386 protein-coding genes, 6 tRNA genes and 3 pseudogenes (2 of these 395 running past the window's edge) are annotated in these 461,373 nt (G+C 34.9%); 154 read left to right on the forward strand and 241 right to left on the reverse strand.

Going from position 1 to position 461,373, the window contains the following annotated elements:
* The 4 genes in view from ACEN2F_RS03615 to mraZ are tightly spaced (at most 50 nt apart) and all read right to left on the reverse strand, a layout consistent with a single transcriptional unit that may run on beyond the window.
* A protein-coding gene (locus ACEN2F_RS03615; protein WP_441736183.1) for a penicillin-binding protein crosses the window boundary here: on the reverse strand, positions 1-766 show its beginning. Its footprint begins 1,238 nt before the window's first position; only the first 766 of its 2,004 coding nucleotides appear in the window; it begins with the start codon at positions 764-766; its stop codon lies beyond the left edge, outside the window.
* Positions 757-1,104, reverse strand: coding sequence for an FtsL-like putative cell division protein (locus tag ACEN2F_RS03620; RefSeq protein WP_441736185.1), 348 nt, complete (start codon positions 1,102-1,104; stop codon positions 757-759). The genes ACEN2F_RS03615 and ACEN2F_RS03620 overlap by 10 nt, the downstream gene beginning before the upstream one ends.
* A 50-nt stretch (positions 1,105-1,154) precedes the next feature.
* Complete coding sequence (rsmH, locus tag ACEN2F_RS03625; protein WP_441736188.1) at positions 1,155-2,063, reverse strand: 16S rRNA (cytosine(1402)-N(4))-methyltransferase RsmH; 909 nt, start codon at positions 2,061-2,063, stop codon at positions 1,155-1,157.
* The gene (gene mraZ, locus ACEN2F_RS03630) at positions 2,038-2,511 is read right to left on the reverse strand and encodes a division/cell wall cluster transcriptional repressor MraZ (protein WP_441736190.1); all 474 of its coding nucleotides are present in this window, start codon (positions 2,509-2,511) and stop codon (positions 2,038-2,040) included. The genes rsmH and mraZ overlap by 26 nt, the downstream gene beginning before the upstream one ends.
* Before the next feature lie 381 nt (positions 2,512-2,892).
* Between mraZ and ACEN2F_RS03635 the strand changes: the two genes are divergently transcribed.
* Together ACEN2F_RS03635 and yihA are read left to right on the forward strand one after the other, a co-directional pair.
* Complete coding sequence (locus ACEN2F_RS03635; RefSeq protein WP_441736193.1) at positions 2,893-3,672, forward strand: alpha/beta fold hydrolase; 780 nt, start codon at positions 2,893-2,895, stop codon at positions 3,670-3,672.
* 24 nt (positions 3,673-3,696) lie between these two features.
* Positions 3,697-4,317: a ribosome biogenesis GTP-binding protein YihA/YsxC gene (yihA, locus tag ACEN2F_RS03640; RefSeq protein ID WP_441736195.1), complete on the forward strand. Its 621-nt coding sequence runs from the start codon at positions 3,697-3,699 to the stop codon at positions 4,315-4,317.
* Between the two features lie 74 nt (positions 4,318-4,391).
* On the opposite strand, the gene gldC is transcribed toward yihA, so the two are convergent.
* A complete protein-coding gene (gene gldC, locus ACEN2F_RS03645) occupies positions 4,392-4,727 on the reverse strand; it encodes a gliding motility protein GldC (RefSeq protein ID WP_441736197.1) in 336 nt (111 codons plus the stop codon).
* A complete protein-coding gene (gene gldB, locus ACEN2F_RS03650; RefSeq protein ID WP_441736199.1) occupies positions 4,727-5,683 on the reverse strand; it encodes a gliding motility lipoprotein GldB in 957 nt (318 codons plus the stop codon). Before gldB ends, gldC begins: the two co-directional genes overlap by 1 nt.
* 100 nt (positions 5,684-5,783) lie before the next feature.
* Between gldB and nadE the strand changes: the two genes are divergently transcribed.
* Both nadE and ACEN2F_RS03660 read left to right on the forward strand, forming a co-directional pair.
* Complete coding sequence (gene nadE / locus ACEN2F_RS03655; protein ID WP_441736201.1) at positions 5,784-6,587, forward strand: NAD(+) synthase; 804 nt, start codon at positions 5,784-5,786, stop codon at positions 6,585-6,587.
* Between the two features lie 94 nt (positions 6,588-6,681).
* Complete coding sequence (locus ACEN2F_RS03660; protein ID WP_441736204.1) at positions 6,682-7,311, forward strand: LuxR C-terminal-related transcriptional regulator; 630 nt, start codon at positions 6,682-6,684, stop codon at positions 7,309-7,311.
* Between the two features lie 147 nt (positions 7,312-7,458).
* On the opposite strand, the gene dnaG is transcribed toward ACEN2F_RS03660, so the two are convergent.
* Together dnaG and rsmG are read right to left on the reverse strand one after the other, a co-directional pair.
* On the reverse strand, positions 7,459-9,441 hold the full coding sequence (gene dnaG, locus ACEN2F_RS03665; protein WP_441736207.1) for a DNA primase: 1,983 nt from the start codon (positions 9,439-9,441) through the stop codon (positions 7,459-7,461).
* 299 nt (positions 9,442-9,740) lie between these two features.
* Entirely contained in the window at positions 9,741-10,370 is a 630-nt protein-coding gene (rsmG, locus tag ACEN2F_RS03670; RefSeq protein WP_441736209.1) for a 16S rRNA (guanine(527)-N(7))-methyltransferase RsmG, read from the reverse strand.
* Positions 10,371-10,476: 106 nt separating this feature from the next.
* Between rsmG and ACEN2F_RS03675 the strand changes: the two genes are divergently transcribed.
* Both ACEN2F_RS03675 and ACEN2F_RS03680 read left to right on the forward strand, forming a co-directional pair.
* Entirely contained in the window at positions 10,477-11,571 is a 1,095-nt protein-coding gene (locus tag ACEN2F_RS03675) for a fatty acid desaturase family protein (RefSeq protein ID WP_441736211.1), read from the forward strand.
* A gap of 84 nt (positions 11,572-11,655) precedes the next feature.
* Positions 11,656-12,843 carry a pyridoxal phosphate-dependent aminotransferase gene (locus ACEN2F_RS03680; RefSeq protein WP_441736214.1) on the forward strand — a complete coding sequence of 396 codons (1,188 nt, stop codon included), beginning with the start codon at positions 11,656-11,658 and terminating at the stop codon, positions 12,841-12,843.
* A 363-nt stretch (positions 12,844-13,206) separates the two neighbouring features.
* Here the strand turns inward: ACEN2F_RS03680 and ACEN2F_RS03685 are convergent, their stop codons facing one another.
* Complete coding sequence (locus ACEN2F_RS03685; RefSeq protein ID WP_441736216.1) at positions 13,207-15,528, reverse strand: multicopper oxidase domain-containing protein; 2,322 nt, start codon at positions 15,526-15,528, stop codon at positions 13,207-13,209.
* Positions 15,529-15,631: 103 nt separating this feature from the next.
* Positions 15,632-18,358: a heavy metal translocating P-type ATPase gene (locus tag ACEN2F_RS03690; protein ID WP_441736219.1), complete on the reverse strand. Its 2,727-nt coding sequence runs from the start codon at positions 18,356-18,358 to the stop codon at positions 15,632-15,634.
* An 881-nt stretch (positions 18,359-19,239) separates the two neighbouring features.
* On the opposite strand from ACEN2F_RS03690, the gene ACEN2F_RS03695 reads away from it, so the two are divergent.
* Entirely contained in the window at positions 19,240-19,473 is a 234-nt protein-coding gene (locus ACEN2F_RS03695) for a hypothetical protein (protein WP_441736221.1), read from the forward strand.
* A 126-nt stretch (positions 19,474-19,599) separates the two neighbouring features.
* On the opposite strand, the gene ACEN2F_RS03700 is transcribed toward ACEN2F_RS03695, so the two are convergent.
* The 18 genes and pseudogenes from ACEN2F_RS03700 to ACEN2F_RS03785 form a co-directional block, all read right to left on the reverse strand.
* Complete coding sequence (locus ACEN2F_RS03700; protein ID WP_441736224.1) at positions 19,600-21,918, reverse strand: multicopper oxidase domain-containing protein; 2,319 nt, start codon at positions 21,916-21,918, stop codon at positions 19,600-19,602.
* A gap of 131 nt (positions 21,919-22,049) precedes the next feature.
* Positions 22,050-22,610 carry a helix-turn-helix domain-containing protein gene (locus tag ACEN2F_RS03705; RefSeq protein ID WP_441736226.1) on the reverse strand — a complete coding sequence of 187 codons (561 nt, stop codon included), beginning with the start codon at positions 22,608-22,610 and terminating at the stop codon, positions 22,050-22,052.
* Between the two features lie 105 nt (positions 22,611-22,715).
* Entirely contained in the window at positions 22,716-23,930 is a 1,215-nt protein-coding gene (locus tag ACEN2F_RS03710; RefSeq protein WP_441736228.1) for an efflux RND transporter periplasmic adaptor subunit, read from the reverse strand.
* Positions 23,931-23,932: 2 nt separating this feature from the next.
* On the reverse strand, positions 23,933-25,291 hold the full coding sequence (locus ACEN2F_RS03715) for an efflux RND transporter periplasmic adaptor subunit (RefSeq protein ID WP_441736230.1): 1,359 nt from the start codon (positions 25,289-25,291) through the stop codon (positions 23,933-23,935).
* A gap of 2 nt (positions 25,292-25,293) precedes the next feature.
* Positions 25,294-26,547 carry a TolC family protein gene (locus tag ACEN2F_RS03720; RefSeq protein ID WP_441736233.1) on the reverse strand — a complete coding sequence of 418 codons (1,254 nt, stop codon included), beginning with the start codon at positions 26,545-26,547 and terminating at the stop codon, positions 25,294-25,296.
* Positions 26,534-29,761 (reverse strand): annotated as a pseudogene (locus ACEN2F_RS03725) (efflux RND transporter permease subunit). Before ACEN2F_RS03725 ends, ACEN2F_RS03720 begins: the two are co-directional and overlap by 14 nt.
* 15 nt (positions 29,762-29,776) lie before the next feature.
* Positions 29,777-30,193, reverse strand: coding sequence for a heme-binding domain-containing protein (locus ACEN2F_RS03730; RefSeq protein ID WP_441736235.1), 417 nt, complete (start codon positions 30,191-30,193; stop codon positions 29,777-29,779).
* Positions 30,194-30,255: 62 nt separating this feature from the next.
* Positions 30,256-30,462 carry a heavy metal-binding domain-containing protein gene (locus tag ACEN2F_RS03735; protein ID WP_441736238.1) on the reverse strand — a complete coding sequence of 69 codons (207 nt, stop codon included), beginning with the start codon at positions 30,460-30,462 and terminating at the stop codon, positions 30,256-30,258.
* Positions 30,463-30,964: 502 nt separating this feature from the next.
* A pseudogene (locus ACEN2F_RS03740) lies at positions 30,965-31,523 on the reverse strand (helix-turn-helix domain-containing protein).
* Between the two features lie 2 nt (positions 31,524-31,525).
* Positions 31,526-32,257, reverse strand: a complete 732-nt coding sequence (locus ACEN2F_RS03745) for a DUF3347 domain-containing protein (RefSeq protein ID WP_441736241.1) — start codon at positions 32,255-32,257, stop codon at positions 31,526-31,528.
* Positions 32,258-32,328: 71 nt separating this feature from the next.
* Positions 32,329-33,138 carry a hypothetical protein gene (locus tag ACEN2F_RS03750; protein ID WP_441736244.1) on the reverse strand — a complete coding sequence of 270 codons (810 nt, stop codon included), beginning with the start codon at positions 33,136-33,138 and terminating at the stop codon, positions 32,329-32,331.
* 1 nt (position 33,139) lies between these two features.
* On the reverse strand, positions 33,140-33,667 hold the full coding sequence (locus tag ACEN2F_RS03755; protein WP_441736247.1) for a heavy-metal-associated domain-containing protein: 528 nt from the start codon (positions 33,665-33,667) through the stop codon (positions 33,140-33,142).
* 6 nt (positions 33,668-33,673) lie between these two features.
* Complete coding sequence (locus ACEN2F_RS03760; RefSeq protein WP_441736250.1) at positions 33,674-34,144, reverse strand: TlpA family protein disulfide reductase; 471 nt, start codon at positions 34,142-34,144, stop codon at positions 33,674-33,676.
* A gap of 19 nt (positions 34,145-34,163) precedes the next feature.
* Positions 34,164-35,039 carry a DUF3347 domain-containing protein gene (locus ACEN2F_RS03765; protein WP_441736253.1) on the reverse strand — a complete coding sequence of 292 codons (876 nt, stop codon included), beginning with the start codon at positions 35,037-35,039 and terminating at the stop codon, positions 34,164-34,166.
* Positions 35,040-35,190: 151 nt separating this feature from the next.
* The gene (locus ACEN2F_RS03770; protein WP_441736256.1) at positions 35,191-35,559 is read right to left on the reverse strand and encodes a hypothetical protein; all 369 of its coding nucleotides are present in this window, start codon (positions 35,557-35,559) and stop codon (positions 35,191-35,193) included.
* Positions 35,560-35,646: 87 nt separating this feature from the next.
* The gene (locus ACEN2F_RS03775; RefSeq protein ID WP_441736258.1) at positions 35,647-35,991 is read right to left on the reverse strand and encodes a phage holin family protein; all 345 of its coding nucleotides are present in this window, start codon (positions 35,989-35,991) and stop codon (positions 35,647-35,649) included.
* A gap of 54 nt (positions 35,992-36,045) precedes the next feature.
* A complete protein-coding gene (locus ACEN2F_RS03780; protein ID WP_441736261.1) occupies positions 36,046-36,804 on the reverse strand; it encodes an alpha/beta fold hydrolase in 759 nt (252 codons plus the stop codon).
* Positions 36,805-36,884: 80 nt separating this feature from the next.
* The gene (locus ACEN2F_RS03785; RefSeq protein ID WP_441736263.1) at positions 36,885-37,598 is read right to left on the reverse strand and encodes a pyridoxine 5'-phosphate synthase; all 714 of its coding nucleotides are present in this window, start codon (positions 37,596-37,598) and stop codon (positions 36,885-36,887) included.
* Between the two features lie 113 nt (positions 37,599-37,711).
* Between ACEN2F_RS03785 and ACEN2F_RS03790 the strand changes: the two genes are divergently transcribed.
* The 8 genes from ACEN2F_RS03790 to murI all read left to right on the forward strand — a co-directional run bounded on the left by ACEN2F_RS03790 (position 37,712) and on the right by murI (position 46,057).
* Positions 37,712-38,371 carry a CBS domain-containing protein gene (locus ACEN2F_RS03790; RefSeq protein WP_441736265.1) on the forward strand — a complete coding sequence of 220 codons (660 nt, stop codon included), beginning with the start codon at positions 37,712-37,714 and terminating at the stop codon, positions 38,369-38,371.
* A gap of 83 nt (positions 38,372-38,454) precedes the next feature.
* Complete coding sequence (locus ACEN2F_RS03795) at positions 38,455-39,339, forward strand: NAD kinase (RefSeq protein ID WP_441736268.1); 885 nt, start codon at positions 38,455-38,457, stop codon at positions 39,337-39,339.
* A gap of 167 nt (positions 39,340-39,506) precedes the next feature.
* Positions 39,507-40,181, forward strand: coding sequence for a DUF6089 family protein (locus ACEN2F_RS03800; protein ID WP_441736270.1), 675 nt, complete (start codon positions 39,507-39,509; stop codon positions 40,179-40,181).
* Positions 40,182-40,185: 4 nt separating this feature from the next.
* Entirely contained in the window at positions 40,186-40,926 is a 741-nt protein-coding gene (locus ACEN2F_RS03805) for an isoprenyl transferase (RefSeq protein ID WP_441736272.1), read from the forward strand.
* Positions 40,859-43,588 carry a BamA/OMP85 family outer membrane protein gene (locus tag ACEN2F_RS03810; RefSeq protein ID WP_441736275.1) on the forward strand — a complete coding sequence of 910 codons (2,730 nt, stop codon included), beginning with the start codon at positions 40,859-40,861 and terminating at the stop codon, positions 43,586-43,588. The genes ACEN2F_RS03805 and ACEN2F_RS03810 overlap by 68 nt, the downstream gene beginning before the upstream one ends.
* Positions 43,589-43,623: 35 nt before the next feature.
* Complete coding sequence (locus ACEN2F_RS03815) at positions 43,624-44,646, forward strand: OmpH family outer membrane protein (protein ID WP_441736278.1); 1,023 nt, start codon at positions 43,624-43,626, stop codon at positions 44,644-44,646.
* 21 nt (positions 44,647-44,667) lie between these two features.
* A complete protein-coding gene (locus ACEN2F_RS03820) occupies positions 44,668-45,168 on the forward strand; it encodes an OmpH family outer membrane protein (protein WP_441736280.1) in 501 nt (166 codons plus the stop codon).
* Positions 45,169-45,277: 109 nt separating this feature from the next.
* A complete protein-coding gene (murI, locus tag ACEN2F_RS03825) occupies positions 45,278-46,057 on the forward strand; it encodes a glutamate racemase (protein WP_441736282.1) in 780 nt (259 codons plus the stop codon).
* Positions 46,058-46,068: 11 nt separating this feature from the next.
* Here the strand turns inward: murI and ACEN2F_RS03830 are convergent, their stop codons facing one another.
* Together ACEN2F_RS03830 and ACEN2F_RS03835 are read right to left on the reverse strand one after the other, a co-directional pair.
* Positions 46,069-46,587, reverse strand: coding sequence for a gamma carbonic anhydrase family protein (locus ACEN2F_RS03830; RefSeq protein WP_441736284.1), 519 nt, complete (start codon positions 46,585-46,587; stop codon positions 46,069-46,071).
* 11 nt (positions 46,588-46,598) lie between these two features.
* Positions 46,599-47,597, reverse strand: a complete 999-nt coding sequence (locus tag ACEN2F_RS03835) for a PorP/SprF family type IX secretion system membrane protein (RefSeq protein ID WP_441736286.1) — start codon at positions 47,595-47,597, stop codon at positions 46,599-46,601.
* 169 nt (positions 47,598-47,766) lie between these two features.
* On the opposite strand from ACEN2F_RS03835, the gene ACEN2F_RS03840 reads away from it, so the two are divergent.
* The 4 genes from ACEN2F_RS03840 (at position 47,767) to ACEN2F_RS03855 (ending at position 51,545) form a co-directional block, all read left to right on the forward strand.
* Positions 47,767-48,666 carry a NifU family protein gene (locus ACEN2F_RS03840; protein ID WP_441736288.1) on the forward strand — a complete coding sequence of 300 codons (900 nt, stop codon included), beginning with the start codon at positions 47,767-47,769 and terminating at the stop codon, positions 48,664-48,666.
* Between the two features lie 108 nt (positions 48,667-48,774).
* Positions 48,775-48,975, forward strand: coding sequence for a dodecin family protein (locus tag ACEN2F_RS03845; RefSeq protein WP_441736291.1), 201 nt, complete (start codon positions 48,775-48,777; stop codon positions 48,973-48,975).
* Between the two features lie 792 nt (positions 48,976-49,767).
* Entirely contained in the window at positions 49,768-50,622 is an 855-nt protein-coding gene (locus ACEN2F_RS03850; protein WP_441736293.1) for a hypothetical protein, read from the forward strand.
* An 80-nt stretch (positions 50,623-50,702) separates the two neighbouring features.
* A complete protein-coding gene (locus ACEN2F_RS03855; protein WP_441736296.1) occupies positions 50,703-51,545 on the forward strand; it encodes a mechanosensitive ion channel family protein in 843 nt (280 codons plus the stop codon).
* A 131-nt stretch (positions 51,546-51,676) separates the two neighbouring features.
* Here ACEN2F_RS03855 and tsaB read toward each other — a convergent pair whose 3' ends face one another.
* The 7 genes from tsaB to ACEN2F_RS03890 form a co-directional block, all read right to left on the reverse strand.
* Positions 51,677-52,351 carry a tRNA (adenosine(37)-N6)-threonylcarbamoyltransferase complex dimerization subunit type 1 TsaB gene (tsaB, locus tag ACEN2F_RS03860; protein WP_441736299.1) on the reverse strand — a complete coding sequence of 225 codons (675 nt, stop codon included), beginning with the start codon at positions 52,349-52,351 and terminating at the stop codon, positions 51,677-51,679.
* A gap of 99 nt (positions 52,352-52,450) precedes the next feature.
* On the reverse strand, positions 52,451-53,749 hold the full coding sequence (locus ACEN2F_RS03865; RefSeq protein WP_441736302.1) for an efflux RND transporter periplasmic adaptor subunit: 1,299 nt from the start codon (positions 53,747-53,749) through the stop codon (positions 52,451-52,453).
* Positions 53,750-53,755: 6 nt separating this feature from the next.
* Positions 53,756-55,192, reverse strand: a complete 1,437-nt coding sequence (locus tag ACEN2F_RS03870; protein WP_441736305.1) for a TolC family protein — start codon at positions 55,190-55,192, stop codon at positions 53,756-53,758.
* An 81-nt stretch (positions 55,193-55,273) separates the two neighbouring features.
* A complete protein-coding gene (locus ACEN2F_RS03875) occupies positions 55,274-56,389 on the reverse strand; it encodes an efflux RND transporter periplasmic adaptor subunit (protein ID WP_441736308.1) in 1,116 nt (371 codons plus the stop codon).
* A gap of 41 nt (positions 56,390-56,430) precedes the next feature.
* Positions 56,431-57,696, reverse strand: coding sequence for an ABC transporter permease (locus ACEN2F_RS03880; RefSeq protein ID WP_441736311.1), 1,266 nt, complete (start codon positions 57,694-57,696; stop codon positions 56,431-56,433).
* 2 nt (positions 57,697-57,698) lie between these two features.
* Positions 57,699-58,943: an ABC transporter permease gene (locus ACEN2F_RS03885; RefSeq protein ID WP_441736313.1), complete on the reverse strand. Its 1,245-nt coding sequence runs from the start codon at positions 58,941-58,943 to the stop codon at positions 57,699-57,701.
* Positions 58,936-59,637, reverse strand: a complete 702-nt coding sequence (locus ACEN2F_RS03890; RefSeq protein ID WP_441736316.1) for an ABC transporter ATP-binding protein — start codon at positions 59,635-59,637, stop codon at positions 58,936-58,938. Before ACEN2F_RS03890 ends, ACEN2F_RS03885 begins: the two co-directional genes overlap by 8 nt.
* 173 nt (positions 59,638-59,810) lie before the next feature.
* Here ACEN2F_RS03890 and ACEN2F_RS03895 point away from each other — a divergent pair, with 173 nt between their 5' ends.
* Both ACEN2F_RS03895 and ACEN2F_RS03900 read left to right on the forward strand, forming a co-directional pair.
* Positions 59,811-61,220: a DUF4403 family protein gene (locus ACEN2F_RS03895; protein ID WP_441736318.1), complete on the forward strand. Its 1,410-nt coding sequence runs from the start codon at positions 59,811-59,813 to the stop codon at positions 61,218-61,220.
* 112 nt (positions 61,221-61,332) lie between these two features.
* Positions 61,333-61,497 carry a hypothetical protein gene (locus ACEN2F_RS03900; protein ID WP_441736321.1) on the forward strand — a complete coding sequence of 55 codons (165 nt, stop codon included), beginning with the start codon at positions 61,333-61,335 and terminating at the stop codon, positions 61,495-61,497.
* Between the two features lie 9 nt (positions 61,498-61,506).
* Here the strand turns inward: ACEN2F_RS03900 and ACEN2F_RS03905 are convergent, their stop codons facing one another.
* The 27 genes from ACEN2F_RS03905 to ACEN2F_RS04035 all read right to left on the reverse strand — a co-directional run bounded on the left by ACEN2F_RS03905 (position 61,507) and on the right by ACEN2F_RS04035 (position 104,798).
* The gene (locus tag ACEN2F_RS03905) at positions 61,507-62,049 is read right to left on the reverse strand and encodes a DUF420 domain-containing protein (protein WP_441736323.1); all 543 of its coding nucleotides are present in this window, start codon (positions 62,047-62,049) and stop codon (positions 61,507-61,509) included.
* A 1-nt stretch (position 62,050) separates the two neighbouring features.
* On the reverse strand, positions 62,051-62,737 hold the full coding sequence (locus tag ACEN2F_RS03910; RefSeq protein WP_441736326.1) for an SCO family protein: 687 nt from the start codon (positions 62,735-62,737) through the stop codon (positions 62,051-62,053).
* A gap of 11 nt (positions 62,738-62,748) precedes the next feature.
* Entirely contained in the window at positions 62,749-63,390 is a 642-nt protein-coding gene (locus tag ACEN2F_RS03915; protein ID WP_441736329.1) for a hypothetical protein, read from the reverse strand.
* 79 nt (positions 63,391-63,469) lie between these two features.
* On the reverse strand, positions 63,470-63,820 hold the full coding sequence (locus tag ACEN2F_RS03920) for a cytochrome C oxidase subunit IV family protein (protein ID WP_441736331.1): 351 nt from the start codon (positions 63,818-63,820) through the stop codon (positions 63,470-63,472).
* A 21-nt stretch (positions 63,821-63,841) separates the two neighbouring features.
* Positions 63,842-64,819, reverse strand: a complete 978-nt coding sequence (locus tag ACEN2F_RS03925; RefSeq protein ID WP_441736334.1) for a cytochrome c oxidase subunit 3 — start codon at positions 64,817-64,819, stop codon at positions 63,842-63,844.
* Between the two features lie 42 nt (positions 64,820-64,861).
* Positions 64,862-65,449 carry a cytochrome c oxidase subunit 3 gene (locus ACEN2F_RS03930; protein ID WP_441736337.1) on the reverse strand — a complete coding sequence of 196 codons (588 nt, stop codon included), beginning with the start codon at positions 65,447-65,449 and terminating at the stop codon, positions 64,862-64,864.
* 3 nt (positions 65,450-65,452) lie between these two features.
* The gene (gene cyoE / locus ACEN2F_RS03935) at positions 65,453-66,355 is read right to left on the reverse strand and encodes a heme o synthase (protein WP_441736340.1); all 903 of its coding nucleotides are present in this window, start codon (positions 66,353-66,355) and stop codon (positions 65,453-65,455) included.
* Positions 66,356-66,459: 104 nt separating this feature from the next.
* Complete coding sequence (locus ACEN2F_RS03940; RefSeq protein WP_441736343.1) at positions 66,460-68,613, reverse strand: gliding motility protein RemB; 2,154 nt, start codon at positions 68,611-68,613, stop codon at positions 66,460-66,462.
* Entirely contained in the window at positions 68,603-69,346 is a 744-nt protein-coding gene (deoC, locus tag ACEN2F_RS03945) for a deoxyribose-phosphate aldolase (RefSeq protein WP_441736346.1), read from the reverse strand. Before deoC ends, ACEN2F_RS03940 begins: the two co-directional genes overlap by 11 nt.
* Before the next feature lie 199 nt (positions 69,347-69,545).
* A complete protein-coding gene (locus tag ACEN2F_RS03950) occupies positions 69,546-69,968 on the reverse strand; it encodes a VanZ family protein (protein ID WP_441736349.1) in 423 nt (140 codons plus the stop codon).
* Complete coding sequence (gene gcvH / locus ACEN2F_RS03955; RefSeq protein WP_441736351.1) at positions 69,910-70,290, reverse strand: glycine cleavage system protein GcvH; 381 nt, start codon at positions 70,288-70,290, stop codon at positions 69,910-69,912. Before gcvH ends, ACEN2F_RS03950 begins: the two co-directional genes overlap by 59 nt.
* A gap of 94 nt (positions 70,291-70,384) precedes the next feature.
* Positions 70,385-77,569, reverse strand: coding sequence for a cell surface protein SprA (sprA, locus tag ACEN2F_RS03960; protein WP_441736353.1), 7,185 nt, complete (start codon positions 77,567-77,569; stop codon positions 70,385-70,387).
* A gap of 27 nt (positions 77,570-77,596) precedes the next feature.
* On the reverse strand, positions 77,597-78,178 hold the full coding sequence (ruvA, locus tag ACEN2F_RS03965; protein ID WP_441736356.1) for a Holliday junction branch migration protein RuvA: 582 nt from the start codon (positions 78,176-78,178) through the stop codon (positions 77,597-77,599).
* A gap of 102 nt (positions 78,179-78,280) precedes the next feature.
* Positions 78,281-80,557 carry an NADP-dependent malic enzyme gene (locus tag ACEN2F_RS03970; protein ID WP_441736359.1) on the reverse strand — a complete coding sequence of 759 codons (2,277 nt, stop codon included), beginning with the start codon at positions 80,555-80,557 and terminating at the stop codon, positions 78,281-78,283.
* 158 nt (positions 80,558-80,715) lie between these two features.
* A complete protein-coding gene (locus ACEN2F_RS03975) occupies positions 80,716-81,141 on the reverse strand; it encodes a CBS domain-containing protein (RefSeq protein WP_196852195.1) in 426 nt (141 codons plus the stop codon).
* Positions 81,142-81,213: 72 nt separating this feature from the next.
* Positions 81,214-83,079 (reverse strand): trehalase family glycosidase, encoded by a 1,866-nt coding sequence (locus ACEN2F_RS03980; RefSeq protein ID WP_441736362.1) that lies wholly within the window; start codon positions 83,077-83,079, stop codon positions 81,214-81,216.
* Positions 83,076-84,290 (reverse strand): MFS transporter, encoded by a 1,215-nt coding sequence (locus ACEN2F_RS03985; protein ID WP_441736364.1) that lies wholly within the window; start codon positions 84,288-84,290, stop codon positions 83,076-83,078. Before ACEN2F_RS03985 ends, ACEN2F_RS03980 begins: the two co-directional genes overlap by 4 nt.
* Before the next feature lie 94 nt (positions 84,291-84,384).
* The gene (locus tag ACEN2F_RS03990; protein WP_441736366.1) at positions 84,385-86,121 is read right to left on the reverse strand and encodes an alpha-amylase family glycosyl hydrolase; all 1,737 of its coding nucleotides are present in this window, start codon (positions 86,119-86,121) and stop codon (positions 84,385-84,387) included.
* Positions 86,122-86,126: 5 nt separating this feature from the next.
* Positions 86,127-87,053 (reverse strand): carbohydrate kinase family protein, encoded by a 927-nt coding sequence (locus ACEN2F_RS03995; protein WP_441736826.1) that lies wholly within the window; start codon positions 87,051-87,053, stop codon positions 86,127-86,129.
* A gap of 16 nt (positions 87,054-87,069) precedes the next feature.
* Complete coding sequence (locus ACEN2F_RS04000; RefSeq protein ID WP_441736368.1) at positions 87,070-88,374, reverse strand: MFS transporter; 1,305 nt, start codon at positions 88,372-88,374, stop codon at positions 87,070-87,072.
* A gap of 136 nt (positions 88,375-88,510) precedes the next feature.
* Positions 88,511-89,428, reverse strand: coding sequence for a hypothetical protein (locus tag ACEN2F_RS04005; RefSeq protein WP_441736370.1), 918 nt, complete (start codon positions 89,426-89,428; stop codon positions 88,511-88,513).
* Between the two features lie 2 nt (positions 89,429-89,430).
* A complete protein-coding gene (locus ACEN2F_RS04010) occupies positions 89,431-90,756 on the reverse strand; it encodes a vanadium-dependent haloperoxidase (RefSeq protein ID WP_441736371.1) in 1,326 nt (441 codons plus the stop codon).
* A 31-nt stretch (positions 90,757-90,787) separates the two neighbouring features.
* The gene (locus ACEN2F_RS04015; RefSeq protein WP_441736373.1) at positions 90,788-94,048 is read right to left on the reverse strand and encodes an FG-GAP-like repeat-containing protein; all 3,261 of its coding nucleotides are present in this window, start codon (positions 94,046-94,048) and stop codon (positions 90,788-90,790) included.
* Positions 94,041-97,373, reverse strand: coding sequence for a VCBS repeat-containing protein (locus ACEN2F_RS04020; RefSeq protein ID WP_441736375.1), 3,333 nt, complete (start codon positions 97,371-97,373; stop codon positions 94,041-94,043). Before ACEN2F_RS04020 ends, ACEN2F_RS04015 begins: the two co-directional genes overlap by 8 nt.
* Positions 97,374-97,516: 143 nt before the next feature.
* The gene (locus tag ACEN2F_RS04025) at positions 97,517-99,100 is read right to left on the reverse strand and encodes a RagB/SusD family nutrient uptake outer membrane protein (RefSeq protein ID WP_441736377.1); all 1,584 of its coding nucleotides are present in this window, start codon (positions 99,098-99,100) and stop codon (positions 97,517-97,519) included.
* 11 nt (positions 99,101-99,111) lie between these two features.
* Positions 99,112-102,081 (reverse strand): SusC/RagA family TonB-linked outer membrane protein, encoded by a 2,970-nt coding sequence (locus ACEN2F_RS04030; RefSeq protein WP_441736379.1) that lies wholly within the window; start codon positions 102,079-102,081, stop codon positions 99,112-99,114.
* Positions 102,082-102,791: 710 nt separating this feature from the next.
* Complete coding sequence (locus ACEN2F_RS04035) at positions 102,792-104,798, reverse strand: glycosyl hydrolase family 95 catalytic domain-containing protein (RefSeq protein WP_441736381.1); 2,007 nt, start codon at positions 104,796-104,798, stop codon at positions 102,792-102,794.
* A 196-nt stretch (positions 104,799-104,994) separates the two neighbouring features.
* Here ACEN2F_RS04035 and ACEN2F_RS04040 point away from each other — a divergent pair, with 196 nt between their 5' ends.
* From ACEN2F_RS04040 to ACEN2F_RS04060, 5 genes are all read left to right on the forward strand, one after another.
* Complete coding sequence (locus ACEN2F_RS04040) at positions 104,995-106,584, forward strand: glycoside hydrolase family 32 protein (RefSeq protein WP_441736383.1); 1,590 nt, start codon at positions 104,995-104,997, stop codon at positions 106,582-106,584.
* Positions 106,585-106,634: 50 nt separating this feature from the next.
* On the forward strand, positions 106,635-107,963 hold the full coding sequence (locus tag ACEN2F_RS04045) for a sugar porter family MFS transporter (protein ID WP_441736385.1): 1,329 nt from the start codon (positions 106,635-106,637) through the stop codon (positions 107,961-107,963).
* Between the two features lie 2 nt (positions 107,964-107,965).
* Complete coding sequence (locus tag ACEN2F_RS04050; RefSeq protein WP_441736387.1) at positions 107,966-108,850, forward strand: carbohydrate kinase family protein; 885 nt, start codon at positions 107,966-107,968, stop codon at positions 108,848-108,850.
* 227 nt (positions 108,851-109,077) lie between these two features.
* Complete coding sequence (locus ACEN2F_RS04055; protein WP_441736388.1) at positions 109,078-110,097, forward strand: LacI family DNA-binding transcriptional regulator; 1,020 nt, start codon at positions 109,078-109,080, stop codon at positions 110,095-110,097.
* A 220-nt stretch (positions 110,098-110,317) separates the two neighbouring features.
* Positions 110,318-111,343 carry a LacI family DNA-binding transcriptional regulator gene (locus ACEN2F_RS04060; protein WP_441736390.1) on the forward strand — a complete coding sequence of 342 codons (1,026 nt, stop codon included), beginning with the start codon at positions 110,318-110,320 and terminating at the stop codon, positions 111,341-111,343.
* Positions 111,344-111,350: 7 nt separating this feature from the next.
* Here the strand turns inward: ACEN2F_RS04060 and queG are convergent, their stop codons facing one another.
* The 10 genes from queG to ACEN2F_RS04110 form a co-directional block, all read right to left on the reverse strand.
* Positions 111,351-112,274: a tRNA epoxyqueuosine(34) reductase QueG gene (queG, locus tag ACEN2F_RS04065; protein WP_441736828.1), complete on the reverse strand. Its 924-nt coding sequence runs from the start codon at positions 112,272-112,274 to the stop codon at positions 111,351-111,353.
* 149 nt (positions 112,275-112,423) lie between these two features.
* Entirely contained in the window at positions 112,424-113,446 is a 1,023-nt protein-coding gene (gene ruvB, locus ACEN2F_RS04070; protein ID WP_441736392.1) for a Holliday junction branch migration DNA helicase RuvB, read from the reverse strand.
* Positions 113,447-113,590: 144 nt separating this feature from the next.
* On the reverse strand, positions 113,591-115,387 hold the full coding sequence (locus tag ACEN2F_RS04075; protein WP_441736394.1) for a cytochrome c oxidase subunit I: 1,797 nt from the start codon (positions 115,385-115,387) through the stop codon (positions 113,591-113,593).
* Positions 115,388-115,417: 30 nt separating this feature from the next.
* Positions 115,418-116,557 (reverse strand): cytochrome c oxidase subunit II, encoded by a 1,140-nt coding sequence (locus ACEN2F_RS04080; RefSeq protein ID WP_441736396.1) that lies wholly within the window; start codon positions 116,555-116,557, stop codon positions 115,418-115,420.
* 19 nt (positions 116,558-116,576) lie between these two features.
* A complete protein-coding gene (locus ACEN2F_RS04085; protein WP_441736829.1) occupies positions 116,577-118,022 on the reverse strand; it encodes a quinol:cytochrome C oxidoreductase in 1,446 nt (481 codons plus the stop codon).
* A 27-nt stretch (positions 118,023-118,049) separates the two neighbouring features.
* The gene (locus ACEN2F_RS04090) at positions 118,050-118,595 is read right to left on the reverse strand and encodes a c-type cytochrome (RefSeq protein ID WP_441736398.1); all 546 of its coding nucleotides are present in this window, start codon (positions 118,593-118,595) and stop codon (positions 118,050-118,052) included.
* Between the two features lie 8 nt (positions 118,596-118,603).
* Positions 118,604-119,128, reverse strand: coding sequence for a DUF3341 domain-containing protein (locus ACEN2F_RS04095; RefSeq protein ID WP_441736400.1), 525 nt, complete (start codon positions 119,126-119,128; stop codon positions 118,604-118,606).
* Entirely contained in the window at positions 119,121-120,524 is a 1,404-nt protein-coding gene (gene nrfD, locus ACEN2F_RS04100) for an NrfD/PsrC family molybdoenzyme membrane anchor subunit (protein ID WP_441736402.1), read from the reverse strand. The genes ACEN2F_RS04095 and nrfD overlap by 8 nt, the downstream gene beginning before the upstream one ends.
* A 38-nt stretch (positions 120,525-120,562) precedes the next feature.
* On the reverse strand, positions 120,563-123,619 hold the full coding sequence (locus ACEN2F_RS04105) for a TAT-variant-translocated molybdopterin oxidoreductase (RefSeq protein ID WP_441736403.1): 3,057 nt from the start codon (positions 123,617-123,619) through the stop codon (positions 120,563-120,565).
* Between the two features lie 29 nt (positions 123,620-123,648).
* Positions 123,649-124,980, reverse strand: a complete 1,332-nt coding sequence (locus ACEN2F_RS04110) for a c-type cytochrome (RefSeq protein ID WP_441736405.1) — start codon at positions 124,978-124,980, stop codon at positions 123,649-123,651.
* A 215-nt stretch (positions 124,981-125,195) separates the two neighbouring features.
* Here ACEN2F_RS04110 and ACEN2F_RS04115 point away from each other — a divergent pair, with 215 nt between their 5' ends.
* The gene (locus ACEN2F_RS04115) at positions 125,196-125,585 is read left to right on the forward strand and encodes an SPOR domain-containing protein (protein WP_441736407.1); all 390 of its coding nucleotides are present in this window, start codon (positions 125,196-125,198) and stop codon (positions 125,583-125,585) included.
* A gap of 619 nt (positions 125,586-126,204) precedes the next feature.
* Here the strand turns inward: ACEN2F_RS04115 and infB are convergent.
* The 3 genes from infB to rimP form a co-directional block, all read right to left on the reverse strand.
* Positions 126,205-129,090: a translation initiation factor IF-2 gene (infB, locus tag ACEN2F_RS04120; RefSeq protein WP_441736408.1), complete on the reverse strand. Its 2,886-nt coding sequence runs from the start codon at positions 129,088-129,090 to the stop codon at positions 126,205-126,207.
* Positions 129,091-129,202: 112 nt separating this feature from the next.
* Positions 129,203-130,456 (reverse strand): transcription termination factor NusA, encoded by a 1,254-nt coding sequence (gene nusA, locus ACEN2F_RS04125; protein ID WP_441736410.1) that lies wholly within the window; start codon positions 130,454-130,456, stop codon positions 129,203-129,205.
* A 13-nt stretch (positions 130,457-130,469) separates the two neighbouring features.
* Positions 130,470-130,934, reverse strand: a complete 465-nt coding sequence (rimP, locus tag ACEN2F_RS04130) for a ribosome assembly cofactor RimP (RefSeq protein WP_441736831.1) — start codon at positions 130,932-130,934, stop codon at positions 130,470-130,472.
* 176 nt (positions 130,935-131,110) lie between these two features.
* Between rimP and ACEN2F_RS04135 the strand changes: the two genes are divergently transcribed.
* Positions 131,111-131,935, forward strand: a complete 825-nt coding sequence (locus ACEN2F_RS04135; protein ID WP_441736412.1) for a universal stress protein — start codon at positions 131,111-131,113, stop codon at positions 131,933-131,935.
* Between the two features lie 115 nt (positions 131,936-132,050).
* Here ACEN2F_RS04135 and ACEN2F_RS04140 read toward each other — a convergent pair.
* Positions 132,051-132,121: transfer RNA gene (locus ACEN2F_RS04140), tRNA-Gln, on the reverse strand.
* Positions 132,122-132,359: 238 nt separating this feature from the next.
* On the opposite strand from ACEN2F_RS04140, the gene ACEN2F_RS04145 reads away from it, so the two are divergent.
* On the forward strand, positions 132,360-135,641 hold the full coding sequence (locus ACEN2F_RS04145; RefSeq protein WP_441736414.1) for a glycosyltransferase family 117 protein: 3,282 nt from the start codon (positions 132,360-132,362) through the stop codon (positions 135,639-135,641).
* A 77-nt stretch (positions 135,642-135,718) separates the two neighbouring features.
* Positions 135,719-136,354 carry a polysaccharide deacetylase family protein gene (locus ACEN2F_RS04150; protein WP_441736416.1) on the forward strand — a complete coding sequence of 212 codons (636 nt, stop codon included), beginning with the start codon at positions 135,719-135,721 and terminating at the stop codon, positions 136,352-136,354.
* A gap of 3 nt (positions 136,355-136,357) precedes the next feature.
* Here ACEN2F_RS04150 and ACEN2F_RS04155 read toward each other — a convergent pair whose 3' ends face one another.
* The 3 genes from ACEN2F_RS04155 to ACEN2F_RS04165 all read right to left on the reverse strand — a co-directional run bounded on the left by ACEN2F_RS04155 (position 136,358) and on the right by ACEN2F_RS04165 (position 139,682).
* A complete protein-coding gene (locus tag ACEN2F_RS04155) occupies positions 136,358-136,654 on the reverse strand; it encodes a thioredoxin family protein (RefSeq protein WP_441736418.1) in 297 nt (98 codons plus the stop codon).
* A 64-nt stretch (positions 136,655-136,718) separates the two neighbouring features.
* On the reverse strand, positions 136,719-137,963 hold the full coding sequence (locus ACEN2F_RS04160; protein WP_441736420.1) for a metallophosphoesterase: 1,245 nt from the start codon (positions 137,961-137,963) through the stop codon (positions 136,719-136,721).
* 213 nt (positions 137,964-138,176) lie between these two features.
* Positions 138,177-139,682, reverse strand: coding sequence for a hypothetical protein (locus ACEN2F_RS04165; protein ID WP_441736422.1), 1,506 nt, complete (start codon positions 139,680-139,682; stop codon positions 138,177-138,179).
* 365 nt (positions 139,683-140,047) lie between these two features.
* On the opposite strand from ACEN2F_RS04165, the gene polA reads away from it, so the two are divergent.
* Positions 140,048-142,900 carry a DNA polymerase I gene (gene polA, locus ACEN2F_RS04170; RefSeq protein ID WP_441736424.1) on the forward strand — a complete coding sequence of 951 codons (2,853 nt, stop codon included), beginning with the start codon at positions 140,048-140,050 and terminating at the stop codon, positions 142,898-142,900.
* A 78-nt stretch (positions 142,901-142,978) separates the two neighbouring features.
* On the opposite strand, the gene ACEN2F_RS04175 is transcribed toward polA, so the two are convergent.
* Complete coding sequence (locus tag ACEN2F_RS04175; protein ID WP_441736426.1) at positions 142,979-144,004, reverse strand: LacI family DNA-binding transcriptional regulator; 1,026 nt, start codon at positions 144,002-144,004, stop codon at positions 142,979-142,981.
* A 339-nt stretch (positions 144,005-144,343) separates the two neighbouring features.
* On the opposite strand from ACEN2F_RS04175, the gene rplM reads away from it, so the two are divergent.
* The 6 genes from rplM to ACEN2F_RS04205 all read left to right on the forward strand — a co-directional run bounded on the left by rplM (position 144,344) and on the right by ACEN2F_RS04205 (position 148,467).
* Positions 144,344-144,799, forward strand: a complete 456-nt coding sequence (rplM, locus tag ACEN2F_RS04180) for a 50S ribosomal protein L13 (protein ID WP_441736428.1) — start codon at positions 144,344-144,346, stop codon at positions 144,797-144,799.
* A complete protein-coding gene (rpsI, locus tag ACEN2F_RS04185; RefSeq protein ID WP_126453913.1) occupies positions 144,799-145,185 on the forward strand; it encodes a 30S ribosomal protein S9 in 387 nt (128 codons plus the stop codon). Before rplM ends, rpsI begins: the two co-directional genes overlap by 1 nt.
* Positions 145,186-145,359: 174 nt before the next feature.
* Positions 145,360-146,193: a 30S ribosomal protein S2 gene (gene rpsB / locus ACEN2F_RS04190; RefSeq protein ID WP_441736430.1), complete on the forward strand. Its 834-nt coding sequence runs from the start codon at positions 145,360-145,362 to the stop codon at positions 146,191-146,193.
* Positions 146,194-146,299: 106 nt separating this feature from the next.
* Positions 146,300-147,124 (forward strand): translation elongation factor Ts, encoded by an 825-nt coding sequence (gene tsf, locus ACEN2F_RS04195; RefSeq protein WP_441736432.1) that lies wholly within the window; start codon positions 146,300-146,302, stop codon positions 147,122-147,124.
* A 126-nt stretch (positions 147,125-147,250) separates the two neighbouring features.
* The gene (locus ACEN2F_RS04200) at positions 147,251-147,904 is read left to right on the forward strand and encodes a queuosine precursor transporter (RefSeq protein ID WP_441736434.1); all 654 of its coding nucleotides are present in this window, start codon (positions 147,251-147,253) and stop codon (positions 147,902-147,904) included.
* A 2-nt stretch (positions 147,905-147,906) separates the two neighbouring features.
* Positions 147,907-148,467 (forward strand): DNA-3-methyladenine glycosylase I, encoded by a 561-nt coding sequence (locus ACEN2F_RS04205; protein ID WP_441736436.1) that lies wholly within the window; start codon positions 147,907-147,909, stop codon positions 148,465-148,467.
* A gap of 41 nt (positions 148,468-148,508) precedes the next feature.
* Here ACEN2F_RS04205 and aat read toward each other — a convergent pair whose 3' ends face one another.
* The 3 genes from aat to ACEN2F_RS04220 all read right to left on the reverse strand — a co-directional run bounded on the left by aat (position 148,509) and on the right by ACEN2F_RS04220 (position 150,530).
* On the reverse strand, positions 148,509-149,147 hold the full coding sequence (aat, locus tag ACEN2F_RS04210; RefSeq protein WP_441736438.1) for a leucyl/phenylalanyl-tRNA--protein transferase: 639 nt from the start codon (positions 149,145-149,147) through the stop codon (positions 148,509-148,511).
* A gap of 102 nt (positions 149,148-149,249) precedes the next feature.
* Positions 149,250-149,627 (reverse strand): DUF3127 domain-containing protein, encoded by a 378-nt coding sequence (locus ACEN2F_RS04215; protein WP_091203008.1) that lies wholly within the window; start codon positions 149,625-149,627, stop codon positions 149,250-149,252.
* Between the two features lie 27 nt (positions 149,628-149,654).
* On the reverse strand, positions 149,655-150,530 hold the full coding sequence (locus ACEN2F_RS04220; RefSeq protein ID WP_441736440.1) for a flavin reductase family protein: 876 nt from the start codon (positions 150,528-150,530) through the stop codon (positions 149,655-149,657).
* A 175-nt stretch (positions 150,531-150,705) separates the two neighbouring features.
* On the opposite strand from ACEN2F_RS04220, the gene ACEN2F_RS04225 reads away from it, so the two are divergent.
* A complete protein-coding gene (locus ACEN2F_RS04225) occupies positions 150,706-151,860 on the forward strand; it encodes a sensor histidine kinase (RefSeq protein WP_441736442.1) in 1,155 nt (384 codons plus the stop codon).
* On the opposite strand, the gene ACEN2F_RS04230 is transcribed toward ACEN2F_RS04225, so the two are convergent.
* From ACEN2F_RS04230 to greA, 3 genes are all read right to left on the reverse strand, one after another.
* Complete coding sequence (locus ACEN2F_RS04230) at positions 151,852-153,024, reverse strand: transglutaminase domain-containing protein (protein WP_441736444.1); 1,173 nt, start codon at positions 153,022-153,024, stop codon at positions 151,852-151,854. The two genes, ACEN2F_RS04225 and ACEN2F_RS04230, sit on opposite strands and share 9 nt — an antisense overlap.
* Positions 153,025-153,123: 99 nt before the next feature.
* Positions 153,124-153,513 carry an HIT family protein gene (locus ACEN2F_RS04235; protein ID WP_126515152.1) on the reverse strand — a complete coding sequence of 130 codons (390 nt, stop codon included), beginning with the start codon at positions 153,511-153,513 and terminating at the stop codon, positions 153,124-153,126.
* Between the two features lie 55 nt (positions 153,514-153,568).
* Positions 153,569-154,045 carry a transcription elongation factor GreA gene (gene greA, locus ACEN2F_RS04240; RefSeq protein WP_441736446.1) on the reverse strand — a complete coding sequence of 159 codons (477 nt, stop codon included), beginning with the start codon at positions 154,043-154,045 and terminating at the stop codon, positions 153,569-153,571.
* Positions 154,046-154,206: 161 nt separating this feature from the next.
* On the opposite strand from greA, the gene ACEN2F_RS04245 reads away from it, so the two are divergent.
* Positions 154,207-154,620, forward strand: coding sequence for a hypothetical protein (locus ACEN2F_RS04245; RefSeq protein WP_441736448.1), 414 nt, complete (start codon positions 154,207-154,209; stop codon positions 154,618-154,620).
* A 57-nt stretch (positions 154,621-154,677) separates the two neighbouring features.
* Here ACEN2F_RS04245 and ACEN2F_RS04250 read toward each other — a convergent pair whose 3' ends face one another.
* The 6 genes from ACEN2F_RS04250 to ACEN2F_RS04275 form a co-directional block, all read right to left on the reverse strand.
* Complete coding sequence (locus ACEN2F_RS04250) at positions 154,678-156,831, reverse strand: TonB-dependent receptor (RefSeq protein WP_441736449.1); 2,154 nt, start codon at positions 156,829-156,831, stop codon at positions 154,678-154,680.
* 237 nt (positions 156,832-157,068) lie between these two features.
* Positions 157,069-157,470 (reverse strand): alternative ribosome rescue aminoacyl-tRNA hydrolase ArfB, encoded by a 402-nt coding sequence (arfB, locus tag ACEN2F_RS04255; RefSeq protein ID WP_441736451.1) that lies wholly within the window; start codon positions 157,468-157,470, stop codon positions 157,069-157,071.
* Between the two features lie 11 nt (positions 157,471-157,481).
* Complete coding sequence (locus ACEN2F_RS04260; RefSeq protein WP_441736453.1) at positions 157,482-159,602, reverse strand: DUF4301 family protein; 2,121 nt, start codon at positions 159,600-159,602, stop codon at positions 157,482-157,484.
* Positions 159,557-160,186: a nicotinamide riboside transporter PnuC gene (gene pnuC, locus ACEN2F_RS04265; RefSeq protein ID WP_441736455.1), complete on the reverse strand. Its 630-nt coding sequence runs from the start codon at positions 160,184-160,186 to the stop codon at positions 159,557-159,559. The genes ACEN2F_RS04260 and pnuC overlap by 46 nt, the downstream gene beginning before the upstream one ends.
* Positions 160,187-160,189: 3 nt before the next feature.
* Positions 160,190-160,906 (reverse strand): geranylgeranylglyceryl/heptaprenylglyceryl phosphate synthase, encoded by a 717-nt coding sequence (locus ACEN2F_RS04270; protein WP_441736457.1) that lies wholly within the window; start codon positions 160,904-160,906, stop codon positions 160,190-160,192.
* A gap of 36 nt (positions 160,907-160,942) precedes the next feature.
* Positions 160,943-161,572 (reverse strand): 4'-phosphopantetheinyl transferase family protein, encoded by a 630-nt coding sequence (locus ACEN2F_RS04275; protein ID WP_441736459.1) that lies wholly within the window; start codon positions 161,570-161,572, stop codon positions 160,943-160,945.
* Between the two features lie 280 nt (positions 161,573-161,852).
* Here ACEN2F_RS04275 and ahcY point away from each other — a divergent pair, with 280 nt between their 5' ends.
* The 3 genes from ahcY to ACEN2F_RS04290 all read left to right on the forward strand — a co-directional run bounded on the left by ahcY (position 161,853) and on the right by ACEN2F_RS04290 (position 164,072).
* Positions 161,853-163,169, forward strand: coding sequence for an adenosylhomocysteinase (ahcY, locus tag ACEN2F_RS04280; RefSeq protein WP_441736461.1), 1,317 nt, complete (start codon positions 161,853-161,855; stop codon positions 163,167-163,169).
* 218 nt (positions 163,170-163,387) lie between these two features.
* On the forward strand, positions 163,388-163,726 hold the full coding sequence (locus ACEN2F_RS04285; RefSeq protein ID WP_441736463.1) for a DoxX family protein: 339 nt from the start codon (positions 163,388-163,390) through the stop codon (positions 163,724-163,726).
* Between the two features lie 7 nt (positions 163,727-163,733).
* Positions 163,734-164,072, forward strand: coding sequence for a DoxX family protein (locus ACEN2F_RS04290; RefSeq protein WP_441736465.1), 339 nt, complete (start codon positions 163,734-163,736; stop codon positions 164,070-164,072).
* Positions 164,073-164,195: 123 nt separating this feature from the next.
* On the opposite strand, the gene rpmA is transcribed toward ACEN2F_RS04290, so the two are convergent.
* Complete coding sequence (rpmA, locus tag ACEN2F_RS04295) at positions 164,196-164,462, reverse strand: 50S ribosomal protein L27 (protein ID WP_086453627.1); 267 nt, start codon at positions 164,460-164,462, stop codon at positions 164,196-164,198.
* 23 nt (positions 164,463-164,485) lie between these two features.
* On the reverse strand, positions 164,486-164,908 hold the full coding sequence (gene rplU / locus ACEN2F_RS04300; protein WP_441736468.1) for a 50S ribosomal protein L21: 423 nt from the start codon (positions 164,906-164,908) through the stop codon (positions 164,486-164,488).
* Between the two features lie 237 nt (positions 164,909-165,145).
* Between rplU and ACEN2F_RS04305 the strand changes: the two genes are divergently transcribed.
* A complete protein-coding gene (locus ACEN2F_RS04305) occupies positions 165,146-166,471 on the forward strand; it encodes a M16 family metallopeptidase (RefSeq protein WP_441736470.1) in 1,326 nt (441 codons plus the stop codon).
* 11 nt (positions 166,472-166,482) lie between these two features.
* Positions 166,483-168,531: a M16 family metallopeptidase gene (locus ACEN2F_RS04310; RefSeq protein WP_441736472.1), complete on the forward strand. Its 2,049-nt coding sequence runs from the start codon at positions 166,483-166,485 to the stop codon at positions 168,529-168,531.
* A 90-nt stretch (positions 168,532-168,621) separates the two neighbouring features.
* Here ACEN2F_RS04310 and ACEN2F_RS04315 read toward each other — a convergent pair whose 3' ends face one another.
* Complete coding sequence (locus ACEN2F_RS04315; protein ID WP_441736833.1) at positions 168,622-169,488, reverse strand: DMT family transporter; 867 nt, start codon at positions 169,486-169,488, stop codon at positions 168,622-168,624.
* Between the two features lie 105 nt (positions 169,489-169,593).
* Here ACEN2F_RS04315 and ACEN2F_RS04320 point away from each other — a divergent pair, with 105 nt between their 5' ends.
* A complete protein-coding gene (locus ACEN2F_RS04320; protein ID WP_441736474.1) occupies positions 169,594-169,974 on the forward strand; it encodes a heavy-metal-associated domain-containing protein in 381 nt (126 codons plus the stop codon).
* A gap of 194 nt (positions 169,975-170,168) precedes the next feature.
* On the opposite strand, the gene gldD is transcribed toward ACEN2F_RS04320, so the two are convergent.
* The 4 genes from gldD to mutY form a co-directional block, all read right to left on the reverse strand.
* The gene (gldD, locus tag ACEN2F_RS04325; protein ID WP_441736476.1) at positions 170,169-170,732 is read right to left on the reverse strand and encodes a gliding motility lipoprotein GldD; all 564 of its coding nucleotides are present in this window, start codon (positions 170,730-170,732) and stop codon (positions 170,169-170,171) included.
* An 85-nt stretch (positions 170,733-170,817) separates the two neighbouring features.
* On the reverse strand, positions 170,818-172,113 hold the full coding sequence (locus tag ACEN2F_RS04330; RefSeq protein WP_441736478.1) for a gliding motility-associated protein GldE: 1,296 nt from the start codon (positions 172,111-172,113) through the stop codon (positions 170,818-170,820).
* A 23-nt stretch (positions 172,114-172,136) separates the two neighbouring features.
* On the reverse strand, positions 172,137-172,577 hold the full coding sequence (locus ACEN2F_RS04335) for a single-stranded DNA-binding protein (protein WP_441736480.1): 441 nt from the start codon (positions 172,575-172,577) through the stop codon (positions 172,137-172,139).
* A gap of 34 nt (positions 172,578-172,611) precedes the next feature.
* Positions 172,612-173,658, reverse strand: a complete 1,047-nt coding sequence (gene mutY / locus ACEN2F_RS04340) for an A/G-specific adenine glycosylase (protein ID WP_441736482.1) — start codon at positions 173,656-173,658, stop codon at positions 172,612-172,614.
* A gap of 132 nt (positions 173,659-173,790) precedes the next feature.
* On the opposite strand from mutY, the gene ACEN2F_RS04345 reads away from it, so the two are divergent.
* Together ACEN2F_RS04345 and ACEN2F_RS04350 are read left to right on the forward strand one after the other, a co-directional pair.
* A complete protein-coding gene (locus tag ACEN2F_RS04345) occupies positions 173,791-174,081 on the forward strand; it encodes an HU family DNA-binding protein (RefSeq protein ID WP_016989051.1) in 291 nt (96 codons plus the stop codon).
* 317 nt (positions 174,082-174,398) lie between these two features.
* Positions 174,399-175,943 carry an Rne/Rng family ribonuclease gene (locus ACEN2F_RS04350; protein ID WP_441736484.1) on the forward strand — a complete coding sequence of 515 codons (1,545 nt, stop codon included), beginning with the start codon at positions 174,399-174,401 and terminating at the stop codon, positions 175,941-175,943.
* Positions 175,944-176,151: 208 nt separating this feature from the next.
* On the opposite strand, the gene ACEN2F_RS04355 is transcribed toward ACEN2F_RS04350, so the two are convergent.
* Positions 176,152-176,595: a nucleoside deaminase gene (locus tag ACEN2F_RS04355; RefSeq protein WP_441736486.1), complete on the reverse strand. Its 444-nt coding sequence runs from the start codon at positions 176,593-176,595 to the stop codon at positions 176,152-176,154.
* A gap of 93 nt (positions 176,596-176,688) precedes the next feature.
* On the opposite strand from ACEN2F_RS04355, the gene ACEN2F_RS04360 reads away from it, so the two are divergent.
* Both ACEN2F_RS04360 and ACEN2F_RS04365 read left to right on the forward strand, forming a co-directional pair.
* Positions 176,689-178,470 (forward strand): 1-deoxy-D-xylulose-5-phosphate synthase, encoded by a 1,782-nt coding sequence (locus ACEN2F_RS04360; RefSeq protein ID WP_441736488.1) that lies wholly within the window; start codon positions 176,689-176,691, stop codon positions 178,468-178,470.
* A gap of 39 nt (positions 178,471-178,509) precedes the next feature.
* A complete protein-coding gene (locus tag ACEN2F_RS04365; protein WP_441736490.1) occupies positions 178,510-179,535 on the forward strand; it encodes a DUF3078 domain-containing protein in 1,026 nt (341 codons plus the stop codon).
* 29 nt (positions 179,536-179,564) lie between these two features.
* Here ACEN2F_RS04365 and ACEN2F_RS04370 read toward each other — a convergent pair whose 3' ends face one another.
* From ACEN2F_RS04370 to ACEN2F_RS04405, 8 genes are all read right to left on the reverse strand, one after another.
* On the reverse strand, positions 179,565-181,490 hold the full coding sequence (locus ACEN2F_RS04370; RefSeq protein ID WP_441736492.1) for a M36 family metallopeptidase: 1,926 nt from the start codon (positions 181,488-181,490) through the stop codon (positions 179,565-179,567).
* A complete protein-coding gene (locus ACEN2F_RS04375) occupies positions 181,450-182,241 on the reverse strand; it encodes a hypothetical protein (protein ID WP_441736494.1) in 792 nt (263 codons plus the stop codon). Before ACEN2F_RS04375 ends, ACEN2F_RS04370 begins: the two co-directional genes overlap by 41 nt.
* Positions 182,242-182,331: 90 nt before the next feature.
* Positions 182,332-183,675, reverse strand: a complete 1,344-nt coding sequence (dgt, locus tag ACEN2F_RS04380; RefSeq protein ID WP_441736835.1) for a dGTP triphosphohydrolase — start codon at positions 183,673-183,675, stop codon at positions 182,332-182,334.
* 104 nt (positions 183,676-183,779) lie between these two features.
* Positions 183,780-184,256: an RDD family protein gene (locus ACEN2F_RS04385; protein WP_441736496.1), complete on the reverse strand. Its 477-nt coding sequence runs from the start codon at positions 184,254-184,256 to the stop codon at positions 183,780-183,782.
* 284 nt (positions 184,257-184,540) lie between these two features.
* On the reverse strand, positions 184,541-186,955 hold the full coding sequence (locus ACEN2F_RS04390) for a ribonucleoside-diphosphate reductase subunit alpha (protein WP_441736498.1): 2,415 nt from the start codon (positions 186,953-186,955) through the stop codon (positions 184,541-184,543).
* Positions 186,956-187,299: 344 nt separating this feature from the next.
* A complete protein-coding gene (locus tag ACEN2F_RS04395) occupies positions 187,300-188,277 on the reverse strand; it encodes a ribonucleotide-diphosphate reductase subunit beta (RefSeq protein ID WP_441736499.1) in 978 nt (325 codons plus the stop codon).
* A 258-nt stretch (positions 188,278-188,535) separates the two neighbouring features.
* Positions 188,536-189,105 (reverse strand): DUF3109 family protein, encoded by a 570-nt coding sequence (locus ACEN2F_RS04400; RefSeq protein ID WP_441736501.1) that lies wholly within the window; start codon positions 189,103-189,105, stop codon positions 188,536-188,538.
* 86 nt (positions 189,106-189,191) lie between these two features.
* Positions 189,192-190,004: a hypothetical protein gene (locus ACEN2F_RS04405; protein WP_441736503.1), complete on the reverse strand. Its 813-nt coding sequence runs from the start codon at positions 190,002-190,004 to the stop codon at positions 189,192-189,194.
* A gap of 404 nt (positions 190,005-190,408) precedes the next feature.
* Between ACEN2F_RS04405 and ACEN2F_RS04410 the strand changes: the two genes are divergently transcribed.
* The 3 genes from ACEN2F_RS04410 to ACEN2F_RS04420 all read left to right on the forward strand — a co-directional run bounded on the left by ACEN2F_RS04410 (position 190,409) and on the right by ACEN2F_RS04420 (position 191,922).
* Complete coding sequence (locus ACEN2F_RS04410; RefSeq protein ID WP_441736505.1) at positions 190,409-190,984, forward strand: MarC family protein; 576 nt, start codon at positions 190,409-190,411, stop codon at positions 190,982-190,984.
* 126 nt (positions 190,985-191,110) lie between these two features.
* On the forward strand, positions 191,111-191,311 hold the full coding sequence (locus ACEN2F_RS04415; RefSeq protein ID WP_441736506.1) for a hypothetical protein: 201 nt from the start codon (positions 191,111-191,113) through the stop codon (positions 191,309-191,311).
* Positions 191,312-191,316: 5 nt separating this feature from the next.
* The gene (locus ACEN2F_RS04420) at positions 191,317-191,922 is read left to right on the forward strand and encodes an FAD-dependent oxidoreductase (protein ID WP_441736508.1); all 606 of its coding nucleotides are present in this window, start codon (positions 191,317-191,319) and stop codon (positions 191,920-191,922) included.
* 222 nt (positions 191,923-192,144) lie between these two features.
* On the opposite strand, the gene ACEN2F_RS04425 is transcribed toward ACEN2F_RS04420, so the two are convergent.
* The 3 genes from ACEN2F_RS04425 to ACEN2F_RS04435 are packed head-to-tail and all read right to left on the reverse strand — an operon-like array spanning position 192,145 to position 194,778.
* Positions 192,145-193,719: a S41 family peptidase gene (locus ACEN2F_RS04425; RefSeq protein WP_441736509.1), complete on the reverse strand. Its 1,575-nt coding sequence runs from the start codon at positions 193,717-193,719 to the stop codon at positions 192,145-192,147.
* Positions 193,720-193,750: 31 nt separating this feature from the next.
* Positions 193,751-194,182 (reverse strand): deoxycytidylate deaminase, encoded by a 432-nt coding sequence (locus tag ACEN2F_RS04430; protein ID WP_441736511.1) that lies wholly within the window; start codon positions 194,180-194,182, stop codon positions 193,751-193,753.
* Positions 194,183-194,184: 2 nt separating this feature from the next.
* Positions 194,185-194,778, reverse strand: a complete 594-nt coding sequence (locus ACEN2F_RS04435; protein WP_441736513.1) for a HupE/UreJ family protein — start codon at positions 194,776-194,778, stop codon at positions 194,185-194,187.
* A 178-nt stretch (positions 194,779-194,956) separates the two neighbouring features.
* On the opposite strand from ACEN2F_RS04435, the gene ACEN2F_RS04440 reads away from it, so the two are divergent.
* A complete protein-coding gene (locus ACEN2F_RS04440) occupies positions 194,957-195,388 on the forward strand; it encodes a TerB family tellurite resistance protein (RefSeq protein ID WP_441736515.1) in 432 nt (143 codons plus the stop codon).
* 43 nt (positions 195,389-195,431) lie between these two features.
* Here ACEN2F_RS04440 and fbp read toward each other — a convergent pair whose 3' ends face one another.
* The gene (gene fbp / locus ACEN2F_RS04445; protein WP_441736517.1) at positions 195,432-196,451 is read right to left on the reverse strand and encodes a class 1 fructose-bisphosphatase; all 1,020 of its coding nucleotides are present in this window, start codon (positions 196,449-196,451) and stop codon (positions 195,432-195,434) included.
* A 258-nt stretch (positions 196,452-196,709) separates the two neighbouring features.
* On the opposite strand from fbp, the gene ACEN2F_RS04450 reads away from it, so the two are divergent.
* The 4 genes from ACEN2F_RS04450 to ACEN2F_RS04465 all read left to right on the forward strand — a co-directional run bounded on the left by ACEN2F_RS04450 (position 196,710) and on the right by ACEN2F_RS04465 (position 203,314).
* Complete coding sequence (locus ACEN2F_RS04450; RefSeq protein ID WP_441736519.1) at positions 196,710-197,216, forward strand: GNAT family N-acetyltransferase; 507 nt, start codon at positions 196,710-196,712, stop codon at positions 197,214-197,216.
* Positions 197,217-197,247: 31 nt separating this feature from the next.
* Complete coding sequence (locus tag ACEN2F_RS04455) at positions 197,248-198,504, forward strand: aspartate kinase (protein WP_441736521.1); 1,257 nt, start codon at positions 197,248-197,250, stop codon at positions 198,502-198,504.
* Positions 198,505-198,697: 193 nt separating this feature from the next.
* Positions 198,698-202,129, forward strand: coding sequence for a hypothetical protein (locus ACEN2F_RS04460; protein ID WP_441736523.1), 3,432 nt, complete (start codon positions 198,698-198,700; stop codon positions 202,127-202,129).
* Between the two features lie 96 nt (positions 202,130-202,225).
* Entirely contained in the window at positions 202,226-203,314 is a 1,089-nt protein-coding gene (locus ACEN2F_RS04465; RefSeq protein ID WP_441736525.1) for a glycosyltransferase, read from the forward strand.
* Between the two features lie 66 nt (positions 203,315-203,380).
* Here the strand turns inward: ACEN2F_RS04465 and ACEN2F_RS04470 are convergent, their stop codons facing one another.
* From ACEN2F_RS04470 to ACEN2F_RS04480, 3 genes are all read right to left on the reverse strand, one after another.
* Positions 203,381-205,642 carry an anion permease gene (locus ACEN2F_RS04470; protein WP_441736526.1) on the reverse strand — a complete coding sequence of 754 codons (2,262 nt, stop codon included), beginning with the start codon at positions 205,640-205,642 and terminating at the stop codon, positions 203,381-203,383.
* A gap of 363 nt (positions 205,643-206,005) precedes the next feature.
* A complete protein-coding gene (locus ACEN2F_RS04475) occupies positions 206,006-207,058 on the reverse strand; it encodes a sensor histidine kinase (protein ID WP_441736528.1) in 1,053 nt (350 codons plus the stop codon).
* On the reverse strand, positions 207,059-207,742 hold the full coding sequence (locus tag ACEN2F_RS04480) for a response regulator transcription factor (protein WP_441736530.1): 684 nt from the start codon (positions 207,740-207,742) through the stop codon (positions 207,059-207,061).
* 175 nt (positions 207,743-207,917) lie between these two features.
* Between ACEN2F_RS04480 and ACEN2F_RS04485 the strand changes: the two genes are divergently transcribed.
* From ACEN2F_RS04485 to ACEN2F_RS04500, 4 genes are all read left to right on the forward strand, one after another.
* Complete coding sequence (locus tag ACEN2F_RS04485) at positions 207,918-210,698, forward strand: outer membrane beta-barrel protein (protein ID WP_441736532.1); 2,781 nt, start codon at positions 207,918-207,920, stop codon at positions 210,696-210,698.
* 179 nt (positions 210,699-210,877) lie between these two features.
* The gene (locus ACEN2F_RS04490) at positions 210,878-212,089 is read left to right on the forward strand and encodes a hypothetical protein (protein WP_441736534.1); all 1,212 of its coding nucleotides are present in this window, start codon (positions 210,878-210,880) and stop codon (positions 212,087-212,089) included.
* 104 nt (positions 212,090-212,193) lie between these two features.
* The gene (locus ACEN2F_RS04495; protein WP_441736536.1) at positions 212,194-212,532 is read left to right on the forward strand and encodes a T9SS type A sorting domain-containing protein; all 339 of its coding nucleotides are present in this window, start codon (positions 212,194-212,196) and stop codon (positions 212,530-212,532) included.
* 146 nt (positions 212,533-212,678) lie between these two features.
* On the forward strand, positions 212,679-213,659 hold the full coding sequence (locus tag ACEN2F_RS04500; RefSeq protein ID WP_441736538.1) for a LuxE/PaaK family acyltransferase: 981 nt from the start codon (positions 212,679-212,681) through the stop codon (positions 213,657-213,659).
* Here the strand turns inward: ACEN2F_RS04500 and tyrS are convergent.
* Positions 213,656-214,948, reverse strand: a complete 1,293-nt coding sequence (tyrS, locus tag ACEN2F_RS04505) for a tyrosine--tRNA ligase (protein WP_441736540.1) — start codon at positions 214,946-214,948, stop codon at positions 213,656-213,658. The genes ACEN2F_RS04500 and tyrS overlap by 4 nt on opposite strands.
* A 181-nt stretch (positions 214,949-215,129) precedes the next feature.
* Between tyrS and ACEN2F_RS04510 the strand changes: the two genes are divergently transcribed.
* Positions 215,130-216,119, forward strand: a complete 990-nt coding sequence (locus ACEN2F_RS04510; RefSeq protein ID WP_441736836.1) for an NAD-dependent epimerase/dehydratase family protein — start codon at positions 215,130-215,132, stop codon at positions 216,117-216,119.
* A 14-nt stretch (positions 216,120-216,133) separates the two neighbouring features.
* Here the strand turns inward: ACEN2F_RS04510 and ACEN2F_RS04515 are convergent, their stop codons facing one another.
* Genes ACEN2F_RS04515 through ACEN2F_RS04525 form a run of 3 tightly spaced genes read right to left on the reverse strand, consistent with a single transcriptional unit; the run spans position 216,134 to position 218,658 of the window.
* Positions 216,134-216,568 carry a DUF4296 domain-containing protein gene (locus tag ACEN2F_RS04515; RefSeq protein WP_441736542.1) on the reverse strand — a complete coding sequence of 145 codons (435 nt, stop codon included), beginning with the start codon at positions 216,566-216,568 and terminating at the stop codon, positions 216,134-216,136.
* An 11-nt stretch (positions 216,569-216,579) separates the two neighbouring features.
* Positions 216,580-217,920 (reverse strand): dihydroorotase, encoded by a 1,341-nt coding sequence (locus tag ACEN2F_RS04520; protein ID WP_441736544.1) that lies wholly within the window; start codon positions 217,918-217,920, stop codon positions 216,580-216,582.
* Between the two features lie 12 nt (positions 217,921-217,932).
* Complete coding sequence (locus tag ACEN2F_RS04525) at positions 217,933-218,658, reverse strand: polyprenol monophosphomannose synthase (RefSeq protein ID WP_441736837.1); 726 nt, start codon at positions 218,656-218,658, stop codon at positions 217,933-217,935.
* A 104-nt stretch (positions 218,659-218,762) separates the two neighbouring features.
* Here ACEN2F_RS04525 and ACEN2F_RS04530 point away from each other — a divergent pair, with 104 nt between their 5' ends.
* From ACEN2F_RS04530 to ACEN2F_RS04540, 3 genes are all read left to right on the forward strand, one after another.
* A complete protein-coding gene (locus tag ACEN2F_RS04530) occupies positions 218,763-219,434 on the forward strand; it encodes a DUF4271 domain-containing protein (protein ID WP_441736546.1) in 672 nt (223 codons plus the stop codon).
* A gap of 13 nt (positions 219,435-219,447) precedes the next feature.
* Positions 219,448-220,197, forward strand: coding sequence for a uroporphyrinogen-III synthase (locus tag ACEN2F_RS04535; RefSeq protein ID WP_441736548.1), 750 nt, complete (start codon positions 219,448-219,450; stop codon positions 220,195-220,197).
* Positions 220,198-220,482: 285 nt separating this feature from the next.
* On the forward strand, positions 220,483-220,953 hold the full coding sequence (locus tag ACEN2F_RS04540; protein ID WP_441736550.1) for an Lrp/AsnC ligand binding domain-containing protein: 471 nt from the start codon (positions 220,483-220,485) through the stop codon (positions 220,951-220,953).
* Between the two features lie 170 nt (positions 220,954-221,123).
* Here ACEN2F_RS04540 and ACEN2F_RS04545 read toward each other — a convergent pair whose 3' ends face one another.
* The 3 genes from ACEN2F_RS04545 to ACEN2F_RS04555 all read right to left on the reverse strand — a co-directional run bounded on the left by ACEN2F_RS04545 (position 221,124) and on the right by ACEN2F_RS04555 (position 225,782).
* A complete protein-coding gene (locus tag ACEN2F_RS04545) occupies positions 221,124-221,813 on the reverse strand; it encodes a zinc metallopeptidase (protein WP_441736552.1) in 690 nt (229 codons plus the stop codon).
* Between the two features lie 207 nt (positions 221,814-222,020).
* Positions 222,021-225,113 carry a leucine--tRNA ligase gene (locus ACEN2F_RS04550; protein WP_441736554.1) on the reverse strand — a complete coding sequence of 1,031 codons (3,093 nt, stop codon included), beginning with the start codon at positions 225,111-225,113 and terminating at the stop codon, positions 222,021-222,023.
* A gap of 51 nt (positions 225,114-225,164) precedes the next feature.
* On the reverse strand, positions 225,165-225,782 hold the full coding sequence (locus ACEN2F_RS04555; RefSeq protein WP_441736556.1) for an outer membrane beta-barrel protein: 618 nt from the start codon (positions 225,780-225,782) through the stop codon (positions 225,165-225,167).
* Between the two features lie 144 nt (positions 225,783-225,926).
* On the opposite strand from ACEN2F_RS04555, the gene ACEN2F_RS04560 reads away from it, so the two are divergent.
* The 5 genes from ACEN2F_RS04560 to ACEN2F_RS04580 all read left to right on the forward strand — a co-directional run bounded on the left by ACEN2F_RS04560 (position 225,927) and on the right by ACEN2F_RS04580 (position 229,249).
* Positions 225,927-226,802, forward strand: a complete 876-nt coding sequence (locus ACEN2F_RS04560) for a cell division protein FtsX (RefSeq protein ID WP_441736558.1) — start codon at positions 225,927-225,929, stop codon at positions 226,800-226,802.
* A gap of 59 nt (positions 226,803-226,861) precedes the next feature.
* Complete coding sequence (locus ACEN2F_RS04565; RefSeq protein ID WP_441736560.1) at positions 226,862-227,104, forward strand: DUF3098 domain-containing protein; 243 nt, start codon at positions 226,862-226,864, stop codon at positions 227,102-227,104.
* A 77-nt stretch (positions 227,105-227,181) separates the two neighbouring features.
* A complete protein-coding gene (locus ACEN2F_RS04570; protein ID WP_441736562.1) occupies positions 227,182-228,003 on the forward strand; it encodes an undecaprenyl-diphosphate phosphatase in 822 nt (273 codons plus the stop codon).
* Positions 228,004-228,009: 6 nt separating this feature from the next.
* Complete coding sequence (gene truB, locus ACEN2F_RS04575; RefSeq protein WP_441736564.1) at positions 228,010-228,711, forward strand: tRNA pseudouridine(55) synthase TruB; 702 nt, start codon at positions 228,010-228,012, stop codon at positions 228,709-228,711.
* Positions 228,712-228,715: 4 nt separating this feature from the next.
* Positions 228,716-229,249: a hypothetical protein gene (locus ACEN2F_RS04580; protein WP_441736566.1), complete on the forward strand. Its 534-nt coding sequence runs from the start codon at positions 228,716-228,718 to the stop codon at positions 229,247-229,249.
* Positions 229,250-229,251: 2 nt separating this feature from the next.
* Here the strand turns inward: ACEN2F_RS04580 and ACEN2F_RS04585 are convergent, their stop codons facing one another.
* On the reverse strand, positions 229,252-229,857 hold the full coding sequence (locus tag ACEN2F_RS04585; protein ID WP_441736568.1) for a thioredoxin family protein: 606 nt from the start codon (positions 229,855-229,857) through the stop codon (positions 229,252-229,254).
* Between the two features lie 106 nt (positions 229,858-229,963).
* Between ACEN2F_RS04585 and ACEN2F_RS04590 the strand changes: the two genes are divergently transcribed.
* The 3 genes from ACEN2F_RS04590 (at position 229,964) to frr (ending at position 232,153) form a co-directional block, all read left to right on the forward strand.
* On the forward strand, positions 229,964-230,743 hold the full coding sequence (locus ACEN2F_RS04590) for a patatin-like phospholipase family protein (RefSeq protein ID WP_441736569.1): 780 nt from the start codon (positions 229,964-229,966) through the stop codon (positions 230,741-230,743).
* A gap of 68 nt (positions 230,744-230,811) precedes the next feature.
* A complete protein-coding gene (pyrH, locus tag ACEN2F_RS04595) occupies positions 230,812-231,519 on the forward strand; it encodes a UMP kinase (RefSeq protein WP_441736570.1) in 708 nt (235 codons plus the stop codon).
* Between the two features lie 70 nt (positions 231,520-231,589).
* Entirely contained in the window at positions 231,590-232,153 is a 564-nt protein-coding gene (gene frr, locus ACEN2F_RS04600; RefSeq protein WP_441736571.1) for a ribosome recycling factor, read from the forward strand.
* Positions 232,154-232,291: 138 nt separating this feature from the next.
* On the opposite strand, the gene ACEN2F_RS04605 is transcribed toward frr, so the two are convergent.
* From ACEN2F_RS04605 to ACEN2F_RS04615, 3 genes are all read right to left on the reverse strand, one after another.
* Positions 232,292-232,597: a heavy metal-binding domain-containing protein gene (locus tag ACEN2F_RS04605; protein WP_441736572.1), complete on the reverse strand. Its 306-nt coding sequence runs from the start codon at positions 232,595-232,597 to the stop codon at positions 232,292-232,294.
* A 117-nt stretch (positions 232,598-232,714) separates the two neighbouring features.
* On the reverse strand, positions 232,715-233,044 hold the full coding sequence (locus ACEN2F_RS04610) for a DMT family transporter (RefSeq protein WP_441736573.1): 330 nt from the start codon (positions 233,042-233,044) through the stop codon (positions 232,715-232,717).
* 1 nt (position 233,045) lies between these two features.
* Complete coding sequence (locus tag ACEN2F_RS04615; protein WP_441736574.1) at positions 233,046-235,316, reverse strand: cation:proton antiporter; 2,271 nt, start codon at positions 235,314-235,316, stop codon at positions 233,046-233,048.
* Positions 235,317-235,513: 197 nt separating this feature from the next.
* Here ACEN2F_RS04615 and ACEN2F_RS04620 point away from each other — a divergent pair, with 197 nt between their 5' ends.
* From ACEN2F_RS04620 to ACEN2F_RS04630, 3 genes are all read left to right on the forward strand, one after another.
* Positions 235,514-237,931 (forward strand): efflux RND transporter permease subunit, encoded by a 2,418-nt coding sequence (locus tag ACEN2F_RS04620; protein WP_441736575.1) that lies wholly within the window; start codon positions 235,514-235,516, stop codon positions 237,929-237,931.
* A 491-nt stretch (positions 237,932-238,422) separates the two neighbouring features.
* Entirely contained in the window at positions 238,423-239,331 is a 909-nt protein-coding gene (locus tag ACEN2F_RS04625) for a pseudouridine synthase (protein WP_441736576.1), read from the forward strand.
* Positions 239,332-239,414: 83 nt separating this feature from the next.
* Entirely contained in the window at positions 239,415-239,777 is a 363-nt protein-coding gene (locus tag ACEN2F_RS04630; RefSeq protein ID WP_441736577.1) for a nuclear transport factor 2 family protein, read from the forward strand.
* 80 nt (positions 239,778-239,857) lie between these two features.
* Here ACEN2F_RS04630 and ACEN2F_RS04635 read toward each other — a convergent pair whose 3' ends face one another.
* Positions 239,858-242,005, reverse strand: coding sequence for a M3 family metallopeptidase (locus tag ACEN2F_RS04635; RefSeq protein ID WP_441736578.1), 2,148 nt, complete (start codon positions 242,003-242,005; stop codon positions 239,858-239,860).
* A 180-nt stretch (positions 242,006-242,185) separates the two neighbouring features.
* Here ACEN2F_RS04635 and ACEN2F_RS04640 point away from each other — a divergent pair, with 180 nt between their 5' ends.
* The gene (locus ACEN2F_RS04640) at positions 242,186-243,952 is read left to right on the forward strand and encodes a DUF885 domain-containing protein (protein WP_441736579.1); all 1,767 of its coding nucleotides are present in this window, start codon (positions 242,186-242,188) and stop codon (positions 243,950-243,952) included.
* Between the two features lie 1,125 nt (positions 243,953-245,077).
* Positions 245,078-245,509 (forward strand): hypothetical protein, encoded by a 432-nt coding sequence (locus ACEN2F_RS04645; protein ID WP_441736580.1) that lies wholly within the window; start codon positions 245,078-245,080, stop codon positions 245,507-245,509.
* A 286-nt stretch (positions 245,510-245,795) separates the two neighbouring features.
* Here ACEN2F_RS04645 and ACEN2F_RS04650 read toward each other — a convergent pair.
* Positions 245,796-245,877: transfer RNA gene (locus ACEN2F_RS04650), tRNA-Leu, on the reverse strand.
* Positions 245,878-245,985: 108 nt separating this feature from the next.
* Between ACEN2F_RS04650 and ACEN2F_RS04655 the strand changes: the two genes are divergently transcribed.
* The 5 genes from ACEN2F_RS04655 (at position 245,986) to ACEN2F_RS04675 (ending at position 251,520) form a co-directional block, all read left to right on the forward strand.
* A complete protein-coding gene (locus tag ACEN2F_RS04655) occupies positions 245,986-247,374 on the forward strand; it encodes a dipeptidase (RefSeq protein WP_441736581.1) in 1,389 nt (462 codons plus the stop codon).
* A gap of 291 nt (positions 247,375-247,665) precedes the next feature.
* Entirely contained in the window at positions 247,666-248,091 is a 426-nt protein-coding gene (locus tag ACEN2F_RS04660) for a hypothetical protein (protein WP_441736582.1), read from the forward strand.
* A gap of 9 nt (positions 248,092-248,100) precedes the next feature.
* Positions 248,101-248,475 (forward strand): BlaI/MecI/CopY family transcriptional regulator, encoded by a 375-nt coding sequence (locus ACEN2F_RS04665; RefSeq protein ID WP_121363828.1) that lies wholly within the window; start codon positions 248,101-248,103, stop codon positions 248,473-248,475.
* Positions 248,472-249,884, forward strand: coding sequence for a M56 family metallopeptidase (locus ACEN2F_RS04670; protein WP_441736583.1), 1,413 nt, complete (start codon positions 248,472-248,474; stop codon positions 249,882-249,884). Before ACEN2F_RS04665 ends, ACEN2F_RS04670 begins: the two co-directional genes overlap by 4 nt.
* Positions 249,885-249,927: 43 nt before the next feature.
* Positions 249,928-251,520: an energy transducer TonB gene (locus ACEN2F_RS04675; RefSeq protein ID WP_441736584.1), complete on the forward strand. Its 1,593-nt coding sequence runs from the start codon at positions 249,928-249,930 to the stop codon at positions 251,518-251,520.
* A gap of 176 nt (positions 251,521-251,696) precedes the next feature.
* Here ACEN2F_RS04675 and ACEN2F_RS04680 read toward each other — a convergent pair whose 3' ends face one another.
* The 7 genes from ACEN2F_RS04680 to ACEN2F_RS04710 form a co-directional block, all read right to left on the reverse strand.
* Complete coding sequence (locus ACEN2F_RS04680) at positions 251,697-252,296, reverse strand: toll/interleukin-1 receptor domain-containing protein (protein WP_441736585.1); 600 nt, start codon at positions 252,294-252,296, stop codon at positions 251,697-251,699.
* On the reverse strand, positions 252,296-253,180 hold the full coding sequence (locus ACEN2F_RS04685) for a DUF4231 domain-containing protein (RefSeq protein ID WP_441736586.1): 885 nt from the start codon (positions 253,178-253,180) through the stop codon (positions 252,296-252,298). Before ACEN2F_RS04685 ends, ACEN2F_RS04680 begins: the two co-directional genes overlap by 1 nt.
* 2 nt (positions 253,181-253,182) lie before the next feature.
* On the reverse strand, positions 253,183-253,695 hold the full coding sequence (locus ACEN2F_RS04690; RefSeq protein ID WP_441736587.1) for a TIR domain-containing protein: 513 nt from the start codon (positions 253,693-253,695) through the stop codon (positions 253,183-253,185).
* 567 nt (positions 253,696-254,262) lie between these two features.
* Entirely contained in the window at positions 254,263-254,865 is a 603-nt protein-coding gene (locus ACEN2F_RS04695; RefSeq protein ID WP_441736588.1) for a hypothetical protein, read from the reverse strand.
* 489 nt (positions 254,866-255,354) lie between these two features.
* On the reverse strand, positions 255,355-256,191 hold the full coding sequence (locus tag ACEN2F_RS04700) for a DUF4886 domain-containing protein (protein WP_441736589.1): 837 nt from the start codon (positions 256,189-256,191) through the stop codon (positions 255,355-255,357).
* A gap of 152 nt (positions 256,192-256,343) precedes the next feature.
* On the reverse strand, positions 256,344-256,880 hold the full coding sequence (locus tag ACEN2F_RS04705; protein ID WP_441736590.1) for an STM3941 family protein: 537 nt from the start codon (positions 256,878-256,880) through the stop codon (positions 256,344-256,346).
* Positions 256,881-257,309: 429 nt separating this feature from the next.
* A complete protein-coding gene (locus tag ACEN2F_RS04710) occupies positions 257,310-258,680 on the reverse strand; it encodes a saccharopine dehydrogenase family protein (RefSeq protein ID WP_441736591.1) in 1,371 nt (456 codons plus the stop codon).
* A 223-nt stretch (positions 258,681-258,903) separates the two neighbouring features.
* On the opposite strand from ACEN2F_RS04710, the gene ACEN2F_RS04715 reads away from it, so the two are divergent.
* From ACEN2F_RS04715 to ACEN2F_RS04725, 3 genes are all read left to right on the forward strand, one after another.
* Positions 258,904-259,296, forward strand: a complete 393-nt coding sequence (locus ACEN2F_RS04715; RefSeq protein ID WP_441736592.1) for a DUF423 domain-containing protein — start codon at positions 258,904-258,906, stop codon at positions 259,294-259,296.
* Positions 259,297-259,369: 73 nt separating this feature from the next.
* Complete coding sequence (gene pckA / locus ACEN2F_RS04720; RefSeq protein ID WP_441736593.1) at positions 259,370-260,974, forward strand: phosphoenolpyruvate carboxykinase (ATP); 1,605 nt, start codon at positions 259,370-259,372, stop codon at positions 260,972-260,974.
* Positions 260,975-261,171: 197 nt separating this feature from the next.
* The gene (locus tag ACEN2F_RS04725; RefSeq protein ID WP_441736594.1) at positions 261,172-262,272 is read left to right on the forward strand and encodes a DUF4407 domain-containing protein; all 1,101 of its coding nucleotides are present in this window, start codon (positions 261,172-261,174) and stop codon (positions 262,270-262,272) included.
* A gap of 76 nt (positions 262,273-262,348) precedes the next feature.
* On the opposite strand, the gene ACEN2F_RS04730 is transcribed toward ACEN2F_RS04725, so the two are convergent.
* The 6 genes from ACEN2F_RS04730 to ruvC form a co-directional block, all read right to left on the reverse strand.
* Positions 262,349-263,059 (reverse strand): PH domain-containing protein, encoded by a 711-nt coding sequence (locus ACEN2F_RS04730; protein WP_441736595.1) that lies wholly within the window; start codon positions 263,057-263,059, stop codon positions 262,349-262,351.
* 67 nt (positions 263,060-263,126) lie between these two features.
* On the reverse strand, positions 263,127-263,498 hold the full coding sequence (locus ACEN2F_RS04735) for an MmcQ/YjbR family DNA-binding protein (RefSeq protein WP_441736596.1): 372 nt from the start codon (positions 263,496-263,498) through the stop codon (positions 263,127-263,129).
* A gap of 15 nt (positions 263,499-263,513) precedes the next feature.
* Positions 263,514-264,290, reverse strand: a complete 777-nt coding sequence (locus tag ACEN2F_RS04740; protein ID WP_441736597.1) for a cyclase family protein — start codon at positions 264,288-264,290, stop codon at positions 263,514-263,516.
* A gap of 96 nt (positions 264,291-264,386) precedes the next feature.
* Entirely contained in the window at positions 264,387-265,541 is a 1,155-nt protein-coding gene (gene hemW, locus ACEN2F_RS04745; protein ID WP_441736598.1) for a radical SAM family heme chaperone HemW, read from the reverse strand.
* A gap of 87 nt (positions 265,542-265,628) precedes the next feature.
* A complete protein-coding gene (locus tag ACEN2F_RS04750) occupies positions 265,629-266,000 on the reverse strand; it encodes a four helix bundle protein (RefSeq protein WP_441736599.1) in 372 nt (123 codons plus the stop codon).
* Positions 266,001-266,105: 105 nt separating this feature from the next.
* Positions 266,106-266,660 carry a crossover junction endodeoxyribonuclease RuvC gene (ruvC, locus tag ACEN2F_RS04755; RefSeq protein WP_091203117.1) on the reverse strand — a complete coding sequence of 185 codons (555 nt, stop codon included), beginning with the start codon at positions 266,658-266,660 and terminating at the stop codon, positions 266,106-266,108.
* A gap of 167 nt (positions 266,661-266,827) precedes the next feature.
* Between ruvC and ACEN2F_RS04760 the strand changes: the two genes are divergently transcribed.
* Both ACEN2F_RS04760 and ACEN2F_RS04765 read left to right on the forward strand, forming a co-directional pair.
* Positions 266,828-267,799 (forward strand): hypothetical protein, encoded by a 972-nt coding sequence (locus ACEN2F_RS04760; protein ID WP_441736600.1) that lies wholly within the window; start codon positions 266,828-266,830, stop codon positions 267,797-267,799.
* A 10-nt stretch (positions 267,800-267,809) separates the two neighbouring features.
* Positions 267,810-268,910: a glycosyltransferase family 2 protein gene (locus tag ACEN2F_RS04765; RefSeq protein ID WP_441736601.1), complete on the forward strand. Its 1,101-nt coding sequence runs from the start codon at positions 267,810-267,812 to the stop codon at positions 268,908-268,910.
* Between the two features lie 195 nt (positions 268,911-269,105).
* Here ACEN2F_RS04765 and ACEN2F_RS04770 read toward each other — a convergent pair whose 3' ends face one another.
* A complete protein-coding gene (locus tag ACEN2F_RS04770) occupies positions 269,106-269,582 on the reverse strand; it encodes a hypothetical protein (RefSeq protein ID WP_441736602.1) in 477 nt (158 codons plus the stop codon).
* A gap of 42 nt (positions 269,583-269,624) precedes the next feature.
* Positions 269,625-269,846, reverse strand: a complete 222-nt coding sequence (locus ACEN2F_RS04775) for a hypothetical protein (protein ID WP_441736603.1) — start codon at positions 269,844-269,846, stop codon at positions 269,625-269,627.
* Between the two features lie 219 nt (positions 269,847-270,065).
* Between ACEN2F_RS04775 and ACEN2F_RS04780 the strand changes: the two genes are divergently transcribed.
* Positions 270,066-270,566: a DUF456 domain-containing protein gene (locus ACEN2F_RS04780; RefSeq protein ID WP_441736604.1), complete on the forward strand. Its 501-nt coding sequence runs from the start codon at positions 270,066-270,068 to the stop codon at positions 270,564-270,566.
* Between the two features lie 106 nt (positions 270,567-270,672).
* On the opposite strand, the gene ACEN2F_RS04785 is transcribed toward ACEN2F_RS04780, so the two are convergent.
* The 7 genes from ACEN2F_RS04785 to dnaE all read right to left on the reverse strand — a co-directional run bounded on the left by ACEN2F_RS04785 (position 270,673) and on the right by dnaE (position 278,817).
* The gene (locus tag ACEN2F_RS04785) at positions 270,673-270,933 is read right to left on the reverse strand and encodes a GIY-YIG nuclease family protein (RefSeq protein ID WP_441736605.1); all 261 of its coding nucleotides are present in this window, start codon (positions 270,931-270,933) and stop codon (positions 270,673-270,675) included.
* A gap of 55 nt (positions 270,934-270,988) precedes the next feature.
* Positions 270,989-271,065, reverse strand: a tRNA-Asp gene (locus tag ACEN2F_RS04790).
* Positions 271,066-271,233: 168 nt separating this feature from the next.
* Positions 271,234-271,307 (reverse strand) — tRNA-Asp (locus ACEN2F_RS04795).
* Between the two features lie 86 nt (positions 271,308-271,393).
* Positions 271,394-272,320: a DUF58 domain-containing protein gene (locus ACEN2F_RS04800; protein WP_441736606.1), complete on the reverse strand. Its 927-nt coding sequence runs from the start codon at positions 272,318-272,320 to the stop codon at positions 271,394-271,396.
* A gap of 254 nt (positions 272,321-272,574) precedes the next feature.
* On the reverse strand, positions 272,575-272,892 hold the full coding sequence (trxA, locus tag ACEN2F_RS04805) for a thioredoxin (protein ID WP_126454285.1): 318 nt from the start codon (positions 272,890-272,892) through the stop codon (positions 272,575-272,577).
* A gap of 349 nt (positions 272,893-273,241) precedes the next feature.
* Positions 273,242-274,105 (reverse strand): outer membrane beta-barrel protein, encoded by an 864-nt coding sequence (locus tag ACEN2F_RS04810; protein WP_441736607.1) that lies wholly within the window; start codon positions 274,103-274,105, stop codon positions 273,242-273,244.
* A gap of 176 nt (positions 274,106-274,281) precedes the next feature.
* On the reverse strand, positions 274,282-278,817 hold the full coding sequence (gene dnaE, locus ACEN2F_RS04815; protein ID WP_441736608.1) for a DNA polymerase III subunit alpha: 4,536 nt from the start codon (positions 278,815-278,817) through the stop codon (positions 274,282-274,284).
* Positions 278,818-279,455: 638 nt separating this feature from the next.
* Here dnaE and leuC point away from each other — a divergent pair.
* The 5 genes from leuC to leuB all read left to right on the forward strand — a co-directional run bounded on the left by leuC (position 279,456) and on the right by leuB (position 285,011).
* The gene (gene leuC, locus ACEN2F_RS04820) at positions 279,456-280,850 is read left to right on the forward strand and encodes a 3-isopropylmalate dehydratase large subunit (protein WP_441736609.1); all 1,395 of its coding nucleotides are present in this window, start codon (positions 279,456-279,458) and stop codon (positions 280,848-280,850) included.
* 173 nt (positions 280,851-281,023) lie between these two features.
* Complete coding sequence (gene leuD, locus ACEN2F_RS04825; RefSeq protein WP_441736610.1) at positions 281,024-281,620, forward strand: 3-isopropylmalate dehydratase small subunit; 597 nt, start codon at positions 281,024-281,026, stop codon at positions 281,618-281,620.
* Between the two features lie 84 nt (positions 281,621-281,704).
* Positions 281,705-282,235 (forward strand): GNAT family N-acetyltransferase, encoded by a 531-nt coding sequence (locus tag ACEN2F_RS04830; RefSeq protein ID WP_441736611.1) that lies wholly within the window; start codon positions 281,705-281,707, stop codon positions 282,233-282,235.
* A 40-nt stretch (positions 282,236-282,275) separates the two neighbouring features.
* Complete coding sequence (locus ACEN2F_RS04835; RefSeq protein ID WP_441736612.1) at positions 282,276-283,871, forward strand: alpha-isopropylmalate synthase regulatory domain-containing protein; 1,596 nt, start codon at positions 282,276-282,278, stop codon at positions 283,869-283,871.
* Between the two features lie 78 nt (positions 283,872-283,949).
* Positions 283,950-285,011: a 3-isopropylmalate dehydrogenase gene (gene leuB, locus ACEN2F_RS04840; protein WP_441736613.1), complete on the forward strand. Its 1,062-nt coding sequence runs from the start codon at positions 283,950-283,952 to the stop codon at positions 285,009-285,011.
* Between the two features lie 84 nt (positions 285,012-285,095).
* Here the strand turns inward: leuB and ACEN2F_RS04845 are convergent, their stop codons facing one another.
* Together ACEN2F_RS04845 and ACEN2F_RS04850 are read right to left on the reverse strand one after the other, a co-directional pair.
* Positions 285,096-285,458 (reverse strand): RNA recognition motif domain-containing protein, encoded by a 363-nt coding sequence (locus tag ACEN2F_RS04845; protein WP_066079550.1) that lies wholly within the window; start codon positions 285,456-285,458, stop codon positions 285,096-285,098.
* 152 nt (positions 285,459-285,610) lie between these two features.
* Positions 285,611-286,093, reverse strand: a complete 483-nt coding sequence (locus ACEN2F_RS04850; protein ID WP_441736614.1) for a DUF6252 family protein — start codon at positions 286,091-286,093, stop codon at positions 285,611-285,613.
* Between the two features lie 200 nt (positions 286,094-286,293).
* Between ACEN2F_RS04850 and ACEN2F_RS04855 the strand changes: the two genes are divergently transcribed.
* The 6 genes from ACEN2F_RS04855 (at position 286,294) to ACEN2F_RS04880 (ending at position 291,556) form a co-directional block, all read left to right on the forward strand.
* The gene (locus tag ACEN2F_RS04855; protein WP_441736615.1) at positions 286,294-286,854 is read left to right on the forward strand and encodes a 30S ribosomal protein S16; all 561 of its coding nucleotides are present in this window, start codon (positions 286,294-286,296) and stop codon (positions 286,852-286,854) included.
* 14 nt (positions 286,855-286,868) lie between these two features.
* Complete coding sequence (gene rimM / locus ACEN2F_RS04860) at positions 286,869-287,393, forward strand: ribosome maturation factor RimM (RefSeq protein ID WP_441736616.1); 525 nt, start codon at positions 286,869-286,871, stop codon at positions 287,391-287,393.
* Positions 287,394-287,523: 130 nt separating this feature from the next.
* Positions 287,524-288,237, forward strand: a complete 714-nt coding sequence (locus ACEN2F_RS04865) for a tRNA1(Val) (adenine(37)-N6)-methyltransferase (RefSeq protein ID WP_441736617.1) — start codon at positions 287,524-287,526, stop codon at positions 288,235-288,237.
* A gap of 235 nt (positions 288,238-288,472) precedes the next feature.
* A complete protein-coding gene (locus ACEN2F_RS04870; protein ID WP_441736618.1) occupies positions 288,473-289,651 on the forward strand; it encodes an acyl-CoA dehydrogenase family protein in 1,179 nt (392 codons plus the stop codon).
* 92 nt (positions 289,652-289,743) lie between these two features.
* Positions 289,744-290,526, forward strand: a complete 783-nt coding sequence (locus tag ACEN2F_RS04875; protein WP_441736619.1) for a DUF3050 domain-containing protein — start codon at positions 289,744-289,746, stop codon at positions 290,524-290,526.
* Positions 290,527-290,659: 133 nt separating this feature from the next.
* On the forward strand, positions 290,660-291,556 hold the full coding sequence (locus ACEN2F_RS04880; RefSeq protein ID WP_441736620.1) for a serine/threonine protein phosphatase: 897 nt from the start codon (positions 290,660-290,662) through the stop codon (positions 291,554-291,556).
* 32 nt (positions 291,557-291,588) lie between these two features.
* Here ACEN2F_RS04880 and ACEN2F_RS04885 read toward each other — a convergent pair whose 3' ends face one another.
* The 6 genes from ACEN2F_RS04885 to trmB form a co-directional block, all read right to left on the reverse strand.
* Positions 291,589-291,906 (reverse strand): 2Fe-2S iron-sulfur cluster-binding protein, encoded by a 318-nt coding sequence (locus tag ACEN2F_RS04885; protein ID WP_007137124.1) that lies wholly within the window; start codon positions 291,904-291,906, stop codon positions 291,589-291,591.
* 178 nt (positions 291,907-292,084) lie between these two features.
* Positions 292,085-292,324: a NifU family protein gene (locus ACEN2F_RS04890; RefSeq protein WP_441736621.1), complete on the reverse strand. Its 240-nt coding sequence runs from the start codon at positions 292,322-292,324 to the stop codon at positions 292,085-292,087.
* A gap of 69 nt (positions 292,325-292,393) precedes the next feature.
* Positions 292,394-293,521 (reverse strand): P-loop NTPase, encoded by a 1,128-nt coding sequence (locus tag ACEN2F_RS04895; protein ID WP_441736622.1) that lies wholly within the window; start codon positions 293,519-293,521, stop codon positions 292,394-292,396.
* A 204-nt stretch (positions 293,522-293,725) separates the two neighbouring features.
* Complete coding sequence (locus ACEN2F_RS04900; RefSeq protein ID WP_441736623.1) at positions 293,726-294,055, reverse strand: MGMT family protein; 330 nt, start codon at positions 294,053-294,055, stop codon at positions 293,726-293,728.
* Between the two features lie 49 nt (positions 294,056-294,104).
* Positions 294,105-294,740 carry a LysE family transporter gene (locus tag ACEN2F_RS04905; protein ID WP_441736624.1) on the reverse strand — a complete coding sequence of 212 codons (636 nt, stop codon included), beginning with the start codon at positions 294,738-294,740 and terminating at the stop codon, positions 294,105-294,107.
* A gap of 49 nt (positions 294,741-294,789) precedes the next feature.
* On the reverse strand, positions 294,790-295,467 hold the full coding sequence (trmB, locus tag ACEN2F_RS04910) for a tRNA (guanosine(46)-N7)-methyltransferase TrmB (protein ID WP_441736838.1): 678 nt from the start codon (positions 295,465-295,467) through the stop codon (positions 294,790-294,792).
* Between the two features lie 230 nt (positions 295,468-295,697).
* On the opposite strand from trmB, the gene ACEN2F_RS04915 reads away from it, so the two are divergent.
* Positions 295,698-297,302, forward strand: coding sequence for a L,D-transpeptidase family protein (locus ACEN2F_RS04915; RefSeq protein ID WP_441736625.1), 1,605 nt, complete (start codon positions 295,698-295,700; stop codon positions 297,300-297,302).
* 5 nt (positions 297,303-297,307) lie between these two features.
* On the opposite strand, the gene ACEN2F_RS04920 is transcribed toward ACEN2F_RS04915, so the two are convergent.
* Together ACEN2F_RS04920 and ACEN2F_RS04925 are read right to left on the reverse strand one after the other, a co-directional pair.
* A complete protein-coding gene (locus tag ACEN2F_RS04920; RefSeq protein WP_441736840.1) occupies positions 297,308-297,781 on the reverse strand; it encodes a nuclear transport factor 2 family protein in 474 nt (157 codons plus the stop codon).
* 37 nt (positions 297,782-297,818) lie between these two features.
* Positions 297,819-300,281, reverse strand: a complete 2,463-nt coding sequence (locus ACEN2F_RS04925; protein WP_441736626.1) for an AsmA family protein — start codon at positions 300,279-300,281, stop codon at positions 297,819-297,821.
* A 447-nt stretch (positions 300,282-300,728) separates the two neighbouring features.
* Here ACEN2F_RS04925 and ACEN2F_RS04930 point away from each other — a divergent pair, with 447 nt between their 5' ends.
* A complete protein-coding gene (locus ACEN2F_RS04930; protein ID WP_441736627.1) occupies positions 300,729-302,306 on the forward strand; it encodes a L,D-transpeptidase family protein in 1,578 nt (525 codons plus the stop codon).
* Here the strand turns inward: ACEN2F_RS04930 and ACEN2F_RS04935 are convergent.
* The 3 genes from ACEN2F_RS04935 to ACEN2F_RS04945 form a co-directional block, all read right to left on the reverse strand.
* Positions 302,261-303,124 carry a BRO-N domain-containing protein gene (locus tag ACEN2F_RS04935; RefSeq protein WP_441736628.1) on the reverse strand — a complete coding sequence of 288 codons (864 nt, stop codon included), beginning with the start codon at positions 303,122-303,124 and terminating at the stop codon, positions 302,261-302,263. The two genes, ACEN2F_RS04930 and ACEN2F_RS04935, sit on opposite strands and share 46 nt — an antisense overlap.
* 190 nt (positions 303,125-303,314) lie before the next feature.
* Positions 303,315-303,629 (reverse strand): HPF/RaiA family ribosome-associated protein, encoded by a 315-nt coding sequence (locus ACEN2F_RS04940; protein ID WP_441736629.1) that lies wholly within the window; start codon positions 303,627-303,629, stop codon positions 303,315-303,317.
* Positions 303,630-303,749: 120 nt separating this feature from the next.
* Positions 303,750-304,019, reverse strand: coding sequence for a hypothetical protein (locus ACEN2F_RS04945; RefSeq protein WP_441736630.1), 270 nt, complete (start codon positions 304,017-304,019; stop codon positions 303,750-303,752).
* A 102-nt stretch (positions 304,020-304,121) separates the two neighbouring features.
* Between ACEN2F_RS04945 and ACEN2F_RS04950 the strand changes: the two genes are divergently transcribed.
* From ACEN2F_RS04950 to ACEN2F_RS04960, 3 genes are all read left to right on the forward strand, one after another.
* Entirely contained in the window at positions 304,122-304,328 is a 207-nt protein-coding gene (locus ACEN2F_RS04950) for a helix-turn-helix domain-containing protein (protein ID WP_315231688.1), read from the forward strand.
* A gap of 62 nt (positions 304,329-304,390) precedes the next feature.
* Positions 304,391-305,779 carry an McrB family protein gene (locus ACEN2F_RS04955; RefSeq protein ID WP_441736631.1) on the forward strand — a complete coding sequence of 463 codons (1,389 nt, stop codon included), beginning with the start codon at positions 304,391-304,393 and terminating at the stop codon, positions 305,777-305,779.
* Positions 305,776-307,158, forward strand: coding sequence for a hypothetical protein (locus ACEN2F_RS04960; RefSeq protein ID WP_441736632.1), 1,383 nt, complete (start codon positions 305,776-305,778; stop codon positions 307,156-307,158). The genes ACEN2F_RS04955 and ACEN2F_RS04960 overlap by 4 nt, the downstream gene beginning before the upstream one ends.
* A 7-nt stretch (positions 307,159-307,165) precedes the next feature.
* On the opposite strand, the gene ACEN2F_RS04965 is transcribed toward ACEN2F_RS04960, so the two are convergent.
* The 9 genes from ACEN2F_RS04965 to ACEN2F_RS05005 all read right to left on the reverse strand — a co-directional run bounded on the left by ACEN2F_RS04965 (position 307,166) and on the right by ACEN2F_RS05005 (position 319,260).
* The gene (locus ACEN2F_RS04965) at positions 307,166-307,402 is read right to left on the reverse strand and encodes a hypothetical protein (RefSeq protein ID WP_441736633.1); all 237 of its coding nucleotides are present in this window, start codon (positions 307,400-307,402) and stop codon (positions 307,166-307,168) included.
* Positions 307,403-307,819: 417 nt separating this feature from the next.
* Complete coding sequence (locus ACEN2F_RS04970; protein WP_441736842.1) at positions 307,820-309,922, reverse strand: prolyl oligopeptidase family serine peptidase; 2,103 nt, start codon at positions 309,920-309,922, stop codon at positions 307,820-307,822.
* A 352-nt stretch (positions 309,923-310,274) separates the two neighbouring features.
* Positions 310,275-311,288 carry a PDDEXK nuclease domain-containing protein gene (locus tag ACEN2F_RS04975; RefSeq protein ID WP_441736634.1) on the reverse strand — a complete coding sequence of 338 codons (1,014 nt, stop codon included), beginning with the start codon at positions 311,286-311,288 and terminating at the stop codon, positions 310,275-310,277.
* 153 nt (positions 311,289-311,441) lie between these two features.
* Positions 311,442-312,002 (reverse strand): type 1 periplasmic binding fold superfamily protein, encoded by a 561-nt coding sequence (locus ACEN2F_RS04980; protein WP_441736635.1) that lies wholly within the window; start codon positions 312,000-312,002, stop codon positions 311,442-311,444.
* Between the two features lie 15 nt (positions 312,003-312,017).
* A complete protein-coding gene (locus ACEN2F_RS04985) occupies positions 312,018-314,402 on the reverse strand; it encodes a TonB-dependent receptor (protein ID WP_441736636.1) in 2,385 nt (794 codons plus the stop codon).
* A 74-nt stretch (positions 314,403-314,476) separates the two neighbouring features.
* Positions 314,477-314,821 (reverse strand): hypothetical protein, encoded by a 345-nt coding sequence (locus ACEN2F_RS04990; RefSeq protein WP_441736637.1) that lies wholly within the window; start codon positions 314,819-314,821, stop codon positions 314,477-314,479.
* Between the two features lie 153 nt (positions 314,822-314,974).
* Positions 314,975-315,964 carry an aspartate-semialdehyde dehydrogenase gene (locus ACEN2F_RS04995; protein ID WP_441736638.1) on the reverse strand — a complete coding sequence of 330 codons (990 nt, stop codon included), beginning with the start codon at positions 315,962-315,964 and terminating at the stop codon, positions 314,975-314,977.
* 347 nt (positions 315,965-316,311) lie between these two features.
* The gene (gene mscL / locus ACEN2F_RS05000) at positions 316,312-316,728 is read right to left on the reverse strand and encodes a large conductance mechanosensitive channel protein MscL (RefSeq protein WP_441736639.1); all 417 of its coding nucleotides are present in this window, start codon (positions 316,726-316,728) and stop codon (positions 316,312-316,314) included.
* 90 nt (positions 316,729-316,818) lie between these two features.
* Positions 316,819-319,260, reverse strand: a complete 2,442-nt coding sequence (locus ACEN2F_RS05005) for a bifunctional UDP-N-acetylmuramoyl-tripeptide:D-alanyl-D-alanine ligase/alanine racemase (protein ID WP_441736640.1) — start codon at positions 319,258-319,260, stop codon at positions 316,819-316,821.
* 221 nt (positions 319,261-319,481) lie between these two features.
* Between ACEN2F_RS05005 and ACEN2F_RS05010 the strand changes: the two genes are divergently transcribed.
* Positions 319,482-320,087 carry a hypothetical protein gene (locus ACEN2F_RS05010; protein ID WP_441736641.1) on the forward strand — a complete coding sequence of 202 codons (606 nt, stop codon included), beginning with the start codon at positions 319,482-319,484 and terminating at the stop codon, positions 320,085-320,087.
* On the opposite strand, the gene ACEN2F_RS05015 is transcribed toward ACEN2F_RS05010, so the two are convergent.
* From ACEN2F_RS05015 to ACEN2F_RS05035, 5 genes are all read right to left on the reverse strand, one after another.
* Entirely contained in the window at positions 320,082-320,783 is a 702-nt protein-coding gene (locus ACEN2F_RS05015; protein WP_441736642.1) for a porin family protein, read from the reverse strand. The two genes, ACEN2F_RS05010 and ACEN2F_RS05015, sit on opposite strands and share 6 nt — an antisense overlap.
* 340 nt (positions 320,784-321,123) lie before the next feature.
* Positions 321,124-321,208: transfer RNA gene (locus ACEN2F_RS05020), tRNA-Ser, on the reverse strand.
* 55 nt (positions 321,209-321,263) lie between these two features.
* Positions 321,264-322,292, reverse strand: coding sequence for an asparaginase (locus tag ACEN2F_RS05025; protein ID WP_441736643.1), 1,029 nt, complete (start codon positions 322,290-322,292; stop codon positions 321,264-321,266).
* Positions 322,282-323,418: a 1-acyl-sn-glycerol-3-phosphate acyltransferase gene (locus ACEN2F_RS05030; protein WP_441736644.1), complete on the reverse strand. Its 1,137-nt coding sequence runs from the start codon at positions 323,416-323,418 to the stop codon at positions 322,282-322,284. Before ACEN2F_RS05030 ends, ACEN2F_RS05025 begins: the two co-directional genes overlap by 11 nt.
* Before the next feature lie 67 nt (positions 323,419-323,485).
* Positions 323,486-324,265, reverse strand: a complete 780-nt coding sequence (locus ACEN2F_RS05035) for a TatD family hydrolase (protein WP_441736645.1) — start codon at positions 324,263-324,265, stop codon at positions 323,486-323,488.
* 154 nt (positions 324,266-324,419) lie between these two features.
* Here ACEN2F_RS05035 and ACEN2F_RS05040 point away from each other — a divergent pair, with 154 nt between their 5' ends.
* Positions 324,420-324,860 carry a retropepsin-like aspartic protease gene (locus ACEN2F_RS05040; protein WP_441736646.1) on the forward strand — a complete coding sequence of 147 codons (441 nt, stop codon included), beginning with the start codon at positions 324,420-324,422 and terminating at the stop codon, positions 324,858-324,860.
* A 79-nt stretch (positions 324,861-324,939) separates the two neighbouring features.
* On the opposite strand, the gene ACEN2F_RS05045 is transcribed toward ACEN2F_RS05040, so the two are convergent.
* The 3 genes from ACEN2F_RS05045 to ACEN2F_RS05055 all read right to left on the reverse strand — a co-directional run bounded on the left by ACEN2F_RS05045 (position 324,940) and on the right by ACEN2F_RS05055 (position 332,406).
* Positions 324,940-327,825, reverse strand: a complete 2,886-nt coding sequence (locus tag ACEN2F_RS05045) for a T9SS type A sorting domain-containing protein (RefSeq protein WP_441736647.1) — start codon at positions 327,823-327,825, stop codon at positions 324,940-324,942.
* A gap of 405 nt (positions 327,826-328,230) precedes the next feature.
* Positions 328,231-329,472 carry a 2-oxoglutarate dehydrogenase complex dihydrolipoyllysine-residue succinyltransferase gene (odhB, locus tag ACEN2F_RS05050; RefSeq protein ID WP_441736648.1) on the reverse strand — a complete coding sequence of 414 codons (1,242 nt, stop codon included), beginning with the start codon at positions 329,470-329,472 and terminating at the stop codon, positions 328,231-328,233.
* A gap of 159 nt (positions 329,473-329,631) precedes the next feature.
* Positions 329,632-332,406, reverse strand: a complete 2,775-nt coding sequence (locus ACEN2F_RS05055; RefSeq protein ID WP_441736649.1) for a 2-oxoglutarate dehydrogenase E1 component — start codon at positions 332,404-332,406, stop codon at positions 329,632-329,634.
* Between the two features lie 120 nt (positions 332,407-332,526).
* On the opposite strand from ACEN2F_RS05055, the gene ACEN2F_RS05060 reads away from it, so the two are divergent.
* Together ACEN2F_RS05060 and ACEN2F_RS05065 are read left to right on the forward strand one after the other, a co-directional pair.
* On the forward strand, positions 332,527-333,069 hold the full coding sequence (locus tag ACEN2F_RS05060; protein WP_441736650.1) for a hypothetical protein: 543 nt from the start codon (positions 332,527-332,529) through the stop codon (positions 333,067-333,069).
* Positions 333,070-333,078: 9 nt separating this feature from the next.
* Complete coding sequence (locus ACEN2F_RS05065; protein ID WP_441736651.1) at positions 333,079-334,410, forward strand: alkaline phosphatase D family protein; 1,332 nt, start codon at positions 333,079-333,081, stop codon at positions 334,408-334,410.
* On the opposite strand, the gene ACEN2F_RS05070 is transcribed toward ACEN2F_RS05065, so the two are convergent.
* Together ACEN2F_RS05070 and ACEN2F_RS05075 are read right to left on the reverse strand one after the other, a co-directional pair.
* On the reverse strand, positions 334,411-334,761 hold the full coding sequence (locus ACEN2F_RS05070) for a hypothetical protein (RefSeq protein ID WP_441736652.1): 351 nt from the start codon (positions 334,759-334,761) through the stop codon (positions 334,411-334,413).
* A gap of 161 nt (positions 334,762-334,922) precedes the next feature.
* Positions 334,923-335,897 carry a polyprenyl synthetase family protein gene (locus tag ACEN2F_RS05075; protein ID WP_441736653.1) on the reverse strand — a complete coding sequence of 325 codons (975 nt, stop codon included), beginning with the start codon at positions 335,895-335,897 and terminating at the stop codon, positions 334,923-334,925.
* 213 nt (positions 335,898-336,110) lie between these two features.
* Between ACEN2F_RS05075 and ACEN2F_RS05080 the strand changes: the two genes are divergently transcribed.
* The 5 genes from ACEN2F_RS05080 to ACEN2F_RS05100 all read left to right on the forward strand — a co-directional run bounded on the left by ACEN2F_RS05080 (position 336,111) and on the right by ACEN2F_RS05100 (position 343,042).
* Positions 336,111-336,632, forward strand: a complete 522-nt coding sequence (locus ACEN2F_RS05080) for a YceI family protein (protein ID WP_441736654.1) — start codon at positions 336,111-336,113, stop codon at positions 336,630-336,632.
* Positions 336,633-336,785: 153 nt separating this feature from the next.
* Positions 336,786-337,385 carry a TetR/AcrR family transcriptional regulator gene (locus ACEN2F_RS05085; RefSeq protein WP_441736655.1) on the forward strand — a complete coding sequence of 200 codons (600 nt, stop codon included), beginning with the start codon at positions 336,786-336,788 and terminating at the stop codon, positions 337,383-337,385.
* Positions 337,382-338,746, forward strand: coding sequence for a TolC family protein (locus ACEN2F_RS05090; protein ID WP_441736656.1), 1,365 nt, complete (start codon positions 337,382-337,384; stop codon positions 338,744-338,746). Before ACEN2F_RS05085 ends, ACEN2F_RS05090 begins: the two co-directional genes overlap by 4 nt.
* A 5-nt stretch (positions 338,747-338,751) precedes the next feature.
* On the forward strand, positions 338,752-339,813 hold the full coding sequence (locus ACEN2F_RS05095; RefSeq protein WP_441736657.1) for an efflux RND transporter periplasmic adaptor subunit: 1,062 nt from the start codon (positions 338,752-338,754) through the stop codon (positions 339,811-339,813).
* 55 nt (positions 339,814-339,868) lie between these two features.
* Positions 339,869-343,042 (forward strand): efflux RND transporter permease subunit, encoded by a 3,174-nt coding sequence (locus ACEN2F_RS05100; protein WP_441736658.1) that lies wholly within the window; start codon positions 339,869-339,871, stop codon positions 343,040-343,042.
* A 144-nt stretch (positions 343,043-343,186) separates the two neighbouring features.
* Here the strand turns inward: ACEN2F_RS05100 and ACEN2F_RS05105 are convergent, their stop codons facing one another.
* Positions 343,187-343,393 (reverse strand): LexA family protein, encoded by a 207-nt coding sequence (locus tag ACEN2F_RS05105; protein WP_441736844.1) that lies wholly within the window; start codon positions 343,391-343,393, stop codon positions 343,187-343,189.
* A gap of 348 nt (positions 343,394-343,741) precedes the next feature.
* Between ACEN2F_RS05105 and ACEN2F_RS05110 the strand changes: the two genes are divergently transcribed.
* Positions 343,742-344,404 (forward strand): hypothetical protein, encoded by a 663-nt coding sequence (locus ACEN2F_RS05110; RefSeq protein ID WP_441736659.1) that lies wholly within the window; start codon positions 343,742-343,744, stop codon positions 344,402-344,404.
* A 93-nt stretch (positions 344,405-344,497) separates the two neighbouring features.
* Here ACEN2F_RS05110 and ACEN2F_RS05115 read toward each other — a convergent pair whose 3' ends face one another.
* The 17 genes from ACEN2F_RS05115 to aspS form a co-directional block, all read right to left on the reverse strand.
* Complete coding sequence (locus ACEN2F_RS05115) at positions 344,498-345,214, reverse strand: DsbA family oxidoreductase (RefSeq protein WP_441736660.1); 717 nt, start codon at positions 345,212-345,214, stop codon at positions 344,498-344,500.
* A 179-nt stretch (positions 345,215-345,393) separates the two neighbouring features.
* Positions 345,394-346,764, reverse strand: coding sequence for an NADH-quinone oxidoreductase subunit N (locus tag ACEN2F_RS05120; protein WP_441736661.1), 1,371 nt, complete (start codon positions 346,762-346,764; stop codon positions 345,394-345,396).
* A gap of 160 nt (positions 346,765-346,924) precedes the next feature.
* Entirely contained in the window at positions 346,925-348,364 is a 1,440-nt protein-coding gene (locus tag ACEN2F_RS05125) for a complex I subunit 4 family protein (RefSeq protein ID WP_441736662.1), read from the reverse strand.
* A 104-nt stretch (positions 348,365-348,468) separates the two neighbouring features.
* Positions 348,469-350,352 carry an NADH-quinone oxidoreductase subunit L gene (gene nuoL, locus ACEN2F_RS05130; protein ID WP_441736663.1) on the reverse strand — a complete coding sequence of 628 codons (1,884 nt, stop codon included), beginning with the start codon at positions 350,350-350,352 and terminating at the stop codon, positions 348,469-348,471.
* A 6-nt stretch (positions 350,353-350,358) separates the two neighbouring features.
* Complete coding sequence (gene nuoK / locus ACEN2F_RS05135; RefSeq protein ID WP_441736664.1) at positions 350,359-350,679, reverse strand: NADH-quinone oxidoreductase subunit NuoK; 321 nt, start codon at positions 350,677-350,679, stop codon at positions 350,359-350,361.
* 1 nt (position 350,680) lies between these two features.
* Complete coding sequence (locus ACEN2F_RS05140; RefSeq protein ID WP_441736665.1) at positions 350,681-351,193, reverse strand: NADH-quinone oxidoreductase subunit J family protein; 513 nt, start codon at positions 351,191-351,193, stop codon at positions 350,681-350,683.
* Entirely contained in the window at positions 351,193-351,738 is a 546-nt protein-coding gene (locus ACEN2F_RS05145) for a NuoI/complex I 23 kDa subunit family protein (RefSeq protein WP_441736666.1), read from the reverse strand. Before ACEN2F_RS05145 ends, ACEN2F_RS05140 begins: the two co-directional genes overlap by 1 nt.
* A gap of 177 nt (positions 351,739-351,915) precedes the next feature.
* The gene (nuoH, locus tag ACEN2F_RS05150; RefSeq protein ID WP_441736667.1) at positions 351,916-352,968 is read right to left on the reverse strand and encodes an NADH-quinone oxidoreductase subunit NuoH; all 1,053 of its coding nucleotides are present in this window, start codon (positions 352,966-352,968) and stop codon (positions 351,916-351,918) included.
* Positions 352,961-354,010 carry a 2Fe-2S iron-sulfur cluster-binding protein gene (locus ACEN2F_RS05155; RefSeq protein ID WP_441736668.1) on the reverse strand — a complete coding sequence of 350 codons (1,050 nt, stop codon included), beginning with the start codon at positions 354,008-354,010 and terminating at the stop codon, positions 352,961-352,963. Before ACEN2F_RS05155 ends, nuoH begins: the two co-directional genes overlap by 8 nt.
* A 94-nt stretch (positions 354,011-354,104) precedes the next feature.
* Positions 354,105-355,472 (reverse strand): NADH-quinone oxidoreductase subunit NuoF, encoded by a 1,368-nt coding sequence (gene nuoF, locus ACEN2F_RS05160; RefSeq protein WP_441736669.1) that lies wholly within the window; start codon positions 355,470-355,472, stop codon positions 354,105-354,107.
* Position 355,473: 1 nt separating this feature from the next.
* Complete coding sequence (locus tag ACEN2F_RS05165; protein ID WP_441736670.1) at positions 355,474-356,004, reverse strand: NADH-quinone oxidoreductase subunit NuoE family protein; 531 nt, start codon at positions 356,002-356,004, stop codon at positions 355,474-355,476.
* A gap of 81 nt (positions 356,005-356,085) precedes the next feature.
* Complete coding sequence (locus ACEN2F_RS05170) at positions 356,086-357,324, reverse strand: NADH-quinone oxidoreductase subunit D (RefSeq protein ID WP_441736671.1); 1,239 nt, start codon at positions 357,322-357,324, stop codon at positions 356,086-356,088.
* Between the two features lie 33 nt (positions 357,325-357,357).
* On the reverse strand, positions 357,358-357,879 hold the full coding sequence (locus tag ACEN2F_RS05175; protein WP_441736672.1) for an NADH-quinone oxidoreductase subunit C: 522 nt from the start codon (positions 357,877-357,879) through the stop codon (positions 357,358-357,360).
* A gap of 4 nt (positions 357,880-357,883) precedes the next feature.
* Positions 357,884-358,432 (reverse strand): NADH-quinone oxidoreductase subunit B, encoded by a 549-nt coding sequence (locus ACEN2F_RS05180; protein WP_113664545.1) that lies wholly within the window; start codon positions 358,430-358,432, stop codon positions 357,884-357,886.
* A gap of 85 nt (positions 358,433-358,517) precedes the next feature.
* Entirely contained in the window at positions 358,518-358,883 is a 366-nt protein-coding gene (locus ACEN2F_RS05185; RefSeq protein ID WP_441736673.1) for an NADH-quinone oxidoreductase subunit A, read from the reverse strand.
* A 291-nt stretch (positions 358,884-359,174) separates the two neighbouring features.
* Positions 359,175-359,369 (reverse strand): cold-shock protein, encoded by a 195-nt coding sequence (locus tag ACEN2F_RS05190; RefSeq protein WP_007137066.1) that lies wholly within the window; start codon positions 359,367-359,369, stop codon positions 359,175-359,177.
* 132 nt (positions 359,370-359,501) lie between these two features.
* Entirely contained in the window at positions 359,502-361,247 is a 1,746-nt protein-coding gene (aspS, locus tag ACEN2F_RS05195; protein WP_441736674.1) for an aspartate--tRNA ligase, read from the reverse strand.
* 226 nt (positions 361,248-361,473) lie between these two features.
* Between aspS and ACEN2F_RS05200 the strand changes: the two genes are divergently transcribed.
* Entirely contained in the window at positions 361,474-361,818 is a 345-nt protein-coding gene (locus tag ACEN2F_RS05200) for a toxin-antitoxin system YwqK family antitoxin (RefSeq protein WP_441736675.1), read from the forward strand.
* Between the two features lie 285 nt (positions 361,819-362,103).
* Here ACEN2F_RS05200 and ACEN2F_RS05205 read toward each other — a convergent pair whose 3' ends face one another.
* The 4 genes from ACEN2F_RS05205 to ACEN2F_RS05220 all read right to left on the reverse strand — a co-directional run bounded on the left by ACEN2F_RS05205 (position 362,104) and on the right by ACEN2F_RS05220 (position 365,740).
* Positions 362,104-362,550 carry a DUF7689 domain-containing protein gene (locus ACEN2F_RS05205; protein ID WP_441736676.1) on the reverse strand — a complete coding sequence of 149 codons (447 nt, stop codon included), beginning with the start codon at positions 362,548-362,550 and terminating at the stop codon, positions 362,104-362,106.
* On the reverse strand, positions 362,537-362,962 hold the full coding sequence (locus ACEN2F_RS05210; RefSeq protein ID WP_441736677.1) for a hypothetical protein: 426 nt from the start codon (positions 362,960-362,962) through the stop codon (positions 362,537-362,539). The genes ACEN2F_RS05205 and ACEN2F_RS05210 overlap by 14 nt, the downstream gene beginning before the upstream one ends.
* Before the next feature lie 11 nt (positions 362,963-362,973).
* Complete coding sequence (locus ACEN2F_RS05215) at positions 362,974-363,699, reverse strand: TIGR04255 family protein (RefSeq protein WP_441736678.1); 726 nt, start codon at positions 363,697-363,699, stop codon at positions 362,974-362,976.
* A 307-nt stretch (positions 363,700-364,006) separates the two neighbouring features.
* The gene (locus ACEN2F_RS05220; RefSeq protein WP_441736679.1) at positions 364,007-365,740 is read right to left on the reverse strand and encodes a hypothetical protein; all 1,734 of its coding nucleotides are present in this window, start codon (positions 365,738-365,740) and stop codon (positions 364,007-364,009) included.
* Positions 365,741-366,313: 573 nt separating this feature from the next.
* Here ACEN2F_RS05220 and ACEN2F_RS05225 point away from each other — a divergent pair.
* The 6 genes from ACEN2F_RS05225 to ACEN2F_RS05250 all read left to right on the forward strand — a co-directional run bounded on the left by ACEN2F_RS05225 (position 366,314) and on the right by ACEN2F_RS05250 (position 377,047).
* A complete protein-coding gene (locus ACEN2F_RS05225; RefSeq protein ID WP_441736680.1) occupies positions 366,314-366,694 on the forward strand; it encodes a hypothetical protein in 381 nt (126 codons plus the stop codon).
* A 477-nt stretch (positions 366,695-367,171) separates the two neighbouring features.
* Positions 367,172-370,342, forward strand: a complete 3,171-nt coding sequence (locus ACEN2F_RS05230; RefSeq protein ID WP_441736681.1) for a helicase-related protein — start codon at positions 367,172-367,174, stop codon at positions 370,340-370,342.
* A gap of 3 nt (positions 370,343-370,345) precedes the next feature.
* Positions 370,346-371,113, forward strand: coding sequence for a DUF4391 domain-containing protein (locus ACEN2F_RS05235; RefSeq protein ID WP_441736682.1), 768 nt, complete (start codon positions 370,346-370,348; stop codon positions 371,111-371,113).
* Entirely contained in the window at positions 371,110-373,209 is a 2,100-nt protein-coding gene (locus ACEN2F_RS05240; protein WP_441736683.1) for a site-specific DNA-methyltransferase, read from the forward strand. The genes ACEN2F_RS05235 and ACEN2F_RS05240 overlap by 4 nt, the downstream gene beginning before the upstream one ends.
* A 2-nt stretch (positions 373,210-373,211) precedes the next feature.
* On the forward strand, positions 373,212-376,241 hold the full coding sequence (locus ACEN2F_RS05245; RefSeq protein WP_441736684.1) for a type III restriction-modification system endonuclease: 3,030 nt from the start codon (positions 373,212-373,214) through the stop codon (positions 376,239-376,241).
* A gap of 242 nt (positions 376,242-376,483) precedes the next feature.
* Positions 376,484-377,047, forward strand: coding sequence for a tyrosine-type recombinase/integrase (locus tag ACEN2F_RS05250; RefSeq protein ID WP_441736685.1), 564 nt, complete (start codon positions 376,484-376,486; stop codon positions 377,045-377,047).
* Between the two features lie 297 nt (positions 377,048-377,344).
* On the opposite strand, the gene ACEN2F_RS05255 is transcribed toward ACEN2F_RS05250, so the two are convergent.
* Entirely contained in the window at positions 377,345-377,596 is a 252-nt protein-coding gene (locus ACEN2F_RS05255; RefSeq protein WP_441736686.1) for a hypothetical protein, read from the reverse strand.
* A gap of 667 nt (positions 377,597-378,263) precedes the next feature.
* Here ACEN2F_RS05255 and ACEN2F_RS05260 point away from each other — a divergent pair.
* Both ACEN2F_RS05260 and ACEN2F_RS05265 read left to right on the forward strand, forming a co-directional pair.
* Positions 378,264-378,572 carry a hypothetical protein gene (locus ACEN2F_RS05260; RefSeq protein WP_441736687.1) on the forward strand — a complete coding sequence of 103 codons (309 nt, stop codon included), beginning with the start codon at positions 378,264-378,266 and terminating at the stop codon, positions 378,570-378,572.
* Complete coding sequence (locus ACEN2F_RS05265; protein ID WP_441736846.1) at positions 378,565-380,127, forward strand: recombinase family protein; 1,563 nt, start codon at positions 378,565-378,567, stop codon at positions 380,125-380,127. The genes ACEN2F_RS05260 and ACEN2F_RS05265 overlap by 8 nt, the downstream gene beginning before the upstream one ends.
* Here the strand turns inward: ACEN2F_RS05265 and ACEN2F_RS05270 are convergent.
* A tRNA-Leu gene (locus ACEN2F_RS05270) sits at positions 380,081-380,160 on the reverse strand. The two genes, ACEN2F_RS05265 and ACEN2F_RS05270, sit on opposite strands and share 47 nt — an antisense overlap.
* Positions 380,161-380,451: 291 nt before the next feature.
* Here ACEN2F_RS05270 and ACEN2F_RS05275 point away from each other — a divergent pair.
* The 3 genes from ACEN2F_RS05275 to pth all read left to right on the forward strand — a co-directional run bounded on the left by ACEN2F_RS05275 (position 380,452) and on the right by pth (position 383,051).
* On the forward strand, positions 380,452-381,393 hold the full coding sequence (locus ACEN2F_RS05275; RefSeq protein WP_441736688.1) for a ribose-phosphate pyrophosphokinase: 942 nt from the start codon (positions 380,452-380,454) through the stop codon (positions 381,391-381,393).
* Positions 381,394-381,479: 86 nt separating this feature from the next.
* Positions 381,480-382,091 carry a 50S ribosomal protein L25/general stress protein Ctc gene (locus tag ACEN2F_RS05280; RefSeq protein ID WP_441736689.1) on the forward strand — a complete coding sequence of 204 codons (612 nt, stop codon included), beginning with the start codon at positions 381,480-381,482 and terminating at the stop codon, positions 382,089-382,091.
* A 285-nt stretch (positions 382,092-382,376) separates the two neighbouring features.
* On the forward strand, positions 382,377-383,051 hold the full coding sequence (gene pth / locus ACEN2F_RS05285) for an aminoacyl-tRNA hydrolase (protein WP_441736690.1): 675 nt from the start codon (positions 382,377-382,379) through the stop codon (positions 383,049-383,051).
* 52 nt (positions 383,052-383,103) lie between these two features.
* Here the strand turns inward: pth and ACEN2F_RS05290 are convergent, their stop codons facing one another.
* Complete coding sequence (locus tag ACEN2F_RS05290; protein WP_441736691.1) at positions 383,104-385,803, reverse strand: zinc-dependent metalloprotease; 2,700 nt, start codon at positions 385,801-385,803, stop codon at positions 383,104-383,106.
* Between the two features lie 215 nt (positions 385,804-386,018).
* Between ACEN2F_RS05290 and ACEN2F_RS05295 the strand changes: the two genes are divergently transcribed.
* From ACEN2F_RS05295 to bioB, 3 genes are all read left to right on the forward strand, one after another.
* Positions 386,019-386,948: a bifunctional riboflavin kinase/FAD synthetase gene (locus ACEN2F_RS05295; RefSeq protein ID WP_441736692.1), complete on the forward strand. Its 930-nt coding sequence runs from the start codon at positions 386,019-386,021 to the stop codon at positions 386,946-386,948.
* 93 nt (positions 386,949-387,041) lie between these two features.
* Positions 387,042-387,497: a hypothetical protein gene (locus ACEN2F_RS05300; RefSeq protein ID WP_441736693.1), complete on the forward strand. Its 456-nt coding sequence runs from the start codon at positions 387,042-387,044 to the stop codon at positions 387,495-387,497.
* 151 nt (positions 387,498-387,648) lie between these two features.
* Complete coding sequence (gene bioB / locus ACEN2F_RS05305) at positions 387,649-388,734, forward strand: biotin synthase BioB (protein ID WP_441736694.1); 1,086 nt, start codon at positions 387,649-387,651, stop codon at positions 388,732-388,734.
* A gap of 250 nt (positions 388,735-388,984) precedes the next feature.
* Here bioB and ACEN2F_RS05310 read toward each other — a convergent pair whose 3' ends face one another.
* Together ACEN2F_RS05310 and ACEN2F_RS05315 are read right to left on the reverse strand one after the other, a co-directional pair.
* Complete coding sequence (locus ACEN2F_RS05310) at positions 388,985-392,881, reverse strand: T9SS sorting signal type C domain-containing protein (RefSeq protein ID WP_441736695.1); 3,897 nt, start codon at positions 392,879-392,881, stop codon at positions 388,985-388,987.
* A gap of 571 nt (positions 392,882-393,452) precedes the next feature.
* A complete protein-coding gene (locus tag ACEN2F_RS05315) occupies positions 393,453-398,093 on the reverse strand; it encodes a GEVED domain-containing protein (RefSeq protein ID WP_441736696.1) in 4,641 nt (1,546 codons plus the stop codon).
* Between the two features lie 396 nt (positions 398,094-398,489).
* Between ACEN2F_RS05315 and ACEN2F_RS05320 the strand changes: the two genes are divergently transcribed.
* A complete protein-coding gene (locus ACEN2F_RS05320) occupies positions 398,490-398,987 on the forward strand; it encodes a regulatory protein RecX (protein ID WP_441736697.1) in 498 nt (165 codons plus the stop codon).
* A 297-nt stretch (positions 398,988-399,284) separates the two neighbouring features.
* Here the strand turns inward: ACEN2F_RS05320 and ACEN2F_RS05325 are convergent, their stop codons facing one another.
* From ACEN2F_RS05325 to ACEN2F_RS05345, 5 genes are all read right to left on the reverse strand, one after another.
* The gene (locus ACEN2F_RS05325; protein ID WP_441736698.1) at positions 399,285-400,442 is read right to left on the reverse strand and encodes a beta-ketoacyl synthase N-terminal-like domain-containing protein; all 1,158 of its coding nucleotides are present in this window, start codon (positions 400,440-400,442) and stop codon (positions 399,285-399,287) included.
* Positions 400,443-400,596: 154 nt separating this feature from the next.
* Positions 400,597-401,868 carry an adenosylmethionine--8-amino-7-oxononanoate transaminase gene (bioA, locus tag ACEN2F_RS05330; protein ID WP_441736699.1) on the reverse strand — a complete coding sequence of 424 codons (1,272 nt, stop codon included), beginning with the start codon at positions 401,866-401,868 and terminating at the stop codon, positions 400,597-400,599.
* A gap of 84 nt (positions 401,869-401,952) precedes the next feature.
* Entirely contained in the window at positions 401,953-402,570 is a 618-nt protein-coding gene (gene bioD / locus ACEN2F_RS05335) for a dethiobiotin synthase (RefSeq protein ID WP_441736700.1), read from the reverse strand.
* Between the two features lie 54 nt (positions 402,571-402,624).
* Entirely contained in the window at positions 402,625-403,059 is a 435-nt protein-coding gene (locus tag ACEN2F_RS05340) for a DUF2007 domain-containing protein (RefSeq protein ID WP_441736701.1), read from the reverse strand.
* A 37-nt stretch (positions 403,060-403,096) separates the two neighbouring features.
* Positions 403,097-404,248, reverse strand: a complete 1,152-nt coding sequence (locus tag ACEN2F_RS05345; RefSeq protein ID WP_441736702.1) for an aminotransferase class I/II-fold pyridoxal phosphate-dependent enzyme — start codon at positions 404,246-404,248, stop codon at positions 403,097-403,099.
* Positions 404,249-404,544: 296 nt separating this feature from the next.
* Here ACEN2F_RS05345 and ACEN2F_RS05350 point away from each other — a divergent pair, with 296 nt between their 5' ends.
* The 4 genes from ACEN2F_RS05350 to ACEN2F_RS05365 all read left to right on the forward strand — a co-directional run bounded on the left by ACEN2F_RS05350 (position 404,545) and on the right by ACEN2F_RS05365 (position 407,748).
* Positions 404,545-405,084 carry a hypothetical protein gene (locus ACEN2F_RS05350; protein WP_441736703.1) on the forward strand — a complete coding sequence of 180 codons (540 nt, stop codon included), beginning with the start codon at positions 404,545-404,547 and terminating at the stop codon, positions 405,082-405,084.
* 480 nt (positions 405,085-405,564) lie between these two features.
* Complete coding sequence (locus ACEN2F_RS05355) at positions 405,565-406,692, forward strand: transporter (RefSeq protein ID WP_441736704.1); 1,128 nt, start codon at positions 405,565-405,567, stop codon at positions 406,690-406,692.
* Between the two features lie 370 nt (positions 406,693-407,062).
* The gene (locus ACEN2F_RS05360; protein ID WP_441736705.1) at positions 407,063-407,536 is read left to right on the forward strand and encodes a DUF2975 domain-containing protein; all 474 of its coding nucleotides are present in this window, start codon (positions 407,063-407,065) and stop codon (positions 407,534-407,536) included.
* Positions 407,537-407,538: 2 nt separating this feature from the next.
* Positions 407,539-407,748 carry a helix-turn-helix domain-containing protein gene (locus tag ACEN2F_RS05365; protein WP_441736706.1) on the forward strand — a complete coding sequence of 70 codons (210 nt, stop codon included), beginning with the start codon at positions 407,539-407,541 and terminating at the stop codon, positions 407,746-407,748.
* 165 nt (positions 407,749-407,913) lie between these two features.
* On the opposite strand, the gene ACEN2F_RS05370 is transcribed toward ACEN2F_RS05365, so the two are convergent.
* From ACEN2F_RS05370 to ACEN2F_RS05400, 7 genes are all read right to left on the reverse strand, one after another.
* Positions 407,914-408,195, reverse strand: a complete 282-nt coding sequence (locus tag ACEN2F_RS05370) for a FoF1 ATP synthase subunit delta/epsilon (RefSeq protein WP_441736707.1) — start codon at positions 408,193-408,195, stop codon at positions 407,914-407,916.
* A gap of 69 nt (positions 408,196-408,264) precedes the next feature.
* Entirely contained in the window at positions 408,265-409,776 is a 1,512-nt protein-coding gene (atpD, locus tag ACEN2F_RS05375; RefSeq protein ID WP_073204939.1) for a F0F1 ATP synthase subunit beta, read from the reverse strand.
* Between the two features lie 257 nt (positions 409,777-410,033).
* Positions 410,034-411,503 carry an SGNH/GDSL hydrolase family protein gene (locus ACEN2F_RS05380; protein WP_441736708.1) on the reverse strand — a complete coding sequence of 490 codons (1,470 nt, stop codon included), beginning with the start codon at positions 411,501-411,503 and terminating at the stop codon, positions 410,034-410,036.
* Between the two features lie 33 nt (positions 411,504-411,536).
* Entirely contained in the window at positions 411,537-414,362 is a 2,826-nt protein-coding gene (locus tag ACEN2F_RS05385) for a TonB-dependent receptor (RefSeq protein WP_441736709.1), read from the reverse strand.
* Between the two features lie 370 nt (positions 414,363-414,732).
* The gene (gene glmS / locus ACEN2F_RS05390) at positions 414,733-416,580 is read right to left on the reverse strand and encodes a glutamine--fructose-6-phosphate transaminase (isomerizing) (RefSeq protein ID WP_441736710.1); all 1,848 of its coding nucleotides are present in this window, start codon (positions 416,578-416,580) and stop codon (positions 414,733-414,735) included.
* Positions 416,581-416,589: 9 nt separating this feature from the next.
* Positions 416,590-418,179, reverse strand: a complete 1,590-nt coding sequence (locus ACEN2F_RS05395) for a DUF4270 domain-containing protein (protein ID WP_441736711.1) — start codon at positions 418,177-418,179, stop codon at positions 416,590-416,592.
* 21 nt (positions 418,180-418,200) lie between these two features.
* Positions 418,201-419,007, reverse strand: a complete 807-nt coding sequence (locus ACEN2F_RS05400) for a glycogen/starch synthase (protein WP_441736712.1) — start codon at positions 419,005-419,007, stop codon at positions 418,201-418,203.
* Positions 419,008-419,085: 78 nt separating this feature from the next.
* Between ACEN2F_RS05400 and panC the strand changes: the two genes are divergently transcribed.
* The 7 genes from panC (at position 419,086) to ACEN2F_RS05435 (ending at position 426,985) form a co-directional block, all read left to right on the forward strand.
* Complete coding sequence (gene panC, locus ACEN2F_RS05405) at positions 419,086-419,964, forward strand: pantoate--beta-alanine ligase (RefSeq protein ID WP_441736713.1); 879 nt, start codon at positions 419,086-419,088, stop codon at positions 419,962-419,964.
* Positions 419,965-419,978: 14 nt separating this feature from the next.
* Positions 419,979-420,329: an aspartate 1-decarboxylase gene (gene panD / locus ACEN2F_RS05410; RefSeq protein ID WP_441736714.1), complete on the forward strand. Its 351-nt coding sequence runs from the start codon at positions 419,979-419,981 to the stop codon at positions 420,327-420,329.
* A 363-nt stretch (positions 420,330-420,692) separates the two neighbouring features.
* On the forward strand, positions 420,693-422,054 hold the full coding sequence (gene radA / locus ACEN2F_RS05415) for a DNA repair protein RadA (RefSeq protein WP_441736715.1): 1,362 nt from the start codon (positions 420,693-420,695) through the stop codon (positions 422,052-422,054).
* Between the two features lie 37 nt (positions 422,055-422,091).
* A complete protein-coding gene (locus ACEN2F_RS05420; protein ID WP_441736716.1) occupies positions 422,092-423,735 on the forward strand; it encodes a carboxylesterase/lipase family protein in 1,644 nt (547 codons plus the stop codon).
* Between the two features lie 185 nt (positions 423,736-423,920).
* Positions 423,921-424,325, forward strand: a complete 405-nt coding sequence (locus ACEN2F_RS05425; RefSeq protein ID WP_441736717.1) for a hypothetical protein — start codon at positions 423,921-423,923, stop codon at positions 424,323-424,325.
* Positions 424,326-424,368: 43 nt separating this feature from the next.
* Positions 424,369-424,812, forward strand: coding sequence for a hypothetical protein (locus tag ACEN2F_RS05430; RefSeq protein WP_441736718.1), 444 nt, complete (start codon positions 424,369-424,371; stop codon positions 424,810-424,812).
* A 205-nt stretch (positions 424,813-425,017) separates the two neighbouring features.
* A complete protein-coding gene (locus tag ACEN2F_RS05435) occupies positions 425,018-426,985 on the forward strand; it encodes a transglycosylase domain-containing protein (protein ID WP_441736719.1) in 1,968 nt (655 codons plus the stop codon).
* A gap of 99 nt (positions 426,986-427,084) precedes the next feature.
* Here ACEN2F_RS05435 and ACEN2F_RS05440 read toward each other — a convergent pair whose 3' ends face one another.
* The 3 genes from ACEN2F_RS05440 to ACEN2F_RS05450 form a co-directional block, all read right to left on the reverse strand.
* A complete protein-coding gene (locus ACEN2F_RS05440) occupies positions 427,085-428,122 on the reverse strand; it encodes an aldo/keto reductase (RefSeq protein WP_441736720.1) in 1,038 nt (345 codons plus the stop codon).
* Between the two features lie 108 nt (positions 428,123-428,230).
* A complete protein-coding gene (locus tag ACEN2F_RS05445) occupies positions 428,231-429,172 on the reverse strand; it encodes an OmpA family protein (protein ID WP_441736721.1) in 942 nt (313 codons plus the stop codon).
* 158 nt (positions 429,173-429,330) lie between these two features.
* Positions 429,331-430,092, reverse strand: coding sequence for an exodeoxyribonuclease III (locus tag ACEN2F_RS05450; protein WP_441736722.1), 762 nt, complete (start codon positions 430,090-430,092; stop codon positions 429,331-429,333).
* 200 nt (positions 430,093-430,292) lie between these two features.
* On the opposite strand from ACEN2F_RS05450, the gene ACEN2F_RS05455 reads away from it, so the two are divergent.
* Complete coding sequence (locus ACEN2F_RS05455; protein ID WP_441736723.1) at positions 430,293-432,095, forward strand: GNAT family N-acyltransferase; 1,803 nt, start codon at positions 430,293-430,295, stop codon at positions 432,093-432,095.
* Between the two features lie 54 nt (positions 432,096-432,149).
* On the opposite strand, the gene ACEN2F_RS05460 is transcribed toward ACEN2F_RS05455, so the two are convergent.
* Both ACEN2F_RS05460 and ACEN2F_RS05465 read right to left on the reverse strand, forming a co-directional pair.
* Positions 432,150-432,431: a TM2 domain-containing protein gene (locus tag ACEN2F_RS05460; protein ID WP_441736724.1), complete on the reverse strand. Its 282-nt coding sequence runs from the start codon at positions 432,429-432,431 to the stop codon at positions 432,150-432,152.
* A gap of 457 nt (positions 432,432-432,888) precedes the next feature.
* Positions 432,889-433,827 (reverse strand): annotated as a pseudogene (locus ACEN2F_RS05465) (2-hydroxyacid dehydrogenase); the annotation flags it as partial.
* Positions 433,828-433,973: 146 nt separating this feature from the next.
* Between ACEN2F_RS05465 and nhaA the strand changes: the two are divergent.
* Complete coding sequence (nhaA, locus tag ACEN2F_RS05470) at positions 433,974-435,143, forward strand: Na+/H+ antiporter NhaA (protein ID WP_441736725.1); 1,170 nt, start codon at positions 433,974-433,976, stop codon at positions 435,141-435,143.
* A 344-nt stretch (positions 435,144-435,487) separates the two neighbouring features.
* On the opposite strand, the gene ACEN2F_RS05475 is transcribed toward nhaA, so the two are convergent.
* The 11 genes from ACEN2F_RS05475 to katG form a co-directional block, all read right to left on the reverse strand.
* On the reverse strand, positions 435,488-435,868 hold the full coding sequence (locus ACEN2F_RS05475; protein WP_441736726.1) for a Dabb family protein: 381 nt from the start codon (positions 435,866-435,868) through the stop codon (positions 435,488-435,490).
* 551 nt (positions 435,869-436,419) lie between these two features.
* Positions 436,420-437,196, reverse strand: a complete 777-nt coding sequence (gene proC / locus ACEN2F_RS05480; RefSeq protein WP_441736727.1) for a pyrroline-5-carboxylate reductase — start codon at positions 437,194-437,196, stop codon at positions 436,420-436,422.
* A gap of 156 nt (positions 437,197-437,352) precedes the next feature.
* Positions 437,353-438,705 (reverse strand): magnesium transporter, encoded by a 1,353-nt coding sequence (gene mgtE / locus ACEN2F_RS05485; RefSeq protein WP_441736728.1) that lies wholly within the window; start codon positions 438,703-438,705, stop codon positions 437,353-437,355.
* A complete protein-coding gene (gene rsmA / locus ACEN2F_RS05490) occupies positions 438,695-439,474 on the reverse strand; it encodes a 16S rRNA (adenine(1518)-N(6)/adenine(1519)-N(6))-dimethyltransferase RsmA (protein WP_441736729.1) in 780 nt (259 codons plus the stop codon). Before rsmA ends, mgtE begins: the two co-directional genes overlap by 11 nt.
* 41 nt (positions 439,475-439,515) lie before the next feature.
* Positions 439,516-439,995 carry a nucleotidyl transferase AbiEii/AbiGii toxin family protein gene (locus tag ACEN2F_RS05495; RefSeq protein ID WP_441736730.1) on the reverse strand — a complete coding sequence of 160 codons (480 nt, stop codon included), beginning with the start codon at positions 439,993-439,995 and terminating at the stop codon, positions 439,516-439,518.
* Positions 439,996-440,181: 186 nt separating this feature from the next.
* A complete protein-coding gene (locus ACEN2F_RS05500) occupies positions 440,182-440,496 on the reverse strand; it encodes a DUF4286 family protein (protein WP_441736731.1) in 315 nt (104 codons plus the stop codon).
* Positions 440,497-440,562: 66 nt separating this feature from the next.
* Entirely contained in the window at positions 440,563-442,341 is a 1,779-nt protein-coding gene (locus ACEN2F_RS05505; protein WP_441736732.1) for a tetratricopeptide repeat protein, read from the reverse strand.
* A 120-nt stretch (positions 442,342-442,461) separates the two neighbouring features.
* Positions 442,462-443,733, reverse strand: a complete 1,272-nt coding sequence (serS, locus tag ACEN2F_RS05510; RefSeq protein ID WP_441736733.1) for a serine--tRNA ligase — start codon at positions 443,731-443,733, stop codon at positions 442,462-442,464.
* A gap of 243 nt (positions 443,734-443,976) precedes the next feature.
* Complete coding sequence (locus ACEN2F_RS05515) at positions 443,977-444,516, reverse strand: DMP19 family protein (RefSeq protein ID WP_441736734.1); 540 nt, start codon at positions 444,514-444,516, stop codon at positions 443,977-443,979.
* Positions 444,517-444,584: 68 nt separating this feature from the next.
* Entirely contained in the window at positions 444,585-444,755 is a 171-nt protein-coding gene (locus ACEN2F_RS05520; RefSeq protein WP_441736735.1) for a hypothetical protein, read from the reverse strand.
* 316 nt (positions 444,756-445,071) lie between these two features.
* A complete protein-coding gene (katG, locus tag ACEN2F_RS05525; protein ID WP_441736736.1) occupies positions 445,072-447,378 on the reverse strand; it encodes a catalase/peroxidase HPI in 2,307 nt (768 codons plus the stop codon).
* A gap of 390 nt (positions 447,379-447,768) precedes the next feature.
* Here katG and metG point away from each other — a divergent pair, with 390 nt between their 5' ends.
* From metG to ACEN2F_RS05550, 5 genes are all read left to right on the forward strand, one after another.
* Complete coding sequence (metG, locus tag ACEN2F_RS05530) at positions 447,769-449,829, forward strand: methionine--tRNA ligase (RefSeq protein ID WP_441736737.1); 2,061 nt, start codon at positions 447,769-447,771, stop codon at positions 449,827-449,829.
* Between the two features lie 74 nt (positions 449,830-449,903).
* On the forward strand, positions 449,904-450,611 hold the full coding sequence (locus ACEN2F_RS05535; RefSeq protein WP_441736738.1) for an HAD family hydrolase: 708 nt from the start codon (positions 449,904-449,906) through the stop codon (positions 450,609-450,611).
* A gap of 245 nt (positions 450,612-450,856) precedes the next feature.
* Positions 450,857-452,119 (forward strand): OmpA family protein, encoded by a 1,263-nt coding sequence (locus tag ACEN2F_RS05540; RefSeq protein WP_441736739.1) that lies wholly within the window; start codon positions 450,857-450,859, stop codon positions 452,117-452,119.
* Between the two features lie 178 nt (positions 452,120-452,297).
* Positions 452,298-452,927: a CatA-like O-acetyltransferase gene (locus ACEN2F_RS05545; protein ID WP_441736740.1), complete on the forward strand. Its 630-nt coding sequence runs from the start codon at positions 452,298-452,300 to the stop codon at positions 452,925-452,927.
* A 121-nt stretch (positions 452,928-453,048) separates the two neighbouring features.
* A complete protein-coding gene (locus ACEN2F_RS05550; RefSeq protein ID WP_441736847.1) occupies positions 453,049-453,948 on the forward strand; it encodes a histone deacetylase family protein in 900 nt (299 codons plus the stop codon).
* Between the two features lie 150 nt (positions 453,949-454,098).
* Here ACEN2F_RS05550 and ACEN2F_RS05555 read toward each other — a convergent pair whose 3' ends face one another.
* On the reverse strand, positions 454,099-454,431 hold the full coding sequence (locus ACEN2F_RS05555; protein ID WP_441736741.1) for a single-stranded DNA-binding protein: 333 nt from the start codon (positions 454,429-454,431) through the stop codon (positions 454,099-454,101).
* Positions 454,432-454,609: 178 nt separating this feature from the next.
* On the opposite strand from ACEN2F_RS05555, the gene ACEN2F_RS05560 reads away from it, so the two are divergent.
* The 5 genes from ACEN2F_RS05560 (at position 454,610) to ACEN2F_RS05580 (ending at position 460,823) form a co-directional block, all read left to right on the forward strand.
* Positions 454,610-456,139, forward strand: coding sequence for a GNAT family N-acetyltransferase (locus tag ACEN2F_RS05560; RefSeq protein ID WP_441736742.1), 1,530 nt, complete (start codon positions 454,610-454,612; stop codon positions 456,137-456,139).
* Positions 456,136-456,486 (forward strand): hypothetical protein, encoded by a 351-nt coding sequence (locus tag ACEN2F_RS05565; protein ID WP_441736743.1) that lies wholly within the window; start codon positions 456,136-456,138, stop codon positions 456,484-456,486. Before ACEN2F_RS05560 ends, ACEN2F_RS05565 begins: the two co-directional genes overlap by 4 nt.
* 101 nt (positions 456,487-456,587) lie before the next feature.
* Positions 456,588-458,909 (forward strand): M28 family peptidase, encoded by a 2,322-nt coding sequence (locus ACEN2F_RS05570; RefSeq protein WP_441736849.1) that lies wholly within the window; start codon positions 456,588-456,590, stop codon positions 458,907-458,909.
* Between the two features lie 167 nt (positions 458,910-459,076).
* The gene (locus ACEN2F_RS05575; protein ID WP_441736744.1) at positions 459,077-459,880 is read left to right on the forward strand and encodes an SDR family oxidoreductase; all 804 of its coding nucleotides are present in this window, start codon (positions 459,077-459,079) and stop codon (positions 459,878-459,880) included.
* 1 nt (position 459,881) lies between these two features.
* Positions 459,882-460,823, forward strand: a complete 942-nt coding sequence (locus tag ACEN2F_RS05580) for a DMT family transporter (RefSeq protein WP_441736745.1) — start codon at positions 459,882-459,884, stop codon at positions 460,821-460,823.
* A gap of 152 nt (positions 460,824-460,975) precedes the next feature.
* On the opposite strand, the gene ACEN2F_RS05585 is transcribed toward ACEN2F_RS05580, so the two are convergent.
* Positions 460,976-461,373, reverse strand: partial view of a M13 family metallopeptidase gene (locus tag ACEN2F_RS05585; protein WP_441736746.1) — the end only. Its footprint extends 1,666 nt past the window's final position; only the last 398 of its 2,064 coding nucleotides appear in the window; its start codon lies beyond the right edge, outside the window; it ends in the stop codon at positions 460,976-460,978.

Raw genomic sequence — 461,373 nt, forward strand, 5'->3', positions numbered from 1 at the left:
CTAGTTGTTTTAGCAAAGCATGATGCGCTATATCTTGAATATAAACATCAATTGTTGATATAACGTCATAGCCGTCCTGAGGATCAATTTCATTAATATCTCGAATAGGTTTCCACTGTCCTTTAGCTATTTTCTGTTTTAATATTTTACCGTCTTTTCCATTGAGATAGTTCCTAAAAGCCCATTCAATACCTTTTCCATCAAGCGATTGCCCATTGGAGGTTCTTTCATAACCCACGGTTCGCTCGGCAATTTTACCTATTGGATGTTCCCTGATGGTTTCTTGTTCTACAATAATCCCCCCTTTGTATGCACCAAGATTAAATAATGGAAACTCTTTAATACGCACATAATCAGTGTAACTTAAATCTCGTGCTACCAAAAAATATCTATTTCTATTGCCTCGGGCTTTTCTTAATTCGTTTTCAAAATAATTTGTAGATTTTCCTAACAGCAAGGCCAAGGAATCTGATAATGGCTTCACATTCTTCTCAAAGGATTCTATTTTTGATGCAAGTGCATCGAACCGTATTTCATAATTTGGAATTGATGTTGCTAAAAGGCTCCCATCAGCAGAATAAATATTCCCTTTGTTAGCGGGAATAATAAAATTTTTAACAGTTCTTTGTTTGGCTAAATTTCTGTAATAGTCTCCTTCTACCCATTGAATATTTGTTAATTTTACGGCAATAGCAACCGCCATCAGGAAGATCCCAAAAGCGACTAAATAGATTCTATAAGATATATATTTATCTTCTACTGCCATAATTTTTTAAAGAAGCCTTTATCTTCTTCTTTTTTAACTTTTATTTTTACTGGCGGAACTGTGGATGGAAAAATTTCTTTCTCTATCATTTTTTCAGAAACCGTTGATTCCATTTTTAGTTTCATTAATTCAGAGCGACGGTCTACAAATTCAGAACGCAATTCTTTAACTTGTCCAGTTAGCTCCGTGATTTCAAACACTTTTTGTTCAAACCGTTGTGTATTTGCAATCATTATAATTGCTAACAAAAGAATAAAAACAATGAATCGCCAATTTTTGACGGCATGATCATCAATAAGAAACTTGGCTTTCAATATGCTATAAACTCCGTTCTTCATTTTTTTATAAGCTTCAAATATGCAACAGCGCACCGTTTATTTGCAAAGAATTATCTTTTTTGTGCTATTCTTAATTTTGCGCTTCGTGCTCTATTATTTATTTTTATTTCGTCTGCATTCGGTACTATTAGTTTTCCAATAGTTTTAAAAGGAACAGAAAAATTACCAAAAAAATCGCGTTCCGGTTCTCCTTCAAACATTCCATTTTTTATAAACCTTTTCACCAATCTGTCTTCTAAAGAATGATAGGATATTACACTTAATCTTCCTTCTGGATTTAATATTTCTAAGGATTGTTCTAAAAACTCTTTCAGAACATCCATTTCCTGATTTACTTCAATTCGGATAGCCTGATAAATTTGAGCTAATATTTTATTCCGAACTCTATCCGGTAAATATCGCGCCAAAATGCCTTTCAATTCATCTGTTGTTTTAATTGGCTGTTGCTCTCTTGCCTCGACTATTGTTCGTGCTAAAACTGGGGCATTTTTTAATTCACCATAATCTAGAAACACTCTTTTTAAATTTGCCTCATCGTATTCATTGACCACTCGATAGGCATTCAAATCATTTTTCTGACTCATTCGCATGTCCAAACCAGCATCAAAGCGAGTAGAAAAACCTCGTTCTGGAACATCAAACTGATGTGATGAAACACCTAAATCTGCTAAAATGCCATCTACACTTTTTACCCCATAAAAACGCAAGAATCTTTTTAAAAATCTAAAGTTTTCATTGATCAAAATAAATCTTTCGTCAGGCAAGGCATTCGCCAAAGCATCTTCATCCTGATCAAAAGCGAATAACTTTCCAGCTGGACCTAACCTTTTCAAAATTTCTTTTGAATGTCCGCCCCCACCAAAAGTTACATCTACATAAATGCCGTCAGGCTTAATATTTAAACCATCTACAGATGCTTGAAGCAAAACCGGATTATGATATTCCATTGTCGTTGTCATTTATATTTCCCATTACTTCCTCTGCCAAATCAGCAAAATCAAGATCTTCTCCATTTATTGATTTTTCATACAACTCTTTATCCCATATCTCAACAATATTTACCGCCGATGAAAACACTACATCTTTTGTAATACTGGCAAAAACGACTAAGTCCTTAGGAACTAATAAGCGTCCTAACGCATCAATTTCAACCACTTTCACTCCTGCTGTAAACCTGCGAATGAAGTCATTGTTTTTCTTGACAAATCGATTGAGTTTGTTTATTTTTTGCATCATTATATTCCATTCTTCCATAGGATACAGTTCCAGACATTCTTGAAAAACGGAACGCTTCAAAACAAATCCGTTTTGAAGTGATGGAGCCAACTGCTTTTTTAAAGGCGCCGGCAACAGCACCCTTCCTTTAGCATCAACTTTACATTCGTATGTTCCAATAATTGTATCCAAGAAAAAAAATTAAATGATGTTGAGCAAAAATATAAAAAATATTACCACTATCTACCACTATACCCCACTTTGTTAATAAGTTTAACCACTTTCAAATAAAAACACTTACTTTATATACAATCAAGCCGTTAGCTCTTTAGAATTTATTTGTAAGAAAGATAATGTTATAAAAAACAGACTCCAAAACACAATAAAATTCTTTGTTTTTTTTTTGTTATCCAAAATGAAATTTGGAAAGAAATCAATACTTAAATAGCAAAGAAAAAGGAACAGGATTCTATCTAAAGCGGGATAACTTTACAATTAAAAATTGTTCTAAAAATTCATTTTTATTTTTTAAATCCTATATTTGTCCAAATCGAAAAATCCGTATTTATAAAAATGGAAAAACACTATAAAAAAGAAGGCAAATACAGCTATTATGAAGCTGGTGAAGGAACTCCAATCGTAATCTTGCACGGACTTATGGGGGGACTTAGCAACTTTGATGCGGTTGCCAGCTACTTTTCTACAAGAGGATACAAAATAATTATTCCGGATTTACCCATTTATACCCAAAATATTTTAAAAACTAATGTAAAAAGTTTTGCTAAATATGTTAGGGATTTCATCACTTTCAAAGGATTAGACCGTGTAATACTTTTAGGAAATTCACTTGGTGGCCACATTGCATTGTACCACACTAAAATGTATCCTGAAAAAGTAGCAGGACTTGTAATAACAGGAAGCTCAGGGCTTTATGAAAGCGCAATGGGTGATAGCTACCCAAAAAGAGGGGACTATGAGTATATCAAGAAAAAAGCAGAAGATGTATTTTATGATCCAAAAGTTGCTACTAAGGAACTTATTGACGAAGTGTACGAAACAGTAAACGATCGTATAAAATTAATCAAAACACTGACTATTGCAAAAAGTGCCATTCGACATAATATGGCAAAAGATTTACCAAAAATGCATGTTCAAACCTGCCTTATTTGGGGAAAAAATGATAAAGTTACACCTCCAGATGTAGCCGAAGAATTCAATAAATTACTACCCAATTCTACTTTATATTGGATCGATAAATGTGGTCATGCGGCTATGATGGAGCATCCCGATGAGTTCAATCGCTTACTTGATGATTGGCTAAAAAACACCCATTTGTCCATAAATAAACCTTAAAGGAGAATTTTACACCTAGAAAAAATGAAAATTAATACTGCCGAATTTGTTATCAGCAACTCCGACGTAGCCAAATGTCCAAAAGATTTTTTGCCGGAATATGCCTTTATAGGCCGATCAAATGTAGGGAAGTCCTCTTTGATTAACATGATCACAAATCAAAAAAAATTAGCAAAAACATCTGGAAGACCGGGAAAAACACAGTTGATTAATCATTTTTTGATTAATAACAATTGGTTTCTAGTTGATTTACCTGGTTATGGATATGCAAAAGTTTCAAAAAAGACTAAATCTATTTTCCAAGAATTTATCACAGACTATTTTGAAACAAGAGAGCAATTAGTCTGTGCTTTTGTTTTGATAGATATTCGTCACGAGGCACAAACAATTGACATTGAATTCATGTCATACATGGGCGAAAGTGAAATTCCTTTTTGTATTGTTTTCACTAAAGCTGACAAAATCAGCAAAGTAAAAATTGACTCTCATATAGCGGCCTACAAAAAGAAAATGTTTGCTAATAATTGGGCCGAAATGCCTCATTATTTTGTCACCTCAGCGACTGAATCAACAGGAAAAGAAGAATTGTTAGGTTATATAGACGAAGTCAATCAAGAAGTTTTTAAAAATAACAACCAATTTTAGAAAAAGAACATTTTCACTAAAAAGTCCCAAGATTCAATTGAAACTTGGGACTTTTTAGGTAAATGATATAATTTCTATTTTGTGAGATCTAATTTTTCAGCAAAATAATCACAAAAATCTTTCATCGTATCAGCCATTTTCTCGTCATCAGTAGCCCGCTTGAATGTTTCTGACATAGCCACTAAAGTTTGATGAAAGAAAATTTTCATTTCATCTACTGGCATTTCTTTTGTCCATAAATCAATGCGCATACTTTCTTTTGCTTTACTATCCCATACTGACAACATTATTGCTTTAGCTTCTTCCAGCTCGACACCGCCATCTTTAGCAGTCCACATAAGTTTTTCTGGAACTCTATTTTCGTCTAATTCGATTAGAAACTTAATTTCTGATGTATGTTTTTCTAACATTACTTTTTAGGTTTGTATTTTGATTGTTTAAATATTTTTTTCGCATCTGTTTTAAGCAAATCAGTAACATTTACTCGATTAATTTCCATGTAAGATCGTACTATTTGCCAACCAATCCAAGCACCAACGCGGCCAGGCGATTCATTGTCTATTTCTAAATAAAACTTAGAAAATGGCGCTGGATTTATAAATCTGGGAATTAGCTTTTGATCCGTACTATACAGCAATTCCTTTTCGATAAAATACCGCCACATGTAACTTTCATTTTCCTGACACCACAAAAGTTGTTCTGAGGTATATCCCATTTTTTCGGCCTCCGTATAATTTGGCAAAAGCAGGTCTTTTAAATACAATTGTTTACCGGAATAAATCATCTGACTGAGTAAATCTTTACCCAAAACAGGCGCAATTTTCCGTGCTGCAAAACTCGAAACTACATCCGGCGCAATTTGTCTCTGTTCAAAATTTTGTTTTAAATAATTGGGAAACTGATAAAATTTATGGTCTTTACCTAAATACAATTCAAGCGAAATAATCACAAGACTATCTGCATAAATAACCTTGCTATTATAGTCCATCTCAGCAATTACAGTAACCACTTTTGGTGTTTTTGTTTGCGGAAAATAATATTTAATGTGCCTAAAAAGTCTTTCCAGTTCCTCTTTTACCACTTCAAAATCAGCATATTTTTTTTGTACTTCCGCATACAATTCTTTCCAGATTGGATCCTGCATTTTATTTAACCAAACGCTATTGTCATTTCCTGGAGGAAAAAAGAATGGAAACTCTTTTTTTACTTTTTCTAGGTCTTTAGGTGGAGTTTCAAAAAATATTTTATCAAAACGATCTACTTTCACCTCTACAGGAATTGCCGCAATGGCATTCTCAACTTCATTTTTCTTGTCACATGACAAAAAAAAGAGACAAAAGACGATGGATAACAGATATATTTTCATAATTATTATTTAAATTTGTTTCCAAAGAATTTGAAGAAAGTAAGGAGTAACTAATTTATTTTGCAAATATACATTCCTACTTTTTAAAACGTAAATAATTATGACTAAAATAAGCACACTCCTCGTTGAAAAAGTAAATACCCACATTGTAAATTGGTTAAAAAAATATGCTGAAAATGCTAAAGTAAATGGATTTGTAATTGGGATTTCCGGGGGAGTTGATTCAGCAGTAACCTCTACATTGTGCGCCCAAACTGGTCTACAAGTATTATGTGTTGAAATGCCAATTCATCAAGCACAAAGTCATGTATCCAGAGGCCGAGAACACATAGAACAACTTAAAGAAAGATTCCCTAATGTAACGTCCGTTGAAGCTGATTTGACCTCTGTTTTTGAAAGTTTCAAAAAAATAGTACCCGCTAATCATTCAGACCTACATAAAATCAACCTTTCTCTTGCTAATACCCGAGCTCGACTGCGGATGACTACTTTATATTACTTTGCAGGCATTCATAGTTTATTAGTTGCAGGAACTGGAAACAAAGTAGAAGATTTTGGTGTTGGTTTTTATACAAAATATGGCGATGGAGGTGTTGATTTGAGTCCCATTGCCGACTTAATGAAGTCCGAAGTCTATCTTTTAGGCAAATTTTTAAAAATTCCAGATTCTATCCTAAAAGCCGCACCTACTGACGGATTATTTGGTGATGAAAGAACAGATGAAGATCAATTAGGAGCGAGCTATAACGAGCTGGAATGGGCAATGGCAGAAGATAACGCTGGAAAATCATCCGATAATTTTTCCGGAAGAGATAAAATTGTTTTTGACATTTACAAGCGATTAAATACTAGTAATCAACATAAAATGACTGCAATACCCGTTTGTTTTATCCCAAAAGATTAAAGAAATCATATTTTATATTGATTTACAATTAATTACAGAATTTATTTATTAATTTTACATTTCCAATAACAAATAATTCTAAAAATTTAAAATTATGATTAAAGTATGTATAGCCGATAATTATCCTGTTGTGCATTTTGGAGTAAAATCTTACTTTAAAGAAAATGCTGAGATATCAATAGTAGCCAATGTTGGTAATTTTTTGATGGTACGGGATATACTTTTAACAAAAGACATTGATGTCTTGATATTAGACTTGGAACTGGAAGGACTTGCCAGTATTTTTGAAGTTAAAGCACTTCTGAAAAATTTTCCTAAAACTAAAATCATTATTTACAGTGGTCTTTCCGAACAGATTTATGCACCAAATGCCATTAAAGCCGGAGTTTCTGGCTTTGTACACAAATCTGAAAAACTAGAAACACTAGGTCAATCGATTATTAAAGTCCACCAAGGAAAAATAATCATGAATGAGACCGTGAAGAAGAACTTAGCCTTAATTGCGAAACAAAGCAAAAGCGAAAGATTATATCGCAAACTTTCTAATCGTGAGGTAGAAGTTTTACGTTATCTTAGTGATGGTAAGAAAAATCACGAGATCGCGACAATTCTAAACCTAAATGAAAAAACGATTAGTACTTACAAATTACGACTACTGACTAAACTAAATGTTACTAATTTAGTAGATTTAGTTAACAAAGCAAAAACGTTAGAAATCGTCTAGTAACACTAGCTAAATTCTAAATAACGTTTAAAAGAACAGATCGTAACTGTGCTTAGTTTCAAAAAAAAGCTCTGTGTCATTTGAATTTAATTTCAAATGATACAGAGCTTTTAAATTAACCAGTAAAAGGATTACAATCCATTCTATTTAATGGTATCGTACCACCACTCTTCCTAGCTTTTTTGAAAATTTTCCCCGCAATTCAATATAACTCATCGCCAATGATAATGACTCCATATTATCGGAATCTGGCTCGTTAGAAACGGAGTTTTTTAACTCTTCTATTATTTCACTGAGTAAAAACCATCTTAAAGTGAGTAATGTATCCGAAACATCTTGATTTAACATCTCCTCTTTACTTTTGGGAAAAATATTTTGTCCTGTCCAATTGTGTAAGACGTTTTTTTCATCTTCCATTATTATATTAGTTACTTCGTCTGGAATAGCTGACTGAAAATGGTTTATGTATTTTTCAAGGTCAGAATCTTCATTTTGTAAATAATAATCAATTAGATTTTTATAAATCTCTCTAAATATCGGACTTGCAAATTCTACTTCATCATCTTGCAAACTCAAATAAATTTTCTGAAAAACTTTTAGTTCTTTAATTTCAATGACATCAACAATTTCTCCGTCGCTGTTGGACTTTAACAAAACTTCTTCAAATTTTTCTGTCTTGTTGCCATAAAGCAATAGTATTTCAATTATTTTGCGCTCAAAACGATACAAAGCATCTACTTTATCGGTTTCGGCAGTATTTTCATTTTTAACATAGTCAAAGGCATTCTGCAATTGCTTTTGTTGCTGTTTTTTTCCAGTTTCAACAATATCCTTTTGTACTAATTGTGCTAAAGTACTGAGCAAAACCTGCTCGGAAATGTCCATAATTCGAGAACATTCTTGTATATAAATTTCCCGTTGAATTCTATCAGGAATTTTAGAGATACTCACCACCATATCCCGAATTAAATCTGCCTTTTTTACGGGATCATTTTTAGCTTCGTTCATTAAAAGTGAGGCTTTGAACTGGATAAAATCTTTTGCGTTATTTTCTAAGTACAAAACTAAATCTTCGTAAGAATTTTTCTTCGCAAAACTATCCGGATCTTCTCCATCAGGAAAAGTGCATACTTTAACATTCATACCCTCTTCTAAAATCAGATCAATTCCACGAACAGAAGCCCGCAAGCCCGCGGCATCTCCATCAAAAAGTACGGTGATGTTTTTAGTCAATCTATTTATTAACCGAATTTGATCTGGTGTAAGAGCGGTGCCTGACGACGCAACAACGTTTTCAATTCCCGATTGATTGAACTGAATCACATCAGTATATCCTTCGACTAAATAACAATTGTTGAGTTTGGCTATTGCTTGTTTAGCCTGAAAAATACCGTATAAGACTTTACTCTTGTGATATAGCTCACTTTCAGGAGAGTTCAGGTATTTTGCTGCTTTCTTATCATTGGTAAGAATTCTACCTCCAAAACCAAGCACTCGACCCGACATGCTTTCTATGGGAAACATAACACGACCTTTGAATCTATCAAAAGGCCTGTCATCTCTAGGAATTGTGAGCCCAGTGCTTTCTAGAAACTCTAATTTATATCCTTTCCCTAATGCTTCTTTGGTAAAAGCATCCCAACTTTCGGGCGAGTATCCTAGACTAAACTTCTTAATGGTTTCATTTGTAAATCCTCGTTCTTTAAAATAAGAATACCCGATTGCTTTGCCTTCTTCAGAGTTAAAGAGGGTGTCGTGAAAATAACTTTTTGCGAATTCAGAGACGAGATACATACTTTCACGAACATCCGTAATGGCTTTCTCTTGATCCGTTTGCTCGGTTTCTTCTATTTCAATATTATACTTTTTGGCCAAGTACCGTATTGCTTCCGGATAGGTAAAATGGGAATGTTCCATCAAGAAAGCTACAGAATTCCCTCCTTTTCCAGAGCTAAAATCTTTCCAAATTCCTTTAGCCGGCGAAACCATAAACGAAGGAGAACGTTCTTCTGAAAAAGGACTCAGTCCCTTAAAATTACTTCCTGCTCTTTTTAATTGCACAAAATCTCCAATAACCTCCTCTACTCGAGCGGTTTCAAAAACAGTGTCTATAGTAGCTTTTGCGATCAAATTTATTAATTTTTTTAAGCCAAAGTTACACCGTTTGTCCAACAATAACCGGCACTATTTCAAATTAAACTTCCGTTTTTATTACATCCAAATCAATTAGACTAATTCCCTTATTTGATGATCAACACAATAAATAAGAAGCTTTATGTGATTTATTTCTATTATAAAAAGCAATGCGTTTACCTGTAAACACATTACATTTCTAATTTCCTTTATTTTCTTTTCCGCAAAAATTATCGTCATCATTGCTTGATCATCAATACAATTGACAAATTTTCTGAAAAACAATTTCATTTCTTTTACACTACAAACTTCAAAGGCACATGGACTACTTTTTTAGTTTCAAAGAATTCAGCTTCAAAAAAATCAGCTAAATCATATTCTGTAGCTTTAGGAAAATCTTTAAGTTCTTCCGTTAAATCACCTCCTTTTAGATACAGAATTCCATTTTTTAATTCATGCTTGCTGTTTTTTTTGATTTTACCTTTCACCCAAGAAACAAAATCTGGCATATTGGTTACGGCACGGCTCACAATAAAATCGAAATCTCCTTTCACATTTTCAGCGCGCATTTGCTCTGCTTTTACATTTTTTAGTTCCAATCCTTCGGCTACAGCCTGAACCACTTTTATTTTTTTTGCAATAATATCAATCAAATAAAAACGAGTTTCTGGAAATAGAATTGCTAATGGTATACCGGGAAATCCTCCACCGGTTCCCACATCCAGTACATACGTCCCTGGTTCAAATTTAATGATTTTTGCAATTCCCAATGAATGCAAAATATGTTTAGTATACAATGCATCAATATCTTTTCTGGAAATAACATTTATTTTCTCATTCCAATCATGGTACAAAAAGTCCAGTTTTTGAAACTGTTCTTTTTGAATAGTAGTTAATTCGGGAAAATGTTTCAAAATTTCATCCATCTTATAATTTTTTAACAAAAGTAATACTTTAGAGTTAAAAATTTTATCTCAATTTTGTATACCAAAAAATTTATAATAATTACCTTTGAACTTTATTGAATATTATATGATAAATACACCACCAACATTTGCAAAACAAGATAGTCTGAAATTTTTCAGAACGCTTAACTCACGGGTTAACAATTACTTTAAAGAAAACAATATTCAAAAAACTGGAAATTGGACACTTTATTTAAAAACTGCAATCTTAATTACTGTTTTTCTCGCCCCCTATTTTATAATTCTAACACTTGATATGCCTTTTTGGACCCATCTTATGTTAACTATCGTGATGGGAATAGGTATGGCAGGAGTAGGAATGAATGTGATGCACGATGGGAATCATGGTTCTTATTCTAATAAGACTTGGGTTAATAAATTCATGGGTGGAACTATATATGTACTAGCAGGAAATGTTTACAACTGGCAAGTACAACACAATGTTTTACACCACACTTACACAAACATTCCGGGCCATGATGAAGATTTAGATGCCGGACGCGTCATCCGTTTTACAAAAGATGCCAAATGGTACAATTTTCACCGTTTTCAGCAATATTATTCGGTGTTTTTGTACGGATTACTTACATTCAACTGGGCAATTACAACTGATTTCAGACAAATGAGAAGTTATCTGAAAAGAAAATTATCTTATGGCGAACCAAAAAGTCCAAAAATACTTTGGACCACTCTAATCATAACTAAAGTTATCTACGTATCAATATGGATTGTTTTACCAATCGTTATTGGAATTACGTGGTGGAAAGTTCTAATAGGATTTTTTATCATGCACTATACCGCTGGTCTGATTCTAAGTGTTGTATTCCAATTGGCTCACGTTGTAAAAGAAACAACAAATCCATCTCCTAATGAATTGGGTGAAATGGATAATACTTGGGCAATTCACCAATTATTTACTACAACTAATTTTGCTCCAAAAAACAAAATTGTAAATTGGTATACCGGTGGATTAAATCACCAAATTGAGCACCATATTTTTCCTAATATTAGTCATATTCACTATGGCAACATTGCAAAAATTGTTAAAGAAACCGCTCAAGAATGCAACTTGCCGTACTATGAATATAATACAATGCGAAGTGCTGTAATTGCTCATTTTAAGCATTTAAAAGAATTGGGAATGAAACCAGAACTGACATAATATAACAAAACACAACATGTTGTAGAGATGCACTGCAGTGCATCTCTACATGCAATAATAATAAACTAACTACAACCTATTACAATGAATCCATTATCCGATAGAATAAATAATTTATCTACGTCTCAAACATTAGCAATGGCTGCTTTAGCCCGAGAATTAAAATCCCAAGGAAAAGACATTATCAGTTTAAGCTTAGGCGAACCTGATTTTAATACACCCGACTTTATCAAAGAAGCGGCGAAAAAAGCAATAGATGAAAATTACAGTACTTATTCTCCAGTTGAAGGATATTTAGAATTAAAAGAAGCCATCTGTAGAAAATTCAAAAGAGACAATAATTTAGAGTACAAACCGTCTCAAATTGTGGTTTCAACAGGAGCTAAACAATCGTTATACAATATTGCACAAGTAATGCTAAATGACGGCGACGAAGTAATTTTACCTGCACCTTATTGGGTTTCGTATTTCGAAATCGTAAAATTGTCTGGTGGGATTCCTGTAGCAGTTCCAACATCTGTGGCAACTGATTTTAAAATCACACCCGAACAATTAGAGGCAGCCATTACACCAAAAACAAAAATGATGTGGTTCAGTTCTCCTTGCAATCCAAGTGGATCTGTATACAACAGAGAGGAATTAACAGCGCTTGCCAAGGTATTAGAAAAGCACCCACACGTGTACGTTGTTGCTGATGAAATTTACGAGCACATTAATTTTTCTGGGACTTTTTGCAGCATCGCTTCGATCCCGGGAATGTTAGAAAGAACAATTACCGTAAATGGAGTGGCCAAAGCTTTTGCCATGACTGGTTGGAGAATTGGTTATATTGGCGGACCAGAATTTATCGCTAAAGCATGTACAAAAATTCAAGGCCAAGTAACAAGTGGTGCTAACAGCATCGCTCAACGTGCTACCATAACTGCTGTAGATGCAGATCCAAGCGTTTTGAAACACATGGTTGACGCTTTCCATAGCCGCCGAGATTTAGTAGTGGGATTGTTAAAAGATATCCCAGGAGTAAAAATTAACGTTCCCGAAGGTGCTTTTTATGTCTTTCCAGATGTATCTTCTTTCTTTGGAAAAACATTAAGAGGAACATTCATCAAAGATGCAAATGATTTTGCCATGTATCTTTTAGGCGAAGCAAATGTAGCAACTGTAACAGGTGATGCTTTTGGAAATCCAGATTGTATCCGTTTTTCTTATGCCACCAGCGAAGAATTGCTAATTGAAGCCTTACGTCGAATCAAAGAAGCAGTCGCACAATAAACAAAAATTATAAAGTCGCACATTAGCAGCTTAAAATATAACTTTCAGTATAAGACAAAGCCTCAAGAAAACTTGAGGCTTTGTTGTTTGGTATCATCAAAAGATCGGAGCTTTCCTTGTCATCATCAATTTATATTGAAAACGCAACCTTAAATAACTGCAAATTATATTGTCATTTTCTAAAAATATAACAAAATAATGTAATGCCACACGAAGATCTTTTTATACTTACATCCAAATAAATTACCGATCAACTATGGTTGCTACTATGGGTTGATTTAAAATACCTCTCACAACAGAATAAAAAAAGGCAAAATCAACTGACTTTGCCTTTTTTAATGTGTTAATGTTTATATTTTCTTTTTAATAATTCACGCTTAACCCAAAGCCAAGTCCCATATCACTATCATAATGCGTTGTAATTCCAAAATTTCTCTTTACGATATAGCGAAAACCTGCCATATATTCTTTGTCCGTATTCCACATCAAATTAAGCCGTAATCTTTTAGAAACCGGAATATCCATCCGTTCAAATTGCAACCTAACATTTCCATCGGTATAGACTTCGGCTTGGGCTTTGATCAGCATAGGCATTGTATATTCGACACCGGCGCTAAGAACAGCACGATTGTCTTTAGTGTTCGTTTGTCCAAAAAGATTTTCTTCCATTTCTCCCATTTCCATTTTTCGAAACCTCCAGTCAAAACCGATAAACGGCATCAACCACTGCATTTTTCCAATGTACCGTCCAATGTGCGTTTCGGTTTCGTACCCGTGCTGTTTGGTGTAGCCCAAACGCCATTCGGTACCAATGCTCCATCTTGTGTTTTGAATCATCAACATTCCGTCATTTCCGTTGGTGGCAAAATCATTTTCAGCCATTACATGAAAAGCTCTGTCATCAGCAAATAAGTTCCGTTGTGCTAATTTGGGATTTGGAATCAATGGATTTGGTTCTTGATCCTCGTAACTAAAAACCCGCCCCATTCCAGCCATCATGTGATATAGAATGTGACAATGAAAAAACCAATCGCCCTTAACATTAGCACTAAACTCTATCGTATCAGTTTCCATAGGCATGATATCGATAATATTTTTCAGCGGAGCATATTCCTCTTTGCCATTCAGCACTCTAAAATCATGTCCGTGTAAATGCATGGGATGCCGCATCATGGAACCGTTGAAGAGTACTATTCTAACATTTTCCCCTTTTTTGATTAAAATTTTGTCAACTTCTGAAACTACTTTATTGTCCAGACTCCAAATATACCGATTCATGTTTCCTGACAATTCAAAACGCAATTCTCTAACCGGTGCATCTTTGGGTAATGTTGTTTTAGTAGGTGATTTCAACATTGCGTAGTTCAGTGTAGTGATGTCTGAAAGTCCATTACTTTTATAATCATCTTCTTTCATTTTCATATCTTCTTTTTTTGGAGAAGAATCATCCATTTTCATATTCTTCATATCGTGCGAAGAATGATCCATTTCTTTTTTAGTGGTCAAAGCACCAGTAATTTCGGGATACATCACTACATTCATATCCATTTGGTTCAGTGACATTTGCATACCCATATCATCTAAATCACCATTCATTTTCATCATGCCGTTCATCATTTTCATCCCCTCAAAATACTTAAGTCTTGGCATAGGCGCAATCAATTGCTTGATACCATCTCCTATATAGAGCGAAGCCGATTTAGTACGATCCTCCGCTGTTACTAAAAACTCATACGCTGTTTTATCAGCTGGAATCGTTACAACAACGTCATAGGTTTCGGAAACAGCAACGATTAATCGATCGACTTCAACAGGTTCCACATCATTTCCATCGCTTGCAACAACTGTAATTTTCCCTCCCGCATAGTTTAACCAAAAATAGGTGGAAGCGCCACCATTAGAAACTCTTAAACGCACTTTATCACCAGCTTTGAACTTCTTCATCTCTGATGTATCTCCAAAGGAAAGGGGAGAAGAAACTCCATCTATTTGACTTTCATTTTTTCCGTTTATCAGGAATTTATTGTAATACACATCACTTACGTCCATCGCATTCATTCTTTTCCATTCGTTTGCAACTTTGGTTTTAAAATGTCCTGCTTTTATTGCCTCACTATAGCTTTGTGTGGTTCCTTTTTGGATTGCAAACCAGTCTGTAGCATTATGTAACATCCGATGTACGTTTTCTGGTTTCAGATCTGTCCATTCACTCAGAATAATTGGAAAAGTTGGCAAATCATCAATACCTTTTCTAAACGTTGAATCATCCGTTTTTTTATTCATCACAAAGGAACCGTACATCCCAATTTGTTCCTGCAAACCTGTGTGACTGTGGTACCAATGTGTTCCGTGCTGAATAATAGGGAACGTATATTTATGGGTCGTGTGCGGTTTGATAGGCATTTGTGTCAAGTTAGGAACACCATCTTCTTTATTTGGTAAAAATAATCCATGCCAGTGCAAAGAAGTGTCTTCATCTAACTCATTATGTACATAAATTTCGGCAATATCACCTTCAGTAAATGTCAGTGTTGGCATTGGAATTTGTCCATTTACGGCAATAGCCCTTTTGGGTGTCTCGCCAAAAGTGACAATCGTATCCCGTACATATAAATCATATCGAACCACCTTTTGAGCGGTAGCATTCAACGCAAAAAGCAATAGTATAACAACATATTTTTTCATAAAAAACATTAATTTTTATAAGAAAATGGCACCGCCCTTCCTAACTTCCATTTTATCTCATTCCAAAAATTCGAGATCGTGGAGTAATTATGACGATTTCATTTTATAATTTTAAATTTCGTAATCGCAACGCATTTGCAATTACAGAGACAGAGCTGAAACTCATTGCTAAAGCCGCAATCATTGGCGAAAGCAAAACGCCAAAAAACGGATACAAAACACCCGCCGCAATAGGAATTCCAAGTACATTGTAGAAAAATGCAAAGAATAAATTTTGTTTGATATTTTTCATCACGGCGTGACTTAGGTTTTTCGCTTTAACAATGCCTTGTAAATCTCCTTTTACTAACGTTATTTTTGCGCTTTCTATCGCAACATCAGTTCCGGTACCCATTGCAATTCCTATTTCGGCTTGCGCCAAAGCTGGAGCATCGTTGATTCCATCACCCGCCATGGCTACAATTTTCCCTTCGGACTGCAATCGTTTTATTTCTTTGAGCTTATCTTCAGGCAAACAACCCGCTTTAAACGAGGTTAAATTCAGTTGTTTTGCCACCGCTTTTGCCGTATTTTCATTATCTCCAGTAAGCATAATTACCTCAACTCCCTGACGCATCAATTCTTTGATTGCCGCAACACTTGTGGCCTTGATGGCATCAGTTATAGACACGAATCCTACTGCAATTGCGTCAACGGCGATGTAAGAAACCGTTTTTCCCAATTTTTGTTCGGCTATAATTTGATGTTCTAATTCATCCGAAACCTCAGCATTAACTTGTTCCATCAACTTTTTATTTCCAAGAGCCACTTTTTTATTGGTTACCGTCCCAATAACTCCTTTACCAGAAATTGCTTCAAAGTCCTTAACTTCAATTAATGAAACTGATTTCGCTTTCGCAAAATTGACTACGGCTTCCGCCAAAGGATGTTCACTGTATTGATTTAAAGATGCAATGCTTTGTAACAAAGAATCTCCGTTATCATTCAACGAAAACACTTTTTCCACAGAAGGTTTCCCTTCAGTGATTGTTCCTGTTTTATCTGTAATCAGAACATTTACTTTATTCATGTTTTCTAGCGCTTCGGCGTTTTTTATCAAAACTCCCGATTGCGCTCCTTTACCAACGCCAACCATAACTGACATGGGTGTAGCTAATCCTAAAGCACAAGGACATGCAATTATCAAAACGGCAATTGCATTAATAAACCCATAAACTAGTGCAGGTTCAGGACCAAATTGTGACCAAATAACAAATGTAATTACGGATGCCAAGACCACAATTGGAACAAAGTATTTTGCGATTCTGTCCGCTAGTTTTTGGATTGGCGCTTTTGAACGGCTGGCAGTATTAACCATTTCTATTATTTGCGAAAGCAAAGTTTCTGAACCTACTTTTTCAGCAATCATCAAAAAGGATTTATTCCCATTTATAGTTCCGGAGCTAATGTCATCTCCTGTATTTTTATCAACAGGAATTGGTTCTCCCGTTATCATAGATTCATCAATGGTGCTTTCACCATCGGTAATTTTTCCATCCACCGGAATTTTATCTCCAGGTTTCACGCGCAATACATCTCCTTTTTTGATGTCATGAATCGATATCACTTTGTCTACCCCATCGATCACCAAAGTGGCTTCTGTTGGCGCTAATTTTAACAATTCTTTTATAGAACCACTCGTTCGGCTATGTGCTCGAGCTTCTAACAGCTGCCCCAATAAAACCAATGTTAATATTACTGTTGTCGCTTCAAAATAAAGATGAACCGCTCCATTTTCCGTTTTAAATTCGTTTGGGAAAATAGTTGGGAAAAATAATCCAACTAAACTAAATAAAAAAGCGACTCCGGAGCCAATTCCAATAAGGGTAAACATGTTTAAATTCCAAGAAACAACGGATTTCCATGCACGCTCAAAAAACATCCAACATGCATAAAAAACCACAGGAAGCGAAAGTCCTAATTGCACCCAATTCCACTTTGAAGCATCCATAATTTTCATCAACGGATTATTAGGGATCATGTCTGACATGGCAATCACAAAAATGGGAACTGTGAAAACTACCGCAATTTTCATTTTACGCACCAAATCATCATACACCTTATTTTCTTCTGAATCAGTGGGCTGTATTGGCACTAAATCCATACCGCAAATGGGACATGAACCAGGACCGTCTTTTATAACTTCGGGATGCATGGGACAAGTGTAACTTGTTTTGGCGACACTTAATGCTGGAACTTTTTCCAGATTCATTCCGCAAACGGGACAGCTTCCAGGTTGATCATATACTTTTTCACCTTCACAATGCATCGGACAATAGTATTTTCCTTGAGCGGTTTCGGGTAAAATTACGGTTGATTTTTCCTGTTGTTTATTCGAACCACAGCATGACTTCTCGATTGATTTTTCCTTTGCTTCAGATTCTTTTTCTAAATACATATTACACACCGGACATCTTCCTGGTTTGTCATACACTTTGTCTCCTTCGCAATGCATGGGGCAATAATATTTCCCGTGAGTACTAGAATTTTCCTTCATTTTACTCTCAGCATGCTGATGCTTATCATTACTGCAACAGGATTTTACCTGCGCTTCTTTTTTTATATTGCTAGATGGCTCTTTAAGCTGGCTCATCTCTATGGTATACTTTCCAGCGGCAGTAAGTGCTTCTTGTAATTTCTCAGTTGGAATGTGTTTTTCCATTGTTATGGTCGCAATGTCCGGGTCTAAAGAAACGACTGCTTCAACCCCATCAATGGAATTCAATGTTTTCTCCACCGTCGTACGACAGCCGTCGCAGGACATTCCGGTAACAATATAGTTATGTATCATTTTACATGCTATTTTAAATTAGTAGTACAAATATAGGAAAGTTATGACCCTTTTTCGTTACACAATTATGGTAGCCATTTGTAAGATTTACAAACTATCAATTTGTTTTCTAGTATTCTCTTCCTGTTTTTTTAAAATACGATCGTGTAAACCCGGTCACTTTTTTAAACTGATTACTTAAATATCCTACATTGCGATAAAGGAGTTCAGTATAAATTTTGCTCAAGCTTAATTCATCATAAAAAAGTATCCTTTTGCTTTTTCAATCATTTGCGCAATTTACTAATGTTCTAAAGACTATTTGCCAACCTTTCTATTTCATTCATCGCTACTTAAAAGGATAGTCCTATCTCCCAAAACTTTATATAAATAACGGAATGCTCCATTTTTTCCAATTTCTTTTTCACGACCACTTGATAGCACAAACAATGTTTTTTATTTATAACCCCATTTGTAAAGTTGGTTTTACAGTGCTCTATCAAAGTTTATCCTTTTAAGGATATAAAAGAAATTTTTTATAGAAAATTAATCACTTAAAAATCTATAAAACAAACACATATATGTTTTATAGTAGCGTCTTAATTCCCTCCATAGGATCGCAGTCTTTTCAAGATTTTACATGAAATTTTGCCGGCATAAGTTTTTGAAGTTTCCCCAATTTTTAGAGGATGATCATACAAAAACGACCTATTCCTTCCATAAATAAGCAAAACAGTATTTCCTTACTCTCTTTGGCTAACACTTTGTGATAAAAAGATTATGTTTAAAAAACTATCCCCCCAATAATGCATTCTCTGAGAGATTAAAATAGACAAGGGCAAATACATCTCTCCAGCACCATTACAACTAAAAATGTTCTTAAATATGGATATTGGTCAAATATGTCTTGTGGGAACTGGCATTCCGCAGCCCCTGCGTTAATTACCTTATCAGAAATAGGTAAGGCTAAATCCAGAACGTCACTATCCGCCGAATTAATCAAAACGATTAATCCGATAAATCCGCATGTTGAAAAACATGAAAAAATTGAAAAAATAATCGTAATGAAAGAAGATTGGAATGTCGACAACGGATTAGAGACTCCAACTATGAAAGCAATGGGTCAAAACCTTTGAATAATTCATATTCGCTGTAAATGGCACAAGCTCCGGTAACCACAACTTCTTTAGTTAAATCTAAGGCTGATTTAATTTCGATTATTCAATTCTGCTCCGTTGAATATGATTTAATTTTTTTTATTATTAAAATCGTACCGATAGTCCACCTCCAGCACCAAAGCGGTTATCGTAGCTGCCCATAAGTGAAACATTTCTGGATAGAAAATACTCAGCTCCTGCACTCCACACTGTTTCTGAAGTAAAGTCTTTATCCATTGGCAGATTATTTACAATCCCTAAATCTAATTGATATTCATAATAGCCAAAAACAGATACCTTAGGAAATATCATTATGCTTCTACCTAATGCAATTCTTGGTCTTAACTTATTATCAACACGCACATCAAAATTAAACAAATACGGTGTTAAATAACGGATCCCAACCACCGCAGTAGTATTAAATTGGCCCAAACTGTTGCGCGTTTCATTTTCAATATTAACTCCTCCATAAACTCGTAAGTTATCGTGTAAATAGCGTTCGTAAGTAAACTCTGCTTCTACGTTTTTGTTCCAACCATATTCTAAAGAGGCATTGAACTGATTTCTAATATTTGAAGTAATAAGATTAAAACCAGTTGTATGTGAGGCTACATCCATCATACCCCAAGAATACCATTTATCTGTTTCTTGAATAATTTTAGAAACGGGAAACTCTTCCATTCTAGGGTCTCTTGCTGTATCGTATGACACCACTCTTGCCATACCGCCCATCATATGATAAAGGATATGACAATGAAAAAACCAGTCACCATATTCATCGCCATTATTTCCATAAAATTCTATAGTCACCTTTTGCATTGGCGGAACATTAACCGTGTGCTTTAGCGGGGAATAATCTCCGTTTTTATTGATAACCCTGAAGAAATGACCGTGTAAATGCATAGGGTGGTGCATCATTGTAAGATTATTAAAGGTAACTCGAGTTACTTCCTTACTACTTATTTTAATTTTATCAGCTTCTGATAGTGGCACACCATTCATACTCCAGATATAGCGATTCATATTTCCTGTAAGATTCAACAATACTTCTTTTACGGGAATATTTTTATTATAATTTGTTTTCTTTGGAGATTTCAAATAGTCATAATTATACCCCGAAAACAAGTCCATCCCTACCATACTTTCCTTTTTCATGGCATCATTTGGTTGACTCATATCCATTTTAGACATCTTTGAATCTTCCATCTTCATACCTTTCATTTTAGAATGATCCATTCCCATAGAATCTTTTGGTTTGCCCATGTCCATTCCTGACATCTTATCCATTTGCATACCATATTCTTCCTTCATCTTAAAGCGTTCGTCCTTTTTTGGTTGAAATTTTATAGCGTGAGCTCCCATTTTCATATCCATTTTTGCCATTTTTTGCATCATTCCAATTTTATCTGGTCTTGGAATGATCATTGCGGCTAACACTTTTCCATTCCCAATAAATGCAGATGCAGTTCCTGAACCATCTTGGGCTGTGGTTTTAAATTCTATTTTTCCTTCCTCTGGAACAGTAATAATAAAATCGTAGGTTTCAGCAATACCGATGAAAGTCTTGTTCTTTTTAACTGGCATTACATCAAGTCCGTCAGCAGAGACTAATATTGGCTCTTCTCCTCCAAAAGTCATCCAAAATGATGTTGATGCACCTCCATTAATGATTCTTAATCGCACTTTCTCGCCAGCTTTAAATTCTGGATACTCGACCCTTTCTTCGCCATTAATTAAAAAAGCTGGGTAATATACATCAGCTATATCAGCACCATTCATTCGTTGTCGCCAAAAGTTTAACTGCGCTCCAAAAGCTCCTCGTTCAATAACCTGATTTAATGGTGTAGCGGTTCCTTTTTTGATACTGTACCATTCATTCCCTCGTTTTAAATTTCGAAGGACATTCATTGGTTTTTCGTTTGTCCAATCTGACAACATCAAAACCAAATCTTTATCGTATGTTAAGGTTTGTTTTTTTGGCTTGATCACAATTGAACCAAATACGCCACTTTGTTCCTGCAACAAGGTGTGAGAGTGATACCAATATGTTCCCGACTGTTTAATAGGAAATTCATATTTCTGTGTTTGTCCGGGCTTTACAGGCGGTGTGTTTAGATAAGGAACGCCATCATAGAAATTTGGCAATAACAATCCATGCCAATGCACCGATGTTTCTTGGCTCATTTCATTTTTTACATAAATCACGGCATATTCACCCTCTCTAAATTCTATAGTTGGTCCCGGAATTGTGCCATTAATAGTCATCCCCTTAACTTCTTTGCCAGACTTGTTTACCATTTCTTCCTTGATCGTCAAGTTGTATTCGTGGACAGGCAAATTTTTAACATTTCCCTTCACGGACTGTCCCAAAACTGAACTCATGGGGATTAGTAATACAATTATTATAATTTTTATGTTTTTCATCTTTTTTTTAACTAACTTCTCTGCAATTGTATAAGTATGTGTCATAAGTTGGCTATTTTAAGTTAGCCATACAAAGATCCGAATGAAATGACTATCTGTTATTACACAATTACGGTAGTCATTTGTAAGATTTACAAACTGTCAATTTGTTTTCTAGTATTCTCTTTCAACTTTTTGAAATGCGTAGGCGTAAAACCGGTCACTTTTTTAAACTGATTACTCAAATGGGCTACATTGCTATAGTTAAGTTGAATAGCAATTTCACTCAAAGTCAGTTCATTATAAACAAGTAACTCTTTTGCTTTTTCAATTTTTTGGGCAATAAAATAATGTTCAATTGTAATTCCTTCGCTTTCTGAAAATAGCTTACTCAAAGCGCTATAGTCTTGCCTCAAATTTTCAGATAAATAAGTTGATAAATTAATTTTTATTTTTTCATTTCGATAATGAACCAAATCAATAACAAGGTTTTTAATCTGCTCAATCATTTTGCTTGTTTCTTCTTGCAATAATTCAAAACCAAGGCTTGTAAGAGTATTTGCCAGGCTTTTTATTTCACCTTCAGATAATTCACGGGATAATTCTACCTCCCCTAATTTTATTGAAATTACCGGGAGCTCCATTTTTTCCAACTCTACTTTAACGGCCACTTCACAACGACCGCAAACCATGTTTTTTATGTATAACTTCATTTATAAAGTTGTTTTTAAAACGTATTGCTAGAGTTTATCCTTTTAATGCAGAAAAAGAAACTTCTTACAGAACATTTATTATTTAAATTACTGACTATACTAATATTACATATCCATTCCAGCCATGGGGTCACTGCCTTTGCGGAATTTATATTCGCTGTTAATAGCGTAAGCTCCGCTAATGACCACTTTTTTATTTGGATCTAACGCTGATTTGATTTCAATCATTCCATTCGATTCCGCTCCGGTTTCAACCATTACATTTTCAAAAATCCCATGGCTTTTTTCGACCCAAATATAGGTGGCGTTTTGTTCCCTGATAACTGCATCGATAGGAATAAACATCCCTTTTAGATTGGATTGTGTTAATCTGGCTACTGCCTGCATTCCTGGTTTTAAAAGCAAATTCGGATTAGGCACTTCCATTCTGATTAAAAGCAATCTAGAATCTGGGTCGATCTCGGGATTGATAAATGTAACCTTTGCGTTTATCTCGTTATTCGGATAATCCACAAAAGACAGCTTTGCAGTCTGTCCTGTTTTTAAACTTTTAGCATAGTTTACGTTTACTTGTGTTTCAAGCCAGAGACTGCTTAAATTGGCTAATTTAATAATGGCTGCGCCTTCCATGACATAGCTCCCCTCAGTTGCCGTAATTTCTGAAATATAGCCGCTATAGGTACTGTAAAAAGTAGTATAGGGCGAAATTTGGGAACTGATTTTAATACTTTCAATTTGGCCGTTGGATAAGCCAAAGAACAATAGCTTTTGCTTGGCCGCATTCAACATACTTTTTGCGTTTTTACCAAAATCGCCGGGCATGGACAGTTGTTGGTATGCTGCGAAATAATCTTGTTTGGCTATGGCTATATCTTCACTGTAGAGCTGGTAAACGGCCTGGTTTTTTTGAATATAATCCCCTTCCGTTTTAAAGTATAATTTCTCGATTCGTCCCATAACCCTAGCAGAAATAGTTTTCATTCCCTGCTGATTCATCACCAAAACTCCAGTATAGTTTTCGATCAGACTCGTTTGCGTTTCAGAAATCATCTGTACTCTGATATTTCCCAATTTAATCTGTTGGTCACTGAGCATAATCTCATTAGAAGCAGAATTGTCCTTTTTCATTGGAGTTAAGTCCATGTGACAAATTGGGCACTTCCCCGGCTTTTCCTCCTTAACTTGTGGATCCATCGAGCAAGTATAGTAAATATCTTCTTCTGCCTGATGCTCACTATGCTCCTCCTTATTTTTACTGTTGCAGGCAACGACCAAAGCGAAGACCATAAATAGAAACGCTATTGTTTTTATCTTTTTCATAATTATTCCGTTTTTATAAAACTTCCGCTATCAATTAGATACTGCGCGTTCCTGGCAAGAGTATCGCGGCTAGAGATTCCTTCGATAACCTGAACAAAATCATTTATTTCGATACCTGTTTTTATTATTGCAGTTTTAAACCCATTCTCTTTTTTGACAAAAACTATCTTTTTAGTCCCAATGCTAACCAAAGCCTGTTTTATGAGCCAAATCCCTTTTATTGGATTTGTTTCTATAATTCCCTGCAGCCGCAAACCAACAGGGAATTTCAGATTTTTATTATTTAAATAAACCCTGATTCGGTTGGTTTTTTCATTTTGGTTGAGTTGCGTCTCAATAAAGCTCACTTTTGCGTTGAAATAATCCTTTTCATCTAACTCCGACGAAATTCTAATCGGCTGATTTACTTTTATCAGACTGTTGTAGCCTTGGATAACATTAAAGACAGCCCATACTTTATCCGTATTCAATAACTTAAAAACCACTTCATTTTTCTTGATATAATCTCCTTCCTTTAAAGCCAAAGAAGTTGTTGTTGTCCCTATACTTTGCATATTCCCTGTTGTGCTTTTGCCCATGCTTTCCGTCCCCTCTACAATTCCACTACTTGGACTATAAATAGAAATTACCGGATTTACCCTTTTGGCTGCAGCCAATGAATTAATCTGACTACTACTCATTCCGTAAAGCAATAATTTTTGTTTTGATGCTTTTATGATTGAAGCGTTCTCCGAATCATTGGATATTAAATAAATATAATTTTGCTGTTCTGTCAGTAATTCAGGGCTATACAAATCAAAGAGTTTTTGACCTTTATTGACTTTTTGAAACTTATAATTCACATACATTTTTTCTATCCTACCACTAATTCTTGCGGATATGTTTACGGACGAATTAGGGTCGTAGGCCAAAAGTCCCGGCAAATGAAGTTCACTACTTATTGTCGTATCTACAGGCATAGTCGTTTGAAAATTCCCCACTACAAACTGATCCGTAGGTCGCAATAAGTGTTCTATGGAATGGTTTTCTTCGGGCTGTTTTTCGCTCACTTTTTTCACCAAAGTCATCCCGCAAATGGGACAATTTCCGGGCGCATCTCGGATTATCTGTGGGTGCATCGAGCATGTATAAGATAAATTTTGACTTGGCTCTTTATGTACTTTAATCAGCGTCATCCCACATTTATGACAAGTTCCTGGTTGATTACTAAAAACGGAATCTTCTGGCATGGGACAGGTATAGCTTAACTCATCATTTGAAGAAAAAGCACTATCCCCGTAACTGGTTCCAAAATAATAAGTCGCAAGACCTGTAATTCCAAGAACCATAACTAACAGACTATATTTTAAATATTTATTCATAATCATTTCGTTTCAAGTTGTTTTTCGATTTCCACCTGAGTACTCAAAATAGCCTGAAGTCTATCTAATTTATCGATCTGAGCCATGTTTAATGCTTCCCATGAATCCAGCACGACAAACAAATCACCCGTGTTGTTTTGCCAGGCTAAAATTGCCGTGTCATAATTTCTTAGCAAGGCCGGAATGATGCTTTTTTCAGCAATATCATATTGCTTTTTAAGGTTTTTTAATTCGGTTTGCATTCCTATGATCATTCCCGTTGCCTCATTCAGGATCATTTGTTTTTGCCATTCTAGACTTTCGTTTTTTATCTTGATGCTATTGATCGTCGCTTTATTCATTTTTGTAGACCAAGGCATCGGAATGCTCACCATTCCCATCAGTGAAAATTGCTGCGGACGGTCACCAAAGGCAAACATGTGATCGTACTTCACTCCAAACTCAGGTAACAATTTCGATTTCTCGGTTATAATTTTCAATTGATTCAATTCCATCGTTCTTTCGATCGCTTGAACATCGCTTCGGTTTTGGGAAAGCGAACTGCTGTCTGATTCCATTACATCAAACTCATTTAATGCATAAGTCGGATCGATATCAAAGACCGTATTTTTATCCCTTGCCATCAGGGTGTTCAGCACGATTCTTTTTTGGGCAACGTTATTTTCCATCATGACCAACATGCTTTGCAATCCACTGTATTGTGATTTCGCCTTGTAATACGTTGGCAGTTTGTCCATATTGTATTGATAGCGTATTTCCATACTCTTTATCATGTATTCCAAAAGCAGCAAATTGTCATTGGCTATTTTTATTTTCTTATCCAACACCATCCATTGGTAATAGTTTGTTTTTGCCAAGGCGTTCAACTGATTGGCGGTGTAGTTTTTGTTTTCGGCTTCCACTGAAGACATGGCGTTCATGTAATCAGAATCGGCCCTCAGTTTAGAAGCATTAGGAATCATCTGTATAAAGCCAAGCATATAAGCACCCATTCCCGGATTCATTTCATCCCCTTTCCACATTTTCACATCGTAAGGCGTCATAAACAAACCCGTATTAATTTGCGGTGCCATCCAACTCTTCGCTCCCTTTGCAGCAGCGTCCATACTTTGAATGTCGGCATCATACATTTTTAACTGTGGATTATTGGTTTTGATGGTGCTCAAAACGGCATCCAATGAAAGTGTTTGCGCTTCCATTCCGGCAGCATTTATAAGCAAACAACCTATTATGATATACTTTTTAATGTTTCGCATCGATGATCTCTATTTTACCTTTTGTTCTTAATTCACGTAGTTTTGTCATTTCAAAAACAACCGGCGTCACTAATAATACATATATGGTCGAGGTGATTGTGCCTCCAATAAGTGGAACCGTTATTGGGATCATTACATCAGCCCCAGTTCCTGTTGACCATAAAATGGGAATTAACCCAAACAAAGCGACAGATACCGTCATTAACTTGGGACGCAATCTTTTTGCAGAGCCGAAAATAATATACTCTCGTAAAATATCTTCTGTTAGTGTCTCTCTACTGTTTCCATGTTTCTCTACCATTTTGACCATGGCTTCATTTAAATAAATGGTAATCAACATTGCAGTTTCAATGGCCAAGCCAAACAAAGCGATGAAACCAACCGCAACTGCTACCGATAGATTAATATCATAAAAGTACACCATGAAAATCCCTCCAATCAGTGCAAAAGGAACGGTAATCATAGTGATGAATGCCTCTTTCATGGAGCGATAGGTAAAGTATAAAATCAGAAATATGATGATAATGACTAGGGGCAAAATCAGGCTTAATGTTTTGTTAGCCCGAATTTGGTTTTCCCATTGTCCGCTCCATTCCATATAATACCCTTTTGGCATTTTAAGGATCATAGCATTCAGCTTGTCTTGGGCCTCCTTTACGGTACTCCCTAAATCGCGACCCCGAACATTAAACAAAACACTCCCACGCAACATTGCATTTTCACTATTAATCATTGGAGGCCCATCGCTTATTTTTATGTCCGCAACAGTCTCCAGGGGAATCGGTCCGTATTCCATTGTCTGAACCTGAAGTTTTTTCAGGGCTTCAAGACTGTTTCTATATTCTTGTGCATATCTGGCGCTAACAGAAAACCGCTCTCTTCCTTCGATAGTTGTTGTTAATGTCATCCCTCCAATAGCTGCTTCAACGACACTATTGATATCATCCACGCTAAGACCATACCTGCCTATCACTTCTCGCTTGGCGACTATGTCAATATATTTTCCCCCAGTAATCGGTTCCGCAAATAAATCTTTCACTCCCTCGGTGCCTTCCAATGCTTTTTTAATTTTTTGGGATAAAACATCAATAGTGTCTAAACTAGCACCATATATTTTTATTCCCACATCAGTTCTGATACCCGTAGAAAGCATATTAATCCGATTAATGATGGGCTGCGTGAAACCATTCGTCACTCCGGGAATTTGCAATTTATTGTTGATTTCCGTTACAATATCGCTTTTCGTTTTACCGTCTCTCCATTCATTATGGGGTTTCAGCAAAACAATGGTCTCGATCATGCTTATGGGACTGTTATCCGTTGCCGAATTGGCCCTACCCGCTTTTCCCAAAACATGGGTAACCTCCGGTATCGATTTTATTAATTTATCCTGAACCTGCAATATTCGTTTTACCTCAGCATTAGAAACATCAGGCAAGGTTACGGGCATAAATAAAATACTACCTTCATCTAAAGGCGGCATAAATTCAGATCCCAGTCTGGTGAACATCAATCCACCTATTAATAGCGCAACGATATTTACTGCCAAAACCGACTTTCTCCATTTCAGACAAAAAGTCAAAATGGGCGTATAGATACTTTCCAGTTTTCTGTTGATTGGGTTCTTGTTTTCGGGACGAAGTTTTCCCTTTAACAAAAAGCTAATCAGAACTGGAGTCAATGTAATTGCTAAAAAGGCATCGACAATTAATATAAACGACTTTGTCCAGGCCAGCGGACTGAATAATTTCCCTTCCATCCCTGTCAATAGAAAAACGGGCAAAAACGAAGCGATTACAATTAATGTCGAATAAAACACACCTGGTCCAACTAATTTTGAGGAGTCTTCAATCAGCTTCATTCTTTCTTTATAGGGCAACGGATCGTGCTCTTTTTTGAATATTTTTTTAAATAGTTTTTTCATCGCTGTAGATTAATGATTGTTGTCCAATTCTTGCTGTTTCTCTGAGATGGTTCGATAGGCATTTTCTACCATTACGATTCCATCATCAACCACAACGCCTATTGCCAGTGCAATACCGGTTAAGGACATAATATTGGATGAAATTCCAAAAGCCTCCAGTAAAATAAAACCTACGGCAACTGAAATAGGTAATTGGATTAGAATTATAAGTGCGCTTCGCCAATGAAAAAGGAACAATAAAACAATAACCGACACTACAATCATCTCCTCAATTAAAGTTCCTTTAACCGATTCGATTGCTTTTTCTATCAATTCACTTCTATCATAAGAAGTCTTGAAGGAAACGCCTTCTGGCAATCCTTTTTCGACTTCTTTCATTTTAAGTTTTACGGCCTTTATAACCTTATCGGCGTTTTCTCCGTAGCGCATCACCACGATTCCTCCCACAACTTCCCCTTCGCCGTTGGCATCAAAAATCCCAACACGTGAATCTCCACCCATTTGAACAGAGCCAAGATCACTAACCTTTACAGGTACAGAATTGTAATTTTTGATGGCAATGTCTTCAACATCTTTTATGTTTTTAATATAGCCCAATCCCCTAACGATATAGGACATATTGCTCATTTCAAATTTTCTTCCGCCCACATCATTATTACTAGTTTTGACCGCTTTCATCACCTCCATCATGCTGACATTATAGTACTGCATTTTTAAAGGGTCCAAAACTAGTTGATATTGTTTTTCGAAGCCTCCAAAGGATGCCACTTCGGCTACACCGGGAACAGTCTGCAGAGCAAACTTCACATACCAATCTTGCAGCGCACGTTGCTCTCCCAAATCCATTCCTTTGGTTTCTAAATGGTACCAAAAAACATGACCTACCCCAGTACCATCAGGACCTAGTGTGGGAACAACCGTAGCTGGCAATAACCGTTGTGCATAATTCAATCGTTCCAACACACGGGTTCTTGCCCAATATGGATCTACATTTTCTTCAAAAATGATATAGACAAAACTCATCCCAAACATGGAGGAGGCCCGAATATTCTTGATTTTGGGTATTCCCTGTAAATTGGAAACCAATGGATATGTCACTTGGTCTTCGATCACCTGAGGACTTCTTCCCATCCATTCCGTAAAAACAATGACTTGATTTTCGGACAAGTCAGGAATAGCATCAATAGGATTTTGTTGCACGCTGTAAATCCCCCAGCCGAATAAGCAGGCTGATACGATCAAGACGACCATTCGGTTCCTTAGTGAAAAGGATATTAATTTTTCTACCATAATAGCTTACTATTTTTATGAAAGAGTACCTTTCATTTTATCTATCCAATGGACTGCTTCTTCTTTTTGAGCCCCGCTAAGGCTTGCGTTTCTATGAATTAGCGTGTAAGAAGTCAAAGGCATTTCATTGGACGTTATTTGTTTGATAATTCGACCTAATTTATTCCCTTGCTTTCTAAAAGAATAATTTCCCCACTCGCTAAAATTTAAATTTTCTTTACCTTCTTTGATATGACTGTCCAAAAATATTCTCGCTGGTTGAATGTAAGAGTACCATGGATATTCTGTATTGTTACTGTGACATTCATAACAAGAAGTTCGTAAAATGGTTTCTACATTGAAAGGAACAGTGTATGCTTTTACAAAATGGCTTGGCAAAACCTGCCCGTAATCTAAATTGCGAGCAGGTTGATAGAAAAAGAAGATTGACAAGTCGCGACAACCGTTGTTTCCGTATTAGTTTCAACAACCGTAGTTGGGATATTTTTTGCATTTTAGTTAACCGGCTCGGTTAATTCCATTCCGCATTTAGAACATTTATCTCCCATTTTTCCTGTAATTTCAGGATGCATCGAACATGAATATAATTGCGAAACACTTTCTGTTTTCTCAGAATTTGTTGCGCCAGTATCTTCTTTTTTTTGGTTACACGAAACCATTACTAGTACCATAACTATCGTCGAAAAAACTACATTTTTCATTTTTCTTATTTTTATTTATACTTGCATTACTAAGCAAGTCAAAAATTTAAACGTCATAAAGTTAAAAGGAGCAATATTGTAAATAGTAGTTTAAAATCAATCTGTTGCATCATTTTGTCTGATTTTAAAACAGGATATTATACAAAGGCTGTTACTTCCCATCTTTTTTACAAACGTATTTTGAAACTACTACTGTTTTTTTTTCCTTTACCCGATGTGTCGTGGTTCAGTGTTTTTTTCTAATTTCATTACACATTTACTGGATTCTCCTTCTTTACTGCTCATCTAATTTGGGTATAATGGACAAGAATACATTTCTTTTTGGGAAGATTTCACCGCTTCTTGATCTGATGCCATGGAATTCAATGCTAAGAATACGCTCATTGCGATAATTAATTTTTTCTGTTATTAAATATTTAGCTAAACATTCATTGCTGCTAAACAAAGGTACATACCCTCCCATTTTAACATACTTTAGAATTTTGGAAATGATTTGTAAGTTTTACAACGCATCAATTTGCAATCTGTAATTTTCTTTTAACTGTTTAAAATGAGTTGGCATAAAGCCCGTTATTTTTTTAAATTGATTGCTCAAATGCGCTACATCGCTATAATTTAATTTATTTGCAATTTGACTTAAAGTCAATTCTCATACATTACTAATTCCGTTACTTTTTCAATTTTTTGAGCAATAAAATAATGCTCAATGGTTATGCCTTGCATTTCTGAAAATAAATTACTCAAAGCACTGTAATTCTGCCCTAATTATTCTGATAAATAGTGTGATAAATTCATTTTTAATTCCTCATTTTGATGATGCACCAAATCAATAATTACACATTTAATTTTCTCTCTCAGTAGCGTTGTTTTGTCTTCTACCAATTCAAACCTGAACGATTGTAATTTAATTTCTAACTCTAGCTTCTGCTTTTCTTTGAAATTTTCTACTACTTCGACTTCTACTAACTTCACCGAAACAGTAAAAATTCCAAGTTTTCTAACTCGGATTCTACCACCATTTTGCAACGGCCGCACACCATGTTTTTGATATAAAGTTTCATAGCTATTGAATTGCGCCTATTCTTCTACCACAATTGAGCATTTCAGACCCAAAGTAGGGGTTGATTACGTCTTGAGTTTCACTTATCCAATATCCAGTTTTTCCCTCCCCATACATTGGACAATAATCCTGATATACGATTTGTTTTGTTCCAAAAGTTTTTATTAAACCATAAATATCTTTGCTCAATAACGAGAAAGACTCTCTTTGAGATTCTAACGCACTGCCACTCTCCCCTATCGTTTTGACATGTGCCTTAGCATCTGCCATAAAAGCACTATATTTATTTTTCAATTTGGTATCTGAGGATGTTGCATTTGAATTATTCAAAGTCGCAATCATCATTTTCGCGGCAGTTGCTGCTCCTTTTGGATCATCTTTGGTCAATGCATTTTTAATTTTGAGGTAATCAGATACAATTGCACTGGTTGGAAAAGCCTTCTTATCAGTAGTCTCCGCTTTGAGCATAAGCAGAGATTTTGCCTTAGCTTCAACTAAATCATTTTTCTCTTTTACAGCAGGAGTCGTTTTTACTATTTTTTCAGTAAGCTCCATTCCACACTCAGAACATTCGCTACCCGCTGCTCCAGTAATATCAGGATGCATAGGACAGGAATACAACTGTGTTGACTTAGCTGTTTTTTCAGAACTAATTGTTACTGCTTCTTTGTTCTTTTGGTTACAAGAAACAGTCATAAATACTGTCACTAAGGACAAGATCAATATTTTTTTCATGGTATATTTTTATAATTATAGATCAACTTTTATTTTGAACCAAGTATTCGCCGTTAGAAATTTAATCGTTTTTATTTTATGAGATTAAAAAACGTGTACTCTAAATTTAAATAGACTCCATTGGGTGCGGTACGCAACATTGAACTCATGATTTGTCTTCTGTAAGCCAAATCCAAACGAGCCTGACTATTAAAAATAAATTGTATTGCTGGAACTACATCCAGATATGATTTTCCATTTTCATTTATGGTTTGTCCAACAAATTCAATCATCAGATTAATATTTGTTTGCTTAAAGCTCGTATATATTTTTGGATACATCAGTTTTCCAAAAGACAACGTATAATTTGTAGCATTATCTCCTGATTCACTCGGAAAAGGATAATTTGGTTTGTTGTCAAATGCCTTTTCAAAACTCAAAGAAGAACTAATTGCCACTTTTTTTATCAGTTTTGTAGCCACTAATCCAACTTCAAAACCAGTGTTTTGTCCCATTATCTCAATTTGCTCCTGAACAATATTCGATTTATTAAAACTGTACCTTCCAAAAGCTGCCAGACGAAAATGACTGTTCAAATCATCCGTAGAGAAAAACCGATATTTAGCATACAAACCTGCTCCCTCAGTGGCCAATTGACTATTTCTATTACTTAAAAAAGCTGAAGCCCTAACCATTAAATTTTTATTCAAACCGTAGGTTACCTCCGGCATCAATTGATAGTTATACCTTTCTTCAAAATTCCGCTCAAAAAGAGATTGTGACAGTTTAACAATTAACGTATTTGATGGTACATTACTTGCAGGATCCGTAACTACGAATAATTCCTGAGCTTGAATTTGAGTTCCCAATAATAGTAAAACAACAATGCGTAAATAATTCATGTTAAATGGTTTTCAAATGGAAATTGTTTTCGTTTTCGTCCACATAACTAGGATATTTCGACAAGGTTTTTAATGATTTCTTAAACTCTTTTTGAGTTACAAACCCTTTATCTACCACTTTCAGCTTTGTATCCCCATTCAAGATCTTTGCCTTCACACCAACGAAAATAAAAGTTTCTTCTCCTTTTTTGAAACTTAAGTTATCCGCTATCTTATAATTATCGAATGTCATTGTCAGTACCATAGAACCTACAAAAAAACCAGCCTTTTCTACACTTGCTCTTAAAACTTTTGGGCTTATTACATTGTTTTTCTTCAAATAAACCGTAAACGTATTTGTATTCAGATCCGTGCTGACGCTGTCTACTTCGGTCATCGCTTTTAATTGTTTGTTAATCGCATTGGAACACATAGAACAAGTCAAACCCGTTGCAATTATGTCTGCTTTTGAAATTTGAGAATAGGACTTCATGCTAGTTATCAAAACCAAACAAACGATCCCAATGAATTTAAAATTTATATTTTTCATATTGCTTTATTTTTTTATTTGCATTAAAATTTGCTCTTCAGATGGATTGATAGCAACCAGTTTTCCTGATGCGTCAAAGAGATAGGCACTAGGCAACTGTTCTACACCAAAGATCAAAGCAGCTGGAGCATCAAATCCTTTTGGATCTATTAATTGCTCATATTCTAAAGTGTCTTTTTGAATCGCATTTTTCCATTTTGCCTGATCTGTATCCAATGATATCCCTACTATTTCAAACTTTTCATTTTTATGCTGATTATAAAAAGGTGCCAGCTTTTTGTTAGCCATTCTGCAAGGCGCACACCAAGAAGCCCAAAAATCAACTAAGATGGTTTTCCCTTTCAAAGAAGCCAAATTAACAGTCACATCTTTATTATTTTTAAGTTCAAAATCAGGCAAAGAGTCTCCAATATGTATTTGAGCATTTGCTGCAGAGAAACTGAATATTAAACTTAATACTAGAATTATTTTTTTCATTTTATTTTCCTTTGTATTCTTATTTAAGCGTTTCCACTGTTTTTCCACAAGTCATCATTTGCGTACCGTAATAAGGATTTTTTATAGCATTTTCTTTACTTAACCAGTTTGCACCTTTACCACCATTTGCCATAGGACAAAACTGAAGATAAACTGGAGTTTCGTATTTTGCCACTTTTACCAACTCGTACATCGATTTTGAAAAAGGAATAAAAAATTCTCTTTGACGCTTGATGTCTTGAGTTTCAGAAATATTTTTGGCTCCAGCCATCAAACCCTTCATTTCTTTCATCCAGACCATGTGAACATCCATAGCAAGTTCTCCCATTTTTACTGCATTTAAAGCTGTCAAAACATCTTTTGCTAAAGTTGCAGCCGCTTTTCCGTCTGTTTTTACCAAAGCATCTTTCAAAAGAAAATAGGTATCAAAAACCGTTTTTAATTTAGAATCTTCTTGTTGTTTTGCAACTGTAGTATCAATAGAAATAGTTTGGTCTGCTTGATTTTCAACGACTTTAGCTTCCATGTTCATGTTAGTTGCAACGACCACTTTAGCTTCTCTTTCATATTGACAACAACCATGTAATTTATCGTAAACAGCGTCTGGAGCAAGAAATTTATCACTATCATACCCCGATAAAGCAATCCGTTTCAGGATTTCGTCTTGGTTAGTTTGTACCGAATCATACGTGAGCGTTGCCATTTTAGTATCTTTATTCCAGTCTACTTTCGCTACTTTTTTCAGGTTACCCGAAGTTTCTATGGTGCTTTTACACATTTCACAGTTTCCATATATTTTCACGGTTTCTGTTGTGGCATTTTTAATTTGTGCGTGGCTAATTGTGATTGAAAGCAATAGAGTTATTGCCATCAATATTTTTTTTAATGAATTCATTTAGAAATATTTTTGAAGTTAATAAGTTCCAAAACAATGATAACAAAAGTATCTTTTGCTACATTTCACATTGTAATCGAGTAAAGTGTATTGAATTTTAAAGCATGTACTGCTTTAGATAAGACAGTTTTTTGGCTGTCAAAGAAGGTATTTAGCTTATTTTAGGTGGAAGCCAAATAGAACGGAAATGGGATAAAATAAAAATTTCCGAGTAATAGTAATTTTGTTTTTCAGCTGAAAAAACAAAAATTTGCTTGTTTAATTCCGCATTAAAAACTGCGGTTAAGCCCAAATGCATCACTGAACTACCACAAGAGATATTCTTGCAAGCACCATTGCAGCCATCGTGTGAACTTTCATTTGATTTTTTTTCTTTTTTACAACAGTCTTTCTGACCTGTCTTAGAAGCTTTTTTGTCGCAGCAAGATTTCTCAGTTTTAGTTCCACATGCAAAAGCTACACTTGGCGTCATCAAGAAACCAAGCAAAACTAATAGCAGTATGTAAAACTTTTTTGACATTTTTTACCTTTTTAATAGGTACAAAGATATAAAATTAACAAATACTGTAAATTTATTCATTCACAAATACATGTTAAAAACAATTCTCTATTTTCCGTCCCCTAATATTCCGTTCATTACAGACTGTAACACGGACAAAATAACACTAAAAAACAAAGCAGTCCAAAACGTATCAACCCTAAAGCCGTCCACCATTTTTGAGCACAGCAAAATAATAACCGCATTAATGACTAATAAAAACAAGCCTAAAGTTAGAATTGTTACCGGAAGAGTTAGTATTACCAAGATGGGCTTGATAAAAATATTTAGCAATCCTAGAACGACCGCCACAATCAAAGCAGTCGCAAAACCATCTACACGAACACCTGGCATAAAGTTCGAGATAAGCAGGACTAGGCCTGACGTGATAAGGATTTTGATGAGTAAATTCATAAGTCTCAATTTTAAAATTGCAATAAATGTAGTAAAAATTTAAAACCAACTCCTTTATTTCACAAAAGAAGTAACTTTTTCATAAAAATCAGCTGGATTTTCAGCATGAAGCCAATGTCCTGCATTAGGTATCGTTTCAATATTGGAATTCGGAAAGTGCTGTTTTATATTTTCAAAATCGCTGTCTAAAATATATTTAGAATTCCCGCCACGAATGAACAATGTTGGCTTATTGAAAATGGAATTCTCAGGTAACGGGATTCCTATTTCATCCATTTTTGTATTAAAAACAGCTAAATTAAAACGGAATGCAAGTTGTCCAGGCTCTTGCCAAAATAAATTTTTCATCAAAAATTGTCTGGTTCCAAAATCAGTAACAAACTTTTCTAGAATTTCTTCAACCTCACCCCGACTTGGTTTCTTCGAAAAATCAATAGCATTCAATCCTGCTAAAATATCCTGATGATGTTGTGGATAAAATTTTGGTCCAATGTCAGCTACAATTAATTTATCTACTAATTCCGGATGCATGGTTGCCAGAAGCATAGCGGTTTTACCACCCATAGAATGCCCAATAATATTGATTTTTTCTAGATTATGAAATTGGCAATAAGCAACCACATCCTGAACCATAATTTCATAGCTGAATTTATCTGAGTGTAAGCTGCGCCCGTGATTGCGTAAATCTAGGAGATGAACTTGGAAATTAGCTGCAAACTGGGTTCCAATTGATTTCCAATTATCTGACATTCCAAGAAATCCGTGAAGAATTAAAAGCGGTTTCCCGGATCCTTCGATTTTTGAGTATAACATTTGATTTTAGATTGCAGATTAATGATTTTAGATTGCAGATTCAACTACTGCCATCCAGATTCATGAATCCTTTTTGATAACTATTTTAATTTTTGCAAATACATATTCACCACATTGTCTAAGCCTAAATATATAGCTTCAGAAATTAGCGCGTGACCAATAGATACTTCAAGTAATCCTGGGATATTTTGTTTAAAAAACTGAATGTTATCCAAACTCAAATCATGACCTGCATTGATTCCTAATCCAAGTTCATTAGCTAAAATGGCTGATTCCAGGTATGGCTTTATTGCATCTTGATTCCCTAAACCGTATTGATGTGCAAATGCCTCAGTATATAACTCGATTCTTTCAGTTCCAATTTTTTTTGCGCCTTCAATCATTTTGAGTACCGGATCCACAAAAATGGAAGTTCTGATTCCGTTTCGCTGAAATTCCTGAACGATTTCAGTTAAATACGCTTGCTGTTTTACGGTATCCCATCCTGCATTAGAAGTTATCGCATCAATGGCATCAGGGACTAGCGTTACCTGAGTGGGTTTTATTTCAAGAACAAGATCTACGAATGTTTTCTCTGGATTTCCTTCAATATTATATTCGGTATAAACGACGGTTTTTAAATCCCGTGCATCTTGATAGCGAATGTGCCGCTCGTCTGGACGAGGGTGTATGGTTATTCCTTGGGCTCCGAACTTTTGAATATCGGCAGCCACTTTTAATAAATCTGGAGCATTTCCTCCACGAGCGTTTCGTAAAGTAGCTATTTTATTGATGTTTACACTTAATTTTGTCATTGAAATACTTTTTTGTTGCGATAGTACTATTTGCTGCAGCAAAAATACAAAGTAAAACTTAGGAGTTTTTGCTTATTTTTGATTATTTTGCATGAAATATTTTCGACTGATCTATGATAGGAATTACAGACTATATAACTAATGATTACAAAGCTATTGACAGCCAAGATTCTATAATGGTTGTTCAAGAACTATTTCGTGACATTCACTTTTCGCATTTTCCAATACTAGAAGAAGGCGTATACATTGGCAGTCTGGCATCCGAAGACATAGAAACTTTTGATAAAACTAAAAAAGTAGCTGATTTTAGGTTTGCACTCGAAGGTTTTTATACCAGAACCAATACAATATGGCTTGATGTCCTGGAAGTTTTTGCTAAAAATCAAACTAACTTGGTTCCTGTTTTAGACGACAACAACACTTATGTTGGGTACTATCAAATTGAAGACATCATGAAATTTTTTCATGAAACCCCTTTTCTAAAAGAACCTGGAGGTATCATCGTTGTAAAAAAAGCAGTTTTAGATTATTCAATGAGTCAAATTACCCAAATTGTTGAAAGTAACAATGGCAAACTGTTAGGATTATTCGTATCAGAATTAGATGTTGAAAGCGTTGAAATTACCTTAAAAATATCTTTAGGTGCAATGAACGAAATAATACAAACCTTTAGGAGATATGATTATCAAATTATATCAGAGCATCAAGAAGACAATTATATCAATAATTTAAGAGAACGTTCTGACTATTTAGATAAGTACCTTAATATATAGGTTTCCTTTCACCTAAACAATAGTAGTTAAAATCCTTCTAGTTCTCAAAAAAGCATATCAACGATTAAATGATTCAACTAAAAATGAAAGTAGCTATCTACGGCCAATATTATCAAAACAGTACAGAGCCCATAATTAATGACATCTTTGTTTTTTTTAACAAGAATAATGTTGAGATGATTATCGAATCTCATTTTTTGCAGATGCTTAATGAACGAAAAATTGTAGAAAAAAAATACAAAACATTCACATCCCATTCTGAACTTGACTCTAGTTTTGACATGCTCATCAGTATTGGCGGGGACGGAACCATTTTAAGAGCAGCCACTTTAGTGCGGGATTCCGGAGTTCCTATACTAGGAATAAATGCAGGAAGGCTGGGTTTTCTTGCAACAGTACAAAAAGAAAATATAGCAACATTCATGCAGTTTGTCATTGATAAAAAATATACCATCTCTAAAAGAGCATTGCTAAGCGTAACCTGCACTCCCCCAAATGAATCTATCCAAAAAATGGATTTTGCCATGAATGAAATCACGGTCAGCAGAAAAGACACCACATCAATGATTACGATAGATACATACCTGAATGATGAATTTTTGAATTCATACTGGGCAGATGGATTAATTATATCGACTCCAACGGGCTCCACCGGTTATTCATTGAGTTGTGGCGGACCAATTTTGACTCCTGATGTAAAAAGCTTCGTCATCACTCCTATTGCGCCTCACAATCTTACGGCAAGACCTCTTGTTGTGCCAGACGAAACTGAAATTCGGCTTAAAGTTTCCGGAAGAGAGGAAAATTATTTAGTTTCCTTAGATTCTCGAGTAACCTCTGTAAAAAACGACTCAATCCTGACCCTAAAAAAAACCCCTTTTCACATCAATATGGTAGAAATACCAGAAGAAACTTTTTTGAAAACCCTCAGAAGCAAATTACTTTGGGGCCAAGACAAGCGCAATTAAATCATTTTAATAAATTATATACGATTCTGTGTTTTTTTTCCGTTTAGATAAATAAAATACTCACTTTGTGTCATTTACTTGACAATTAATCAAAAAAACACACATTTAACTGAATGAGTATTGAATCGTATTGATAATTATTATATTTGCACGCAATTTTTGATTGAATGAATAAGATTTTCTATTTATTGTTTTGTTTTTTTCCATTTATGAACTCCTACGCTCAGATCCATGAAATTGGTGTTTTTGCAGGTGGAAGTAATTTTGTGGGCGACGTGGGTCCTACGACTTACCTTGCGCCAAATGAACCTGCCTTTGGTTTATTATACAAATGGAATAAAAGCCCAAGACATGCTTATCGTTTCTCATACATGCAGTCAACGATAAGTTCAAATGATTTAGATTCAAAAGAAGCCAGCAGAAACCAAAGAGGTTTTCGATTTGAAGACAAACTTAAAGAAGTTTCTTTAGGACTTGAATTCAACTTTTTTGATTTTAACCTTCACGAAGCGCGGACTAAAATCACACCTTATGTGTTTTCAGGAATCAGCTATTTCCTGAGCAGTTACAAATTAACAGACACACAAACAGGCTTTACCGCTGAAGGCAGAACGGAAAGAAGAAAATCAATAGCAATCCCAATGATTTTAGGCGTTAAATCGACTTTGTCACCCAGCTTAATATTGGCATTAGAAACGGGAGCTAGATACACACTGACCGATAATATAGATGGAAGTTACAATGAGAATTTTGGAAATATAAACAACAATGACTGGTATGTTTTTACAGGAGTTACGCTAACGTATACCTTTGGGAACAAACCCTGCTATTGTGTAGAATAAAAAAATGAATTTACTAGAAAAAATCGACGCAACTAACTTACCGAAACATTTAGCTATCATTATGGATGGCAATGGTCGTTGGGCCAAACAAAAAGGCTTACTGCGTGCTTTAGGTCATGAAAGCGGGACAAAATCAGTAAAAAAAATAATTGAAGCTAGTGCCAAATTAGGAATCGATTTTCTCACCTTATATGCCTTTTCTACCGAAAACTGGAACAGACCTAAACTAGAGGTAGAAACCTTAATGAGAGTACTTATCAACTCTTTGAAAAAAGAATTGAAAACCCTGCAGGAAAATAATATCAAATTGAATGCCATAGGCAATTTAGATAAATTGCCGAAATCAGCACAAAAAGAACTTCTCGACGTAATCAATAAAACTAAAGACAATACGCAAATGACACTAACACTTGCGTTAAGCTATAGTTCTCGCGAGGAAATTGTAAGTGCTGTAAAAAATATTTGCAGTAAAGTTAAAAATAATATAATTTCAATAGACACTATTGACGATTCCATTATTAATGAGCATCTTTACACGCAAAATTTACCAGATGTAGATCTAGTAATACGAACCAGTGGGGAGCATCGAATAAGCAACTTTTTGTTGTGGCAGATAGCGTATGCTGAATTATATTTTACTGATATATTGTGGCCAGACTTTAAAGAACAAGATTTATATGAGGCTATCATTAGTTATCAAAAAAGAGAACGTAGATTTGGAAAAACAAGTGAACAAATTAAATAAATATTTAGTGTTAAATAAAAGCATAAAAATAGCCCTTACCGTTTTAATTTTTGGAAGTTTTACACAAGTTAAAGCTCAAGAAAGAGTTCCTTTTGATCAAGGAAAAAAATACATCTTAGGAGATGTAGCAGTTGTTGGCGATATCACTTTCAACACGCAAACTGTAGTGACTTTCGCTGGTCTGCAAAAAGGACAACCAATAACTATTCCCGGAGAACAAATAAGCAGTGCGATCAAAAAACTGGGAAAATTGGGTTTATTTGACGAAATCTCTTTTTATATCAATAGAATAGAAAACGACAGTATTTATCTTGATTTAAGAATAGTCGAATTACCCAAATTAAGTGATGTCAAATTTGTAGGTGTCAAAAAATCAAAAATAGATGGTTTAATTAAAGATAATAGCCTTAATAAAGGTAAAGTAGTCAACGAAAACTTAATTACAACCACCAAAAACTATATTGAAAATAAATACAAGAAAGATGGTTATTACAACACCAAGGTAAACATAAATACCGTCAAGGACACTGCAACGATAAATCAGGTTAATATGATTGTCAATGTAGATAAAGGAAGCAAGGTTAAAATACAAAAAATTGATTTTGTAGGAAACAAGGAAATATCCGATAAAGCATTGCGCAAAGCGATGAAGGATACGAAACAAAAAAATTTCCTACGTGTTTTAAAGGCATCTAAATTCATAAAAGCCAAATACAAATCGGATTTAGAAAACGTCATCGCTTCCTACAAAGAAAAAGGATACCGAGATGCCAGAATAATTTCGGATTCTGTTACCTATAATAAGGACAAAGAAGCCTTAATGATTAAAATAAATGTTGAAGAAGGAAATAAATACTTTTTTGGTGACATAAAGTTTTTAGGAAATACAGTATACACAGATCAAGGTCTTAGCCGAATTTTAGGAGTAAAAAAAGGCGAAACATATAACGGAGTACTTCTAGAAAAAAGAATCGCTGATAAATCAAAACCAGATGGCGAAGACATTACTAATTTATACCAAAACAATGGTTATTTATTTTCTAATATCAATGCCGTTGAAGTAAGAACTGCGAATGACACGATTGACTTTGAAATCAGAATCACAGAGGGGCCAATTGCTTATTTTAATAAAATTACAGTTGTAGGAAATGACAAAACGAATGACCGTGTTATTTACCGTGAATTAAGAACAAAACCAGGAGAAAAATACAGTAAAGAAGAACTAGTACGAACCATCAGAGAAATTGGTCAATTAGGATTTTTTGATCCGGAAACCATCGATCCAAAGTTCAAGAATGTCGATTCAGGAGCCGGAACTGTGGATATTGAATACAATCTGACAGAAAAAGGATCCAGTCAAATCGAACTTCAAGGAGGTTACGGTGGCGGTGGTTTCATTGGTACATTAGGACTTTCTTTTAATAACTTTTCAGCCAGAAACTTACTTAACAAAGACGCGTATAAACCGCTTCCCATGGGAGATGGTCAAAAAGTATCCTTACGTTTACAAGCCAGTACCTTTTTTCAAACGTACAGCGTCTCGTTTTCTGAGCCTTGGTTTGGAGGTAAAAAACCTGTATCCTTCAGTACATCCTTATCATATAGCAAACAATTTTTAAATAATTTTATAACACAAAGAGCTGATAGAAGTAAGAGTTTTAATATCATCACACTATCTGTTGGTTTATCAAAAAGATTAACGGTGCCGGATGACAACACCTATTTATCTCAATCCGTAAGTTACCAACATTACGATTTAAATAATTACAATACTGGATTATTTACTTTTGGAGACGGGTCATCTAGAAATTTAGCTTACACGATAGGATTAACCCATACTAACAAAGGATTCAATCCTATATTTCCAACGTATGGTTCTGAATTTAGTTTAACTGCAAAATTCACACCTCCATACTCATTACTAAATGGGATCGACTATGCTACACTGGGCGATAAAGAAGAATTCAAATTAAAAAACACAGTAGACCGACAAAATGTTCCAGATGCCAATGGGAATATTGTTCAAATTGGAGATTACATTGACACTAACGGAAACAAGGTGACTGATTTTAATCTAGCGGCAACAAATATTAGTAAAGTAGATCAGGAGCGTTTTAAATGGTTAGAATATTATAAAATAAAATTCAAAGCAGACTGGTACACTAAAATTTATGGCAAATTAGTGCTTAGAACATTAACTGAATTTGGTTTTCTTGGGGCATACAATCAAGATAGAGGTTCCGTTCCGTTTGAACGATTTTATCTTGGTGGTGACGGACTGGCTAACTTTTCTATGGATGGTAGAGAAACCATTCAGCTAAGAGGATATCCTAATAACTCTTTGACACCTGTAAATAGCACAGGAGATCAAATTGGAGCTACGGTTTTTAACAAATTCTCCATGGAGCTGCGTTATCCGATAACATTAAAATCATCCGCATCAATTTATGCCTTGGCATTCATGGAAGCAGGTTCTTCTTTTAGCGATTTCAAGAGCTATAATCCTTTTGCTTTAAGTCGTTCCGCAGGGGTTGGATTACGCGTGTTCATGCCAGCATTTGGTTTGTTAGGAATTGATTTCGGACATGGATTTGATGCATTACCGGGCCAAGCGAAAGCTAACGGTTGGGAAACCCATTTTATCATTGGACAACAATTCTAAAAAAATTGATTTAAGATTTTCTAATAAGGTAACACATGAGAAAACAATTTTTATATCTATTTTTAATTTTAGCAGTTGCACATACGATACATGCGCAAACTAGAGGGACTAAATTGGGCTATATTGATATGGAATACATTTTACAAAATGTTCCAAATTATACCGAAGCACAAGTTCAATTAGAGCAAAAAACTCAAAAATGGAAACTAGAAATTGAAACTAAAAAAATTGAAATCAATAAACTGAAAGATGCATTAAAAGCAGAAAAAGCTTTATTGACTAAAGAACTTATTAGTGAAAGAGAAACAGAAATTAGTTTTCTTGAAAATGAAAATTTAGAGTATCAGCAAAAAAGATTTGGACCTAACGGCGATTTGATTAACCAAAAGTCTATTCTGGTAAAGCCTATTCAAGATCAAATTTTTACTGCTGTTCAAGATATTGCTGAAACGCAAAAATATGACTTCATATTTGACAAAGCCTCGGACCTAACCATGTTATTTGCTGCGAAAAGATTTGATGTCAGCGAGCAAGTGTTGCGTGTTTTAAACCGAGTAGAAAAAAGAGAACAACTGACCAAAAAACAACTGCAAATTGAAGAGGCCAGAGAAAAAAAGGAAGACGCGCTAGATTCAAATCCTGCTTTAGCTGAAAGACAAAAAATTTTAGATGAAAGAAAAGCAGCCAGAGATAAAGTAATAGAAGATAGGAAAGTGCTTCAAGAGCAAAGGAAAAAAGAATTTGATGATAAAAGAAAACAAATTATAGCTGACAGAGCAGCTAAAAAAAATGGCACGGTTTCTGCAAATGCTACAGCAAATGATACTACAACAACACAATCCGTACAAGATCTAAACAAAGACTTAGCGAAAGAAGCTGTTGAAGTAGCAAAACAAAAACAAGCTGATGCCAGAGCAAAAACTTTAGAAGAACGTAGAAAAGTCATTGAAGACCGCAAAAAAGTTTTAGAAGAAAGAAGAAAAAAAATACTAGAAGATCGAGAAGCTCTTAAAAAAGCGAGAGAAGAAAAATTAAAAGAAAATACAAACAATAATTAATTACTAAATATTTTAAAAACGATGAAACAAATCAAAACTCTATTAATTGCTGCTCTTTTTATATTAGGAGCGAATCAAACAATGAATGCACAAACTAAAACAGCTCATGTTGATGTTAGTGAAATTATGACAAAAATGCCTGCAATGTTAGATGCTCAAAAACAATTAGATAAATTGAGTACAACGTATGACACAGAATACAAAAAAATGGTAGATGAATACCAAGGGAAATTAAAAAAATACGAGGCAGAAGCAGCAACAGTTACTGAAGTTATCAACACAGAACGTTCAAAAGAAGTTCAGGACATGCAAAAAAGAATTGTTGATTACAGAGACAATGCTCAAAAAGAATTGCAACAAAAAGAATCTGATATCGTAAAACCATTAATGGAAAAAGTGAGAGCTTCTATCCAAAAAGTAGGTAAAGCAAAAGGATACCAATATGTCTTAGATGGCTCTACTCTTTTACTTGCTGATGGTCCAAACTTGACTATGGATGTAAAAAAAGATTTAGGTTTCTAAAAGAACCAAATTTCTTAAAAAAAACTGCTCCCCTTTTATTAGGCTGGAGCAGTTTTTTGTTTAACCCAAATCATAGGAATTTTAAATCGTAGCATGTAACTTTGTTTATATGAAAAGTAACAATCAACCTATAGGAATATTTGATTCAGGGATAGGCGGAACCTCTATTTGGAAAGAGATCCACGCACTACTTCCAAAAGAGAAAACCATATACCTTGCAGATAGCAAAAATGCTCCTTATGGACAAAAAACAAAGGAAGAAATTATTGCCTTGAGTATTAAAAACATAGAGTTTCTACTTAAAATGAATTGCAAATTAATTGTTGTTGCCTGCAATACTGCCACCACAAATGCCATTCAAGAGCTACGTGCTAAATACGACATTCCATTTATAGGAATAGAACCCGCAATAAAACCGGCGGTAACGAATTCAAAAACACAAATTATAGGAATCCTAGCAACGCAAGGCACATTAAACAGCGAGCTCTTTCATATAAATGCTGCAAAATACAAAGACGTAAAAATAATTGAACAAGTAGGACATGGATTGGTTCAATTGATTGAAAATGGGGCTATCAACTCACCTGAAATGACCCACCTGCTCCACTCTTATCTAGATCCAATGATACAGGCCAATATTGATTATTTAGTGCTAGGATGCAGTCATTTTCCATATCTGATTCCGCAGATCAAAAAGATATTACCAGCGCACATTCAAATTATAGATTCCGGGGAAGCTGTTGCCAAACAAACACAAAACATATTACGAGAAAAGGTAGGTTTTTCCGAAGCGGAGGACAATCAGCCGATTTTTTATACCAATACAAATCCAAAAGTTTTAAAGGAATTTTTAGGAGTTGAATTTATGGTTGAAGAAAAAGAATTCTAAAATAGTCACCTCTATTCTTCCTCTTTAAACCAACTGGAATACATGACGTAATTATTAGAAATACGATCGATTTCGCCTGCAAAATTAGATTGATCAATCTCTTTTAATTTTTTGGCTGGAACACCAGCCCAAATTGTCCCTGAGTTTACAACTGTGTTTTGAGTAACAACAGCTCCAGCGGCAACTATCGAGTTACTTTCAACAACACAGTTATCCATCACAATTGCCCCCATACCTATAAGCACATTATCATGAATTGTGCAGCCGTGAATTATTGCATTATGACCAATAGACACGTTATTACCAATAATCGTAGCGTGTTTTTTGTATGTACAATGTATGATCGCGCCATCCTGAACATTGACTTTGTTTCCAATTTTAATAAAATTAACATCACCTCTAATAACAGCATTGAACCAAACGCTACAATTAGCGCCAAAAGAGACATCTCCAACAATTGTCGCATTTTCAGCAACGTAACAATCCTCGGGAATTAACGGTGATTTACCGTTTACAGATTTAATAAGCATAAAAAAAATAATTAGTTAATTGCGGGACAATCACAATCGTATTTAACAGGCTTGCAGAAAAGATCAATTCCAAGTGTAATTTGGTGGTATCCTCCATTATCAAATTTCACTGCTCCAGTCAACTGAGAATAAGTGTAAGCCACCATAAATTGATCAAAATTTACACCCACTATTGGTGTGATATATTGTAATTTTTGTTTGGCAACTGTATTGCCATCCAAGTATTCAGCTCCATCAAAACTTCTTCGATAAGACAATCCACCCCACACTTTTCCGAAATCTAAATTCTTGTAGGCCTTCAAATTAATATCTATTGATTTCTCTTTGGTTTTATCCACCATTTGAAACAAAACAGATGGTTCCCATAATATTTTATCTGAATCACCAAAAACATAACCGGCGCTGAACAGGTATTTCCTTAAATTATCACTTTCATATTCTGTATAAATTTCTCTACGTGTTTCAATTGCATTTTTTACGGTTGCATGCGCATAAAAATCTAAAAAGTTATAGGAAGCCCCTATATCAACATTGAAGTAGGAATCTTTTTGAACTACGGTCCCATCAATAATTGGATCAAAATCACCTGATTGAAGAAATTCAGTTTCATCTAATTGACTCTGTATCAAACCACCACTAATCCCGAAAGACAATTGATTTAAATCAAGTTCATCTCGAGAAAACATAAGGTGATACGCATAAGTCAGTTTTATACCTTTTTGAGAATGGTATCCGTTTTTATCATTGAATAGAATAACCCCAGCACCAGCTTTTTCGCCCACTTTACCGTTAAAGCTTATGGTTTGCAATTCGGGAGCATCATTTTGACTAAACCATTGCTTGCGACCCGTTAACCTAATTTTGGCACAATTTGCAGCTCCAGCCATTGAAGGATGAATCAAATAATAATTATCTGAGAGGTAATCTGAATACACTGGAATTCCTTCCTGTGAAAAGGAATTATGACAGATAAAAAAAAGAATGGCTAGAAATCTAATTTTATAATACATTTAAATACTTTTTAGTAAAATGAATACAATCCAAAAACAATATAAATTTATAAAAAAAAGGCACAAGCCAAGTCAAATAAGTAAATTAAAGTTAATTTATTCATTAAAAAATCAAATATAGTTATTCGTACAAAATAACTTTAGTAAATTTGTAAAAAACTGAAAAGTCATGAGCAAAATCACCATAAAAGAGACACAAAACCCAACGATATTAAAGTTTGAATTTCAAGATTTCATCACAGAAAATGAAAGTTTTGAATTTAAGAATATAGATGAAGCCAAAACATCTCCATTAGCACAACAATTGTTCTACCTTCCTTTCGTGAAAACGATTTATATATCAGGAAATTTCATTGCTATTGAAAAATATAATATTGTAGAATGGGATGATGTCAAAGATGCGGTAGCAGAACAAATAGAAAAATTTGTTGCAGACGGCGGAACAATAATCACCATTGAAGAAAACAAGTCTAAGAAACAACCGGTAACTGTTTACGGAGAGACCACACCCAATCCATCAGCTTTGAAGTTTGTAGTAAGCAAAATGCTAACAAAAAATGCTATCGAATTCAAAAACATTGATCAAACAGGAGCTTCTCCATTGGCAAAGGAGCTATTCAAATTTCCGTATGTAAAAGAAATTTTTATTGATGAAAATTACATTTCTGTAACTAAATATGAAATCAATGAATGGCAGGAAATAACACTGGAATTAAGAAGTTTTATCAAACAATACATAGAAAATGGAGGAACAGTCTTAGATGAAAATTTCATCGCCACGGTAGCTGCAGAAGAAAAAACAAAGGTAAAGGAATTTGATACGCTGGATATCACATCACAACAAATCATCAATATATTAGAAGAATATGTAAAACCTGCAGTGCAAGCTGATGGCGGAAATATAGCTTTTGAGTCGTACAATGAAACTGATAAAACCGTGAAAGTGGTTTTACAAGGTGCTTGTAGTGGTTGCCCATCATCAACATTTACACTAAAAAGTGGTATTGAAAATATGCTAAAAAGCATGCTAAATGATGAAAGCATCAAAGTAGAAGCTATAAACGCTTAATCTCAAAACAATGATTTTCAATTGTTTAAGTTTAAAAAAGACACGTTTTAAGAATGAAATTTTAAAATAATGTGGTATATTTAATACTTAACTTAACACCTAGAAATCATGTCAACATTAAAAGTAATTGAAATACTGTGCAGTTCAGAAATAAGTTGGGAAGATGCCACGAGAAAAGGAGTAGCTAAAGCTTCTCAATCTATCAAGCACATCCGCTCCGTTTACGTTCATGAGCAAAGTGCCAAAGTCAGTGATGGCTCCATAACAGAATTTCGAGTAAATCTCAAATTAACATTCGAACTCGAGTAAAGAAGGAGTGTAATAGAATTAAGGCGTTTCACTAGAAACGCTTTTTTTTTGGAGCTATTTCCCGTTATTCGTTGCAATCTTTTCCTTTTAAAGAAAAAAGGAAAAGGATTTCCACTACTACCAGGGCTAAAAACAATTTTCAAGAATAAATGACCTTTAAATCCATCTTTAATCGTATTAAAACACGCAACCACATTAAAAAACTTCAAATTCAAAATAATGACAACCACCAAACAAAAGAAAAGCACGTCATTGTACACTAATTCCGGCATCTATTATTGGTTTGCAAAGCAGTGTATCGCTTTTCAATAAACGACAAAAGCAGTAATTGCGAAACTAATGACATCATAATTTAAATATCAATCCTGCAATAGCAACAGCTACATCTATTGAGCAATTCCGTAATAATTACTGCTGCAAAGAAATTTACAGAAAAACTAAAAACCTGTTCATTTTAACAGCACTCGTCATCAAACATTCTCCAATTTGATAAATTTAGTCTTGAATTAGTTAATTTAAATCTTAGAATTAGTAGATTTAAAATCACTGACTGCAGCTTCTTGCAACAAAATAAAAAAGATAGTTTTCATTATTTGGTTCTGACTAAAACACCAAAACTAGTAAAATTTCTATTTTAGATTCTAGCTTTCCTCATCAAGAAAGCTGGCTAACTAGTTACTAAATAAAGTTTTTTTATTGTAAAATAATGATTATCAACAAATTATTAATGATTTATTAAAGCGATCTTAGAAAAAAATGAGTATTATTGTGAGACAAATCAAATAAAACACCATGGGACTAGTATCATTTTTTAAAAAATTATTTGGCTCAGCCAAAGAAACTACCAGTGAATTAGCGGCCAAAGCAGAAACTGGTTTTGAACAAGCCAAAGAAACTGCTGCACCGTATCTGGAAAAAGCAGAAACTTTTGCAACGGAAACTTTTGAAAAAGCCAAAGAAAGCACCACACCTTACCTTGAAAAAGCAGAGATTTTAGCCGAAGACACTTTTGAAAAAGCCAAAGAAACAGCTGAACCAATTATAGAGAAAGTGGAGAATATTGCTGGCCAGACTAAAGAAGCAGTACAAAACTACTCCTCAAAAGCAGGAGATGCTCTGGGGAACTTAATGGACAGTATAAAAGAAAAGAAGGACGAAATGGCAGACAAAACAACAGATTTAGCACTTGAAAAAAAAATAATTCCTGCTACAATTGTTGAAACCGTAAAAGAAAAAGCTGATACAACTACTGACAAAACTAATGATTTAGTGAATCAAGCAAAAACAACCGTGTCTGAAGTTGTTGACGTAATGCAAGATAAGATGGATGTTCCGCATGAGAAAATAAAAGACACAGCTAGCGAAGTTGTTGAAACACTAAAATATAAAACGGACGTCACGGCTGCCAAAATAGAAAACACAGCCTCCGAGGTAAAGGACACAGCTGCTGAAATTATTGAAACACTGAAAGATAAAACCGAGGAAACTGCTGAAAAATTAGAAGAAACGGCAAATGAACTAAAAGCAAACTCTTCTGAGATGATAGACATTGATCAGAAACAAGTAGGTTCCTTTGAAGATAATAACGAAGAAATTCAAAAAATTGCAAAAGAAAACCTAAATAAAATAGAAGAAGACGCCGATTAATTTATTAAAAAATAAATTATTTGTATTTTAGCCATTCTAACGTAACCTTCTCCTTATGAGAAGGTTTTTTATTATAAAAAATGATTTTAGATCCAGATCAACTTTCGAGTTATGCCAACACTTTTCTAAAAGTATTACTTGATTATTCTCCAAAATTAATTTCTGCTTTTGTCATACTATTTACAGGACTTTACATCATCCGCCTGATCAATAGATTTATCAGAAGAATAATGGTAAAAAGGAATTTAGACCCTACATTGACAAAATTCTTGGCAGACATCTTACTTTGGGTCTTGCGAATCATCTTGTTTGTATCATTCATCTCAAAATTAGGAATTGAAACCTCTTCTTTTGTGGCTATTCTTGGTGCAATGGGACTCGCCGTTGGCCTATCGCTACAAGGATCACTCTCTAATTTTGCAGGCGGCATGCTGATTATTCTCTTTAAACCATTCAAAGTTGGCCATACGATAGAAGCACAAGGAGTTATTGGAACTGTTAACGAAATACAAATATTTGTAACAAAATTAATTACTGCCAACAATCAAACTATTTTTATACCCAACGGATCTTTATCAAATGGAAATATCATTAATTATTCTTTAGAAATGATCCGAAGAGCTGATTTGACAATTGCTATTTCTTATGATACTGATATTAAAAAAGCCCGAGAAATGATCACGGCCGTTTTAAAGAGTAATCCAAAAGTCCTCACAACACCAGCTGCTGAAGTATCAGTAAAAAACCTCACAGATAGCGCCATACAACTAGCAGTCAGACCTTGGGCTAAAAACGAAGATTTTTGGGGCGTTTATGCCGACACATTAGAAAACTGCAAACAAGCCTTTGATTCTGCCGGAATTGTTATCCAACCGTATGTAAAAGAATCGTCAAAAAAGAATAATGATGGTACTGAAAAATAAGAACAAAGAAATTAAGGTTCTATAAAGCAGCCTTCAATCTCTTTCTCAAAAAGGAGTATCACAAGGAGAGATCTAAACATTATAAGTGCTCATTCCAACAAGTTAATTTTACAAAATAGCTACTAAAAAAGTTAAGCTAGTTTTTTTGGGGTAGTGATCATAAAATCTTTAAGATAATAAGGCTCAAAATAAGCGACATCAACAGTATCGCTTGTTTTGAGCTTATGGTAACTTAGCATACTCATTTCCTTTGCAGAAGGATATTTGACATGCTCTAAGAAATTGTGGTTTTTTTTAGTCAAAACCGACTTGCATTTTTCGGCACAATCCCCAACAAAATAGACTGTTTCTTGTACTTCCTCAAATGAATTTTCCGTTATAATTTCGGCACAAACTTCTCGTTTTTTTTCTAAATTGGGATTAAAAACAGCACTATACACTTCCATTCTTCGGGCATCAATCATTGGAATAATCAATCCGCTAGAAACCGTTACTTGTGAGGCCAAAACTTGTAACGTATCAATAGCAATCAAAGGAATATCTAGTGCATAACAAAGGCCTTTTGCTGCCGAAACTCCAATTCGCAAACCGGTATAAGAACCTGGTCCTTGGCTTACGGCAATAGCGGATAAATCCTGAAGTGTAATTCCAGCTTCTTTGATAATTTCCTCAATAAAAACGTGCAGTCGTTCCGCATGCGAATATCCTTCTTCTGCTATTTCTTTGCAGAGAATCGTTTGCCCCTCTTTTGCAAGAGCAACTGAACAGTTTTTAGTGGCGGTTTCAATGTTGAGAATGTAAGACAAGGCGTTTAAGGTTTTATGGTTCCAAGTTTCTTTTGAAACCTTTACATTTATTTTATTTTTAAATGATTCACTTTATGTTAGTAATCATCCTTCACAATTTTATTTTTTCTTCTTTTCTTTGTCTGTCTTCAGCATCACCTTATCTCCTGAATTCAATTCCTTAGCAACGGTAGAGTAAGGCCCTGTAATAACTACATCTCCTTTTTTAAGACCAGTCAAAACTTCTATATTAGCATCATCTTGAATACCGGTTTTGATCACTCTAATCTTTGCTTTATCACCTACTTTTACAAATACACATTCGTATTTCTTATCACTTCTGGGTGCAGCCTCTTTTTGTTCTTCGCTAGGATCTGCCACTTTTATCTCTTTTACTGCGGCCGTATCTGATTTTATAACAACAGCACTAATAGGCACTGTCAGTATATTGGTTTTTGTATCGGTAATAATATCAACTGTTGCTGTCATTCCCGGTCTGAAAGGAGAGTACGTTTCTGGCTTTCCTTCTAATAAATCTTCATAGGATTCTTTCAAGATTCTTACTTTCACTTTGAAATTAGTCACCTGATCGGCTGTCAAAGCTGAACTGGCCGAATTAGAAATACTGGTTACAATCCCTTTGAACTGCTTCTTCAAATAGGCATCTACCTCCACATTTGCTTCATCTCCCACTTTAATTTTTACAATATCATTTTCATTGACATCAACTTCCACTTCCATATTATTTAAGTTTGCTACTCTCAATATCTCCGTTCCTGTCATTTGTTGCGTACCTAAAACGCGCTCACCCAGCTCAACGTTGAGCACTGAAATGGTTCCATCAGCGGGTGCATAAATAGTAGTACGCCCTAGATTATCTTTGGCCTCGTTTACAGTTGCCGAAGCACTTTGAACATTAAAATAAGCGGTCTGCTTTGATGCTTTAGCAACTTCATAGGAAGCAACTGCCTTATCCCAATCTGATTTTGAAATAATGCCTTTCTCAAATAATGTTTTGTTCCTGTCATAATTTGATTTGGATTCTCTAAAAGAAGCATCTGCCTGACTCAATGCCGCTTTTGTACCTGACAAATTAGAAACCGAACGATTGTATCCTGAAGTGTACAAATCAGGATTTATCTTGACCAATAAATCTCCTTTCTTAACCGCTTGTCCTTCTTTTACATTCAAAGAGATAATTTCCCCTGAAACCTCTGATGAAATTTTAACTTCAATTTCTGGTTGAATTTTCCCTGTAGCAGATACCGTTTCAATTATAGTTGAAGGACTAACTTGGGCTATTTCAACTTCTGTTCCTTGGTCTTTATTACCAATAATTCCAGCTTTAGAAAGTGTTACTAACAATACAATAACTGCTACCGAAACACCTAATATGATATAAATTGTTTTTTTTGACATAATAAATTAGTATTTGATAAGTGGAATTCCAAAATAGAATTCTAATATTTTGATTTTAAAAATATAATCGTATTTGGTTCTGATAATTTCTGATTGGGCATTTGTCAGTAAAGTTTGCGATTGGTTAAAATCGAATGAATTCATTAAGCCCACATCATACTTTTCCTTGGCATAATCATAAGCACCTTGTCGTGCTTCAAGCGCTACAACTGCGGATTCGTAAGCATTGAGTGCGCCTTTAGCATCTGTAAACGCAGTAAAAACATTTCGCTGCAAATCTAAATCTTGTTGCTCAACAGCAATCTTGAATCGTTCTAAATTTACTTTAGAACGCTCAACATTATTTCTTGCAGAAAATCCATTAAAAATAGGAACTGAAAGCTGTATTCCAAAAGACTGTCCTTTGTTATCACTAAATTGATCAAAAAACGGCGGAGGATTCCCTAATACCGGAGAGAAATTATTGCTCAAAACATTTTGATTAGTACCTTCTACAAAACCAACGGTCGAAGTAGGGTTTAAAGTATTTGGAATAACACCAATAATTCTGTCGCTATAGGCAACTCTTGAGTTAAAGTTATAAAACCCTCTTAAAGTAGGTTGAAAAGCTCCTTTCGCAATTTCAAGATCTTTTTGTGCAATTTCTAGATTTGTTTTGGCAATTTTCAATTCTGTTCTACCCTCTAAAGCTTTATCATAGATCGCATTAGGTGTTTGTGCCATGATATTATTTTCATCTCTAATATCAGTATCGTCCACTACATCAAAATTTTCAAAATCGTTTAATTGTAATAACTGGGATAAACTTAATTTAGAAATTAATAATGCATTATCTGCGGCAATAACATTTTGATTGTTCAATGCTACGGTAGCTTTGATATCCAATAAATCTCCACGAGGAATGGAGCCCGCTTTAACTAATTCTTCAGATCGTGTATATTGTTTTTCATTGATTGCCAATTGTTGCTTTTGGACTTTTAAATTCTCTTTGTTAAAAAGAACCTGTAAAAAAGCATTGGCAACATTCAGTGCAATATCCTCCTGCATTTTGAGTAATTGGTATTTAGCGGCTACAATTGAAAGATTAGCTCTTCGAAGTGCATTTTGATTTTGCAACCCCTTATAAATATCAACTCCAACATTAGCTCCAGCCGATGTAAACTGCGTCGTTTGGTTCTGCAAAAGTCCTGTTGTAATATCCTGATTCAAACCAATATTCCAGGAATGTGATGCATTTGCATTCAAGGAAGGCAGAAAATTTCCAATGGCTCCTTTTTTATCAATTAGAGCTGTTTTACTATCTAATTCAGATTGCTTGATGGAAATATTGTTTTGAATGGCATACGTCACGCACTCCTCAAGTGTCCATTTTTTGGATTGAGCCTGCATAGACAAACTAAACAGTGTGATAAAAACGAAACTGATATAACTATTTTTTTTCATATAATTAGGATGAAAGTGTAACAAAGGTACTACACATATTTAACTTTTTTTAAAAAACTGCTTTTCTTTTTAGGTACAAATTTACGGCTTCACCTCTTCACTCTGTAAGCCTTGATTCCAAACTTTAATCTTATCCGAGATTTTAATACCACTTTTAATCTCAACATATATGCCATCGCTGACACCCAGAACTATATCTTTTCTAGTAAATTTTTGGGTTCCTGTTTCAACTTCTACAAAAGGTTTTTGTGTTTTCTTGTCAAATTGAATCAGAGACTCTTTCAACGCCAGAACTTTATCTGCTTTTTCAAGAATTATTGAAGCATTTGCACTCAAACCAGCACGGATAAAAGTGTTGTCATCATTGTCCAAAGATGCTTTAATCTCGAATTGAATGGCTCCATTTTCGGTTTTACCTTTTGGCGCAATATATTGCAATATTGCATCAAATTTTTTATTTTCTATAGCTCCAATTGTAATTTCGATAGGCAATTTTTCTTTTATTTTACCCACTTCTGATTCGTCAATTTTACCTACAAAAATCATTCGCCCTACATCTGCGACACTTGCAATTGTTGTTCCTTCATTAAAGTTATTACTTTCAATGACCTGATTCCCTACTTTTACTGGAACATCCAGCACCATTCCGTTGACAGTTGACCGAATCAAAGTGTTGGCATAATTACCAAGTCCTGCAGTAGTTCCCGTTTTTACAATATCATACCCTTGCTTTGCTGCACTGTAATTTTGTTTTGCTTGCTTGTAGGCTAATTGTGCTGCATCAAAATCATTAGCTGAAATAACGCCTTTATCAAATAATGTTTTTTGTCTTAAAAATACTTTTTCCTGATTAGCCAATGCAATTTTACTTGTTTGCACTTGATTCTGGGAATTGCTTAAGTTAGAAACATTAGCAACAACCTTGATTTTAGCAATTAGATCACCGGCTTTGATATTTTCTCCTGCTTTGATATAAACAGTTTCTATAATTCCAGAAATATTTGGCTTGATCAGGACCTCTTCATCGGGAACAATATTACCTGTTGCGATAGTGTTTTTTACAATTGTTTTCACCTCTGCCTTATCGGTCTCAAAGACTATAGGAGATTCTTGATTTTTCGCATACAAATAATATAAAGCACCAAAAAAAACTAGTGCAATAGTAATTAAAATGGTTACTGTTAATCCTTTTTTCATGTTTATTAATATTTAATCGATTATTTATTTTTGATTGTTCTTTATTCAGTTCTCAAAGCGTCAACAGGTTTTACGTTTATGGCTGTTTGTGCTGGAATTAATCCTGCTACTAAACCAGAACCAATTAGGATCAATAGCGCAATAAAAACGACGGTCAAGTCTACGCTAGGATTAGCAAACATCATCCCTTCACTAGGCATCGAATCTAAAACTACATTAACAATAGCCAATAATCCTGTTGCCAATGCAATTCCAAACATTCCTGCAATAATAGTCAAGAAAATAGCTTCAGATAAAATTTGCGACCTGATAGCCCCCGGCGTTGCTCCCAATGCTCGTCGGATTCCTATTTCTTTCGTTCTTTCCTTTACAACAATCAGCATGATATTCGAAATACCAATAACTCCCGAAAGCAAAACAAGTGTACCTACAAAGTAAGCGATGAATCTTAAAATTAAAAACAACCCTTGTACTTTACTGAATTCTTGAAACAGGTCAAAATTTCCAATTGCCCGATCATCGTCTGGATTTATGGAGTGTCTGGATTTCATAAAATTTAATATTCCCGGTTTTAATTCGGTGATAGAAGCACCGTCCATAGCGGTAAGCGCCATCCATCCTACTACATCACCATAATTAAACGCTTGTTGAAAAGTGGTAAAAGGCATAAAGATGTTTTTTTGAGCAGATTCAGCATCACCATTATTCCTAGATTTTGAGTTATAAACACCCACTACCATAAAATTTACCCCGTTAACCTTGATATAAGTTCCTATAACTTCCTCTGCTTTTTCATACATTTCGCTTATCACGCCTTGGCCAATTACCGCAACTTTACGTTTCAAAAGAATATCTTGCTGGTTTACAAAACGTCCTTTTATAATGTCCATTGATTCTTGCTTTATCAGCTCTGGATAATCCCCATAAATAGTATAGGCAGCTGTTTTTGTACCTCTTACAACATTATTTGCTCCTTCATACCCTCCCAACTGGTTGCGCGGTGAGACATATAATAAATCCGGAAAGTTCTCTTTTAAAGCAGCTACATCGCTATTTTTAAAATTAAATTGGCGCGTTGCAGGCAAACCTTTATAGGGTTTTGAAGTCGTTTGAGACCACATGAACATCGTATTTGTTGCAATACCATCAAACCCTTTTTTAACGCCATTTTCCAATCCATTTCCTGCGGCAAGTAATATTACCAAAATAAATATTCCCCAAAAAACACCAAACGCAGTAAGAATCGTCCTGAAGGTATTGGCTGTCAAAGCCTCTAAAATTTCGTCCCATTTATCTCTGTCAAACATAGTTATTCGTCTCTAAGTGCTACAATTGGTTTTATTTTTGCGGCTCTGTATGCAGGAAAAAATCCAGCTAAAGCACCGGCTATCACTAGCAAGATTAAAGTGGTCAATGCAATACTGAAATCAACTTCCGGATTTAGAAAATAATCGCTGGTCACGCGCGGCCCAACTAATTCCAGCAATAACAAACTTGACAAAAGACCTATAAATCCGGCTATAGTAGTAATAAAAATAGACTCATGCAAAATCATTCCAATGATAGAAACCGGAGAGGCGCCAAGTGCTTTTCTAATTCCAATTTCTTTAGTTCTTTCCTTGACTATAATCAGCATAATATTACTTACCCCTACGACTCCCGCTATTATTGTGCAAATACCAACCCACCAAAAAAACAGTCGAATATAGAGATTCAAATCATAAAACTGTTTAGCGTTTTTAACAGAATTATTTATTCCTATCGCACTTTCATCATCCGGTGCAATGGTGTTTTTATTCCTCAATAATTGTCCTAATTCTTCGGTAAATTTTGTGGACTGCGCCAAAGCTTCCTCATAAGTATCTTTTTTAGTTAAGGTAAAATCTAAATTACTGATTTTATCTCCTACTCCAAAGGCTTTTTGAGTGGTGGTTAATGGCAAATAAACTCGAGATTCCTCTCTTTCTCCGGCAGGATCCGTAAAAACCCCCACTACTTTGAAGGTAATTGTATTAATAACAATTTGTTCGCCAATAGGATTTTTATCTTTAAACAAATCTAGCTTCACTTTTTGACCAATAACGGTTACTTTTTCGCTATTAAGTAAGTCATTATCATTAATAAATCGACCTTGAATAACGGTTGCATTCTCAACAGCAAGATAATCTGGATACACACCTATGTATCTGTAGTTCCCCGTTTCTTTACCGTAAACCATGACGCCGCTCCAAAAAATATAATTTGCCGATTTTGTCGTTAGTTGGTCTCCAAATTTTTGAACAGAAATATCAAAATCACTATTTCTAAATTGAATTTGTCTACCAGGATTTAGTCCTTTAAATTCTTTTGTGGTGGTTCCAGTCCAAACTGAAATTAAACCATCTGCATCCCGTTCAAACTGTTTTTCGATCCCATTTTGAAGTCCTTTGCCAACTCCTAGAAGAATCACCAAGATGAAAATTCCAGAAGCCACGGAAATTCCCGTGAGAAATGTTCTCAGTTTATTTTTGGCTATAGCCTCAAAAATTTCTTGCCAGCGTTCAATATTAAACATAAGCAGATGCTCTTACTTGTTCCACTAGTTTATCGTCAATGATCAAACCGTCTTTTAAAACCACATTCCGTTTACACATAGCGGCGATATCCGGTTCGTGTGTCACTATCAAAATGGTTTTTCCTTCATCGTTAATCCCTTGAATTAATTCCATAACTTCATATGAGGTTTTAGTGTCCAAAGCTCCGGTAGGTTCATCAGCAAGCAAAACTTTTGGATTAGACGCCAGTGCTCTGGCAATAGCAACCCGTTGTTTTTGTCCGCCTGACAGTTCACTTGGCAAATGATGCGAATGCGAAGCGAGACCCACTTTTTCTAAAAAACTCATCGCAATTTCATTTCGTTCCTTTCTTTTGATCCCTTGATAATACAAAGGCAAAGCCACATTATCTAAAGCACTTTTATAATTGATTAAATTAAATGATTGGAATACAAAACCAAGAAATTGATTTCGGTATTTAGAAGCAATAGTTTCATTCAAATTTTTTATCGGAACGGCATCCAGATTATAATTCCCTGAATCAGCCTCGTCAAGAATTCCGAGTATGTTTAATAACGTTGATTTTCCAGAACCAGATGAACCCATAATAGCCACGAGCTCCCCTTCTTTAATATTAAAATTAATTCCTTTTAAAACATGCAGTTCCGAACTTCCTATTTTATAAGATTTATGCAGGTTCTTAATTTCAATCATGATCTGGTAATTTTATAAAAAAACATTTATTAATATCTAAAGTAATCTTGTAAGCAAATCAGGAGTTTTTCTAGAAAGCTTTAAATCATAAGACTTCGTTGATGAGAAAATGTTACACTTTAATACTAAAAAAGAATAGTTTTATTAATTTTACTGCTTTAAACCAAACATAAATGCCAAAACAATCCTTAACCCTGCTCCTACTAATTTCCGTACTATTGCTTGTAAGTTGCTCCTCGACAAATCAAATTGAAGCATTAAAACCTGAACCAGATGATGCAACACCTTTGATATACGAGAACATAGCATCCTTTATCAACTTGCCTGTAAATGTCAAATTAAAAGACATTCAATACCAAACCAACACGCTCTTGAACGGCTTGATCTATGACGACAACAACATTGAAGACGACAACATTGAAATGAAAGTGTGGAAATTGGCACCTATAAGCATCATAAACCATAATGACAATTCAGGAGAAAAAATAAAAACCATTTTACCGCTAAAAGCAGTTATAAAATACCGAATTGGAACAAAAAAGATGGGAATTGAATTGTATGACACACGAGAGTTCAACCTTAATGGTGTGGTCACCTTAGTTAGCGAAGTAGGCTTAACCAACTGGAAATTGAATACAGTCACAAAATTACAATCCTTAGAATGGAACGAAAGTCCCACAATGACAGTATTTGGAAAAAATGTTCCAGTTACCTATCTAATTACGCCTGCTATACAATTATTTAAATCGAAAATTGAAAAGAAAATCGATGCAGCTATCGCAAAATCAATGGATTTTAAGCCTACTGTTTTAGCTGCTTTAGAAAAGATTTGCGTTCCTTTTTTGTTGAGTGAAACGTACAAAAGCTGGCTTCGCATTGTACCCATAGAAATATATTCAACGACTGCTGTACTGAAAAAAGACAATTTTATTCTAGAAATGGGGATGAAATGCAATATGGAAACCATAATAGGACAGGAGCCCGAATCAAAATTTAATGCTTCCAAAATCATCCTGAAACCTGTAACTAAAATACCAAAAGACATAACTGCTAACATTATTGCTGTTTCTACCTATCAGGAAGCTTCTAAAATCATGACTAAAAATTTTATTGGACAGGAATTTGGTTCTGGATCTAAGAAAGTACAAGTACAAAACGTCAACATTTGGCACAAAGCAGGAAAAATGATTATTGCGCTAGAGTTAACAGGATCTGTAAACGGAACCGTCTACTTGTCAGGTTTACCTAAATATAACGAGCAAACTAAAGAAATTTATTTTGATCAAATGGGATATGTTTTAGACACCAAAAACAAATTACTACGCAGCGCTAGTTGGCTTGCACAAGGATTTGTACTTCGTAAAATCGAAGAACATTGTAGATATTCGCTACAGAATAATCTTGAAGAAGGACAAAAAAATATGCTGCCTTATTTAAAAAATTATTCTCCAATGCACGGAGTATTCATCAACGGAAAAATGGCAGCCATTGAATTTCAAAGAATTCAATTAACCAACCAAGCCATTATTGCTTTTTTAAAAGTAAAAGGGACCATCGACGTCTCAGTAAATGGCCTTCAATAATAATGGTGCAAGGATAATAAACGTCCTCTAACTCGATTTGTTTTTTTTCATCCGATAAATCGCGTAACCAATTGCTGCTACTAGCAGGTAAGGAATCACCATTAAGTAGACGATGCCATCATTTACAGCCGCTGCCGTTGTGGTATTCCCTTCACTAGTCAATGCAGCACGGCACATGGCACATTGCGCATTAGCAGGGAATGAGAAAAGCGTACAAAACACAATTACTACACCAACAGACCATTTGCTAGTACTGATCTTATTTTTTGAAAGCTGACTTTTGAATTTAGTATACATAATAAGGGGAAATCATTAAATAAACAATTACTCCAGTTATGGCTACATACAACCAAATTGGAAAAGTAATTCTAGCTATTTTTTTATGGCTTTCAAAGTTTTGTGCCAATGCTCTGACGTATGTAAATAAAACCATTGGTATAATAGCAATTGATAATATAATATGGGTAAACAGAATGAAGAAATAAACATACTTAATAAGTCCCTCACCACCAAATTTAGTAGAATCAGAAGTCATGTGATACGCCACATACATCACTAAAAAAGCCAAAGACAAAGCAATAGCTCCTGTCATCAAACTTTGATGCAACTTTCTCTTGCCATTTTTTATTGCAATTACCGCCGCTACTAAAAGAATGGCAGTAATTCCATTCGTAGTGGCATAAATTGGCGGCAAAAAGGTAAGAGGCGCTACATCGTACCCTAAATCTTTTAATTTTACTCCAAAAAGAATAGCTACGAATACCGGTATTATGATTGATACTGCTATAATTAGCTTGTTGTATCTCGTTTCTAAAGATTTGTCTTGCATCTTATTCTTTTAATAAAATATTAATATCTTGTTGAATATTTCTAACTCCTTTTTTATCTAAACCATCATAATATAAAATGGGATTTCCAAAATCATCTTTTCTACATCGTATATTTCCATTTTTATCAACCAAGGCGAATAATCCGGAGTGCTCAAAACCACCTTCTACATTTTTGTTTTCTCCAGCGTACAGATTAAAACCTTTATTTGCCAAATTAAAAATATAGGCTTTGTCTCCTGTCAAAAAATTCCAATTAGAAGATTTGACACCTAAAAATTCAGCGTGCTCCTTCAAGACCTCTGCAGTATCGTGCTCCGGATCTATAGTTATGGATACGATTCCGAAATTAGGATTTCCGAAAAATTTTTTTTCAATCAGCAACATACTTTCATTCATCTTAGGACAAATGGTGGGACAAGTAGAAAAGAAAAATTCTAAAACATAAACCTTTCCTTTGTATGTTTCATTTGTTATTTTCTTGTTGTCTTGATTAATTAATTCAAATTGTGGCGCAGGACCTATTTTAGTGAGCTTTTCACCCTCAATTACTGCCGGCCTAACGCTATCCAAGCGATCGCCTTGAACCACTTTATCATTTTTGATTCGTTCAACAATTTTTGGAATCGCATAAATTCCGAAAACTAAAATTATAAACGAAATCCCGATGTAAGATTTATTTTTAAACATATACTATAGCTTTAGATTTTTCTCGTCGCGTTGTTGTTTTTCTTTAGCGCGGCACGATATTCATACAGGATGACTTTAAAATCATCTAACATTTCATTGCTGAGCTCGGCAGGATGAAAAGTGTTGTACCCTTCTTTATTGTTTTTGACCAATTTGCGTCCTCGAAGATTTCGCTTTTTATCAAGAATGTACACTTTTGGAGTCCCCAATTTTTCGTCAAGTTGTTCGTTTAACTTCAATTGCTTGTAGTACACATTAATTTCCTCCGGAGAAGCAAACACGAAACGCCATTGGGTCATATCAGTAAATGCTCCCAGAGCGTCGACCACTTTTTTCGCATCTTTTTCTGTCCCTTTTGGACAAAGTACAACAAACTGAACATCTTTAAACTTATGATACGTTTGATATATTTTTTGATTCAAATTGAATAGGTTTCCTCTGTTTATAAGAAGATCATTACCAGCAAAACCTAAAATCGTAACCTTGCCATTTAAACTAACTTCTTTCCCGTCTAAAGTAGCCCATTCACCAAAATCAACGGTACTAGGAGTTATAATAGGAAGTTTTGTAAAACCATTGACACCTGAAGCAAAAAAAAGATATGCAACGATGGGTAAGATAAAAAGAACAAAAAGAACAATATTTTTTTTCATTGTAACACTACTATTATTTAATAGTACAAAAATAAAAAAAGGCACGCAATGCGCACCCTTTTTTTGAATTAATATCGTGTTAAAAATTCCATTTAATTGTAGAATTTTTAAAAACCTCATGAATATAATCTCCTTCTGTTAAAAGAATAAAGAGTAAATATATTATCAGAAAAATTAAAGGTAAAACTACTGAACTTCTTAAGCTCCCTTTTTCCCCTTCCATGTGCATAAATGCATAAACAATATAATATGCTTTATAAATCGTAAGTGCATAAAATATCCAATTAAGCAAATTCATCCCCATTAGATTATTCATGTGCAATACTTCAGGTTTTAAAATACCCAATATCACTTCTACAATTGTAACCGCAGATAAAATTCCGAATACTTTCCAGATTCTACCTATATTAGATTCGTGTACGTGTGTCATTATAATTACTTTTTTTGAAAATTAAACAAGATAGAAAACAGTGAAAACAAACACCCAAACTAAATCCACAAAGTGCCAATAAAGACCTACTTTTTCTACCATTTCATAACTTTTTCTTTTTTCGTAAGTTCCAATTAACACATTAAAAAAGATAATAATATTAATTATGATACCAGACAGAACGTGAAAACCATGAAATCCTGTAATAAAGAAGAAGAAATCTGCGAATAATTTACTGCCATATTCGTTTCTAATTAAGTTTGCGCCTTCCACAACATAATGGGCTTGACTCAACCTTGATAATGACTCTTCTCTTGAGAGAACTGTTTTCTGTTTAGCTGCAGTCAAAACTTCCGTTCTAATCAAAAGTTCAGGATGCGCTTTGAATCCAGCTTGCACTTCAGCAACTGAATAGGAAGGTAGAGCACCTTCACTCATAAACCATTTCGCTTTATCAGGTGTAAGTTGAACTCTTTCTTCATGCAGGTCCGTAGCAAAATCAGCTAAAGCTACTCTGTTGCCGTCTTTATCTACAAACTGAAGCAAACTTCCTCCAGTAGTTTCGATAGCACCATACTCCCCTTTAATGAAATTTTTCCATTCCCAAGCTTGAGATCCTACGAAAATCAAACCTCCAATAATGGTCAAGAACATGTAAAGAATTACTTTGTTTTTTTTCATTTGATGACCAGCATCAACGGCCAAAACCATTGTTACTGATGAAAATATCAAAATAAAAGTCATCAATGCTACATAATACATGGGAGCAGATACGCCATGCATAAATGGAAAGTGCGTAAACACCTCATCGGCCAGTGGCCATGTCTCAATAAATTTAAATCTAGAAAAACCATACCCGGCTAAAAATCCTGAGAATGTTAAAGCATCCGATACGATAAAAAACCACATCATCATTTTGCCATAACTAGCTCCCATTGGCTCATTGTTGCCTCCCCAAGTATTCTCTTCACTATTTGCAGTAGTAACTGTCGCTTCCATAAAAGTTATTCGTTAAAAAGTTCCCAAATTTACGTTTTTTTCTTATTTAAAGAAATATAAAAACAAAAACAAATAAACCCATAATAAGTCAAGAAAGTGCCAGTACATTGCACCTAGTTCTATTCCAAGGGTTTGAGATGAATTGTATTTTTGTTTAAAATGATTATAAATTATAATCAGTAATGAAATCACGCCTCCAGCTAGGTGAATCAAGTGAACAACCGTCACAACGTACAAGAAAGTAGTCGTGATTGAGCTTCCACTTCCAGTGAAATAATAGCCATTTTCTACTATTTGTCCAAATCCCGCAAACTGCAAAAACACAAATAATAACCCCAATGCTAAGGTAACTAAAAGAAGTGTTGTTGTTTGGGTTTGATTGTTTTTTTGAATGGCTTTTTTGGCCAAATAAAAAGTGACACTGCATCCTATAATTACTATAGTACTGTAATAAAAGGCCGTTGGTAATTGAAAATCTTTTAACCAATCTGCGCGCGATTTACTCACGACAAAAGCACTCGTTAGCCCTGCAAACATCATGGTCATACTCACCATAGCTAACAACAAAATCAATTTATAGGATCTTGCCGTTCTTGATTTCTGCTCCTCTGCTGTCATTATCATTTCCATACTCTATCTTAAAAATTTATCAAATATATAAACTAATTGTAACAATGTAATATAAGCCACACTAACTAACATCAATGTTTTAGCCGCCTTAGCCGTTCGCAATTTATACAATCGCACAGCATAAAAAAGCATCCACATACCCAACAAAAATACAATAACTGCTGCAATTGGAGTTATAAAAAACCTTCCCGTATACCCAATAACTGGCAAAAGAGACGCTAATATAAGCCAGACAGTGTACAAAATGATTTGTAATGCGGTTCCTTTATCCTTCTTGCCCGTTGGCAACATAAAAAAGCCTGCTTTTTCATAATCCTCATACAAAAACCAACCAATGGCCCAAAAGTGCGGAAATTGCCAAAAAAACTGAATCAAAAACAAGGTCCCTGCTTCTATTCCAAATTCCCCTGTGGCTGCAACCCATCCTAACATAAAAGGAATTGCTCCCGGAAAAGCTCCTACAAAAACGGACAACGAGGTCATCGTTTTCAGAGGGGTGTAAATACTTGTATATAAAAATATAGAAATAGCACCAAACATGGCGGTTTTCGAATTGATAGTATAAAGCAACACAAGACCAATTACTGTGAGCGCAATGGCCACTAACAAAGCAGTTGTTTGAGTCATTCTTCCCGTTGGAACAGGACGATTTTTAGTTCTATCCATCAACGCATCTAAATCTTTCTCAATTACTTGATTAAAGGCATTCGATGCACCTACCATGCAATAACCTCCAACAGCTAATTTCAATAAAACCAACCAGTCTAAGGATTGCAAATCATAAATACCAAGCATAAATCCCGCAATTGACGAAAACACGACACTAACTGCTAAACGTGCTTTAGTGATTTCGCGGAAATCAATATAGATAGATTTAAATGAAAGGGTATTTTGTGTTGTGCTCAATGCTTAAGATGATTTACTTTGTAAAACTTTTGCAAAAGTAGGGTATCAAAAGGGATTTGGCAAAAAACAATTCATAAAAAAGTTTATTAAAATTCAAATGGAAATTAATAGTCAAAATACCAATTAAAAATATCCGCTCTCAACCCCAAAGTGAACCAATTTGTACTTTCATTAAAAGTAGTTGCTGTGTTTTTAGAAGGATCAAAACTTCTGTAAATGTAACTTCCAAAAAACTTTAGGTTGGTTGCTGGATTGACTAAATACCCACCTTGTAAATCAGCAATAAAAACGGTTGTTTTATTTCCTTGACCCACTTTTACACCACTATCAAAGGGTCTGTTTTCATCATAATCCTTATAAATATTACTACCATAATTAAAACCATCATCGGCGGTGTCAAAATCTAAGCCTCGAGTTCCCATAGTAACTTTGGCGTCAGCAAAATACCTTCCTTTATGATATCGGGCAATTCCAATAAATTCCTTAAAATTACCTCCCCACTGGTGTCCTACACTTTGGTTGTTGTGCCCATAATTGGTAATCGGCGAACTGTGAGAATATACATAAGGCCGAACATGATTGTATTCTAACTGCAGCAGTAGATTTTTTACCTTAAAGGCATCAAAATACTTTACTCCCAGTTGATATCCGTATTTATTTTTCCAGCTGTTATCCCCTTTTTTTACGTCACCTAGCGAAAATTCATCTAGAACAAATTGTCCGTATAGGTTAATTTGATTGGACCATTTATATTTATAAGTCAATCCTAAAAGTGCGTTTCCAGTTCGTGCTGACGAAGCAAATTCGACTGCACGGTAAAAAATTATCGGATTTACAAAACTCATGTCAAATCCGCGGTTATTTGTATTGGTCCAAATCACCGATTCGAAAAAACCCAGATTCAGCCTGTTCGACACATTCCAACTCAAATAATGATTGGCCATAAACTTAGTAGAATAGGTTCTTTCCAGTGTAGCATCAGGACGAACATCTTTCAGCCACATATACGTATTAGTGTATTTTATTTTCCAAAAATTAGTGTTTATTTTAAAATAAGGGTAAGGACTAGCGCCATCACTTTCTAGCAAAGATCGGTAACCATCTCCAATAAAATTCCTCCCATAACCCAATTGCAAATCTATATATTTGCTGGGTGCGAAAGTCAAATTGGCTTCCGCCAAAGGAAAATCATACGAATCCGTTTTGAAATCCTTTGCAATTCCAATACCTGGTATAATTGCAGGATTACCGCCGTCAGGTTTAATGGATTCCGCATACCGATTGTAATAATCTGCAAAGCGACCTTGACTTTCAAAAATGGTCGTAGTAAAATTGAGTTGTTTTCCAAGGCCTCCACGAAAATTAATCCCTCTTGTATTAACATAAGTATACGACGCCTCCGTTTGTGAAGCTTTCCCTAGCTGCAAATCAAAAATTGGGTTGACTGTAAACCAATAGTCTTCGCCTTGAATTGCAACTGTACTCTCGTTCCATAATTTTCTGGCCCCCCAGCTCGAAACATTCTTTTTTAGCTTTTCATTAGCTCCTTTTAAATCATAATATTTTGAAACTTCTACATACGTAAATGGCTTTGATGCAGTATGATTATTGCTACCCACTTGATTTAGCGAAGCATCAAACTGCGCATAATAACTATGTGAAAACGGAACATTCAAATGGCTTTCAAATTCGGGATTGTTAAATTTAGCATAAGCGATACTATCCAATTCGGTTAACTTTTCCTTGTTATTAGGCAGTACTTCAGCTTTCGCCAAAGTTTCAGCAGCAACTTCATCCCTACTTTTTAAAGGGATTGCCAATGTCATAGTAAATTTATTATAAGTAGGGTTTCCGTTGTAAGTAGCGGGTTGAATTTTTGGAAATGCACTGAAAACTCTCCCGGTTTCTTTTATCAAATCCTGATCCACAGCATCAACATAAATAACTTTAAAAATACCCTCACGGTCAACTTCAAAAAGAATTTTTACTGCTCCTTCGAAATTATTTTGGGATAAATGCACTGGAGTTTTAAAATTAACAAAGATAAAATCCTGAACCTGATTGTAAAAACAAGTTTCTAATGCATCAGATTGCAAGTTTACACAATCTGGAAAAACAGGAAATCGCTCGGCTGAATTTCCCTGTTGTTGCAACAAGACTGTGCGCTCCTGGGCGTTTGCATAAAAAGAACACGCAAATAAAAACATGATTAATACTGTCTTTATTATTTTTAATTCCTTTGTAAATTTAATACTCATTATTTGAATTTTGACCATTTGCAATAGTTTTAGCGCCAGAAGTTCCTATTCTTTTTACACCTAACTGAATCATTTGAACAGCTTCATCATACGTTCGTACACCGCCAGCGGCTTTTACTGATAATGGCGACGCATTTTCAAGCATCATTTTTATAGCAGGAATTGTAGCTCCGTTAGGCAGGTTATTTTCTGTTTTATAAAATCCAGTGGAAGACTTCACAAAAACCTTAGGAAATAATTCTTGCTGAAAATTAGAAACAACAACATTTTTAATCAAACTTGATAATTGAATAATATCTTTATCAGTAAGAGCTGCCACTTCGATGATCCATTTCACGACTTTATTATTGGCTAATCCCAATTGGGTACCCTGTAAAATTTCTTCTTTGACCAATTCGATCTCATTGTTTTTGAAGGCTTCATAATTGCAAACAAAATCCAAGTCATCAGCGCCATTTTCTATGGCCTGAGCAGCTTCTATCAGCTTCTGATCTATTGATGATTTACCTTCTGGAAAATCAATTACGGTTCCTATTTGCAGATTTGATTTCGCCTCAACAATCATTTTTTTTGCTAATGAAACCATATTTGGACGAATCATAATAAGTTTAAAGCGTTCCTCAATGGCTTCTTGAATAAATCCCCGGGCCACAACTGTATTTTCACTTTTACTGAGACCTGCCTGCACCGCAGTTTTTAAATAGGTCGAATCTAAATATTGCTTGATATCCATAGCGATTTTAATTTCTTAATTATAGCAAACTCTGAAAGACAAAATTACGTTTTAAAAGTACATGAGTTTGCGATTGAATAGTACTATTTGGGTTGAATAAAAAAAACGAAATTTATTACCCAACAAACAACCTTATTCCGTGTAGTTATTTTGTTTTAGACTATAAAATATAAAATCCCACGAGAAGTGGGATTTATATTTAAACTCTTTTTTTATTGAATAAAACTGCAATTGCAACGGCAAGTACGGCTCCAGATGCATTAGCCGAAACATCATATACATCTGCATGTCTGGTTGCGGTAAACAACTCTTGTGAAATCTCTATTCCTATTCCAAAAAAGAAGGAGAATAAAAAAGAAAACGCCAGAGGTTTATAATTGTTCAAACTGTTCATTTTATTTTTTAAAAACAAATAACAGAAAGACGTTAGTACAAAATGAAAAAAGGCATGAACATATTTATCAATATTAGACACACTCCCAAGAGGAACGCTATTCAATTGTACTAAACAAAAAAAGGCAATAATCCCAGCCCACACAATAGCTGCCCACAAAAATAGTTGCTTATGCACCAATAATTTCTTTATACGAATCACTTGAAAGAAGCGAATCAAATTCAGCACTATTTGATACTTTAATTTTTACCATCCACCCAGCGCCGTAAGGATCTGAATTTACACTTTCAGGAGTATTCTCTAATTTGTCATTAAAAGCAATAATTTCTCCTGACATAGGAAGAAATAAATCAGAAACCGTTTTAACCGCTTCCACAGTTCCAAAAACCTCATCTTTTTCTAAAGTCTGATCTAAAGTTTCCACTTCAACGTATACAATATCTCCTAATTCTTTTTGTGCAAAATCAGTGATTCCTACAGTTGCAATATCGCCTTCAAGGCTAACCCATTCGTGATCTTTTGTGTACTTTAAATTTGCTGGTATGTTCATAGTATTGTAATTGATAATTATTAAAATATTAATTTGAAATTTGTCTGACAAATGTAGCAATCTCAATTCAAATCTGGTTTAGATTTCTAGAAAATTAATTCCCAAAATTATACCGAATAGTAAACCCAGAACGAACATTTGTTAGTGGGAAAGATGTTGATATTACTGCTTTAGAAAAAGAATGATCATAATAAAAAATGGCTGTAAGGTTTTTGCTAAAAGAATAATCCGCTTTTACGGTAAGTGACCATAAATTTTGACCTCCTGCCAGCTGATTGTTGTTGTAATCCAAGTATCTTACGATGGTTTGATTGTTACGATAGGACAAATCAGCCTTTAAATTAATATCACTTTTTATTATTCCTGTAGGATTATCCGCTAGTCTGGACGAAAAAATAACATCTTTGAAACGATAGCCCAGTCCCACTACATATTCAACTCCCTTCACCTCAGTCAGTAAATTATTATCAAAACTCATTGATAATGCTCTGTCTTTCTTGATTTCGGCAAGAACTTTCAACGAATTTTTCAATTCAAAATCCATTCGTAACAACGGATTAAATTGTTCTACTAAATTGATATTAGACATTATGGTTTGATTGAAGAAATTTCCACTTGCATCGACTCCCTCCGGAGTTTTATCGAATTCAAAATTTGATCTAAATGCATTTATCGTATAAGAAGCTCTGTAATTATGCTGCAAGGAAAACCGTTTGAAATTCTTTTTGAAAACCCCAAAACGCATCAAACCGTTATATTTTACGGCCCAGTTTGGTATAGGAAAATTTCTAAAAATTCCAAGCGATACCGCGGAAGCATCTCCTCCTGAATAAGCGGCTAAAAATGCTGGTAACAACACCGCTTGATTGTTTTTGCCATAACCCAATGGAAATCCTTCTGGATCCAAGTTACTTGGGTTATTAATATCGATGCCGCGCTGTGTTGCCAGTCTATTGGCCACGGTTAATCTGTTAGATCGAAAGTCATCAAATGCAGCTGATATATTTTCATCACTACCTGAAAAGGACGTATTTATCAAAACGGTCGATATAGAGAAAATACCGGCAGTGTATGGAGATCTAGAATTATAAACGCCATCGGTAACGTCATATTGTTCCGAAAAATTTTCAGAATAGGCGCGATCTAAAGTCAAGTCTATTTTTAAATCTGGCAATAAATCCACATTTGCGGTAGCTTTAAATAATTTATTTGTCACTCGAGAAAAATTTTGATTAAAATCCGGATAATTGGTCAACCATCCATTTTTTGCTGCTTCATATCGCACGTCATCTTGACTTCCAAAAATAAATCCTAACGATGGTCTTGAAGAGCCCAAAAACCCAACACTTGGCGTATATCCCGGCAAAACTGTACCACTATTATGGGTGTAGGTCATTTGAATATTTTTGACACTGGTCAACATTCCGATCAAACCATCTACAAATTGATTGTTTTTTGGCGCTTGGTTTATAGTTGTATTTACTATTTTTTCTCCGGGTTTTGGAGCTGTTGCTCTAGGTTTAGGTGTTGTATTTGCTCCTTTTTTAGCTAAACCAATGTATTTATACAATTGATCCATATTGAATGTTGCATTCAAATTATTAGAATTCGCATTTTGAACTGTGTTTCCTAGATTATAATTAGCACCTTCAATTTGTATTTCTGACAGCGCATTAGAAGTACGTTGCCAACTGTAATCACCGGTATAAGAATATGTTGCTTTTACAAAACTGAACAACGGAATTTTATTAATTGGAATTTCATAATTCAAAACCAGTTGTTGCATGTGCTGATTTGGATCTCCCATGTCCCAGTAATTATCCCATATAGTAAACGTATCAATAGGTTCATTATTCTCATTCAAATAGCTTTTTACAATATTACTGGATGATGCGGTATAGTTTAATTTCAAGGATTTCGTCAAATTATAATTAAATCCATATTGGTAATTGAAGGCGAAATTTCTGCGATACAAAGGATCAAGTCCTATTCCTTCTACCTCGACTTGTCTGAATTGCTGACGGTTGTATTGTCTTATAATATTGCTGTTAAACGAAACATTAGAAGGCAAATAATTAAAATTAAAATCACTCAGTAACTTCCAATAATTACTTTTTTTCATGAATTTCGTTTTCTTAAACGGCTCCACTGCTTTAGGTTGAAATGCAAACGCATAATCTACTGAGGAGTTTACCTGTTGATCCATATAATCTTCGATTTCAAAATCATGTCTTTCTACTTCATTAAAAGATTGCGAAAAAGTAAAGTTTTCTGGATCGTAAACATGCTGTTTTTGTTCTGGACTACGCTCTTTTCGTACTCCGATAAAGTTGATACTTTTGCGTTTTGTATAATCAATAGCTCTATTGGCAATATTATCGCGTTGATCTTGATTTGTGGTATTATCCAACAACTGTTTGAGTCGTATATCTTGATTGAACGGATCGTATTCCGGAGTTATTGTTTCTTCGCCAATGGCGTAATTAAAAGGTAAGTTAATTTGCCATTTTTGAGGCAGTAATTTTCCTAAATTAACATTAGTAACAATATTATACTGTTGTGTATCTTCTCTGCTTCTTTCATTTGGGCCTTGTTCCAATGCTCCAAAACCAATAGTGCTTTTTCTACCAGAAGCAGAAACAGTGGCGAAATCAGCTAAATTTGAATCAATATTGAGCACTGCTGCCATACCGCCTTTGTTATCCATATCGGCCAAGCGAAGTTCATTAAACCAAACTTCTCCTTTAATATCATTGCGCGCATCACTGTTTTTGACACCAACCATCAATGTGCGCACCAATCCAAAGTTAGGATTCCCTTTCACTCCTATTCTTAGTTTATTTATTTTGTTGCCAAGAGAGGAATCCAGTTCATCTTCATTTTGATAATAAATCCCATCTGATGGCAGTGTGCTGGGATCAATACTCATGGCCAGAATCTTCAATTGGGTCAGTAGAGCAAGTGACAAATCAATTTCATTCTCTTCCGGCCAAACCGCTTCGGCACTCAAAGGAGAACAATCAGAATTAGATGCCGATGATGGCGCAGTGACTTTTAAAGGAATTTCAATTTGATAAAAATTCTGTGTAAAATCATTTCCAAAACGAATAAAACCGACCATTTGATTTTCTTGAAGGGAAATTTCGTTTGGTAACGATTCCGCATGCAAAAACATTTTTAATTTATTGAATTGACGCATATCAATGCTAACGTTCTTAAAAACAGCTCTTGAATCTAATGGTTCAAGTCCATTTCCCGACACTCGCAAGGCTAATGATTGTTCGTTTTGATTAATTACCGTATTGTTATTAAACAGCTGTTCACGCATTACGCCCGGTGGAGTAATGTAATTAACAGGACATCTTTGGTTGTTTTCCTGAACGTTGACCGCTAAAACATCTAAGTTTGTGCCGTCATCGTCTATGTTAGTATCATCAAAATCAAGAGTATTGGTATAGCGTCTCCATTCACCCCGAACTAAATCTAAGGCTCCAAAACGAACCGTTACTTGATCATCAAAACCGGTCATAAACATTCTCATGAAACGAATAGATCTAAAATCGGAAATATTTCCTATTGTGTTTTCAGGTTGTGAAACGGGAATTTTAAACTGCAACCATCGAGCCTCTGTACTGGAACCATCGGGCAGGGTCACTTGCGTATCTCTAATGTCAGTAATGTAATTTTGTCCCACAGCCATATTGGGCTGAACAGCAATACTATATTCATAATACGCATTAATCGTATTCATGGTATTGTCCTTATTAATATCTTCAACATCAGGAAGCGTTGTCGAACCTCTGTTAGGATCATTAATATCTACCGTCGAGTTGCCATCGGTACCGTTATACATTTTGTACCGATCAGTAATTCCACCTGATGCATTCAAGTAAAAAGTATAATCATCTGCCGCAGGATCTAGCTCTGAAGCAAAATTAGTGTAGACCGCTCCTTCGTTAGCATTAGACAAACCATCTAACCCAATATCTTGATTTTTTCTATTTTCAACATTTGTATCAAAAGCATAAATCAGCGATTGCGAAGCTGGAACATCACCCCATATTGGTTGTGGATTTACTACTATCTGATCCGATCCTAGTCCGTTTTCGTATTGTTTTCTTCCATCTTTCAAGACATCCTCTGATATCTCTCCTAAGTTGAAGTATATTTTACCCGTATTTGTTTGTGATGATTGACCATTTCCTACGTATGGATCCAAAATCCAAAATTGTATGTATTCTACATTTCCTTGTTCGAAATTAGTCGAATTTAATGCTCGCATGATTCCACCAAAATTATCTCTTGCATTTGCACTAACATTCAGGCTGTTGTTATACGGACCCCGTTCTGAAGGATAATAACTTAAATCTAATGTGTTTATCACTTGCGATTGCCCTTGAGCAATATCGGTCAGTGGATACAATTCCTGACTAAAAATTCTTCTGGTGGTGTTGAATGAAAGATCTTCGTTAGAAACACCAGCTGGCTTTTGCGTATAAAATATTGGATCAATAGAATACCACGATAATTTAGCCCTTTTAAACCCGTAACTTAAATCATTGGCACTAGCACTAAAATCATACGTACTAGTTGTGTTTTTTTCTGGGGTTGATGCAAGACTCCAAGAATAGGGGCTTCGCATATCAATTGTAGATTGAGTCCCTTCAAAATCATCTACATAAATGGTAGATTCTCCCTGAAATTGATCTGCTTTAGGTGAATCTGGTTTCAAGAAAGCAACTTCACCTCGTATAGAAAGATTAGAAGGTACATCCGTGTCAAGATTAGGTAATTTATTTACCATCCGAGTCAAAAATGGCACTTCGGTTGAAAAATTAGTATTAAAACCAAAAATAGTATTATTGACGGATTCTTGCCCAAAACTAGATTTTTGAGTAAATGGTCTTTCGCTCATTTTTAAAAAAGTAGCGCCAACGATAAAATTATCAGCAATTTTATGCTCGACATTTACACCCATAAACCTTCTAGTTTGCTGGCCAAAAACAGAATTATTCTCTACTGACACTTCGATAGGAGTATTAGATGCTTGAAGTGAAGCATCTAAAATCTGGACACGACCCAATTGATAATTAACACTATAATCAATTCCTTCTACCAGAATCCTTCCTGCCGCAGTAACTACAACGGAACCTCTGGGAACATTAAAAGCTCCTATTGGTATTCCATCACCGCCTGTAGATTTGTATTTTCCTCTTAACAAGAACTTGTTTTTCTCACTATCCTGCAAAGCGCCTGATTGTGTATTGCGATACATGTTACGAAACACATATTTTTTTTGATTCTCATTATAAGAACTCAAATTGTTATAGTTTTCTGCTGAACCGGAATACGATAATTTAGAAAACAACAATTCGCCAAACGGTTCTTTTGTGGTAAAAATAATTCTTCCGTTTTGTGCATCAATTGTCAGACCTGGCATAAAGTCAAAAAAACCATCACCGCCAGTTTGTGGATCATTATTGTAGTTTAGTCTATCTAAATTAAACACTTTTAGCAATGGAGTTTCGGCCACTTTGTTTTCTTCGTTTTCCTTAGGTGTTTTTGATGGATCTGCTCCAGGAAATGGAACTGGGTTTCCAGCGGCATCTTTTGCTTCGGTTATATAATTTAAAGGGGAAGGATCGGTGTACAGAATATTAAATCTAAAATCCTCTTGTTTCAATTGATACCCGCCTTGAATTTGATAAATATTTTTCATCATCAGGTTCCAGACAGGATTCCTAACGTTAGTCAAATTGCTTTTCAACATTTTCAAAATCAAACTTTGCGAAATAATAGCTTGATTCGCGGAACCATTCCCCGTAACAACCGTGGCATCGACTCCGTCATTACCAAATTCCCCCACTTGATATACCTCATCCCCTATTGTATATTGGTATGCCACGGCAAGAACCTCATCATTTGCCAATCGCTGTTGCAATGAAATATATCCTAATTGTGGATTAAAGGTATATTCATTAGGATTCAATTTTCGGGCATTTTCCAATTTAGAATAATCCTGGCCTTCGCTAACGGTCACATTAAATCCAGAATTTGCCGTTACAATTTCACGTATATTAGGATTCAACAATCCTCCGCCGGCAGTAATTTGTGCTGGATCATAATCATTATTGGAGTTGTCAGTAGGAGAATCTAAAGGATTATTAAAAAAACCTGTTGAAGGATCTAAAACAACCACCTCATTATCTGCTAAACCTGATAATTGTCCTTCTCCTAAATCCTGAAGCGCAATAATATTTCGAAGATTATTATTTGTGGTCGTGATACGGTTTTGTTTATTGGTTACCCAAATTTCGATTCGGGAAATCTGAACCCGACTATCGATGAAAGGGTAATTTGCTAGCGATTTGTCATATCGGTTTCTAAAATATTGTGATAAGAAAAAATGTCTGTCGCTATCATAATCTAAAGCAAACATCTCAAAATCTTCAATGGTACCGCCACCTTGAGCGACTAAACTTTTTGTTTGTGATTTTTGTTCCGAAAAAACACCTGTAACAGTTGTTTTTCCAAACTGCAACTGCGTTTTTACACCAAATAAACTTTGTGCTCCCCGGATCAAGGAACTATTTAATGGCATACTGACGTTACCGACTTCAATTTTTTGAATAATATCATCCTCAGATGGGGCATAATCCAGCTTGATCAGGTTTTGAAATGCAAATGTTGATTGCGTATCGTAATTTACATTTACATTGAGCCGCGTTCCTACCTTTCCCATCAAGCTCATACTTATTCTTTGATCAAAATCAAATGAAGTTGAAGTTCTGTTTCTAGGAGAAAAAGAGGGATTGTCTTGTTTGGTATACCGCATTCCTAAATCCATCTCTACAGATCCGGTAGGTTTTACATCAATGGTATTACTGCCAAAAATAGATTCAAAAAGTCCTGATTTAATATAATATCGAGGTAACAAATCTTTTTTTGCAATTTCGCTACCTTCTTTTTTTCCATCAATAGCATCGCCTTTTTTCTTGAAGTAATCTCGCATTGATTCTTTCAGAACAAGATTTTCGTACTCTTTTGGAGTTAAGATAATAGGGTAATTAATAGAAAAACCGTCAACGGAATTGGTATAAATATACCTATCAGTAACAGGATCATAGGTGTATGCCGAAAGAATACTCTGAGGATTTTTTAACTGCACTTTCCCAATAGAAAATCCAGTTTTTACGGTATCCTGAGTCGCCTGTGTTACTTGTGCATTAGACACGAAACTACAAAATAAAACAAACGATAAAAAACAAATTTTATGCATAGAACTCGTGTTTCTTGAATATCTTTTTTATAGAATTTTCAATGCTTTTTTAATGATTGTTTCCACTGTAGCGTCCGGATCTTCTTTAACAATCTTTTCTATAACTTTTTCAGAAGTTTTTCGTACAAAACCTAAAACTTCTAGAGCTGATAACGCCTCATCTCTATTAGTATTGCTTTGTGACATTGAAACTTCATCTAAGTCGTATAATTTTAAGACTTTTTCTTTTAGATCTAAGATTACTCTTTGCGCAGTTTTACTACCAATTCCTTTTATGGACTGAATTGTAACCACATCCGCAGTCGCAATCGCTTGTATAATTTGTTTAGGATCAAGTGAAGAAAGCATTGTTCTGGCTATACTCGCACCTATTCCTGATACGGACAATAACATCTTGAATATTTCTCGTTCTGACTTTTCGATAAAACCAAAAAGTGTATGCGCATCTTCTTTTATCTGAAGATACGTATACACTTTTATAAAATCGGTGCTTGGAAGCAACGAATAAGTATGTAAAGAAATATTTACGTGGTAACCAACGCCACCGCAATCAATAATTATGTGGGTGGGTGATTTCTCTACCAATTTCCCTTGTAAGTGTGCTATCATGAATTAACAATATGTTAACAAATATAACAAAATTAGACTACGATTTTGTTAAAATCATTAATTTAATACTGCTCCACTTTGAGCCGCTTCACTTCATTTAAATTATTTTTTCTTCTGTTTTTCTTGAGCGTCAATCACAGCAATTGCTGCCATATTTACCATCTCTTCAACATTAGCACCCAATTGAAATATGTGTACTGGTTTTCCCATTCCTAACATAATTGGTCCAATTGAATCAACCTTATTGAGTTCTTTCAAAAGTTTGTACGTAATATTTGCAGATTCTAAATTTGGAAAAATCAAGGTATTTACTTTTTTTCCTGCCAATTTAGAAAAAGGGAATTTCTCTTTTAACATTTCGGGATTAAGAGCAAAATCTGCCTGAAGTTCCCCATCGACAATCATATCAGGATGATTTTTATGCAAGTAAGCAACTGCTTGTCGCACTTTAGTAGCACTTTCATTTGCTGCGGATCCAAAATTAGAATAGGAAACCATTGCAATGACTGGCTCAACGCCAAACATTCTTGCAGTTTTAGCCGTCATGATTGCAATTTTTGCTAAATCATCTGCTGACGGATTGATATTAATAGCGGTATCCGATAAAAACATTGGCCCACGAGCCGTCATCATCATGTTAGCGGTGGCTACCAGAGAAGCTCCTGGCGCTTTCTCGATCAGCTGCAAAATAGGTTTCACCACTGCAGGATAGCTTCTGGAATATCCAGTTACCATTCCGTCAGCCTCGCCTTCATTGACCATCATGGCTGCAAAATAATTTCTTTCACGCATCAACTTCTGTGCATCTAATAATGCAATTCCGCGTCTTTGTCTGGAAGTCCAATAGGTGGTGGCAAATTTATTTCTACGATCTTCTTCTTCGTTAGTTTTAGGATCGATAATTTGAACATCGGCAACAAATCCAATTTCTGCTTTCAATTCTAAAATGATGTCTCTGTCTCCTAGTAAAATTGGAAAACCAATCCCTTCTTCAAAGACAATTTGAGCTGCTTTTAGTACATCCAGGTGATCCGCTTCAGCAAAAATGATTTTTTTAGGATCTATTTTAGCTCTATTGGTAATCAATCGAACCATTTTATTATCATTCCCCAAACGATCTAAAAGTTCCTCTTCATATTTAGCCCAATCCGTAATTGGATTCAACGCCACACCTGAATCCATTGCTGCTTTTGCAACAGCAGGAGCTACAACGGTAATCAATCTTGGATCAAACGGAGAAGGAATGATATACTCGCGTCCAAATATTAGTTTTGTGGCTCCATAAGCAATATTTACTTGCTCAGGAACAGATTCTTTTGCTAAAGCAGCCAAAGCTCTTACCGCAGCCATTTTCATAGCTTCGTTGATTTTAGTGGCACGAACGTCTAAGGCACCTCTAAAAATATAAGGAAAACCAAGAACGTTGTTCACTTGATTTGGATAATCTGACCTTCCGGTAGCCATAATTACATCTTGCCGAGTTTCCATAGCTAAATTATAATCAATTTCCGGGTCTGGATTTGCCATTGCAAAAACGATTGGATTAATAGCCATGCCACGTAACATATTTGCTGACATAACATTTCCGGATGACAACCCTAAAAATACATCTGCTCCTACAAGTGCTTCTTCAAGACTTATGGGCACAATCTCTTTGGCATATTTTAGTTGCAAATCAGATAAGTTAGGATTGTCTTTAGTCAACATTCCTTTACTGTTGTACATTAAAATGTTTTCTAGTTTCACACCAAGTAAAATATACATATTAGCACAAGCAAGAGCGGCTGAACCTGCTCCTGAAATTACTAACTTCACATCTTCAACATTTTTGCCAGCTAGTTCCACTGCATTTAATAATGCTGCCGAAGATATAATGGCTGTACCATGCTGATCATCATGCATTACAGGGATATTGAGTTCTTCTACAAGTCGTCTTTCAATTTCAAAAGATTCTGGCGCTTTGATATCCTCTAAGTTGATTCCTCCAAAGGTAGGCGCAATGTTTTTTACCGTTTGAATGAATTCTTCGATATCTTTTGTGCCAATTTCAATGTCAAATACATCAATATTAGCGAAAATTTTAAATAATAATCCTTTTCCTTCCATTACAGGCTTAGAAGCTTCAGGACCTATATCTCCTAACCCTAAAACTGCAGTTCCATTAGTAATTACTGCAACTAAGTTTCCTTTAGCAGTATATTTATATGCGTTGTTTACGTCTTTTGCAATTTCTAAACACGGCTCAGCAACACCGGGAGAATAAGCCAAAGATAAATCTCTTTGTGTTGCATATTTCTTAGTGGGAACTACTTGAATTTTACCAGGAGTTGGCTTCGCATGATACAATAATGCTTCTCTTCTTTTACTATTCTTTTCCATTGTTTTTAGATTTTATTCTAGGGTGCAAAGATAGGGTCTTGATTTAAAAAAAGAGGACTTTTCTCCCATTCTTTTGTACAAAAACGGCTTTCTATTGCTTCCAAAAAAAAAGCCACACTAAATGCAGCTTTCAATATCGATACTTTTTTTTATTTTTTTTATTGTGTAATGTAGGAGTTTAAGTGTTGAATAGTATCCTTTTGCATCTCAATTATCGCTTTTACCACGTCACTTATTGAGATGATCCCAATGACGATTTCATTTTCTAAAACTGGTAAATGTCGTACTCTTTTTGTACTCATTAATTCCATGCAATACTCTAAATTATCGGATGGACTTACCGTAACCACATCTGTTTCCATGATTTCATGAACAAAGGCTTTCTTTGAAGATTTTGCTTTCAAAACAATTTTTCGAGCATAATCTCTTTCCGATAAAACTCCTTTCAAAACAGTATCTTCAATAATAAGAATAGCCCCGATGTTTTTTTCGCTCATCACTGTCAATGCTTCGTATACAGTGTTTGTGGAAAGTATGGAATAAACTTCCTTTCCCTTGGTGCTTAAAATTTGATTAACTGTCATAATAGATTCATTTAGTGAGTTATAAAGTTAAAAAAAATATACATTCAAACCACAAAAAATATTTCTTAACCTCTAAAATAAATCATCGGGAGAAATCAATTCTGCTAATTTAGCTTTTAATTCTTCACTCAAAATTTGCAATCCATATTGATAGGATGCATTCACCCAGCCAAAACCTTCCTTAGCGATGTAATCAAATTCAGTTCCCACATTCCCATATTCAGCAAAAACTTTATGGGAACTGATTTCTAAATCAAATTTTTCCGGAATTGTTCCATTATAATCCACCGCATTTCTGGTAATTAACCACAACCAGCGATAGACCATTTCTTGTGCTTTATCAAGATAATTATAATTAATCAATCCCTCCCATAGCAACATTTGATGTGGTGCCCAACCAAAAGGATAATCCCATTGTCGCTGCGGCGCTTCTTTTGGAGCATTAGCAATACTTGCCTGTGTACTTCCCGTAATTCCTCCGGTTTTCACAAATTGTGGTAACGCTACCTCAACTAACTTTTTAGCTTGATGTTCATCACACAACCCAGCCCATAACGGAAAAAAAGTTGTCGCAGCTTCAAACGGGAACTGCTTATGGTTCACAAAATCATAATCAAAATACATACTTGCTGCCTCGTTCCAACACAATTCATTCATTTTATCTTTACGGAAAAGTGCTTTTTGTTCCCATTCCTCCGAGGTATAAACGATACCGCCAACTTGAAAGCTGTTCCCAAAATAAGTAGCAATTAGGGAAGCAACATCTTTTTCGTATTTGTAAAGAAAACTGTTAACATCCACTGAATTCAAATTGGCACACGTATTAATCAATCGGTTGGTGGTGTCATGCCCACTTTCCCTCATGCTTCTGTCATGTACAAAATACATATCCAGTTCCTCATCGACAATCGTTCTTTGTAAATATTGTTTTTCAAATTCTCGAATAGGTAAATTATATTTTTTAGCATACGGTTCTAAAACATCATCAAAATGTCCTGGCTCTACTTCAAATGGCATTCCAATTCCGTCTGCCTTGTATCGGTTTAAACCCGTTGATGTTAATCGGTTTCCTTGAACCATCCAAACCGTATTGTATTCCAAAATTATTGTTTCCAAATGGCTTCTTAACCAATCTAAACTTAGTATTTTCTTTTTGGCAATTTCGATTAGCAATGAAGAATATAACGGTGGTTGCGTTCTTGTTAAATAATAACTTCTGTTCGCATTTAGAATTTTTCCGTAATGTATAATTTGGTATTTAAAATTTTCGGCAATCGCAATTGCTTTGTCTATTTGGCCATCAATAAGCAACCCAACGCCAATAAAATAACTGTCCCAACCATACATTTCGTTAAATCTTCCGCCGGGAACCACAAAGGGAACGCCTTGCAGACTATATATTTTTTGTTCCAAAGCCAAAGCCAGAATTCCCGGTTTTTCATTTAAAGTTTCCACATATTCCACCGAAAAATTTTCAGGCAGAATTTCGACTTTAAAATTTGGCAATTCTTTTTCTAACGCTTGAAAGTAAGCAACTCCCTGTTTGTCTTTAGCAGAAATATAAAGTGCTGCCACATCACTAGACGTTTTTTCATCCTCAATAATTTGCGTCAATCCTTTTTTGTCAATGGTACGAGTTAATTCGTTCCAATAATCATCTTTGATTTTTCTCGAAATTCGGCGTACTGGATTCTCTTGAATGCGACTCAAATCAACTTCTCCCAAAGCTGAATTTGAACCTTTAAGCTGCGCTAATTCCTGTAATAGATTGGACAAATGGTATGTCCCGACAATCGCTTCTTGTTGTTTGGTAGTTTCATCAACCAAAACAAATTTTTTAGGTCCATTGTCATCTTTAGTGATTTTTTTGTCCTTATCGGTATCCTCTTGAAGCAATAGCTCCTGGAATATTTTTTCTATGTTGAGTATGAATTTCATTGTTTAACGGTAAGTTTTTTTAGAATAAAGAAAGAAACAAGTAATAATGACATTGGAATTAAGGTGTAATAAAATGCATTTTCGGGACCTTCGTTTTTAAATAAATAACCAATAACTCTAGAACCCAAAGTACCGCCAAGTGCAGAGAAAACTACAATTAAACCAGTCATCGAACTGTGCAGTTTTTTTGGCAAAGCACTTAAAACCACAGAATTTAAAAGTGGATAAATAGGCGCAATAAAAAGTCCTACCAATGGAAAAGCAAAGCCAATCAAAGGTATATCGCCAAGTGAATTTATTTCTTTTACATCTAATCCAACAGCTTTTGGAAGTACAAATATTACAATAAGCATTGCTGCTACAATACAAAAACTAAGAACCCAAATCCAATTGACTCTTTTAGTAATGATACCTGCCAAAAGACGTCCTACTGCTAATGAGATTGCCAAAATACTCGCCATCATAATACTAATATTCTCTGGAAGATGTAACACTTTGCTATTAAAAGTTGGCAACCAAGACATGATTCCCTGTTCAATCATTACAAACAAGAACGCGCTGATTACAAAAACTATGGTTAACAGTTTTGCAAATAATTTGAACATTTCTTTGAAGTCATCGGCTAAATTAACACCCGGAATTTCGGTTTGATTTTCGAATTTGGTAAAAAATAAAAAAGTAAACGACAGTAATGAAATCCCAGCCAACAACCAATAAACATTCAGCCAAGCATCCGGATTTGCATCTGAATTAAAAGCCGGAAACAAGAAATACGCTAAAGCAATTCCTATCATAAATACGCCTTCAATGCTACTCATCAAACTATTGTGTTCCTGCTGATTTTCTGTTATTGTTCCAATAAGCGAATACACTGATACTTTTATCAATGCAAAAGAAACACCAACGGTAGCAAAAAGCAATTTTGCAGTTCCAAAAGAATTTCCAAAATACATACTAACACAAGCAACTGAAACCAAAGCTAAACCAATAAGCATGGCTCTCTTATATCCTATTCTTGGTAAAAACGAAGCGATTAAAAAGGAAACTATGGCAATGGGCAAATCTTTGAAAGCCTCTAGAACGCTGGCTTGCAATTCATCTACACCATAATTTTTTTGTGCCTTTAATATCACAATTCCTACGCTATTGAGCAGAATCGCAAATACAAAGTAATTGAGATACATGGCAATTTTAACCGTACTTTTTTTCATTTTTTACTTATTTGAATAAATATTAGATTTCAGCACTTTCAGATAAATATCCGTATTACTATAACTTTTAATTTGCTTTTTTGACTACATAAAATCAATAACTCGTAATGGTTGTTATTTCATTATCAGTATGTTTAATTGTAAAACCTTTGGTTATAAGGTTTGCTACTAGGTGCGCAACGGTTGTACCATTAGTCCATTTGATATCTAAAATGTCCTCCGCAAAATCATCTATTTCTACTTCACCAGAAAATGCAGCTGAAGTATTTCTTAAGCGAATGATTTCGAGTTGTTTCTTGACAATTTCTGTTTTCAGCCCTTCTTCAATATCATTCATTGACAATGCGGTACGATTAATTTCTTTATGTCCCGCACTACCGCCATTATCAGCCGCTTCATAATTGTTTTTACCTGCAAAAATATCCAGATACCAAACCTGCGGTATTCCGGGCATAAACATTTGAATTACTCTTGCAAGCAGTAACTTTTGTTCGTCTTCACCTAATGCACTAAAGAAAGTGGCATTTATTTGATAATAAGAAATTTTGTTTCCGGATGGATCGTACAGATTTTTGACACGACCGCCTCGTTCCATGATTGTATTCATGATATTTTCAATCTCAGCATCTTCTAACAATCCTTTATTATAAACGCCATTTACCTCCTTACCCTTTAGGTCTAAAACTGGTATTCCATCGTGGCAACCCAGCATATTTACAGTTTTATATTCTTTGGCTATAATTTCCTTAGCCCATCGAATTAGAGCGCTGCTAGTTTGACTTTCGATAGTATGAATGGTTAAGCCTGGCAAGAAAAAGTCATAAATGTAATAACCTTCATTAGCAACCTCATCATGAAGATGCAAACCATATTCTGCGTGAATTTCAGGTAAAAGCATCAAATTATTTTGTTGTGCTATTTTCTTAATACGTTCTAAATATTCCCACGTTCCGGGTTTATTAAAGAAATTGGATTCACCCACTTGTTTATGCAAATAGGCAAAAGCATCTAATCTAAGAATAGTACAACCATATCCACTTAATTTTTTAAGAGTCTCCTCGTAAAATTCCCATACTAATGGCGAAGCGGCATTGACGTCCATTTGTCCTAAATAAGATCTATTTTGTTCTACAATTTGTAAAATTTCTGATTTAAACAGAGCACAATCATCAAAATTTAGGATAGCAAAGTCTTGATTGTTACTTATAGCTGCGTTCACGAGAGCAACAACTGATTGCTTTTGCTCCTCAGTCAATCCTACAACAGACTTTAGATCAGCTTCAGAAATTGGATTGTAGGTTATTTGCTGATAAAAAGTATTCCAATAAGGCTGTTCTGTACCATCCGGGAAACGTACTTTTAATATGGGTAAACCTGACTTTCTCATGAATAGTTTATTGAGAAACTCCGGTTTTGGTATTATAATTCCATCTTCATTTTTCGTCCCGTTTCCGTCCCAGAATTCATTCCAATTGATAAAAAAATCTTTGAATTTAGATTTATTCCCATGTTGCAGCATGTCTTTAAACTGAGGAGAAGCAACAGAGAGATGGTTTAATACAATATCAAATTTCAGTTTTATTTGGAGTTCATTCAAGTCCTTTAAATCTTTTTCATCTACTAACTCCTTGTTTATATCATAATCAATAATAGAAAAACCTCTATCTAAATCACTATTAAAAAAGGTAGGCAAAACATATATTAGAGAAAATACATCTTTAAATTCTTCCATTTTAAGCATGGCTATTGTATCACTAAATTTTTCTCCAATGCTATCTGGATAAACATTAAGCATTACACCATTGCTGATATTTTTATTGTCTTGTATCATTGTACTTAAAGAAGTTTAGAAAGGATATTGATATTATCTGGAAGTCGACCTACATTTTGAAGTTTTAAAGCGGCTAACTTTAATGCAATATCCAAACATTCATTAATTGATTTTTCTTTTATGTAAGCAAATAAAAATCCAGACCAAAAAGCATCACCCGCTCCTGTGGAATCCATAACTTTTTCAATTTCTATCGCTGGCATTTGAATTATTTCTTTACCTTTTTGAGATAATTTTACTCCTTTGCTTCCTAAAGTTAAGCAAACCAAATCCACACCTTGCTGGTGAAAAAATTCGAATATCTCTTCATGTGGCAATTCTTTCTCAAAAAGACGCAACATATCATCTTCACTAATTTTTATTAACGGATTAAACTGGCAATAGGTTTTGATCACTTTGAAAGCCTTTTTTTGACTTTTCCACAGTTTTCTAGCATAGTTAAGATCAATGCTTAGCTTACATCCTAAATCGTGCGCCTCTTGTGCTTTTTTTAAGATTGTTTTTTGTGCTGGGTTTTTACTCAATGCAAAGCAAGTGGTATGGAATATCTTTGTATTAGATAGTATTTCCGTTGAAATTTGCTCTTCATAAATGCAACAATCTGCCGAACGATACGGTATAAAATCAGGCGTTCCCTCAGACCTTGAAACAAAAATTACACTAGTCGACTTGTCGTCTAGAACGTTAAGGTGTTCGGTATTCACTCCAACACTTGTTAAGCGTTCCGTTATATAAGAACCAAAACCATCGTTCCCCACTGTAGCAACCATAATAGTATTCAAACCTAATCGAGTAGAATTCATCGCCACATTAGTAGGTGAACCTCCTAGATATCTATGATAATCTCTGGTTTCATTAATCAGCACACCTTCTTGATGTCCGATAAAATCAACCAATACTTCACCAACACAAAGAATATCTATAGTTTCCATCTTATTATTTATTGTATTATTCACTTACGTTCGTTTTTTTGATTTTGATTAATAAAGTACAGATTGCTGCAAGCACTAATAATACTCCAGCAAAAGTAATGGCTTGACGAGGATCGTTATCTAAGAAGTTCTTTAAAATGTAACCAAAGGAAAGGTTTTGGATAATCATTGGTATAACAATCATCATATTAATAATTCCCATGTAAACTCCATAACGCTCTTTTGGAACAACAGCAACAACCATCAAATATGGAATTCCCATCATGCTTGCCCAAGCAATTCCGTAGCCAATAATTACCGCAAAAAACACATATTGGTTTTGAACTATTGGAAACCATAAAAAAGAAACTGCCCCGAATAACAGACAGACAAAATGAATCATTTTGGCACCGTGTTTTTTGGCTAATTTGGCCAAATAAAAGGCAATCGAAAACGTAACTATAAACCCAAAAGCACCAATTAATCCGTTCCATTCAACTGCTTTTTCATAGCCCATAACATTCTTTGGAGTTACGTTCCATACGGATAAAGCAATACTTTTTGAATTATTTTGCCAGTAGCACATCATTGCATACCACTGAAACAAATACACCAGAAATAGTTGCCACATCACTGTCGGCATTTCTAAAACAGCTTGATAAATATCGATAAAAGGGGAAAAAATCTTTAATGGTTCTGCTTTTAGAATTGCTAATTCTTCAACCGTTGGCGGGATTTCTTTCGTTTTACTCATACTCCACCAAATAGAAGTAACAGAAAGAACCGCTCCTAAAAAGAAGGAAGCGTAAATCCAAGTGGGTAGCGATCCGGTATACCCAACAAAAACAATTGGAAATAGAAATAGCGAAATATAGGCGAGAAACTGTCCGAAACCAGTAAAGAAACTTTGCGCCTGAAACCCAATTGGCTGTTGTTCTTCATCCAGCGTATCAGCAATAAAAGCACGATAAGGTTCCATAGCAGTATTATTTCCAATATCTAAAATCCAAAGCAAACCTGCAGCCATCCACAAGGAACTGCTGAAAGGGAATAGAAATAAAGCGATGCTACAAATTATAGCTCCAATAAAAAAGTAGGGTTTGCGCCTTCCCCATCTTGGATGCCATGTTTTATCACTCATCGCACCAATAATAGGCTGAATTAATAAACCAGTTAAAGGTCCGGCAAGATTCAGTATCGGAATTTGATCTGGACTTGCATGCAAAAAATCATAAATAGGATTTACGGCACTTTGTTGCAAACCAAAGCTATATTGTATTCCAAAAAAACCAACATTCATATTGATTATCTGCCAAAAGCTTAATTTTACTTTTAAATTCATTCTAGGTAATTAATGTGTTAATTTTTTCTAAAATTAATTTTAATATTGCCAATTAAAAACAGAATAAAAACAAAAACGTTTTCGGAAGACCCGAAAACGTTTTCGATAAATTTAAATTACCTAAATAATCTGCTCTTTATTTAGAAGCAAATGGAATAATTACTTTAGTTTCCCATTGCAGCTCTTCTCCCCCATTGAAAGGATTTGATAAGAAATGTTCCAATACTTTATTTTCCAATTTAAGATTGTTCTTTTTTGCATAATCAAACAATGCAAACCAAGCTCTGTCCGAAGTTCTGAAATTACCGTAATAAGTAGCTTCTAATCCTTTGACAGCGGGTAAAGTTTTGAATTTTACAACATTATTTGCAATAGTTTTAATGGGTTTTTCAACTGGGAAACAATAATTAAAATCTATTGTTTCTTTATCAAGATCCCATTTTACTATTTCTAAGTAAGGCCTTCCTATTATTTTTATTTGATTTTCAAAGAGAAAACCAGTAATAAGAGCATCATTAGCAATCATATATCGTGCTTTTTCCTGTAAAACACTTTTCAAGTTAATATAAGCCACAAATGTTTCTTCTGAAACACCTTCTCCATCAATTCTGACTTTAAAATTCTTCAAATGTTCGCTCAATCCTTTCTTGAAATCAGTTATTTTTTTGATTTGTTCTTCCTTAAATTCCGTATTAAAGAAAGGTGCCGTAACTTTATTGTACCAACTATAATTCAAATCCTTGATACCAACATTCAATTTTGTAACCGAATCATTGATAGGAGTAATGTCCCACGTGTAGTGCATTTGAATCTCTTTTTTGGTCATTTCTTGTTTAATAAAGTCAAATTTTCTTTTTTCTAAAATCACATACTTTTCAGAATTCTTTAAATCTTGAGCATTTGACCACTCCTGAATTCCTTGAAAAACAGTTCCCGTTGCTGCATTTACTTTAAACGAAATATTGTAATCGGTTTCCTTTATTAAAAGGTACCAAACCAAAAACAAGGAAAACAAAATACTGAAACCAATTATAATTTTTTTTCTGACTGTCATTTTTATTTAATCATCTTTAATTTTCCAACAATAAAATTTCCTACGATATTACCATGGGCAATTCCGTTTATGATTGCGGCTCTGTAATGAATTCCTCCGTAAAGACGGCTCATTGCGGCTTCTTTTGCGGCATCGGTAAAGGATGCATATTTTCTTGTTGGCAATCCAAATTGCAATTCGGTGTCATCTGCATAAGAAAAATTGTCCCCGAAAACAGAAGTCAAAACGATTGCTGAGCATGTTGAAACCACCGAATGTCCACTGGTATATTCGGGAAAAGGCGGCGTTTGCAGCAAAGGTTTCCAGTTTTCATCAATATTCTGATTGATTATCGTTTCCGGGCGCACTACATTGCTTTTGAATTTTTCATCCCAACAACTGATAAAACCTTCAAAAATTCCGATAGAGGTTTTAGTGTATGCAAAAACTGTTTTAGCAAAATCAGCATTCGATTTTTTAGAGGCAATTTTCACAATTCCTATCCAATGCGCGCCAGGCGTAATTTTCTTTTTGGCAAACATCATGTGTCCCTGGGAAACTGAAACATAAGGATTACAATCCCAAAATTGAGCAATCTTAATTTCTTCGGAATTATCACCTTTTTTGACCATCTCCTTGCTAATATCATATACTTCTTGCACTTCTTTAAAAAATGGAGATTTTTTATCTAATGAAAATGCAAAAGCGGGAATTGGTTTAAATTGCGCAGCAGAGTCGAGCACCAAAGTTCTTATTTCGCCCCAATGCGGTTCCACAGCATCCATATAAGCTGGCGGAGTAGGCTGCCATCTTCCAGCTTGATCTGCATAAACCGAAAATTTAGACATGGTTCTGGTTTCCTTGTAATTATCTTTTCCCATCCATTTCTTGATTCGTTCAGCAACTTTTAAGCCATATTCTTTAGAAATTTCAAACTCTTCTTCATTTTCATCAGTCCATTTTTGATATAAACTATCTCTAAACTTGTCCACTATTTCTTCTGAAAAAACTAATTGCTTGCTTAATTCCATGTGTGCAACAAGCGCTGCCAAAGGTTGATTCACGCCACTATTGGAATCTAACTTTGGTATAGAATCCAGTCCGTTCAATTGATTTTGAAGACTAACATATGTCTTACTGTTTTGAGCCATGATTTCATAAGCCGCAATATTTGGATACACAAAAATCCTACTGGCAACTGGCGGAGAAAAAATATCATGAATCATAATCTGTGTAACATTATCTATTGCTGCATGATATTCATCGGTCGTTACTATAATGGATTTGTCCTTTTTACAAGAAATAAAAAGAAGACAGATTACTGCAATACTAAAAATTTTTGGTTTCATTTTTTATTAATTTGTAGGTTGCTTTTTATTTCTATTTTTTTCTGGAAGGCATTTCATATACTTCAGCCTTTTTATTGTTAATCGTAACCAACATGTATTTTTTACCGTTGAAATTAATAATATCAAGGTGCCTGACTGCTTTTTGGGTTAAATCAATTCCTATTTGATTTCCTAAGAATATGGTTTTATCATTTTTGATTAAAGCACCAGAAAATCCATCAAATCTACTGTGATACGGTGAAACTCCAAAGTAATTTCCTGCCGCAAAAACTTCCTCTTTTGCATCTGAATCAAAATTAGATTTCAGAAAACTGGTGATTGGTGCAACTTGCATTTTATTCAAAAAAGGAACAAAAGTAAATTTCCCTTTATCGTTTCTTAAATAGCCCGATTTCAAATTATGAACTTCGAACAACTTTCCTTTCTCCAGCATTTTTGGATCAAAAACTTCTTCAAGTGTTTTCCCTGCGAACGATTTATAACTGTTGAATTTCTTTTTTAGCATTCCACTGAATTGTTCTGCTAATTCGTCAAGACCTAATGTTGTGTAATATTTTGTATTTTTTTCAATTGCCACAATGGTTTCAAAAGAGCCGTTCGTATCAAAATCATCATAATACATTTTCATTGGGAAATCCTGTGAAGCTTTAAATTTAGAATTCATTCCCCAGTTTCCTACCAAATAATCTTCATCACCATCCTGATCAATGTCAAACGAAAGTACTGATTGCCACAATCCATTGCTTTTTTCTGGAAAAACCGTTGCTGTTACATCCGTAAATTTACCGTTTTTATTAGCAAAAAAGGTAGGCTTCATCCACTCACCCACAACAATTAAATCTATTGTCCCGTCTTTGTTGAAATCAGTGAAAACAGCATCGGTAACCATTCCTATTTTTTCGAAAGTTTTATTTTGAACAATAGTGAACACTCCTTTATTATTGTTCAATAAATAGCAATCCGGCATACTTCCAAATCTATTATTAATTGAATTATTGCCCACAAAAATATCTAAATCTCCGTCTTTATCATAGTCAAAAACCTTTACAACAGATGCATTTTGAGTCAATTTAGGCAAAACTGTATTCAAAAACTGATTGTTTTTGTTTACATATAAACGGTCTTGCAAATTAGATGCGTTTTCACCACCACCGGAAGCCACATATAAATCATTTGTTTTATCATTATTGAAATCGCCAATTACAACTGAAGCATCTTCAAAAACAGAATCTTTTTCGATTGCAGCAAATCCATTTTTAGAAAATCCGGTAGCATTCTGAAAATAAATCGATGCTTTTTTATCTTTCGAAGCTCCAAAGAAAATATCATCCTTTCCATCACCATTCAAATCTCCAACTGCCGTTGCTGCACCACGATCAGTGCGCTGGTACGGAATTAATTTTTGGGACAAAATATCAACAAAATCATTTTCCTGATGCATAAAATCGATTCCCAATCCGGTTTCTACCTTTTTGAAAATTGGCAAAACTGCCGGATGTAATTTTTTATAATCGAAAGCTTTTCTACTCTGATTGGCTTTTATGGTAAGCGTTTGACTCGTTTTGACATTGTTTATTGATTGGTACGTTTTATCAGGCCAAATCACCACGAGTGAATCTATCTTAGTTGTTTTTCCATAACCAAAATGAATAATTGGTTCTGATGACGACTGAAATCCTCTGGTGGTTTGCAGTTCCTTAAATTGCTTTTTCCCTTTGGAATACGAAATTACTTTGGCTCCAATTCCAAAAGTGTTTTTCCCTGTAAACCGCAATTTCAATTTTAAATAGTTTGACTTGGTATCGGTTTTATTGATATAAACCGATGCAATTGCGTTGGTATTATTGGTAATTATATCTAAATCTCCATCGTTATCAATATCAGCATAGCCGCTACCATTTGAAATTATAGAATCGTTTTCTATCCAATCACTTGAGCGGTTTTTAAACTGTAAATCAGCTGCACCTTGAAAAACATAATTCGTTACATTTCCCTTTGGCATTCGCTTCAAGGCTTCCTTATCCAATAACTTAGTCGTAGTTATTTTACTTTTGATCTGATCATTTGAATAATATTTCACGTAATCTAAATCGTTAGGACGTTTCGGAATTCCGTTGGCGACAAAAATATCCTGCTCTCCATCTTGATCATAATCCCCAAATAAAGTACTCCAACTCCAATCGGTTGCCGCTACACCGCTCAACAAAGCCGTTTCAGTGAAGCCTCCGCCCGCTTGATTTAGCTGTAACATATTTCTCGTGTATTGATAATGATACCCTAATTTTTCGGTTCTCATTTTCAACATTTGTACATTATCATCGCCCAATGAAGATTTCAAAACTTTCTCATCTTCAGGAAGCATATCTAAGCTCAGGATATCCGGAAAACCATCATGATTAACATCTGCGACATCAACTCCCATTGAAAATCGGCTGGTGTGACCAAAATATTGTTTCAAACTTTCCGTAAAAGTTCCATCTCCATTATTTAAATAGTAATAATCATCTTCGTGAAAATCATTACCCACATAAATATCAGGATACCCATCTAAATTAAAATCAGAAACTGCCAGTCCCAAACCATAGCCATTCGCACCGCCAAAAATACCTGCCTGTTCACTTACATCTACAAATTTTCCATTATCATTGCGGAATAATTTATCCCCGCATTCATAACTTCTTTTGTTTCTGGTATCAGCATTTCCAAAAGATGATTCAGAGTGTACGGCGTGATTCAACAAATACATGTCTAAATCACCATCTAAATCATAATCAAAAAACGCTGCCGAAGAGCTGTAATTATCTAAATCTAATCCGTATTCAGCCGCACTTTCGGTAAATGTGTTGTCCTTGTTATTGATAAACAATTCATTCTGACCTTCAAAACCATTAATCCCAACTACCGCACAAACATAAATATCTAAATACCCATCTCCGTTTACATCAGCCATAACCGTCCCTGCGTTCCAATCGCTTTGACTTTCAACTCCTGCTTTTGCTGAAATATCTTCAAATTTATTATTCCCTTTATTTAAATACAGTTTATTTTTTCCTTGATTGGAAGTAAAATAAATATCTACCAAACCATCATTATTAATGTCGCCTAGAGCAACACCACCACCGTTATAATAGTAGAGATAATCTAAAATAGAAATATTTTTGGACTCTAATAATTGGTTATTGAATGTAATATTGCTTTCATCTGAAGACAATTTTTCAAACAGTTGTCCTTCTTTTTTGGAACAACCAATTAACAGCAATGAAGCCAGTCCTATTTTGAAAAAATTATTCATTACGTCTAAATATTTTTGGAGTATTATCATTTACAACAGCTATAATGGAAACTGTTTTATTCTTATCCTTGATTATTTTCAACTGTTTTACTTCGCCTTTTATAAAGAAACCGGATTGTTTGTATGGCATCCAAGAGAAAGTCCCGTTTTTATTTCCTAAAAGTACGCTGCCATAATTAGCGTCCAATCGGGAGAATTGTGGTTTGAATTCGTATTGATTTCCTCCCAAGATTAAATCCAAAATTCCATCATTATTAACATCCATTGTAGTAATGGTGTTCACACTTGAAAACTGAACTTCTTTTGGAAGTGCTTTTATCTCAAACTTCCCATTTCCTTTGTTGATTGCAATTACACTTTCTTGAATATTGACAGTCTTTTGAATCGAATTATCAACTACTTCTTTAGCAAATAATTCCTGAAATGTTTTCTTGGAATAATCAGCATAGCTCAAGTTTTTCTTTTTAATCGAAGGAATTTGTCTGGCTAATTCCTGCTTTAAGTTTATTGGCAAATCTTTGCCGTCAATAGAACAAGTTGCTATTTGCTCAATAGTTCCGTTATTATCAAAATCATTGGTAAACAACTTCATCAGATTTTCATTAGTTGCTTTATAATTTGTATTTGTTCCTTTATTACCCAGAATCAAATCTTTTTTACCGTCGTTATTCAAATCAACACAGCTTACTGCATTCCAAAAACCATGAAAGTCTGTCAAATTCGATTTGAATTCAACCAACCTTCGGCCATTGTTTTTGAAAATCATTGGTGCTGTCCAATCACCAACCAGAATTAAATCTTTTTTAGAATCGTTATCAATATCTTCCCAAATTGCATCAGTTATCATTCCGACCGTATTTATTTTGAATGCTTTTTTATCTGTTACGTTTGTAAAATTTCCTTTTCCATCGTTTTCTAATAATAGATGTTTTGGATCTATACCGTAAACGCCGGGAACACTTCGGCTTCCTATAAACACATCATTATCGCCATCATTATCAAAATCGCAGGACGCAATTACCGAAACGTTGTTATTAGTTGTTGGCATATTAGTTTTGCTTTTTACAAAAACTCCTTTTCCATTATTTAAATATAGACGGTTTTTATAATTAGCCTGATCTGATTTCTCGTTTCCTCCTGAACCAACTAATAAATCGACGTGACCATCATTATTGGCGTCAAAAAAACTGGCTGCAGTATCTTCATAATTAGCATCTGCATCTAAGTCTTTTTGGTCCAAAAGAGTGAAATTACCATTTCCTTTGTTCACATATGTTTTTCCGGCTTGTCCTTTGGCTCCGCCAATAAAAACATCTTCATTTCCATCGCCGTTAATATCAGCCACTGCAAGCGCAGGTCCTTCTTGTGAAAGCATTTTAGAAATTAATCCTTCATGGTCAAAATCAACATAATTATTTTCTTTGTGGGCTAAAAACGGTCCTTTCTTTTCAGAAAATAATGGTTTGAGCAGCTTGCTTTTTGGAATATAATCCGTTTTAGCAGCTGCAATATTCAAATTCAAGGTGGTATTATTCACCACTTTTTTAATTATTTCGAACTTCCCATTTGGCCAAATTACTTGCAGGGAGTCAATTTTTTTGGTTCCAATTCCAAAAGTCATCACATAATCTACCGAAGACTGAAATCCTCTGGAAGGAATTAATTCTTGTCTCAAAATTTCTTTACCCGAGAACAACTCAACGACACTTCCTACCGCAAATTTATTCTGCCCTTCACCTTTCAATTTTACTTTTACGAAATGATTATTTTTGTTTTTTTCTGAATTATTGCGATAAATAAAAGCCTCCATATTGACGTTATTGACAACCAAATCTAGATCTCCATCATTGTCTAAATCTCCATAAGCGGCCCCATTAGAAAAACTCGGAATGTCCAATCCCCACTTCAAAGCTTCATTTGTAAAGGTCAGATTCTTATTGTTTTTAAAAGCATAATTAGGTATTGGAGTACTTGGCATTTTACTAATAATAGTTTGAATTTCTTCTTTTTTACCGGTAACCACCATTTTTTGCATGAACTCATTGGCAAAAAAATCAACAAAATCTTGATTGGTTAAATCGTTATAAATTCCGTTACAAACATAAATGTCCTTGTATCCGTCATTATCCATGTCAAATAATAATGCGCCCCAACTCCAGTCGGTTTTGGCAACACCGGCATGATTTGCTATTTCAAGAAATTGATTGTCGCCGTTATTAATTTGCAGGGTGTTCTGCATATATTGGTTGTAAAAATCAAGATTTACTTTTCTAGTAAATAAATCATAGTTTTCAAAATTTGTAGTCGTTTTTAAGCGTTCGTCCGGTTCCGGTAACATATCAGTTACAAAAATATCGGCTTTCCCGTCATTGTTTACATCGGCCATATCAGCACCCATTGAAGATTGACTGATGTGCGATGTCCATCCCTGAATTTGTTCGGTAAAGGTTCCGTTTTTATTGTTTATGTATAAATAATCCCTTTCATAAAAATCATTTGAAATATAAATATCCGGATACAAATCTCCGTTTACATCACCTACAGTAACTCCTAGACCAAAGCCTATCAGACTCCCATAAATACCTGCTTCTTGACTGACATCAACAAATTTTCCGTTATCATTGCGCATTAATTTATCGCCTCCACCTTTCAGAATTTCCGCTACATCCCAATCTTTATCTCGTAAATCTCTCTTGTTAGAATAATTGAGACTGCTTACCGGAATAAAACTGTTGTTTAGAATATATACGTCTAAGTCGCCATCTTTATCATAATCAAAAAAAGCGGCATGGGTGGTTATGCCCGTATCCGCAAGATTATATTCGGCAGCTTTTTCGGTAAAAGTATTATCACCATTATTTATAAAAAGTTCATTTTGTTGCAGATCGCCCATATTGTTTCCGGCATTACAGACATAAATATCCAGAAATCCATCCGCATTAATATCGACCATCACAACACCCGTTGACCAGGTTTTAGTTCCTCCGATTCCGGCTTTTTTAGAAATATCCTCGAATTTAAAATTCCCTTTATTTAAGTAAAGTTTGTTTGTTCCCAGATTTGAAGTAAAATACACATCAGAAAGACCATCATTATTAATGTCTCCAATAGCTACACCGCCACCATTGTAAAAATTTCGGTACTTGAATATATTCATATCCGCACCATTTTTCACTTCATTCAGAAAGTTAATTCCGGTTTGGGAAGCATCTAGTTTGGAGAATAAAGCGTCTTTATTTTCTGGATTTTCTTTAGAACAATTGGAAAAAAACAGAAGAATTAGTGGTAATAAGACAAAACGATTTGACATATTATATTGCGGCATTTTAGTTAGGTAATTGCTTGGTTAGAGTTGCCTAATTTATATAATATTGGTCTAAAAAAAGAATAAAATAGGTATAAAATAAAGAGGGTAATAAATACCCTCTTTATAACTAACTCAAAAAACAATTAATAGTAAACAAATCTTTAGTAACCAGGATTTTGTTTCAAATTAGCATTAAATAATGCATCTGCAGGAATTGGAAACAAAATATATCTTGCGTCAGAAACATACGGTTTTAACTCTCTTTGATCCAAAAATTTACCAAAACGAACCATGTCATTTCTTCTCCACCCTTCATACCATAATTCTTTACCTCTTTCTGTATAAATAGCATCTAAAGTTGTTGGAATACTGCCTGATACATTTGTTCTAGAAACTAATTGAGCAAATTTTGTTAAGTCATTAGTACCAGTTCCACCTCTTAGAATTGCTTCAGCTTTCATCAATAACGCATCTGAATAACGCATCAATACATAATCGTTTTCAGGAGTACTTACATTAGCTTCATCCGGAATGTATTTCTGACTTCTAATCCCTGCTGTTTCAAGTGTAGCACCCCCAGTAATCAATGTCAATGCTGCAGTAAACACTAAAGGATTCCCTTTTCTATCTTTAAGATTTACTGTACCAGCCGGTATGTTTGTATAAGCAACATCATTTGCATCCTTAGCTCTACCAAATTCATCACGATTTTTACCGTTTTTCATTTGACCTACTTGGAAACCAACATTATTACCAAAAGCATCAATAATATATTGATCTGAATTTTTGATACGTCTGTCATTAGGATTAAACTTATTATAATATTCAGCTACAGTTGCAAAACCATTCCAACCATCTGGTGTTTGTTGGTAATGCATACTCATTCTCCATCGTGACTGAATATCTCCACCTTGACCTCCTCTAATATTTTTTGAAGAGAAAAGAATTTCTGGAGATGTATTGTTATCTGGTTTGAAATTATCCCAATAATCAGTTGCCAAAGAACTATTTATTGCGTCGACATGAGTTACCACTTTAGTCATATCAGCAGCATCAAAAGTATAAGGACCTGCTGCATCAGTGGCATTAAAAACGCCCTTATTTAAGTATAATTTAGCTAATAAAAAGTGCCCAGCATCTACATTAACAATACTAGCATCACCCGAAACACGAGTTGGTAAACTGCCAATAATTGCTTCTAGTTCACTGATAACAAAAGCCGTGGCTTCTTGTCTTGTCCAAACTTTAGGATCAGCTTCAAGAGAACTACCTGCTTCTCTATAAGGAGCCTGTCCATATAAATCAATAACGTTGTAGTAATAAAACGCTCTTAAAAAACGAGCTTGAGCTATTTGTGTAGCATTTCCATTTTCTATAACTAAGTTACAGTTGTATACTTGTGACAACAATGAGTTCCAAGCATTTCTAATTTCAATATTATCGGGTGCCCATGTATGGGTATGCAACTGTCTCCATTTAGCGTTATCATCCCAGTCACCACCTCTTGTAGGTCCAACTAATGCATCTGTAGACATTTCATCTAAGGCAAACATTCTATCTTGATTTTGAAAACCTCTTAATCCTTCATACGCACTAACCAGTAATGAAGCAGAATTAACCGTCCCTCCACCAGTATTATCAAGGACTACACCATCTAATACTTCCTCATCTAGATTAGTGCAACTTGTTCCTAAGATAATAGCACTAGTAAATAAGATGCTTTTTATAATATTTATTCTTTTCATTGTTTTTTTAATTAAAATGTTACGTTAAGTCCAAGTGATACACTTTTGTCTCTAGGATACGATAAATATTCCATCCCTGCCGAAGGCACTCCGTTTAATGATTTATCAGTATCTACTTCTGGATCAGTTCCTGAATAGCTAGTAATAATAAATAAATTAGAAGCATTTACAAAGAAACGAGCCGATTTAATTCTAAACTTTTCTAAGGAATTTACTGTATACCCAAATGTTAAGTTACCCATTCTTAAGAAATCTCCTTTTTCCAAGTATTTAGTAGATGGAGAGTTTGGATCTCCTTGTGCTTGAGGAGAATTCGCCGCTTCTAAAGTTGTGTTTCTTCCTCCAAGGAAAGCACCTTTAAAGAAATAAGCATTAGTTGTATTATTGTAAATGTAGTGACCAAAAGCACCATAGAAAGAAGCACTGGCATCAAATCCTTTATACGCCAATGAAGTTGTAAAACCAACATTGATTTTCGGTAAAGGTTGTTTGTCTAACAATTGTTTAGCAGCTGTCCCCAAACCTGTGTCATTTCCTGCCGCATCTGCATAAATAGAATTTCCTGAAGCATCATATCCTCTCCATTCGTACAAATAGTAAGTGTAAGCAGGCTGGTTGTTAGTGATTACCTGAGCATAAGCATCCGTTAATCCTTGACCATTTAATCCACCTGTAGAAATAAATCCTGCAAAGTTCTTCACCTCATTTGTTAAGAAAGAAGCATTCCCTGAGACATCCCAAGTTAAATCCTTAGTATTAATCACTTTATAATTCAAAGACACCTCAACCCCTTTGTTGATTAAATTTCCAGGTAAGTTTTTAAATCTTGGAGATGGTGGACCTGGCTGAGTTGCCGCTGCTGGTACAGGAAAAATTAAATCCTTAGTATCTCTTTGGAAATAATCTACTGAACCTGACAATCTATTATTGATCAATTCAAAATCAGCTCCAATTCCATAAGAAGTTGTAGTTTCCCATTTCAAGTCAGCATTTGAGTTTGTATCAACATTCAAATTACCATTATTACCATAAGAAGCTCTGGCAATTGCTGAGTTTGGTGCAAATTCCTGATTTCCTGTGATACCATAATTACCTCTTATTTTAAAGCTATTCAACAAACCTTCTTTATCTTCCAACACTTTATAAGCAACACCTACCGATGGAAAATAATCGTATTTATTGTTGATCCCTAATTTTGTTGATCCATCAGCTCTTAATGTAGCAGTAAGAATTAATTTTTTATACAAAGTAGCGTTTAATCTACCAAAATAAGACTGTAATTCAACTCTGTTTCTGTACGAAGATACACGGTACTCATTTTGAAGACCTCCTTCAATATTATCAATTAAATTAGTTTGATTAACATCATACCCTTTACCACTTGCAAAATTTCCATCAGCAGTATAATCATAATATGAATAACCAACTAATGCATCCAAATTGAAGTTGTCACCAAAATCATTGTTGTAATTCAAAGTGTGTTCAAAAGTTTTATTGAATTTGTTTTGATTGTTGAGTGAAGCTGTACCAAATTTAACTTCGCTAGAACCAGGAACTGTTGCTTGGAATGCTGCGCCAGAAATCTCCATTGTTGGCAACAATTGGCTTTTTCTACTGGAAGTAGAACTTTCTATACCAAATAAGAATTGGTATTTCAATTTACTAGTGATTTTCCAAGTAGTGTTAATACTTCCCAATAACTTATTTGTATTAGTGTAATCCGTATATGAATTTAACAATTGTACTGGATTTAAATAATCATCACCTACTACCTTATATGAACCATTAGTATTATAAATAGGTAATGTTGGGTTCCAATACAAAGCAGTACCGATAACGTTACCTATAAAACCTGCATTATTTGACAAAAGAGTTGCCTGATCTTTCAAAGAAGCATATATAATTCTTGATTCAACTTTTAATGCTCCGCCAAAAAAATCGTTAGAGTTATAAAACGAGGCATTATATTTATCTAAACCAGTATTTTTTACAATACCATCAGTGTTAGAAGCTCCAAAAGATATTCTTGTATTAGAATTCTCTGTAGTCTTGCTAAAAGACAGATCATGATTCATAGAGAATCCGTTTCTTAAAACGGCATCTTTCCAATTGTAGGATCTAGATCCTTGATCGTCTCCACCGGCTGCAGCAAATTGATCACCAGTCATTACATCAAGTTTACCTGATAATTTACTAAATTGAAATGACGTACTGTACGTTAACTGTGGTTCTTTTGATTTACCCTTTTTAGTTGTGATAACGATAACACCATTAGCACCACGAGAACCATAAATTGCAGTAGAAGAAGCATCCTTAAGGACAGTCATACTTTCAATATCATTCTGATTTATAAAGTTTAACGGATTTCTTGCAGACGAAGTCCCTAATAAATCTGCCCCACCTCCTGAAACGTTTCCTCCATCCAATGGTACTCCATCAATAACGATTAATGGTCCGTTACCAGAACGGATAGAAGAATTTCCACGTACTCTAATGGCAACTCCTGCTCCAGGCTCTCCACTAGACTGCGTTACTTGTACTCCAGCAACCTTTCCTCTCAATAATTGAGCAGGAGAAGGGGAAGCTACATTGTCAAAATCTTTTGCACCAATTTGATCCACTGCACCAGTTGCATCTTTCTTTTTAACTGTTCCGTAACCAATAACTACTACTTCTTTCAGTTCTGCTGAATCCTCTTGTAGTACAACACTAACGGTGCTCTTACCTGCTACATTTACCTCTTGAGTTTTAAGACCAATGTAACTAAAAACTAAAACTGCATTTGAGCCAACGTTTTTGATAGTAAATTTTCCATCGAAATCTGTTTGTGCTGCATTTGTTGTTCCTTTAACTAAGACAGAAGCCCCTGGAAGCGGACCACTGCCATCAGATACTGTACCAGACACATCTTGCGAAAACGTCAAGCTTGTACACAGCATCGTTAGAAACACCATCAAGCCTTTAATTAGACTATTTTTCATACGTAATAAATAAGTTGGTTAATAATTTTTTTAAATGGTTTGTTTAAATATTAAGATCAAACATAAATATAAAATTATGATAATATTAAGACATTAACAAACTATAACGTTTTCGTTATACCGAAAACGTTTTCGATTTTAAAATTAATACTTTAAAAATTTAATACTAAAATTATATAAAACACAAAAAAAAGGCAATAAAAAACATATTATTGTAGTTTAATGGCTTTTATGTAAAAAAACAATTGCAGATTAATCAATAAACGAGCTTTATATAAAATAAGTTTGCGAATTATTCATCATAATGGAGTTTTTTGCAATAAATCAATAATCTAGATTGATTTGCGTCAAATGCATAAAAATAGCAATCCATAAATAGCATATCCATTTTTTTCTGCATGTTTTTGGAGCAAAAAATATCACATTTACAAAACGTATTGTTTTGAACATTTAACACTTTTAAAATTATAAATTTGAAAGAAATACCCTAAAAAAATAATTTATTCCTTTCACTTAGTCCTTAATTTAAATTTTGAAACAGACACTTATACTAATGATTTTTATTCTTGTTTTTTATTTAAAAAACTAGCACCTAAGAATTAATAATCGATCGATCCAGTGAATTAATTGGACATAAAAAACCACGAATACCGATTACAATCCTAAAAAAAGAATGCAACTACTATTCGTGGCAGAAAAAATTATTTGGGTTATTTTATAATAATCGTTTTATTGTCAACTCCAAGTCCAATAATTTTAAGTGACTTCCATTGTTTTGGCAACAATCCTTTGTTGTATTTCAAGCCCATATCAGTTTGCTCCACTCCTCCAAAACCATAAATAACCGCCTGAAGCATCGCGCCGGCACCAGTCGCAAAATATGGATTATTACTATTAGCTGATTCCGAAAACACCCCAAAAGGAGGGCGACTATTTGGCAAATAGGATTTCACAAAATAACTATATGCCTTTTCTCTATCACCCAAACGCGCATACAAAACTGATAAAACCCCGGAAGCCATGGCAGGACCATCTTTTTTATCAATTTTCTCAGCATAGTATTCCAAATCTTTTTCTATTTGAAATTTGTCTGTGATTATGTGTAAAGGATACGCTAATAAATTTACATCGGCCTGTTTTATCATTTGGCCATCATATCCTTTATAATTTTGAGTAATTCCATTCTCTCTGTGAATGACTAATTTCTCCGAAACTTCAATCCATTTTGGATTTATTGGTTCGCCCAAAATTGTTGCAGCTTTAATTGTATTTTTCAAAGACTCAATCGCTGAGGCATTTGTAAAAGCATTATCATCTACATGTTGTGCATATTCATCAGCTCCTACCACATTTAAAATTGAAAAACTTCCATCCTGATTTTTTACAACACGACTCACCCAAAAATCAGCAGTTTCTTTTAGAACTGCCCATTCTTTTCTCAACCAAGATTTATCTTGCGTGTAGGCGTAATAATTCCAAAAAGCGATCGAAACATCCGCAGTGATATGCTGTTCGAAAATCCCGGTCAAGGCCCAAGTAGGCGTTGCTTCTTCACCCGTATCATCAGACTCCCAAGGATACATTGCACCTTTATACCCATAAATAAAAGCTTTTTGTTTTGCTTTTTGCAAACGGTCTGAACGGTAATCTAAACATGATTTTGCCATATCTGGCTGTAACGCCAAAAGTGTTGGATACATCCAAAGTTCTGTGTCCCAAAAAATATGTCCGTTATAGCCTTGCGATGACAATCCCATCGGGGCAATGCTTTGTCTGGTTTCAGGACGGATGTACGAATATAAATTATACAACGCAAAGCGAACGCGTTGTTGCGCATCTAAATCACCTTCAATTTGAATGTCTCCTGTACTCCATAATTCAGCCCAAGCTTGTTTGTGACGGTTCAATAATTTATCAATTCCTTCCTGCAGCGCATAAATTGGTTGTCTCTCGGACTCGTTCAAAGGATCTGTAACATCTTTAGACGTGCAAATTCCTCCTGCTATTGCAAAACGATATTTTTTTCCTTTCAAAAGTTTTTTGGTAAACCCAACTTCCTTACCCGATTGTTTTAAAGTTTCACTTTCACCATCAAAAAGAAAAGTGGTTGAAGCAGCAACAGTATATTTACCCGTTAACGTTTTAGCGGTTGTTCCAAAAACTGGCATTAAATATTGATTGTCTTTCAAAACCCTAAACTGACTTTTAGCGTCTTTCAATTCGTCTGGAACAACCATATAATTATTCGCTGTGATTTCGATGTCTTTAATAGGAGTAATTTCGACAATTGCCATTGCTGAAAAAGGAATAGCTCTATTTGCCAAAATCGTATAATTAATCTTCGCCAAATCTTTAAATGAAAAAGAAGTGGTACTCGTTCCCTCTTTCATCGAGATAACTTGACTCCAGTTATCAACATTGTCTGATTTAATTTCTTGATTATTGATGTCCAAATGCAGATTGAGAAATTCTATTCCACGAACTATTCTACTGATTCCATTTTCGGGACTTCCGTCATAAACTCCATTCAGAATAATTTCTTTAGTTTTTAAAGGCGTGTCATCTGTAACAATTCCTATTTGACCATTTGCCATGGCAACACCAAAATAATTTTCTCTGGAATTTGCCTGTAAATGCCATTCGTCTGATTTAGTTTGACCAAAAACAATTGGACTTACTAAAAGCAAGAAAGCGAGACTCTTAAATGTTGAAATCATAGTCGTAAATTTTAATAATAATTTCAAACTTATATATTTTATTTCTTAAAAAATTGAATAGCTCTATATAGTACATGAAATACAAATCGAAAACGTTTTCGACTTATCGAAAACGTTTTTAGTTACTCAATTTTAAATTATTAAAAAATAGAATTCTATTTTTATGAAGATAATATAATAATAAATCCCTTTTTAAATGAAGTTCGCAAACAATATCTTATTGATTTTTTTCTTACTTGGAAGTACACTATTCTTGTTTTCTTGTAAAAAAGAAGACGGTAATACAATCATTGCCATTAATTCTTCTGAAAAAATAAAAATTGATTCTTTACAGAAATACAAAGAACCGTTCAGACCTCAATTTCATTTTTCTCCAGAAAAAAAATGGATGAATGACCCCAACGGCATGGTATATTACAAAGGGATTTATCATTTATTTTACCAATATTATCCAGACGATATTGTTTGGGGACCCATGCATTGGGGACACGCTACCAGCACAGATTTAATTCATTGGAAACACAAAAAAATTGCTTTATTTCCTGATAAATTAGGCTTAATTTTTTCGGGAAGTGCTGTTGTAGATATTGACAATACTTCGGGTTTGGGAACAAAAGAAAATCCTCCGATGATTGCCATTTTCACCTATCACGATATGGAAGGCGAAAAAGCAGGCAGGGCAGATTATCAAACACAAGGATTAGCTTATAGTTTGGACGAAGGAGAAACTTGGACAAAATATGAGAAAAACCCAATTATTAGCAATTTAGTTTTAAAGGATTTCAGAGACCCGAAAGTTTTTTGGAATGAAACCAACAAAATTTGGAACATGGTATTGGTAGCCGGAGATCATGCCAAGTTTTATACTTCTAAAAACCTAATCAACTGGACTTTTGAAAGCGAATTTGGTAAAAATATTGGAGCTCATGGTGGCGTGTGGGAATGTCCCGATATTTTTAAATTGAAAGTTGGCGATTCCAATGAAGAAAAGTGGGTTTTACTCATTAGCATCAATCCTGGCGCACCTAATGGCGGTTCCGGAACACAATACTTCATTGGCGATTTTGACGGAAAAAGTTTTAAAACTACCCAAAAAGATATTAAATGGATTGACAACGGCGCTGATAATTATGCAGGAGTTACGTATAACAATACTCCCGACAACAAGAGAATATTTTTAGGTTGGATGAGCAATTGGCTATATGCCAGAAATACGCCTACAAAAAACTGGAGAAGTGCCATGACACTACCTCGAGAACTTTCTCTTGCTAAAATAAATAATAATTATATTCTAAAAAACACTCCTGTTGAACAGTTCAAAAAACAATTGGTTTCGGAGTTTTCAAAGGAATTGTTGAGCATTAAGCCGAAGCAAAAAATCAATTTTACGTATGGCAATTTCAACCAATCTGAAATAAAGTTTAAAGCCGCTTCAAAAAATTTAAAACTAGTTTTTTCTAATGAAGAAAACGATTCTTTGGTTTTGAATTATGATGCTGCGCAAAAAAACTTTTCGATAGACAGACGCCATTCCGGAATAGTAAATTTCGAAGAAAACTTTGGAAAAAAAATCCACACCACCGCAATGCCAAATATCATTTCGGAAACTATGGATTACCAAATAATTATGGATTGGTCTTCTATAGAAATATTCTTGAACGGCGGCGTTTATAGTTTTACAGAGCAAATTTTCCCAAACAAACCGTATACCAAACTGAGCATACAATCTGATGAAAAACAAGAAATAAAAAACCTCACTGTTCATAGAATTAAAGGAATCTGGTAGTCATACATATCATCCATACAACCAAAACTATTAACCATAAATTAAAAAAAATGAATAACAAAAAAATACTCTATTGGTCCATTATTGTTGCGTTTGCAGGGTTTTTATTTGGATTTGACACCGTAGTAATTTCGGGAGCGGATAAACAATTGCAACAATTATGGGGTTCTTCTGATTTATTTCATGGACTAGTAGTGATGTCATCGGCATTATGGGGAACGGTTATTGGGGCTATTTTTGGCGCGTTTCCAACGAATATTTTAGGTCGGAAAAAGACCTTAATAATCATTGGATTACTTTTTTTTGTTTCCTCCGTGGGTACGGCATTCGCCAATGACCCTATTTTCTTTTCCATTTTTAGATTTCTTGGGGGAATCGGAATTGGAGCTTCAACAATTGCTGCTCCAACCTATGTCTCTGAAATTGCTCCTGCAAAAGACCGTGGGAAACTGGTTGCTTTATACCAATTCAATATTGTTTTTGGAATTTTAATTGCCTTCACGTCAAACTATTACTTACAAGATATTGGAGAAAATGCTTGGCGATGGATGCTAGGAATACAGGCTTTCCCTTCCTTTCTCTACACTATTCTGGTATTTGGAATTCCGGAAAGTCCGCGTTGGATTTTAGAATACAAAAAAGACAGAGAAAAAGCAGTCGCTATTTTGAAACAAATTAATAGTGACGCCGCAGTTGAAGCGGAAATCGCAGCTATCGAAAAAGAAACATCCCATGAAGAAAAAAACGAATCTATTTTCATGGCAAAATACAGAAAACCATTAATGCTTGCATTTTTCATTGCATTTTTCAATCAACTATCTGGAATTAATGCCTTTTTATATTATGCTCCCCGAATTTTTGAATTAGCAGGATTAGAGAAATCAGCTTCTTTTTTGAGCAGTATCGGAATTGGAGTGATTAATTTAATATTTACCATGATTGGAATCTCACTAATTGACAAGTACGGAAGAAAAACATTGATGTATTTGGGCTCTGTAGGATACATTATTTCTTTAGGATTAGTCACAACAGCCTTTTATTTTGAGTGGAAAGGAATGGCTGTTCCGTTATTTTTCTTTTTGTTTATTGCTTCTCATGCTATAGGTCAGGGAGCGGTAATTTGGGTATTTATCTCAGAGTTGTTCCCAAATAAACTTCGAGCGGCAGGAACTTCTTTTGGCACCTCGGTCCATTGGATTTTAGCAGCTTTAATTCCCTCTTTTATACCTTTTTTATTTAAAGAAATTGGAACAACAACCGTTTTTGCTATCTTTTGTATTATGATGGTTTTCCAATTGCTTTGGGTATTTACAAAAATGCCGGAAACCAAAGGAAGAACATTAGAAGAACTATCTGAAAGTTTATCAAAAAACGAATAATCATGACCAAAAAAATAATCTGTTTCGGGGAAGTCTTGTTTGATGTTTTCCCGACGCATCGAAAAATTGGAGGAGCGCCACTAAATGTTGCATTAAGACTGGCATCACTTGGAATAAATGCGCAAATAATCAGCCGAATCGGAAAGGATGAAATCGGTAAAGAACTCCTTGCTTTTATTGAAAAAAACGGAGTTGCTACCGATACCATTCAAATAGACGAAAACTTATCTACCGGACAAGTTATTGTTCAATTGAACGAAAAAGGTTCTGCTTCATACACCATCAATTATCCGGTTGCTTGGGATAAAATTGTTTGTATTCCTGAAGACGAAATCATGGTCAAAAAAGCGGATGCGCTTGTTTTTGGTACTCTTGTATGTAGAGATTCTATTTCACAAAATTCCCTTTTAGAAATCATTAACTACACAAAATACGCAGTTTTTGATGTCAATTTACGCGCTCCATTTTACAGCAAGGAAATAGTGATTAATTTGATGATGCAATCTGATTTTATAAAATTCAATGATGATGAATTATATGAAGTAAGCGATTTCATGAATTCTCCTCATCATTCATTGGAACAAAACATACTTTTTATTGCAGAACAGACTAATACAAAACACATTTGTGTAACCAAAGGAAGTCATGGCGCAGTTTTGTATTACGATGAAAAAATGTACTATAATAGCGGTTACAAAATTGATGTTGTCGATACGGTAGGATCCGGAGATTCTTTTTTAGCCGGTCTACTTTCTAAACTATTATACGATGAAAACCCTCAAAAAGCCATTGATTTTGCTTGCGCTCTAGGAGCGATTGTAGCAAAAAACGAAGGGGCAAATCCGAAAATTTCCAGTAAAGAAATCAATGATTTTATGAATCCCTAAATGCTCTTTTAAGTAAATACAAAGCCATCAAATAATAAATACTTTCTCGTGGAATTTTGCCTTTAAATAATAATCACGCTATTCAATTAGTATTAAATTCATCTTTGTAATTTAAAACTAATAAAAGTGTATGAAACTGTTTTTTGAAAATTGGTTTACAATAAATAAATTGTAAATTCGTTTTCAAGAAGCAGTTTTTTTGGCTTTCACAAATAGAGTATTGCACTATGAATAATCCCACTCTCAAAGAAATTGCCGCCCAATTAGGAATTTCAATAACTACAGTTTCAAAGTCACTAAAAGGATATTCAGACGTTAGTGAAAAAACAAAAAAAGCAGTTATTGAACTTGCTCAAAAACTACATTATACTCCTAATAGTTTTGCAGTAAACCTTAGAACGAAAGAATCAAAAACTATAGGATTGATAATCCCTACGCTTGTTCATGATTTTTTTGCAACTGTAATCAAGGGAGTTCTGGAAGAGGCTGAGAAGCAGGATTACATGGTTATCATTTTGCAATCCAATGAAAAATTAGAGTTTGAAAAAAAACAAATTGATTTATTATTGAACAAAAGAGTAGATGGTATTTTGATGTCTTTATCTAATGAAACTGGTGATTTTGAACATTTAAAATCGATTATTGCTCACAAGACTCCACTGGTACTTTTTGATAAAATTGCAAAGTTGGTGAACTGCTCCAAAGTGACCATTAATGATAAAAAAGCGGCATACGATGCGGTTTGTTATCTTATAAATAAAGGTTACAAAAAGATAGCGCACTTTAGAGGTTCTTACCTCCCGCAAAATGCTATCGATCGATTTTTAGGTTACAAAAAAGCACTCGAAGATAACGGTATTCCTTATGACTCATCACTGGTTTATGTGTGTGAGAATAATGCGGATTTTGAAGATGGTTATGAAAATGCTAAAAAAGTAATTGAGGAGCATCCTGAAATCGACGCTATTTTTGCTGTCACAGATTTAGTTGCCATTGGAATCATTAAATATTTTAATGAAATAGAGATTTCAATTCCACAACGAATCGCTGTTTTAGGTTTCAGCAATTGGTTTATGTCGAGTGTTGTATCGCCAAAACTTTCCACAATTGACCAACCAGGTTTTGAAATTGGAAAAAAATCAGCGGCGATTCTATTTGACGAAATCAATCAAAAAAAGAAAAATTTACCTGTGGTTTTTCAGTCAATTGAATTAGAAACTAGCATCATTGAAAGAGAATCGACATAAAAAAATCAAATCCTTTGCTAATAATCTTGCTCCTATTTATTTTATATAAAGAATCAATATTAATGTGTTTATTTCGATAAAAAAAGTACAATTACGATAAAAATTAATAACTTAGTAACGAATATTTTAAGTTAACGACATTTATATTAAACATCTGAAAACTTAAAAAAATCATTTCTCAAATTATTTTCCAAAAATTAAATACGTAGAAATTCGATTCATGAAAGATATTACTCTTAAAGAAATTGCAACTAAACTGGGAATTTCTATCACGACTGTTTCAAAAGCACTAAAAAACTATCCCGATGTTAGTGAAAAAACTAAGAACTCGGTAATCGAACTTGCTCAGAAATTACATTACACCCCTAATAGTTTTGCCGTAAATTTAAGAACAAAAGAGTCAAAAACTATTGGTTTAATTATCCCTGAGGTAGTGCATCATTTTTTTTCGAATGTGGTTAATGCAATTATTAACGAAGCAGAGAAAAACGGTTATCTTGTCATTATTTTACAATCCAATGAAACTTTAGCTTTAGAAAAAAAACAAGTAGAATTACTCATAAACAAGAGAGTCGACGGAATCATTATGTCACTCTCTAATGAATCTAACAACGATGATCATATCAAGGAAATTATAAATAGAAATATTCCTTTTGTAATGTTTGACAAGATTGCCAAGCTTTCTAAGTGTTCGAAAGTGATAATTGATGACCAAAAAGCGGCTTTTAATGCTGTCCAGCACTTGATTGACAATGGCTGCAAAAAAATCGCTCACATTCGTGGACCACTGAATCCTCAAAATGCTATAGATCGTTACATTGGCTATAAAAAAGCGTTAGAAAGCAACCATATTCCTTTTGATACAAAATTAGTCTACACTTGTGATCATGTAACGTTTGATGAAGGCAGAGATTTTGCAAAACAAATTATTAATGAACATCCTGAGGTAGATGGTATTTTTGCCATTACAGATTTGGTTGCGGTAGGCGTCCTTAACTATTTCAATGAAAATAAAATCAAAGTGCCAGAACAAGTAGCTGTAATTGGCTTTAGTAACTGGTTTATGTCACAAGTGCTAACTCCTAAATTAAGCACTGTAGATCAACCAAGCCATGAGATGGGAATTGAATCTTTTAATTTATTATTAGAAGAAATGAATTGCCATAAAGAAGGAATTCCTTTTACGCCAAGAACTATTGAACTGGAAACTAGTGTTATCGTCAGAAAATCTTCCACTAAAATATAAGTTTACGTTATTTTAAAAAATCTATATTTCTTTTTATACCTTGAAATTTTGCTCTCTTTAATGGCGAATTTTTAAAAACTACTCTAAATGTTTCTTCAGTTAGTTCTATCCAATCCTTTTTTGACATCGAAAGTAATTCTGGATTTGGATTAAAAAGAGGTTCATTATGTGGTTTCGAAAACTTATTCCAAGGACAAACATCCTGACAAACGTCACATCCAAAAGTCCAGTCATCAAACTTGCCTTTCATTTCCTGAGGAATATTTTCTTTTAATTCAATCGTGAAGTAGGAAATACATTTGCTCCCATCAACCACATAAGGCGCAACTATTGCCTCAGTTGGACAAGCATCAATGCACGCAGTACAAGTTCCACAATGATCCGTTGTGGGATTGTCATACTCTAAATCTAAATCAATGATCAGCTCCGCTATAAAATAAAAAGAACCTACTTTTTGCGTTAGCAAATTACTGTTTTTTCCAATCCAGCCTAAACCGCTTTTGGCAGCCCAAGCCTTATCGAGCACGGGAGCTGAATCCACAAAGGCACGACCAGAAACTTCACCGATTGTTGACTGAATCGAAAACAAAAATTCTTTAAGTTTCTCTTTAATTACGAAATGATAATCCTGTCCGTACGCATATTTTGACACTTTATAAGAAGCTTCGTTTTGTAGGTCTTCAGGATAATAATTGAGCAAAAGCGAAACGACACTTTTGGCATCATCGACCAGCAGAGTCGGATTTAATCGTTTGTCAAAATGGTTTTCCATATAGGACATTTGGCCGTTTCTATTGTTCTTCAACCAGTTTTCTAAACGTGGCGCTTCTTGTTCCAAGAAACCAGCCCGGGATATCCCACAAGATAAAAAACCAAGACGCTTGGCCTCAGATTTGATAAATTGCGTATATGAAATTTTATTGTTGATAATAAAAAAATAGAAATTTATAAGTAAAAATCCCTAGCCCTGATAGTAGTGGCATCCTTTTTAATAATTTTAGCCTGGCAGCCTTTCGAAGGCTGGAAGCCTAAAATTATTAAAAAGATAGAGCGAATAGCAGGAAATAGCTCCTGAAAAAATTAGAACAAACCACCTTGAATGTTGGTTTTCAATTTTCCTAAATGTTTATAGGCTTTATCAGTAACTTCCCGTCCTCGTGGCGTTCTCATGATAAATCCTTCCTGAATCAAAAACGGTTCGTATACTTCCTCAATGGTTTCGCTACTTTCTGATACAGCTGTTGCCAAAGTTGTTAAACCAACGGGGCCTCCCTTAAATTTGTCAATGATGGTGTTTAAAATTTTATTATCCATCTCATCCAGACCGTGGGCATCTACATTGAGCGCTTTTAGGGCATAACGCGCTATTTCTATGTCTATGGTACCATTCCCTTTTATTTGGGCAAAATCACGTACACGGCGCAATAACGCATTGGCAATCCGCGGTGTTCCTCGGCTTCGACCGGCAATTTCAATAGCAGCTTCTATAGATATTGGCATTTTAAATATAGTAGCACTTCTTTCCACAATTGTGGTTAGTAACTCTGTAGTGTAATACTGTAAGCGAGAGGATATTCCGAAACGAGCTCTCATGGGAGCGGTCAGTAAACCGGAGCGAGTTGTGGCTCCTATTAATGTAAAGGGATTTAAATTGATTTGTACCGTTCTGGCATTAGGTCCAGATTCAATCATGATGTCGATTTTGAAATCCTCCATAGCAGAATATAAATATTCCTCTACTATAGGACTTAATCGATGAATTTCATCAATGAATAAAACATCTCTTTCCTCAAGATTAGTCAATAAACCAGCAAGATCACCGGGTTTATCTAAAACAGGACCAGAAGTAATCTTGATACCCACTTGTAACTCATTAGCAAGAATGTTAGCTAAGGTGGTTTTCCCTAAACCGGGAGGACCGTGAAAAAGCGTGTGATCAAGCGCTTCATTGCGTTGATTTGCGGCTTGAACAAAAACTTTCAGATTTTCTAATATCTGGTCTTGTCCTGCAAAATCATCGAACGAAAGTGGTCTTAATTTTTTTTCAAGATCAAGTTCTTCTGAATTATAACCGCTGGATGTTGGATCTAAATTTTCATTCATTTCACAAAGATAACAAAGCAACTTATAATTATAATTTAAAAAGCTATCCAAATTAGAGTACAGCACAGTAAAATAATCACACCTAAGACAAAAAACGTAATTATAAAAAAAGCCTCTACTTTCGCAGAGGCTTTGAATATTATATTAGTGATGTAGAATCTCTTCACCTTCCTTCATTGGAACGTTTTGAGGTACAAAATCAACATCATGAACTGGATTACTATAGTCATAAGGCCAACGGTGCACTGTTGGTAATTCCCCAGGCCAGTTACCGTGAATATGTTCCACTGGTGCTGTCCACTCTAAAGTATTCGACTTCCAAGGATTCATAACAGATTTTTTACCGTAGAAGATACTACTGAAAAAATTATATAAAAAGACCAATTGAAAAGCGCCACCGATTAAAGCAAAAGTAGTAATCAACACATTTACATTCTGTAAATCATCAAATAACGGGAAGTTAGTATTTGTATAGTAACGTCTTGGCAATCCTGCTAGTCCTATGAAATGCATCGGAAAGAAAACACCATAAGCACAAATTGCAGTCACCCAAAAGTGTACGTAACCCAAATTTTTGTTTAACATCCTTCCAAACATTCTAGGAAACCAATGATAAATACCAGCGAACATACCGTATAATGCAGAAATACCCATTACCAAGTGAAAATGTGCTACAACGAAATACGTATCGTGAACATTAATATCTAACGTACTATCTCCAAGAATAATACCAGTTAAACCACCAGTGATAAACGTAGAAACCAATCCAATTGAAAACAACATTGCTGGATTCAATTGTAAATTACCTTTCCACAATGTAGTTATGTAATTAAACGCTTTTACTGCAGATGGTATTGCTATTAATAAAGTTGTAAAGGTAAAGACTGATCCCAAAAATGGATTCATACCAGAAACAAACATGTGGTGACCCCAAACGATTGTTGATAAGAAAGCAATTGCTATTATCGACATGATCATCGCTCTGTAACCAAAAATAGGCTTACGTGCATTTGTGGCGATTACTTCAGAAGTAATTCCCAAAGCAGGCAATAACACAATATATACTTCAGGGTGACCTAAAAACCAAAATAAATGTTCGAACAAAACAGGAGAACCACCTTGATAATGCAATACTTCACCAGCTATGTAAATATCAGACAAGAAGAAAGAAGTACCAAAACTTCTATCAAAAATCAACAACAAAGCCGCTGATAATAGCACAGGAAATGATACGATACCAATAATTGCAGTCACAAAGAACGCCCATATTGTCAAAGGCAAACGAGTCATTGACATACCCTTTGTTCTTAAATTAATAACCGTAACTACATAATTTAAAGACCCCATTAATGAAGAAGCAATAAAGATAGCCATAGAAATTAACCATAATGTCATTCCCATTCCCGAACCTGGAATTGCCTGTGGCAACGCACTAAGAGGAGGATAAATTGTCCACCCTGATGACGCTGGTCCAGCTTCAACAAATAGTGAACTTATCATGATAACACTCGACAAGAAAAATAGCCAATATGAGACCATATTCATAAACCCCGAAGCCATATCTCTAGCACCAATCTGAAGGGGTATTAATAAATTACTAAAGGTACCGCTTAAAGCGGCAGTCAAAACAAAGAACACCATTATTGTTCCGTGAATTGTAACTAATGCAAGATAAATATCATTAGCCATTACTCCATTTGGAGCAAATTTATCTCCTAATAAAATATTAAAAATTCTAAATGATTCTTCTGGCCATGCTAATTGCATTCTAAAAAGCATAGACATACCAACACCAATAATACCCATGAAAATACCAGTAATTAAGTATTGTTTGGCAATCATTTTATGATCAATACTGAAAATATACTTAGTAATAAAAGTGTCTTTATGGTGATGTTCGTGTTCGTGATCTATAACGTGATCGTGACCTTCTGCTGACATATATGTTTACTTTAAATTTTAATTATACTATTATTTCATTGCCGTAACGACCACAGCGGTAGTGTCATTATCAGTACCACTCTCTGTAGGTGCAGGTGTAGCTAAAGAAGCTTTAACGTCCTTAACGATAGTTGATTGATCCTTTAACCAAAGAGCATAATCTTCAGGAGTATCTACAATAATTTTCATTTGCATATTATAATGAGAAGCACCACAAATTTTGTTACATAACAATAAATAATCAAACGCGTATGGATCCAAAGCAACCTCGCCTTTTGCCACTAGACCTATACTTTTCTTTGCTCTAATCGCATTAATATTAGCAACCTTCTCCACCATGTATGGTAACTCTCTATATTCAGCTGTTGTGTATACCGGCTCAAAAGCAAACTCGGTTACCATTCCCGGCACACAGTTCATTTGTGCTCTGAAGTGCGGCATATACGCTGAGTGCAAAACATCCTGAGAACGCATTTTAAAATGAATTTTCTTTCCTTTAGGAATATGCAATTCCGTGACTAAAATATCATCTTGTGAGTAAGGATCCGCTAAATCAACACCTACTGCGTTAGCACCTTCAATAAAACGGACATTCGCTTTACCTAAAACATTGTCTTCACCTGAATAACGTGCTTTCCAGTTAAACTGTTGCGCATATAACTCAATTACTATTGTATCCTCATCTTCATCAACAAACATAATATTGTTCCAAGCATACAACCCGTAAAGAATTAATCCAGCCAAAACGACTGCAGGAATAACACTCCAGATCGCCTCCAGTTTATTGTTATCTGCAAAATAAAGCGCCTTTTGACCTTTTTTACCTCGGTATTTAAAGGCAAAGTAATGAAGTAAAACTTGAGTTACAGCTTGAACGATAAAAATTAAAGTCCAGGTAATGTTCATCAAATAATCAACTTGCTCGCCATGCGCCGAAGCTGGTGTATGAAGGACTAAAGGTCCCCATACAAACAAACCATATATTGAAAAAATATAAATGAAGGCTAAAAAACCAAACATTAAATAACCTTGCGTATTATTATCATTATCTGTAGCTACTTCAGAGCCATCAGGATTTGAGCCAACTTGCGTCAGATCAAATATTTTAGTCAATTGCCACAAAGCAACAGCTAATAAAGCTAAAACTATAATTACCAACAAACTTGTCATCTGTTTCTTTCTTTAAATATTAATAATGGAAATGTTTACTTTCTTCAATAAACGGATTTCTTTTCGGCAGCAATGGCACTTTTGACAATGCCGTAAATACAACATATATAAATAAGCCTAGGAAGAACAAAACAGAAGCGATCTCGGATATACCAATAAACCAGCTGTCTCCAACAGTGCCTGGCATAATCATAATGAAAAAGTCAATATAATGTCCAACTAAAATCACAACACCTGCCATGACTAAAACCCATGTAATTCTTTTAAAATCTGTATTAATTAAAATTAAAAAAGGAAATACGAAATTTAGAACAACAGCACCAAAAAATGGTAAGTTATATAAATCAATTCTAGTTATGTAATAAGTAACTTCCTCCGGAATATTAGCATACCATATCAACATATATTGTGAAAACCACAAATAAGTCCAAAATATACTAAATCCAAACATAAATTTAGCTAAGTCATGAATGTGGCTAGTATTAACATGCTCAAGGAAACCGTTAGATTTTAAATACAAAGAAACAATTGCAATTACAGTGATTCCACTTACAAAAAAGCTAGAAAAAACGTACCAACCAAATAATGTACTAAACCAATGGGGATCAAGAGACATAATCCAGTCCCATGACATAATTGACTCGGTCACAATAAAGAAAACCAAAAATCCTGCTGACAACTTAAAATTTTTCTTGTAGAACAAATCATCTTTGGCTTCATCTTGCGCTAAACAATTCTTTCTAGAAAAATATTGATACAAACTCCAGCCTGTCAAAAATATGGCTGCTCTTATAATCCAAAATGGAAAATTTAGGTAACCAGCTTTGTTTGCGATCAATTCATCACTAGCTACTACTTCAGGATCCAACCATATAAAAAGATGGTTTAAATGAAAACCACTTAATAACAAAAAGACAAAAAAGATAACCGATCCTACCGGTAGGTAAGAGGTGATTCCTTGCATAACTCTAAATAGGACTGGAGACCAGCCAGCTTGCGCAACTTGTTGGATAGCATAAAAAGCTAAAACACCAAGAGAAGTAAGCATAAAGAATATACACGCCACGTAAAAAGCAGCCCATGGCTTGTTTTGTAACTGATGCAATACATGAGTCAAATGTTCAGTGTGACTACTTTCCTCACTCACTTGATGTTTCTCTGTAGTTTCGTGAGTGGCTAAAGCCTCTTCCTCTGCTGGAGTTGCAACATCAGATACAACAGACTCAACTGCCATCTCCTCACTCTTGTTATTTTCAACAACATTATGATCCCCAGCTACAGTATGACTTTGCTCAGAAGCAGTTGCCACTTCATGATTAGTTTCACCATGACTATCGGCTGCAAGAAGTTTTTCAACGTCTTGAATATTTTTTGGTGCAGTGTAAAAACCATACCCTATACCTAATAAACCAACGGCCATTAGAATAAAGGAAAGAGTTTTTAATTTACTTGAAAATGTATACATATCTAATACGATCAGTTTGTTCAACAATTATAATTCACTTTTTAGTTTCAGAACGTAACTTGCAACAATCCAACGTTCATGGGCACTTAACTGATTAGCATGCGAGCCCATTGAATTTAAACCGTAAGTTACTATATGAAAAATACTTCCTTCAGTTATTACCCTATCTTTATAACTAGGTACACCAAGAAATTTTTCTCTTTCTACTAATATTCCTTTACCATTTCCGGAATTACCATGACAAGTGGCACAATAAATTTCGAATAATTCTTTAGCCTTTTCAGGATCTTTGTTTAAAGAATCCAAAGGAGATTTTAGATTGGCCTTCGCCAAATCATATCCAGCAGTTGAATTTTCATACTCGTATACCTCAGTACCTCTGTCTAAACTTCCCTCAGCAGGAAGTTGACCTTCTTTGCCATTTTTGAATGCTTTCGATTCAGCATAAGTTTCATACCCTACTGATTCGTACATATTTGGAAAATACTGATAGTTTGGTGCCAGATTATCATGGCAGGATGAAACTAAAATAGTTAGACCAAATAAAAGTGTTATTTTATATATACTTTTCATATCTATACTTAATGCTTTTCTATTACTTTAACTTCTACAGCTCCTGTACTTTGAAAAAAAGAAACAAGTTCTTGTTCATTATCATGTACAGCCACTTCCATTAAAAAGTGATCGTCTGTGGTTCTAACATCTGGATTTTCTGCCTCCTTAAAAGGCCATAATTTACTTCTCATGTAAAAAGTAATAACCATTAAATGCGCTGCAAAAAACACAGTAAGTTCAAACATGATTGGCACGAAAGCCGGCATGTTTTCAATATAACTGAAACTAGGTTTACCACCAATGTCTTGAGGCCAATCCTGAATCATGATATAATTCATCATCGCAGTTGCTACTGCAATACCAACACACCCATAAAGAAAAGCACAAATCGCTAATCTTGTTGGTGCAATTCCCATTGCTTTATCCAAACCGTGTACAGGGAATGGAGTAAAAACTTCCTCAATATGATGATGAGCTGCTCTGGTTTTCTTTACCGCATCCATCAAAATATCATCGTCATTATAAATGGCGTATATTACTTTACTACTCATGGTGTGAATCTTTATTTACTTCTCTTTCTCTTTTGTAATTATCTCCAGTACCTTTCAAAATTGTTTTAATCTCAGCCTGGGCTATAACAGGGAATGTTCGTGAATATAACAAAAACAAAACAAAGAAGAATCCAATAGTTCCAATGAAAATACCAATATCAACAAATGTTGGTGAAAACATCGTCCATGACGAAGGCAGATAATCTCTATGCAATGAGGTCACTATAATAACAAATCTTTCAAACCACATTCCTATGTTTACCACAATGGACAATATAAAAGAAAATAAGATACTTGTTCTTAATTTCTTAAACCACATGAATTGAGGAGATAATACATTACATGACATCATCATCAAATATGCCCACCAGTAAGGTCCAGTAGCTCTGTTTAAGAAAGCATATTGCTCATATTCAACTCCTGAATACCAAGCAACGAATAATTCAGTGATGTATGCCACACCTACAATAGAACCTGTGATCATGATCACTATATTCATCAATTCAATATGTTGCACCGTAATATATGCTTCAAGATTCGATACCTTTCTCATAATGATCAACAACGTATTTACCATCGCAAAACCGGAGAAAACTGCTCCTGCTACAAAGTACGGAGGGAAAATCGTAGTGTGCCATCCAGGTATAACCGATGTTGCAAAGTCCATCGATACGATAGTGTGCACAGAAAGCACCAAGGGTGTTGCTAAACCTGCCAGCACAAGCGAAACTTCTTCAAAACGCTGCCAATCCTTAGCTCTACCGCTCCAACCAAAACTTAATATTGAATAGACTCTTTTGTTAAAAGGCGTGATTGCTCTATCGCGTAACATTGCAAAATCGGGTAGCAAACCAGTCCACCAAAACACTAAAGAAACAGATAAATATGTTGAAATCGCGAATACATCCCAAAGTAATGGCGAATTAAAGTTTACCCAAAGAGAACCAAATTGATTCGGGATAGGTAGCACCCAATACGCTAACCATGGGCGACCCATGTGAATAATTGGAAATAAACCAGCTTGAATAACACTAAAAATTGTCATTGCTTCAGCAGAACGGTTAATTGCCATTCTCCATCGTTGACGAAATAATAATAATACAGCCGAAATAAGAGTTCCTGCATGACCGATACCAACCCACCAAACAAAGTTCGTGATATCCCATGCCCATCCGACAGTTTTATTTAACCCCCATGTTCCAATACCTGTAGACACAGTGTAAATAATACAGCCAAGTCCCCAAAGGAAGGCTATTAATGCAATTGAAAATACAATCCACCAATGTTTGTTCGCCTTACCTTCAACAGGCGCGGCTACATCTACAGTTACATCGTGATAAGATTTATCACCTATAACTAAGGGTTTTCTAATGGTTGCTTCGTAGTGAGACGACATAATCCTTTATATTGATTCTTAATTAATTCTATTTTGTACTAGGTATTTCTAACTTTAACGTGATAAATCACATTTGGTTTTGTTCCAACATGCTCCAATAAGTGATACATTCTTTCATCGGCAACTAATGATGCAACTTCAGCAGTTTTATCATTTATATCCCCAAATTTCATCGCTCCATTAGAACAAGCATTTGAACATGCTGTTTGGAATTCACCATCTGCTACAACTCTTCCTTCATTTTTAGCTTTAAGAATTGTTGCTTGTGTCATTTGAATACACATAGAACATTTCTCCATAACCCCACGAGAACGAACATTAACGTCTGGATTCAAAACCATACGGCCTAGATCATCATTCATGTGATAATCAAATTCACTATTTTTGTTGTACAAGAACCAGTTAAAACGACGCACCTTATATGGACAGTTGTTGGCGCAATAACGTGTTCCTACACATCTGTTATAAGCCATGTGATTTTGACCTTGACGAGAGTGTGAAGTCGCAGCAACTGGACAAACAGTTTCGCAAGGTGCATGATTACAATGCTGACACATAACAGGCTGGAAGGAAACTTGTGGATTATCACCCGCTTTTTCCATTTCGTTAAATGTAGACAAAGAGCTTGCTAAACCTGCAATATTATCTTTTCTTTCGTTATCACCCTCAAAAGTACTTTCCGAAGAATAATACCTGTCAATACGCAACCAGTGCATATCACGACTTCTTCTTACTTCTGATTTTCCAACAACAGGAACATTATTTTCAGCGTGACAAGCTATTACACAAGCACCACAACCCGTACATGCATTTAGATCTATTGAAAGATTAAAATGATGACCGACAGAACGATCGAATGAAGTCCATAAATCAACCGTAGTCCCTTCTACCTCTTTATGATCCAATGAAACCATTGGTTTAGGATTCCAGATCTCGGCATCTTTTGTATTGAAAATTTCTAAAGTAGTTTCTTTAATAATATCTCCTCTACCCATCAATGTCTTTTGACCTTGAACACAAGCAAACTCATGTTCTCCGCCGGCTTTCGCCAAAGTAACGGATTGAACATTATTAAAGTTTTTGTATAATGAGTAAGCATTTACACCAACAATCATCTCCTCTTTCAAAGCTGCCTTACGACCGTAACCTAATGCTAAACCAATAGTTCCAACAGCTTGACCTGGTTGAACAATTACCGGCACATTTTCTAACTTCTGTCCATCAGCAGTAGTGATAGTAGCATAACTTCCGTTTAAACCACCATTAGCTACTATTTCATTTGAAAGTTCATACTTTTTAGCATCTGCATTTGATACAGTTAAATAATTATCCCAAGAAACTCTAGTAATAGGATCTGGAAACTCTTGTAACCAAGGGTTATTCGCTTGTTGACCGTCGCCCAATCCAGTTTTAGTGTATAACACTAATTCTAGTCCTTGGTTACCTTTTGATTTAGCTAAGGCATTTGCCGCAACATCATAATCAACACTTATTGCAGATGCAGTAGGTACAGCTCCAATGTAGACACCATCATGTAAAACTTTATTCCACGTAGACCCTAAAACTATTGCCGATGCATTAGACTTAATGTAATCATAAAAAGTACCTGAAGTGCCATTTAAAGACAACAACACATCTTGAAATTGTTTTGTATTAAAAAGAGGACGGATCGTAGGTTGAGTAATACCATAAGAACCTTTTGTAAAACTAACGTCGTTCCACGATTCCAAATAATGAGGAACCGGAGCAGCAACAGTACTTACTAAAGCAGTCTCATCTTCTTTCAAAGTGAATGATACTGATGTTTTAACTTTCTTTAATGCCTCTACAAATGAAGTACTATCCGCAATAGTATAGACTGGATTAACACCACTCATAATCAAAGTATGAACACTACCTGCCTTCATATCATTAATTAACTGCGCCACCCTTTCGTTAGAACCTTTTCTAATCTGTCTGACACCAGATGTCGAAAAAGCATCACTTGTTAGTACTTGGTTAACAGCCAAAACTAATAACTGTGCATTTTTATCTTGTATTCCAGTAACCAATACTCCTTTTGAACCAGCAGCCTTTAATTGCTGCGCAGCCTTGGTAACCTCTATTTTAAATTTATTATCTAAAGTTACCGGAACAGATGATCCAGTTACAATATTATAAATATGAACTAATGCCATTTTCTGATCTGCAGTTGACATCGCTAAGCGTTTGTCAGCAGCTGCACCCGAAAGTGTCATATTAGCTTCCAATTGAAAATGACGAGACATTTTCCCTGCTTTGGGTACTCTTGACTGGGTATAACTAGAATCATAACCACCTCCTTGCCAATCTCCTAGAAAATCAGCACCAATAGAAACTATAAGTCCAGCCTTTGAAAAATCATAATCAACTAAAGCTCTCTCTCCATACACACTTTCAAAGGCATCTAAGGCCTCAGAAGAAGAAACAGCATCGTAAACAACATGTTTAGCATTTGCATTTTTAGCAATAAACTCAGCAATCAGCTTTTCTGTTGATGGGCTAGCCAATGTATTGGTTAAAAGTACAACTTGACCACCTTTTGTAGAGGCATCAGCTATACTGTCTTTTATTTTTGAATCAACCTCCGACCAAGCTACATTTTTACCCCCTATTTTTGGCTCTTTCAAGCGCATGCTGTCATACAATGACAAAATAGAAGCATGTATTCTTGCATTAGCACTAAACCTTGCTCCTTCAATCTTATTATTATCTATTTTGATTGGGCGGCCTTCACGTGTTTTGATTAAAAGATTTGCAAAATCAAATCCATCAAAAACAGAAGTTGCATAATAATCAGCTACTCCTGGAATGATTTGTTCCGGTTGAAGCACGTACGGAATAGACTTGTTAACCGGTCCCTCGCAAGCGGCAAGAGTTGCTGCAGCAGTACTAAAACCAACGTACTTTAAAAAATCACGACGTGATGTTGGCGAAGATGATAATGTATCATTATTTCCTAAAAACTCATCAGTAGGAATTTCTTCAACAAATTCGTTATTTTTAAGCGCCTCAACAACAGAACTATTTTGATCTAGTTCTTCAACACTTTTCCAGTATTTTTTGTTTGATGACATATATAAATATTAAAATCTTAATAATTTGATTAATAATGGCATTTGCCACATTCTAAACCTCCCATTTGTGCTGCAGTCAACTTATCGACACCATACTTTTTAGACAGCTCCTCATGAATTTTTGTGTAGTATTCATTTCCTTCCATCTTAACCTCGGTTTTTCTGTGACAGTCAATACACCAACCCATAGTCAAAGGTGCGAATTGTTTTTGAATTTCATATTCTTGAACCGGCCCGTGACATGTTTGACATTCGATACCAGCCACCGTAACGTGTTGCGAGTGATTAAAATATACAAAATCAGGTAAGTTGTGAATGCGAACCCATTTAACAGGCTGTGACTTTCCAGTATAAGTTTGAGTTGCCTGATCCCAACCAACTGCGGTATATAATTTCTGGATTTGCTCATCGTAAAAAGCCTTGCTGTACTCAGGAGTAGCAGTAGTTTCAGCAACCTCAGCAATATTTTTATGGCAATTCATACAAACATTTAATGACGGTATACCTGCATTTTTACTAACTCTCGCCGCTGAGTGGCAATATTTACAGTTGATCTCGTTATCCCCAGCATGTATTCTGTGTGAATAATGGATAGGCTGCACCGGTGCGTAGTCTTGATCTACGCCTATTTGCATCAAATACCCATACACAAAATAAGCACCTGCCAACAACAAGAATATTGAAGTTACTAATACTAAAAACTGATTTCTAACAAAAGCCTTCCAAATTGGCGTCGTAGGAGTTTTTGGAGCAACTTCGATACCGTTAGCTTTAGCTACTTTAGTAAGAAGGTTATTAACAAGAACTAACATCACCACAAGAACCAACAACACCAGAGACAAGGCTCCTAAAATAATATTATTAGTAACCCCATTGTCACCAGATCCAGCACCTGGAACCGCAGCAGCACCGGCAACAGCCACAGGAGCTTCCGCTTTTGGCTCTGACGTGTAAGCTATTATGTTGTCAATATCAGCATCCGACAACTGAGGAAAAGCAGACATTACACCTTTATTATTTTCCTCGTACACTTTGACCGCTTGCGCATCTCCAGATTTTATTAGCTCCGAACTATTACGAATCCACTTGTAAAGCCAGGGAGCATCGTATTTAGCCCCTACACCTCTAAGGGCAGGGCCAGTTGCTTTTGCATCTAGTTTATGACATGCCGCACAGTTTGCGTTAAAAAGCTCTTTACCTTTGATTGGATCCGCACTTTGTGAAGTGGCAACATCCGTAGTAACATCCGCTACTGCTGGAGTAGCTTCTTGAGCAAATGAAGTAAAGGAAACAGTTAGCATTAATGCTAAACTAAATATTAATTTCCTTGAGACCGAATTATGGTTACCCACCTTTTTCATATAGTATAATGATTATCTACTAAAAATTGGCACAGTTTTTTCTAATTGTTTTACAAAAAACTGATCCTTTATTTTAAACTTGCACAAAAATACGACTTAAGAACTACTCTCAAAACCATAAAATAGTCTTAATTTCAATTTATATCTATTCTAAATAACTTTTTAGCTTTGGTATCTTTTCTTAAATTGTATTTTTGCATAAAAACAATCACATTATGAGAATTTTAGCCTCTAAGAAAGCTTTTTTTATCACCCTTACATTCTGTATTTCTTACAGCAACGCTTCAGCACAAGAAGGAAATATAAGCGTAAATCAAGACCCAAAATTTGAACAATTACTTCAAGAAAAGAGAAAAACAAATGTATCTAATGCATTAAATGACCAATATAAAATTCAAATTTTTAGTGGAGCGAGCGAAAAAGCGAAAAATCACCTCTATGAATTTAAACAGGAATTTACAGCCATTGATGGCACTATTGTTTTTTTTGCTCCAAATTATAAAGTTTGGGTTGGTAACTTCAAAACACGAATTGAAGCAGAACGAAATTTAATAGAAATCGAAAAAAGATATTCTCCCGTTCACTTAATAAAACCCAACAAATAATCTTTTAGATTTAATAAGAAAACCACTTCACGAGAGTGGTTTTTTTTTGCTATCCAATACCGTGATATATTGCTCTAAAAATGATAGAATAATAAATTAAAAACAACAAAAAAGAAAAATCTAACCATCTAATTTCAAAGTGTTTCCAACAAAAACTTTCAGTAAAAAAATTGGCTCCTCACAACTTAATGCCACGCGCAAAAAAAAGGTGAAAATAAACTGCAATTAAGAATATTTTTTTTTAAAATATTCTACAGTTATTTTTAACAGACCGAGATTACATCCTTCAAATCTTCTGTCTAACTAACTTATATATTATGTTCAACTACGATCTAAATTTGTAGTTTGCTAAGTAGCTTAAAATGAATTTTTATCAGGTATATAAACTATCAACACCAATGACACCTCTCCTGAATCAGTATTTGCACTAAAATACAAGTCATGTTCTGCTTTTATAATATAGAACTAACGAAGCACATACTAGTTACTTAAATTGGATAGCATACATGCAAATTCCTTTCTTTGCTCGGACCATCATGCATTTATCAGGACAATTATAGCTTTACATTAAAACAAAAAATCCCGACGAATCGGGATTTACATTGTACTCTATAACGTATTACTTTAATTTCTTCTTAACCGCTACTTCGTGGTACGACTCTATAATATCTCTTTCTTCGATATCATTATAGCCTTTTATTTGTATACCACAATCATATCCTTTAGCGACCTCTTTGACATCATCTTTGAATCGTTTTAACGCAATTAGCTCACCTGTATGAACAACCACTCCATCTCTGATAATTCTCATTTTAGCATTTCTGGAAATTTTCCCGTCCATTACCATACAACCAGCAATAGATCCAACTTTAGAGATTTTGAATATCTCTCTAATCTCAGCAGTTCCAAGAATCTCTTCTTTCATTTCAGGAGCTAACATTCCTTCCATTGCATCTTTCAAGTCATCGATAGCAGCGTAGATGATAGAATAATAACGAATATCTATTTCCTCTTTGTCTGCTAGTTGTCTAGCATTTCCAGCAGGACGAACATTAAATCCAATGATGATTGCATCTGAAGCAGAAGCCAACATTACATCAGTCTCTGTAATAGCACCAACACCTTTGTGTATAATATTAATTTGGATCTCTTCAGTCGACAATTTAGAGAATGAATCAGACAACGCTTCTACAGATCCATCAACATCTCCTTTAAGGATGATGTTTAATTCTTTAAATTGACCTAATGCTATTCTACGACCAATTTCATCTAAAGTAATATGTCGCTGCGTACGAACTGATTGTTCACGCATCAATTGAGATCGCTTTGAAGCAATTTGTTTGGCTTCTTTTTCATCTTCAAAAATATTGAATTTATCTCCTGCAGTTGCTGCGCCATCAAGTCCAAGAACTGATACTGGAGTCGAAGGACCCGCAACAGTTACTATGTTCCCTCTTTCATCATGCATGGCTTTTATTTTACCATGATGCTTACCAGCTAGCATGTAATCACCAACTCTTAATGTTCCGTGTTGTACTAATATGGTTGAAACGTAACCCTTTCCTTTGTCAAGGAATGCCTCAACTACTGTTCCTTGAGCAGCTTTGTTAGGATTTGCTTTCAAATCTAAAAGTTCTGCTTCTAACAATACTTTTTCTAATAACTCTTTTACACCTGTACCTACTTTGGCAGAAATATCATGAGATTGAATTTTACCTCCCCAATCTTCTACTAATAGATTCATACCTGCTAATCTTTCTTTTACTTTCTCAGGATTAGCATTAGGTTTATCAATTTTATTGATAGCAAATATTATCGGTACTCCCGCTGCTTGCGCATGGCTAATTGCTTCTTTAGTTTGTGGCATGATGTCATCATCTGCTGCGATTACGATAATTGCAATATCAGTAACTTGGGCACCACGAGCACGCATCGCTGTAAAAGCCTCATGTCCCGGTGTATCTAAAAACGCTATTTTTTGACCATTATCTAAAGTTACTCCGTATGCACCAATATGCTGCGTAATTCCTCCAGACTCCCCTGCTATAACATTTTCTTTACGAACATAATCCAGCAACGATGTTTTACCATGATCTACGTGTCCCATTACCGTTACGATAGGTGCTCTGAACACTAAATCTTCCTCTTTATCTTCAACAACTTGAATTGCTTCCTCGATATCAACAGTAATGAATTCAACTTCATACCCAAATTCATCTGCAACGATGGTCAATGTTTCCGCATCAAGACGCTGGTTCATTGTAACCATTATTCCCAGTGACATACAAGTACCAATCACTTTAGTAATTGGCACATCCATCATAATTGCAATTTCACCTACTGTTACAAATTCAGTAACCTTGATAGTTTTACTTCCTTCATCAATAGCTCTTTGCTCATCATCAGATTTCTGACGGTGTGTGTCTCTCTTATCTCTTCTATATTTAGCCGCTTTAGATTTACCACCTTTACCTTGTAGTTTTTCTAAAGTTTCTCTAATTTGATTTTTAACTTCTTCTTCCGTTGGCTCAACTTTTGCAACAATAGCCGGTCTATTTCCACGAACAAAACCCGGTCTTGAGCTTCTATTGGCATTAAATCCTCCGCCACCTACATTAGGCGTAATTTTATTAGGATTCGGAGCACCTGGAACACCTGGCGGTCTAGGAGCACCCGGTTTAGGAGCAATTCTTTTACGCTTATTTTTGTTAGCGTTAGCAGCATTAGATCCCGGAGCACCTGGTTTATTAGGTGTTATTTTTGGCTCTTCTTTCTTCTTTTTAGGTTTATTAAATTGAGATAAATCAATTATTTGACCTGTCAAAGTAGTTCCAGATAATTTTTGATATTGGGTCGTGATGGTTTCATCAACAGGTGTCTCTTCAACTTTTACTGGCGCTGCTTTTTCAATCTCTGTTGGTTTGACAGCAGCTTCTTTTGAGGTTTCCTTTTTCACTTCTTTAACATTAACAACAGGCTTAACATCCTTTTTATCGGAAACAGGTTTTTCTTCCAAGGTTTTTTCAACCACTGGTTTTTGTACTACAGTTTCTTTAGGAACAGCATTAACTTCAGCAGTTTTAATCTTAGGAGTTTCAGCATTAACAATCGGCTTTATAGGTGTAACAACCGCTTTTTTTGGATTAAGATCAATCTTACCCACTTGCACAGGACCTGCTATAACTGCTCTCGCCTTTATAACTTCCTGTTGTTTTACACGCTCCTCTTCAATCCTACGCTTGTCTTCAATTTCTTTTTCACGCTCTAAACGCAAAGCCTCTTTTTCTTTCCTTTTCTCTTCACCTACTTCTTTGGAGGCTTCTTTATTCCCTTTGTCACCTGCAAATTGACCGCACAAGACATTGTATACATCATTAGAAATTTTTGTGTTGGGATTTGCGTCAATAGCAATTCCTTTATCTTTTAGATAATCCACAGCTCTTTCTAAAGAAATATTCAATTCTCTTAAAACTTTGTTTATTCTAATAATTCTCTCTTCAGACATAAAACCTTTTTATTATTACCTTTTTTGTTATTCCTCACTTTACTCCCAACCCGATACCTATCGAGCAAGAACTAATTGTAAAGTGGCATGTTTATCGTTGAAGATCTATTGACTAACTATCAAATTCTTCTTTCAATATTCTCATTACATCTAAAATCGTTTCCTCTTCTAGATCCGTTCTTCTTACTAAATCTGCTACTTCTTGTTTCAAAATACTTTTTGCGGTATCCAATCCAATTTTAGCAAACTCTTCAATAACCCAGCCTTCAATTTCATCTGAAAACTCTGTTAATTCAACATCATCATCATCCGCTGTTGCTCCCGCAACATCACCTTCGCGTATAACGTCTAATTCATAGCCTGTTAATAAACCTGCTAATTTGATATTGTGTCCACCACGACCAATAGCTTTAGAAACTTCTTCAAGTTTCAAGAAAACCTCTGCTCTTTTCGTTTCTTCATTAATTTTAATCGAAGAGACTTTTGCAGGGCTCAGCGCTCTCGTGATAAACAATTGAATGTTACTTGTATAATTGATAACATCTATATTCTCATTCCCTAATTCACGAACAATCCCGTGAATTCGCGATCCCTTCATACCCACACAAGCTCCAACAGGATCTATCCTGTCATCATAAGAATCAACAGCTACTTTGGCTTTTTCACCAGGTATTCTTACTACTTTTTTAACCATAATCAAACCGTCAAAAACCTCAGGAATTTCTTGTTCAAATAATTTTTCCAAGAACTTTTCAGATGTTCTTGACATAATAATTTGAGGTTTGTTTCCTTTCAATTCAACGCTTTCTATTATTCCACGGATATTATCTCCTTTGCGGAAAAAATCAGAAGGAATTTGTTTTTCCTTTGGAAGAATGATTTCGTTACCTTCATCATCTACTAAAATAACAACTCTAGGACGCACATGATGCACCTCAGCCGTATAAATATCTCCAATTAAATCCTTAAATTGTTTGTAAAGATTTGTGTTGTCATGTTCATGAATTTTAGAAATCAAATTTTGGCGTAAAGCTAAAATTGCTCTTCTCCCTAAATCAATTAATTTCACTTCTTCGGAAACCTCTTCACCAATTTCAAAATCAGGCTCTATCTTTCTGGCATCTGTCAAAGTAATCTCAAGATGATCAAGATCTAGATCATCATCCGCAACGATTACTCTTCTTTGCCAGATCTCCATATCCCCTTTATCAGGATTTATAATGATGTCAAAATTATCATCTGAACCGTATTTTTTCTTCAATGCATTTCTAAATACATCTTCTAAAATCGCCATAAGCGTTACACGATCAATAAGTTTATCATCTTTAAACTCTGAGAATGAATCGATTAATGCTAAATTTTCCATGCGAATTCTTTAATTAAAATGTTACTGTAACAATTGCTTCTTTAATGTCTACATAAGGCAGTTTGAGTTCTTTTTGAACTGTTTCTTTTCCTTTTCCAATTTTTTTTGGCTCTCTTGCTTTCCAAGACAAAATTACAAAATCATCATTAGCATCCACTAATTCTGCTTCAATTATTTCTGCCCCAGTTTTCACAATTAATGTTCGCCCTATATTTTTTTTGTATTGTCTAATCAATTTTAGCGGAGATCCTACTCCTACCGAAGCCACTTCCAAAGAAAAATCTTGTTCTTCCCGATCCAAATTATTATCTAGTGATCGACTCACATCAATACAATCTTGCAATGCAACTCCATTATCCCCATCCAGGGTCACTATAACCTTGAATGCATCGGTAATAATCAAGTCTATCAAAAAAATTGATGGCTTTTCTAAAAGGCCTTCTGCCAACAATGCGCTTACTTTTTCTTTAAATGTCATATTCTTATAAAAAGAGGGGACATTTAGTCCCCTCATTATCTAGATTTTAATAAATAACGGTGCAAATATAGTGTTTTTTTTTATAAACCAAAATATTCAATTGGTCTAAAATATTTTCTTATCTTTATTATAGCTCTAAAGTTGATAATTTTACCAAAATTTAACACGCCGTAGTTATGAAACGTATTTTAGTTCCAACCGACTTTTCTGAACATGCCGAGAAAGCCTTAAAAGCTGCCGCCTTTATTGCAAAAAAAACCAAGTCTGAAATATTCCTTTTGCATCTCTTAGAATTACCAAACCAAATGATTGATTCTGTCACGGAGTCAAACCACATCCCCGAGGTAATGTTGCTTATCAAAAAAGCAAATGAAACCCTTCAAAAAATACGAGAACAGCCCTTCCTGAAAGGAATTACAGTAACTGCTTCAATACAATTTGAAAGAGCTTTCAGTGGTATTTTATCGTTTAACAAAAAAAATGAAATTGACTTGATTATCATGGGATCCCATGGCACTTCAGGCATCGAAGAAATTCTTATTGGCTCTAATACCGAAAAGGTCGTCCGACTCTCCGAAATTCCGGTTTTAGTGATAAAAAAAGAACTAAATGAATTGAAATTCAAAAATTTTGTCTTTGCCTCCGATTTTTCAAAAGAAACCAGAAAGCCTTTTAAAAAAATGATAGCGTTCTCCAAAATTTTTGATGCTAATTTGTTTTTGGTAATGATTTGCACTCCCAATAGCTTTAAGACAACTAGTATTGCTGAAAAAGTAATGGGCGATTTTATAGCTGATTTTGATGTTCCAAATTATTCAATACATCTTTTTAATGACGCTAATATCGAAAATGGAATAACGAATTTCGCAAAAACAATAGATGCTGATTTAATTGGACTATGCACTCATGGCAGAACAGGATTTGCTCATTTTTTTAACGGAAGTATCAGCGAAGATCTAGTAAACCATGAAAACAAACCTGTTATCACTTTTAGAATATAGCTCAACCCGAAAATAGAATTAATCATATTCGCTTTACTCTAGAATACATGTAGACCAAATAAATATTTTAAATGTAGCGTAAAAAAAAACCTCTCAAAATTTGAGAGGTTTTTTGTTGGTCTACAAGGACTCGAACCTTGAACGACTGCACCAAAAACAGTTGTGTTACCATTACACCATAGACCAGTATTGCTGCTAAGCGAGTGCAAATTTAAAATAAAATTCAGTTTGTACAAATTTTTTTTGCTTTTTTATTCAAAAAAAAATGATAAAAATTTAATTGGACCCCTAAAAACCTCAAAACAGCTTTATAATCAATTGTTTATTGAATTGTATTACTTTTCCAGAAAATAGTGTTAATGCTACTAGGGTTAAATAAAAAAACATTTTCTTTGTGACTTATTTTTAAACAAAATTCTAATACATGGACAAAGCTACATTCAACTTCAATAAATGGAACACAATTATTGGTTGGTTAACGTTTGGGATTGCATTATTAACCTACACCTTAACTGTTGAGCCCACCATGAGTTTTTGGGATTGTGGCGAGTATATTTCCACAGCAGCAAAACTTGAAGTTGGACATCCGCCAGGAGCTCCTTTATACCAGATGATTGGCGCTTTTTTCGCCATGTTTGCACCAGAAAATCAATACATCGCATTGATGGTCAATATGATGTCAGTGTTTTCCAGCGCTTTCACCATTTTATTCCTATATTGGTCATCATCTATAATACTAAGAAAATTAGTTTCTAGATTTTCGGAAATGAACAAGAATAATGAAATTGTAATCTTAGGAAGCTCGCTTGTAGGCGCTTTGACGTATACCTTTTCAGATAGTTTTTGGTACAATGCTGTCGAAGCAGAAGTTTACGCCATGGCATCCCTATTTATCGCCCTTTTGTTCTGGTTGGGTTTACGCTGGGAGCAAGATATGAACACTCCAAGAGGAAATAAATGGTTATTGATTATTTCGCTTATAACAGGACTTTCCTTTGGAGTTCACTTTATGGCATTATTAACAATTCCAGCAATAGGCTTTCTGTATTTTTTTAAAAATTACAAAGAAGTAACCGTTAAAAATTTTCTTATTGCTAATGTTGTTGTAATTGCAGTTTTGTTGTTTATTTTTAAATTACTTCTTCCTATGACCATGGGGTTCTTTGGTAAAACAGAAGTTTTTATGGTAAATAGCTTAGGTCTACCGTTTGACTCAGGTACTATTTTTGTGGCACTAGCCTTAATTGCATTCTTTTACTTTGGATTAAAATACACCAAACAAAAAGGGTTTGTATTCTACAACACCATCATTCTTTGCATACTGTTTATTTTAATTGGTTTCTCCACATGGATGATGTTACCCATTCGCGCAAATGCGAATACTGTTATTAATGAGAATAAACCGTCTGATGCCCGCGAGGTTTTAGCCTACTACAATAGAGAACAATATGGTGTTAATGCATTGTTTTATGGACCGCAATACACAGAGAATTTTGCCGGTTTAGACGAGAATAATCCTTACTTAGATAAAGCTCCTAATTATGAAAGAGATTATAAAACAGGGAAATATGTTATTGTAAATAATTATAAAAATGCTACTCAAAATTCAGATGACAATCACAAAACCATTCTGCCAAGAATGTGGAGCGATGGGCATATTGAAAATTACATGAATTTCACCAATCCGCCTCAATTCAAACTAAATCCTAACTATCCTTACGAAGATGATTTAGCAAAATACGGTATTGATGCGAGTCAACTTACTGAAGAAGATTACAATAAAGCAATTGCACAATTAAAAAATGAAACTCAAAAAATAATTTCCGAATTCAGACAAGCTTACGCTCAAAAACAAATTGACAACGAAGGATATATCACCTTTCTAAAAAGCTATGGCGATTATCTGATTGTTGAAAAACCAACAACAGCTGATAATTTAGGTTTTATGGTGGAGTACCAATTTGGTTACATGTACTGGAGGTATTTGATGTGGAATTTTGTTGGTCGTCAAAGTGATAATCAAGGAAGATACGATTATCTAGATGGCAATTGGCTCAGTGGAATAAAATTCATTGACGAATTACACTTGGGAAGTCAGGAGAACTTGCCGTCAGATGTATTAAATAATAAAGGACGAAATGTATATTTCTTTTTACCATTTATCCTTGGTCTTATTGGACTTATGTATCATGCTAATAAGGATTTAAAAAGCTTTTATGTCTTGCTTGCTTTATTTCTTTTCATGGGAATAGCACTTAAAATTTATTTAAACGAAAGACCATTTGAACCGCGGGAAAGAGATTATGCATTGGTAGGTTCGTTTTATGTATTTGCCATCTGGGTTGGGTTTGGTGTTTATGCTTTATATGAAAGCCTCAAAAAGTACCTCGCACCAAAAGTAGCGGGTCCGCTGATTATTGTATTGAGTTTACTCGCAGCACCGATACTCATGGCCTCTCAAAACTGGGATGATCATGACCGTTCCGGCAAATATACTGCCTTATCTATGGCTAAAGCATATCTAACATCGTGTGACCCTAACGCCATTTTATTTACCATTGGGGATAACGACACCTTTCCGCTTTGGTACGCACAAGAAATTGAAAAAATTAGAACTGATGTCAAAATTGTCAACACTAGTTTGTTCATGACAGATTGGTACATTGACCAAATGAAAACCAAAACATACGAATCAGATCCTTTGCCAATTTCATTTACTCATGACGAATATGTAGGGGATAATTTAGATTATGTTGCTCATATTCCTAAGATTGAAAGCCGTTGGGATATTAAAGACTTCATCGATTTTATTAAAAATCCAAAATCAACAGTAGGAATGCAAAACGGACAAACCATCCATTTTTATCCAACCAATAAGATTCGAATTCCCATTGATAAAAATACCGTTATAAAAAACAACGTAGTTTCACCTAAGTACAATGACTCAATAGTACCATACATCGATATAGATATCAAAGGAAATGCACTGTACAAAAACAGATTGATGATGCTAGATATCGTTGCTAACAACAACTGGAAAAGACCCATCTATTTTAGCGGTGGTGCTTATGATAACGAAGACTACATCTGGATGAAAGAATACCTTCAACTAGAAGGAATGGTATACAAACTTGTACCTATAAAAACTCCTTCAACTAAAGAAGGCAGCCCACTTGAAATGGGGCAAATAGACACAGATAAAATGTATGCCAATGTAATGGAATGGGATTGGGGCAATAGCGAAAGTTCTTCTATTTATCATGATCCTGAAACCAGACGCAATAGCATTACCTATCGAAATAATCTATCTAGATTGATGAATCAGTTAATCCTTGAAGGCCAGAAAGAAAAAGCCAAAAAAATCATCGATTTAGCAATAACTAAAATGCCATTAGATAGTTTTGGCTATTATTCTTTAGTAGAACCTTTTGCAGGAGGCTATTATAAAACTGGCGAAAAAATAAAAGCCCAACAATTATTAGACAAATTAGTTTACAAGTACCAAGAAAACCTCAACTATTACGGCAATCTTAAATCTTCTGAACAAAGCAGTATTGCAATTCAAATTATTACCGATATTGAGCGCTACCGCAGCCTCTTACAGGTCATGAAAGAAAATAGTGATATAGAATTTTACAATAAAAACAAAATTGTTTTCAATACGTACATCAAAATGTTTGAACGTTTTGGCCGCGACAAAGAATAACTTCAAAGTTCCATTAAAAAAAGTAGCGATATTGCAAAGTATCGCTACTTTTTTTTTAATTTTAAAATGAAAAAAAAATGAAATTATACTGGATAAAAACCAATTGGATTATAAAAAAAATATTCTCTAATTATATTTGGGATGTCTCCAATAAAGGAAACGCTGTTTATCTTACATTTGATGACGGCCCTATTCCAGAAGTTACTACTTGGGTTTTAGAAGAATTAAAAAAACACGAAATCAAGGCTACTTTTTTCTGTATTGGAAATAACATCAAAAAAAATCCTGAACTGTTCAAAAAATTGATTCGGGAAGGTCACAAAATTGGAAACCACACATTCAACCACTTGAACGGATGGAAAACAACTAACGATGCGTATATCAAAAATACGATTCAGGCTCAAGAAGCGATTGATGCCTACACGGAAGAAGACATTAAATTTTTTCGTCCTCCGTACGGAAAAATAAAAAAATCCCAATCTAAAGAATTAAGGAAATTAGGGTATAAAATAATAATGTGGGACGTGCTGAGTGCTGATTTTGATTCTTCAATATCTAAAGAAAAATGTTTAAATAATGTGTTATCAAATGTAAAACCGGGAAGTATCATCGTTTTTCACGACAGTATAAAAGCATTCAAAAATCTTGAATACGTGTTACCAAAAACATTAGCTTTTTTAAAAGAAAACAATTTTAAATGTAGCACTTTATAAATACTACAACTGTTCCTGAACGATTCCAATAAGAGTATTGGCGTCAAGTTCTCCGGACTGTCTCCAGATCATTTGACCTTGTTTGTAGATCATCAAAGTAGGCAATCCTTTGATTCGCAAAGCATCTGCTAATTCTTGATTTTTATCTACATCGATCTTGATGACTTTTGCTTTATCGCCAAGAGCGGCCGCTACATCTCTAATTACGGGATGCATTAAAACCGATGATTCGTTCCACTCTGTATAAAAGTCGATTAAAACCGGTATTTGAGTGTTTATAAGTTCTCCAAATTTTGACATAAAACCTAAATTTTAATTTTTTAAATGTACTAAAAAGAGCTATTAACTTTACAAATGTAGCATTTTAAACGAATTCTGCTACATTAGCGCCTTTTTTTAGTTCAATGACTGTTATTTCCGGCATAATTCCTACCCGACCAGGATAAGCGTGAAAACCAAATCCTCTATTGACGTAAACATACCTTCCCAAATTTTCGTATAAACCGGCCCATTGTTTGTAAACATATTGTGCCAAACTCCATTTGAAATAACCCGGTATTTCAATACCAAATTGCATTCCATGCGTGTGTCCAGCAAACGTAAGGTGGTAATGTTTTTCGTCATGCTTTACCACATGTTCCCAGTGCGAAGGGTCATGGCTCATCAAAATCTTGAAATCTTCTTTCTTTAACTGTCCTGCAGCTTTATTCAAGTCCCCAGCCTGCTTGAAGTTGTGTCCCCAGTTTTCGACACCCACTAATGCTATTTTATCATCTCCTTTTTGAATAAAAGTATGCTCGTTTAACAATAGACTAAAACCAATTTCTCCGTATAAACTTTTTATTGCTTTGAAATTGTCTTCTTTGGCTGCTTCGCTGGGCCACGTTACATATTCTCCATAATCGTGATTCCCTAAAACGGAATATTTTCCATATTCATGTTTCTTAATTCGGTTGAATGTTTCTATCCAAGGGTGCATTTCTTTGGCATCCGTATTTACAATATCACCTGTAAACAAAATCATATCTGAATTTTGTTCGTTTACCAAATCAATGGCATAATTTATTTTTTCTGAATCATCAAAACTTCCACTGTGAACATCTGATATTTGAGTAATCGTAAAACCATCAAAAGCATCTGGTAAATCCGGAAAAAAAATGCGTTGCTTGATTACTTTATAATTGTATTTTCCAATTGTGACTCCATATATAAGGGATAAAAAAGGAACTGCAGCAAGTCCTAATCCTATTTGACTAACGAACTTTCTTCTGGAATTAAGAAAATCTGTGCCTTTGTCATAATCTACAAAATAATTCACGGCACCAGCACCTACTCTAAAAATGTCTTCCGCCATTAAGATGAAAGTCAAAATTAATTTTGGAACATAAACAATAAGCAACAGCCCCATAACCATTAAGGTTTGTTGGGTTTGTCCAACACTCCGATCAAATTGCATCAACGAATAAACAATATAAACTAAGACCAACAAACTCATTAGCTGAATTGAAAGCAACACTGGCCTAGATTTGATGAGGGTTTTCAATACCTGAAAGGTATAGAGCTCAATAATTAGAAGAATTAAACACAACAATACAATACGAAAGATCATTTTAATCAAATTTTAGACAAAATAACAAATTATGAAAATAGTATGTGTTTTTATTAATTTAAATTTAACTAAAATATAAACAAATCAACTTGAATGGGCAATTTTAGAGAAAGTTGGTAATACATTTCTTTATCAGTTGCTGAACATTTCAACTTGATTTTTTCACGCGATATTCAATTCGTATTTTTAAAAATAATTTAACTATGATCTTATTTACTTTATAGAAAGACTCATTGTTTTTAAAACAACATTAGTTGTTCCGCTATTTGCTCTTTTGACCCATATCTCAACCGATTCATTTATATCTAACTGAACGGTTCCTTGAACCGGAAATGCTTGTATATAACCTGCATTTGCATCAATGTAAGTTTCAGAACCAATTTGCGGGATAAGTGTACCCGTTGAACCTACTTTCATAATATAGAATACATATTCCGATGCTACAGATGTCGAAGTGTCAAATGCAACTGCACCACTAACCTGAAAAATTCTAGATTTTTTCCCTAGATAAGTTATTCTATTATTTTGCGCAGGAGATCCTATACTTGTTCTAAATAAATTTGTAAAAGTTAAAGATGTATTTGTATTCAATTTAATACCGTTTGATACAGTGGCGAAAATAGGTACCGTAGTGGTCGGGGATGTGGCTCTATTATGGTAAATACTTCCAGTCGCAAAAGAATCCCCTTCCGTTGGTATACCAGCGCAACGTACATTCCAATTATTAGTAAAATTATAACCTGTATTACTACTAGACGTATAAGGCTTTACGTAACCTGCTGGAAAATTTCCGGTAAACACAACTGATTCCATGACTGCATCTCCAGATATAGCTGGGTCAGATGAAACATCAAATCCAATTGCCGCACCGTTTACCTCACTGAATCCTCCTTGCTTTGCTATCAGTTCAAAACTACCCTTTAATTTTTCATAGGTTCCAAAATTACTATCAAACCAACCTACATTATTGATCAATAATTCATCCACATCTTCATAAATTATTCCGTTTGTGTTCCCAACAAATTGAATTATACTTACAAATACTAATGAAAATCCCTTGATAAGCCCCACATTACCTGAATTAGCTATAATACCGTCCCTTAAAATTAAATTTTGAGTAGTACTTGCCACTATATTAAAAACATTTCCTCCAGAAACTAAAGTTAGACCACGAATAGAACCACCCGTACTTCCTGTAAAAAGATCACCACTCGAAACGACCAACTTATCCTCTCCTGAATCTAATCCTGTCACATACGCATTATTCAATTCAATAGGCTTATCTAACAAAACCTGCCCATTTATTTCATATAATGTTTCAGAGTTCAAGAGGTATTTCGTGGTCCCGCCAGCGGCAAGTTCGTCAGCTAAAACGGTAGAAAGAACATCGCTCGATTTGATACGTTTAAATTTAAGTCTGCCATTAGCATCACTACTCATTTTGCTCCATAATGCCGTACCGCTATTGTAGTGAAAAATAGATTTTAAATCTAAATCATACACCATCAACCCATCGGCTGGGGAGGTAATAGCTGCACGTTGCGCAGTTGTCATTCGGGGAGTCAGCATTCCCTGCGTTGTTGAGGACACATCTAGTACAGAACTAGCATGTGGGCTTGTTGTACCAATACCAACTTGGGCAAAAACATTTGTTGATAGCGTTATAAAAAACAATAAACAAACTTGTAAAATCTTTCTAGTAAAGTAATGCTTTTTCATAACAGATGAATTTAATTTTTGAACACTAAACCTATAAATCATGTCTTAAAATGACACTCAAAAATATAGATTACATCGATTAAATACAAATTATACCGACGTAATACATCTTTTTTATTTTAATTGATTTATAATCCTACAATTTTAATTATTTAAAAAAGCTGGTATTTTACTGTTTGTAAATGTTTTCTTGTATTTAAAATTAAACAAAAAAACTATTACAAAACGCAACGAATTTCTGAATTTGTGGTAGTTTTTGAACCCAAAATTGAATTTGTAATCCTTTGTAAAAGAAATTATTCAATCCTTCATCCCTTTATCTGACAAGTTTTGTACTTTTGAAATCTTTACAAAAAACCTAATTTATGTCACAACAAAAACGCCTGTTTCTTCTTGATGCTTACGCCTTAATCTTCAGAGGCTATTACGCTTTTATAAAAAATCCTCGCATCAATTCAAAAGGAATGGACACATCAGCCATTATGGGATTCATGAATTCATTGATGGATGTGATAAAAAGAGAAAAACCAGATCATCTTGCTGTAGCTTTTGACAATGGAGGAAGCCAATTACGAAACGACTTATTTCCGGAGTACAAAGCCCATCGTGATGCCACTCCCGAAGCTATCAAGATTGCCATTCCGTACATACAAGAACTTTTGAAAGCCATGCATATTCCAATCATTGAGGTCAAAGGTTTTGAAGCCGATGATTTAATTGGAACTATTGCTAAACAAGCCGAAAAACAAAACTATAAAGTCTTTATGGTTACACCAGATAAGGATTTTGCGCAACTAGTTTCAGAAAATATTTTCATGTACAAACCAGCCCGAATGGGAAATGGAATCGAAATTTGGGGAATCCCAGAGGTTTTAGCTAAATTTGAGATTGAACGTCCTGATCAAGTTATCGACTTTCTAGGAATGATGGGTGATGCAGCCGATAATATTCCGGGACTTCCCGGTGTAGGCGAAGTCACTGCCAAGAAATTTTTAAAAGAATTTGGAACCATGGAAAACCTTTTGGCAAACACACACAAGCTGAAAGGAAAAATGAAAGAAAACATCGAAGCCAATAAAGAAAAAGGATTATTATCTAAAACCTTGGCGACCATATTACTCGATTGTCCTGTTATTTTTGACGAAACAGATTATGAATTATCAACTCCCGATGTCGAAAAAACAGATGCGTTGTTCAATGAGTTGGAATTTAGACGGATGGCGGAGCAATTTGATATCATTTTCCGTTCGCAAACCTCCACCGAAGGAGAAGGACCAAAAACAACATCTGAGCAAGAGAATAAATTATACAAAAAAACACAACCAAAAAACGAAGAACAATTCAATCTTTTTGGTGGTGGCACTCCAGAAGATTCTTCGGACGAAACACGCCATCAATATTACAGTTCATTAGAAAATACGGAACATTCGTATCAAATAATACAAGGTGATTTAGGTTTGAAATTGCTGTTGCAAAATTTACAAAAACAATCATCCGTTTGTTTTGACACTGAAACAACTGGTCTTGATACGTTGCACGCAGAATTAGTTGGAATATCTTTCTCTTACGAAAAAGGAAAAGGCTTTTATGTTCCTTTTCCCGAAAATCGTGAAGAAGCACAAACTTTAATAGAGAAATTTGTTCCTTTTTTCGAAAATGAAAATATCGAAAAAATTGGTCAGAATTTAAAGTACGATTTAAAAATTCTTTCTAATTACAATGTTATCGTGAAAGGAAAATTATTCGATACCATGATTGCACATTATCTAATCAATCCGGATATGCGCCATAATATGGATATTTTATCGGAAACGTACTTGAAATATTCGCCTCAATCCATTGAAACCTTAATTGGTAAAAAAGGAAAAAACCAAAAATCAATGCGCGAGGTTGCATTGGAAGAAATCAAAGAATATGCCGTTGAAGATACAGATATAACTTTGCAACTCAAGGAAATATTTACTTTAGAATTAGATAAAACCGGAACCAAAAAACTTTTTGAGGAAATCGAAATTCCGTTAGTTACCGTTCTGGCTGACATGGAGAAAGAAGGAATTCGTGTAGATGTAGATTTCCTTAGATCACTATCGAAAACATTAGATGATGACATCAAAATTCTAGAAACTAAGATATATGAAACTGCAGGTGAAAAATTTAATTTAGCATCTCCAAAACAATTAGGCGATATTTTATTTGATAAATTAAAAATTGGTGGTGCCAAACAAAAGAAAACCAAAACAGGTCAGTATGCAACCGGGGAAGAAATTTTGAGTTATTTGGCCCTAGAAAATCCAATTGTAAAAAACATTCAGGATTGGCGACAATTGATCAAATTGCAAAATACATATGTTGATGCTTTGCCAAACCAAGTAGATAAAACAACAAATCGCATTCATACCGATTACATGCAAGCCGTTGCCGCAACAGGCCGTTTGAGTTCAAATAATCCAAACTTACAAAACATTCCAATTCGGACGGAACGCGGAAGACAAATTAGAAAAGCATTCGTGGCCCGAGATGAAAACTACACGTTGGTTTCTGCGGATTATTCTCAAATTGAATTACGAGTAATTGCAGCGTTAAGCGGTGAAGAAAATATGATCAAGGCATTCAAAAATAATGAAGATATTCACAAATCCACCGCCTCAAAAGTATTTAATGTCCCATTAGAAGAGGTGACTCGTGAGCAACGAAGTCATGCCAAAACGATAAATTTTGGAATTATATATGGCGTTTCAGCTTTTGGATTGAGCAATCAAACTAATTTATCTCGTAAAGAGAGCGCTGATTTAATTGAGGCCTATTATCAAACCTATCCAAGATTAAAATCCTACATTCAGGAACAAATAGATTTTGCCAGAGAGAACGGTTATGTGCAAACAATTCTTGGGCGTCGTCGTTATTTGAAAGATATCAATTCGCAAAACGCCATTGTACGTGGTGGTGCAGAACGAAATGCGGTAAACGCGCCAATACAAGGAAGTGCTGCCGATATTATCAAAATTGCGATGATTAATATTCATGAAAAACTAACGTCTGAAAACTGGAAAAGTAAAATGTTGCTGCAGGTTCACGATGAGCTTGTGTTTGATGTACATAATGATGAACTCGAAAAAATCAAACCAATGATTAAGCACGAAATGGAACATGCTTTCAAATTAGATGTTCCGCTGGATGTTGATTTAGGTGCGGGAAAAGATTGGCTGGAAGCACACTAAAATTATATTTCATAATATAAAAAAAATCTCTAATCATTTAAAACGATTAGAGATTTTTTTGTGTTGTTATATGAGTTGTTACAAACTTCTGGTCGACTCTCTTTCTTTCAATTTAGTCTTGATCACAACCGTTTCATAAGGAACATGCTCTTCTTTAGATTCTAATCTATCAATGAGTAATTTAGCAGCCACTTCGCCTATTTCTATTCCGTGCTGACTTACGGTTGTTAGACTGGGGGACAATCTGCGGGAGGCAAGAATTCCGTCGGCAAAACCTATAATTGAAAGATCTTCAGGAATTTTATATCCTTTCTTGAGTCCAATTTTCAAAGCGGCTACAGAATCGTTTTCATCCAAAGCAAAAACACCATCGATAGTATTGGTGTCAAAAATCGTTTCTATGAGATTGTTCAGGTTTTCATCAGAATCAGTTCGCAATATAATCTCATTATTAATAGGAATGCTGTTGTTTTCCAATGCTTTTAGATAGCCTTCAACACGTAATTTTCCAACACTTAAATTATCAACCGATGAGAACAAAGCGATATTTTTACAACCCAAATCAATTAAATGTTGCGTAGCATTTAAAGCAGAATCAAAATCGTCTACAATTACTTTATCACACTCTACACCATCTGCAATTCGGTCAAACATAACAATTGGCGTCCCATCAGTAATTATTGCAGAAAAATGACTGTATTCTTGATTTTTTTGCGCTTCTTCAGAAACCGAAACAATAAAACCATCAATAGTTCCATTGCTTAACATTTCAAGTGTGTGGGCTTCTTTTTCTAAAGATTCATTAGAAATACACATAATAACGTTGTACCCTTTTTCATCGGCAACTTTCTCGATGCCACTAAAAACTTTGGCAAAGAAAGAATTCAAAATATTAGGAATGATAACCCCAATAGTTTTTGTCTTCCTATTTTTTAGATTCAGACCAATTACGTTGGGTTTATAATTTTTAAGCTTTGCGTATTCTTTTATTTTTATTTTCGTTAACTCACTAATCTCTGGACTATCATTAAGCGCTTTTGAAACTGTAGAAACAGACACATTTAATTCTTTTGCGATTTGTTTTAGCGTGGCTCTGACTTTCATAAAGAAATATTTATTGTAATTGTTAAAGTAATAAGGACAGGATCTAAATAATTTGAATATTAACCATGTAATTGACAAAAATAGCATTTTTAATGTAAAAATAGAAACTTAAAAATGTGGAATATTTATTAAATTTATACAAAAAAAGACAACTTGAGCATCAGAGTAACTATTTCACGGTTATTAAATCAAAAGATCAAAAAATATTTGAAATATTCATTTGATAATCAGTACTAAAACAAGAAAAAAATAATCTTTTCAGGTATTTGTATTTAAAATAATTAATTGTACTTTTGCAACCCCTTTATTGGGGATGGAATGTTTAATTAAAATAATATTATGGACGCATTAAGCTACAAGACACAATCAGCAAGCAAAGCCACCGTTACAAAAGAGTGGATTGTTGTAGATGCTGATGGGCATAACTTAGGTCGTATGGCTTCGAAGATCGCAATGATCCTTAGAGGTAAATACAAGGCTAGTTATACGCCACACGTTGACTGTGGAGATAACGTAATTGTTATCAACTCAGAAAAAATCAACCTTACAGGAAACAAGATGAGAGAGAAAACCTACATCCGTCACACTGGCTACCCTGGAGGACAAAGAACTTTAACTGCTGAAGTATTGCAATCAAAAAATCCTGCATTACTAGTTGAAAAAGCAATAAAAGGAATGTTACCTAAAAATAAATTAGGTGCTGAACTTTTTAGAAATTTAAATGTTGTTGTAGGATCAGAGCACAAACAAGGCGCTCAAAAACCTAGAACAGTTAACCTTAACGATCTTAAATAATGGGAGTTATTCACAAAATCGGTAGAAGAAAAACCGCTGTTGCACGTGTTTATGTTTCGGAAGGAACAGGAGTAATCACTGTAAACAAAAAAGCATTCGAAACATACTTCCCAACTGCAACTTTACAGTACAAAGTATTACAACCTATGTCTATGACAGAAAATGTAACAAACTTTGATGTAAAAGTAAACGTTTACGGAGGTGGATCAACTGGACAAGCAGAAGCTGTAAGAATGGCACTAGCACGCGTAATGTGTGAAGTAAATGCTGAAAACAGAGCAATTCTGAAACCAGAAGGTTTATTAACAAGAGATCCAAGAATGGTTGAACGTAAGAAATTCGGTCAAAAGAAAGCTCGTAAGAGATTCCAATTCTCTAAACGTTAATAATACCTGTCTTGTTCAAATAGGACAAGACATCGTTACTTTATTATTAAATTTAAAAAACAAAGTTGTTGTTGCTCTCCTACTGAGGTAGGAAATAGTTTAGCATCTAAATGTTTAAAGCCGGGCGACCGCCATTTATTCATTGCTAATCAACAGAACGTAAACTAGAACAAAATGGCAAACAAAGTAGAAGTAAAAGACTTACTAGAAGCAGGTGTTCACTTCGGACACATGACTAGAAAATGGGATCCAAACATGGCCCCTTACATTTATATGGAGCGTAATGGTATACACATTATCAATCTTTATAAAACTGCAGCAAAAATTGAAGAAGCGAACGAAGCTTTAAAAAAAATAGCTGCATCAGGTAGAAAAGTATTATTCGTAGCTACCAAAAAACAAGCAAAAGACATCGTTGCTGAAAAAGCAAAAGCTGCAAACATGCCTTACATCACTGAAAGATGGCCTGGTGGAATGCTAACTAACTTCGTAACTATCCGTAAAGCTGTTAAAAAAATGGCAACTATTGATAAAATGAAGAAAGATGGTACCTTCATGACCCTTTCTAAAAAAGAGCGTTTACAAGTAGATCGTCTTCGTGCTAAATTAGAGAAAAATTTAGGTTCAATCGCTGACATGTCAAGACTACCTGCTGCATTGTTCGTAGTTGATATCAAAGCGGAACATATCGCAATAAAAGAAGCTCAAAAATTAAACATTCCAGTTTTCGCAATGGTGGATACCAATTCTGACCCAAGAGAGGTTGAATTCGTAATCCCATCTAACGATGATGCTTCTAAATCAATTGACAAAATTTTAACTTTAGTAACTAATGCAATTATTGAAGGCCTTTCTGATAGAGGTTCTGATAAAGAAGCTGACCTTCCTGTTGCTGAAGTAGCTGCTCCTGTTGCTCAAGCAACAACTGAAGTAGTTGCTCCTGTTACTGCTGAGGTAATAGCTCCAGTTACTGAAACAGTAGCTCCAGCTCCTGCAACTGAAGAATAAAAATAAATTTAAAGATTGAAGAATTTAAAGAATATAATTATTGATTGTACAATTAATGATGATACTTTAAATTTTTCAATCTTTTAATCTTTAAAACAAAAAAATTATGGCAACAATTACTGCTGCAGATGTAAATAAATTAAGAACAATCACTGGTGCAGGCATGATGGACTGCAAAAAAGCTTTGGTTGAAGCAGATGGAGATTTTGATTTAGCTATCGAAAACCTTCGTAAAAAAGGACAAAAAGTAGCTGCAAACCGTTCAGATAGAGAATCTACTGAAGGCGCTGCTATTGCTGTTGTAAATGCTGACAAAACTGCTGGAGTTGTAATCACATTAAACTGTGAAACTGACTTCGTAGGAATGAATGAAAGCTTTGTAAAAATGGCTACTGAAATGGCTAATCTAGCATTGAACTTCAATACGAAAGAAGAATTTTTAGCAGCTGATTTCAACGGAATTACTGTTGCTGACAAATTAATCGAACAAACTGGAGTTATTGGTGAAAAACTAGAAATCAGAACTTTTGAGAAATTAGAAGGTGCTTTTATCGGTTCTTATATTCACTCCGGAAACAAAATTGCTACTTTAGTGGCGCTATCTGCAAATGTAGCAGGTGCTGAGGAAGTTTCAAGAAACGTGTCTATGCAAGCAGCTGCAATGGCTCCAATTGCTTTAGACGAAACCGGTGTTGATGCTGACACAATCGCTAAAGAAATCGAAATTGCTAAAGATATCCTACGTCAAGAAGGAAAACCAGAAGCAATGTTAGACAATATCGCTAAAGGTAAACTAGCTCGTTTCTTTAAAGACAACACTTTAGTAAACCAAGATTATATCAAAGACAATAAAATGAGCGTTGCTGCTTATGTTAAATCTTTAGACAAAGATCTTATCGTTACCGGTTTCAAAAGAGCTGCGTTAGGATAAACATTCTAAATAAAATTTAGCAGTTTTCTAAAATAAATATAATCCCATTTTGTTTCAAAAACAAGATGGGATTTTTTTGTGCAAAAAAACAATTAAAACACTAAATTTGACATTTAATTTTCATTTATGTTCAAAACTAAAAAAGATCTTGTCTTTGTTATTCTAGCCGGAATCTTTATCACTAATGCGGTTACGGCAGAACTCATCGGTGGGAAACTGATACAAATAGGTCCGTTTGTAATGAGCATTGGTATTTTGCCTTGGCCTATTGTTTTCCTGACAACTGATTTAATCAATGAATATTTTGGAGAAAAAGGAGTAAAAAAATTGTCTTTAATCACAGCCTGTTTAATCGCCTACTCTTTCCTTGTTTTACTTTTCGCGATCAATATACCCGCCGCAAAAGGAATAAGCCCAGTCAACGATGAGCAGTTTTTTGCCGTTTTTGGACAAAGCATGTGGATTATTGTGGGTAGTATTATTGCGTTCTTGGTTTCTCAATTAATAGATGTAACTGTTTTTTGGTTTTTCAAAAACCGCACAGGAAACAAAAAAATATGGCTCAGAGCTACGGGTTCCACTGTCATTTCGCAATTGTTCGATTCTTTTATTGTTCTGGGAATCGCTTTTTGGTTACCCGGAAAAATAAACTTTGACATTTTTATAACCTCCGCCTTAACAGGATATACCTTCAAACTTGCAATTGCCATTCTATTGACTCCTCTAATTTACTTGGGCCACTACATTATAAAAAACTATTTAGACTCAGAAAAAGAATAATTATGGACAAAAAAATAAGATGTGGTTGGTGTACTTCCAGTGATTTATACAAAAAATACCATGACGAAGAATGGGGCGTTCCAGTTTATGAAGACAAAAAATTATTTGAATTCTTAATCTTAGAAACGTTCCAAGCGGGGCTAAGTTGGATTACAATCCTAAAAAAGAGAGAAAATTTCCAATTGGCTTTTGATGATTTTGACTATAAAAAAGTAGCGCTTTATACTGAGAATAAAATCCAGGAATTACTCCTTGATGCAGGAATTATTCGCAATCAATTAAAAATTCGCGCCGCCGTTTCTAACGCTGCTGCCTTTATGAAAGTGCAGGAGGAATTTGGCAGTTTTTCTAAATACATTTGGAAGTTTACTGATGAAAAATCTATTCAAAATAACCGACAATCCTTACAAGAAGTCCCTGCAACTACTCCGCTATCAGATGAAATCAGTAAAGATTTAAAAAAACGTGGATTTAAATTCGTTGGTTCTACAGTGGTTTATGCACACATGCAAGCCACCGGAATGGTCGATGATCACGTATCTGATTGTTGGAAAAAAAATTAGTTTGCAGTAAGAAAAAATAATAAAAATTCGGAATTTAAAGATTACCTACTTTTAAGAATTTTCATAAAATCACCTCTTTCTATTTCACGACAACCCAAACTTTCAAGATGCGGATTATAAACTTGGCAATCTAATAGTTTGTAATTTTCTTTTTTTAAATGGTTGACCAAAGCTATAAACGCTACTTTAGAGGCATTAGAAACTTTAGAAAACATGCTTTCCCCACAGAAAACATGTCCTAAATCAATTCCATATAAGCCACCTACCAAAACAGCATCTTGCCAAACTTCAACGGATTTAGCGATTCCTAATTCGTGCAGTTTACAATAGGACTCAATCATGTCATTGGTAATCCAAGTTCCGTTTTGACCGTCACGTTCTATGTTTTGACAGTTTGAAATTACGTCCCTGAAATTTTGATTAAAAGTAACCTTGAAAACATTTCGATTCAGGATATTTCGCATGCTTTTAGAAACGATCAATTCATCGAGAAACAAAACCATTCTGGGATTTGGTGACCACCACATGATGGGTTCGCCTTCTTCAAACCACGGAAAGATCCCGCTTGTGTACGCAAGCTTCAATCGTTCCGAAGACAAATCACCTCCAATGGCCAAAATTCCATCGCGATTGGCTTGGTCAACAGGAGGAAAAAATAAATCTGTAGATAAATAATACATTTTTCAATTTCAAAAATTAATGGCAATATCAAAAAATAAAAAAAGTCAGAAATTCAAGTAAAACTTAAACTTCTGACTTCTAAATTATAACTTTTTTATCTCCTAGAATGGCAAATCGTCTGCCTCTTCTTCGTTTAGGTTTGTTGCTGGTGCAAAAGCTTCAGCAGCCGGCATTGGAGGCATTTGTGCAGCAGTCGCTTCAGTAGCTACTCTTTCTACTCTCCATCCCTGAATTGCATTAAAATATTTAGTCACTCCTTGTGGATCAACCCATTCGCGTCCTCTTAAATTGATTGAAACTTTAACCGCTTCTCCTACTTTAAAACTGTTCAATAAATCACATTTATCTTGTACAAATTCTACTAAAATATGTTGTGGATATTGCTCCTCAGTAGTTACGACCAATTCTCTTTTCAAGAAACTTCCGCTTCCCACATTTTTCGCATCCCCAAGCATTTTAATTTTTCCTGTAACTTCCATCTTCGTTTTTTTTTAATGTTATTTATACTATTTTTTTGCCAAAAGTACTTTCCAAGCCGACAAAACATCCTTGTCCTCTAGATATTTTTTTGCCGCCAAGTGCACTTTTTGCTGGTCATCAGCACTTAAAACCCCTTTTATAGCAAAATTCTGTTTTACAAATATACTAACTTCTTCTGGCGTAGGCAAGGCTTCTATATTCCCTAACATCCCTAAATCATTTCCGTTAAAAACCAAACTTTCTTTAACAAAATTTGGAATGGCATCCACTCCAATTCCTAAAGTAGACAATGGTTTTGGCACTTCAAAAAGCCCTTGGTTTGATCTGGAATACCAATTGCCGCCTAACCTGGAAACTAAGTCAATTTTATATTGATCAATCGCACCATTTTCATCTAGAACAGATTCATCAATATGAATGCGAACGACTTCACACAGCACTAAATTCCCTGCTCCTCCTTCTGTTCCCAGCGGAATAATCTGAGTGACTTTGCATTCAAATTGAACTGGTGATTCTTTTACTCGAAAGGGTTTCACCACCTCTGAAGCAATCGGCGTCAAGCCTGATTTTAAAAACTCATCCACACCATCAGCATACTCTGTACTCGCTAGAGAAATTTGTTGTACCATGTCATAATTCACCACATTAATGACTACTTCCCGAGTTGCTTCGGCATTAATTAACGTGTGTTTTATAGAATTATCACGAACGCGTCTTGCCGGTGAAAAAATAAGGATTGGAGGATTGGCGCTGAACACATTAAAGAAACTAAAAGGCGACACATTAGCATTCCCTTCCGCATCCATTGTACTGGCAAAAGCAATAGGCCTAGGCCCAACTGAACTTTGTAAATAGCCTTGTAATTTTGCCGTTTCAATACTTTTAGGATCTATTGTAATCATACGTTTCTAATTTATTGCTGTAGGGTACAAAAGTAAACAAATCGATTCAGTTTATGAAAGAGTATGTCCAATTAGAATAAAATTACGGCTGTATTTACTCTGAAAAAAATTCTTTGCTTAAAACTAAAATACGACAGCATTTATTTCGTTATATTTATAATTCAAATTTTCATTTATGCAGTTTTCTGAAAGAAGAAATACAACCCGTTGGATTATAATTTCTGCCTCTTTTTTAATCATTTCACTGATTCTTTGGAACACATACACTTTTTTTCAAATCTTTAAAAACGAAGAACGATTAAAAATGAATCTTTGGGCACAAGCCCAAAAAGCATTGATTAATGCCAATGAAAATACAGATGTGGAACTTCCGCTGCAAATTTTCAGTGACAACACTTCGATTCCTATTATACTGACGGAAAACGACAGCATCATCAACACCGTGAATATTGACGAGGTTATTGTAAAAAACAACACAAAGGCAGTTGCATTTTTGCATGATTTAAAAAGCGAGAACGAGCCCATTGTCATTGAATATGTCCCTGGGAAATTTCAAAAACTTTATTATGGAAACTCGGCTTTACTGAATAAATTAAAATATTATCCCGTTGCTTTAGTGCTGATCATAGTGCTTTTTGGCGGCTTAGTTTACAATTTTTACCGGAGCACTAAAATGGCGACGCAAAACAAACTTTGGGCCGGCATGGCAAAAGAAACTGCTCACCAGATAGGAACGCCACTCTCGTCACTGATAGGCTGGGTTGAACTCCTGAAGTCTGAAAATGTAGACGAAAGTACCACATTCGAAATTGAAAAAGACATTGAACGTTTGCAAACCATTACCGATCGTTTTTCGAAAATAGGATCGGAACCTAAATTAGAAATTAAAGATATTGTAGCCGAAACACAGCAATCCTATGACTATTTGCAATCCCGATTTTCCAAACAAATTGAGTTTTCATTTAAAGCCCCAAAAGCTCCTATCATGGTGTCGCTCAATCCCACCCTTCACAGTTGGACCATTGAGAATCTGGTAAAAAATGCCATCGATGCGATGAAAGGAAAAGGAAAATTAGCTTTAGAAATTGAACAAGAAGGCGATTATATAAAAATAAACGTTTCAGATACTGGCGGTGGAATTCAGAAAAAACAATTCAAGAGTATTTTTGAACCTGGTTTTACAACCAAAAAAAGAGGTTGGGGATTGGGCCTTTCCTTGACCAAAAGAATCGTAGAAGAATACCACAAAGGAACCATAAAAGTCTTGAATTCCGAAATTGGAAAAGGAACAACAATGCAAGTAAGCTTAAAAAAGAGTAATCTAGCGTAAAGGAACGCCAAACCATGTAACTTTAGAGAACATCGTTTTTCTGACTATTTTGGACTTACTCAAATAATTTTTCACAAACAAGGCGTGTTCTTCGGCTTGCGCCAAAGTAGCCTCAATTGATTTTTTCATCGAAGCAACATTCGCTGTATTTTGACTGCCAACGAAACCCACACTGTAAATATCATTCTGACATTTGGCCAGTTTCTCTCTAGGAGTTTGAATCATACTGCTGATTTCACCATCTGACATAGTAGGTTTAAACTTATTGTTTCTGTACTGTATAAAATCATTCAACAACACAACCGCTTCATTCAATTCCCTGACAACAGTATTTAGTTTCTCAATATTTGCATTTTGCCGCAAATAGGTAAGTTGTTCCTTTTTGCCTTCGTAACGCTCCAGAATCATAGCATTTTTCAATCCGTTTTTCTCTATTCTTTCTGCCGAAGCAAATAATTTATCGGCTTCAGGTAATGCATTATATTTGTCGATTTCTTTCTCAAAATCAAAATAGTTTTTGGTTTTATTGCTTTGGATTTTTCCTTCATAAAACGCAGCATTAGTAATAGGATAATTTAAAAATTGCCATAAATAATCAAATGGAATGTGAGAAGCAATTATTTTAGCTGGTTCCGCTTTAAAATAAGAGTTGTTCAATTTTTTTGAAAACTTTCCATTATTAACATATCCGGAACCCCATGTGGGATCAAATATATACCACTTTTTATCGATTTTTGCAGCGGTCCATGCATGAGCCAAGTCGCTTACTTTTCCGTTTTGTTTGGTATACCCTTCAATGATATAAGATTGAATTCCTATCTTTTGCACAAGCGCATTAAAAACTGTTGCATAATGAATGCAGACTCCTTTTTTAGTTTTTAATGTCTTCGTGATTTTCTCAGCTCCCGTTTCATTGGGATTCAAGGAATACATATTCGCAACATCATAGCTGATATTGGATGCGGTCCAATAAAACACAGCCCTGATTTTATCGGTTTCTGTTTTAAAATTAGCATTGATATAGGAAGCAATGGCATCTATAGAAGTTGTTGAATTAGCCGGAATAGCAGCCATCTTAGCATCAACTAACGCATATCCGGGATTAACCTGTCCTATGCTCAGAAGAGAGAAAAAGAAGGAAAGCAACAAAAATATATTTTTCATAGTCTCGAATGTAAATTATATAAATTAAAAAAGGGAACAAGTTTTCACCTATCCCCTTTTAAACTAAAATCATACCAATTTATTTTATTTTTGCAATTGTTATAAATTGGTTTTTATGCTTGCTGCTAAGGCTTCAAATTCCTCATTGGACAAGGATACTTTATTTTGAAAACGCATTTCATCCATTTCATTCAACGGAATTAAATGAACATGCGCATGCGGTACTTCGAGTCCTACAACCGCCATTCCGATCCGTTTGCATGGAACGGTTTTTTCAAGGGCAACTGCTATTTTTTTAGAAAATTGCATGAGTCCGATATATAAATCATCTTCGATTTCAAAAATCTTATCAATTTCTTGTTTCGGAATACAAAGTGTGTGTCCTTTTGCATTTGGATTCACATCCAAAAAAGCCAGAAAATTTTCATCCTCCGCAATTTTATAGCACGGAATTTCTCCGTTTATTATTTTTGTAAAAATACTTGACATTGTGAAATTGGTTAATTGTTGAATCGATTAATCGGGTAACCGATTAAAACTTTAATTAGTCGCGTGATATTTCCAAAATTTCGAATTTCAAAACACCATTCGGAACCGTAATTTCAGCAACTTCGCCTACTGATTTGCCTAATAAGCCTTTCCCAATTGGTGAAGTTACAGATATCTTTCCGGTTTTCAAGTCGGCTTCACTTTCTGCTACCAAGGTGTATTTCAATTCCATTCCATTAGTTTGGTTTTTAATTTTCACATTGGATAACACCAAGACTTTAGAAACATCTAAATGAGTTTCATCAATCAATCTGGCGTTAGAATGTACTTCTTCCATTTTAGCAATGCGCATTTCCAGCATTCCTTGTGCTTCTTTGGCGGCATCGTATTCTGCATTCTCAGAAAGGTCGCCTTTATCTCTTGCTTCAGCAATATCCGCAGAGGCTTTTGGACGCATTACGCTTTTTAAATAATCTAATTCTTCTCTTAATTTTTTCAACCCTTCTGCGGTGTAATACGATACTGTACTCATAACTTCTTCCTTTATATAAATAGAAAAAATCCCATCAGGACGGGATTTCTTTCCACAAAGATACTACTATTTTTTTTTGTCTAAAAATATATGTTAATCATATATAATTCAAAGTTAAATAAATTAAATTTGTTTCACTAATACTTTGACTATATTTTAAAATGAAAAAATACGCACTTATTTTTCTTGTCATTCCTTTCCTTTTTTCGTGTAGTGATTCTGGTTTTAACAATACCAATCCGTTTGTACCTAATTATACTTTCGCAGTAGACCTGAACCTAAACTTGCCGGAATACTCTAATCTTAAATTCGTTAGTAATGCGGTTTATGTATCCGGAATAGGCGCTCGAGGAGTTATTGTTTTCAATACAGGCAGTGGCTACAATGCTTTTGATGCCGCATGCCCTAATCAAGCGATAAGTGCCTGCTCCACCATGACCATAAAGGGAATCAATGCCATTTGTGGGTGTGACAGCAAGGAATACAGTCTGTTTACTGGCCAGAGCGATTTACAATATCCCATGAAGCAGTATCGGGTGCAGGTAAATGGAACGGTGCTTCGAGTTTATAATTAAAAAAAAATCCTGACGGTTAAACCATCAGGATTTCTTCATTAAAAGTAAATCATTGTTCTAAAACTTCAACGTCAAACCGGCAAGGAAATTAATTCCTGCTTGTGGGTAATAATACGGATAGATGTCATACATATATCCGTTAGAAACATATTTTTTATCTAAAAAGTTATTCACTAAACCGGTCAACACAATTTCTTTGAAGATGGTTTTAGGTTTAAAAGTGTAGGCAACATTTAAATCATTCACAAAGTAATCTGCCAACTTTGCAGCCGGTAATTCAATGTTGTTCATGTATTGTTCCCCCACAAATTTTTGTAACCATGAAATATGAAGATTTTCCATAGGGGTGTAAACCAAAATATTTCCCACAATAATTGATGGTGAATACGCGATATCAGTAGTTCCGTAATTTTGACCTTCAACAGCTAAATCCAAATTTTTATTAGCACTCAACGTAAAATTAGGACGAATAATCAACTGATCTGTCAACGCTATTGTCGCATCCACTTCCAGTCCTAAACGGTAACTTTTTTCGCTATTGGAGCGTATTGGAGCGCCTACATCATCCAGATTCCCGGTTAAAATCAACTGATCTTTGTACGCCATATAATATACGTTTGTATTGAACTGTACTTTCTCTGCAACGTATCTCCAACCCAATTCAAAGTCATTCAGCTTTTCCGGCTTTACGTTTCCGCCTTCATAATCACTCCTGTTTGGTTCACGATTGGCTCTGGCATAGGATAAATACACGGAATTTCCAGCATTGATCGTATAGGTTAATCCCGTTTTAGGGTTAAAGAAATTGAAAGTATCATCCACAACTGTCGGCTGAACGCCATTCGCCTTGTAATTCACTGATCTATATTGCAAATCTCCAAATAAACTTAGCTGTTCCGTAATTTGGTAATTGGCTTTCGCAAAAACATTTCCGTCCGTTTTATTAGCATAATCATCGTAATACCGATCTCCTAACTCACTCTGTGAAGCATTTCGTGCCCAGATCACTTTTCCAAAATGGTCACCTTCATACTTGTTCCAACCACCACCAAAAATCACATCCAGTTTTTCCTCTTTATAAGTAGCAGAAAAAGTAGTTCCGTAGAAATCATTTTCCAACCATTTTTGACGCACTAAATCCGTTGTTGAAACTCCACCAACGGGCTGTAATCCATAATCAGCAAAATCAGCGTCTTCCTTATAATTTTCAAAAAAACCTTCTCCTCTGGTGTAATGCAACGCAAAATTAGTACTCCATCTTTCAGATATTTTTTCGTTCCAATGCAACTGAGAGTGATCTTGTTGGTAATTATCCGTTTCATTATCATAAAAACGAGCATTTCCTTGCTCGTCAGTAAAAGCACCTGATGAATTAAACGTTCGGTCATTCTGCAGCGTTTCTGCGTCTATTCCGTTCCAAGACTGGTATGTTTTTTCAGTACCTCCAAAAACCAATGCTTTTATCAAAGTCGTTTTGCCTACATACGTCCCTTGCAGAAAATAGGATTTCAAATCAGAAGCGCCACGATCTACAAACCCATCCGACTTAATGGCTGATAGCCGTCCCGCGATTTCAAAATGGTCGTTCATCAAACCCGTACTGAATTTTACGGTATGTTTTCTGGTATTGAAACTACCCAAAGAGTTCGAAATTTCGCCCGAGCTTTCTTTGGCAAAATTATCTGTCAACATGTTTAAACTCGCCCCAAAAGCAGCCGCTCCATTGGTAGACGTTCCTACGCCACGTTGCAATTGTAAACTTTCTAATGATGAAGCAAAGTCAGGCATGTTCACCCAGAAGGTTCCCTGACTTTCAGAATCATTATACGGAATCCCGTTAATGGTCACATTCACCCGGGTAGCATCGCTACCACGGACGCGAATTCCGGTATATCCCACGCCATTTCCCGCATCAGAAGTGGTGACAACTGACGGCAAATAATTCATTAAAATAGGGATATCCTGTCCTAAATTTCGGAATTTGATTTCCTTTTTGTCCAAATTACTGAAACTTACCGGCGTCTTTATAGTGACCCGCACCGCCGAAACCAAGACTTCATCAAGTTGATTTACTTTCGTGGTGTCTTTGACTTGGGAAAAAGAGAGAAAAGAAAATAGAGAAAAGAAAATAGAAAATAGACGAACAGAAAGTTTGTTTGATAGTTTCGTCTTTGCGCTTTTGCGCCTTGTAAAATAAAATAAAGTATTCATCCGTAAATAAGATTACGAATAAAAGGGGGAATTATTCCTTTTGTTAAATTAATAAATGATTGTTTCCTATGACAAATAGATAGTGTGCACGCTATTTTTTTGTCATTTTTTCCCTTAGCGACATTACTCGCCCAGGTTCGTTGGGTATGATCTCAGCTCGTTATTTAGAGCACCCCTTTGAGACAGCGCAAAACTAATTATAAATTGTGAAATATAAATTATGAATTGGAATAAATTTTAAAAATCAGGCTTTCTGCGTGTCTTTTTAACCTCAGACACATTTTTTTTATCCTTTATTCGCTTTCTAATAACCGATTTAGGAATTCTGGTGGGCTTTCTTTCCTTTGGAACAAGCAATGCATTTTTTATCAGTTCCAAAAATCGTTTAATTACAATTTCTTTATTTCTAAACTGACTTCGGTCTTCATCACAATTCAATATTAAAACAGCATCAGTAGTCAATCTGGAGGATAATTTGGTTTCAACCAAAAGTTTCTCTTCTTCGGTTAAAGCCATAGAATTGTGCAAATCAAAACTCAATACTACCTTCGAGGAAACTTTATTTACGTTCTGACCACCAGCTCCACTGCTACGAACGGCTTTAAAATTTAACTCAGATATGATTTTATCTACTTCCATCAATGTTTGTTTTAGGATTGATGCGCCGGTTTCAACAAATCATTCACTGTTTTTACCGGATTAAAAGTAATCAACGGCACTTGAACAAACACAGTCAGCCAGTTTGCCATTGCGCCGTTCCATAAACCTGGCAACTCATATCCTTTGATATTTTTGCCAGCAACATTCTTCTCCACTATAAAACCGCTGTTATAATCCACAAAATCAGTTAGTTCAAATTTCTCGTTTTTGTAATTTTTAATTCCACAAACTAAATCAACGGGATTGAAATGCGTAGCAGCATTCAGAATTGACTTTTGATTATCATCCTCGAAATCAACTTGAGAGCTTTCAACGATTTGCAGTGAAACTCCTCCTTGAATATCACGAACCCAAAATGGACCTCCACCTGGCTCACCTTCATTTTTCACCATTCCACACACACGAATAGGTCTGTTTAAAATAGTTTGCAATTCAATGATTTTAGTTTCTAAATTCTTAGAATAGAAATCATCCTTCATGGTAATGTTTAATTCTTCCTTCAAAAAAAGAACAATTTCATCTAATAACTCAGCTTCTATTGCAACAGAATCTAAAGCATTTAAATAGCTAAAAACGCGTTGTTGAATCTCAATTAATATCCCTGCCAATCCTTTTTTGTACAAAGCAATTTTCTCTAAATTGTTTTGAATTACATTGTCAATGTTTTTGATAAAAACTAGATCAGCCTCTAAATTATTCAAATTCTCAATTAGAGCGCCATGGCCTCCAGGTCTGAAAACTAATTGCCCATTTTCATCTCGGAACGGCTTATTTTTCATAGTAACCGCAAGCGTGTCAGTGCTTTTATTTTGATAAGAGTAACCAACATTAATCGTAACTTCTGAATCTATTTCAATTTTAGACTTAATCAAATCAACGATATCTTCAAAATGTTTTTGATGCGATTCTGAAACCGTAAAATGTAAATCGGAACTATTATTGGAGTTAGAATATTGTGCACACTCCCGCAAATGTTCTTCAACTGGACTTGCAATATGCGTTTTATACTTGTGAAAAGGCAGAATCCCTTTTGGCTTATTTGCAAAATCAAAATAGTCTGATGACAACAGTAATTTTATAAAATAATAATTCTTTAGACTTCGATCCATAGTCTCAAAATTATCAAAGTCAGCTCTCAATTTTTTATCTATAATTTCAAAAAAAGGAAACTTCTCCATACCTACTATAAAAACAGAAAGTTTATTGGCTTTTTTTTGATTTATGTAAGCGTTTATCGATTCATTTTTAACATCAAACTCATTGATAAATTCAATCAAAAATTTAAACATCCTGCTGGCCGCACCTGATGCAGGAACGAATTTAGTTAATCTTAGATCTGATTTATGGGAATCAAAAAAGGCAGCTTTCTCTTGGAAGACTTTCTCCGAAAATTTTAAAATACCATCTGACAATGTCCCTGGACGTACTAAATCTGCTTTTGGTATTCCATTTTTGAAAAAACGTAATTGTTTCTGAATATTTTTAACTAGGATTCCACATTCCTGAATTTGTAAATAGTCCGCTGTTGAAAACCCTAATGTTTTGGCTAAAGTCAAATCATCTACGATGGTAATTGCTTTTTTGAGCCGCAAATCCTTATCACCTGAAATGGTTATAAAAGGTTTGTTATTATCGATCAATGATTGTTTGAACACGGCAAAAACAGATTTCCTGCCGTCAGCTTTGTCTCTTAAATCATCTTTTTCCCAGGGCACATCAATATCCGTCAGAAAAAACAAATCATATTCATGTTCGCGAGCCGCTTCATCTAAGATAGGATCACAATAGTTGTAATACACCTCCGAAAAAACTTTAGTCACCATTAAATTCGTATCACAAAAAAGATATTTGTTAGCAACAAGCGTTCGCTCATTTTCTAGTTTAACTTGACCATAAGCAATTGGTAGCATGTCATCAACAGTACATATTTGCTGACTCGCATCCCATTTTTCTTGCAGATAATCGCGCGCAAATTCAGGAACCCATTCGGTTTTATAATATGCTGCAAGCTGTTTTGACAAAGTAGTTTTGCCAGTGCTTTCGGGGCCAAATAATGCTATTTTTATTATTTTTGCAGCTCCGTTTGAGTGCTGTTTGAGATTTTCTTCCATTCTAAATAGCCAAAAATGGCAACTATTGTAAATATTATATATTGAAAACTGGTAAAAGTGTATCCTTTTGCAAAATACAACGGAATGGAAATTACATCTCCAATAATCCAAAATATCCAATTCTCTACTTTTCTTTTGGCCATGAGCCACATTCCTACAAAGAAAATCCCTGTAATAAATGTGTCTACGTATGCGTACCAAGTGGTGAATTTACCAAAATAATGATAAACTGAAACCACAAAGGCGACAGTAAATATAAAAAGAATTATCGCAATTCGTTTTTCTGTACTCGAAATTTTTGAAATTGAAAATTCTTCGGTATCGTCTTTTTGCCGAGTCCAATGGTACCAGCCATAAATACTCATCACAAAATAATAACCATTGATCATCATATCCCCCCACAAAGTCCACTTCCAAAGCAAATATACAAATATGGAGGTACTTACTAATCCGGTTGGAAAAACTAAAATATTGTCTTTTTTAGCATACCAAACGCTCAGCAGCCCAAAAATCACGGCTACAATTTCTAAAATAATATCTAACGTTGGGTATTCGTTGTATTGTGAAAATAAATATTCTATCATGAATTAGGCGTTAAAAAAATTAATATCCTTTTCAAAAGCAGTTCCTATAATTACTAAATCAGCTCCGGCAGCGTAGGCATCTTGAATTCCCTGCAAATCTACGATCCCGCCGCCAACAAGTAACGGAATTTCAATATTTTGAGCCACTAACGCAATCATATTAAGCGGAACAGCTTGTTTAGCACCACTTCCCGCTTCCAGATAAATCAATTTATTGCCTAACATTTCGCCTGCTTGTGCGGTTGCCAATGTTAAATCAAGATTATTTCTATCTAAAGGAGTAGTTTTACTAACCCGTTCTACGGCAGTTTCCTTGCCACTTCCAATCAGAATATATCCCGTGGAAATAATTTCGAGTTGGGTTTGTTTTAAAATTGGGGCGGCTTTTACTTGATGTTCGATTAAATAATCTGGATTGCGACCAGAAATTAATGACAAAAACAAAATCGCATCGGCTTTATCTGAAATTTGAGATGGGTTTCCTGGAAAAAGAACGATTGGTAAATTACAGTTTTGTTTAATTTTTATAATTAATTCATCGCTAATGCTTGTTGTAACCAAGCTTCCGCCAATGAAAATATGAGTTGCTGGCGATTGATTTATTTTTGAAATTAAAACAGATAAATTCTCTAAAACTACTTTATCAGGATCGAGAAGAATTGCTAATAATTTTTGGTTATTAGTTTTGGCTTTTATTATTTGGCTGTATAGGTTTTCCATGAGTTTTACCGCTAATTCGCAAATTTGCGGCTTGTTTTAATTTTCGAAGGCATAAACCAAAGTGAATTCTTCTATTTCTTCAAAATGGATCTTGAAATATTTTACTAAATTATCAAAATGAAGTTCAGCGATGGTCTGTTTACTTTCTAAATCAAAATCGCAGACACTCATATGGTTTTTGAAACTAATTCCTTTTTCATTTCTAATTTTGAAAATAGCTTCTTTTGCGCCCCAAATAACGGTTAATTTTCGGATATATTCTTGGGTATTGCGCTTCAGGAAATGAAATTCGGATTCACAAAATTTATCGGCAATGCGTATGATTTTGTCTCTTTGCAATTCGATGTCAATTCCTGCGGTTTCATTACTGATAATAATTGCCGCAAAATTATGGGAATGTGTTATTGAAATGTGCTTTCCATCGTGTAAATGTGGTTTTCCAAATTTGTCATAATACAAGTCAAAATCCGTGTACCCAGATTGCTGTAATGCTTTACGAACACTCAGGAAAGCGCGTTGATGCATTTCGGACTTCATTCCGTTTAACCGGAGCTGGTTGCTTGCATTAAGGACAATTTGTTGGTTTAATTCGGCGAAAGGTTCTGTTATTTTCCAAATTAAAATTTGGGTGGTAGCATTGGGATGTATAATTTTATAAAGTGGCATCGTGTTATAATGTTGATTTTTAGCCCCGATAGCAGTGAAAATCCTTTTTATTTTTTTTAAAAAAATAAAAAGATTGCAACGAATAGCGGGAAATAGCTCCTTAAACTGAAAAAGTTCTGCTTGAAGAGATTATTTAGTTAATGTTCAAAAGATTAGCGAATTAAACAATTCATAAATCTTGTGGAAAACAGTAAATTTCTAAAGTTATTGCGTAAATTTGCAAAAAGATGCACCCTAGCCCGAAAGGCGAACAGGTGAAACAATTACAAATATACTATAAATGAGTACAGCAACTATGCCTTATGTGGCTTTCAAAGTAAAAGACATTTCCCTGGCGGCTTGGGGAAGAAAAGAAATTGAATTAGCAGAAGCTGAAATGCCAGGTTTAATGGCGCTTCGTGCGGAATACAAAAATGAACAACCACTAGCTGGCGCTCGTATTGCAGGATGCTTGCACATGACGATCCAGACTGCGGTTTTGATTGAAACTTTAATTGCTCTTGGGGCTGAAGTGACTTGGAGTTCTTGCAACATTTTCTCTACACAAGATCAAGCTGCTGCTGCGATTGCTGCTGCAGGAATTCAAGTGTACGCTTGGAAAGGATTGAATGAGCCTGATTTTGACTGGTGTATTGAGCAAACATTGTTCTTTGGTGAAGACAGAAAACCATTGAACATGATTCTTGATGACGGTGGAGATTTGACTAACATGGTTATTGACCGTTACCCTGAATTAGTTGCTGGAATCAAAGGATTATCAGAAGAAACTACAACTGGAGTTCACAGATTATACGAAAGAGTAAAAGCAGGAACATTACCAATGCCGGCGATCAACGTAAATGACTCGGTTACTAAATCGAAATTTGATAACAAGTACGGTTGTAAAGAATCAGCAGTTGATGCGGTTCGTCGTGCTACTGATATTATGCTTGCTGCAAAAAGAGTAATCGTTTGTGGATACGGTGACGTAGGTAAAGGAACTGCAGCTTCTTTTAGAGGTGCTGGTTCTATTGTTACGGTTACTGAAATTGACCCAATTTGCGCGCTTCAAGCTGCAATGGACGGTTTTGAAGTAAAAAAACTAGATACTGTTATTGCTACTGCTGATATTATCATTACTACTACCGGAAATAAAGATATCGTTTTAGGTTCTCATTTCGAAAAAATGAAAGACAAAACTATCGTTTGCAACATTGGACATTTTGATAACGAAATTGATATGTCTTGGTTGAATACAAACCACGGTGCTTCAAAAATCGAAATCAAACCACAAGTTGACAAATATACTATTGCTGGAAATGACATTATCGTTTTGGCTGAAGGTCGTTTGGTAAACCTTGGTTGTGCTACAGGTCACCCAAGTTTTGTAATGAGTAACTCATTTACTAACCAGACTCTTGCTCAAATCGAATTGTGGAAAAACAGCGCGGCATACAAGAATGACGTATACATGTTACCAAAACACTTAGATGAGAAAGTAGCAATGTTACACTTAGCGAAATTAGGTGTTGAATTAGAAACGTTGCGTACTGAGCAAGCGGATTATATTGGAGTTCCCGTTGAAGGTCCATTCAAACCAGAATATTACAGATATTAGATTTTTGATTAGCGATTGCTGATTTCAGATTTAGAACCCTTGCAGTGATGTGAGGGTTTTTTATTTTCTATGAATATCCATTATTTCCTAATAAATAAAAGCCAGAACCCCTTACTAATATAAGTTTATGGTATCTTTGAGTTCTTAAAATATTTTAGAGAATTCATTTGCCAGACAAACTCTATTTAAAAATTAAAAAAAACCTTAAAAATAAAATTATGAATACTTATACCATTATCGCCCAACTTGTAATAGCGCTGTCTGTAGGTTATGTTTGGATTTTTAGATTTGACAACATTGTGAAAGAATTTAAACAATATGGACTTTCTGATTTAATACGAAATATGGTAGGCGCTTCAAAAATGGTGTTAGCAACATTATTAATAACTGGCATTTGGCATCCAGAACTCGTTTTTATCCCTGCTCTTTTAATGGCTTTTTTAATGGCTTCGGCACAGTATTTTCATTTCAAAGTAAAAAACCCATGGATCAAACACCTTCCTTCTTTATTACTTTTAGCACTATCCCTTTTAGTGGCACTATACGCTTCCAAATAATCAAAATATGAGTTACCTAAACATACTTATTCTATTTTCAGCAACTTCCTTTCTTATTTACGGAATAGCTTATTTTGTATCAACGAATATGAAAAATGAGTTTAAGCGCTTTGGACTTGAAAAATTTGGTCCATTAACAGCTGTTTTAGAATTGGCGGGAGCTATTGGTTTGTTTATTGGCATTCAGAACAACACTATCTTACTTCTGGCCTCAGGAGGATTGGCTTTGTTGATGCTTCTTGGCACTGGAGTTCGCATCAAGATGAAAGATTCTTTATTAATTTCTTTACCAGCATTTTTTTATTTTGTACTGAACACCTACATTTTATATAAGGCTTTAATGTAAATCTATTTGAAATGATTTTATTTATTTGTTACCAAAATACTATTCAATCCGATTTTAAATTAAAAAAAAATACCCGTCTCAATAGAAATTGAAACGGGTATTTTAATAATTGAGAGTACTTAATTAAGCTTCTACTTCAAATGGAAGTATAGATACATAAGATTTGTTATCTCTTTTCTTTTGGAAGAAAACAACTCCATCTACTCTTGCGTGTAGGGTGTGATCTTTACTGATGTAAACATTTGCACCTGGATTATGTTTTGAACCTCTTTGTCTTACGATGATGTTCCCTGCAATAGCAGCTTGTCCACCAAAAATCTTAACGCCTAAACGTTTTGATTCTGATTCTCTACCATTCTTGGAACTACCGACACCTTTCTTGTGAGCCATGACGTATTAGTTTTATTTTGTTATTATTCTTGTGTGTCTTCTTTTTTAGCTTTAGCTACTTTTTTCTTTGGAGCTTCTACTTCTTCAGTAGTTGCTTCAACTGCCGCTTTTTTAGGAGCTGCTTTTTTAGCGCCTGCTGCAGTAATACCTTCGATTACAATTTGAGTAAGATACTGACGGTGTCCGTTTCTCTTTTTGTATCCTTTTCTTCTTTTCTTTTTGAAAACGATAACTTTATCTCCTTTTAAGTGTTGTAACACTTTAGCTTCTACTGAAGCACCTTCTATAGCTGGGGCGCCTATTGTGATTGTACCGTTGTCATCTAACAAATAAACTTTGTCGAAAGAAACTTGAGTTCCTTCTTCATTTGCTAAACGGTGAACGTAAACCTTTAGGTCTTTGCTAACTTTAAACTGTTGCCCTGCTATCTCTACGATTGCATACATAACAAATTGTTTTATAAATTTTTAAGGTTGCAAATATACAATTAAATAATTATCCCGCAATTTGTTGAAGAAAAAAAACACCTTTTACGTCAGAATTTCCTATTTCACAGACTTTTGATGTCGTTTCACAAAACAGCACGCTCAACTAGTGTTAAATTTCTCACACCAATGTGGTTTTTATGTAACAAAAATTTGAAATCACTACTAATATGGTATATTAACAAAATTATTAACCTTATGAAAAATTCATTAATGGCTTTAGGTGCCTTGTTTATGCTAGGGGGAGTCGCTTCTGCGCAGAAAGTAGCTTTTGAAGAATACAAATTAGACAATGGTTTGCATGTGATCTTGCACAACGACCCATCTGCTCCTACCGTGATTACATCTGTAATGTACCATGTGGGTGCCAAAGACGAAAATCCAGAAAGAACAGGTTTTGCTCACTTTTTTGAACATTTACTATTTGAAGGAACCGAAAATATCAAGCGCGGTGAATGGTTTAAAATTGTAACCGGAAATGGCGGTGTGAATAATGCGAACACTACTGATGACAGAACGTATTATTATGAAGTTTTCCCTTCTAACAACCTTGAATTAGGTTTGTGGATGGAAGCAGAAAGAATGTTACACCCAGTGATTAATCAAATTGGTGTAGACACTCAAAACGAAGTAGTGAAAGAAGAAAAAAGACTACGTGTTGACAATCAGCCGTACGGTAACTTTTTGGCAGAAGTGAAAAAGAATATTTTCACAAAACACCCATATCGTTGGGCAACTATTGGTTCCATGAGCCATTTAGACGCTGCCACATTAGAAGAATTTCAGGCTTTCAACAAGAAATTTTACATTCCGAATAATGCTGTTTTGATTGTTGCGGGTGATTTCAAAAAAGAACAAGCGAAGGAATGGATTCAAAAATATTTTGGACCAATCAAAAAAGGAGCTGCTATTCAAAGAGAGACATTTGTTGAAGAACCAATTACTCAAACCATAAAAGCAAAATTTGAAGATGCTAACATCCAAATACCTGCAATTGTAGCAGCGTACAGAACTCCGTCTATGAAAACTAGAGACGCAAGAGTGCTAGATATGATTTCCTCCATTTTAAGTGATGGAAAAAGTTCAAGATTATACAAGAAAATAGTAGATGACAAAAAAATGGCTTTGCAGATTGGTGCTTTTAGCAACAACCAAGAAGATTATGGAAGTTACATTATTTACGGTTTGCCACAAGCTCCAAATACAACCGAGAATATTCTTGCCGAAATTGACTTGGAAATCGTAAAACTACAAACAGAACTGATTTCTGAAAGAGATTTACAAAAACTGCAAAATAAATTCGAAAACCAATATGTAAACAGCAACTCAACTATTGACGGTATTGCTGACAATCTGGCTTCTTATCATTTGTTATACGGCGATGTAAACTTAATCAACACTGAAATCGAAATCTATCATTCTATCACTCGTGAAGAAATCAGAGATGTTGCCAAGAAATATTTAAATCCAAACCAAAGATTAGTTTTGGATTACGTTCCATCTAAAGACAAAGCTCAAAACTAAGATATATCATTATGAAAAAATCAATATTAATTTTATCAAGCTTGTTCGTAACCGTACTTATGCAAGGACAAATTATACCTCAGCCAAAACCGGGAGTAGCTCCATCAATAAAAATTGGAAAACCGATAACCTTTGAATTAAAAAATGGCTTGAAAGTTATGGTAGTCGAAAACCATAAATTGCCAAGAGTAGCATTCAGCCTTACTTTAGACAATGATCCGTATGCTGAAGGCGACAAAAAAGGTGTTGCTGACATGACCAGTACATTAATTGGAAGTGGTACCACCAAAATTTCTAAAACAGCTTTCAATGAAGAAGTAGATTTCCTAGGTGCCAACATCAATTTTAGTTCAAATGGTGCATCAGCAAGTGCGTTATCTAAATATTCAGGAAGAGTTTTAGAATTAATGGCCGATGGTGCATTAAATCCAAATTTCACTCAAGAAGAATTTGACAAGGAAAGAACAAAACTTATTGAAGGCTTAAAAGCCAATGAAAAAAGCGTTTCCGCAGTAGCCGCAAGAGTTGTAGATGTTTTGACCTACGGAAAAAATCATCCTGCAGGCGAATATGTAAGCGAAACAACGTTGAAGAACGTAACTCTTACAGATGTAAAAGCAAATTACGCTACTTATTTTGTTCCAAGTAATGCATACCTGATTATTGTTGGTGATGTGAAATTCACCGAAACGAAAAAAATGGTAGAAAAATTCTTTGGTTCATGGAAAAAAGCGTCAGCGCCTTCAATTTCGTACAGTGATCCAAAAGATGTAGTTTCTTCACAAATCAACTTTATTGATATGCCCAATGCAGTACAATCTGAAGTTGCGGTAATAAACATGTCAAATCTTAAAATGACAGATCCAGATTATTTTGCTGTTTTGATCGCAAACCAAATCCTTGGAGGAGATTTTAATAGCTACATTAATATGAATTTAAGAGAAGATCATGGATGGACGTATGGCGCAAGAACTAGCATTTACGGAGACAAACGCATCTCTACTTTCAATGCTTCTACTCAAGTTCGTAATGCTGTAACAGATAGTACTGTTGTTGAAATTTTCAAAGAATTCAAAAAAATCAGAACTGAAAAAGTGACTGATGAAATGTTAGCCAGCGTAAAAGCAGGATACATAGGACGATTTGTAATGCAAATTGAAAAACCACAAACAGTAGCAGGATACGCTTTGAGAATTCAAACGCAAAGTTTACCGGCTGATTTCTACGAAAACTACATCAGAAATATCAGTGCCGTAACTGCAGAGGATATTTTGAGAGTTTCTAATAAGTACTTCTTGGCAGACAATAGCAGAATTGTAATTGTAGGAAAAGCAGCTGATGTAGCTCCTGGTTTAGAAAAATTAAAATTTCCGGTATCGTACTTTGATAAATACGGAAACCCAACGGTTAAACCTGAATTTAAAAAACCAGTTCCAGCTGGAGTTACTGCCAAAAGTGTTATCGATAATTACATCAAAGCTATTGGTGGTGAAAAAGCAGCAATGGCCGTGAAAACAATTGTAATGAATGGAACTACAACAATTCCGCAAGCACCTTCTCCATTAAATTTTACATCAAAAATTGATGCCAAAGGAAAACTAATGGTTGAATTAGCCATGGGAACAATGAGCATAATGAAACAAGTAGTAAATGAAAAAGGAGCTTACGTAATGCAACAAGGGCAACGCCAAAACATCGAAGGAACGACGCTTACAGACATGAGAGCGGCTGCAACACCTTTTGAAGAATTAACTCTTTCTAAGAAACAAGGGTTAACTTTAGAAACAATCGAGTCTATCAATGGCAAAGACGCTTACGCTGTTAAAAACGGAAAAACTACTCTATTCTATGATGTAACTACTGGTTTAAAATTAGCTGAAGCTAAAGTGGTAGAACAAGGTGGTCAAAGCATCACACAAACCACAAATTATGGGGATTATAAAGAAGTAAAAGGCATTAAAGTTCCTTTTAACATCATCCAAAATGTAGGTTTTGAATTGGACATAAAAATGTCTGATGTAAAAATCAATGAAGGTGTTACCGATTCTGATTTTTTATAATCAAATCTAAATTAAAGAATAAAGGCTGTCTATTTTAGGCAGCCTTTATTGTTTTAAACCATATAAGTTTTTCAAACGGAATATTAAATACTATTTCTTAGCTGACAAATAAACGCCGATCAAAATAATAAAAGCACCAAAAAACTGAACTGACGTAAGCATTTCATTGTCTAATAATCCCCAACTAAAAGCAACTACGGGAATCAAATAGGTTACCGAAGTAGCAAAAACCGGCGAAGACATCTGAATCAGTTTAAAAAATAGAATATTCGCAATTCCTGTTCCTACAACTCCAAGAACTATAATAAATAAAACTGATTCCTGAACTTTCACATGATGAACCACTTCAAAGAAACCAGAGAAAAACAAAATGATAAATGCCGGAAAAACCAACATCATAAAATTACCCGTAGTAATGCTCACTGGACTCAAATCATGCAAATATTTTTTAATTAAATTCACGTTGACAGCATAGCATACCGAAGCTATTAAAACTAAAATCGCATAATAATAATTCTGTTCCGGATGATGCATCGCGCCATTCAAGATCAGCAAAACACTTCCCAGTAAACCAATCAGAATTCCAAAAATCTGCTTTCGTTTAAATTCCAGTCCAAAAACCAAAGCACCCAGAATTAAGGTATTCAAAGGAGTCAGCGAATTCAAAATAGAACTTACTGAACTATCAATTTCTGTTTGTGCAATCGCAAACAAATAAGCCGGAATAAATGTCCCGAATAAAGAAGTTAAGGCAATATATTTCCATTTGTGAGTTGGTATTTTTGATAAACTTTTAAACCCAATTACTATTAAAAAAACGGCTGCAAAAATGATTCGCAACGATCCCAATTGTAATGCTGTCAATCCTATTAATCCTTTTTTTATTAGTATGAATGAGCTTCCCCAAACTAGGGCAAGAACCATCAAATACACCCATTTTAACTGCTTCAATTCCATAAAAATAATTTTGCTCAAAATTGTAATTATTTTATGAATTAGTCCTTCTTTTTTTAATTAATTTTGTAATTCATATTTACGTATTTAATCTTCAAAATTTACATCATGATAAATTTCAAAAAATCAATCGCAACGCTAGTACTTACAAGTGTTTTATTTGTAGGTTGCAAAGAAAAAGAAACGAATATCGCTTCAAAAGAAACTGCAAAAACAGAAGCTCCAAAAGTTAAAAAAGAAATTGCAGCTGCAAATCTTCAAACGGCGAATTTCTCTGTAGAAGGAATGTCATGTGCCATAGGTTGCGCCAAAACGATTCAAGAAGATTTAAATGCGATGGAAGGTGTACAAAAAGCAACAGTAGATTTTGAAACAAAACAAGCCATTGTGACTTTTGACAAAACAATTCAAACCCCAGAAAAACTAACTACAGTTGTTGAAGCTGCTGCTGATGGTAAAACATACAAAGTTTCGAATATGAAGTCATAATTCAGACTTTTAAATTGCATAAAAAAAGCATTCTCTTAATGGTAATGCTTTTTTTTGAACCATATAAGTCCTTGAAGGTCATTTAATAAAACTCGAAATTTAGTCTTCACAAGCGCTAATTTTAACTTAAATGACCTATCTGTTATGATAAATTATTGATTGTCTGGCAAAAAATCTATAAATAGCTCAAATGATTACTTCCACTTCAGGGTTTCCATTAGTCGCTGCATGTCATTTTTGATATAACTTGCTGCCGGCATAATTGAGTCATAATTGGGTTTCGCATAAAAATAAACAGAACCCGTTACAAAATGACTAGTGCTGTCCGTAGCATAAAACTGTGAATTTGTTGCGGCATTTCCTTCAACCTGATAAAACATTCCAAATACTTTTTTATCGGAATTGAGATAAGGCTGCTCCAGAATATCATCTGCTTTTATGACGTGTTCGTATGTCAATTTTTGTGCATCTCGCAACAATTCATTAATGTTTTTAGTGACTGGTTTATAGGTGAGATATATTGTCGCCTTCATTTTTGGATAGGTAATTGTAAAACCGCAATTAGGCTCTTTTTTTATAACGGCATCTGAGTTCATTTCAAAAGCAAAAGGACATTCATTCTCAAAATTTACGTATTTCGCTTCTGGATAATCCAAACGCAAATAACTTGATGGTTTTGGAATTACATCATCTTTGCAACTAAAAACCAACACTGACATAAGTGTTATAACCAAGAAAGGAATTATTTTTTTAAACATTGCTATTCTACATTTATTTAATCTTATTTTAAAAAAAATATTTCAAAAAAATTCTTATTCCGCTAGAGAAACTTTGAAAGTGGATTTATTCAATCGTTACTTTTATTTGTTTTACTCGTTTTTTATCCACCGCTTCTACGGTAAAGAGACAATTTCCGAACGAAATTTTCTGATCTTTTTTAGGGAAATTACCAAGGATTTCCAAAATAAATCCAGCTAATGTTTCCGCTTCTCCTTTTTTAATTTCAAATAATTCTTCGTCAACATCAATAATTCTAAAGAAATCTCGCAAGTTTATTTTTCCTTCAAAAAGGTAATTTTTTTCGTCAATTTGAGAAAAAGTAATATGCTCATCATCAAATTCATCGCTGATATCGCCCACAATTTCTTCAATAACATCTTCCAAAGAAACTAATCCTGACGTTCCTCCATATTCATCAACTACAATCGCTAAATGACTTTTCATATTCTGAAAGTCTTTTAGTAAATTATCTAACTTCTTGTTTTCAGGAACAAAAAAAGGCTCTCGCAATAATTCTTTCCAGTCAAATTCATTTGTATTGATGTGCGGAAGTAAATCCTTGACAAACAAAACGCCTTCTATTTGATCTATATTGTCCCGATATACCGGAATTCTGGAATATCCTTTTTCTATAATTTTTGGACAAATGGCAGCAAACGATTCTTCTATTTCAAGAGCAAAAATATCAATTCGAGGACTCATTACCTGGCGGGTATCCGTACTACCAAAGCTCACAATCCCTTCTAATATTTTTTGCTCCTCAGATGAGGTTTCATCTGAAGCCGTAAGCTCTAGCGCCTGTGATAATTGATCAACAGAAAAACTTGTTTTTTGCTTGCCTAACTTATTGTGCAAATATATTGTTGCTGCACGCATTGGTAAACTAATAGGCGTCAAAAGCTTATCTAAAAAGAAAACAGGATAGGCAATAAGCTTTGCAAACTTCGAGTTGTTTCTGCTGGCATATACTTTAGGCAAAACTTCTCCAAATAATAAAATCAAAAAAGTGACTACTAGCACCTCTAAAATAAATTTTAAAAGCGGTGTTGTTATCGCTGCAAACATACTTTTTCCAACGTATGAGAACAAAATTACAATGGCTATGTTGATAAAGTTATTAGCAACAAGTAGCGTAGCCAATAGTTTTTTGGGTTTTTCCAGAAGTTCTGAAATGATTTTTCCTTTAGAATCATTCTGCTGAATGGTTTCATCGATTTCTTTTTGGGACAATGAAAACAAAGCTACTTCGGCACCTGATATTAATGCGGAACAAAACAGTAAAATAATTATTCCCGATAAGCCAAACGCAAGGTTAGTATCAATAACGTAGGCAAAAAGTAAACTGGGCTCTGAGTCCAAATTGGTGAAGATTAGTTAAACAATCAAAACGGCAAGTCATTTATAGGCAAGACATTCTTTTCGGTGTCAAAATTAGTGTTTTTCGGAACAGCAGGTACAGGAATTTGTTTATTACTTTCAGCATCTTTCTTAGTGGAAAGAAAAGTAAATTCAGTTACCTGAATTTCAGAAGTGTGTTTTGTGCTTCCATCCTCTGACTGCCATTGACGAGACTTAATGCGCCCTTCTACATATATTTTGTCTCCTTTAGAAAGGTATTTTTCACAAAGCTCCGCCGCCTTATTGCGAACAACTAAGTTGTGCCACTCCGTAGAAGTGATTTTTTCATTGGTAGTTTTATTGATATATACTTCGTTTGTGGCCAACTGAAATCGTCCGATACAATTGCCCCCGTCAAAATAATGCATTTTGATATCGTCCCCAAGAAAACCAATTAGCATAACTTTATTTACTGTTCCGTTCATTTAAAATATAGTATTTAATCAAAGGTACATTTTTTTAGAAACTCTGTAAATCCTTTTCAATAAAATTATGAATCACAATTGGGAACGGAAAAGTTTTCAATGTTTCCACATTTATTCCATTTTCAATTGTTCCTTCAATTTTCACTTTCCAAAACTTGATATGTAAATGTTGGTGTGACAATTTATGAATAATACTTTTCTCATTGTATTCTAAAATACTTACGACCATATTATCTTTAAAATAGCCCCCTTGAACAGCTTCACTAACGCAATCAAAATTTTCCTCTTTTTCGGTTTCCATCAATGGGAATTCATATAAGTTGTGCCAAATTCCTTTGTCCGTCCTTTTCTGTATAAGGGTATTTCCCGTTTCATCAGCAGCAACCAAATAATTAAAGTATCGGTTTCTAACTTTTATTTTTTTAGATTTTACAGGCAACTGATCGACTTTGTTTTTTTGTAAAGCAGCGCAACTTCCGTTGAAAATACAAATACTACAATTTGGACTTTTAGGAACACATTGCAACGCGCCAAACTCCATAATGGCTTGATTGAAAGTTGCCGGATTATCCTTTGGCATCAATTGGAAAGCCAAGGCAGCGAATTCTTTTTTGGCCGACGCCTGAGCAATATCTATATTTAAATCAAAATAACGCGACAAAACCCGAAACACATTTCCGTCAACAACCGGAACAGCTTCATTATAAGAAAAAGATGCAATGGCCGCGGCTGTATATTCTCCAACGCCTTTTAATTTTAATAAATCTGCGTAGTTATCCGGGAAAATTCCACCTAAATCTAAGGCCACATATTGCGCCGTTTTATGCAAATTCCTAGCCCGAGAATAGTATCCTAATCCCTGCCAAAGTTTCAAAACGTGTTCCTCATTCGCTTTCGCCAAATCAAAAACGGTAGGAAAAGCAGCTGTAAAAGACATAAAATAAGGCATGCCTTGAGCAACACGTGTTTGTTGTAACATGATTTCAGAGAGCCAAATAGGGTACGGATCGGTCGTTTTTCGCCAAGGCAAATCGCGTTTATTTTGTAAATACCATTTTATCAGCAAGTTAGAAAATTTCATTTTTAAATATTAGACTGCAAAAGTAAAAGTTTATGTGATTAAAATTTAATGAATTAGCTTGAATAATTGTTTTTTAAATTCCTATATTTGCAAACTCAAAAAAATAGTACAACATTATAAATAGGAAAGAAAATGACGAAAGCAGATATCGTAGCAAAAATTTCAGAAAAATTGGGTCTTGAAAAAGGAGATGTACAGGCAACTGTAGAGACTTTTATGAATGAAGTAAAAAATTCATTGGAAACTGGAGACAATGTTTATTTAAGAGGTTTTGGAAGTTTTATAGTGAAAACTAGAGCAGAAAAAACAGGAAGAAATATTTCTAAGAATACAACTATAAAAATCCCTGCACATAACATTCCTGCATTTAAACCTGCAAAAGTGTTTGTTGAAGGTGTAAAAATAAATAACGAAGCAAAATAATAATATTAATTAATCTTAAAATCGACAAGATATGCCAAGTGGTAAAAAAAGAAAGAGACATAAGGTAGCAACTCACAAACGTAAAAAAAGAGCGAGAGCTAATCGTCACAAAAAGAAAAAGTAGTTTTAAACTACTTTTTTCTTTTTTAAATGTTCATTGAAATTGAAGATTAGTAATCAGTATTCAGTTTTTAGTAATCAGTCAACTGCCTACTTATCACTGCAAACTGCGAGCTAATTTTCCCCGGGTTCAATACCTGTTAAAAATATTGTTTAATCCATTTGTTCGCTAAAGCGAATAGATAAAAATGTACAGCGTGAATAAAGAATTAATCATCCGATCTAGTTCTGAAGCCGTAGATTTTGCCTTATTAAAAGATGGAAAACTAATTGAATTACACAAAGAAGAAGAAAAAAGCAACTTCCAGGTTGGTGATATTTTTATTGCCAAAATCAGGAAACCAGTTGCTGGACTTAATGCTGCTTTTGTAAATGTTGGCTTTGAAAAAGATGCCTTTTTACATTATCATGATTTAGGACCCAATTTAGCTTCCCAACTGAAATTCATAAAACTTGTAAGCGCAGGTAAATTAAAAGATTTCTCCCTAAAAAACTTTCAGTTTGAAAAAGAAATAGACAAAGATGGTACCATCACTGATGTTTTGAGTGCCAATCAATCTGTTTTAGTACAAGTTGTCAAAGAACCTATATCTACCAAAGGGCCAAGAATTAGCGCAGAGCTTTCTCTTGCCGGAAGATTTATAGTTTTGGTTCCGTTTTCTGATCGTGTTTCTATTTCTCAAAAAATAGAAGACAAAAGAGAAAAGGAACGCTTGAAACGATTAGTACAATCCATCAAACCAAAAGGATTTGGTGTTATTGTTCGCACAGTAGCCGAAGGCAAAAATACAGCCGAATTAGAAAAAGATTTGCAGAACCTGCTCAGCAGATGGACTGCAATGTGTAAAAAATTACCAACGGCTCATCATCCATCTAAAGTATTAGGAGAACTCAATAGAGCATCCTCAATATTAAGAGATGTGTTTAATGACACTTTTAGTGGCATTCAAATTGATGATGAAGAGTTGTACAACCAAACAAAGGATTATTTGCAAGAAATTGCACCATCCAAACAATCAATTGTCAAGTTTTATCAATCTAAAGACACACCAATTTTCGAGAAATACAACATAGAGAGACAAATCAAAACTTCTTTTGGAAAAACAGTATCCATGAGTAAAGGGGCTTATCTTATTATAGAACATACTGAAGCTTTGCACGTCATTGACGTAAACAGCGGAAACCGTTCTAACAAAGCCACCAACCAGGAAGATACAGCCATGGAAGTCAACATGATTGCCGCTGCCGAAATTGCAAGACAATTGCGTCTTCGTGATATGGGCGGAATAATCGTAGTCGATTTTATCGATATGTCAAATCCTGAAAATCGCAAACTGCTGTTCGACTTCCTTAGGGAAGAAATGAGCGATGATAAAGCGAAACACAAGATCTTACCCCCAAGTAAATTTGGATTAGTTCAAATTACAAGACAAAGAGTAAGACCTGAAGTAAATATTAAAACTAGAGAAGAAGATCCAAACAATGAAAGCGGCGAAATTGAAGCGCCGATTCAAATCATTGATAAAATTGCTTTTGATTTAGAAAGAGTATTAAAAAACCATAAAGATGTTGTGCTTAACGTACACCCTTTTGTGGCCGCATACCTTACCAAAGGTTTTCCATCATTACGTTCAAAATGGTTTCTTGAACATAAAAAATGGGTGAAAATTATACCTCGTGATGCTTACACGTATTTAGAATATCACTTCTATGACAAAAAAGAAAATGCTGTCATAGATTAAATTACAAACTCCTCAAGAAATTGGGGAGTTTTTTTTTGCGGCATTGCGAAATTTTTCGGAGCAATCTGTAATTTATAATTTATTTGTTTTTAGGAGCTATTTCCAGCTATCCGCTCTATCTTTAGTAAAGCTGCCAGCCTTTTGAAGGCTGGCAGCTTTACTAAAGGATGCCGCTTTTATCTGGGCTAGGACATTTGCCTAAACAGAATTATTTCCTTCTCTCGACAAAAAATCGCTTCATCAACTCCGAAGCTTCATTTGCCAAAACACCTTTCACAACCGTAGTTTTAGGATGCAATTGCGTACCCATTTTTACAAAACCCCGATTTTCATCAGTAGCTCCGTACACAATTTTCGAAATCTGGCTCCAGTATAAAGCGCCGGCACACATCTGGCAAGGTTCCAGCGTGACGTAAAGCGTACAACCAATTAAATATTTCCCGCCAAGATAATTAGCAGCAGCAGTGATGGATTGCATTTCGGCATGAGCTGTAACATCATGTAATAATTCGGTTAAATTATGACTTCTGGCAATGACTTTATTGTCAATGACAATTAGAGCGCCAACAGGAATTTCGCCTTTTTCGAAAGCCATTTCAGCTTCCTGTAAAGCCTTTTTCATAAAATATTCGTCGGTAAAAGGATTTATCATAGTATAGACCGCTAATTCGCAAATTTAAATTCTTTGTGAAACAAGTTTTTTTATCAATTGCAAAAATACAATTTCAAATCGTACCTTTGCTTTATGTCAGATAATTTACTTTCAAACATCAATAATCCAACCGATTTACGACTGCTTGACGAAGCCCAACTTCCTCAAGTTGCCCAAGAATTACGCAATTTTATTATCAATATTGTTGCTGTAAAAGAAGGACATCTCGGCGCAAGCCTTGGAGTTATCGAATTGACCATTGCGCTGCATTATGTTTTTGACACACCCAATGATTTATTAATTTGGGACGTAGGTCATCAAGCCTATGGACATAAAATACTCACCGGCCGAAGAGAAAACTTCCATACGAACAGGCAGCTAGGCGGTATTTCCGGTTTCCCAAAAAGAAGTGAGAGTATTTACGATGCTTTTGGCGTAGGCCACTCCTCTACTTCTATATCGGCAGCGTTAGGAATGGCAATCGCATCTAATTTGAAAGGCGAGTTCAACAAACAACACATTGCAGTGATTGGCGACGCTTCAATTGCCTCAGGAATGGCTTTTGAAGGACTAAATCACGCCGGAGTTACTGATGCTAATTTATTAGTGATTCTTAATGATAACGCTATCGGGATTGATCCAAGTGTAGGTGCTTTAAAACAATATCTCACTGCCGTAAAAGAAGGAAAAAATCCGAGGCAAAACAACATGATCAAATCTTTGAATTTTGATTATTCGGGTCCTATTGACGGTCATGATCTTTTTGCCGTGATCAAAGAACTGAGACGTTTACAAAAAGTAAAAGGACCTAAATTTCTTCATATTATTACCACAAAAGGGAAAGGTCTTCAACAAGCCGAGGACGATCAGGTGAAATACCATGCTCCCGGAAAATTTGACGCCTTAACAGGAGAAATTCACCTTAAATCCGAAGAAAATTTACCTCCAAAATATCAGGATGTATTTGGCTTGACCATACTAGACTTGGCTAAAAAAAACGAAAAAATAATAGGAATCACTCCTGCAATGCCATCCGGAAGTTCGTTGAAATTCATGATGGACGCCTATCCAAAACGTGCTTTTGATGTAGGAATTGCCGAGCAACATGCCGTTACACTGGCTGCCGGAATGGCAACTCAAGGAATGGTTGTTTATTGCAATATTTACTCTACATTTTTACAAAGAGCATACGACCAGATCATTCACGATGTGGCCATACAAAATCTTCCAGTGATTTTTTGCTTAGACAGAGCTGGTTTAGTGGGCGAAGACGGGGCAACGCATCACGGTGTTTTCGATTTGGCCTATCTGCGTTGCATTCCTAATATGATTATTTATGCGCCACTGAATGAAATTGCGCTGCAAAATATTTTATACACTGCACAATTAGGACTGGATCATCCAATCGCTATTCGTTATCCACGTGGTCGCGGTGTCATTAGTAATTGGCACGCAGAACATTTTGGAAATTATAAAAAAATAGAAATCGGAAAAAGTAGTTGCATCAAAGAAGGCTCGAGAGTTGCTGTTTTATCCAATGGAACTATTGGTAATAATGTAACTTTAGCTTTAGCCAAAATAAGAAATGAAGAAACCATTGCTCATTATGATTTTTCTTTTGTTAAACCATTGGATGAAAAACACTTACACACTATTTTTTCCAAATTTTCAACAGTTATTACCATAGAAGACGGTGTGATCAAAGGCGGTTTTGGAAGTGCTATTCTCGAGTTCGCCAACCAGTACAATTATACATCCCAAATAAAAACACTAGGTATTCCTGATGTGTTCATAGAACAAGGTAATGTGGCTGAATTACAAGAATACTGCAAAATTGACGTTAAAAGTCTTGAAATACTTTTTTCAAGCTATTAAAATAATTATTTTGCGCGTCCATACTTAATTTTCTCTGTAATGAAATTATCCCTTACTGCTTTTTTACTTTTCATTTCAATAAATAGTTTTTCACAAGAAGTAGCTCCAATTTTTTTAAAGACGGTACTAGAGCCCGCAACAACAAACTCAATACTAAAAAAACCGCTAGTAATAAAAGTTAAAATACGATCTAGAAAACCATTCGTTCCTTTGTCGCATTGGACAAAAAAAAACAGCTTAGGGTTTGACATAACCGAAGTTGCTTTTATCAATTGGAGTCCGGGAGGAACAAGTTCCATTTCTGGATTATTTAACGGAAAATTTTTGCGAACTTACAATCGAAGGAACTATAATTGGACAAACGAACTTTTAATACGCTACGGTTTAAACAAACAAGACCGCACAGAACTAAGAAAAACAGATGATGCAATATCGTTAAACTCCACATTTGGTTACCGAAAAGATACTCTTTCAAATTGGTATCACTCCGCTAAATTTAATTTTAATACACAATTCACTAACGGATATTCTTATCCAAATACTCAAATTGCAATTTCAAAACCCTTTGCTCCTGCTTATGCTTTTATGGGAATAGGTGCCGAAAATATAAATAAAGAGGAAAAGAGAACGTTTTATATTTCCCCTTTCACATTTAAAACAACATTGGTTTTAGATCAAAGGTTAGCGAATCAAGGTGCCTTTGGTGTTACTAAAGCTATTTACGATCCAGAAGGAATTTTGATTACGAAAGGCGAAAAATCCAGAACAGAACTTGGTTTTTTGTTAACGGGTCATCTGAAAAAAGAAATTTTTAAAAACATACATTTAGAAAATCGCCTGAGCTTATATTCTGATTACGTTAATAATTTTGGCAATGTAGACATTGATTATGACCTGCAATTAGAATTAGTGGTTAACCAATATGTAAAAGCTAATATTGGTGCCCATATTATTTATGACGATGACATTAAATCAAAAAGAGAAATAGCAGGGATTCAGGTCACCGAAGGACCCAAAGTACAAGTACGACAGGCTATAGGTATTGGAATACAGTATTTATTTTAAAAGAGTCCTGAATAAATATATTCAGGACATCAACATCTTTTTATTAATTTTTTGATTATTTTTTCAACATAATGCAATCCTTCCCCTTTTACATCTAATATGTAAATTCCCGTTGTCAGGGCACTTAAATCAATTGATTTTCGACTATTAAACTCTTGATTATTAAGTTCATAAACCACACGCCCATTAGTATCAACCACTTGAATGTTTACTGTCCCTGAGTATTGATCAATTTTAATTGTTACTGGTCCCTTGGATGGATTTGGATAAACACTCATGACATTGTTACTTTCAAAAGTATCAACCGCTAGAACGCAATTGGGTCCTGATGCCGGTCTTGCATAATCCTCCACTTGATCATTTCCAATATTTCGATCACCGGCCGTTGCATTTACCCCTAAACCTCGCGCTGCAAAAACTTCCCAAATCATACAATAATCCTTACCTCCAGTTATCGCTTGGTCAGCAGCTATAATAGCATTTCGGGCATCGACAAATGTAGGACTACACGGTTGCAATTTGATTCCATCCAAAACAATTCGCATGATTTTATTATTACCACCCGTACCAGTATATTTATTATTATCAAAGCCGTATTTATGAACATAAGCCCAAGTTAAATCCCATAACATGGTAGCCCAAACAGAACCTACGCCATGTACTGATGTTTTTGAAACTCCATCGGCATCAACACTTTGGTAATTATTCGTATATGTGTATGTCATTGGATTAATTGATTTATCCGTAGAGTACTGAAAATCTCTTATCCCTTGTCCATCTTTGGCCTGAGAAGAAACAAAAGTCCCAATTCCTCTTTTAGCATCGCTAAAATCGCCTGGCTTGATTTGCATCATTAATGCAAACCAATCAGACCAGCCCTCTCCCATTTGATCTGTATTATTCAAACAACTGGAGTTATTGCTCCCTCCAGCCAAACGAGTAGAGATACCATGACCATATTCATGAGCAATAATTCCATTATCAAAATCACCATCTAAATTGACGAAGGGAGAGCTCTCTAATTGAATTTTTATATTCACAGCCTGAGTAAGCATTTGATTTATAATATTTTCACCAATAGACTGACTCACACTAACAGCAGGAATAGTAATTGACTCGTCAGATCCTGACATTACTATTTCTCCTGCAATATTATTAACAACGATCACAGCTATAGCCCCTGCATTTTGTGCTGCTTTTACTTTCACTGCAAACGTACAAGCACCTCTTCTTAAAATAACAATTTTTCCGTTCATTGCTGCAGCATTTGACGGCGCTACACAACCCTGTGAAGTTTCGCCTGCACTATCTAAATACAACACCAGATCAGACTGTAATAAATCAGGAGCAACTGGTAAATCAATACGACCTGGATTAAATGAATTTTGTCTAGCCACATAACTTCCAGCGATAATTGCAGGTGAAATAACTATTAATGGTTTAATTTCAGGGCCTCTATCCCATAAAAACATCTGCATTCTGCCGCTATTCCCATCTACTGGCGTTGAAAAATTTGCATTATTCAAGCTCATAGGTGTAATCAGTGATCCATCTTGTGCATCAGCATTGACGTTATCCTTTTCTTTTCCACCATTTCCATAATTATTAGTTTGGAAATTACCATTAACCTCATTAAAACCATATTGATACCAAACATCATGCATGATATTATTCATATAAAAAAGATTCGTAACAGCTGATTCTATATAAGAGGATGCTGCAACATTTGAGCCTCCGTAAGGAAAATCAAAAAGTAGAAATTCCCCACCATCAGGACTGTAACCTGAAACTGAATTTTCACCTAAAAAATCCTCTTTAGCCCACACATTATTCCCTCGAGTTATGGTATGTTCTGGACCAGTAACTCCATCTACATCGTGCCAACCAAAAGGTGAGGCTTTCGTATTTGCAGGATTAGTAATTAGTTGAAAAAAGGGAATGGTTAGGACTTTCATAGTCGAAAGGGATCACTCTATAAGAGCCTCCTCCGGTTTGCACTACGGAGGATGAAAAAATTTGTTTGTAACTGGAATCAAATAAATTTACTCGCGAATCACGGGAGTGAACGCTGGCTTTGCTATGATCAAAACTACAAGAAATTACAAAATCATTTTTTTCTAATAATTTTCCGTCAATAGCATCAATTCTTACGCTCCAAAGATGGTCATGTTCAGGGGTATTAAGCGTCAAATCCCACGCCAAAATTAATTCACCATTACTCCCTTGATGAAAAACTAAATTTGCATTAACAGATTCTTGAATGTCAAGTCCATTGCTTATTTTAAATTTATTAGGAGAAGTATTTTCTAAAACAGAAAAACTTTTTGATGCCTTTATTCCTAAGAGCGCATAGGCTTTGGTCAAAGCATCTATTGCCGATAGTACAGGTTTAGTTGCATTTGCTTTCTTAGAAATTCCGTCAACAATACGTTTTTGGACATCAATAACTTCGCTGTTTTTTATCGAAAAAGTAGAAACGGCTCTAAAAATTTCAATTCCTTTGTACCGTTGCACTACATAGCAATTTTGTATTCCAGAGGTAGTAAGACCTCCATCACTTTGTATTACCCAATCATTGAAATCATTCTTAGAAACATTAATTTTAGCATTGGGAGTGGTTAAATAACGCTGAATAATAGCAGTGTTCGATTGTGCTAAAGTAAAAAAATGCGTTAAAAAAACTAAAAAAAGTATAATTTTTTTCATAAAAATCTATCAATTAATCAATAAATAAAGCTGAAAATAAATATAATTTTTTATATCTACAATGACAAGCTAAAAATAAGTCCACAAATGTTAATTTTTTGCAGCAGTTATAGTCCTGTAAAATAGCAAAGCATTTCCGTCCGTCAACAAGGAAATAAAATGACAAATATGAAGCAATCTGTCGTACAAATTTTCTTTTTCCTGATGATGTCTTTCAGGTAACATCTTCAAGATTAAAGAATCGTAGTTTGAAGCATTTCCGTTATGTTTATTGTTATAGGCTGTTATGAATTTTTCTAACAATGTTTGAATAATCTGATAACCTACAATCTCTTTTTCGATGACTTCACGGCTTTGGTAAATATTATCGACGCTAATCTTGATAATATCGTCCATTTGGGCTTTGTACTTACTCTTGTCCATAATTGCAAATGGGAATTTTCCGTTCAAAATCAGTGCTTCATTTTCCACAAATACTTTAACGGCATCATTGATTAAACTTCCAATTGCCAGAGCGCGTAAATAACTTATACGGTCTTCTTTGGTCTCCAATGTCTTATATTTAGAAGTATCAATGCTGTCTTTTACCAATTTTATTAAATATTCCAAAGCGAAATCTTCGGAAACTAATCCTAAATTGATTCCGTCTTCAAAATCAATAATGGTATAACAAATATCATCTGCCGCTTCTACTAAATACGCCAAAGGATGTCTTTCAAAACCAATATTATCTCCTGATTTATTTGGAATCAAACCCATATCTAAAGCTACATCTTTAAAAAAAGTTTTGTCGGTTTGAAAGAAACCATATTTTTTATCGGCAATATCTTTAGTTGGTTTTTTAGGCAAACTTTCTTTAGGATACTTCATAAAAGCACCGAGAGTTGCATACGAAATTCGAAGTCCTCCTTCAATTCCGGGACGACTGGCCGTCAGTACCGAAAAACCATTAGCATTTCCTTCAAAATCAATTAAATCTTGCCATTCTTTTGCGCCAAGCTGGTCTTTGTATTGCTGGCCTTTTCCAATGGAAAAATATTCTCCAATTGCTTTTTCACCGGAATGTCCAAAAGGTGGATTTCCTATATCATGCGCCAAAGAAGCCGCAGCCACAATAGCACCAAAATCATTCATTTGATAGCCATGAACTTCTTTCAAATGTGGGTATTTCTCGATAATTTTTTTACCAACCAATCTTCCTAAAGATCGCCCTACAACCGAAACTTCTAAACTGTGTGTCAATCTAGTATGTACAAAATCAGTTTTTGATAACGGAATAACTTGTGTTTTATCCTGCAGACTTCTAAAAGCGGCTGAAAAAATGATACGGTCATAATCAACCTCAAAACCCAATCGGGTATCATCTTGTTCTACACGTAATCTTTTGCCTTTGTCGCCTTGTCGTTTTAGCGATAAAAGTTGTTCCCAGTTCATCATTTTATTTTTGGTATTTAAAAGGAGCGAATATAAAGAAAATGATATGTTTAAAACCAAAAAAGCAGCCTAAAATGACTGCAATTTTTATCTTTTCTAAAGCTCTATTCTTCAGAAAATATTTTTTTTTTGGCTATAAAATCATGCTTTTTTACCACATACGTAACCGATAATGTGTCATGCCATCCTCGCTCAGCAGTTATAAAAGAAAAAGGCTCAAAAGGAATTAATCTACAAAGTGTTCTAATCATTATACTTTTCATATTGGGTCTTGAACCATCGTGCTTTACCACCATTGTTTTCGTGAAATACTTTCCGAAGGTTCTGGAAAAATACATTTCAGTTATTAAATAATAAAGAAACAGAATAACAAGTCCAAAAAAGAAACTTTCAACTACGCTTAAGGAGGAAACCCAATTTGATGCTGTATCACTTTTCATTAAATCTCCAATTAGAATTATGGTCGTACCAATACTGATTTCGATAACATAAATTATAAATAAATCAATAACGAAATTCAGTAGACGTTGGCCTTTGGAAGCTAATAAATCATCAGTAACAGTAAATTTTTTATTTTCCATGATAGTGCTTTTACAATGATAACTATCTCAAATATAGTGAATTATTTACAAATTTAAAACTATTAAATCTTGATGTTTCAGCCCAGGTTAAAGTGGAAACCCTTTTATTCGCTTTTTTCGGCCAATAAAAAGATTGAAACGAAAGCGGGAGATAGCTCCAAAAAAAAAAGCAGTTATCATTACAATAACTGCTTAATATTTATGCTTTGCCAAAATGACAAAGGCTTATTTATCAATGATTTTCAATCAAAAATCAAAAATCGTTAATCATCATTCTAAAATCTTTAACTCCCACACATTTCACATTCGTCTGGACCAGCATTTTTAGACAATTCCAGCATCGCTCTGTATTCATCAGAAGTCATTTCTACTGCTTCGACAACGGCAGGAACAGCGCTTAATTGCTCTTTAATTTCAATTGGCTCCACTTTTTTATCATTATTTAATGTAAATTTAATGGCATCCACCGCAGCTTTAGTTCTTAAATAATACATTCCAGTTTTTAATCCGGATTGCCAAGCATAGAAATGCATGGATGTCAATTTAGCATAATTAGCATTTTGCATAAATAGGTTCAACGATTGTGATTGATCCACAAAATAACCACGCTGACGAGACATATCGATAATATCTTTCATAGACATTTCCCAAACAGTTTTGTACAATTCTTTCAAGTCTTGTGGTATATTCAGGTCTTGAACTGAACCGTTATTTCGCATTAATTCTTGTTTCAGGGTTTCATTCCATAAACCACGCTCCACTAAATCGTTTAGCAAGTGCTTGTTCACTACAATAAATTCACCTGAAAGTACTCTTCTAGTGTAAATATTAGAAGTATAAGGTTCAAATGCTTCGTTATTTCCTAAAATTTGAGAAGTCGAAGCCGTTGGCATTGGCGCTACCAATAATGAGTTTCTTACTCCGTGCTCCATCACTTCTTTTCGCAAAGAAGCCCAGTCCCATCGACCAGATAATTCCTCATCCTTCATTCCCCACAAGTTGTATTGGAATTCTCCTTTAGAGATTGGTGAACCTTCAAAAGTGCTGTATGGACCTTCTTTTTTTGCCATTTCCATCGATGCGGTTACAGCGGCGAAATATAGAGTTTCAAAAATTTCTTGATTCAGTTTCTTTGCTTCGTCACTCGTAAACGGCAAACGCAACATGATGAAAGCGTCAGCTAATCCTTGTACTCCTAGACCAATTGGTCTATGACGTTTGTTAGAATTTTCTCCTTCAATAACTGGATAATAATTCCTGTCAATTACTTTATTCAGATTTCTAGTTACTCGTTTGGTTACGTCATATAACAACTCATGATTGAATTTTTTATTTTCCACAAACATTGGCAAAGAAAGTGAAGCCAAATTACAAACTGCAATTTCGTCTTTAGACGTGAATTCCATAATCTCGGTACACAAATTCGACGAACGAATGGTACCTAGATTTTTTTGATTTGATTTTCTATTTACGGCATCCTTGTACAACATATAAGGCGTTCCAGTTTCGATTTGCGATTCCAGAATTTTTTCCCACAGTTCCTGCGCTTTAATGGTTTTTCTACCTTTGCCCGCTTTCTCATAATCCGTGTACATTTTCTCAAAATCATCACCGTACACATCATACAATCCAGGACATTCGTTAGGACACATCAACGTCCAGTAACTGTCTTCTTGTACTCGTTTCATGAACAAATCCGAAGTCCACATGGCAAAAAATAAATCTCTGGCTCGCATTTCTTCTTTTCCTGTATTCTTTTTCAAATCAAGAAAATCAAAAATATCGGCATGCCACGTTTCAATATAAATAGCAAAACTTCCCTTACGCTTTCCTCCACCTTGATCTACGTAACGCGCAGTATCATTAAAAACACGCAACATAGGAACAATTCCGTTAGAAGTTCCGTTTGTACCACGAATATAAGAACCAGTCGCTCTTACATTGTGAATAGAAAGTCCAATTCCACCTGCTGATTGCGAGATTTTAGCCGTTTGTTTCAACGTGTCATAAATCCCATCAATGCTATCGTCTTGCATTGCCAAAAGGAAACAAGAAGACATTTGAGGTTTTGGCGTACCTGCATTGAACAATGTAGGAGTTGCATGCGTAAAGAACTTTTTCGACATTAAGTCGTACGTTTCAATTACTGAATCTAAATCATCTAAATGAATTCCAACCGAAACGCGCATCAACATGTGTTGTGGACGTTCGACAATTTTACCGTTTATTTTTAGCAAATATGATCTCTCTAAGGTTTTAAAACCAAAATAATCATAATTGAAATCTCTATTGTATATAATGTGCGAATCTAAAAACTCCGCATTATCCATAATCACTTTATGTACTTCCTCAGAAAGTAACGGTGCATATTGACCATTTCTTGGATTTACATAATTGAACATATCATTCATCGTATCCGAGAATGATTTTTTGGTATTGGAATGTAAATTTGAGATTGCAATACGAGCGGCTAACTGTGCATAATCCGGATGCGCAATAGTCATTGACGCAGCAGTTTCAGCAGCAAGATTATCCAACTCCGATGTCGACACACCATCATAAAGTCCTTCAATTACGCGCATTGCCACTTTCACGGCATCAACCAAATCATTTAAACCATAACATAGTTTTTTAATTCTATCCGTGATTTTGTCGAACATTACCGGCTCTTTGTGGCCATCTCTCTTAATTACATACATACTTTTGTTTGTTTTTTAAAACAGAAAATCCCTTCACTGTTTTTCGTTATTTGTAAATTATACTGAACCTGTTTCAGCATCTTTTTTTGGAGCTATTCCAGCTATCCATTGCAAATGAAACTCACTGAACTCCTATGGAAATAAAAGTAAAGTGAAGTACTCTTTTTATTTTTTCTCTAAAAAATAAAAAGGATTTTCATTACTATCTGGGCTAATCAGCATCTGAAACATAAAAAAATCAGTAAATCATTTAAGATTTAAAAAATTAAAATGTTTCTTTAACATCAACACTTTTAGATAAATTAAAAGTTGATAAACCTTAATTCCTTAATGGTTTAAAAAAATCAAAAATCAGCGTCAAAAGATATTTTCTGAGCATCACCATCCGTATTCATAACACCTGCTTTTTGATATTCGGCCACTTTCTTTTCAAAAAAGTTTGTTTTCCCTTGAAGTGAAATCATATCCATAAAATCAAAAGGATTTGTCGTATTGTATTCTCGGTCGCAACCTAATTCTACTAACAATCTATCTGCAACAAATTCTAAATATTGCGTCATCAAAACTGAATTCATACCTATTAAGCTAACAGGTAGTGATTCTGTAATAAATTCTCTTTCAATATTTAAAGCGTCAACAATTATGCTTCTGATTCTTTCTTTTGGAACTTTATTAACAAGGTGGTGGTTGTGTAAATGGACCGCAAAATCACAATGAACGCCTTCGTCACGAGAAATCAATTCATTAGAAAATGTTAACCCTGGCATTAAGCCTCGTTTTTTCAACCAATAAATAGAACAAAATGCTCCTGAGAAGAAAATACCTTCCACCGCTGCAAAAGCAATTAGACGTTCTGCAAATGAATCAGACTCAATCCATTTTAAAGCCCAGTCCGCTTTTTTCTTGATTGCAGGAAAAACTTCTAAGGCATTGAATAATTCATCTTTTTCCACTTCATCTTTCACATAGGTATCAATCAATAACGAATACGTTTCGCTGTGAATGTTTTCCATCATGATTTGGAACCCGTAAAAGAATTTTGCTTCCGCATATTGCACTTCGTTCACAAAATTTTCAGCCAGATTTTCATTTACAATTCCATCTGAAGCTGCAAAAAATGCTAAAATATGCTTGACAAAATAACGTTCGTCATCGGAAAGTTTATTATTCCAGTCATTTAAATCTTGTGACAAATCGATTTCCTCAGCAGTCCAGAAACTAGCTTCCATTTTCTTGTACCATTCCCAAATATCATGGTGTTTGATAGGAAAAATTACGAAACGATTTTTATTTTCTTGTAAAATTGGTTCAACTTGCGTCATTATAATTGTTTGTTTTTTTGAGGTTTTAACAAATTTTTAAGCTTTTTGAGAGTTACAAAGATTGTAAAATATTGCGGTTAATAAAAGCCAAACTTATTCACAATCAGCTATAGTTTTTAACAAATAGAAAAATTAAGACATTTTTCATACAAATTTTAAAACACTTAAATTCAGTATTTTAAAGAATCATTAAGGGAATGAAACACCGTAAAATATAGTTTTTTTAAAATAATTAAACAAGAAAAATAGAATTCTTATTTACTTATTTTTCATGTCCTGCGCTACTTTTTCAAGTTCAGCATACCAGTCCTCACCAAACTTCCTAATCAAGGCCTCTTTGACAAATTTATAAACTGGCACTTCAAGTTCCTGACCTAATGAACAGGCTGGATCACAAATATCCCATTTATCATAATTAACAGCGGCAAACTCTGTAAAATCTTTTACCCGAACTGGATACAGATGACAAGAAACCGGTTTTTTCCAATCAATTATCCCTTGATTATAGGCTTGTTCAATACCACACAGAGCAGTCTTGCCATCAAAGATCACATAAGCACAATCTTTATCATCAATTAGTGGTGTTTCAAGATCGCCATCGGTGCCTTTGACCCAAGTTCCTTGCGCTTCAATTGCAGCAATTCCTTGTTTGCGTAAAAAAGGCTTTATCTTTGGGTAAATAGATTCGAGGATTTGAGTTTCCTCCAGACTTAGTGGCGCACCAGCGTCGCCATCTACGCAACAAGCGCCTTTACAGGCACTCAAATTACAAACAAAATCTTTTTCGAGCAAGTCTTCGGAGACTATGGTTTTTCCTAGTTGAAACATTCTGCAAAGATATTCAAGAATTCCGAAAAAGTACTTCACCAAATCATAAAATTCGAAAACAAATTACAAGAAATTGAGTACCAGAACTACATGAATTTATAATCCGCTTTTGCAAAAACAAATGAAGTCTTCTCTAAAAAAATACAATTCATCGTGGTAACTTTTCCTTTATCTTTTAAGTCTTTCATACTCATTGCCATCAATAAAGGCTTTTCACCGGTCTTAAAATAACGCTGCAAGACATTAGGAACTTTCTGCTTTTGTTCCGATTTGAACAATTCAGAAAAGCTTACCTGAGCCTCATTTGTGTAATAAAATACTAACAAGAAATCAGCACTCGCTGCTTCAATTCCTTTGCAGTTGTATCCCATTATTGTTTTATTGGGAAGAGACTTATACGAGAATACATCATTCTCATCTTTAATAATATCTGATCCCATTTCAGAATAGTCTATCATTTTTGACACCATGGCTACTTTTTGTCTTTCCTGATTAAAAGTGGTAATCATCCACTTATTTTTGCTGTCAATTATCATAAACATTTCATCTGATTCTCCCATTCTGAAACCAAAATAGTCCACATCTCGTTCTAAGAAATAATCCATAATCATAGTCTTTTGATTTTCACTTTGAATTTCCAAAGAATATTTCCAACTGAACACATACGAATTTGGAAGCAAGGAAGGATCTACCTTGTTTTTTCCAAAAACCTTTGCCTTTGTATCAATAGCTGAACTTTTGTCAAATAATTCCTCCTGATCATTTTTGAACGTGTCGCCTACTTTTCGTTCTACTTTATCTTGGACCTTTTTTTGAAATTTTTTTAAAATTTGCGCTTCTGTTACAGGAATAAAAACAAACAGCAGCAGCACACTAATAACCCAGCGCATCTTTTTCATGGCAGTACATTTTAAATTAAATACAAATTTAATCATTGACAATCAATTACTTGACTAATTATATACAATTATTTGCAACTATCAACGTCTATAAATATTCAAAAAATAAACGCGGACATTAGATAGAGAAAAGAAAGATATAAACCATTTTTTATGGTACTAAAATTATGTTGCTAAAACAGCTTCAACGGTCCTAATTAAAACAAAAAAAATTGTTAGCACCTGGAAAAAAAGAAAATCGAGTCACACCCAAAGGGTTTATTACTTACTTCCTAAGAAAAAGAGATGAGCTTTTGTATAAAACTGCATGAATAACAGATCCAAATACGATTTCAAATTAAAATTTACGGCAGTCAATAACAATACAAAAATGAATACTTTTGCAATAAATAAACAAGCAAATTATGGAATTCGACATTAGAGAAATTATCACCGTAGGAATGGTACTTTTTGCCGTAATTGATATCGTGGGATCCATCCCAATTATTATTGATTTGAGATCAAAACACGGACAAATTGAATCTGAAAAAGCAACAGCCGTGGCGGCAATTATCATGATTGTTTTTCTTTTTACGGGAGAAGAACTCTTAAAGATAATTGGTATTGATGTCAATTCCTTTGCCGTTGCCGGCTCATTTGTTTTGTTTTTTCTAGCCTTAGAAATGATTTTAGGAATTCGGATTTATAGAGATGAAGAGGCAAGCTCAGCCTCTATTGTTCCTATCGCTTTTCCTTTAATTGCTGGAGCAGGAACAATGACAACCCTACTGTCTTTGCGCTCTCAATTTTATACAATAAATATTGTAGTTGCCATTTTACTGAATATTATTGTAGTTTATATTGTTTTAAAATCATCCTCTAAAATAGAAAAATTATTAGGAGAGAACGGGCTTGGCGTAATCAGAAAAACTTTTGGAGTAGTACTTCTTGCTATTGCTGTTAAATTATTCGCTGCTAATGTTAAAGGTTTGTTTGTCTAGAATAAATTTACCTAAATTTACCCCGAATTGATACTTAAGGAAAAAATCTGTTTTTTTAGAAAACACTCTTCTGAATAAAAAACATACTATCGGCATTTTTTCCACATCGAAAAACAAGAACATCTTATGAAAATTTTTACTAACATCTTGGTAATATTAGCACTAGCGCTAATCGTATTTAATGTTACTTTATTGGATTTTGAAAATCCATTTCAAGGAGATAGCGTAGTTGCTTTTATAGGAATAGCAGCCTCCCTTTGTGCCGTTTTGATCCTTTTGATTTTCAGGATGTCAAAAAGAATAGAAGAAAAAACAAACGAAAAGTAACATCTGTGTTTGACATACTTATCATTGGTGGCGGCGCTTCTGCAGTGTCATGCGGATTAGTTTTGGGTTCTGCAAAAGATAAGCCGTTCGTTTGTAATAAAAATATAGGCATTTTTACCCATCAAAAAACATCATCACTTCAAGAAGCACTTTTCAACAACGCTTATGGAATACCTCCGGGGACATTAGGTGCTAACTTACTAAAAGAAAGCATAATTCATCTTTCTGCACTGTATCCTCACATTACGCAAATACCTAGTGAGAAAGTACTAAAAGTTGAAGGTGTTTTTCCTGAGTTTACCGTCACTACAAATAAAAAGAGCTACAAAACTAAGATCATTGTAGTAGCAATTGGTTCAGCAAATACTTTTGCTATTGATGGTTTACTGCAGTACGTAGAACCACATCAAAAATCACTTCCTGAAAAGCACCGAATTCAACTAAAAAACAGCGACCATAAGGTGGCGGACGGTATTTATGTGATAGGAACTTTAGCTGGCTGGAGAAGCCAACTAGCTATTGCGGCAGGAAGTGGCGCAGCAGTTGCAACAGATATTCTTACTTTATGGAATGGCAATATTCAAACACATGCCCACGATAGCATCAGGTAAAAAAGTTTAATTAAGCATTTAATACTCCATCACTTTAAGCTATTGATTATTGCAATAATAGAACCCTCATCCAATTCAATCCTCTTTAATATCGCTTTGATTCCTTCAACATCTTTTTTTCTAACACAAGCATCAAAATCATCAAGAAGTCCCGCAACGAACAGGCGTTCATTGACAGTCATTCCAAAAATAAATATCTTCCATACTTTGAATTATTCTGGTTTATTTCTGATTTAAAACCTCTTTAACCATCGCATCTTCTTTTAGAACAATCTCATAATAATAGCTTTCTCCATACAATTGGCGAGCAAATTCAGCTGCAAGATATCGTTTTACCAAAGACTTGCTTTTGCCAAAATTAAGATCCAATCCGTTTCCAAAAATAAACTTTTGAAACGCATTGAAATATAAATCACTGACATTCATTTTAGTTTGGAACTGATCAAAAGATAAACCTTTGAAAGCACTCCGTTTTTTGTCTAACTGCTCAAAAACGAAATTGCCTACAATTCCAGATTGCAATAAATAAACGGTACTTTCATTTCCGTGCTCCATTTCAAGTGGAACAAAAACATCCGGGACAATTCCGCCTCCACCATACACGATTTTGCCCTTTTTAGTTTTAAATTTTAAAGTATCAGAAACTTTTATACTGTCTTTTTGATACAATTCTCCATTCTCAAAACGAGTTTCTGCTTCTTTGAAATAGGCTTCATTTCCTTTTGAATATGGTTTTTGAATCGAACGACCTGTTGGCGTGTAATATCTTGCGATTGTTAATCGAACCGCTGAACCATCTGCAAAATCCATTTCTCGTTGCACCAATCCTTTTCCAAAAGAACGACGCCCCACAATAGCTCCCCGATCATTGTCCTGAACAGCACCGGCAAGAATCTCACTTGCAGAGGCACTATTTTCATTAATCAGTATAAAAACATTCCCTTTTTCAAAATTGCCCTTGGCAGTTGCAAACGTTTTATCAATATTTCCATTTTTACTTTTGGTAAAAACAATCAGCTGTTTATCTGGTAACAATTCATCAGCAATGGCAATCGCCTCTTCCATGTACCCGCCTCCGTTATTACGCAAGTCAATAATTAACGATTTTGCACCCAACTGTTTCACCTTAGATAAACCAATCATGAACTCTTTATAGGTTGTTTCGGCAAATCTATTTATTTTTATATAACCCGTAGTTTTGTTTAAAAGTAAAGCTGCATCAACACTTTTCAAAGGAATAACGTCTCGCTTTATTTTTACTTTTAATTTTTTGCGTTCCGATTTTCTGTAAATAGTAAGTTCAATGTCAGAGCCCACAGTTCCTTTTAATTTAGAGAACAAGCTGTCTGTTGGTAATTTACGACCGTATAATTGTGTTTTATCGGCGTACAAAATACGATCTCCTGCTTTAATTCCTGCTTTTGCCGAAGGGCCATTCTCCACTGGTTTTATAACTGCTACAGAATCTTTATACATATAAAAATTAACTCCAATTCCCACAAAATTCCCCTTCATACTTTCCATTACCTCTTGCTGGTCACTGGCCGGAATATAGACAGAATGCGGGTCGAGTTGCGCTAGAATATTATCAACAGTAAGATTGACAATTGAATCGGTATTAACATCATCAACGTATTCAGTATCAATAAAATCGATAAGTTTATTCAGCTTTGTTTTTGAATTGTTTTTGACAACAAAATCTGCTGTGTTGGGAAAATTCAACATTCCACCCAAAACTACACCAATAGCAAGTGCTGAAAAAAGTAGTAATGGCACATATTTTACATTAAATTTCATTTGAAGATCACATTTTTTTTAAAATAATTCTTTACTCTTCTAATATGGGAATATGCTCTACCTCTACACCCGCTTTTATCAAAAACTGAATTCCGGAATCGTCTCGATACCCATTGTGGTACACCACTCTTTTTATTCCGGACTGATGAATTAACTTACTACATTCCTTACAAGGCGAAAGTGTGATATACAAAGTGGCTCCTTCGCAGGATTGTGTAGATCGGGCCACTTTCAGAATCGCATTTGCTTCAGCATGCAAAACATCCCAACGCGTTAATCCTTCTTCATCTTCACAACAGTTTTCAAACCCCGTGGGCGTTCCATTATATCCATCGGAAATAATCATACGATCTCGCACAATAATCGCACCAACTTGTTTGCGTTTACAGTATGAGAGTAAACTCCATTCTTTAGCAATTCTAAGATACGCTTTATCGTATTTATTTAATTTTTTTTCGTTCATTTTTATTTATTCCAGATTTCGCTTTCTACAATCATTGGTATAACCACTCCTATTATAAAGGCCGACATTACTAAGGTCCAATCGCGTTTCGAAAAACGGAAAACGGTTTGAACAATGTACGACAGAATCAAAACCACAAAAACCACTACAATCTGAGCCGCTTCTATCCCTAACGCAAATTCTGACAACGGAACTATTTTAGAAATAGCATCGCCACCAAGAATTGATTTAAAATAATTTGAAAATCCCAATCCGTGAATTACACCAAAAAAGAGTGTGATAAAAAAGATTAAATTGATACTTTCTTTCTTGCTTGATTTTCCGGCCGTAAAGAGATTAAATAGAGCCGTTAGAAGTATTGTAATTGGAATTAGCAACTCGACAACATTCACTTTTATTACAATTATTTCAAAAACGGATAGCATTAAAGCCATCGTGTGACCCACTGTAAAAAGAGTAACTAGAAGTACAATTCGTTTCCAATCCTTGAACGAGAATGGAACTGCGAGCGCAATTAGAAATAAAACATGATCATAAGCATGAATATCCAAAACGTGTTTTAATCCTATTTGAAAGTAAATCCAAAATTCTGACATCAGTAATTAATTAAGTTGATAAAGGGTTTGTAAACTTACGATTAATTTTGAAAATCATCCTTTTGAATATTTAAATAAATCCAAATCAGAAACAATTCTGTTAAAATGAAAAATAAAAAAAATAAGAAAAAATAAATTAAAAATAGATATATCTTTGCACGATACAAAAAACATAATTATGTCATTTTCAGATTTATTTGATAGCGAATTCAAACAAAGAAATAGGGGTCATTTTTCATCTATTGTCCGTGTAGCACTTACTGACGGGAAATTTTCTCCAGAAGAAAAAACATTTTTAGACAAACTGGCAGTTCGATTAGAAATTTCGCACGCAGAGTATGAGGAAATTTTACAAGATCCGTTTAAGTATCCTATCAATCCTCCTTATTTATATGAAAGAAGAATAGAGCGACTGTATGATCTAGCCAGAATTGTTCATGTTGATCATCATTTAAGTGACAAACAAGAGTTATTACTTAGAAAAATTGGTGTGGGAATAGGCTTTGACCCTGACAATATACAAGTTATAGTTGATAAAGCGTTAGAATTAGTAGCAATAGAAGTAGATTTCGATACTTTCCTTACCGAAATGCAAAAACTTAATAAATAGCCATAAAAAAAAGCTTCCACAATTGCGGAAGCTTTTCTTATTTTTAGTATTTGCTCAATTTTGCTTTGTGCATGAACTCTTCGGCTTTTTCTACCATATTATAGCTACCGCAGAAAAAAGGAACTCGCTGATGTAATTCAGTTGGCAAGATTTCCATTATACTACCAAAACCATCTGAGGCTTTACCACCCGCCTGTTCCACAATAAATGCCATTGGATTACATTCGTACAACAAACGCAATTTTCCTTTTGGTGCCTTAGAACTTGTTGGATAAATGTAAATCCCACCTTTGATAATATTTCTGTGAATATCCGAAACTAAACTTCCAATATATCGAGAGGTGTAGGGTCTTTCTTCTTCCTCGGACTGACAATATTTAATATAATCTTTAACTCCCTGAGGAAAATGAATATAATTCCCTTCATTGATAGAATAAATATGTCCATCTTTAGAAAACTGCATGTTAGGGTGCGACAAATAAAAGGTTCCTATAGCTGGATTTAATGTAAATCCGTTTACGCCATGTCCCGTGGTGTACACTAACATTGTTGATGTCCCGTAAATCACATAACCCGCCGCGACTTGATTGATTCCGGGTTGTAAAAAATCTTCTATTGTAACGGGAGTTCCTATTGGTGTAATTCTTCTGTACACAGAAAATATTGTGCCTACCGAAACGTTTACATCAATATTTGAAGAGCCATCCAAAGGATCCATCAAGACGACATATTTATTGTTATGGCTTTTATCGCTGCCTTCAACAGTAATAAATTCATCGTTTTCCTCAGAAGCGATTCCACATACAATTTCCCGATTGATTAGCGTTTGAATAAAAACTTCATTAGCGTATACGTCGAGTTTTTGCTGATCTTCTCCCTGAATATTTTGTTCTCCTGCAGCACCCACAATATCAACGAGCCCCGCTTTATTTACTTTATAATTGACCACCTTAGCTGCCAATCGGATAGAGTTGATAATCCGGGATAATTCTCCTGACGAATATTGAAAAGCATTTTGGTTTTCAATGATAAATTCTCCTAGCGTTTTGTTGCGTTGTTCCATTAAGAAATCGTTGTAGTTGGTTTGAAGTCACAAATATCGTTTTTTTTGTGAAAATGATTTGAATAATATGAACTTAGTTTATCAGTATTGTATATTTGCTGAATAAAACATAAATTTTATACATAAAAAACTAATTTTATTGCGGTTTTAAGTCATTAAAACACAATATTATGAAATGTGTCTTTCTAGAGTTTGACCCTTACGACTCTAAAAAACTATTTATCACTTATTCAAAAAAATACAAAATACAAACCAAAAATGAATATTAGAAAAGGTACTCCCAATGATATGACTGCTGTTTTAAGCCTTATCCAAGAATTAGCAACATTTGAAAAAGAACCAGATGCAGTACTCGTAACCGTTGACGATTTAATTCGTGATGGCTTTGGCCCTGTTCCATTATTTAATGTTTTTGTTGCTGAAATTGAGCCCGAACCTACCGATACTGAATCAACGAAGCAAATCGTTGGAATTGCATTGTGGTATTATCGCTACTCAACTTGGAAAGGAAAAACAATTCACCTAGAAGATTTAGTGGTAAAAGAAAGCATGCGAGGAACCGGCCTTGGATATGCACTATATTCTGAAATTATCAAACAAGGTAAAAAAGATCAGGTTCGAAGAGTAGAATGGAACGTACTCGACTGGAATGCCCCAGCCATCGAATTTTACGAAAAATCAGGGGCCAAAGTCCTTCGCGATTGGTATGTAGTACAAATGGATGAACTAGGAATCAACTCTTTTGTAGAAAATAAATTGAGATAATACAGTACAAAAACAATTTTTGTTAAAAAATATGAGAGTATTCAAATTTGGAGGTGCTTCTGTAAAAGATGCCGCAGGAATCAAAAACGTATACGACGTTTTACAAAAAGTAGGATATGAAGATGTATTGTTGGTCGTTTCCGCAATGGGCAAAACAACAAATGCATTGGAAGTGGTTATAAAAAACTATTTTGATAAATCAGGTGAGCTAAATTCATCAGTCCAAGAGGTGAAAAAATACCACAATCAAATTTTGATGGATTTATTTGATGACGAAAAAAACACAGTTTTTACCGCTGTAAATACCCAATTTGCTGATTTAGAATATTTTTTAGCGCATAATAAATCTCCTAATTATAATTTTGTTTACGACCAAATTGTAAGTTATGGTGAATTAATTTCGACAACTATTTTGAGTCATTTCATGAATTTCATGGGAATAAAAACACAATGGCTGGATGTTCGTAATTTCATAAAAACAGACGCAAATTACAGAGATGCAGAAGTAAATTGGGAATTGACACAAATAAATATTGCCAAAAACGTAAAACGTAAAATCCTAAACATCACGCAAGGTTTCTTGGGTTCAGATGAGAATAATTTCACCACTACTTTAGGCCGTGAAGGTTCGGATTATACGGCTGCAATTTTTGCTTATTGTTTAAATGCTCAAAGCGTAACGATCTGGAAGGATGTTCCAGGAGTTATGAATGCCGATCCTAGATATTTTGAAAATGCAAGTTTATTAAATCAAATTTCGTATCGTGAAGCCATTGAATTAGCTTTTTACGGTGCAACAGTAATTCACCCAAAAACACTGCAACCTTTACAAAAAAAAGAAATTCCTTTGTACGTAAAATCATTTATAAACCCTTTATTAAAAGGCACAAGTGTTTCTAAAGGCGTACCTCTGGAACCGTATTTGCCTTGTTTTATTGTAAAAAGAAACCAACTTTTGATCTCGCTCTCCTCTATAGATTTCTCTTTTATAATGGAAGAAAATATTAGTGAAATTTTTGCGTTATTTCATCAATTCAAAATAAAAGTAAACTTGATTCAGAATTCAGCGATTAGCTTTTCTGTTTGTGTAGAAGATAAATTTGACAATTTCAAAGCCTTAAATGCTATTTTGTCTAAAAAATTTAAAGTAGAATTTAATGAAAATGTCACCTTATATACGATCCGACATTTCAACGAAACAGCAGCTGAAACAGTTGAAAAGAACAAAATAGTCTTATTGAAACAAGTCAGCCGTGAAACAATTCAAGTGGTAACTAAAGAAGTTTAACCGTTTCAACCAAAATCTTTACTAAGGGAATCAAAACATAACTTTGGTTCCCTTTTTTAATGCTCCAAAATTACAAATCATGAACAAAAACAGCATAAATTTCTATTGGACTGCTCATTTGCTTTCTGATTTAAGTAGGCTCTAATTATAAAATTATAAATACTACTTTTGGTACTTTCGAGTTATACTACTTATGTTGAAAACATTACTTTTTTGGATTGTAATAAGCTGTTTTTCTGGGCTCCACGCACAGGAAATAAAATCGCTGTACAAAACCAAAAAAATAACTCCTTCTCGCGATACGATTTACATTGAAAAAGAAAGTCTTAATTCCAGTTTTTTCAAATTGCTTGACGCCAATGGCAAACAGATTGACAGTACTTTATATATCATCAATTTTGAGAGAGGATCGCTACTTTTAGACGAGAAAAGCACTTTTAATTCCGATTCAATTACTATACATTACTTGAAATTTCCAGAAATGCTAACCAAAGAATATAGCATGTACGAACCCGGAAAAGTAGTAAGTAATGAAGCTGGAGCGGGAGACTTATACAGTATCAAAGATAAAAACCTAAAGAAAAGCATTCCTTTTGACGGATTGAATACTTCCGGAAGTATAACGCGCGGTATTACCATAGGAAATAATCAAAATGCGGTTTTGAACTCTAATTTAGATTTACAAATTACAGGAAAAATTTCCGAAAAGGTAAGTTTGAGAGCCTCAATTCAAGACAGTAATATTCCGTTGCAGGACGGTGGTTATTCTCAAAAACTAGATCAATTTGACAATGTTTTCATGGAATTATTCAGCGACGATTGGAACATTCGAGCGGGTGATATTTCTCTGGAAAACAAGAAAACCCAATTCTTAAATTTTAACAAAAAAGTACAAGGACTATCAACAAATTTCAACTTTGGAACTGAAGAAAACAAAACAAATGTCTTTGCATCAGCAGCATTAGTGCGTGGCCAATATGCCAAAAGTGATATTGTAGGACAAGAAGGAAATCAGGGTCCATACAAATTAAAAGGGCAAAATGGTGAATTGTATGTTCTAGTAGTATCCGGTTCAGAGCGGGTTTACGTCAATGGAATTTTACTTCAACGAGGAGAAAATAATGATTACACGATAGACTACAATGCGGGTGAAATTGTATTTACGCCACTTTATACCATCACTTCCGAAATGCGAATTGCTATCGAATACCAATATTCCGACAGGAATTACACGCGTTTTGTGACTTACACCGGAGCCACGCATGAAAATAAGAAATGGAGTTTTGGAGGCTATTTGTATTCAGAAAATGATCTAAAAAATCAACCGTTACAACAAAACCTTTCGGAAGAACAAGCATTAATATTAGTCAATGCCGGAGACAATCCAAGTTTGATGACTGCCCCTTCTGCCTATTCCGATTCTTATTCCGAAAACAAAGTCCTTTATCGAAAAACGCTCGTTAATGGCGTAGAAATTTTCGAATATTCGAATGATGTACAACAGGAATTATTCAATGTCAGATTCACTTTGGTAGGAACCAATAACGGAAATTATATTTTGACCAATGCTGCAACAATAACTCGAGTTTATGAATACATTGCTCCAATAAACGGGATTCTGCAAGGAAATTACGAACCCATAATTCAACTTATTGCACCAACGAAAGTGCAAGTTGCTACCTTTTTAGGAAAATTCAAGCCTACTGAAAAAACAGCTGTTGATTTTGAAATTGGCATCAGCAACAATGACAAAAATTTATTTTCTGCTATTGATGACGCAAATAATAAAGGTTTGGCTGGAAAAATAAATGCCAAACATAGACTTTTTTCAAAAAAATGGCAGTTGAATGCTTTCACAAATTATCAATTTATCCAGAATGATTTCAAATCTGTGGAACGGCTTTACAACATCGAATTTGACAGAGATTGGAATTTAGGAACTGCAGGCATTGGAAATCAAAGTTTATTAGTTTCCGGATTACAATTGGATTTAAATCCAAAACCAATATCCACTAATAAAGGAATGCTCTTGTATCAATTTGAAAAACTAGATTTCTCCGAAAATTTTTCAGGTAATAGGCATGTTATAAATGGTTTGTTCCGAATAAAAAATTGGAGCTTTCAAAACCAAGGCAGTTTTTTAAACAGTGATGGTACTATTTTGTCCTCTAAATTTTTAAGAAACCAGTCGCAATTGCGTTTTCATTTTGATAAAAATTGGATTGGTTCCAGCCTGCGTTTAGAAGACAATCAGGAAAAAGACAAAACGACTCAGCAGTTTTCGGCTTTGAGCCAGAAATATACGGAATACGGTTTATATACTGGAAGGGGGGACAGTACTAAGGTTTTTGTTGAACTAGGTTATTTAAGAAGAACCAACGACAGCTTGCAAAATGGATTGATTCAGCGGGTGAATTCGTCCCAAACTTTTATGCTGAAATCGAAATTAATCCAAACCAATAAGAGTGATTTATCTCTTTTTGCAAATTACAGGATCTTAGAATTTGAGGATGCCACACGAAAAAAAGAACCTACATTGAATTCCAGAATGGTATACACGGATCGTTTTTTTAATCAATTAATCCAAAGCACAACGGTTTACGAAACAAATTCAGGAACTATTCCACAACAGGAATTCACTTACTTAGAAGTTTCTGCGGGTCAAGGCGTTTATACTTGGAATGACTACAACAACAACGGAATTCAGGAATTACAGGAGTTTGAAGTTGCACCATTTATTGATCAGGCCACATTTATCCGGGTGTTTTTGCCCAATCGGGTTTACATTAAAACACATCAAAATAAGTTCTCACAATCTGTAATCTTAAACCCAAATCAATGGCAAAATGAAACAGGAATCAAGAAAGTACTTTCCTTTTTCTATAACCAAACTGCTTTTATAATAGACCGAAAAACGAGAAGTGACGGTTCTAATTTTGAATTAAATCCGTTTAGTAGTTCCAATGAAAATGTACTCGGACTGAGTTCCAGTTTAAGAAATACTTTGTTTTACAATCGAGGAAAGCAAAACCATTCGGTTACCTATTCTTATTTGGAAAATAAAACTAAAAACTTGTTGTCAATAGGTTCGCAGCAGGCTACAAATGGTTCTCATCAATTGCAATACAATCATTTATATCAAAAAAGCTGGCTGTTTGGTTTTTTTGCCAAAACAATTAAAACGGACATTCAATCAGAAAATTTTCCGGAGAAAAATTACACTATTAAAGGCTATCAATTGGCTCCAAAAATCAGTTATTTGTTTTCCAAAAATACCAGCTGGGACCTGTTTTATGAATTACAAAGGAAAGAGAATCAGATTGGCGTTTTTGAAACGCTGCTGCAAAATCGTTTTGGAACTGCCTTTTCTTACGCCGGTAATAAAAAATTCACGATGAACGGAGAAGTTTCTTTTTACCAAAATAAATTTGATGGCAATGAATTTTCGTCAGTAGGTTTTCAAATGCTGGAAGGATTGCAAACGGGCAGGAATTTAACTTGGCGCTTACTATTGCAAAAAAACATCACACAATTTTTAGACATAAACTTTAATTACCAAGGACGGAAAAGCGAAATAAATAAAGCCATTCATACTGGAAACGTGCAACTGAGAGCTTATTTTTAATGCTATAATTTAATGGTTTGGTAATGCCTTAGCAATATGCAAAACGGGTTCTTTGGCTAACTTTAAAATTAAAAACAACGAACCTATTTACCGCACATGGATTTAAAATCAGAACAAAAGACTATATTAATTGCGCCATTAAATTGGGGCTTAGGTCACGCTACCCGGTGCATTCCAATTATAAAGGCGTTGCTAGAAAATAATTTTATTCCTATAATCGCATCGGATGGTATTGCATTGGCTTTGCTAAAAAAAGAATTCCCTGACCTACAAACACTCGAACTTCCTTCGTACCAAATAGAATATGCTAAAAACGGAGCAAATTTCAAATGGAAATTGATAAAAAATAGTCCAAAGATGATTGAAGCAATCTGGGAAGAAAAAAAAACAATAAAAAAATGGATTGTAAAACACAATATAGACGGAATAATATCTGACAACCGACTGGGTGTGTTTAGCAAAAAAATTCCTTCCGTATTTATCACCCATCAATTGAATGTGATGACTGGAAATACCACTTGGATCACCAGTAAAATACACCAGCATATTATAAAAAAATTTACAGAATGCTGGGTTCCAGATCTTGCCGGATCTCTAAATCTAACTGGAAAAATGGGACATGTTGACGATCCAAATATTAAGGTTAAATACATTGGTCCTTTGAGTAGATTGCAAAAAAAATTGCTACCAAAAAAATATGATTTAATGATCATCCTTTCTGGACCTGAACCGCAACGTGGATTACTAGAAGCTCATCTGAAAAAAGAAGTAACTCAATTCAAAGGAAATGTGATTTTTATTGAAGGCAATATAGATTCCAAACAAAAAACTGTGGTCAAAGAACATGTAACCTATTACAACTTCATGAACTCAACAGAGTTAGAACAGGCTTTTAACGAAAGTGAAATAGTACTTTGCCGCTCCGGTTACACCACGATTATGGATCTTGCCCAATTGCGAAAAAAAGCTTTTTTCATCCCTACTCCCGGACAATACGAACAGGAATATTTAGCAAAAAAACTAAAAAAAGAAGGTTTAGTTCCCTATGCGACCCAAGATAATTTCAAAATTGAAAATCTAAGTGAAATAACATCCTACCGCGGATTGCCTGCGCTGCATTTTACAATTGAATGGGAATCGTTATTTGATGTTTTCCAAAGTAAGAAAAAGGCACATCAGGTATAAAAAAAACCTATTCTTCCGAATAGGTTTCATTAGCAATCATTATACTAAAAATGTGCAGTTTAGAAGTTACAGTTTAGTAACTTTTGAATTTGCATGTGTATTGAATTCTTTAAACAACTCCAGTAAATTCATCGTTGCTTTTATCAAATCATTAGTTTCTAAAAGTAAAGCAAAATACAATTTGCTGTTTTTAGGACTAGTTTCTACCGTTCTTATTCTTTCAATTTGTTTTTTAATTAATTGAGATACTTGCTCGTAAATCTTTATTTTGCTTTCTAGAAGAACATCAATTTTATCAAAAGAACCCTCTTGAAAAATAACAATAATATCTTCAAATAATTTTTTAAGTTCGTTATCTAAACTTTTCAAATCTCTGATTTGATTGAATTTTAATTGCTTGTGATTATTATTGATGTGTGAATAACTGTTTTGGGCAATAAATCCAAGGGACTGAATCATGTCTTGTAGATACCCTAAAATCATCACATAAAACATACTCCCTTCGGCTGAAGTTTCGTCTAGATTTTTTATGAAGTAGTACACATTACTTTTTAATTCATCAACTTCTTTTTCCAGCTTCTTAAGGTTTTTCTTATTCTCCTTTAATTTTCCTAAATCTTGAAGGCTCAAATTTTCGATAACCTCACTATAAATCATATTTGAGCCGCTAATGACTCTGGAAATTTGAATGGTACACTCACTAATAACTTCATTAATAGTAACGATATCTTCTCTTTTAAGAAGCAATAATTCTTGCTGGTCTTTTATAGTTTTTGTATGTTTTCTTGAACTTCGATACAAAAGAATTCCTAATCCAACTAGCAATCCGATGAAAGCATACACTTCCCCAACTTTTAAAAAATAGGCAAAGATAAAGGCTGAAATAAAAGCTACGATACCCGTAACAAACCATCCGCCAATCACATTAAAAACTCCTGCAATACGATACACAGCACTTTCCCTATCCCACGCTCGATCCGCAAATGAAGTTCCCATTGCCACCATAAATGTAACATAGGTTGTAGAAAGAGGAAGTTTCAATGAAGTTCCTATAGAAATTAAAATACTGGCTACCATCAAATTTACAGCAGCACGCACCATATCAAAAGCAGGTTCATCTTGGCGTTTTTTTCCTTTGACTTCTGATTTTTCAAATTGCTTATCAATTTTAATTTGGATTGTTTTAGGCAAAAAATAATTAATCCCTAGTCCGATATTAACTCCAAATCGCACAATATATCTGGACAACATATTAGGAGAAAATCGCTCTACGCCATCACCCTGTCTGGATAAATTAAGCCCAGTTTCTACTACACTTTTAGCTTTTTTTGAAGTCCACAACGTAACGACCATAATTACACCTGCTGCTGCTAAGAAATAAAATGGTGCTACAATATCATCATTAGCTAGCGCTCCCATCATAAATTCATTTCCCGAAATCCCTGAACCATTGAAAATCTCATAGGAGTTGTAGGCAGCAATAGGAACTCCAATAAAGTTCACCAAATCATTCCCGGCAAAGGCTAAAGCCAAAGCAAAAGTCCCTATTATTATGATTACCCGCAGGATATTTACTTTTAAAAAAGTCATCAATGCTTGAGAAAGCAGTGTAAAAAACACAAAATTGACTCCTATTATCAGTATTTGATTGCTTTTTATCCAGACATGAGTCGCTTCATCGATAAAGGACACTCCTTTCAATCCTTTGATCAATATAAAAAAAGTGATCGAAGTAATTGCTAATCCTCCAAAAAGCGCTCCTATATATTTGACTCTTTTTTCATATTGAAAAGTAAAAATTAACCGCGAAACATATTGAACAAAACTTCCTAGCGTAAAAGAAAGAATGACAGACAGTAGAATGCTGAAAACAATTTGAGATGCTTTTTCAGTATTAATGTAATCACTTAAAGTATCAAAATTATTATCTGAAATATAAATTTTATACATTGCCAAGCAGAGCGCTGCGCCTAAAAGCTCAAAAATAATTGAAACGGTTGTAGATGTTGGTAATCCTATTGAGTTAAAAACATCCAGTAATATAATATCAGAAATCATTACTGCCAGAAAAATGATCATCACATCATTAAAACTAAACATACTGGGAATAAAAATACCGCTTCGGGCAATTTCCATCATTCCACTGGAGAATAATGCGCCAACCAAAATACCCAAACTGGCTACAATCATTATAGTCCTAAAAGAAACTGCTTTTGAACCTATCGCCGAATTCAAGAAATTTACTGCGTCATTACTAACCCCAACAACAAGATCTATTATTGCTAAAATGCCTAAAACCACAAGCATTACTATATATATTTGCTCCATATCTGTATTATACTAAAATGTAAAATTTGTTGACTATGATCCAGTCTACTATTTATATAAAGAGTGTAATGGCAACACCATCATGTTAAGATGATGAATTACGGGTCCTCTTTTTTTAATTATTAAAAAATACTAATTCAAATGCTCCGTTTATCTCTTGTTTTAAACGATTCATAAACTACATCCACAAGAATAGACCTGTTTTGCAAATGTGACGCTCCAAAATTTGATTATCGTTAGTCTATTGTTATTTTGATGTCAATTTAATGTTAACTAAAAAAGTTGACACTAAAAAAATCACAAGCCATTACTCATCTATTAGGCTTGGTGCGTTAGAAGTTTAGAGAAATAAAAATAGAGAAATTATGTTTTTGACTTGGATTTTTCCAAAGTAAAGGAAAATTCAGACCCAACGTGAAAGGTGCTGTCTACATAAATTTTTTCGTTATGCGCTTCGATAATGTGTTTGACTATTGACAATCCTAATCCAGAGCCTCCTTCAGTTCTTGCTCCACTTTTATCTACTCTGTAAAAACGTTCAAAAAGTCTTGGAATATTTTTTTTCTCAATGCCTTCGCCGTTATCAGTTATTCGAACGATTATTTTTTCATCTGTCAAGTCCTCAATACTGACTTCAGTTGACCCTTTAAATTTTCCGTATTTAATGGAGTTTACGATAAGATTCATCACTACTTGTTGGATTTTTTCCTGATCTCCAATTACCATAATAGGTCGGTTGTATTTCATGTCAAACATCAGCAGAATATCCTTTTTAGAGGCTTTCATTTCGAGTAAATCAAATACATTCTGAACAAGTTTAACGATATCAAACTCGACAATTTCAAGATGTAAATCTCCAATTTCTAGCTTGGTAATCATATCCAGATCCTGAACAATATAGATGAGTCTTTCTACTCCTTTTTCGGCACGTTCAAGGTATTTTTTTCGGATGTTTTTATCATTCATGGCTCCATCAAGTAACGTAGAAAGATAGCCTTGAACCATAAAAAGCGGTGTTTTAAGTTCATGAGAAACATTGCCAAGAAACTCTCTGCGGTATTCCTCTCGAACTTTTAAGGTTTCTATTTCAAGCTTCTTGTCGGTTGCAAATTTCTTAACCTCCCGAGTAAGAGTAGCCATATCTGTAGTTATTGGCTGGTTTCTAAACGTGCTTGATTCTAATAAAGAAACGTCATCATATATTTTTTTTACTTTTTTGTAAATAAATCGTTCCACTCGATATTGAATAACTACAAATGAGAACGTAGCAATTGAAAAAGCAAAAATCAAGGCAAATTGATAGGAAAAAGTAAAAAACAAGTAGGTAAGGAAACTAACTAATCCAGTAGAAAAAAGAGTGATATAAAGGGCTGATTTTACAGCAAAGCGATATGTTTTTTTAAAATTTATTGTCATTTATACTTCAAACTTATACCCCACTCCTTTTATTGTTTTGAATAATTCTTCTCCTATTTTTTCACGTAATTTTCTGATGTGAACATCTATAGTTCTACCACCAACAACTACTTCATTACCCCAAACCTTGTCTAGTATTTCATCTCTTTTGAAGACTTTTCCTGGTTTTGATGCTAGTAAGTAAAACAATTCAAATTCCTTTCTAGGTAAAGCGATTTCAATATTATCTTTTACAATTTTGTATTCCTCCCGATTAATTTCTATTCCGCCTACATTAAGTGTTGTGCTGTTGACTTCTTTTTCTTTTATTCTTCGCAACAAAGCTTTTACTTTACTGACTAATAATTTAGGTTTAATAGGTTTAGTAATATAATCATCTGCACCGGCATCAAAACCAGCTACTTGTGAATAATCTTCGCTTCTGGCAGTCAAAAAAGTAATAAGCACATTACTAAGTTCCGGGATTTTTCGTATGTTTTCGCAAGCTTCCATTCCATCCATTTCGGGCATCATAACATCCATTATGATTAGGTCTGGAATTTCTTTTTTGGCGGTAGCAATAGCCTCTTTCCCATTTGCCGCTGTAAAGATTTGATATCCTTCTTGAGAAAGATTGTACCCTACAATTTCTAAGATATCCGGTTCATCGTCTACTAATAAAATCTTCGTGTGTTTTTTCTTCATAAAGCGTCAAAAATTATTTTGAATTGTAAATGTAATCATAAATGGGGTATTGAAAAGCTGTTAACGGTAATTTAATATTGCGTTGCTTTTAACGGCTAAAACAAAACAAAATCATAACAAACAAGTAACCTGCATTTTACATTTCAGCCGTTTCTTTGCAAAAAAAATCAAACAGATGAAACTTAAATTATTATTTTTAACGTTATTTATAACTGCTATTTCTTTTTCGCAGAACAAAGGAACTATAGCGGGTATCTTGACAGATAAGGATACTAACAATGAATCGTTACCATTTGCAAATGTTCTAATTAAAGGAACAAACATAGGAACGAATACTGATATTGACGGTAAATACTCAATTTCTATTGCGGCTGGAAATTACATTGTTCAGTTTAGCTTTGTAGGTTATGAAAGTATAGAAGTTCCCGTAACTGTTGTTGCGAATGAAACAGTTACATTGAACAAAACATTAGGATCTGGAAGTTTCAAACTGGAAGATGTAATAGTGCGATCTACAGTTAGTAGAGAAAAGGAAACGGCTCTATTATTAGATCAAAAACAAGCTGTTGTTATCAAACAAAGCATTGGCGCACAGGAAATGGCCCGTAAAGGAGTAAGTGATGTAGAAGAAGGATTAACAAAAATAACTGGAATTACTAAAGTGGACGGAAGAGGTTTATTCATTAGAGGTTTAGAAGACCGCTACAATAATCTATTGATAAATGATTTACAATCTCCTTCTAACAGTCCTTTCAAAAAAATTATTCCTTTGGATTTATTTCCTACTGACGTTGTAGGAGTTTTAAATGTATACAAAACTTTCAATCCTAATATTTCAGGAGATTTTGCCGGAGCGACTGTCAATATTGAAACACCTCAGCCGAAAAATATCACAAAATTGAATATTGGCTTTGGCTATACTACTAACAACAACCTTCAAGACTTTTTGCTGTCAGATGACGCAAATTCGACAAAGGGGTCTTTGGGAATGATTGGGAATGACAGAGCACTTCCTAGTCCTTTTGGTTCTGTTCCTAATGGCGTAGAACTTTCTCCTTCAGAATATGAAAACGGTTTTGGTAAAAAATCATGGGATGTAAATAACACAAAAAGTCCTTTGAATTCAAGTGTTGGATTTTTACATGCTCAAAAATTCAATCTTAAAAACGAAAGTAATATAAGTTATATTATGTCATTCAATTTTGATAATAAATACTCCTACAGAGAAGGTGTAGACAGAACCTTCAACCTTGGACAGAGCAATTACGATAATAATTTATACAACAAGCAGTACAGTTATCAGACTACTTTTTCTGGATTAGCTGGATTGAAATACAAAACAAACCGATTCAACTTAAACTTTAATACTTTTTTAATTAAAGCAACTGACAGTAAAATTCAAGATCAAATAGGATATGTTAATAGTGGTGCCAATATTACCGATAATCTAATCCGAATGAACCAATATGAGGAATCTAAGTATTGGAATACTCAATTATTTGGAGACTATAAGTTAACCGAAGATGGCAAACATTCCCTTAAAGCGGGAGGTTCTTATGTTAAAACTTCATTCCAACAGCCCGACCGAAAATTCATTACAGGTCGAGTAAATAACGATCAAATTGAAATGATATACGGTGGTAATAATTTAAACCGTCAATATCTTGATGTAAAAGGAAACTTTTATTACTCGTCTCTTTTGGAATATAATTTAAAATTTGGAGATCAAGAAGAATCCAATTTATTATCAATAGGATATAATAGCTCCCTAAATGACATGCAGTCTACTTATCGATTCTTTTCAGGAAAAAGTAGAACTAATACACAACCTTACAATGCAAATGTCAACACTATTAGCGAGAATATCAATCAAGACATAAACAATGGGATTGTATATGTTAAAGAGGAATCAAATGGTGATTATAAAGTCAAATTGAATCAGTTCGTTAATGCTGGCTACTTCAATTTGTTTATGAATTTTGGAGAGAAATGGGATTTAAATGCTGGGATTAGAGCAGAGAGTTCTACACGTGAAATAAAATATAGAGAACAAGGAGATCCTTTTGGAAGTGCTTACCGCAAAAAAACGGATGACAAACTTGACATCTTACCTTCTGTAAATGCAAAACGTATTTTGAATGATAACAGTAATCTTAGACTTTCATTAGCAAAAACAATAACTAGACCTGTAGCTGTAGAGTTGTTACCAATCAATTACATTAATGCTGACGGAACTTCAGAAAGTGGGAATAAAGATTTGAAGGATAGTGAAAACTACAATGTTGATTTCAAATATGAATTGTTCCCTAATAACAAAGAAATGTTCGCAGTAGGAGTATTTGGAAAAATGATTAACAATCCAATTGAAAGAGTTTTTAAACCAACTGCAAATAGTGGTGGCCAGATTACTACTTTTAAAAACTCAGAACAAGCCGTAATTTATGGTGCCGAAATAGAAATGTTGTTCCAATTGAGTAGAATAAACGAATCACTTTCTAATTTCTCCCTAGGTTTCAACACGTCATTAATGAGTACTGATGTTAAAATTGATCTTAAAAAACAAGGAAATGAATTAGAAAATAGTACCAATCGTAAGTTACAAGGTGCATCAAGTTGGTTAATTAATTCTGACTTAAAGTATGATTTCATTCTTAACAAAGATTGGAAAAACTCTATGACCTTAGTCTATAACGTATATGGAGATAGAATTTTCGCAGTAGGTTCTTCAGGAATTGATCATATCTACGAAAAGTCTTTTAGTAAATTAGATTTTGTTTGGACTAACTCTATTTCAAAAAGTATAGAACTTAAATTCGCAATAGACAATATATTAAATCCTAGCTATAAAAAAGAGTTGGGAAGTGAAAGTACGTTAAACATTACTGAAGACTCTCTAATTTTAAGAGAATTCAAAAAAGGTGTCGGTTTCTCCTTCAATATAGGATACACATTTTAAAAACTAAAAAAAAGAGCTGTAATGGCTCTTTTTTTGGTTTACATAGTAACATAAACTTTACATCAATTTGACTGTTATATAATACTTTAGTAACAATTGCATAACCAAATTACAGGAGCTCTATAGTAATTTTGATAAAAATAATAAACAAAAAAATTATAATTTTAAAAGTATTAAAAATGAAAAAATTAGTATTTAGTCTTGCATTATTGAGCTTGGTTTTTACAAGCTGTACATCAAGCGATGATGACACCGTAACAACTACACCAACTGCAAAAGGCGATATCACAGGTGACATTACAACATCAAAAACGTATGTGAAGGGTACTTACTCATTGATTGGTGCCGTAAGAGTTAAAAGTGGTGCAACACTAACTTTTGAAGCGGGTTCAGTAATTACGGCTGACGTTACGGATGGTTCTGATGTTCTATTAGTAGAAAATGGAGGAAAATTAAATATTTCAGGCACAGCTGCCGAGCCTGTTGTCTTTACTGAAAAATCAAAAACTGCAGGTTCTTGGGGTGGTATTATCATGTTTGGTGATGCTCCAATCGTATCAGGAAAAACAAGCGATGGAACTCCTATTACAACAGCAACTTCTGAAGATGGTACAAATATTGTTTACGGAGGTACAAATGCATCACATAATGGTGGCTCATTAAAATATGTACGAGTAGAATACGCTGGTAAAAAGATTCTTGATGGAAATTCTGAGATGAATGGATTTTCATTTTATGCAGTAGGTTCCGGAACAGTTTTAGAAAATCTTGTAGCTTATAAAGGAGCAGATGATGGTTTTGAATTTTATGGAGGAACAGTAAGCGCTAAAAACCTTATTTCATACGGTAACACAGATGATTCTTTTGACTGGCAAGACGGATGGCAAGGTCAAGCAAACACTAACTGGTATGCTTATCAAACTGGAGCTGGAAATTTTGGAATGGAAATCGAGGCAAAAAGTGTAAATAATTCATTTGGTCCTAAAGTATCAAACATTACCTTAAGAAGAGCTGCTGGAACTGTAACAGAGTCTGGTAATCCAACAGAAATTGATGCAATCCAATTCAAAAAAGAAGGAAACGGAGAATATTCTAACATCGTAATTTCAGGGTACACAAATACTGTAACATCTGGGTCTATTACAACTAATGCTGTTGCCGTTAGAATTCAAGATGCCATTACAAACACAAATCAAGTTCTTACTGGTAAAATAAAAATGTTGAATGTAAAAATATCTGACAGTACTCCTACAACTGGAGCTGGGGCAAGTACATTCAGTGTCGCTTTTCCATCAGCAAACTTCACAACAAGTACTACAGCAACTGGAGCAGCATTGACTCCTGGAACATGGGCAATTGTTGATGGTGTTAATTTATTAGGAAACTTGTAATCAAACTTCACAATTTTACATCAAACATCCTGAAAATTCAGGATGTTTTTTTTTGGTATGCTTTTTGAAATATTATTTGTATATTTACTATTCAAACTAATCTGATGGCAAAAAACTACTTTTATAGTATTACCTTATTGGTTTTTTTATTTTCTCTGAACGTTAGTGCTCAGGAAACTAAGCAACAACCAAGGACACAAGAAACCGCTTCAATTGAGGGTTTAAGCTTGTATCCAAATCCTGTGAGTAATGGTAAAGTTTACATTTCTACAAAGAACGATCTTGACAAAGAAATCATAATCTTTGATGTTTTAGGAAAAAAAGTACTTCAAACCGTTTTGAGCTCAAAAGAATTAAATGTTTCTAATCTAACTTCAGGAGTTTACATCATTAAAATCAATGAAAGAGAAGCATCAGCAACTCGGAAATTAATAATACGATAATACTTCAAAAAACAAAACACAAAAGCTCCAATTCCTATTGGGGCTTTTTTTATAATGCTCAAACGGAATCAAACCTAAGATTCCCGTTTATAGTATTTGATATTGGTTTGCCTTTAAATTTTTGATTACTTTTGCAAAAAAATTTCTTGATTACTTCCTCCGATATATTTGCTATTTCTAATCAAAAACAATTTGAAAAAATTGCCTTAAAGGTGTTTCGTTTCCAATACGAAAACAATAAAGTGTATCAGGAATTTTGTGATTTATTAAAAACAGCTCCTCAAAAAGTAAAATCGCTACAGCAAATTCCATTTTTACCCATTCAGTTCTTCAAAAGTCATCAAGTAGTTTCTAATACGAATCCCATTCAGGAAATTTTCACCAGCAGTGGAACGACCGGAATGATAACCAGCAAACACCTGGTTACAGATGTTACTTTATACCAAGAAAGTTACCGCAAAGGATTTTCTGAATTTTATGGCAATATTGAAGATTATGTTGTTTTGGCCTTGCTTCCATCGTACCTAGAGCGCGAAGGTTCCTCATTAATTTACATGGTCAAGGATTTAATTGAACTTTCCAATCATCCCGAAAGTGGTTTTTACCTGCACAATCACGACGAACTGATTGCCAAGCTTATTGCTTTAGATCAAGCCGGTCAAAATGTCATTCTGATTGGTGTTACTTTTGCTTTATTGGATTTAATTGAGCAACATCAGTTTCAATTGCAGCATACCATTATCATGGAAACGGGCGGTATGAAAGGCAAACGCAAAGAAATGATTCGGGAAGAATTGCACGAACAATTGTGTAAAGGTTTTGGCGTTTCAGCCATACATTCTGAATACGGAATGACCGAATTGCTTTCGCAAGCGTATTCTTTAGGAAACGGCGTATTTGAATGCCCTTCTTGGATACAAATCCTTGTTCGCGATACCGAAGATGCTTTGACCTATATTCCAGACGGAAAAACAGGCGGAATCAATGTGATTGATTTGGCCAACATTAATTCTTGTTCGTTTATTGCAACCCAGGATTTAGGCAAAAAAAATCCCAACAACTCTTTCGAGGTATTGGGACGTTTTGATAATTCTGATATTCGAGGTTGTAACTTGATGGTTCTTTAAACTACTCTCACCACAAAATAGTTTTTCTTTCCACTTTGCAACAATATAAATTGATTGTTGATTAAATCTTTGTTCGAAAGCACAAAATCTTCGGCAACTTTTTCTCTATTTACTGAAATAGAATTAGCCGTCAAAGCGCGTCTTGCTTCTCCATTTGATTTTAGAAATCCTGTTTTTTCGTTTAAAACGTCAACAATATTGATTCCGGTTTCAATTTGATTTCTGCTGATTTCCGCTTGAGGAACACCATCAAAAACATCTAAGAAAGTAGCTTCATCCAATTGTTTTAAATCATCAGAAGTAGAATTCCCAAACAAAATATTCGACGCTTTTATCGCATTTTCTAAATCTTCTGCTGAATGTACCATGACCGTAATTTCTTCGGCCAAACGTTTTTGTAACAAACGTAAATGTGGTGCTTCTCTATGTTTTTCAGTTAAAATTTCGATTTCATCTTTAGATAAAAAAGTAAAAATCTTAATGTATTTTTCCGCATCAACATCCGAAGTGTTCAACCAATATTGGTAAAATTTATAAGGAGAAGTCCGAACCGAATCCAACCAAATATTTCCACCTTCTGATTTTCCAAACTTGGTTCCATCCGCTTTTGTAATCAAAGGACAAGTCAATGCATACGCTTTACCACTTGCAATTCTACGTACTAATTCAGTTCCCGTAGTGATGTTTCCCCATTGGTCACTTCCACCCATTTGCAACGTGCAATTCTTTTCTCTGTACAAATGCAGAAAGTCATATCCTTGAACCAATTGGTACGTGAACTCTGTAAATGACATTCCTTCGGCAGCTTCAGAGGACAAACGTTTCTTCACAGAATCTTTAGCCATCATATAATTTACCGTAATATGCTTCCCTACATCACGAATAAAATCAAGAAAAGAAAAGTTCTTCATCCAGTCGTAATTATTCACTAATTCTGCTGCATTAGCCGAATTAGAAGTGAAATCCAAGAAACGAGCCAATTGTCCTTTTATCGCTTCTTGATTGTGACGTAATGTTGGTTCGTCCAATAAATTTCTTTCATTCGATTTTCCGGATGGATCACCAATCATTCCTGTAGCACCACCTACTAACGCTAATGGTTTATGACCTGATAGTTGAAAATGTTTCAATAACATCACCCCAACTAAATGTCCTATATGCAATGAATCGGCAGTTGGGTCAATTCCCACATACGCCACACGCATTTGTTCCATCAAATGTTCTTCTGTGCCGGGCATAACATCGTGGAGCATTCCTCTCCAAGTTACTTCTTCAATAAAATTCTTCATCTTTTTAATCAATTTTCACAAAGATAATAATATCAATGGCAAAAATCAATTTCAATCACAATAACAATTTTTAGGAAATATTAATTTCAAAGTTCTAAAGTGAAGTTGTGATTGAAAATGTTATTCGATTGAAATTGCTATTATTATTGCCATTGAAATGGATTTCATTACATTTGTAACTATGATTTTAGTCACAGGAGGAACCGGTTTAGTAGGCGCACATTTATTGCTTCATTTAATTGATAATGGTGAAAAAGTGCGTGCCATTTATCGAAATGTAACTTCAATAGAGAAAACTAAATCGCTGTTCTCTATGTACAAAAAGGAATCGTTGTTCGAGCAAATCGAATGGATTCAAGCAGACATTACCGAAGTTCCTTCATTAGAAATCGCCTTTCAAAATATTGATACCGTGTATCATTGCGCCGCTTTGATTTCTTTTGATCCAAAGGATGAAGATATATTACGAAAAACAAATATTGAAGGCACCGCGAATATTGTAAATTTCAGTATCGGCTATAAAATAAAAAAACTGTGTTTTATAAGTTCTATTGCCACTTTAGGCGATTTACTACCTCATGAAAAATTCATTACCGAAGAAACCGAATGGAATCCGGAAAAGTACCATAATGATTATGCCATTTCTAAATATGGCGCCGAAATGGAAATCTGGCGCGGACAACAAGAAGGTTTAGAGGTAATAATTGTAAATCCGGGCGTAATTCTTGGACCAGGTTTTAGAGAGCAAGGAAGCGGACAACTTTTTACGAAAGTAAAAAACGGATTGAAATTTTACACGCTGGGTTCTACTGGATTTGTTGCCGTCATTGATGTTATTCGAATGGTGCATCAATTGATGAAAAGCGAAATCAAAAACGAACGCTTTACTTTAATTGCAGAAAACAATGTGTATCGTGATATTCTGAATATTATAGCTGATTCGTTGCAGGTGAAGCATCCTAAAACCCATGCAAAACCCTTTTTTATGGAAATACTCTGGAGATTGGATTGGTTGGCTTCGAATGTTTTTGGTCAAAAGAGAAAATTATCTAAAGCCACTGCAAGAGCTTCTTACTCGGAAAATAATTATTCCAATCAGAAGATCAAAGATACCTTGAAAACTGACTTCATCGATATTAGACACTACATAAAAGACATAGCACAACTTTAAAATTGTATTTTTCTCTACTTCAATTTCGTAGTATCTGCTTTAATTACCTTTAGTTTTTTGTTTTTGTTTTTATTTCTAAGAAGAGATTTCTTTTTCTTTTTTTCTAAATTAAGCAATGAATCGGTTATTTGCCTTGTATCCTCCAATCGTTTCGTAATTTCGTCAAACATCAATTTATAATCCTCATAATTTGATGCATAATACACATTGTTTTTTGCAAATTGCAGGCTATCAATTTTATATTTTGTAAAAACATAAGCTCGCGGATTTATTTTAAACGTATCCAAAGAAGCTGGATTTTGATATTTTATAGCCTCTAGAATAGATAAATCATACATGATATCGACCATCACGTCCTTATCGATTAAACGATCTGGTTTTTGAATCACTTCGTCTTTACAACTAACCAGCAACATCATTACTGCTAAAAATAGTATGTTTTTTTTCATTTGACAGAATTTTATCTCTCGAACAATAAACGTTTTCCTGCACGGATTTCTTTCACTTTAAAAGCAGTATAGACTAACTGTCCGTTGACAAAAGTATGAGTAATTCTAGATTTGAAGGTAAAACCTTCAAAGGGTGACCAACCACATTTAGCTAAGATATTCTCTTTTTTTACGCTCCAAGGCAAACCCGAATTTATGATAACCAAATCCGCATAATAGCCTTCTTTGATAAAACCACGTTTTTCGATTTTGAAGATTTTTGCTGGATTGTGACACATTTTTTCTACAATTTTCTCAACGCTAATTTTACCCTGATGATGTGCTTCAAACATTGCTACAACTGCGTGTTGCACTAATGGTCCTCCTGAAGGCGCGTTAAGATAGGATTGCTTTTTCTCTTCTAGAGTATGCGGCGCATGATCTGTAGCAATCACATCAATGCGGTCATCAAGTAATGCTTCCCAAAGTGCTTTTCGATCATTGGCCGTTTTTACTGCAGGATTCCATTTTATAAGATTGCCTTTTGTAGCATAATCATCATTGGTAAACCACAAGTGATGTATACAAACTTCGGCAGTTATTTTTTTGTCTTCCAAAGGGATTTTATTCGTAAACAAATCCATTTCTTTGGCCGTTGAAAGATGAAAAACATGCAAGCGAGCACCTGTTTTCTTGGCAAGAGCAACCGCTTTAGAAGAGGAAATATAACAAGCTTCCTCGCTTCGGATGAGGTGATGCGCCGTTACAGGAACCTCTTCACCATACTCTTCTTTGTATTTGGCTAGATTATTTTTGATAGTAGTTTCATCCTCACAATGCACTGCAATAAGCAATGGCGTACTAGAAAATATTTTCTCTAAAGTGGCCTCATTATCCACCAACATATTTCCGGTTGATGAACCTAAGAATATTTTTATTCCGGCAACATTCTTTGGATTGGTCTTCAAAACCTCCTCTAAATTATCATTGGTGGCACCCATCATAAAGGAATAATTCGCATACGATTTTTGGGAAGCCAACTCATATTTTTGTTCTAATATTTCTTGCGTCACTGCATTGGGAACCGTGTTGGGTTGCTCGATGAAGGAAGTAATTCCTCCTGCAACTGCCGCCTTAGACTCTGATTCTATGTCGCCTTTATGTGTCAGTCCTGGTTCTCTAAAATGCACTTGATCATCAATAGCTCCAGGAATTAAATAATTACCTTCGGCATCAATGATTTTACAATCAGAAAATTTAGCACTAATACTTTCTGAAATTTCCACAATCAGATCATTCTCGATCAACAAATCGCCCTCAAAAATGGCGCCTTCATTAACTATTTTGGCATTTTTTATTAAAATCCTGTTCATCGTATCTTTTTCTTATAATGTATTTAATAATCTTTTTAATTTGAGCGCGATAACGCCAAAAACGGCTTCAATAATTATTGAATTACTCATCTTAGACTGTCCTTTAGTCCTATCGGTAAAAATAATTGGAACCTCAACAATTTGAAAATTTTTACAATAGGTTCTGTATTTCATTTCAATTTGGAATGCGTAACCAACAAATTTTATTTTATCCAAGTTGATTTCTTCTAACACTTTTCTTTTGTAACAAACATAACCAGCTGTGGCATCATGAATTTTCATCCCGGTTATCATTCGCACATAAACGGAGGCAAAATAGGACATCAATACCCGACTTAGAGGCCAATTTACTACATTTACACCAGTGACATAGCGGGAGCCAATTGCTAAATCAGCATCGCCAAAATGACAAGCGCTGTATAACTTTTCCAGATCGTTAGGGTTGTGAGAAAAATCTGCATCCATTTCGAAAACATATTCATAATGATGCGCTAATGACCATCTAAAACCATGAACATAAGCCGTTCCCAAACCTGATTTTTTATCTCTTTTTTCTAAAAATAAACGGCCTGCAAATTCTTTCTGAAGTAAAACGACCTTATCAGCAGTGTGATCCGGAGAATTATCATCAATAATAAGAACATGAAAAGGTTTGTGTTGCGAAAGCACTGATCGAATTATGCTTTCTATATTTTCAATTTCGTTATAGGTAGGAATTATAACAATACAATCATTCATATTTTTGACTAATTTCACGGCAAAAGTAAACTTTTTATGCCATTTCATCCTTATTAAAATTATAATAAAAAGAATGATATAAAAATTAGTAATTTTGCACTGTTATGATCGAAACTATACTTCATCCAAGAATAACAGAGACGAAGGACTGGGCAACCGCTCTTTTCGTGCTGTCGTTTGTTATTATAGCCATTACTAAATCTGTTTTTGAAAATCGGTTTGGTGATTTTGCCAACCTTTTATTTTCTAATAAATATACTAAAGTTTACCGAGACAGCAGTCACTTAAAAAGTGGATTTACAGTTTCTTTATTTTTAGTCCAAGTGATCTCTCTTGCCTTTTTTATCCAAATCTCTCTGAGCTATTTTGGTCTTGCAACAAAAACCGACTGGTTGCTTTACATTCAAATATTTACATTCTTAATTTTCTTCGTTTTAGCTAAATATTTGATAGAAAAAATAATTGCCACATCCTTCAATATCGAAGAATTTATGGAGCAGTTTAACCTACAAAAAGTTACTTATCGCACCTATATTGGATTATTAATACTTCCGTTCAATATTATTTTGTTCTATAACGACTCCATTTCAAGAAATATACCTTTATTAATCATAGGCTTAATACTGATAATCAACGTTATAACTTATTTTATTTCAATAAAAAATTATCAAAATTTAATATTCGGTAAGTTGTTTTATTTTATTTTATATCTTTGCGCTCTCGAAATAGCTCCCTATTATTTTATGTATTATTGGTTTACAAAAGGGAGTGCTTAGAAAACGTTAAAATATGAAAGTGAAAACAATTTTGGTGTCACAGCCTGAGCCTAAAGTCGAAAATTCCCCCTACTTTGAACTTCAACAAAAGCATAAAGTAAAAATTGATTTCAGACCGTTTATTCATGTTGAAGGAGTAAATGCAAAAGAAATAAGACTTCAAAAAATTGATCTGAATCATTACACAGCAATTATTTTAACCAGTAGAAATGCAGTAGACCACTTTTTTAGAGTGGCGGAAGAAATGCGATTTAAAGTTCCCGAAGGATTGAAATATTTTTGTCAATCAGAGGCCGTAGCTTTTTATCTCCAAAAATATGTAGTGTACAGAAAACGTAAAATCTATGTAGGACCAAAAGATTTTGCAGATTTATCGCCATTAATTAAAAAATACAAAGACGAAAAATTCTTGTTGCCGGCTTCGGATCAATTAAATGCCGACGCTCCAATGACGCTAGATGCACTAAAAGTAGACTGGACGCCTGCTGTTTTTTACAAAACAGTAATGAGTGACTTGTCTGATTTAGCTGATGTTTACTATGATGTTTTGGCTTTCTTTAGTCCAACAGGAATAAAATCATTGTTCATGAACTTCCCGGAATTTGAACAAAACAATACTAGAATTGCTGTTTTTGGCAGTACCACTCAAAAAGAAGCTTTGGATCACGGTTTAAGAATTGATATTCTTGCTCCAACACCGGAAACCCCTTCGATGACGATGGCTTTAGAAAAATACATAGCTGAAGTCAATAAAGGAAAATAAAAAATATTTTTTATAAAATTAAAAGCCATTCGCAATCCGAATGGCTTTTTTTTGGTCAAAATTTACAATCATCTAAAGGTTCTTTTTCTTATACGAATGGTACCTATAAAATAACACTACCGTCAACTGTCAAGTAGTCTAGAATAATTCTTGTATCTCGACTGCGCTCTAAATGACAAAAAAACTTGTAACTGAACGCCCTCGATATTAAATTTGATCATTTTTTTCTTAAATTTGCTTTTCAATCCAAACTAAATACCCAATTTTAGTTTAAAATAACAACACATGAAAATCAATTCCCAAATCGTAGAAATTGACGGTATCGACAAAGAAATTTTACGCGACCTGATGGAAGACGCCCGTAAACCAATATTGCAAATTGCTAATAAAATAGGAATTTCAGGAGCTGCCATTCACCAACGTTTGCGAAAACTAGAGCAGTCTGCTGTTATTTCGGGATCAAAATTTACGGTAAACAATAAAATTTTGGGTTATAATACGATGGCTTTTGTTGGGATTTATCTGGATAAAGCTGCCCGAAATCCAGAAGCGGTGCGTGATTTAAAGAAAATTCCTGAAGTATTAGAATGCCATTATACGACCGGAAACTGGTCAATTTTGATAAAAATTATTTGTCGCGATAACGAGCATTTAATGCAATTACTAAATACTAAAATACAAGCGATAGAGGGCGTTTCCAGAACAGAAACCTTCATATCCCTAGACCAACAAATCGACAGGCAGATTCAGTTATAGCTGGATTTCATTCCTTTACAACTCCATAAACTTTGTCATTTCGACGAAGGAGAAATCACATAATCCAAATAACTTAATGAGATTTCTCCTTCGTCGAAATGACAGAATAGAGACAAAAAAAACCATATTGTCGCGAAACAATACGGTTTTCTATATAATTCTCCACTTATCTAATCTCTTCGGGTTCCGCCCATATAAATCGAAACATAATACAACAGCGTAGCAATAGACCCCAAAGCAGCCACAACATACGTTCTAGCAGCCCACTTCAAGGAATCTTTAGCTCCTGCTTGCTCCTGTTGTGTCAGCATTCTTTTGTTTTCTAACCAAGCTAACGCTCGATTACTCGCATCGTATTCGACCGGCAAAGTAACAATTGAAAACAAAGTGGTTGCCGCAAAAACAACAATTCCCACCAATAATAATGATGGAAACGTCTTTATCATCAAGATTCCAGCAAGCAAAATCCATTGCATGTACATTGATGCCACATTCACCACGGGTACTAATTTAGAACGCATTGTCAACCATTGATATCCTACAGCATGTTGTACGGCATGCCCACATTCATGTGCCGCAACTGCAGCAGCTGCTGCATTTCGCTGATTGTAAACCGCCTCACTTAGATTTACGGTTTTGTCAGAGGGATTGTAATGATCCGTCAAACGTCCCGGTGTCGAGATCACTCTCACATCACGAATTCCGTTATCAGCAAGCATTTTTTCGGCAATTTCAGCGCCTGACATTCCGTTTTGTAATTGTAATTTCGAATAGTGTTCAAATTTACTTTTTAGTCTTGAACTAACTAACCAGCTGAAAAGCATAATTGCTCCGGCAAGAATCAAATAACCCATTCCCATATTTTTGTTTTTTATTTTTTGTTTAAAGTTATAAAACAAATATCAAAATCTGAACCAAATTTTCATAATGTCAATTTGGCATTGGTGAAATGGAATACGGATAGCGCGGTTGAAACAGGTTTGCATCGTTTTTTATTTATTAAAAATAAAAAATCCAAATTCTAAAAATAGAATTTGGATTAATATGATTATTGCAATAATGAATAATTATCCCACCAAGTTAATAATTTTTCCCGGAACAATTATCACCTTATTTGGCGTTCTGCCTTCTAATTGTTTGATGGTTCTTTCGTCTTTCATTACGATTTCCTCAATTTGTTCCTTGGTTAAGTCCAAAGGTAAAACCATCGTGAAACGCATTTTTCCGTTAAAAGAAACCGGATATTCCTTTTCGCTCTCTACTAAATATTTAGCTTCAAAAACAGGAAAAGTAACCGTTGCAATCGAACCTGTATTTCCTAATAGCGACCATAATTCTTCGGCGATGTGCGGCGCATAAGGCGAAATCACAATTGCTAATGGTTCTAAGATTGCACGAGAATGACAGTTTTGAGTGGACAATTCATTCACACAAATCATAAACTGAGAAACCGATGTATTAAAAGAAAAACCTTCAATATCTTCCGCCACTTTTTTGATGGTTTTATGTAATGATTTCAAGTTGTCTTTGGTTGGTTCGTCATTGGTCACAATCAAACCATTATCATCAAAATACAAACGACACAGTTTTTTCAAGAATCCAAAAACACCGGAAATTCCTGCCGTGTTCCAAGGTTTCGCTTGTTCCAATGGTCCTAAAAACATTTCATACAAACGCAACGTATCGGCTCCGTATTCATTACAAATATCATCCGGCGTTACGACATTGTATTTGGATTTAGACATTTTTTCGATTTCACGACCAACGATGAATTTTCCGTTTTCTTCCGTAATGAATTCTGCGTCTTTATAATCTTCTCTCCAAAATTTAAACTTTTCGACATCTAATTCATCGGAAGAATTTACTAAATTAACATCCGTGTGTAGTTTTACTGCAGAACATTTATAGTTGTAGAATTCCTCATCTACATTTACCTCCAAACCTCTAAACTTCAGTTCAGGAAATTTATTTTTAATTAAACTCCCTAAAACAGCGTTATCTACAATGCCATATTCATCAGCTTTAAATAGACTTGATTCGAACATATTTTTCGAAATACTCACAAAGAAGGGACCTGGACATTCAACTTCAACAAGATTAATCTCATCATTAAAAGTATCTTTTGCAGCATAAGAATGAATAATTTCCACCCAAACACCATAAACAAAAGCACTCATTCCCAAAATCATTCCCTGATTGATCAGTTTTTTGAAAGGTTCTTCGGTTGGTGCAAAACCTTTGTCTTTTAAGAATTTGTTCCAAAAACGGGAATACAATAAGTGACCTGTTGCGTGTTCGCTTCCGCCAATGTATAAATCCACACTTTCCCAATATGCCAAAGCGTCTTTGCTTGCAAATTCGTTTTCATTGTGTGCATCCATATAACGCATCCAATACCAAGAACTTCCAGCCCAACCTGGCATGGTGTTCAATTCAAGAGGAAATATAGTCACATTATCCATTAACTGAGTACTAACCACTGAACACTGAACACTGTCCCAAGCCCAAACCGTAGCGTTTCCTAAAGGCGGCAAACCTTCTTCGGTTGGCAGGTATTTTTCTACTTCCGGCAAGATGATTGGCAAATGTTGCGCATCAATCATTTGCGGCAAGCCATTCACATAATAGACCGGAAACGGCTCTCCCCAATAACGCTGGCGAGAGAAAACTGCATCACGCAAACGGTAATTGATCTTTCCTTTTCCTTGGTTTATTTTTTCTAATTCAGCAATTACTTTTTGAGTTCCTTTTTTATAATCTAATCCATTTAGAAAATCAGAATCTACCAATTGAAAACCATCTTTAGCTCCAAAAGCAGCTTCCGATATATCTTTATCAAAAATGTTCTTGATTTCCGTCATTCCTTCTTGACCTTTATAGAAATTCGCAAAAGCGTAATCTCTTTCGTCCCCACAAGGAACCGCCATAACTGCGCCTGTTCCGTAACCCGCAAGGACGTAATCGCCAATCCAAACCGGAATCGACTCTTTCGTAAAAGGATGTTCTGCATACGCTCCGGTGAATACTCCTGAAATAGTTTTTACATCGGCCATACGTTCTCTTTCGGAACGTTTTGACGTTTTTTCTATATAGGCATCCACTTCTGCTTTTTGTTGTGGAGTTGTAATTTGAGAAACTAATTCGTGTTCTGGTGCCAATGTCATAAACGTAACTCCAAAAATAGTATCAGGTCTTGTAGTAAAAACATCTATATATTGTTGCTCACTTTCGACTTTTGACTTTTGACTTTCGACTTTAAAAGAAACTGTTGCGCCAACGGATTTTCCAATCCAGTTTCTTTGGCTTTCTTTGATGCTTTCGCTCCAATCAATATCATTTAAACCTTGTAACAAACGTTCCGCATAAGCCGAAATTCGCATGCTCCATTGCGTCATTTTTTTACGAACAACCGTAAAACCGCCACGTTCTGAAACGCCATTTACGATTTCGTCATTTGCTAAAACGGTTCCTAATCCCGGACACCAGTTCACCTCAGACTCGGCTAAATACGTCAATCTGTATTGCAGCAAAATTTTCTCCTGCTGTTCTTTTGCGAAAGCATTCCATTCATTTGCTGAAAAACTTTCAATATTTTCATCGCAAACGGCATTGACATTTGCGTTACCCTCTGTTGAAAAAATGGAAACCAAAGTAGAAATATCTTCTGCTTTATCGTTGTTTTTATTGTACCAAGAATTGAATAATTGGATAAAAATCCATTGTGTATGTTTGTAATAATCCGGATTTGAAGTGCGCAATTCTCTGCTCCAATCGAAAGAGAATCCAATTTTGTCCAGTTGCTTTCTATATCCCGCAATTTTATTTCCTTCTTTATCCGTTCCGCCATCAATATTTACTGAAGTCGTATCTTCCGGACGCTGTCCCGTTTGAATGGCATATTGCTCCGCAGGCAATCCAAAACTGTCATAGCCCATTGGGTGCAATACATTGAACCCTTGGTGTCTTTTGTATCTGGAATACACATCAGAAGCAATATATCCAAGCGGATGTCCCACGTGCAATCCCGCTCCAGATGGATAAGGAAACATGTCAAGCACGTAATATTTAGGTTTTGTTGAGTTGTTTTCGGCTTTAAACGTTTCGTTTTCTAACCAATATTTCTGCCATTTGGCCTCTATTTCGTTCGGATTGTATTTCATTTTATTTAGAAAATATTTTATAGTATTGCTGACCTAAAAATTTGTTTGATATCATTTGTTTCTATTGAACAAAGGTTCCAAATTGTATAACAAATTAAAATAACCTCCAAAATTTTTTGATTTATTATTCTCGATAGTTACCGTATTACTTAAGTCAAAATCACCAACCAATTCAAAACTGATATTTTTTAAAAAAGTAGTTCCAAATCCCATCAATCCGCCAAAGTTTACTTTATGATAGAAGTCATCCAAATCTTGATTTTTATCGGATTTTGCATCTAAAACATAAGTCGTTCTAAATCCTCCAAGGAAATGAAATCCTTTGTTATAATCTCCTCTTACATCAAATTTAAAAAGCGGATGTAATTGAAGGGTTTTCAATTTAGCATCAGAAAACGTTAACGGAGTAAGTTGGTTATTAATAATTTTGAAATATCCATTTTCTTCGGTATTGGTATAGATAAGATTGGCTTTAACACCAAATCTGTCCTTTAATTTATAATCGACAAAACCCCCAAAATTAAAATAACTACCTCCAGAATTACCAATTAATGACCCTTTAATTTCAATATCATAAAAATTGGCTCCTGTAACCAATCCATATCTTAAGTTTTGTGACGCAACCGAACATGAAACCAAAAAAAGCAATCCAATTATAATTTTTTTCATTGTAACAAATTTTATTTAAACTAGTTTTTAAAATGAATTTAAGGAGCGAATTTACGTTTATTGTACGAAAGTTGAAACTTTGAACGTTATTAACTTCAAATAAAGAAATTCTTTGTTATTTTTACCCAATAATTTCAGTAAACTATGAGTTCTTCCTTTGATAATTTTCAAAAACGTCGGTTAATTTCCTCCTATTTTTCAGTAGTGCTAAGTGTATTCTTGGTGTTATTTCTGTTAGGAATATTGGGTCTTTTCATTATAAATTCTAAAAAATTAGCTAACGATTTCAAAGAAAATATTGCCATGACGGTTTTTTTCAAAAATGAAGCCAATGATACGGTTTTAAAGACTTTTGGAACTGAATTAAAAACAAGTCGTTTTGTAAAATCCTACGATTATGTTACCAAAGAAGCTGCTGCAAAACAACATACGGACATTATTGGTGAAGATTTTATGGAGTTTCTAGGGGAAAACCCGTTACAAAACTCGTATGACATTCACTTAAAAGGAGATTATGTAGTTAAGGACAGTATTACTAAAATTGAAGCTGGTTTGCGCAAAAACAAGATGATTTCGGATATTGTATATGACAAACAATTAGTGAATCTGGTGAATGACAACATCAAAAAAGTAAGTATGTGGATTTTAATAATTAGTGGTTTTCTCGCTTTTATTGCCGCTTTACTAATTAATAGTTCGTTGCGTTTATCTATACATTCTAATCGATTTATCATCAAAACCATGCAAATGGTGGGTGCTACCAAATCATTTATAAGAAAACCATTTGTGATGCGAAGTATCAAACTAGGAATGATTGGTGCATTTTTAGCCATTATCGCTTTAGTTGGCGTTTTACTTTATGTGGAAACCAACTTTCCAAACCTAGGTATATTAGAAGACAAAGCCATGATTGGAGTTGTTTTACTTAGCGTTCTAGGAATTGGTATTTTAATCACCTGGTTGAGTACGCATTTTGCAACCCAACGTTTCTTGAATTTAAGAACTGACGATCTTTATTAATTTTTAAAGGCAGAGCACCAAATTTAGTATTAAAAAAATAGCCTTATTATCCCATATAAATGAAAAAAGACGACCATAAACAAGATTTCCTTTTTGATAAAATAAACTATAAAATCCTATTAATCGGGATCGGTGTAATTGCTTTGGGATTTATTCTGATGTCTGGTGGTGGCAGCGATGATCCAAACGTATTTAATGAAGAAATTTTTAACTTCAGAAGAATCCGACTGGCACCAACAACCGTTTTAATCGGTTTTGGAATTACTGTTTACGCCATTCTTAAAAATCCAAAAAAACAATAAACAGTAACGAGTTATAGGTTGTATGATACAATATTACAACAACGAAAAACGAAAAACGAAATACTGATCACCAACTAATGAATACATTACAAGCCTTTTTAATAGCTATAATCGAAGGATTAACTGAATATCTACCCGTATCATCCACAGCTCACATGGTTTTCCTGAGCTCCTATTTTGGAATTCAAGAAGATGATTTTGTTAAACTTTTTCAAGTATCCATTCAGTTTGGAGCTATTCTAGCTGTAGTTGCTTTATATTGGAAAAAATTTTTCGATTTCTCTTCAAAAAGTGTTGCCTTCAGTTTTTACCTCAAACTTATTTATGCCGTAATTCCTGCTTTGGTTTTAGGAAAGTTGTTTGATGAAAAAATTGAAGCCGTTCTTGGAGATCCCATCCCTATTGCGATTGTATTAATTTTAGGCGGTGTTATTTTACTTTTTATTGATAGTCGTTTTCAAAATCCAACTGTCATTAAAGAAGAAGATATCACGGTAAAAAAAGCTGTAATTATTGGTTTTTGGCAATGCTTAGCAATGATGCCGGGAACAAGTCGTTCTGCTGCTTCAATTATTGGAGGAATGCAACAAGGATTAACACGTCATGCCGCAGCAGAATTCTCTTTCTTCTTGGCAGTTCCCACTATGATGGCCGTTACTTGTTATTCAGTATTCTTAAAAACCTACGAAACGTCACAAATGAAAGGTTATGAATTAATTTTAAAATCTAACGAAAACATTCAGTTATTCTTAATAGGAAATGTTGTTGCTTTTATCGTTGCTATTTTAGCGATTAAATTTTTCATAGAAATCATCAAAAAATACGGTTTCAAACCTTGGGGTTGGTACCGAATAATAGTAGGGATCTTTTTATTGATCTACTTTTCATACTTTAAATAAACCCTTTTGAAGACAGCCGAAGATTACCAAAACGGACAAATTTTACTGATTGATAAACCCTTGAATTGGACTTCATTTCAGGCGGTGAATAAATTGAAATGGGCTTTAAAAACCAAACTAAAGCTACCAAAAAAATTCAAGATTGGTCATGCTGGAACATTAGATCCTTTGGCAACCGGATTATTATTAGTTTGTACTGGAAAATTCACCAAAAGAATTACTGAACTTCAAGGTCAAGCCAAAGAATATACGGGAACTTTTTGTATTGGAGCCACAACACCTTCGTACGATTTAGAAACTGAAATAGACCAAACTTTCTCTACGGAACATATTGATGAGGCTTTAATTCATGAAACCGTAAAACAATTTCTAGGCGAAATCGATCAAAAACCACCTATTTATTCAGCTATAAAAAAAGATGGTGTTCGACTATATGAACATGCCAGAGCAGGAGAAACCATTGAAATTGCTTTTAGAAAAACAACCATTCACGAATTTGAAATCACCAGAATCGCACTTCCTGAAATAGATTTCAGAGTGGTTTGTAGCAAAGGAACTTACATTCGTTCGCTGGCATTTGATTTTGGACAGGCGATGAACTCTGGTTCGCACTTAACGGCTTTACGACGAACCAAAATTGGAGATTATAATGTAAAAGATAGCATAGATATTACAATTTTTGAAGATAATTTAGAACCAAATAAGTAGCATTATGAGACTTTTTATACTCTCAGCTGTTTTATTACTTTCTACATTTTCAGCTTTTTCACAAAGCAAGAAATTTACATATATACAATTTGACGTTGCTATTGCTATCAAAGGAAATCAGGATCGAGGAGAAACTGATCTAAATGGCAATACTAACAATTTATGGTTTTTACCCGATGGGTTAAACAGTAAATTAGGATATGGAATACACCATAACAAATGGATCAGTTTAGGGATTCATTCGGGAATAGACTGGAAGTGGGCAGACAAATTGGTTGTTGTTCCTGTTTTTGCAAATTTGAAATTAAGTCCAAAAATTGGTGAGGACAGCAGAATAGCACTTCAGTTAGGTTTAGGAAAAGTAATGGCACTAGGTCGCGGAAATCTATTTGGAGATTACAAAAAGATAAGTTTGGGCGTTCAAACGCCGGATGACCTTATTATATTCATTGAACTAAGCCATTATGCGATTCCTATTCACAATCAAAAAGACAGTGGAAGTATTAGTTTAGGGCTTTCCTTAGTAAATTTCCAATAAAACTAGCGCTCTATATCAAGCATCAAAGCAACCAATTCGTTTTGTGTAGTAACGCCTTTATCATGCAAATACCAGAGTTGTAAATTGGTTTTAAGTGTTTCATCAATAACACCAAATTCTTTTTTGTAATTAGCTACTAAATCAGTTGCTACCTTAGGTCTTGGACCCCAACTACCTAATATGCCGCTTGTTTCTTTATTTACAATTATCAATATTGGAATTGATTTATTTTTATTAGTCAAATACAAGTTCATCAATTCTTCATTTTCATCACGCAACACAATTCTAAAATCTATTTTACCGGATTCCTCTGCCATTTTATTCATGATTGGCAAAATCTGCGCTGCATCACCGCACCAACCTTCCGAAATAACTATCCAAATGTATTCGCTTTTCAAATTTTTTAACTGAAGAAGGTTTTCTTCCGAAATTTTAATAGTTTTATCCAAGCGATGCATACGGGTTTCATTCAATGTACTGTAATGCGTCAAATCTTCGGATTGTTCATTTCCGGTTGATTTTCCTTCGAGTAATAAATCTGAAATAAGTTTTCTATATTCTGTGTAGGAATGACTGTTGAATAATGCTTTAGCTATTGGAATTTTCATAATTAAGGAAATATTTTTGACAAAGTTACCATAAAAATAAACTTTAAACATGACTTATATCACTTTCAATTCTACAAAAAGACTAATTTTATAGCAAATAACAAAGATGGATTTAAAAACAAAATCAATAGGATTAGTACTTTCCGGCGGAGGTTCTAAAGGGATTGCTCATGCGGGGGTGATTAAATTTCTAGAAGAAAAAAATATTCGCCCGATACAGATAGCAGGTACAAGCGCAGGTTCTATTGTTGGCGCCATGTATGCTTGGGGAAAGACACCGGAGGAAATTCTGGAATTCTTCAAGTCCATCTATATTTTTCATTGGAAACATTTAACCTTCAAAAAAGCGGGACTTATTGATTCAGAATCCTTCAAAAGTTATTTTCACACAATTTTTAAAGATGCTGTACTTGGCGATTTAAAAATTCCAATTCAAATTACGGCTACCGATATGGTTCGGGGAAAATTAAAAATATTTGCTCCTGACACCAAAATTACAGATGCAATATTAGCCTCTTCGGCATTTCCGGGTATTTTATCTCCTTATGAGATAAAAGGAAATATTTATAGTGATGGTGGCATATTGAATCATTTTCCAACTGATATTTTGCAAGGACAATGCGATACTGTGATTGGTATTTATGTGAGTCCCATTCAAAAAATAGAAGCTAAGGATTTGAATTCAATAAAAGCCGTAACGACTAGAGCTTTTGATATTCTTTCGGCAAATTCAAATAATCATAAATTTAATAATTGCGATTGGGTCATCGAGCCAAAGGATTTATGCCTATACAGTACCTTTGAAACCAACCGAATTAAAATGGACGCCGTATTTAACATTGGCTATGAAGCCGCAAAAAAATCGTACGAAAAACTAAATTTATAATATTTAAATAACCCATTTTGTAAAAAACAGAATATGTCTATATTTGCACCAATCAACTCAACACACACATGAAATACAAAAGAATTCTTCTGAAACTAAGTGGAGAAGCTTTAATGGGCGACTTACAATACGGAATTGACCCAAAAAGACTAGCTGAATATGCTGATGAAATTAAATTAATTCATGACAAAGGAGTAGAAATAGCGATCGTGATAGGTGGTGGAAATATTTTTAGAGGAGTTGCCGGAGCCAGTGCAGGAATGGACAGAGTGCAAGGAGATTACATGGGAATGCTGGCCACTGTGATCAACGGAATGGCATTGCAAGGTGCATTGGAAGAAAAAGGAATGAAAACCCGTTTGCAAACGGCGTTAAAAATGGAATCCATAGCTGAACCGTATATCAAAAGAAGAGCAGATCGACACCTAGAGAAAGGAAGGATTGTAATTTTTGGAGCTGGCACAGGAAATCCATATTTTACAACAGATACCGCAGCAGTTTTGCGTGGTATTGAGATCAATGCTAATGTAATTCTAAAAGGAACTCGGGTAGATGGTGTGTATGATTGTGATCCAGAAAAGAATCCAGCTGCTGTGAAATTCGACTTTATTTCCTTTGATGATGTTCTCAAAAAAGGATTGAATGTAATGGATACGACTGCATTTACATTAAGCCAGGAAAATAAATTACCAATCGTAGTTTTCGATATGAATAAAGTAGGGAACTTATTGAAAATCTGCAAAGGAGAAAACATAGGAACCGTAGTAAATATATAGTTAATGGTTCCTGGTTATAGTTCTTGGATGTCTCCAAAATTCTAAAACCTAAAACCCAAAACCTAAAAAAATGACTGAAGAAATTGAATTTATATTAGATAGTACCAAAGAATCAATGACGGGTTCTATTGCGCATTTAGAAAAAGAATTTTTAAATATTCGTGCTGGAAAAGCATCTCCGGCCATGCTAGGAAGTGTTTTTGTTGATTACTACGGATCCGCGACGCCGCTTTCTCAGGTATCAAAAATTAGTGTACCTGATGCCCGAACAATTACGTTACAACCTTTTGAAAAAAACATGTTGCATCCTATCGAGAAGGCAATTATGGTTGCAAACATTGGTTTTAACCCAATGAATAACGGTGATGTAATCATTATAAGCGTACCTGCACTAACTGAGGAAAGAAGACGCGATCTTGCTAAACAAGCCAAAGTTGAAGCCGAAGATGCTAAAGTAGGTATCAGAAATGCCAGAAAAGATGCTAACACTGAAATCAAAAAATTAGAAAAAGACGGAACTTCAGAAGACATTTGTAAAAGTGCTGAAGAAGAAGTTCAAAACTTAACCAACACGTATATCCGTAAAATAGATGAACTTTTAGTGGTGAAAGAAGCTGAAATCATGAAGGTGTAAACCTGATTGTAAATACCATAAAACCGTCTTGTTATGGAACAAGGCGGTTTTTTTTATGGTTGTTATCACGACTTGGTAGCTCCATTTGTTTATTTCTAAACTAATTCTTCTAAAAAAAGAACTAGTATCAGAAGCTACCTACCGTTTAACAATACTTACTGCTGTTCCTGTTATCATTACTGTGATTAAACTTTCGCTACTTTTAAGTTCAACATCTACTTGAATTCCTACAACTGCATTGGCATTGATTTTTTCAGCATTTAATTTTAAATTAGCAAATGCCTTTTCTCTGACTTCTGAAATACTTTCACTAATACCGTCGTAGTATTTTTGCATATTAAAAGTCAAGCCCATTTTTTGCATGTTAATTGCAATTCCTGAAACAATGCCGTTGTACTCGAGTATTTTATAATCTTCGATTGAGTTCGTTGTCGTTAAAATCATAGTATTTATATTGCTATTGGATTAAAGGTTGTGAGTAAGGGTATTAGAAACATTAACTCTAATTTTGTGTGGTCTATCAAAAATAAAAAAGGCTACCTGAAAAGGTATCAAATTATGCTAATGACTCGAAACAAATTTTAATCCTATAATAGAACTGATCAAAGTAGTGATAAAGAAAATTCGCCAAAAATCAGCCGGTTCTTTAAATACAAAAATTCCAACAAGAACCGTTCCCACTGCCCCAATTCCCGTCCAAACTGCATAAGCAGTACCAATAGGCAAAGTTTGTGTGGCTTTGTAAAGCAAAACCATGCTGATCGTTAAGCAGGTTAAAAATCCGCCCAACCATAATGTTGCCGTCATTCCAGTGTTTTCCTTGGCCTTGCCTAGACAAGTGGCAAAACCCACTTCAAAAAGACCGCCAATAATTAATAAAATCCAGTTCATGTTATTGTTTTAAAATTAATACCGAAGGAACACCGCGCAACCAATCACTTCTTAAATCTACAAGTGCTTTCCAACTTTCGAGACTAATTAGCATTAGGTCTTGCTGCGCCAATAGTTCCTCTGTAATTGTTTTATCGGTTATTAAACCAATGTTATTTGGATATTTTTGTTCCAAAGAATCTATAGCGCTATTCATCACAAAATTAGTTGATAGATGTCCATTCACATCCAATATAACAATTTTAGCATTATTATTGTATACCAATTTTTGAATATAATCAATTACAAAAGAATCTTCAGGACTGAAAATAGGAATAAAAACATGCTTCACGTGCTGTAAATCCTTGTCAATCAAAATCCCGATTGGCATTTTAGTTTTCAAGATAATCTGTCTTGTTCTTTCGTCAAAAGGAGAGTTTTCGAACAAGCCTTCTTTCCCTGTAAACTTATCGATCAAACGATCAGGATTGATGATTCGTGTGGTAAAACCTATTACTTTGCCAAGAATGGTACCCTCAAATATTGATTTTCCCAACCCGATCAATAACAAATCATAATCGCCTTGATTGGCTACATCAGCAATTTCGGTTTCAATATCCATTGTTGCTTTAAAAATCGTGGTAATATCCTGTTTCAGCAGTTGGGATTCTTCAACAATGGGATAAAAACTATTTTTTTCTTTATCTTCCATGTTAAAAGTATGCACCTCATCACTCAAAGATAAGTGCATAACGGTAATACTGGAGGTACTTTTTTGTTTTTTTATTAAACTGTTGGCCAATCGCAATAATGATTTTCCTTTTTCATTGTTCCCAAACGAAATTAGAATTCGGTATTTATTATGGTTTGTTGATTCCATAATTTCAACACCATCTTTAGTTTTAAAGATGTAATTGATTAAATCCAAAGCCGGTCCAGTCATAAATGTGGTAACCAAAGCCATAATTACCATCATGGTAAATACCTCCGGAGTCAAAACTTTAAGCTCCAATCCGATATTTAGAACTATCAATTCCATCAAACCTCTGGTGTTCATTAAGGCGCCAATCGTAAGGCTGTCACGCCAACTCTGTCCTACAAATTTGGCTGCCAAAGCACTTCCCAGAAATTTCCCCACTACAGCAACCAAAATAATAAAACCGGTTACTTTCCATAAATACGGATCATTGATAAGTCCAATTTCTGTTTTCAAACCCGTAAACACAAAGAACAACGGCAGTAAAAGTATTAACGCCACATCTTCTACTTTTTCTATGAAAATGGTTCTGAATTTTGGAACATCAGGCATAATAGCTCCCGCCATAAATGCGCCAAATAACGCATGAATCCCAATTACTTCCGTAGCATACGACGAAATGATAAGAACCAAAAAGAAGATAGCCACAACTGGTTTGATGATAGTGTCTTTGGAACCATATAAATCCCCAATTCTTTTCAAGAATGGTTTTACAATAAAAATCATAGCAGCAACATAAATAACTGCCAACATAATAATGTATAATGAACTAACAAAAGTTCCTGCTTTGACTATGGCAATAACCACGGCCAAAATGCACCAAGCAGTAATATCATCCGCAGCTGCGCACGTAATAACGATGGCTCCAAGTTTGGTTTTATGAATTCCTCGTTCCTGCACAATTCTGGCCAAAACCGGAAAAGCAGTGATACTTAACGCAATTCCCATAAACAAACTAAAAGATAAAAACTTGACGCCTTCGGGAGCAAATCGATTGTACACAAAATATGCCAGTCCTATTCCAAGAGTAAAAGGGATTATGATGCTGGCATGACTGATTACTACAGCTTCATTAGCTTTGTTTTTCAGTACTTTCAAATCAAGTTCCATTCCTATAACAAACATAAATAGTATTAAACCTATCTGGCTCAAAAATTTTAAATTGCCTAAGGATTCAACCGGAAATAAAGCCACTGAAAATTCAGGAAAATATAATCCTAACAACGATGGTCCAAGTACAATTCCCGCTATAATTTCCCCAATTACGGATGGCTGACCAATTTTCTTAAAAATCCAACCAAAAACTCGAGCCACAAGAATAATAGTGATAATTTGTGCCAATAAAATAGCCAAAGGATCCTGAAAATTATGTTGTATCGAAGCTAAAAAATCACCCCACGAACCTTTTCCACTTTCAGGTGTGTCAATTGTTTCGGCCACTTCAAGATGCTTTCCTTTAGTTATAATCCAATACATCAAAGCAGAAAAACCGCCGGTTATCACCAAATAAAATACTGTGTTTTTATATTTTTTCATATACTCTTTTATAACCTACGCCTCCACTATAAATACTGAAAATGAGAACTCAAATGTATCATTTATATCTTATAAATTAATTTAATTATAAATAAAAAAAAGTACCTTGAATAACGGCAATGACAAGCAAAAAGTTTTGGCTAAAACCTATGATCTATAGTGGTTTTGACTACCTTTGCAATCTTTATAAATGAATTATGATTAAGTGGTTTAGTTTAGGCTTTTGGGAATTAATAGCCCGGATTGTCCTTAGAAATAGAATATTAATGTTATCCATTATTATTGTGATAACGGCGCTTTTAGCACTACAATGGAAAAATATCCACTTCACTTTTACCGAAGCCAATTTATTGCCGGATGATAATATTGTAAATATTGAGTACAATGCCTTTTTGAATAAATTTGGCGAAGAAGGAAATCTGGTCATCATCGGTGTAAAGGATAACGCCATATTTACGCCAAAAGCCTACGCGTCTTGGAGTAAAATGATGAATACGCTCAAAGGAGACAAAGCCGTTGATTTAGTCGTTTCGCTCAATGACTTAAAGAAATTACAAAAAAATGATTCACTGGAAACCTTTGAACTAGTTCCTTTTGTGGATCAAAGCAAAACTGTTGATCCGGCGTATCTTCAAAAAATCAAAAAAGAACTGTTCAATGATCTGCCTTTTTATGAAGGACTGCTTTTCAACAAAAGATCGGGAAGCATTCGCTCTGCTATTTACATGGATAAAAAAATTGTAAATACGGCTGCAAGAAAAGATTTTGTTCTTGATAAATTGGTTCCCGCAGTCGAAATATTCGAAAAAGAAACGGGAATCAACCTACGCGTATCAGGAATGCCTTACATCCGAACGCTGAATGCAAAAACCATCACTGATGAAATTAGTATCTTTATTGGAGCTTCATTATTAGTCACCTCTTTGCTTTTCTTTTTCTTTTTTAGAAGTTTTAGAGCGACATTAATATCTCTAATCATTGTTATTATTGGTGTCATGTGGTCTTTTGGTTTTCTAGGATTATTGAATTATGAAATCACGGTTTTGACAGCCTTAGTTCCTTCTTTAATAATTGTCATCGGAATTCCGAATTGTATTTTCCTGACTAATAAATACCATCAGGAGTACAAGATTCACCACAACAAAGCCAAAGCATTACAACGTGTCACTACCAAAGTGGGAATGGCAACCTTGATGACAAATCTCACCACAGCCATAGGTTTTGCTACGTTTATTGCTTCTAACAATCAATTATTATTAGAGTTTGGAGTTGTGACTTCTATTAATATCATGGCACTTTTCTTTTTATGCATTATTGTCATCCCTATTTTTCACAGTTATATTCCGGCTCCAAAAGAGCGTCACATGGAGCATTTAGACCGAAATTATGTGAAGGTTTTTATGGATTGGATTCTGAGAAACATAAAATACAATCGATTTTCAATTTATGTCGTTTCGATTGTTCTTCTAGTCATAAGCATTGTAGGAATCTATGAAATGCGAATTTCCGGCAGTTTGATTGAAGACATGCCGAAAAAAGAAGCCTTTTTTGAAGACATTGTTTTCTTCGAAAAAGAATTTGACGGCGTAATGCCACTGGAAATTATGATTGACACCAAGCGTAAAAAAGGAGTCATGAAATTGTCTACGCTGAGGCGAATGGACGAGCTGGAGGAAACCATTGACGAAATTCCCGAATTATCAAAACCCATTTCGATTGTGAATTTGGTAAAATACTCCAAACAAGCATATTACAACGGAAACCCAGATTATTATGAATTGCCAAGTTCTCAGGAACAGTCGTTTATTTTGTCGTATGCAAAAAACGCTACAAAAAATTCGAAGGACAATCTGATGAAAAGCTATGTGGATTCCACAGGACAATTTGCCCGAATCACGACATTTATGCGTGATGAAAACGGCGATAACATAGCTAATATTGAAGCTGAGATTCGGAAAAAAGCCGATAAAATTTTTCCGCCTAATCAATACAAAGTGACCATCACAGGAAAAGCACTAGTTTTCCAGAAAGGAACCGGTTACCTGCTAGACAATTTACTTTCGTCGCTTGCATTTGCCTTTTTCCTGACCGCGCTTTTGATGGCTTTTATGTTCCGTTCGTTCAAAATGGTATTGGTTTCGATTATTCCAAATTTGTTACCGTTAATGCTAACTGCAGGAATCATGGGCTTTCTGGACATTCCGCTGAAACCATCAACAATATTGGTTTTTGGAATTGCGTTTGGACTTTCGGTAGATGACACCGTGCGATTCCTGTCGCAATACCGTGAAGAACTAAAGAAAAACAATTGGAAAATCCGCAAATCAGTATATGCTACATTTACGGATGCCGGTTTGAGCATGTTCTATACTTCTATCGTGTTGTTCTTTGGATTTTCAGTATTTATGTTGTCCAGTTTTGGGGGAACGATCGCGCTGGGCGGATTAATTTCGTTGACCTTATTGTTCGGAATGCTGTCTAATTTGATGTTGCTTCCTGCTTTAGTGCTTACTTTAAACAAAACACTGGCTAACGAACAAGATTTTATTGAACCCAAAATTGACATTATTGAACCCAGTGATGCTGAAATTGATGATTTAGAAAAAAACAAATAGCGTTACAATATCTGTTACCTGCTATTATTTGCAATTTTATATAGCTTCCAGCCTTTAAAAGCCTAGAAGTTATATAAATGATTTTCAATGTTATTGGGCTAGGAAAGTGCAGAAAACAAGAAAATCTTTTAATTCATCTTGTTTTATCCTGCACTGTTTTCTGAACATTATAGGTCTTAGAATTCATTATTAAATATCTATCAGGTTAAAAAAAATTTGCAGGAAATTCATAATAATATTTCTGAAAACTCTCAAATATCTCCATTCGTTTAGCCCCGATAGTAGAGGAAATCCTTTCTAGTCCTGAACTTGTTTCAGGATACTGAAACAAGTTCAGGACTAGAAAGATTGAAACGATAGCGGGAAATAGCTCCAAAAAATAAATTTAATTTTTAACTTCGTTATAAACTTGGCTACTCGTCTTTTTATAATTGGCTGATATTGATTGCCAATTATATAAATAGTATATTTGCACAAATTATTGGAATATTATGAATAACAAGGAAGGCAATAATAAGAAAAGTGGTCCTAGAGCAAGTAGCTCCAGACCAAGTTCGAATAAGCCAAAACCTGCCATGCAGAAGCGCGCTCAAGGGCCAAAAAAAGTTAAAGTTACTACTAAAGTTGCCGAAGTTGCTACTGATAAGGTAGAGAAAAAACAAAATCAAGCGCCAAAGAGACCGAAAGTAAAAGATGAAATTCGATTGAATAAATACATCGCTAATTCTGGTGCGTGCTCGCGTCGTGATGCTGATATTTATATTCAATCCGGAACTGTTAAAGTAAACGGAATTCCTGTTACCGAAATGGGATATATGGTAAAACCTGGTGATGTTGTAAATTTTGACGGCGCCACTTTGACTCCAGAGAAAAAAGTATACATCTTACTGAACAAACCTAAAAACTTCACAACTGCGATGGACGAAGGTCAGGAATATCGTAACGTATTGGAATTGGTTAAAGGTTCTACGACTGCAAAAATTGGAGCTGTAGGAAGAATGGACAAGAATACAACTGGTTTATTATTGTTCACGAATGATACGGATATGATTCGTAAATTTACGTTACCAAGTCAAAAATCATCTAAAATTTACCAAGTTTCATTAGACAAAAACTTAAAATTTGAGGATTTAGAAAAAATAAATAAAGGACTGACTCTTGACGGACATCGTGTTTTTGTAGAAGACATAAGCTACATTGATGGAGAAGCAAAAAGCGAAATTGGCTTACAGTTGAGATCTGCTAACGTGAAAGTGGTTCGAAATATTTTTGAACATTTCAGTTATGATGTATTGCGAATTGACAGAGTTGCTTTTGCTGGTTTGACTAAAAAGAATTTGCCAAGAGGAAACTGGAGATTGCTTACTGAACAAGAAATTATTAATTTAAAGAACGTTTAATATTTCTTTAAAATTATAAATATGAAATCCCTTTTGCGTAGCGAAATGGGATTTTTTTATTAAAAATTCAATCTCAAATAAGTATGACACCAGAAAAATTACAATCAATTGCTTTTAAATGGTTTGAAACTTTCAACAATAAAGAATTAGAAAAACTATTATCCTTGTATGACGAGGATGCAGTACATTTTAGCCCAAAACTAAAAATATTTAAACCCGAAAGTGAAGGTTTTGTTACCGGCAAAGAAGCCCTGCGAGAATGGTGGAAAGATGCCTTTGAGCGTTTACCTAGCTTGAATTATAAAGTGAAATCGCTTACCGCCAATGGTGACCGCGTTTTTATGGAATACATCAGAACAGTTACTGGCGAAGAAGATTTACTGGTGGCAGAAGTATTAGACATTAGAGAAGACAAAATAATTGCTTCGCGAGTGTATCATGGATAATTTTTTTTGAACAACAATAAAAAACCCTACAACAAATTATTCATGTTGTAGGGTTTTTTGTTTTTAAAAGAAAACTAGCTTTATCCTTTTATTCTTTTAAATGTATCTTCTTTTTTATCTAGACCACGTTTTCTCAACAATGGTTCAATACTTGGTTCAGCTCCACGGAAACGTTTGTACAAAACCATTGGGTCTTCTGTTCCTCCTTTTTCCAAAACATTCTCACGGAACAATTTGGCTTTTTCAGGATTGAACAAAGTGGTTGTTTTAAACGCTTCAAAAGCATCTGTATCTAAAACTCCAGACCAGATGTAGCTGTAATATCCTGAAGAATATCCTCCAGAGAATATATGACTGAAATACGTACTTCGATATCTTGGAATAATAGATGAAATTAAACCAATTTTAGTCATTGCAGCTTTTTCGAAAGCATTTGCATCAACGGTAATGTCTTTGGTTTGCGAATGGTATTCTAAATCTAACAAGGAAGCTGCAAGATATTCTGTTGTAGTAAATCCTTGATCAAAAGTACCTGCCTTTTTTAATTTATTTACCAATGTTTCCGGAATCACTTCACCCGTTTTATAATGTTTTGCATACATTTTTAAAACCTCTGGCTCAGCTGCCCAATTCTCCATAATTTGAGAAGGAAGTTCTACGAAATCTCTTGGAACACTTGTTCCTGCTAAACTTTTATACGTCACATTAGATAGCATTCCGTGTAAAGAATGTCCAAACTCGTGAAAGAAAGTCGTAACCTCATCAAATGTCAAAAGTGCCGGAGCATTAGCTGATGGTTTTGTAAAATTACAAACAATAGAAACTACCGGAGCCACACGTTTTCCGTCAACAGTTTTTTGAGTTCTGTACGAGGTCATCCAAGCGCCGCCACGTTTTGATTCACGCGGATGAAAGTCCATGTATAAAACACCCAAATGGGTCCCGTCTTTCTCAGTCACTTCCCAAACGGTAACATCTTCATGATATTTTGGAACATTCGTCAGTGCTTTAAACTGAAGCCCGTAAAGCTTTTCGGTTACTTGAAAAACGCCTTTTCTAACATTTTCTAAACTGAAATAAGGTTTTAATTCTTCTTCGTCTAAATCAAAACGTTCTTTTCTGATTTTTTCTGTGTAATACCTCCAGTCATACGGTTGCACGGCACCTTTAATTCCTTCTTTAGCCATCATTTTCTGAATATCGGCGGCTTCCGTTTTGGCTATTTCCAAAGCTGGTTTCCACAAATCATTCAATAGCTTATTCACATTCTCTGGCGTTTTAGCCATCGATTCTTCTAAGACATAATTGGAGTGTGATTTAAAGCCTAACAATCTCGCTTTTTGTCCACGAAGATTTGCTAACTCAATTGCATTTTTCTTGTTGTCAAACTCATTATCTTGGTTCCCCCTCGTTTGATATGCATTCCAAATTTGTTTGCGCAATTCTCTATTGGAACTGTATTGCAAAAATGGCATCACGCTAGAATTAGAAAGAGTAAAAACCCATTTTCCCTCTTTGCCTTTTGCTTTAGCATCAACAGCGGCAGCATCAATTAACCCTTGTGGTAGTCCCGCTAAATCTTTTTTATTATCAATAACCAACTCGTAGGAATTGGTCTCCGCCAAAATATTCTGACCATATTTTAAACTAGTCAGTGAAAGATCTCCATTTATTTTACGCAATATATCTTTGTCTGCACTTGATAAATTGGCTCCGCTTCTAACAAAATCTTTGTAGGCATTATCTAAAATTTTTGCTTGTTCTAAATTAAGGCCCAGCGTTTCTTTTTTGTCCCAAAGCGTTTTTACTTTTGCAAATAATTTCTCGTTCAAATAAATATTATCTCTGTGAGCGGAAAGATTTGGTGCTATTTCTTTGGCAATAGTCTGAATCTCTTTGTTAGTATTTGCCGAATTTAGATTCGAAAAAACCGTATTCACATTTGACAATAATTCTCCAGCATTTTCCATGGCAAGAATTGTATTCTCGAAAGTGGCTGGCAGCGTATTATTTGCAATAGCATTAACTTCAGACTCATGCTTACTGATTCCTTCTAAAATAGCGGGTTTAAAATGTTCATTTTTAATTTTGTCAAAAGGCGGCACATTAAATGGCGTGTCGTAGGCGTGAAAAAATGGGTTCATAGTAGTATTTTCTTGTTTTTCTTGTGCTTTAATTGTTAGCATATTTCCAATGACTAACAAAATAAAAAAGGATTTTTTTCTCATTTAGGTTTGATTAAGTAGAAAGGTAAATTTAACCGAAATGTTTTTAAAACAAGAACGGCAGCGACGCGTTAACTAAATTTTATGACATATAAAGACACTTTTACAGCCAAAAAACTATTCTTATATTTAAAATTGAAAAAAAATCGATAAATTAGCTTAATCTATAACTAAACCCACATCATGAGAAAAACAACCATTTTTTTGCTTTTCGTAACCGCTTCACTATTGCTGGTTAATTGTAAATCGGAAGATAAAAAACAAGACTTCAGCAGTCTGACCAAAAGCTATTTTGACGACAAAAACGCGATGAATCCATTAGATGCGACTCAAAGTGGTCAAAACCAATACAACGATCAACTGCAGTTTGAAATGACAGACAGTTTCAGAAAATCGCAAGAAGCGTTCCTCAACAAATACCAATCAGCCCTGCAAAATATCGCCATCGAGGACTTATCTGCGGAGGAAAAAAACAGTTACGAAATCATTAAATGGGAAGTTGAAATTGGGAAAGATTTATTAAAACAGCCTACAAATTTACTTCCTGTTCACCAATTTTGGGGAACGCATCTAACTATGGGACAATTTGCAGGTGGAACCGGCGCACAACCTTTTAAAACAGAAAAAGATTACACCAATTTCCTAAAAAGAATGGATAAATATGCTGTTTGGATCGATTCAGCGATGGTCTACATGAAAAAAGGAATTGCAAAAGGTGTCGTATTACCAAAATCATTAACGGTAAAATTGGTTCCACAATTTGCGGAAATGGCTACGCCAAATATACAAGACAACTTATTTTATTCGGCTATCAAACTGATGCCTGCCTCTTTTCCTGATAGTATAAAAGAAGATTTGACGGCAAAATATACAGCGACAATCAACACTAAACTGATTCCGCAGTACAAGAAAATGGCCGATTTCCTAAATAAAGAATACCTTCCTGCCTCCAGAGCAACTAGCGGAATAGGGAGTTTACCTTTTGGAAAAGAATTATATGCAGCCTACGTAAAACAATGGACCACTACTGAAATGACTCCTGAACAAATCCATGAATTAGGATTAAAAGAAGTAGCCCGCTTGACTGCCGAAATGGAAAAGGTGAAAACCCAAGTAGGCTTCAAGGGCACTTTACAGGAATTCTTTGAAGAAGTGAGAAACAAGAAAGAATTAAAACCTTTCACCAAACCAGAAGAAGTTATTGCTAATTTCCAAAGCATTTATACACGCATCAAACCAAATGTGGATAAGTTATTCGCTTTGCAACCCGCAACGAAATTTGAAATCAGACGAACCGAAGCTTTTAGAGAAAAAACAGCTAGTGCGGAATACAATCAAGGAACTGCTGACGGTACGCGTCCCGGTATTTTCTATGTTCCCATTCCTGATGTAGCGAATTATAATATGTATGGCGATGAAGATTTGTTCTTGCATGAAGCCATTCCGGGTCATCATTTTCAAATATCCTTGCAACAAGAAAATAAAAATTTACCTGATTTCAGAAAATTCAATTGGTTTGGCGCTTATGGCGAAGGTTGGGCTTTATACACAGAAAGTTTAGGAAAAGAACTTGGATTGTACCAAGATCCGTATCAATATTTTGGAATGCTGGGCAATGAAATGCACCGTGCAGTTCGATTAGTAGTTGACACCGGATTACATTCTAAAGGGTGGACTAGAGAGCAAGCCATTAAATATTCGTTAGAAAACGAAGCCGAAAGTGAAGCAAGCATTATTCCAGAAATTGAGCGCTATATGGCGATTCCAGGACAAGCGCTGTCGTATAAAATTGGCCAATTAAAAATCATGGAACTTCGCAAAAAAGCGGAAACTAAGATGGGTGCTAAATTTGATATTAAGAAATTCCATGAAAAAGTATTAGAATCCGGAGTAATGCCATTGGCTTTATTGGAAACAAAAATTAATGCTTGGATAAATGAATCTAGATAAAATATTATCCCTGTTTTACTTAGATTCAACAACAATCTGGATTGAATTTTTATCAGAATTTGGAAAATCAATCATATGTTTTTTTTCAAATTTATCGATTTGAACCATTCTACTTTAGTTGACTAATCTAACAAAGACCAACAACTACGATCTACAAATTATTTAAATATCAGTTGGAGCACAAAACAAAGAGTCCTGATGCTCAGTAGATAGGATTTCAACACTTATTATTCGTAAAAAAGAATGTGATTTCCTGTAAAATATCTTTTTGGTTTGAAATCTAAAAGAAATAAGAATCAACATATCGTGGTTATCAATAGGAATTATCCCCAAAAGGCTTGATGCTTCTTGGGGATAATTTTTTTTAAAAAAACTTGAATGTTACTTTTTAAAACAATCGAAATGCTATGGTTATGTTGCTACTGCTAATAGATTTGCACTATTTAATAGATTGATCACAAACTTGTTTTTATTAGAAGTTTATAAGTTTTTTTTCGTAAAATTATCATTTTGAACCTCTAATTGATTTCCTTTTTTACGGATCTGGAAAAACAATATTTCCAAATCGGGAATTAGAGCTTTTGGTCATCAGCTTTGCACTATATTAAAATTCACCAATTCCAAAAACAAAATCCTTTACCAAAAATATAAAAAATTAGAAGAATCTGGAGTATTGGTTCTTATCGATTAGCAAAATTTTCTAAAGGAGGTGCAATCCAAATTAAAATTGCTAGAAATAAACCCCGCCTATCCTTTACATCAGATAATGAACACGATTATGAAATGACGTCATGTTCAGAATGCTAGCTTTTTTATGAATAATTCAAAAGCTTTATACTATTCGAGGCACTGAATTTATGATGCTACAACAACTATATCGAACTAACTTTAACCTAAATATCACTAAAAACGAGCCTTATCATAGACGTATTAAGAGTACCTTTGTTATTCTTATTAAACAATTACGTTTTCAATTACATTAAAAACATTGTTTAGTAAGTGGTTAATCCTAACTTATTAATTCAAAAATCAAAAATCAAAAATATTTTATTACTATCAATTTTATTTTTTAGCATAAATGTTTTTGCTCAAAATAAAATCAAAATTCTGTATCACAAGGACATAATGACAGATAAGGAATCTATTTTTACGCGAGCAAGTATTTCATCTGATAATCAGAAAAAGGGTTTTTTCCTAAAGCCTACTTTTTCAATTGAAAATGGTGTATTTGCGTATAGTGGGCTATTTATTAAATCTTTTGGACTTGGTACTTGTTTAGAAAAAGATGATTTGACCATCCTTTTTGAGGACAATACTAAAATTAACCTTATTTCTTGGAGCAAATTTAATTGCAAAGGGGCAAGTTATTTTGATTTGGATGGAAGCGCACTAAAGAACCTTACTAAGAGGATTAAAGCCATTCGATTTCAAAATGGCAGAAGCTTTGAGGCTTTAACATTAAAATTAGAAAATGAGAATGACAAGAATTTTTTTATTCACGTAAAACAGGCCATTGACAAGCAAGTCTATGAAAAAGTAGCAAATATGGAAAAATAATTCTTTGTTTCGGAAAAACCTTTGTCTGTTCTAAAATCAATCATCTGTTATAACGGAACTCTGAGAACATTTTGTTTTACGATAAATAAGTAGGAGTGTACTTTTTTTGTTTTGAAACACCGCAAAGCTCCGAACTCAATGTATCGAATGGAAAAATTAGAAAAAAAATTGGATAGTATATGAATCTCAAATCGAGTGAATTAGAGGCAGAAAATAAAATGGCTTGCCAAGTTGCTAAAAACAAAAAACCCAAAATACTAATAATTAGTAATTTGGGTTTTTAAAGTGCGGATAATAGGACTCGAACCTACACGCCTTGCGGCACCAGATCCTAAGTCTGGCATGTCTACCAATTTCACCATATCCGCGAAATTCTGAGTGCAAATATAAGCATTACTTCTTAAGTTCAAAGGAATTTCTTCAAAAATTATTTACTCAGTTTTTCGTACTTTTGAAATATAAATAAAATTCAAATAATGGAAAATATTAAAGCATACGTTCAAGAACACAAAGACCGCTTTATCAACGAGTTAATCGAATTATTAAAAATCCCATCCGTGAGTGCAGATCCTGCATTCGCAACAGATATTACCAAAACAGCCCAAGTTGTGAAAGCAAGTTTAGAAAAAGCAGGCTGCGATTTCGTTGAAATTTGTGACACTCCGGGCAACCCAATCGTTTACGGTGAAAAAATTATAGATAAATCATTACCCACCGTTCTGGTGTACGGACATTATGACGTACAACCCGCAGATCCAATTGGCTTATGGACTTCGCCACCCTTTGAACCCGTAATTAAGAAAACGGAAACTCATCCCGATGGCGCTATTTTTGCCCGTGGAGCATGTGATGATAAAGGCCAAATGTACATGCACGTAAAAGCATTGGAATATATGGTTCAATCCAACACATTGCCGTGCAACGTGAAATTCATGATTGAAGGCGAAGAGGAAATTGGTTCCAAAAGCTTGAGCTGGTTCGTAGAACGCAATCAGGAAAAACTAAAAAACGATGTGATTTTAATTTCGGATACTGGAATGATTTCGAATCAGCAGCCGTCTATTACAACAGGATTGCGTGGCTTAAGCTATGTAGAAGTCGAAGTTACGGGACCAAACCGTGATTTACATTCTGGATTGTACGGAGGTGCCGTTGCCAATCCTATTAATGTATTGGCTAAAATGATTGCTTCGCTTCATGATGAAAGCAATCACATTACCATTCCTGGTTTCTATGATAATGTCGAAGAATTATCCTTAGAAGAAAGAGCTGAAATGGCCAAAGCGCCTTTTAATCTTGATAATTACAAAAAAGCGTTAGACCTTAATGACGTATACGGCGAAAAAGGCTATGTAACGAACGAAAGAAATTCTATTCGTCCTACGCTGGATGTCAACGGAATCTGGGGTGGTTACACCGGAGAAGGTGCTAAAACGGTTATTGCAAGTAGTGCTTTCGCTAAAATCTCGATGCGTTTGGTACCCAATCAAGACTGGGAACAAATCACCGAATTGTTTACGAAACATTTCACCAGCATTGCCCCTGCCGGCGTTACCGTAAAAGTAAAACCGCATCACGGCGGACAAGGTTACGTAACCCCAACAGATAGCATTGGCTACAAAGCCGCAAACATGGCGTATACTGAAACCTTTGGCGTTCCCGCCATTCCGGTGCGTTCTGGAGGAAGTATTCCAATCGTTGCGTTATTCGAAAAAGAGTTAAAATCAAAAACAATCCTTATGGGATTTGGTCTGGACAGCGATGCCATTCACTCGCCAAACGAACACTTCGGGGTCTTCAATTACCTAAAAGGAATTGAAACCATTCCGTTGTTTTACAAATATTTTGTGGAACTTTCTAAATAATAGTTGGCGATATCGTCAGTTCGAGTTTTTTTGTAAAGAGAAACGGAACAAAAAAGTATCGAGAACCTATATCCGCTCTACCCAGGGCGGATTTTTTTTGGGCGTTTCCCGCTGAAAATAGCGGGTCAGGCTGTCCGTTCTCAATCTTTTTATTTTTTGAAACAAAAAAATAAAAAGGATTTCCACTTCCATCCTTAACGCAAATCACTGAATGACACTATATTTTTTATAAAAACTTGTTTATTTCAATTTTTATTCTACATTTGTAGAGCAATGTTTTAATCTGTAGAAATGAAAATTCAAAACCAGTATTCAATCATCATCATTCTTTTGTGCATAAGCCTCACTAGTTGCAAAATTAATCAAACCAGAAACGGATTAAAAACAGGCAAATGGATTCAGACGGAAAAATTCATGAACACCGAATCCGTTGCAACAGGAAGATACAAAAAAGGAGATAAAACAGGAATTTGGAAAGAATTCATGAGCGACAAATTACTTTCAAAAGAAAAGTATAAAAAAAACAGTTGCCACGTCATCAAATATCACAATACTGGTAAAATTCAACAAATAGGTATTTCAAATAAAGCCATTGTAAATTCAAAAATAGAATGGCTGCCCACAGGAGAATGGACATTTTATGACTCCGAAGGAGTTTTACTAGGCACCAAAATCTATGAAAAAGGAATACCCATTCAAGAAATTTACACTAAATAAAAAATAAACATGCAACAACTCACGAACGCCGAAGAACAAGTAATGGAACACCTTTGGAAACTCGAGAAAGCCTTCATGAAAGACTTGCTTGAAGCCTATCCAAAACCAAAACCCGCAACCACAACTATCGCTACATTATTGAAAAGAATGATCGACAAGCAATTTGTAGCCTACAACGAATTTGGGAACTCCCGGGAATATTATCCTTTGGTCAAAAAAACCGATTATTTCTCGAAACACGTCAACGGATTGATTAGTAATTTTTTCAACAATTCAGCATCACAATTTGCCTCTTTCTTTACCACCGAAACCAATTTATCGCAAACGGAACTGGAAGATCTCAAGAAAATAATAGACAGTGAAATTCTAAAAAAGAAAAAATGACCGACTTTCTAATCAAATCGACAATTACTTTATTCGTACTATTAGCGGTGTATTATCTATTTTTAGAAAAAGAAAAAATACACGTTTTCAATAGGTTTTACTTGTTGTTCAGTCTTGTTTTTTCAATGGTAATTCCATTTATAACCATCGAAGTCATTCAGGAAATAACACAACCTACAGTCAATCCGGGCAATATCCAAATACTGCAAGGAAGCGCTGTAATACTGGAGGACACTAACTATCTGGCAATAGGATTATGGAGTTTGTATGCTGTAGTAACACTCGTTTTGGCGGTACGTTTTTTCAGTAATATCATCAAGATTTCGTCTAAAATGAAGTCGAACACGTCTATTGCCTACAGAAATGCCATATTGATTTTAATTCCTGAAAAAAGCTTACCGCATACTTTCCTGAATACGATTTTCATCAACGAAACGGAATACAACAACCGCCAAATTGAAGCTGAATTGTACACGCACGAATTGACGCATGTAACTCAAAAACATACTTTGGATATTTTATTCATCGAACTATTGAAAACCGTTTTCTGGTTCAACCCCATTTTTATTTTTTATAAAAAAGCCATACAACTCAACCATGAATTTCTTGCTGACGAGAAAGTAGTGACTTCCTATAACAATGTTCCGTTCTACCAATCTTTATTATTATCGAAAGCGAACGAGAACCAAACTTTTTACTTGGCCAGTAATTTGAATTATTTAATAACTAAAAAACGATTAATTATGATGACTAAAACCACATCAAAAACCAAAGCAATTTTAAAAAAAATAGCTTTAATTCCCTTTATTTTTGTAATAGTATTCTTTTTATGTTTAAAAACAATTGCTCAACAAAGCAGCACAGTAATTAAAGTTCAATCTGACAAAAAAGAAAAACCAACAAAGGACAGACGAGATGAATATTACGCTGGAGTGCGAGTAATATTTAAAGATTGCAGTAAAAAAACTATCATTGATAAGCAATACGAACAACTTACCTCAGAGGAAAAAGACAACTATACTCCTTATGTTCCAACCCCAATTATAGAGAAATCACCTACCAAAAATGAACTTACCGATTTTAAAAACGCTGGAAAATATGCTATTTGGATAGATGGAAAACACTTTCGAAATTCAGAATTAAGTAAATACTCAGCTTCTGACTTTGTATATTTTACAGGCAGTTCAGTTAGGAAAAATGCCCAAAGCAAGAAATTTCCACAGCCTTTTCAATATAGTTTCTATACAAAAGATTATTTTGACAAAAATTTAAAAAACTCTTGGAAAAAATTTGGTGGAAAAGAAATAATAGGTACACGAAACTGCGCAGACAAATGGGATAAAACTAACAATTTCAAAGAGTCACCAAAAACTCTTAAGGAGGATAAAAAATCCAAAACGCAAATCTAAGGTATTGAAAAACAATAGACAGTGAAATTCTAAAAAAGAAAAAATGACCGACTTTCTAATCAAATCGACAATTACTTTATCCGTGCTACTGGCGGTGTATAATCTCTTTTTGGAAAAAGAAAAAATACACGTTTTCAACAGGTTTTACTTGTTGTTCAGCCTTGTTTTTTCGATGGTAATTCCATTTATAACTATTGAAGTCATTCAGGAAATAGCACAACCTACAGTCAATCCCGGAAATATCCAGATACTGCAAGGAAACGTTGTAATACTGGAGGAAACTAACTATCTGGCGATAGGATTATGGAGTTTGTATGCCGTAGTGACACTCGTTTTGGCGATACGGTTTTTCAGTAATATCATCAAGATTTCGTCTAAAATGAAATCGAACACGTCTATTGCCTACAGAAATGCCAAATTGATTTTAATTCCTGAAAAAAGCTTACCGCATACTTTCCTGAATACGATTTTCATCAACGAAACGGAATACAACAACCGCCAAATTGAAGCTGAATTGTACATGCACGAATTGACACATGTAACCCAAAAACACACTTTGGATATTTTATTCATCGAACTATTGAAAACCATTTTTTGGTTCAACCCTATTTTTATTTTTTACAAAAAAGCCATACAACTCAACCATGAATTTCTTGCCGATGAGAAAGTAGTGACCTCCTATAACAATGTTCCGTTCTACCAATCTTTATTACTATCGAAAGCAAACGAGAACCAAACTTTTTACTTGGCCAGTAATTTGAATTATTTAATAACTAAAAAACGATTAATTATGATGACAAAAACCACATCAAAAAACATTTCAATACTTAAGAAAATGGCAATTGCTCCAGTACTTGCAGTACTATTATTTTCCTTATGTACAGTAACAGTTGCAAGAGAAAAGAACGATCCTATCCTTGTTCAGCAACCAATTTTAAATGAGAAGATTGCCATTGCCAAAAGTGCATTGCAACAAATTGAAAAGTCAGAAAAACGAAGTGACACTATAAAAAGAAAAAAACTAGAGGTAGTGAAAATTAAGAATGAAGAGTATACCAAAATTGGTAGTCTTTATTTTAATGATAAAGGATCTGTAGACATTGACGGTAATCCTGTAAATGACGGTTATATTTCTATCAACAATGAGGTTCATTTTTATGTGACCAAAGGTAAAGAAAGAGAATACTACGACAGATATGGATTGAGAGTAAACAGCCAAGGAGTAAAAATAAATAATGAAACAATTACTGTTTTAGAAAAAGACTATCAGGCAGAAGCTTCAAAATTGATCGCCAGCGATGAATTAGGAGACGTTTATAATACTGCAGGAATAACTAACAAACCTGATTTTCCTGGAGGAATTGGCGAGTTTTATAAATTTGTGGGAACCAATTTTAATATTCCTTTGGATGCTGAAAAAAATAAAGTTAAAGGAAAAGTCTACGTTACATTTATAGTTGAACTTGACGGCAGACTTACTAATATCAAAATCATAAGAGATATTGGATACGGAATTGGCACAGAGGTGGTTCGTGTATTAGGTATATGTCCTAACTGGATTCCCGGTAAAATGAACGAGAAAACCGTGAGAGTAATGTACAGCTTACCAATAACTATTCAGACTGGAAAGGCGTAATTGTAAAAAAGAAATCCGCTTCAAAGGAAGCGGATTTATTAAATTAACGTTTTATGGATTTTAGAAGGTGGGGAATTAGTAAGCTTTTAGTTTTCGGATTAACGGAAACTTGATGCGAAACGATAACTCCACTAAATCCCAGCTATATTAAAATAGCTGTTGGCAACTGGCTTTTTTTATAGTCTATAGTTTAGTACGTTATCTAACGGATGATTGATTTTCGTATTCGAAAAAAGCTTAGTTTCGGTTATTAATGATTTTTCAAGTCTATTCGTGATTTTAGATACATAATCATTAAGACTCTTTGTTCCCCTTATAATAAAAGCAACTTGAAGATAGTCTGGCAGATTTTTTTCTGATATATCTTTTAAAGTCAAAACTGAAAGTTTAATTTTATTTTCTTTAATTCCTTCATCTAAACCTTTGTCAAGAATTGCAGAGTGACCATAGCCAATTTCGAATGGAACCCATTGAGATTTATACGTCTTTTCAGAAACTACTACTAACATATGTGTACTCTCACGAATCCCCTTTTTGATGCTTTCCGTGATTAATTCTGGATTACGTTGTGCAACTGCTTGTTGTAAATCATTATCTAACTCATCTAAGTAATAATCGATTTCAGCTTCTTTTAGGTATTCAGCAATTTTTATGCATTCGCTTTTATCCTCCTCTTTATGGCTAAGAAACACACAAGGTCTATCCTTTATGCTCTTGGATTCCAAGAGCCAATATATTTTATCAAAGGTTTCTGCTTTATTATATCCTTTTGCCATTATGTTCTTTTTTGTGCAAGCCAAAGTGTGTGTTCTCTTGAAATTGCATTTTCTGAATCTAAAACAAACTCTGCTAAATCAAGATCCGAATTTACTTTACCAAAAGAAGCTTGAATAAAATTTAATTCTTGTGCGGCTGTTGTATATGCTTGTTTTAATTCCTGATGCTGTTTTAATTGAAGCCAACTTAATGCGGATGCTGAAATAGTTGTAAAAAAACCAACCAAATTCCAATTAGATTCGGGACATTTGATTAAATAGCCAATACTTAATATCGCAATAAGCTGGGAACTAATAATAACTAAAAACCAATTATTGTATTTTTTCTTATTAAATTCCGCTTTGGTTGCATACCAATCTTTTTGGTCATTAATACGGTTTATAATGTAGAAGTCTTTTCTTTCTAATGTGTTTAGATTTCTTATTTCCCACATTTTGTCTGTAATAATTGGTAAAACTATAGTTTTAGCATTTAATGATTCATTCAACTCCTTAAATTCATTACTAAATTCTCTAAGTCTTGCTATAAATTTTTCTTTAACCTTCTCTTTCTCAATATCTATTTCAAAACTTTCAGAACATATTATGAACCTCCAAGTTAAAGTTTTACAAGATTCTGCTAATGCTCTTCCTTGATACCATATATCTTCAAACTTTTTAATTCTAATTACTAATGTTAAGGTAAAACTAACTAATAATAAAACACCTGAAATAATATATATCCAGAGTTTGGGTTCGGTATCTTGATAATTGTAAATAGCCAATGCAGATGCAACAATCATTGAAACTAAGTCATAGGCAATGATATTTTTATAGTTTTTCTGAGCTTGCATTGATGCAGCATCAGAAGCTTGATATAAACCGGGAAAGTCTTTTTCTTCCATCATTAATCATTTAATCCAAGTGAAGAATAAACAGATTCGCTATAAACTCTGCCTCTGACAGAACTATTTGAACCTCTTTTTTTGTACTCAGTAGTGAAACTGTCTAGTGCGTATTTTATTATTTTCATTTTATAAGGAATGTGAACTACGTAGGTATCTCTTATAATTGGTGGACAAGTATTAGGATTTTGTTTTCTATCTCCATTAAGGTTAACTGCGATTATTGGAATATTCAAATTTTGAGCAACTTCTAATTCCCACCTAACATATTTATACAAGTTTTTTGTTGATTCACCAATTAATACAATTACCTGACTTGCATTTTGAAACCTTTTTCGAAGTTTACCTTTTATATAATCCTCGTTACTTGCATTAGAAGTTAACGTGTATTCATCGTGTGCATTTTCAAAATCAAAATCTATATGTTCTAATGCTTTCCAGCCTTTCATTCTGGCATAAGCCCACTTGTCGTTATCTCCGTCAAAAATTATATACGTTTTATTTTTATATCCCATAATATTGTTTTTTTAAGCTTGTTGCCAACTAGTATATAGCGAAACAAATCTTCGTATACACACTTACAGATAGGTAGATTAGCGAAGATCTATTTCGTTTCACTCTTTCCAAATATATTAAAATTTTCTTACAATTTAGTAAAAAACTGCGCGTCATTGGAATGCGTTGCGTGAGGGATGGCAGCGAAAATCCTTTATGTTTTTTCTTTAAAAACATAAAGATTGCAGCGAACAGCCCGACCCTAAGTTGCTAGGAGGAACGACGAAGCAATTTGCAGGGTCATACCGAGAAAATACTTCTCAAAAAAAGAGGACATTAAATCCTCTTCGTATTTTGGCTGAACTTTTTACGAAAACTCCCTAGTGTTAACGGACTTGCGATCTGTTCAGTTCAACCGGAGTTGATTGTTCGTGCTGCGCAAGTAAAGGAACCCTAGCTGTTATGAGCAGGTTTTCAATATTTAGCAATAGTAAAACGGTAAATATAGAATGTCATCATCATTATAGTTGGATTTATAAAATTTCTTTTTTATGGTCATAAGCAAAATGCTCACGCCTATATTCTTCTTAGTTCCAAGTATCAGTAAAAGAAAGATACCCTTTAAAGTGACCTTTTATTAATTTGCCTTCAGCGTCAAAATAGTAATTAATTTCATATTCTCCCGAAGGTAGTCTGTCAACTGTAACTTCAGCAACTTTATAGCTTTCGGGCTGTCCTATAATTAAATCGTGATAATATAAACTTGAACTTCCATTTGGTATAGAAAGACTAGTATTTTTAGCTACACTAAACAAAGTTACAATATCCAATGTTGAAGGGTCGTCATTAGATTCTCTGTTAAGATAAGTGCCTTCGGGTAATTCTTGTGAGGCGTAACTTGTAGACGGAACAGAAAGCCAAATATTAACAGCATTAACATTATTATCTCCTTCATTAAATAGGAAATCACTATATTCAGAATTAACTAATTCTAACATACATGAGGTGGTTTGAAATTCAGTTGTATAATTCATATTAATTCTGCCTGCTTCTGTTTTATATTTTTGACATTTGAACATGAACTCATTATCCAGTGTCGCACTATTGATACAGTCAGAATAATTTTCATCACTATCGGTAGAACACGAAATGACAACTAAGGAAATAATAAGGAAAAGAATTTTTTTCATGATTTTGATTTGTTTTTAATACTATTGTTTAATTTTTAGTAATCTATTTTAGGACGAGGTTCTTCAAACTTGCTCATAACTTATATATAGGCGAAACAAACCTTCGCATATACACCAAAATTGGGTAGATTGGCAAAGATTTGTTTCGCTTTGCGTTTCCCAAATATATTAAAATTTTCTTACAATTTTGTAAAAAAACTTCTAAGCATTGGAATGCGTTGCGTGAGGGATGGCAGCGAAAATCCTTTGTGTTTTTTCTTTAAAAACATAAAGATTGCAGCGAACAGCCCGACCCGAAGTTGCTAGGAGGAACGACGAAGCAATTTGCAGGGTCACGCCCAAAAAAAAGAGGACACTAAATCCTCTTAATATTCTCTCTCACAATTTTAGGAAGACTCTATAGTTCATGCCAGTGACCGGTTCCGTTCAACACGGGTTTCATTGTTCGGCTTAGAGCCGCAACGAAACCCTAACTATTACCTGTAGTTTTTATTTCGCAACTTGTTTTAATAATTCCGCAGTTTTTGGTTCGATTTCTCCGTTGAATTTTAATTCAGACGCTTTTTTGTCAGTCAGCATTTGGTAAAAAACACAGGCGTTTAGAAAAGCTCCATATTTATTTGGGTGACTATCATCTTCATAAAGTTCTATTTCGGGATGTTTTGTTAAAACCTCGTAGAATTTATTTCCATTGTCAGATTTCAACAAGTTATTTTTCTGTGCAACTAAATCATAGGATTCATTTATTAGTCTACTTTCTTGTTCTAAATTCTCAAGAATTGGCGAACAACATCTTTCTTTTTCTATTGATTTATCTATCACTCTTGACGGATAACAATATTGTTTGGGATATTCATTTTTTGAAGGCCAAGTATTGAAAAGTATAAATTTGCATTTTGGATTAGAAACTAACTTTTTAATATCCGTAATGGCTTTGTTAATTTTTAAATCACGATTTTCAGGAATCAATACACTAACAGTTCCAGTTTGTAGAATAATAATATCCCAATTTTTTTCGGCTATTTTTATTTCAGTTTCTGTGGTTTCTCCATCCTCCTTTTTTCTTGCGCTAATTCCATTCTCTGTCCGAGATTCGATTATGTTGTCCAAATGATCAGACAATGACATTCCTGGAAAAGTGCTATGTTCAATTTTTATATTTGAATTTGTTTCATTCAACATCATTTGAAGAGTTTGAGGCATATCGTAAAAATAAGTCAGACTGTTTCCAATGAACAAGACATTCAGTTCTTTAGATGATTGTGGCTTTTGAGATTTACAATTGGTAATTGTAAAAGCTAAAATGATTAGTAGAAAGTTTCTCATAATTTACAGGTGACGTCTTGCTAGTACAGCGGGTTTGGGACTAAATTAAGCTCTATTTTTCGGTTAAACACAAATTTTCCAAATACAAAACCAACTTTCCATTAAGCCTATTGCCCAAATCCGTTGTAGTGGCTGTTAGCCGTTCGTTGTTTTTATGTGCTTTCTTTGAATTTTCTTTTTAATAATTTATATAACTCTTCAAAATTTGTGTTTAAAGTATTTGCGGAAATACTAATTGGTGAACCATAAGTTTTATAATTTATTTCCATTGCTTTTCTTTTCACAATTCCATTTTGACGATTTATATATTCTTCAGGATTTTTTACAATAAACATTAAGAATTTTTGGTTCATTACGTTCGCTGTAGAAATTTCGATTATATCTGTCCATAAAACTATTCCTGCCGCAACTCCACTAGAATTATCAATTATTCCTTCGGAGTTAATTATTAAACCTGGTTTATTGTCAGGCAATTTTTTTAAAAGTATAAACGTAGTATAACCAAAAAAAATAATTGCAGATATTCCGCTTATTAAAATCACCATTGGATTTCCGAAAATTGAATGATTACTTTTAGGTGGATTTACTACTAACCAAGTTCCGATTACAACAAATATTATTGAACCAAATAACATCAAATACATTTTTTGTTTACTCAATGGTATTTCAATTTGATTTTCTTCTGACATTATTTTTTAGTTTCGTTTTGGTTTAAATTTCAGTTCTTTTTTCTCCTTTCTGTGGTACAATGACGGCTAACTTGTATATAATCGAAACAACCCTTCGTATACACACCCAAACATGGGTAGATAAGCGAAGGTTTGTTTCGCTTTGCGTTTACCAAATATATTAAAATTTTCTTACAATTTAGTAAAATAAACGTGCATCATTAGAATGCGTTGCGTGAGGGATGGCAGCGAAAATCCTTTATGTTTTTTCTTTAAAAACATAAAGATTGCAGCGAACAGCCCGACCCGAAGTTGCCAGGAGGAACGACGAAGCAATTTGCAGGGTCATGCCCATACTTCGGCTACGCTCAGCATAAATAAAGAATTTTAAAAAATAAATCCGCTGCAAAAAATGGAGCGGATTTATCAAACTAAAAATCTAAAAAACTACTAACTAAACTCTTTATCCGGATTGTATCCTAAATACGGCATGGATTGTTCCTTGAAAACAACTCCGTATTCTTCTAATTCTTTCAAAATAGGCTCATAAACTTCCTTACGAATGGGCAATTGCACTCCCGGAGTCGTGATTTTACCATTCAAGATTAATAAGGTCGCCATTGCAACGGGTAAACCCACTGTTTTAGCCATGGCTGTGTAGGTTTGATCGTCACCGATGCAAACCATTTTTGAATCTATTTGTTCCTTTTTACCGTTTAACTCATAGCCAAATTTGTGATACATCACAATCATATCCTTATCATCTTGTTGAAGCGTCCAACTGTCAGTCAATATTTTCTCTAATATTTGAGCCGGTGTTGCATTTTTTAAACCTATTTTTTTGTCTGGATTGAATAAATTGAGTTCCAACAATTTGTCCCACATAATATCGTCTTGGTCAATTTTCAGAATCAAACGCGTTTTAATTTCTACAGAATCCGTAGGATGATACGGCAGGAACGAATTTACAAATCCCCTGTAGCTCATATTCTCCGAATTTTCCATGACATAACTGTCATCTGTCATTCCTAACTGCACAAACATATTCCAAGCTTTAGAAAAACCAACCCTGCGTATTGTTCCTCTATATAAAGTGAGTACATTATCTAATCCATACACGCTGCGGTATTTCAAGGAATCCCGATTTGAATAGGCTTCAAATCGACCATATCCTTCTACTTCGAGAAACTCGGTTCTGCGGAACAAATTACAATAGGGAATGTATTTGTATGTCCCTTCCTGAATAAACTTAGCAGCGCCGCCCTGACCAGCGAGAACCACATTGCGTGGTGCCCAGGTAAATTTGTAATTCCAGCGATTATTGTCGGATTCCGGAGCTACCAATCCACCACAAAAAGATTCAAAGAGTAGCAAATTACCACCTTTGTCTTTCACTTTATCAATTACTTTCATCGCACTCATGTGATCAATCCCGGGATCAAGTCCAATTTCATTCATAAAAATCAGATTATTCTCTTTGGCAGCAGTATCTAATTCCTGCATAGCATCACTTACGTACGATGCGGTAACCAGATGCTTTTTACAAACAATACAATCTTTAGCCACCTCGATATGCAAGTGAGCCGGCAACATGGAGATAACAATATTGGCTTTCTGAATTGCCTCTTTTCTTTGCTTTTCATCAAAAATGTCTAAGGCAATCGCCGTTGCATTAGAGTGATTATTTGTCTTTTTTTGGGCCAAAGCCAAAGACAAATCACCAATAAGAAGATGTAGATTCTCTTTTTCAGATTTATTTAAAAGATACTGTATCAAAGATGAAGCTGATCTTCCTGCTCCGATGATTAAAATTGTTCTCATTTGTATTTATTTATAACACAAACATACAAAAATGTTGTATTTATAACAAATAACTCCAAATAATTTACTGAAAAAGCGCTCTTGCCCGTAGTTTTGCCTTTTGCATTTTAAAATAAAAATGTTCTGCTTCTGACACAATCAAACTAAGTTCACTTGAAAGTATCACTCCAAATACTTTTAAAGTTAGGCGATATGAAATACTTTTGTATCAAACATAATTATAATGGACAAAAAGATACTTACAACTGGAACAATTCTAGGAATGATTGCTATAATCCTTGGCGCTTTTGGCGCACATGCCCTCAAAAAAACACTGTCTGTTGAGCAACTAGTTACTTTTGAAACCGGTGTACGCTACCAAATGTACCATGCACTGTTTTTATTGTTTGTTGGACTTCTGAAAGACCTCTCGCAAAAAACTAAAAAAACACTGTATACCTTAATCCTCACGGGTGTAATTCTGTTTTCTGGGTCGATTTATCTTTTAGCGACAAACACCCTTACTTCTTTTGATTTTAGTATCATTGGATTTATTACTCCTATTGGCGGACTCCTATTAATAGTAGCTTGGGGCATTTTATTGATAAATATTTTAAATAAAAAAGCACAAAATTAGAAGAATCAAATTCTATCTAATATTTAATATCTACTTTAGCTGTCTCAAAAAACAAACTTCATAACAAAATAAAATGGACAATAACACCCTTTTCACGCAATCGATTTCGTTAAAAGAATTAGGAATTGAAAATGCAAAGATTCATTACCAGTTATCGCCTGATGAATTACATGACATCACCATCAAATCTGGACAAGGAATCGAAGTTTCAAGTGAATCTTTAGCGGTTAACACCGGAGCTTACACAGGTCGATCTCCTTTGGATCGTTTTATAGTTAAAGACAGCATCACCGAAAATGAAGTATGGTGGGGGAAAGTCAACATTCCTTTTGCACCTGACGATTTTGAAAAATTATACAGCAAGGTCACTGCCTATTTATCCGGCAAAGAAATTTTTGTCAGAGATTCATACGTGTGTTCAGACCCAAATTATAGATTAAATGTTAGAGTAGTGACAGAAACTGCTTGGGCTAATTTATTTTGCTACAACATGTTTTTGCGACCAGAAGTTCAGGAATTAGCAAATTTTACCCCAGAATGGACGTTACTTTGTGTGCCAAGTTTTATGGCGGATCCTGCAGTTGATGCAACACGTCAAAGCAATTTTGCAATCCTCGATTTTACAAGAAAAGTAGTGCTTATAGGTGGAACTGGCTACACCGGTGAGATGAAAAAAGGGATTTTCTCCGCATTGAATTTCATTCTACCCGTTTTCAAAAATACGTTACCCATGCACTGCAGTGCAAATGTTGGAAAAGACGGAGATACAGCCATTTTCTTTGGATTGTCAGGCACCGGAAAAACAACTTTATCAGCAGATCCAAACAGAAAGTTAATTGGAGATGATGAACACGGCTGGACGAATGAAAATACCGTTTTTAATTTTGAAGGAGGCTGCTACGCCAAAGTGATCAATCTTTCTGAAGAAAACGAACCAGACATCTTTAAAGCAATCAAAAAAGGTTCTATTTTAGAAAACGTGGGAATCAAACCAGGAACCGGGAACGAAGTTGATTTTGAAGATGTGACCATAACCGAAAACACTAGAGTAAGCTATCCAATTTTCCATATTGATAACATTCAACCGGGTTCCATTGGAAAAAATCCTAAGAATATTTTCTTTTTAACGGCGGATGCTTACGGGATTCTGCCTCCTATTTCACGCCTGACTCCAGGACAAGCAGCTTACTATTTCATCTCCGGATACACAGCAAAAGTTGCCGGAACTGAAGCCGGAATCACAGAACCTCAACCTAACTTCTCTACTTGTTTTGGCGCTCCTTTCATGCCGTTGCACCCAACTAGATATGCTGAAATGTTGACTAAAAAAATGAAAGATGCTAATGTAAAAGTATGGCTCATCAATACGGGTTGGACTGGAGGTCCTTACGGAATAGGAAGCCGTATGAAACTAAAATACACACGCGCCATGATTACCGCTGCATTAAACGGTGAATTGGACGATGTACCGTATGAGAACCACGAAGTTTTTGGAATTGCAAAACCGCAGACCTGTCCAAATGTTCCCAGCGAAATTCTAAATCCTAGAAATACATGGGAAGACCCAGAACTATACGATAAAAAGGCGGTGGAATTAGCTCAAAAATTCAAAGCCAACTTCACCAAATTTGAAGAATTTGCCAATGCCGAAATTATGGCGGGTGCACCAATCGCATAAGTTAATTATAATTCAAAAAAGAAAGAGAGCTGTTCCTTGTGAACGGCTCTCTTTTATTTAGGACCAACCGTAACAAAAAGCCATAAATGAATACCTATCAAGTATTTATACCACAATCCGTTTTTTGTCGTTAAATTTGTAATCATCAATCATCTGAGCCGGAATAACAAACTGGCGAAGCAATCAAAAAATCAATTATGTTAAAACAATTTTTTATACTGTGTTCCGGAGCAGATAAAGATCTTCTTGAAGGTTGTTCCGAAGGCGAACAAACCAAATATGTAGGTATTGGCGCCACTGTTTTCTTTACTGCGGTCCTGGCTTTTCTTGCCAGCTCGTACGCGCTGTATACCGTTTTTGACAGTATGTATCCCGCAATTGCATTTGGTGTAGTTTGGAGTTTACTCATTTTTAATCTGGATCGTTTTATTGTTTCCACTATTCGAAAAAGAGACAAACCGGGAAGCGAATTTCTACAGGCAACTCCCCGAATTATTTTAGCCATTATTATTGCTGTTGTAATTTCGAAACCATTGGAAATTAAAATCTTCGAAAAGGAAATTAATACCGTTTTATTGAAAGAGAAAAATGCAATGGCTTTGAATAACAAAAAGGAAGTGGCCAATTATTTCAAAGCGGATTTGGATAAAAATAAAACAGAAATCGATAAATTAAAATCGGAAATCACTAATAAAGAAAAAGAAGTAAATACCCTTTATGAAACCTACATAAAAGAGGCCGAAGGAACTGCAGGAACCAAAAAACTGGGCAAAGGTCCTGTTTTTAAAGAAAAAATTGCCAAACATGATTTGGCAAAACAAGAACTGGACACCTTACAAAAAACCAACTTGGCTAAAATTGCTGAAATGGAAAAAAATACCAAAACCCTCCAAACCGATTTAGATAAAAAAGTGACCGAAACCCAACCTATTATTGATGGATTTGACGGTTTAATGGCTCGAATCAATGCCTTGGATAAGCTGCCTTGGCTGCCTTCCTTTTTTATCATGCTCTTGTTTTTAGCTATTGAAACCTCTCCTATTATTGCCAAATTACTTTCTCCAAAAGGAGAATACGATTATAAATTAGAAGACCTTGAAACAGCACTGCGAGCAACAATCGAACAGGACAAATACCAACGCACTTTGTTAGTAAAAACTAGTGCAACGATGCACGATAAAGTCTACGGAGATATTGCTGAGGATAAAAAACTGTATGATCTACAGCGAAAAAACGCTACAGATTTACTTGAATTACAATCCAATAATTTTGTAGAAAAGCAGAAAAAAACGCTTTAAGTCAAAGATTGAAATTCCTGAACTCAAAAGGTGGTAAAAAATCTTTTGACTTTATGACTTTCAACTTTAAGACTAATTACATATGACTCAAAATTTCTTTTTTGAAAGCATCATATTCTCCTTGTAGAATCAATCCGTTGTCAAGCAATTTTTTATAATTCTGCAATTTTTCAAAAAGTTCATCTTGTGATAAATCATTTAGCGATTTTTCTTTAGATGACACCGCTATCTCCTCGAATTCCTGACTATCAGCAGTAAAATTGGGCTGTGCTATTGACATTATTTCGGCAAAATTAGTTACCTCTTCCGTTTCCATTTCTTCAACAATCTCATCTTCTGCTATTGGTGTAACCGGAACTCCATCTACAAGTGTTGCATTCAATACTGCTCCTGTTTTCAAAATATCCAATTGTTCTTTAGCGTAGGTAAAAATCTTTCGCGCTTGTATTTTAGGAATATAATCAATGGAAACTTCCATATTTGTTCTGGTTGTAAAAGAAAACTCAGAACCCAAAATGTTTTCTTTTACAAAAGTTCCTTCAATCTCGTCCCAAGTGTAATCAATAAAATTCATTGAAAGCCCCAAATTTTTGGGTTGACAAATAATAATTCTCTTATTAGTCATCACAATACTATCAGGCAAAACGGTTATCGCTGGTTTTTTTTGAACAGCAATATAGCCAATTTCTTCATTCTTCATTAATAAATCACTCAGTTTTGAAGCAATTTTGTCAATAGCTTTTGGGTCTTGTTCTTCGTTTAAAAACTTCTTAAATTGTTCTTTCATGTTCTGATGCTTATTTATTCGCAGGTATTTATAATTTTCTTTTGATTTTTATTGGCAAAAGTAATACCTAATTTTGTAATTCCTGAATTTCATTTTGCAATTTCCTTGTTAAACTTTTGAAAACCAACTCATAGGAATGATCCACCAATTGTTTGATCAATACATCCGAAACCCCTTTGTTAACGGCAATCGTATTCCAATGAATTTTACTCATATGAAAACCAGGCTGAATCTCTTGATAGTCAGCTCGTAACTCCACTGCGCGTTCCGGATCACATTTTAAGTTGACTGCTGGCTCTCCTTTCTCCCACTGTTGTAAAGATGATAATGCAAACATTTTTCCTCCCACTTTAAAAACTAAAGTATCATCATCAAAGGGAAAATGTTCTGTAACCCCTTTCTTTGAAAGACAATATTCATAGTAGGTTTCTAAGTTCATCTTAGGAAATTATTTTTAGTCGTTGTTTAAAATAGCATACAAGACCGGCTTACTCGGACTGGCATCATTCTCAAAAGAAGCAATTTGTAAATTCAATAAATAACTTCCATCTGCAACAGCATCTGCAACAAAAATCATTTCGGTTATCGTAGCATTCAAGCGAGCTTCTGTATTTAAAACAGTCACATCAGTAACATTCCAAAAGGCTTTGTGCGCTAAGAGTTTCCCTTCATCTTTTTCTTTATCAACACTTGGTAAATCAATAAGCAAATGCTGAATATTGCATTCCCTGATAAATAAAGCGGCCTCTTCAGTAAGATAGGGCGGGTTTGTATGCGAATATTTTCTGGATTTTTTATCTTCCCCGTTAGGTAAGGTCCTAATAACAAGTGCTTCTGGAGATCTTCCCTGCAAAGCATTTTCTATCGCCTCTTGAGTAATTACCAAATCCCCATCTCTATCTTCAAATGGTACTGAAATCAATTCCGAAACAAAGAAAAACTGCTTCAAGGATTTATTAATGCTGTAAAATTCTTTTGTAATGTGCCCTAAACACTCGGTATGTGTGCCGTGCGCGTGAGGATTAAATAAAATATTATTGAAATTTGTAGATGACATTCCTACAGAAACCTTCCCTACCCATTCCTCAAATCGTACTGGCTCAATCACAGGCTTACTAATATACCACGCAATAGGATTTTCATCCGTATTGGTCAGCGGAATCGAAATATCTAAAGGCTTTGACAAATCGACTTCGAAACTGTTGTTATTTTGTTGAATTTTTGCTAGCACACTTTTTTATTTTATGCCACTAAAGTAAAAAGACACAAAATTCCCTGAAATTTCAAGGATTTCTTTGCTTCTTCACCTCTTTGTGACGGATTTAAACTACTCCAAATTTAAGTAAAATAAATCCGATGCAATTCCATCCGTCAAAAACTTTCCTTTTTTCGTTGGTTTCAATATATTATTTTGGACTAAAACTAAATCGTCATCAAGGAACTTCTGTACTTGTTTTTTCAGATATTCCAAATATTCAATTCCAAATTCAGTTTTGACTCTATCCAAAGAAACGCCCCAAATCGTCCGTAAACCCGTCATAACATATTCGTTGTATCGGTCCATAACCGAAAGAATTTCTATTTCATTGGGCAATTTGTCTTCTTGAATAGATTTCAAATAAATAGAATTATTAGACACATTCCAACTTCTCGAAATGCCATCATAACTGTGCGCCGAAGGACCAATTCCGATGTATTTTTTCCCCAACCAATACGCTGAATTATTCTTAGAAAAGTAATTCTCCTTCCCAAAATTCGATAATTCATAGTGAATAAAGTCTTTGGCTTCGAGTGTTTCGACCAAAATGGCAAAATGCTCTTGCGTGACTTCATCTATAGGCGCAGCTATTTTCCCCGTTTGAATGAGTTTATTCAAAGCCGTTTTTGGTTCTACTGTCAGCGCATAACTCGAAATATGCGGAATCCCAAAACTCAAAGCTGTTGCAATATTTTGTTTCCATTTCTCATTACTCATTCCCGGAATTCCGTAAATCAAATCAAGGGAAATATTGTCAAAATATTTGGCGGATTCTTCCAGACATTTTCTGGCTTCCGCCGAATTATGAGCCCGATTCATCAATCGCAAATCATCTTCAAAGAAAGACTGAATCCCAATGCTCAACCTGTTAATTTTGCTTTTAGACAATTCGATTATTCGTTCACTTGACAAATCATCCGGGTTGGCTTCCAAGGTAATTTCAGGATTATCAATCACAGCATAATTACTATAAACTGCAGCGATCAAAAAATTAATTTCTTCGGATGTCAAAACACTCGGCGTTCCACCACCAAAATAAATGGTTTCAATTTTATGGTCATTTTGAGCGCCGTCGAGAAGTAAAAACTCGCTTTTACGCATTTGGATTTCTTTGGCAATAGCCAAAACCATCTCGTCCTTCTTCTTCATCGAAGTCGAAAAATGGAAGTCACAGTAATGACAAGCCTGCTTGCAAAAAGGGATATGAATGTAGATTCCGCTCATTAATTCAGTGTTCAGTTATAAGAAAGTGGTCAGTGGTCAGATTTTTAGTGTTCAGTCTAGAGAAAGCAAATATGTATTATATACTGATCACTCCTTTCTAACTCCAAACTTTTCAGGATTCAATATCATATAATTTACAAGTTTTCCAATTTCTAAACTTTCAGAAATAAATTCCTGATAAATAGCTTCAGAAATATATTTACAAGATACGGCAAACTCTAACCAAACTTGCGTTTCTGAATTTTCCCCATCAGAATCGGTCAACTTACTATAAAAATGTTTTGGATAAGTCCTCTTTCTATATGCTTCAGCAATAGTTGCAGGAACACTTCTTGAAGAGCGCCGAATTTGATCTGTCAATGAATAGGTTTCTTCCTTTGGAAATGATTTTGTTATTTCAAAAACCTTCATTGCTAATGCAAACGATTTTTTATAGGCTAATAAATCTTGGAATCTCATATGATACATTTTAAAAAACGGAATACTCTAACTTAATTAAAACTGCTAAAAACTAACTACTCATCCCGGTCCAACACAACTGAACACTAAAATACTGAACACTGATCACTTTTTTATTCGTTCTTCGTTTTGTTTTACAAAAGCATCCCAACCGGTATAACTTTTCTCCCCAACCACTTTTCCAGAATTGAAAAAATGACAAACTGCGGCTGCCAATCCATCGGTACTATCAAGATTTTTAGGTAATTCTTTCAGTCCTAAAAGTTGCTGAAGCATTTTGGCAACTTGTTCTTTACTGGCGTTTCCGTTACCGGTAATTGCCATTTTTATTTTCTTGGGTTCGTATTCCGTAATGGGTATATCTCTCGAAAGTCCCGCCGCCATGGCCACACCTTGTGCGCGTCCCAATTTCAGCATCGACTGCACGTTTTTACCAAAGAAAGGGGCTTCAATCGCAATTTCATCTGGATTATGGGTATCAATCAACTCAATAGTGCGTTCAAAAATGATTTTCAATTTTTGATAATGATTGTCATATTTGGACAATTGCAGTTCATTCAGTTGCAAAAACTCCATTTTTTTATTGACAATTTTTATCAATCCAAAGCCCATGATCGTTGTTCCCGGGTCAATTCCTAATATGATGCGCTCGTTTGCCAATTCTTTATAATTTATACTTCTTTGTAATTACACGAAGGTACTCGTAGGTACCACAGAGATGCACTAAGTTTGCCATCCTCCTACTATTCATTTGTGAATTTTCGCTAATTCTTTGTGAATCTCTGCGAAATAGCTTTTTCACAATACTTTTGCTTTACTTTGCACCAATGATTTCAATTCCACACAAAACTAAGCAATTCCTTGTACTTCTAATCAAAGTTTTGATTGTGGGCGGCGCGTTTTATTTTATTTACAATCAATTGGCAAATAATGACAAATTAGATTGGCAAAAATTCACTGTTTTATTCCAGAAAAATCAGTCCATTGGCGGAATCGCGTTTATTTTGTTATTGAGTATCTTAAATCGGTTTTTTGAAATATTGAAATGGCAAAATTTAGTCCAGTTTATTCAAAAAATTTCTTTGGGACAAGCCACCAAACAAGTTCTTGCCGCGCTGACTGCCGGGCTGTTTACCCCAAACGGCGTAGGCGAATATGCCGGAAAAGCGTTGTTTTTTGATAAATCAAACACTAAAAAAGTGCTTTTCTTAAACCTTATTTGCAACGGAATCCAAATGATACTGACCGTTATTTTTGGAATTTTTGGATTGTTGTATTTCAATGCGCAGTACCACGTGATTACCCCAAAAACGGTAGCGTTGCTTTTTGGATTTCTAATACTCCTTTTTGTAGTTTTATTTTCGGTCAAAAAAATCACTATCAAAGGGTATTCTATCGAAAAACTGCTTCATAAGATTAATGAAATCCCAAAATCAATTCACCAAAAAAATATCTTCTTGGGTATTTGTAGGTATTTAGTTTTCTCCCACCAATACTACTTTTTGTTTCTGGCTTTTGATGTAGACTTGCCTTATTTCACCTTGATTGCCACCATATCATCCGTTTATTTCTTAGCCTCATCGCTGCCTACTTTTCAGTTTTTAGACTTTGCCGTAAAAGGAAGTGTTGCGGTTTATTTCTTTGGAATTTTAGGTGTGAATGAATGGATTGTCATTTTCATTTCGACTTTAATGTGGTTTTTAAATGTGGTCTTACCTGTGATAATTGGCAGTTATTATGTGTTTAATTTTAAAATTCTCTCCCCAATTCTCTCCAAAACTGAGGGAGATAAAACTTAATAAGATAGTTATGATTACAAATGTTTTATTTTTGGTGCTTTTGATTTATGCCGTTTTTATTGGACTTTTGATTTATGGTTTCATTAAATTAAATACAATTAAATTTACTGGGGTAGCGCCAAAAACAAAATTCTCAATTATCGTCCCTTTTCGTAATGAAGCTGAAAATCTACCTATTCTATTAAACAGCTTATCGAAGTTAAATTATCCGACGGAATTATTCGAAGTGATTCTGGTCGATGATGAATCGGAAGAAGTGTTCATAGCTCCGTGCTCTGTGCTCAGTGTTCAGATAATAAAGAATGTTCGGGTTACGAATTCACCCAAGAAAGATGCAATTGTAACCGCGATGCAAATTGTCAATACGGACTGGATCATCACCACCGATGCCGATTGTGTTGTTGATAAAAACTGGTTATTGACATTGGATAATTACATTCAGCTCCATAATGTTGCGATGATTGCAGGAGCGGTGACTTATGATTGTGGCAGTTCATTTCTACATCATTTTCAGCAGTTAGATTTAGCAAGTTTACAAGGCGCCACCATTGGGAGTTTTGGTCTTAAAAAAGGTTTTATGTGCAATGGCGCTAACTTTGCATACACCAAATCATTTTTTCAAGAGCTAAATGGCTTTGAAGGAAATGATAGAATTGCCAGTGGCGATGATGTTTTCCTGTTACAAAAAGCGATTGCCAAATCCCCTGAAAAAGTGCATTATCTAAAATCTAAAAGTAATATTGTTATCACAAAACCACTGGATAATTGGAAATCATTATTCCATCAGCGCGTTCGTTGGGCCTCTAAAACAAGTTCCTATCAAAGTACTTTCGGGAAAGGATTGGCGATGATCGTTTTTGCGGGAAATTTATGTTTGGTGTTGGGTGTGGGGTGTTGGATCCTGCGCATTATTCCGTTTCAAAATATACTTTTGCTGTTACTTTTAAAATTTCCTGTTGATGTCGTTTTGATATACGAGACTAATTCATTTTTAACCAAAAGCAAAATGAAGTATTTAATTTTAAGTAGTTTGTTCTATCCTTTTTTTAGCGTTAGCGTGGCTTTGTATTCTTTGTTTGGAAAATACGAATGGAAAGGCCGAAGATTTTAGATTGCAGATTCTTGATTAACGATTTTTGATTTAACGCAAGATTAAAAAACTAAAACAGTGTGTTTTTTGCTTATAATTATTAGAGATTTCTAAAGGTTTACTTAAATCAAGAATCGTCATCCGAGCTAAAAAGCAAATAATAACGTAATCTGAAATCAAAAATCGCTATTCTTCATTCGAAAATCCTTTTTAGAACTACTCAACTTTTAGAATTACTGGCAGAATAAATTGTGTTTTTACGGGAATTCCACGCTTAAGAGCTGGATTTATTTTGGGAAAATTCACCAAACGGACTTTTAGAATACTATCAATTTTTATGGTGTCATACGCCACTGAATCTTTTGAAAATTGAGGCTCAAATTGCAGGGATGCATTAGGAAAGACAGTCACTTTCACTTCAATCGTATCCAGTTCAGGATAAAGAATAGATAGGGTATCAACGCTCAATTTATCTTGAATCAACTGCGTTAAAACCTCAAAAAAGCACTGTTGGCGTTGTTTTTTATCTTCTATTTTTTCACAATCTACTACTGATGGATATTCGTCGACTTCTTTCCAGTTAATGGCTTTCAATTCCTTTTGCAACAATTCTTTTTCCGAGGGAATTTGTTTGTCAAAGTATTGACAGGAATTAAAAAAAATAAATACTAAAAAAAGGTAATATGGCTTCAAGGTTTTGTTTTTGAATGGAACTAATATTTTATAAAAATACAATTATTTTATTTGAGATGCTTTGTAAAGCAAATAATCTTCATAGTTTTCAGCAAACCATCTCTTTTTATTTGCGGTAGCAATTTCTTTTTGATTTGGATACAAAGCCGCCAATCGATCTGAAAAAGCAGCAATCTGAATGGTGTATTTATAAAACTCCTCTTTTGTCAACACTACATCGACATCTGATTTTTTATCAAAAAATTCAAAAAAAAAGTGCGTCAAACTCTTTCAAGGAAAAATTCAATACTTTTGCTCTGTTTCCGTTATAAATGGCCTCCTTTAAAAGCGTATCATTATCATTTATAATTTTTTCTTGGGCATTTACAGTCCATGAAAAAAAAGCGAAAAGGAACATAATCGTAAATAAAAAACTTAATTTAATTCCTTTCATAAGCTTGTTACGTGTTGCTTTGGATTTTCAAAATTACTAAAAATAAATTTATGGATGTACTGCTTTTGGTTCTCAGTTTTATGTGTGTAATTTTAGGTGTTTTTGGTAGCTTTTTACCGGTTTTGCCTGGACCAACTATAAGTTGGGTTGGGCTTGCATTACTCTATTTTACGAATGCTGTTCCAGCGAATTATTGGATTTTAGGAATTACATTTTTAGTCACTGTTATCGTTTCGGTATTAGATTACGTGATTCCAGCCACGGGAACCAAAAAGTTTGGCGGAAGTTCGTATGGTATTTGGGGAACAAATATTGGACTAGTTGTTGGAATTATTGCTCCCGTTCCTTTTGGCTTCATTATCGGGCCTTTTTTAGGCGCACTGATAGGTGAACTTATTTACGATTTTAAAGACCACAACAGAGCTTTGAAAGCAGCCGCAGGTTCCTTTGTGGGTTTTCTGGCATCTAGTTTCATGAAGTTTGTGATTTGCGTAATGTATTTTGGATTGTTTATATGGATTGTCTGGAGCCATAAATCGGAATTGTTTTAATTTACAAACTTATAGAAACAAAAAAAGTTTTACTACTGGCCTCTTTTTTGGAACGAAAGGACTGGAACCCGTCTCGACCCAAAAGACGAAATGACCGACATGTATTCTATTCAGCTTGGAAATTACTCACTACTCTTTCTATGGAAGCAAAATGCGGCTTTTTTAATTGCAATTCTTCTTTTAATGCTTTTATTTTTGTTTCAAATTCTTTGAAATACGCCAACGCCCATCGCCTTTGAACAGATTTGTGACAACTTAGATTGGTATTGTTTTCCATTAAACGCTTATCAAATTCTTGTGTAAATCCCTTATAAAATAATCCTTGATGATTTTTTATGATGCAACCAAAATACCTATCGATTATCATTTTGAATTTTACAAAAACAAAAAAAGCCTTTCGATACGAAAGGCTTTTTTATTACTGGCGGTCTGGACGGGACTCGAACCCGCGACCCCATGCGTGACAGGCATGTATTCTAACCAACTGAACTACCAAACCAGCTTTCTTTTTAAATCAAAAAAGCTATCCACAAAGTGGAAAGCTTTTCATTGGTCTAACTACTAAACCCGCTACGAGTTACAAATTCGCAGCAAACAACACAACTAACGTTAAAAACCTTATGGGGCAAAAAAGCCTTTCTGTTACGAAAGGCTTTCCCCAATATTGCGGTCTGGACGGGACTCGAACCCGCGACCCCATGCGTGACAGGCATGTATTCTAACCAACTGAACTACCAAACCTCTGCGTTATTGCGGTGGCAAAGATACAATAGATTTCCGTTTACGCAAGCGTTTTTAAAAAAAATAATTGATAAAATTCAGCACCATCATCCAAAGTTTTGTTTTTCAACCAAGTATGTCATCACTATTTTTTCAAAACTTTCATCCACGCTTACCGGAATGTACTTTATTCGGTTTTGAGAACAAGTCAAAGCCAGCTTTTTGAAGTAACTTTCTACCTGTTTTCCATATTCTTCTTTGATATTATCCGCAAAAATTGCTACTTCTTCTCCTGTCTCCACATCAATAAACTTCCTTGGAGCATTATCAAAGTCAAAATTCAACTCGGTTTTGCTATCAACAACGTGAAATAAAACTACTTTATGCTTGTTGTGCTTCAAATGTTGCAGCGCATTAAATAACGCTTCCTCGTTGCCAGATTGAAACATATCCGTAAATAAGATGATCATCGAACGGCGGTGGATTTTCTCCGCTATTTGGTGCAAGAACGTAACCGTATCAGTACTCTTTTTAGCCGCAGGTTTCTCTAAAAGTCCTTCAAGTGTGTTTAATATCATTCGATGATGGCGATCACTGCCTTTTTCAGGCGCGTAGTACTCATAGGTGTCCGAAAACACACTAATCCCGACAGCGTCTCGTTGCTTCTTCAACAGATTCATTAAAACCGCTGAAGCCAAAACAGCAAAACCAATCTTATTCTCAAAAAAATTCTGACTGTCTTTTAGTTTTGGATAATGCATCGATGAGGAATTATCAATAATCAGATGGCATCGCAAATTCGTTTCTTCCTCAAAACGTTTCGTATACAAACGATCCGTTTTGGCAAACAATTTCCAATCAATGTGCTTTGTGCTTTCGCCAACATTGTAGACTTTATGCTCGGCAAACTCAGCCGAAAAACCATGAAACGGACTCTTATGCATTCCTGAAATAAAGCCCTCAACAACCTGATTGGCCAGTAACTCCAGATGCTGAAAACTGGAAATTTTCTCTATTTGCGATTCGATCTTCATCTACCAAATATATTAAAAGATTGAACGATTTAAAAATTTAAAAAGGAAGAAGAAAACAGTACACCAGCAGATTCGCCTTGTACTACAGTTTCACCGTTAACAAATGAATTTTTTAAACCAAAGAGACCTAAATATTAAAATTTAAAACTTTACAACCCGCCCCTTTCTGATTTAAAACCAAAAAAAAGGCTTGACTCTCGCCAAACCTTTTCCCTGAATCCATTACAGATCCTATCTAAATTATAATCTACTGATTACAACAATGCGTCTAAACTATCCGCGTAAGTCTGTTTTGGGGCTACCCCTACTTGCTTACCTACTACTTCTCCGTTGTGAAAAACCAATACTGTTGGTATATTTCTCACTCCATACTTTGCAGCAAATTCCTGATTTGCGTCAACATCTACTTTTCCTATTACTACTTTTCCTTCATATTCAGTACTCAGTTCATCAATGATTGGTCCTACCATTCTACACGGTCCACACCATGCAGCCCAAAAATCAACCATTACTGGTTTGTCAGATTTCAAAACCAATTCTTCAAAATTCGCGTCTGTTATTGCTAAAGCCATACTATTTAATTTTAAGTTTATTGTTTGAATGTTTAAAATTCCAAACTAGAATACAAATTTAGAAATTAAAAACAAATCAAACACTATTCCCGAATTAGTTTTGACTATTTCTACATCGTAAATTATTATTCAATAGGCTCACTATTCTCCTTTTATTAAATATTTGGAGCTATTTCCTGCTGTACGCTGTATTCCCAATTAACAAAAACTACGGCTAAAAAGCCTTGTTTTTCTAAATCGGGAGATGCCGCTCCCCTCAGGGCTAGGAACTTCCTGAAAACCAAAACATTTATACCTAAAAAAGACCGTCATTTTAGACAGCCTTTTAAAAAATCTAAATTTTCATCTCTTACAAACTATATTTCACTCCAAGCGTTAAGCCCAATCCGCTAATCCCAACATAGGAACTCAACTCATCTGTAGGTCTGGAAGTGTCTACCGTATTAAACTGTGCGTTATTAGAGTTACTGTCTAAACGGTCTGAGTAATTAGAAAAAATCTGCGATGTTGTGCGCGTGTTCAATCTATCCGTTCCATTAACAGTAAATTCAGTAGTTTCTTTATCTTTACCATGAACAGTGAAGTTGCGATACTCCAATTCTGCAAAAGCAGAAAGGTTTTTGGCCAACTTATATGAAGTTCCTAAAGCTGCTTGAAAACCTACGGTAGGATTTGGCTTGATTACGTCTTTACTAAACACATTTACACCCGCACCGGCAACAGCATTGGTTTCAATTGTTAAATCTCCATGAATAGGCACAATTACGCCAACTTTAGAATAGGTTTCAAATCCTTTTACTTCTCCTAGAAAAAACACCACTGCTGGAGCTAAATCAAAAGCCGTAATTTGCCCAACTGACCGTAATGTTGTTGCGCCATCATCAACTCTTTTGACCATTGTTTTATCCGTACTGTTATAATAATTGACTCCCATTTCCAGACCCAAGCGATCCGTGAAACGATACCCTACGCTACCAGATGTGCGAAAACCTTCTCCAAAAGATCCTGTTATACTCTCTTCGGAAACTAAATTTCCTCCAACATACACTTTACTTAATGCTGACTGTCCTCCTACTGCAGGAAATTCCGTTGCAGCAGTTTGAAGAAAATAAGAGCCTCCTAATTTAAAATACCAACTTTCTTTCTTTTCCGTTTGCCCTATCATAACAATAGAACAAAACATAAATCCAAATAAAAATAAATTCTTTTTCATGATTTTTGCTGTTTAATTTACACAAACATAATGTAAATATAACCAACGATTACGGGCATTTAGCGCCCAAAAAACACAAACGACAGTTCTGTCAAACGCTATGCTAAATTTTTACTATACAAGCACTATTTTAACAAAAACAACATTATAAAAATTTATTTTTAACTGTTAAAAAATCAGTTTAATTTAAAATTAATTTGCATTTTCTCTAATTCAACTAACAATTCATTTGAAATTTTAACTTTTAACTTCCTACTTGGCATTGTCAGTTTAGTCACCACTGTTATTTCTTCAATTTCTGTTGCGGTAGCAACCTCCAGATCGTCTGATTCTAAAGCATCTGGTTCTTCATTCTCGTCTACAAAAACAGCCTCTTCACTTTCAACAAGTACCGGTGTATTTTCTATTAATCGTTTTATTTTTTCTAATTCCATAATTTCAAAAGCAACAGTATTATCGCCTTTGTTTTCTTGGAAAACATGATTTAACTTGTGGATAAATTCAGCTTCTAAATCGTTTATATTCAGCAACAAAATCAACTTTTTAGCAAACGTAGTTAAAACGTCTTGCAAGTATTGCACTAACACAAACTGCAATCTTGGATCTCCTTTTTTACCGGTATCCCGATCAGTCCAGCCTTCCTTAACAGCTACTTTCATAAACGTAAAATTGTTCTGAATTAGGAAATGGCGAAACTTCAAATACTCTTCTCCAAAAATCCGAAACTCATAACTTTCGTCATATCCTTCTAAAGTAAACATACCCCAGCCTTTGCCATTTTTAGCCACACGATGCTGCACATTGTTGATAATCCCCCCAAAAGTTAAACTTTTGCTGACATGAAGTTCCATATTTTTGAGCGCTTCTAGTTTGGCATTGCAAAAATATTTCATTTCAAATTTGTAATCGTCCAGCGGATGTCCCGAAATATAAATCCCAACTACTTCTTTTTCCTTGGCTAATTTTTCCATAGTGCTCCAATCCTCACAAGGCGGAATAATAGGCTCCGCAATTTGTACATCACTACTTTCTCCAAACAAACTTACTTGTGCTGAGTTTTCATTTTCCTGAAATTTAGCCCCATACCGAATTGCTTTTTCATAAAAGGTTATTCCGTCTCCATCATCATGAAAATATTGTGCTCTCGTGGTTCCTAAAAACGAATCTAAACCACCAGCCAAAACCAGATTCTCTAATGCTTTTTTATTCGCGGCACGTAAATCAATACGTTTCGTTAAATCAAAAATCGACTTATACCTTCCGTCTTTTCTGTTTTCCACAATTGTTGCTACAGCTCCTGAACCTACTCCTTTTACAGCTCCCATCCCAAAACGAACCGCATAATCATCGTTGACAGTAAATTTATAAAATGACTCATTCACATCAGGACCTAAAACCTGCAATCCCATTCGCTTGCATTCTTCCATAAAGAATGAAACCTGCTTTATATCACTCATATTATTAGATAAAACTGCCGCCATATATTCGGCCGGATAATTGGCTTTTAAAAAAGCGGTCTGGTAGGCAATCCAAGCGTAACAAGTTGAGTGTGATTTATTAAAGGCATATTCTGCAAAGGCTTCCCAGTCTTTCCATATTTTCTCTAATTTGTCTTCAGGATGCCCTTTGGCAGCAGCCTGACTTATAAATTTAGGTTTCATTTTATCTAGAACGTCCTTTTGTTTTTTTCCCATCGCTTTACGCAAAACATCCGCATCCCCTTTAGAGAAATCCGCCAGTTTTTGGGACAAAAGCATTACTTGTTCTTGGTAAACGGTAATTCCGTATGTATCTTTTAGTAATTCTTCACAGGCATCAAGGTCATAAATAATTTCCTCTTCGCCGTTTTTTCGCTTGACAAAACTTGGGATATAAGCAATTGGTCCCGGACGATATAAAGCATTCATTGCAATCAAATCCGGAAAAACCGTAGGCTTCAATTCCTTCATGTATTTTTGCATTCCGGCTGATTCATACTGGAAAATACCAACCGTTTCTCCACGTTGAAAAAGCTCATACGTTTTTAAATCATCAATAGGAAACTCGTCTGGATTGAGATCGATTCCGGTTCTGTATTTTACTAATTTGACGGTATCTTTTATTAGTGTTAGGGTTTTCAAACCCAAGAAGTCCATTTTTAACAAACCGGCACTTTCCACCACCGAGTTGTCAAATTGGGTTACATACAAATCAGAATCTTTGGCGGTAGCCACAGGAACAAAATCAGTAATATCACTGGGTGTAATAATCACTCCACAAGCATGAATTCCTGTATTTCTTAGATTTCCCTCTAAAACTTTGGCTTGCTGAATGGTTTCTCCACCCAAATCATCTTCATTAGCAAGGCCTATTAATTCTTTTATTTTATCGTATTCTTCGGGACGAACGGCCTTCTTAATTACATCGTCCTTTTCATTTAAAAAACGCGCTAAATTCCATTTTGAAGGCATCATTCCAGGAATCAATTTTGCAATTTTATCAGCTTCAAATAATGGTAAATCCAAAACACGAGCTGTATCTCGAATCGCTGATTTTGTCGCCATTTTACCATAAGTGATAATTTGCGCCACTTGTTTAGAACCGTATTTCCTGATCACATAATCCATCACACTGCTGCGTCCTTCATCATCAAAATCGATATCAATATCGGGTAGTGACACCCGATCCGGATTCAGGAAACGCTCAAAAAGCAGGTTGTACATCAGTGGGTCAATGTTGGTGATTTTCAAACAATATGCCACCACTGATCCCGCCGCAGATCCCCTTCCCGGTCCTACAGAAACGCCCATACTTCTCGCCTCAGCAATTAAATCCTGTACAATAAGGAAATAACCCGGATAACCAGAATTAGAAATTGTCAATAATTCAAAATCCAGTCTTTCTTGAATTTCTTCCGTAATTTCGGGATATCGTCTGTTGGCTCCTTCAAAAGTAAGATGCCGTAAATAGGCATTTTCTCCTCGAACGCCCCCGTCTAAAGCATCTTCGGGAACTAAAAACTCTGTTGGAATATCAAATTTGGGCAACAAAATCTTGCGAGCCAAATCGTAAATTTCGATTTTATCTACAATCTCCGAAATATTCGAAATAGATTCCGGTAAATCATTGAAGAGTTTTTTCATTTCCTCTCCTGATTTGAAATAATATTCCTGATTGGGCAATCCGTAACGGTACCCACGGCCACGACCTATGGGCGTAGTTTGTTTTTCACCATCCCGAACACAGAGTAAAATATCGTGCGCATTGGCATTGGCCTTATCAATATAAAAAGTGTTATTGGTCGCAATAATCTTGACATCGTGTTTTCTGGCCAAAGAAATTAAAGTACTATTCACTCTATTTTCATCTTCCTGATTGTGTCGCATCACTTCAATATAGAAGTCATCTTTGAATTCATTTTTCCACCAAATCAAAGCTTCTTCGGCTTGGTTTTCTCCAAGATTTAAAATCTTATTTGGAATTTCACCATACAAGTTTCCTGACAAAACAATAATATCTTCTTTGAATTCCTGAATGACTTTTCGATCAATTCTGGGCACATAATAAAAACCTTCAGTATAGGCAATCGAAGACATTTTAGCTAAATTATGATAGCCTTTTTTGGTCTTCGCCAAAAGTACGATTTGGTAGCCGTTGTCTTTAATTTTTTTATTTTTACGGTCATCGCAAACAAAAAATTCACAACCCACGATGGGTTTCATCGAAACTTCAGTAGGTTCTTCGCCGTTTTCAATAGCCGTTTTGTTCTTAGCTTCAGCCGCTTTATTATGGTATAAAATATCCCGAACAAAATGATAAGCGCCCATCAAATTTGCATGATCAGTCATAGCAACGGCAGCCATTTTTTGCTGCGAAGCCGCTTTTACCAATGCCGCCACACTTATGGTAGATTGCAAAACCGAAAACTGCGTATGGTTGTGCAAATGCACGAAAGACGCATCAACAAGTACTTTTTTGTTCTCTGAAAGTTCCGCTCTTGAAACCGCTGGCGCTTGTTTTTCTCCAAACTGCTGGCGAATTTTATCAGAAGCTTCTTTAAGATTGATATGTTTTAAACCAATGAGTTTGATCTCACTTGGATTCTTATTTTGAAAATCTTGAAAATAACGCCCTGAAACATCAAGTTCTTCTTTAGTAAAAATATCACGACGAATTAATTCGAGAAAACAACGTGTAGTTGCCTCAACATCGGCAGTCGCGTTATGCGCCTCTCCAAAAGGTTTATTAAAAAGAAAACTATGTAATTCCGTCAGCGTAGGCAACTTGAATTTACCTCCTCGACCTCCAGGTAATTTCAATAAGGAAGCGGTAACTTCGGTACAAGTGTCCAGAATTGGCATAGAACTCATTTGGCTTTCAACCCCCATTCTGTAAAATTCGCAGCCCATAATATTAATGTCAAAACCTAAATTCTGACCTACAATAAATTTGGCTTTATCTAAAACAGCATTAAATTTCCCTAAAACTTCGGCTAAAGAAATCCCTTCGGCTTCTGCTAATTCAGTGGAAATACCGTGAATTCGTTCTGCATCATACGGAATATTAAACCCTTCGGGCTTGACTAAATAATCCTGATGCTCGATGAGTTTCCCCATATCATCGTGTAACTGCCAAGCGATTTGAATACAACGCGGCCAGTTATCCGTATCTGAAATGGGAGCGCCCCAACGCTTTGGTAATCCTGTGGTTTCGGTATCGAATATTAAGTACATAGCTGGATTTGAAGAGTTTGTGATTTTAAAAAATCGCAAAAAATGAATTTCAAATTTAGTTTTTTTAGAGTAGAATAGAAGTAAATTATCAACAAAAAACAAAATTATTTTTGAGGACTATTCTCTTGTTAAAACTACAATCACTTTCAACAAATCAGCTGATTGCATCTTATTAAAAGATAAAAAGAAGACATATTGCTTTTTTGGATGTCGTAGTATTTTATCAAAAAAAATATTGAAATATGACTAAAAAACAGGTCTTATACTCACTAAATCAGGTTTAAAAACAATTTCGAAAAAAGTCAATCAGCATCTTTAAAATTAAAAAAAAGACCTTTTTTATAGCAGATCATTAAAGATTCATAAATAAAATCCCGTTTTAGAAGCATATTTTAACTATTCAACAAACATTAAAAACCTTGAAAAGTTGATTTACCAAAATATATAATTGAAAATAATATTTCTACAAAAGAAGCTAAAAAGATAAAAATCAGTAAAGAAATATCCGATTGGTTATTTGGGTATCGTATATAATGCAATATTGAAAAGTAAAGACTTGATTGTTTTTTTAGATTTGCTTTTATTGTTATCATCGTAGTCTTTCCGGCTATCAACAAAACACATTAAAACATATTAAAATGAGCACTACATTATTTGACAAAGTATGGGATTCGCACGTGGTGCGTAAAATTGAAGATGGACCTGACGTATTTTTTATTGATCGTCATTTCATCCATGAAGTAACTAGTCCTGTAGCTTTTTTAGGTTTAAAAGAAAGAGGAATTTCAGTATTATACCCAGCGCGCACTTTTGCTACTGCAGATCACAACACACCAACTATAAATCAACACTTGCCGGTTGAAGATGCATTATCAGCTAATCAACTAAAAGCATTAGAAGAAAATGCATTAGAATACGGCATTTCACATTGGGGATTAGGAAATATAAAGAACGGAATTGTACACGTGGTAGGACCTGAAAACGGAATTACCTTACCCGGCGCAACTATTGTCTGTGGTGATTCACATACATCAACTCACGGAGCTTTTGGTGCCATCGCTTTCGGAATTGGAACTTCTGAAGTTGAAATGGTGCTTTCTACGCAATGTATTATGCAACCAAAACCAAAAAAAATGCGCATCAATGTTGCTGGAGAACTTCAATTTGGGGTTACTCCAAAAGATGTTGCACTTTATATTATATCAAAATTATCAACCTCAGGTGCTACCGGTTATTTTGTAGAATATGCCGGCGAAGTTTTCGAAAACATGACCATGGAAGGTCGTATGACTGTTTGTAATTTAAGTATCGAAATGGGTGCGCGTGGCGGAATGATTGCCCCAGACCAAACTACTTTTGATTATTTAGAAGGTCGCTTGTTTGCGCCAAAAGGAGACGCTTGGATCAATGCTGTAGCCTATTGGAAAACATTAAAAACTGATGCTGACGCCAAATTTGATGAAGAAATAAACTTTGACGCATCAGATATTGAGCCCATGATTACTTATGGAACAAACCCTGGAATGGGATTGGGTATTTCTAAAAACATTCCAAACTCAAAAGACGTTGCCGAAGGAGAAGAAACGTATGCAAAATCTTTAGGATATATGGGATTCCATCAAGGAGAAGCCATGATTGGAAAACAAATTGATTACGTCTTTTTAGGAAGTTGTACCAATGGCCGAATTGAAGATTTCAGGGCGTTTGCCTCCATTGTAAAAGGGCGACAAAAAGCGGCTAATGTTACAGCATGGCTAGTTCCCGGATCACACGTGGTAGAAGCACAAATTAAAAAAGAAGGAATTCTTGATGTCTTAACTGAAGCTGGTTTTGTCTTGCGTCAGCCTGGATGTTCAGCATGTTTAGCAATGAATGACGATAAAGTTCCTGCCGGAAAATATGCGGTAAGTACTTCCAACAGAAATTTTGAAGGCCGTCAAGGACCCGGTTCAAGAACACTATTAGCAAGCCCCTTCATGGCTGCTGCCGCTGCTGTTACAGGAGTATTGACAGATCCTAGAACCCTTATTTAAAAGATTTCAGATTGAACATTAACGATTTTTTATTGTAGATTTCGTTAGTATCCAAATTCAATTTGAATTTTTAAAACCAAAATGAAAACCGTAAAAAAACAAAAATAGTGGCGATTAAAAATTTATTTTCAAAACAGGAAATCAAAAATCGTTAATCAAAAATAAAAACTCAAATGGCTTACGATAAATTTAATATTCTTACCAGCACTGCAGTTCCTCTTTCTATTGAAAATGTAGATACGGATCAAATTATTCCTGCTCGATTTCTAAAAGCAACGGAACGTGTTGGTTTTGGCGATAACCTTTTCCGTGACTGGAGATACAATAACGACGAAACTCCTAAAGCTGATTTCGTTTTAAATAATTCCACTTACAGCGGAAAAATCCTTGTTGGCGGCCGAAATTTTGGTTCTGGTTCCTCTAGGGAACACGCTGCATGGGCAGTTTATGATTATGGTTTTAGATGTGTAGTTTCTAGTTTTTTTGCTGATATTTTTAGAAACAACTGCCTGAATGTTGGTGTATTACCCGTTCAAGTTAGTGGCGGATTTGCTGAAAAAATATTTAAAGCGATCGAAGAAGATCCAAAAACAGAACTAGAAATTAATCTTCCAGAGCAAACCATTACACTTAAATCGACTGGGGAAAAAGAATCTTTTGATATTTCTGGTTACAAAAAAGATAACATGATCAATGGATTTGACGACATTGATTATTTACAAAATATTAAATCAGAAGTGATAGATTTTGCAGCTAAGTTACCATACTAAAATCTCACGTTTTATTAAAATCAATACTTGCAGGTTTTACAAATCTTCAATCTTTAAATTATTAGAAGTTACAAAAAAGCGAAGATGAATCTACGAACGACTTTCGAACCAAGTACAAAACAAGATATTGACAAAATTTTTGAGTTTTATGACTTAGCAATTGCGTATCAAAAAACGAAATTTCACAAACAATGGCAAGGTTTTGAAAGAAGTTTGGTTACCAAAGAAATAGCTGAAAACCGACAATGGAAGGTGCTTATTAATGGTGAAATCGGCTGTATTTTCGCCATTACTTTTGAAGATGAAAGTATTTGGAAAGAAAAAAACGTAGACCAAGCCGTTTATTTTCACAGAATTGTGACGCATCCAAAATTTAGAGGTCAGCATTTTGTAGAAAAAATCATCAAATGGGGAATGCTGTTTGCCAAAGAAAAAAAACTTGATTTTTTGAGAATGGATACTTGGGGCGATAATGAGTCATTAATCGAATATTATCAAAAATGTGGATTTAATTTTTTAGGCGTAATTACTCCCGAATACAAAGGATTACCAAAACATTATGACGGGATTACTTTGAGTTTGTTTCAAATCGAAATACAAAAAAAGCTACCTTAAAAAACGAACCACAGTACGAAAGAGAATTTATACAATCAATATGAAAAGAAGAAAAATTGAAATAATGGATACGACACTCCGGGATGGTGAACAAACCTCTGGAGTTTCATTTTCTGCTGCAGAAAAACTAACCATTGCACAATTGTTGCTGGAAGAATTAAATATTGATAGAATCGAAATTGCTTCGGCACGTGTAAGCGAGGGCGAGTTTCAAGGAGTAAAAGGAATTATGACTTGGGCTAATGAGAAAAATTATTCGGACAGAATAGAAGTCTTAACGTTTGTAGACGGCGGACTTTCCATTGAATGGATGAAAAATGCGGGTGCAAAAGTGCAGAATTTACTAACTAAAGGATCACTCAATCATTTAACACATCAATTAAAAAAAACACCCGAACAGCATTTTACTGAAATAGCACAAACCATTGCACTAGCTCAGGAAAATAATATTGAAACCAACGTCTATTTAGAGGACTGGAGTAACGGCATGCGAAATTCACCTGAATATGTATTTCAATACCTCGATTTTTTGACCAACCAACCTATAAAAAGAGTTTTATTACCTGACACTTTGGGGGTTTTAATTCCTTCGGAAACTTATGAATTTGTTTCGGAAATTATTGCACGATATCCTGATACTCATTTTGATTTTCATGCTCATAATGACTACGACTTAAGCATTGCAAATGTGATGGAAGCTGTGAAAGCAGGAATACAAGGATTGCATGTTACAGTAAACGGGATGGGTGAACGTGCTGGAAATGCACCATTAGAAAGTACTGTTGCAGTGATCAATGACTTTTTTCCACAAATAGCAATCGGTGTAAAAGAATCATCTTTGTACTCCGTAAGTAAATTAGTGGAAACTTTTACCGGTTATAGAATTCCTGCAAATAAGCCTATCGTAGGTGACAATGTATTTACGCAAACGGCCGGAATTCACGCGGATGGCGACAATAAAAATAATTTGTATTTTAATGATTTGCTCCCAGAACGTTTTGGAAGAAAACGAAAATATGCTCTAGGAAAAACATCCGGTAAAGCAAATATCGAAAAAAATCTTCAAGAATTGGGTTTAAAATTAAATCAAGAAGATCTAAAATTAGTCACGCAACGCATCATCGAGTTAGGAGACAAAAAAGAGACCGTTACCAAAGAAGACTTACCCTACATTATCTCTGATGTTTTAGATAGTCAGACCTATCAAGAAAAAGTCATTGTTGAATCTTATATACTGTCTCATGCAAAAGGATTGCGCCCATCGACAACTTTATCTTTAAAAATAGACGGTGAAATCATTGAAGAGCACGCGCAAGGTGATGGTCAATTTGATGCTTTTATGAATGCATTGGCAAAAATATACAAAAGCAAAAATTTAGAATTACCAAAATTGATCGACTATGCTGTGCGAATTCCTCCCGGAAGTAGTTCTGACGCATTATGCGAAACCATAATTACGTGGACCAATAATGGAAAAGAATTCAAAACCAGAGGATTGGATTCAGATCAGACAGTTGCGGCAATTATAGCAACCCAGAAAATGTTGAATGTAATCCCCTCATCAGCCCTTCCCGGAGAGGAAGGAGCCACGACGCAATTAGATCGTCAAATTTTAAATAAAATTAAAAATATATAACACAAATAATAAACCCATCCTATCCCACTTAGTCCTCCTTTCCATAAGAGGGGCTAGGCGATGGAAAATACAATTAATATGAAATATACCATAGCCCTTTTAGCCGGAGACGGAATTGGACCCGAAGTAATCCATGAAGCAGTAAAAGTTTCGGATGCGATTGCAAAAATATTCAACCATGAAATCACTTGGACGCCAGCACTTACTGGAGCTTGCGCTATTGACGCAGTAGGTGTTCCTTATCCTGATGAAACCCATGAAGTTTGCATGAAAGCCGATGCTGTTTTGTTTGGCGCCGTTGGCCATCCAAAATATGATAACGATCCAAGTGCGCCCGTAAGACCAGAACAAGGATTATTATTGATGCGTAAAAAATTAGGTTTGTTTGCCAATGTACGTCCGACCTTCACATTCCCATCTTTGATTGACAATTCTCCTTTGAAAAGCGAACGTATTGAAGGAACAGATTTAATCTTTTTGAGAGAACTTACCGGTGGGATTTATTTTGGAGAAAAAGGAAGAAAAGACGACGGGGAGACGGCGTATGACACCTGCACATACACCAGATCCGAAATAAAACGTTTAGCTAAAAAAGGTTTTGAATTGGCGATGACAAGGACTAAAAAACTATGTTGCGTAGACAAAGCCAACGTTTTGGAAACATCACGTTTGTGGAGAGAAACCGTTCAGGCTATGGAAAAAGAATATCCTGAAGTTACCGTTAGTTATGAATTTGTAGATGCTGTAGCTATGCGTTTAGTACAATGGCCAAACACTTACGATGTCCTAATTACAGAAAACTTATTTGGTGATATTTTAACCGATGAGGCTTCTGTGATTTCTGGATCTATGGGATTAATGCCTTCCGCCTCTGTGGGAGAACACACCTCACTGTATGAACCAATTCACGGATCTTACCCCCAAGCTACAGGATTGAATATTGCAAATCCATTAGCGACTGTGTTATCTGCAGCAATGATGTTTGAAGATGCTTTTGGATTAAAAGAAGAAGCCGAAGCAATAAGAGCCGTTGTCAACAAATCATTAGAACAAGGAATTGTAACGGAAGATTTAGTTACAAAAGGAGCCAAGGCCTATAAAACGAGTGAAGTTGGCGATTGGTTGGTTGCTAATTTGTAAAATAATTATTTTTACCGTGCGTATCCAAACAAAAAAGGTGTCAATTTTGATTGACACCTTTTTTTATAATTATAGAGAAAAATATTAATATCCGCCTCTGTTTCCACCACCACGGTTTTCTCCACCACGGCTGTTTCCACCACCATAACCACCGCGTGAATCTCCACCACGACTGTTATTGTTAAAACTTCTTCTTTCACCTTCTGGTTTAGGCTCAGATTTGTTTACTACGATTGCACGTCCTTGAACAGTAGCTCCGTTCAATTCATCAATTGCTTTTTGAGCTTCATCATCATTTGGCATCTCAACAAAACCAAATCCTTTACTTCTTCCAGTGAATTTATCAGTAATAATTTTAACTGAATCAACTGCTCCATAAGCCTCGAAAGACTCTCTTAAATCTGCTTCCTCAATACTGAATGGAAGACTTCCAACAAAAATATTCATATGTTCTTATTTAAATAATACAGCAAATATACTATATATTTTTGTAATCTACTACAGATTAGCTTATTTATGTTTTTTTTTTAAACACTAAAAGAAAACAAATCAATATATCTGACCGTTTTATATACTGTAAAAATTATAATAACAGGGATTTACGGGAGCTCAAAAATAACAGGGATTTTATAAAATATGCCTTGTTGAAAATTTAAAACCGAACCTTCTACTTGATTACCATCTGTATTTTCAGCACTAAATTTAAAAGTACCTGAAATTGACTGATTCTTTTCATCATAATTAGTAATTACAATTTGACCGCTACCCATGTCAATGCCGGTTGCAAATGAAATTTCACCACCACTACCATCATTCATCTCGTACACAGCTGTTTTAGAATTACTATTACCCAGCGGATATATTTGGGAAGTGATCGAGGTTGTCCTTAAAGTCAAAACCTCGTTACCAGTAAAACCTTCAATTAGTAGCGAACCATCAGAAGCTACCGTCGCTTGGGAAGCTACCGCTCTCCAAAACACATTATCTTTCATTCCTTGCAAAGAGGGATTGTTAAAACTAACATCTTCTTCGCAAGACATTAAAGAAAAAAGAACTACCAATAACAATAAAGACTTCTTCATAAAAACCTTTTTTAACAAACAAAAATAGCGCATTTAACCTTAAAAAATGAAATCCAAACTAAAAAAACAGACGACTTATTACCCAAAGCGTACTATCATTGGTCTAAAACTATAATCCGATTAGCATTTATCAATAAAAAATGTATCTTTGCACCCTTAATTAACAGAGGTCGAGTACCTCTAAATTTAATCACAAGATTATGTCAGTAAAAATTAGATTACAGAGACACGGTAAAAAAGGAAAACCTTTTTACTGGGTTGTAGCTGCAGATGCACGCTCAAAAAGAGATGGTAAGTACCTAGAAAAAATTGGTACATACAATCCAAACACAAACCCAGCAACTATCGAATTGAACCTTGATAGCGCAGTAAAATGGTTGCACAATGGTGCTCAACCAACTGATACTGCAAAAGCAATTCTTTCTTACAAAGGAGCTTTGCTGAAACATCACCTTGATGGTGGTATTCGCAAAGGAGCCTTAACGCAAGAACAAGCTGATGCTAAATTAAATGCATGGTTAGAGGCTAAAACTGGAACAGTTGATGCTAAAAAAGAAGGTTTAACAAAAGCGCAAGCGGATGCTAAAGCCAAAGCTTTCAAAGCAGAACAAGATGTAAATGCAAAACGTTTAGCCGCAGCTGCTAAAGCAGAAGCTGACGCAATCGCTGCTGCAACTCCAGCTGTTGAAGAACAAGTTGCTGAAGTTGAAGCTGAAGAAGCTCCTGCTGCAGAAGAAAATAACGAAACAACTGAAGCATAATTTACAAGGCGGCTATGCGTAAAGAAGATTGTTTCTATTTAGGTAAAATCGCTAAAAAATTTAGTTTCAAAGGGGAAGTTCTTGCCTATTTAGACACGGATGAACCTGAGTTATACGAAAACCTGGAATCAGTGTTTGTTGAATGCAACAAGCACTTGGTTCCTTTTTTTATTGAAAGCAGTTCACTACACAAAAACGATTTCCTTAGAATTCGTTTTGAAGATATGAATACCGAAGAAGATGCCGATGCTATTTTAGGAAACGCTATTTATCTTCCTTTAAAAATGTTGCCAAAACTTACTGGCAATAAATTCTATTTTCACGAAGTAATTGGTTTTGAAGTGGAAGACAAACGCCTTGGTGTTGTTGGGAAAATTCAATCCGTGAATGACACTACTGCTCAACCTCTTTTTGAAGTCCTCAACGGGGACGTCGAAATTCTTATCCCGATGATTGATCTTTTCTTGGTTAAAATTGACCGTGAAAATAAAAAAGTTATCATGGACCTGCCTGAAGGCCTTATTGAAATGTATCTTTAGAAAAGTGTAATCGGTTATTCAGTTAATCGATAAAATCAAAGACTTCATTGGTATCTGTATTGCAATCCATAAATCCGCATTTACAAAAAATCTGAAATCAAAATCCGTCCCGCTGAAATCAAAATTTTCTATGTCTAAATTCCAATTCAAACAATTTTCTCTTGAACAAGATCGTTGTGCCATGAAAATTGGAACCGACGGCGTTTTACTTGGTGCTTGGACACCCATTGAAAACAATCCTTTTAGCATTTTAGATATTGGAGCAGGAACAGGTGTAATCGCCTTAATGCTGGCACAAAGAAGCAATGCAGAACAAATTGACGCTTTAGAAATTGACGAAGAAGCCTATGAACAATCCGTAGATAATTTTGAAAACTCTCCTTGGAGCGATCGCCTCTTTTGTTTTCATGCTGGCTTGGATGAGTTTATAGACGAACCCGAAGACGAGTACGATTTAATTGTTTCCAATCCCCCATTTTATACTGATGATTATAAATCCGAGAACGAACAGCGCGATTTAGCCCGTTTTGCTGACGCGATGCCTTTTGAAGATTTGATTGAGGCTGCTGATTTATTACTTTCGGAAAACGGAATATTCGCCGTAGTCATTCCTTTTAAAGAAGAAGAAAATTTTTTGGCTTTGGCCAAAGATTATGAATTATATCCTTTTAAAATCACTCACGTAAAAGGAACTCCAACTACAGAAATCAAACGCAGTTTATTGGCTTTTACCCGAAAAAAAACTATTGATTTACCAATTGATGAACTTATCATCGAAACAGAACGACACATTTACACTGTGGAATATATTGGATTGACAAAGGATTTTTATTTGAAGATGTAATTCAAGATTGCAACTAAAAATTGTAACTACATTTCCACAAATAAAATTTCTTCGACAACTAATTATTTTATTGTAATTTAGTACACAGACTTTTGATTAAAATTGGCCTTTGAAAAACTACTTTTTCGATGGTGAAATCCTTTAATTTTCAGTTATAAAATAAAAATATAACAATTGTTGATGCTTTTGTTATATTTCTTTATGTAAATTTGTACTCTATAAAATTCATAAAACCATGAAACCAGACTTATTTCAATCTCCAGATTACTATAACTTAGACGATTTACTAACAGAAGAGCACAAACTAGTTCGCGAATCTGCCCGTGCGTGGGTAAAACGTGAAGTATCTCCTATTATAGAAGAATATGCTCAAAAGGCAGAATTCCCAAAACAAATTATAAAAGGTTTGGGCGAAATTGGCGGATTTGGTCCTTACATTCCAGAAGAATATGGCGGTGCAGGTTTAGACCAAATTTCTTACGGTTTGATCATGCAAGAAATTGAGCGTGGAGACTCTGGTGTTCGTTCTACTTCATCTGTACAATCTTCTCTAGTGATGTACCCAATCTGGAAATACGGAAATGAAGAACAACGCGTAAAATATCTACCTAAGTTAGCTACCGGACAATACATGGGCTGTTTTGGATTAACGGAACCTAACTACGGTTCTGATCCGGGAAGTATGATTACAAATTTTAAAGATATGGGCGACCATTATTTATTAAATGGTGCCAAGATGTGGATTTCAAATGCACCTTTCGCTGATATTGCCATTGTTTGGGCAAAAAATGAAGAAGGACGAATTCACGGTTTAATTGTAGAACGCGGGATGGAAGGTTTTACCACTCCAGAAACGCACAACAAATGGTCACTTCGTGCATCTTCAACTGGAGAACTAATTTTTGATAATGTCAAAGTTCCAAAAGAAAACTTACTACCAAACAAATCTGGATTAGGAGCACCACTTGGCTGCCTTGATTCAGCACGTTACGGAATTGCTTGGGGAGCTATTGGTGCCGCTATGGACTGTTACGATACCGCTTTACGCTATGCAAAAGAAAGAATCCAGTTTGACAAACCTATTGCAGGAACACAATTACAACAAAAAAAATTGGCCGAAATGATTACCGAAATTACCAAAGCACAGTTGTTGACTTGGAGATTAGGAGTATTAAAAAATGAAGGAAGGGCTACAACAGCTCAAATCTCAATGGCTAAAAGAAATAATGTCGATATGGCAATTCATATAGCCCGCGAGGCCAGACAAATGCTGGGTGGAATGGGCATTACAGGAGAATATTCCATCATGCGACACATGATGAATCTGGAATCAGTAATCACGTATGAAGGAACACATGACATTCATTTACTAATTACAGGTATGGATATTACTGGCATTCCTGCTTTCAAATAGCTGTAAACGATTATTAAAGTATTTGTAAAATTGATAGTAAAAGCTTCTTGGAAACAAGAAGCTTTTTTATATTTACATAAAAAATACAACTTATGAATATTGAAACAATCAACAATAGCATTCAACCCCAAAAAAGTCTATTGTTACAACATTCTTTATATAAAAAAGTAAAAACCATTGAGGATTTACAATGTTTCCTTGAAAATCATGTTTATGCAGTTTGGGATTTCATGTCGTTATTGAAAGCATTACAATCTAAATTGACCTGTACAACAACGCCATGGTTTGCGACAACAAATCCAGAAACCCGATATCTAATAAACGAAATTGTAGTCGCCGAAGAGTCTGATTTGACAATCGATGGACGACGCTCAAGTCACTATGAGATGTATATTGAAGCCATGAAGGCCTCTGGAGCAAACACCGCTGGAATTGAATATTTTTTATCCGAAGTGGATTCTCTTCAAAACATATTTGTAGCTATCAAAACAAGTAATTTGCATCCTAACATCAAAGCATTTCTGGATTTTACATTTCGGGTTATTGAAGAAGGAAAAGCCCATGAAATCGCAGCCGCTTTCACTTTTGGAAGAGAAGACTTGATTCCAAGCATGTTTACTGAAATCTTGAAAAATTTTCAAGCAAATTTTCCTGAAGCTGATTTGAGTAAACTCATTTATTATTTTGAAAGACACATTGAACTAGACGCTGATGAACACGGCCCAATGGCAATGCAAATGATTACAGAGCTTTGTGGCATGGATGCACAAAAATGGTCTGACGTAGAAGAAGTTTCAAAATTAGCTTTAGAAAAACGAATCGGACTTTGGGATGCAATCGAGGAAACAATTATGATGAAAGTGGAATTAGCATAAAAGAGATTCTGCTCGATAAAATAATAAAGTGTCACGTTCCGAAATAATAAAAATATTTTATCAAAATGAGTGGGCAAGAAAAAAAATAGCTTTATTAGCTATTTTTTTTATCTTTATTTTTTAAATGAAATAAATGTCTTCCCAAGAACGATTAACCAGAGCTTACAAAGAAGCACAAAGAATTCCTTTTGATAATCAATCAAAATTTATCCTCTTTAGCGACTGCCACCGCAGTGACAACAGTTTTGCTGATGATTTTGCCAGTAATCGAAATGTGTATTTTCATGCGATGACCCAATATTATAATGATGGGTTTACGTATTGCGAATTAGGCGATGGAGATGAATTATGGGAAAATATCTTCTTTAAAACCATTTTTGAAGCACACAAAAACGTCTATCTTTTACTTAAAAAATTTCATGACTCCGACAGATATCTAAAACTTTGGGGAAATCATGAAATGACTTTTCGAGATAAAGATCATGTAAAAAAAACGCTTTCAACCTACACAAACACACAAAACGACACCCTTGCTCCTTTATTTACAGGCATTAAATGTCATGAAGCACTCGTTTTAGTGCATCGGGAAACCAAACAAGAATTATTTTTGACGCATGGTCACCAAGCCGATTTTATGAATTACGTATGCTGGAAAATCAACAGATTTATGGTTCGTGTTTTATGGAAACCACTCCAAATCTGGGGAATATCAGATCCTACCAGTCCTGCTAAAAATTATGTAGAACGTATCAAAATCGAACTCCGAATAAAAAAATGGATTGAGAACAACCACCGCAAAATTACCATCGTAGGTCATACACACCGTCCCAGTTTTTCATATCCAAATGAAAAAACAACACCATACTTCAATGATGGAAGCTGCGTGCATCCAAGAAGCATTACTGGAATTGAAATTGTAAATGGAACAATTACACTGATAAAATGGTTTATCGATACTAAGGAAAATGGTGTTCTGCAAGTGGTTAGAGAAGTACTTGAAGGACCAACAAATCTAAAAGATTACAAATAAAAAAAGCGTTTGCCAAGGCAAACACTTTCTTATTAATTTTCTGGAGCCAACTCTAATTCTAATCCTTCGAGACTTTCTGTGATTGGGATTTGACAACCCAAACGACTGTTTGGCTTTACATAGAATGCCTCTGAAAGCATCGCTTCTTCATCATCACCCATTTCAGGTAATGCCACATCGTTAAGTACATAACACTGACAAGAAGCACACATGGCCATTCCACCACAAGTTCCTTCTACGGGAAGTTCGTAAGCTTTACATAATTCCATGATATTCATGGCCATATCTGTGGGAGCTTGTAATTCATGTACTACTCCTTCTCTATCTTTAATTTTTATTAATACGTCCATAAATAAGTTATGCGTTATAATTTGTAATTTACAATTTGCGTGAGGGATAGAAGCTAGCTACCGAAGTAGCGCGGATAGCCCGACTGTTTTAAGAAAAAAGGCTACTACTCGTTTTATTGAGTAGCCTTTTTTCTTGAAACGGTCACGCCCTACTTAGACTGCGCTTAGGATAACAAGTTTATAGAATATTTACAACAGTTTCTATTTGGGGTGCAAACTTTTTGATGGTCGTTTCCACGCCAGCTCTTAGTGTCATTTGGTTTACGCTGCAGCTAGTGCATGCCCCTTCGAGACGCACTTTTACATGTTTGTTGTCCTCGATGGAAATTAATGTGATGTCACCGCCGTCAGAATTCAAAAAAGGTCTGATTTCTTCAAGTGCTTTTTGAACTTCTACAAATAATTCTTCTGTTGTCATTTTCTTTATTTAAAGATGGTACGATTAGAAAATTGAAAGATTAAAATCACTTTCAAAAAATTCCAATCTTTATTTTTTTACTGCAGAGCAACCGGCCATCGTTGTGATTTTAACGGCCTCCGTAGCGGGTAAGCTTTGATTTCTATTTACGGTTTCTTGTACGACATTCTTGGTGATTTCTTCGAAAACAGTTTCGATAATGGATCCTGTTTGCATTGCTGCAGGACGACCATAATCTCCTGCTTCACGAATGGATTGAACGATTGGTACTTCGCCAAGGAATGGAACATCTAAGTCTTCGGCAAGGTTTCTGGCTCCTTCTTTTCCAAAGATATAGTATTTGTTTTCTGGCAATTCTTCCGGTGTAAAATATGCCATGTTTTCTATAATTCCAAGAACAGGTACATTTATAGCCTCTGACAGGAACATCGAAACTCCTTTTTTAGCATCGGCCAGAGCCACTGCTTGAGGTGTACTTACGATCACAACCCCTGTTATTGGTAATGATTGCACAATTGAAAGATGAATATCTCCCGTTCCTGGAGGCAAATCAACTAACATGAAATCCAATTCTCCCCAGTCCGCATCAAAAATCATTTGGTTCAACGCTTTTGAAGCCATTGGTCCTCTCCAGATTACCGCTTGGCTAGGCGCAGTGAAGAATCCTATTGAAAGAATTTTTACTTCATAGCTTTCAACAGGTTTCATTTTTGACTTCCCATCAACCATTACAGAAACGGGTTTTTCATTTTCTACATCAAACATGATAGGCATAGACGGCCCATAAATATCCGCATCAAGAATTCCTACTGAAAATCCCATTTTGGCTAATGACACTGCAAGATTTGCAGTAACGGTAGATTTTCCTACTCCACCTTTACCGGAAGCGATTCCAATAATATTTTTTATTCCCGGTATTGATTTTCCTTTAATTTCTGGCTTGTCTGGAACCTCAACTTTACTATTAATTTTGATTTTAGCATCAGGTGATACTAGCTCCAGAATTGTTCTTTTTATATCGTCCTCAGCACGTTTTTTGATGTGCATTGCCGGAGTATGTAACACTAAATCAACTACTACTTCATCTCCAAAAGTGACTACGTTAGCAATTGCTCCACTTTCGACCATATTTTTTCCTTCTCCAGCGATAGTAATTGATTCTAATGCTTTAAGAATAGTTTTTCTTTCTAATTTCATTTTTAATGTATTGTTTTCTATTGGCATTTTAAAGCCAGAATATTATCTTTATTTAAACTGATTTCAGATTACAAAGATACTATGAAAAGTTCTTATTATAAAGGATTTGCATCGTATTTATTGATGATAAGATGGATCTATTTTATAGTTTTTATCATATTTCCCTATTCGGGATGTTGCGGACAAAGCTGGTTCTTCGATCAATCAGACTGTCCTCACTTCCGGTTGCCAAAAATGTTTTTCGAAGTCTACAATTTGATTGTCAATAACTACTATACCTTCGCTTTCGAGTAATTGCTGCATCAAATTTGTGCCGTCAAAATGAAGTTTTCCCGTTAGCAAACCATTTCTGTTAACCACGCGATGCGCAGGAACATCATCCAAAGTATGAGATGCATTCATCGCCCAGCCAACCATTCTGGCGGAGCGTGCCATTCCTAATGCCTTTGCAATAGCTCCGTAAGAAGTCACTTTTCCAAAGGGAATCAATCTGACTACACCATAGACGCGTTCGAAAAAATTATCGTTTGACATGTTTTAATTTATAGAAAAACAACTATTTTTATGGAAATATGTTTGGTAATTATTTCCAATAATACCGCACAATATTGATCAGAGTAACTACCGATATGAGTCCAGTAATACTCCCTATAATCGTATTCATGTTTCGCATAATATAATCAGTCTTGTCCTGTATTTTTTGGAAGAAGGTAATGTACAAATAAAATACCAAAAAAGAGCCGAGTCCTACGCCCACCACAAAAACAAAAACATTAGAAAAATCAAAGAGAAATAAATTATAGGAAGCCAGCGTGATGCTGACGAAAACATAATAGGGAATAGGAAAAAAATTGAGAGCCGAGAGCAAAAGTCCTAGAAAAAACCGTGTAGAAGTACTCCGCTTCTTTATTTTACCTTTTTTTATTTTAGGAGTTTTAGCGATCAATAAAAAATAAATTGTCAATGCTGTAAAAATTCCAAATCCTACTTCACGCAACAAAACGATCACATCCGGGCGCGCTTCTATAAATTGTGCAAATAATATAGCGAGATAGGCTTGTATGAAAATTACAATTACGGCTCCTAAAACAAACCAAAAAGCACTTTTCTTTCCTTCTTTAAGATTCACTTTGGCAGCTGTCATATTCAGCAGTCCAGGAGGCGTAATCCCCACGAAAGCAGTAATAAAACCTAAAAATAAGGAAGTGATTAAATTCATAAGCAACGGTACCAATAGTCAAAAAAGTAAAACTATACCAAATATAAAACTATTCTTTAATTTTAAATCGAATGTACGTAATTGCTTTGTTAGTTTCTAAATATTGTTTTTCATAAAATGTTTGAAAAGCAGTCACTTCCTCTGGACTTCCCTCATTTACATATACATTATGATTGGCGTATAAAACCTCGTGTCCTTCGCCATGCAGCAATCCCAGGGTGTATCCGTGCATGAACTCACTATCTGTTTTTAGATTTACAACACCGTCTTTTTTAAGAATTTTTTTATACAATTGCAAAAACTCGGAATTTGTCATTCGGTGTTTCGTACGTTTATATTTTATTTGCGGATCCGGAAAAGTTATCCAGATTTCATCCACTTCATTTTCAGCAAAAACATGATTGATCAATTCAATTTGCGTTCTGATAAAAGCTACATTGTGCAATCCGGTATCCACCGCTGTTTTAGCTCCACGCCAAAAACGGGCTCCTTTAATATCAATTCCGATAAAGTTTTTATTGGGATATCTTTCCGCTAATCCTACTGAATATTCCCCTTTTCCACAGCCTAATTCCAGCACAACTGGATTTTCATTTTTGAAAAATTCAGCATTCCATTTCCCCTTTAACGGGAATAAATCACCTACTACTTCTTCACGGGTTGGTTGAAAAACGTTGTTGAATGTCTCGTTTTCCTTGAATCTTTTTAATTTGTTTTTGCTTCCCACTTTTTCAAAATATTTCGGCAAAATTAAGGAAATAAATAAGACTGAATCATGTACCGGCAAAAAAATGAAAAAACGTTTTAAAAACCGTTATTATCAGCACTACTATTCACCTTTTTCCCAATCTATTTCTTAACGAAAATGATAATTGTGCTATTTTGACTCTTAACATCTTTGTTAATTCATCTTTTACAAAAAAAATATTTCGTTATCTTTATGTAAACAATAATGCTATGAAAAACGTTGTTTTATTCCTTGCGCTATTTCTATTTGTATTTTCATCTGCTGCCGCTTACAATCCTAAAAACAAAGTGGTTAATGAATTATCTTTGGCCGAAAGGCTTTCTAAACATAAAACTAACACCTCTTTTGTAAGGATTGACAGCGCTGTTATTTCCCGATTCTTTAAATTATATCCGAATATAAAAAAACACAAATCAGATCTTACCGCATTATATAAAAAAAGAAAATACAATTCTATTTGGTTTGATGACCAAGGAATTATCGAATTTGCAAATTTGTTGTATTCCAAAGTAAACCAACTTGAAGATGATGGTTTGCCGTCTCGATTCGCTTATAAAGACAAAGTTGACCTGATTTTTGATGAGAAACCATCCGCCAATATCACATTTACCGAAACAGAACTACTGCTATCTTCAATGTATATCTTTTATGCAAAAAAAGTCTATAAAGGTATTAGCACTGAAAAAATCAGAGAAATTGGGTGGTTTATGCCTACCAAAAATCTTTCCTATTCCGGCTTATTGCAGTCCTTGCTGGCTGACCCTCAATTATTAGATAAAAATGAACAACAGCTTTTTGGGCAATACTATAAACTGCGTGCTGTTTTAAAAAAATACCGTCAAATAGAACAAAACGGCTCTTGGAAATTAATAGTTTCAGACGCATTAATTCGGGAATACAAACCTGGTGACAGTTCAAAAACAATTGGTCAGATCCGACATCGACTGGCTACCACCGGAGACTTAGAACGAAATTCTCAAAGTAATTTATACGAGGAAGAACTAATGAATGGAATTTTGAATTTCAAGAGAAGAAATGGCTATAAATTAGATCACAGCATTACCTCTAGTCATATTGCACGGATGAATATTCCTATTGAAAACTACATAAAAGCCATTATGGTCAATATGGAGCGCTGCCGATGGATTGCGCCAGAATTGACCAAAGCGCAGGAATACATCATCATTAATATTCCATCTTTTAAATTGATTTACAAAAGAGATGGCAAAACCGAACTAGAATCGAATGTATTTGTGGGCGGGACCATGAATGAAACTGTCATTTTCAGTAGCGCGATCAGCCATCTTGTATTTAGTCCGTACTGGAATATACCAACGAGTATTGTAGAAAGTGAGATCAAAACTGCTTTAGAACGCGACAAAAATTATTTAGTAGCACATGATATGGAATGGAATAAAAACAGACTCAGACAGAAACCTGGACCAAAAAATCCATTGGGTAAAGTCAAGTTCATCTTTCCAAGTGCATCGGATATTTACCTACATGACTCGCCCGTAAAAAACTTATTTGAATCCGAGTACCGAGCCTACAGTCACGGTTGCATCAATGTGAATAAAGCGCAAGAACTTAGCTATTTAATTTTACAAAACCACCCAGAATGGCCAGCGGATCGCATCAAGAAAGCTATGGATAGCGGCAAAGAAACCACATGCGTCTTGAAAAAGAAAATTCCGGTACACATTGGTTATTTTACTACTTGGGTAAATGATTCCGATGAAATAAGTTTTTTTATTGACATTTACCAGCGGGACGAACGTTTAGCTGAACTTCTTTTTTCTGATGATGCTAAATGAATTTATTATTCCGTTTTCAACTTTTTTATCAGCGCGTCTTCTACAGAAGCCTTCACTTTTATGACTTCATTCGAATTTTCGTTTGGAATCGTCATTGACAACACGTACTGTTTTATTTTCCATCGCTTGCCTATTTTTACCAAAACTCCAGAACCTCTACAAATTTTCATTTGAGTATTCAACAATTCATCAAACCACGCTGTTTTGCCTGTTTTATCAAAATAGATATTACGTTTCAAAGTGGTAAAATTCCACGCTTGACCTTTATCAAAATGTGGTTTTGCATACGCTTGAAAATCTGTTTTGTTCCAAATCTCAGTTGCATCGGTTCCAATAAAAACACCATCATCAGCCATTAAAGCAAAATAATCGTCATAATTAGCAGTAGCTGCAGCTTTATGCCAAGAATCTAACGTAGCATTGATAGCAGCTGTTGAAATTGATTGGTTTTCTACCACGGTTTTACATCCGGACAACATTATAACTATAAAAACAGTCAATACTTTATTCATATAATCAAAGTTTTTCATGATTTTTATTCCATCTGATTTTAATTTTTCCATCTACATCAATTGCTAATAAATGTAATACAATTCCGTTATTACGCTTTTCGGCTCTTTCTGTTTTATCTGTAATAAACTTATCTTTTTTTGGATTTCGCAGTGGTATAGTCAACGCTAAATTTGTTCCTCTATTAAATGAATAAATACCATTTACATCTAGGTTTAAAACACTTGAACTCACCTTCAAATTATTTACGGCCACTAAATCTCCTTTGATTTTAAAATTGCCAGATAAATCACTAAAAACAATATTGTTGACGTCTCTGAAAGGAAAAGCAAACTTACCAATATTTGCAATAGGTTTAAAATCAATTAATGCACCTTTGATCACATCAAATTTTGCCGCTCCGGAAAGCGAGTTTGTTTTTAATTGCCCACCGGAGAGTATCGTTCCTGTGAGCGATGCTGATGCTGACAAAAATCCCTCGATGTTCTTGGGTTTAAAGGACTCAATCCCAAAATTGTTCAGTGACGTCAGGAAACGGGAAATATCCACCCGATTAATTATAGCGTTGGATTCCAATAAAAAATTATTGCCATCTGGAGACAGCTGTCCGTCAAAAGATATGATTCCACCGGAACTTTGTATCCAACCGTTTTTTACGATCAGTCTATTATTGACTAATAAAACTGTGGCTTTGGCATTAGTCGCCTCTAGCTTACTGTACCGCATTTTATCAGCTTTAAGTTGCAATACTACTTGACATTTATCAATAACAGAATACAATTCCTCTGAAAATTCGTTTTTTTTCTGCTGCTGTTTTGGAGCCTTCTGACCGGAATTAGTAATCACCCCGACTAACTGCTTTACATCCAAAAAAGGCGCATAAATGTCCCAATTAACGATCATTTTTTCTGGATTTTCATAATAGAAGGTTAGAAAATTATCAATTTTACCTTCCATAAAAATCGTATTCTCCCTGTCTTTAAAATTAATTTTTTTTATCAGCAACGCCTCTTCGGTAAAATCGAGCTGAATATCAGTTTTAGTAAAAGTTACATTTCGTGGCCCATACTTGACAACTGCATCCTTTACGTAAATATTACCAGTAAACATAGGTTTTTGTATTTTCAAATCTGAAATATCAAATTTGAAATCTAAATTAACTTTGGCTTGACCATTAGAAAAATGCATAAAATCCTTATTGATTATTTCATTCAGTTGCGTTACTGAAAAATCTGATTTAAAACTTCCAAAGGCTGTTGTTTTCTCAAAATTGGTAATAATTCCGATAGGGATTTCAAAGGGAATTGTTTTGTATTTGCCCGAAAAATCCGTTAAAGTAATTGTAGAATTAATATCATTACACCCAGCACCTTTGTCATATTGGTTGGTAAAATTGGCATCAAAACTACAATCTGTTATGATTCCGTCCGGTATTTCTAGTTCGTTGTCTCTTATTTTGGTGGTCACAACAATCTCCGGATCGCCCATTGCGTTCATATCACCAATTATTGTACAGGTCACAGGTATTGCCTTTTTTAGATCAAACTGATTGATTCTGTCACTTATATTAGCACTTAATAAAGCGGAAGCGTTGCGCCATAAAATTGAGGTTTTGATAGCAATATCAAAGGGGGATTTATTTTTATTAAGACTAAAATGCGCGTTAATATCAAAACGCTCTTTTCCAATTAGAAGTTGTTCTGTAGCCACTTCTATCTGATTTTTTTTACTCGAAAAGTCGACTACTAAAACACCTTCTACAATTTTATTTTTGATAAAACTTCCTCTTTGCGTATTGAAAGCCATACTTTTTGCAAGAGTCTTCAAGTACAAATTCGTGTGCCAGTTTTCTTGCTCAAAATTAATTTTACTTCGTAAAGAAAGTATATCAAAATCAAATAATTTATTGCCCATTTGGTTTTCAGAAATGAAATGCACATGATCAAAAACCACTTCATTAATCGTGGGAGTAGTAGTGCTTTTTGATTTTTTCTTTTTAGTTTCAGTTCTAAAAATAGCAGTATTTACCATTCCGTTTTTATCTTTAAACAGATGCAAGGTTGCCTGCTGAATTTCAATTTTACTGATATTGATCTCCTTTGAAAGTAAGTCTAAAACATTCACTCGAACTTCAATTTGTTCGGCTTTGAGCAAGGTACGCTTGTGAACGGCCCACAAACTATCTTTTAATTCTACGTGGCTTAACGCCAAAGTCATATTGGGAAAACCCTTGAAAAACTTGTACTTTATACTCCCAATTTCAATGGTGCCTATTATATTTTCGTTGATTTTAGCATTAATTTGTGTGACAATTTCAGCCTTATTATTATTAAAATAAACGGCTAAAACTGCTGAAAAAAGTAACAAAAGCAAAATTATACTAGCAAATAAAAATCCAATTTTTTTAATTATTTTATTGAATTTTCCTGTTTTAAAAAAGGTTTTTACCGCATCCCAAGATAGATTCATTCGTGTTCTTTTACTGTTTGAAATAAAGGTAGCGTAAAAACATTTGGTTCTCCAAATAATTGTATAAAAACTAGTTATCCTACAAATTGAAAGAGTATTCTAACCCAAGTACACAGCGTAAGAAACGCTCCTTGAGACGCTTAAACCCAAAAAAGTAGTCTTTATTTTCTGATATGTAATTTATAACTTTATAGTTATAAATTACATAATTTTTGGTTTTCAACAAACACAATTGGTATCAAAAACAGGTCAATATATCAAATAAAAAAAAGCAACTTACTGATTGAAAGATCTTTAAATTCGTTTTAACTTAAATCTACATAATCATGAGGCAGATTCTTTTTTAAACAAAAAAAAACTGCCAAAACAAGGACCGTATTACATATTGAGTTTTACTGTATTTTTGTCCCGCTTTAAGCAAAAAAGTAAAGTTTTAAAGTTACAATTATGAGAAAGTTATGCTCCCCACTAATAATTATTGTATTTACAATAGTATTTGCCGCAGTTTCCTGTAAAAAGAAAGATGGAAATACAGCTAAGAATGAAACGAGTTTAAACACCGTTGCAGTAGCCTTTGATAGTACACAAATCAAAACATTCTTTGGCAAATATCCAAAACTGCAACCTTACAAAGGCGATGTTGAGCAATTATACCGCAAACATCAGTTTCATTACATCTGGTTTGACAAAGATGGACTCAATGAATTTGCAGGTTTGTTGTACAATAAAGTAAACAATTTGACTCAGGAAGGCATAGAAACCGTGATTCCGTACAAGGAAAAACTAGATGATGTTTATGATAATCCGGACGATTATCAAAAAGCAAGTATTGATGCTGAGTTGTTGAGCTCTGCACTGTACTTTTTCTACGCTGACAAAGTATACGATGGGATTGATACTCAAAAGTCGAAAGATTTAGGATGGTTTTTGCCTCGAAAAAGACAATCGTATGTCAATTATTTAGACTCCTTACTAGTCAATCCGTCGTTAATTCACAAAGATGAAAAAGGTGTATTGAAACAGTATTACTTACTAAAAGATATCTTACAGGAATATCGCAACATAGAAAAGAAAGGTGGATGGAAATCCATAGCGCTAGATTCAAATGTAAAATCATACAAACCGGGCGACAGTGCCACTGCTATTGCTCAAATAAGAACTCGTTTATTTATCACCGATGATCTTTCCAGAGATTCAAAAAGTGCTGTTTATGATGCCGAATTAGCTACTGGCATATTAAAATTCAAAAAAAGAAGTGGTAATACGCTCAATAAAACAATCCTGCCGGAACACATTAAATATATGAATGTTTCCGTTGCAGACCGCATCAAAACTATTACGGTCAATATGGAACGTTGCAGGTGGATTTCGAATGACATTACCAAATCTAAGGAATTAATCGTGGTGAATATTCCTGCCTATGAACTGACTTTTTTCAGAGATGGAAAACCGGAATTACGCTCTAAAGTAGTGGTGGGAAAAGCGATGCACAAAACAGTAATTTTTAGTGCTCCCATGAAACATATTGTATTTAGACCTTATTGGAATGTACCCACAAGTATCCTCAAAAAAGAAATTCTTCCTGCCATTGAAAAAAATCCAAATTACTTAGCCGAACACGACATGGAGTGGAAAGACAGTTATGTAAGACAAAGACCCGGGCCTGAAAATGCATTAGGTTTAGTAAAGTTTTTATTCCCCAATTCGAATGCAATTTACTTGCACGATACACCATCCAAAAGTTTATTTGGTAAAGAAGACCGCGCTTTTAGCCACGGCTGTATCCGTGTGGCCAAGCCAAAAGAACTAGCCGCAATGATTATGAAGGAAGACAAAAAATGGAATCCTGCAAAAATCGAAACCGCGATGAATGGCGGAGAGGAATACTGGTACACGCTCAAAAACAAAATCCCGGTATACATTGGTTATTTTACCGCTTGGGTTGATGCGGACGGCGTGGTTCATTTTTATGAAGATGTCTATAAAAGAGATGAGGCATTAGCAACCTTACTGTTTGATAAGTAGAATTTATTCTTTTCCTCTTTTAAAACTTTAGCATTTTGTGGGCTAACAATTTTTTTACCTGTTTGTGCTTCAATTTGCTTTCTAGTATCGCCGGCTATTTCACCACCTTTTCGGGCTATTTTTTTATTATCTACAAATGTTTTAGGATCGTTTTCTTTGCTAATTTCTGTTGTGGTTGCTTCTGCCAACATATTTAATACCAATTCTAAATTGGTCATATTATCTCTTAGGTTTTCTTTTTTTAAGCCCTTTAAATTCTTGTATTGTTTTACCGTGTTCCCACTCCAAGCTTGGGTAATTATATCGGTAAGTGAAGCAAATTGCTGTCCTTTCTTAACACCTCTATTTTCCCGTTCATCGGCGAGCTCTTTTCTAACTTCTATGCTTTTCAACCGCTGATTAATCCAGGCTGTGGAGTATCCTAATTTCAAATAATTTTCCATAGCACGATCAATCGCCTTTTCAGGATCTTGACTTTCTTCTATTCTTTCATAGCCTATTTTGGCTAACCATTGTTTAAAAGGCTCTGCTTTAGGCGATGGAATGGATTGAATCAAACGTAATAGTTGCTCCGTATCCGCAACATCTGTTAAACGCATCTTACCATCAGGGGCTACCATTTTCAAACCGTTACAATTTGTAACGGTTTCATTTCCTTCAGCCAAAAGTCGTTTTTTTAAAACTCGCCAATACACTTGTGGATTATTACTATCTGTTAAAGCGGCAATAATATCTACAATCGAAAAAAACCATTTCTCTTGTTCGTTATCCCAAGAGGAACGTATTTTTTGGCTTTCAAATAATTTTATGTTTTCCATTAATTTATTCTATAAATTTCATTTTCTCAAATTGCTACTTTTCAACGCTTTTCGGAATTATATTGAAAGTCCTAATTTACTGCTAAAATTATTAAAGCCACTATCCAAATTCTAAAGAATCTCAATCAAAAAAAAATGACACTATCTTATTTAGACAGTGTCATTTTTTTGTTTGCCAAAAGGCAACTATTTAATACGTTTTCTTTTTTTCGAAAGTTGTTTCCAACACTTTTTTGATTTTGTCTAAGGCTCCGTGAAAGGCTTTCTCGGTTGTATCAGCATGATTGGTCACTGCTACAGGCTGCATGTTATTTGGTCTTGCTTCGATTAGGCATCGTTTGTCGTTGATTCCGAATTTATCACTGTTTTCGTCTGCAAAATGCACTTCTAAACGGGTTATTTTATCTTCAAAACGTGCCAAAGCTGTTTCCAATTCCTCAGCAATATACGCTTTCAAACGTGCGTGTCCTTCTACATTGTTGTCTGTGTTGATTTGTACTGTCATATTTTTATATATTTAATGTTCTCTTCCAAATTTACCGATTACAGCATAAAAAACCGCACCAATTAGTAAAAGATTGTGAAAATAAAAGCGAGAAATTGTGGTGTTGAGGAAGGGAGGGGATTAACCATTTTCTAAATAATCATAAATAAAGTCATTCTTGGTTTCAAACTCTGAATCAAATTTCATTACAAATCGAGAAGTCAATTTATCAACCCAAATTTCAATTTCTTGTTTTGAATTTAGATTATGTAAAAAAAGCAACTGTGAATTTTCTTCAGAAAAATTATCATCAAAGAACATTGTAACGTCAGCTTTGAAAGTGTCAGCATAATTCTCTTCTGTTTGATTGAGAAGTTGTTCTAAATATTCGATTTTTTCGAGTAATGTCATTGTTTAAAAAGAATTAGATTTTAAGGACAATTGTTTCAAAGGTAGAAAAAACCGGACTATACCCCGTTGCAATATAGACCACATTTTGTAATATTTGTTGACATGAATATTAAGCAAAAACTCGGTTTAAAAATAAAAGAGCTAAGAAAAGCAAAAGGTCTTTCACAAGAAAAGCTTGCAAATCTTGCTGAAATTGATAGAACCTATCTACCAACTATTGAAAAAGGCGAAAGAAACGTTTCTATTGAAGTTGTTGAGAAGTTAGCAAAAGCTCTTGATGTAAGAATTAAAGATTTGTTTGATGAATAGGGCTTACTATTTAAATCGACTATTAGTCTAGTTACCAATAATACAATACTTAAAATAGAAAAATGATTATAGATAACACCAGACAGTTTATAAAGGACAAAGCAGAACAATTTGGCGCCAAAGCAGATAATGAATTTAACAAACCATACATAGAGCGCAATAATACTAAACAAGAAGCATTAAAAGATAATGGTGCATATTTTGGCTTTATCCATCCTGACGAAGATACTTCTGGTCCGTTTCACGATTTTTCATTGACTATTTTTCCAAACGAACAGAATAAACCATGGTTAGTTTGCTTAGGTATTGGTTCGAGTGGATTTAAAAATGATTATGAATTAGCAACTTATCCTGGACTTAGAAGATTATTCTCAAATCTAATTAACGAAAGAGGCTTTTATAAATCTGATTTTTCAGATATTGAAACCAGTTTACCGAAAACAATTTCTGGAAGCAACGATTTACAACATATAAAAAATACTATAAAAACTTATAGCAAAGTATTGCCCGTTTGCCAAATAGTAGATAATCCCGAAAGTAAAGAAGGTAAAGAAATAATTGCTGCTTTTGTAGCTGGTTATGCAAAGTTAAGAGAATGGCCTTCGAACAAAGAGCACAGAAAAGCAATTACAGAAGCTCTTGAACCGTTTTTGGAAACAGAGGAAATCGATGAAGCTGAAGAAATCGAAAATTTATTAAAAGAAAGAAAATTTATTGTTTTGCAAGGCCCACCTGGTACAGGAAAGACAAGAACAGCAAAATTAGTATCCGCAAAAATAAAAGCTAAAACATTTTTTACACAATTTCATGCTGAGACAAGTTTTTCTGATTTTATCTATGGAATTAGACCCGATGTAAAAGGCAAAGAACTCAATTACATTGAAAGTCTAGGAAGTTTTACAGAAGCTTTAAAATATGCCGTCGAGAATGAAAAAGAAAAAACCATCTTAATAATTGATGAAATAAACAGAGCGAATTTATCAAATGTTTTGGGTCCAATATTTTATCTATTTGAACACAAAATGGAATCTTCTGATGTTGAAATTGAAATTCACCCAGGTTTTAAGATTACTCAACTTCCTGCAAATTTTAATGTAATAGCAACAATGAATACAGCCGATAGAAGTTTAGCGGTTGTAGACTTTGCATTAAGAAGAAGATTTGCATGGTATACTTTAAAGCCTAAAACAATTAATTCCAAGCAATTTTATAAAGAAGATTTTAGCAGAATACAAGAAATATTTGATTGGTATGCAACGAGTAATGAACTTGCACTACAACCTGGACAAGGATATTTCATAGCTTCATCTGACGAGGAAATGAAGAACAGAATCAAGTATGAAATATTTCCATTAATCAAGGAATACTTGCAAGAAGGACTAGTTAGAAATGCTAAAGAAGAGTTCAATACTTATTTCTTAAATAGAATCAATCAATCTCTTTTTGAATGAATAAGCCGTTAGATGTTTTTTTTGAAATACCTTGCTTGACAGAGAAATCAACTCTGCTAAATGGTCTTGTTTTACAAAAAAAGTGGTTTAAATCAGCAGATAAAAGGATAATCGGGCAATATTTGCAAAAGTTTATAAATTATAATTCAGATAATTTTAGCTTTTTAGGTGTTCAGCCATTCATAATTGGGACAGACCAAAATACTTCTTTAGGTTTTAGAACCTCAGAATTTATTGGAACAATTCCTTTAAGAGCATCAGATACAGGTAAGCAAATTGGCGATTTTGTTGTAATGCCCCGATTTACTGGACGTGATAAATTTGAAGATTACATAGAAATTCTTAATCTTTTAGAAACCGAAATTAGTCCTCAAGTAATCGACAGTTTACCATTAGCTTCCGGAAAAAATTTCCGACCTCCATTATACTTGGAAGCTGTAAAATTCATTGATTCTCTTGAAGTTTTAATTCAAACACCTTGGAGAAAATTTGATAATATTGAAAAGATAACTTCTCAACCAACAGGCCAAGTAAATTGGAGTAAATATATAAATGAAGAGTATAAAGTCGAAAATCGGTTAAAATTCCCAACACGAAAAAATATTCTAAGTGAATTTCATATAGAATATTCTGAAATTCGATATGTCTTTGATTTGTGTAAATTGGAACTTTTATCTTCAAATACACCACAAAGAATAAAAAGCTCGATTAAAAACAGACTAAACTTTATTGACGAAAAGCTTTATTTGCACAAACCTATTTCAACTAATAACATTGTTATAAAATCAGCTGATAATCTTAAAATTAAAAACTGTAAAAATCAAGCAAATAGAATATTAAATTTTAATTTTATAGACAGCACGGCTTGGCGAGTTGATTTCTCTGATGTTTTCGAAAAGTTTGTTCAATATATATTTAAAGAAATTTCAAAAGAAACCGGAGGTCATTTATTTTCAAATTATAAATTTCATTCCAAAACCTCTAATCGATATTCTTGGGAATTGAAACATATTGAGCCAGATGCAATCTACCAAAAAAAAAATCTTATTGTATTTATTGATGCTAAATACAAATCAAACCTTTACAACAAATTTGACAAAAGTGAGAATTTAAAAGATGTTCATAGACATGATTTACACCAAATTATGGCTTATTCATCATTTAGCAAAACCGATAATAAATATGGATTTTTATGTTATCCTTCTGATAAAGTTGAAATAAAAAAAATCACCTACAAGAATAATATAAATCAATCAACAAACAATATTTTTATATGCGGTATCCCACTTAAGAAAGAGTTTGTTCTAGAAGTAAAAAAAGCATTAATGGCAGAACTAAATAAAGTGGAAATAAATAATCTCCCAAACATTAACTATTAGTCTCTTCTTAAAATATTTCACAATCAATTTCAAAATATAAATTCTGAAATTCTATTTCAAGTTCTTTTACTGAATATTTATGATTTTCCTCTAAAATAATTTTTTCATTAATATCAAAGTAATAATAACACTTTTCTTTTTTATAAAGTAACCATATACTAGTTAATACCCCTATTCTTTTAGTGATTTCAAATCCAATAATAGTCTTTATACTTAGTTCTAGAGACATTTCTTTTATAGTCATAGTTTTAGAAATTCAAGTTAAACAAATCTATTTGCATTTTAATTTTTACACAATGGTTTATTAGTCACATAAAGTAAAAATATCATACCGCCCAAATTATAATTTATTCAACAATTGACCCGCCTACAATTGTCCTCATTAATTTTTAGTTTTCAACCTGATTTTTTGATAAATAAATTCATTCCACAAAAAAAACGCTACTCTTTCGAATAGCGTTTTTTGAACTTATTATCAATTTATGATGTGATTATTTCGTTTCTCGCGACAATCGTCTGAGGAAATGAATGCCCTAGCCCTGATAGTAGTGAAAATCCTTTATTACCGCCTTTTCGGCGGATATAAAGATTGTAACGGATAGCAGGAAATAGCTCCTCCCTTCGACTGCGCTCAGGGTAAAATCCTTACCTACAATGGTTGTTATTCTAATTTTGGAAGTACCACAATACCCATATTGAATAAAGTAAAAGCTTGAATATCAACATTTTCTTGAATGGTTGCCGCTACGGATTTTCCGGCGCCGTGCCCTGCATTGATGTCAATACGGATTAGGGTTGGGTTTGTACCAGTTTGTTTTTCTTGTAATTCGGCAGCAAACTTGAAACTGTGCGCCGGCACTACTCTATCATCGTGATCGCCCGTTGTGATCATGGTTGCCGGGTATTGAATCCCTTTTTGTATGTTGTGTACGGGAGAATAGCTTTTGATGTAGTTGAACATTTCCTTACTATCCTGCGCCGTTCCGTAATCATACGCCCACCCTGCTCCTGCGGTAAAGGTGTGGTAGCGCAACATATCCATCACGCCCACTGCTGGCAATGCAACCCTCATTAATTCAGGACGTTGAGCCATAGTTGCGCCCACTAGCAATCCGCCGTTTGACCCACCACGAATGGCAAGATATTGTGAAGAAGTATACTTCTCCGCGATCAGGTATTCAGCTGCTGCGATGAAATCATCAAATACATTTTGTTTTTGCATTTTAGTTCCGGCATCATGCCATTGTTTCCCGTATTCGCCACCGCCACGTAAGTTAGGTACAGCATAAATGCCCCCGTTTTCCATCCAAACGGCATTGGCAATGCTAAAACTTGGTGTCAAACTAACGTTAAATCCACCGTAACCATACAACATGGTTTGATTTGTCCCATCGAGTTTCAATCCTTTTTTGTGGGTGATAATCATTGGGATTTTAGTTCCGTCTTTGGAAGTATAAAACACTTGTTTAGACTCGTATTTCTCGCTGTCAAAATCTACTTTCGGTTTTTCATACACTGCCGAAGTTCCGGCTTGTGGTTCGAATGAAAAAATAGAACCCGGCGTGATGTAATTTGTAAAAGAATAATACAATGTTTTTTCTTTTTTCTTTCCGCCAAAACCACCAGCAGTTCCTACGCCCGGCAATTGGATTTCACGTACCAGTTTCCCTGAATAATCATATTGTTTTACCACTGAAACGGCATCTTTCATATAATTAGCAAAGAAATACCCGCCACCTGTTGATGGAGATAATACATTCTCCGTTTCTGCAATAAAATCTTTCCAGTTTTCTGGTTTCGGGTTTTTTACGTCTACGGTAACGATGCGTTTGTTGGGCGCATTTAAGTCGGTCTCTATAAATAATTTCCCACCTTCGTTTTCGATGATGTTGTTGTCACTTTTGAAATTATCCACAATGGTCACTATAGGACTGTTCGGTTTTGTCAAATCTTTGATGTACAACTCGTTTCCGTAGGTAGAATTAGACGCTGTGATAACTAAATAACGGTCATCTTCGGTCACGCCACCGCCTACATAACGGCGTTTTTGGTCGGCACCAAAAATTACTTTATCATCCTTTTGTGCGGTTCCTAACTTGTGGAAATACAGTTTGTGTTGGTCGGTTTTTGCCGATAATTCGCTTCCTTTTGGTTTATCATAACTAGAATAGTAAAAACCTTCGTTTGCTTTCCAAGACACGCCACTGAATTTTACATCGACAATCGTGTCTTCAATAATTTTTTGGGTAATGGCATCCATGATGATGACTTTTCTCCAGTCGCTACCGCCTTCTGAAATAGAATAGGCAACTTTAGAACCGTCTTTGGAAAAATTCAATCCGCCAAGCGAAGTGGTACCATCTGTAGAAAAAGTATTTGGATCCAAGAATACGGTTTCAGTTCCTTTATCGTCTTTTCGGTATAGCACTGATTGGTTTTGCAGCCCGTTATTTTTATAGTAATATGTAAAATTACCTTCTTTGAAAGGTGCTCCTATCTTCTCGTAATTCCACAGTTTTTCCATTCTTGCTTTCAAGACATTGCGAAACGGAATTTGATCCAGATATCCGTAAGTTACTTGGTTTTGGGCTTTGACCCAAGCGCCGGTTTCAGCTGATTTGTCGTCTTCGAGCCAGCGGTAGGGATCGGGAAGTACAGTGTCAAAATAAACATCTACCGTTTCCCCTTTAATGGTGGTGGGATAAATAACTTGTTTAGATGTTTGGTTTTGGCCAAAAGTTGCCATTGCAGAAGATACAGCCATTATTAAAAAAGTGTTTTTCATTAGATTCTGTTTTAGGTTGTTACAAAAATAGGGAAATAGTTAGTGTTGTTAAGGTGGGAAAGTCTTAAATAAAACTAAAAAAGTTAGTCTTCCGAATAGGACTTGGTTTAAATAAGTTTGTCACTATTTTTTTCGCCATGAATTGCTCCAATTTTTTACGAATTATTATTTAGATTAAAAGTTTAGCGTATTTCTGAACCAGTACAATTGTGTCCGCACTGCGGACATAATTCAAATATGGCCACAGATGACACGGATTGAACGGATTTACACTAATTTCGTAGCTTATAATTCTATGTTTTCTGGTCAATATTTGCGTCTGAGCAGTACCTTATTCCCTGTCCTTTCCTTGCTCAAAATTCTCAAGTTCAATATTCACAGCTTCTAATAACTGTTGTTCCGTGGGCAGGTATAATTTATATTGACTGGCTACTATATTTTTCTCGTTTTCCGGTAACGTAAATTTCACGACACCGTCATTTTTATTGGCACAAAGTAAAATACCAATAGTTGGATTTTCACGAGGCAGTTTTTCTACTCGATCATAATAATTGACATACATCTGAAGTTGACCAATATCCTGATGCGTGAGTTTATCTGTTTTGATTTCGATAATGACGAAGCATTGCAATATTCTATTATAAAAAACTAAGTCTGTAAAAAATTCATCGCCATCAATATGTATTCTTTTTTGTCTGGCTACAAATGAAAAACCATTTCCCAGTTCCAATAAAAAATCTTGCAAATGAGTAATTATGGCACTTTCTAAATCCCTTTCATAATATGCTGCTTCCCGTTTTAACCCCAGAAATTCTAGATACATGGGGTCTTTTATAATCTCTTTGGCATCCGAAGGCAGTTTTTCATTTTTGGCAACTGCCAGCACGCTTTCTTGATCATTGCTGATTAGGAGACGTTCATATAAGCTACTGTTGATTTGACGTTCAAGTTGTCTTGATGTCCAATTATTCTTTACGCTTTCCGCAACATAGAATTCTCTTTTATACTGATTGTCTATTGGCAAAAGGAATTTATATTGTGTCCAACTCAATTGCGTCCGCAGTGCGGACGCAATTGGAAAAATTCGGTAAAACTTTCGATATCTCTCTAATTGCCTAACTGAAAAACCACTTCCATATTCTGGTTGTAATTGTTCGGCGAGGAATTTAATTAAGTAAGTTCCATAGTCTGCACGGTCCTTTCCGTCTTGTTCTTCCTCGAAAATACGTTGCCCAATATACCAATACATTAAGGTTCTTTCATTGTCTACCGCTCTAATCGCTTTGTCTTTCGAAACTGCTATAATGGCTTTAATATCAGGAATTACAGATTGGTTTTGCAGCATTTTCTTTTGAGTTATAAAAATTCATTCGATTCTATATACAATAATACGAAAAAAGCACTGAAATTGTAATCAATGGTTTTTGTGCTTAAACAAAAAAAAAGCGCTACTCTTTCGAATAGCGCTTTTAGAATGGTTGACATCAGAATAGGGTATTTAATTAACCTCAACTGGATATGTAATTTGTGCATCTGTTGCTCCTCCGGCATTAGTAATATCCCCATTTGCAACACCTTCGGCGTTTTTAATTGGCTCATGTCTCAAAGTAACCACAATATTTCCTGTTGTTGCTGTAGTACCTGTTTTTAAGGTAAAGGTTAACCCAATAGGCTTCCCATTCGCATCAGCATCAGTATACGTGAATGCTCCAATTGCTGTTGGTGCTTGAAAAAATAGTTGGTGTTCATCCCCTTCTTCTTTTATTTCCACTGTAATGTCATCAACTGGTGACACGGACTCGTTTAGGAAACTTACTGTCCCTGTGTAGGTAGTATTTATCACTAAATCACCAGAAACGGTTATCACTGGCGCGTTTGGTCCATCTCCGTCAAGATCTCTTGAAGTCAAAGTCACGGTCTGACTTCCTGCTGTAAGAGTTGTAGTCACTGTTGTAATTACTTCTTCCTCATTTACTGCAATTGGATCATCGTCATTGCTACAAGATGAAAAGGTGAATACAGATAGTAATGCGATTGCTATAATTTTTGAATTTTTCATTTTTTTGTTTACTTTTTAATAATTGAATTTTAATTGAATTTGAAAGTTTCTACCCATTTCATCAGCAAAAAAACGTTGCCTGTTGAGGTAGTCCCTGTAAGTAGTGTTTAAAATATTTTGAACAGAAAATGCGATCGTTGCATTGGTTTTACCGAAAGTTTTAAAGCTCATTTCCGAATAAAAATGCAACAATTGATAGGCCGGTGGTGGGGTACTGATATCTACCAGAACGGGTACTAACTCGTTATTCACGATAATGTCTGCAATGAAATTATTGTCAGGAAACTGATTTTGACGCAGTACCACTTCACTTTTTAATTCAAGTTTCAAATCATGCCATTCGTTCTTTGAAAACTGAATTTTATTACTCAGATTCAATGGTGGAATATCGATTAAAGATTCCTTGTTAGTGATGTCTTTCCCGTTAACATAGGCCAAAGTGAAATCATGTTGCCATTGTTTGCTTATTTTCCAATGGGTTTGCACATCAACTCCCGTCAATCTTGCATTAGTTTGTTGGTATTCCCAAACAGGGAAAGCACCACGAGTAGTCGTCTCGAAACCAACAGGACGCAAAAACATAAAATTACGGATGCTGTTGATAAAAGGATTAACCTCAACCGAGAAAGCATTCCATTTTTTCTGTAATGTTGTCGATAATTTGATTGCTTGCTCTTTGTCTAACGCTAAATCACCTAACTCGATAACCCCCGTAGAATGATGCAAACCATCACTAAAAAACTCGGATGGATTTGGGTTTCTTGTAGCAAGACTGATATTAGAATACCAATTCAGGTCTGCCTCAAATTCTTTATGAAAACCTAAACTGGCTGAAATATTATGAAAGGTAAAACTAGGCTTTGTCAACCATTGATTGCCATCTTCACCTACGATAAAATCAGCGAATTCAGTTTCGTAACCCCTTTCCTCCCATCTGGATTTATAATAGAACTTAGCAGCATTTACATGCGAATAATCATATCGTACTCCTGCATCTAGCAAAAAGCTGTCGGATACATCATAACTGACTATTCCATAGCTTCCAAATTCGATTCGGTCAAAAATAGGAATCAGCGGTTTTATTCCCGTGGCTGGGTTTGCAAAATTATTCTGAAAAGAAGAATTGAATCCCGTTTTAAAGTTCCAGTCATGCAACGCTTTCTTGTAATCTACATTGACAGCATGTGTGGTTAGCTCTAAGTCTAAAGCGGCTAAGTCATTATAATCCCGTCGGCGTACATCAAACTCTAATCTTTTATTAAATTGAAAAGAGTATTGCACTGCTAAAGAGGCCGTTTCATCAAAATAGTAATTGTAGTTCATTTTAGCCAAATGATGCTGTACCTTCTGCTTTGGATTTTTTATCGAGTACGTGAAATCATTTATAACCGAAGGAATTTTATTGGTGATAGAATTGTACAAATCGTTAACATTCCCGGTGTGCGACGCACTCAAAATACCAATAGTTGTATTGTAAAAACTGTAGTAACCGGAAACATCATATTTTTTTCCAGTGAATTTTACATCACCAGAAAAATTAGCTTCCCGATTCCCTGAATTAGACAACACATAATCCGGCGCCTCTTTATCACCCGAATACTTGAATGTTCCCAAAGCGTTCCAACTCCATCCTTTGTCGTTTCCTTTGTGCAAACTTGTACTAATAGAACCACCTCTGCCATTGGACGCTAAATTCAGAATTGTTTTTCCAAACAGCGTGTCTTTTTTAACTGTAATTGGTTCTATAACCACTAAACCTCCCACGGCATCACCGCCATACTGCAGACCAGAAGCGCCTTTGATCACCGTGATTTTTCCGGCGGCGTTTATATCAAAATTTGGTGCGTGTTCCGTTCCCCATTCCTGATCTTCTAATCGTACATTGTTATTGATCACTGGAACTCTACTTCCAAACAAACCATTAATAACTGGTTTCACCACAGAACTTCCTGTTTTTAGACTGGAAACTCCCGCTATTTCTTTTAGAACATCTCCAAGGGTCTGATTGCTGAATTTTTCAATCGTTTCCGTTTTGATTTTTTGCTCTAAAATAGATTTGCTCAGCGTATTAGCTTTTTGGCGGATGACCACTTCCTGCAGTTGGGACGTATTTTGTTTTAAAGCAAAGTTCAAAACACGATCTCCGCTTAAATTTACAATTGTATCAACCGATTGAAATCCAATATACGACACAAATACTTTGACCTTCCCTGAAGGCAGTCGCTTTATAAGATAGTTGCCGGAAACATCCGAAGATACCGTTTTTGTTCCAATGTGTACGTGGCTGCCAGAAAGAGAGATTCCCTCCTGAGTAGTTACTTTTCCACTAACTGTATTTTGCGAAAAACTAACAGTGCAAAACAAACAGAAGCAGAAAACAAGATAGATTTTTGTTTGCATTTTCCTAGTTCAAAATATATAAACATGTGAATCATTCCCAGTACTTGAAAATGATGTATTGATGCGGATAAAATTTAAACTATTGGAGGAGCTCGAAGCGCAAAAAGGCTTCCTTTGAAGAATTGTGTTATTTCTTTTGAATTAGCAGATGAATTACTTGAATTCGCTACTATTTCATATAATTCAAAATACTTTACATCTGAAGAAACAAAACTGCTTACTGTAAAATTACATAGATAACAGCTGTCATAGTTTTGATGTTGATGCGTAATTTCTGCGGCAGAAGTTAGTTTATGCTCACATTTTTTTTCAGAAAATTGCTTTACTATATGTTCATAACTATGTATAGTTTGACCCAGTATTGAGAACAATACCGCAATCATTAATACAACGTTTACTATAGAAAATTTCTTTTTCATGTTTTGCAAATATAAGCATCCTAATATATAAATCCATTTGTTTTTGACAAAATATAACTTTTGTAAAAACAAATGGATTTAAAATTGACACTAAAAAAATATTTTTTTTCCTCCGTAATCAGATAAAAAACTGCCATCTTGGGACTTAAAATACTACACCAATTTAGCTGCAATCAAATATTCAGCAATTTGGATTGTGTTAGTTGCCGCTCCTTTTCTCAAGTTATCCGCAACAATCCACATATTCAATGTATTTTCTTGGCTTTCGTCCCGACGAATTCTACCTACAAAAACATCATCTTTTCCTTGTGCGTATATAGGCATTGGATAAGTATAGGTATCATTATTATCTTGAACCACTACTCCATCTGTATGATGCAAAATATTTCTCACTTCATCCACGTCAAAATCGTTTGTGAATTCTACGTTTACCGCTTCACTGTGCCCGCCTACAATTGGCACACGAACTGCAGTAGCTGTAACAGCAATTGAATTATCACTTAAGATTTTTTTAGTTTCACGCACCAGCTTCATCTCTTCTTTGGTATACCCATTTTCTTCGAAAGAATCACATTGTGGAATCGCATTTCTGTGAATTGGGTATTTATAAGCCATATCACCTTGAACGCCTGCGTATTCATTTTCTAACTGTTGGACTGCTTTTACACCTGTTCCAGTAATGGATTGGTAGGTAGAAACAATCACCCGTTTGATGTTGTATTTTTTGTGCAAAGGAGCCAAAACCAAAACCATTTGAATCGTAGAACAGTTAGGATTTGCAATGATTTTATCTGCGGTAGTCAATTCATTTGCATTAATTTCCGGAACGATTAATTTTTTGGTTGGATCCATTCGCCAAGCCGATGAATTATCAATAACAGTTGTTCCTGCTGCCGCAAATTTTGGAGCCCACTCTAGTGAAGTATCGCCACCAGCTGAGAATAAAGCAATATCTGCTTTCATGTCTACTGCTGTTTGCATGCCCACCACTTTATATTTTTTGCCCTTGTATTCAATTTCCTTACCCACTGATCGCTCAGAGGCAACCAGAATCAATTCTGTTACAGGGAAATTTCTTTCTGCTAAAACTTTCAACATTACTTCGCCAACCATTCCGGTCGCACCTACAACTGCTATTTTCATCTTATATTTTTAGTATTGAAAATTAAATTTGAAATACAAAAGTAACTAATATTGAAATCAAAACAAGAGCTTCACAAAAAATAACAAAATGTTACATATATAACATTCCCAAAAACAACAACGGATTCATCCAATAAAAACTTCATATCAATAGAGCAATTCTTTTCAAGATGTGATCTCATTCAATGCCATAGCTCCTAAAACATTATTTACGTTCTTTGGATACATCCAGAAAATAAAAAATTAAATTTCAGGATCACTTTTACTGGTACTTTACAACTTAATTACAAGAAAAAAACCGCCTCGATTACGAAGCGGTTTGGTTAGACTATATAATGTAGCGGAAATTACTTTTTCAATAAATCTCTAATCTCAGTTAGCAATTGTTCCTGTGTTGGTCCAGCTGGAGCAGCAGCAACAACAACTTCTTTTTTCTTAGATTTTTCAGCAGCTCTTAAAACCACAAAAATAAAAAATGCAATTATAATGAAGTTGATAATTGCCTGAACTAAATTACCGTAGGTGATCACAGCAGCTCCGGCAGTTTTAGCAGCTTCTAAATCAGCATAACTATTCCCGTCTAAGGTTACAAATTTTTGGGTAAAATCTATTCCTCCAGTTAGTAAGCCAATAATCGGCATTATGACATCCTCAACGGCAGAGCCTACAATTTTTCCAAATGCCCCACCAATAACAACTGCAGTCGCTAAACTTAAAACGTCTCCCTTCATTAAAGAAGCTTTAAAATCACTAAAAAATCCCATACTTTATTTTTTAAGTTATCATTAATTTTTTGACTAACGAATTTAGTGAAAATTTTAGCATTAGTAAAAAATTTTCCTCAAAATCATTTGCTATCTGTAAAACACCCGCTTCACCCGTTGCGAAATACTAGTAAGAATTTCATAGGGAATGGTGTTTAATTTTTGGGCAATAAAGGTTACTGTTGGATTTTCGCCAAAAATAACAATTGCATCGCCCTCTTTGCATTCAATTCCTGTTACATCAACCATTAGCATATCCATGCAAATACTACCAACTATGAAAGCCTTAGTGTTTTTTATCATAACAAATCCTACTCCATTTCCCCAGCCTCTGGAAATTCCATCAGCATATCCTATAGGAATAGTGGCAATTTTTGTTGGTTTTTCAGCTATAAATCGGCGCCCATATCCTACACTTTCGCCCGCGCCAATGGTTCTAATTTGCGAAATCACTGATTTCAACGTCCCCACATTTTCGAGTTGCTTTTGCTCTTGAGCATCATTTGAAACTCCGTAAAGTCCAATACCCAGACGAACCATCTCGTATTGTGCATCCGAAAAATTACTGATTCCCGAAGTATTCAGGATGTGACGCAAGGGTTTTATTTGCAATTCAGTCATTAACTTAGATGATAACTTCTCGAATAAAGCAATTTGTGAATGTGCAAAATCCATGTGTTCTAGATCATCACTGGTGGCTAAATGTGATAAAATACTTTTTATTTGCACATTACTATTCCCTTTCAGCGCAGTTATCAGTTCATTGAGGGTATTCTCCTCAAAACCCAATCGATGCATACCGGTATCAAATTTAATATGTATTGGAAAGTGCTTTAAATTTTTTTGTTTTGCTATTTTCAAGAACGCGTATAAACCTTTCAAACAGTAAATTTCTGGCTCCAACTGATGTTGAATAATAGCCGAAAAACTGGTGTTTTCCGGATTAAGAACCATAATTGGCAAATTAATGCCCCCGTTTTTTAATGAAATTCCTTCATCGGCAAAAGCCACTCCTAGGTAATCTACTTTATGATGTTCCAATAATTTAGCAATTTCGAGCCCGCCATTTCCATACCCGAACGCTTTCACCATCACCATAATTTTTACTTTTGGCTTCAGCTTTGATTTAAAGAAATTTAGGTTATAACTAATAGCATTTAGGTTAATCTCTAGTACTGTTTCATGTGTTTTTTCTTCTAATAAATACACAATTTCTTCAAACTGGAAGGATCTTGCTCCTTTTATCAAAATGGTTTCATTGCTAAACTCCATGTTTTCAAAATCAGCAATAAACGCAGCAGTATTTTTGAACGTAGTACAATTAGCAAACATATTTTTGAATGCCGAAATGGTTTCGCCAATACCAATAACCCGCGATATCCTGTTAGAAACTATCAACTCAGCCACCTTTGAATACAACACATCGTTAGGCAAACCACTTTGAAAAATATCAGACAGAATTAATGTTTTTCTTTCATATTGCTTTTGACTTTCAAGAAAATCCAGCGCAATTTTTAAGGATTGAAAATCAGAACTGTAACTGTCATCAATTATACTGCAATTATTGATTCCGTTTTTAACTTTCAACCGCATTTCAACTGGATACAATAACTCCATACGGTTTTGAATGGTTTTTTTCTCATATTTAAAATACAACAACACCATCAAACAGGAGATTGCATTTTCTACAGAGGCCTCGTCCTGAAATGGTATTTTTATTTCAAACTGTGTATTTTCTTGTTGAACAGTCAAAACCGTCTTGTCTAAAATGCCCTTTTTAGTGATTAGAACTGAAGCATTAGAATCGGTATAACTCCAACAAAAACGGCTTATTTCAGAACTAATTAATGCATCAATTGCTAGGTTTTTATTATAAATCACGACTTGAGCATCTTGAAAAAGCTTTACTTTTTCTCTAATTTTATCGCTCACTCCTGCAAAACCCTCATCGTGTGCTGTTCCAATATTTGTAAGAATTCCAATTGTAGGTTTGATAATTTTTTCGAGTTTATCCATTTCACAAACCGTAGAAATTCCGGCTTCAAAAATCCCTAAATTGTGCTTCTCATTAATAGCGATCACAGATAATGGAACACCAATTTGAGAGTTATAACTCTTTGGACTTCGGATAACATTATAATCTGGACTTAATAAAAAATTTAGCCATTCTTTGATTATTGTTTTGCCGTTACTTCCCGTGAGTCCAATGACAGGGAAAGCAAAAAGACTACGATATGTTGCTGCAAACTGTTGCAAAGCTGACAATGTATTTGCTACAACATAAAAATTAGCTTTGCCAGTGCAATCATCCGGGATATGGGTTACCACAAAATTCTGAACACCAATTGCTATTAAATCCGCTATATACCGGTGCGCATCAGTATTGGCTCCGACCAATGCAAAGAACAACGTTTTGGGACCGTTTTGCAAAGACCGACTGTCAATAGAAACCGAATCGATGTCTATAGCGTTGCTCGTTCCGATAAACGTTGCAGAAATATTTTGTATACTTGTTAAAATTTTTTGAGTCATGGAATTAAAAGAGATTGAGGTGAATTTCTTTTTCTAAAATTATACTTTTTACTGTTTTTATATTTTAAAACTGTCCCAAAAATACCATTTCTTTTGAAAACGAAGTGTTAGAAACGCTTTAATTATAAGCACTTCGGTTTATTAAAAAAGGAAACTATTCAAATATGTTCTACTAGTTTTGACAGAATCCCTATCTTTGTTTTGTAAAGAAATCAAAAGTCTTGAAAAAAATCCTTCCTTTATTCTCTTATATTTTCCATCCGATATTCATTCCGGCAATGGGAACATTATTCTACCTTTTTTTTAATGGAGGTGATTTTATGAGCCAAGAAAAGCTGTATATTTTTTTTCAGATAATGATTGTGACGGTACTGATTCCTTTTTTGGTATTTTTTCTTTTACGAGCTACAGGAAATATAGATTCAATGATGGCTGCTAAAGCATCCCAACGTAAAATACCATTGCTATTTCATTGTTTCTTAATCATCTTATTAGTTCGAAATAGGATCACGATTGATCTTTACCCAGAATTGCATTTTTTTTTACTGGGAGGACTGATGAGTTCGTTATTAGCTCTTATCCTACTATTTGTTCGAATAAAAGCCAGCTTGCACATGATAGCTATTAGCTCTTTGACTGTATTCATAATTGGATTAAGCCTACATCTTCACATTCAAAGTTTCTTTACTGTTGCAATACTGCTTGTGATCAATGGTTTTGTGGCAACTTCCAGACTGGAAATGAAAGCGCATACCAATAAGGAACTGCTATTAGGTTTTGTCTTGGGAATTATTCCACAATTTCTATTATTGGCTTTATGGTTATAAAATATAAAAAATTACACCAATATTTAATGCTTTCACATTGATAGATTTGTCCTCTATTTTTGCCGATTTAAATAAAGAATTTAAACCATAGTACGCGTAAACATTAATTGTATTGTATCCAGCAGAAATATAAGCTCCATATTGTAATTTATTAAAATCAGTATTACCTGTCACCACTACTTTACCTTGAGAACCATCAAAAATAGACTTGTCGTATAGCAAATAACTAAATTTTACACCACTATAAATTCGCCAAAATTTATGGCTTTCATAAGTAGAGGTTCGCCACCTGAACTCGATGGGAACATCAACGGTAAGCAGGGAAAACTTGTTTTTAGTATACGCACTGTTGGGATCAATCAGGGTATAAATGGGTATCGCGTTTGGGGCAGAAACAACCATATTTTGATTGTAATTGTTGTACGTAAACCCAATACCTGATGCTATTGCCAAGGTTCTTTTTTTATTTATAGGCATATCGCGAAGAAATCCACCTGATAAACCTGAAGAAAATTTACTTTGAGACAAACCCACCGGACCGTCCGTCAAGATATTGTAAGTGATCCCAAAATAAAACTGATCCTCTCGATAAAGGGAATCCAATTTGGTAATCAAACTATCTTGTGGTGGTTTGTTTTCTTGAGAAAAAACGACAGTAACCAGCAACATCAGCAAACAACTTAGAAAAATTCGCATATTTTTTTGGTTTAAAATTGCTCAATGATTACTCAAACCACATTTGGTTTTCATTTCTCACAAAACGATACAAAGATACCCTTTTGATCGTTTTTTGATAAGCATCAGCAACAAATAATCGATTTTTAAGACCGTAAAAAACAAAATCGTTTTCTAAATAAGTATTCTATTCCACAAAGCAGACTCACCTGCGTTAGTTGACCCACGGAAGTATATCTTTACCAACAATTACTATTCAGCATTATACGTTGTTTTTTTGTTTTTACTTCCTTTAATATGCTAAAAAGAAGCTCGCCATAAAACAAAAAATGCTCCCTGATACGGGAGCAATTTGATTTTGCAGAGAGGAAGGGATTCGAACCCTCGATATGTTGCCATATACACGCTTTCCAAGCGTGCGCCTTCAGCCACTCGGCCACCTCTCTATTTAGGATTGCAAATAACACAAAAAAAAGTGACTTACAAAAGCAAAAAGCAATATTATATCATTTCGCCTCGTAAAGAAGTTTCAAAAATAGTTTTGAAATCCTTTGAAGCTATTTTTTTACTCAATAAATACATCAATTTTGTAATTGCTGCTTCGGTAGTAATATCTTTTCCAGAAATTAAACCAATTTCTTTCAGGCCAGTGCTGGTTTCGTATTGACCCATGCTGACACTTCCGCCAGAACATTGAGTAACATTGACAATATATAAACCTCTGGCTATCGCTTTTTTTAAGAGGTCTAAAAACCAATCCTCTGTAGGTGCATTTCCGGCGCCATAGGTTTCTAAAACAATTCCCTTAAGATTCGGAATATTCAATATTGCTGATAAAACTGCTTCACTAACACCTGGAAACATTTTTATAATAGCAACATTATTGTCTAGATTTTTATGAACTTTGAATTCCGAAGTTTCATTTTTAGAAAGAAACAATTCAGGATTCAATTTTAAATGAACGCCTGACTCGACTAATTCAGGATAATTTGGCGACATGAATGCTTTGAAATGTTCCGCATTGATCTTTGTAGTTCTGTTCCCGCGGTATAATTTGTATTCAAAATAAAGACAAACTTCGCTAATAACAGCATGGCCATTATTACGCAAAGAAGCAATTTGAATGGCAGTAATCAGATTTTCTTTGGCGTCAGTGCGCAAGTCCCCTATTGGCAACTGAGAACCCGTAAAAATGACTGGTTTTGACAAATTTTCGAGCATAAAACTCAAAGCCGAAGCTGAATACGACATCGTATCTGATCCGTGCAGCACAACAAATCCGTCAAAAGAAGTATAATTATCTGCAATAATTGTAGCAATTTTTGCCCATTTTTCCGGATTCATGTTCGAAGAATCAATGGGATTTTCAAAAGATATGGTTTCGATTTCGCAATCTAATTGTTTCAATTCTGGAATTCTTTGCAACAACTTACTGAAATTGAAAGCTTTTAGTGCTCCAGTTTCAAAATCTTTACGCATACCAATAGTTCCTCCGGTATAAATTAAAAGAATTTTAGCTTTATACAACATCTTGGTATTTTAGTTTGTTTACGACTGGGTTTGCATACATTGCCAAAAAGCTTTCTAAAGCTATTGGATTGTCATGGTCAATTCGCATTTCCAGTCTTCGCTCGAACAATGATTTCTCATTTTCGGTATATAAATGAGAAAAACGATTGGTCTTGTTTACTATATCAAACGCGATAAAATTCGTTGGCCATAATTGGTAATTCCTCAATATGGCATCGTCAATTACTTGCGCTAAAGCTACTATTTGTTTATTTGAATTCTCATTTTCTGCAATAATTGCATCAATTTCTGTATCTAAAACTTTCCCTACATGAATGTGTATTCTTTTCTTCTGCCCTAGAGCACCGCTAAGAATCGTCATAAAATCCTCATTTTTCTCCTTGACATAAACTTCATTATTGGCTTCAGCCATTAATTGTGGCATTTTCAAAGCATCAGTAGGATCGTATTCGTATGAAATTGATACGGGCACAATTTTAATTTTTTTGAAATAATCCATTAGGTTCTTTTCATCAGAACCCATTCCTACCATTTTCAAAACACCAGGATTAGTCTCATCCTTGCCGTCTTTCGTTCTTCCTTCCCGCTGTGCGATCCAAACGGAACGGTTTTCATGCAGCAGTAAACTCCCTATGTATTCCGATAATAGTTTTGAACTCTGTAGCATTTCTCTTGGCGTCAGCCCTCGCTGTACTAAAAAATTACGATTTAGTTTTGCCAAGGTATTCAAAAATGATTTTTTTACTAAATTATCTCCAATCGCTGACGCCGTCATCACTAATCCATGTTCGAATAAGGCTGTATTTAATAAAGTCGTATCCAGAAGAATGTCTCGATGATTTGAGACAAACAAATAAGAAGTATTTTTTTTTAACTTTTCAAAACCAGAAGTTGTCATTCCTTCTGAACCTTTTTCTAGTATCCTTTGTACTGATTGGTATATAAAATTACACTGAAAGTCACGAATGGAGTGCGTTTTCTTGAGTTGTTCTTTCCAAACTTCGTCAGCAACACCCGGAAAAGTAAAATTCATCAATGCTTTCATCATTGGGTGATTGATAACACTGTGAATTGCTTCGTTTATTTCGGTATCATAAAATGGCCGAATAGCGTCAAATTTCTGCATTGTTGATTTTTCTATATTTGTGTGGGCAAATGAACAAAAAAAAAGTCAAAATAAAGTGAATTCTATTTTAAATCCCAAAAATAGCTTTAGAATTCTCGGTGGTTCGTATTGCAATAACGGTTGCAGGAAGGTTGTAAATCTGAGCTAATTTATCGGCTACGTTTACTATATAACTACTCTCATTCCTTTTACCTCGAAAAGGAGTTGGCGCTAAGTAAGGCGAATCTGTTTCTAGAACAAGATGCTCTAAATCAATTTGTTCCAAAAACTGATCAATTTTTCCATTTTTGAAAGTTACAACGCCACCAACTCCCAATTTCATATTATATGAAATTGCTTTTAAAGCCTGTTCATAAGTGCCAGAAAAACAATGAAAAATACCAAATAAATCAGCTGATTTTTCTTCTTCCAAAATTTCAAAAATCTCATCAAATGCTTCCCGACAATGAATCACAATAGGCAATTTATAGTGTTTGGCTAATTGAATCTGTTTTTTGAAAGCAATTTGTTGCTGAGGCAAGTAGGTTTTGTCCCAAAACAAATCGATCCCAATTTCGCCAACAGCGTAGAATTTCTTTTTAGCCAATTCATTTTCCACATGTTGCAACTCCTCCAGATAATTTTCTTTTACATACGTGGGATGCAAACCCATCATCAAAAATACATTTTCAGGATATTCCTTTTCTAAGGCATACATCGATTCCGTACAAGTAGAATCGATTGCAGGAACAAAAAAACGCAAGACACCCGCATCAATTGCGCGCTGTATCATTTCGTTTCTATCTTGATCAAATTCCTCTGAATATAGATGAGTATGCGTATCGGTAAGTATTGTTTTTGTTTCCAAATTTAGTTTTCTTGAGAATACAAAACTACACGAATTAAACTAGTACGAAAATAGTTTAACAAAGTTCCGTCAGAAAAAAGATTCTGCAACTGCGCACGACAACTTGTATCTTTGTAAAAGGATAGCTCTAATTTCAAAAATAAATTCTGCCCAGATGAAAAACCTCCACAATATCCTTAAAAAGGAAAATTACAAAAAAGTAAAGTTTAAAATTACAAAAACACAACATCTTTTGATAAAAGCAAGGATCAATGGCATACAAGGTAATTTCATTTTGGATACCGGAGCTTCAAATAGTTGCGTAGGATTTGATTGTGTTGATTTATTTTTATTGGAAGCTAAAAAATCAAAGACAAAAGCCTCTGGTGCTGGAGGAACGGGCATGCAGACCCAACTTGCTTCAAAAAATCAGTTGCAGCTTGGTTCCTGGAAAGATTCTGATTTTGAACTCGTTATTTTTGATTTGTCACATGTCAATGAAGCTTTAGTACAACATAAGGCAAAACCAGTTCATGGGATTATAGGTGCTGATATCTTAATGAAAGGAAAAGCGATTGTTGATTATTACAATCATTATTTGTATTTATTAAAATAGAAAACTTCTTTGTTTACATAAAAAAGAAAGAGCGCATCAATAGATTGATGCGCCCTGCCCTTCCTACAAACCAACCTATTTAATTCTTAATCATTTTAGCGGTCGTCACTTTACCATCGACTGCTGTTTTTACAATATATACGCCATTTTGAAGCTCAGCTGTTTGAATCGTTACAGAATTGCTTTTCGGGCTTCTTACTAAGATTTCCTGACCTAAAATGGTATAAAAAGTTACTTTTTCTATGACACTATTGGCTTCAATTGTCAAATAATTTGTCACTGGATTTGGATACATACTGACTTTTGAGTTTTCAAAATTAGTAATTCCTAAGGTAGAAATTGTTTTACTAAAATACACATTATCAACATATACCGTTCCTGCTGGCTCTCCTGATAGCACTAATTGAGCAATATGTCCTTTAGTTGTTAAACCTGAAAACTCTGACAGTGGAATGTCAAAACTATTCCAACCTGATAATGTTGGTGTACGAGTAACTTCAAACTCTACATCGTCACCACCCTGATAAACACCGTTTGCTCCAAAATCAACTAATTTCACTTTAAAAGCAGTCAAATCCGGAGTCCATACATCTATATGAAAATATAACATTTGCGTAGCATCTATCGTACCGGTAACATCTACACCAAAATATCCCAAATTAGTATATTTTTTAGTGTCATTACCAGCAATTTGGATATCTGTCAAAGTACTTCTTAATGACCAATCTGTTCTCCAAGTAGTCACCGGAACATTCGTGTAGGCATTACTGAACAGCGAAAGAACATTAGCCACAGCCGTTGTAGGCGTAGGAGCTGCAACTGTAGGCTCTGTTGGCGCTACTACTACCGTTGACTTATAAAAATATAAGTTATCTAAATACACTGTTGTTGGTGTTGGCGTAGAAGACAAACTCATCTGGAAAACAGTACTTAAATTGATTCCCGGAAAATTAGCAGCATTTAAGGTCATGTCAAAACTATTCCATCCTGCTGCGATAGTTAATGTTACACCTGCTTCTACAGGGCCTTGATTAATAAGATTAATCTTGACAGAAGTTGCGCTTGAAGACCATAAATCTACATGCATTGTCGTCATTTCAGAAAGATCAAAAACTTCTCCAGCAGGCAAAGTAACTCCTTGGTAATTAAAATTTGTTAATTTTCTTGTGTTATTGCCTCCAATAAGTTCATCAGTAACATCTGTAGATTGACCCCAAGCCTTAGACCAGTCTCCTGCTTTGTATACGGCATAAGCATCACTAAAAATAGATTTTACATCAGAAGCTGCTCTTGTCGGCGGCATTGGCGCGGCAACAGTTGGCGCTGTTGCTGCTACTGGTACGGCGATTTTTGCAGAAAACGTAATGTTATCCAGATAAGACACGTGATCCGCAGTTCTCGTTGTTCCTTCAGGAATAAAATCAGGAAAAATAATAAGCTGATCTATTCCGGTAGAAACCCCTTCCCCAATTTTTCCGGCGAAGTTAAAAGTCAACTCTTCCCACTCGTTTATTTTGGTATTGATAACCGTAATTTCACCTGTAGAACCACCATCAGGGCGTGCTAATTTAATACCTACTTTACTTATCACATCTTTGTACACCATCATTTTTATCGTACTATTGGTTTCATTCAAGGTGAACGTTCCAATGCCATTTGTACCAGAAGCATGAGCCGTTTCAAAACCAGTGTACCAAGCACCAGCAACCAAAGCCGTAAACTTAGCAACAGAATTTGACGTATTGATTCCTGTTTTGTTCGGATTAACTGCTAACAAAGACGCTGTTGAACCTCCCGATGGATTATCAAAAGAAGTCAAAACCCAGGTAGCCCCGTATTCACCAGTTTCAAAAGTAACCGGCGCATAAGGAGCGGCAGCAGGTGGAGCCACAATAGCAACCTTGTTAAAATAAACATTGTCTAAATAAATTGTTCCTGCAGAACCCGAAAAAACGAATTGGGCAATATTTGCTTTTGTAGTTAAACCTGTAAATTCAGATAGTGGGATTTCTAAGCTATTCCAACCACTTAATGTTAAGGTACGCGTAATTTCAAACTCTTTATCGTCATTACCTTGATATGCACCGTCAGCACCAAAATCGACTATTTTGATTTTAAATGTTGTCACATCAGGTGTCCAAACATCGATATGGAAGTTAAGCATTGCCGAAGCATCAATTTTATTAGCTTCGGTGATCACTCCAAAATAACTTAATTCCGTATATTTTTTAGTGTCATTCTCTGCGATTTGCGTGTCTGTCAAAGTACTTTTATCTGACCAATCTACTCTCCAATTATCAACGGTAACGTCAGTATATGCATTACTAAATAACGAAATGACATTTGTAGCTGCTAAAGTAGGCGTTGGCGCGGCAACAGTTGGAACGGTTGCAGCTGGTTTTGCTGCAAAAGTTACATTATCAAAATAGCTAGTAGTTTCAGCAGTTCTCGCATTAAAATCTAAAAAGAAGATGATTTGATCGATATTGATGGTTTCGAATAAACCAATTTTACCAGTAAAATCAAAAGTTAATTCCTCCCACTCATTAATTTTAGTGTTGGCCACTTTTATTTCTTGTTGTGCACCACCATTTGCTATTGCAAATTTGATACCCACATCGCTAATAACTGATTTGTATACCATTATTTTAATAATACTATTTGAAGCACTCAAGGTAAATGTTCCAATGCCATTGACTCCTGAGTTATGAGCAGTTTCGAATCCGGCATAAGGCGCTGCCTCTGAAGCGGTGGTTCCGGCTATAAATTTACCAACTGTTGCAGAAGTATTAATTCCTGCTGGGAAAGGATTGGAAACTTTGGAATAACCAGCTCCGCTTCCATTTTCAAAAGTAGCAAATGACCAAGTAGAGCCAAATTCTCCATTCTCGAAGGTGACTGGTGCATTTTGTGAAAATCCTGTTGAAAAAACCAACAGGAAAATAAATAAAGTAAAGTTCTTCATAATTTTGAGGTATTAGTTATTCTCAAATTTATGAATGTATTGTGTTGTGACTAACATTAAGCCGTATTAAAAAACCATACAACATTAGAAAGAAATTACAACAATGAAAACCGTCGTAAATACTAGTAATACTGGAACTTAACTATATTTTAAGAATGGTTTAAAAAAAGTAATTTCATTCCCTAATAAAAAAATGTTGTGGTAATGTTATGGTGAATTTCCAAATCATTAGGTATTTAAATAAATTAAATATAATTTATTAAGTAATTAAAAACCATAATCATAATTAAATACATAAAAAAATACACATTTAAAAAAACAAAAATTGTCTGTAACAAAAATCCCGCCTTGTAATTAAACAAAACGGGATTGAAATATATTTCTGTAAACCTTGTAAAACCAATATTACATTTCCAAAGCTTTTTTAGGATTGTTATCCATCAATAATTCCATAGGGTTTTCTAACGCTTCTTTTACGGCAACTAAGAAACCAACTGATTCCCGACCATCGATAATTCTGTGGTCATAAGAAAGCGCCACATACATCATTGGGTGAATTTCTACCTTTCCGTTTACGGCAATTGGACGCTCAATAATATTGTGCATTCCAAGAATTCCTGATTGTGGAGGATTGATAATAGGAGTACTCAACATACTACCAAAAACACCACCATTAGTAATTGTAAATGTTCCACCAGTCATGTCATCAACTGTGATTTGGCCATCACGAGCTTTGATCGCTAATCTCTTAATGTCAGCCTCAACGCCGCGAAAGGTTAAGTTCTCCGCATTACGGACCACAGGAACCATTAAACCTTTTGGTCCTGAAACTGCGATAGAAATATCGCAAAAATCGAAAGCAATCTTATGATCACCGTCCATCATGGAGTTTACGTCTGGATAAAGCTTTAATGCTCTGGTTACTGCTTTAGTAAAGAAAGACATATATCCTAAACCAATTCCGCCATGTTTTGCTTTGAAAGCATCTTTGTATTCATTTCGAATCAAGTTAATAGGCGTCATGTTTACTTCATTGAAAGTAGTTAACATGGCTGTTTCGTTTTTAGCGGCAACTAATCTTTCTGCCACTTTACGACGCAACATTGATAATTTAGATCGTTCAGAACCACGAGAACCACCTGTAGGAGTTCCCATTGAAGGCATTGCATTTACAGCATCATCTTTAGTGATTCTACCATCTTTTCCAGTTCCTGCTACTGAAGCTGTTGCTATATTTTTCTCGTCTAATATTTTTCGTGCTGCTGGAGATGGAGTCCCTGACGCATAGGTCGCTGCTGGAGCTGCCGCTACCGGTGCTGCTTTTGGTGCTTCTACTTTAGTTTCCGCTTTTGGAGCTTCAACTGTTTTTGTAGCTTCAGCAACTGGCGCATCATCGCCTGCTGGTTTTGCTCCGTCCGTATCAATATGACAAACTACCGCTCCTACTGCAACTGCATCACCTTCTTCCGCTTTTAAAGTAATGATTCCGCTTGCTTCTGCTGGCAATTCTAATGTTGCTTTATCAGAATCAACCTCAGCAATGGCTTGGTCTTTCTCTACATAATCTCCGTCTTTTACTAACCAAGTTGCGATTTCAACTTCCTTTATAGATTCCCCTGGTGATGGGACTTTCATTTCTAAAATCATGTTCTATTATTTTAAATTATGAATTTTAAGTTTTAAATTGTTCTCGAACGATCTATGTTTATTGTATGAACTATATTTTAGCCCTGATGAAAGCGGCATCCTTTTTCTAGCTTCTTTAGCTAGGAAAAGATATAGCGGACAGCAGGAAATAGCTCCTCATTATCTAAATAAATCTTTGTCAAAAACCATTTTTATAGCATCTACCTGACGGCGTTTTGCTCTAGTATAGCTTCCTGAAGCCGGAGCTGCATAAGCTTTAAGCGAGGCTAATCTCCATTTTACTAAATCGAAATTCATTAACATAAAGCTATACGCTCCCATGTTTTTAGGTTCTTCTTGTGCCCAAACATAATCATCGGCATTTGGATACTTTGCTATAATTTCTTTTAATTGTTCCACTGGCAATGGGAATAATTGTTCGATTCTAACTACTGCAACATCATTTCTTTTGAGAATTTCTCTTTCGGCAGTGATGTCATAATAGAATTTTCCGGTACAAAAAACTAGAGTCTTCACTTCGGCTTTATTCACGGTTTCATCATCAAATGTTTCCTGAAAACTCCCTGTTGCAAAATCATCAACTGTAGAAACTACTCTTGGATCACGCAACAAACTTTTTGGTGTAAAAACAATAAGCGGTTTGCGGAATTTTGTTTTCATTTGTCTTCTTAACAAGTGAAAGAAGTTAGCTGGCGTTGTACAATCCGCAACATACATATTATGTCTGGCACAGAGTTGTAGATAACGTTCCATTCTAGCGGATGAGTGCTCTGCTCCTTGCCCTTCGTATCCGTGTGGCAATAACAAAACAATTCCGTTCTGGTTGTTCCATTTGTCTTCTCCGCAAGAAATATACTGGTCAATTACAATTTGAGCTCCATTACTAAAATCTCCAAACTGCGCTTCCCAAATGGTCAATGTATTTGGATTGGCCAATGCATAACCGTAGTCAAAGCCTAAAACGGCATATTCAGACAATAGTGAATTATAAATATTGAACTTTCCTGTTGTTCCTTCTAAATTATTCAACAAGGTAACTTCTTCTTCTGAATCTTCTACCTTGACAACAGCATGACGGTGGGAGAAGGTACCTCGCTCTACATCTTGTCCGGAAATACGTACGTCATATCCTTCTTTCAAAAGCGAACCGTAGGCAAGATGTTCAGCCATAGCCCAATCCAGCTTGTTCGTTTCAAAAAACATCGTTTTTCTATCGTTGACTAATTTTTGAATTTTATTGATAAATTTTTTATCTGCCGGCAAGTTACATATTACGTTTGCAACTTCAGTAAGGCCTTCGATAGGGAAAGTTGTATCTACTTTTTTGAGCATTTCAAGATCCGAAACCTGCTCAAAACCTTTCCATTCATTTTTCATGAAAGGAGTAATAATTGTCAAATCTTTCTTGCGAGAGGCTTCTAAATTCTCCTCTAGGTCTGACTTGTACTCTTTTTCTAATTCTTTTACGTACGTATTATCAACAACTCCTTCGGCAAGCAATTTCTCCATGTAGATGTCTCTTGGATTCTTGTGCTTGGCAATGATTTTATACAATACGGGTTGGGTAAAACGAGGTTCATCACCTTCGTTATGCCCATATTTTCTATATCCTAATAAGTCAATGAATACATCGCGACCAAATTGCATTCTGAAATCCAAAGCAAATGACATGGCGTGAACTACTGCTTCAGCATCATCCGCGTTTACATGCAAAACAGGAGAAAGAGTTACTTTAGCAATATCTGTACAATAAGCTGATGAACGAGCATCTAAATAATTCGTGGTAAAACCCACTTGATTATTGATAACAATGTGAATGGTACCGCCAGTTTTATAACCGTCTAATTGCGCCATCTGAACAATTTCATATAAAATTCCCTGACCCGCTATAGCAGCATCTCCGTGAACAGCGATTGGCAAGACTTTTGAGAAATCGTTAGGAAAATATTTATCTTGCTTTGCTCTTGTAATTCCTTCAATTACAGCACCTACTGTTTCTAAATGTGATGGATTTGGAGCTAAATTGATACTGATTTTTTTACCGGTACTCGTTACTTTATCAGCTGTAAGACCTAAGTGGTATTTTACATCACCGTCAAAATATTCCTGATCATAATCCTTACCGTCAAACTCTCCAAAAATATCTTGGGTTGATTTGCCAAATATATTTGCCAAAACATTCAAGCGACCCCGATGGGCCATTCCCATTACAAATTGCTCTACACCTTTTTCGGCTGCTTTCTCCATTAAAGAATCTAATGCAGGTATGATTGATTCTCCTCCTTCTAATGAAAAACGTTTTTGACCTACATATTTAGTATGTAAAAAGTTTTCAAAAGATACTGCTTGGTTTAATTTATTAAGAATAGCTTTTTTTTCATCCAATGAAAAATTAGGTTGATTGTCATTGACTCCCAATTTTTTCTGAATCCAATCTACTACTTCTGGCTTGCGAATGTACATATACTCGACCCCAATGTGCTGGCAGAAGATATTCTCTAAGTGTTTTATAATTTCCTGAAGCGTACAAGGCTGTATTTCCATAACCTTAGCCGCATCAAAAACAGTATTTAAATCTGCTGATGATAGTCCAAAATTAGAAATTTCAAGTGTTGGAGATGCCGACCGTCTTTCTCGAACCGGATTTGTTTTAGTAAACAAATGACCGCGGGAGCGGTATCCATCTATTAATTTCAATACGTTAAACTCCTTTTGAAGTTTGTCAGAAACCGCGCTAATATCTGTGTTATTAGCTGCAAAATTTGCAATTTGCTCAACTTTGTTGTCCTCGCCGTAAGAACTCATCCCAAAGTCAAAACCTTGAAAGAAACTTCTCCAACTAGGCTCAACGCTGTCAGGATTTTCTAAATATTGATCGTATAATTGTGCAAAAAATTCTGTGTGTGCTGCGTTTAAAAATGAAAACCTATCCATAATATTTAGTGAATATACCTTTTTGATTAAAATAGTTTGGCAAAAGTACAATAATACAATAAATTTATAATTTATTTTAAGATACTTTTACACCTTAAATTGTTAAAAATCCAGAAACTTATGTCAAAAAAGCGCTTTTTCGATGTTCCTAAATCATTTTTAATACTTATTATCTTGTTCTTTTCAACTGCGTTGTTTGCACAGCAAAGTACTAATTACGCAAATATACGAAATCCGTTTTGGAGAAGTGTACAATTTGGAGGAGGGATTGGTTTGGGTTTTGGCTCTGGCTACACGGACATTTCTTTGGCGCCAAGTGCCATTTATAATTTCAACAACTACATAGCTTTAGGACTAGGATTACAATATAAATACTTGAAGCAACGAGATTTTTACGCTTCTCACTTGTATGGAGGCAGTGTTATAGGACTTTTTAATCCAATTCCTGAAATTCAACTTTCGGCGGAACTCGAACAATTACGAGTCAATATAAATTTAGATGGATCCAATACTAATTCTCAAGATTACTGGAATACCGGTTTGTTTATTGGCTTAGGCTACAGATCAGGAAACGCCACAATTGGTGGACGATACAATGTTTTGACGGACAAAAACAACATTTACGGAAGTGCCTTTATGCCATTTATCCGAGTTTATTTTTAATTATCTCCCATGAAAAAGACTTTTCAATTATTCTGCATTTTATTTATAAGTTACAGTTTTGCTCAAAACAATATTTTACAATCTGGGCCTATGGTGGGTTATTGTGAAATGACAGAAGCGGTAATTTGGCTTCAAACCAATAAAAAAGCTTCGGTGAAAATAGCTTATTATGCCATTGACAATCCTACTAAAATATTCTATTCTGATGTTTATTCATCTTCAAAAGAAGTTGGCTTCACGCATCATATTATTTTAGATCAATTAAATCCTGGAAAAAAATATAAGTATGATGTTTTCATAAATGATAAAAAAGTCATCTTGTCATACGAGACTTCCTTTTCATCCAAAAAACTTTGGGAATGGCGCGAAGATGCTCCTGATTTTACGGTAGCAATTGGTAGTTGTTCCTATTTTAATGAAACTCCGTTAGACAGACCTGGGAAAAGCTACGGAAGTGAATATGGAATTTTTGAAAGTATTGCCAAAAAAAATCCAGAGATCATGATCTGGAGCGGCGACAATATTTACTTAAGAGAGGCGGACTGGGACAGTAAAACTGGGATTTACCATCGATATACACATTCAAGATCAATAAAAGAAATCCAGCCTTTGCTAGCCAAGACACAAAATTTTGCCATTTGGGATGATCATGATTTTGGTCCGGATGACAGCGATGGTAGTTTTTACAACAAATTTTTGACTCAAAAAGCATTCAAAGATTTCTGGGCTAATAAAAGTTACGGAATGAATCACGAGCAAAATGAAGGTATTTACTCGACTTTTAGCTGGAGTGACGCACAATTTTTTTTATTAGATGATCGATTTTTCAAGACTCCAAACAACCGGATTACCGGCGAGAGAACCGTTTTAGGAAACACTCAATTAGAATGGCTGATTAATGCCTTGAGTTTTTCCAAAGCTAGTTTTAAAATAATCGTCATTGGTGGACAAGTATTAAATTCAGTAGCAGAAAAAGAAAACTACAGCAATTACCCTAAAGAGAAAGAAAAATTACTAGAAGAAATTCTTGATAATAAAATAAAAGGAGTGTTCTTTATAAGTGGTGATAGACATTTTACTGAATTTTCCGAAGTTCCTCGAGAGAATACCTATTCTTTATTTGACTGGACCGTTTCACCTTTAACTTCCGGTGTTGCTTCTGAAAATGTGTGGAAGGAGAACAATATATACAGAACCAAAGGCAGTTTGATTACGCAACATAATTTTGGTACAATTTCATTTTTGGGCTCAAAAGAAAACCGCCAAATGAAATTAACTGTTTTTGACACTAACGGAACTGAATTATGGAGTAAGATAATCTTAAAAAAGGACTTGCAATAACTAATACTTGTTCCTGAACCACACTTTTTGCCATTCTCTTTTTAGGATTAAAAAAGCAACTTGCTCAGCAAGGACTACTAAATCCGAACCGTCTAGTTTTTTTATTTCTTCTTCGGAAACATCAATAATATATAGCAAATTAAGGTATTCAGCGAACTTGTATTGAATGAGTCGATAGATTTTTTCGTGCAATTCCAACTTCAATTCCTCGGGAGAAATACTCAAAGGAAAATCAATTGCCTCGTTAGCTAAATTGAAATCCTTATTCATTTGTTCGATTAATTTTAAATATAAGTTTTCGCTCTCGGCTTCAGAAAGCAGTAAATCAGTATTTTTTGGAATTATAAACATTTGATTTTTGATTGTAGATTAACGATTTTCGATTGTAGATTTTAAAACTGTAGACAAGGATTTTTGATTTTGAAATTAAGATTTTCATTTCCAAACTTCTGAAAATGCTTCGTCAGTTCGCTATCGCTCGGGTCAAAAATCGTTAATCTTCAATCATCATTCTAAACCTTTCTGCCCATTAAATTCTTGCCAAAAGTCTTCAGCATTCCTTTTTTATCGGCACTAATATTCATTTTATCTAAGGTTTGAAAAGCCTTAAATGTAAAGTCCTGTATAGCTTCTTGTGTCGCGGCGGCTGCACCAGAACTATTAAAAAGCGCTTTCACCGTTGCAATTTTTTCAGCATTGTCCTCAGGCTGAATAGAAAATAAATACCGCAGTTGTTTTGCTTCTTCTTCCTTTGAAAAGGCAGCTGCTTTTAAATACAAATATGTTTTTTTGTTTTCAATAATATCACCTCCTACTTGTTTTCCAAAAGTTTCTGGATTTCCAAAGGCGTCTAGAAAATCATCCTGCAATTGAAAAGCCAAGCCCAAATTTAATCCAAAATCATAAATCAGATTTGCGTTTTCTTCAGTAGTTTCTGCAATGATTGCTCCCATTTTCATCGCCGCAGCAACCAGAACTGCTGTTTTATACTGAATCATTTTTAAGTATTCCGGAATGGTAACGTCATTGCGCTCTTCAAAATCGACATCCCATTGTTGGCCCTCGCAAACTTCAAGCGCGGTTTTACTAAATAACTTGGCAAGATCACGAAAAATAAGTGGTTCGTACTGTTCAAAATATTGATACGCCAATATCAACATGGCATCACCTGATAAAATTCCGGTGTTTAAATTCCATTTTTCATGCACCGTTGCCTTTCCTCTTCGTAATGGTGCGTCATCCATAATATCATCATGCACTAAGGAGAAATTGTGAAAAACTTCAACAGCCAATGCAGCAGGCAATGCTTTTTGATACGCTGCGTCAAAAATTTCAGCACTCATTAAAGTGAGCACCGGACGTATTCTTTTTCCTCCAAGATCTAAAATATAGTGTATGGGCTCGTACAAATTTCTCGGTTCTTTGGCTTCATATTGCGATTGCAAATACTCCGACAGAAACTCCTGATATTGATATATGGAATGCATAAAAATAAATTTTTGGCTAATTTACTCTATTCAAATTGTATTACAAAGATCGATTCATTATGAAATGTTAAATAAATCAAAATACATTGGAAACTATTTTGGTATTTAAAGTTTCCATATTACATTTGCACTCAAATTTTAACGTTTGCCATCACAATTCCAAACTGCAAAATTTAATCATCTCAAAACAATCCTACTTTAACTAAAGATATCATGAAAATAAAATGGGCTATAGATTCGAACCAATCGGATGTTCTTATTAAATCCAGACACGCTATAATAGCCTACTTAGCTGGTCCCGTCAATAAATTTAAGGGTTATGTTGATATTCAGGATGATGAGATTAAAAATGCATCTGTTGAATTTTCGCTACAAGTGAATAAAGAAGAAACAAAACTGGAACAAATTGACACCAATTTGCGTTTGAAAGATTTTTTTAATATCAATGCATATCCGATTATCAGTTTTAAATCTACTTCATTCGAAAAAGTAGCAAAAAATATAAATTTTTTAAAAGGAAACCTGACAATCCAGAACATAACGAAACACGTTGAGCTGGATGCTGAACTGATAGCGATTAACAGCTACAATGGAGATAAAAAAGCAGCATTTGAGATCACCGGTCAAATAAATCGAAAAGATTTTGGATTAGCCATTCATTCTTTTGCTCAAACAAACGGATTAGCAATGGGGCCTGATATTAAGTTTATAGCCAACTTAGAATTGGCGATATAAAATACCGATGCAATTGTTAAATAATACATACGTTTTAAGGAAACTATTTAAGCGCTCAAAGTTTCCCTCCTACATTTGCACTCGAAATTAATCATTCCTATTTTAAAGATTTGAACTTAATTAAAAAATACTGAAGCTATTTCAGCATAAAAAATGAAAGAAAAAATTATAAGTAAAGCAAAAGAAATGTTTTTGAAACTGGGTTTCAAAAGCATAACTATGGATGACATTGCAGCAGAAATGTGTATTTCTAAAAAAACAATATATAAATATTTTGCCAATAAAGAATTGTTGATACAGGAAAGCACAGAAGTACTCCACACGGAAGTGCATGAAATTATTACCGAGATTATTTCTAAAAAATACAACGCTATTGAAGAGAATTTCCAAATCAGAAAAATGTTTGCTGACATATTTAAATCCGGCGAGACATCGCCCATTTATCAACTCAAGAAACACTATCCCGAAGTTTACGAAACAGCATTAGAGAATCAAATTGAAATTTGCGATAGTTGTTTCAAACAAAATATCGAAAAAGGAATTGTTCAGGGATTGTATCGAAAAGACATAAATATTGACGTTTACATCAAACTTTATTATACTTTAATTTTTAGCATCAACGAAAATACACGTTCAGAAAGGGAAGCTTCGGCACTAGAGATGGAAGCATTAGAATACCACACCAGAGCGATGGCAACAGCAGAAGGAATCATTGAACTTGAAAAACAATTACTAAACTATACTACAAAATGAAGACCATACTTTTATTAGCCATTCTGACCTTCGGAATATCGGCACAATCGCAAAACATAGGCATCACGGACACAAGTCCTAAAAAAACGCTGACGCTAAAAGAAGCCATCAACTACGCTTTAGAAAACAAAGCCGATGCCAAAAAAGCAAAACTGCAAGTAGAGAACAGCGAGTATCAAATTCAGGAAGTACGTTCCAGAGCTTTACCTCAAATCTCAGCCAATGGAAGTTTAACATACAATCCAATAATTCAAACAACCGTGATTGACGGAGCAGGATTTGGTGCTCCCGGAACGAGTATTCAAGCCGCTTTTGGTCAAACATGGAGTTCAACTGCGGGAGTTTCTTTGACCCAAACCTTATTTGACCAAACTGTTTTTACGGGTTTGAAAGCGGCAAAATCTACTAGAGAATTTTACCAAATAAACAATCAATTAACAGAAGAACAAGTTATTGAGCGTGTGGCTAATAATTATTATCAAGTTTATGTGCAACGACAAAAACTAACGGTTATAGACAGCACTTTTAGAAATACCACTAAGGTAAGAAACATCATCAAAGGGCAATATGACAACGGTCTAGCCAAGAAAATTGATCTGGATCGAATAATAGTAAAAATTTCAAACATCACGACACAAAGACAACAAGTACTAAATGCCGTTCAAATTCAAGAAAATGCCCTGAAATTTTATATGGGAATGCCCATAGAAACCCAAATTGAAATTCCTCAAACTGCATTTGAAGTTGGCCCACAAGCTTTATCAGAAATTCCAAACACTGCTAGTAGAACTGAGTTTTTACTTCTAAAAAAACAAGAACAATTACTAGATTACCAAAAAAAGGCGATTGAATCCGAGTACTATCCAACCCTCTCATTAAATGCTGGATACAATTATATAGGACAAGGTCCTGTGATGCCACTAGGCGGAAAACCTTCTGATGGAGTATATTGGTCTGATTTCTCATCTATTGGTCTCAACTTAAGAGTTCCCATTTTCACAGGTTTTAGTACTCGTGCCAAGGTTAGACAAGCCGATGTTGACTTGAGAACTATTCACGAAGACTTGATTGATACAAAATTAGCGCTGGACTTGGCTTTTGCCAATGCAAAAACTCAAATTGATAACAGTTTGACCACAATCAACAATCAAAAAGCAAATGTACAATTAGCGAAAGAAGTCTTGGAAAATACAAGAAATAACTACGTACAAGGATTAGCCTCATTGACTGATTTGCTAGATGCCGAAAACTCATTGACTGAAGCACAAAACAATTATACCTCTGCTATACTAGAGTATAAATTGGCAGAAATACAACTAATCAAATCAAAAGGCGAATTAAAAACACTAATAAATAACTAATAAAAATGAAAAAAAATATACTAATCATAGTAGCAATCCTTGCAGCTTTAGGTGTTATTGCCTATACGTTAATGAATAACAAAAAAGAAAACGAAGCAAAAACGGCTATTGTAGCGGAGAAAAACGCCAGCGTTGCTGTTAAGGTGGCAATCGTAAAAACAGAGGAAGTTACACTTGATTTCGCTGCCAACGGAAATTTCGCACCCTTACAAGAGTTAAGTTTTTCAGCAGAAAAACCAGGAAGAGTAGTTCGTGTTTTAGTTGATGAAGGAGACAGAGTACGCATAGGTCAAACTTTAGCAATTGTACGAAGCGAGCAAATTTCAGCTGATTTGCAAACCGCGCAAGCGTCGTACCAAAATGCGCTAACCGACTTCGGTCGTTTTGAAAATGCTTATAAAACTGGTGGTGTAACGAAACAACAATTGGATCAGGCCAAATTAAATTTAGTAGCATCAAAATCAAGGTTACAACAAGCGAAAGTTAATATTGGTGATACTAATATCAAAGCAACAATCAACGGAATTGTAAACAAACGATACATAGAGCCTGGATCCGTTCTTGGCGCTGGAACACAATTATTTGACATTGTCAATGTTTCAAAATTGAAATTAAAGGTTAATGTTAATGAAACGCAAGTTGCCAATTTAAAAGTAGGTACGACTACAACCGTAAAAGCAACGGTGTTTCCTGATGCAACATTCTCCGGAAAAATCTCGTTCATCGCACCAAAAGCAGATGCTAGTTTGAACTTTCCAGTAGAGATAGAAATTATAAATAATGCTGCAAATGATTTAAAAGCCGGAATGTACGGAACCGCAGAATTTGCTTCTAATCAGCAAAAACAAACATTGATGATCGTTCCTAGAAATGCCTTTGTAGGAAGCGTGAGCAGCAACGAAATATTTGTTGTTGAAAATGGAATTGCAAAACTAAAAACAGTAACTGCCGGAAGAATTCTTGGTGGAAAAGTAGAAATTTTGAACGGACTTTCTGATGGAGAAACAGTGATTGTTACGGGTCAAATAAACCTTCAGGACGGATCTAAAGTGGATATAATAAAATAAGTCTTAAAGAACATGCTTCAAGCCTAAAGCTTCAAGCCTAAAGCAAAGAAAAAAAATGAAATTAGCAGAAATATCCATAAAACGTCCCTCATTAGTCATCGTGTTATTTACGATCCTAACGTTAGGAGGACTATTCAGTTACAGCCAATTAGGCTATGAATTGATTCCAAAATTCGAAACCAACGTAATCACTGTTGCCACTATTTACCCTGGTGCCTCTCCTAGTGAGGTAGAAAATACGGTGACTAAAAAAATTGAAGACGCAGTTGCTTCATTAGAAAACATCAAAAAACTAGATTCTAAATCATACGAAAGTTTGTCTACGGTTTCTATTACTTTGAATTCTGGTGCCAATGTTGACATTTCGATGAATGATGCGCAACGAAAAATAAACGCGATCATCAGCGATTTGCCAGATGATGCCGAAGCACCGTCTTTGACTAAATTCTCGTTGAGTGATTTGCCAATTATGACTATTGGTGCCAACGGAAAAATGGATGAAGCTGCATTTTACGACTTAATTGACAAAAAAATATCTCCGGTTCTTTCGCGTGTAGCCGGTGTGGCTCAAGTGAACATTATTGGTGGAGAAGAAAGAGAAATTCAAGTCAACCTTGATGCAGTAAAAATGCAGGGGTACGGACTTTCTGTTCCCCAAGTACAGCAAACTATTTTAAGTTCAAACCTTGATTTTCCAACAGGAAACATTCAAACGCGGGAACAAAAAATATTAATTCGGCTAGCTGGAAAATACAAAAATGTTGAAGAATTAAAAAACTTAGTAATTTCATCAAAAAACGGAATTCAAGTTCGTTTAGGTGATATAGCCGATGTTCAAGACACTCAAAAAATTACTGAAAAAATAGCACGTGTCGACCAAAAAAGTGCTATTATCATGCAAATCATAAAACAATCCGATGCGAATGCGGTTGCCGTAAGTGAGGAGTTACTAAAGGCGATTACTCTTCTAGAAAGTGATTATAAGGACAGTCAGCTAAAATTACAAGTTGCAAAAGACAGTACCGTTTTTACATTAGAAGCAGCTGATTCAGTAGTACACGATTTGCTAATCGCTGTATTCTTAGTAGCCTTTGTAATGTTGTTTTTCTTGCACAGCATCCGAAACTCACTGATTGTAATGGTTTCTATACCTGCTTCATTAATTGCAACCTTTATTGGAATTTACTTTTTGGGGTACACCCTAAATTTAATGAGTTTACTAGGATTATCGCTTGTTGTTGGTATTCTTGTGGATGATGCCATTGTAGTATTAGAGAACATTTACCGACACATGGAAATGGGAAAAAGCCGCATTCGGGCATCCTATGATGGAACTGCCGAAATTGGAGGAACAGTAACCTCAATCACATTAGTAATCGTGGTCGTATTTTTACCAATTGCAATGAGTTCTGGTTTGGTTTCTAATATTATTACCCAGTTTTGTGTAACTGTAATTATTTCGACATTATTTTCTTTATTGGCCTCTTTTACAATTATCCCTTGGTTGTCTTCCCGTTACGGAAAATTAGAACACATTGAAGGTAAAAATATTTTTGGAAGAGTTATCCTTGGATTCGAAAGCTATTTAACCCGTTTCATCAACTGGATTTCTGAATTATTGACTTGGTGTTTGGATCATTATAAAACGACATTAGCAATTGTTTTACTCATTTTCTTTAGTTCTGTTGCGCTTGTACCAGCAGGATTTATTGGAGGAGAATTTTTTGCAGCATCAGATAGTGGTGAGTTTTTAGTTCAAATAGAAATGCCAAAAGATGCTTCATTAGAACGTACAAACTTCATGACTCAAAGAGCAGAAGCTTTCTTGGAAAAAGAAGAATATGTAAAAAGCCAAATTACAACCGTGGGTCAAACCAGTGAAGGTTTAGGAGCATCACAAGCAACTGCTTACAAATCAGAGATTGATGTAAAAATGATCGATCAAAAAGATCGTTCGGACGGAGCCTCTGTATATGCCGCAAAAATAAAACGTAAACTAGAAAAAGTATTAGTTGGTGCAAAAGTAAAAACCGTACCTGTAGGCCTTTTAGGAACTGCAGAAGATGCTACTTTAGGATTAATCGTAACCGGTGCAACGCTAGAGAGTGCTATGATTTTTGCCAAACAAGCGGAAGCAGCATTGCTTAAAATCCCTGGTGCTACGGAAATTGAATTATCTGTAGAAGATGGAAATCCAGAAATAAATGTTCAAGTTGACAGAGATAAAATGGCAACATTAGGCTTGAGCTTGCAAACCGTAGGTATGACCATGCAAACTGCATACAGCGGGAATACTGATGGAAAATTTAGAGCTGGTGAATACGAATATGACATCAACATCAAGTACAATGCTTTTGATAGAAAAAGTATCAATGATGTGAGCAATTTGATTTTTATTAATGAAAGAGGCGAACAAATCAAATTATCACAATTTGCTACTGTAAAAGAAGGTTCTGGACCTAGCCAATTAGAGCGTAGAGACAAAACAGCTTCGGTTACTGTAAAAGGACAAAATGTAGGTGTTGCAGCAGGTACAATTGTAGCACAATGGCAAGAAAAAATTGACCAAATAAAAAAACCAACCGGTGTAAATTATATTTGGGGTGGAGATCAGGAGAACCAATCTGAAGGTTTTGGAACATTAGGAATTGCTTTATTAGCCGCTATTATCTTGGTTTACCTTGTAATGGTTGGATTGTATGACAGTTTTGTTCACCCATTTGTGGTATTATTTGCAATTCCGCTTTCCTTTATTGGAGCACTATTGGCCTTGGCTTTGACGAATAATACGTTGAATATTTTTACAATTCTAGGTCTGATTATGTTAATTGGTTTAGTATGTAAAAATGCAATTATGCTTGTGGATTACACCAATCAGCGAAGAGCAGCAGGCGAAACAATAAGAACAGCATTGATCCAAGCGAATCATGCGCGTCTTCGTCCAATTTTGATGACCACAATAGCAATGGTATTTGGTATGGTGCCTATTGCACTTGCTAGTGGAGCTGGAGCTGAATGGAAAAATGGATTAGCGTGGGTAATTATTGGAGGATTGATTTCGTCTCTATTTTTGACCTTAATTATCGTTCCGGTAATTTATGAAATCATGGAGAAATTGATTGCTAAATTCAGCAAAGGAGAAAAAATTGATTACGAAGCTGAAATGGTAGCAGATTATGACCACGTCGAGCTAAGCGAAGATGAATCTAATCCAAAACACTCCGTATAATTGCACTTAGATGTAAAATACAAAACCTGTTCATTAGTTTGAACAGGTTTTTTTTATACCAATAAATGAGCGCTAAATATTGTGATTCACTACTCGCCTTGACAATTTCTTGATCAAGTAGGTCACAATTCCCAAAATGATTAATTAGTAATTTTTATTCAAACATAATTCAGGTTTTCTAGCATGAGACATCAAACAATCTTCTTCAAACTTCATACTTTTCACAGTAGATTCTCTATCGAAAAAATAAATCGCAATTTTATTGTTTTGTAGTTCTAAACTTCGGTCAAATACGAGAACATCCTTGTCATTGATTCCCGAATCACTCATCGAATTTCCGTAGACTCTGATCTAAAATATACCAAACGAATTTTCACTTAATTGTTTATTCAAATCAATGATGGCTTTTTTGGTAGCATTATTACATCCCCCAAAGGCACAAAAAAAAGTATCTAGCAAACCTGGAGTTACTATAAAAACTCTTAAATTAAATTTTTTTATAAAATTATTTCTTATTTATTTTAAACATCAACATGTTGATATTGAGATGAATATGTATTTAAGATACCTTCTTAACCTATAATTACCACAGTATCATTCTATTTTTTGGCATGCTACTTGAATATCTCTTACTAAATAAGTTCAAAAAAGCGAAAGCCGAAAAGCTCAAGAGTAGGCAAAATTCAAAATAGATGTATCATGAAAAAAATTACCCTTTTAGTTGCTAGTATCTTCGTATTTGGAGGTAGTACAGCGAACGCAGCAGAAAAAATCGCTTTTTCTGTAGAAAGAAGATCTCCAGTAGATTTAAGAGAAGCAAACCCAATTGTGTTCACAGAACGTGGAATTGAGTTCTTCGTATTCCCTGACGGACAATTAGATTTTAATACACGCCCTACAACAGGCCGCGATATGTATTACAAATCAAGCCGAAAAAATGGTGTCAATAAAACCTTTGGTGCACCAGGAAATGTTCGAAATGGCAATTATGGCGTAAAAGTGGAACACGACAATAGGGGTCGAGTAAGACAAGTTGGGAATGTGTTCATCAATTATGATGTGAATGACAGAGTAAAAAGAATCGGCTCTGTTTACATGACCTACAACCGTTTTGCATTAGAAAGAGTGGGCAGATTAGAAATTATTTACAACCGTCGTGGTCAAATTGTCGATACTTTTGGCGCAGTAAAAGGAGGAAGAGCCTACCAATACAGCCAAAACAGTTTTGAGGATTATGATTTTGGTAGCAACCAAAACTCAAGTGACGATGATTATTACTACTACAAAACAAATGGTTCAAAAGCCAAAATTGAAAAAACAAGAGTAAACATCGATGCCGATATCGTACTAAATAGAAGATAAAATAAATGGTTTGGATAGTTGGTTTGAAAAAACCCGCTGGTATAGTATCAGCGGGTTTTTTTTGTCATATATAACCTAAAAACGAATCTAGCGCTAGTCACATCCATCAATTCCACAGCTGTCTCCGTCAGTGGTATTCAACACCGTCACCTTTGAATCAAACTTACCTTCTTGCCATACTTTTTCTAATGTATTCACAAATGTTTCAATATGTTGCGCACCTGAAATGGCATATTTATTGTCAAAAACAAAGAAAGGAACTCCTTGCACACCCACAGATTGCGCTTCATCAATGTCCTGCTGCACTTCAGTAGCGTAAGCATTAGAATGCAATACTTGATCAATATCTTCGGCATTCAGTCCTACTTCCAGCCCCAATTCTTTCAATGTATCTAAATCATTTATATTCTTGCCATCTGTTAGATAAGCTTTAAATAATAATTCCTCTAAATCATTTGCCAAATTATACTTTTTAGCGAGATGCAGTAAGCGATGCGCATGCAAAGAATTCGCCATAATCGCTTTTTCAAAGTGAAAATCTAATCCTGCATTTTTAGCGTTTTGGGTCATATTATCAAGCATTTCTCGAGCCCAATCTGCATCTTTTCTATATTTTTCTGCCAAATGCTCGACCATATTATCCTCTGGGGAAGCTATAAAACCTGCATCAAGCTGAAAACTTTTCCATTCAATTTCAACTGCATCTTTATGTTCGAAATTCTGTAAAGCGCCTTCTATTCTTCTTTTTCCAATATAACAAAACGGACACATAATATCCGACCAGATTTGTATTTTTAATGTATTTGCCATTTTCTTTTATTTAAATGATAGTACAAAATTAGTCAATTGATTATGGCTCCATTTGATTTTACTGCTATATTTCAAATACCATAATAGTAAATAGTTATTTCGTTTGATAAAATCATTAAAACCAAAAAAACCATCAAAATTGCTCTTGATGGTTTTTTGTATGTTTTTAAAAAATTCGTTTATGCCAATAAATCTAAAACTAAAGAAGGAAACAAACCTAATGCGATATTTAAAACAATCGATACTACAGCAACGGCATAAATAACAAAAGGGGTTGTTTTTCGTTCTTCGTTTGGTTCTTTGGTGTACATCGCTAAGATTAGTTTGAAGTAGTATCCAACACTTATAATTGAATTTACGACCGCTACGATTACTAAAGCCAAATATCCTCCTTGAATCGTTTGGTTAAACAAAACTAACTTCGCAAAGAACCCAGCAAAAATTGGAATCCCCGCCATAGACAGTAAAGCAGCCGTAAGAATGGCCGCTAACAATGGATTGGTTTTACCTAATCCGTGAAAATTTACGATATCTTCGTTGTCTCTATTTTTACAAACATATAAAATAACACTAAAAGCAGCAATTCCTGATAAGGAGTACGCTGATGCATAGTACAACAAACTTCCCGCCGATGTTGACAAACTCAATAAAGTCATCAACATAAAACCGGCGTGCGATATTCCTGAAAAAGCCAACATACGTTTGACATTTGTTTGTCGCAACGCCATAATATTACCCACGGTCATTGAGGCCATTGAAATTACAACAACTATAATTTTGAATGACTCAGATACATCCGCATTCATCACAGATAATAATTTGTATAAAGTTGCCATCGCAACAACTTTGGCTAAGGTACTCATTAATGCCGTTGTCAAAGCTGGAGACCCCTCGTAAACATCGGGAGCCCAGAAATGAAATGGCACAGCAGCTACTTTAAACAACATTCCTATTGTCACTAATACAATACCTATAGGGAACCAAACCGGTAATTCAGCTGATTGTGACAAAGCACTTATCTCAGAAACGTCAAAACTTCCCATGGCTCCGTAGATTAAACAAATTCCGAAAAGTATAATCCCAGAAGCGAAAGAGCCCATTAAAAAATATTTCATTCCCGCCTCGTTACTCTTCAAACTCAAACGATCACTTGCCGCAAGAATGTATAGCGCAATTGACAATACTTCGATTCCTAAAAAGAACATGGCTAAATTTCCAAAAGAGACCATCGCCACAGAACCCGCCAGCAGGAAAACCTTTATTGCAATATAATCCGATATTTTAGAAAGATGATTTTCATATAAATTATGTCCTAAAGCAACTAAAAAGATAGTAAGAACAATAAAAAGAGCTGAGAAAGTGCTGGAAAATTTGCTTACAACAATCATGTTGTTATAATAACTTTCGGTAGAATTATATTCAGATATAGTCAAACCCAACACTGCTATTAATCCAATGATTGTTATTGGCACTATGGCTTTCCTCCAATTAAATATTTCAAATAAAAGGCATAAAACTCCTAATCCTATTATAGCTATTAATGTATTCATTTTTTTATTGTTTGATTTAGGATTTACGAATTAGACTTTAGCAACCACTAATTCTCTCGATCTGAAACCTAATTTTTTGTATTAATAATATTTTTATCGTGTTGTTTAACTTTACTTGCCAAGCATATCAGCAATGCTTCACAGGGCAATGATCAAAAATCTAAACTCTATTAATTACCTGAAGAATTTCCTCTAAACTTGGAGTAATTAAATCGGTAATTGGCTTTGGATACATCCCAAAAAAGAATAAAACACCAATAATAAGGACCAATGTAATTCCTTCATTACTTGTTACATCAGCAAAAGGTTTTGAATTAGTTTCTCCCAACATTACATGTTGAAACATTTTCAACATATAGTAAGCTCCTAAAATTATAGTGGTTCCCCCTAAAATAGCAAACCAAACATTAATTTGTGAAAGACTATATAAAACGGTGAATTCTCCAATAAAATTAAAAGTGGTAGGCAAAGCAATCGATGATAGTACTAAAATCATAAACATCGAGGTGAATTTTGGAGTTTGAGACCGAATACCTCCCATTTCAGCAATGGCTCTTGTATCGTATCTTCTAAAGATTATTTCGGCTATAAAGAACAATCCAACAATTACAAATCCATGCGCAATCATTTGTAAAACGGCACCACGAAAACCATCTATAGTCAACGTGTATGTTCCGGCCGCAATTAAACCTACGTGCGCAAGAGACGAATAAGCTAACAATTTTTTTAAATCCTTTTGTTTCAATGCAACAATAGATCCGTAAATGACACCCGCAATTCCAAGTCCGATAAAGATATTCATATATTCCTTAGCGGCTAATGGTGCTATTGGTAATTGCCAACGAATAACACTGTACAACCCCATTTTTAGCATGATTCCAGACAACAACATAGTTCCCACCGTTGGAGCTTTTTGATACACATTTGCTTGCCAGGTGTGAAAAGGAATTAGTGGAATTTTAATCGCATACGCCAAGAAAAAAGCAAGGAATATCCATAACTGCTCATTGGCCGTTAGATTCAGTTTGTATAAATCCTCTAATAAAAAACTTCCTGCTTGTTGGTACAAATAAACAAATGCCACCAACATAAACAAAGAACCTGCGAGGGTATAAATGAAAAACTTGACTACCGCTTTTCTTCGTTCTTCAGTATCTCCATTTCCCCAAATTAAGGCAATAAAGTAAATTGGTATTAACGATAATTCCCAAAAAACATAATACAACAAACCATCAGCTGCTAAGAATGTTCCCGCCATAGCAAATGACATAAACAAAATTAACGCATAAAATGATTTTGAATTTTCATATTTATTTCCAAAAGACGAAAAAATAACTATTGGTGTCAAAATGGTCGTCAACAACAGCAATGCTATTGATAATCCATCCGCCTTTAGAGCAAAAGAAATATTAGGTTGTGAAATCCACTGATTTATAAAACCAATATTTTCACCTAAATTATAGTGATTTAATAATACAATAGAAGCGCCTGCAGCAGCTAACCCAAAGAACAAAGCTACTTTTGAAGCCAGCTTGTCGCCTGCAAGATAGGTTGCAAACGTACCAACCAAAAGTATAATTAATATTAGAGATACATTCATTTGTAATTATTTATTGTTTTTAAAAACTCCCGATGAGAATTTTCAAAAGGTAATTTATTTTAAATTTATAACTGAGTATTAAAAAATCTAGTGTTTGAAAACGATTAATTTGCTAAAAACAAATAGGACACAATTGCACAAAGCCCCAGTACGAACCCAAATAGATAAAGTCCGATACTACCGTTTTGTATTCTCTTTCCTTGGTAACTTATCTCGCTAGCCACTTTTCCAAATCCAAGAACAAAGGCGGTCAAACCAGTTTCAATTGTATCTCTGAAAAAACGTGATAAAAAAACAATTGGATTAACAAAAACAGCATCATAGAATTCGTCAACGTAATACTTGTTATAAAGGACTCTTGAAAAACCTGTTATCGCAGTATCTTCTGTTGGCACTTTATGTTGTTTGATATATTGGACATAAGCAATACCAATTCCAACTAATCCACCAACAACAGCAACAGCCATCAAAATATATTCAGTAGTTCCCATGTGGTGTACAGCCGTTGCTAATTTAGGCAGTATAGGAGTTAAATATGCATTCAACCAACTGTCACCCGGCAAACTTATCAGACCACCAATGGTAGCTAGAATTGCTAAAACAATTAAAGGAATAGTAATCAAAGAAGGACTTTCGTGTAAATGGTGTTTTTGTTCTGCAGTTCCTCTAAATTCTTTGAAGAACGTTAAGAACATTAATCGGAACATATAAAAGGCAGTCATTATGGAAGCAACTGAAGCTACAATCCATAGTGGAATATTACTGTGAAAAGCCACTAATAAAATTTCGTCTTTTGAGAAAAAACCAGAGAATAATGGAACACCTGATATTGCTAAAGAAGCAATTAACATTGTTGCAAAAGTAATTGGCATCGCTTTTTTCAAACCGCCCATGTTACGCATGTCCTGTTCTCCGTGCAAAGCATGAATTACAGAACCGGAACCTAAAAATAAACAAGCCTTAAAGAAAGCATGTGTGATTACATGAAAAACAGCCACTTCATAAGCGCCTAATCCCAATGCCAAGAACATTAATCCTAATTGGGAAACAGTAGAATAAGCTAATACTTTCTTGATGTCATTTTGAACCAATCCAATAGTTGCAGCAACTAAAGCAGTAACAGCACCAACAATAGCAATTATCGATTGAACATCAGGAGTCAAATCAAATAAGAAATTCAATCTGGTAATCATAAAAATACCAGCAGTTACCATCGTAGCTGCGTGAATCAATGCTGAAACTGGCGTTGGACCGGCCATTGCATCGGGTAACCAGGTGTATAAAGGAATTTGAGCAGATTTACCACAAGCACCTATGAATAATGCGAAAGCAGCAATCGAGAGCCAGTACGTATCCAGGTCAGTTGCACCCGCAATAGCTGTTTTTAGAGAGGCATAATCTACCGTTGAGAATAAATTTCCAAGAATAAAAATTCCAATCAACAACCCTAAATCACCAATACGATTCATGATGAAGGCTTTTTTAGCTGCATCATTAAATTCTTGATTTTTATGCCAAAACCCAATTAATAGGTATGAACAAAGACCTACGCCTTCCCAACCAATAAACATTACTAATAAGTTACTTCCGATCACTAACGTAATCATAAAAAATATAAACAAATTTAAATAAGCAAAATATTGATGTATCTTTTCATCATCGTGCATATAACTAATCGAGTACAAATGAATTAAAGACCCAATTCCGGTTACAAAAAGCAACCATAAAATGGACAATTGATCTAATTGAAATCCAAAATCAACTTTGAAATTACTGATTTGAATCCAGTCAAAAAGAACAATTCGAATTCCTTCAGGTTGTGCGGCTATTCCCCCAAAGAAGTAGGCAGTTGCAATAAAAGAAACTACAACTGAAAGAGTTCCTATTACCCCTGAAAGTGATTTTCCCAAGCTTTTGCCAAAGAAAACATTGATTAAAAATCCTAAAAAAGGAGCAAGAACTAAAACTAAAGCTATATTGGTATTCATTTCCATCTATCCTTTTAGGTTTTTTAAATTATCAATTGTAATTGAGCCCAAGTTTCGAAAAATTGAAACCAGAATTGCCAATCCTACTGCCACTTCTGCCGCGGCAACCGCCATCGAGAAAAACACGAAAATTTGTCCTTGTGCATCCTGATGATAAGTCGAAAATGCTACAAACAATAAGTTTACGGCATTTAGCATAATTTCAATTGACATAAATACAATTATCGCATTTCGCCTGTACAACACTCCAAATACGCCAATACAAAAAAGTATTACGCTCAGGAATATATAATTTTCAATACCAATGTGGTTTAAAATATTGTTCATCTTATTTTTGCAATTTTTCTTTTTTAGACAATAAAACAGTACCAATCATAGCGACCAAAAGTAATACAGAAGCAAATTCAAAAGGCACCATATATTCGTTAAGCAACACTTTACCCAATACTTTTATAGACTGATAATCTTCTCCTGTGGTCACGTATTCACCAACTATAGGTTTTGAGTTGATAAAAATAGCAATCAAAATCAAACAAATAAGACAAAAAGAAACAATAGCTCCGAGACGCGTTATTCTGGGTTTGTGTACTTCTTTTTCTTCATTTAAATTCATTAACATTATGGTGAATAAAAATAAAATCATAATCGCTCCAGAGTACACGATAACATGAACGATGGCCAAAAATTGAGAGTTCAACAATAAATAATGACCTGCAATCGAAAAAAAACACACCACTAAATAAATAGCGCTGTGAATTGGATTTTTGCTAAAAATTGTTAAAAATGCGGTTGCTAATGTGATGGCAGCCAAAACGCAAAAAATTATAAGTATTGTAGACATTATTTAGCGTTTTTAAGTTGAGCGTTTTTCATAGCCATTTCTAAAGGCATAACCAATCTGTCTTTTCCAAAGATAAAATCTTCTCTTTCATAACTCGAAGGAACTAAAACTTTAGAAGTAGTCAAGTAAATGGCATCTTTTGGACAAGCCTCTTCACACAAACCACAAAAAATGCAACGCAACATATTGATTTCATATATGGACGCATATTTTTCTTCCCGATACAAATGTTTTTCATCCGCTCTGCGTTCTTCTGCTTTCATCGTGATTGCCTCTGCAGGACATGACAATGCGCATAAACCACAAGCGGTACAATTCTCCCTCCCTTGCTCATCACGCTTCAACATGTGTTGACCGCGATACACCGGACTCATTTCACGTACTTGCTCCGGATATTGAATCGTTACCTTTCGAGTAAACAAATGCTGAATTGTAATTATCAATCCTTTGATAATCGCAACCAGATACATTCTTTCCCAAAAAGTCATCTCTTTATTAGAGACTAATTTTTTTCTTCCCGATAAGGATATACTTTCTATTGACATTTTTTATTTTTATTTGAAGCTTAATCCTGCTATTCGTTTCAATCTTTTATCTTGAACTTGTTTCAGTGTCCTGAAACAAGTTCAAGATAAAAGGATTTCCTCTGCTATCAGGGCTAGGGCCTTTTATATATGAATTATATTTAATCCTAATTATTCCTATTGCTAAATTTAGGAGGCTTAAAATCCTAAATACGCTGCAATATCGCTTCTTAAAATTACAATACCGGTAATTATGATATTAATAATTGACAAAGGAATTAAGATTCTCCAACCCAAATGCATCAATTGATCGTATCTGAATCTTGGAATAGTCCAACGAACCCACATATAGAAAAATATAAATCCGCATAATTTGATAAACAAAGCGCCAATTCCTATAATATTAGCAATGTTAATTCCCCAATTTTCAACAGCCCAACTCATCCCTGGATAATTATAACCCCCAAAGAATAATACAGCCAAAATTGTAGATGAAATAAACATATTAGCATATTCCGAAAACAAATAAAAACCCATTTTCATAGATGAATATTCTGTGTGGTATCCTCCAATTAATTCGGTTTCACACTCTGGTAAATCAAATGGTGTCCTATTAGTCTCTGCAAAGGCACAAATTAAGAATATCAAGAAAGATAAAGGCTGATAAAAAACATTCCAGTTCATTCCGGATTGTTGTAGAGAAATTTCCCTTAAACTCAACGTTCCAGTCATCATCAATAATGCAATAATTGAAAGTCCCATTGCCACTTCATAAGAAACCATTTGTGAGGCTGCACGAACAGCTCCTATCAAAGAAAACTTATTATTAGAAGCCCAACCACCAATCATAATCCCATAAACACCTACTGAAACTACTCCAAAAAAGTACAATAATGCAATATCAATATCAGCTGCTTGCAAGAAAATATCCCGACCAAACAAATGAAACCGATCTCCCCAAGGAATAACAGCACTCGTCATTAATGCCGTACTCATTGCAATGGCTGGCCCTGCAAAAAATAAAACACGGTTGGGTGTATTCGGTTCAAATTCCTCTTTCGAAAACAATTTCAAACCATCAGCAAGAGGCTGAAACAACCCCATGGGTCCTGCCCTATTTGGACCAACTCTATCTTGAAGCCATGCAGCAACTTTACGTTCTGCCCAAGTAGAATACATCGCCATCAACATTGTTATAGCAAATACTGCTACTATAATGACGCTTTTATCAATGATAAGTGTACTATCCATTATTACCCAAACTTTTTTGATTCATAATGTCTTCCTTAGTCAATGGTATTTCTGACATGCTTATTTTCTTGCGGTCTACTTCACGTCCTAAAAGAATATTCTCTTCGGTAGCAATTTCCACTTTTTGTAATTTTCTGTTGTATTTGTTTTGGTTGATTACTGAATCTTTTTCGAAAGCTCTTGGCCCTTCGATAATCCAATCCGCAACATCTTTGTGGTCAAAACGACATCCATTACAAATAAATTCATCTACCTCATGGTATTCGTCTTTTCTTCCAGTAACTCGTTGAATTTCGTCACCAAACATCCAAACCGTCGTTTTTCCAGAACAAGTAGGACAATCTCTATGTGCATTATATGGCTTACTGAACCAAACTCTAGATTTAAATCTAAATGTTTTATCAGTCAATGCTCCTACGGGACACACATCGATCATATTTCCAGAGAATTCATTATCAACTGCTTTTGAGATACATGTCGATATATTAGAATGATCTCCCCTATCCATTACTCCGTGTACACGATCGTCAGTCAACTGATCCGCAACCATGACACAACGGTAACAAAGAATACAACGATTCATGTGCAATTGAATATTTGGACCAATATTTTCTGGCTCAAAAGTTCTCTTTTCTTCAATATAGCGACTTTCTGGTTTGCCGTGTTCAAAACTAAGGTTTTGCAAATCACATTCACCGGCTTGATCACAAACGGGACAATCTAAAGGGTGATTGATCAGCAAAAACTCTGTAACTGATTTTCTGGCTTCTTGAACTCTTGGTGACGATTTACTGTTCACTTCCATTCCGTCCATACAACCGGTTACACAAGAGGCCATTAATTTTGGCATTGGTCTTGGATCTGCTTCACTTCCTTTTGCTACTTCCACTAAACAACAACGACATTTTCCTCCGCTTCCTTTTAGTTTAGAATAATAGCACATTGCTGGCGGAACGACCTCTCCACCTATCATACGTGCTGCCTGCAGGATTGTTGTTCCTGGTTCTACTTCTATGCTTTGACCGTCTATGGTTACTTTCATTTCTTATTTTGTTTAAAGTTTCAGGTCTAATGTTTCAAGTTGTTAAACTCTGAAAAATCGCATCCGAAAATTTAGGTAATACTTTTTTGAAATCTTAAATCAATTCTTTAGAAACTAAATGCTTCACGCTTTCGAAAGGCTCGGCAACAAAGTGGTCTCTATTTTTTATTTTTTCTGGGAAACGAATATGGTATTCAAACTCATCTCTAAAGTGACGGATTGCTGCTGCTACTGGCCAAGCCGCTGCATCACCCAAGGGACAAATTGTATTTCCTTCAATTTTGCTTTGAATGCTCAATAACAAGTCAATATCCTCTTCACGACCATGACCGTTTTCTATTCGGTACAATACTTTTTCCATCCATCCTGTTCCTTCACGACAAGGAGAACATTGACCACAGCTTTCATGATGGTAAAAACGAGAGAAATTCCAAGTATTACGAACGATGCAAGACGTATCATTATAAACAATGAACCCACCTGATCCTAACATAGATCCTGTTGCAAATCCACCATCACTTAAAGATTCGTATGACATCAAACGATCTTCGCCTGCAGCAGTTTTATAAATCAAATGTGCTGGTAAAACAGGAACAGAACTGCCTCCCGGTACAAATGCTTTCAAAGGTCTATCAGAACTCATTCCGCCTAAATATTCGTCACTATTCATGAATTCGTACACACTTAATCCCAATTCGATTTCATAAACACCTGGATTTTTGATATGTCCAGAAGCTGAAATTAACTTGGTTCCTGTAGAACGACCTATTCCTATCTTAGCGTATTCTGCACCTGAATTATTTACAATCCAAGGCACAGCAGCAATTGTTTCTACATTATTTACTACTGTTGGATTAGCCCAAAGTCCTGAAATTGCAGGAAATGGCGGCTTGATACGAGGATTTCCTCTTTTGCCCTCCAAAGATTCAATTAATGCAGTTTCTTCACCACAAATATAAGCTCCGGCACCACAATGAACATAAAGTTCTAAATCATACCCCGAACCTAATATATTTTTACCTAAAAATCCAGCAGCTTTTGCTTCGTTAATGGCTCTCTCTAATATTTTATACACCCACATATATTCGCCACGAATATAAATGTAAGACAGGTTTGCACCCAATGCATAACTGGAAGTAATCATTCCTTCAATCAATAAATGAGGAATAAACTCCATCAAATAACGGTCTTTGAAAGTTCCCGGCTCAGATTCATCCGCATTACAAACTAAATGTCTTGGTTTTCCTGATTTTTTATCAATGAAACTCCATTTCATTCCAGCAGGAAACCCAGCACCACCTCGACCTCGTAATCCAGAAGTTTTCACTTCTTCAACTACTTCGTCTGGTGTTAATGTTTTTATGGCCTTTTCTACAGAAGCATAACCCCCGTTTTGACGGTACACCTCATAAGACTTAATCCCCGGAATGTTTATTTTATCTAATAATATTTTTTGTGACATATTATTTATCGTGTACTATTATTGTATCGTTTTTGCAATCTTCAATTAACTGGTCAATTTTGGCCGCCGTCAAATGTTCTTTATAAAAATCGCCCAATTGCATCATTGGAGCATATCCACAAGCTCCCAAACACTCAACGCCTCTCACTTCAAAAAGACCATCTGCTGTTGGTTCACCCACTTTTACACCTAATTTTTCACAGGTGTAATCCATCAAATCCTCGACTCCATTCAAACAACAAGGTGAAGTTTGACAAAATTCGAACATATATTTTCCAATTGGTCTTTGGTTGTACATCGTATAAAACGATACCACCTCGTAAACTTCAATTGGTTTGATCAAAAGGATTTCGGCTACTTTATCCATTAATTCAAGACTCAACCAATTCTCGTGAGCATCTTGAACTTCATGCAAAACAGGTAGCAATGCCGATTTTCTTTTGTCTTCAGGATAATGACTGATTAACTCATTGATGCGTGACATCAATGAGTCAGTCATATTTATTTCTTGTTTGTGATAAGTTCTTTCCATTTTAATTATTTTAAATTTTGAATTATAAATTTTAAATGTTTTGAATAATTTATAATTTAAAATTCATCATTTATAATTTTACTAAGCGTCTAATTCTCCGGCAATAACATTTAAACTTGACAAAATAACAATTGCATCTGAAAGCAATGCTCCTTTTATCATTTCTGGATACGCTTGATAGTAAATAAAACAAGGTCTGCGAAAATGCAATCTGTATGGAGTTCGACTACCATCTGTAACTAAATAAAAACCAAGTTCTCCATTACCACCCTCTACAGGATGATATACTTCAGCAACTGGAACAGGCACTTCACCCATAACAATTTTAAAATGATAAATCAATGCCTCCATACTTGTGTAAACATCTTCTTTAGGTGGCAGATAATAATCTGGTACATCAGCATGAAAATCATTTCCTTCCGGCATTTTTTCTAATGCTTGACGAATGATACTCAAACTTTCCCAAACTTCGGCATTACGAACGCAAAAACGATCATAAGTATCACCAGATTTACCTACTGGGACAATAAAATCAAAATCTTCATAAGAAGAATACGGTTGCGCAACGCGAATATCATAATCAACTCCTGTAGCGCGCAAATTTGGACCTGTAAATCCGTATGCCATTGCTTGTTCAGCTGATATGGCGCCAACATTTACAGTCCTATCAATAAAAATTCTATTTCTTTCGAATAAGTTTTCAAATTCTTTCCAAGCTGCTGGAAAATCAGCTAAAAAAACATCTAATTTTCTAAAAGCTTCTGGTGACCAATCTCTTTCGAAACCACCAATTCTTCCCATATTGGTAGTCAAACGAGCTCCGCAAATTTCTTCGTAGATTTCGTATACTTTTTCTCTAAATTGAAACACATATAAGAACCCGGTATATGCACCAGTATCTACACCAAGGATTGAATTACAAATAATGTGATCTGTAATTCTGGCCAACTCCATTACAATAACCCTCAAATATTGCGCTCTTTTAGGAACTTCAATATCTAATAATTTTTCTAATGTCATCCACCAACCCATGTTATTGATAGGCGAAGAACAATAATTCATTCTATCAGTAAGAGGTGTGATTTGGTAAAAAGGACGATTTTCGGCAATTTTTTCAAAAGCTCGGTGGATGTAACCAATTGTTGGTTCCGCTTCTAGAATTCTTTCTCCATCCATCAACAAGATATTTTGAAAAATACCATGTGTGGCTGGGTGAGTAGGTCCTAAATTCAGTATTGAAAGCTCACTTCCATCTTCATTTAGTTGGGCTGCAATTCTTTTAGCATAGCGATGCTCTGGGGATAATAATAGTTCTGACATTTATTTAATGTGAAAAATTATAATTGTGTGTTTTTAATAATTGTCGGTTGTTCTTCCAAAGAAACGGTCATCTTTGTCGGTTCTTCCACTGTCTTCCATTGGAAATTCTTTTCGCATTGGAAAAGAAATCATTTCATCCATATTCAAAATACGTTTCAATTGTGGATGCCCAATGAAGTTTATCCCATAAAAATCGTATGCTTCTCTTTCCATCCAATTTGAACTTAAGAAAATATTTGATATCGTTTTTATTTCGGGATTTTCACCATTGATAAACACTTTGATTTTAATTCTTTTGTTTTCGTACCAATTGTGTAAATGATACACTACCGCAAATTGATGATCTACATCATTATCCGGGTAATGAATACCACACAAATCAGTTAAAAAATGAAAACGCAATATGGGATCATTTTTTAAAAATAGAATCACCGCAGTAATTTTTTCTGGAGCAACTTCAAATGAAAATATATCTCTCTCTTGATTGAATTCAAAAACAGCTGAATCAAATGTCTCAACTAATTTTTCTTGGATTTGGATCGTTTCTAGCGCCATTATTTTATTTGATATTATAAGAAGCTAATAATTCTTGGTATTCCGGAGAACTTCTTCTTCTTACAGATTCAGTTCTAACCAACTCTTGCAATTTCATAACACCGTCAACAATTTGCTCTGGTCTTGGCGGACAACCCGGAACATAAACATCCACCGGTATCACTTTATCAATCCCCTGCAAAACAGAATAGGTATCAAAAATTCCTCCGGATGAAGCACAAGCACCAACCGCAATTACCCAACGAGGTTCTGCCATTTGCTCATACACCTGACGTAAAATAGGCGCCATTTTTTTTGAAATCGTTCCCATCACCATTAACATATCAGCCTGACGAGGAGAAAAACTTACGCGTTCAGAACCAAATCGAGCCAAATCATAATGCGAAGCCATTGTCGCCATGAACTCTATACCACAACAAGACGTCGCAAAAGGCAGAGGCCATAGTGAATTAGCTCGAGCCATTCCCACAACATCATTCAGTTTTGTAGCGAAGAAACCTTCTCCTACAACTCCTTCGGGCGGCGCTACCATATTTATTTTAGAATCACTCATTTTTTATTATTTTGAATTATAGATTTGAATTACAAATTACAATGAAGCCATTTAAAATGTAGTATTCAATATTTAAAATAATTTTTTATTCCCATTCCAACGCTTTCTTTTTGATGATATAAAAAAATCCTATCAAAAGCAAACACATAAAAATGACCATTTTAACCATTCCTTCCATACCTAATTCTTTGAAATTGACTGCCCATGGATACAGAAAGATCACCTCAACATCAAAAAGAACAAAAAGTATTGCTACTAAAAAGTATTTGACTGAAAATGGAATTCTGGCATTACCTACAGACTCGATACCACATTCAAAGTTTTTATCTTTCGCTTCTGATGATCTTTTAGGCCCCAATTTTCCGGAAACCAATATCGTTCCTACAACAAATCCTACAGCTAAAACTAATTGCATTAAAATTGGAATATAACTCAGTTGATCGGATTGCATAGTAGTGTTTTTTTATGGGTAATTACAAAAAGCAAAGATACCCTTCAAATTATTAAATAGCAATGAAAACTTAAAAATACATCAGTACTACATCGATGTAAATTTACAATTTTTATTAATTATAAATAACAAAAGACCTTTATCTTATGATCTGTTTAACATCATAATCATTTAGTAATTTCAAAAAATGATTCATTTTTCAAACGGTATAGTTTGAGACAAAAAAAAACGTCCCGATATATATCGGAACGTTTTAAACATTCGTAGGCAAAAAAAATTACTTTTTTATGCTTAGATCACTGCTACTTTCGCAGCAACTTTTCCTTTTCTTCCTTCTTCTTCTTCATAGCTTACTCTATCACCTTCGCGCAATTCTTCCGCGTTGATTCCTGATGCATGAACAAAAATGTCTTTTCCTGTTTCTTCGTCTGTAATGAATCCGTAACCTTTAGATTCATTGAAAAATTTAACTGTACCTGTACGCATTGTAATAGTAATAATAATTTATAATGCAGCAAATGTAATATTTAAAATAATACGAAATACTATCTTGTGTTTTTATTTTGCAAAAATATTGATATTCAACGTTTTCTAACAAATTATACCGATAAACTACAATTAAGATAGTTTTATATGCAGCTCTTTTAACTGCGATTCGTCTATTTTAGATGGTGCATCAATCATAACATCCCTACCTGAATTATTTTTTGGAAAAGCAATAAAGTCTCGGATGGTTTCTTGTCCTCCTAAAATAGCCACTAATCTATCCAATCCAAACGCTAGTCCTCCGTGTGGTGGTGCCCCAAACTGAAACGCATCCATTAGAAATCCGAATTGAGCCTTTGCTTCTTCTTCGGTGAAACCTAAATATTTGAACATTAATTGTTGAGTAGCTTTGTCATGAATCCGAATGGAACCTCCTCCAATTTCATTTCCATTCAAAACCATATCATACGCATTGGCTCGGACTTTACCTGGATTTGTTTCCAATAAGTGCATGTCTTCGGGTTTGGGAGATGTAAATGGGTGATGCATAGCATGGTATCGACCACTTTCTTCATCAAATTCCAACAATGGAAAATCAACTACCCAAAGCGGTGCAAATTCCGCTGGATTTCTCAACCCTAAGCGAGTTGCTAATTCCATACGCAATGCACTCAATTGCCCACGAGTTTTATCGGCTGGACCGGAAAGCACAAAAATCATATCTCCAGATTTAGCATTGGTGATTTTGGCCCAATTACTCAAATCATCTTGATCGTAGAATTTATCTACAGAAGATTTATAAGTCCCATCGTCATTGCATTTTACATATACCATTCCGCTAGCGCCAACTTGAGGACGTTTTACCCAGTCAATTAATCCATCTATTTCTTTGCGAGTATAGTTTCCAACTCCCGGCACTGCAATTCCCACCACGAGTTCTGCGGCGTTGAAAACCGGAAATTCTTTGTGTTGCGACACTTCATTAAGTTCGCCAAATTCCATTCCAAAACGGATGTCTGGTTTGTCATTTCCATATGTTTTCATGGCATAATCGTAGGTAATTCTTGGAAATTTATCTACGTCAATACCTTTTATTTCCTTTAGTAAATGTCTTGTCAAACCTTCAAACACATTCAAAATATCCTCTTGTTCCACAAATGCCATTTCACAATCGATTTGTGTAAACTCCGGCTGTCTGTCTGCACGTAAATCTTCGTCACGAAAACATTTCACGATTTGGAAATATTTATCCATTCCGCCCACCATCAATAATTGTTTAAAAGTTTGTGGTGATTGCGGCAATGCATAAAACTGTCCCTCATTCATTCGAGAAGGCACTACAAAATCTCTAGCTCCCTCAGGAGTTGATTTAATCAAATAAGGAGTTTCTACTTCACAAAAATCCAAATCAGAGAGGTATTTACGCACTTCCATGGCTACTTTATGACGAAACATCAAACTGTTTTTTACAGGATTTCTTCGAATGTCAAGGTAACGGTATTTCATGCGGATATCTTCGCCACCGTCAGTTTCGTCTTCAATTGTAAACGGAGGTGTCAGCGAAGCATTAAGAATAGTAAGTTGCGTAACTAAAATTTCGATATCACCAGTTGCTATGTTTTTATTCTTGGCTTCACGCTCAATAACAATTCCTTTAACCTGAATGACAAATTCACGACCAAGAGTTTTGGCACGTTCAAAAACTGTTTTTTCAGTACGCCCTTCATCGAAAATTAATTGCGTAATTCCATATCGATCTCGTAAATCGACCCAATTCATAAATCCCTTATCCCGTGATTTTTGAACCCATCCAGCGAGAGTTACTTCTGTATTAATGTGTGAGGCATTCAATTCGCCACAATTATGACTTCTATACATTATTCTAATTTTAGATTGTTTAGCCGTTAAAGCTCGGGTGCAAATTTAGGACTAATTATGAATAATGAAATGAGAATTACAAAATTTTAGTCAATCCAAGCACAGAAAACTTTATCCAAAATGTTAAATTTTTTTCTAATGTTACTAAATTGTTAAGTAAAAGTTTTTTTATTGTAAATTACTTTCTATATTTGTTAAGCTATTATGAATTTAAAAACCCAACACTATGAAAAAATATATAATATTAACCGCGTTATTGTTCTCAGGAATAGCTTTCGCTCAAGAAAATAATCCAAAATTAGAGGCTATTGGTGACCTAGTTAAAACAACTTACTATTTCGAAAACGGACAAGTACAGCAAGAAGGTTTCTTTAAAAACGGAAAACTAGAAGGAATTTGGACCTCTTATGATGCTAATGGAAATAAACAATCTGTTGCCACTTATAAAAGTGGAGAAAAAACAGGAACATGGTTATTCTGGAATAACAACAACTTAAGCGAGGTTGATTATTCTAACAGCAGAATAGCCTCTGTTAAAACTTGGAAACAAGAAGCACTGGTGAATAACTAAAATTGCTAAACAATATAATTAAAAGCTTTCGTTGACTCGAAGGCTTTTTTTGTGCTTTGTATTTGCGACCATGCTTCACTTTGCCGCTTCCAACTATACGAGTTAGCACTTATCGTAACTTGGAGAAACGAAACTTATTCTAAAAAATTACAAACCCAGATAAAACCAAAAAAACCGCTTCTTTCGAAGCGGTTTTTGTACCCTTTACAGTTGAATTGTCGAATCTTTTTATTGAAGATTTGAAGAAATTATCTAATACTTATAAGCAGTTAACTAAAAATAAAATCATTTAAAATTTACATTAACTCTCTTCATATAAACAGATACATTTCCATAATCTCCATCCTCAATAGAGTAAATTGAATGGGAGACATCAATATTTGGTCCTAATTTACTTGTCCAATATCCGTTTGGCAACAATCTAGAGGCATGTGTTGGCTCACCAATTTCTGAAATAAAAATAGCTATTTTTTCATATCCAATTTCATAATCACCATCTTCGCAAATAGTGTAATCAATAGTTCTATATAGATCAATGAAAGAATCTATAGTAATTAATCTTGGCACCCCTTCTGGCCAATAATATATACTCGTGGGGTCTGGCCAATACCACTTTGTGTTATCACCAAAAGCCCAAGCAATACAATTATAACTGTTTGTAAAATCACTAGTAATTAAAAATGGTTCATTAGAGCTATTGGGAAACTGCTTTGGAAATTCAATATGACTCATATATATTTTTACTCTTTGCCCATTGTAACCAATCATTTTTCATTTTTTCAATTTCACCAACATTATTTGGATTAATTGGGTTCTCTCCTGTGATTTTTTCTAAAGCAAAAAACCAGTGATTACTAGATTTAGCTAAATCCCGAAATATCCATGGCAAAACTGTAACTCCTTTAGTAATAATTTTTTTATAAGCACCATTAGATATTATTTCATTCCCGTTAGAAACAAAAAGAATATCTTCAATCCATTTTTCTTTAAGAATCACAAATTCCTTGAATTGTTGTTGTTCTAGTTTTTTACAAATCAATAAACTATGACCAACAAAATCGTTAAGCGCGTTTGAAAAATTTAAACCAGATATAGCTGATTCGGTACTCATACCGAATGGTTGTGAATATTCTGTTCTAACCATTTTATTATCTTTTAATTAAACAATCTTCTAGTATTATCGGTAATACAATTTTCGAAAGTAATATTTTTTAATTTACGTAATTTTTCAAATTCAACTTTCAACAATTCTTTATCCTTTCCGATGTTGGCAACTTTTACAGAATCAATATCTAAAATGAATGGTAAAAACTCTCCCGTTGATGGTTCGATAGTCTCAGTCAATATTACGAAAGTACCATCTTCGTCACAAGGCACCTCAATACGCATAAAAAAATTTGAGTACGCTTGTGGTAAACAAGCTGGAATTGGTGGCATATTAACAATATAATCCTGAAATCTTGTAAAGGGCTGAGGAATTCCAATTCTATTAACAAACCTTAATGCAATCCTACTAATCTTTTTTGGCTTTAACTCTCTAAGGTAAACATCAAACAATCTAAAAGCTTCTATTGAAAACGAATCCCAATCGGAATATTGGTCAACTAAATTAAAAGTAAATCCATCTAACCGCATTTGCACCATCTGTTTTCCATCCTTAGATTTAAAAATAAACCCATCAATACTTGAATTAAACGGAGTAAGAACTTCTTCACCGACTACTTTAATTTGACCATTAAAACTAATACGTTTTTCCTTAATAGGATATTTCTCGATCACAAAATCGTGTAAAGATTCGATTTTTGCAATGTAAGACACATCTAGCTCTTCAATTTTTATATCAAAAATAGCTTCTCGTATCGGCGCATTCTTATATACCATAATAAATTTCAATAATTAACCCCATTGTGTGTTTTTACATTAAAACTATACTTACATAAGTAGTTCAAATATTGATGCTAATATAACTATTGTAAACATATAAAAATATGAATTCATCTAATATTGTATTAAAAATAACAAAGTGGAGGAAAACTAAGCGTTGTCTCTTCTTTTTATCAATCTGTGTAAACCATGCAAAGCATGATCAAAACAGATTTTTGGCTCCACTATAGATTCATCACGTTGTGTAACCAGTAGGGAATTAACCCAACCATGAAACTATACTTGGGTTAATTAATTCCCACATTTATGCTAATGTTCTTCTAAGAGTAGATAGTATCTCATTAGATATTCTTACCCCAGTATAATCATTATACTTTTGCTCTCGTTTCATTTTACCAATCAATCTAATAAAACTACCAAAGGTCACATTGCTTGAATTCATTTCTAAAATAACTGCTACGGATTCTTTCGTTGAAAACCCTAATTCAGGTAATAATTCATAAAGATCAACAACTTCATTAGGTGATATTCTCCCCAAACTAGCATTAATTTCTGCTGGTAATTCTATTGGAGGCACTTCTTTTTTTAAATCTTCCAAAAGATAATCCTTTATATCAGTGGGCTTTGTTACCGACAAAGAATACTTCAATCCAATGGATGAAAAATAACTGGTAGTAATGTCCATTATTTTATCGTAGTCCTCAGCTTTAATGATTAAAGAATCATGTTTGGTCAGACAAAATAAACTACTCTTTTCTTTTTTTATTAATCTAAATAATCCGTCAATAAATATTTCACTTTCGTTCTGTTGAAGCATAATCGAAAAGTTATCATCTCCATTTACCTTTTTATAATTATCAATCCATTTTATTACAGTTGGAAATATATTTTTTAGTTTAACCTTACTAATTGTATTGTTTTTTCTGGAACTAAATAACGTTTCAAACATTAAGTTTTTACCTTGTTTTCTGCCTCCTAAACCAAGTTCTTTAGCTACATAATCATACAGCCATCCAGATACCGAAAGTGCTTCAAAACGACTGTAGTCATCGCCATCTAATTTGTCTTTTAGCAGATGTGAAAGTATAGTAAACTGTGAATTTTTTAAATCGATTTGTATCAAATTATTTTCTTTACAAATGTCGTCTACCATTACCGATGCCATGTTGGTAAAATTAGTGTCCAACCTGTTATTCGTAGGGTTTCTATTAGCATAATGGCTTTTATATTCCAACTTTTTAATTGAGTTTATGTAACTTATATGAATAAATTTCTTTTTATTATCAATAAATATTTCCTCGCTTTCAGTTAAAAACCTTCTGCCGTCTTGAATTAAACTCTTGCCAGATTCTTTAGCTTTAATGATCGCATTATCTCTTTTGATAAAATAATCTTTGTTATTTGATTCAGTGATTTTTACTATGATATCATCAATTTTTTCATTAACCACAAAATCATCAATCGATAAATCTTCTACTATTTTATTAGCAATTTTTTCTAATCTCTGAACATTAATGTTTAATTGATTTACATCATTTTCAAATAATTTCAACTCTCTATTAGATTCAATATTTAACTTAATAATATCTTTGTATTCCACTGTTAATAAGGGTTCAGATTGTTTATTTATACATAGTATACTAGTGTTGGTATCTAATGAGTTAGATAGATTAGAAGATAAATAATTAAGAAAGTATAAAGGATTAATAGAGTATGAATAGCATACATGATTCTCTTTAGAATAATAATCAGATCGAAGGACAATATTATTATCTATTAAAACTGTTAACCATTGATTATATTTATTACTGAAAGCTTTAATTAAGTATGGTTGTGGTTTATCTGTAAATGAAGATAAATCTAAATCATCTTGATATAAATCTCTAAGCACTATCCCGATAAATTTCAATGAATGTGATATCTGGGTTGGAGTTAATGGTAATGCTCTAACATCGGCAACTAGAGATGATGGTAGAGTAATGTAATTAGTTGTAGTTTTTTTGTGTACTTTTTGTACATTATTTTTTATTATTTTCAATTAATATTCATTTATTGCAGTGATCCTAATTAAGGATCTTATTTTCCCCTTGTTTTTTAATTGGTAAGAGAGGAGAAGCGTTAACAACCCCCGTACCCAATGATTTTAAAAGTTATCTCTTTTTAGACAGCTAGCTTTTCCTCATAATAATTCCTTTAAATTGTTTTATACCAGACTAATACTGGTCTATCTCAAAAATATTATTAATTCTGGTTAATAACAAGTAATGAATTATATATCTGAAATTTATTTTTACCGTTTGAGAAGTACCAACTCTTTTTTTTTAAAGATTATTTTAAATAAATTATTATCTCCCACTCCCTTTGTACGTAGGAGTTAAGAGGATTATTACATACATAACTTGATGGGATAAACAAATTTGGGATTTAGGGATTGAAATAGTCAGAGTATAGAAACTTCCCTAATCAAAGGGTGGGTTGTTTTGAAAAATAAGAATCTTTTTTGCTTGGAATTCTCCAAAAAAATCATTAAATTGTAGGTCAGATTCCGTACAGGAACTAATAAATTTTGAACAAAACTAATCACTGTTGTTTATTGTAATAATAAAACCACATGTCTAATACCTCTCTACACAATCTAAACGGATGGCCTGTCGATGGTTCCTACAGAAGCCAAGGGCTCTACAACCTTTTTGCTGGCTATTTAGCTGAAGGATTTCGCGCAAGTGCATCTAGGTCTGTCCCTGGAGATGTTAGCATCTTCGGTTTCATTTTCGCTATTTTAAATTTGGTCGCTTGTTTGGCCGCTGGAGCGTTACTGTTAATCTGGGTAATCCTATCATCACTGTTTCGGTTTTTTACGAAATCTAAAAAACCACAAAAAGAAATTCACAAAGAAGCGCCTGTAAACAATGAGTATTCGCCAGAAATGCTAGACTGGCTTTTATCAGATGAATATGCTAAACTTTGTGAAGAACGGAGAAATAATATATAAATCCTTTTTTGCTTAAATTACACCCTCATAGCCCCGTCAACCCCCCTCTTAACGTCATTTCATAGTGTTTTTGACGCATATTACTGCTCAATAACGTACATCATTAGCACCCTTGAAGACAATTAATTCATTAGCTATTAATATTGTATTTTTTTAGATTATAAAGCATCTAACCCAATGAATTAGGCACGAGAGCCCTCCCCTTCCTCCTCCCGTTTCCGCTCTCTCATACCCCCCTATGGGTATACGCTATGGTACGATCAGAATGTTAATCAAAAATTTTCCAGAATTTTTTTAATTTTTTTTTTAAAAATTCTGAATCTAAAAAACAGGTGATTCCTAATTATTAAAACAGTCAGTTTTTTATAATTAGCCTTAATAAATAAGATTTTTATTCTATTTTTATATTTTTAATCGAAAAATTCCATTTATCGATTAAAAAAAAATCTGGAGAAAAAACTAAACCAATTCTATTGAATGAATATTATAGATAACAAAAGTAGATTGTTACTTGAAGAACTCACGACTCTAATCACACCAAATTCAAATATTTATATAAGTTGCAATCATTTTACTGCATTCGCCTTATTTGAATTAGTTGACATATTCTCAAAGTCAAAACAAATCAATTTACTTTTGAGTAATAATTTTGATGCTGAAGATGATTTTCGATTTATTCAAAATGAAAAGGAAAATAAATTAAACCTTTTATTAGACAGAAAGTACCGCATCAACCAAGTACTTGGGCTAATTGATGATAAAATTCAAATCAGAAAAGGTGGTATTGGTAATCAAAATATTCTGATTATCGAAAATGATGGGATTTCTAATTGTTTCTTCTTAACACCCTTAGACCTTGACTCAGTATGTTTGGGAACTATCAATGATGAGAATTTAATTTTTATAAATAATATTGAAGATACTCAAAATCAATATTTGAATTATTTTAATGGAGCTTGGAACAGTAGCAAGATAGTTTTGAATGATGCAGTCAAAGCGTTATTACAGAAAGGAACCAATACTATTTCAGCAGAAGCAATTTATAAATACAGTATTCGTGAAATATTTCATTATTCAACAGTTAATGAAAGAGCCGATCAAAAGTTAGAAAAAACAGGATTTAAAAATTCTAAAATCTGGAGTTTGCTGTACAATTTCCAAAAAGATGCTGTAATTGGTGCTATTGATAAAATTGAAACTTACGGTGGCTGTATTATTGCTGACTCCGTTGGTTTAGGAAAAACTTTTGAAGCTTTGGCGGTAATTAAATATTATCTTCTAAGGAATGACCAAAGAGTCTTATTACTTGCTCCAAAAAAACTAAGAGAAAACTGGACAGTTTACACCCTAAACGACAAAAGAAATATCCTAGCTGAAGACCGCTTAAATTTTGATGTTTTGAATCATACCGACTTAACCAGAGAAAGAGGTAAATCAGGTGATATTGATTTAGAGACAATTCATTGGGGAAATTATGATTTGGTAGTTATTGATGAGTCTCATAATTTCAGAAACAATCCCAACAAGAGAGATGGAATGACTCGTTACAAGCGTTTGATGAATCAGGTTATCAAGGCGAATATCAGGACAAAAGTATTAATGTTATCAGCTACTCCCGTAAATAATAAAATGAACGATTTGAAGAATCAAGTCTCTTTTATTACGGAAGGAAACGACCGCTATTTTAGTCAACATGGTATAGATAGTATTAGTCAAGTAATGAAGGATGCTCAAAGAAAATTCACCTTATGGTACAAAAATGGAGACCCAAATAATCTTGATGTAGGTGGACTAATGGAAAGCTTAGACGGTTCCTACTTTAGAATATTAGACATGTTAACCATTGCAAGGTCTCGTAAACATATTGAGAAGTACTATGACATGTCAGATATTGGTAATTTTCCAAATAGATTAATACCGATAACCCTAACTCCCGAAATTGATACTAAAAATCAATTTAGCGATATTGGACAAATTTACGATGAAATTAGTACCCTTACTTTAGCATCTTATACGCCTCTAGCTTATGTAAGAGCCGATAAAAGAGAAGAATACGAAGCTAAATACGACATGGAAACAGGTACTGGAAGCGTTTTTAGGCAAGTTGACCGTGAACAGAGTTTGATTTATTTAATGCGTGTAAACCTTTTAAAACGTTTGGAGAGTTCCATTCATTCTTTTGGATTAACGGTTGAGAAATTAATTAATTTTATAGATTCCAACTTAAAACAAATAGAGAATCATCAATCTGGAACTTTGGATTTTGATTTAGACATCAACAACATTGATATTGATGATACTGAATTAGAAGACCTCTTGGTTGGTGGTAAAACCAAAGTATTGATTCAGGATTTAGACAATATTGCTTGGAAACAAGACCTGAAACAGGATAAAGCTGTTTTGGTTAAATTAATGGGAAACATCAAGTTGATTGATGTAGAACGTGATGCTAAATTGCTAGAGCTTAAAAATAGAATTGAAGAAAAACTACGTAAACCAATCAATGATAATAACAAGAAGGTAATTGTGTTTACTGCTTTTGCCGATACTGCAAATTACTTGTATAACGAATTACACGATTGGTTAAAAAAGGAACATGGTCTAAATTCGGCTTTGGTAACTGGTTCTGGAACCAACAAGACCAATATGCCAAAGTGCAAAACGGATTTAAATACCATTTTGACTAACTTTTCTCCAGTATCAAAAAAGAGAGCGGAAATTTATCCTGAAGAAAAAAATGAAATTGATATTCTTTTTTGTACCGATTGTATTTCTGAAGGTCAAAACCTTCAGGATTGTGATTATTTAGTCAATTATGATATACACTGGAATCCAGTTCGTATTATTCAACGTTTTGGGCGTATTGACCGTATTGGGTCTAAAAATGACAATATCCAGTTGGTGAATTTTTTCCCAAGTATGGAGCTGGATAGTTTTATTGATCTGGTAGCACGTGTTCAAGGTCGAATGGTAATGCTTGATGTTTCGGCTACTGGAGAGGATAATATTATTTCGCAAAACAGCCGTGAAATGCAAGATTTGGATTATCGCAAACAACAATTGAAACAATTACAAAATCAGGTTATTGACCTTGAGGATGTTCACGGAAATATATCAATTACCGATTTAACTTTCAATGATTTTAAGATTGATTTGGAAAAAAGTACCGACTCAGAATTAGAAGAATTAAAGTACATACCTAAAGCATCTTACGCAATAGTAAAGTCAAATCTTGAGCACGTCAAACAAGGCGCTATTTTCTGCTTAAAAGGCAATAGTGAAGACTTTGCTTCTAAACTTAAAAACAACATCTTATACCCCTTCTTTTTGGTTTATATCAGTATAGATGGTACCGAAATCATCAAAGCTTCTCAAACCAAAACGGCTTTAGACTATTTTAGAAAATTAGCCATGGGTAACGATAGAATTATTCCAGAATTAATTGCCGAATTTGACAAAGAAACCAAAGCAAACAAAAAGATGGATGCCTATGCTAATTTGCTTAAAACTGCTATTCAAGAGGTGATTGGTGTACAGGAAGAAGTAGGATTGGATTCATTGGCTACAGCTGGTGGAACCACATTGTTAAGTTCAGTTATCAGTCAAGAAGAGAATTTAGAACTAATCAGTTATTTGATTATTAAATAAAGAATGAGTTTTAACTATAACAAAATATTAAATATACCTGAAAGGGCTATTGTCAGTAAGAAAATAAGCAAGGCTTTCTTTATTAGAAACTTTGAGCTGAGTTCTGCTGATAAAAAAATATTAAATGAAATTGTCATGATGGACTGGTTAGCGAGTATAAAACCTTCCAACTCAAACATTACCACAGTCCAAAATGAAACTTATATTTTTGAGGAAATTCAAGTAATGACATGTACACTATCAGGAAATCTTATCAAAGGTACGATTGATAGAGTCGCTAATTTATTCCAGAAACACATTCCGTATCCTATTGTTTTGATGATTGAAAATGCAGATGAATTTGTATTGAACGTTTGCGACAAAAAAATCAATCAAAACGATAAATCAAAACGAACCATTGAGGCTTTTATCAACTCACCTAATGTTTCAAAATTATACAAAAATGAATTAGTTGGTGCTTTCTTTGAAGGCTTGGATTTTGCCATTTTAGACAAAACCAACTTAGAAACCACCTATAAAAGTTACGCCAGTGCTATTGTACAATTTCAAACCGCAATGGTTACGGGAACCTTCAATAAACGAAGTTCCATAAGAACGGATGACGACCTAAAACATCTGGAAACGATACAAAGAATCGAAAAAGAAATCCTTACTTTGTCAAACCAAATAAAAAAAGAATCCCAACTCAATACTAGAGTTTCTTTGAACATTCAAATACAAATGAAACGAAATGAAATTGAGACTCTTAAAACCTTATTAAACACACTATGAGCTTAGATAAAATTACAAAAGGAGACGAACTTACTCAAAGTTTAGATATAGTAAATGATAATATTGCACGACTGAAAGAACTTTTCCCTGAAGTACTTACAGAGGGTAAAATTGATTTTAAAGTTTTACAAGATATTTTGGGAAAGGAAATTGAAGATGAAGAGGAATACTACCGTTTTACATGGGCAGGAAAAGCGCAAGCCCGCAGAGAAGCACACAAACCCAGTACAGGAACTTTAAGACCAGCCAAGGAAGAAAGTGTAAACTGGGATACTACCGAAAACTTATACATTGAAGGGGATAATCTTGAAGTTCTGAAGTTGATGCAAAAAAGCTACAGCAACAAGGTTAAGATGATTTACATTGACCCACCTTACAATACAGGAAAAGACTTTGTTTATAAAGATAACTATAAAGACAATCTTAAAAATTACCAACAAGTTACAGGTCAAGTTGATGACGAGGGAAATAAAATGACAACTAATTCAGACAGTGAAGGACGCTATCATTCTAATTGGTTAAATATGATGTATCCAAGGTTAAAACTTGGAAGAAATTTATTAAAAGATGATGGAGTAATTTTTATTTCGATAGGTCAAAATGAATTTTCAACATTAGTACAATTATGTGATGATATTTTTGGCGAATCAAATAGAGTCTCTTTAGTTGGTAGATTGGCTAAATCGGGAGGAAATAAAGGGAAGTTTTTCTCGCCTAATATTGAATATCTATTAGTTTATGCAAAAAATATTGATTTGGCCTCAGGATTCAGAGACGAAATGAGTGATGAATTAATAAAGAAAGTTTATACTAAAATTCAAAAAGGAGGAGAAAGAGATGGGCAAAAATACAGAGCTATGGGTTTGTATCAATCTTCATTAGACCCGATGAGAGGATGTGTTAATCAAAGATATTACATAGAAGCTCCTGATGGAAGCTTGGTTATTCCTCAGGGTGACTTCTTCCCCGAAATCAAATCACAAGGTGAAAAAATTGCACCTAAGTCTGGAAATGATGGAGTTTGGAGATGGACTTACAGTAAGTATTTAGAAGAATTTTCTTTAGGTAATGTTGAGTTTAGTAAAACCTCTAGTAAAGTCTTAGTAGATTCTGAAGGAAACGATTCTGTTTGGAATGTAAATACTAAAATTTGGTTAAAAGATAGGCAAGAAGAAGGTCAGTTACCCAATGATTTTATTTCCAAATATGAAAATCGGCATAGTGCTAAAGAACTAAATGAATTGGATATTCCCTTCGATTTCCCAAAGCCTTCAGAATTAATAAAATATTTAGCAAAAATATGTGACTCAAAAAATGATGAGATTATATTAGATTTCTTTTCAGGTTCTGCCTCAACAGCTCAAGCAATTATGAGTGTTAATGTGGAAGATGGACTAAAAAGAAAACATATTCAGGTGCAGTTGCCTCAATTAACAGATGAAAAAAGTGATGCTTATAAATCTGGTTTTAAAACTATTGTCGAAATTGGAAAAGAACGTATAAGACGAGCTGGAAAAAAAATTATTAAAGACCAAGAACAAATTATTAAAGAGAATGTCTTTAAAATTGAAGATTTAAAAAGAAAAATGGATGGTAAAATTCTTCTACAAGATATTGAAGAAAAAATAAATACTCTAGAGTTAGAAAATTTAAATATACAGGCTAATATTGATAATTTAGACATAGGCTTTAAAGTTTTTAAATTAGATAGTTCCAATATAAAAGGTTGGGATGGTAATCCAGATAATCTAGTAGACAATTTATTTGATTCTCAAGATAATATTAAAGAAGGTCGTACAGAAGAAGATGTATTGTTTGAAATTTTATTAAAATATGGTCTGGATTTGACCTTACCAATCGATGAAAAAAATATTGAAGGTAAAAAAGTATTTAGTGTTGGTTTTGGAGCTTTGTTTATTTGCCTTGCAGATGGTATTACTAGCAAAGTAGCCGAAGGAATTGGAGCTTGGAAAGAAGCATTAAATCCAGAAGTATGTAGAGTTATCTTTAAAGACTCAGGTTTTGGTGATGTAGAGAAAACAAACTCAGTACAAACTTTGAAGCGTTTTGGTATTAACGAAATTAAGAGTATTTAAACATGAAAATACAATTTGATAGTACGTTAAACTACCAGCAAGAAGCCATTGAAGCTATCGTAGATATTTTTAGTGGTCAAGAAAAATGTGATTCTAACTTTACGGTATATTCTCCAGAATTTTTAGCAAAACAGCAAAATATTGGATTTACTGATATTGGATATGGAAATCGTTTGATATTAACAGAAGGGCAAATTCTTGAGAATACGCAAAGAATCCAATTATCCAATGGATTAAAACCTTCAACAAGAGCCGAAATAGATAGAAAAAATCTTGATTTTACCGTTGAGATGGAAACTGGTACAGGTAAAACTTATGTTTACTTGAGAAGCATCGTTGAACTGTATAAAAAGTATGGTTTTTCTAAGCATATCATTGTAGTTCCTTCCATACCAATCAAAGAAGGGGTTTACAAATCATTACAAATTACCAAGGAACACTTAAGAGAATTGTATGACAACATCAACTACAATTTCTTTGTGTATGATTCTAGTAAATTAAATGAGGTTCGAGATTTTGCTACCAATGACCGCTTAGAAATCATGGTTATCAATATTGATGCTTTCGCAAAAAGCTTTGATAATCCTGATGATTTAAAGAAAACAGCAAATATTATCCACAGATACAATGATTCATTAGGATACAAACCATTGGATTTAATTAAAAATACCAATCCAGTTGTTTTTATAGATGAACCACAAACAACCATAAGTACACCAATAAGAAAGAAAGCCATCCAGAGCTTGAATCCATTGGCAATTGTTAAATACTCTGCTACGCACCGCAAGGACGAGAAAATCAACATGATGTATAAGCTGGATGCCGTAGATGCTTATGAAAAGAAGTTGGTCAAGCAAATTGAAGTTGGTTCTGTTCAAACAGAAGGAATCAACAACAATGCTTATATCAGATTGGTTGAGGTAAAAGTCTCAAAAGGTTTTCCAGTAGCAAAATTGGAACTGGATATCTTCAAAAATGGAAGTATTTCAAGAAAAACGGTTCTGGTAAAACAAAATGAAGATTTAGAACAAATTACTGACAGAGCCGAATACGAGGGCTACATCATCAAAGATATTTATGCCGTAGCTGGAAATGAATACATTGATTTCACCAGTAAAGACGATGTTATAAAACTTGGTGAAGCCATTGGAAATGTGGATGACAAGCAAATCAAAACCGCTTTAATCCGCAAGACCATTGAGGAGCATTTAAACAAAGAATTGGTATTGAATCCTCAAGGGATCAAAGTGCTTTCTTTGTTTTTTATTGATTCAGTTGGTAAATACCGTCAATATGATGAAGATGGAAATGTAGCCAATGGAGAGTACGCTGAAATCTTCGAAAAAGAGTATTTAAAGCTAATAGCGAAACCAAAATACGCTAGTTTATTTGGAGAGATAAAGGATGTAGAGATTGAAGCAAACCAAGTTCACAATGGTTATTTCTCTATCGATAAAAAAGCTAAAAAAAGTAATTCTAAGGACAAATACGAATACTTTAAAGATACCAAAGGAAACACCAATGCAGATGAAGACACGTACAATCTAATAATGCGTGACAAAGAAATGCTTTTGAGTTTTGAGTCAAAATTGCGTTTCATCTTTTCTCATTCTGCTTTAAAAGAAGGATGGGATAATCCAAATGTATTTCAAATTTGTACTCTAAAAGATGCTGGTGGTTCCGAAATCAGGAGAAGGCAAGAAATAGGTCGTGGTTTACGTTTGTGTGTGAATCAATCAGGAGAACGTGTGTATGGGCATGAAGTGAATACTTTAACGGTCATGGCAACAGAAACCTATGCTGAATTCGTGGATAATTTCCAGAAAGAGATTGAAAAAGAAACAGGAATCAAATTTGGCATCCTTGAGAAACATAGTTTTGGAAATATTGTTGTTGAAATTAATGATGAAGACACCGTTTACCTTGGTCAAGAAAAATCAGAAGAGCTCTTTAAACATCTTATAAGCCAAGGTTACATTGATGCAAAAGGAAAAGTACAAGACAAGCTTAAAATTGATTTAAAGGATGAAACGGTTGTAATTCCAGAGGAATTCAAAGATCAGGAACATGTTCTAAATCAAATCATCAACACATTAAAAGAAACTGCTGGAAGACTAGAAATAAAAAACCAAGCAGATAAAAAATTAGTGACTGTAAATAAAAGAATTTTAGACAGTCCAGAGTTTAGAGAACTTTGGGAGAAAGTGAAATTCAAAACTACATTTTCAGTAAACTTTGATTCAGAATCATTGGTAAAAGAATGCATTAATGCTATCAATGACCGTTTAAAAATCACAAGAGGAAAACTAATTTATACAAAAGCTTCCATCTCAATTAATGCTGGAGGAGTTCATGCAACAATAAGCCCAAACAGCGAAACAACAAGCATCAAAGATGAGGTTGAAAGATTACCAGATATCGTAAGTTACCTTCAGAATGAAACGCAACTGACCAGAAAGTCAATTGTAACCATTTTAACTAAAATCAATAAACTGGATTACTTCAAAATCAATCCTCAAAAATTTATTGAAGGCTGTATTGACATCATCAACGAACAAATGAACTTGCACATCATTGATGGAATTAGTTATAAAAAAATTGGTGATGCTGAATACTACGAGCAAGAGCTTTTTGAAAATAAAGAGTTGTTTGGTTATATGAAAAGTAATTTAAAGGAGAGCTCAAAATCGCCTTACAATTACGTAGTATACGATTCAAATATAGAATCGGATTTGGCAAAACAATTTGAAACCAGTGCCAATATATCGGTTTATGCTAAACTACCATCTTGGTTCAAAATTGATACCCCACTAGGAACCTACAATCCTGACTGGGCTATCATGTGGAAAGACCAAGAGGATGAGAAATTGTACTTTGTTGTAGAATCTAAAGGTAGTACAGGGATTTTCGATATAAACCCCAAAGAAGCGGGTAAAATCAAATGTGGTAAACGACATTTTAGTGCCATTGGTAGTAAAATGATTGTAGCTACTGAACTGGCTGATGTTGAGGATTATGCTTTGAGTAAATAAAATTAAGTGTTTATGGCAAAAAATAATAAGGACTTTGACAGACACATGTGTGTATTTGAATAATTTTCTGAAAAGTTTCACTTCTTACAATAGTGAAACTTTTTATTTTAACTAAACCCGTGTTAATAGGGGGCTAACAAAGTTTTGACGAATTTGATAATTTTAAAAGTTTCACTTTTAGTAAAAATTAGTTGTTTTTGAACCTATTTTTAATTATCTTTACGGTATAAATCATCATAGCCATGAGCCTAAAAAATTCCGTTACCAAGAGCGATTATATGAATTTCGATTCGACACTCAATAAAGCGATGAAAATCATAAAAACTGAAAAGAACTATAAATTAGGATTTTTAGTAGTTTATGGCATTAATGCTGGATTAAGAATTTCTGATATTTTAAAATTAAAACATGAAGATTTGGTAAATGATTCCATTTCACTAACGGAATCTAAAACTAATAAAAAAAGAGTTATCCGATTAAACGATAATGTAAAAAAAGCTTACGGTTTATTACTAGAAAGAAATCCTAATATTGACGGATTTGTTTTCACGTCAAATCAAGACACCGTTTTCAGCATCCAGTATGTGAACAGGATGCTTAAAACTATGTTTGGAACCAAAACTTTGGCAATTAGTTCCCACTCCCTAAGAAAAACATTTGGTCGTCAAGTTTGGGCAAATAATAATGAAACGGATAAGGCTCTACTGTATCTTAGTGAATTATTTAATCACTCCTCTCCCGCAATCACGAAAACATATTTAGGTATCCGTCAGGAAGAATTAGATGATATTTATATGAGTTTGTAATAATCACACTTCATATCTAGGAAAGTGAGGATTACATGACTCTTTAGATAGATTAAATCAGATTTGTGTAATTTTAAAATGTGAGTACAACCATTTTTCTGGATAAATGTTCACTAGATTTAGAGAATAGTCCCCAGGTGAAAGAATATGTAATACTTGTACTTCTTCCGCTTCGGCGATAAGCTGAGTGCCCCACGCTAAGTTTTTATTCATCAGCCCACCCATTTCATTAAGATTCAAAAACTCACTCAATTTTTTATACTTGAATTTTTGACATATAAAGAACATCGCTTCATTTCAATTATTCATTGCTGTCTGAAAACTCAACAAATTATGTTCACAAATTTCTTTAGCATTCGAAAATTCGGATTTTAATTCTTGTGGCGGCGTAAGTCCCGTTTTAGAAAATGGCTTCATTCTCTTCTGGACAGAAAAATATAATTCAGTACTGGCTTTGCTCTTTAAATAAAGACCGTTTACTGTAGGAAAGTGATCATATAGTATTTTCGTCTTATTGATTTCATCGGTGGTGAGAAAATTATCGTTCATAAGAATTTATTTATTGGGTGACAAACTAATTTATTTTTTCTAAAAAATATACGGAGATAGTCAAAGCATTCTCCGCATAATTCCTTTAGGCTTTAAAATTATCTTGATTTCTGGCAATAACTGCTATTTTCCGTGCGACATTTTCTATTCTCCCATTCAATAACTCCAGCAAAGGAACATTAAACTTAGGTTATCTTTGAGGAATAAAGACCCTTTTTTGTTGAAGACTTAATGACCAGCTAAATTATTTTAAATTATTTTTTTCAAAAACTTGTTATTGGCTAGATATAATAATATTTTTGTTATGTGTTCCGATTGCCTCTAAGACATTCGTATCCAGACAAATAAAAACAATTTGTACTGATGGAGTATTATCACTTCGTCGGGTATCGATTGTTTTTTTTTGGTTAAAATAATCGTCCCCCAATAAAAAAGAGTATGGGGTGTAAGTAAAAATGGATTTAAATAAAAAAGAATTTAAAATAACGTTAAGAATCGTCCACCTTATAAAAGAAGATAGGTGTCAGGGAAGTATAAATGTTATGTAAAACAAAATGCAAGAAAATTTTAAATAAAAATGGATATTACTTTAACGATGAAGAAGTAGAAATAATCCGAAATGTACTTTATAAATTGGTTGAAGTATGCAATAAAAAAATAAAATAAAATGAAAAAATTAAGAGAAATGATAATAAAAGATGAATATTTAGAGGGTATGACATATCCTGAGCTTATTAATAAAATTAAAATGCAAGGCCGAAACTTGGAAAATGCTATTCTGGAGTTGCAAAATGATAAATATGCAGAAATTGCAATGATTTCATATAAAAATAACTTTTATGCTGGTTGGGTAGTATTAGATACCTTTATCGAGAAAGTTTATGATGAATACTTTGAAGTTTTCGATACTCACTATGAGGCTTTTGAATATTATAATAATTTGGGAGATAAACTAAATGGTAAAAGATATGAATAAAACAAATGTTATCATATACTGCCGTGTAAGTACTGATGAGCAAGCGCAAAAAGGGTTTAGTCTCGAATATCAAGAATCGTCTTTAAGGCGATTCTGTGACACTATCGGTTATAATATTGTCCATACATACAAGGAAGACCATTCTGCCAAAAATTTCAATAGACCCGAATGGTCAAAACTAAAGACGTATGTTAAAGCAAATAAAAAAGATATTCACAAGGTACTGTTTGCCAAATGGGACCGATTTTCGAGAAACATCGAACAAGCGTTAACCGTAATACGGGAATTTGATTCGATGGGTATCGAGTTGAATGCATCCGAGCAATACTTAGACATGACAAATTCGGATAACAAAATGGTGCTATCCATTTATCTGACTGCTGGCGAAGTAGAAAGAGACAAGATATCTAGTCGAACAATTAATGGCACATACCAAGCAAAAAGAGAAGGTTATTTTACAGGAAAAGCTCCATACGGTTACGATAATTTCCGAAACGAATTAAAAAAGTCGACTTTAAAACCTAACAAATATTCATATTTAGTTCAACGAGCATTCGATGAGGTAGCCATGAATATCGAGCCAGTAGAAACGATAAGAAAAAGACTAAAGGAATCTGGGATGAACCTAGAGAAAAGTGCTTTTAGCGTATTACTTAAAAACACCATTTACATTGGAAAAATAGAGGTTCCAGAATTTAAAAAAGAACCAGCTATGACAGTTGATGGAAAACATGAAGCACTAGTTGACTTGGAAACGTTTTACAAAGTACAAGCAGTTTTTAAAAACAAGAGGTGGCACGGTATAAAACCAAACCATAAAAATCTGGACTTTCCTCTAAGAGACTTCTTGACTTGTGAAGTTTGTGGTGGAAAAATAACAGGTAGCATATCTAAGGGGCGAAATAAAAAATACGCCTACTATCACTGTAGAAATAAGTGCAAGACCCGTGTTCCAGTAATAGACGCTCACACAAAAATATCAGAAATTTTAACTGGATTACAAATTAACGAAAATGTGAAGGATCTTTTTTCAGAGGTATTAAAAGATTCGGAGTCTAATATAATTGGTAATAAAAAGAGTCAGTTAACAAACTTAATAGAGCATCAGAAGGGTTTAAAAATTAGAATAGAAAGTGCAGAGGATATGTTGTTAGGTAAAGAAATTAGCTCTGATACATTTAACAGCATGCTAAGTCGAATTAATAAAGAGCTGATGACAACTAACAACGAAATCGAAATCCTTAGCACAAGTAATGACTCAATTAGGGTTTACGTAGATTCTGCTATGGAACTACTAGTAAACCTAAATGTTTTATTTATGGGAAGCGATTATGAGGGTAAAAGAATACTAGCGGGTTCATTATTTACTGGAAAACTAATTTTCGGAAATGATGATTGTCGAACCACTAATGTAAACGAGGTAATTAGTCTTTTGACTAGGAATAGCAAGGATTGGGGAGATTATAAAAAAGGAAAAGCTGTCATTTCTGACAGCTTTTCCGCTAATGTACCCGGAGCCGGAGTCGAACCGGCACGGTTTCCCACAGGTGTTTGAGACCAGCGCGTCTACCAATTCCGCCATCCGGGCTTAGCAGACATGTAATAACAACAGCTATTTCAACGCAATAAAAGAGATGATTGTGTTTAAATCAATCACCAATTCCTTTAACACGGTGCAAATGTAAAAAATAATATTAAATGTTCAACTAAAAATACTTAATTTTTTCCTTTCAGAGTTGAATAAATTTCATAAATTTGCACCTCGCTAAAAACGAGACACACAACTAACTACACCCGAAGCAATTACAAACATCTGGTCTTGCAGTAACTATAAAGATCAATGACATAGAGCGCAACGGAATAAAAAACAACAAATTAAATGGTACCTTTAGAACCAGAAGCTAAAATTTTTGCGTGTTCACAAAGTGTTTATCTGGCTGAAAAAATAGCAGAGCATTACGGAATTCCTTTAGGGAAAATCACCATGTCAAAATACAGCGACGGAGAATTTCAACCTTCTTATGAAGAGTCCATCAGAGGATTACGCGTTTTTATCGTTTGCTCTACGTTTCCAACTGCCGACAATTTAATGGAAATGTTGTTGATGATTGATGCAGCAAAACGGGCTTCGGCACGACACATAACTGCAGTAATTCCCTATTTTGGTTGGGCAAGACAAGATAGAAAAGACAAGCCAAGAGTTCCGATAGGAGCTAAGTTAGTAGCTAATTTATTAGATGCTGCAGGCGCAACAAGAGTAATGACAATGGATTTACACGCGGATCAAATTCAAGGATTCTTTGAAAAACCAGTAGATCATCTTTTTGCATCAACGATCTTCTTGCCGTATGTGACAAGTTTAGGCCTAGACAATTTAACAATTGCTTCTCCAGACATGGGTGGATCAAAAAGAGCCTATGCGTATTCTAAATTTTTAGAGTCAGATGTGGTAATTTGTTACAAACAAAGAAAAGAAGCTAATGTCATTGACACGATGGAGCTGATTGGTGAAGTAAAAGGCCGAAATGTAATCTTAGTAGATGACATGATTGATACCGGTGGCACTTTGGCGAAAGCCGCAGATTTAATGATCGAAAAAGGAGCATTGAGCGTACGAGCAATTTGTACTCATGCTATTTTATCTGGTGATGCCTACGAAAAAATAGAAAATTCTAAATTATTAGAATTAATTGTTACCGATTCTATTCCTTTAAAGAAAGAATCAAGCAAGATAAGAGTGTTGAGTTGTGCGCCTCTTTTTGCTGAAGTGATGCACATGGTACACCACAACAATTCCATAAGTGGAAAGTTTATAATGTAAACCGCGAACCCCAAAAAGGGAACTAGTAAGGTTAACTAAAAAAACACAAACAAGTAATATTATTTAATAACTATATTTTTTTTACAATGAAATCGATTACAATTAAAGGATCAGAAAGAGAAAGCGTGGGTAAAGTTGCGACTAAAGCCCTACGTAATGCTGGATTGGTTCCTTGCGTATTATACGGAGGAAATCAGGCAGTTCATTTCTCAGCAGAAGTTATGGCATTCAAAACCTTGGTTTACACCCCAAACGCTCACACTGTTGAGATCAATCTTGGTGAAGGAAAATTATTTAACGCTATTTTACAAGACATTCAGGTTCACCCGGTGTCTGACAAGATTTTACACATTGACTTCTTTCAATTATTTGATGACAAAGAAATCACTATGGAAGTTCCTGTAAAAATCATCGGTAACTCTAAAGGAGTTATGGCTGGTGGAGATTTACGTTTGAATACTCGTAAATTAAAAGTAAAAGCTTTACCAAAAAATCTTCCAGATGTTATTGAAGCTGACATTACTGGATTAGACATGGGTAACAAATTATACGTTACTAAAGTGGCTTCTCCAGACTACAAAATCATGCACCCGGACAACACTGTAATTTGTCAAGTGAAAATCTCTCGTGCCGCTATGAAAGCAGCTCAAGAAGCAGCAAAAGCAGCAAAAGCTCCTGTAAAAGGAAAGAAAAAATAATACTTTTTCACTCAATCAAGAAAGCATCAGTTGTACAACTGGTGCTTTTTTTTTGTTTTTTATTTTGTCATTTCCACAAATATGAAATCTTAATATCTTGTTTTACATTATTAGGAGCACAACAATCTATTTCCTTCAGTAACTCTACTCCTGCTGTCCGTTGTATCCACGCTAAAAAGCGCGGGATGCCACTTCCATCAGGGCTAACAAGAACTATTTTGCTCTCAATAACGATTTTTTAAAAATCTAATAGTCCAATTCTCTATTTAAGTCTATTTTTGCAACATGATAAAATGGATTTCAACTTTGTTTTCAACAGCCAAATCTAAAGATAATACAGCTTTTATGAAACCAGAAGTTCATGAAAACCAAAAAAATAATATAGAAAACGTGAGTAATAAATTTTTAATAGTAGGACTTGGCAACATTGGCGCCGAATACGTTAACACTCGTCACAACATTGGTTTTAAAATTGTTGATTTCCTGGCACGGAAAGAAAACGTTTCTTTTGAAACCGTAAAACTGGGCGCACTAGCCCAATATAGATTCAAAGGAAGAACTTTTTTGCTTTTGAAACCCAACACTTACATGAATTTGAGCGGGAAAGCCGTGCAGTACTGGATGGACAAAGAGAACATTCCTCTTGAAAACATTCTAGTCATTACTGACGATCTGAATCTTTCCTTTGGCACCATCCGCATCCGACAAAAAGGAAGTGACGGTGGACACAACGGACTTAAAAACATCAATCTGGTACTGAATACTCAAAATTACGCCCGATTCCGTTTTGGGATCAGCGATGAGTTCAAAAAAGGAAAACAAATTGATTATGTTCTTGGTGACTGGGATGATGCTGAAAAAACGGCACTTCCGGAACGACTCGAATTAGCTTCAGAGATCATAAAATCCTTTGGAACTGCCGGATTGGAAATCACCATGACCACATTTAACGGAAAATAAAAAAAGGGAAACGTTATCGTAACGCTTCCCTTTTTTAGTGCTTTAAATTCAATTATTCAATCACAATTTTTCGGAATTCTTTTCTGCTTCCATCCAAAACAGTCAATAAATAAATTCCCGGTTGTGCATTTTCTAATTGAATATTTTCGTTAAAATTTGACTTGTTCTGAAATTCATTCTCAAAAAGCTTCTTTCCTAAAACATCATGAACCAGTACTTTTACCCCCGCAGAGGACGTAGCTGTAAACTGAATATTAAAATTTCCCTTATTTGGATTAGGATACACCACAAAATCATTTATTACTACATCTGGTATTACTGAAGTATATGTTTTTGTACAAATAGTTATAGATGCCGAATTTATTGTACCAGTATCATTTTTTTGCATGTCACGAACACGCAAAGTCCAATTTCCCTGCGGACTTTGCCCATTAAATGTGGATAATAATTCAAATGGTGTTACTGTTTGAGCTGTTGTCACTGCACAAGCAAGCGAATTTCCCAGATCATCATAATTCAGACTTAAACTACTGCTCAGAGAACCACAGCTTCTATCAAATAACTTTACAATAGTGCCTTGTGGATTCACTACATCTATTTCCACATCTGACAAGAAGGTATGTGTAAAAGCGACAGCAAAATTCACATCAGATACCAAACCAGCTGTAGCTGGCACCGTAATAGTTCTAGTACTATAACTAGCAGATTCCGGTATGGGAAATGGAGCCGAAAAAGTATAGGTATTACAAGAGGAAGCAACGGAATACCCAATTGCAAAAGGGGTACTGTTTACTGCGTAATAAATATTGGCTGTTGGCTCTATCAAAATCCTACAATCTTCCGCCGTTACATTTGGAACCGTAATTGTATGCGAACCATCATTAGGGGTATTTGATGCTAACATTGTAGAGAAAGTTAATCCACCGTCCGTTGAAAGTTTGATGTTCACATTAGTTGATCCCACTAAAGTAGTAGTGTTATTTACATCCCAAGTAATTGTTTCAGTTGATCCCTGCGACCATCCCAAATTATCAGTATTTTGCGATGATACTGCAAATGGACCTACTGTTCCACTGACATTTACCAGCATTTCATCCGTATTTGTTTGCGCTGTCCCCAGAGCCGCATTATCTCTGCCGGTTAATGTAAAAGTAAGTGTTCTTGCAATAGTGGAAACGGATTCCCATGTGGTTGTCAATTTATTAGCCAAAACTGAACTCAAAGCAGGCATGTAACGTACTGAAGAACTACTTGGATAAAAAGATCTAAAGTTAGGACCATAGATTTTTGTAGGTGAAGCAAAACTAAAATCTCCATCTTCGTTTACCGGAGGATTTGTTGAATTAACAGCCGTATCATATTGTTCCCAGCAATAGGTAACCACATCGCCATTCAAATCTGAACCGGAGCCTTTTAAGATAAACGCGGTCCCTTTAGGAATAGTATAATCCGGGCCTGCGCTGATTGTTGGAGGATTATTGGTCAGTACTGTACTCACAGGGCAACTCTTAGACAATAGATTATCTTGTATTTGCTTTATGCTTGCGTAGGCAAAATAATCATCTGAATTATTTTGAACATTATAACCCGAAGTAATCCCTGCATATGCCATAATAGTGGAACCACTGCCAGGCTCCACATTGACGCCAGCATCCTCAATATCGAAAGAAAACGTATGATTTGCCCCCAATTGATGTCCCATTTCATGCGCTACAAAATCAATATCAAAAGTATCTCCTTGCGGGATACCGTCACTTGGCGCTGTAAACGCACTTCCTTTTGCCGTAGGATCAGCAACAGTAGGATTTACACACACACAACCAATACAACCTGCACTCCCACCACCTCCATCGGCACCAAATAAATGACCAATATCATATCCTGAGTCAGTTATTGTAGCAGTCAAATTATCTTGTAACTCTTCGTTCCAACTGCCTCCTACGCCTGCAGCAGCATCTGAATACGGATCAGTGGCTGCATCCGTGTAAATTATTAGATTGTTATTTGCGATAATACTCAATTTCAAAGCTAAATCCTTATTAAAAACACCGTTAACCCTGGTCATAGTAGCATTCATGGCTGCCAAAGCATTTGCAACAGTACCGCCATGAAATGCTGTATATTCACCCGTACAAGATAAAGCCAGTCTTAAAGTTTTGAAAACTCTAGTATTCGCAGCAATTTTACCGGTCTTGTTTAAGAGTTCTTTATTCAAAGCGACATCTTCCGTTTTGCACGTAAAAGGCAAACTTCCTCGAACTCTACTTTTAGAATCAAAAAGCACATAAACACTATGATCTTTTGAATAAGGTTCAATAAATTCAGAGCCACTTCCACCTCTAAGAATCATAGTCTGAATACCTTTTGGCGACAAACTAAAGTACAAAGATGCTTTTTTATCTGTAATTCCAATACCATTGTAGGCTCGTATATCAGGGTTTTGCGCTTGCAATTCCGGTTCAAAATTAGAAGACTCCCAAACCGAAAATTTCTCTAACTCACCACTCATATTGGGAATCGTAATTTCAATTCGGCTCTGTTTTGAAGTTTTATTTTGAAGTGTTTCCAAAGAATTTTTTAGCGCAGCTTCATCTAACGCAAACATCAACTGATTGTCAGCAAGTGGCTTACTATTAATTCGGTCAGAAATTGCAACTTTATCTTGTATAATTTTTTTCCAAAAAGAACTCTCTTGCGCGTAAATTCCAGCACTTGAAAAAACAATTACAAAAAACAGTATAATTCTTTTCATGATTCTATAATATTTAAACCTCAAAATTAAAGTATTTCTAGTAACGGTCAATTCAATTATTTTATATTTTGAATCAAATTCTATAAAACGCAGCAGTTTTCAATTTTTAAACTCTTTTTTCATCTTTTTCTTGAAAATAATATAGAAATTCAATTAGTCATACCGTTACTTTTGAATAAGATACCCTAAATTTGCGCTTTTATAAAACACTTGCTTTGAAGATTTTTCATTCTATAAACGATTTCAGGTCCACGAAAAAAACAATCTTAACGTTGGGCACTTTTGACGGTGTTCACATTGGTCACAAAAAGATCCTGAGTAAACTGACCCAAAATACGGAGAATGAGAAATACGAAAGCCTGGTGCTTACCTTTTTTCCACATCCCAGAATGGTCTTGCAAGAACATTCCGATTTAAAATTGCTCAACACCATAGATGAAAAAATAGAGCTACTGGAAAAAATTGGCATCGAGAATCTGGTGATTCACCCTTTTGACGAAATATTTTCAAGACTGACTGCCGAAGAATTCGTAAGCACAATTCTTGTTGATCGTTTTCACATTCACAAGATAATAATAGGTCACGACCACCGTTTTGGAAGAAACAGGACCGCTAATATAGATGATCTTATCGCTTTTGGAAAAGAGTACGATTTTGAAGTAGAACAGATATCCGTTCAGGAAATCAATGATATTTCCGTAAGTTCTACCAAAATCAGAAATGCATTATTGGATGGAAATATGGCTTTGGCCAATGAGTACCTCGGATATGACTATTTTTTAACTGGCAATGTAATTCAAGGCAAACAATTGGGAAGAACGATCGGTTTTCCAACCGCTAATTTAAAAATTGATAATGATTACAAACTCATTCCACAAAACGGAGTTTATATTGTACAAAGTACCATTAATCAAAGAATAGTCTTTGGAATGATGAACATTGGATTTAATCCTACAGTTGACGGCCAAAGTCAATCTATAGAAATTCATTATTTTGATTTTAATGCTGATTTATACAATCAAAAAATCAGTGTTTTCATATTACAAAGAATTCGTTCCGAACAAAAATTTGAATCAGTTGATTTGCTAAAGGAACAGTTGGAAAAAGACAAAAAAGTAGCACTCAACTACTTGAATAAATTTTAAGTTTTTAATAAAACATTGCCATTTTTTCTGTAAATTTGAATGTAATATTCTGTTTTTCAAAAGATATGTTTTTCAACTCTTAAAACTAGTGACATGAAACTTCCAAAAGAATTAGTAAACGGATTCATTATTTTTATAGGAATTGGTCTTTATTTCCTGCTAATGGAACTTTTGGGTCTAGCAGATATTTATTTTTTACGTCTTTTTAATATCTTGTTTGTATTTTTTGGAACGTATAAAACCCTAAAATCTAATTTCGCTGAAGGCAAAAATATTTTGGTTTCCAATGCTGTTTCAGCGCTATTAACCTCTCTCACAGGAATATTCTTGAGCATTATTGGGTTGCTTATTTATATTTATATCAAAGGAGGAGATTCCTACGTTGGGTCATTATCAAAAACTTTTCTTTTTGGTGGTGGGCCATCCGTAATGACGTATTCTATTTCTTTATTGTTCGAAGGAATTGCATCCGCTGTAATTGTAACCTTTATGCTGCTATTGTATTGGGATCCGCGTTACGCATCAGACAAACATGGTGCTAAATCTTAAATTATTTTGCTCGATTCTGTATCAGATAAAAAATACCCGAATACCACAGCTGAACTTTAGTCATAAAAATTTGGTAAGCGGCTTTTCAATAGTATTGCATTGGTTCTTTAGAACAATTTAACTACTTTTGACGGATCAAAAAATCGTATCGATGAGCATTACAAAACACAATTGGACCAAAGACGAAATTATCGCCATATATAATAAACCTATGATGGATTTGCTGTATGAAGCAGCTACTATTCATAGGGAACATCATGATCCTAACGTGGTTCAGGTTTCAACTTTACTTTCTATAAAAACAGGCGGATGTCCTGAAGATTGTGGCTACTGCCCGCAAGCTGCACGATACCATACTGAAATTGAGGGTAATGATTTAATGTCAGTTAGCCAAGTAAAAGCGCAAGCGCTTCGTGCTAAATCAAGCGGATCATCCCGTGTATGCATGGGAGCGGCTTGGAGAAATGTAAAAGACGGTCCTGAATTTGACCAAGTTCTTGAAATGGTGCGTACCATAAACAAACTGGACATGGAAGTGTGTTGTACCCTTGGTATGATTACTGAAAATCAAGCTCATCGTTTAGCAGAAGCTGGTTTGTATGCCTACAACCACAATTTAGACACCTCCGAAGAATATTATAAAGAAGTGATCTCGACCCGCGGATTTGAAGACCGTTTGCAAACTATCGAGAATGTTCGTAAAACAAATGTTACCGTTTGTAGTGGCGGAATAATTGGGATGGGCGAAAGTATTGAAGACCGAGCTGGAATGCTTGTAGCGCTATCTACTTTAAATCCACAACCGGAATCTGTACCTATAAATGCATTGGTAGCCGTTGAGGGAACTCCGATGGAAGAAGAAAAACCAGTTGAAATATGGGAAATGATCCGAATGGTAGCAACATCCCGAATCATCATGCCGGAAACGCAAGTTCGTCTTTCTGCGGGCAGAATGAATATGTCTCGCGAAGGCCAAGCCATGTGCTTTTTTGCAGGTGCCAATTCCATTTTTGCAGGAGACAAATTGCTGACAACACCCAACCCTGACGTTAATGAAGACATGAAGATGTTTGAAATGTTAGGATTGAATCCTCAAAAACCATTTACAAAAGTTTCTCAACCACAATCCGTTGAAGCGGCAGATTCTCAATTTTCTCCGTTGGGTGAAAAACCAAAATGGTCAAGACCTGGTCATACGATCGAGAAAAATCTTGAAGCTTCCGGCAAAGGAAAATAATCTTCGTTTAGAATAGGAATAAAACAATGTTGTATTTTTTTACCATATAAGTCATGTAAGTTTAAGTTTCGATTGTGTTAGCCTTATGTAACTATAACAATCATAAGCTCATTTAAGGTTTAATTCTTATATGACTTATATGTTAAATATTATTTCACTATTTTTTTAGTATGACATTAAATAGGTCCAACTACTTATATCACTTTAAAACCATCTTATAAAACAAGATGGTTTTTTTTATGTTTTAATTTTAATACATAACCTTCTTAGTAATGGACTGACCATTTTGCAAAGCTATATTGACCAAGACCATTTGAAGTCCAACCGGCAAGTTCAACACCGATAGATCAGTATTATTTATTCCGTTTTTATGATATACTTTTCTTCCTGCTAAGTTGTATATCGTCACCTCATCAATTAATTCCTTAGCTGAATTTATTTGTAATTGTTTGTTTTTAATCGAAACAAAAACAGACTCATTATTTTTTACAAACTCTTCTGAAATTAAGGTTTTGTCCATAAAACGTAGTACAAAACGATCATCAAATGTTCCTGCCACTGTAGTAAAAGCATAGCTTCCCGTTGTTATCTGGACGGTAGAATTGTTTAATTTGTCCTCTATAAAAACTTTTTTATTGACTAACATTCCATCTACTTGGTCAATATTAAGCTCAAAATTTCCCGCAAGAGTACTGCTGAAACCTAATTTAATTTCATCCATTTCTTCAAATGGCAATGCTCGGCCTTGAATGACTAAATTCACATTCTGATTAATACTGTAAAAATCTAAATACTGGTTTCCGTCAAAACGCTCTCCGTCAAAAGAACTGTCAAAATCATTTGTAGCTCCAGTTGCATATCCTATTAAAATTTGTTTGAAAGCACCTTCATCATTACTCAAATTCAACCAAATTCGGTGTTTTTCTATTTCCGCAGCTTTAGATTTTTTAGTTGGATTTGATTTATAAAAGCTTGCATTTTGACCAATAAGTCGCATACTATTATTAAATACAGCCGTGCCACTTTTGGTACTGGTTACAAAAAAGGATTGTCCTGCGGCTATTTTGCCATCAGGAATTCTATTATTAACGCCTGATTTTATGGCTGCACTGGTCCCAACACCTCCTAATAAATTGTAAACCGCATAATCATCTGAGGTATAAACATTTTTTGTAATTGCTGTATTGTGTGTCCAAAGATAAATGGTCCCATCCATGATTTCTTTATTTTTAAGTAAGAACAGATCGGCGTTTAAAGCAGAGGGATAAGGATTCCCAATTAGATTTGACGTATCTGCGGCAGCAATTGCAACTGATACTTCACCATTATTAGGCACTCCAATAAATACCGCTTCATAGCGTGCTGCAATCGTTTCTGAAAAAGTTCTCGGTCCACGGATAATATAGCCTTGTCCTACCGTCATTTGATTCGTTGCAGTTTGGCGAACCCACGAATCAGCTGCAGCATCAAATGCATAAAACTTATCTGATGGTGTATCAGGAGAAACGTCAACTAGTTTTTGACTGACCACTGGTGACGACCAATACGTGTAATCTGTCATGAGAATTGGCGTTGTTTTTCTTTTCATCTGGATGATTCCCGAATTACTAACCTGATCTTCGGATTGATATAATGCTGCATTATTTTCTAAAATCAATCTTCCTGAACCAGAATAATCAAAAACTAATCCTAACGTATTTCCATCAGGAATTGTAACCGTATTACCTGCACTAATAAAACAAGAACAGGAATTTACTGTTGTAAATGAGGGGTAATTACTCTCAAAAAGTAATGTTTTTTCAGCTGAAGGCATTCCATTATTCCAAGACTTACCATCCCAAACCGAACTATCAGTACACAGTTTGACCCGAGCTACCCGATGTTTTGTCACCCCTGAAACCGAATTAAAATTTCCTCCAATTAGCACTTTATTATTTGGAGTAAAACAAATACTGAACAATGTATTATTCAAATTCACTGAAAACGTCGTGTCATAAATTCCATTTGCAAGCAACCGAACCATTCGCTTGACAGCTGTCCCATTGTAGGTTACAGCAAACGTGCCACCAATCAACAATCTATTATCGGGTTGGACTAGAATAGCTCGGATTTCACCACCACTAAAGCCCAATCCTGTTGCAAAAGAAGTGTCTAAACTCCCATCGCTATTCAATCTCAAAAGTCTTTTGGCAGAAACACCTCTGTAATTCAAAAATGTCCCGCCAACAATGAGTTTATTGTCTGACTGCAATGCGATTGAATACACATTTTTATCAAAACCAACGCCAATAGAAAATCCCGAATCTATACTTCCATCTGTATTTAAACGAACGATCCGATTATATGAAATTCCATTAAAAAAAGAAAACTGGCCGCCTAAAACAATCTTGCCGTCTGTTTGCAACAAAATACAGTCAACAATAGCATCGGCACCGGACCCTATATTGAAACTAGAATCCAAAGTTCCATCAGCGGACAACCTTACGATTCTGTTTGTCGATACTGTGTTGTAGCTGCTAAAATTCCCCGAAACAATAATTTTACCATCTGGCTGTAACGCCAAAGCATACACTTGACCATTAAAGCCCGTTCCAATGGAAAAAGTACCATCAATTTCGCCATTTGGCAAAATTCGTGCAATTCTGTTCCGTGCAACGCCGTTGTAATTTGTGAAAACACCTGCAAAAACAACTTTATTATCGGTTTGTACAATAGCAGTTTTAACAGTATTATTTGCGCCAGCACCAGAATTATTAAAAGAAACGTCAATTGCTCCGTCTTCGGATAATCGTGTAATTCTGTTGCATATTGTTCCGTTGAATTTAGTAAAATTTCCAAAAACCATCGTTTTATTATCGGATAACGCAATTACTTTTAAAACAGAATTATCAAAACCAACTCCAGCAGTAAGATATCCGATGTCTAAAGCACCAAAAGCATCAATCCGCGCCAAACGCCCTTGATTCTGGGAATCGAAAACAGAAAATGACCCACCAACATAGCAAGAACCATCAGGTGCAATAGCTAAATCCAGAACGGATGCTGACGACGGGCCTTCACCAATGTCAAAGGCGGGATTGATAACACCATTTGATTCCAGTGAAACTATTCTATTAACAGCAGTTCCGTTATAAGTCCCCGAGAAGGACCCGCCAATCAGAATTTGTCCTGCAGGATTTAGTTTCACAACCTCTACGGTACCACCACTAAATCCTGTACCCGCACTAAAATTAGTATCAACAGAACCATCAATATTTAAGCGAATTATTTTGTAAGCTTTAACACCATTGAAATTTAAAAAGTTACCCCCTACTAAAATCTTTCCATCCCGTTGTGTCGTGAGCGCTGACACACCATCATCAAAACCAGTTCCTTGCACAAAAGTAGCATCAACAGTTCCATTGGAATTCAGTCTAATTATTCTGCCGCAAGCAGTTCCATTAAAAGAAATAAATGATCCTCCTACTATTATTTTTCCGTCTTGTTGAATGTGAACTTCTTCAACAAGCGAATTGGCACCAATTCCAATTGCAAATGTTGGATCTAAATTTCCGTTAGGTAAAACACGCGCTACCCTTGGCGCCGCAACGCCATTATAACTTGTGAAACTGCCCCCAATAATAATACTACCATCGGATTGTAAATCACATGCATAAATAGTGTTCGTTGCAGTTCCTGATGATGATTTGAAAGTGTCGTCTCTAGAACCATCTGCATTAAGACGGATTAGTTTTCCAACATTTACACCATTAAAGCTCGTAAAAGAACCTCCTAAAATTATCTTTCCATCGGGTTGAATAATGGAGCAATATACTATACCATTAATTCCTAAGCCTGAAGTGAATGTAAGATCTTTGGAACCATCCGGCAGCAACCTGCATAAATATGGAGTTGCAGCACCATTGAAAAATAAAAAACTACCTCCAACAATTAGTTTCCCATCTGTTTGCAAAGCAACAGTTCTAACGGCTGCATCAAAACCGTCACCTTGCAACCCGTCATCATAGGTATTGAATGCTGCATCTGACTTTCCTTGTTGCGAAAAAGCTACATTGACAAAAAAGAAGACAAGAAAAATAGTGAAATGTTGCACTTGTCCTTTTTTAATTGAATCTATGACATTTGCCAAAACCGTACAAAAATTCATAATTGTACTAAAAGATTATGTTTCATTTGGATTGTTTTAAATTGTTTCCGTTTTTGTTTAATCTCCTTTAACAAAGAAATCTCCGCAATAACTTTATAAATGTAAAAACAATCTTCAGTACACACAATACCCACATTTAGTGATATTTAAACAAAAAAAACGGACTAATTTTTAACTTCTAAGCTTGTCTAAAATCACATTTTTTAGCAAAAACGATAATACAGATTTACGTTTTAGCAGCAAAACCACATCATCGTTGTACATTCGATCCTGTTTTCCAATTGCACCCCTTCTTATATCTCTAATTATCAGCGAAACTAACAAGAACAATACCTACACAGCAACCCGATACCAATAGCTATCCCTGGACATGTTGATTATCAAGAAAGGCGATATTAATTATAGAAAATCGTTTGGATTATTTAGCTCTATTTGAACACCTATTTTAATAAATCAAAGAGAGGTTTTATCTAAAAAAGCGCAAATAAATACCATTAGCTAAAAACTAATTCACACAAAAAAGCCCATTTTGCAAAACAAAATGGGCTTAAAGTATTGCTGTATGATGCTTTTAATACACTGTTTTTGTGGTAACAATCTGACCGCTTTGCAACACCGTTTTTACAATTAAAGCTTGGTCACTTGATCCTAAATTAGGAATTACTAATTCAAGGTTATCAACATTTGTCTTTTCAAAAATTTGTTTACCCAGCACATCATAAATAAAAACTTTATCGATAGTTTCTACTGATGAGTTAATTTTTATCTGTTTGTTTTTTACTGATACTAAAACCTGCATCGCAGCAGTATCAAAATCACCTAGACCTAACGTCCTGTTTGTATAACGCAGTACAAAACGATCATTAAAAGTACCTTTTTCAGTGCTAAAAGTATAAACTGCTTTTTTCAGATCATAAATACTATTGTTGCTTTTATCTTCAAGGTAAATATTCTGAGAACTCAAAAACCCATCGACCTCATCAATACTAATTGAAAAACTTCCTTGAATTACAGAACTATATCCCAATGGAACAGCATCATTTTCATCAAAGGGTAAAGCCCTTGCTTGTATCGTTAAATTTTTATCTGCGTTGATACTATAAAAATTAACAAATTGATTTCCGTTATTATTTGCACCATCAAAGACATTGTCATAACCATTAGTTGCATCTGTAATATAACCAATCAAGACCTGCTTGAATGCACCTTTATCATTGGTTAGATTTAGCCAAACACGGTTTTTCTCGATTGCATTTGTATTTTTTGAGCTTTGGGTGGTCTTAAAAAACTGACCATTATCTAGCGTGATATCGTTTACACCCACTCTCATACTATTTTTGAATCTTGCTTTACCTGCCGCTTTACCAGTTGCAAAGAAACCTTGTCCTGAGGCAATCATACCAGATGGTTTATTAGACCTTTTCTCTACATTTGATTCCATATTACCGGTTGTAATTATTTTTTTTATTTCAGTTCCAACGCCTCCTGTAAGATTATAAGAAGCATAATCATCCGAAATATAAACTAAATCTCCCGAACCTTCGTTAGTAGCGCCAGTTGCAGTACGTATTGGTGTATTGTGCGTCCAGAAATAAAGAGTTCCCTGCAACACCTCTCTATTGGCTATTAAGAACGATTCAGCATCCAATGCCGAAGGATATGGATTCCCAATAAGATTATTTGATTTTCCGAGAGCTGAAACTAAAATATCCACCTCATAATCCCCATTATTTGGAGTTCCTTCAAAAGATGCTTCATGAAATTTCAATGGAGGTGTCCCAACAATTTTGGGCCCTCTAATAATATATCCTATTCCCTTCCCCATAATAGTAGATGGAGGCGCATAATTCCAATTATCTTCGGCGGCATTAAATGAATAAAAGAAACCCGAAGGTGTCTTAGGAGACACGGCAGACAATATTTGCCCCGCTACAGGTGACGACCAATAGGTGTAATCTGTTTCTCTATATGTATTATTTAATCGTTTGTAAATTATTTTTCCCTCGTTAATCGCATCATCATTTACTTGCACCAAGCTAGAATTGTTCTCAAAAGTTAGACTTGTACCCACAGCTGTATTTACTTTTACGGCATTCGTTATTTTCAAAGTATGACCTGATAGTACGTTCACTTGAACTCCCGCATTCACAGTACAATCGCAACCTTCTAGATTTCCGAGAGAGGTATAATTTGTTTCAAAAACAATACTTTGTTCAATAGTTGGCGGACCAGTTGTCCAGCCGCCATTGTAAGTAGCTATTAATGGTACCGGTTTAATTACAACAAGATCCGATCCCACAGACAAACAAGAGGCAACATCCATCGTAAAAGTATAGTTTCCCGGTGCTAGATTTTCTACGGTTTTTGTATCTCCTGTACCCGTGCCTATTGGAGTCCCGTTTTGATATAAAGTCCATGTGTCTGTTGCCGGTAAACCACTTAAAACGACACTACCGGTTGAGACGATGCAAGTAGGTTGTGTGATTGCTCCCAAGGCTGGAGGTGCAGTTGTGCTTACTGTAACTAACTGTGTAGTTCCACCTGTAACGGTATTACAAGGTGCTGGATCCTTTCTGCGAACCCAATATGTTGTATTTGATGTTAATCCAAGCGCTGTATAACTTACTGAAGTTGCGCCTGAAATAATATTTGAACCTACCGTTGAGCCAGTTCCCCACTCAAAAGAGCCTCCTGTACCTAAAATACCGCCAGATGCTGTTAATGTAGTTGTGCTTCCGCTACATATTGTAGTTGTGCCTGTTATAGATGTTGGTGCCGTACTAATTGTATTTACTGTAACTAACTGTGTAATTCCACTTGTAACCGTATTACAAGGCGCTGAATCCTTTCTGCGAACCCAATATGTAGTATTTGATGTTAATCCAAGCGTTGTATAACTTACTGAAGTTGCGCCTGAAATAATATTTGAACCTACCGTTGAGCCAGTTCCCCACTCAAAAGAGCCTCCTGTACCTAAAATACCGCCAGATGCTGTTAATGTAGTTGTACCCCCGATACATATTGTGGTTGTGCCTGTTATAGATGTTGGTGCCGTACTAATTGTATTTACTGTAACCAACTGTGTAATTCCACTTGTAACCGTATTACAAGGCGCTGAATCCTTTCTGCGAACCCAATATGTAGTATTTGATGTTAATCCAAGCGTTGTATAACTTACTGAAGTTGCGCCTGAAATAATATTTGAACCTACCGTCGAGCCAGTTCCCCACTCAAAAGAGCCTCCTGTCCCTAAAATACCGCCAGATGCTGTTAAGGTAGTTGTGCCCCCGCTACATATTGTGGTTGTGCCTGTTATAGATGTTGGTGCCGTACTAATTGTATTTACTATAACTAACTGTGTAATTCCACCTGTAACCGTATTACAAGGTGCTGGATCCTTTCTGCGAACCCAATATGTTGTATTTGATGTTAACCCAAGCGTTGTATAACTTACTGAAGTAGCGCCTGAAATAACATTTGAACCTACCGTTGAGCCAGTTCCCCACTCATAAGTGCCTCCTGTCCCTAAAGTACCGCCAGATGCTGTTAAGGTAGCTGTGCTTCCGCTACATATTGTGGTTGTGCCTGTTATAGATGTTGGTGCTGTACTAATTGTGTTTACTGTAACTACCTGTGTAATTCCACTTGTAACCGTATTACAAGGTGCTGGATCCTTTCTGCGAACCCAATATGTTGTATTTGATGTTAATCCAAGCGTTGTATAACTTACTGAAGTTGCGCCTGAAATAATATTTGAACCTACCGTTGAGCCAATTCCCCACTCATAAGTGCCTCCTGTCCCTAAAATACCGCCAGATGCTGTTAATGTAGTTGTGCTTCCGCTACATATTGTAGTTGTACCTATTATAGATGTTGGTGCTGTACTAATTGTGTTCACTGTCAAACCAACTACGTTAGTAGATCCAGTTACTGCAGGATTACTGCTAACCACTCTTATTCTGTAACCTGTCCCGCTTACTGTACCAGCAGGCATTGTGCCTAAAATAGAGCCCGCAGCAATTGATGACAAAGCTCCAATAGTTACTGGAGAGCCAAAATTACCTGTTGCATCAGATAACTGGGCGGTAAAAATATTGCCTGCATTAAAAATCCCTGTTGTTGTATAAGGTATGCTTACTGCAGCTCCCGCACAATAGGAAGTTGGTGAAATAGCACCCGTTGTGATAGTTTTACGTTCTAAAATGTTAATGGTATAATCCTCTACCTCACCATCGAAACCAGTTTCACATGAAGTTGGATTGACATTCCATTTAGCTGAGATTCTCATTCTTGTATTACCAGGTAGTGCCGTAGTTGGAATTAGTATGTTTAATGGGCTTTCGCTGGTCCTACCATTGGGGTTATCATTTGTATTTCCAAGAATAAATGCTTCTCCTAGATCAAGAAAATCCCCATCTTGATTCCAGTCAATCCATGCCATTGCAAAAATTCTATAATTACCGGATGTATTTAAATTTACCGTTAAATCATAGGAGGTCCCTTGGGTTACTGAGGTTGAAATCCCTGTAAAATCTGAATAATCATTATCCTCAGATGGCGTGCTTTTATCTATGGTATTAAACTTAACAAGCCTAATTCCTGTAACATAACCATCAGTTTTATTTCCAGATGAACGGCAATATTTGTCGCTCTTAATTATAATATTATCAACATAAAAAAACTCGTTATTATCCAAATCTGTAGCTCGAATCCGGATTTTTATTTGACTATTTCCGGCCGGAACAAAAAAAGTGTAAGGGTTGGATGATACTGACTCATTGTCACCATCTGTAGATCTCCAATCGATACCTGGATTATTATTATCGCCATCAACTAATCGTATTGCACTATAATTGGCACCCCCATCATAGGAAATATCAAGATATAAATCTTCATCTCTATCAATAGCAACTGCTTTAAATGAGACTGTTACTGAAACATTTGAAAATGCAGAAATATCTACATTATCAAATACTACATTGGAGTTCCTATTATTGCTAAATCTTAATGAATTTGGAGAAGATTCAAAAGTTGAACTAGTAACTGTTACAGAAGTTGAACTAGAAACAGTATACCCTAAATCATCTGAATAACCTGAAGCTCCAGAATCAAAACTCTGGCTTCTAATAATCGTCTGCGAAAAAGCAGCAAAGCTAAATAACAAAAAAAATAGTGGTACCAATTTTTTTAAAGTGGAGTAATTTTTATTCATGTGATGATATTATTTTAAATGTATTTTAACTAAAATCATAATCCGTTTTAACAACAAAAAAATAGGAAATCAGCTAATGTCGCAATATCGGTCAGTTTTTTAAATAGTAACTAATTTAATCGACTAACTACTTAAATAACCGTTGAAATACACCTTTTAACATGTCAAATCAATAAAAAAAAATAATATTCACAACAAATGATTTGATAAGTGTAATAACCTAAAAACTAACAAGATCCTTAATTTTCAACCATTTTTTCTTTTGGTGTAAACCAGCAAAAACTAAATTTTTATAACCGCTTAAAACAAGCAAGCGATAAAACCTTATTTTACACGTAAAACAAAAGGAGTTTTCTTAAATTTGAACACTACAAATCGTTGTAAAACCAAAAAAAAATGAATCCCATTTATACCATAAAAACAGCCATTCCTAAAATTGAGCATTATTGCGCTTATCAGGAACGCTGTCATGAAGAGGTTGTACAAAAATTGTGGAGCATGAAAATGGATTCTGATGAAATCGACACGATTTTAGTGCATCTAATCAAAGATAATTTCCTGAATGAAAGTCGGTTTGCCTGCAGTTTCGCCCGAGGTAAACACCGCATCAAGTTTTGGGGAAAAATCAGAATTGTCAACGAATTAAAATTTCGAAAAATCACACAATACAATATAAATCTGGCGCTGAAGGAAATCACTACAGAGGAATATTTATCTACTTTTCATACCGTGGCTAAAAAAAACTGGGAATCCATTCCGGAAAAAAATGTGCTGAAAAAACGCAAAAAATTCTGTGATTTCTTGTTGCGAAAAGGCTACGAAAGTAATTTGGTTTACGAAAAGGCAAAAGAACTGGAAAGTTGGAACACGGATGACACGGATAAAACCGATTAACGCTGATTTTTTTGTTTGCAAAAGAAAAAGCTACTCCAAAACAATTCGTTTTAGCCCAAGATTCAGTTCTAAGTCATATTGAAAAAAAACCAAAACCAACAATGGAATTATTTGCTCTCATTCAAATGGTATTCCACACAAAAATAAAAATTCGCTTAAATCTGCGTCATCTGCGTGCCATTCTCCTGGAAATTTATACACAGATCGCACCAATTAACACTGATTGCAAAAATTTATGAAATTAGAGTAATTCGTAGCTCCCTTTTTACAAAAGCACACCTCTTTTAAATTGCATCGTTATACACTCAAAAGTATACTCACCGCATTTCCACCAAAACCAACGGCATTAATCAGTACTTTCTTAATTGGTTTGGCTTGAATTTGTGCTGCCGCAAAGGGAACTCCGATAAATCGATTGTGTTGCATCATCAGTATAGCGAGTTCCATACTTAAAATTCCCGATGCGCCAAAAGTGTGACCAATTTTCCATTTATTGGTAGTCAGCAATGGCAGACTTTCGCCAAAAACTTTCTCTATGGCTTTGTACTCCGTCAGATCACCTTTTATAGTTCCCGGAGCATGCATTACGATGACATCCACTTCTGATAAATGAGTGTTTTGCAAGGCCATTTTCATGGATTTTTGAAAGCAAGTCGCTTCTGCCGATATTGAAATACTATGTTCCAGAATCTCCGTAGCATAACCCATTCCTTCGATATAAGCCAAGGCGTTTTCTTTTTTCCCAATTTCCAGACAACACACGCCGGCACCTTCGCCAAGAATCATGGTATTCTTCTTTTTTTCTAAATCAAGTGCCCGATTGGGATATTCTTCGGTACTATTCGAATATATTTTCAAAGCGCGCATTTGGGCAATCGTAAAATCAGTTAAAGGCGCTTCCGTTCCACCCACTAAAAATTTATCTGCCATTCCTGCTTTTAGCCACGCCACCCCGTTTAAAACGGCATGCAATGCGGTCGAACACGTAATGGAATGTGAGATTTCCGGCCCGGAACTTTGCAAATCATGAGCCACCCAAGAAGAAATATTACCCAAAGTGGTCGTTGGAGAAGCTAAAGTTTGTGCTTTCCCTGTTTTTAAATATTCCTGATAATGCGTTTCAAATAAATCAGTAGCACCACGAGAGGAACCAATATTGATTCCGAAAACGTCATTGTATGACCAACCTGCATTTTGCATGGCTTGTCGCGAAGCAGCCATGGCATACAAAACCGATTGGTCTAACGACTTATATTTGCTGTCTGATAGTTTCAATTTGCGAATTATTTCACTCGAATCAGTATCAATTTTGGCTACTAACGTGTTTTTATGGTCGATAAGATGTTCCGAAAAACAATGATTATCATGGAGATAATTCTTCCAAATTTCCTCAGATGTGTTTCCTAAAGATGAAAGAGAAGCGATGGCGGTTATGGAGATTGTTTGTTGTTGCAAGTGGATAATTTTTTATTTAGTTTGACGAAAATTCAAAAAGAAAATTCAAACATGCGCACGTTTTACTATCACTAAAGAAAGTTTTTAATCCTGTTTCTTTGTGAGTCTCTGCGTTATCTTTGTGGATCTTTGTGTAATAACTTTGAAGGCAAAACTAGACTATTTCTAAAGCATTTTCGACAACTTGATATATTTTATCCAATTGCTCATCGGTAATAATGTAAGGAGGCAAAATGTAAACTATGTTACCAACAGGGCGCAGAATTACTCCGTTTTCGATAAAAAAATCATAGAGTTTATTGCGCAATGATCCATAATAACTGGCTAAACTTTCGGTTTTTATTTCTAAAGCAAAAATGACTCCCAGCACTCGTGTTGTCGTTACTTTTGGATGGTTTTTAATACGCTCTTGAAATTCCAAATGCTTGTGATTGACCCGAACTAAATTAGCTTGCATTTCATTGGTTTGCAACAATTCTATACTCGCCAAAGCCGCAGCACAACCTGTTGGATTTGCTGTAAAGGTGTGTCCATGAAACAAGGCTTTATTTATATCGTCATCATAAAAAGCATCAAATAAATCCTGCGTAAAAGTTGTAATCGCCATAGGAATTGTTCCTCCTGTTAATGCTTTGGACAAACACATCATATCTGGTTTTTGAATCAAATAATCCGTTGCAAACGTTTTTCCCGTTTTGCCAAAGCCTGTCATCACTTCATCTGCAATGGTAAGGACTTTATTTTCTTGACAAATTTGCATTAGTTTATCTAACGATTCCGGTTCATACATCACCATTCCTGCAGCTCCCTGAACCAAAGGCTCAAAAATAAAACCCGCACAATTGTTGTTTTCTATAACTGATTGTAACGCATCAAAACTTTCCTGCTCCTGTCCTTTCACCGGAACTGGAATCCGAACCACATCAATAAACATTCCTTGAAAAGCTTCTATAAAAAACGAGATTCCACTTGCTGCCATAGCGCCAAAGGTATCCCCGTGAAATGCATTTTCGAAAGCAATAATCGTCGTTCTCTTTTCTCCTTTGTTGAAAAAATACTGTAGTGCAACTTTTATCGCTACTTCAACTGCTGTAGATCCATTATCAGAAAAGAATATTTTTCGTTGGTTTTTAGGTAAAGTTTCCATCAACTTCTCAGCTACCAAGATAGCAGGTTCGTGTGTAAATCCACCAAAAAGCACATGCTCTAATGTCGTGAGTTGTTTGTAAATGGCATCAGCAATAAATGTATTGGAATGTCCATACGGATTCACCCACCACGAGGCAATCGCATCAATATATTCTTTGTTATTTTCGTCCCAAAGTAAGGCGCCTTTCCCTTTTTTAATGGCAATTGGTAACGCTGCAGTTTTGTGTTGAGTGTATGGATGCCAAAGATGTTGACGGTCTCTTTCAGTTAAATTCATCTTACAAAGATAAAGGAAGCAAGTTACAAGAAGCGAGAAAAAACAAAAAACAAGTCTTGATTCTTTCCTCTTGATTCTTGACTTTTACAAACTCAATAGCTGTTCTTTAAAAAAATCAGCGTATTCTTTAATTACATTTTGATCAAAATAGGGTTCTTGTTCTATTCTTCCAATGCAATATACTCCCGTTTTACTCAATATTATTGCTTCAGTAGCTTTGTTTTCATCTCCAGAGAAAACTATTCCGGCAACTACTATTTTTCTGTTTTGTAAAGCTTCAATGGTCAATAACGTATGATTGATACTTCCTAAATAATGTCGGGAAACCACAATCACTTTATAATCAGGCTGGATTAAATCAATCACACACTCCTTTGAATTTAACGGGACAAAAACGCCTCCCGCACCTTCAATGACCAAATGATTTTCTGTTTTGGGTTCGATGATTTTATCTAGATGAATGGAAATTCGGTCCAATTCAGCAGCAAAATGGGGACTTGCTGGCGTATTCAAAGCATAACTATTAGGATGAATTACCGTTTTTTCATTAGACAAAAATGATTTGACTTTATGGCTGTCAGAGTTTTCAAGATCTCCCGCTTGAATGGGTTTCCAATAATCAGCTTCTAAAGCTTCTGTTACAATGGCTGACGCGATGGTTTTACCTACATCGGTTCCAATTCCTGTTATAAATAGTTTCATATAATTAGCACACGGATGACACAGATTTAACTGATTGTCACGGATTTTTAAAATTTAATTAAATTCAAATTTACACTTATTGCATTTATACTTATGTTTAGAATAAAAAGGTATTACGACAATAAGAAGTGAAAAAACAAAGGAGAGTAATGATTTTAAATCATTAATTGAAGTTACCATGTTAATTTGCTCAACACCACACTTTGGACATTTAATCAGCTGATTTTCTTCATTCAGCGAATACGTGCTTATTTGAGAAATAATCCTACTTCCTTCAATAAAATCTTCATTCCTCACAAAAAGTTTCACACCACCAATAGCATTACTATACATTGGATTTGCATCAACAGTATTATTATCTCGCATAAATACTTCAATCCCTTCTGACTCTAGTTTTCCTTTAAAAATTATCGCTTCTGATGAATACTGATAGATTCCAATTAACTTAAAAATAGATTCCGATAATTCTTTGTGTAAAATTTCAGTCATTATTACTGCTTAAAAATTAAAATCCGCTTAATCCGTATTATCCGCGTGCCATAAAAACAAAAGTACTCAACAATCGCAACACTTCCGTGATTTCCTCTTGCGAATTATAACTGTGCAAACAAAAACGCAGACGTTCCTGCCCTTCGGGAACGGTTGGCGAAAGTATCGCTTTTACATCAAATCCCTTTTCCTGCAGTTGGTTAGCAATTGCTTTTACTTTTTCATTTCCCGGGATTATAGCCGATTGTATCGCTGATTTGCTTCGAACGAAAAGCGGCTTTAATCCCAACATATTCTTTTCCTGATTGAAATGAATGATGTTTCCTCGAAGTACTTCTATATTTTTTTTATTTTTTTCTAAAAATTGATAGGCAACCAAAATCGTAGCAACCGAATGCGGCGAAAGCCCAGTGGTATAAATAAAACTTCGGGCAAAATTTACCAAATAATCCTTCAATTCAACTGAACCTAAAATCGCTGCTCCATGACAACCCAATCCTTTCCCGAAAGTCATAATGCGAGCAAAAACGTGATCTTGCAAGCTCAACATTTGAACAAATCCTTGGCCTTCTGCACCAAAAACTCCTAAAGCATGCGCTTCATCAACAACAAGATAACAAGTATGTTTATTTGAAACCAAAATTAATTCTTCAAGATTTGGACAATCACCATCCATCGAAAAAATAGATTCGGTTACGATATAAATCGTAATGTTTGGATTCCGTATAATTAACTTTTCTAAATCTTCAAAATCATTATGGTTGAACTTATAGGCTTTCGCATTCGACAATTGAATTCCGTCCCGAATAGAAGCATGGCACAACTCATCGTATAAAATCAAATCTCCTTTTTGTGGAACCGAGCCAAAGAATCCAACATTAGCATCATAACCCGAATTAAAAATTAGCGCTGTTTCTGATTGATGGAACTCAGCAATAAAGTCTTCTGTTTCTTGATACAATTTATGGTTTCCAGACAATAAGCGGGAACCGGTTGCTCCGTTTTGAGTGATTTTATTGCGAATTAAAAACTCGTGCGTCTCCTTAAAAATAATTTCAGACTGGGAAAGCCCTAAATAATCATTCGAAGAAAAATCAATCCTTTTGCTTAACAAAGGTAATTTTCGCAACGCATTATGCTGCTTTCGAATTTCAAGTTTAGCGGACAGATTTTCTGGAAAATGTTTCATAGTCAGCAAAAATAAGCATCTTTTTTGGTTTATGGATTTTGTGTCCCAATTGTTTAATTTTCTATCAAAAATTTAAAAAAAAACAAATTTTTTTCTCTAAACCTAAATTTGGCTTCTTCATCAATAAAATTAAATCCATTAAAAATTAACAACTAGAATAAACCAATGGAAAAAAATTATACAAATTTTTCCGAAAACGGTTTCGATTTACAACTTTCATAAAATTATGTTAAAAAAAACTTAAAATTAATATCGGAGATATCAACCTATGAAATAGTTTTCTACTTTCGGCCCATATGAAACGAATTGCATCACTTTTTTTACTAGTAACGTTGTTCTACAACGTGATGGGATACTATCTGATGTTTGCTTATCAAGAAGAGCAAGCTTGGGTATCCGCTATGGAAAAAAGAAACGATTCAGAGTTTCAAGTAATCCAATTAAATGCCACTTTATACTCTTTTATCGAAGATACTGATTTTGAGTATGTCAATGAAGATGTTGTCATCAACAACAAGAGTTATCACATTTTCAAAAAAAGAATTCAAAACAACATACTTAGTCTGTATTACCTGCGCAATTCTCATCAAGATGCAATAAACCAGGATTTAAAAGATATTGTAGACAATCAATTATTCAACGGATCCTCATCAAAAGAGTCTCCGGTTAAAAAACTATTAAAATCTTTCCTGAAAGATTACGTACCAAATACAGCCGTTTGTATTACTTTTTCACCCGAAAAGGAAGCAGTGCTTGTAGCATTTAATGAAAGTCCTACACCGTCCTTACACTCAGGATACCTTGCTTTATCGTATACCCCACCCGATTTCGTTTAAATCTTCTTTTATTTTTAGTGAAGTTATTCGCTTTTATCTGGCATTTGTAAAGTCACGATAATTCACGATTTCTTTGAGCTAAATCTGTACTTCTATTAAACCTTTCGTTAGAAATTACGACCGCTAAAAACGCAAAATAACTTTTGTATTTTTCTAATCATTTTTCTGAATGATTTCAATGAGTTATATTATTTCTATTCTGGTCCATTTTGTGCAAATAGCTTTCAGTATCCTGACTTAAATTGATTAGCACTTTAAAATTTGAATTTTTGAATTGCATTCTTTATTTTAAAGAAAAGCGTTCATTCTTCAACTTTGCCTTGTAAAATTACACGCGAATCTTTGGCGAAAGCCAACAGTAAAACCTGTTATAGAGCGACACTACCTATCAACCAACCATTATTTTTTGACACTTACTTTCTCTCTGGAAGAAGTTGCCGTATGCTTAAATTAAATCATTAACCATAATAAAACCAAAACTTGAAAAATTCATCCACTTTACAATCCGTTTGTACATTTATTCTATTCATAGCAACTGCATTTAATGCCCAAAAGATATCAGCACAAGGATGTGTTGCTATTAAAGGTAATGCGACAAGTTGCATGTCGATTCATACTGACAGCACTACCGTTTCCGGATGGCAATTTGCCAGCAGCGGTCGCTATTTTAGATCATTCAGACACTTTTCTGGAAGAGAAGAAAACAAAGATAGGTTGCTTCAAAAAACAGAAGTAATCAATTATACTTCTGTTTTCAATCTTTCACTGACTCGAATATTGAGCAATCGCTGGTCCGTTATGGTCGATCTACCCATTTCAAACAACGTTCGTTCTTCGCTGTACGAACATGGATTAGTCAACGGTACTTATGTAAAAAGAGAACGGAATTCTACCAGTTCGTTTGGCATTGGCGACATAAGATTTGCCGCTTACCGATGGATGTTAGATCCTGCAAAAAGCACAAAAGGAAATATCCAATTAGGATTAGGGATAAAGTTACCAACCGGTGATTACAACTACAAAGATTATTTTTATAATGTAGGTCCAAACAGAACAAAAGAATTGCGCCCCGTAGATCAATCCATCCAGTTAGGTGACGGTGGTACTGGATTTACTTTTGAATTAAATGCATATTATAACTTCATAGAAAACTTTGGTGTTTATGGTAATTTCTATTATTTGATAAATCCACGTGAACAAAACGGAACGAGAACCTACAGAGAAACATTAGCTTCACGGCTAGCAAATGAAGCGATTATGAGTGTACCAGATCAGTACATGTTCAGAGCTGGTTTAAACTATTCTGTAAACCAAATAAAAGGATTGTCTCTAGCCGCAGGCGCCCGCTTAGAAGGAATTCCCGTTCATGATCTTGTGGGAGGCAGCGGTGATTTCCGTCGCCCGGGATACATTTGGTCAGTAGAGCCATCTGTAAACTATGAATATAAAAAAGTTATCCTTTTTGCATCAGTACCCTTTGCAGTGGTTCGCAACCGTACGCAAAGTGTAACCGATAAAGAGAATTCAGCTACAACAGGCACTCATGTTCAGGGTGACGCCGCATTTGCTGATTACACCATTAACATTGGTATATCAACCAGATTTTAAATAGAAATTATAGAAAAAAGGGAGTAGGTGAGCACTCCTGAATCAATAATGAAACACATCTTAAAACATGATTTCCAGAAACTCATAAATTGAATTCCACGGTTGATGATTTATTTTAAAGGTTTGTTTAAAAATTCTTTATCAGCTCAAGCCTAACAGATGTTGGAAACCTGTTAGGCTTTTTTAATATATAAAAATATTAAAAAAAAAGACTCCTCTTTGGAACAGTTTCTATTTCAGAATTAGAATAAAAAAAGAAACATGAAAAGTACTTGGAATTAATTTTTTATATTAATTTTATTGTTTTAAAATATTTAATTATTGTTTATCAATAATTTTTATATATTTGTTGAAACTAAAAAAAACTATTATGAAAAAAATTATTATTTTAAATTGGGTATTAAAAATATTTATAGCATTATTAATCTTAGCAGTTCCAATAAACGAAGTTTTACGGTATAACCTATCTAATGAAGCAATAACTTTAATGTACAAAGATTCCATTTTCGGAAATTTTAGTCCTTATGTAATGTTGATGCGCATTGCTATTTTAATATTTGCACTTTTTAACATACAAAAAGGGCTACAAGGATTTATTAAAGAAGGTTTTTTTAATTTCAAAAGCTCAGAAAGATTTAACAGAAGCGGCTATCTTTTATTAGTATTAAGTGTTTCTGGAATTATAATTACATTGTTAGGCATGAATCAATCACAAGATGTCGAAACACTATCTAATATAATTATGGATTTATTATTACTAGCAATTGGCATTGGATTATTAGCATTCTCTGATGTTATTAAAAAAGGAAATAGTATTGAGGCGGAAAATAATCTAACAATATAAGCATGTCTATTATAATCAACTTAGACATAATGCTCGCCAAGCGAAAGATGCGTTCCAATGAATTAGCGGAACGAATGGGAATCACAACCGCTAATCTGTCTATCTTGAAAACCGGGAAAGCAAAAGCGATTCGGTTTTCGACTTTAGAATTGATCTGCGAAATACTGGAATGTCAACCCGGAGACATTATGGAGTTTACAAGAGACGAATAATTTCCTGTTCTCTGTATTTTAGCCCAGATGGAAACGGCATCCTTTTGTAAAGCTGCAAGCCTTTGGCTGGAAGTTTTACAAAAGATATAGTGGACAGCTGGAAATAGCTCCAAAAAAAAAAGCCTCACAAATTGCGAGGCTTTCATTTATATATCGGAAATCATCTTAGTCAACTAAAACAATAACTTTGTTGTCTTTCATTTCAATTGTTCCTGAATTGATAGCAAGTGTATAATTTTGGGCATCCAGCTTGGTAAATTTACCAGCTACTTCTTTTGCAAAAGCAAAGTTTGAAGCTGTAATTTTCACAACACCATTTTCTAGAATAGAAACAATTGGCGCGTGGTTATTCAAAATCTGAAAGCTCCCATCAACTCCTGGCAGTGTTACCGAAGTAACTTCTGCTGAAAACAATTTTGCTTCTGGTGATACTATTTCTAATAACATACTTTTTAGTTTACAGTCTCAGTTTACAGTCACAGTACTGAATACTGAGACTGAACACTGAACACTAATTTATGCTTCTGCTAACATTTTTTCTCCAGCTTCGATAGCCTCTTCAATCGTACCTTTAAGGTTAAAAGCGGATTCTGGCAAGTGATCTAATTCACCGTCAATAATCATATTAAATCCTTTGATAGTATCTTTGATATCAACTAACACTCCTTTTAACCCTGTAAATTGCTCTGCAACGTGGAAAGGCTGAGACAAGAAACGTTGCACACGACGTGCTCTTGAAACGGCTAATTTATCTTCTTCAGATAATTCTTCCATACCAAGGATCGCAATGATATCTTGTAGTTGTTTGTATTTTTGCAAAATTTCTTTTACTCTTTGCGCACAGTCATAGTGCTCATCACCCAAAATTTGTGGTGTTAGGATTCTTGAAGTTGAATCCAATGGATCCACTGCAGGATAAATACCTAACTCTGCAATTTTACGAGACAATACTGTTGTTGCGTCAAGGTGAGCAAATGTTGTAGCCGGAGCTGGATCCGTTAAATCATCCGCAGGAACGTAAACCGCTTGTACAGATGTAATAGAACCTTTGTTTGTAGAGGTAATACGCTCTTGCATAGCACCCATTTCAGTTGCTAATGTTGGTTGGTATCCTACCGCAGATGGCATACGACCTAAAAGAGCCGAAACCTCAGAACCTGCTTGTGTAAAACGGAAGATGTTATCCACGAAGAACAATACATCTTTCCCTTGATCAGTTCCTGCTCCATCACGGAAATATTCAGCGATAGACAATCCAGAAAGCGCCACACGAGCACGAGCTCCTGGAGGCTCATTCATTTGACCGAAAACGAAAGTAGCTTTGGACTCTCTCATTCCTGGCATATCCACTTTAGATAAATCCCATCCTCCATTTTCCATAGAGTGCATGAATTCATCCCCGTATTTTATAATTCCTGACTCTAACATCTCGCGAAGTAAGTCATTCCCTTCACGTGTTCTTTCTCCTACTCCTGCGAATACAGAAAGTCCACCGTGACCTTTAGCTATATTGTTAATCAACTCCTGAATCAAAACTGTTTTACCAACTCCAGCACCACCAAACAATCCAATTTTACCACCTTTTGAGTACGGCTCAATTAAATCGATTACTTTAATACCTGTGAATAAAACTTCAGAAGAAGTAGATAAATCTTCGAATTTTGGTGCTTGTCTGTGAATAGACATTCCGTTTTCTCCGGTTTTTGGCAAATTTCCTAAACCATCAATGGCATCTCCAATTACGTTGAATAAACGTCCGTAAACATCCGCTCCAATTGGCATTTGAATAGGATTTCCTGTCCCAACTACTTCATAACCTCTACTCAAACCATCTGTTGAGTCCATCGAAATGGTACGTACTGTGTTTTCACCAATGTGAGATTGTACTTCAAGTACTAATAATGTACCGTCTTTTTTTGTGATTTCTAATGAATCATAAATTTTTGGAAGTTCAACATCCTTACCGTTGAAAACAACGTCAACTACTGGGCCAATGATTTGGGCAACTTTTCCTATTACTTTTGACATTACTTATGTGTTTATTAAATAGCTATTTAGGTTTATGAAACAGAACCAATCGAAACATATCGATTAGACACTTTTTTCAGTGTGCAAAGATAATTTTTAAAATATAAAATCAATATCTTTTTTTATAAAAAAAGGTTTTTTTTAATCGATTGTTTAGAAATGACTTAGAAACGATCAAAAGATCCTAGAATCATTAAATGAAACAACCACCGCGTCATAAACGGGTGGTTGTTTTTTATAAATGAAACAAATTCCTGTTATTGAATTGATGCTGAATACTGAATAGGATAAAGGCCTAAATCAACTGGTCTCAACGTCGCTGCATATGTAGCATTAATAGAACTAGCAAAATAATTAGCTATTAATGCATATCCTCTTGCACTAGGATGAACACCATCGAGTGAAAATGCACCGCCGGTAACATAAGCTGCCGTGATATGAAAATTCCCAAAACGAATTCCACTTGTGGACAGCTGAGCCATAATTGCTTTAGTATCAACAAAAGCCAACCCTTTGGCATCAGCCGCTGATTTTATGGTAACATTGTAAGCATCTGTAGCCACTTTTACTTCGGCAACTTCATCTTTAGACAAAACCCAATTATCAGCAAGAGGTACCGAAACGCCATTTACAGCAGCAGCATTACCACCTACTAATGTTCCTATAAAATTTCTTGAGGTCAATACTAAAAGATCTTCTTTAGTTGCTTGTCTGTAGGAAGGAACTCCATACGCTGTCAAATTTGTCAAATAACTATCAACAATCACAACCGCATTTGCTCCAGCAGCGAACTTAACGGTTCTTCTGGTTGCTTCAGCGGCAGTAAGCAAACCATTAGTAACCATGGCTTGCAAACCGCCATTATAAGTAGCATAACCCGTATTTAGTTGCACAGCCGCGGCTGCCGTCAATGGAACTGGATTATAAGGAACTGTTGTAAAATATGGAAGTGTAGTTACATAAGGAAGATTAGCAACCACACCTTTTGCTCCATTAGCGGTTAAGGCATTCACTAATCCGGTAAAAACAGTTGCAAAAACAGTTGGATCTGTAATATCATTAGACCCGTAAGTGGCAGGATTACCATTTCCAGTTCTGTTCACTCCAATACCACCACTGGTTGCGTACGTCAAGACATCGTTACCCCCAATCCACAAGGAGAAAAATGTAGGTGTTTGAGTCAGGGCATCTGCTAAAACAGTTGTTCCTGAAGCTGAAGCAAAACGAGCAAAATAAGGATTAGCTGCTCCTGTAGCTACTCCGGCTAAGCTTCCATATCCAGGAGCTACTAAATGATAACTTTTAGCCCCCGGAACACCTAGGTTATTAATAGGTCCCACTACTTTATTTGTAATTTCAGTTGTAGGCGTTCCGCTCACGGAAACCGGTCCAGAACCATTAAAATATAATCTATTTGTTGCTATGACATTCCCTCCAAACAACAAACCACCAATATTGTCATTTGTGTAAGGGATTTTAAATTCCCCACCGCCAGCTAAAGCGAACTGTTGAGACAGAATATTGACATACGAATTTTCTTGACCTTTTTTGAAAAGAGCTCCATCACTGTATCCTGCAGCAAATGAATCCCCCAGAGCAACGTACTTAGAAAAACTTGCTGTTCCCGAAGTTATAGGTACCTCAACTGGGGCAGCATTTTCATCATCGGTATTACATGCTGCGAAGGTTAGCGAAATCAACAACAGCCATTTGAAATTTTTTATCATAATATATTTTTTAAAATTATTGACTTTTCTGAATTAAGGATTAATTGTCCAAGAAGCAAACCACTGTTGTCCAATTGCACCTGCTCCAATTACTTGAATATAATCTTTCCCTCCTATATTCGTAGCTCCCACTTTAAGTACTGATTTTAAAGCTGGAAAACCATAATTAATTTGAGCATCTAAGACCGTGTTTTCAGGAACAATTCCGTCAGCAAAAGAAGACTGCCATAAATATTCTGTGTTGTATCTCGCATTAATATTAAAACCAAAATTTTTGAATAATTTATCATTTCCTACCGAAGCTTTAACCCTATGTTTTGGCGTATTGAAACCGGCAACAAAACCTGGGTCTTCTGCTTGATCAAAACTAAATTCGGCAAAGTTATAATTTACACCAACCTCAAAATCTTTGTAGACTTTTTTAGACAATCCTACACCAAAACCTTGAGAAGTAATTTTTGCAGTAGTATTAGTATAAACTTGATAGACTCTTCTATCTCCGTTACTTAAAGCAGAAAGCGTTGCTAAAGTTGCCGGATTACCAAAATCAAATGTTGTATCAACATCCCCATAATAAGGACTGATTACTCTTGAAACATTCATGAAATCATTATACACATTGTAATATCCATTGATATCGATTGATAAATCATTATTCACAACCGTACGATATCCTAGCTCAAGTGCCTGAACTTCTTCTGGTTTTACCAGTCCCACATTCGCCACTTGCAACAAAGCTGCTGCTGCTGGAACATTAGCTGGATTTGCAGCTATTGCTGCACTAAAAGCCTGAACTGAAGCTAGCGTAAACGAATTATTATAGGCATTTTGCCCTGTTAATGTTAAAGTAGCCGGAACACCCATCGCTTGTCCTGCCGCACTAACTCCTCTAACCTCTGTAAAACGATCTAAGTTTTCAGGAGCAGATCCAATTAAAGCAAATGGCCCAAGGTCAAGACCAATATACTGATCCTGCGTTGTTGGGTTTCTAAAACCCGTTTGATACGAAACTCTAAAATTATGTCTCTTTGACTCTCCTGCAGAATACACTAAAGAGACACGAGGCGAAATGTTTCCATTAAAATTTTGACTTTTATCATATCTTGCAGATCCTGTAAATTTCAATCGGTCATCTAAGAATTTTTTAGTCAATTGCGTATAAGCACCGTACTCATTATAGCGTAAAGGACCATCAAAGTCAGTAAAAATTGTCCCTTGAGAGTTCATTTCATATTGTCTGAATGACCCACCTAATTGGATTTCCGCGAATTGAATTAAATCTTTAAAATTATAATTTACATCTGAATGGTAAATTTTAGACTGATCAATAAATTTTGCTCCTTTAGTTAGATCCGGCTCCGCTATTGCCGCAGCCAGAGCGCTTTTGAATTCTGCAGAACCTGGCTCAAATCTTGCACTTCCAGTTGGCGTAGGTAAAAAAGGAAGCCCGGCAGGTTTAACATTGTAATCGGCATAATTTCTTGCATTAGCAGCTGATGCCTGAGCATTAGTCCCCAGCACAGCTCCTGAAAGTTGATATGCAGTTGCATAGTTTGTAAACCACTCTGTATCTGATTTGGCAGCTCTATTAACATTCCAAGCAGCAAAACGCATATCGTAAGAATTCCCAGCGTCTTCATCAGTAACATACCCTCTTACGAAGAAGTTTTTTCCTTTAACCTCAATTTTAGTTTGTTGCATAAAGAAATCATTCAGCGCATATCTATTTGCTCCTTGGTAAATAGTACTTCCTAACCCTAATTTATGTTGTAAGATAATTTCGGTTTCCCCTTCCCATGGTTTAAAATGCAAAGAGAAATCTGCTTTCACACTACGTACTTTATTGTCATTCAAGTCTTGTTCGCGGTATCCAGTTCTGCTTACCTGACCTACATTATTAATAAACGTAGTCACCTCATCACCATATAAATTTAATCCATCATAGTTTTGATTATTAGCATGCCCGATTGATCCACCAGTAACACTTCTTTGGTCCGCAGCAATCCATTCTGTGGCTCTCAAAAAATTAAAATTCCCTTTAGCAGCAAAATGTTTGCTAAAGGCTTTTGCAGCTCTGATTCCAAAATCAAAATAATCATTTGTTCCAGCTGCTTTTTGCGTAGTCTGACCATATTTTACGTACGTACTGATTCCTTGATTGGTAAAAGGATTTTTACTGTTCATAAATAAAATACCGTTGAAAGCATTTGCACCATATAATGCTGAGGAAGCTCCCGGTAGTAATTCCACATTGGCAACATCAATATCAGAAAGTCCAATTAAATTTCCCAAAACGAAGTTTAAGGCTGGAGAAGAATTATCCATTCCGTCCACAAGTTGCATGAATCGAGTATTGGCTACAGTCGAAAAACCTCTTGTATTGATGGATTTAAAGGAAATACTACTCGTATTAAAATGCACCTCTTTTAGGTTTTCCAACCCGTCATAAAAGGTTGGTGCTGTCGTATTCTTTACCTGCTGAATCCCCATTCTTTCAATGGTAACGGGCGATTCGATCACTCTCTCTGGAGTTCTTGAGGCAGAAACCACAATCTCATCAAGTTTGTTCTCTTCATCTAAAAGCGTTATCGAAAGTTTTTGAGTAGAGGAAACAACATTTATATTTTGAGAAACAAACCCCACACTGGTTACCTCAATTGAAAAAGGCGGTTTTTTAGAGGATTGTAAAACAAATGAACCATCAAGATCCGTAATTGTACCAGAAGCATCTCCAACAATCTTAATGTTGGCACCAGGAATTGGTTGGTTGTTACTATCGGTAACAATACCTGAAATTGAGTTTTGAGCAAAGGTCAGACTGCAAAAAAACAAAGACAAAAAAAGTAAATACACTCTCATGGGTTATATTTTGTTGGTTTAGGAAGCCAAAGTACAAATATTTTTGATATTAATAAAAAATAGCCTAAAAAATTTCATATTTATCAGTAATTTTGCTTCATTTAATGTTATTCTATATTTATAATTTACTTTTAAATGTTAAAATAAAGAATAAAATATCATAATTACATTATGCATGCATATAAAAAATACATTTATCACAAAATTATTATTAATTTTTAGAGATATGATAAAAGTGGCAAAACAGCAAAAATTTATGCTAAATTTGTCATTTACAAGCCATGTAAGACAAAAAAAAACCTCGAAAGAAAGACTTTTCGAGGTTTGTATTACTAAATTGATTGTTAGTGCTATTTCGTTACTAATATATTTATTCCACCGTAACTGATTTTGCTAAATTACGAGGTTGATCTACATTACATTCCCGCATAACAGCAATATGATACGACAAGAGCTGTAACGGAATCGTAGTAATCAACGGCGATAAAGCATCCGAAGTTTCTGGTATTTCGATAACATAATCGGCTAACTCGCGAACTTGTGTATCTCCTTTAGTAACCACAGCTATAATTTTTCCACTTCTGGATTTTATCTCTTGTATATTACTGACGATTTTGTCGTAATGACCTTGTTTTGGCGCAATAACAACTACTGGCATGTGTTCGTCTATCAGTGCAATTGGCCCATGTTTCATTTCAGCCGCAGGATATCCTTCGGCATGAATATAGGAGATTTCCTTTAGTTTCAACGCTCCTTCAAGTGCTACAGGAAAATTATATCCTCGACCTAAATAAAGGCAATTTGGCGCATCTTTGAACATAGCTGCAATTTCTTTCGCTCTTTCATTTGTCTCTAAAGCTTCTTTTACTTTTTCAGGTATAATTTCCAATTCTTGTAAATAAGCATGAAACACAGAATTTGATAACGTCCCTTTAGCTTTAGCTAAACGCAAAGCTATCATAGTCAAAACTGTAATTTGAGTAGTAAAAGCTTTTGTTGAGGCAACTCCAATTTCAGGCCCTGCATGTGTGTAAGCACCTGCATGTGTCTCTCTAGAAATAGAAGATCCAACCACATTACATACCCCAAAAACAAATGCTCCGTTTTCTTTGGCCAGCTTTATAGCAGCCATAGTATCAGCCGTTTCTCCTGATTGGGAAATGGCAATAACAATATCTTTGCTGTTAATTATAGGATTTCTATATCGGAATTCTGAAGCGTATTCAACCTCAACAGGTATACGGGCAAATTCTTCAAAAATATATTCCGCAACTAAACCTGCGTGCCAAGAGGTACCACAAGCAACAATTATAATTCTGTCGGCATTTAGGAATTTTTCTAAATTATCCTCTACACCTGACATTTGAATCAACCCCTCATTAGCATGAAGTCTTCCTCGGTACGTATCTTTAATAACACTTGGTTGTTCATAAATTTCTTTTAGCATGAAATGATCGTAACCACCTTTTTCAATTTGCTCCAAATTCATTTGAAGTTCTTGAATATTAGGATTTACTAAAGAATCATCTTTAATTTTTCGAATTTTCATAGGTTTATGCAACCTAATATTAGCCATTTCACCATCTTCTAAATAAACAGCATTCGAAGTATATTCTATAAAAGGTGATGCATCAGAGGCAATAAAAAATTCTCCTTCACCAACACCAATTGCCAATGGACTTCCTAATCGTGCAGCAACAATTTCGTTTGGATTTTTTTTATCAAAAACGGCTATTGCATAAGCACCAACCACTTGATTTAAAGCAACCTGTACTGCTTTACCTAATTTTAGATTATCTTTTTTCTGTACTTCTTCAATAAGATTAATTAATACTTCTGTATCAGTATCAGAATGAAAAACATACCCTCTTTTGATCAGCTCTGCTTTTAAAGGTGCGTAATTCTCAATAATTCCGTTGTGAATTATAGCCAAATCCCCAGAATTAGAAACATGTGGGTGTGAATTTACATCATTAGGAACTCCATGAGTAGCCCAACGGGTATGCCCTATTCCAATTGTTCCATTGGTAGTCATGCTCGTAGCCGCCTTGGCCTCCAGATCAGAAACCTTTCCTTTTGTCTTACAAAGTTTTAAGTTTTCGCCATCATATAACATGACACCGGCACTATCGTATCCTCTGTACTCCAGCCTTTTTAATCCTTTTATTACAATAGGATAAGCTTCTCTATAACCAATATATCCAACGATTCCACACATATTTTTAGCTTAATTAGGTTTTGTATAAAAAATTTCAAGTTTCAATCGCTTGTCAATCGGAACTGTAGACTTAGATCCGTACAATATAGTCCCTAACGGATTCATCACAGAAGCTTTTGGCGCTCCAGTGATATAGGAACTTGAATTTCTCACTTTATGAGAAGTAAATGTACCAATGTCTTCTGTAACAACAACTCCTAATTTGACATTAGTTGAATCTTTGTTATTAATAAGATTTCGAATTTGATTAGTAATTCTAATCTTGTATGTCAGCCCTTTTTTAGTGGTGGCGTCAATATTAATATTTCCATCAAAAACAGTTTTCGATTTTTTAGGATTTACAGTATTGGCAGTCACATCCATATAATAATCCACTATTGGACGATTGTTATTAAAATCATACAAATAAATCCTTTGTGGTTCATAATTTCCCTTCATGGCCACCGAATCAATATGAAAAACAAGATTTGCTTCATTAATTAGCCAGCCACTATTTCTAATAGTTTCTAATTGACCAGCGGTATTAAAAAGGCTTAATACTGCCACTGACCCTTCTCCTCCTTTTAGATATAGTTTTTCATCTCCTTCTGAAGTGTTTCCTGTAGTTGGCAATGCATTGTAGGCAAGCCCGCTACTTCCAAAATTGTTATCTAACAGACTTACAGAATTCCCCGTAAGGTTCATCACTATCGTTTTTTTAACTCTTGTTGGACTCCCTCCTGTCGTTGAAGCCAAATCCTCATTATACTTAATAGTTATTTTTCCAGCTTTTAAATCTAACATTGCTAAATTACCGGCACTTCCTGAGGCTTTCTCCATTTTAAAGTATAGTCCTCTAAAATATTCTTTAAAAACATCGTTAGTTGCTAATTTTCCCGAAGCAACAGCGTTTATTATCCTCGTTTTGAAATAGCTTTTGTTCAAGTTAATCTGCATACCTGGCGCCGTTCTTGTAGTTGTTACAGCACTAGTTATAGAATCCGTAACGGTAACCACACGTTCTGTAGGATCAAAGAAAAAAGCATCATTTTGTGCAGTATCAGCTGCGTCATTCAACCGCCCAGCTACTTTTACATTATCAAAATCTGTGTTTTGATTTGTAAAATAATTTTGAGCTTGTTGAAATCCGCCTACCGGATCCACATCTCTCATATAATATCCTGACTCATATATACTTAGATTCATTTTAGCTTTATCAGCACCATAAATTGAATCTAAGCGATAAACATTCCCAGTTGTGGCAGATGAGGCGGTCAATGTACTAAAATATGGTATTGTCAAGATAACACTTTCTATGTAAGGATTTGCTCCTATCGACGTGATAGGTGTCACCAATGTCAGTTGAGTTCCGTAGTTTGCCGTTACTTCACCAAAATCTGGATTGTTGTAAATTCCTAACGGACTTACGGCAAGATTATTTGACTGTATTGCTCCTGTTTTTTGATTGTACGCTAGTACATCGTATGTTTCTTTTTCAAGATCAAAATTGTTTTCACCTATTAAATCAGCTCCAATTTCATTATAATCTTTGTCGCAAGAATATAAAAAAGCAATACTTGCCACTACCAGAATTTTCCTAAAGAAAGAATTATTGTACATATTTGATAAAAAAGTTTAGTTTTAAAGAACCTCGTCTCTGTAGAAATTAGTATACGCTTCTGCGAATGCATCTTTCGGGACGAAAGATAAAAAAGGTTTCCCTGAAGATTCTATAAATTTTGTTAAACTTGGAGATAGGTTTTCCGAAGCAATAATCACGGCATCAGAGTGTTTAATAGTAGCTTTAATAATGTTTTCATAATTCGGAACTTCTAAGTCAGATATTTCTTCTTTGGGAACGCCGTCAAATTTCACTTTATTAATCATTCCACTATTTAACGTTCCTTCAAAAGACTGACTGTACACCGAAGTAACAATTTTCGTCTCTGAGAACAAGGCTTCATTTTTATAATAATGTTTGAGGTATATTGGCAACATTGCCGCCATCCAGCCATGAACATGAATAATATCCGGTACCCAATTTAGTTTTTTTACAGTTTCAACCACACCTTTTGCAAAGAAAATGGCACGCTCATCATTATCTGGATACATTACACCTTCTTCATCTGCAAAAGTTGCTTTGCGTTTGAAATATTCATCGTTATCGATAAAATACACTTGAATTCTTTCTTTTGGTATTGAAGCTACTTTAATAATCAATGGCATATCCAAATCATTAACAACCAAATTCATACCTGATAATCTGATTACCTCGTGCAATTGATGTCTTCTCTCGTTAATATTTCCATACCTTGGCATAAAAATTCTTATCTGTCCGCCTTGATCATTTATCATTTTTGGAACGTCATAAGACATTAAAGAAACCTCGTTTTCAGCGAGATAAGGCACCACTTCAGATGATACGTATAATATCCTCTTATCTTTCATATTGTATTTTACTTAATTTATTGGCAATAAAAACAGTGCAAAATTACAATAATTTATGCAGTTATTAACTAAAATATTATGTTTGCACTTAATTTTAATAATACTGCCATGCCTATTTTCTACGGAAAAGCATCTTTAATAGACTATTTGAAACCCTTAAAAGTCCTACAATCCACTATTGGATTTGTTCCAACCATGGGTGCTTTACACCAAGGTCATCTGGCGCTAATGCAAAAATCATTAACGGAAAATGATCACACGGTAGTGAGTATTTTTGTAAATCCCACCCAATTCAACAATGCGGAAGATCTGGAAAAGTACCCAAGAACACTCGATGCCGACATAAAAAAACTTGAGGCTTTGAATCCAAATATTATCTTATATGCTCCTGCGATCGAAGATATTTATAATGGAAAACCACTATCCGAACATTTTGATTTTGATGGATTGGAAAACCAAATGGAAGGCAAGTTCAGACCCGGACATTTTAATGGAGTTGGTACAATTGTAAAACGATTTTTTGAAATTATTGAACCTACAAATGCTTATTTTGGTGAAAAAGATTTTCAGCAATTGCAAATTGTAAAGAAAATGGTGGCGAAAAACAAGTTGAACGTCATCATAATTGGTTGCCCCATTTTTAGAGAATCTAACGACCTTGCCATGAGCTCCAGAAACGAACGTCTAACTGTCTTTGAAAGAAATGAAGCTACTATTATTTTTAAAGCATTAGCTTCAGTGAAAGCTAAATTTATAACAAATAGCAGCACGGAAATTTCAAAATGGGTCGAAAAATTATTTCAAGATAATCCTCATTTTACACTAGAATATTTCGTTATTGCTGACGAAGAAACCCTTGTAGCATGTACCCGAAAAAATAAAAATAAAAAATACCGCGCCTTTATTGCCGTTGTAGTCAATAATATCCGTTTGATTGATACCATTTCATTAAATTAATTTAATTTTGTAGCATGCAAATTCAAGTTTTAAAATCAAAAATTCACCGCGTTAAGGTAACAGGAGCCGATCTGAATTATATTGGAAGCATCACCATTGACGAAATATTACTAGATGCTTCAAATATTATTGAGGGTGAGAAAGTGTCAATCGTAAACATCAATAACGGAGAACGTTTTGAGACCTACGCGATCAAAGGCGAAAGAAATTCAGGAACTATAACGCTCAACGGGCCTGCTGCCAGAAAAGTTCAAAAAGATGATATAATTATCATAATTTCCTATGCAACTCTAGAATTTGAAGATGCCAAAACCTTCAAACCATGGGTTATTTTCCCAAATGAAAACGATAATTCATTGACCTAAATAGTTCCTTCAAAAAGAACTTTTCTATTCATAGAGAAGTTAACATATTAATCCCTGACGCTCTTTTTGCAATTCAAAAAAAGAGCGTTGGTGATTCCATTTCCTACCTTTTTTTATCAAAATACTTTTGACTTACTTCTAAAACAAATATTTGCTAAATAGTAACTAGTTTTGACTTCCTACTAAAAGCAAATATTGTGTTATCTTGCATTTTTTATTTAGCACAAAGTAAGCCCTTACAGAAATCATTTAATGCAGAAACCGAAAACATCTGATTGCTGATTAACAAAAAAAACTGGTAACCTTACAAATCATAATAATGAAAAAATTCGATGATATGATCAGTCAAACACCAAAAAAATAATGTCAAAAGTAAAAACAACTTTTTTTTGCCAAAACTGTGGCGCACAATATGCAAAATGGCAAGGACAATGCAATTCTTGTAAAGAATGGAACACCATTGCAGAGGAAATCATCCAAAAACAGGAAAAAACCGCGTGGAAAAGCGAACCAACTTCCAGTAATAAAGCACCAAGACCGTTACGGATAAACGAAATTGATTCGGCACAAGAAATCCGGATGGACACGACAGATGGCGAACTAAATCGCGTGTTGGGTGGCGGAATCGTGCCCGGCTCCTTAATACTTTTAGGCGGTGAACCCGGCATTGGAAAAAGCACACTCTTGCTCCAAATTTCTCTAAAGTTACCCTACAAAACTTTATATGTTTCGGGCGAGGAAAGTCAGAAACAAATAAAAATGCGTGCCGAAAGAATCACTCCAACCGGAGACAATTGCTATATTCTGACCGAAACCAAAACACAAAATATCTTCAAGCAAATTGAAGCGATTGAACCGGAAATCGTTATTATCGATTCCATTCAAACCTTGCACACGGATTATATTGAATCCACTCCCGGAAGTATTTCTCAAATTAGAGAAACCACGGCTGAATTGATAAAATTTGCCAAAGAAACCAATATCCCAGTGATTCTGATTGGTCATATCACCAAAGACGGAAACATTGCAGGACCAAAAATATTGGAGCACATGGTCGATACGGTTTTACAATTTGAAGGCGACAGAAATCACGTGTATCGCATTTTACGTTCGTTGAAAAACCGTTTCGGTTCCACTGCCGAAATTGGTATTTATGAAATGTTAGGAAGCGGATTACGAGAAGTTTCTAATCCATCAGAAATATTGATTTCACACAAAGATGAAGAACTATCAGGAACCGCAATTGCCTCCACATTAGAAGGTATGCGTCCGTTGATGATTGAAATCCAAGCCTTGGTCAGCACCGCCGTTTATGGAACTCCACAACGCAGCACCACGGGTTACAATGCCAAAAGACTCAATATGATTCTGGCAGTTCTAGAGAAAAGAGCCGGTTTTAGGCTTGGCGCCAAAGACGTTTTCCTCAACATAACCGGAGGAATTTCAGTAGATGATCCTGCGATAGATTTGGCTGTTGTAGCCGCAATTTTATCCTCGAATGAAGATATTGCAGTCAATAAAGATTTTTGCTTTGCCGGCGAAGTTGGACTTTCGGGCGAAATACGTCCGGTAAACCGTGTGGACCAACGCATTCAAGAAGCGGAGAAATTAGGTTTTTCGACCATTTTCGTATCCAAATACAACAAAATTGCGTTGAAAAATACCGGAATCAAAATACGATTAGTAGCGAAAATTGAAGATGTAGCGAGTGAACTATTTGGATAAATAAACTATCAGAAAAAAATAAATAAAATAATACACTATGAATCTAAAAACAAACTGTATCCGAATACTGCTGTTGCTCATTCCTTTCTTTTCGGAAGCGCAACATGCCGAAAATCAAAATGCTTTTCCTGTTCAGCTAACTACTGCAAACGGAATTATTGAAGGAGAATTTGACATAAAGACAAACATTCAAAGTTTCAAAGGAATTCCGTTCGCACAACCACCAGTAGGTGATTTACGATGGAAAGCTCCGCATCCCGTTACAAATTGGAATGGAGTAAAGCAAACCAAAAAATTTGGACCCCGAGCCATTCAATCTAATGTTTTTGGCGATATGGGTTTTAGAAGTGATGGCATGAGCGAAGATTGTTTGTACCTGAACGTTTGGTCTCCTGCTAATTCTGCCAATGAAAAATTACCGGTTTTAGTGTATTTCTACGGTGGTGGTTTTGCTGCAGGCGATGGCTCAGAAAGTCGTTATGATGGTGAGAATATGGCAAAAAAAGGAATTGTAACCTTAACCGTAAATTATAGATTAGGGATTTGGGGATTTTTCTCCCATCCGGAATTAACCAAAGAATCACCGAATCGTGCATCTGGAAACTACGGATTATTAGATCAAAATGCTGCTTTAAAATGGGTACAAGCCAATATTTCAAAATTCGGAGGTGACCCAAAACGCGTAACTATCGCAGGAGAATCAGCGGGTTCTATTGCCGTAAGTGCACAAATGGCTTCTCCTTTATCAAAAGGACTTATTACAGGAGCTATTGGCGAAAGCGGTGGTTCAATATTCCCAACATTAGCGCCGGTTCCTTTGGCCGAAGCCGAAAAAACAGGTCTTGAATATGCCCAAAAAATCGGAGCAACTTCCTTAAAAAATCTGCGTGAAATGTCTACGTTAGAACTTTACCAAAAATCGTTAGGAAGCAGTTTAGGCGTTTTCAAAACTACCATTGACGGTTATTTTTTAACCAAAACACTACCTGAAACTTTTGAAGCCAAACAACAGGCTATGATTCCTTTATTATTAGGATGGAACTCCGAAGAAATGACTTACAGAGCTTTGACAGCCGGAAAAGACATCAGTAATGAAACCTATATTCAAAAAGTAAAAGAATTGTATGGCAAAAAAGCCGATGAAGTATTGAAATTATACCCAACAGGAACTCTGGAAGTAACAGAGCAATCTGCCACCGATTTATCGGGTGACCGTTTTATCGCCTACAGCACCTGGAAATGGTTTGATTTGCATCGAAAAAACAGTGCGCAACCAGTATACCGCTATTATTACACACATCCCAGACCAGAAATGCGAGACAATAGTCTTGAAGCTGGCCTTGCTGGAGGTGTCATCAAAAAGAATTCAAACACTCCAAAAACACCAATACCAAAAGGAGCAGTTCACTCTGCCGAAATCGAATATGCAATGGGTAATTTAGCCGGAAATAAAGACTATGCCTGGACAGAATCTGATTATGCAGTTTCAGAAACGATGCTGAATTATTTTGCCAATTTTATTAAAACTGGAAATCCAAATGGTGATAAGCTTCCGGTTTGGCCAATGGCAAAAAATGAAGAAAAACCCGAAATCATGATTATCGATTTAACCTCAAAATCAGTACGAGCAGAGAACGACGCCCGTTACTTATTTTTAGACAAAGAATATTCGAAAAAATAATTTTTCTACCGCTGCAAAAAAGAGGAAGTCACTAAAAAAGACTTCCTCTTTTTTTTGTTAAAAACTGAAAATCAAATAATTATATTTTTTTAAAATTCACGTTTATTTCAATTAAAAAGGAAAAGCAGCAAAGGAATTCATTATTTTTTGTAACTTTATGTTTTACAATACGTTACGAAAATAAAATGAAACCTTCACACCAAACTATGACACATTTATACGAACACTTAGGCAAAGTGTTCTACTCTATCGCGGCCATAGACAAAACCATTCGCAAAGAAGAAATTGAGAAACTGAAACAAATTATAAAGACAGAATGGCTTCCGCTGGAAAACAGTTTTAATGAATTTGGGGATGATACCGCTTATGAAATCGAAATTGTTTTTGACTGGCTTGTCGCCAATGAATGGGAATTGGAACAAGCGATTCCCGACTTTAAAATTTTCAGAGCAGAGCACCAACACTTGTTCACTCCAGAAATTAATGCCCTTATTCTAAAAACAGCCAACGCCGTGGCTTCATCATTTTCAGGAAAAAACAAATCAGAACACGTTTTAATAAGTCAACTAAGCGCGATTCTATTGCAATAAAGCCGAATAAAACAATCTACATTAATTTTAAAACAGCAAAGACATGAAAAGACAAACTGGCATTTGGATAGATTCTTCAAAAGCAATTATTGTTGCTCTTGATGGTGACACAGAAAAAATTACCGAAATAGATTCTGAAGTTGAAAACGACGTGTATCACAACAGGGAAGGCAACAAAGGCACTTTCTCCAGCGGTGACCATCATAGCACTAACGAATCACAATTTGAGGCTCGAAAAGAAGAACAACTCAATTACTTTATAAAATCAGTTCTTTCGTATGTCAAAAAATCGGATGAACTTATTGTTTTTGGTCCGGCTCAAACCAAAACGAAACTGGAACAAAAATTAATGAAAGATCATTTAATTGAACCCGGAAAACTAAAAGCCGTGGAAACAGCAGACAAAATGACGTTGAACCAAATTGTGGAAAAAGTAAGACGCTACTACAATCCTATGGAATATAAAAAACCGGAACCCAATAGCTAATACCGCAACTCCTAAGAAACTCTCAAACTACAACGCAGTTATGTTGTAGTTTTTTTATGTCCTAAAATGGAACAACAATCATTTTCTCCAATCAAAATTCTAAAGAAAATTATAAAAAACTTTCCTTTAGTATTATTTTCCGTTTCTTTATGTCCAATATTCCAAACGCCTCGTATTTTAGATTCTTTTATTTATTAAACTGTTTATGAAAACCCGAAAACAAAAAATATTTTTAGCTGCAAAAATACTTTTTGTACTATTTGCTCTCTTTGTTACTGGTTTTTATATGTTTCGTGATGCGGTTTTACAACAGACTATCGCAAAAGTTTCCCATGAAATGGAAGTGGATTACAATAGTACTTTTACGATAAAAAAAGCTTCTTTTGACGGATTATCGGGCTTGAATCTTACCGAAATAATACTGGTTCCAAAAAATGCCGACACGCTTTTCAAAATTCAAAAACTAAAAACCAGTATCAATTTATGGAAATTAATCACCGGCGACTTGCAACTTGGAACTCTAGAAATGCAGAATGGTTTTGTCCAGTTAGTAAAAAAAGGAAAGTCGGGAAATTATGATGCTTTTCTAAAAAAAGACAATCAAACTGAAATTCGCGACGAAAAAAGAGATTACGCTCAGTTTGCTTACAGAATTATTTCAAAAGCACTGAATTTAGTCCCAACGGATATGATCTTGGACAATCTTTCTTTTCGACTCAATGATAACGGGAAAAAGGCAAACATCAATTTCCAAAAACTGAGATTGGTCAATAAACAACTCGAAACTTCTATAAAAGTTCAAACCAATACCATTTCGCAACGATGGAAAATCAAAGGATTTGCCGACCCAAGAAATAAAAAAGCGGATATTCGTTTTGTAAATATAGACACAGGCGCCATCAAAATGCCGTATTTAGACGAACGTTTCAACCTAAAATCAAGCTTTGACTCCATTCGATTGAACGTTCAAAATATAGATAAAGACGGCGACGAACTGCATATTGATGGATTTTTGGCTATTGCCAATTTAAAAATCAATCATCCAAAAATTGCCAGTAAAGATGTACTCCTACAAAATGCCAGATTTGATTATCGATTTTTATTGGGTTCCGATTTTATTTCGATTGACAGCAGTTCAACAGTTCAGTTAAATAAAATAAAATTTCACCCTTACTTGGCTTACGAAACCGCAAAAGATACGATTTACAAACTCAAAGTAAACATTCCAAAAATGAAAGCGCAGGACTTTATTACTTCGCTTCCTGACGGTTTATTTTCCCATTTTCAGGGAATGAAAGCCAGCGGTACTTTTGATTACAAATTGGATTTTGCTTTCAACCAAAACAAACCTAATCAGTTGGTTTTTGACAGTAAACTGAACAAAGAAAATCTAAAAATCACTAAATACGGCGAAGCCAACCTAAACAAACTCAATGGCGAATTTGTCTATCGGGCACTTATCAAAAATGTGTTGCAACGTCCGGTTTTAGTGGGTTCCTTCAATCCAAATTACACGCCGCTGGACCAAATTTCACCCTATTTAAGAAAATCGGTTTTGACAACGGAAGATCCTTCTTTCTTTTCGCATCGTGGATTTATCAAGGAAGCTTTCAAACAATCCATCATCAAAAACATTAAAACCAAAAAATTCTCCCGCGGTGCCAGTACCATCAGCATGCAGTTAGTGAAAAATGTTTTTCTGAGTCGGGAGAAAACAGTATCCCGTAAACTGGAAGAGATTTTATTGGTTTATATTCTGGAAAACAATCGAATCGTGAGCAAGGAACGCATGCTCGAAGTATATTTTAATATTATCGAATGGGGGCCAAATGTATATGGAATTGGCGAAGCAAGTCAGTTTTATTTCCAAAAAACACCTTCGGAATTATCGCTGAACGAATGCTTGTATCTCGCTAGAATTATCCCAAGTCCAAAAAAATTCATGTATCAAATTAACGACCAAGGGATGTTGAAAGATTTTGCGGTACAACAAGAATCGTTCTTAACTAATATTATGTTTCGAAGAGGACTATTGACCCCAGAAGATACTATTTACAAGTCCTTACCCATATTAATTTCAGGACCTGCTAAATCTTTTATCAAATTCAAAGTACAAGATTCAATGCAAATAAAAGTGGATTCCTTATTTGTTGATGATGAATTTGATCTTTAATAATTGAACGTTATAAATATAAATTGTCATTCCAGCAAAGTAGGAATCTCACATAACGGGATTCCTCCTTTGTTAGAATGACAAAAAATGATTTTTTATTTACGGTGCCGGATCAGGAATTATGGCTTGCACTTCATCAATCGCTTTTAAAATTTCATCTGAAAGTGACACTTGGATAGTATCGATATTTTCCTTTAATTGTTCCAATGTTGTGGCGCCAATAATCGTGCTGGTTACAAACGGCTGATGGGCTATGAATGCCAAAGACAATTCTGTTAGTGTCAATCCATTTTTCTTAGCGATTTCCTGATACAAGCGAGTGGCTTCGGTACTTTGTGCGCTGTTGTATCTGGAATATTGTGGAAACAAATTGATTCTGGCATTTGGATGAGGATCGCCAGCGAGAAATTTACCGGACAAAACCCCAAAAGCCATTGGCGAATACGCCAACAAACCCACATTTTCTCGCATACAAATTTCAGCAGAACCGTTTTCAAAAAGTCTATTCAATAACGAATATGGATTTTGAATCGTTTTCACTCTTGGTAAATTGTTGTATTTGCTTTCCTCCAGAAAACGCATGATTCCCCAAGGATTTTCATTTGAAAGTCCAATATGTTTAATTTTTCCTTCTTTGACAAAACCGTCTAATGTTTCTAATACATTGTGAATATTATCTTCCCAAGCATCATCTTGGACTTTGAAACCGCGTTGTCCAAAATAATTGGTTTTGCGTTCTGGCCAATGCAATTGGTACACATCAAGATAATCAGTTTGTAAGCGTTGTAAACTATTATCCAATGCATACTTGAGACTGGCTGGCGAAAAATCTAATTTTTCTCTCATGTATCCAAAAATAGGATTGGGTCCGGCAATTTTGGAGGCCAAAACTATTTCTTCTCTTTTACCTGTTTTTTTGAACCAGGTTCCAAGGATTTTTTCTGTACTTCCGTAGGTTTCCTCGCGCCCGGGGACCGAATACATTTCGGCGGTATCAAAGAAATTAACGCCGTTTTCTAAGGCATAATCCATTTGGGAATGACCATCTGCTTCGGTGTTTTGTTGTCCAAAAGTCATGGTTCCAAGGCAAATTTTGCTGACTTTTATATCAGTATTGGGTAGTGTGGTGTATTTCATTAAAGTTAATTTGTGATGAAAAGCTTTGGCAATTTTTTAAAATTTGCCAAAGCTTAATTAATCTCTAGCTATTCAGATTGCTCAAGAAATTCTATTTCAAAAGTTATTTTAATTGATATCGTTCAACATTTCGGCAATTTCGTCTAATCTTGGTGTTAAAATAATTTCGATTCTACGATTCTTTGCTTTTCCTTCAGCGGTTTCATTACTGGCTAAAGGCGAAAATTCTCCTCTTCCAGCAGCAGTTAGATTTTGTTTATTGATTCTTGTATTTTCACTCAAAATCGCTACAATTGCAGTGGCTCTTTTAGTTGATAAATCCCAGTTATTCGCAATTGGTCCAGAAGCGGAATAAGTATCATCATCTGTATGACCTTCAATAAGCACGGAGATTTCCGGATTGTCACCTAAAACTTTTCCTAATTCGACAACGGCCATTTTTCCCTCAGAACCTACTGACCAACTTCCGGAATTGAAGAGTAACTTATTCTCCATGGAAACGTAAACTTTTCCGTTTTTTTGTTCAACAGTAAGTCCTTTTCCTTCAAAACTATTCAAAGCATTAGAAAGTGTTTCTTTCAGCTTTTTCATATTGGCTTCTTTGGCGGCAATCAAATCTTCTAATTCCTGCAAACGCTGTGCACTTTTGCTCAAACGCTCTTGTTCAATTGCTAATGCTCTTCCTTTTTCGTCTAATTGTTCCAGCAAATCACGATTTTTCTTCATGTTAGTTTGCAAAGCATTTCCGCTATTTTTTTCTAAAGCATCATAAGAATCCTGCAAAACTTTAAGTTTGTTTTGAGCAGCGGCATGATCTGCTTTTAGTTTATCCAGTTCTGTTTTAGATTTACTAAGATCAGCTGTTAATGCGTTCCTATCTAAATCCAGCTGATTTTTAGCTTTCATCAAATCAGTATTTTCATCAGCTAAGCTTCGGTTTTCTTTTTTAGAATCTGCGTACTTACTTTCTAAATCATTGTATATTTTCTTTGACACACAGGACGTTGAAAGTGCCAAGACTAGTAATCCTAAGGAAACTTTTTTAATCATTTTATTAGTATTTATTGTTATTTTTATTGTCGTTTTGAAAGCAAAAAATCAAATTATAAGTGAATGCCCTAGCCCCGATAGAAGTAAAAATCCTTTTCTCTTGTTTTTTAACGAGAGAAAAGATTGTAACGGATAGCGGGAAATAGCTCCTAAGATTGTTACTCTAATTCTACTAAAATCGGGCAATGATCTGAATGTACGGCATCTGATAAAATAACGGCTCTTTTGAGTTTATGTTTTATAGTATCGCTGACTAAATTATAATCAATGCGCCAACCTTTGTTATTTCCTCTGGCTCCGGCGCGGTAACTCCACCACGAATACTGATGCGGTTCACTATTGAAATGACGAAAACTATCAACAAATCCCGACTTCATGAATCCGTCGAGCCATGATCTTTCTTGGGGTAAAAATCCGGATGTATTTTTATTTCTAATTGGATCATGAATATCAATTGCCTCATGGCAAATGTTGTAATCGCCGCAAATAATCAGGTTTGGCGTTTCCTTTTTAAGTTCATTAATGTACGTTTGAAAATCATCCATAAACATGAATTTATGATCCAGTCGCTCGATATTTGTCCCTGATGGCAGGTACAAACTCATCACGGAAAAATCATTAAAATCAGCCCGAAGGTTTCTTCCTTCAAAATCCATGTGTTGAATTCCGGTTCCGTGAACTACGTTATTGGGTTTGATTTTAGAGAGAATCGCCACGCCGCTGTATCCTTTTTTGGTTGCCGAATAATAATATTGGTAGGGATAACCTGCTTTTGTGATATCATCGACAGGAATTTGGTCTTCGGTGGCTTTAATTTCTTGAAGACAAATAATATCTGGATTTGCTTGTTGTAACCAGTCAATAAATCCTTTTGAAATAGCGGCTCGAATTCCGTTTACGTTGTATGAAATAATTCTCATTTATTTATTTTTTGAATATCTTCCGAAAAATTATTGTTTGTGTGGTTGTCAAGACCCCATCTTTTTATTTTATCGAAAAAAAATTAAATTGTTTGTATGTGGTTTTCAAATGTAACAAAAAAGTACAAGTTTGACTTAGAAAAATAGAGAAAATGGAGTTTTTTGCTATCTTTGTTTCTTGCTTTAAAAAGAAAAAATTCATGGGTTTAGTTACCGCCAAAGAAGTTGCAAAAGCAATAAATGCTGATAAGTACGGAGTTCTGGGTACGTTCTCCGGATGGATGCTGATGAAGGTACTAAAGATCTCTACTTTAAACAAAGTATACGACAGAAACAAACATTTGAAAGAGGTTGATTTCCTGAATGGAATATTAGACGATTTACAAATAAAATTCGAGATCCCAGAAGAGGATTTAAAACGATTACCAAAAGAAGGTGCTTATATCACGATTTCAAACCATCCGCTTGGAGGAATTGACGGGGTTTTATTATTGAAATTAATGCTCGAAAGAGAACCCAATTTCAAAATTATAGCTAATTTTCTTTTACATCGCATTGAGCCACTCAAGAAATACATCATGCCGGTGAATCCTTTTGAAAATCATAAAGATGCTAAATCGAGTGTGGTAGGAATCAAAGAAACATTGCGCCATTTAAGTGATGGAAAACCATTGGGAATGTTTCCTGCAGGTGAAGTTTCTACTTATAAAGATGGCAAACTTATGGTGGACAAACCTTGGGAAGAAGGCGCTATCAAAGTAATTAGAAAAGCACAAGTTCCAGTTGTTCCCATTTATTTTCATGCTAAAAACAGTAGGTTATTTTATTTACTTTCTAAAATAAGCAGCACTTTTAGAACGGCAAAACTACCGTCCGAGGTATTTAGCCAGAAACGCCGTGTGATCAAAGTACGCATTGGGAAACCAATTTCAGTAAGTGAACAAAATGAACACGCCACATTAGAGGAATACTCCGAATTTTTGAGAAAGAAAACGTACATGCTGGCCAATCCTTTTGAAAAAGAAAGTCCATTTTTGCCAACACCAACGTTAAAAATCCCTAAAAGTCCAAAGAAAATTGTCACTCCGGCCAATAGTGAAAAGATGATTGCCGAAGTTGATGCCGCCAGAAATAGTGACTGCCGACTTTTGCAAAGTAAAAACTATGAGGTCTTCTTTTCTGAAGCCGCTAAAATTCCAAATATCCTGCATGAAATAGGACGTCTTCGAGAAATCACTTTCAGAGAAGTGGGCGAAGGAACCAATGAGTCTATTGATTTAGACAAGCATGATAAATACTACCATCATCTTTTTTTATGGGATAATGAGGCTAATAAAATTGCCGGCGCGTACCGAATGGGATTGGGTTCTGAAATTTATCCAAAGTATGGAATAAATGGTTTCTACCTCAACGATTTGTTCCGATTTGAACCGGAATTACATGATATGATGCACAAATCCATAGAAATGGGGCGTGCTTTTATCATCAAAGAGTACCAACAAAAACCAATGCCTCTTTTCCTGCTTTGGAAAGGAATTATGCACACAACATTGCGTTACCCGGAACATAAATTTTTATTGGGAGGCGTAAGTATCAGCAATCAATTTTCAGATTTTTCAAAATCATTGATGATTGAATTCATGAAGTCTAACTATTATGACCCATATATTGCACAATACATTCATCCAAAAAAGGCCTATAAAGTCAAACTAAAAGATGCCGATAAGGATTTCATTTTTGATGAAGCCGAATCCGATTTGAATAAGTTTGATAAAATCATCGATGAATTGGAGCCAGGAAGTTTGCGTTTGCCAGTTTTGATCAAAAAATACATCAAACAAAACGCAAAAGTGGTCGCTTTTAATGTTGATCCGCTTTTTAATAATGCCGTTGACGGATTAATGTATATCCGAATTGCAGATATTCCGGAAAGCACCATGAAACCTGTGATGGAGGAATTCCAAAAAGAACTGGAGCGTAAATTAGCAGATAAGGAAGATTAATAACCACTAAATATCAAAAACCCGTTCCAAAAAAGAACGGGTTTTTTTTATGTTTTAAAACCAACCTTTTTTAGCCACTTGATAAGTCTGGTAAAACTCCTCGTCAGATTTTGTCAGATAAATTATTCCTTCGATAATACCTAAAATGTACGTCACCGTTCCGCAGGTAAAAAGACTAATCACCAACCATATAATCCCTTCCGAAGTATATCCCAACAGGAATTTATGAATCGCAAGAAGACCTAAAAGTATCGCTAAAATTCCAGCAGGCAGTTTTTTATTGTTTTGTCGAACTGGTAGCGGATTATTCCATTCTTCAATCTTCGAGTTTTGCATAAATAATTTATATTAGGTTGTTTTTCAGTGATTAAAAATATAAAAATTATTGAAATGCTGAATCGATTGGCTCCCAAAGTTCGATTTTATTTCCCTCAATATCCAAAATCCAACAAAACTTTCCATATTCAAAAGTCTCTATTTTGCCTACAACAGTAACCCCTTCATAGGATAATTTTTTTAACAAACCCTCTAAATCATGTACTCGGAAATTCTGCATGAATTGTTTCTCGCTTGGCGCAAAATAAGTGGTATCATCCGCAAATGGAGACCATTGGGTAGAACAATCATTTCCTTGGTTGTCTTTCCACCAAAAAGTGGAACCATAATCATCCGTTTTTAAACCCAAATGTTTTGCGTACCAAGCGACTAGTTGTTTTGGATTTTCTGCTTTAAAGAATAAACCACCAATTCCTGTAACGCGTTGCTCCTGCTCAGCAACTTTGGCTTGACCAAAATACTTTTCTTTAATTTTATCTACAATTACTTGGGCCAATCGTTCATGGCTTTCGAACGTCCAACCAGCAATATGTGGCGTCAGAATTGCATTTTTTGCTTTCAACAAATATTGAAAAGCTTTTGGTGTGTTTTTATCATTAAAAAGCGTTTCAAAAGATAATTTTTCATATTCCAAAACATCCAAACCAGCACCGAGAATTTTTCCGGATTGCATGGCTTCAACCAAATCAGCCGTGACAATATTCTTACCCCGAGAGGTATTTATGATCCAGAAAGACTTAGCGAATCCGTGGATAAAAGTGGTATTTATCATTTTATCTGTTTCGGGAGTCCACGGAATATGCAAACTCACCACATCCACTTTTTGTTGAAATTCAGCTAAGGAAACCTGCTTTGCGTTAGCATCACCTACATTTTCCTGAATGTCATAACACAAAACTTGTACCTCAAAACCACGGAGTTTTTTGGCAAATGATTTTCCCATATTTCCGTAACCAATAATTCCAACGGTTTTACCATCAAGTTCCTGACCACGATTACTTTCACGGTTCCAATGGCCAGAGCGTATCTCGCTGTCAGCTTGATTTAATTTATTAAAAAGAGATAAAATCATTCCCAACGTATGTTCAGCAACTGCGTTTCTATTTCCTTCAGGAGCAGCAATCAGCGTAATATTTTTGGATTCGGCATACTCGCAATCAATGCTTTCTAATCCAGCTCCCACACGTGCAATAAATTGCAAATTGGTGGCCTTATCTAAGAATGTTTTGTCTATTTTGAAACGACTTCGAATCACAATTCCCTGATAATCATGAATTTTTTCTTCTATTTCTTCTTTTGAGGAAGTAAAATCGCTGTGATTGATAAATCCAGATTCTTGTAATTTATTCCAAAGTAAGGAATTGTTGCTATCTAGGTGCAGAATTTTAATATCCATAAAAATAATATTTTTTAATAGTCCAAGTTAACAAAAAAAACACGGTTTATTGTTTTATGAACGGAAATTTGCTTTCAAAAGCTTAAATTTGCAGGATTCCTATAAATCATCAAATACTAATAATTATAGGAAATGAAAAATGAAAAATGAGATTAACAAAAACATTTAAAGCCTTTTTTGAAAACGAAAAAGCAGGAGGACTTTTATTACTCCTAGTCACGATACTCTCACTTCTATTTGCTAATTCCCCCTTTCAAACTGATTATATTGCTTTTTGGGAAACCAATCTGGGAAGTCATTCTATTACCCATTGGATCAACGATGGCTTGATGACGATCTTCTTTCTTTTGATTGGTTTAGAATTAGAGCGGGAAATTTATAAAGGAGAGTTGTCGAGTATTCGAAATGCTGCTTTACCCATCTTTGGTGCTTTAGGCGGAATGATTGTTCCAGCAGGAATTTTTTTATTGCTAAATTTTGGTACGGCCACGCAAAATGGAGCAGGAATCCCAATGGCTACTGATATTGCCTTTGCAATTGGAGTTTTGTCCCTTTTAGGAAATCGGGTGCCTACCTCTCTAAAGGTATTCCTTACGGCACTTGCAGTTATTGACGACTTAGGTGCTATTTTAGTAATTGCTATATTTTATACAAAAACAATCGCTTTTACCAATCTATTTATTGCTTTTGCCATTATGGGCGGATTATTTATCTTGAACAGAAGAAATGTTCATAACCTTATTCCATATTTACTTGGTGGCGCTGCGATGTGGTATTTTATGCTAAATTCTGGTGTTCACGCCACTATTACAGGCGTTTTATTGGCTTTTGTTATTCCGTTTGGTAACGGAGGCAAGAAAACATCATCTTATAAATTACAGCATTTTTTACATAAACCGGTTGCTTTTTTGATTTTACCACTGTTTGCTATTGCCAATACCAGTATCGCTATTGGTTCTGATTGGTCCGGCGGGTTAAATCACACGAACACCATTGGAATTATGCTGGGACTTGTAGTAGGAAAACCACTTGGAATCTGGCTATTCTCCTTTTTAGGAGTTGCATTAGGAGTTTGCACCTTACCCAAAGATTTAAATTGGAAAAAAATAATTGGGGCAGGAATGCTGGGTGGAATTGGGTTTACGATGTCCATTTTTATTACTCTTCTCGCTTTTAAAGACAGTGGTGAAGAGGTCATTACGTATTCTAAAATCGCCATTCTTATTGCCTCTTTTGTTTCTGGTCTAACGGGTTTCTTCTGGTTGAAATATATCTTGAAAAAGAAATCTAAAAAAGAAAAAATTGCAACAGCATAAATTATAATATTTAAAAAAACCTCGTTTAAAGAACAATTAAACGAGGTTTTTTTATGCCTTGGAGCCAATTATTTTACATGACTTATTGCAAAACTATCTTTGAAATTTCTTCTTTTTATAAATAAGATAATCCTCCTGGAGCTCCGTTTTGGTTACACATTTCACGACACAAGATGCTGTTATTTGAAAACATTCTATCCTTGTTTAACCAAGATCATACTTGAGCACCAAATCTAGTTTAGATACTACCATTGATTTTTAAATGGAGACTCCTTTCATTTGCATTTATATTAAAAACATAAATAAGAACTATACCTTCTCTCTATGCAGTCCGATTTTGCCGTTTACTTGCTTGCCCAATAATCCACCACGGTGACTTTATCTGGTGCAGGGGTCAAAAGAGCCACAAAAGCTTTGTGATCCGGATGAATCAAATACGCATCCCTATCGGCTTCACTGTTGAAAGTCAATACAAAACAGTGGGTCAAACCATTATTCAGGTTTTCAGGACTGTTATTGATTCCCCATTCGTACGCTTTAATTAAATTAATTTTATGTTCCAAGTTCCCTAATTCAGAAACTATTTTATCAATTGCTGCAGCATCAGTTCCCGGTTTCCACCCGAACATTACTACATGCTTAAGGACTTGTTTTTGTTCGTTTTTTTGTGCGTTCATAGTATAACTTGAAATTAAAATAAGGGTTAATAAAAATAGTTTTTTCATGATAGTTTTTTTCAAATATAGGAATTATTTGAGTGTTTTAAACGGAAATAAATGTTGCTATTTGAGAAGTAGGAGTAAAAACAGGCTTATTGAGTGACATTTACACAAAATTAGCACATCAGTGATTTGTGGAGAAAGATGTTGTTATTAACAACACATCTCTACGTTTACCCTATTTTATTTTTGTAAAATTATGACATCATAAATTTCAAGTTCAGCTGCATAAGTTACCCACCTTAAATCAGTTTATCAAATACAAACTGCCAGTTTTCATTTAGCGAGTATAATTCATTCTTTAACAAATTTATCAAAAAACAAAACTCACTTCTTTACGATTTTCCTTATTTGGGGTAACTAAAATAATTGCAGATTTTTGATTAACGTTTCTTGATTGCAGCTGTGAAAAACACAATATATTTCGATCACGTCCGCGTGAAGGATAGAAGCTAGCTACCGAAGTAGCGCGGATAGCCTGACCGCATTACAAAAAGGGTCCTCTCACCGTTAGCTGAGAAGACCCTTTTTGTAATGGGGGCACGCCCAAATGAGGCTTATCCCTTGATTTGTTTTAAGGATGTTTTGATGCCTCGTATCAGGGACGAACTGAATCCGTGCATTTCCATTTCGTTCAATCCCGCAATCGTGCAACCTTGCGGCGTGGTCACGCGGTCGATTAATTGTTCTGGGTGTATTTTTTCTTCTAGCAGCATTTCGGCAGCGCCTTTTACGGTTTGTGCCGAGATGGCCAAGGCGGTTTGCCAGTCAAATCCAATTTCGATTCCGGCTTGCATTGAGGCGCGAATGTATCGCAACGCAAAAGCAGTTCCGCTGGCAGCCAAAACAGTTGCTGCATCCATTAATTTTTCGTCAATAATAGGAGCAGTTCCTAAACTCTGAAAAAGGGAAACTACCTCTTGTGCTTTTTCTTTGTCTTTTTCATGAAATGCAATACAGGTGGCAGATGCGCCAAACTGTGCCGCAATATTAGGCATGATTCGGATGGCACTATTTGAAGTACCGATTTTATTTTGCAGATTTTCTATCGATAATCCGCTCACTGCCGAAGCGATGATTTTATTGGAAATTACCGGAAGGATTTCAGCTAAAACGGTATCTACTTGGTACGGTTTTATAGTCAAAATAATAACATCGGCTTCCTGAATCTGATGAATATTATTTGTAGAAACTGTTGCTCCTAATTTTTCAAGATACAGAATGCTGGATGTATTTCTTCGGGTTACTGTGACTTGGTCTTCTGTTGAAAATTTTGATAGCCCTAATGCGATAGCAACTCCTAAGTTCCCTCCGCCAATGATATGTACTTTCATGCTGGTTGTGATTTTTACTCTCCCCAACCCTCTCCAAAGGAAAGGGAGCTGTTAGGGGAAAGTGTTGGTTGTGTAGTTATAGTTTTAAATCTTCATTTTTGAAAAATAGAATTTTATGGATTATTCTATCTTGGTTATGTACTCTTAATTTCTATTTTAAAACCCCAAAATCATTTTCGCTATCGAAAAATAAATCAGAATTCCACAAATATCATTACTGGTTGTAATAAACGGACCTGTTGCTAAAGCGGGATCAACTCCAAATTTATCCAATAACAAAGGAATAAAAGTTCCTATTAACGATGCGATAATAATTACTGAAATTAATGCTACGCAGATAATAACGCCAATTATCATTTCAACATCCAGCAGAAAATGACTTCCTAAAAATAATATTGTAGCCAAAATCACTCCGTTTAATAAACTCAGGGATACTTCTTTGACCAATCGATTAAACAAGGATCCGCTCAAGGTATTATTTGCCAAACCCTGTACAATAATTGCTGAGGATTGCACTCCAACATTTCCTGCCATCGCGGCAATGAGGGGCGTAAAAAAGAATAAATTACCATGTTCGAGCATCGCTCCTTCAAATAAGCCGAGGACTTTTACGGAAATAAAACCACCTAAAAGAGCTAAAACTAGCCAAGGCAGCCGCGCTTTTGTATGTTCGAATATGCTGTCATCTGCCTCAACATCCTGCGAGATACCTGCTGCCAACTGGTAATCCTCATCGGCTTCGTCCTTGATAACATCTACAATGTCATCAATGGTGATTCGGCCCACTAAGCGACCCAATTCATCCACTACGGGAATGGCCTCTAAATCGTATTTTTGCATGATTCGGGCCACCTCAACATCTTCGGTATCTACTTTAACCGAATTTAATTTTCGGATATAAACATCACACACCGGTGTTCGGGAAGAAGTCGTCAATAAATCCTTGAGGGATAAACGTCCTTTCAATCGATCTTCATCATCCACTACATAAATCGAATGGACTCTGGAGATATTTTCGGCCTGAATGCGCATTTCTTTTACACAAGTAAGTACATTCCAATTTTCATTGACTTTAACCAATTCCTTGTGCATGATTCCACCTGCAGTATCTTCATCATACCGCAATAAGTCAACAATATCTTTGGCGTGCTCAACATCTTGAAGTTCTGATATTACTTCGGCCTTTAAATCTTTGGAAAGCTCTGCAATAATATCGGCGGCGTCATTGGTTTCCAGCTCATCTAATTCTTCCGCAATCTCTTTTGGCGAAAGCCTGCTTAATATATTTTCCCGCAAGTCATCTTCTAATTCCAGAAGAATCTCAGCGGTTTTCTCACTGTCTAAGACTTTAAATATATAGGTCGCTTCATTAAAATCAAGCTCATCGAGAATTTCAGCAATATCAGCGTGGTGCATATCATTCAATAATACGCCCAATTGCTGGTCGTTTTTATTTTGAATGAGTTGCTCTAATTCCTCGATTAATTCTTTGCTGATTTTAAACTCCATCGGCTTCTATTTTTTGAGTAAGTGCTATAAACTGTTCTACATTTAATTGTTCTGGTCGAAGATTAAATATTTCATCTTCTCTCAAACTATCCGACAAATTTAAGGTCTTCAAACTGTTGCGTAACGTTTTGCGTCGTTGTTGAAAAGCCGTTTTTACTACCGTAAAAAACAATTTTTCGCCGCAAGGCAAACTGTAATCTTTTTTCCTGCGCAAACGCAAAACTCCTGATTTTACCTTTGGTGGCGGAATAAATACATTTTCATCTACCGTGAATAAATATTCGGCATCATAAAAAGCCTGAACTAAAACTGACAGGATTCCATAGGCTTTTGTTCCTTTTTTTTCGCAAATGCGTTGTGCCACTTCTTTCTGGAACATTCCCGCAAATTCCGGAATCTGATCGCGATATTCCAAGGTTCTGAACACAATTTGTGTCGAAATATTATACGGGAAATTCCCAATAATAGCGAATTGTTTTCCTTCGAAAATTTCATTGATATTGTATTTCAAGAAATCTTTAGAAATGATTTTATCCTTTAATTTTGGATAATTTTCGTCTAAATAGGTCACTGATTCGGTATCAATTTCAATAACGTAGGTGTTCACTGCCTTATCCAACAAATATTTTGTCAAAACGCCCATTCCCGGACCTATCTCTAATACATCCTCATATCCCTCTAAATTCAACGTGTCGGCAATATCTTTTGCAATGCTCTCGTCTTTTAAGAAGTGCTGTCCGAGGTGTTTTTTGGCTTTTACTTTTTCCATGTTTATGCTGAATACTTTCAGTATTTTTTATTGTCCTAATTTTATTGGTTTTTGTTTATTTCTCGCAATTGCTGAATATCCAATAAATCCTTAGGTCTGTTTGCTTTAATTTTGCTTGTTATTAAATCCTCTAATGACAGTACATTCCATTTCAAAAAAAGATTATCATTCACTTGTACTTCTTCGCTACTTTCAAATGCTTCTGCAAAAGTTTTATTTACAGAAAATTTTGTAATTAATTCTAAATCCAAGTCTACAGGAGAGAACTTAACGGAAATATTTTGTTCTTGTTTTTTTACATTTTCGGGGAAATCATCAATTTCATATCCCATTTCATTAAAAACGGCTACTAATTTTTTAAAGTTTTCATCCGTGGTCTCTATCCAAAAATCTACATCCGCGGAATGGCGCTGGTATCCATGAAAATTTACCGCTCCTCCGCCAACCATCAACATTCTTACGTTATGTTTATTGGCAATGAAAATGAATTGATTGATATTTTCTTCCCATTTTTGAAACATATCAGCTTGCTTTTATTTGAATAATAAAATTTGAATTAATGTCGTTTTTATGCTTAATTGGAAATTGATTAACCTTTTCCATCAAACGCAAAAATTGATAAAAACGCTCTGCTTTGGACAATTTCAAAAAATCCTCCAATTGTTTTCTGTTGCTTTCTTCTTTGGTTTGAAAATGGAGTTCCATGGCTATTTATAATCAGCAATCAGTTCTAATTCCGTTCTAAACGCCAGCATTTTGTCTCCAAACAATTTCAATCCTTCTTCACGAAAACCAGGTGCATCTTCCTGATAATATTTCTCCAAAGTTTCTTTGCTATCAGTTGTATATTGAACGGAATAGGTCACTCCGCCCATTTCCTCTTCAATTAAAACCCGCACCATTCTTGCCGAAGAGAATTTTCCTGTAGCTAAAATTTCAGGAATGTGCTTGTGTTGCATCCAGATCATCCATTGATCGTGAACGCTTTCATGTATGTTTGTGGTGACGTTGTATAATATCATTGTTGTTAATTTGATTATTCATTTTTTCGGTTAATCGGTTAAACATTTAACCGATTAAATATTTACTTATAAATTAGTATCTCCTCGCAATTGCCTGAATTTTTTCCTTGCTTCCACAAAATAAATACTGTCCTGATGATTGAACAATACCTTTTCATACAATGGTTTCGCTTTTTCAGAATCCTGTAATTTTTTGTTATAAATTTCTGCCGAAAAATACAACGCCTCGTCTATGTAAATTCCGTCGCTGTGTTGGTCGATGATCATTTGGTATTGGCTTAAAGCCAAAGTAAAATCTCCCGTTTCTTCATATATTTTCCCTAATCGCAATAAGGTCACAGCCTCTATTTCCTGTCCTTTGTGGTTTTTCAAAATCGATTGAAACTGCGTTATCGCTTCCTGATTCCGGTTTTGATACACCAGATAATCGCCTTTTGCAAATTGCTTCAAAGCAGTTTGTGTCGAATCGGCTACGGTATTGTCATTAATTAACAGAAAATATTCTAGAGCATCATTGGCAATCAACTGCGTATTGGCCGATTTCAATTCTTTGAACTGTTTCAAAGCCCACGCAAAATCGGTCTTGAAATAACTCGTTTTTGCGGCTTTCAAACTCGCTTCATGTGCCATTACATCATTCTTCAAATCCAATTCAATCTGGGAATAATAGATCAAAGCCTGATTGAATTTTTCCTCGAAAAGCAAAATATCTGCCAGTTCCATTTTAGCATTAGCCACATCATAATCATTCAATTGTAATTCCAGCGCTCTTTTGACTATTGCCTTTCCTTCTTCTGGCTTTTTCAAATTAAATGCCGTAAAATGTGCCTGAATCAGCTGCAAAGATAAGGTAAAAGGACTTATTTCAAATTGTTTCAACAAACCGTCTAATTCTGTGCTAATGGCTGCAAAGTCTTTTTCTGACGCTTTTTTAATTTTCATGGTTATCAAATAGGAATTTGCCTGAATAAGCAATTCTAAATCTTGTGTGTTTTCCAATACAAATCCCAAGATTTCCATAGCCGCTTCCTGGTTCTCTTCTTCAATTGCCAATTGTCCTAAATTCACAATATTAGTAAGAGATTCCGGATTGCGTTTGTAAATGGCTTTTTGCTGAATAAATGCTTTTCCGAATTCTTTTTGCTGGACATAAAACCAACTCAAATAATGATTCCAAAAAAGGTCTTGATTTTTCTGTGTTCTTAAAATCAGTGCCTTCCACAACAGTTCATTGAAAATCGCGTCGCCTTCGTCAGCCATAAAACGAACCAGTTGATTTTGGATTCGAATGGAGTTCTGAGGATTGGCAAACGCTTCGTCCAGAAAAGTGGAAATCATCATTTCCATATTAGACAATTGACCGTAAAGCAATCCTATTTGATAATTAAAATTGAAATTTGGTTCTAATTCTACCGCAGTTTGGTAGGATTTCAGCGCATATTCCAGCAGTACTTTTCGCTCAAAAGAGTTGGATATCCCGTAGACTTCATTTGGATTTTTTTTGATTCGGTCCAAAGCCTGTTCGTAATATATCTTGGCTTTGTCGTCATTTTTCTGCAATTGAAAATTATAACCCAATTCTACCAGAAGATTCCCTTGATTGTACTTATTGAATCGTTCTTGGATGAGTTTTTCAGCGCTTTGAAATTGTTGCAATTGCTGCGAACAATCTATTACTCTCAAAAAATACTGCGAGTTTAATGGAATCTCTTTCAGTAACTCCTCATAGCTGATTTTTGCTTTTTCAAAATCGCCTTTGTCGTAATAGTACTGCGCTAATTGTTCGTTTTGAGAAAAACAAACCAATGAAAAAAACAGAGTGATATGTAGAAAGAGTTTTTTCATTTTAATTGCAGTTTGCCTTGTCAAACATCTATTTTTTTAAACATATAAGTCATATAAGACTTGCATCGCTCTAAATTTAAAACTTTGCAAAAACTGACATGACTTATATGTTGAAAATTTTTAGTTTATAATATCAAATCCGCAATACGGACGCAACACTTCTGGAATTACGATGCCTTCCGGAGTTTGGTAATTTTCTAAAATTCCTGCCAAAACTCTTGGCAAAGCCAATGCACTTCCGTTTAAGGTGTGTGCTAATTGGTTTTTTCCGTCTTTGTCTTTGAAACGTAATTTCAAACGATTTGCTTGAAAAGTCTCAAAATTAGAAACTGAACTAATTTCTAACCAGCGATCTTGCGCCGTAGAAAAAACTTCGAAATCATACGTCAAAGCCGATGTGAAACCCATATCACCACCACAAAGACGTAATATTCTATATGGTAATTTCAGTTCTTGCAATATGTGTTTAACATGTTCGACCATTCCGTCCAAAGCTTCGTATGACTTATCCGGATGTTCTACACGTACAATTTCTACTTTGTCAAATTGGTGCAAACGGTTCAATCCGCGAACGTGTGCACCATAAGAACCTGCTTCACGACGGAAACATGGCGTGTAAGCCGTAGTTAAAACGGGTAATTCATTTTCGTTCAAAATCACATCCCGAAACAAATTCGTTACTGGAACCTCAGCCGTTGGAATTAAGTATAAATCATCCGTTTTATCATGGTACATTTGCCCTTCTTTGTCGGGCAATTGTCCCGTTCCATAAGCTGATGCTTCATTTACCATATGCGGAACCTGAACTTCATTGTACCCTGCAGCGGTATTTTTATCCAAGAAGTAATTGATCAAGGCGCGTTGTAATCGTGCTCCTTTACCTTTATACACCGGAAATCCTGCACCTGCGATTTTTACTCCAAGTTCAAAATCAATGATGTCGTATTTTTTTACCAATTCCCAGTGTGGTTGTGCACCTTCGTGCAAAACTGGAATCTCCCCTTCTTCAAAAACGTTTAGGTTTTCCTCCGGCGTTTTTCCAGCAGGAACAATATCAGCAGGAAGATTAGGTAACGTATATAATTTCTCCAAAAGTTCAGCGGCAAGTGCATCAGCAGTTTCTGCTAGCGCTTTGCTTTTCTCTTTGTTTAAAACGGTTTTTTCTTTTAGAATGGCAGCTTTCGATTTCTCACCCGCTTTCATTAATTCGCCAATATCTTTGGATAATTTATTAGATTCGGATAAAATGCTGTCTAGCTCCACTTGCGTAGCGCGACGTTTTTCATCCAGTTGGACCACTTCTTCAACAACACTTGTGGCATCCATATTTCTTTTTGCCAAAGCGGTGATTACTTTTTCTTGATTTTCTCTAATAAATGCGATTTGTAACATAGCTTGATTTTTTTAACGCTAACTTTTATAATAATGGAAGCAAATTTAAGGAAATGTTTGATAGAAATGAGGGAAAGTTTAAACTGAAAATTTATTCTTTGTATTTGCAAAAAGCTATTTCGCGAAGGTTCGCAAAGCAGACACAGAGATTCACTAAGTTTTTTTTAGGTTTTCCCTTTGTATCTCTCAGCGCAACTTCGTGTTTTTTCTTGGCGTGTCTTTGTGAAACAACTAATTTCCTGTTTAGGCTCTTTTAATCTCATGACCCACAAATTCTTCTAAGGCCGCAAACATGTCGTCTACAGAAAGGACTTCAAAATCGGGGTGCGTTTTTAAGAAAGTCGCATTTAGGGTAACGAGGTTTTCTTCAATTTCAAAAAAAGTATCGTTGTTAAGCAAATCTCTAGTTGGATTTACGCCTTCCAGTTTCCCTTTTAAGAATTTATTGAGCTTTACACTGCTCATCAATTTTACTTTTTTGGATTGTTGTTGAAACAATTCTAAATGCTTTTCGGCTCCAATCAAAGCCAAACCTTCTTCGATTAATTCGTTTAATTCTTTATCCCAACCCGATTTGTGTACAAATTGAGCAAAATTTCCTTCGGTGTATTGTGAGGTATAATAATCTAAATAATAACTCATTATGGCATCTTCGTGAATCAAATCATCGTTTACGCCTTCCTCGCGCATTAAGTTGATTACCGAAATATTAGAGTGAATGACATCTTGGAGATTTTCACTGTTCATTGCTGTTTCTGAAATAATTATTCTGCCGAATTCCATTTGTTTTGTATTTGAATATATAATGCAAATTTCGGGTAAATAAAAACAGAAACGAAATACAATTCAATTTATGTGACATCAGATTCGTCACTATTCTTTTTCTGATTCATTTTTGTGACCAAAGCTTTCAAACGCAAAGCTTTTTCTTTTTTATCCTCCTGAAGTTTAGCCTTTTTTCGATTGAGCAATTTGGTATGCAACGCCTTATTTTTCGTGTTTTTTTCGGGTCCTTTTGCCATGGTTTAAGACGTCTTTTGTTTGGTCTACAAATATAAATAAACGTATCCTCAGAATGGACTTCAACGCGCACAGATTACAAATCTGCACTATGAAATTTTAATGCTTACCTCTAAAAAACACAATAAAGGAGAAGAGGTTGCTGTTATTTTAGCTACTTGTTTTTAATTAAAATTCAGACTATCTACTATGTCTGTTTGGTATTATTAAAAGAAACATTTTTTACAACTACTATCCCGTTGAAACTATAAGTGATATTAAAAGACAAAGCTGGCTCAAAAATGAGCCAGCTTTGTTTTCAATAAGCCTAAGGTTGATTTATTTTTTTGCTGTAAAAAAATCAAGCATCATTACTTTATTCCATGCTGCCACGAAATCATTAACAAATTTTCCTTTAGCATCATCACTAGCATACACTTCTGCTACAGCTCTCAATTCTGAATTAGAACCAAAAATTAAATCTGCTCGAGTCGCTGTCCATTTTGCTTTTCCTGTAATTCTGTCTTTTCCTTCAAATACCTCTTTTTCGTCATTAATTGCCGTCCAAACCGTATTGATATCGAGAAGATTTACAAAGAAATCATTAGTTAATTTATCCTTTTCTGTCGTAAATACACCATGTTGTGACCCATCATAATTGGCGTTCAATGCACGCATACCACCAATTAAAACAGTCATTTCAGGAGATGTCAAAGTCAAAAGTTGAGCTTTGTCAACTAATAATGCTTCTGTTGCAACCGTATATTTAGTTTTTAAATAATTTCTAAAACCATCAGCTGTTGGTTCTAAAACCGCCATACCTTTAACATCGGTTTGCTCTTGGGTAGCATCCATTCTTCCTGCTGTAAAAGGAACTGTTACAGGAAAACCAGCATTTTTAGCTGCTGTTTCTACTCCATAAACTCCAGAAAGGACAATCAAATCAGCCATTGAAATTTTTCTTGAAGCACTTTTCGCATTGAATTTCTTCTGAATATTTTCTAGAACTGGTAAAACTTTATACAATCGTTTAGGATTATTTGCAGCCCAATGTTTTTGAGGTTCTAAAAGAATTCTAGCTCCATTAGCTCCTCCTCTTCTGTCTGAACCGCGGTATGTAGAGGCCGAGGACCAAGCAGTTGAAACTAGTTCATTGATTAATAAGCCTGATTTAGCAATTTCAGCTTTTAAAGCCTTGATATCTTTATCATTCACCACTTCATGGTTTAAGGCAGGAATTGGGTCTTGCCAAATTAAATCTTCTGTTGGCGCTTCAGGTCCCAAATACGTGGTATTTGGTCCCATGTCACGATGCGTTAATTTGAACCAAGCCTTAGCAAATGCTTTTTCAAACTCTTTAGGATTATCATAGAAACGCTTCGCTATTTTTGCATACTCTGGATCATAACGGAAAGATAAATCCGTTGTTAACATAGTTGGCAAATGTTTTTTATTTGGATCGAATGCATCAGGAATAAACGCTTTTCCGTTTTTAGCAACCCATTGGTGAGCTCCTGCTGGACTTTTAGTTAATTCCCATTCGTTATCAAACAAAATTTTAAAGAACCCATAATGCCATTCTGTTGGCTTTCCTGTCCAAGTAACTTCTAGTCCAGACGAAATGGCATCCGTTCCTTTTCCTGACTTATACGAACTTTTCCATCCCAAACCTTGTTCTTCAATTCCGGCCGCTTCAGGGCTTGCACCAACATGACTCATTGGTCCTTTTCCATGTGTTTTTCCAAAGGTGTGCCCACCTGCATTCAATGCAGTCGTCTCTTCATCATTCATCCCCATTCTTCCGAAGGTTTCTCTAATAGCCTTAGCAGCCAAAAGTGGATCTGGATTTCCTGCCGGGCCTTCCGGATTAACATAAATTAATCCCATTTGACTTGCGGCTAAGGGTTTTTCTAATTCGCCGTCTACAATTCTATCATGATCTAGCCATTTGTTTTCAGGACCCCAGTACACATTTGATTCTGGCTCCCACACATCAACTCGCCCTCCAGCAAATCCGTAAGTTGGGAATCCCATAGATTCTAAAGCTACATTACCGGTAAGAATCATTAAATCTGCCCAAGAAATTTTGTTTCCATATTTTTGTTTAATTGGCCACAATAATCTCCTAGCTTTGTCTAAGTTGCCATTATCTGGCCAGCTATTTAATGGCGCAAAACGTTGTTGTCCTGCACGAGAACCTCCACGGCCATCACCAGAACGATATGTTCCTGCACTATGCCAAGCCATTCTTATAAATAAGGGTCCATAGTTTCCGAAATCCGCAGGCCAAAGATCATTGGATTGTGTCATCAAGGCCTCCAAATCTTTTTTCAAAGCGGCATAATCTAATGTTTTAAATTCTTTTGCATAGTCAAATTCCGTTCCCATAGGATTTGACAAGTTAGAATTTTGACGCAGCACATCCAAACTCAATTGGTTAGGCCACCATTGTTTGTTTTTGTTAACTTGGCTACTCCCGTTTTCAGCGCGTGTGCCATACGATTTAGCATCCATCTTAGCTGAGTTCTCATACCCATTTGCCTCTTTTGAACCACTGGCTGTTTGTCCTGTCACAGGACAAGTGGCTTCTTGAGCCGTTCCTATTGCGGCTAGAAACAGGCCGGTAAATAAAAATATTTTTTTCATATTATATAAGATTGTTTGTCGCAAATTTGGTTCTATTATAATTTAAATCTAAAGATCACGTACTGTTATTTATTATTTTGCTATCAGTTTTAATGATCGAAACTTCTTCAATCATTGATATATCCAATATAGTTGATAAATTAATTTCTAACTCATTACCTATAATTGATGAATTGCTTTACATCAATTAAAAAAACTAAGCACATAGAAAAAAAGAGTTGGATAGTTAAATTATCAAAAAACATCTTGAAAACCCGAATCTCCTAGCCCCGATAGCAGTGAAAATCCTTATTGTTTTTTCCTCAAAAACAATAAGATTGCAACGTATAGCGGGAAATAGCTTCAAATAAAAATTCTATTGCTTATTTTTGCGCTCTATAAAATAGAATCATGATACAGAATCCAAAAAGATATACGATTACAGCGGCATTGCCGTATACGAACGGACCGATTCACATTGGCCATTTGGCGGGTGTTTACGTGCCCTCGGACATATATTCCAGATATTTAAGATTGCAGGGAAGAGACGTTTTGTTTGTTTGCGGAAGTGACGAGCACGGCGTGGCGATTTCGATGAAAGCCAAAAAAGAAGGCATTACGCCACAGGAAGTAATCGATAAATATGATGGAATCATCCGTAAATCGTTCTCTGATTTTGGAATTTCGTTTGATAATTATTCCCGAACTTCGGCTAAAATTCATCACGATACGGCTTCGGAATTTTTTACAAAATTATATGAAAAAGGTGATTTTATAGAACAAGTGACCGAGCAATTATATGATGCAAAAGCAGACCAATTCTTGGCAGACCGTTTTGTGGTTGGGACTTGCCCAAAATGTGGCAACGAAGAAGCATATGGCGATCAATGCGAAAAATGTGGTTCTACACTGAATGCTACGGATTTGATTAATCCAAAATCTACAATTACCGGTGAAACGCCAATTATGAAATCGACGAAACACTGGTTTTTGCCTTTGGATCGTTACGAAGATTTCTTGAAAGAGTGGATTCTTGTTGGACATAAAAACGACTGGAAACCCAATGTTTACGGACAAGTAAAATCATGGATTGACGGCGGATTAGAGCCTCGCGCTGTAACTCGTGACCTCGATTGGGGAATTGATGTGCCGGTAGAAGGTGCCGAAGGAAAAAAATTATACGTGTGGTTTGATGCGCCAATTGGCTATATTTCATCTACCAAAGAATGGGCTTTGCGTGAAGGGAAAGATTGGGAACCATACTGGAAAGATCAAGACACAAAACTGGTTCACTTCATAGGGAAAGATAATATTGTTTTTCATTGCATCATTTTCCCAGCCATGTTAAAAGCCGAAGGAAGTTATATTTTGCCGGACAATGTGCCTGCAAATGAGTTCTTGAACTTAGAAGGAAACAAATTATCTACGTCTAAAAACTGGGCGGTTTGGCTGCACGAATATTTAGAAGAATTCCCGAATCAGCAGGATGTTTTGCGTTATGCGTTGACATCAAATGCGCCGGAAACCAAGGATAATGATTTTACCTGGAAAGATTTTCAAGCGAGAAACAACAATGAATTGGTAGCGATTTACGGGAATTTCATTAATCGTGTGGTGGTTTTAACCAATAAATATTACAACGGAATTGTACCGCAACCCAATGAACTTTCGGAAGTGGACGAACAAACCTTGGCTGAATTGAAAGCGTATCCCGCGGTTATTTCAAGTTCTGTAGAGCGTTACAGATTTCGTGAAGCTTTGAGCGAATTGATGAATGTGGCTCGTTTAGGAAACAAATATTTAGCAGATGAAGAACCTTGGAAAGTCATTAAAGACAATCCGGAACGCGTGCAAACACAAATGTATGTGGCGTTGCAAATTGCCGCAGCATTGAGTTCACTTTGCGAACCGTTCTTACCATTTACAGCTAAAAAACTATCAAGAATTCTAAAAATAGAAAGTCCTTTGAACTGGAATACTATTGCTCAAAATTCTGATTTGATTCCTTCAGGTCACCAAATTGGTGAAGCAGAATTATTGTTTGCCAAAATTGAGGACGAGGAAATCCAAAAACAAATAGACAAACTGGAGGCGACTAAAACCGCTAACAAAGCGGAGAATAAAGTTGCAGAACCACAAAAAGAAGCGATTCAATTTGAGGATTTTGCCAAAATGGATATTCGTGTAGGAACCATCTTGGAAGCCGAAAAAATGCCAAAAGCAAACAAGCTCCTGATTTTGAAAGTAGACACCGGAATTGATGTTCGTACCATAGTTTCAGGAATTGCCGAGAGTTTTAAACCAGAAGATATTATTGGAAAAAGAGTTACTGTTTTAGTGAATTTGGCTCCAAGAAACCTTCGTGGCGTAGAAAGTCAAGGAATGATTTTGATGACTACCAATGCGGAAGGGAAACTTGTCTTTGTAAATCCGGATACGGATGGCGTTGCTAATGGAGAGACTATAAATTAGGAAAATTTACCGCAAATTCGCAAATTATTTTTTCTATCTTTAAAATTCGCGAATTCGCGGTAAAACATAAAACCATGAGCTTAAAAGTAATTGCTTTCGATGCCGATGATACCTTATGGATCAACGAAACCTACTTTGATGAGACCGAGAAAAAATTTTGTGGTTTGATGGAAGATTATTTGTCGCATCAAGGGATTTCCAAAGAATTATTCAAGGTCGAAATTGATAATCTGAAATTATACGGATACGGAATCAAGGGCTATATTCTTTCGATGATTGAAGCCGCAATGAATATTTCAAATAATACCATACCTATTGAAATCATTGAAAAAATCATTCAATATGGAAAAGAATTATTAGAGAAACCCATTGTTTTACTGGAAGGTGTCGAAGAAACTTTAGCGGCTTTACACGGAGAATACAAATTAGTGGTTGCCACCAAAGGCGATTTATTAGACCAACGAAGAAAACTACACAATTCGGGATTGGGTCATTATTTTCATCATATTGAAGTGATGTCAGACAAGCAAGAAATTGATTATTCAGATTTGATCAAACGTTTGGAAATACAGCCTAAAGAATTTTTTATGATTGGAAACTCGTTGAAGTCGGATGTTTTACCGGTTTTAGCCATTGGCGGACACGCCGTTCATATTCCGTTTCATACCACTTGGGCACACGAAAAAATCGACCATAAAGTGGAACATGAAAAATTTAGTTCTTTTGTGAAAATTATCGAAGTTTTGAAGCTGCTAGAAAAGAAAAATATTCCTCAAAAATAAAACAAAAAGGTAAAATCAATTAGTTCTCTACACCAGTAAAATCAATGCATTTGCTGGCTTATAATACACTAAACTTCCAAAAAAAATTCTGTTTTGTTTTTTATAAATGTCCAAAAACATTCAAAAAACGCTCATTTTAGTACATTTTTTATTACAATGAGCACGAATCCTTATATAATTTACTCTTTACGATGAATCCCCATTCTTAGAATGGTAGTTTTGTAAAAAATTTAAATTATTACATGATGAAAAAAATCATACTTACATTAGTTTTTGCTTCAGCGATTACAACTTTGAGCGCTCAAACAGAAAAAGAAAAAAGTACTGAAATCGACTTTAACAAATGGTCTATCGAAATTGCAGGTGGTGTCAACAAACCACAAGAACCTATGACTCCTGGTTATTTCACTTCTACTCCTAGCCCTTTTGTAGTTGATCTTGGAGTTCGATATATGTTCAACAACAAATTTGGTTTAAAAGCTGACGTTGGATACAACAGCTTCCAACCAAAAAAGGAATCTATTGATTTCGATACAAAATATTACAGAGCAAATTTACAAGCCGTTACTAACTTAGGAAGGGTTATGAATTTTGAAACTTGGACTAATACAATTGGCTTGTTAGGTCATGCAGGTTTTGGTTATGCTCAATTGAGAAATGAAAACGATGATATCCAAGACAAAATGGGTAACTTCATTGCTGGTGTAACAGCGCAAGTAAAACTAACAAACAGACTTGCTTTAACTGGAGATTTTACTACAATAATGAATTTCAGTCAAAGTACTGCTTTTGATGGTGCCAGCCTTACTCCTGAAGCTAATAGAGGTTTCTCAGGAAATCTTTTTACTGGTACGGTAGGTTTGACGGTTTACTTGGGTAAAAATGAAAAACATGCAGACTGGGTAATCGATAACGGAAATGAAATCGAAGAATTAAGACAAAAAATTGCTACAATTGAAAATAAAATGCTTGATGCCGATAATGATGGTGTAGCTAATTATTTAGATCAAGAAGAAAATACTCCTGCAGGTACTTTAGTTGATACAAAAGGAAGATCAATTGATAAAAATAACAACAATGTTCCTGATGAAACTGAAGCGTACATCTTGAAAAATTATTCAGGAAATAATGGTGACGGTAGCGTTGTATACGATAATGAGTTAATCAAAAGCTTAATTAACGGTGGTTATGTAGCTGTATATTTTGATTTTGATAAATCAACTCCAACAAATGTTTCAACAGAAGGAACTGATTTTATATTAACATATTTGAGAAACAATCCTTCTGCTTCAGTAGACATTATTGGTCACGCAGATGAATTAGGAAGATCAGATTACAACGATAAATTATCTACTTCAAGAGCTAACAATGTAAAAACTACTTTGGTAAATGCTAATATTGATGCATCAAGACTTAACGTAGTTGCAGCAGGTGAAGATACTTCGGTAAATAAAGATTCAGAAAACGCAAGAAAATTAGTTAGAAGAGTTACTTTCTCTGTAAAATAATTCATTCTAATAATACACAGAAAACCCTAGGAGAAATTCTCTTAGGGTTTTTTTTATGTTTTGTAGTTACTAAGATCCAAAAGCACTTTTATTACATCACTGAAGCAAGTTCTTGATAGATTGATTTCTGATTGAAAAGATTAGCAGTACTTTTGAAAAATAATTTAAATCAAATACTTTGAAAACGCTTTTAAATATCGAAAACTGGCCTCGAAAGGAACATTTTCATTTTTTTAAACAATTTGAAGAACCATTCTTCGGTGCCACTGTCGAGATTGATTGCAGTAAAGCATACGCTGCTGCAAAAGCATTAAAAACTTCATTTTTCAGTTACTACCTTCATAAAACATTAGTTGCTGTGAATACAATTGAATCGTTTCGTTATCGAATTTCAGACGATAAAATATATATTTGTGACCACATTAATGCTTCGGCTACAATTGGTCGTGAGGATGGCACTTTCGGATTTTCTTTGATCGAATACAATCGTGACTTCTCTATTTTTGCACTAAACATGTCAAATGAAATCGAGCGTATTCAGGCCACAACCGGACTTTTCACGCGAACGTTTGATGACGATAATGTCATTCATTTTTCAGCGATTCCGTGGCTGGATTTTACTTCATTATCCCACGCCAGAAGTTATACTTTTCCCGATAGTTGTCCCAAAATTTCGTTTGGAAAAATGAAAATTGCTGATAATGGCAAAAGAACTATGGCAATGTCTGTTCATGTTCATCACGGATTAATGGACGGTTTTCATGTAGGCCAATTTGTAGATTGCTTTCAGGAATTAATGAATAAATAGATTGATCACGATACGCGATTAAAATTATTAGTGTACAAAATTATCGCCCTTATAAAAAACAAAGATTTGCTTTTTTGTTTACCGAACAAATGTTAAAAATTTAATGAACCCAGAATACTCTATGTTTCCAATAGCTTTTCATCCCATATACCAACATCCTTTACCGGACGGGCATCGTTTTCCAATGTTGAAATATGAATTGCTTCCACAACAATTAGTACACGAAGGAACCGCGTCACTATCTGATTTCTTCAAACCTGATATTTGCGATTTAAAGCACGTTTTGGCAGTACACAAACAAGAGTATGTAGATGATTTACTACAGCTTACATTGAATGCAAAAGCGGCAAGAAAAATTGGATTCCCGCTATCAAAAGAGCTTGTGATGCGCGAATTAATTATTGCTCAAGGAACCATCACTGGCGCTCAAAAATCATTTGATACAAAAGTTTCATTTAATATCGCCGGCGGAACTCATCATGCTTTTTCAACTCACGGAGAAGCTTTTTGTTTATTAAATGACCAAGCAATAGCCTCTCGGTTTTTATTAGATCACAAATTATCTAAAAAAATTCTTATCATAGACTTAGATGTGCATCAAGGAAATGGAACAGCTGAAATTTTTCAAAGTAATCCAAATGTATTTACCTTTTCCACACATGGTAAGACAAACTATCCTTTCAAAAAAGAAATTTCCGACTTAGACATCAGTTTTAATGATGGCACAAAAGACGACGAATTTCTGCAAACCATTACAAAGGTAATTCCTAGATTAATTGAAACTCAAAAGCCCGATTTTATTTTCTATTTAGCGGGAGTTGATATTTTATCTTCTGATAAATTAGGTAAATTAGAATGCTCATTAGATGGTTGCAAAAAAAGAGATGAGCTAGTTTTTGAACTTTGTTCAAAATATCAAATTCCTGTGCAAGTATCCATGGGTGGCGGCTATTCTCCAGACATAAAAACAATTATTGAAGCGCACGCAAATACATACAGAGCTGCACTAAGTATTTTTTAAAAAAACAGGAATAACAACAATACTACATTACGTAAACCCAATTTTTAATAAAAGTAAACTAAGTAAAAAACGCACTAGCCACACATTTTTTGGTAAAATAAAAAAAATGCACGGCCTATTTTAAAGAAAACCGTGCATCTGTTTTTTGTTTTATTTTCCTAAAAGCATTACCTCATCAACGACCACTTCGGTAACATACCGTTTTTCTCCATTTTTATCATCATAACTCTTGTGAGATAACTTTCCTTCAATGGCGATTTCTTTTCCTTTGGTAACATATTTCTCTATGATTTCAGCTGTTTTTCCCCAAGCAACGAGTTTATGCCATTGCGTTTCTTCTACTTTTTCTCCTTTGTCATTTCTGTAGCTTTCATTTGTCGCTAGTGAAAAGTTAGCTACTTTTTTTCCTCCGTCAAATGATTTAATTTCTGGATCATTTCCTACATGTCCAATTAACTGTACTTTGTTTTTTAATGTGCTCATGGCGTATACTATTTAAATGTTAGTGTATGTTTTGTTGAAAGGCTCATCCAAATCAACACTGCAAAGATGTGGTGACTATCAAAAAGTATTCGGTTGCTAACTACTTACTTTCGGTTGTAACTACTTGTAAACGTTTGTAAATGGAAAAAATTAGTTATATTTGGGTAAAATAAATTTTATGCAAGCCAAAATAAATAAAGTAGAGTTACGAAATCTAAAAATTGAAGATTATAAAGAGCTAAAAAAATCAATGGTAGAGTCGTATCCCGAAATGGCAGGATCCTACTGGAGAGAACACCATATCGAAAAATTATTAAGTATTTTTCCGGAGGGACAGCTAGTGATTTTAGTCGATGGGAAAGTAGTTGGTTCTGCATTATCCTTAATTGTAGATGAAAGCTTAGTAGACAAAAATCATAATTATTCTGATATAACCGGAAAATATACTTTTTCAACTCATAATCCACAAGGGAATGTGTTGTACGGAATAGATGTTTTCATCCATCCTAATTATAGAGGACTGCGCCTTGGAAGACGTTTATACGACGCTCGTAAAGAACTATGCGAACAATTGAATTTAAAAGCGATTGTTTTTGCAGGCAGAATTCCAAATTATGGACAACATGCGGAGACCCTCACACCCAAAAATTATATCGAAAAGGTAAAAAGAAAAGAATTACATGATCCAGTACTTTCTTTTCAATTGAGCAATGATTTTCACGTAATCCGAGTAATGAAAAGCTACTTAGAAGGCGATACCGACTCTAAAGAATTTGCAGTTTTACTAGAATGGAACAATATTTATTATGACGAAAGTCCTAAATTAATAAACCTCAAGAAAAGTGTCATCCGTTTAGGACTTGTTCAATGGCAAATGCGTCAACTAAACAATCTAGAAGCTTTATACGAGCAGTGCGAATTTTTTGTTGATGTCGTTTCGGGTTATGGAAGTGATTTTGCCTTATTTCCAGAACTTTTTACAGCTCCATTAATGGCGGATTACAATCATTTGTCTGAAGCAGAAGCGATTCGCGAATTAGCAAAATATACAGAACCCATTCGCAAACGCTTTCAGGAGCTAGCTATTTCTTACAACATTAACATTATTACAGGGAGCATGCCTCATTTAGAAAATGGCACTTTGTACAATGTTGGTTTCCTCTGTAAAAGGGATGGAACGTCAGAGATGTACGCTAAAATTCATGTTACTCCAAACGAAGTTCAGCACTGGGGAATGACCGGCGGATCACAAATTAAGACTTTTGATACGGATTGTGGTAAAATAGGAATTATGATTTGTTACGATGTTGAATTTCCAGAACTCTCCAGATTACTGGCAGATGAAGGAATGAACATTTTATTCGTTCCTTTCTTGACAGACACTCAAAATGCCTATACCAGAGTTAAGCATTGCGCTCAAGCCAGAGCAATTGAGAACGAATGTTATGTGGCTATTGCTGGTTGTGTAGGAAATCTTCCAAAGGTAAACAACATGGACATTCAATATGCACAATCTGCAGTATTTACGCCTTCTGATTTTGCTTTTCCAAGCAACGGAATCAAAGCCGAAGCAACACCAAATACAGAAATGACGCTAATTGTAGATGTAGATTTAGACTTGCTAAAAGAGCTTCACGAACACGGAAGCGTGCGCATTCTAAAAGACCGTAGAACTGATTTATACGATATCAAAAAAATAAATCCATGACCAAAACCTGCTTAGAATGCGAAGAAAAAATTGTGGGTCGCGAAGACAAAAAGTTTTGCAGCGACGGATGTCGCAATGCCTACAATAATAAAATCAACAAAGACAGTACTAATTTTATGCGCAACATCAACAACAAGTTGCGCAAAAATTATCGCATTCTATCAGAACTTAATACCGAAGGAAAATCAAAAACTACACGCGCAAAACTATTAAGCAAAGGCTTTGATTTTGCATTTTTTACTAATATTCTACAAACTAAAACTGGAAATACCTACTATTTCCTATACGATCAAGGCTACTTGGTTTTAGATAATGATTTTTATATGTTAGTAAAAAAAGACTTATAATACCGCACCCCAAAATTTGCATACCAACCATGAAAAAAGATTATTCCTCCATTTTTGCCGGTTTGTTTATCTCAATAATTTTGGCATTATTCTTCTATACGATGATGCCACAATGGACTTCAGAAAGTCAAGGCTCCCTTACTGAGTTCTCGACCCAAAGAGCTTTGAAACACATTGAAGCTGTTTCAAAAAAACCGCATTATGTGGGCTCCGAGAATCATCATGTGGTAGCTTCTTATCTTCTAAAAGAGCTGAATAAACTAGGAATAGAAACTTCTATTCAAGAAGGGTATACGCTCAGTGACTGGGGAAATCTGGTACAATCAAAAAACATTTTAGCTCGCATAAAAGGCTCTGATAATTCAAAAGCATTATTATTGCTTTCACATTATGACAGCGCACCCCATTCCTTCTCACCGGGCGCTAGTGATGCAGGTTCTGGCGTAGCCACAATCCTAGAAAGTGTTCGCGCTTTTTTGTACAGTAAAACCCCGCATAAAAATGATATTATTATTCTGTTCTCGGATGCCGAAGAATTGGGATTGAATGGCGCAGCACTTTTTGTAACCCAGCATGAATGGGCAAAACAAGTGGGACTGGTACTCAATTTTGAAGCAAGAGGTTCCTCCGGGCCCAGTTATATGCTGATGGAAACCAACAACGGAAATGCAGGTTTAGTGAAGGAGTTCGCTGCTGCAAAAACCCCTTTTCCTGTTTCAAACTCCTTGATGTATAGCATTTATAAAATGTTGCCCAACGATACTGACTTGACCGTTTTTAGAGAACAAGGCAATATTCAAGGGTATAATTTTGCTTTTATTGATGACCATTTTAATTACCATACGGCCCAAGATGACATCAATCATTTGAACAAAAACACATTAGCACATCAAGGTTCTTATTTGATGCCATTGTTGAATTATTTCTCAAATACGGATTTGAATACAACACAAGCAAGCGAAGATTATGCATACTTTACCATTCCGTACACTTTTATAAGCTATCCTTTCAGTTGGGTTTTACCAATGGTTTTGCTCGCCTTAGCAGCATTTCTTGTACTATTATTTTTAGGAAGAGCCAAACGCCTCTTGTCAGCACGGGAAATTGTAAAAGGATTTATTCCTTTAGTAGGTTCGCTGCTGGCAACTGGAATACTTGCTTTTTTTGGATGGAAAGGATTATTAGTTGCCTATCCGCAGTACAATGACCTACTCAACGGCTTTACCTATAACGGTCACGCATACATTGCCGCTTTCATACTACTGGCTTTGGCGATAAGTATGGCATTTTATCATTTATTTTCAGCTCGTAAAGTGACTATCAATCATTACGTAGCGCCATTATTTATTTGGATTGTAATCAATAGTATAGTTGCTTTTGTTTTACCTGGAGCAGGATTCTTGATTATTCCGGTATATTTTGGCCTTACCATTTTTGGTATTTTCATTGCTACTCAAAAATCTAATAAGACATTAAACCTAATTTTGAGTATTCCTGCCTTGATCATTATAGCCCCTTTTATCCAAATGTTTCCTATTGGTTTAGGTCTAAAGGTTTTGTTTGGAAGTGCCATTCTTACCGTGTTAACTTTTGGATTATTGTTACCTGTTTTTGGGGCTTTCGCCAAAAAAGGAATTTGGTCTATACTCCTTCTTTTGCTTTCCATTGGATTTTTTGCGAAAGCGCATTTAGAGTCGGAATATGAACCCGGAAAAGCCAAGTCAAATAGCTTGTTATACGTGTACAATGCTGATAAAGATCAAGCCAATTGGGCAACGTACGACACTAATCTTGATCCTTGGACCAAAACCTATTTAGGCAAGAATCCAAAAAAAGCAACTAATTTGAACGAAATTCCGTTATTCAGCAAATACAATTCTGGTTTTACCTATGTTGCCGAAGCGCCTAAAAAAGAGCTTCTGAAACCAACTATTGCGTTTCTGGAAGACAGAATTGTAGGTAATCAACGATTTTTAAAAATAAAAATTTCTCCAAACAGAAACGTTAATCGTTATGATATTTTTGCCAATGAAAAAATGATAATTCATAATTTTAAAGCGAATGGCGCTACAACATTAGGACAAAAAACTTCGCTTTACCAACGTAAAGGAAAGAAGATTTTAAGTTATTATGTGGTAGCAAATGCGCCGCTAGAAATGCAGTTTAGTTTTAATGCTGCAACTGCTTTTGACATGGAAATGCTAGAAAGCTCTTTCGATTTACTTTCCAATCCTTCATTTGAAATAATAAAACGAGAAAACTGGATGATGCCTACGCCTTTTGTTTTGAATGATGCCATACTGCTCAGACAAAAAATAAAGCCTACCGCAGTTGAAGTTCTTTATCCTGTGAATACTGATCTGTTAATTCCAGTTGTAAAAAATAGTTTGACTGTTGTAAAAGACAGTTTAAAAGCGAATTAATTAGATGTAGGAAGTCATAAATTGTGATGCCAAATAAATAGCTAAACACGAATTTCGCAGATTTACAGTAATTAATTGGTGCAAATTCGCGTACGTATTTAAATGTTCTATTGAAATATTTGTTCGCCTGTAAATTTTCAAAATTAAGATTGACTATAAAAAACAAAATGATAAAAATTAGTATTTTGGGTTGCGGCTGGCTGGGTTTACCTTTGGCGAAAGCCTTACTTTCAAAAGGATTTTTCGTAAAAGGATCAACAACTTCGGCGGCGAAAGTATCGGTTTTGGAAAACATAGGAATTGAACCTTTTTTAATCACACTTTCAGAAAATAAAATTACTGGAAGCATGAATGATTTTTTGGAGAATTCTACTATTTTAATTATTGATGTTCCACCAAAACTTCGCGGCTCAGGCACAGAAAATTTTGTCACCAAGATTAGAAATGTGATTCCGTTTATAGAAAAATCATCTGTTAAAAACGTGCTTTTCATCAGCTCGACATCCGTTTATAATGATGAAGCTATTTTTGTTACTGAACAAACAATCCCGAAACCGGAAACAGAAAGCGGAAAACAATTACTGGAAACAGAACAGCTTTTGCAGAAGAACAGCCACTTTAAAACAACGGTTTTGCGTTTTGGCGGCTTAATTGGCGAAGACCGTCATCCAGTACGTTTTTTAGCTGGTAGAGAAAATTTAGACCATCCTGATGCTCCGATAAATTTAATTCATCAGGACGATTGTATTGGTATTATTCTCAAAATCATTGAAGTGAATTCTTGGAATGAAACCTTCAATGCGGCAGCTCCTTTTCATCCTTCTCGGGCAGCGTATTATACCCAAAAAGCGAAGGCTTTGCATCTGGATTTACCAAAGTTCAACCTAGGAAATAATTCCGGTGGAAAAATAATTTTTAGTGCTCACATTGAAAAGCTTTTAAAGTATACTTTTGTGAAACCAAATTTATAAAGTGAGAACTAAAATTAAGAATATTATTTCCTCCAAGGTCAACACCATTGGATTGCCAATTTTGGCTTTGTGTTGGGTTAGTTTTTTTTGGGGAACAACCTGGATTGCTTCTAAAGAAGGCGTACAACACATGCCAGCCTTACAGCTTGTCGCCATCAGACAATTCTTGGGAGGATTTCTATATATTTCCTATTTTTTGTTTAAAAAAGCACCGTGGCCCAAGGGAAAACAATGGAAAACGATCCTCATTCTTAGCATTCTTAATTTTGTACTTAGCAACGGATTAAGTACCTGGGGCGTGAAGTACATCAGTAGTGGTCTTGGTGCAATCATTGGCGCAATTGTTCCTTTATGGATTGTAGTTATTACTTTTTTTAGAGGAGAACGCTTGTCAAAATTCTCCGTTATTGGCTTGATTATCAGTTTTAGTGGCGTTTGCGTAATTTTTTACGATCACTTGACTGATTTTCTGATCCCTAGTTTCAGATTTGGAATACTAATATCTATAATTTCTACTTTAACATGGGCTTTTGGAACGCTGTATACGAAGAAAAAAGCAGCTACTTTCAATCCGTATTTTAGTTTGGGACTACAAATGTTTATTTCTAGTATTTTAGTTTTTGCCTATACCGGCGCCACCGGAATTTCCGTTAGATTAAGTGAGATCCCAGCCATTTCCTGGTGGTCTATCGCTTATTTAGTTGTTTTTGGTTCCATACTTACCTTCATTGCCTTTATTTATGCCCTTCAAAATCTTCCCGCCGAGATTAGTACCGTTTATTCCTATATAAATCCAATTATTGCAGTACTCTTAGGAGCTTTGATTTTTGGGGAAACCCTAAATGCCGCTATTGCCATAGGAGGTGGAGTTACGCTGTTTGGGTTATATATGGTAAATTACTCGCTGCGAAGAACCCGGAAAAACAGTATCAAAACTGAATAAAAAAAGTCCCATTTGCAAAGGCAAGTGGGACTTTTTAATAGTTCAAGATTATTTTTATAACGGTTACTCTTTATTTTACATCCTATTTATAATTTAAATAGAAAAAATCATAGTAGAATTTACCGCTATTAAATAGTACAGTAGACTGATTTCTACCATATTTTGACACGTTTTTCAGGTGCAATGTACATTCCGTCATTTGGTTCAATATTGAATGCTTGATAGAACGTATCAATATTTTGCAAAGGAACATAAGCACGATACATTCCTGGAGAGTGCGGATCTGTTTTTACTTGGTTTTTCAACGCTTCATCACGCATTTTCGAACGCCAGATGGTTGACCAAGATATAAAGAAACGTTGTTCTGGTGTATATCCGTCTATTAATCCGGGGTTTCCGTTTGCTTTTAAGTACAATTGCAAACCATCATAGGCTGCATTAACACCACCTAAATCTCCTATATTTTCACCTAATGTAAATTTCCCGTCTACAAAAGTTCCAGGAATAGGTTGCAAAGCACTGTATTGCGCTGCAAGTGCTCCGGTCAAGG

The sequence above is a fragment of the Flavobacterium sp. W20_MBD1_R3 genome (assembly GCF_052119725.1).
GTDB lineage: Bacteria > Bacteroidota > Bacteroidia > Flavobacteriales > Flavobacteriaceae > Flavobacterium.

What these genes read in the sequence shown, in the direction of transcription:
- ACEN2F_RS03620 (WP_441736185.1), bottom strand. Translation starts at nt 1,104, where the DNA reads ATGAAGAACGGAGTTTATAGCATATTGAAAGCCAAGTTTCTTATTGAT.
- rsmH (WP_441736188.1), bottom strand. Translation starts at nt 2,063, where the DNA reads ATGACAACGACAATGGAATATCATAATCCGGTTTTGCTTCAAGCATCT.
- ACEN2F_RS03635 (WP_441736193.1), top strand. Translation starts at nt 2,893, where the DNA reads ATGGAAAAACACTATAAAAAAGAAGGCAAATACAGCTATTATGAAGCT.
- yihA (WP_441736195.1), top strand. Translation starts at nt 3,697, where the DNA reads ATGAAAATTAATACTGCCGAATTTGTTATCAGCAACTCCGACGTAGCC.
- gldC (WP_441736197.1), bottom strand. Translation starts at nt 4,727, where the DNA reads ATGTTAGAAAAACATACATCAGAAATTAAGTTTCTAATCGAATTAGAC.
- gldB (WP_441736199.1), bottom strand. Translation starts at nt 5,683, where the DNA reads ATGAAAATATATCTGTTATCCATCGTCTTTTGTCTCTTTTTTTTGTCA.
- nadE (WP_441736201.1), top strand. Translation starts at nt 5,784, where the DNA reads ATGACTAAAATAAGCACACTCCTCGTTGAAAAAGTAAATACCCACATT.
- ACEN2F_RS03660 (WP_441736204.1), top strand. Translation starts at nt 6,682, where the DNA reads ATGATTAAAGTATGTATAGCCGATAATTATCCTGTTGTGCATTTTGGA.
- rsmG (WP_441736209.1), bottom strand. Translation starts at nt 10,370, where the DNA reads ATGGATGAAATTTTGAAACATTTTCCCGAATTAACTACTATTCAAAAA.
- ACEN2F_RS03675 (WP_441736211.1), top strand. Translation starts at nt 10,477, where the DNA reads ATGATAAATACACCACCAACATTTGCAAAACAAGATAGTCTGAAATTT.
- ACEN2F_RS03680 (WP_441736214.1), top strand. Translation starts at nt 11,656, where the DNA reads ATGAATCCATTATCCGATAGAATAAATAATTTATCTACGTCTCAAACA.
- ACEN2F_RS03685 (WP_441736216.1), bottom strand. Translation starts at nt 15,528, where the DNA reads ATGAAAAAATATGTTGTTATACTATTGCTTTTTGCGTTGAATGCTACC.
- ACEN2F_RS03690 (WP_441736219.1), bottom strand. Translation starts at nt 18,358, where the DNA reads ATGATACATAACTATATTGTTACCGGAATGTCCTGCGACGGCTGTCGT.
- ACEN2F_RS03695 (WP_441736221.1), top strand. Translation starts at nt 19,240, where the DNA reads ATGTCTTGTGGGAACTGGCATTCCGCAGCCCCTGCGTTAATTACCTTA.
- ACEN2F_RS03700 (WP_441736224.1), bottom strand. Translation starts at nt 21,918, where the DNA reads ATGAAAAACATAAAAATTATAATAATTGTATTACTAATCCCCATGAGT.
- ACEN2F_RS03705 (WP_441736226.1), bottom strand. Translation starts at nt 22,610, where the DNA reads ATGAAGTTATACATAAAAAACATGGTTTGCGGTCGTTGTGAAGTGGCC.
- ACEN2F_RS03710 (WP_441736228.1), bottom strand. Translation starts at nt 23,930, where the DNA reads ATGAAAAAGATAAAAACAATAGCGTTTCTATTTATGGTCTTCGCTTTG.
- ACEN2F_RS03715 (WP_441736230.1), bottom strand. Translation starts at nt 25,291, where the DNA reads ATGAATAAATATTTAAAATATAGTCTGTTAGTTATGGTTCTTGGAATT.
- ACEN2F_RS03720 (WP_441736233.1), bottom strand. Translation starts at nt 26,547, where the DNA reads ATGCGAAACATTAAAAAGTATATCATAATAGGTTGTTTGCTTATAAAT.
- ACEN2F_RS03735 (WP_441736238.1), bottom strand. Translation starts at nt 30,462, where the DNA reads ATGAAAAATGTAGTTTTTTCGACGATAGTTATGGTACTAGTAATGGTT.
- ACEN2F_RS03745 (WP_441736241.1), bottom strand. Translation starts at nt 32,257, where the DNA reads ATGAAAAAAATATTGATCTTGTCCTTAGTGACAGTATTTATGACTGTT.
- ACEN2F_RS03750 (WP_441736244.1), bottom strand. Translation starts at nt 33,138, where the DNA reads ATGAATTATTTACGCATTGTTGTTTTACTATTATTGGGAACTCAAATT.
- ACEN2F_RS03755 (WP_441736247.1), bottom strand. Translation starts at nt 33,667, where the DNA reads ATGAAAAATATAAATTTTAAATTCATTGGGATCGTTTGTTTGGTTTTG.
- ACEN2F_RS03760 (WP_441736250.1), bottom strand. Translation starts at nt 34,144, where the DNA reads ATGAAAAAAATAATTCTAGTATTAAGTTTAATATTCAGTTTCTCTGCA.
- ACEN2F_RS03765 (WP_441736253.1), bottom strand. Translation starts at nt 35,039, where the DNA reads ATGAATTCATTAAAAAAAATATTGATGGCAATAACTCTATTGCTTTCA.
- ACEN2F_RS03770 (WP_441736256.1), bottom strand. Translation starts at nt 35,559, where the DNA reads ATGTCAAAAAAGTTTTACATACTGCTATTAGTTTTGCTTGGTTTCTTG.
- ACEN2F_RS03775 (WP_441736258.1), bottom strand. Translation starts at nt 35,991, where the DNA reads ATGAATTTACTCATCAAAATCCTTATCACGTCAGGCCTAGTCCTGCTT.
- ACEN2F_RS03780 (WP_441736261.1), bottom strand. Translation starts at nt 36,804, where the DNA reads ATGTTATACTCAAAAATCGAAGGATCCGGGAAACCGCTTTTAATTCTT.
- ACEN2F_RS03785 (WP_441736263.1), bottom strand. Translation starts at nt 37,598, where the DNA reads ATGACAAAATTAAGTGTAAACATCAATAAAATAGCTACTTTACGAAAC.
- ACEN2F_RS03790 (WP_441736265.1), top strand. Translation starts at nt 37,712, where the DNA reads ATGATAGGAATTACAGACTATATAACTAATGATTACAAAGCTATTGAC.
- ACEN2F_RS03795 (WP_441736268.1), top strand. Translation starts at nt 38,455, where the DNA reads ATGAAAGTAGCTATCTACGGCCAATATTATCAAAACAGTACAGAGCCC.
- ACEN2F_RS03800 (WP_441736270.1), top strand. Translation starts at nt 39,507, where the DNA reads ATGAATAAGATTTTCTATTTATTGTTTTGTTTTTTTCCATTTATGAAC.
- ACEN2F_RS03805 (WP_441736272.1), top strand. Translation starts at nt 40,186, where the DNA reads ATGAATTTACTAGAAAAAATCGACGCAACTAACTTACCGAAACATTTA.
- ACEN2F_RS03810 (WP_441736275.1), top strand. Translation starts at nt 40,859, where the DNA reads ATGAGGCTATCATTAGTTATCAAAAAAGAGAACGTAGATTTGGAAAAA.
- ACEN2F_RS03815 (WP_441736278.1), top strand. Translation starts at nt 43,624, where the DNA reads ATGAGAAAACAATTTTTATATCTATTTTTAATTTTAGCAGTTGCACAT.
- ACEN2F_RS03820 (WP_441736280.1), top strand. Translation starts at nt 44,668, where the DNA reads ATGAAACAAATCAAAACTCTATTAATTGCTGCTCTTTTTATATTAGGA.
- murI (WP_441736282.1), top strand. Translation starts at nt 45,278, where the DNA reads ATGAAAAGTAACAATCAACCTATAGGAATATTTGATTCAGGGATAGGC.
- ACEN2F_RS03830 (WP_441736284.1), bottom strand. Translation starts at nt 46,587, where the DNA reads ATGCTTATTAAATCTGTAAACGGTAAATCACCGTTAATTCCCGAGGAT.
- ACEN2F_RS03835 (WP_441736286.1), bottom strand. Translation starts at nt 47,597, where the DNA reads ATGTATTATAAAATTAGATTTCTAGCCATTCTTTTTTTTATCTGTCAT.
- ACEN2F_RS03840 (WP_441736288.1), top strand. Translation starts at nt 47,767, where the DNA reads ATGAGCAAAATCACCATAAAAGAGACACAAAACCCAACGATATTAAAG.
- ACEN2F_RS03845 (WP_441736291.1), top strand. Translation starts at nt 48,775, where the DNA reads ATGTCAACATTAAAAGTAATTGAAATACTGTGCAGTTCAGAAATAAGT.
- ACEN2F_RS03850 (WP_441736293.1), top strand. Translation starts at nt 49,768, where the DNA reads ATGGGACTAGTATCATTTTTTAAAAAATTATTTGGCTCAGCCAAAGAA.
- ACEN2F_RS03855 (WP_441736296.1), top strand. Translation starts at nt 50,703, where the DNA reads ATGATTTTAGATCCAGATCAACTTTCGAGTTATGCCAACACTTTTCTA.
- ACEN2F_RS03865 (WP_441736302.1), bottom strand. Translation starts at nt 53,749, where the DNA reads ATGTCAAAAAAAACAATTTATATCATATTAGGTGTTTCGGTAGCAGTT.
- ACEN2F_RS03870 (WP_441736305.1), bottom strand. Translation starts at nt 55,192, where the DNA reads ATGAAAAAAAATAGTTATATCAGTTTCGTTTTTATCACACTGTTTAGT.
- ACEN2F_RS03875 (WP_441736308.1), bottom strand. Translation starts at nt 56,389, where the DNA reads ATGAAAAAAGGATTAACAGTAACCATTTTAATTACTATTGCACTAGTT.
- ACEN2F_RS03880 (WP_441736311.1), bottom strand. Translation starts at nt 57,696, where the DNA reads ATGTTTGACAGAGATAAATGGGACGAAATTTTAGAGGCTTTGACAGCC.
- ACEN2F_RS03885 (WP_441736313.1), bottom strand. Translation starts at nt 58,943, where the DNA reads ATGTTTAATATTGAACGCTGGCAAGAAATTTTTGAGGCTATAGCCAAA.
- ACEN2F_RS03890 (WP_441736316.1), bottom strand. Translation starts at nt 59,637, where the DNA reads ATGATTGAAATTAAGAACCTGCATAAATCTTATAAAATAGGAAGTTCG.
- ACEN2F_RS03895 (WP_441736318.1), top strand. Translation starts at nt 59,811, where the DNA reads ATGCCAAAACAATCCTTAACCCTGCTCCTACTAATTTCCGTACTATTG.
- ACEN2F_RS03900 (WP_441736321.1), top strand. Translation starts at nt 61,333, where the DNA reads ATGCCATCATTTACAGCCGCTGCCGTTGTGGTATTCCCTTCACTAGTC.
- ACEN2F_RS03905 (WP_441736323.1), bottom strand. Translation starts at nt 62,049, where the DNA reads ATGCAAGACAAATCTTTAGAAACGAGATACAACAAGCTAATTATAGCA.
- ACEN2F_RS03910 (WP_441736326.1), bottom strand. Translation starts at nt 62,737, where the DNA reads ATGTTTAAAAATAAATCTTACATCGGGATTTCGTTTATAATTTTAGTT.
- ACEN2F_RS03915 (WP_441736329.1), bottom strand. Translation starts at nt 63,390, where the DNA reads ATGAAAAAAAATATTGTTCTTTTTGTTCTTTTTATCTTACCCATCGTT.
- ACEN2F_RS03920 (WP_441736331.1), bottom strand. Translation starts at nt 63,820, where the DNA reads ATGACACACGTACACGAATCTAATATAGGTAGAATCTGGAAAGTATTC.
- ACEN2F_RS03925 (WP_441736334.1), bottom strand. Translation starts at nt 64,819, where the DNA reads ATGGAAGCGACAGTTACTACTGCAAATAGTGAAGAGAATACTTGGGGA.
- ACEN2F_RS03930 (WP_441736337.1), bottom strand. Translation starts at nt 65,449, where the DNA reads ATGGAAATGATAATGACAGCAGAGGAGCAGAAATCAAGAACGGCAAGA.
- ACEN2F_RS03940 (WP_441736343.1), bottom strand. Translation starts at nt 68,613, where the DNA reads ATGAGTATTAAATTTACAAAGGAATTAAAAATAATAAAGACAGTATTA.
- deoC (WP_441736346.1), bottom strand. Translation starts at nt 69,346, where the DNA reads ATGGATATCAAGCAATATTTAGATTCGACCTATTTAAAAACTGCGGTG.
- gcvH (WP_441736351.1), bottom strand. Translation starts at nt 70,290, where the DNA reads ATGAACATACCAGCAAATTTAAAGTACACAAAAGATCACGAATGGGTT.
- sprA (WP_441736353.1), bottom strand. Translation starts at nt 77,569, where the DNA reads ATGCATAAAATTTGTTTTTTATCGTTTGTTTTATTTTGTAGTTTCGTG.
- ruvA (WP_441736356.1), bottom strand. Translation starts at nt 78,178, where the DNA reads ATGATAGCACACTTACAAGGGAAATTGGTAGAGAAATCACCCACCCAC.
- ACEN2F_RS03970 (WP_441736359.1), bottom strand. Translation starts at nt 80,557, where the DNA reads ATGGAAAAGAATAGTAAAAGAAGAGAAGCATTATTGTATCATGCGAAG.
- ACEN2F_RS03975 (WP_196852195.1), bottom strand. Translation starts at nt 81,141, where the DNA reads ATGACAGTTAATCAAATTTTAAGCACCAAGGGAAAGGAAGTTTATTCC.
- ACEN2F_RS03980 (WP_441736362.1), bottom strand. Translation starts at nt 83,079, where the DNA reads ATGAAATTCATACTCAACATAGAAAAAATATTCCAGGAGCTATTGCTT.
- ACEN2F_RS03985 (WP_441736364.1), bottom strand. Translation starts at nt 84,290, where the DNA reads ATGAAAAAAAGTACGGTTAAAATTGCCATGTATCTCAATTACTTTGTA.
- ACEN2F_RS03990 (WP_441736366.1), bottom strand. Translation starts at nt 86,121, where the DNA reads ATGATACAAGACAATAAAAATATCAGCAATGGTGTAATGCTTAATGTT.
- ACEN2F_RS03995 (WP_441736826.1), bottom strand. Translation starts at nt 87,053, where the DNA reads ATGGAAACTATAGATATTCTTTGTGTTGGTGAAGTATTGGTTGATTTT.
- ACEN2F_RS04000 (WP_441736368.1), bottom strand. Translation starts at nt 88,374, where the DNA reads ATGAATTTAAAAGTAAAATTAAGCTTTTGGCAGATAATCAATATGAAT.
- ACEN2F_RS04005 (WP_441736370.1), bottom strand. Translation starts at nt 89,428, where the DNA reads ATGACAGTCAGAAAAAAAATTATAATTGGTTTCAGTATTTTGTTTTCC.
- ACEN2F_RS04010 (WP_441736371.1), bottom strand. Translation starts at nt 90,756, where the DNA reads ATGAAACCAAAAATTTTTAGTATTGCAGTAATCTGTCTTCTTTTTATT.
- ACEN2F_RS04015 (WP_441736373.1), bottom strand. Translation starts at nt 94,048, where the DNA reads ATGAATAATTTTTTCAAAATAGGACTGGCTTCATTGCTGTTAATTGGT.
- ACEN2F_RS04020 (WP_441736375.1), bottom strand. Translation starts at nt 97,373, where the DNA reads ATGCCGCAATATAATATGTCAAATCGTTTTGTCTTATTACCACTAATT.
- ACEN2F_RS04025 (WP_441736377.1), bottom strand. Translation starts at nt 99,100, where the DNA reads ATGAAAAGAATAAATATTATAAAAAGCATCTTATTTACTAGTGCTATT.
- ACEN2F_RS04030 (WP_441736379.1), bottom strand. Translation starts at nt 102,081, where the DNA reads ATGAAAAATAGTCTAATTAAAGGCTTGATGGTGTTTCTAACGATGCTG.
- ACEN2F_RS04035 (WP_441736381.1), bottom strand. Translation starts at nt 104,798, where the DNA reads ATGATTTCAACATTTAAGAGTCTCGCTTTCTTGCTTTTAGTAAGTCCA.
- ACEN2F_RS04040 (WP_441736383.1), top strand. Translation starts at nt 104,995, where the DNA reads ATGAAGTTCGCAAACAATATCTTATTGATTTTTTTCTTACTTGGAAGT.
- ACEN2F_RS04045 (WP_441736385.1), top strand. Translation starts at nt 106,635, where the DNA reads ATGAATAACAAAAAAATACTCTATTGGTCCATTATTGTTGCGTTTGCA.
- ACEN2F_RS04050 (WP_441736387.1), top strand. Translation starts at nt 107,966, where the DNA reads ATGACCAAAAAAATAATCTGTTTCGGGGAAGTCTTGTTTGATGTTTTC.
- ACEN2F_RS04055 (WP_441736388.1), top strand. Translation starts at nt 109,078, where the DNA reads ATGAATAATCCCACTCTCAAAGAAATTGCCGCCCAATTAGGAATTTCA.
- ACEN2F_RS04060 (WP_441736390.1), top strand. Translation starts at nt 110,318, where the DNA reads ATGAAAGATATTACTCTTAAAGAAATTGCAACTAAACTGGGAATTTCT.
- ruvB (WP_441736392.1), bottom strand. Translation starts at nt 113,446, where the DNA reads ATGAATGAAAATTTAGATCCAACATCCAGCGGTTATAATTCAGAAGAA.
- ACEN2F_RS04075 (WP_441736394.1), bottom strand. Translation starts at nt 115,387, where the DNA reads ATGTCAGCAGAAGGTCACGATCACGTTATAGATCACGAACACGAACAT.
- ACEN2F_RS04080 (WP_441736396.1), bottom strand. Translation starts at nt 116,557, where the DNA reads ATGACAAGTTTGTTGGTAATTATAGTTTTAGCTTTATTAGCTGTTGCT.
- ACEN2F_RS04085 (WP_441736829.1), bottom strand. Translation starts at nt 118,022, where the DNA reads ATGTATACATTTTCAAGTAAATTAAAAACTCTTTCCTTTATTCTAATG.
- ACEN2F_RS04090 (WP_441736398.1), bottom strand. Translation starts at nt 118,595, where the DNA reads ATGAAAAGTATATATAAAATAACACTTTTATTTGGTCTAACTATTTTA.
- ACEN2F_RS04095 (WP_441736400.1), bottom strand. Translation starts at nt 119,128, where the DNA reads ATGAGTAGTAAAGTAATATACGCCATTTATAATGACGATGATATTTTG.
- nrfD (WP_441736402.1), bottom strand. Translation starts at nt 120,524, where the DNA reads ATGTCGTCTCACTACGAAGCAACCATTAGAAAACCCTTAGTTATAGGT.
- ACEN2F_RS04105 (WP_441736403.1), bottom strand. Translation starts at nt 123,619, where the DNA reads ATGTCATCAAACAAAAAATACTGGAAAAGTGTTGAAGAACTAGATCAA.
- ACEN2F_RS04110 (WP_441736405.1), bottom strand. Translation starts at nt 124,980, where the DNA reads ATGAAAAAGGTGGGTAACCATAATTCGGTCTCAAGGAAATTAATATTT.
- ACEN2F_RS04115 (WP_441736407.1), top strand. Translation starts at nt 125,196, where the DNA reads ATGAGAATTTTAGCCTCTAAGAAAGCTTTTTTTATCACCCTTACATTC.
- infB (WP_441736408.1), bottom strand. Translation starts at nt 129,090, where the DNA reads ATGTCTGAAGAGAGAATTATTAGAATAAACAAAGTTTTAAGAGAATTG.
- nusA (WP_441736410.1), bottom strand. Translation starts at nt 130,456, where the DNA reads ATGGAAAATTTAGCATTAATCGATTCATTCTCAGAGTTTAAAGATGAT.
- rimP (WP_441736831.1), bottom strand. Translation starts at nt 130,934, where the DNA reads ATGACATTTAAAGAAAAAGTAAGCGCATTGTTGGCAGAAGGCCTTTTA.
- ACEN2F_RS04135 (WP_441736412.1), top strand. Translation starts at nt 131,111, where the DNA reads ATGAAACGTATTTTAGTTCCAACCGACTTTTCTGAACATGCCGAGAAA.
- ACEN2F_RS04145 (WP_441736414.1), top strand. Translation starts at nt 132,360, where the DNA reads ATGGACAAAGCTACATTCAACTTCAATAAATGGAACACAATTATTGGT.
- ACEN2F_RS04150 (WP_441736416.1), top strand. Translation starts at nt 135,719, where the DNA reads ATGAAATTATACTGGATAAAAACCAATTGGATTATAAAAAAAATATTC.
- ACEN2F_RS04155 (WP_441736418.1), bottom strand. Translation starts at nt 136,654, where the DNA reads ATGTCAAAATTTGGAGAACTTATAAACACTCAAATACCGGTTTTAATC.
- ACEN2F_RS04160 (WP_441736420.1), bottom strand. Translation starts at nt 137,963, where the DNA reads ATGATCTTTCGTATTGTATTGTTGTGTTTAATTCTTCTAATTATTGAG.
- ACEN2F_RS04165 (WP_441736422.1), bottom strand. Translation starts at nt 139,682, where the DNA reads ATGAAAAAGCATTACTTTACTAGAAAGATTTTACAAGTTTGTTTATTG.
- polA (WP_441736424.1), top strand. Translation starts at nt 140,048, where the DNA reads ATGTCACAACAAAAACGCCTGTTTCTTCTTGATGCTTACGCCTTAATC.
- ACEN2F_RS04175 (WP_441736426.1), bottom strand. Translation starts at nt 144,004, where the DNA reads ATGAAAGTCAGAGCCACGCTAAAACAAATCGCAAAAGAATTAAATGTG.
- rplM (WP_441736428.1), top strand. Translation starts at nt 144,344, where the DNA reads ATGGACGCATTAAGCTACAAGACACAATCAGCAAGCAAAGCCACCGTT.
- rpsI (WP_126453913.1), top strand. Translation starts at nt 144,799, where the DNA reads ATGGGAGTTATTCACAAAATCGGTAGAAGAAAAACCGCTGTTGCACGT.
- rpsB (WP_441736430.1), top strand. Translation starts at nt 145,360, where the DNA reads ATGGCAAACAAAGTAGAAGTAAAAGACTTACTAGAAGCAGGTGTTCAC.
- tsf (WP_441736432.1), top strand. Translation starts at nt 146,300, where the DNA reads ATGGCAACAATTACTGCTGCAGATGTAAATAAATTAAGAACAATCACT.
- ACEN2F_RS04200 (WP_441736434.1), top strand. Translation starts at nt 147,251, where the DNA reads ATGTTCAAAACTAAAAAAGATCTTGTCTTTGTTATTCTAGCCGGAATC.
- ACEN2F_RS04205 (WP_441736436.1), top strand. Translation starts at nt 147,907, where the DNA reads ATGGACAAAAAAATAAGATGTGGTTGGTGTACTTCCAGTGATTTATAC.
- aat (WP_441736438.1), bottom strand. Translation starts at nt 149,147, where the DNA reads ATGTATTATTTATCTACAGATTTATTTTTTCCTCCTGTTGACCAAGCC.
- ACEN2F_RS04215 (WP_091203008.1), bottom strand. Translation starts at nt 149,627, where the DNA reads ATGGAAGTTACAGGAAAAATTAAAATGCTTGGGGATGCGAAAAATGTG.
- ACEN2F_RS04220 (WP_441736440.1), bottom strand. Translation starts at nt 150,530, where the DNA reads ATGATTACAATAGATCCTAAAAGTATTGAAACGGCAAAATTACAAGGC.
- ACEN2F_RS04225 (WP_441736442.1), top strand. Translation starts at nt 150,706, where the DNA reads ATGCAGTTTTCTGAAAGAAGAAATACAACCCGTTGGATTATAATTTCT.
- ACEN2F_RS04230 (WP_441736444.1), bottom strand. Translation starts at nt 153,024, where the DNA reads ATGAAAAATATATTTTTGTTGCTTTCCTTCTTTTTCTCTCTTCTGAGC.
- ACEN2F_RS04235 (WP_126515152.1), bottom strand. Translation starts at nt 153,513, where the DNA reads ATGTCAAGTATTTTTACAAAAATAATAAACGGAGAAATTCCGTGCTAT.
- greA (WP_441736446.1), bottom strand. Translation starts at nt 154,045, where the DNA reads ATGAGTACAGTATCGTATTACACCGCAGAAGGGTTGAAAAAATTAAGA.
- ACEN2F_RS04245 (WP_441736448.1), top strand. Translation starts at nt 154,207, where the DNA reads ATGAAAAAATACGCACTTATTTTTCTTGTCATTCCTTTCCTTTTTTCG.
- ACEN2F_RS04250 (WP_441736449.1), bottom strand. Translation starts at nt 156,831, where the DNA reads ATGAATACTTTATTTTATTTTACAAGGCGCAAAAGCGCAAAGACGAAA.
- arfB (WP_441736451.1), bottom strand. Translation starts at nt 157,470, where the DNA reads ATGGAAGTAGATAAAATCATATCTGAGTTAAATTTTAAAGCCGTTCGT.
- ACEN2F_RS04260 (WP_441736453.1), bottom strand. Translation starts at nt 159,602, where the DNA reads ATGGAAGAAAATCTCAAACAGCACTCAAACGGAGCTGCAAAAATAATA.
- pnuC (WP_441736455.1), bottom strand. Translation starts at nt 160,186, where the DNA reads ATGATAGAATATTTATTTTCACAATACAACGAATACCCAACGTTAGAT.
- ACEN2F_RS04270 (WP_441736457.1), bottom strand. Translation starts at nt 160,906, where the DNA reads ATGGAAAACCTATACAGCCAAATAATAAAAGCCAAAACTAATAACCAA.
- ACEN2F_RS04275 (WP_441736459.1), bottom strand. Translation starts at nt 161,572, where the DNA reads ATGCCACTTTATAAAATTATACATCCCAATGCTACCACCCAAATTTTA.
- ahcY (WP_441736461.1), top strand. Translation starts at nt 161,853, where the DNA reads ATGAGTACAGCAACTATGCCTTATGTGGCTTTCAAAGTAAAAGACATT.
- ACEN2F_RS04285 (WP_441736463.1), top strand. Translation starts at nt 163,388, where the DNA reads ATGAATACTTATACCATTATCGCCCAACTTGTAATAGCGCTGTCTGTA.
- ACEN2F_RS04290 (WP_441736465.1), top strand. Translation starts at nt 163,734, where the DNA reads ATGAGTTACCTAAACATACTTATTCTATTTTCAGCAACTTCCTTTCTT.
- rpmA (WP_086453627.1), bottom strand. Translation starts at nt 164,462, where the DNA reads ATGGCTCACAAGAAAGGTGTCGGTAGTTCCAAGAATGGTAGAGAATCA.
- rplU (WP_441736468.1), bottom strand. Translation starts at nt 164,908, where the DNA reads ATGTATGCAATCGTAGAGATAGCAGGGCAACAGTTTAAAGTTAGCAAA.
- ACEN2F_RS04305 (WP_441736470.1), top strand. Translation starts at nt 165,146, where the DNA reads ATGAAAAATTCATTAATGGCTTTAGGTGCCTTGTTTATGCTAGGGGGA.
- ACEN2F_RS04310 (WP_441736472.1), top strand. Translation starts at nt 166,483, where the DNA reads ATGAAAAAATCAATATTAATTTTATCAAGCTTGTTCGTAACCGTACTT.
- ACEN2F_RS04315 (WP_441736833.1), bottom strand. Translation starts at nt 169,488, where the DNA reads ATGGAATTGAAGCAGTTAAAATGGGTGTATTTGATGGTTCTTGCCCTA.
- ACEN2F_RS04320 (WP_441736474.1), top strand. Translation starts at nt 169,594, where the DNA reads ATGATAAATTTCAAAAAATCAATCGCAACGCTAGTACTTACAAGTGTT.
- gldD (WP_441736476.1), bottom strand. Translation starts at nt 170,732, where the DNA reads ATGTTTAAAAAAATAATTCCTTTCTTGGTTATAACACTTATGTCAGTG.
- ACEN2F_RS04335 (WP_441736480.1), bottom strand. Translation starts at nt 172,577, where the DNA reads ATGAACGGAACAGTAAATAAAGTTATGCTAATTGGTTTTCTTGGGGAC.
- mutY (WP_441736482.1), bottom strand. Translation starts at nt 173,658, where the DNA reads ATGAAATTTTCTAACTTGCTGATAAAATGGTATTTACAAAATAAACGC.
- ACEN2F_RS04345 (WP_016989051.1), top strand. Translation starts at nt 173,791, where the DNA reads ATGACGAAAGCAGATATCGTAGCAAAAATTTCAGAAAAATTGGGTCTT.
- ACEN2F_RS04355 (WP_441736486.1), bottom strand. Translation starts at nt 176,595, where the DNA reads ATGATAAATCCTTTTACCGACGAATATTTTATGAAAAAGGCTTTACAG.
- ACEN2F_RS04360 (WP_441736488.1), top strand. Translation starts at nt 176,689, where the DNA reads ATGTCAGATAATTTACTTTCAAACATCAATAATCCAACCGATTTACGA.
- ACEN2F_RS04365 (WP_441736490.1), top strand. Translation starts at nt 178,510, where the DNA reads ATGAAATTATCCCTTACTGCTTTTTTACTTTTCATTTCAATAAATAGT.
- ACEN2F_RS04370 (WP_441736492.1), bottom strand. Translation starts at nt 181,490, where the DNA reads ATGAAAGTCCTAACCATTCCCTTTTTTCAACTAATTACTAATCCTGCA.
- ACEN2F_RS04375 (WP_441736494.1), bottom strand. Translation starts at nt 182,241, where the DNA reads ATGAAAAAAATTATACTTTTTTTAGTTTTTTTAACGCATTTTTTTACT.
- dgt (WP_441736835.1), bottom strand. Translation starts at nt 183,675, where the DNA reads ATGAACTGGGAACAACTTTTATCGCTAAAACGACAAGGCGACAAAGGC.
- ACEN2F_RS04385 (WP_441736496.1), bottom strand. Translation starts at nt 184,256, where the DNA reads ATGGAAAATAAAAAATTTACTGTTACTGATGATTTATTAGCTTCCAAA.
- ACEN2F_RS04390 (WP_441736498.1), bottom strand. Translation starts at nt 186,955, where the DNA reads ATGTATGTAATTAAGAGAGATGGCCACAAAGAGCCGGTAATGTTCGAC.
- ACEN2F_RS04395 (WP_441736499.1), bottom strand. Translation starts at nt 188,277, where the DNA reads ATGACGCAAGTTGAACCAATTTTACAAGAAAATAAAAATCGTTTCGTA.
- ACEN2F_RS04400 (WP_441736501.1), bottom strand. Translation starts at nt 189,105, where the DNA reads ATGTTTCAACTAGGAAAAACCATAGTCTCCGAAGACTTGCTCGAAAAA.
- ACEN2F_RS04405 (WP_441736503.1), bottom strand. Translation starts at nt 190,004, where the DNA reads ATGAAAAAGATGCGCTGGGTTATTAGTGTGCTGCTGCTGTTTGTTTTT.
- ACEN2F_RS04410 (WP_441736505.1), top strand. Translation starts at nt 190,409, where the DNA reads ATGGAATTCGACATTAGAGAAATTATCACCGTAGGAATGGTACTTTTT.
- ACEN2F_RS04415 (WP_441736506.1), top strand. Translation starts at nt 191,111, where the DNA reads ATGAAAATTTTTACTAACATCTTGGTAATATTAGCACTAGCGCTAATC.
- ACEN2F_RS04425 (WP_441736509.1), bottom strand. Translation starts at nt 193,719, where the DNA reads ATGAAATTTAATGTAAAATATGTGCCATTACTACTTTTTTCAGCACTT.
- ACEN2F_RS04430 (WP_441736511.1), bottom strand. Translation starts at nt 194,182, where the DNA reads ATGAACGAAAAAAAATTAAATAAATACGATAAAGCGTATCTTAGAATT.
- ACEN2F_RS04435 (WP_441736513.1), bottom strand. Translation starts at nt 194,778, where the DNA reads ATGTCAGAATTTTGGATTTACTTTCAAATAGGATTAAAACACGTTTTG.
- ACEN2F_RS04440 (WP_441736515.1), top strand. Translation starts at nt 194,957, where the DNA reads ATGTCATTTTCAGATTTATTTGATAGCGAATTCAAACAAAGAAATAGG.
- fbp (WP_441736517.1), bottom strand. Translation starts at nt 196,451, where the DNA reads ATGGAACAACGCAACAAAACGCTAGGAGAATTTATCATTGAAAACCAA.
- ACEN2F_RS04450 (WP_441736519.1), top strand. Translation starts at nt 196,710, where the DNA reads ATGAATATTAGAAAAGGTACTCCCAATGATATGACTGCTGTTTTAAGC.
- ACEN2F_RS04455 (WP_441736521.1), top strand. Translation starts at nt 197,248, where the DNA reads ATGAGAGTATTCAAATTTGGAGGTGCTTCTGTAAAAGATGCCGCAGGA.
- ACEN2F_RS04460 (WP_441736523.1), top strand. Translation starts at nt 198,698, where the DNA reads ATGTTGAAAACATTACTTTTTTGGATTGTAATAAGCTGTTTTTCTGGG.
- ACEN2F_RS04465 (WP_441736525.1), top strand. Translation starts at nt 202,226, where the DNA reads ATGGATTTAAAATCAGAACAAAAGACTATATTAATTGCGCCATTAAAT.
- ACEN2F_RS04470 (WP_441736526.1), bottom strand. Translation starts at nt 205,642, where the DNA reads ATGGAGCAAATATATATAGTAATGCTTGTGGTTTTAGGCATTTTAGCA.
- ACEN2F_RS04475 (WP_441736528.1), bottom strand. Translation starts at nt 207,058, where the DNA reads ATGACAATAAATTTTAAAAAAACATATCGCTTTGCTGTAAAATCAGCC.
- ACEN2F_RS04480 (WP_441736530.1), bottom strand. Translation starts at nt 207,742, where the DNA reads ATGAAGAAAAAACACACGAAGATTTTATTAGTAGACGATGAACCGGAT.
- ACEN2F_RS04485 (WP_441736532.1), top strand. Translation starts at nt 207,918, where the DNA reads ATGAAACTTAAATTATTATTTTTAACGTTATTTATAACTGCTATTTCT.
- ACEN2F_RS04490 (WP_441736534.1), top strand. Translation starts at nt 210,878, where the DNA reads ATGAAAAAATTAGTATTTAGTCTTGCATTATTGAGCTTGGTTTTTACA.
- ACEN2F_RS04495 (WP_441736536.1), top strand. Translation starts at nt 212,194, where the DNA reads ATGGCAAAAAACTACTTTTATAGTATTACCTTATTGGTTTTTTTATTT.
- tyrS (WP_441736540.1), bottom strand. Translation starts at nt 214,948, where the DNA reads ATGAAGAATTTTATTGAAGAAGTAACTTGGAGAGGAATGCTCCACGAT.
- ACEN2F_RS04510 (WP_441736836.1), top strand. Translation starts at nt 215,130, where the DNA reads ATGATTTTAGTCACAGGAGGAACCGGTTTAGTAGGCGCACATTTATTG.
- ACEN2F_RS04515 (WP_441736542.1), bottom strand. Translation starts at nt 216,568, where the DNA reads ATGAAAAAAAACATACTATTTTTAGCAGTAATGATGTTGCTGGTTAGT.
- ACEN2F_RS04520 (WP_441736544.1), bottom strand. Translation starts at nt 217,920, where the DNA reads ATGAACAGGATTTTAATAAAAAATGCCAAAATAGTTAATGAAGGCGCC.
- ACEN2F_RS04525 (WP_441736837.1), bottom strand. Translation starts at nt 218,658, where the DNA reads ATGAATGATTGTATTGTTATAATTCCTACCTATAACGAAATTGAAAAT.
- ACEN2F_RS04530 (WP_441736546.1), top strand. Translation starts at nt 218,763, where the DNA reads ATGATCGAAACTATACTTCATCCAAGAATAACAGAGACGAAGGACTGG.
- ACEN2F_RS04535 (WP_441736548.1), top strand. Translation starts at nt 219,448, where the DNA reads ATGAAAGTGAAAACAATTTTGGTGTCACAGCCTGAGCCTAAAGTCGAA.
- ACEN2F_RS04540 (WP_441736550.1), top strand. Translation starts at nt 220,483, where the DNA reads ATGAAAATCAATTCCCAAATCGTAGAAATTGACGGTATCGACAAAGAA.
- ACEN2F_RS04545 (WP_441736552.1), bottom strand. Translation starts at nt 221,813, where the DNA reads ATGGGAATGGGTTATTTGATTCTTGCCGGAGCAATTATGCTTTTCAGC.
- ACEN2F_RS04550 (WP_441736554.1), bottom strand. Translation starts at nt 225,113, where the DNA reads ATGAAATACAATCCGAACGAAATAGAGGCCAAATGGCAGAAATATTGG.
- ACEN2F_RS04555 (WP_441736556.1), bottom strand. Translation starts at nt 225,782, where the DNA reads ATGAAAAAAATTATAATTGGATTGCTTTTTTTGGTTTCATGTTCGGTT.
- ACEN2F_RS04560 (WP_441736558.1), top strand. Translation starts at nt 225,927, where the DNA reads ATGAGTTCTTCCTTTGATAATTTTCAAAAACGTCGGTTAATTTCCTCC.
- ACEN2F_RS04565 (WP_441736560.1), top strand. Translation starts at nt 226,862, where the DNA reads ATGAAAAAAGACGACCATAAACAAGATTTCCTTTTTGATAAAATAAAC.
- ACEN2F_RS04570 (WP_441736562.1), top strand. Translation starts at nt 227,182, where the DNA reads ATGAATACATTACAAGCCTTTTTAATAGCTATAATCGAAGGATTAACT.
- ACEN2F_RS04580 (WP_441736566.1), top strand. Translation starts at nt 228,716, where the DNA reads ATGAGACTTTTTATACTCTCAGCTGTTTTATTACTTTCTACATTTTCA.
- ACEN2F_RS04585 (WP_441736568.1), bottom strand. Translation starts at nt 229,857, where the DNA reads ATGAAAATTCCAATAGCTAAAGCATTATTCAACAGTCATTCCTACACA.
- ACEN2F_RS04590 (WP_441736569.1), top strand. Translation starts at nt 229,964, where the DNA reads ATGGATTTAAAAACAAAATCAATAGGATTAGTACTTTCCGGCGGAGGT.
- pyrH (WP_441736570.1), top strand. Translation starts at nt 230,812, where the DNA reads ATGAAATACAAAAGAATTCTTCTGAAACTAAGTGGAGAAGCTTTAATG.
- frr (WP_441736571.1), top strand. Translation starts at nt 231,590, where the DNA reads ATGACTGAAGAAATTGAATTTATATTAGATAGTACCAAAGAATCAATG.
- ACEN2F_RS04605 (WP_441736572.1), bottom strand. Translation starts at nt 232,597, where the DNA reads ATGATTTTAACGACAACGAACTCAATCGAAGATTATAAAATACTCGAG.
- ACEN2F_RS04610 (WP_441736573.1), bottom strand. Translation starts at nt 233,044, where the DNA reads ATGAACTGGATTTTATTAATTATTGGCGGTCTTTTTGAAGTGGGTTTT.
- ACEN2F_RS04615 (WP_441736574.1), bottom strand. Translation starts at nt 235,316, where the DNA reads ATGAAAAAATATAAAAACACAGTATTTTATTTGGTGATAACCGGCGGT.
- ACEN2F_RS04620 (WP_441736575.1), top strand. Translation starts at nt 235,514, where the DNA reads ATGATTAAGTGGTTTAGTTTAGGCTTTTGGGAATTAATAGCCCGGATT.
- ACEN2F_RS04625 (WP_441736576.1), top strand. Translation starts at nt 238,423, where the DNA reads ATGAATAACAAGGAAGGCAATAATAAGAAAAGTGGTCCTAGAGCAAGT.
- ACEN2F_RS04630 (WP_441736577.1), top strand. Translation starts at nt 239,415, where the DNA reads ATGACACCAGAAAAATTACAATCAATTGCTTTTAAATGGTTTGAAACT.
- ACEN2F_RS04635 (WP_441736578.1), bottom strand. Translation starts at nt 242,005, where the DNA reads ATGAGAAAAAAATCCTTTTTTATTTTGTTAGTCATTGGAAATATGCTA.
- ACEN2F_RS04640 (WP_441736579.1), top strand. Translation starts at nt 242,186, where the DNA reads ATGAGAAAAACAACCATTTTTTTGCTTTTCGTAACCGCTTCACTATTG.
- ACEN2F_RS04645 (WP_441736580.1), top strand. Translation starts at nt 245,078, where the DNA reads ATGACAGATAAGGAATCTATTTTTACGCGAGCAAGTATTTCATCTGAT.
- ACEN2F_RS04655 (WP_441736581.1), top strand. Translation starts at nt 245,986, where the DNA reads ATGGAAAATATTAAAGCATACGTTCAAGAACACAAAGACCGCTTTATC.
- ACEN2F_RS04660 (WP_441736582.1), top strand. Translation starts at nt 247,666, where the DNA reads ATGAAAATTCAAAACCAGTATTCAATCATCATCATTCTTTTGTGCATA.
- ACEN2F_RS04665 (WP_121363828.1), top strand. Translation starts at nt 248,101, where the DNA reads ATGCAACAACTCACGAACGCCGAAGAACAAGTAATGGAACACCTTTGG.
- ACEN2F_RS04670 (WP_441736583.1), top strand. Translation starts at nt 248,472, where the DNA reads ATGACCGACTTTCTAATCAAATCGACAATTACTTTATTCGTACTATTA.
- ACEN2F_RS04675 (WP_441736584.1), top strand. Translation starts at nt 249,928, where the DNA reads ATGACCGACTTTCTAATCAAATCGACAATTACTTTATCCGTGCTACTG.
- ACEN2F_RS04680 (WP_441736585.1), bottom strand. Translation starts at nt 252,296, where the DNA reads ATGGCAAAAGGATATAATAAAGCAGAAACCTTTGATAAAATATATTGG.
- ACEN2F_RS04685 (WP_441736586.1), bottom strand. Translation starts at nt 253,180, where the DNA reads ATGGAAGAAAAAGACTTTCCCGGTTTATATCAAGCTTCTGATGCTGCA.
- ACEN2F_RS04690 (WP_441736587.1), bottom strand. Translation starts at nt 253,695, where the DNA reads ATGGGATATAAAAATAAAACGTATATAATTTTTGACGGAGATAACGAC.
- ACEN2F_RS04695 (WP_441736588.1), bottom strand. Translation starts at nt 254,865, where the DNA reads ATGAAAAAAATTCTTTTCCTTATTATTTCCTTAGTTGTCATTTCGTGT.
- ACEN2F_RS04700 (WP_441736589.1), bottom strand. Translation starts at nt 256,191, where the DNA reads ATGAGAAACTTTCTACTAATCATTTTAGCTTTTACAATTACCAATTGT.
- ACEN2F_RS04705 (WP_441736590.1), bottom strand. Translation starts at nt 256,880, where the DNA reads ATGTCAGAAGAAAATCAAATTGAAATACCATTGAGTAAACAAAAAATG.
- ACEN2F_RS04710 (WP_441736591.1), bottom strand. Translation starts at nt 258,680, where the DNA reads ATGAGAACAATTTTAATCATCGGAGCAGGAAGATCAGCTTCATCTTTG.
- ACEN2F_RS04715 (WP_441736592.1), top strand. Translation starts at nt 258,904, where the DNA reads ATGGACAAAAAGATACTTACAACTGGAACAATTCTAGGAATGATTGCT.
- pckA (WP_441736593.1), top strand. Translation starts at nt 259,370, where the DNA reads ATGGACAATAACACCCTTTTCACGCAATCGATTTCGTTAAAAGAATTA.
- ACEN2F_RS04725 (WP_441736594.1), top strand. Translation starts at nt 261,172, where the DNA reads ATGTTAAAACAATTTTTTATACTGTGTTCCGGAGCAGATAAAGATCTT.
- ACEN2F_RS04730 (WP_441736595.1), bottom strand. Translation starts at nt 263,059, where the DNA reads ATGAAAGAACAATTTAAGAAGTTTTTAAACGAAGAACAAGACCCAAAA.
- ACEN2F_RS04735 (WP_441736596.1), bottom strand. Translation starts at nt 263,498, where the DNA reads ATGAACTTAGAAACCTACTATGAATATTGTCTTTCAAAGAAAGGGGTT.
- hemW (WP_441736598.1), bottom strand. Translation starts at nt 265,541, where the DNA reads ATGAGCGGAATCTACATTCATATCCCTTTTTGCAAGCAGGCTTGTCAT.
- ACEN2F_RS04750 (WP_441736599.1), bottom strand. Translation starts at nt 266,000, where the DNA reads ATGAGATTCCAAGATTTATTAGCCTATAAAAAATCGTTTGCATTAGCA.
- ACEN2F_RS04760 (WP_441736600.1), top strand. Translation starts at nt 266,828, where the DNA reads ATGATTTCAATTCCACACAAAACTAAGCAATTCCTTGTACTTCTAATC.
- ACEN2F_RS04765 (WP_441736601.1), top strand. Translation starts at nt 267,810, where the DNA reads ATGATTACAAATGTTTTATTTTTGGTGCTTTTGATTTATGCCGTTTTT.
- ACEN2F_RS04780 (WP_441736604.1), top strand. Translation starts at nt 270,066, where the DNA reads ATGGATGTACTGCTTTTGGTTCTCAGTTTTATGTGTGTAATTTTAGGT.
- ACEN2F_RS04785 (WP_441736605.1), bottom strand. Translation starts at nt 270,933, where the DNA reads ATGATAATCGATAGGTATTTTGGTTGCATCATAAAAAATCATCAAGGA.
- ACEN2F_RS04800 (WP_441736606.1), bottom strand. Translation starts at nt 272,320, where the DNA reads ATGAAGATCGAATCGCAAATAGAGAAAATTTCCAGTTTTCAGCATCTG.
- trxA (WP_126454285.1), bottom strand. Translation starts at nt 272,892, where the DNA reads ATGGCTTTAGCAATAACAGACGCGAATTTTGAAGAATTGGTTTTGAAA.
- ACEN2F_RS04810 (WP_441736607.1), bottom strand. Translation starts at nt 274,105, where the DNA reads ATGAAAAAGAATTTATTTTTATTTGGATTTATGTTTTGTTCTATTGTT.
- dnaE (WP_441736608.1), bottom strand. Translation starts at nt 278,817, where the DNA reads ATGTACTTAATATTCGATACCGAAACCACAGGATTACCAAAGCGTTGG.
- leuC (WP_441736609.1), top strand. Translation starts at nt 279,456, where the DNA reads ATGAGCACTACATTATTTGACAAAGTATGGGATTCGCACGTGGTGCGT.
- leuD (WP_441736610.1), top strand. Translation starts at nt 281,024, where the DNA reads ATGGCTTACGATAAATTTAATATTCTTACCAGCACTGCAGTTCCTCTT.
- ACEN2F_RS04830 (WP_441736611.1), top strand. Translation starts at nt 281,705, where the DNA reads ATGAATCTACGAACGACTTTCGAACCAAGTACAAAACAAGATATTGAC.
- ACEN2F_RS04835 (WP_441736612.1), top strand. Translation starts at nt 282,276, where the DNA reads ATGAAAAGAAGAAAAATTGAAATAATGGATACGACACTCCGGGATGGT.
- leuB (WP_441736613.1), top strand. Translation starts at nt 283,950, where the DNA reads ATGAAATATACCATAGCCCTTTTAGCCGGAGACGGAATTGGACCCGAA.
- ACEN2F_RS04845 (WP_066079550.1), bottom strand. Translation starts at nt 285,458, where the DNA reads ATGAATATTTTTGTTGGAAGTCTTCCATTCAGTATTGAGGAAGCAGAT.
- ACEN2F_RS04850 (WP_441736614.1), bottom strand. Translation starts at nt 286,093, where the DNA reads ATGAAGAAGTCTTTATTGTTATTGGTAGTTCTTTTTTCTTTAATGTCT.
- ACEN2F_RS04855 (WP_441736615.1), top strand. Translation starts at nt 286,294, where the DNA reads ATGTCAGTAAAAATTAGATTACAGAGACACGGTAAAAAAGGAAAACCT.
- rimM (WP_441736616.1), top strand. Translation starts at nt 286,869, where the DNA reads ATGCGTAAAGAAGATTGTTTCTATTTAGGTAAAATCGCTAAAAAATTT.
- ACEN2F_RS04865 (WP_441736617.1), top strand. Translation starts at nt 287,524, where the DNA reads ATGTCTAAATTCCAATTCAAACAATTTTCTCTTGAACAAGATCGTTGT.
- ACEN2F_RS04870 (WP_441736618.1), top strand. Translation starts at nt 288,473, where the DNA reads ATGAAACCAGACTTATTTCAATCTCCAGATTACTATAACTTAGACGAT.
- ACEN2F_RS04875 (WP_441736619.1), top strand. Translation starts at nt 289,744, where the DNA reads ATGAATATTGAAACAATCAACAATAGCATTCAACCCCAAAAAAGTCTA.
- ACEN2F_RS04880 (WP_441736620.1), top strand. Translation starts at nt 290,660, where the DNA reads ATGTCTTCCCAAGAACGATTAACCAGAGCTTACAAAGAAGCACAAAGA.
- ACEN2F_RS04885 (WP_007137124.1), bottom strand. Translation starts at nt 291,906, where the DNA reads ATGGACGTATTAATAAAAATTAAAGATAGAGAAGGAGTAGTACATGAA.
- ACEN2F_RS04890 (WP_441736621.1), bottom strand. Translation starts at nt 292,324, where the DNA reads ATGACAACAGAAGAATTATTTGTAGAAGTTCAAAAAGCACTTGAAGAA.
- ACEN2F_RS04895 (WP_441736622.1), bottom strand. Translation starts at nt 293,521, where the DNA reads ATGAAATTAGAAAGAAAAACTATTCTTAAAGCATTAGAATCAATTACT.
- ACEN2F_RS04900 (WP_441736623.1), bottom strand. Translation starts at nt 294,055, where the DNA reads ATGTCAAACGATAATTTTTTCGAACGCGTCTATGGTGTAGTCAGATTG.
- ACEN2F_RS04905 (WP_441736624.1), bottom strand. Translation starts at nt 294,740, where the DNA reads ATGAATTTAATCACTTCCTTATTTTTAGGTTTTATTACTGCTTTCGTG.
- ACEN2F_RS04915 (WP_441736625.1), top strand. Translation starts at nt 295,698, where the DNA reads ATGAAAAACGTTGTTTTATTCCTTGCGCTATTTCTATTTGTATTTTCA.
- ACEN2F_RS04920 (WP_441736840.1), bottom strand. Translation starts at nt 297,781, where the DNA reads ATGTTGTCCGGATGTAAAACCGTGGTAGAAAACCAATCAATTTCAACA.
- ACEN2F_RS04925 (WP_441736626.1), bottom strand. Translation starts at nt 300,281, where the DNA reads ATGAATCTATCTTGGGATGCGGTAAAAACCTTTTTTAAAACAGGAAAA.
- ACEN2F_RS04930 (WP_441736627.1), top strand. Translation starts at nt 300,729, where the DNA reads ATGAGAAAGTTATGCTCCCCACTAATAATTATTGTATTTACAATAGTA.
- ACEN2F_RS04935 (WP_441736628.1), bottom strand. Translation starts at nt 303,124, where the DNA reads ATGGAAAACATAAAATTATTTGAAAGCCAAAAAATACGTTCCTCTTGG.
- ACEN2F_RS04940 (WP_441736629.1), bottom strand. Translation starts at nt 303,629, where the DNA reads ATGACAGTACAAATCAACACAGACAACAATGTAGAAGGACACGCACGT.
- ACEN2F_RS04945 (WP_441736630.1), bottom strand. Translation starts at nt 304,019, where the DNA reads ATGACATTACTCGAAAAAATCGAATATTTAGAACAACTTCTCAATCAA.
- ACEN2F_RS04950 (WP_315231688.1), top strand. Translation starts at nt 304,122, where the DNA reads ATGAATATTAAGCAAAAACTCGGTTTAAAAATAAAAGAGCTAAGAAAA.
- ACEN2F_RS04955 (WP_441736631.1), top strand. Translation starts at nt 304,391, where the DNA reads ATGATTATAGATAACACCAGACAGTTTATAAAGGACAAAGCAGAACAA.
- ACEN2F_RS04960 (WP_441736632.1), top strand. Translation starts at nt 305,776, where the DNA reads ATGAATAAGCCGTTAGATGTTTTTTTTGAAATACCTTGCTTGACAGAG.
- ACEN2F_RS04965 (WP_441736633.1), bottom strand. Translation starts at nt 307,402, where the DNA reads ATGACTATAAAAGAAATGTCTCTAGAACTAAGTATAAAGACTATTATT.
- ACEN2F_RS04970 (WP_441736842.1), bottom strand. Translation starts at nt 309,922, where the DNA reads ATGGCTGTATCTTCTGCAATGGCAACTTTTGGCCAAAACCAAACATCT.
- ACEN2F_RS04975 (WP_441736634.1), bottom strand. Translation starts at nt 311,288, where the DNA reads ATGCTGCAAAACCAATCTGTAATTCCTGATATTAAAGCCATTATAGCA.
- ACEN2F_RS04980 (WP_441736635.1), bottom strand. Translation starts at nt 312,002, where the DNA reads ATGAAAAATTCAAAAATTATAGCAATCGCATTACTATCTGTATTCACC.
- ACEN2F_RS04985 (WP_441736636.1), bottom strand. Translation starts at nt 314,402, where the DNA reads ATGCAAACAAAAATCTATCTTGTTTTCTGCTTCTGTTTGTTTTGCACT.
- ACEN2F_RS04990 (WP_441736637.1), bottom strand. Translation starts at nt 314,821, where the DNA reads ATGAAAAAGAAATTTTCTATAGTAAACGTTGTATTAATGATTGCGGTA.
- ACEN2F_RS04995 (WP_441736638.1), bottom strand. Translation starts at nt 315,964, where the DNA reads ATGAAAATAGCAGTTGTAGGTGCGACCGGAATGGTTGGCGAAGTAATG.
- mscL (WP_441736639.1), bottom strand. Translation starts at nt 316,728, where the DNA reads ATGGGATTTTTTAGTGATTTTAAAGCTTCTTTAATGAAGGGAGACGTT.
- ACEN2F_RS05005 (WP_441736640.1), bottom strand. Translation starts at nt 319,260, where the DNA reads ATGACTCAAAAAATTTTAACAAGTATACAAAATATTTCTGCAACGTTT.
- ACEN2F_RS05015 (WP_441736642.1), bottom strand. Translation starts at nt 320,783, where the DNA reads ATGCGAATTTTTCTAAGTTGTTTGCTGATGTTGCTGGTTACTGTCGTT.
- ACEN2F_RS05025 (WP_441736643.1), bottom strand. Translation starts at nt 322,292, where the DNA reads ATGTTGTATAAAGCTAAAATTCTTTTAATTTATACCGGAGGAACTATT.
- ACEN2F_RS05030 (WP_441736644.1), bottom strand. Translation starts at nt 323,418, where the DNA reads ATGCAGAAATTTGACGCTATTCGGCCATTTTATGATACCGAAATAAAC.
- ACEN2F_RS05040 (WP_441736646.1), top strand. Translation starts at nt 324,420, where the DNA reads ATGAAAAACCTCCACAATATCCTTAAAAAGGAAAATTACAAAAAAGTA.
- ACEN2F_RS05045 (WP_441736647.1), bottom strand. Translation starts at nt 327,825, where the DNA reads ATGAAGAACTTTACTTTATTTATTTTCCTGTTGGTTTTTTCAACAGGA.
- odhB (WP_441736648.1), bottom strand. Translation starts at nt 329,472, where the DNA reads ATGATTTTAGAAATGAAAGTCCCATCACCAGGGGAATCTATAAAGGAA.
- ACEN2F_RS05055 (WP_441736649.1), bottom strand. Translation starts at nt 332,406, where the DNA reads ATGGATAGGTTTTCATTTTTAAACGCAGCACACACAGAATTTTTTGCA.
- ACEN2F_RS05060 (WP_441736650.1), top strand. Translation starts at nt 332,527, where the DNA reads ATGTCAAAAAAGCGCTTTTTCGATGTTCCTAAATCATTTTTAATACTT.
- ACEN2F_RS05065 (WP_441736651.1), top strand. Translation starts at nt 333,079, where the DNA reads ATGAAAAAGACTTTTCAATTATTCTGCATTTTATTTATAAGTTACAGT.
- ACEN2F_RS05070 (WP_441736652.1), bottom strand. Translation starts at nt 334,761, where the DNA reads ATGTTTATAATTCCAAAAAATACTGATTTACTGCTTTCTGAAGCCGAG.
- ACEN2F_RS05075 (WP_441736653.1), bottom strand. Translation starts at nt 335,897, where the DNA reads ATGCATTCCATATATCAATATCAGGAGTTTCTGTCGGAGTATTTGCAA.
- ACEN2F_RS05080 (WP_441736654.1), top strand. Translation starts at nt 336,111, where the DNA reads ATGAAAATAAAATGGGCTATAGATTCGAACCAATCGGATGTTCTTATT.
- ACEN2F_RS05085 (WP_441736655.1), top strand. Translation starts at nt 336,786, where the DNA reads ATGAAAGAAAAAATTATAAGTAAAGCAAAAGAAATGTTTTTGAAACTG.
- ACEN2F_RS05090 (WP_441736656.1), top strand. Translation starts at nt 337,382, where the DNA reads ATGAAGACCATACTTTTATTAGCCATTCTGACCTTCGGAATATCGGCA.
- ACEN2F_RS05095 (WP_441736657.1), top strand. Translation starts at nt 338,752, where the DNA reads ATGAAAAAAAATATACTAATCATAGTAGCAATCCTTGCAGCTTTAGGT.
- ACEN2F_RS05100 (WP_441736658.1), top strand. Translation starts at nt 339,869, where the DNA reads ATGAAATTAGCAGAAATATCCATAAAACGTCCCTCATTAGTCATCGTG.
- ACEN2F_RS05110 (WP_441736659.1), top strand. Translation starts at nt 343,742, where the DNA reads ATGAAAAAAATTACCCTTTTAGTTGCTAGTATCTTCGTATTTGGAGGT.
- ACEN2F_RS05115 (WP_441736660.1), bottom strand. Translation starts at nt 345,214, where the DNA reads ATGGCAAATACATTAAAAATACAAATCTGGTCGGATATTATGTGTCCG.
- ACEN2F_RS05120 (WP_441736661.1), bottom strand. Translation starts at nt 346,764, where the DNA reads ATGAATACATTAATAGCTATAATAGGATTAGGAGTTTTATGCCTTTTA.
- ACEN2F_RS05125 (WP_441736662.1), bottom strand. Translation starts at nt 348,364, where the DNA reads ATGAATGTATCTCTAATATTAATTATACTTTTGGTTGGTACGTTTGCA.
- nuoL (WP_441736663.1), bottom strand. Translation starts at nt 350,352, where the DNA reads ATGAATACCAATATAGCTTTAGTTTTAGTTCTTGCTCCTTTTTTAGGA.
- nuoK (WP_441736664.1), bottom strand. Translation starts at nt 350,679, where the DNA reads ATGAACAATATTTTAAACCACATTGGTATTGAAAATTATATATTCCTG.
- ACEN2F_RS05140 (WP_441736665.1), bottom strand. Translation starts at nt 351,193, where the DNA reads ATGTCTACAATACTTATAATTTTTTGCGTTTTGGCTGCCATCACATTA.
- ACEN2F_RS05145 (WP_441736666.1), bottom strand. Translation starts at nt 351,738, where the DNA reads ATGTCAATAGAAAGTATATCCTTATCGGGAAGAAAAAAATTAGTCTCT.
- nuoH (WP_441736667.1), bottom strand. Translation starts at nt 352,968, where the DNA reads ATGGATAGTACACTTATCATTGATAAAAGCGTCATTATAGTAGCAGTA.
- ACEN2F_RS05155 (WP_441736668.1), bottom strand. Translation starts at nt 354,010, where the DNA reads ATGAAAGTAACCATAGACGGTCAAAGCATAGAAGTAGAACCAGGAACA.
- nuoF (WP_441736669.1), bottom strand. Translation starts at nt 355,472, where the DNA reads ATGTCACAAAAAATATTATTAGATAAAATAAACATTCCGGGGATTAAG.
- ACEN2F_RS05165 (WP_441736670.1), bottom strand. Translation starts at nt 356,004, where the DNA reads ATGGAAAGAACTTATCACAAACAAGAAATAAATATGACTGACTCATTG.
- ACEN2F_RS05170 (WP_441736671.1), bottom strand. Translation starts at nt 357,324, where the DNA reads ATGTCAGAACTATTATTATCCCCAGAGCATCGCTATGCTAAAAGAATT.
- ACEN2F_RS05175 (WP_441736672.1), bottom strand. Translation starts at nt 357,879, where the DNA reads ATGGCGCTAGAAACGATCCAAATCCAAGAAAAATTAGTTGAGACATTT.
- ACEN2F_RS05180 (WP_113664545.1), bottom strand. Translation starts at nt 358,432, where the DNA reads ATGAGTGATTCTAAAATAAATATGGTAGCGCCGCCCGAAGGAGTTGTA.
- ACEN2F_RS05185 (WP_441736673.1), bottom strand. Translation starts at nt 358,883, where the DNA reads ATGCAATCCGATCAACTGAGTTATATTCCAATTTTAATGCAATTAGTT.
- ACEN2F_RS05190 (WP_007137066.1), bottom strand. Translation starts at nt 359,369, where the DNA reads ATGCGTACAGGTACAGTTAAATTTTTCAATGAATCTAAAGGTTACGGA.
- aspS (WP_441736674.1), bottom strand. Translation starts at nt 361,247, where the DNA reads ATGTATAGAAGTCATAATTGTGGCGAATTGAATGCCTCACACATTAAT.
- ACEN2F_RS05200 (WP_441736675.1), top strand. Translation starts at nt 361,474, where the DNA reads ATGAAAAAATATATAATATTAACCGCGTTATTGTTCTCAGGAATAGCT.
- ACEN2F_RS05205 (WP_441736676.1), bottom strand. Translation starts at nt 362,550, where the DNA reads ATGAGTCATATTGAATTTCCAAAGCAGTTTCCCAATAGCTCTAATGAA.
- ACEN2F_RS05210 (WP_441736677.1), bottom strand. Translation starts at nt 362,962, where the DNA reads ATGGTTAGAACAGAATATTCACAACCATTCGGTATGAGTACCGAATCA.
- ACEN2F_RS05215 (WP_441736678.1), bottom strand. Translation starts at nt 363,699, where the DNA reads ATGGTATATAAGAATGCGCCGATACGAGAAGCTATTTTTGATATAAAA.
- ACEN2F_RS05225 (WP_441736680.1), top strand. Translation starts at nt 366,314, where the DNA reads ATGTCTAATACCTCTCTACACAATCTAAACGGATGGCCTGTCGATGGT.
- ACEN2F_RS05230 (WP_441736681.1), top strand. Translation starts at nt 367,172, where the DNA reads ATGAATATTATAGATAACAAAAGTAGATTGTTACTTGAAGAACTCACG.
- ACEN2F_RS05235 (WP_441736682.1), top strand. Translation starts at nt 370,346, where the DNA reads ATGAGTTTTAACTATAACAAAATATTAAATATACCTGAAAGGGCTATT.
- ACEN2F_RS05240 (WP_441736683.1), top strand. Translation starts at nt 371,110, where the DNA reads ATGAGCTTAGATAAAATTACAAAAGGAGACGAACTTACTCAAAGTTTA.
- ACEN2F_RS05245 (WP_441736684.1), top strand. Translation starts at nt 373,212, where the DNA reads ATGAAAATACAATTTGATAGTACGTTAAACTACCAGCAAGAAGCCATT.
- ACEN2F_RS05250 (WP_441736685.1), top strand. Translation starts at nt 376,484, where the DNA reads ATGAGCCTAAAAAATTCCGTTACCAAGAGCGATTATATGAATTTCGAT.
- ACEN2F_RS05255 (WP_441736686.1), bottom strand. Translation starts at nt 377,596, where the DNA reads ATGAACGATAATTTTCTCACCACCGATGAAATCAATAAGACGAAAATA.
- ACEN2F_RS05260 (WP_441736687.1), top strand. Translation starts at nt 378,264, where the DNA reads ATGAAAAAATTAAGAGAAATGATAATAAAAGATGAATATTTAGAGGGT.
- ACEN2F_RS05265 (WP_441736846.1), top strand. Translation starts at nt 378,565, where the DNA reads ATGAATAAAACAAATGTTATCATATACTGCCGTGTAAGTACTGATGAG.
- ACEN2F_RS05275 (WP_441736688.1), top strand. Translation starts at nt 380,452, where the DNA reads ATGGTACCTTTAGAACCAGAAGCTAAAATTTTTGCGTGTTCACAAAGT.
- ACEN2F_RS05280 (WP_441736689.1), top strand. Translation starts at nt 381,480, where the DNA reads ATGAAATCGATTACAATTAAAGGATCAGAAAGAGAAAGCGTGGGTAAA.
- pth (WP_441736690.1), top strand. Translation starts at nt 382,377, where the DNA reads ATGATAAAATGGATTTCAACTTTGTTTTCAACAGCCAAATCTAAAGAT.
- ACEN2F_RS05290 (WP_441736691.1), bottom strand. Translation starts at nt 385,803, where the DNA reads ATGAAAAGAATTATACTGTTTTTTGTAATTGTTTTTTCAAGTGCTGGA.
- ACEN2F_RS05300 (WP_441736693.1), top strand. Translation starts at nt 387,042, where the DNA reads ATGAAACTTCCAAAAGAATTAGTAAACGGATTCATTATTTTTATAGGA.
- bioB (WP_441736694.1), top strand. Translation starts at nt 387,649, where the DNA reads ATGAGCATTACAAAACACAATTGGACCAAAGACGAAATTATCGCCATA.
- ACEN2F_RS05310 (WP_441736695.1), bottom strand. Translation starts at nt 392,881, where the DNA reads ATGAATTTTTGTACGGTTTTGGCAAATGTCATAGATTCAATTAAAAAA.
- ACEN2F_RS05315 (WP_441736696.1), bottom strand. Translation starts at nt 398,093, where the DNA reads ATGAATAAAAATTACTCCACTTTAAAAAAATTGGTACCACTATTTTTT.
- ACEN2F_RS05320 (WP_441736697.1), top strand. Translation starts at nt 398,490, where the DNA reads ATGAATCCCATTTATACCATAAAAACAGCCATTCCTAAAATTGAGCAT.
- bioA (WP_441736699.1), bottom strand. Translation starts at nt 401,868, where the DNA reads ATGAATTTAACTGAAAGAGACCGTCAACATCTTTGGCATCCATACACT.
- bioD (WP_441736700.1), bottom strand. Translation starts at nt 402,570, where the DNA reads ATGAAACTATTTATAACAGGAATTGGAACCGATGTAGGTAAAACCATC.
- ACEN2F_RS05340 (WP_441736701.1), bottom strand. Translation starts at nt 403,059, where the DNA reads ATGACTGAAATTTTACACAAAGAATTATCGGAATCTATTTTTAAGTTA.
- ACEN2F_RS05345 (WP_441736702.1), bottom strand. Translation starts at nt 404,248, where the DNA reads ATGAAACATTTTCCAGAAAATCTGTCCGCTAAACTTGAAATTCGAAAG.
- ACEN2F_RS05350 (WP_441736703.1), top strand. Translation starts at nt 404,545, where the DNA reads ATGAAACGAATTGCATCACTTTTTTTACTAGTAACGTTGTTCTACAAC.
- ACEN2F_RS05360 (WP_441736705.1), top strand. Translation starts at nt 407,063, where the DNA reads ATGAAAAAAATTATTATTTTAAATTGGGTATTAAAAATATTTATAGCA.
- ACEN2F_RS05365 (WP_441736706.1), top strand. Translation starts at nt 407,539, where the DNA reads ATGTCTATTATAATCAACTTAGACATAATGCTCGCCAAGCGAAAGATG.
- ACEN2F_RS05370 (WP_441736707.1), bottom strand. Translation starts at nt 408,195, where the DNA reads ATGTTATTAGAAATAGTATCACCAGAAGCAAAATTGTTTTCAGCAGAA.
- atpD (WP_073204939.1), bottom strand. Translation starts at nt 409,776, where the DNA reads ATGTCAAAAGTAATAGGAAAAGTTGCCCAAATCATTGGCCCAGTAGTT.
- ACEN2F_RS05380 (WP_441736708.1), bottom strand. Translation starts at nt 411,503, where the DNA reads ATGATAAAAAATTTCAAATGGCTGTTGTTGATTTCGCTAACCTTCGCA.
- ACEN2F_RS05385 (WP_441736709.1), bottom strand. Translation starts at nt 414,362, where the DNA reads ATGAGAGTGTATTTACTTTTTTTGTCTTTGTTTTTTTGCAGTCTGACC.
- glmS (WP_441736710.1), bottom strand. Translation starts at nt 416,580, where the DNA reads ATGTGTGGAATCGTTGGATATATTGGTTATAGAGAAGCTTATCCTATT.
- ACEN2F_RS05395 (WP_441736711.1), bottom strand. Translation starts at nt 418,179, where the DNA reads ATGTACAATAATTCTTTCTTTAGGAAAATTCTGGTAGTGGCAAGTATT.
- ACEN2F_RS05400 (WP_441736712.1), bottom strand. Translation starts at nt 419,007, where the DNA reads ATGAAAGATAAGAGGATATTATACGTATCATCTGAAGTGGTGCCTTAT.
- panC (WP_441736713.1), top strand. Translation starts at nt 419,086, where the DNA reads ATGTTTGCACTTAATTTTAATAATACTGCCATGCCTATTTTCTACGGA.
- panD (WP_441736714.1), top strand. Translation starts at nt 419,979, where the DNA reads ATGCAAATTCAAGTTTTAAAATCAAAAATTCACCGCGTTAAGGTAACA.
- radA (WP_441736715.1), top strand. Translation starts at nt 420,693, where the DNA reads ATGTCAAAAGTAAAAACAACTTTTTTTTGCCAAAACTGTGGCGCACAA.
- ACEN2F_RS05420 (WP_441736716.1), top strand. Translation starts at nt 422,092, where the DNA reads ATGAATCTAAAAACAAACTGTATCCGAATACTGCTGTTGCTCATTCCT.
- ACEN2F_RS05425 (WP_441736717.1), top strand. Translation starts at nt 423,921, where the DNA reads ATGAAACCTTCACACCAAACTATGACACATTTATACGAACACTTAGGC.
- ACEN2F_RS05430 (WP_441736718.1), top strand. Translation starts at nt 424,369, where the DNA reads ATGAAAAGACAAACTGGCATTTGGATAGATTCTTCAAAAGCAATTATT.
- ACEN2F_RS05435 (WP_441736719.1), top strand. Translation starts at nt 425,018, where the DNA reads ATGAAAACCCGAAAACAAAAAATATTTTTAGCTGCAAAAATACTTTTT.
- ACEN2F_RS05440 (WP_441736720.1), bottom strand. Translation starts at nt 428,122, where the DNA reads ATGAAATACACCACACTACCCAATACTGATATAAAAGTCAGCAAAATT.
- ACEN2F_RS05445 (WP_441736721.1), bottom strand. Translation starts at nt 429,172, where the DNA reads ATGATTAAAAAAGTTTCCTTAGGATTACTAGTCTTGGCACTTTCAACG.
- ACEN2F_RS05450 (WP_441736722.1), bottom strand. Translation starts at nt 430,092, where the DNA reads ATGAGAATTATTTCATACAACGTAAACGGAATTCGAGCCGCTATTTCA.
- ACEN2F_RS05455 (WP_441736723.1), top strand. Translation starts at nt 430,293, where the DNA reads ATGGGTTTAGTTACCGCCAAAGAAGTTGCAAAAGCAATAAATGCTGAT.
- ACEN2F_RS05460 (WP_441736724.1), bottom strand. Translation starts at nt 432,431, where the DNA reads ATGCAAAACTCGAAGATTGAAGAATGGAATAATCCGCTACCAGTTCGA.
- nhaA (WP_441736725.1), top strand. Translation starts at nt 433,974, where the DNA reads ATGAGATTAACAAAAACATTTAAAGCCTTTTTTGAAAACGAAAAAGCA.
- ACEN2F_RS05475 (WP_441736726.1), bottom strand. Translation starts at nt 435,868, where the DNA reads ATGAAAAAACTATTTTTATTAACCCTTATTTTAATTTCAAGTTATACT.
- proC (WP_441736727.1), bottom strand. Translation starts at nt 437,196, where the DNA reads ATGAAAGTACATATCATTGGCGGAGGGAACTTAGGAGTTGCTATCGCA.
- mgtE (WP_441736728.1), bottom strand. Translation starts at nt 438,705, where the DNA reads ATGGAGTTTAAAATCAGCAAAGAATTAATCGAGGAATTAGAGCAACTC.
- rsmA (WP_441736729.1), bottom strand. Translation starts at nt 439,474, where the DNA reads ATGGAAAAAGTAAAAGCCAAAAAACACCTCGGACAGCACTTCTTAAAA.
- ACEN2F_RS05495 (WP_441736730.1), bottom strand. Translation starts at nt 439,995, where the DNA reads ATGTTTCAAAAATGGGAAGAAAATATCAATCAATTCATTTTCATTGCC.
- ACEN2F_RS05500 (WP_441736731.1), bottom strand. Translation starts at nt 440,496, where the DNA reads ATGATATTATACAACGTCACCACAAACATACATGAAAGCGTTCACGAT.
- ACEN2F_RS05505 (WP_441736732.1), bottom strand. Translation starts at nt 442,341, where the DNA reads ATGAAAAAACTCTTTCTACATATCACTCTGTTTTTTTCATTGGTTTGT.
- serS (WP_441736733.1), bottom strand. Translation starts at nt 443,733, where the DNA reads ATGTTACAAATCGCATTTATTAGAGAAAATCAAGAAAAAGTAATCACC.
- ACEN2F_RS05515 (WP_441736734.1), bottom strand. Translation starts at nt 444,516, where the DNA reads ATGGAATTCGGCAGAATAATTATTTCAGAAACAGCAATGAACAGTGAA.
- ACEN2F_RS05520 (WP_441736735.1), bottom strand. Translation starts at nt 444,755, where the DNA reads ATGGCAAAAGGACCCGAAAAAAACACGAAAAATAAGGCGTTGCATACC.
- katG (WP_441736736.1), bottom strand. Translation starts at nt 447,378, where the DNA reads ATGAAAAAAATATTTTTATTTACCGGCCTGTTTCTAGCCGCAATAGGA.
- metG (WP_441736737.1), top strand. Translation starts at nt 447,769, where the DNA reads ATGATACAGAATCCAAAAAGATATACGATTACAGCGGCATTGCCGTAT.
- ACEN2F_RS05535 (WP_441736738.1), top strand. Translation starts at nt 449,904, where the DNA reads ATGAGCTTAAAAGTAATTGCTTTCGATGCCGATGATACCTTATGGATC.
- ACEN2F_RS05540 (WP_441736739.1), top strand. Translation starts at nt 450,857, where the DNA reads ATGAAAAAAATCATACTTACATTAGTTTTTGCTTCAGCGATTACAACT.
- ACEN2F_RS05550 (WP_441736847.1), top strand. Translation starts at nt 453,049, where the DNA reads ATGTTTCCAATAGCTTTTCATCCCATATACCAACATCCTTTACCGGAC.
- ACEN2F_RS05555 (WP_441736741.1), bottom strand. Translation starts at nt 454,431, where the DNA reads ATGAGCACATTAAAAAACAAAGTACAGTTAATTGGACATGTAGGAAAT.
- ACEN2F_RS05560 (WP_441736742.1), top strand. Translation starts at nt 454,610, where the DNA reads ATGCAAGCCAAAATAAATAAAGTAGAGTTACGAAATCTAAAAATTGAA.
- ACEN2F_RS05565 (WP_441736743.1), top strand. Translation starts at nt 456,136, where the DNA reads ATGACCAAAACCTGCTTAGAATGCGAAGAAAAAATTGTGGGTCGCGAA.
- ACEN2F_RS05570 (WP_441736849.1), top strand. Translation starts at nt 456,588, where the DNA reads ATGATGCCACAATGGACTTCAGAAAGTCAAGGCTCCCTTACTGAGTTC.
- ACEN2F_RS05575 (WP_441736744.1), top strand. Translation starts at nt 459,077, where the DNA reads ATGATAAAAATTAGTATTTTGGGTTGCGGCTGGCTGGGTTTACCTTTG.